Raw genomic sequence first — 456,723 nt, forward strand, 5'->3', positions numbered from 1 at the left:
GCCACAGTCCCCCCGATCACGCAGGATGAGCGCCACGAGCGGCTCGCCGCCGTCGCGACGAACTGGGTGAACACTCTCAAAACCGAGCCAGCGAAGGCGCAGCTCGTGTTCTCCGCCGATGGTAGCGGCGTCGGTTCCGTCGGAACCACGATCCGCACCGGCAAGCACACGTTCCAGGTCGACGAGCCGGCCGGTCTCGGCGGTGACAACGCGGCACCCAATCCCGTCGAGGTGGCGCTCGCCTCGCTCATCTCCTGCCAGGTGGTCACCTATCGGGTCTGGGCGCTCAACCTCGGCATCGTCGTCGACACCATCGACGCGAGTGCGGAGGGAGATCTCGACGTACACGGCTTCTTCGGCCTGGACGACACCGTGCGTCCCGGTTTCGCCGCCGTGCGGATCACTGTGAAGGTCAGCGGGCCGGAGAGCGAGGCACGCTACCGCGAGCTGCATGCCGCCGTCGACGCACACTGCCCCGTGCTCGACCTCTTCGCCAACCCGACGCCGGTGACGACGACACTCGTCGTCGACTGAGCATTCGGCGGCAGCGTTCTGTCTCGCCGCCTAAACGTGCTGCGCGGCCGTATCGGGGTCGAGGATGCCGCTCGGTGGCCAATCCCGTCCGGCTTCCTGGCTTCTCCGGCTCCTCTCGTCTGGTGAGAAGGCGATCGCGATAGCCCGACGATCGCGACGCGCCGAATCGCTTAGCGACATTGCAGTGTGCCGCCGCTCGGGCATGCGACGATTGGTCCGCACGTCCATCCCCCGGATGCACGTTCCGGGGTCTGCCGAGCCGTTCGGGTCGGCGAGGCAGGCCCCACCCCACCCTGTCCCGGTCCAGAGGATCCAGGTCCGAGGATGCTCCCAGGGCGCGGGGGCCTTCGTCGCTCAGGACACGGTGTGGTAGAGCTCGCCGACCGGGATCTCCAGGCCGATCGTATTGCCTGTCTGAGCCAGCGGACATGCCCACGACGGGTCGTAGGCGCACGAGGGGTTGTACGCGAAGTTGAGGTCGAGCACGAGCGTGTCGTCATCGGCGCCCGCGCCGAGATCGTGGCCCTTCACGGTATCGATGAGATAGCGCCCGCCGCCGTACGTCCCACCCGGCATCCCCGCCAGCGCGTCCTTGACCGGCAGGAAGAGTCCGCCGCCATAGCTGGCGAGACGCCACACGTCGAGGGTCCCGAGGTAAGGGATGCGCACGCTGCCGACGAGCGAGAATGGCACGGTTCCGTCAGTACCCGTCTCGACCTCGATGCGATGCGGCTCCTCTGTGCGATGCACTTCGAGCTCGAAACGCCAGTCCGGGTCGTAGCTTGCGACGGGCAGACCGGTGAAGGCCGCCCGATCGTCGGGCAGCAGCGGCGATGCGGCATGGCCGGCGAAGAGCTCGTCGCGTCCGGAGCGCCACAATTGGTGTCCGGCCTCCGGATCGTGCACGCTGAGCTGCCGGACACCGGCATACAGCCCGAACATCCGGCGGCGCCAATCGGACACCTGAAGAGCCCCCAGCGTCGTAGTCATGAGGTCAGGCTAGCCGTTCGTGCAGCCTGAGTGGTCGACAGCGCGGTGAACGGTGTGTGTGGCCAGCGATGTCGGTGCCATGCACCACAATCGACTCATGGCGATTCGCTACTGGCTCGGAGTCGTGCAGCGCGAGCATGTGCTGCGCGGGGTCTCGCTCGGCATCGCGCAACTCAACCATGGCTCGAGGTCGTCGATCTCCCGGCTGGGCGAGAGCGACGGCCTCGTCTACTATTCGCCCAAGACGAGCTTTCCCGATGGAGAGCGGTTGCGCGAGTTCACCGCGATCGGACGCGTCGCCGCCGGCGAGGTCTATCAGGCGACAGACGGTCCGGCCATGACGACGGCCTCGGGAGAGACGTTCCGCCCGTGGCGCCGCCGCGTCGACTACGACCACGCCGCGGTCGCGGCTCCGATCGGACCGCTCCTGCCTGTGCTCGACTTCACGAGCGCATCGTCGAACTGGGGTTTCCAGCTACGACGCGGACTGATCGAGCTGAGCAGGCATGATTTCGACGTCATCCGTGAGCAGATGCGACCGCCGTCTGCGGACGATCGCTGAGCTCCGGCTCAAAGGACCAGCTCGGTGCGAGCTGCCGCAGGCGGTGGCCGCGCCATTGCCAGAACGCCCAGATCGAGTACCAGATCGCCGGGGTGAGAACCCCTGCTCGCACGATCAGGCGGTCACGGTAAAGTGTGCCACCGGAGCCGCCAGGATCGGGTGAGACCGCCATCCTGTGGTCCCAATCCCGCAAGCCGGCCATGATGCCGCTGCGGCCACCGCCTCCGTCACGCATCATGCGCACGCCGGGCGAAAGCGCGGTGGGAAAACTCAGGTCGATCACCTCGTCTCCGACGGGCAGGCTGCGGAATGCGAGCGCACGCACGCGGTGCTCACCCTCTGACCATTGCGTTGGAAACCCGCCCGGCTCCAGTGAGGAGAGGTCGAGCCACGGCGTCACGACCTCCCGCAGCACGGCCGGGCTGCGGATGGCGCGCCAGGCGGCATCCGGATCGCAATCGAGCACGAGCTTCAGCAGCACCCTCATGCCTCGAGGCTAGAACGTCCGTCTGTGCAGAGCCGGGGAGACGCCCAGGCGGGCGACAGACCCGCCAACTAAACTCCTGTTCATGTCGGAAGCGCTCTGGTGGTTGCCCTCGCTCCTGGTGTTCGGCGTCGCGTTCGCCGGTGCGGTGGCCGGTATCGTCGCGTTGCGCCGTAGCGGGGCACGTCGTGGCGAGGCGGCGGATGCGGCCTTGCTGGAACTGCAGCGCCAGGCAGGCAGCATGCTCGTACGTGCCGACAATCGCGTGCAGGAGAGCGAGGACGAACTCGCGTTCGCCCTCGCCCAGTTCGGTGAGGCGGAGGTCGTCGACTACCGTGCGGCCATCGGCACCGCACGTCGTCGTCTGCGTGAGGCGTTCCTGGTGCAGCAACGACTCGACGACGACGAGCCGGACACTCGGGAACAGCGTCGTCGCCGGAACGAGCAGATCGTCGAGCTGTGCGAGTCGGTCGAGAGTGCGCTCGTGCATCAGGACGCGCAGTTCCGCGCCCGCCGGGCCGTCGAGCGCGCCGCGCCGGATGAGCTCGAGGCCATCCGTGCGCTTCTGCGGCCGACCGATTCCCGTTCCGAGAAGTCGCGCGCCGCCGTCGTTCGCTTTCAGGAGCGATATGCGCCGTCGGCACTTGTGCCCCTCGAGGCGGCACTCGATCAGGCGACGAGCCTCATCGTCTCGGCTAGCGGGCACCTGGATGCGTCGTCGGCGCGCATCGCGGACGGGACGGCCCAGCCGGTCGCCGACACACTGCGTTCGGCGCGCGACGACACGATCCGCGCCGGGAAGGCCCTCGACGCCCTCGAGAGGGCTGCGGGAGAGCTCACGGCGGCCGAGGTCGCGCTCGCCGGGGCGACGGTGCAACTGCGCGACGGGATCGTCTCTGCCCGAGCCGTGCGGGACACACACGACGACGCCTCGGAGGCCGCGCGCCTCAATGCGGCGATCGACGACGCGAACGCCCTGCTCGCCGCTCACGCTCACGCTCCCGCTGGCCGGCTGCCGGATCCGCTCGCGGAGCTCGACGGCCTGAGGGACGCCATCGCCCGCCTCGACACCGCCACGGCCGGTGCGCGGGGGCAACAGGACCGCCTCGAGCATGCTCGGCAGGCATTGGCCGGTGCGCTCGTCTCGGCGCGCAGCCATATCGTCGTGGCGAGGGATTACGTCGCGGCGCGGCGCAGTGCTGTCGGGGCTGCCGCCCGCACACGCCTGGCAGAGGCCGAACGCCAGCTCATGCTCGCCGAGGCGGAGTCCGACCCTGTCGCCGCGCTCGACACGGCGCGCCGCGCCATCGTGCACGCGAACGATGCCGACGCGCTCGCCCGCTACGATGTCGAGGTCCGGGGGAGTTGAGTCCGAGCCGCCGCCAGGCGAATACGATGGCCTGGTGATCGCCGAATCCGTATCCGCCCCTCACGGGCAGAGCTGTTACCAGGTACGTTTCGATTGGGGTGCCGTGGGGGCGGCGAGGATCGCCGACGGGGCGGACGTCATCGTCTGGGTCGACGTGTTGCAGGATCGCGAAGACTCTCGGATGCCCGCCTCGACGATGCCGGACGGGCCGGCCGTGATCGGCGGCGGCCTCACCACGGCCTCTGCTGCGGCCCGATTCGTGCTCGACGCCCAGGTGCGGCTCGGGCGCAGGGCGACGGTCGCGATCGTCGCCGCGGGCGGGAATGAGGCGGGTGGCGGCATCCGCTTCGCCGTCGAGGACCTGCTCGGCGCAGGCGCGGTCGTCGACGCGCTCGCCCGTCTCGGGCTCGACCATTCCTCGCCGGAAGCCGCGGCCGCCTGTGCGGCGTTCACGGGATTGCGCGGAGCGGTGGGCCACCTCGTCACCGCCTGCGGCTCTGCGCGGGAGCTCGCCGTGAGCGGCGGGAATCAGGAGGCGACGCGGTCGGCCGGTCTCGTGGACGCGCTCGACGTCGTGACCCTGCTCCAGGTAGCGCAGCGCTGAGCCGTCAAGGCGGCAACCGCGCTGCTCGGGAATCAGAACCGGTCGCGTTGCGTTGCCTCTGCTCGGAGGTAACACCATGAAAGCGGTTCTGAACGATGTCGTCATAGCCGAGGCGCCCGAGAGCGAGCTCATCAAGATCGAGGGGAACTGGTATTTTCCCCCGGCGAGCGTGAAAGCCGAGTATCTGTCGGCGAGCGACACGCCGTACACCTGCCCGTGGAAGGGCGACTGCCAGTACTTCGATGTCAGCGACGGCGGTGCCGCACTGCAGGATCGCGCCTGGTCGTATCCCGAGATCCACGCTTCGGCGATCGATCGGGTCGGCCGGGATTTCAGCAACTACGTCGCGTTCTGGAAAGAAGTGCAGATCCTTCCTTAGCCGGGTTCTTCCGTCGTCCGCTCCTTCCCTGCTCCCTCTCCCTCTCGTGTCTGTCGCGTGCTCACCTCTCGTGAGCCGGTAATAGTCGCCCGATGGAGCCGGCGAAGACGGCCTCTCGTGCCGGCTCGAGGCCGGCACCGCCGACGGCCGTCAGGGCGCGACGGAGCCGAACGTGTTAACAGCTTGTTTCCACGTGCACACGATCGGGCCGAATGGTTGACAATGGCGATCATCTTGTGAGTAATATGTCACCCACTACTTGGCTTTCCTGGCCTGGGCACGCTTACAACCCATGGGGGTTCGATGCAACTCACTCGCTCCACGCCGGTCGCACTCGGCATCTTGACATTCGCTGTGGCTCTGGCCACGACATCCTGCAGCACGGCAGGAGCCCCTGCCGAGGGCGGCACCACGAAGGGGGGCACGCTCAATATCCTCGGCACGGCGGACATCGACCATCTCGACCCCACCTCCGCCGCCCTCGTCTCCAGCAACAACCTCCTGCGCGCCGTCTCGCGGCAGCTCATCAGCTACGAGGCGTCGACGGATGAGAGCACCAGGATCGTCGCACGGGGCGACCTGGCGACCGAGGTTCCCGAGCCGGGCGATGGCGGGCTGAGCTACGCCTTCACGATTCGCGACGGCGCGAACTTCGATGCGCCGGACGGTCCTCGGCAGATCACCTCCCAAGATATCGAGCGCGGCGTCAAGAAGATGTGCAACCCCGCACTCGGATCCTCATCACTCAGCTACTTCCAGAACCTGGTCGAGGGGATGGCCGACTTCTGCGCGGGATTCGTCCACGTCGATCCCACCGCACCCGCGATGAAGGACTACATCGAAGGCCACGACATCACGGGAATCGACACGAGCGACCCGAAAACGGTCGTCTTCACCCTCACGGAGCCGGCAGGAGACTTCATCTACATGTTGTCGCTCACCGCCGCGAGTCCGGCCGCGATCGAGTCTCTGGACTACGAACCGGATTCTCCGGAGTTCCGCGAGAACTACATTTCCAGCGGGCCATACACGGTCAGCGAGCACGTGCCGGACAAGTCGATGACCCTCGTCCGTAACAAGGCCTGGAATGCCGGATCCGACCCGCTGCGCGCTGCGAACGTCGACGAGATCCAGCTCACCTTCGGCTTGCAGGCGGATGCCGTCATGCAGCAGCTGCGGTCGGGCGACGGCGACATGACCTATGACATCACCATCCCCCCCGCAACGTTGCAGCAGCTCACGGCGGCTGGCGACGAGAACCTGTTCACCCTGACGAGTGGTCAGGTGAACCCGTTCCTGTGGATCAACACCAAGACGAGCAACAACGGTGGCGCGCTTCAGAACCTCAAGGTCCGACAGGCGATTCAGTATGCGGTCGACAAGGCGGCCGTCGTGCAGCAGCTCGGCGGTCCCGACATCGCTGCGGTGCAGAGCGGCATCTTCGGCCCCGGTGTGCTCGGCTTTCACGAGTTCGATCCGTACCCGACCCCGGACTCCAAGGGCGACCCCGAGAAGGCCAAGGCCCTGCTCGCCGAAGCGGGCTACCCTGACGGGCTTTCGATCAAGATGCCGTACCGCACCCAGAACGCCGAGCCCGCAATCGCCCAGACGATCCAGGCCAGCCTCGAGAAGGCGGGATTCACGATCGAACTCGTGCCTGTGGCGCCGGCGGACTACTACTCGAAATTTATGACGAACCCGGAGAACACGGCGGGCGGCCTCTGGGATGTCGCACCGGTCGGCTGGACTCCCGACTGGGCCGGTGGTTCGGCGCGCAGCGTGTTCCAGCCGCAGTTCACCTTCGACGGAACCCCGCAGACCTACAACTACGTCGACTACAACAACGACGAAGCCAACGCCCTCGCAGCCAAGGCGATCCAGGCCACAGACCCGAAAGAGGTGGCCGACTACTGGAGCCAGGTCGACGAGCTGGTCATGAAGGACGCCGTGGTGGTTCCGCTGGCTGCGCCGAAGGTCGTTCTCTACCACAGCAGCGCGGTCAAGAACTTCCAGCCGTTTGCCTTGGGCGTCCAGGGCGATTGGACGAACGTGTCCATCTCGCGCTAGTCACCGGTCGGGGCGATGCGCCGCGCTATGCCGTGCATCGCCCTGCCCAGCACGTTCGTCGGAGAGGACCGGAATTGTGGCAGTGATCGAAGCGAAGCGCCTGAGCGTTCGCATTCCCACCGAGGACGGCATCGTGCATGCCGTGCAAGACGTCTCCTTCACCGTCGAGGCCGGGCAGCTGTTCGGCATCGTCGGCGAGTCGGGATCCGGCAAGAGCGTTCTGGCTCAAGCCGTCATGGGCCTGCTCTCGGGTGCCGAGGTCACCGGCGAGGTCTTATTCGAAGGCGTCGATCTCCTCGCCCTCGATCGGCGTGAACTTCGAGCGATTCGCGGCTCGCGGATCGGGATGATCTTTCAGGACCCGCTCTCCAGCCTGCATCCGTACTTCTCGATCGGCAGTCAGATCACCGAGATGATCCACACTCACGAGAGGGTGTCGAAGCTGGCGGCCCGCGCTCGTGCGATCGAGATGCTCGAGCGTGTCGGCATCCCGAACGCCGACGAGCGCTTCGACAGCTATCCGCACCAGTTCTCCGGTGGCATGCGCCAGCGCGTGATGATCGCCATGGCTCTCGTGCTGAGACCCGCTCTGATCATCGCCGACGAACCGACGACGGCCCTCGACGTCACGGTGCAGGCGCAGATCCTCGAGCTTCTCGAATCGATGCGCCGGGAGTTCGGGACGACGGTCATCATGATCACCCACGACCTCGGGCTGCTCTCGAGCGTGGCCGACCAGGTCATGGTCATGTACGCGGGCAACCGTTTGGAGATCGGTCCGGGCGCTTCGATCTTCTCCGACCCCGCGCACCCATACACCGCGGGACTCCTGCGGTCGTCCCCGGCGAACTACGAGCCGGGATCGGAACTCGTGCCGATCACGGGCCGCCCACCGAGCCTGCTGCGGCTGGCGAGCGGTTGCGTCTTCTCGAGCCGCTGCCCGGACGCGATGGACGTCTGCCACGCCCAGCGCCCCCCACTGAGGGTCTACGACGACTCCGTCGAGGTGGCGTGCTGGCTCGAACACGCCCCGTCGTCACCGGAGCCCGTGACGCTGGCGCAGCCCGATGAAGTGGTGCTCGCCCCGACCCCCGAGCTGGCTGGCCCGCTCGCGGCACGGCTGGCACCGGAGGAGCCCGTCGTGTCGGTCTCGGGTGTGAGACTCGCCTTCGGCGGCGGCGGCTTCCTCCGGAGCCGTGCGTCGGTCGACGTGCTCAAGGGGATCGACCTTGAGCTCCGCCGGGGTGAGACCCTCGGGCTCGTCGGCGAGAGCGGATGCGGCAAATCCACGCTGGCCCGGGTCATCGCCGGCCTCATCCCCGCGACGGAAGGCACGGTGACTCTCGTCGGGAAGGACATGTCGTCGTTGACCCGATCCGGCTGGCAGCAGATGCGCAAAGAAGTCCAGCTCGTCTTTCAGGACCCGTTCGGTTCGCTCAATCCGAAGCGTCGGGTCGGTTCGATCATCGGTGACCCATATCGCATCCACGGAGTGTCCCGCGGCTCCGATCGCAAGAAGAGCGTGCAGCACCTGATGGAGATCGTCGGTCTCAATCCCGAGCACTACAACAGATTCCCCTCGGAGTTCTCTGGCGGGCAGAGGCAGCGCATAGGCATCGCCCGGGCACTCGCCCTCAACCCATCGTTGATCATCTGTGACGAGCCGGTCTCCGCTTTGGACGTCTCCATCCAGGCACAGGTGCTCAACCTCATGAAGTCACTGCAGCGCGAGTTCGACCTCAGCTACCTCTTCATCTCGCACGACCTCTCGGTCGTGCGGCACATCTGCGATCGAATCGCCGTGATGAGCGATGGCGTCATCGTCGAGATGGCCGAGACGGAGGCGCTGTACGCGAACCCCCGCCAGGAGTTCACGAGGACGCTGCTCGCGGCGTCTGTGCTCGCGCCATCGCCGGAGTCGGGGGCCCCGCGGATCCTGCAGCGCACGATCGAACGGGGGGTCGCAGCGTGACCGTTCCACTGCTCGACCCGCCGATCGACGACGAGACAAGCGAATCCCGCGTCGCGCAACGTGGCTCCCTGTCGCTGACACTCCGTCGGCTTCGCCGTGATCCGGCAGCCGTCGGCGCATTCTGCTTCATCGTGCTCCTGGGGCTGTTCGCGTTGTGCGCTCCGCTCGTCGAGGCATGGACGGGACATCCTCCCAACGAGCAGTATCGCGAGATCGGGCTGACTCCCAACGGGTTGCCGGTTGCGCCGGGGGCCGAGTTCCTCTTCGGCACCGATCACCTCGGGCGCGACGTTCTCGTGCGCCTCGCCTACGGCGCGCGCGTGTCGCTCATGGTCGGCGTGCTCGCGTCGCTCGCCGCGTCGTTCATCGGTGTGGTGATCGGGCTCGTCGCCGGATTCTTCGGAGGATGGGTCGACACCGTCATCAGCAGGGTGACGGACCTCGTGATGAGCGTGCCGTTCCTGCTGTGCGCGCTCGCGCTCGTCTCCGTCTTCGGTCCGAGTCTGTCGCTGAGCGTGGGCGTCATCGTCTTCTTCAGCTGGACGAACATCGCTCGTGTCGTGCGCGGCCAGGTGCTCTCGCTGCGTCAACGTGAGTTCGTCGAAGCGGCCCGCTCGCTCGGCTCGAGCCGGTTGTCGATGATGTTCATCGATATCCTGCCCAATCTGAGCGTGCCGATCATCATCTACACCACGATGATGATCCCCAGCGCGATCGTCTTCGAGGCCACTCTGTCCTTCCTCGGTCTCGGCATCGTTCCCCCGGCGGCGAGCTGGGGCGGGATGCTCGCCGACGCGGCCACGAGCTCGATCTACCTCATCGCGTGGTGGCTCGTGCTCGTTCCCGGGACGGCGCTGTTGTTGGCGACGCTGTCGTTCAACATTCTGGGTGACGGATTGCGCGACGCGCTCGATCCCCGAGCGCGCCGGAGCGCGCCCCGCTCGTTCTCGTGGACCGGACGATCGAGGAGGAACGCATGATCCGCTTCATCGCCTCCAGACTCGGATTCGCGCTACTGGTGCTGTTCTCCCTGAGCGTATTCGTGTTCGTTCTGTTCTACGTGGCGCCGGGAGACCCTGCTCGTCTGATCGCCGGAGACAAGGCTCCTGAGTCGATGCTGGTCCAGATCCGCTCGAACCTGGGCCTTGACCTGCCGATCCACCAGCAGTACCTCACCTTCCTCGGCCAAGCGCTTCAGGGCGACCTCGGCTTCTCCTATCGCAACCAGCAACCGGTCGCCCCGCTGATCGTGAACCGGATCCCGGCGACGCTGTCGCTCGTCGTCGGCGGAGTCGTCGTGTGGCTGGCGATCGGCATACCGATCGGCATCGCCTCGGCCAAGAGACCGGGAGGCCTGAGGGACCGGATCGGACAGGGCTTCACGCTGATCGGGCTCAGCTTCCCGACCTTCGTTCTCGGAATGGTGCTGCTGTACACCCTGTACTTCCTGCCGAAACAGGCGGGTTTCACCTTGCTTCCCGCTGGGGGGTATGTGGATCTGTGGCCGAATCCGCTGAACTGGGCCTGGCACATGCTCCTGCCCTGGTTCACGCTCGCGCTCGTGACGGCGGCGGTGTATGCGCGGCTGACGCGGGGCCAGATGCTCGAGGTCATGGGAGAGGACTACATCCGCACCGCTCGTGCGAAGGGGCTCACGGAATTCCGTGTCGTCTACAAGCACGGTATGCGCAGCACGCTCACACCCCTCGTGACACAGCTCGGCGCCGACATCGCCTTTCTGATGGGTGGAGCCATCGTCATCGAACAGGTTTTCGGACTGCAGGGAGTGGGTGCGCTCGCCGTGCAATCCGTCGCCAGCCAGGATCGACCGATCATCATCGGCGTGGTGTTGCTCGGCGGGCTGTTCATCGTCGTGGCCAACATCGTGGTCGACGTGCTCTACGTCGTGCTCGATCCTCGGGTACGTGTCCGGTGAGGGGACTGCCGCTCCTCGCCATCGTTCCCGCGTTCGAGGGGCAACGATGATCCAGGCCGAGTATACGATTCCTGGCATGCACGTGACCGACCACCTCGTCGACGTGCCGCTCGACTGGTTCGACGATCGCGATCAGGCGCGGATATCGGTCTTCGCCCGCGAACTCGTGGATCCATCGCGGCGTCGCGACGAACTTCCCCACCTTCTCTATCTGCAGGGCGGCCCAGGTGGAAAGGGCCCGCGTCCGACAGGCCAGGGCGGCTGGATCGGAGAGGCGCTCAGGACGCATCGGGTCGTGCTGCTCGACCAGCGGGGCACGGGGCGGAGCTCGCCCGTCGACGGTCGGGTCCTCGAGGCGGTCGGCGCCGCCCCGGCGCAAGCCGACTATCTCTCGCACTTCCGCGCGGACTCGATCGTGGCAGACGCAGAGCACCTGCGCCGCGCCGTCTTCGGCGGGGAGCGCTGGTCGACTCTCGGCCAGAGCTATGGCGGCTTCATCACGCTCACCTACCTCTCGCGGGCTCCAGAGGGTCTCGCCACGTGCTATGTGGCTGGCGGCCTTGCGAGTCTGCGTCCCGACGCGGCCGAGGTGTATCGGCGCACCTATCCGCGAACGGAATGCAAGAACCGGGAGTTCTACCGGCGGTATCCGCATCACACCGACACCGTCGCCCGCATCGCCGACCGTCTCGCCCTCGGCGACGTGCGGCTACCGGACGGAGACGTGCTCACGGTCCGTCGTTTCCAGAGCCTCGGCGTCGACTTCGGGATGAAGCCCGGTTTCGAGCGCCTGCACTGGCTCGTCGATGAGGCGTTTCCGGGTGCGGTGGATGGGGAGCTCAGCGAGACGTTCCTCGCCCAGGTGGGCGCCCGGAGCTCCTACGCGGACAACCCGCTGTTCGCGGCGATGCAGGAGAGCATCTACGGCTCGACGGGCGCGACGGCGTGGGCGGCCGAGACCGAGCGAGCCCGGCATCCGCAGTTCGCTGAGACGGCGAGGCCGTTGTTGTTCACGGGCGAGATGATGTACCCGTGGATGTTCGAGGAGATCCGGGCGCTGCGCCCGTTCCGTGATGCCGTGAGCCTGCTCGCCGCGCGCGAGGAATGGCGCGCCCTCTATGATCTCGAGGTGCTCGCGGCCAACGAAGTCCCGCTCGCGGCGGTGGTCTATCACGACGACATGTACGTCGACGCTCAGCTACAGCTCGAGACCGCAGACTGGGTGGGGAACACGCGAGCGTGGGTGACCAACGAATATGAGCACGACGGCATCAACGCCGGTGCGGTCTTCCCGAGGCTCGTTCAACTTGTCGCCGAGACCGGCGGACCGATTACGGAGGAAGACAAGCGATGAACGATTCGCAGACCGGTGTCGTGCACGACCATGGCTCCACCGCAGCGGCGATGCCGCGCTCCGCGCAGCCCGACCCGCGTCTGCCCCGCCTCGTCGGTGTGCCGGCGTTCCTCGAGCACATGGCGACAGGATGGGGAACACCGGATCGAACCCCGCCGGTCGAGCCAGGAGCCGCCGCGGCGGCGGCCGGTCACCGCGCACGGCTCAGCGCCGTGTTTCCGGGTCGCACCATCGTGGTGTCGTCGGGCCGCGCGCCCGCGCGCGCCAACGACAGCTACTACGACTTCCGGCCGGACAGCAACTTCTTCTGGCTCACCGCCTGCGCGGCGGAGGACGCTGTGGTGGTGATGCATCCGGTCTCCGGCGGTCACGACGCCGTCGTCTTCGTGCCGACGCCGTCGTATCCGGGGGATCCGGGCTTCTTCTCCGATCCCGCCCACGGCGAGCTCTGGGTCGGGTCGGCGCCTGGCATGAGCGATTGGTCCGAAGCGCTGGGGGTGAGCGTGCACTCTCTCGACCGACTCGCCGGTGCTCTGCGCGGCGTGGGTGAGGTGCTACTGGCCGGGCACGCCGGTTCGGAGCACGAGGCTGTGCGCGGCATCCGGATGTCGCATGAGCTCGGCCGGGTGCTCGCCGAACTGCGCATGGTGAAAGACGAATGGGAGATCGCCGAGTTGCGCCGTGCCGTCGATGCGACGGTGGGCGGGTTCGCGAGTGTCGTCGGCGAGATCCCCACCGCCATCGCCACGGGGGGTGAGCGGTGGCTGCAGGGCACCTTCGACCGGCATGCTCGCACCTTCGGCAACGGTCCCGGCTACTCGACGATCGTCGGCAGCGGCGCGCACGCGCCCACCCTGCACTGGGTGCGCTGTGACGGCCCCGTGCTCGAGGGCGAGGTCGTGCTGCTGGACATGGGCGTCGAGGGCCGCTCGTTCTACACGGCCGACGTCACGCGCACCTTTCCCGCTTCGGGCGTCTTCAGCCCTGCCCAGCGCCAGGTGCACGATCTCGTCGAGGTCGCGCACCGTGCTGGCCTGGCGGCGGTACGCCCCGGACGGGCCTTCTCCGACTTCCATCGGGCAGCGATGGAGGTCATCGCAGCCGGTCTGCACGACTGGGGGTTGCTGCCCGTCTCGGTCGATGAGGCCCTCAGCGAACACGGCCAGCAGCATCGTCGCTATCTGGTGTGCGGCATCGGCCATCATCTCGGACTCGATGTGCATGACTGCGCCCAGTCGAGCTATGAGGCCTACCAAGGGGGCGCGATGACTCCGGGCATGGTGCTCACGGTCGAGCCGGGACTCTACTTCCACGCCTTCGACGAGACGGTTCCGCCCGAACTGCGCGGTATCGGGGTGCGCATCGAAGACGACATCCTGGTGACGCGACATGGATCGGACGTTCTGTCCGACGCGCTGCCGATCGACGCCGTCGGACTCGAGCAATGGATGCTGGCGCCGACGACCGCGCGTCTCGGGTCCCCGTCCAGCCTCTTACCCGGATCCCCGTGACGTTCCACGAGCCGGCGGTAGTCGCCCGATGGTGCCGGTCAGAAGGGCATCCACTGCCGGCTCGCAACCCTGAGACGATCGTCGCTTCTGGCGAGTCCCATCGCCACGCTGCTTTCGACGGCGATAATTGGGTGATACGACAGGGGGTCAGGATGTCGTCGAACGCTCTGCAGTTCTCTGCAGATCGGCGCGATCGGATCCGACCGAGGTATGCGCGCATCGAGTCGGTGCGCGCCCAAGACACGTCACACGGAGAGTAGGTCAGGAGATCGTGAGCATCTCTGCTATCAAGCCCGTCGCACAGCCGGCGAGTCTCAGAGCGCACGTCGAAAGCATGTTGTCGATGGCGATCATCTCGGGGGAGCTGGCTCCTGGAACGCTCTTGACCGTTCCGACCCTCGCCATCCAGTTCGATGTCTCGGCGACGCCCGTGCGCGAGGCGATGCTCGACTTGGAGGGCCGCGGTTTCGTCGAGCCGGTGCGCAACAAGGGGTTCCGGGTCACCGCGGTGAGCGACGAGGTGCTGCGCGAGCTCGTCGAGGTGCGTCAGCTACTGGAGCCGCCGGCGATGGAAGAGCTCGCCCGCCATTTCCCGACCAATCACCTCTCAGAACTCGAAGACCTGGCCGATCAGATCGTCTTCGGCGCCAGAACCGGCGACTTGAGGGCGTATCTCGAGGCGGATCAGCGGTTCCACCTGGCCCTTACCCGAATGCTCGGCAATCGGATCCTCGTCGACATGGTCGCCGATCTGCGCTCGCGCACGCGACTCGTCGGGCTCTCGGCGATGCTCGAGTCAAGCCGCCTCGATGAGTCGGCGGCTGAGCACCATGAGCTTCTCGGCTACCTGAAGACGGGCGACTCGGCTGCCGCGCGGGCGCTCATGCACCGTCATATCCATCATGCCGTCGGCTGGTGGGCGGGGAATCCGGAGGTGGATGCCGACTCGACCGCTGTCTCGGCGAACTGAGACCGGTCGAGCGGCCATGGGCGGTGCCCGGAATTCTATGAAATGTGTGACATATTACTGATACGATGGTCTTGAGAGGAGGAGCGGATGCCCAGTGACGTCGTCATCGTCGGCGCCGGGATCGTCGGCGCCGCCTGCGCTCGCTCCCTCGCCCTGGCAGGCCTCCGCGTCACCCTGCTTGACCGCAGCGCGGCAGTGAGCGGCACGAGTGCCCGCGGCGAAGGCAACCTCCTCGTCTCCGACAAAGGGCCTGGCGCAGAACTCCGGCTCGCGCAGTATGCGGCCTCGCTCTGGCCCTCGGCCGCTGAGGAGCTCTCGGAGGAGCTCGGCCCCGATTTTCCCGGCCTCGAGTACGAGCGGAAGGGCGGCATCGTCGTCGCCACGACGGATGCCGGCGCTGCGCCGCTGCTCGCCTTCGCAGAATCCCAACGGACAGCCGGAGTCGACGCCAGGCCGGTCGCCGTCGAAGAGGCCATCGCCCTCGAGCCCGACCTCAACCCCGCGGTCACCGCCGCCGTTCACTACCCGGAGGATGCACAGGTCCAGCCGGTCGTCGCAACCGAGGCTCTCCTCGCCTCCGCCCGCAATCGCGGAGCCGAGATACGGGTCGGCGTCGAGGTGACGGGTGCCGTGCGCGATGCGGCCGGCCGGATCCGCGGAGTGCGTACGACGAACGGCGACGTGCACGCAGGGGCGGTGCTGCTCGCGGCCGGGCCATGGTCGGGGGAGGTCGCCCGCGCCCTCGGCACCTCTCTGCCCGTTCGTCCCCGCCGCGGCATGGTCCTCGTCACCACCCGGATGCCGCACCGCATCTTTCACAAGGTCTACGACGGAGACTACTTCGGCGCGACCCAATCGGGCGATGCCACCTTGCAGACCTCGAGCGTCGTCGAGTCGACGGCATCCGGGACGGTGCTCATCGGATCGAGTCGCGAACAGATCGGCTTCGACGAGCGGCTCCGCGTGCACGTGCTGCAGGAGATCGCCGCGAAGGCGCTCCGTCTCTTTCCATTTCTCGCCGGGGCCAGTGTCATGCGCAGCTACGGCGGATTCCGGCCGTTCATGCCCGATCATCTGCCGGTGATCGGCCCAGACCACCGCGTCGCAGGCCTCTGGCATGCGAGCGGCCACGAGGGCGCGGGTATCGGCCTCTCGCTCGCGACGGCCGAGATACTCGTCGCCGAGATGCTCGGGCAGGTTCCACCCATCGATGCCGCGCCGTTCAGGCTCGATCGCGCGACCCTGCGCGAACACCTCGTGGAGGTGGCGTGATGGCGGGGCGCGTGCTGCCGTTCGGCGAGGACCGCATTCGGCCCCACGCGCCCGAGCCGATCGAGATCTCGATCGACGGAGAGCCGCTCGCAGGTGTCGCCGGTCAGACGATCGCCGGCGTGATCCTCGGCGCAGGGCGTCTCGCCTGGCGGCGCACCTCGGCCGAAGACTCGCCCAGAGGGCTGTTCTGCGGCATCGGGGTCTGCTTCGACTGCATCGTCACCGTCAATGGCGAACGCGACGTGCGGGCATGCCAGCGACGGGCGAGTGACGGAGACATCGTGCAGAGCCAGCGCGACGAGCTGCCGACGGTGCGCGGATGAATCACGTTCTTGTCGTCGGTGCCGGACCCGCCGGTCTCGCTGCCGCGTGCGCCGCGCGCGGACGGGGTGCCCGGGTCACGCTCATGGATGCTTCCGACTATCTGGGCGGCCAGTACTGGCGGCATCTCCCCGAAGAGCGGCCGTCCAGCAACGAGACGGCACTGCACCACGGCTGGTCGACTTTCACCGCCATGCGGGAGCGGCTCGAGTCCGACGCCGGCTGCGAGATTGCGACGGGTGCGCAGGTGTGGGCGATCGATCAGGTCCGGCCCGCGGACGATCGGCAGACGGGCGCCCCGGCCTCCGTCCACGTGCTCGTCGGCCCGGCAGACGGTAGCGCCCGTCGCGGACTCACGGTGAGACCAGACGCGATCATCTTCGCGACTGGAGCGCACGACCGCACGCTGCCGTTTCCCGGATGGGATCTTCCAGGCGTCTTCACCGCGGGCGCAGCCCAGGCTTTCGCCAAGGGCGAACGGCTCGCGGTCGGCGAGCGCGTCGTCGTCGGCGGCGCCGGCCCCTTCTTGCTCCCGGTCGCGGCGTCCCTCGCCCAGACCGGCGCGACGGTGCTCGGTGTCTATGAGGCGAGCCGTTTCGCCGGTCTTGTGCGGGGCTGGCTCCCCCGCCCATGGCAACTCCTCGGTGCGTCGAAGAAAGCCGTCGAACTCCTCGGCTATGCGGGCAACCACGTGCGGCACCGCATCCCCTATCGTCTCGGTCATGCGGTAGTGGCCGCCCACGGCACAGACAGGGTCGAGGCCGTCACGGTCGCGCGTGTCGACGTGAACTGGTCGCCCATCCCGGGGACCGAACGGCGCATCCCGACCGACGCGGTCTGCGTCGGTCACGGCTTCACCCCACGTCTCGAATTGCCGATCGCCACCGGTTGCGCGATCGGAGCCGGCCACTTCGTTACCGTCGACGATCGGCAGCAGTCGAGCATCGCCGCCGTCTATGCGGCCGGTGAGATCACGGGCATCGGCGGTGTCGACGCCGCACTGGCTGAGGGGAGGATCGCCGGCCATTGCGCCGCAGGCGGTGACCTCCGGGATCGGGAGTTGCGCGAGGCCGTACGCGCACGGCGCACGTTCACGGGCTTCGCGGCGCGTATCGATGCGGCCCACGGCATCCGGCCCGGCTGGACCGACTGGATCACCGACGAGACCATCGTGTGCCGCTGCGAGGAAGTGCCGTACGGCCGGCTGCGCACGACCGGCCGAGCAACCTGCTCCAGCGGGCTGCGCTCGCTCAAGCTCAGCACACGCGCCGGGCTCGGTATCTGTCAGGGGCGTGTGTGCGGACGCACCGTCGAGGAACTGCTCGGGGGGTCGCTCGATCGAGTGGGCGGCCGGCTGATCGACGGCGTGAGCATCGACCGTCGTCCCATCGCTGTGCCCCTGCGCATCGGGGAACTCGCCGGCTTCGATGCCGAACGACAGGTGCGCGCGCCCTGGAACCGGCCGCAGAGCGATGAACCGTCAGCGACATCACCCGAGTAACTCCAACACGTCCACGGAAGGGACAACAATGACTGACAAGAAATTCGATCTCGGCGGGGTCGTCGTCGCCACGACTCTCGCGTTCAAGGCCGACCCGTCGGCTCCGGCCGGCCTCGCCGTCGACTACGACAGCTTCGCGGCGCACTGCGACTTCCTGATCGAGAACGGATGCCGCGGCGTCGGCCCGAACGGGTCGCTCGGAGAGTACTCCTCGCTGACAGACGATGAACGTCGCAAGGTCGTCCGGGTCGCGGTCGAGGCCGTCGGCGGGCGCGGTCTGGTCGTCGCCGGCGTGCACGGCGTCGGCTGGCACCAGGCCGTTCAGTGGGCGGAATACGCCAAAGAGGACGGCGCCGACGGCGTGCTGCTGCTGCCGCCGACGATCTACCGGGCGAACCGCGCCGAGGTGATCGAGCACTACTCCAAGGTCAACGAGGTCGGCCTTCCGATCATGCTGTACAACAACCCCATCGACACCAAGGTCGACCTGACCCCCGACCTCGTAGCCGAACTCGCTCAGCTCGAGAACGTCGTAGCGATCAAGGAGTTCACGACCGACATCCGCCGGGTGCTCGAGATCCAGGAGCTGTGCGACATCGATGTCATCGCGGGCGCCGACGACCTGCTGTTCGAGTCGCTCCTCGTCGGCGCGACCGGCTGGTTCGCCGGCTACCCGAACGCCTTCCCGCGCGAAGCCGTCGAGATCTACACCCTGGTCAAGCAGGGCAGGATCGACGAGGCGCGCGAACTCTATGCGAATCTCGTCGCGGTGTTCCGCTGGGACTCCAAGACCGAGTTCGTGCAGGCCATCAAACTCTCGATCGACATCGCGGGTCAGAGCTACGGCGGGCGCACCCGCCCGCCGCGTGGGCCGTTGAGCGCCGAGCACGAGGCGCGGGTGCGTCGCGACACCCGGAAGGCCCTCGACTACATCGCGAGCCGCTGACGTCCCGCGAGCGGGGCAAGACAAGGAGGCCACATGCGTTCGAAGCGACTGATCACCGCGGTCGACTCGCACACCGAGGGGATGCCGACGCGCGTCGTGACCGGCGGCGTCGGTGTCATCCCGGGCGAGACGATGAACGACAAGCGGCTGCACTTCATGGAGCACCTCGACGACATCCGCCAGCTCCTCATGAACGAGCCGCGCGGACACGCCGCGATGAGCGGTGCGATCCTGCAGCCCTCGACCAGGGCCGACTGCGACTGGGGCGTCGTCTACATCGAGGTCTCCGGATGCCTGCCGATGTGCGGGCATGGAACCATCGGTGTCGCGACCGTGCTCGTCGAGACCGGCATGGTCGAGGTCGTGGAGCCGGTGACGACCATCCGGCTGGACACCCCGGCCGGTCTCGTCATCGCGCGCGTCGACGTGAGCGACGGCCACGCCGACTCGGTCACGATCCAGAACGTTCCGAGCTACGTCGACCGGCTCGATGCGACCGTCGAGGTTCCCGGTCTCGGCGCCGTTCCCTATTCGCTGGCTTTCGGCGGCAACTTCTACGCGATGGTCGACCTCGACGCTGTCGGGCTGCCATTCGACCGCGAGCGGCAGCAGGACATCGTGCAGGCCGGGCTCGCGATCATGCGGGCGATCAACGAGACCGCGCCGCCGAGTCATCCCTCGATCGAAGGAGTCGACCACTGCCACCACGTAGAGTTCATCGCGCCGGGCTCGGATGCGACACTCTCACGGCACGCGATGGCGATCCACCCCGGCTGGTTCGACCGTTCGCCCTGCGGAACGGGGACCTCGGCGCGTATGGCAGAACTATGGGCGCGCGGCGAACTGCCGCTCGACCGTGACTTCGTGAACGAGTCGTTCATCGGCAGTCGCTTCGTCGGCCGGCTTGTCGCCGAGACCGAGGTCGACGGCCGGCCGGCCGTGATCCCCACCATCACGGGCAGGGCCTGGGTCACCGGTGTCGGGCAGTACATGCTCGACCCCGCCGACCCTTTCCCGACCGGGTTTCAGTTCTAGGCCGTGTCGATCTCGGAGCACCGCACCGGTTCCGGGCCGCGCTGCAGACTCTCGAAGCGCGGCACCGATGTCGAGCGCGCCACAGACGGTCGAGCGAGGTCACCCCGTCCCATCCCGCCTATCCCACCCCAACGCCGACCAAGGAGTTCCGCATGACCACCACGCCCCAGGATCTCGAAGCCGTCGCCGCACGTGCCGCTGCCGCCGCCGAACCCTGTGCAGCCACGACACCGGTCGCTCGCGCTCGCGCCCTCGTCGCCGTCGCAGACGCCATCGCCGACTCGTCCGACGAGCTCGTGGAAATCGCCGCGGCGGAGACAGGGCTCACCGAGGTTCGTCTGCGCGGTGAGCGGGCTCGCACGACGGTGCAACTGCGCCTGTTCGCCGACGTCGTGCTCGACGGCGGCTACCTCGATGCCCGCATCGACGTGGCCGACGACGACTTCGTGCTCGGTCGGCGCCCCGACGTGCGCCGCTATCTCGCGCCGGTCGGGCCGGTCGTCAACTTCGCGGCGAGCAACTTCCCGTTCGCGTTCTCGGTCGCCGGCGGCGACACGGCGTCGGCGCTCGCCGCGGGATGCCCCGTGATCGTGAAGGGCCACTCCGGGCATCCATTGCTCTCCCGTCGTACGGCCGAGATCGTCGCCGAGGCGCTTGCCGGAGCAGGGATGCCCGACGGGATGTTCCAGCTCGTCACCGGCCAGCAGGAGGGCATCGCGATCCTTAAGGACCCCCGCGTCATGGCCGGCTCGTTCACGGGATCGATCGCCGCCGGACGCCTGCTCGCCGACGTCGCCGCGGCTCGGCCCGAGCCGATCCCATTCTTCGGAGAGCTCGGCAGCGTCAACCCGGTGTTCGTCACGCAGGGTGCCCTCGACGAGCGCGCCGACGAGATAGCCGCCGGCTTCGTCGCGAGCGTCTCCGGGTCGGCTGGCCAGCTCTGCACGAAACCCGGGTTCGTCTTCGTGCCGTCGGGGCACGGCCTCGAGCCTGCAATCGCGGCTGCCGCGGCCTCCGTCGCCTCGCATCGACTGCTGAACCCGCGGATCGCAGCCGCCTACTCGGCACGTCGCTCCGAGATCGTGCACGCCCCAGGGGTGCGCGTCGTCGCGGAAGGGATCGTGCGCATCGACGACGACGGCCAGGGCTGGGTGACGCCGACGATCGTCGTGGTCGGGGCTGAGACGCTCGTCGCCGAGCGCGACCGGCTGCTCGACGAATGCTTCGGCCCGCTCTCGATACTCGTCGAGTACGCGGCGGGCACCGACCTTGCCGGGCTCGTGCCGATGCTCTTCCAGGGCAACCTCACGGCGACGGTGCACCGCGGGGCCGCCGAAGAGCCGGCTGTGCTGCGCGACCTCGTGCGCGTGCTCGCCGAGCATGCCGGTCGTGTGCTGTTCGACGGCTGGCCGACCGGGGTCGCGGTGACTCCGGCCATGCAGCACGGCGGCCCGTGGCCCGCGACGACGAACGATTCGAGCACCTCGGTGGGCACGGCCGCGATCGCGCGGTTCCTCCGGCCTGTCGCCTATCAGGGGGCGCCTCAGGCCCTGTTACCCGAGCCGCTCCGGGACGCGAACCCCTGGGGCGTTCCCCAGTCGATAGCCGGGGCGGGTGAGTCCATCCGTTGGGGAGCCTCGGTCTCGTAGGCCCTCTGCCATCCGAGTCGTGATGGCGGACCTTCCGAGTCGTCCGATCCCGCGACTCCGGTCGTTCGCAGGCGAGGGGTCGCCGCGTGGACGATGGCGACCCCTCACGTGCGCCCGGCGAGGCGGAAGACATCGGTGGCGACCCACGAGGTCCTGCCGGCTCATGCCGATGCTCTTGAAAACGCCGACGCTCTTGAAAACACGGGGCCGTGCGCGGTCCGGCACGATGCGCGCTCACGAGATCGGCGAGCGGCACGAGCAGCGACGCGGATTTCAGCACGCCCTCGTCCACCGGGATGATCACGTCGCCGGCCTCGCACAGGTTTGTCGCGACGTTTTCGACACGACCTGGCTGCGTGCGGGCAGGCCGGAGTCGAGTTCGCGCCTGTCCGGCTCGTGCGGCACGCGTCGGGTCCATCTCCGCGCAAGCGTTCGCGTTCGCGTGAACCGGCAGTGGTCGCCCGATAGCGTCGGCGAAAAGGGCTTCTACTGCTGGTTCGGGGCCGGGTGGGAGCATTGACGGTGCCGATGCCGCAAGGCCGGCTTGTGAACGCACTCCGGCGTCAGTCGACTGATGCCGCCGCCGCACGTCTGCGAGCGGCGGCCGTGATGTCGCGCCGCACCCACTCGATAAGGTTCGTCGCGCTGAAGCCGCGACCGCAGAGCCCGCATGAGAGCGGCCGATTCGGCTTGCGATAGCGATAGTGCACGTGACCGGCCGGGCAGCCCCCTACCCACGGGGCGAGATCGTCCGCGATCTCGCCGTCGTGCGTTCGCTTGCCCTCATAACCGAGTTCGGCCGCTATCGCCCTCCAGCGCGGTCCGTGCCCTGCGCGCGGTCCCGCCATAGCGTGCGCGACTTCGTGCAGAAGGATCTGGTGGATCTCGTCGTCCTCGTAGCGGGCGGCGAGATAGCGGGAGACGGTGATGCGCCGGTCGGTGTAATTGCAGAGACCGGCCCGCTTCTTGGCGTTGTCGAAGGCGAAGCTCCACATCTTCGCATCGAGGTGCAGCGCGATCAGGGCATTGGCCCAGTGCCGCACGCGCTCGAGATCCGCCATGGCACGAGGATAGCGCCGTCGGCCGACACGTCGGTATCCGCGGGCTCCGATCTGCGGCGCCGCTGGATCACGGGGCGGCGTGGCGTTCGTCGAGGATCGACTCGACGATGAGCACCGCGGTGAGCGAGCTCTCGAGCTGATCGGCCGACGCCCCGTGCTTCTCGCGCAGGAACACCGCCGCCTTGAAGTCTGCGAGGGCGGCGACGAGGTCGCCCTGATCGAAGTGGACCTTGCCGCGGTGCTGACGGGCGAAGGCCTCGATGCGGGTCCACTCGTGCGTCGCCGCCTCCTCGGCTATGGCCGTCATCTCGGATGCCGCCTCCGGCAGCTTTCCCTGGAATTGCAGCACCTGCGCCCGGCGCAGACGGGCGGCCGCGAGCTGTTCCCGGTCGCCCGTGAACCGGGCCTGGCGCAGTGCCTCGTTGGCGACCTCCATCGCCTCGTCGAGCCGGCCGACGAGGCGCAGCAGCGAGGTCTTCTCGGCGAGGGCGCTCAGGGAGCGCAGTTCGGCCAGTTCGGCGAGGCGCTCGCCGACAGCGCGCAGGTCGACCTTCTCGCGCAGGGTGACGGGGTCGTAGCCGATGACGATGCTCAGGGTTCGTTCCAGTCGGGATGGCGCGGCAGGGCGATTCGCGCGGGCGGTGCGGGTTCGACTCCACCGTAGCCCGGAGGGCTCGAGACATCCGGTTGCCGCGCCCGCGTCGCCGTCATCCCGCCATCCTTCCGGTCCGTTTTTCGGGTCCGTCGCGTCGTGCCTCCGCTCTCTTCTCGCTCTCTATCTCGTCTCGTGTCGTCTCTTTTCTTTTCTTTTCTTTTCTTCTTCTCTTCTTCTTCTCGTTTCCTGCTGCCTCTGGTCGCGTCCCCTTCTCCCACCTCTTCCGCCGAACCGGCAGTAGAAGCCCGATAGGTTCGCCCAAAAGGGCGTTTGCTGCCGGTTCGGCGGAGCGGGTGGGGTTCGGCGGAGCGGGTGGGGTTCGGCGGAGCGGGTGGGGTTCAGGTTGGATGGGGTGGTTTCGCTACCGGTTCGGGCATGTGTGGGTGTGGGCGGGTGCCGCGCGAGCGAAAGGTGCGGGGTCACGCGCGAGGATCCACCCAGCCGCGGCCGATGAGTCGCGAGCGCACGCGTCCGATCGTTTCTCGTGCGCGAAGGGTCACGTCGTCCGCCGAGAGACGCACGATCGTCCAGGTCTCGTCTTCGATCCGCTCGCGGCGGGTGATGTCTTTGCGGAAGCGAGCTCGCTCCCGGTGCCCGTCGCCTTCGTACTCGAGTCCGACGCGATACGCGGGGTAGGCGAGGTCGACCATGGCGACGAAGCGTCCGCTCGCGGTCAGGACGGTGACGTTGATCTCTGGTTCGGGAAGCCCGGCGCTCACGAGGAGCAGGCGGGTCAGCGTCTCCATGCGCGAGAGCGGTCCGTAGCGCGCCTGCTCGAGAGCGAGTCGCAGTGCGCGCGTGCCACGCCGTCCCTTCCGCACGTCGACGGCCGCCCGCAGCTCGTCGAGTGTGGTCGGTGGCGGTCTGCCGCTGAGAGGCTCGTCGCCCGTGATCAGAAAGTCCGCTACAGCGACGAGGTCCTCGACCCCGAGGATGCCGGCGAGTTGACACCAGGTGTCGACAGCGTTGCTCAGCCGGAAGCCGCCGCGCTCGACGACGCCCGTGATCGACGGATCCGACTCGTGACCGATGACGCCCCTCACCCTTGGGCGGGCACCGGGGGTGAGAGTGGAGACGTGGAGCCCGGTGGGTGCCGGCAGATGCGCGGGCAGTGGCATCCGGTGCATGATCGCGGCGGTCGCGTGGCTGAAGAACTGTGCCTCCGGCATGCGTGAGCGATAGGCGCGTGCGAGGTTCCACAGCGTCGGCGTTTCGTCTGCGCGCACGAGTCGCGACCCGCGAAAAGGCCTCGCGAGGTCGTGTGCCCGCAAGCGCTTCGCGCTCACGCCGGCGGCGGCCGCGGCAGCGGTCGAGAACGCGCCGCCGCGTATCAGTCTCTCGGGCAATGGTTCAGGGGTTCGCATGCGTCCATCATCGAAGATTCGCTCCGGTTGCCGCGGAATCCATCCACAGGCCCCGTGAACCGGCAGTAGTTGCCCGATAGGGCCGACGAAAAGGGCACCTGCTGCCGGTTCGGGAGAGTGGGGGAGGAATGAGGACGCGAGCGGACGCGAGCGGACGCGGTGGGCGCGGTGGGCGGAGCGGACGCGGGCGGGCGGAGGTGGCGGATGGGCGGAGGCGGCGGACCCGGACGGACGGACGGACGGGCGGAGGCGGTGGGCGCGGTGGGCGGAGCGGACGCGGGCGGGCGGAGGTGGCGGATGGGCGGACGGGCGCGGCGGGCGGAGGTGGCGGACGGGCGGAGGCGGCGGACGCGGACGGACGGACGAGCGGACGCGGTGGGCGCGGCGGGCGGAGCGGACGCGGGCGGGCGGACGGATGGGCGGATGGGCGGGCGGACGGATGGGCGGATGGGCGGATGGATGGATGGGCGGATAGGCGGATGGGACGCGGATGGGCAGGACGTGGGCGGGGAGCGGTCACGGCGCGACCGCGAGCGGCACTTGGAGCAGCCGGTCGTCGCCGTCGGAGGGGTCGCCGCGGCCGTCGGTGTTGTTGCTGAGGAACCAGAGCGTTCCATCCGGCCCCGCGGCGACATCTCGGAAACGCCCGAATCGACCGGTGAACCAGGCCACCGGCGGTTCGCCGGAATCGGCACGATACGACCAGATGCGCTCGCCGCGAAGGCTCGCCACGAACACGGTGTCGCTGACGACGGCCAGCCCGCTCGGACTCGCCTCCGCCGTCGACCACTGAGTGACCGGATCGACGTAGGCGGGGTCGCCGGCCGCGCCCTCCACGATCGGCCAGCCATAGTTGCGTCCGGCCTCGATGAGGTTGAGCTCGTCCCAAGTGCTCTGCCCGAACTCGCTCGCCCACAGCCGGCCGTGCGAGTCCCAGCCGATGCCCTGCGGGTTCCGATGCCCCAGCGTCCATACCAGCGTGCCGAAGGGATTGCCGTCCGGCACCCCGCCCGTCGGCGTCAGGCGCAGGATCTTGCCGCCGAGCGATTCCCTGTTCTGCGCGTTGTCGGGGTCGCCCGCGTCTCCGGTCGTTGCGTAGAGCATGCCGTCCGGTCCGAAGGCGATCCGTCCGCCGTCGTGGTTGCCGGCCATCGGGATGCCGCCGAGCACGAGCTCCGGTGCTCCGAGGCCGAGCTCTCCGGGGGCGCCGAGGAGCGGCATCCGCACAATGCGGTTGTCGGAGTCGCTTGTGAAATAGGCGTAGATCCATTCGCCCGACGCCGCGTCGCCCAGGTGGGCGAGCCCGAGCAGTCCGCCCTCCCCGCCATGCGCAACGCCAGCGACCTCGGCGGCGACGCGCGTGCCGCCGTCGAGAAGCTCGAGGATGTCACCGGTGTCACGTTCGCTGATGAGAGTCGCCCCGTTCGGGAGCCGCAGGATCGACCAGGGTGCGTCGAGGTTCGTGGCGATCGTGTTCACATCGCCGGCCGGCTGTACGGGCGGCAGCACCGCCGTCGCCGTCATGGGAGCGGTCGCGATCGGTCGCGGCTCAGGGGCGACCGTCGACGTCGGGCCCGGCGCGGGCCGCGGGGTGCAGGCGGCGAGAGACGCGGCGGCGGCGAACACGGCGCCGCCTGCGAGCAGCCCGGTCGGGATGCGCCATCTTCTCATCGCTGTGGTGAGTCCCATGATCGCTCCCGTCGTCACCGATCTGGCTCCAGTCTGCGTCAGCGCGTCATCCCTGGCTAGCGCATACGGGGGTTGGAACCTTGCCCATCGCCTCGGCAGAATGGATGGATGACGCGCTCGATCGATCTCAACAGCGATCTCGGCGAGTCGTTCGGGCGGTGGAGTCTGGGCGACGACGCCGCGATGTTCGCGTTGGTCACGAGCGCCAGTATCGCCTGCGGCTTCCACGCCGGCACTCCGTCGATCATGCTCGCCAGCTGCCGCATGGCGGCCAAGCGAGGCGTGGCGATCGGCGCCCACGTCTCCTACCCCGACCTCGCCGGTTTCGGACGCCGCACCATGGACATCGACCCAGACGAGCTGTATGCCGACGTGCTCCATCAGCTCGCGGCGCTCGACGGGATCGCCAGGGTCGCTGGCAGCGCGGTGCGCTACGTGAAGCCGCATGGCGCGCTCTACAACCGCATCGCCGTCGACGGCGAGCAGGCCGAGGCCGTGGTGCGGGCCGTGCGCGACTACGACGAAAGCCTCCCGATCCTGGGTCTGGCCGGCTCGGTCGTCGCCGGGGTGGCCGCCGGTCACGGACTCGCGTTCCGGCGGGAGGCGTTCGTAGACCGGGCCTACTCCGCCGACGGCACGCTCGCGCCGCGCGGCACACCGGGGGCCGTGTTGACGGATGCCGTGGAGGCCGCGGTGCGTGCCGTCGCGATGGTCACGGGCGGCACAGTGCGGGCCGTCGACGGCAGCGAGATCGCCCTCGAGTTCGACTCGTTGTGCGTGCACGGTGACACTCCTGGCGCGCTCGCGATGGCACACGACGTGCGCGAGGCCCTTGCCACCGCCGGCGTGACGTTCCTGGCGTTCGCATGACGGCGAGGGTACTGCCGAGCGGAGACCGCGCGATCCTCGTCGAGTGCGGCTCCCTCGACGAGGTGCTCGCGCTCGGCGACCGCTTGCGGGACTCCTGGCGTGATGGGATCGTCGACGTCGTCCCTGCGGCGCGCACGGTTCTCGTGTCGGTCGATCCGGCCCGGCTTCCGCTCGACACCGCCCGGTCCTGGCTAGCCGGTCTGGCAATGGACGGCGCCGGTGGCACGGCCGGAGCGCGCGCGCCCGTGCCCGTCGCGCCGGCCGTGGCGCGTGCGACCCCGGCTCCGACCGTCACCATCGAGGTGCGCTACGACGGGGAAGACCTCGACGAGGTGGCCGGCCTGCTCGGCTCGAGCCCGGCAGAGGTCGTGGCCCTGCACACCGGCTCCGTCTGGCGGGTCGCCTTCTGCGGCTTCGCGCCCGGCTTCGCCTACCTCGTGACCGACCACGACAACCTCGTCGTACCGAGACGCGGTGTCCCGCGCACCCGGGTCCCCGCCGGGGCGGTAGGACTGGCCGGGGTGTTCAGCGGGGTCTATCCTCGGGAGTCGCCCGGCGGATGGCAGCTCATCGGCCGGACCGACGCGGTGCTGTGGGATGCGGCATCCGACCGCCCGGCGCTGCTGGCGCCCGGCACCGTCGTGCGTTTCCGGAGCATCGGATGAGCGCGCTGCATGTGCTCGAGGCCGGCCCGCTCACCCTCGTGCAGGATCTCGGTCGCCCCGGCCACGCGGCGATCGGGGTGAGCCCGTCTGGGGCGCTCGATCGTGCCTCGCTGCGCCTGGCCAACCGGCTCGTCGGCAACGCCGAAGGAGCGGCGGCGTTCGAGATCGCCGTCGGTGGATTCGCGGCGCGCTTCGACGGTGTCGCCTGGGTCGCCGTCACGGGCGCGTGGGGGAGCGTCGAGGTCGACGGGCGGTCGTTGGCTCCGGATGTCGCGACGCCCGTCGCCGCGGGGTCGGAGCTGCGCTTCGGCGTGGCACGTCGCGGTCTCCGCTACTATCTCGCCGTGCGCGGCGGACTCGAGGTGCCCACGGTTCTCGGGTCTCGTTCCCGCGACACCCTGTCGGGTCTCGGGCCTGACCCTGCCGCCGTTGGTGACGTGTTCGCCATCGGGAGTGCACCGACCGGCGGCATCCCCCTCGTCGACGCGATGACGATCGGGCCGCCCGACGACGGCGTCGCGACGATCGGACTCACCCCTGGGCCGCGGGCGGATTGGGTCTCGACCGCGACACTCGAACGGCTTTTCGACCAGCCGTGGACGATCTCGACGCAGTCGAACAGGGTCGGCGCACGCCTCGACGGCCGACCGCTCGAACGACTCGATCGCGGCGAGTTGCCGAGCGAGGGCATGGTGGCCGGCTCCGTGCAGCTGTCGCCGTCCGGCCTGCCGACGGTGTTGCTTGCCGACCACCCGGTCACGGGTGGGTATCCGGTGATCGCCGTCGTCGCGGATGCATCGCTCGACGTCTTCGGTCAGCTGAGGCCGGGGCAGCAGCTGCGCTTCCGGCACGCCCGCCCGCTCTGACCGACGACCGCTCGCCTCCCGCTAGGCAGGCCGCGCTCAGCCGCCCGGTTTCGCCAGGAACACCGAACGCGCGGGAGGCGGAGACGGAACTGCCGTCGCATCCGTCACGATACGGGCGCCTGCGACGAAGTTGTCGAGTTCGCGCCCGTTCACGAGCTTTGCCTGCGCCGGATCGGCCGCGAGCAATCGCGGCAACCGCTCGAACGGCAACTCGCCGATTCCTGCGAACATGACGACGTTGCCGAAGCGTCTTGCCTTGAGCATCTGGGTGTCGGTCGCAATGGCAACGTGCGGGAACACGCTGCGTAGCGTCGCGGCCTGGCCGCGCGCGAAGGCGAGGCCCGCGCCATCCGCCACGTTGACGGCGAGGATTCCCCGCGGAGAGAGCAGGGGAAGGGCGAGCCGGTAGAACTCCTGGCTCGTCACATGGGCCGGCGTGCGCGCACCGGAGAAGATGTCGACGACGAGCACGTCGACGGCGCCGTGCAGTCCCGGCGGGAGCGTGCCGAGCACCTCGCGGGCGTCTCCGTGACGGACGCGGATCTGCGCCCCCCGTGGCAGGGGGAGGTGGTCGCGCACGAACTCGACGAGGTCGCTCTCGAGCTCGACGACCTGCTGCCGCGACCCGGGTCGCTTCGCGGCGATGTAGCGTGGCAGCGTGAGCGCTCCGGCGCCGAGGTGCACGGCTGTCACAGCCTCACCATCGGGGGCGACGAGGTCGATCGCATGCCCGATCCGCCGCACGTACTCGAAGTTCAGCACGCCGGGATCGTTCACCTCGACGTTGGACTGCGGGGTGCCGTCGACCATGAGGGTCCAGGATCCCTGGTTCTGTCGCGACTCCTCGAGCCGGGCGCGGAAGCCGCTGGCGGCGAGGGTCCGCTCTGGCGGCCGCTCGTCGTCGCGCGCGGTGGCGCCCCTCTTTCGCGGTCTCGACACCTCGTGCTCCTCCGGTCGTCGGCTGATGCGGTCCACAGGCTACCCGAACTGGTCGAGCACGGCGGCGAGCTCGGCGCCGGAGAGGGTCTCGCTCGGATGCGGGCCGAGTGCGCCCAGTCGGGGCAGCCAGTCGACGAACGTCGTGGCGGAGGAACCGAGAAGCACGACGTTCCCCGCCTCCTCGCCGGCGAGCACGCGGGGAGTGCCGAGAGCGGCGAGCTGCGGGATCGCGACCCCGAGCGCCCTGCCCTGCGCGCGGGTCCGCTCAAGCGATGGGCCGTCCGCCACGTTGACGGCGACCACCCCCTCGGGGGCGAGCAGTCCGACGAGTTCGCGGAGGAAGCCGGGGTCTGCGATGTAGGGCGGCGGGACGAGCCCGTCGTAGACGTCCACGACCACGAGCTGAGCGGTCCCGGCCGTCCGTACGGTTCCGGTGGTTCCGGTGGCGAGTCTGCGCACGGCTGCCATGGCGTCGTCGAAGATGAAGCGAATGTCGGCGCCAGCCGGCAGCGGCATCCGCCCGAGCACCCGCTCGGTGAGCTCCCGGTCGAGCTCGACGACGGTCTGCACCGATCCGGGCCTGGTCGCCGCGATGTAGCGCGGAAGGGTGAGTCCGCCGCCGCCCAGGTGCAGCGCCGTGATCGGCCGCCCCACCTCGGCCAGGAGGTCGATCACGTGACCGATGCGACGAACGTACTCGAACGCCAGGTGCCGTGGATCGGCGGGGTTCACATGCGACTGCGGGATGCCGGCGGATGTCACCGTGAATCCACCGGGCGTGAACGGATCGGGTTCGATCATCGTCCCCTCGTCGCCCATCCCTCGACATTAGTCGTGCCGAGACCGCGCCGGATGAGGCCGTTCCCCGTCCGGTGATTCATCGCATCCGTGACGAGCGGCTAGTCTGGACGAGTGACACGGGGTGCCTCCCATGAGGCTGAGATCACACCCGTAGAACCTGATCTAGTTCGTGCTAGCGAAGGGATGTCGCGGATGAGTATTCGCACGCCGCAGCACCATGTCTCCACGTCCGCCGCGCTGCTCGATGAACTGCGCTCGCTCACACCGCTCGTGCAATCGATCACGAACGTCGTCGTGACGAATTTCACCGCCAACGTCCTCCTCGCGATCGGAGCGGCGCCCGCCATGGTGGACATCCCCACCGAGGCCGGTCCCTTCGCCCGCGTGGCTTCCGGTGTGCTCGTGAACCTTGGCACGCCACACGCCGAGCCGCGCGAGGCCATGGTCGAGGCGGCGACGGCGGCCGGTCAGGCCGGAACGCCCTGGGTGCTCGACCCGGTCGCAATCGGTTCATTGCCGGTGCGCACGGCCCTCGCTCGTGAGCTGCTGAACCTCCGGCCCGACATCGTGCGCGGGAACGCCTCTGAGGTGATCGCCCTCGCAGGGCTCGGAGGAGGCGGTCGGGGCGTGGATGCGACGGACGACCCCGAGAGCGCACTCGAGGCGGCGACTCGCATCGCCCGCGACTACGGCTCCATCGTCGCCGTCTCAGGGGCGACGGATGTCATCACCGACGGCGATTCGGTCGTGCGGGTGAGCAACGGACATCTATGGCTCACGGCCGTCACGGGCGGCGGATGCGCGCTCGGCGCTGTCATGGCCGGGTTCGCGTCGCTCGACGACGACAGGCTCGCGACGACCGTCGCCGCAACCGCCGTCTACACAGTCGCGGCGGAACTCGCCGCCTCGGACGCCAACGGTCCCGGCAGTTTCGTGCCGGCGTTCCTCGACTCCCTGCACCTCGTCGACGCCACGACGCTCCGCGCCCGGGCGGTGATCGCATGACGGCGACGACCCGGCCGCGCCGCGCGAGACTCGACCTCAGCGTCTACCTCGTCACAGACGCCGCGCTCTGCGGTCGCCGTGGCGTGCTCGAGGTGGTCCGCGGCGCTGTCGCCGGAGGGGCGACCGTCGTGCAGCTGCGCGACAAGGCGGCCAGTGCGCGCGAGCTCTTCGATCTGACCGTCGCAGCCCATGAGGTGGTCGCGGGACGAGCGACGCTCGTCGTCGACGATCGTGTCGACGTCTATCTCGCGGCGCGGGCCGCCGGAGCGGCGGTCGACGGCGTGCACATCGGGCAGGGCGATCTGCCTGTGACGCAGACCAGGGCGCTGATCGGCCCGCATGCCGTGCTCGGACTCACCGCGAACACCACCGGCCAGTTGCAACTCGTCGACTGTCTTCCCCCTGGGACGGTCGACTACCTCGGCGTCGGGGTGATCCGTCCCACCGCGACCAAACCCGACCATCCGGCGCCGCTCGGCGTCGACGGATTCGCCCGCCTCACAGCGCAGACCGGCTTGCCCTGCGTGGCGATCGGCGGTGTCGGCGCGGGCGACGCGGCGGCGCTCCGGATGGCCGGCGCCGCCGGTATCGCCGTCGTCTCGGCGATCTGTGCCGCGGACGACCCTGAAGCGGCGAGCCGTGAGCTTCGCGAGGCATGGACGGCGGCCGGAGCATGAGCCGGGCTCCCGACGTCGACGGCCCGCGCATCCCGCGCGTTCTGAGCATCGCGGGGACCGATCCGAGCGGCGGGGCCGGCATTCAGGCCGATCTCAAGAGCATCGCCGCGAACGGCGGCTACGGCATGGCTGTGGTCTCGGCGCTCGTAGCCCAGAACACCCGCGGGGTGCGGAGCGTGCACACGCCGCCGGTCGGCTTCCTGCGCGAACAGCTCGAGGCCGTGAGCGACGACATCGCGATCGACGCGGTGAAGATCGGCATGCTCGGCAGCGTCTCCGTCGTCGAGGCGGTGCGGTCCTGGCTGGTCTCGAATCCCGTCGACCGCGTCGTGCTCGACCCGGTGATGATCGCGACGAGCGGCGACCGCCTGCTCGACGCCGACGCCGAAGATGCGGTGCGTGCACTGCTGCCGCTCGTCGATCTGGTGACCCCGAACCTGGCGGAGCTCGCCGTGCTCTCGGGCGAAGCCGTTGCCGAGATCTGGGAGGATGCACTCGCGCAGGCGCTCCGGGTCTCGGCTGCCGGGCGGGTGACGGTCCTCGTGAAGGGCGGGCATCTCTCAGGGAGCAGCTCTCCGGACGCCCTGGTCGACGCGACCGGGTCGCTCCGCGATGGGCGCACGGTCGTCGAGGTGGCCGGGGAGCGGGTGGACACCAGGAACACGCACGGCACCGGATGCTCGCTCTCGAGCGCCATGGCCACCCTCGGTGTGCGATTCGGCGCCTGGGAACCGGCGCTCCTGCACGCGAAACAGTGGCTCACCGAGAGCCTCCTGCACTCCGACGAACTCCACGTCGGCTCCGGCAACGGGCCGATCAACCATTTCGCGACCCTTTGGGCGACAGCGACAGCGCACGACACACGCACCGTGACCGATTCCTGGTGGAAGGACATCGCCGCGGTGAGGTGCCGGATCGACGAGCTACCGCTCGTGCGGGGGTTGGCCGATGGCACCCTGGACGGGGCCGTCTTCGGCGACTACCTCGCACAGGACGCGCTCTACCTGCGGGATTACTCCCGGGTGCTCGCGGCGGCGAGTCAGCGTGCGCCGAGCGCCGAGGAGCAGGTGTTCTGGGCGGACTGCGCGAGCGGCGCGATCACCGCCGAGATGGAGCTGCATCGCACGTGGCTCGCCGAGCACCGTCGGGCGGATGACGTTCCGCGCGCAGAGACCCCTCCGTCTCGCGCGACGAGCGCCTACGTCAATCATCTGCTCGCGCTCGTCGCGCGCGGCGACTACGGCGTGCTCGTCGCCGGGCTGCTCCCCTGCTTCTGGATCTATCATGACCTGGGAGCACGGCTGCTGAAGCACTCGCACACCGGGCATCCGTATGCCGCCTGGCTGGACACCTACTCCGATCCCGCGTTCGCCGAGGTGAACAGGCGTGCCATCGAGATCGTCGGGGCCGTCGGCGCTCGGGCATCGCACGATCTGCGTGAACGGATGCGGCGTGCTTTCGTCCTCTCCGCGGAGCACGAGGAGGCGTTCTTCGCCGACCCCTTCGACAGGCTCTCAAGGGCCTGATCGAGGTTCCGGGGCATCCGGCGCCTGGTTATACCGGAGATATCGAAAGAGGTCAAGGAATGAGTGGACACGACGCGTCAAAAGTCATATAGTTGTTCTTTGCGCTCCCAGACATAACTATGCCTTCATATTGCGGTCGGCCCGTGTGGCCTGGTTCTTTTCCAGGGCACAACGCACCATAGCGTCTGTGGAGTTCTCCTACTACTGATAGTAACTAGGCCCGACGGGGTCCACGGAGGTTATTTCCTTGGCTGCTGCGCGCAACGCAACCACCAACTCACCCAAGAACGGCCGCTCAGCAGGGCGTCTCTCGTTCGCAAAGATCACCGACACTCTCACTGTGCCCGACCTGCTCGCTCTGCAGACGGAGAGCTTCGACTGGCTCGTGGGCAACGACGCGTGGAAGGCTCGCGTCGCAGAAGCGAAGGCGTCCGGTCGTCAGGACCTGCCGGAGAAGACCGGCCTCGACGAGATCTTCGAGGAGATCTCACCGATCGAGGACCTCGGCGAGACGATGCAGCTCAGCTTCACCAATCCCGAGCTCGAGCCGGAGAAGTACACGATCGACGAGTGCAAGGAAAAGGGCAAGACCTATTCCGCGCCGCTCTACGTGAACGCCGAGTTCATGAACCACCTCACGGGCGAGATCAAGACGCAGACCGTGTTCATGGGCGATTTTCCGCTTATGACCCCCAAGGGCACCTTCGTGATCAACGGCACCGAGCGTGTCGTCGTCTCGCAGCTCGTGCGCTCACCGGGCGTCTACTTCGAGCGTCAGCAGGAGAAGACCTCCGACAAGGACATCTACTCTGCGCGCGTCATCCCGAGCCGCGGAGCCTGGCTCGAGTTCGAGATCGACAAGCGCGACCAGGTCGGCGTGCGCATCGACCGCAAGCGCAAGCAGTCCGTCACCGTCTTCCTCAAGGCCCTCGGCCTGACGAGCGAGGAGATCCTCGAGGAGTTCAAGGGCTTCGCCTCGATCGAGCTCACCCTCGAGAAGGACGCCATCCTCACCAAGGAGGAGGCACTCAAGGACATCTACCGCAAACTGCGTCCGGGCGAGCAGGTGGCCGCCGAGGCCGCGCGGGCGTTGCTCGACAACTTCTACTTCAACCCCAAGCGTTACGACCTGGCCAAGGTCGGGCGTTACAAGATCAACAACAAGCTCGGCCTCGAGGCTCCGCTGACCGACTCGGTTCTGACCGTGCAGGACGTCATCGCGACGATCAAGTACCTCGTCGCGCTGCACGACAACCAGGCCACCATCCGCGGCACTCGCGGAGGCAAGACCGTGGACATCCGCCTCGACGTCGACGACATCGACAACTTCGGCAACCGTCGCATCCGCGCCGTCGGCGAGCTCATCCAGAACCAGGTGCGCACCGGACTCTCCCGCATGGAGCGTGTCGTCCGCGAGCGCATGACCACGCAGGACATCGAGGCGATCACCCCGCAGACCCTGATCAACGTGCGCCCGGTCGTCGCCGCGATCAAGGAGTTCTTCGGAACCTCGCAGCTCTCCCAGTTCATGGACCAGAACAACCCGCTCGCGGGTCTCACGCACAAGCGCCGCCTCTCGGCGCTCGGCCCCGGTGGTCTCTCCCGCGACCGCGCCGGCGTCGAGGTGCGAGACGTCCACCCCTCGCACTACGGGCGCATGTGCCCGATCGAGACCCCGGAAGGCCCGAACATCGGCCTGATCGGTTCGCTCGCCTCGTTCGCGCGCATCAACTCCTTCGGTTTCATCGAGACCCCGTACCGCCGTGTCGTCAAGGGCAAGGTCACCTCGGACATCGACTACCTCACCGCGATGGAGGAGGACGACTACATCGTCGCCCAGGCCAACGCGCCGCTCAAGGCCGACGGCCACTTCCAGGAGGACCGCGTTCTCGCCCGCAAGAAGGGCGGTGAGGTCGACCTGTTCCCAGCCGGCGAGATCGGCTACATGGACGTCTCGCCGCGCCAGATGGTGTCTGTCGCGACCTCCCTCATCCCCTTCCTCGAGCACGACGACGCGAACCGTGCGCTCATGGGTGCGAACATGCAGCGCCAGGCCGTTCCTCTGTTGCGCAGCGACAGCCCGCTCGTCGGAACCGGCATGGAGGGCTACGCCGCCATCGACGCCGGTGACGTGCTCACCGCCGACAAGGCCGGTGTCGTCGCCGAGGTTTCGGCAGACGCCGTCACCGTTCAGCTCGACGAGGGCGGGACGCAGAGCTACTACCTGCGCAAGTTCGATCGCTCCAATCAGGGCACGTCCTACAACCACCGCGTCATCGTCAACGCCGGCGACCGCATCGAGGTCGGCGAGGTCATCGCCGACGGTCCTGCGACCGACAACGGCGAGCTGGCGCTCGGCAAGAACCTCCTCGTGGCGTTCATGCCGTGGGAGGGCCACAACTTCGAGGACGCCATCATCCTGAGCCAGAACCTGGTGAAGGACGACGTCCTCTCCTCGATCCACATCGAGGAGTACGACGTGGACGCTCGCGACACGAAGCTCGGCAAGGAAGAGATCACCCGTGACCTTCCGAACGTGAGCCCGGACCTGCTGGCCGACCTCGACGAGCGCGGGATCATCCGCATCGGCGCAGAGGTGCGCCCCGGCGACATCCTCGTCGGCAAGGTCACACCGAAGGGCGAGACCGAGCTCAGCGCCGAGGAGCGTCTGTTGCGCGCGATCTTCAACGAGAAGAGCCGAGAGGTGCGCGACACCTCGCTCAAGGTCCCGCACGGCGAGCAAGGTACCATCATCGGTGTCAAGGTCTTCGACGCGGACAACGACGACGAGCTCGGATCCGGTGTCAACCAGCGCGTCGTGGTCTACATCGCGCAGAAGCGCAAGATCACCGAGGGCGACAAGCTCGCCGGCCGGCACGGCAACAAGGGCGTCATCTCCAAGATCCTGCCGGTCGAGGACATGCCGTTCCTCGCCGACGGGACCCCGGTCGACGTCATCCTCAACCCGCTCGGCATCCCTGGCCGCATGAACTTCGGCCAGGTGCTGGAGACGCACCTCGGATGGGTCGCCAAGCAGGGCTGGAAGGTCGAGGGCAACCCGGCGTGGGCCAAGAAGCTCCCCAAGGACGCGCACGAGGCCGCACCGGGCACCAAGGTCGCGACCCCGGTGTTCGACGGCGCGCTCGAGGAGGAGATCGCTGGTCTGCTCGACGCCACGACGCTCACGCGTGACGGCGACCGCCTGATCGACTCCACCGGGAAGACGCGGCTGTTCGATGGCCGTTCCGGCGAGCCGTTCCCGCACCCGGTCTCGGTCGGGTACATGTACATCCTCAAGCTGCACCACCTCGTCGACGACAAGATCCACGCACGCTCGACAGGCCCGTACTCGATGATCACCCAGCAGCCGCTCGGTGGCAAGGCGCAGTTCGGCGGGCAGCGTTTCGGTGAGATGGAGGTGTGGGCCCTCGAAGCCTACGGCGCCGCGTACGCTCTGCAGGAGCTGCTCACCATCAAGTCCGACGACATCCTCGGCCGCGTCAAGGTCTACGAGGCGATCGTCAAGGGTGAGAACATCCAGGAGCCCGGCATCCCCGAATCCTTCAAGGTTCTGATCAAGGAAATGCAGTCGCTCTGCCTGAACGTCGAGGTGCTGTCCGCCGACGGAACGGCGGTCAGCCTGCGCGACACCGACGACGAGGTGTTCCGCGCGGCAGAGGAGCTCGGCATCAACATTTCCACCCGGTTCGAGTCCTCGTCTGTCGACGAGATCTAAGCCCGGCCGCCCAGAAGACTTCGGAAACTTTCCAAGGAGAGAAATTGCTCGACGCAACCACTTTTGACGAGCTTCGTATTGGCCTGGCCACCGCTGACGACATCCGTCGTTGGTCGCACGGTGAGGTCAAGAAGCCCGAGACCATCAACTACCGCACCCTCAAGCCCGAGAAGGACGGTCTGTTCGGCGAACAGATCTTCGGCCCCTCCCGCGACTGGGAGTGCTCCTGCGGCAAGTACAAGCGTGTGCGCTTCAAGGGCATCGTCTGCGAGCGCTGTGGCGTCGAGGTCACCAAGTCCTCCGTCCGCCGCGAGCGCATGGGCCACATCGAGCTCGCCGCCCCCGTCACGCACATCTGGTACTTCAAGGGCGTGCCGAGCCGTCTCGGCTACTTGCTCGACATGGCTCCCAAGGACCTCGAGAAGGTCATCTACTTCGCCGCCTACATGGTGATCGACGTGGACGTGGACGGTCGTCACCAGGACATGCCGGGACTCGAGAACGAGCTCCGTCTCGAGATCAAGACCCTCGCCGACCAGCGTGACTCGCGGATCGCGGCGCGCATGGCCAAGCTCGAGGAAGACCTCGCCGCCCTCGAGTCGGAAGGCGCCAAGAGCGACCAGAAGAAGCGCGTGAAAGACGGCGCCGAGAAGGAGATGGCTCAGGCCCGCAAGGCGGCCGACGAGCAGATCGCCCACCTCGAGCGTGTCTGGGAGGACTTCCGCAGCCTCAAGGTCGGCGACCTCAAGCCCGAGGACTCCGTGTTCCACGAGCTGCAGGACCGCTTCGGCATGTACTTCGAGGCCTACATGGGCGCCGAGGCCATCAAGAAGCGTCTCGAGGCGTTCGACCTCGCCGCCGAGGCGGAGAGCCTGCACCTGCAGATCACCGAGGGCAAGGGTCAGAAGAAGATCCGCGCCATCAAGCGCCTGCGCGTCGTGAGCTCCTTCCTCGCCACCGGCAACTCGCCGGCCGCCATGGTGCTCGACGTCGTCCCGGTCATTCCGCCCGAGCTGCGCCCGATGGTCCAGCTCGACGGCGGTCGCTTCGCGACCTCCGACCTCAACGACCTCTATCGTCGTGTGATCAACCGCAACAACCGTCTGCGCCGTCTGCTCGATCTCGGTGCTCCCGAGATCATCGTGAACAACGAGAAGCGGATGCTGCAGGAGGCCGTCGACGCGTTGTTCGACAACGGTCGTCGCGGCCGTCCGGTCACGGGAACGGGCAACCGCGCCCTCAAGTCTCTGAGCGACATGCTCAAGGGCAAGCAGGGTCGTTTTCGCCAGAACCTCCTCGGAAAGCGCGTCGACTACTCGGGCCGTTCGGTCATCGTCGTCGGCCCGCAGCTCAAGCTGCACCAGTGCGGTCTGCCCAAGCAGATGGCGCTCGAGCTGTTCAAGCCGTTCGTCATCAAGCGCCTGATCGATCTGAGTCACGCCCAGAACATCAAGGCGGCCAAGCGTATGGTGGAGCGTTCGCGCCCGCAGGTGTGGGACGTGCTCGAGGAGATCATCCGCGAACGCCCCGTGCTGCTGAATCGCGCTCCCACCCTGCACCGTCTTGGCATCCAGGCCTTCGAGCCTCAGCTCGTCGAGGGTAAGGCCATCCAGCTGCACCCGCTCGTATGCGCGGCGTTCAACGCCGACTTCGATGGCGACCAGATGGCTGTGCACCTTCCGCTCTCGGTCGAGGCCCAGGCCGAGGCGCGCATCCTCATGCTCGCCTCGAACAACATCCTCAAGCCGTCGGACGGCCGCCCGGTGACCCTGCCGACGCAGGACATGATCATCGGTCTGCACCACCTGACCACGCTCAAGGAGGGCGTCGTCGGCGAGGGCCGCGCGTTCTCCTCGGTCTCCGAGGCGATCCTCGCCAAGGATCAGGGCTCGCTCGACCTGAACGCGCAGGTCCGGATCCGCCTGACCGACGTCTACTTCACCGAGGGTGAGCAGCCCGAGGGCGTTGAGCTCGTCGACGGCAAGGCAGATGGCACGGTCCTCGTGAACACGACTCTCGGTCGCGCGCTCTTCAACGAGGCCCTCCCGGCCGACTATCCGTACGTGTCGAAGGTGGCCGACAAGGGCCAGATCTCGGCGATCGTCAACGACCTCGCCGAGCGCTACCCGAAGGTGGAGGTCGCAGCCACGCTCGACCGCATCAAGGACGCCGGCTTCTACTGGGCGACCCGCTCGGGCGTGACCGTCGCGCTCAGCGACATCCTCACCCCGCCGTCGAAGCCGCAGATCGTCGCCGGCTACGAGAAGCAGGCCGCGAAGGTGCAGGCGCAGTTCGAGAAGGGTCTCACGACCGACCTCGAGCGTCGTCAGGAGCTCATCCAGATCTGGACGAAGGCGACGGAGGACGTCGCCAAGGCCATGCAAGAGAACTTCCCGGCCGACAACACCATCAACCGCATGGTGACCTCCGGAGCCCGTGGTAACTGGCTGCAGGTGCGCAACATCGCCGGCATGCGAGGACTCGTGAACAACCCGAAGGGCGAGATCATCCCTCGCCCGATCATCTCGAGCTACCGCGAGGGGCTCTCGGTCGCCGAGTACTTCATCGCGACGCACGGTGCCCGCAAGGGCCTGGCCGACACGGCCCTCCGCACGGCCGACTCTGGCTACCTCACGCGTCGTCTCGTCGACGTCTCGCAGGATGTCATCATCCGCGAGGACGACTGCGGCACCTCGAAGGGTCTCGACCTGCCGATCGCCGCGGTCGGCTCGACGGGCGTGCTCGTTCGCGACGCCAACGTCGAGAACGCCGTCTACGCCCGCAGCCTGGCCGCCGACGCGGTCGACGCCGCCGGCGAGGTCGTCGCTGAGGCGGGTGAGGATGTCGGTGACGTGCTCATCGACAAGCTCATCGCAGCAGGTGTCGAGACGATCAAGGTCCGTTCGGTGCTGACGTGCGAATCCGCCGTCGGCGTCTGCGCGAAATGCTACGGCCGCTCGCTCGCGACCGGCAAGCTCGTCGACATCGGCGAGGCCGTCGGCATCATCGCGGCCCAGTCGATCGGCGAGCCGGGAACCCAGCTCACGATGCGTACCTTCCACACCGGCGGTTCGGCCTCGGCCGACGACATCACGCAGGGTCTTCCCCGCGTGCAGGAGCTCTTCGAGGCCCGCACCCCCAAGGGCGCGAGTCCGATCGTCGAGGCCCCTGGCCGCATCACGATCGAGGACACCGACCGCAACCGCAGGGTGATCCTGACACCGGACAACGGTGACGAGGCGATCGTCTACAACGTGCTCAAGCGTTCCACGCTGCTCGTCGAGGACGGCCAGCACGTCGAGCTCGGCCAGCAGATCATCGTCGGAACGCTCGACCCAAAGGAGGTCCTTCGCGTCAAGGGCGTTCGCGAGGTGCAGAAGCACCTCGTCGGCGGTGTGCAGGACGTCTATCGTTCCCAGGGCGTGCCGATCCACGACAAGCACATCGAGGTCATCGTGCGCCAGATGCTGCGCAAGGTCACCGTCGTCGACCACGGCGACACCGACCTGCTGCCCGGCGAACTCGTCGACCGGATGAAGTACAACGAGCTCAACCGTGCCGCGCTCACCGAGGGCAAGAAGACGGCTTCGGCTCGCCAGGAGGTCATGGGAATCACCAAGGCCTCCCTCGCGACCGAGTCGTGGCTGTCGGCCGCTTCCTTCCAGGAGACCACCCGCGTTCTCACGCAGGCGGCGATGGAAGGCAAGAGCGACCCGCTGGTCGGTCTCAAGGAGAACGTCATCATCGGAAAGCTCATCCCGGCGGGTACCGGTCTCGGCAAGTACCGCAACGTCACGGTCGAGGCGACCGAGGAGGCGAAGGCCGAGCGTTACCCGAACCGCATCTTCACCGATGATGCCTCGTTCAACGAGGGTGACCTGAGCTTCGTCGATTTCGACAGCTTCTCGTCTGACGACTTCACCCCGGGTAACTACAGCTGATTCGCCGATCGAAGGGCCCCGGTCCCCGCTTTCTCGCGGGACCGGGGCCCTTCGTCGCTCTCCCCCCCCACCCCCCACCCCCTTCCTCCCCGCGAGACTGCGTGAATCGTCGAAAAGAGCCCTCTTTTCGACGATTCACGCAGTCTCGCGGGGAGGAAGGGGGCAGAGCGGAGGGGAGGCGAGGGAGGGTAGGAGGCTAGGGCAGCAACTCGTGGTTCCGCGTACGGTCCCACAGAGCGAGGCGGGTGCGCGCCGGTTCTCCAAGCCTCTCCATAACAAAGGGGATGAGGAGCTCGGTGAGCAGGAACGCGGCCGTCATGCTCTTGTACGGCGACGCCGCGTCGCTGCTCACGGCGAGCACGACCTCGGCGTGCGGGGCGACCGGGCTGGCGAGCTCGTCTGTGATGACGATGATCGGCGTGCCCTTTCGCTTCGCGGCCAGCGCGATCTCCTGAGCGCTCCGCTGGAAGCGGTGGAAGTCGCACAGCACGAGCACGTCACGGCGGCTGAGGTCGATCAGGCTTCCGAGTCCCGCCCCCTGCGGAGCGTCGAGGAGGCGGACTCCCGGGCGGATCTGCTCGAGATGCAGTCCCAGATGGTAGGCGACCAGGTAGGAGAAGCGACCGCCGGTGAGGAGGATGCGTTTCGAGGTGTCCGCGAGCAGTTCGACGGCGGCATCGAGTGACGATGCGGGGATTCGTGTCAGCGAGGCGACGGTTCCCTCGGCCTGGTCGCGTGCGCGCCGCACCAGGATGTCGAGCGTGGATCCGGCCTCTGCCGTCGCCAAGAGCCGGGCAAGCGGTCCGGAGGAGCGGTGCGTGAGCTCCTCCCGTAGTGCGACCTGGAGTTCTGTGAAGCCACCGAAGCCGAGGCGTTGGGCGAAGCGCAGCACGGTGGGCGCGCTGACCTTCGCCTGTTCGGCGAGGCCGGCGACGGTGGAGAGGCCGGCGCTCGGATAGTCGGCCAGCAGGGCACGCGCGACCTGGCGCTCGGCTCGACTCAGCTCATGCAGCAGTGCCGTCGCCTGGACGGCAACGGTCGGGACGGTGGCATCCACGGTCCTAGTCTTGCACTATCGCCGTGACCGACACCGAACCGTCGCCGAGTTCGATCGTGGCGACCGACTCCGACGGCATCGGGAGCCAGTCGGACTCCCCCACCCCTGTCGATCCAATCAGCAGCGTGCCGTCGGCTCGGCGGGTCCAGCGGAGCGCGAAGTAGTCTTCGAGATGTTCGTCAGGCAGGTCCGAGCGGCGGATCTCGTCGATGTCCTCCGGTGGCAGCAGGCTGCGCGCGCTCGCATGCACCACGACAAGTCGGGTCGCGTCGAGGAGCATCGCGTTGAGGCTGCTGACGGGGAACCGGGGGCGCAGTTCGCGCACCGCCGCCAGGACGGCAGCGGGGAGGTCGCCGCCGTCGCGGAGGTGTTGGCGGATGATCGCGAAATACATCTCGCTGTCGGTCGTGCCGTTCAGCCCCGAGCGGCTCTCCTCGTCGACGAGCCGGCGCAGCTCGTCGATCGGCTTGAGCGAGCCGTTGTGCGCGAAAGCCACTCCGTCGGCGAGGAACGGGTGGGTGTTGCGCGCTTCGACGGCAAGCCCCGAGGTTGCCCAGCGCAGGTGGACGATGGCGGCGCGGGCGATATCCGTGCTGAGCGCCGCACGGAAGTCGGGGTCCTCGGATGCCGCACGAACCGAGGTGTGCAGGAGAGGGGTCTCACCGGGTGCGGTCAGGTGGACCCATCCCCAGCCATCCTGGTGCACGCGCGAGAGCGAGGCGAAGACATTGAGCCGATCAGAGCCGAGTTCGGCCGCGACGGTCGTCTCGTGCGGTGACACGATGGCTAAAAGTCGACACATGGAGACACCCTTCCGTGTTGTCCGATCCTTGACACGGAGTGTAACAGAATCTATATTTCGAGCATACGTTACAAAGGTGAAACGTCTGTGACACATGGTTGCGAGACGATGTTCCCGTCGACAACTGCGGAAGGAAGTCACATGACGACCATGACGAGGCCCTGGGATGAGTCCGGGCTCGAAGCCCTCACCTCCGAGCTCGCGGGTTCGGGTGTCGAGCTCGTGCTCGGCACGATCGTCGATCTCGCCGGTGTGACCAGGGCGAAAGGCGCCCCCACTCGACGACTCGGCGCCTTCCACCGTTCCGGCATGGGCGCGTCTCCGTCCTGGAACGTCTTCTGCGTCGACGACGGCATCGCCTTCACCCCATCGATCGGGGTCGTCGGCGATCTGCGTCTTCGGATCGACCCGGCGGCGGTGCGCCGGATCGGCGACGGTCTCGCCTGGGGACCGGCCGAGTTCTACTCGCAGGACGGAGTGCCTTCTCCGGGGTGCGCGCGTGGCCGGCTGGCGGCCGTCGCCGCCGACGCCGGGCGGCTGGGGTTGAGCCCGCTCATGGGCACAGAGCTCGAGTTCACGCTCGTCGATCCGGACGGATCGATGGCGAGCCGAATCCCCTGGTCACCCTATGGGCTGCGACCCACCGTGGAGCGGGGCCGGTTCCTCGCCGACCTCGCTCGCTCGCTCGAGGACGCCGGAGTGGAGGCGGAGCAGCTCCATGCCGAATATGGCGTGGACCAGTTCGAAGTCTCGCTCGCTCCGTCCGGCCCGGTCGACATGGCCGACGCCCTCGTGCTCACCCGCCTCGTGATCGGCAGGGTCGCCGCCAGGCACGACCTCGCCGTCTCCTTCTCACCCGTGCCGTTCATCGGCGGAGCCGGCAACGGCGCCCATCTGCACCTCTCTCTGGCACGCGATGGCGCGCCGCTGTTCGGTGGCGGAGACGGTCCGCACGGAATCACCGCGGACGGCGGCTCGGCCATCGCGGGAGTCGTCTCGGCTCTGCCCGAGCTCCTCGGCGTGTATGCAGGCTCCGTTCTCTCATCGACCCGCTTGAAGCCGGGCAACTGGGCAGGCGCCGCCGCATGCTGGGGGCTGGAGAACCGGGAGGCCGCTGTACGGTTCCTCGCCGCGACGTCCGGGAACCCGCACGGCGCGAACGTGGAGCTCAAATGCGTCGATCCGAGCAGCAACATCTATCTCGCCGCGGCCGCTCTGCTCGCCTCGGCACTCCATGGCATCGAGAACCGGCTTCCGCTTCCCCCCGAGGTGACGGCCGCACCTGAGCACTCATCGCATCCGCCCGTATCGCTTGCGACGGACCAGGCGACGACGCTAGACGCGCTCGAACGTTCCGAGCTGGCTGCGGCCTTCCTCGGCGCGGAGATCGTCGAAGGACTCGTCGCCGTCCGCCGCCACGAGGCGGCCACCTTCGACGGGCAGAGCCCGGAGTCGATTGCCGAAGCCCTGCGCTTCGCCTGGTCCTGCTAGCCCCCACCACATCCCGAGGAGAACCCCATGGCATCACCAACCCGTGAAGCAGCACCGCGTAGAATCTCACGGAGGCTGCCCCTCTGGGCGGCCGTCGCACTGTCCCTGGCTACCGTCGGCCCCACCCTGGCCATGTCCGGCAACGGGCAGGGACTCATCGGCATCGTCGGCAAGTCGATCCCTCTGGTCTTCGTGATCGGACTGGTCGGGGTCGCGCTCGTCGGCTACGGCTTCGTGCGACTCACCCGCCACCTCAACCACGCCGGCTCGGCCTACGCGCTCGTCGGGGGCACGATCGGTCCGCGCGCGGGCTTCTTCTCGGGTTTCGCCATGCTCGGGGCCTACATCGGGTTCTCCATCGGAACCCTTGCGCTGACCGCCGCGTTCGTGAACGCCTTCCTCGCCGAGTTGCAGAGCGGGGTGGAGGAGCCCTTCCAGCTTCCTTGGATCGTGATCGTGATCGCCGGCGCTATCGTCTCCTTCCTGCTCGCGGGCCGGGATGTCTCGATGATCGCCAAGATCCTGCTGGTGATCGAGGGCATCGGGATCGTCGCCATGCTCATCCTCGTCGCGGTGATCTTCGCCAATGGCGGCGCACCGTCGACAGGCTTCGATCTGAGCGTGTTCACCTTCGAAGGCGTCGACGTCGCCCAGGTGCTCAGCGGCGTCGTCGCGGCCTTCCTGTCGTGGGCCGGGTTCGAGGCCTGCGCCTCTCTCGGTGAGGAGACCGACAACCCCAAGCGGAACATCCCGCGGGCGCTCGGCGGCACTCTGCTGCTCACGGGCGTGCTGTTCATCGTCGTCATGTTCGCGCAGACCATCGGCTTCGGCACGGATGCCGCGGGCCTCACGGCGTTCCAGACCTCCGGAAACACCCTCGGCGATCTCGCGCATGACTATGTAGGCACCTGGTTCGGGCTCATCGTCATCTTCACCGCCACGTGCGCGGCCTTCGGATGCCACATGGCCACGGCGGCGGCGTCCGGACGCATGATCTACGCGTTCGCCCGCGACGGCTTCGGACCCTCCTGGTTCGCCGTGCTCGAACCGAAGACGAACGGACCGCGACGGGCCACCTGGCTGGTCGTCGCTCTCGCGCTCGCGGCGACCGTTCTCTGCGCTCTCGCCGGATGGCCGGACCTGGGAACGGGCAACCCTCCTCTCGACGCCTACTTCCTCTTCGCGGTGGCCGGAGCGGTCTGTCTCATGATCGCCTACTTCATGGTCGAGGTGGCCGCCGTGCGATTCGTCGCCGCAAAGCGCTTCCAGATCGTGCACGGCGGAACCGGAAAGCTTCTCGGAGTCGTGCTCCCGACGCTCGGGGCGCTCGTCATCGCCGTCGTGCTCTGGTTCAACGTGAAGGATGCGGCGAGCCCGTGGGCGGCGCCCATCCTCGGACTCTACTGGTGTGCGCTCGGTGCCGTGCTCGCACTCGCGGCCTCGAGTATTGCGACCAGGGTCGGGAATTCGCTCATCGCCGAACTGGAGCTGCCTGAGTTGCAGCAGAAGGAACGGGTATGACCAGCCTCTACGAGCGGGATGCCGCGGCCGTGGCCGCGGTCGAGAAGCTTCGCTTCTTCCCGCTCGAGGTCGTCGAGGGGCGGGGATCCATTCTCGTCGAGCCCGGTGGTCGGGAGCTGATCGATCTGTCGGCGACCTGGACCGCGTCCGGCTTGGGACACGGGCACCCCGAGATCGTCTCGGCCATGACCGAGGCGGCGGCCCGCGCTCCGGGGGCCGGCGGCCTCTCGGCGGTGCATCCCGACTCGGTCGGACTCGCCGAGGATCTTCTCGCCCTCGTTCCGGGCGGCGGGGAGCGCAGGGTCTACCTCGGTCACGCTGGTTCGGATGCCAACGACGTCGCCCTGCGCTGTTGCCGGCATGCCACCGGGCGTGCGACGATCCTTGCCTTCGAACACAGCTATCACGGCGGCATCGGGGTGGCCATGGGAGCCTCGGGCGTGCACGTCGACGCCGGACGGGAGGCGGATCCGGCCGTGGTGTTCCTGCCGTATCCGAACCCTCTGCGGCCGTTCACGGGAGACATAGGCACGACCGTCGATGCGGTGCTGGAGCGGGCTCGCAACCACCTGGCGGGCGGGACGATCGCTTGCCTCATCGTCGAGCCGATCCTCTCTGACGGTGGCCTCGTGGTTCCGCCGGATGGTTTCCTGCTCCGACTGACCGCGCTCTGCCGCGAGTACGGTGTGCCCGTCATCTGCGACGAGGTGAAGGTCGGGCTCGGGCGGCCTGGCACGCTCCATGCTTTTCAGCACGACGGAGCCGAGCCCGACGTCGTGACCTTCGGCAAGGTGATCGGAGGCGGCCTGCCGCTGTCGGCCGCCGTCGGACCGGCCGACATCCTCGACGGTCCCGCCGCCTCGGCACTGCTGACGACGGCAGGCAATCCCATCTGCACGGCGGTCGGACGGGCTGTGCTCCGCACCATCGTCGACGCGGACCTTCCCGGGCGTGCCGCGGTCGCCGGGCGACGGTTCACTGCAGGACTGGTCGAGATCGCCTCCGGCAGCGGCGCCTATTCCGGTCGCTCGGCCGAGCACATCGGCGAGGTGCGGGGTCGTGGCCTCGCGATCGGGGTCGAGCTCGTCGGTGACCGGGAGTGGCTCGACCCGGCACCGAAGCTCGCGCAGAAGGTGGTCTACCGTGCCTGGCAACTCGGTGCCGTCGTCTACTACGTCGGTGGGAATGTGCTCGAGATCACCCCGCCGCTCGTCATCTCCGACTCCGAGATCGACCGGGCCGTGGATATCCTGGACCTCGCGATCGGCGACGTGATGGCAGGGGCCGTGAGCGATGAGGAGGTGGCACCGTATGTCGGATGGTGAGCTGGATGTTCTGGCCGGAGCCGGGGAGCGCGTTCCCGCGCACCTGGCCGACGCCCTTCGCGGCCTCGGCCTGATCGACCATCATGTGCACGGCTGTTTCACGGAGGCGATCGATCGCGCCCGCTTCGAGGATTGTCTCAACGAGGGCTCGCCAGAACCGATGCCGGGGTTCATGACCCAGTTCGACTCGCAGATCGGATTCGCGATCCGCCGGTGGTGCGCCCCTCTCGTCGGCGCGCCACCGCTCGTCGACGCGAACGGGTACTGGGCGGCGCGGAGCGCTCTCGCGCCCGCCGAGCTCAATGCCAGGATGCTCCGAGCGGCCGGTGTCGAGCACTGGGTGATCGACACCGGCTTCCAGGGTGGAACGATCTCCGGCCTCGACCGCATGGCCGAGGAGTCGGGCGCCCCGGCCTCCGAGATCCTGCGCCTCGAGACGATGGCGGAGGAGCTCATGCGCCGCGACACGGCGCCGGGCGACTTCGCCGATGCGTTCCGCGCCGCGCTCGTCGAGGCGCTGCCCCGCATCGTAGGAGTCAAGACCATCTGCGCGTATCGTTGCGGGTTCGACATCGACTGGCGGAGACCGGCGGACGAGGAGGTGGTCCGGGCGGTCGCGGCCTGGATCGCTCGAGATGGGGAGAACCCGCGGCTCGACGATCCGCTGCTCGCCGCCTTCCTCGTGCACGCCGCGGCGGAGCTTGGCCTCCCGATCCAGATACATGTCGGCTTCGGCGACCGGGATCTCGACCTCCACAGAACCAACCCGATGCTGCTGCTCGGGCTTCTGCGCGAACCGAGCATCGCACGTTCCTCGATCATGCTGCTGCACTGCTACCCCTATCACCGCGAAGCCGGCTACCTGGCGCAGGCCTTCGCGAACGTGTATTACGATATAGGCCTGGCGATCAACTACGTCGGAGCGCGGGCGCCGCACGTGGTCGCGGAAGCGCTCGAGCTCGGTCCGTTCGCCAAGCAGCTCTATTCCTCTGACGCTTTCGGGGTTCCGGAGTTCCACCTGCTCGGCTCGACGCTGTGGCGGCGTTCGATGGGGCTCGTCTTGGGACGTTGGGTCGCGGACGGCGACTGGTCGGAGAGCGACGCCATCCGGGTGGCTCGGATGATCGGCGCCGACAACGCGCGCAGGGCATACGGGCTAGGGTAGAGCGGGTCACGTCGTGCCCGAGGATTGGGATGAACGCTCGTCGATCGCCTTCGCCATCGTGCGGAAACCCTGCAGGGTCGCGTCTGGACCGGTCGCTACACTGGCGGGATGACCGCAACTGAGCCACCAGTCAAGCCGCCTCTCGCGAGGAGGCCTGTCTTCTGGCTGACGACCGTCGTTGCGATCCTGCTCGTGGGTACGGCTGTGATCGCCGGTTTCATGGCAGGCGGATCCCGGCTGAGTGGTGCCGAGTCGACGGACGCAGCGGGTTTGGCGTCGCGTCCGACCCCGGTCGTGACGACCGCTCCGACCCCCGTTCCGACTCCGGAGCCCGAGATTCCCGGTTTCGTCAGGCCCGCTACGTGCGTCGACATCTACACGAACGACTGGGCAGCGCAACTCGGCCCGCTTCTCGTGCTCAACCCGGACTGGACCAACGATCCCAGCCGCTCGCCCAAACCGTACGCGACGAACGACGTCGGCCTCGGGACTGTGCTCGAGGCGACGACTGGTCTCGTCTGCCATTGGGTCAAGGCGAGTGGGGGCGGCGATGTCGGCCTCACGACCGACATCGCCTACGTCACGGCCGAGCAGCAGGCGTCGACCATCGAGCTGATGCAGAGGCTGGGTTTCGACTGTTATGGGGAACTCGGTGGAACGCGGTGCGTGACCGAGTCGAACGAGGAGGCCGGCTCGTTCGGAGAGTCCCACTTCCTGCGCGACGGGGTGTGGGTCGCGACACGCTGGGTAAACACCGCTCCGGACGGCTACACCCATGACATCGTCAGCACGTTGTTCCCGGAGTAGGGTTTCAGGGGTTCCGCCGCGGGGCATCCGTGATCCGGGCGGTCGCATTGCTAAAGTGACGCTTGAAACGGGTGCCCATCGGGCGCGGGAGGAGTATCAGCATGAGCAACACCACGCCGGGAGCAGAGGCTCCCCAGGAGTCGACCGCCGACACGGAGGCCGTGCTTGAGAACGTGAGCGACGCGCAGGCGGCGGGCATGAGCGAGGCACCGGCGAGCGACGTGGTCGAAACCGTCGTGCCTGGGCCGGTTTCCGCCGAAGCCGTCAAGCGGGAGACCTACGTCCCGGCCGCGACGATCGCCGAGGCAGGCGTCGCGGCGGGTGCGGCCACCCTCGTCCCGGAATCGCAGACCTTCACCCCGGAGCCGTACTCTCTCTCTGGTGTCCAGGCGCCGCAACCGGTCTACGTACAAGCCCCGACCCCGCCCAAGGACAAGGGCAACCGGGGTGCTGGAATCCTCATCGCCCTCGTTGCCGTCGTCGCTTACGCGCTGATCTACTCAGGGGTCACCTACCTCATCGGCGTGTACTACGGAACACTCCGTGGCGTGGCGGACGTAACGACCACGAACGAGTCGTTTGCCCAGTTTCTCACCTTGCCTGTCTTTTACGTGCCGGTCGTCTTCTTCTTCCTCGCGTTGACCGTGCTCGTCGCCATCGTCAACCGCGGCGGCTGGTGGGCCTACGTCTTGGGCGCCTTCGCGGTGGCGATTGTCGTCTACCTCTCCTACATCGGAGGCTCGCTCCTGACCGTGCAGGCGTGGAACATGACTCCGTCGGAGGCGGCCGGATTCGTCTCCCAACGCTGGTTGGATCCGCTCGCGATCGCCGCCGCCGTCATCGCGCGGGAGGTTCCGGTCTGGTTCGGGGCCTGGATCGCCTCCCAAGGGCGCAAGGTCACGGCCGGCAATCTCGCCGCCATGAAGGAATACGATCGGATACTGGCTGGAGGTCCGAGCCTCAGCCGTCAGTGACGGACGGAACATGGCTGCCGACCACCAGCCGCAGCGTGACGCGTGGTACCCCCTCGTGCTCGCGCTCTTCGCGGTGGTGGCTTACGTAGCGTTCGTCGTCTGCGCCTTCGGATTCGCGAGCCTCTATGGCGCTGGCAACGTCATCGACGAGGCGGAGGCCGGTCCGCTCGTCGGACCTGTCATGGTCGCATCCGCCACCATCGTGCTCTTCTTCGCTCTGCTCATGATCGGCGCGCCCATGAGCGCAGCGTCGCGGCGGATCCCGGTCGGTCGGGTTCTGGGAGCGGCTTTCGCGGTGACGGCCGCCTACCTGCTCTCGGGGGCGCTCGCGTACTCGACGACGACGGCGCAGCTGCTCGATGCCGTGCTGTTCTTCGGGCATCACCTCGTGCGCCCGTTCACCTTCGCGGTGGCGGGGCTGGCGTTCCTCGTCGCGTTGCTCTATGTGCTCGTGCTGTTGCGGCGACTGCACGGGGGGCGGCGTCCGCTATGGCCGTGGGAGAAGCACGGCGACTGATGGCGTGCCCCGCTCTCAGGCTCCGGAAAGCTGTCGTCGGATGTCGCCTACGCGCTGATGGCGGCTATCGGTGGTGCGCCCGCTTGTGACCGGTCCGTCCTGCGGCAGGATTGACCGCCGGGATGCCTGCCGGACCGGAACCTGCTGCTGCTCTTCACGGCGACTACAACCTTTGGCGCTCCTGAGCGGTCCTTTTGGTGGACACCTCCAGTGCGTTTGTCGTGTTGGGTGGAAGGAGGTCGCGCTCAATGGGGGCTTTCGACGGTATGGGGATGAAACGATGGCAACGAGGACGCGGGATCTAGTGGAGGCAGCGAGGGCTGTCGTGATGGCCTCGCTGGTGCTGGTCGCGGGCACGGCAGTGCCCACGAACGTGAGCGGGGAGTCGCCTGTCACGATCGGCGAGTTCGGGCATTTCGGCGCGGGCGCGTCTGCGGGCGTCGCGGGCACCTTGCGGTTGAACGGGAAGCTCCACGACGGAGGCTCGTCCGATCCGGTGATCGACGAGCGCGGCAGCTTCTTCCGGTCGTATCCCACGGTGGCGCTCCCTACGGGAGACTACGAATATCAGGTACTTGCCGCTGGTGAGCTGAACCCGTCCGACGAGTCGTTCATCGGCCCCCGCGGGGGGTGCCAATTCATGTGCAAGCCCCGTCCCCGCCCAAAGGAAGAGGCAACTGGGGTGCAGGAGTTCTCATAGCCCTCGTTGCCGCCATCGCCTACGCGCTGATGGCGGCTATCGGTGGTGCGCCCGCTTGTGACCGGTCCGTCCTGCGGCAGGATTGACCGCCGGGATGCCTGCCGGACCGGAACCTGCTGCTGCTCTTCACGGCGACTACAACCTTTGGCGCTCCTGAGCGGTCCTTTTGGTGGACACCTCCAGTGCGTTTGTCGTGTTGGGTGGAAGGAGGTCGCGCTCAATGGGGGCTTTCGACGGTATGGGGATGAAACGATGGCAACGAGGACGCGGGATCTAGTGGAGGCAGCGAGGGCTGTCGTGATGGCCTCGCTGGTGCTGGTCGCGGGCACGGCAGTGCCCACGAACGTGAGCGGGGAGTCGCCTGTCACGATCGGCGAGTTCGGGCATTTCGGCGCGGGCGCGTCTGCGGGCGTCGCGGGCACCTTGCGGTTGAACGGGAAGCTCCACGACGGAGGCTCGTCCGATCCGGTGATCGACGAGCGCGGCAGCTTCTTCCGGTCGTATCCCACGGTGGCGCTCCCTACGGGAGACTGGGAGTACCAGATGTCCGTTCTCGACTGGTCGGACACGTCGTTCGTCGCCCCCAGCCTGGGGTGTCGAGTGGTGGACCGTTTCGGAAGAGAGCTGGCGAGAGAGCAGAACCTGAATACCCGCTCGGTCACGTGTTCGTTCACGATCGGGCAATGACTCCATCTTCGCGCCGGCGCATCTGCCGGATGGACGGGCGACGAGGCAAGTTGTCCCACCCGCGGACGAGGATGTGGCGAAGACCGGCGGGCAACCCGGAGATCGCGGCGATCAGGCTGTCGCGGACTGCTCAGCGCGGGCATTGGGATCGCGGTGCGGCTTCCGGGTGGATCGCCTTTTCATGTTCTCGGCATCTCGGCATCTCGGCATCTCGGCATCTCGGCCGGCCGATAGAGCACCGCGCGTCCATCCGGATAGACCCGGCCCGGATAGACCCGGCCCGGATAGACCCGGCCCGGATAGACCCGACCCGGATAGACCTGACCCGGATAGACCCGGCCCTTTGAGAACACCCGGATGCCCTTGGCACAGTCCAGCGACTGATGCGCCTCAATGCCGAGCCGTGCGGCAGCGGTTCGACGTGAGACACCCTCCTGGCGGAACCGGGGGAGCTTCTGCCGTTTCGCATCCGCGTATCGGCAGTGAAGATCTCCGCCCTGCGCGCCTAGGGGTAAAGGGCACCAATTGAAACCGAGGTCGCGCGCGACCGTCGAGCGCTATCGACCTCCGCGGGTCGGCGCAGGAGCTCGACCTTCTCAGCATTGGTGTGGGGGAGAAGCGCCGCGACCGACGGTGTGCGGCGGGATGCCTGCCCAGACCGGAACCCGCTACCACGCCCACTACAACCTTTGATCCCCCCAGGTGGCTCTTTGGGCGGATGTCTCCACCGTGCCTATCGTGTTGGCTGGAAGGAGGTCGCGCTCAACAGCGGCTTCCAACAGTAAGGGGATGAAACGATGACAATAAAGACAGTGCGGAAACTACTCGGGGCAGCGGGGACCGTCGTGATGGCCTCGCTGGTGCTGGTCGCGGGCGCGACAGTACCCGCGAACGCGAGCGGGGAGTCGCATATCACGATCGAAGAGTTCGGGCATATCGGCGTAGGCAAGTCTGTGAGCGTCTCGGGCACATTGCGGTTGAACGGGAAGTACTACGACGGAGGCTCGTCCGATCCGGTGATCGACGAGCATGGCGACTTTACCCGGGCGTATCCCACGGTGGATCTCCCTACGGGAGATTGGGAGTACCAGATGTCCCTCGTCGACTGGTCGGACACGTCGTTCGTCGCCCCCAGCCTGGGGTGTCGAGTGGTCGAGGATTCCGGAAAAGAGTTGGCGAGAGAGGAAAAGCGGGATACCCGCTCCGTCACGTGCTCGTTCACGATCGGGAAATGACCCATCCTCGCTGCGGTGCATCTGCCGGATGACACGTGACGAATGCTCGGCCCGCGCCGGCTAAGCGCCCGAAACGCGCCGCGGTCGAGGTTCGCGCGCGACCCGCCGCGGTCGAGGTTCGCGCGCGACCCGCCGCGGCGTTATCCGGCACATTCCATTGAACCCGGACCTGGACGCGCTGCCGTTCCTGGCCGCCGCGATCGATACCTCTCGCCAAAGTGCTCTTGGGATGGATGCTTCCACCGTGCTTGTCGTGTTGGCTGGAAGGAGCCCGCGCTCGATAGCGGTCTCAGTAAATCAGTAAAGGGGATGAAGCGATGACAACCAAGACAGTGAGGAAACTCTTCGGAGCAGCTGGGGCTGCCGTGATGGCCTCGGCGGCACTTGTCGCGGGCGCGGTCGTGCCAGCGAACGCAAGCGAGGAGACAAGTATCACGATAGGTGAGTTCGGGAATGTCGGTGAAATCGACAGAGGCACGTCTGTGATCGTCTTGGGCACGCTGTGGTTGAACGGGAGATTCTACGGCGGAGGCTCGTCCAAAGCAGTGGCCGACGAGCACGGCAACTTTACCCAGTCGTACTCGTACTCGGGGTCCCTTCCGACGGGAAACTACGAGTATAAGGTTCTTGCCGCCAACAGTCTCGTCCGGTTGGATGACTCGTTCTCCGTTCCCCGTCTCGGGTGTCGAGTGGCCGATGGTTCAGGAGAACAGCTGGCGAGAGAGGAAAACCGGGATGCCAGCTTGGTCACATGTTCGTTCACGATCACGCAATGACCCATCCTCGAGCGGTGCACCTGCCGGATGGGCAGGTGCACCAGGCGTGTTCTCGTGCGCCGGCGGACATCCGCTTCAGTGTGATCTCCAGGTGGGTGATGTCGGGGCCGGGGACGGTGGCGGTCGAGGCATCGCCAGAACCCGGTCGGGGTGAGGTGATCGCGTTCGAGTACGTCTCCGCGCGGTCAGGCGGCGAATGCCCGGTCGGCGCCGGCTGAGCGCGCGAAGTCGATCCGTCGCGGCGCCGGCCGGCGCATTCCACTGAGGTTTGCGCACGATCGGCCGTGGAGGAGTACCGTGAGGACCGATGGAAGGCTCGATCGAGGCCCGTGCCAGCCACGAGGTCGACAATTGGTTGCGTTGGCTGCCACGGTGGCGCCCGGGAACGCACCGTGGTCGAACGCGCCTCTGCCGCCGCTGCTTCGGTTCGCCGGTGATCGCCGCTGCGGGCCTGACCACCGATGTTCCGCATGCGGTGCAGCATGCCTTGTCGATGCGGATGAAGCTGATCGTGGATGCCGCCGTCGACGACTACACCGACCGCAATCTTCCTCTGCTGCACCGCGAGATCGCCCTCGCCGAGAAGCGCAAGCTCGCCCGCCCGTACCGGCCGGCCGACGGTCTCGACCCCGAGGCGACGGGTCTCGAACTCGATCCGGAGCCGGAGCGGGACCAGCCCTTCCTCTTCACCCTCGGTGAGCTCGCACAGGAGGCGGCGGCGGAGCAGGTCCAACCCGAAGCGGACCCGCTCTCCGACGAGGAGAAAGCGGCGATCCGTGCCGAGGTCAAGCTCGCCGACGAGTTCGCCCGCCAGGTCGGGCGCCGGGTCTGCAACGAGCTTCTGCAGCACCGCGAACGCATCGCCCGTGGCATCGCCGAGCACGTCGAGCCGCAGGTCGTCGCCCTGCTCGCCGACCTTGAGCGCCAGCTCGACTCGCCACTGTGGCCGAACGGGTGATCCGGTCGCTGCACGTCGGCCTCCCGGGTCTGTGATCACGGCCATTGCACGGCGTCGGCCATTTGACCGGAGCGACACGGCAGGATAGTATTTTCCCAGTGTGCGCTTTGTCGTGCGCTTGAATCATGCCCTCGTGATGACTTTGCGAGACGCAAGGGCCAGGCTCCCAGGCACTCCGCGCAAACCAGGGTTTGCTTCCCATGAAGCGGCCCCCACGGCATACCCACCACAGCGCAGGCTTCGGCCCGTTGCCGCGGTGGGTCCAAGTGAACTCGGCACACCTCGACGAGGTGTCTGTCGAATGCTAGTCACCATGCATCGGCTGTCACCGTGCAGCGACAATAAGGAGTAACAGAGAGTGCCAACGATTCAGCAGTTGGTCCGGAAGGGTCGCTCGCCGAAGGTCACCAAGACCAAGGCCCCCGCCCTAAAGGCCAACCCTCAGCAGCGCGGCGTATGCACCCGCGTCTACACGACCACGCCGAAGAAGCCGAACTCGGCTCTGCGCAAGGTCGCTCGTGTGAAGCTCTCCAACGGCACCGAGGTCACCGCCTACATTCCCGGCGAGGGCCACAACCTGCAGGAGCACTCGATGGTGCTCGTCCGCGGCGGTCGTGTGAAAGACCTCCCGGGCGTTCGTTACAAGATCGTTCGCGGCGCTCTGGACACCCAGGCGGTCAAGAACCGCAAGCAGGCTCGCAGCCGCTACGGCGCGAAGATGGAGAAGAAGTAATGCCTCGCAAGGGTCCAGCCCCGAAGCGTCCCGTCGTCGCCGACCCCGTCTACGGCGCCCCCATCGTCAGCCAGCTCGTCAACAAGATCCTGCTCGACGGCAAGAAAGGCCTCGCCGAGCGCATCGTCTACGACGCACTCGAAGGCGTCGCGGCCAAGAACGGTCAGGATGCCGTCGTCACGCTCAAGAAGGCCCTCGACAACGTGCGCCCGACCCTCGAGGTCCGTTCGCGCCGCGTCGGCGGCTCCACCTACCAGGTTCCCGTCGAGGTCAAGCCGCACCGTGCGAACACCCTGGCGCTGCGCTGGCTCACCAGCTACGCCAAGGCCCGCCGCGAGAAGACCATGACCGAGCGCCTCACCAACGAGATCCTCGACGCATCCAATGGCCTCGGCGCCGCGGTCAAGCGTCGTGAGGACACCCACAAGATGGCCGAGTCGAACAAGGCATTCGCGCACTACCGCTGGTAGCCGCTCTTCGTCGACCGGGCTCGTCGAGATCATCGGTTCTCGACGAGCCCGATCGGCGGATGCCGCGTTCGACACCCCCACCCACAACTTTCGGAGGATACCCGTGGCACTTGACGTGCTCACCGACCTGAGCAAGGTCCGCAACATCGGCATCATGGCCCACATCGATGCCGGTAAGACCACTACGACTGAGCGCATCCTGTTCTACACGGGTGTCAACCACAAGATCGGTGAGACCCACGACGGCGCCTCCACGATGGACTGGATGGCGCAGGAGCAGGAGCGCGGCATCACCATCACGTCGGCCGCGACGACCTGTTACTGGAACAAGAACCAGATCAACATCATCGACACCCCCGGCCACGTCGACTTCACCGTCGAGGTGGAGCGTTCGCTCCGCGTGCTCGACGGCGCCGTCGCAGTGTTCGACGGCAAGGAGGGCGTCGAGCCCCAGTCCGAGACCGTGTGGCGTCAGGCCGACAAGTACGACGTTCCCCGCATCTGTTTCGTCAACAAGATGGACAAGCTCGGCGCGGACTTCTACTTCACCGTCGACACGATCATCAACCGCCTCGGCGCCAAGCCGCTGGTCATCCAGCTGCCGATCGGCTCCGAGTCGGATTTCGAGGGCGTCGTCGACCTCGTCGAGATGCGCGCGCTCACCTGGCGTGGCGATGCGAAGGGTGACGTCGAGATGGGCGCCAAGTACGCCATCGAGGAGATCCCCGCAGACCTCAAGCAGAAGGCGGACGAGTACCGTCACGCCCTGCTCGAGACCGTGGCCGAGAGCGATGACGCGCTGCTGGAGAAGTACTTCGGTGGCGAGGAGCTGACCGTCGCCGAGATCAAGGGCGCGATTCGCAAGCTCACCGTCAACAGCGAGATCTACCCGGTTCTCTGCGGCTCCGCCTTCAAGAACCGTGGTGTGCAGCCGATGCTCGACGCCGTGATCGACTACCTCCCCTCCCCGCTCGACGTTCCGGCCATCGAGGCTCACGATGCGCGCGACGAGGAGAAGGTCGTGCTCCGTCACGCCGACGCGACCGATCCGTTCTCGGCCCTCGCGTTCAAGGTCGCCGTGCACCCGTTCTTCGGTCGCCTCACCTACGTTCGCGTCTACTCCGGCCGCCTCGACAGCGGTGCCCAGGTCGTCAACTCGACCAAGGGCAAGAAGGAGCGCATCGGCAAGATCTTTCAGATGCACGCCAACAAGGAGAACCCGGTCGACTTCGTTACCGCCGGTCACATCTATGCCGTCATCGGTCTGAAGGACACCACGACCGGCGACACTCTGAGCGACCCGAGCAACCAGGTCGTTCTCGAGTCGATGTCGTTCCCGGAGCCCGTTATCGAGGTCGCCATCGAGCCGAAGACCAAGGCCGACCAGGAGAAGCTCGGCACGGCCATCCAGAAACTCGCCGAAGAGGACCCGACGTTCCGCACCGAGCAGAACCAGGAGACCGGTCAGACGGTCATCAAGGGCATGGGCGAGCTCCACCTCGACATCCTCGTCGATCGTATGAAGCGCGAGTTCAACGTCGAGGCGAACGTGGGCAAGCCCCAGGTCGCCTACCGCGAGACGATCAAGAAGGCCGTCGAGAAGCACGACTACACCCACAAGAAGCAGACCGGAGGATCGGGTCAGTTCGCGAAGATCCAGTTTGGCCTCGAGCCCCTCGAGGTGACGGCCGAGACGACGTACGAGTTCGACAATAAGGTCACCGGTGGCCGTATTCCGCGCGAGTACATCCCGTCGGTGGATGCCGGTTTCCAGGATGCCATGCAGTACGGCATCCTCGCCGGGTACCCGATGGTCGGCGTCAAGGCGATCCTGCTCGACGGCGCCGCTCACGACGTCGACTCCTCGGAGATGGCGTTCAAGATCGCCGGATCGATGGGCTTCAAGGAAGCCGCTCGGAAGGCGAACCCGGTTTTGCTCGAGCCGCTCATGTCCGTCGAGGTGCGCACCCCCGAGGAGTACATGGGCGACGTCATCGGCGACCTGAACTCGCGTCGCGGTCAGATCCAGTCCATGGAGGACGCGAGCGGTGTGAAGGTCATTCGCGCCAACGTTCCGTTGTCGGAGATGTTCGGCTACATCGGCGACCTGAGGTCCAAGACCTCCGGCCGGGCGGTGTACTCGATGACCTTCGAGAGCTACGCGGAGGTTCCGAAGGCCGTCTCCGACGAGATCGTCCAGAAGAACAAGGGCGAATAGCCCCTGTTAGTGCGAGCCACCGGGTTCGCGTAACATAACAACACAAACCCCGTAGAACTGCCGGTCGAAATCCGTCGACCGGGGTTTCTACACGAGGATCCTGAGGAGGACCCACAGTGGCTAAGGCCAAGTTCGAGCGGACTAAGCCGCACGTCAACATCGGAACGATCGGTCACGTCGACCACGGCAAGACTACGCTGACCGCTGCTATCTCGAAGGTTCTGGCGGACAAGTACCCGTCGGCCACGAACGTGCAGCGCGACTTCGCGTCGATCGACTCCGCTCCCGAGGAGCGCCAGCGCGGTATCACGATCAACATCTCGCATGTCGAGTACGAGACTCCGAAGCGCCACTACGCGCACGTTGACGCCCCGGGTCACGCCGACTACATCAAGAACATGATCACCGGTGCCGCTCAGATGGACGGCGCGATCCTCGTGGTCGCCGCCACCGACGGGCCGATGGCTCAGACCCGTGAGCATGTTCTGCTCGCCAAGCAGGTCGGCGTTCCCTACCTGCTCGTCGCGCTCAACAAGTCGGACATGGTCGACGACGAGGAGATCCTCGAGCTCGTCGAGCTCGAGGTGCGTGAGCTCCTCAGCAGCCAGGGTTTCGACGGCGACAACGCTCCCGTCATCCGCGTCTCGGGTCTCAAGGCCCTCGAGGGCGACGAGAAGTGGGTCCAGAGCGTTCTGGACCTCATGGCCGCCGTCGATGAGTCCGTTCCGGATCCCGTGCGTGACCGTGACAAGCCGTTCCTCATGCCGATCGAAGACGTCTTCACGATCACCGGTCGTGGAACCGTCGTCACCGGCCGTGCAGAGCGCGGCACCCTCGCCATCAACTCCGAGGTCGAGATCGTCGGCATCCGCCCGACGCAGAAGACCACGGTCACCGGTATCGAGATGTTCCACAAGCAGCTCGACGAGGCCTGGGCCGGCGAGAACTGTGGTCTGCTCCTCCGTGGCACCAAGCGCGAAGACGTCGAGCGCGGTCAGGTTGTCGTGAAGCCGGGGTCGGTCACGCCGCACACCGACTTCGAGGGCACCGCCTACATCCTGTCCAAGGATGAGGGTGGCCGCCACAACCCGTTCTATGCGAACTACCGCCCGCAGTTCTACTTCCGTACCACCGACGTCACCGGCGTCATCACGCTGCCAGAGGGCACCGAGATGGTCATGCCCGGCGACACCACCGACATGACGGTCGCGCTGATTCAGCCGATCGCCATGGAGGAGGGCCTCGGTTTCGCCATCCGTGAGGGTGGTCGCACCGTGGGCGCCGGCACGGTCGTCAAGATCATCAAGTAGTTCCGGCAGCTCGCTGGTCGAGCTTCTCGAGACTCCATGAGGGGGTCGGACCTTTGGGCCCGACCCCCTCAATCGTCGGTGCGGATGTGCGTCCGGCGGCCCCGCGGATGCGGCAGCTGTCCGTCAATGCAGAGGCGAACCGTTCACGGTCGTGCTCAGTTCGACGCTGTCCCTGACGCTGCGGGCGATCGTGCAGCTCGCGTCGATCGCCTTGCCGATGATCGTGGCGAGCGTGGCCCGCTCGCTCTCGCCGAGGGTCTCCAGATCGAGCAGGATCTCCTCGTCGACGGCGAAGTACCGGTCCGCCTTCTCGTCGGAGGTGCCGTGCGCCCAGACGATCCCCTCGTAGTCGTCGCCCAGCCGACGGGAGATCACCCGGTCGGAGCTCATGCCCGCGCAGCCGGCCAGCGCCAGCTTGAACAGCTCACCGGGTGAGAAGTGGCCGGGGGTTCCCGCCGGTCCGATGAGCACCGTGTCGCCCTGTTCGTTGCGCCCCTCGTATGTGCGGTTTCCTGTGCGCGTCGCGGAGACGCTGCCGGGGCCGGCGCGGTGCGGCGCGGCGAGTCGTGAGTCAGTCATGCGCCCATCCTCTCGCAGGGCTGCCGAAGTCGGAAACGAGTCCGCCCCCTTTACAAGGACGGCGTTCCGCCCAAGAATGAAGGGGCGCCGCCTCGATCGTGGCGGAATTCTTACCGAAGGGACAACGCATGGGACTTGAGGATCTGACCAACCAGGCCAAGGAATTCCTGAAGAGCGACCAGGCTGAGGACATCAGCGACAAGTTGCTCGATGGTGCGGCCGACCTCGCCAACAAGGTCACTGGCGACAAGTTCTCGGATCAGGTCGAGGGCGCGCGTGACGCGGCCGACAAGGCTGTCGGGAACGAATAGAGGTTTCACCGGGCGCGAGTCCGGCAGGGCGGGGTCGGGCATGTGCCCGGCCCCGCTTTCGTCTCGTGCGCACGAGCCAGCGGGCTTGTCTCCGCACGGCGTGAACAAAACATAGGATGAATTGACGCCATAGCTCTTGACAAGGAGCGGGACTATGGAAATAGCATTGCTTCGACTTCCTTAAAGATCAGATGTATTTTCTGCCTACTCGATGAGAAATGGTGTGCAATGAAGCCCACTGGTCGTTCTGCTCGTTCCGCACGCAGTCTGCGGTCGCTGACCGCGATCGTCGCCTCCTCTTTCCTCGCCCTCGCCGGGGTGTCGCTGTCGGCGGTTCCAGCCGCAGCGGCGACCCCGACCGTCATTATCGTCTCGCCCGGTGGCGACGACGCAGCAGCCGGAACGGCCGCGGCGCCGATCGCCACGCTGGTCGAGGCGCGGCAGCGTGTGCGCACCGCGCTCGAGGCGGGGGAGACCCCGGTCACCGTCGAACTCGGCGACGGGCAGTACTCCATCGACCAGACCGTGCTTCTGGACGAGCGGGACTCCGGCACGCCGGGCGCACCCGTGGTCTGGAAGGCCGCGGACGGCGCGCAGCCGATCCTCTCGGGCGGGCGGACACTGACGCCGAGCTGGTCGACGCATGCGGGTCAGATCTTGGTGGCCGACGTCCCTGTCGGCATCGACACCGACCAGCTCTTCGTGAACGGCCAGCGGCAGATCCTGGCGCGCTACCCGAACTATCAGCCCGGCCAGAAGCTCGGCGGCTATGCGCCTGACGCCATAGCGCCCGCACGAGTGGCGACATGGTCCAACCCGACGACCGGGCAGGTGCGTGCCATGCACCTCAACGACTGGGGCGGCAATTCCTATCGCATCACGGGAGTCTCCAATGGGAACGCCGTGCTCGAATGGGTCGGCGACAACCAGCGCGGCGACCAGCCGCATGTCACCTACCGCATGGTCGAGAACATCTTCGAGGAACTCGACTCCCCCGGCGAGTGGTTCCATGACAAGGCGGCGAACAAGTTGTATTACTGGCCGGCGGCCGGAGTCGACGTGAACACGGCGTCGTTCCGAACCGCCGAGATCCCCGAACTCATCCGGGTGCAGGGCGCCGACTCGTCGTCGCCTGCGCACGACATCCAGTTTCTCGGACTGACGTTCACCCAGACGCACCGCACCTTGTTCACGGGCACCTTCGAGCCGATCTCGCTCAGCGACTGGGCGATCGTCCGCCAGGGCTCGGTGGTCATGAAGAACACCCAGCGCGTCGACATCCGCTCGTCACGATTCACCGAGGTCGGCGGCAACGCGGTCTTCATCGACGGCTACGCGCAGGGGAACGTCGTCGACCACAATGTGTTCTTCCGCTCGGGGGCGAGCGATGTCGCCGTCGTCGGCTGCGGCTGCGCGGTGCGTGACTACTCGACGTGGGGTCACGAGGTGCGCACCATCACCGACACGACGCCAGGGCCGAAGACCGAGGACTACCCGCGCGAACTCACCGTCTCGAACAATCTGATGTCGGAGATGGGGCGATTCGAGAAGCAGACCGCCGGGGTGGAGGTCTCGATCGCGAGCCGCATCCGGGTGCTCAACAACACCATTCACGACGGACCGCGGGCCGGCATCAACATCGGGGACGGAACCTGGGGCGGGCACCTGATCTCCGGCAACGATCTCTACAATCTCGTGACGGAGACGGGTGACCACGGCCCGATCAACTCCTGGGGTCGTGACCGGTTCTGGCCGGCATCCGGGCTGAGCGCGGAACAGCGCAAGGCGTACGCCTTCCTGGACGCCGTCGAACCGACGACGATCGACCACAACCGCATCTGGCACAACCGAGAGTGGGCCATCGACCTCGACGACGGTTCGGGCAACTACGTGCTGAGCAACAACCTGCTTCTGAACGCCGGTATCAAACTGCGCGAGGGCTATCGCCGGATCGTGAGCAACAACATCCTCGTCGACGGCGGAGTGCATTCCCATGTCTCCTACACGGCCAACGAGGACCGGGTCGTCAAGAACGTCACCTTCGCGAGGACGCCGTATTACTTCATCCAGGCGGATCCGGCGTTCTCGGGGATCTTCTACGACGACAACACCTTCTTCAACGACGGTCTCGCCGTCTCGGTCGTCGACGCCGCATGGCGTGCGGCTGGCCACGACGTGCACTCGGTGATCGCGAATCCGCGTGCTCCGCAGAGCCCCTGGCAGCACCCCGGGATGCTCGACTACACCCTGGCCGCCGACTCTCCGGCTCTTGGCCTCGGCTTCGTCAACTTCCCGATGGACACCTTCGGCAAGCCGGGCGTCCCGGCGGCGACGCCTCCCGTGACGTGGGAGACCGCGGCAGAGGGCGGAACACGCGACTCCTGGATCGAGCCGTGGCTCGGCGCGGAGACGAGCGGCATCTACTCTGCCGCCCTGGCTTCCTCCGTCGGTCTCTCCGAGAGCGCCGGGTATTACCTCAAGACGGTTCCGGCGGGAAGTGCGGCAGCCGCCGCCGGGCTCACGGCGGGCGACGTTATCCAGTCGATCAACGGGGTCGTCATCACCGACAAGAACAGCTTCTGGAAGGAATGGAACTCGATGCACGGCGGCGTGACGGTCTCGCTCGGCGTGTGGCGCAACCAGGCCCTGGTGTCGGTTGCCCTCGTGCGGCCGACCGGAGTCGAGAAGATCAACAACACCTCCGGCGTCGTCTACTCCGGTTCCGGATGGGACTGGAAGAACGACAAGCGCGGCGGTGCGAAGAGCTACCTTAACGACATCGACGCCACGCAAGGACAGGGCAGCTCATTCACCCTGTCCTTCTGGGGCACAGGGTTGACCATGAGCACGCAGACCAACTCCGACGAGGCGGTCATCGAGCTCTCGGTCGACGGCGGCGCCTGGCAGCGGGTCGATCTGCGCACCCCGACGCGCATCTTCCAATCCCAAGTGTTCAACACCGGCACGCTCGCAGACGGGGCGCACACGGTGGTCGGGCGCAGCACCAACACCGGATACTTCCTCGTCGACTCCTTCGAGATCACACGAGTCCAGACACCCCCGACGATCGCTCTCGGCACCGAGAGCGTCCAATCCGGAGATCCTGTCAGCGTTTCCCTCCGTGATGGCGTCGTCAACGGAGAGTACGCCTTGGAGCTGGTGAGCGATATCGGGGCGATCCCACTTGGCTCGGTGACCGCGGGAATCGATGGAACAGCCCGGGCTGAGGTCGTCGTACCCGATGGCACCGCGGCGGGAACGTACACGCTGCGCGCCACCTTCGGCGAGCTCACGGCGACGGCACCGCTCACGGTCACGGAGCCGCCCACGAATCCGATGATCGTGTTTGACGTGTTGGCGAAGGGGCGGTGTGTTGCGGGTAGGGCGTTTGTGGCGGTGACGGTGACGAATGGGGAGAGCGTGCCGATCAGGGTCAGTGTGCTGACTCCTTATGGGTCCAAGTCCTTCCCGAAGGTGGTCGCGGGCAAGAAGGCGTTCCATTTCTTCGCCTCTCGCCTGGTGGACCTGCCTGCAGGCTCTGTGACCGTTTGGGCCAGTGGTGTCATCGACGGCGAGAAGGTCTCGGTCAGCCGTGATGTCTCCTTCGACGCGGTGAACTGCGCCGGCTGAGCGCATCCGACCAACCGCCGGTCTCAGTCACGACCATTTAGATCTAGAACCATTTAGATCCAAAGGAGAGAGAACCTGAAACTGCACAGGAACATGTCGCGGGTGACGGCCTCGGCATTCGCGCCCTCATGTTGGTCGCTGCGGTCAGCGCCACGGCCGCCGCGGAAGAACAGCACGGGGACGAGGGGGTAGACGTTCTCGTCGAGATCGCGCGGGTCACCGAACCCGGCGTACTCGCCCTGAGCGTCGCAGCCGCCGAGGTCGCGCTCGTCGAGAGCGGGTCCGATCACCTCGTGCGTCAGTTCACCGGCGAGCTGCCGAAGGTCACGGTGACCGACACGCACACGGCTGGGGAGATCCCCGGCGGGACCTTCTGGTATGTCCTCGGATCCTCAACCGACTTCGTCGGCGATGCCGGGCAGACTCCGATCGGCGCCGGCCACCTCGGCTGGGCCCCATGGTTGCTCGACGGCGGCACAGGAGACGCTGCCGGGCAACAATGTCGGCCTCGCACCCGAGCGCTCCGGGTGAACAGTGACGCTGCTGCGTACGCTCACCTGGCTGCGCGACCGCGTTCGACCGCGAGGAGCGGTGCTGCGTCGTGGGCAAAATGTTGCTCGGCTCATCCACGACTCCTCTGTCTTGGAGCGGAACTATCTAAGCAGCAAGCACCAATACATCGGATTAATTAGCTCACCCCCTGAGGTGGTTGGCCAGAAGTTTCTGCCAATTTTCTTGACAGAGCCGAGAAACATCCAGACAATAGTTCAAATACATCCTACCAATCGACGGTGTCGTCATGGGGCACGCTCAGCAAGGAGGCTCAGCTCGTGCAACGGAATAAGAGATCACTCGGTCACGCCGCGATCGCACTAGCAACCGGCTCGATACTGGCGCTCTCGGGAATCACTTCGGCGTCGGCGTCGGCGTCGACGTCGACGCCGACGTTGCGGACGGAGCAGTACACGCCCTCGGTCGAAGGACTGCCCGCCGAGATGAACACGGCGACCAGCGCCGAGATCGCAGCCTGGCAGAAACTCCAGTTCGGGCTCTTCATCCACTGGGGCTTGTTCTCGGTTGCCGGTGGCGTCTGGGAGGGGCAGCCGGTCACGAAGAGCTACAGCGAGCAGATCCGGCTCCAGGTTCCGCAATCGACGGTGACCGCACAGGATCAGAAGATGTCCGATGACGAGTTCTACGCGCTCGGCAACGGTTTCACGGGCGCGAACTACAAACCCGCAGACATCTGCTCGCTCGCCAAAGAGGCGGGAATGCGCTATGTCGTGCTGACGACGAAGCACCATGACGGCTTCTCCATGTGGGATACGGCGACGAGCACGGTCGACGTCGTCGACAAGACCGCGTACGCCAAAGACGTGCTCAAGGAGCTCCAGCTCGCCTGTGAGGCACAGGGGATCAAGCTCGGCCTCTACTACTCCTTGGCGGACTGGGAGCTCGGCCACCGCTGGAGCTCGTACAAGCTGAGCGACAGCGACATGGTGCACATCAAGAAGCAACTCACCGAACTGCTCACGAACTACGGTGCCATCGAGGAATTGTGGTTCGACATGGGCCTGCCGACAGCGGCGCAGAGCAAGGAGCTCGCCGATCTCGTGCACGGACTGCAGAAGGGCACCGCCGTCAACGGCCGGATCTGGAACAACCAGTCGGACTTCAAGGTGATGGGTGACAATGCCATTCCGGCCGGCAACCAGGCGCTCCCCTGGCAGACCCCGGCGTCGATCTTCCACGAGACCTGGGGCTACCGCAGCTGGCAGGATCGCCCCGACCTTCCGGGAAAGACCCGCCAGCTCATCCGCGACTACGCCAACGTGGTCGGAGGCGGTGGAAACTACCTGCTGAACATCGGTCCGACCGGTGATGGCTCCGTCGTGCCCTACGAGGCCGATGTGCTCAAGGGAATCGGAGCCTGGAACGCGCGTCATCCGAACGCCGTGCTCGGTGCCACGGCGACGCGGTTCGGAGCGCAGCCGTGGGGCACCGTGACGATGAACGGCGACGACCTCTACCTGCTCGTCAAGAACTGGCCGACCGATGGCAAGCTCCGTCTGCCCGGGGTCGCCAACCCTGTCAACGGTGTCACCGTCGACGGTGGCGGCGACCTCGGCTGGACGCGTGAGGGCGATGATGTCGTCGTCAGCGTGCCAGCGGCGGCGCCGGACGACGATCTTTCGGTGCTCCGCGTCGCGCTCGATGGTGCCCCACGCTACATTCCGGCGACGGCCGCTGCCGAAACCGAGGCGGGCCGGTGGACTGCGTCCACGACCAGCCGCTACAGCATCGAGGACATCGGCGAGCAGGGGTACGATGGATTCACCGACAGCCAGGTATACACCGAGGGCTTCGTGCGGGGAGCCGACGTCGACCGCATCGATCGGTACGTCCGCCTCACCGGCGCGGCGACACCAGGACGCGACTATCGTGTGACGGTCGGGTCGCAGGAGTTCGTTCTCGATGGCGCAGCGCTGACGAAGACGAACCTCGGACCGTTGACGGTGCGGGCGAAGCAGATCCTGCCGATCAAGGTCGCGCTCGCGGAGCCCGCCTACCCGGCGCAGGATCTCGGTGCCTCGATCCTCCGAATCGAGCTCGGCGGGTCCGAGCTCGGGGCCCCGGGCACGCCAGAACTCGTGTCGTTCAAGAAACCGGCCGCGCAATCGAGCGACTACAGCCCGACGTTCCCGGCGTCGAAAGCCGTCGACGGCATCACCACCGGAACCTACGAGAACCTCGCGGCGACCCAGGACGGCACCAACGCCATCGCCTGGTGGCAGGTCGATCTCGGCACTGACCGTGTGCTCTCGTCGGCGAAGATCTGGAACCGGAGCGACTGCTGTCAGTCACGGCTCACCAACTTCACGATCATCGTCTCGAAGGAGCCGTTCCCGGCCGCGCCGCTGACCGAGGCGGAGCTGGCGTCGCCCACGTACTCCGTCACGTCGATCGACGAACAGATGGGCCGTCCCTCGACCATCCCGCTCGCGGGCACCGGGCGGTATGTGCGCATTCAGCAGGACGCGCCGAACATTCCATTGAACCTCAGCGAGGTGGAGCTCTACGGCATCGAGCCGCCGAACACGGCGACGGCGCCGGAGGCCCCTGTGGCGCCGTCGGTCGCGGCTGCCACGCCCGACTCGTTGAACGTCGCCTGGTCAGCACCGGCCGACGGCGGAAAGCCGATCACCGGCTACATCCTCACCGCCACCAACCTGGACATCGCATCCGGCGCTCCCGGCGACAAGACGAGGTTCGATGTCGCAGGGAACGTTCTCAGGGCGAACCTCGGGGGGCTGGTCGCCGGTCGGTACACGGTAACCGTGTCCGCCGTGAACGAGATCGGTGTGTCGAAGGCTTCGGCGGAGTCGGACGGTATCGCGCTCGCGCTCGAGTCCGCTCCGAAGCTCTTGTCCTCGAACAGGCCGGCTGTACAGTCGAGCACCTATGACGGTCCTGCGTACGGGGCGGCGAAAGCGGTCGACGGCGACACGAGCGGCCTGATCAGCAATGTGGCCGCGACGAGCAGCGATGAGGGGGCGGCTTGGTGGGAGGTGGATCTGGAGGGGGCGAATGCGCTCACGGTGGCGAAGATCTGGAATCGGGTCGACTGCTGCCAGTCACGGCTCAAGAACGTCAAGCTCGTCGTCTCGACGGAGCCGTTCCCGGCGAGGGCGCTGACGACCGACGAGCTCGCGTCCCCGGCGTACGGCGTCACGCATGTCACGGAGCAAGTGGGTCGTCCGACCACGATCCCGCTCGATGCTCCCGGCCGCTACGTTCGGATCCAGGTCGACGACCCTGATGTCCCGCTGGCGCTCAGTGAGGTCCAGGTCTACGGAGTTCCGCTCGCAACCGCGCCGGCCGCGCCGGCGGCCCCCGTTGTGGAGGCCGTCTCCGACGACTCGGTGAAGGTCTCGTGGGCTGCGCCCGCCGATGGCGGCAAGCCGATCACGGGATACACGGTCGCGCTCACCAACGTGGGAGATCCGATCGACTCTCCCGATCGCACGAGGAGTGTCGAGGTCGCCGGGAACGTGCCCACCACGGACTTCACGGGCCTGCCGCGCGGTCGCTACACGGTGGTCGTGTCGGCTGGCAACGAGATCGGGATGTCGCCGCCCTCGGCGGAGTCCGCCGAGGTGGAGGTGCTCGGTACACCGATGATCGTGTTTGACGTGTTGGCGAAGGGGCGGTGTGTTGCGGGTAGGGCGTTTGTGGCGGTGACGGTGACGAATGGGGAGAGCGTGCCGATCAGGGTCAGTGTGCTGACTCCTTATGGGTCCAAGTCCTTCCCGAAGGTGGTCGCGGGCAAGAAGGCGTTCCATTTCTTCGCCTCTCGCCTGGTGGACCTGCCTGCAGGCTCTGTGACCGTTTGGGCCAGTGGCGTCATCGACGGCGAGAAGGTCTCGGTCAGCCGTGATGTCTCCTTCGACGCGGTGAACTGCGCCGGCTGATATGTAGCCGACTGAGACCTTGCCGAGTGTGTCCGTCTCCGTCGATGGTGACCGGCGCACCGGACGCTCTCGACGGAGACGGACACACCCGACGACGCAAGCCCGGCGCGCGACACGCCCGGGCTTGCAGCATCCCTGGATCTGTGGCAAACTCGTCTAGTTCAACATTTCCCGCTACCGCGCTGTGCGCACCACGGGAATCACTGCCAGGCAGTGCATAACCTCCTCCACGGGCTCATGAGCCAGGGCGGATCAGGGTAGGCCGCGGGTAGCAGGACAAAGCTTAATCGACTCTCACCGGACATGGGCTATCCATGTCTTCGCAACGGCGACACGCCTGAGCGCGGGGGTCGGTGGCTGGTTCGATGATCGGGCCTGTCGAGAGCAGCGGGCCCACCGGGGTCTCGTTGCTTTGGACAGGTCCGATCGCCGGCCGCTTGACAGATAAACAGTGGTGCAACTCACGAAGTACTACGACGGCGTCCGATGCAGCCAACCGGATGTAAGACGCCTTGACAGAGAGAGAGTCAGACATGGCGGGACAGAAGATCCGCATTCGACTTAAGTCTTACGACCACGAGGTCATCGACACCTCGGCGCGCAAGATCGTCGACACGGTCACCCGTGCGGGTGCGACCGTCGTCGGCCCGGTGCCGCTTCCGACCGAGAAGAACGTGGTGTGTGTCATCCGTTCGCCTCACAAGTACAAGGACAGCCGCGAGCACTTCGAAATGCGCACCCACAAGCGGCTGATCGACATCATCGACCCGACGCCGAAGGCCGTCGACTCGCTCATGCGGCTCGACCTGCCAGCCGACGTCAACATCGAGATCAAGCTCTAAGGAAAGACCATGTCTACTGCTACCAAGACCTCCAAGGGTCTGCTGGGCACGAAGCTTGGCATGACCCAGGTGTGGGATGAGAACAACAAGCTCGTTCCCGTCACCGTCATCGAGATCGCCCCGAACGTGGTCACCCAGGTTCGCACCGTCGAGGTCGACGGTTACAGCGCCGTTCAGATCGCCGCCGGCCAGATCGATCCGCGCAAGGTGAACAAGCCCGCCTCCGGTCACTTCGACAAGGCGGGCGTCACGCCGCGTCGTCACCTCACCGAGGTGCGCACCGCTGACGCGGCCGACTACAGCCTGGGCCAGGAGCTCACCGCCGAGAGCGTGTTCACGGCCGGCCAGCTGGTCGACGTCGTCGGCACCTCGAAGGGCAAGGGCTTCGCCGGCGTGATGAAGCGCCACAACTTCAAGGGCGTCTCCGCTTCGCACGGTTCGCACCGTAACCACCGCAAGCCCGGCTCCATCGGCGCTTCGTCGACCCCGAGCCGTGTCTTCAAGGGCATGCGCATGGCCGGCCGCATGGGTGGTGAGCGTGTCACCGTTCTCAACCTCAAGGTGCACTCGGTCGATGCCGAGAAAGGCCTGCTGCTGGTCAAGGGCGCCGTTCCCGGCGCTCGCGGCCGCCTCGTTTTCGTCCGCAACGCAGTGAAGGGGGCGTAGTTCATGGCTACCGCTACCAACACCATCGATGTCCTGGATGTCACGGGCAAGAAGGCCGGCTCGGTCGAGCTGCCCGCCGAGCTCTTCGACGTCCAGACGAACGTCCCGCTCATCCACCAGGTCGTCGTCGCGCAACTCGCGGCCGCGCGCCAGGGCACGCACAAGACCAAGGGTCGCGGCGAGGTCTCGGGTGCAGGCCGCAAGCCGTTCAAGCAGAAGGGAACCGGTCGCGCTCGTCAGGGCTCGATCCGCGCGCCCCAGATGACCGGCGGTGGCATCGTCCACGGACCGGTGCCCCGCAGCTACGCGCAGCGCACCCCCAAGAAGATGATCGCGGCAGCTCTGCTCGGTGCTCTCTCCGACCGCGCCCGTGGTGGCCGCCTGCACGTCGTGCAGACGCTCATCCTCGGCGAGACGCCGAAGACCAAGGACGCCGTCGCGTACCTCTCGGGCATCACGTCCTCGAAGCACGTCCTCGTCGTGCTCGAGCGTGGCGACGAGCTGTCGGCCCTCGCCGTCCGCAACATCCCCGAGGTGCACGTGCTGCTCTCCGACCAGCTGAACGCCTATGACGTCCTCGTCTCCGACGACATCGTCTTCACCCAGGCTGCCTTCGAGGCCTTCGTTGCCAGCAAGGCGAAGAAGGAAGAGGTCTCCGCATGAGCGCCGCCCACAACAAGGACCCGCGCGACATCATCATCGCCCCGGTCGTCTCCGAGAAGAGCTACGGCCTGATCGACGAGGGCAAGTACACCTTCGTCGTCGACCCCCGAGCGAACAAGACCGAGATCAAGCTCGCCATCGAGAAGATCTTCAAGGTCCAGGTCGCATCGATCAACACGCTGAACCGCACCGGCAAGACCCGCCGCACCAAGTTCGGCCTCGGCAAGCGCAAGGACACCAAGCGCGCCATCGTGACGCTCAAGTCCGGTTCCATCGACATCTTCACGGCTGTCGGCTAGGGAGCAGAGGAATAAAGAATGGCTATTCGTAAGTACAAGCCCACGACCCCGGGTCGTCGCGGTTCGTCTGTTGCGGACTTCGCAGAGATCACCCGCTCCACACCCGAGAAGTCGCTGCTCCGTCCGCTGCCGAAGACCGGTGGCCGCAACAACCAGGGACGCATCACGACCCGTCACATCGGTGGTGGCCACAAGCGCCAGTACCGGGTCATCGACTTCCGTCGCAATGACAAGGACGGCGTGAACGCCAAGGTCGCCCACATCGAGTACGACCCCAACCGCACGGCGCGCATCGCGCTGCTGCACTACGTCGACGGCACCAAGCGCTACATTCTGGCGCCGAACAAGCTCTCGCAGGGCGACATTGTCGAGTCGGGTTCGAGTGCGGACATCAAGCCGGGCAACAACCTGCCGCTGAAGAACATCCCCACCGGTACCGTCGTGCACGCCATCGAGCTCCGCCCCGGTGGCGGTGCCAAGATGGCCCGCTCGGCCGGCGCCTCGGTGCGTCTCGTCGCCAAGGACGGCCCCTACGCCCAACTGCGTCTGCCCTCGGGCGAGATCCGCAACGTCGATGCGCGCTGCCGTGCGACCGTCGGAGAGGTCGGCAACGCCGAGCAGTCGAACATCAACTGGGGCAAGGCCGGCCGCAAGCGCTGGAAGGGCGTCCGCCCGACCGTGCGTGGTGTCGCCATGAACCCGGTCGACCACCCGCACGGTGGTGGTGAGGGCAAGACCTCCGGTGGTCGCCACCCGGTCAGCCCGTGGGGCCAGAAGGAAGGCCGCACTCGTCGTCCGAACAAGGAAAGCGACAAGCTCATCGTTCGCCGCCGCACCGTTGGCAAGAAGCGCAAGTAGGAGTTGTAGAAGATGCCACGCAGTCTGAAGAAGGGCCCCTTCGTTGATGACCACCTGCTTCGCAAGGTCGTCACACAGAACGAGGCCAACAGCAAGAACGTGATCAAGACCTGGTCGCGCCGCTCGATGATCATTCCGGCCATGCTGGGACATACGATCGCGGTGCACGACGGTCGCAAGCACATCCCGGTGTTCGTCACCGAGACCATGGTCGGGCACAAGCTCGGAGAGTTCGCGCCCACCCGCACCTTCCGTGGACACGTGAAGGACGACAAGAAGGGCCGTCGCCGCTAAGCGGTGACGTGAAGGAGGAGAAGAAATGGTGGAGTCGATCGCACGCGTGCGTCACATCCGCGTCACCCCCCAGAAGGCTCGTCGCGTCGTCAACCTGATCCGCGGCAAGCAGGCACAGGAGGCACTCGCCATCCTGAAGTTCGCACCACAGGGCGCGAGTGAGCCGGTGTACAAGCTGGTCGCCTCCGCAATCGCCAACGCGCGAGTCAAAGCGGACGCCTCGAACACCTATCTGGACGAGCAGGACCTCTACGTGAGCCGAGCATTCGTCGACGAGGGCGCGACCCTCAAGCGTTTCCAGCCGCGTGCACAGGGCCGCGCTTTCCGAATCAACAAGCGCACCAGCCACATCACTGTTGTGCTCGCCACTCCTGAGGAGGGTACGAAGTAATGGGTCAGAAAGTAAACCCCTACGGCTTCCGTCTCGGCATCACCACCGACCACGTGTCGCGGTGGTTCTCCGACAGCACCAAGCCGGGGCAGCGCTACAGCGACTACATCGCCGAGGACGTCAAGATCCGCCGGATGCTCGGCACCACGCTCGACCGCGCCGGTGTCTCCCGCATCGAGATCGAGCGCACACGTGACCGTGTCCGCGTCGACATCCACACCGCCCGACCTGGCATCGTGATCGGTCGTCGTGGTGCGGAGGCCGAACGCATCCGTGCCGACCTCGAGAAGCTCACCGGCAAGCAGATCCAGCTGAACATCCTCGAGGTCAAGAACCCCGAGGCCGACGCTCAGCTCGTCGCGCAGGGCATTGCCGAGCAGCTCTCCGCCCGCGTGGCTTTCCGCCGCGCGATGCGCAAGGGTCTGCAAGGCGCGCAGCGTGCCGGTGCCAAGGGCGTCCGCATCCAGGTATCCGGCCGTCTCGGCGGCGCAGAGATGAGCCGCTCGGAGTTCTACCGCGAAGGCCGTGTGCCCCTGCACACCCTGCGCGCGAACATCGACTACGGCTTCTACGAGGCCAAGACCACCTTCGGTCGCATCGGCGTGAAGGTTTGGATCTACAAGGGCGACATCACCAACAAGGAACTCGCTCGCGAGCAGGCGAACCAGAAGTCGTCGCGCCCCGAGCGGAGCGACCGACCCCGCCGCGCCCCGCGTGCCGAGGCGCCGGTTGCAGCAGGAGTTGAGGCATAACCATGTTGATCCCACGTCGAGTCAAGCACCGTAAGCAGCACCACCCCGGCCGTAGCGGCCACGCCACCGGTGGTACCAAGGTCACCTTCGGTGAGTTCGGTATCCAGGCCCTGACCTCTGCTTATGTGACCAACCGTCAGATCGAGTCCGCTCGTATCGCGATGACGCGTCACATCAAGCGTGGCGGGAAGGTGTGGATCAACATCTACCCCGACCGTCCGCTCACGAAGAAGCCGGCCGAGACCCGCATGGGTTCCGGTAAGGGTTCGCCCGAGTGGTGGGTCGCCAACGTCAAGCCGGGTCGCGTTCTCTTCGAGGTCTCGGGCGTCAACGAGCAGCTCGCTCGTGAAGCCATGACCCGTGCAATTCACAAGCTGCCCCTCAAGGCACGCATCATCAAGCGCGAGGAGGGCGACGCATAATGGCGATCGGATCCAAGGAGCTCAGCCCCGTCGAGCTCGACACTTTCGAGGACGAGCGTCTCGTCGACGAGCTGAGGAAGGCCAAGGAAGAGCTGTTCAACCTGCGATTCCAGTCCGCTACCGGCCAGCTCGAGAGCCACGGCCGCCTTCGTGCCGTCAAGCGCGACATCGCCCGCATCTACACGGTCATCCGTGAGCGCGAGCTGGGTATTCGTGCGACGCCCGCCCCGGTCGAGGTTCCCGCCAAGGCCGAGAAGAAGAGCGCGGCGAAGTCCGCCACCAAGAAGGCCAAGGCCGAGGAGTCCGTCACGGACGCCGCCGCCGAGGTCGCAGAGACGAAGGAGGCCTAGTCATGGCAACCGCCCCCAAAGCGGCAAACACCGCGAAGGCCAGCGTCGAGACCGGTCACGAGTCGGCTGCTCACGACGTCAAGGACGTCGCAGCCCGTGGCTACCGCAAGGTTCGTCGTGGCTACGTGACCAGCGACAAGATGGACAAGACCATCGTCGTCGAGGTCGAAGACCGCGTGAAGCACCCGCTCTACGGCAAGGTCATCCGCCGCACCTCCAAGGTGAAGGCTCACGACGAGCTCAATACCGCGGGTATCGGCGACCTCGTTGTCATCAGCGAGACCCGTCCCCTGAGCGCATCCAAGCGGTGGCGCCTGGTCGAGATTCTCGAGAAGGCAAAGTAGGCCTCGCGGCTTGCTTCGTAGAAGGAGTTAGAAGTGCTTCAGCAAGAATCACGGCTCAAGGTCGCAGACAACACCGGCGCCAAGGAGCTGCTCACCATTCGTGTGCTCGGTGGCTCCGGTCGTCGCTACGCCGGCCTCGGTGACGTCATCGTCGCCACGGTCAAGGATGCGATCCCCGGCGGCAACGTCAAGAAGGGCGATGTGGTCAAGGCCGTCATCGTCCGCACCAAGAAGCAGACCCGTCGTCCCGACGGTTCGTACATCAAGTTCGATGAGAACGCCGCAGTGATCCTGAAGAACGACGGTGACCCCCGCGGCACCCGCATCTTCGGACCAGTCGGTCGCGAGCTTCGCGACAAGAAGTTCATGAAGATCATCTCGCTGGCGCCGGAGGTTATCTAAGTCATGGCCAACATCAAGAAGGGCGATCTCGTCCAGGTCATCAGCGGTCGCAGCCAGGCACGCGGTGGAGACCGCGGCAAGCAGGGTCGGGTCATCGAGGTCCAGGTCGAGAAGAACCGCGTCATCGTCGAGGGTGTCAACTTCGTCACCAAGCATGTGCGCGTCGGACAGACCCAGCGCGGCACCAAGACCGGCGGCATCGAGACCCACGAGGCCCCGATCCACGTGTCGAACGTCGCCATCGTCGACCCGGAGACCAAGAAGCCGACGCGCGTCGGCTTCCGCAACGAGGAAGTAACCAAGGACGGCGTCACCAAGACTGTCCGCGTGCGTTACGCCAAGAAGTCAGGTAAGGACCTGTAATGACTGAAACTGCCGTGGGAACTGGCAAAATCCAGCCCCGCCTCAAGCAGAAGTACCAGGGCGAGATTCTCGCTGCGCTGAAGGACGAGCTCGGCTTCACCAACGTGCACCAGGTGCCCGGTCTGGTGAAGATCGTCGTGAACATGGGGGTCGGCGAAGCCGCGCGCGATGGCAAGGTCATCGACGGCGCCGTTGCGGACCTCACCAAGATCACCGGTCAGAAGCCGCAGGTCACCAAGGCACGCAAGTCGATCGCGCAGTTCAAGCTGCGCGAAGGCCAGCCCATCGGCGCGCACGTCACGCTGCGCGGCGACCGCATGTGGGAGTTCCTCGATCGTCTGCTCTCGCTGGCTCTTCCCCGCATCCGCGACTTCCGCGGCCTCTCGGACAAGCAGTTCGACGGCGCGGGCAACTACACCTTCGGTCTCACGGAGCAGGCGATGTTCCACGAGATCGACCAGGACAAGATCGACCGCGTTCGCGGCATGGACATCACCGTGGTGACCACGGCCAAGAGCAACGACGAGGGCCGCGCGCTGCTCAAGCAGCTCGGCTTCCCGTTCCGCACGACCGAGAACCAGTAGCACCTACCGGATGTCCGGGGCTCAGGCGCAGGACATCCGGGAACCGGGACCAGACATCCGTCCGGTCTCCAGCACCACAGGTCGGCCCCCTTGTAAAGGGTGTCGAAACCTGGTGAACGAAGGAAACACGAAATGACGATGACAGATCCGGTCGCAGACATGCTGACCAGACTGCGCAACGCTAACTCTGCGTACCACGACACCGTGTCCATGCCGCACAGCAAGCTCAAGTCGCACATTGCCGAGATCCTCAAGAAAGAGGGTTACATCGCGGGTTTCGAGGTCGCCGACGCCACCGTCGGACAGACCCTCACGCTGAACCTCAAGTTCGGGCCGAACCGTGAGCGTTCGATCGCCGGCATCAAGCGCGTCTCGAAGCCGGGTCTCCGCGTGTACGCGAAGTCCACTGAGATCCCCACGGTGCTCGGCGGCCTCGGCGTCGCCATCCTGTCCACCTCCAGCGGCCTCCTCACGGACCGTCAGGCAGAGAAGAAGGGCGTGGGTGGGGAAGTCCTCGCCTACGTGTGGTAGCCGAACATGTCACGTATTGGTCGACTCCCCATTGAGATCCCCGCCGGCGTCACCGTGACGATCGACGGCCAGGATGTCACCGTCACCGGCCCGAAGGGCGAGCTCTCGCTCGTCGTCGCCGCCCCCATCGAGGCCAAGGTCGAGGAGAACCAGGTTCTCGTCACCCGTCCGGATGATGAGCGCGACTCGCGTTCGCTGCACGGACTCACGCGTACGCTGATCGCCAACCAGATCGTCGGCGTCACCCAGGGCTACTCCAAGGGCCTCGAGATTGTCGGCACCGGCTACCGCGTCGCCCAGAAGGGCAGCGCGGTCGAGTTCGCGCTCGGATTCTCGCACCCGGTCGTCGTCGATGCGCCCGCGGGCATCACCTTCACGGTCGAGGGCAACAATAAAGTCACCGTTGCCGGTATCGACAAGCAGGCCGTCGGCGAGGTTGCCGCCAACATCCGCAAGATCAAGAAGCCGGAGCCCTATAAGGGCAAGGGCATCCGCTACGCCGGCGAGGTTGTCCGTCGTAAGGCCGGAAAGGCTGGTAAGTAACCATGGGTCTCGGAACCAGAGGCAAGAGCAAGTCGGCTGCGCGCACTCGTCGCCACACCCGGCTTCGCAAGAAGATCGAGGGCACCGCGACCCGTCCGCGCCTCGTCGTCACCCGTTCGGCACGTCACGTCTTCGTGCAGGTCGTGGACGACAGCAAGGGCAACACCGTGGCCTCCGCGTCGACCATGGAAGCAGAGCTGCGCGGCTTCGATGGCGACAAGACGGCGAAGGCTCGCAAGGTCGGCGAACTCGTCGCCGAGCGTGCCAAGCAGGCCGGCATCGAGGCCGTCGTATTTGACCGTGGAGGTAGCAAGTACGCGGGTCGCGTGGCTGCTATCGCCGAGGGAGCGCGAGAGGCAGGGCTGAACCTGTGAGCGAGAACATCATTAAGGAGCAAGAGGTGGCTGCAGAGGCGCCGGTGGAGACTGCTGCATCGACGGCTGGAGCGCAGAACGAGCCTCGCGAGGCACGTCGCGGCGGCCGTGAGCGCAACCCCAACCGTGATCGTGGCACCCGCGATGCCGAGAAGAGCCAGTTTCTGGAGCGCGTTGTGACCATCAACCGCGTTTCCAAGGTGGTCAAGGGCGGGCGTCGCTTCAGCTTCACCGCCCTCGTGGTCGTCGGAGACGGCAACGGACTCGTCGGCGTGGGCTACGGCAAGGCCCGTGAGGTGCCGACGGCCATCTCGAAGGGTGTCGAGGAGGCGAAGAAGAACTTCTTCCGCGTGCCCCGTGTCGGCAGCACCATCCCGCACCCTGTGCAGGGCGAGGCCGCTGCTGGTGTCGTGCTGCTTCGTCCGGCCGCTGCCGGTACCGGCGTCATCGCCGGTGGCCCGGTGCGCGCCGTGCTCGAATGCGCCGGCATCCACGACGTCTTGAGCAAGTCGCTCGGTTCGTCGAACACCATCAACATCGTGCACGCAACGGTCGAGGCCCTGCAGCAGCTCGAGGAGCCTCGTGCCGTTGCCGCCCGTCGTGGCCTCGCCTACGATGAGGTCGCCCCGGCCCGTCTCCTGCGTGCCGAGGCCCAGGCGGCCGAGGCCGCAGCAGCGGCGAAGGCAGGTGCGTGATGGCCGCGCGTCTCAAAGTGACACAGATCAAGTCCAAAGTTAGTGAGAAGCAGAACCAGCGCGACACGCTTCGCAGCCTGGGACTCAAGCGCATCGGTGACGTCGTGGTTCGTGAGGACAATCCTCAGAACCGTGGCTACGTCAGGACGGTCGCTCACCTGGTGAAGGTCGAGGAGATTGACTAATGGCTGAGGCCAAGGAAACTGCAGAGAAGGAAGCCGTCAAGGCTTCGGCCAAGAAGGCTGCCGCACAGGCGGCTACCGAGAAGGCTCCGGCCAAGGCGGCTACCGAGAAGGCTCCGGCCAAGGCGGCTACCGAGAAGGCTCCGGCCAAGGCGGCTACCGAGAAGGCTCCGGCCAAGGCGGCTACCGTCAAGACCCCGGCCAAGAAGGCTGCCGAGCCGGAGGGGACCCGTGAGCAGGTGTTGAAGGTGCACCACCTTCGTCCGGCTCCCGGTGCCAAGAAGGCCCGCACGCGGGTCGGCCGCGGTGAGGGATCCAAAGGTAAGACCGCGGGTCGTGGAACCAAGGGGACCAAGGCGCGCTACCAGGTCAGGATCGGTTTCGAGGGCGGGCAGATGCCGCTGCACATGCGTACCCCGAAGCTTCGTGGGTTCAAGAACCCGTTCCGCGTGGAGTACCAGGTCGTCAACCTGGAGAAGCTCGCCGAACTCTATCCGGCGGGGGGCGATGTCACCATCGGCGACCTCGTCGCGAAGGGGGCCGTTCGCAAGAACGAGAAGGTCAAGGTTCTCGGCAATGGCGACATTGCGGTTAAGCTGAACGTTGCGGTCGACAAGGTCTCCGGTTCCGCCGAGCAGAAGATCGTCGCCGCAGGCGGGTCAGTCAAGTAGTAGTACACATACTGTTGATCGAGCCTGTCGAGACCTCGCGTATGATTCGTGAGGATCTCGACAGGCTCGAGTCGCACTGTGTGCAGCAGACAGTGACTGATTCCTCACAGGAAAACAGGAGGCCTTGTGTTTAGCGCCATCGCGCGGATCTTCCGCACGCCGGATCTTCGGAAGAAGATCGGGTTCACCCTGGGTATCGTCGCCCTGTTCCGGTTGGGGTCGTTCATTCCCGCCCCGTTCGTGGACTTCGGCAAAGTGCAAGCCTGTCTTGCGGCCAATCAGGGAACCTCAGGCCTCTATGAGCTCGTCAACCTCTTCAGCGGTGGCGCCTTGCTCCAGCTGTCGATCTTCGCTCTGGGCATCATGCCGTACATCACGGCATCGATCATCGTGCAGTTGCTGCGCGTGGTCATCCCTCACTTCGACACCCTCTACAAAGAAGGCCAGGCCGGCCAGGGCCGCCTGACCCAGTACACCCGCTATCTCACGATCGCCCTGGGCGTGTTGCAGTCGACGACGCTCATCACGGTCGCGCGCAGCGGTGCCCTGTTCGGCACATCCGCCAGTTCCGAGTGCTCGCAGCTCATCACGAACGACTCCTGGTACGCGATCATGCTCATGGTCGTCACGATGACTGCTGGAACCGGCCTCATCATGTGGATGGGCGAGCTCATCACCGAGCGCGGCATCGGCAACGGCATGTCCCTGCTGATCTTCACCTCGATCGCCGCGCGTTTCCCCGTGTCGCTCTGGGCGATCTCGCAGGCCAAGGGACTCGATGTCTTTCTCATCGTCATCGCCATCGGCCTCCTCGTCGTGGGACTCGTGGTCTTCGTCGAACAGTCGCAGCGACGGATTCCCGTGCAGTACGCGAAACGCATGGTCGGGCGCCGCACTTACGGCGGCAACAACACGTACATCCCGATCAAGGTGAACATGGCAGGTGTCGTGCCTGTCATCTTCGCGTCGTCGCTGCTCTATCTGCCGGCATTGATCGCGCAGTTCAACCAACCAGCGGCCGGGCAGGAACCGGCGTCGTGGGTTGTCTGGATCACGAACTATCTGACCAAGGGCGACCACCCGCTCTACATGCTGCTGTACTTCCTTCTCATCGTCGGGTTCACCTACTTCTACGTCGCGATCACCTTCAACCCCGAAGAGGTCGCCGACAACATGAAGAAGTACGGCGGCTTCATCCCCGGAATCCGCGCCGGACGTCCGACCGCAGAGTATCTCGACTACGTACTGACCCGGGTGACGCTCCCCGGCTCGATCTACCTAGGCCTGATAGCGCTCCTGCCTCTGATCGCGTTCTCAGCGGTCGGTGCCGACCAGAACTTCCCGTTCGGCGGCGCGTCCATCCTGATCATCGTTGGTGTGGGTCTTGAGACGGTCAAGCAGATCGACTCTCAGCTGCAGCAGCGGCACTACGAAGGGCTGCTGCGATGACCCCGACCGCCGAGGAGCGCAATCGCGAGCGCGGCGCCCGGCTGTTGATCGTCGGACCGCCGGGTGCGGGAAAGGGCACGCAGGCGCTGCGTATCGCATCGACCTTCGGCATCCCCGATGTGTCCACCGGTGACATCTTCCGCCATCACATCAAGAACCAGACACCGCTCGGCGTGCAGGTCAAAGCGATCGTCGACGCCGGCGACTACGTTCCCGACGCCCTCACGAACGCGATCGTCACGGAGCGCCTGACCGAGGAGGACGCCCGTAACGGCTTTCTGCTCGACGGCTACCCGCGCACGGTCGACCAGGTCGCGTACCTCGACCAGTTGCTCGAAGAGAAAGGGCAGCCGCTCGAGGCCGTCGTCCGCCTCGTCGCCGACCAGGATGAGATCGTGGCCCGCCTCAGCAAGCGTGCCCTCGAGCAAGGCCGAGTGGACGACTCGGAAGAGGCGATCCGCCACCGCCAGGAGGTGTACGCCCGTGAGACGGCACCGCTGGTCGACGTCTACCGCGACCGCGGCCTGCTTATCGACATCGACGGGCTGGGATCGGTCGACGATGTCGGTGAACGCGTGGCTTCGGCGCTCGCGGCACACGGCATCGGCGAGTTCGACGTCGTCGCCGCCTCCTGAACGCACCCGTCATGGGTCTTCGACGTTCTTCGATCTACAAGTCGCCGGACGAGCTGCGGCGGATGATCGTCCCCGGTCTGACGACGGCGGTTGCTCTGGCGGCGGTGCGTGAGGCGATCCGTCCCGGCGTGACTCCGCTCGAGCTCGACGCGATCGCCGAGGCGATGATCGTCGAGCGCGGTGGCCGCTCGAACTTCAAGCTGGTCCCCGGCTACCGGCACACGCTGTGCATCTCGGTGAACGCGGATGTCGTGCACGGCATTCCCGGTAGCCGCGCGATCGAGCCGGGCGACATCGTCTCGGTCGACGGTGGCGCCGACGTGGGCGGCTGGAACGGCGACTCGGCGTTCACGGTCGTGGTCCCGGATGCTGCGCGTCCCGAACTCGTCGAGGCGCGGCGGCGGCTCTCCGATGTCACCGAGCAGTCGCTGTGGCGCGGCATCGCCCGCCTGGCACGCGCTCGCCACCTCAACGAGGTCGGCGATTCCGTGCAGGGTTTCATCGAGTCGCAAGGCGACTACGGCATCCTGACCGAATATGTCGGGCACGGCATCGGCCGGGACATGCATGAGGAGCCGCCGGTCTTCAACTACCGTGTGCGTCAGAAGGGTCCGGAGGTCAAGGCCGGACTCGTGGTCGCGATCGAACCCATGGTCGTCTCGGGTGACGTCGACACCTTCGTCCGGGACGACGACTGGACCGTCACGACCGTCGACGGCGGTGACGCGGCGCACTGGGAGCACAGTGTCGCGGTGCATCGGGGCGGCATCTGGGTGCTCACGGCGGAGGACGGCGGCACGGCCGCTCTCGAACCCCTCGGTGTCTCTCCCGTTCCTATACCGTAGCCGGGTGCGACGGCGTCGGCAGACGCGGCCTGGCGGCAACTGTTCCTCCAAGCCTCCGTCTAGGCGGAGGCCTGACCGCGGTCGGCCACGTCTCGTCGCAACTGGCGCGCCCCTCCGGAAGACACGCACGGGGTGGCGCTCAGCTTCGGTAGCGACTGGACGCCAGGGTGCCTTGGCCGCGCGAATGATACATCGGGACTTGGCAAAACACACGCATATCCCATAGGATTGATCCTTGGTGTTTTGCGCACGTTTTTGTGCGCCTGGCGGCGATGGAAATCGTCGAGAAGCAGAACTCCGCAATCCGACGCAAGACCAGCATCCACAACTTTTAGCGACGAAGAGGCTATGGCCAAAAAAGACGGTGTCATCGAAATCGAGGGCTCGGTTGTCGAAGCTCTGCCCAACGCAATGTTTCGCGTAGAGCTCACGAACGGGCACAAGGTTCTTGCCCACATCTCGGGCAAGATGCGCCAGCACTACATCCGCATCCTCCCCGAGGACCGCGTGATCGTGGAACTGAGCCCCTACGACCTGACCCGTGGCCGGATCGTCTACCGCTACAAGTAAGCCGATGCTGTAAGTAACGGCCCGTGGCATCCCACGGGTACGAGGACAGCGAACACAAGGAACCACAATGAAGGTCAACCCCAGCGTCAAGAAGATCTGCGACAAGTGCAAGGTCATCCGTCGCAACGGACGCGTCATGGTCATCTGCGAGAACCCGCGTCACAAGCAGCGCCAGGGCTAGAATCCGCCGCGCGGTTCTCGCGGCAGAACAACTGAACAACGCAATCGCAACTCCAGGAACCCGCACCGTCTCGCGAGAGGCGACCGGGGGACACCTTCGGTTGGAGGCCGAGGCACCGGAGTTGCACCACACCTCCATTCACTCACAGGAGAAGCCACAATGGCACGTCTAGCAGGCGTTGACATACCGCGCGAGAAGCGCGTGGAAGTTGCACTGACTTACATCTACGGTGTTGGCCGCACTCGCGCGCTCAAAACCCTCGCCGACACAGAGATCGACGGGAACATCCGCGTCAAGGACCTCAGCGACGAGCAGCTCGTCGCGCTCCGCGACTACATCGAAGGCACCTACAAGGTTGAGGGCGACCTTCGTCGCGAGGTCGCCGCTGACATCCGTCGTAAGGTCGAGATCGGCTCCTACGAGGGCATCCGCCACCGCCGCGGTCTGCCCGTGCGCGGTCAGCGCACCAAGACCAACGCTCGTACCCGCAAGGGCCCGAAGCGCACCGTGGCCGGCAAGAAGAAGGCCCGCTAGGCCCCCGGGCCAGCCCGCCTCGCCTTTTAGGATTCAGGAGAAATCATGGCAGCACCCAAGTCGGCCGTTCGCAAGCCGCGCAAGAAGGAAAAGAAGAACATCGCCGTGGGCCAGGCCCACATCAAGAGCACCTTCAACAACACCATCGTCTCGATCACCGACACCACCGGTGCGGTCATCAGCTGGGCCTCGTCCGGCGGCGTCGGCTTCAAGGGTTCACGCAAGTCGACCCCGTTCGCCGCGCAGCTCGCCGCGGAGTCGGCGGCGCGCCAGGCTCAGGAGCACGGCATGAAGAAGGTCGACGTCTTCGTCAAGGGACCGGGTTCCGGCCGTGAGACCGCGATCCGTTCGCTGCAGGCGGCCGGCCTCGAGGTCGGCTCGATCAACGACGTCACCCCGCAGGCGCACAACGGATGCCGCCCGCCGAAGCGCCGCCGCGTCTGACCCCCTTCTGCTGGTCGAGTGTTTCGAGACCGCCTGAGCAGGCGTGATCTCGGCTGCTCGGCCAACGACACGTTCCTTCTAAAACTCCATACCGCCGGGCCAGCCACCCGGTTGCCAACGCAAGTGTCATATAGCGGACACTTAGCCGAAAGGAATCAACAGTGCTTATTGCACAGCGTCCAACGCTCACCGAAGAGAACATCTCAGAGTTCCGTTCGCGGTTCGTGATCGAGCCCCTCGAGCCCGGTTTCGGTTACACCCTCGGTAACTCACTTCGTCGCACTCTGCTCTCCTCGATTCCAGGCGCTGCTGTCACCAGCATCCGCATCGACGGCGTGCTGCACGAGTTCAGCACCGTTCCCGGTGTCAAAGAGGATGTCACCGAGATCATCCTGAACATCAAGGGTCTCGTCGTATCGAGCGAGCACGACGAGCCGATCACCGCCTACCTGCGCAAGCAGGGCGCCGGCCAGGTCACCGCCGCCGACATCTCGGCTCCCGCCGGTGTCGAGGTGCACAACCCCGAACTCGTCATCGCAACCCTCAACGACAAGGCCAAGTTCGAGCTCGAACTCACGATCGAGCGTGGCCGCGGCTACGTGTCGGCCACCCAGAACCGCAACGAGTACAGCGAAGCCGGTCAGATCCCGGTCGACTCGATCTACTCGCCGGTGCTCAAGGTGACCTACCGTGTCGAGGCGACCCGTGCCGGAGAGCGCACCGACTTCGATCGCCTCGTGGTCGATGTCGAGACGAAGTCGGCGATCAGCCCCCGTGACGCGATCGCATCTGCCGGTCGCACCCTGACCGAGCTGTTCGGCCTCGCTCGTGAGCTCAACACCGCCGCAGAGGGCATCGAGATCGGTCCTGCGCCGGTCGACGCCGTGCTCTCGAGCGAGCTCTCGATTCCGATCGAGGACCTTGACCTCTCGGTGCGCTCGTACAACTGCCTCAAGCGCGAGGGCATCAACAACGTCAGTGAACTGGTCGCCCTCTCGGAGACGCAGCTCATGAACATCCGCAACTTCGGACAGAAGTCGGTGGATGAGGTCAAAGACAAGCTCGTCGAGCTCGGCCTGTCGCTCAAGGACTCCGTGCCCGGCTTCGACGGCGCGCACTTCTACAGCGGCTACGACGACGCGAACAACTAGCGCCTCGAAGAACTCAGGCTCGTTGCAGAGCCTCCCACCACATTCTGATACTGGAGACACATAAAAATGCCTAAGCCAACCAAGGGCCCTCGCCTCGGAGGCGGTCCGGCACACGAGCGTCTGCTGCTCGCCAACCTGGCTGCCGCCTTGTTCACACACAAGTCGATCAAGACGACGGAGACCAAGGCCAAGCGCCTGCGTCCCATCGCCGAGCGGCTCATCACCTTCGCGAAGCGCGGAGACCTCCACGCTCGCCGTCGTGTGCTCGCCGTCATCGGTGACAAGTCCGTCGTGCACGAGCTGTTCACCGAGATCGCGCCGCTCGTCGCCGAGCGTGAGGGCGGCTACACCCGCATCACTAAGCTTGGCTTCCGCAAGGGAGACAACGCATCGATGGTGCAGATCGAGCTCGTGCTCGAGCCGGTGACCCCGAAGGCGAAGCCGGCGAAGGCTGCCGCCAAGGCCGAGAAGCCGGTTGCCGCCGAGGAGGCTGGCGCTGAAGAAACCAGCACTGAGAGCTCCGAGGACGCCAGTGCCGAGGAGATCGCCGTCGATGAGACTGCAGCCGCTGATGCAGCCGCGCCCGAGGTCGATGGAGAGACCGCTGAGTCCTCTGTCGAGAAGGCAGCAGCCGAGGTCGACGAGAAGTAACGAGCCTCCGCTCCCTGCGAGCCCCGGGCGTCCACGGATGTCCGGGGCTTTCCGCATCCGGCAAAGTCTGGGGCGGATTCGCGCGTGCCGTGTCCGGCCTTCTAGGGTATAGGCATGGTTGAGCACCTCACCCCACTGCGCCGTCGGGTCGACGGGCCGGTCGAAACGCCGGAGCTCCGGCACCCGGATATCGCGCAATGGCGGCCGGCGACGGAGGCCGACATCGACGACATCGTCGAGCTGGAGCAGGCGATGGGCCGAGTCGACCACCCCAACTTCCTCGCGACGCGAGAGGAGGTCGCCGAGCCCTTCGGACTCTCACACTTCGACGCCGAGAAGGATTCCCTCGTGGCACGCGGCTACGATGGCGGGCTGCTCGCGAGCGGCATCGTCGTCGTTCCGCCCGGGCAGGAGACGCTCGTGCGTGCATTCCTCGGCGGCGGTGTGCGCCCGGAAGCCCGTGGCCGCGGCATCGGACGGCAACTCCTGGACTGGCAGCTCGCGCGAGCGCGTCAGCATTTCGCGGCATCCGATAAGCCATTGCCGGGCTGGATCATGGTCTACACGGATGAGCGCGCCCCGCAGAACATGCGACTCTACGAGGATGCAGGGCTGAGCCTCTCGCGCTACTTCCTCTCACTCGAACGCGTGCTCGCCGAGCCCATTCGCGCCTTCGAGCCTCCACAGGGTGTGCGCGTCGTGCCGTACTCAGACGAACTCAGCGAGATGGTGCGGCTCGCCCGCAACGAGGCGTTCCAGGATCACTGGGGCAGCCAATCCACCGACGCGGAGAGTTGGGCGTCGTTCGTCGATGCCGAGGTCTTTCGCCCCGATCTCTCTTTCGTCGTCGTCGCAGACCGGCCGGACACCGACCGGGTGGTGGGCTTCTTGCTCTCGACGGTGAACGAGGCCGACTGGGTCGAACAGGGCTTCACCGGAAGCCATGTCGCGCTCGTCGGCGTCGTGCGGGAGTGGCGCGGAAAACACATCGCGCAGACACTGCTCGCCGCTCAGCTCGAGGCGGGTCGCGCGGCGGGGTACGAGCGGGTGACCCTCGACGTCGACTCCGACAGCCCGACGGGTGCGCTCGGCCTATACACCGGTATGGGCTACCGTCCGGTGTATCGCGAGTTGAGCTTCGTGCGGGAGTATTGAGCCAGCAGATGCTCTTTGCCAGAGTGTCTGCTCCTCATGCGGGCCGCCGCCGTCGGCGCTCCAATAGCGCTCGTTAGCACAAGGAGCGCAGGATCGGATGGCGCGGACCGTGTGGCGTGGGACGGAGCGGTGCGGGCTTGATCGGGGGCCGTTTCATCGGTAGCCGCCGGGGCCCGGCAGCGGCGGCGGTTCGACCAGACGCCGCAGCGCCGCCATGATGCTGTCCGCATAGATCTGCGCGCCGGTCGGTCCTGGGTGTATGTTGTCGTCCGCGAGTACGTCGGTGTGCGTCGCGATCGCGTCGTGCCAGTTCGCCAGTTCGACGTTGCGATTGCGCGCAGAGCAGTCTGCGAGCATCTCGTTGACCCCCACGGTCCAGTCCCGGTCGGCGAAGGCGTTCACGAGCACGATGGAACGATCGGGACCGACGATATCGAGCACCCGGTCGAGGGAGTCCTGCTCGATCGGACCGTTCGTTCCAAGGCCGAGAACGACGACGGTGCGCAGAGCTCCGGCCTGGTCGAGGGCGGAAAGTATGTCCGGTGCGGCATACAAGCCTCGCGAGACACTCGCGTCGATGGCGATGCCCGGGAAGGCGGCCTGCAGCTCTGGCGCGGATGCGAGCATAACCGAGTCGCCGACGGCCGTGATCTGATCGCCGCCGGGAATCCGGGCAAGGGTGGGCGTCGGCGTGGATGGCGGAGGAGCGGACGGCGGAGAGGCATCCAGAGCCTCCTGCCCCTGCTGGATCCTGGTCTGTGCGGTGGTCGTCTCAGGTGCGGAGACGATCGCTGCGCCGGTCCCGACGCAGAGCAGGACTCCCAACACTGCGGCCGCCGCGACGAACTGGCGGCGGGTGCGGGAACGACGGGCGATGCGCCCCGCAGCTGGCAGGAGTCCGCGCAGACCATGACGGCGTATGGGCTGTTCCAGCAAGCGATAGGAGAGCAGTGCGGCGACAACGCTGATGATGAGGGCGACGAGGCCGGTGCCGACGACCGCCCCGGGATCCGACATCCGCGCCGGCCAGACTGCACGTACGAGCACGATGACGGGCCAGTGCCAGAGATAGATCCCGTAGGAACGCTCGCCGATGAAACGGAGCGGTGCGGTATCGAGAAAGCGTCCCAGGCGCCTGCCCCGGATCGCAGCCAAGATCACGGCTGCCGTGAGCAGGCTCGCGATGAAGAGGCCGCCACGATAGCTCGCGGAGTCGGTCTCGGGAAGGAACCAGAAGAACAGGACGATGCCCAGCAAAGCCACGATCCCGACCCAGGGAAGTACTCGATCCTCGAAGCGGGAGAAGGCCGCGGCGACGATCGGTCGTGCGAGAGGCCGCGCCGTGGTGAGCAGAGCGAGGGTTGCGCCGATCGTGAGGCCAAAGCCATGCGTGTCGGAGCCGTAGTAGACGCGTGTCGGGTCGCCGCCGGGCTCGTAGAGCGCGGCCATCCAGATGCCGGACGCCATCGCCAGGCCGGCGACGAGCGCGATGCGGAGTCGTGCGTTCCGAAGCAGCAGCAGGCCAAGCAGAGCGATCGGCCAGACGAGGTAGAACTGTTCCTCGACCGCGAGGGACCAGAGATTGCGTAGCAGTTCCGGCGCACTCGCGCTGAAGTAGTTCGCGTCGCTCGCGATCGACAGCCAGTTGTAGCTGAAGGTCGCCGCGCCGAGCACCTGCCAGCCGAGTCCGACGAGCACGTCTCCTTCGATGACCCACGCGGCCGTGCAACTCGCGACGACCACGATGGCGAGCGCCGGGACGAGGCGCCGGACCCGGCGCTGCCAGAACCGCCCGAGTGAGATCCGACCGGTCGCGTCTCGTTCGGCGACGAGCAGGCGGGTGATGAGGAACCCGCTGATGACGAAGAACACATCGACGCCGACGAAGCCGCCGGGAAGCGCCTGCGGGAAAAGATGGTAGGCAACCACCGCAGCGACAGCCAGTGCCCGGAGTCCGTCGAGCCCCGAGAACCGTGCAGGGTTCGCCGCTTCGCCCGAGCCAGAGGGCACGGGTCGTATGGAAGAGGAAGCGGAAGCGGGATAGCTCATTGCGGGAGGTAGGACGGAGTCCGCTCCCTACCATAACCGCGCAAGCCAGCGCGCGCCTTCTAAACTGTCCGATGTGATCTCCTCGTTCGACGATGCCCTCGCCGTGGTCCCGGCCGAACCGGCCGAGCCGACGATGCGGGTTCGCCTCGACATCGCCTACGACGGCAGCGATTTCAACGGGTGGAGCCGGCAACCCGGTCAGCGCACCGTTCAGGGAGAGATCGAGTCGACGATGGCGACGGTTCTGCGGCGCAACCCGCCGGCTCCGACGCTTGTCGTCGCCGGTCGGACGGATGCCGGAGTGCACGCGCTCGGACAGGTGGCCCACCTCGACCTGACGCTCGCGCAGGCCGACAGCCTGCTGCGACCGCCACGCGGGCGGAATCTCTCTCGAGATGATGCCGACCCCGCTGCTGCGCTCGCCCGCAGGCTCAACGGCATCCTCGGGCAGCGTGCCGACATCGTGATCGCAGCGGGGAACGTCGTCTCGCCGGATTTCGACGCGCGCTTCAGCGCGATCTGGCGGCGGTACGAATACCGCATCGTCGATGTGCTCGCTGTGCGCGACCCGCTGCAACGCCACCGTACGATCTGGCTGCCCGGCCACCACGATGCCGATGCCATGGACGCAGCCGCGGAGAGTCTGTGCGGCCTGCACGACTTCGCCGCGTACTGCAAACCGCGCGAAGGAGCCACGACGATCCGCACTCTGCAGAGCTTCTGCTGGAAGCGGGAGGAGGACGGCGTGCTTGTCGCGCGCCTGCAGGCCGACGCCTTCTGCCACAGCATGGTGCGCGCTCTCGTCGGCGCATGCGTCGCCGTCGGAGAGGGCCGGATATCCGTTGCGGACGTCGTGCGCCTGCGCGACGACCTCCAGCGCACCATTGCCTTCACGGTCATGCCGGCGCGGGGTCTCACCCTCACGCAGGTCGGCTACCCCGATGACCTCGAGCTCGCGGCCCGCGCGGAACGGACGAGGGCCCGCCGTGCGCTGTGACGGCCAGGAATTGCCACAGAGGGTTAGAATCCCCTAGAGTAGATCGTTGGTGTCTGCGCCCGCTGGCGCGACACGCGAACGTGAGCCCTCCATCGACGCTGTTCCCCTCGGGAACACACCCGGAGCGGGATTCACGAACACCTCCGTTCGACACAGAAAGCAGCCACTACAGTGACGCGCACCTACACTCCGAAGGCCAATGAGATCCAGCGTGACTGGGTCGTCATCGACGCGACCGACGTCGTACTCGGCCGTCTCGCCAGCCACACCGCCGCCATTCTGCGTGGCAAGAACAAGCCGACGTTCACTCCGCACATGGACGGCGGCGACTTCGTCATCATCGTCAACGCGGAGAAGGTCGCCCTCACCGGTGCCAAGCTCGAGCAGAAGAAGGCCTACCGTCACTCGGGCTACCCGGGTGGTCTTACCGCCGTCACCTACTCAGAGCTGCTCGAGAAGAACCCGATCCGTGCCGTCGAGAAGGCCATCCGCGGCATGCTGCCGAAGAACTCCATCGGCCGCGCCCAGCTCAAGAAGCTCAAGGTCTACACCGGCCCGGAGCACCCGCACGCCGCGCAGCAGCCGAAGCCCTACATCCTGACCCAGGTCGCTCAGTAGCGCCGGGCTCCCCAGACTTCTCGACTCTTAAGACAAAGGACTCATACCATCGTGGCGAAGATCGCAGACCAGATTGACGCGGCTCCGGAGAGCTACTCGACCGAGACACCCGCGGATTCCGCCCCCAGTGCCCCTCGCGCGGTGCTCAACGTTCCCGGCGCGGCCGTCGGCCGACGCAAGCAAGCCATCGCCCGCGTGCGCATCGTTCCCGGTTCGGGCACTATCACGGTGAACAAGCGCGAATTCGCGGACTATTTTCCCAACAAGCTGCACCAGCAGCTCATCACCGACCCGTTCAAGGTGCTCGACCTCCTCGGCAGCTACGACGTGATCGCCCGCATCACCGGTGGCGGTCCCTCCGGCCAGGCCGGCGCGCTGCGCCTCGCGATCGCTCGTTCGCTCAATGAGATCGACCGTGAGAACAACCGTCCGGCCCTCAAGAAGGCCGGCTTCCTCACCCGTGACGCTCGCGTCATCGAGCGCAAGAAGGCCGGTCTCAAGAAGGCCCGCAAGGCGTCGCAGTTCTCGAAGCGCTAAGCCGAGCTTCGGCTCGACATCAGACGATGCCTCGTCTCTTCGGTACGGATGGGGTCCGAGGGCTGGCCAACCGTGAACTCACGGCTGACCTCGCCCTCGGCCTCGCCCAGGCCAGCGCCGCCGTCCTGACCCAGGGCCGCCGCGCTGAAGAACGTCGCGCGCAGGGCCGTCGTCCCGTCGCCGTCGTCGCCCGCGATCCCCGCATCTCGGGCGAGTTCATCACAGCAGCTGTCGCAGCCGGACTTGCGAGTTCCGGAGTCGACGTGCTCGACGCCGGCGTCATCCCCACGCCGGCCGCGGCGTTCCTCATCTCCGACATCGGCGCCGACTTCGGCGTCATGGTATCGGCCTCGCACAACCCCGCTCCAGACAACGGGATCAAGTTCTTCGCCTTCGGCGGAACCAAGCTGCCCGACGAGGTCGAGGACCGCATCGAGACCTACTTGCAGAGGGACCATCTGCTTCCCACCGGTGGCGACGTCGGCAGGATTCGTCGCTTCGCCGACGCCGAGGATCGCTACGTCGTTCATCTGATTGGCACCCTTCCGCATCGACTCGACGGCTTGCACGTCGTGCTCGACTGCGCGCACGGCGCTGCATCGGCCATCTCACCGGAGGCATTCACCCTCGCCGGAGCGAAGGTCACCCTCATCGGCGCAGACCCCGACGGTCTCAACATCAACGACGGAGTGGGTTCGACCCACCTCGACAAGCTCGCGCACGCGGTTCTCGAACACGGTGCCGATGTCGGCATAGCTCACGACGGCGACGCCGATCGTTGTCTCGCCGTCGATCACGACGGCAACATCGTGGACGGCGACCAGATCATGGCGATCCTCGCCCTGTCGATGGCGGAACGCGGGCATCTCACGGACCGCACGCTGGTCGCGACGGTCATGAGCAACCTCGGGCTGCGCAAGGCCATGGCGAAGCACGACATCCGTCTCATCGAGACCAAGGTCGGCGACCGCTACGTGCTCGAAGCGCTCGGCGCCGAGGGGCTCGCGCTCGGCGGCGAGCAATCCGGTCACGTCATCATGACCGAGTACGCGACGACGGGCGACGGCATCCTCACCGGTCTGCATCTCGTCGCCGAGATGGCCCGCACCGGCAAGTCGCTCGCCGAGCTTGCCTCTGTCATGACGGTTTACCCGCAGATTCTGATCAACGTGCGCGGGGTCGACCATCATGCGCTGCACTCCGATGATCATGTCGCGGCGGCCGTGAGAGATGCCGAGTCCGAACTCGGCGACGGCGGTCGCGTGCTCATGCGTCCGTCTGGGACCGAGCCGATGGTGCGCGTGATGGTGGAGGCGGCGGACCAGCCCACCGCGGACCGTCTGGCGCATCGGCTCGCCGACGTCGTAAGGGAGCGCTTGACCCTCTGACGGTTCTCCCTCCCGCAACGCGGGAACGGAGGGTTTCGCGCGCGCGGGAGGGCGCTTCTCGCCATCGCGGCCCCTGCTCCGGCTGAAGGCCTCCCGTGCGGTGGCTCGGATGCGGTGGCTCAGATGCGGTGGCTCAGAACGGTCGGGCGATCCGATGGTCGGGCGGCGCGCTCAGAGCTTGCGCAGCAGAACGCTCGACACCGCGTGATTCTCGTCCTTGCGCAGCACGAGGGTCGCGCGGGATCGCGTCGGGCGGATGTTCTGCAGCAGGTTCGGCTCGTTGATGCCGTGCCAGATCTCCCGCGCTCGCGCTCGCGCCTCGTTCTCGGTGAGCGTCGAATAGCGGTGGAAGTAAGACTTCGGGTTGCTGAAGGCGCCTCGTTGCAGCTTCAGGAAGCGTTCCTCATACCAGTGTGCGATATCGCTCGTCCGTGCGTCGACGTAGACGGTGAAGTCGAACAGATCGCTCACAGCGAGACGGTGCCCTGGCGCCGGCGGCTGCAATACGTTGAGGCCCTCGACGATGAGGACATCCGGTTGACCTACCGTGATCTGCGCATCCGGGACGATGTCGTAGCTCAGATGAGAGTAGAAGGGGGCGCGCACCTCCGCCGCGCCCGACTTGACCTCGCTCACGAAGCGCAACAGCGCGCGACGGTTGTACGACTCGGGGAAACCTTTGCGAGTCATGAGGCCGCGACGCTCGAGCTCGGCGTTGGGAAACAGGAAGCCGTCGGTCGTGACGAGCTCGACGCGCGGGGTGTCCTCCCAGCGGGCGAGCAACTCCCTCAGCAGTCGCGCGATGGTCGACTTGCCGACGGCGACCGAGCCGGCGACGCCGATGACGAAGGGCGTGCTCTCCGCGCGTTCGCCGAGGAAGTCGCTCGTCGCCCGATGCAGCTGCCGGGCTCCCGCCACATAGAGGTTGAGCAGGCGACTGAGCGGCAGATAGACCTCTGTCACCTCGCGCAGATCGAGCGGCTCGCCCAGACCACGCAACTGCACCAGTTCCGTCTCCTGCAGGGGCAGGCGCGTGGATGATGCGAGCTCGGCCCAGTCGGCGCGTTCGAGTTCGACGAACGGAGAGGTGTGGCCGACGCCATTCGGAGACCGAGACTCAGCCATAACCCCTGAGTTTAGCGATCTCTCCTCTGTGTCGCGTCGTGCGTGCCGGGGTGCGCGCGTCGCCCAGTGGGAGTCACACGATGTGCACAGGCGATTGCCGACTAAAATCATGTGCATGTGTGGAATCGTCGGCTATGTCGGAAAGAGCAAGAGCCTCGAGGTGCTGATCGGTGGCCTGCGCCGGCTCGAATACCGGGGCTATGACTCCGCAGGCGTCGCCGTCATCGACGACGAGGGCGCGCTCGGCACGAGCAAGAAGGCCGGCAAGCTCGTCATGCTCACCGACGAGTTGAAGAGGCACCCTATCAACGACGGCCGCACGGGCATCGGTCACACGCGCTGGGCGACCCACGGCGGGCCGAACGACGACAACGCGCATCCGCACCTCGGCGACGATGGCAGGCTCGCGCTCATCCACAACGGCATCATCGAGAACTTCGCCCCGCTCAAAGACGAGTTGCTCGCCGAGGGCTACACCTTCTCGAGTGAGACGGACACCGAGGTGGCCGCGGTGCTGCTCGGCCGTGAGTACCGGGCGAGCGGAGACCTGCAGCAGGCGTTCCGCTCCGTCGTGGCGCGCCTCGACGGAGCATTCACCCTGCTCGCCCTGCATCGCGACGAGCCCGGGCTCGTCGTCGGCGCACGTCGTAACTCTCCGCTCGTGATCGGTCTGGGCGACGGAGAGAACTTCCTCGGATCCGATGTCGCGGCCTTCGTCGAGTACACGCGCCGTGCCGTCGCCATCGGCCAGGATCAAATCGTCGCGATCACGCCAGACCTCGTGAGCGTCACCGACTTCGACGGCAATCCCGTCGACGTCGAAGCCTTCGAGGTCGCGTGGGATGCCGCTGCCGCCGAGAAGGGCGGTTGGTCGAGCTTCATGGCCAAGGAGGTCAGCGAGCAGCCGGACGCCGTCGCCAACACGCTGCGCGGTCGATTGAGCGACGGACAGGTCGTCATCCCCGAACTTGAAGAGTTCGGCGACGAGGTGCTCGCCGGCATCCGACGGATTACGATCGTCGCCTGCGGCACAGCCGCCTACGCGGGCATGGTGTCGAAGTACGCGCTCGAGAAGTGGACGGGCGTTCCCGTCGAGGTCGAGCTCAGCCATGAGTTCCGCTATCGCGACCCTGTCATCTCGGGCGACCTGCTCGTGATCTCGATCAGCCAGTCCGGCGAGACCATGGACACGCTCATGGCCGTCAAGTACGCGCGCGAGGCCGGTGCCAAGGTCGTCTCGATCTGCAATACGCAGGGTGCGACGATTCCGCGTGAGTCGGATGCCGTCGTCTACACGCACGCTGGTCCGGAGGTCGCCGTCGCATCGACCAAAGCCTTCGTCGCCCAGGTGACCGCGCTCTACCTCTTCGGACTGCACCTCGCGCGCGTGCGCGGTAGCCTGTCGACCGCGGAGCTCGCCGAACAGGTGAGAGAGTTGTCTGCGATTCCGGCGAAGCTCGAGACCGTGCTGCAGACGAGTGAGATGATCGCCCAGCTCGCGCACTGGATGTCCGGCACCCGCTCGGTGCTCTTCCTCGGCCGTCATGTCGGCTTCCCGATCGCGATGGAGGGCGCGCTCAAGCTCAAGGAGCTCGCCTACATCCACGCCGAGGGATTCGCAGCCGGTGAGCTCAAGCACGGTCCGATCGCCCTCATCGAGCCTGGCCAGCCCGTCTTCGTGATCGTGCCGAGTCCGCGCGGCTCGGCGACCCTGCACCCAAAGGTCGTATCGAACATCCAGGAGATCCGGGCGCGCGGAGCCCGGGTCATCGCGATTGCCGAGCAGGGTGATGCGGCGGTGCTGCCGTTCGCCGACGAGGTCGTGCGCATCCCGCTCGCGGCTCCGCTTTTCGAGCCGCTGCTCGCCGTCGTCCCGCTGCAGCTCTTCGCGATGGAACTCGCGATCGCCAAGGGACTCGACGTCGACCAGCCGCGCAATCTTGCGAAGTCGGTCACGGTCGAGTAGCGATGATCGCCGGGATCGGAGTGGACGTCGTCGATCTGGCGCGCTTCGAGCGCGCGATCGCACGCACGCCCGGTCTCGTCGAGCGTCTGTTCGCTCAGGGCGAACGTGATCGCCCGGCTCGATCGCTCGCGGCTCGTTTCGCCGCGAAGGAGGCGCTCATCAAGGCGCTCGGGGGACCGGGAACAGTCCGCTGGCACGACATGGAGGTCGTCAGCGACGAACACGGCAACCCCGAGTTCTCGCTGCGCGGCACGGTTGCCGAGGTCGCCGCATCCCTCGGAGTCGCGCGTCTGCATCTCTCGATGAGCCACGATGCCGGTATTGCGACGGCGTTCGTCGTCGCAGAAGCAGACGCGTCGTGAGCGGCGATCCCGACGTCCGCTCGACCGCACCGTTTCGCGAGGCCGTCATCGATCTGGCGGTGATCCGGTCCAACGTCGAGGCTCTGCGGGCTCACCTCACCGCCACCGGTGGCGCCGGGGTGCGTACGATGGCTGTCGTCAAGGCGAACGCCTACGGTCACGGCGCGGTCCCCGTCGCACGGGCGGCGCTCGCGGGAGGCGCGGATTGGCTCGGTGTCGCCGACATCGAGGAGGGCATCGCCCTGCGCAAGGCGGGAATTGACGCTCCCGTGCTCGCGTGGTTGCACGACCCGACTGCCTCTTTCGCTGAGGCGATCAGTGTTGGCATCGATATCGGCATCTCGTCGACGGAACAGCTGCGCGCCGTCGCGGAGGCGGCGCGAACGACCGGATCCACCGGCTGGGTGCAGCTCAAGCTCGACACGGGACTCAGCAGGAATGGTATTCCCGCGCAGGAATGGGTGGGTGCCTTCCGTCTCGCCCGGGCATTGCGCAGCGAGGGTGTCGTCGTTCGCGGCATCTTCAGTCATCTCGCCAATGCCTCAGCGGCTGATGACGCCGAGCAGCGGGCCGCCTACGAGCGCGGTCTCGCCTTGGCGGCCGATGAGGGACTCCGCCCTGAGCTCACCCACCTCGCAGCCACGGCGGCCGCGCTCGCCCGACCGGACACCCGATTCTCAATGGTGCGTATCGGCATTGGCATCTATGGACTCTCGCCGTGGGGCAACGGGTTCCCGGCCGGCCTCGGTCTCACTCCCGCGATGACATTGCGGGGGAGGGTCGCCGCTGTGCGTCGCGTGACGGCGGGGGCCGGGGCCTCCTACGGTCTCGCCTGGAGGACCCCGCGCGATACGACGCTCGCGCTTGTGCCGCTCGGCTATGCAGACGGGATCCCGCGGCGGGCGTCGGACCGGGCCAGCGTGAGCATCGACGGCACGCGGCATCCTATCGTCGGGCGCATCGCCATGGATCAGTTCATCGTCGACGTCGGCGACGCCCCGGTGCGGCTCGGCGACACCGTCGTGCTCTTCGGAAACCCCGCGACGGGCGTGCCGAGCGCCGAGGAATGGGCGGAAGCCGCCGACACGATCAACTACGAGATCGTGACGCGTATCGGGAGCCGGGTGCCGCGCAGCTACCGGGGGGAGTGATGACCGATCGCATCGTCGCCACCTCCGACGAGATGCACCGGCTCGGGCTCGAGCTCTCAGCCGAGCTCAGGGCCGGCGATCTCGTCGTGCTCGACGGTCCTCTCGGCGCGGGAAAGACCACGCTGACCCGTGGTGTCGGAGCAGGTCTGGGGGTCCGCGGATCCGTGACGAGCCCGACCTTCGTGCTCGCGAGAACCCATCCGAGCCTCCACGGTGGCCCGGCGCTCGTGCACGTCGACGCCTATCGCCTGGGCAGCGCTCTGGAGCTCGACGATCTCGACATCGACTATGCCCGATCGGTCGTCGTCGTCGAGTGGGGGGCTGGATTGCTCCACGGCGTCGACGAGTCCTGGCTGGAGATCAGGATCGAGCGACCGACCGGAGCGTCCGCCGTTCCCGACGTTGGAACGCTCGGCGCCGACGGCCATGACGAGGGGGCCGGCGACGAGCCGCGCACCGTGACGATCACGGGCATCGGACCGCGCTGGGCGAGGACGCGGTACCGAGCGGGCGCATAGGCTGGAGACATGCTTCTCGCGATCGACACCTCCGCCGGCACGAGCGTCGCCGTCGTCGATCCGGATGGCGGCGTGCTCGCCGAACGCTCGGTGGCCGACACGATGCGGCATGCCGAGGTCGTCGGCCGGCTGATCGAGGAGAGCCTCGCCGAGGCGAACACCTCGCCGCCGGCGCTCTCCGGAGTTGTTGCGGGCATGGGGCCAGGTCCGTTCACGGGTCTGCGAGTCGGCATCGCCTCGGCACGCACGTTCGCCTTCGCGATCGGCAAACCGCTCGTGCCGATCGTCAGCCATGACGCGGTCGCATTCGCCCGCTATCGGGACGGCTACAGTGGCGCGATGCTCGTCGTCACGGATGCGCGGCGCCGCGAGCTCTACTGGTCGGCCTATTCCGGAGCAGACGAGTACGGTCTGCCGGTGCGTTTCGACGGGCCGGGGCTCGGAAAGCCCGAAGCGCTTCCGCACGCGCGTCTCACCCGCTTCGATGCGCACACGGTCTCGGCCGGAGCCCTCGGCCTTGTCGCCGAGCTCAGCCTCGCCAATGGCCGCTCTTTCGTCGCCGACGAACCGCTCTACCTCCGCTCGCCGGATGTCACTCTGCCGTCTGGTCCGAAACGAGTGACGGCGTGAGCTGGCAGCTTCGTCGCGCCGGGGTCGGAGACCTCGACGCGATCATGCGGCTCGAGACCGGTATTTTCGCCGCAGACGCTTGGTCGTCGGAGACGATGCGCCGAGACGTCGCCGACCCGAACTGCTACTACCTGGTCGCCTTTCCACCCGACGAGCCGGAGCGGGTCGAGGGCTATGCCGGACTTCTCTCGCCACGCGGTGCCGTAGAGGGCGATATCCAGACGATCGCGGTCACGGAGTCCGTGCGCGGTCGCGGGCTCGGCCGCGCGCTCATGCAGCGCTTGCTCGCCGAAGCGCGGAAGCGCGGAGCACGCGAGGTCTTCCTCGAGGTGCGGGCCGACAACCCCGTCGCCCAGAGGCTCTATGCTCGACTCGGTTTCGAGGAGGTCGGCGTCCGACGCGGCTACTACCAGCCGGACGGCGTCGACGCGATCGTGATGCGGCTCGCGCTGGCCGAGCCGGAAGCCGCCCTCGCCGAGCCGGAAGCGCAATCGTGAACCGCGACCGGCCGCTCGTCCTCGGCATCGAGACGAGCTGTGACGAGACCGGCGTCGGCGTCGTCCGCGGCACGACGCTCCTCGCCAACACGATCGCGTCGTCGATGGACGAGCACGCCCGCTACGGCGGCGTCGTACCCGAGGTGGCCGCACGGGCGCATCTCGAGGCAATGATCCCGACGATCTCGGCCGCCGTCGCAACGGCTGGCATCCGCCTCGACGATCTCGACGCCGTCGCGGTCACGAGTGGGCCGGGCCTCGCCGGGGCGCTCATGGTCGGCGTCGGAGCGGCCAAAGCGCTCGCGCTCGCGCTCGGCAAACCTCTCTACGCCGTCAACCACCTGGTCGGCCATGTCGGCGCCGACCTCCTGCGCGACGGCGGTCATCTCGACTATCCGACCATCGCCCTGCTCGTCTCAGGAGGCCACACCTCTCTGCTCCTCGTGCGGGATCTGCGCTCCGATGTCGAACTGCTCGGAGAGACGATCGACGACGCGGCGGGCGAGGCCTTCGACAAGGTGGCACGTGTGCTCGGGCTGCCATACCCGGGAGGGCCTCACATCGATCGTCTGGCGGCCGAGGGCGACCCCACGGCGATCCGTTTCCCGCGGGGGCTCAGCCTGCCCAAGGACATGGAGAGACACCGCTACGACTTCAGTTTCTCCGGTCTCAAGACCGCGGTCGCACGCTGGGTCGAGCAGCGGCAAGACCGTGGCGAGCCCATTCCGGTCGAGGACGTCGCCGCCAGCTTTCGCGAGGCCGTCGCTGACGTGCTCATCGCCAAGGCGGTTGCAGCCTGCACAGACCTCGGTGTTCCGCGGCTTCTGCTCGGCGGTGGCGTCGTAGCCAACGCACGGGTGCGTACGCTTGCGCAGGAGCGTTGCGCGGCATCCGGGATCGAATTGCGTATTCCGCCGCTCTCGTTGTGCACGGACAACGGCGCGATGATCGCAGCACTCGGTGCGCAACTCATCATGGCCGGCCACGAGTCGTCGGGGATCGACTTCGGGGCGGACTCGACCCTTCCGGTCACCGAGATCCAGGCGAGCTGAGCGTCGAGGGTCGGATGCGGGCGAGCTCGCGCTGGCCCGTTCCAGCTTCAGGAGTAGGGTGGAATCGTATCGTCTCTGGGAGTCGAGCCCGTTGACACCCGCAGATGCGGGTGTCACGATGACATCGCAACGATCATGAAGCAGACACGGAGTCCGTGCTGCATACGAGAGGGGAATCGTCATGACCGATCAGAATCCGCCGCCAGTTCCGCAGGGACCCGTGACGCCTGCGCCTGCCTTTGGCCAGCCGGCCAAGATGAACGTCTTCGCGATCGTCTCGCTTGTGACCTCGATCGTCGGTTTCAGCATCGTCGGCATTGTCTTCGGCCACATCAGCCTCGCGCAGATCAAGAAGACCGGCGAGCAGGGCAGGGGCCTTGCCATCGCTGGACTCATCGTCGGCTACGTCATGCTCGTGCTCACGATCGTCTTTATCGTGTTCCTCATTCTCGCCGGACTTGCCGCGAGCACGGGCACCGTCACCTACAAGTACTAAGAACCGGGCGACTCCGCCCGGCGACAACCTCTCATGGAAGGGGCTCATCTCATGAGCGATCCGAACACACCGAACACCCCTGACACCCCTGACGTCCCCGACGTCCCCGACGTCCCTGAGGCGCAGGAAACCGTCAAGCCTGCAGCCGCAGCCGGGGCAGACGTCCCGCCGTCTGCCCCGGTTCCACCGGCAGCGCCCGAGGTTCCGGCCGCTCCGGTTCCGCCGGCCGCCCCGCCTGTTCCACCTGCGCCGGGTTATGCTGCCCCCACCGCTCCGACTCCCGCTTACGGCGCCCCGCCCGCCTATGGTGCGCCTGCCGCTCCTGCGGCCGGCGCGGGCGGATACCCGCCGCCGGCCGGACCCGGCTATGCGCCCCCCGCCTACGGTCAGGCCCCGTACCCGGGAGCGCCCGCACAGAAGTCACCTGTGTTGAGCATCATCTCGCTCATCGCAGGCATCCTCGGCCTGCTGATGTCGTTCTTCGGCGGCTGGGGAATCATCTTCTCGATCGCCGCCGTCATACTCGGCTTCATCGGCAAGAAGAAGGAGCCGGCCGCCAAGGGAATGTGGCTCACCGGAATCATCACCGGTTTCGCGGGCATCCTCGTCGCGCTGATCTGGATCGTGATCGGAATCATCTTCTTCATGGCGCTCGCTGCTGGCAGCGGCTACTACGGCTACTGAATCGAATCCGTGAGGGCCGGGGTGCGGGAGCGCCCCGGCCCTTCGCTCGCTCCGTCTGGATTCGCGGCAGGAGTCCTCCAGGTCGCGGATCTGTGGTCGATCGTCAGACCCTCTCGACGAGCAAGGTCACGTGGCGCCCAGCCTCTCGGGTCATCACGATGGTCGCCGAGGCCGTGCCCTTGAGTTTGAGACGGGTTCTCAGCGCTGCTGGATCGACGTCGACCCCGCGCTTCTTGATCTCGAGTGCCCCGATTCCTCGCACATGCAGGGCGGCCCGCAGCTTTCGCTCATCGGACGGGAGGGTGTCGAGCACCCGGAAACATGTTGCGAACGGCGTCTCCCGCGCTTCGTCAGACGTCAAGTAGGCGATCCCAGCACTCAGCATGCGCGCGTTCAGGCGACGCGCAAGGTCGCCGATGAGTCTCGCCCGAATGACCGCTCCGTTCGGCTCGTACAGGTAGTCGCCGCGTTCGCCGACTTCGACGTCGTCGCTGTCGCCCACACCTGTGAGCTCTGCGGAGCCGCCGCGGTCGAGCAGGAGGGCGGAACGATGAACCTCCTGGCGCGCCAGCGGACCGAACCAGAGCCCCGTCTCGACGAGCTGACCGTCGACCGACACCCACTGGGCTTCGGCATCGGCCGGTATGAGGTCGCGGTCGAAACCGGGACCGAGCTTGACGCCGACGGGCATCCTCTCGGCCAGGCCGAGGGCGAAGTCGAGAGACGGCGTGTAGTCCTCCGGCCGGGTGATGCGCGCGGTGTTCTCGTGCCCGGTCGTGCGCCTCGCCGGATCGAGATAGGCGGCGTCGACGCTCGTGAGATCGACGTCCTCTGCGCGCGCGACCAGCACCGTGGCCCGTTCGAAGGGGGCGAGGTTGTAGCTCGCGATCGTCGCGGTGACCTCGTCGACGTCGACGGCGGTGACCTCGAGATCCAAGGCGGCGAGCGCCATGGCGTCGCCGCCGATGCCGCAGCCGAGGTCGGCGACATGCCCGAGCCCCGCCCTCGCGAAACGCCCGGCGTGCAGTGCGGCGACGCGAAGCCGTGTCGCCTGCTCGAGCCCGGCCTCGGTGAACAGCATCCCCCGGGCGAAGTCGCCGAACTTCGCGGCGGCCTTCTTGCGCAGCTTGGCCTGGCTGAGCACGGTTGCGACGAGGTCGGGCGGGTGCCCGGCTTTGCGCAGATCGCTCACGATACGCACGATGTCGGCGGATGCGTCCCATTCGGGAAGCGCGTCCAGAAGCCGCAGCCCCTCGGGCGACAGCAGCTCGAGCAGCTCGGAGCGGTCCATGCCGCCACGGTAGCACCGTGCCCCTGGTTGGCACTCACATTGCGTGAGTGCCAACCAGGGCCTAAACTCGACTTAGCACTCTCGGTGTGAGTGTGCTAACCCAAGTCTTCGTACAAGAAAGAGGTCAACCGTGTCGGTCTCCATCAAGCCGCTCGAGGATCGCATTGTCATTAAGCAGATCGAGGCGGAGCAGACTACTGCTTCCGGCCTTGTCATTCCCGACACCGCCAAGGAGAAGCCCCAGGAGGGCGAGGTCGTGGCTGTAGGCCTCGGCCGCATCGACGACAACGGCAATCGCATTCCGCTTGACGTCGCCGTCGGCGACATGGTGATCTACTCCAAGTACGGCGGAACCGAGGTGAAGTTCGGTGGCGAGGATCTTCTCGTGCTCTCGGCTCGCGACGTGCTCGCCGTGGTCGTGCGCTAACACCGCACGATTTCCAGAAAGACCCGGATAGGCAGAGCCATCCGGGTCTTTCTGCCTCTGCAGGCGGGCGTAGACTTCGCAGGTGTCCACGCGAACAGAAGCCACGGTGATGGACGCTGTCGCGGTTCGCACACACAACATGGGGTTGGTCTACGCGATCGCCGCCTACGGGCTGTGGGGCGTCCTGCCCATCTACTTCCTCGCCCTCGTGCCGAGCGGCGCGTTCGAGATCGTCGGATGGCGCATCCTGTTCTCGCTCGTCTTCTGCGCCGTGATCCTCACGGCCACTCGCAAGTGGCGTCCGTTCATCGGCCTGTTGCTGCAGCCGCGCATCGCGCTCACAATGGGCCTCGCCGGTGTGCTCATCTTCATCAACTGGCAGACCTACGTCTACGGCACCCTCAGCGGGCACGTGGTCGAGGCCGCGCTCGGGTACTTCATCAACCCGATCGTGACGGTGTTCCTCGGCGTCTTCCTCCTGCGTGAGCGTCTGCGTCTCGTGCAATGGATCGCGGTCGGTGTCAGCATGGTCGCGGTCGTCGTGCTCGCCGTCGGCTACGGCAGGCTGCCCTGGATCGCGCTCGTGCTCGCGTTCTCCTTCGGGTTCTACGGCCTCATCAAGAAGCGCGTCGGCCATAGGGTCGACGCCGTGGCCGGTCTGACGATCGAGACCCTGTGGCTGGCCCCCGTCGCGATCGTCCAGCTCGCGGTCGTCGGTGCGACGGCCGGGCTCACCTTCGGCACGATCGGACCCTGGCACACCGTCGGACTGCTCTCTGCCGGTGTGGTGACAGCCGTTCCCCTCTTGTTCTTCGCAGCCGCCGCCCGACGCCTGCCCCTCGTCTATATGGGCTTCATCCAGTATTTCGCCCCGTTCATCCAGTTTCTCGTTGGCGTCGCGATCTTGCACGAGTCCATGCCGGCGGAACGCTGGCTCGGCTTCGGCCTCGTCTGGCTCGCCCTTCTCATCCTCACGATCGACATGGTGATGAACGTGCGCGGCGTCCGGCGTGCATCCCTCGAACTCGTCTGAGCAGCGGCTACGCTGACGGAATCGGGTACCGGACCTGGTTCCGTCGAAAGCGGGTCGAGCACTATGTTCCGTTTCTCCCATCGCAGTTCGATGACGGCGTTCGCGGCTGTGATCGCGGTCTCTGTGGCGCTCGCGGGATGCGCAGAAGAGCGTGCGCCGGCCCCGACGCCGATCGATCTGCCGGGCGTCTCGCTCAATGGCGACGGCTCGCTGCTCATCGCGACGGTCTTCGACATGGCGACGACCGGTGGTGCCGAGGTGGCCGGAACCGAACTCGCCGTGCGCGAGATCAATGCGGAGGGCGGGGTGCTCGGCTCCCCCGTCGTGGCACTGCACCGTAACAGCGCAGGCGACCCCGCCGCGCTCGGTGCAGAACTCGTCGGGCGTGGAACGGACGCCGTGCTGTGGGACGGAGCGGGGGCGCCTGCCGCGGAGCTGCTCGCCGCGCTCGAGTCCACCGGGACGGCGGTGCTGTCGTTGCGGGACATCGTGACTGGCACTCCGGCCACGCCGGATGACGCCTTCGCGGCACGGCTGCGCACCGCCGACCCCGGCCTCGCGGCTATGGACGGGGGCGCAGGAGGGTACGACGCCGTCATGCTCCTCGCCCTCGCCGCAGCCGCAGCGGGGGCCGACGGCGGGGCCTCGCTCGTGTCCCGTCTCGGCGCGGTGTCGACCGGAACCGTCGAATGCGTCGGCTGGGGGGCCTGCGCCGCAGCCATCGCCGACGAGCAGAGCATCCGATACCTCGGCGAGTCCGGGCCGATCGAACCGCCGGTCACGGGCTGAAACGCGTGGCTCGAGAACGCCGGGATCGCCGATGTAACGATTTGGCGTGCATTACGACGTTGTGACCGTGATCGCTTGTTTCGCCCGTCGCCGACCAATACTGTGACAGCACGGCAGTCGTCTGCACTGTCCCAAGGTGTACATTCCTAGTCCCAAGGAGCAATATGAGCGTATTCGCGAAGGCCTCGGCCTCCCGCTCAGCCAGGGCAGTCTTGAGCGGAATCGCCGTCATCGGCGTTAGTGCTCTCATGCTGACCGGGTGCAGCACCGGCGGTGGAGGGGCCTCGAGTTCTGAGACGCCCGTAGCCGATAGCGGTGGAGCCAATCCGATCGCAGCGGGTGATCGCAGCCTCAGCATGAAGATCGGCACGATCCTGCCGCAGAGCGGTGCCCTCGCATTCCTCGGCCCGCCCGAGGAAGCCGGCGTCGCGCTCGCCATCCAGGACATCAAGGCTGCCAGCCCGGGCATCGACGTCGAGGCGATCTATCGCGACTCCGGTGACACCACGACAGACACGGCGACCGTCTCGGTCACCGACCTGCTCTCGCAGGATGTCTCGGCTATCGTCGGCGCCGCGTCGTCGGGTGTCTCGAAGACCGTGATCGATCAGATCGTCGCCGCCGGTGTCGTACAGTTCTCACCGGCGAACACCTCGCCGGACTTCACGAACTATCCGGACAAGGGCCTCTACTGGCGCACTGCCCCTTCAGACCTGCTCCAGGGCGAGGTGCTCGGCAATTTGATCGCGGAGGACGGCAACAGCTCGCTCGGAATGATCGTGCTGAACGACGCCTATGGAACCGGCCTCGCTGCCGCCACGAAGAAATCGTTCGAGGCAGCCGGTGGCAAGGTCGTGGCGGAGGAGCTGTTCAACGAGGGCGACTCGAGCTTCGACGCTCAGATCGCCGCCGTGACGGCAGCCAACCCAGACGCCGTCGCCATCATCAGCTTCGACCAGGCTAAGATCGTCGTTCCGGCCCTCGTCGGCAGCGGCTACCCCGGCGGCAAGCTGTACTTCGTCGACGGCAACCTGTCCGACTACAGCGCGGACTTCGCTCCCGGCCTCATCGCCGGATCGAAGGGCACGCTGCCCGGGCTCGACGTGGGCACACTCGGCGACTTCACTGACCGGTTGCTCAAGATCAACCCGGCGCTGACCGACTACAGCTACGCCGCTGAGTCGTACGACGCCGTGATCCTGATCGCGCTCGCCGCCTATGCGGCCAACGACACCTCGGGTACCTCCATCGCGAAGTATCTGCGGCAGGTGTCAGGCGGCACCGGCAACGGTGAGAAGGTCACGAACTTCGCCGACGGTGTGAAGTTGCTCAAGCAAGGCAAGCAGATCGACTACGACGGTTACTCGGGGCCGATCACCTTCGACGAGAACGGTGACCCGACCGAGGCGACCATCGGTATCTACCAGTACGGTGCAGACAACAAGTACAAGCGCATCAACTGAGTGGCTCGAGGGGAGGGGCTCCGGCGCAGAGGCGCCTGGGCCCCTCTCCTGTACGGCTGTTGTGCAGGGGATGCGGCGCGGCCGGAGGAGCACAGCATCGGGGTCGGGTTCGCGCGCATGCTGATGCCTCGGATGCCCTGGATGCCTCGGATGTCGCATCCGTCCGCGGTGTGTCAGTCTTGGCCGAGCGTACCGAGGTAGAGGCCGATGACCTTGGGATCGTTGAGCAGCTCGCGGCCTGTGCCGGTGTAGGCGTCACGGCCCTGATCGAGCACATAGCCGCGGTCGCAGATCTGCAGGCAGCGGCGGGCGTTCTGCTCCACCATGATCGTCGTGACCCCGGCCCGGTTGATCTCCTTGACGCGCAGGAACGCCTCGTCTTGACGCACAGGGGAGAGGCCGGCGCTCGGCTCGTCGAGCAGCATCACGTGCGGGCCCATCATGAGTGCGCGAGACATAGCCACCATCTGCCGTTCGCCGCCCGAGAGCGACCCCGCGCGCTGGCCCATTCGCTTGCCGAGTTCGGGGAAGATCGCCGTGACGAACTCGAGTCGCTCCGCGAGGCTCTTCGGCTTCTGGAACAACCCCATCTCGAGGTTCTCCTGAATCGTCAGTGTCGGGAACACGTTGTTCGTCTGCGGCACGAATCCGACGCCCTTCGCGACGAGCTTGTTGGCCTTCAGGTTGGTGATCTCCTCACCGCGCAGGGCGATGCTGCCTTCGCGCACCTTCACGAGGCCGAAGATCGACTTGAGCAGTGTGGACTTTCCCGCGCCGTTCGGGCCGATGATGCCGATGAGTTCGCCATCACCCGCTACGAGCGAGCAGGAGTTCAGGATGTTCACGCCCGGCAGGTATCCGGCCGTGATGTTCTTGACCTCGACGACCGGCTCACTGACGGGGGCCGGTGCCGCAACGGCGCCGGGGTTAGAGTTCGTCATCGAGCAGCTCCTTCAGCACTTCGACGTGTTCGGTGTCCGCGCCGAGATCCTCGTCGTGGTGCTTGCCGAGGTAGGCGTCGATCACGGCCTGGTCCTGCATGACCGTGTACGGGTCGCCTTCGGCCACGACACGGCCTTCCGCCATCACGACAACCCAGTCGGCGATATGCCGGACCATGTGCATGTCGTGTTCGACGAAGAGCACCGTCATCCCCTGAGCCTTCAGGTTGAGGATGTGGTCGAGCAACGATTGCGTGAGGGCCGGATTCACCCCGGCCATCGGCTCGTCGAGCATCACCAGGGTGGGGTCGCTCATGAGCGCACGCGCCATTTCGAGCAGTTTGCGCTGACCGCCGGAGAGGCTCGCGGCGTAGTCGTCCTTCTTGGTGTCGAGCATGAAGCGCTCGAGGATATCGAGCGCCTTCTTCTCGTTGGCCTGCTCCTGCTTGCGCCAGAGGAACGGCAGGAGCGCCCTGAACAGGTTCTCTCCGTCCTGGTCTTTCGCCCCGAGCTTCATATTGTCCATGACGGAGAGCAGGCCGAGCGCCTTCGTGAGCTGGAAGGTGCGCACCTGGCCCATGCGGGCTACGCGATAGGCGGGGACCCCTGCGAGCGACTTGCCGTCGAAGGTCCAGCTGCCCTTGTCCGGCTTGTCGAAGCCGGTGAGCAGATTGAACAGCGTCGTCTTGCCCGCACCGTTCGGGCCGATGAGCGCCGTGATCGCACCACGGGGGATCTCGAGATGATCCACGTCGACGGCGATGAGACCGCCGAAAGTGCGGCTCACGCCGTCGATCTCGAGAATCGGATCTATCTTCTTGCATCCGGGGGCGGCGTCGCCGTCGTGCAGACCTGTGGTCTTGAGGGGTCTGCTGGAGGGTGCGGCTGCGTTATCTGACAAAGGCCAGCTCCTTCTTGTTCCCGAAGATGCCCTGGGGCCTGAATATGACGATCAGCATGATCGCCACACCGACGAGGATGAAGCGCAACTGCCCGGCCTGTAACTGCGTCATGAACGGCAGCCAGCCGGCCTCGACGGCCCGGGCGATGAAGCCGGAGAAGAAGGACAGCAGCACCCAGAAGATCATCGAGCCGATGATGGGGCCGAGAATCGTCGCAGCTCCGCCCAGCAGCAGGATCGCGTAGATGAAGAACGTCAGCGAAGTCTGGTAGTTCGACGGGACGACCGCGCGCGGCAACACGAAGATCATGCCGGCGAGCGTGCCGAAGATGCCTCCGAGAATGAGGCTCTGCATCTTGTAGGAGTACACGTTCTTGCCGAGCGAACGCACTGCATCCTCGTCTTCACGGATGCCTTTGATGACCCGACCCCACGGGCTGCGCATGAGCAGCCAGGTGAACAGGCAGGCAAGGACCACGACCGTCCAGGCGACGATACGAAGCCACCAGTCGTAGGCGTTGTTCGTGAACGGTCCGAAGCCGTAGGTGCCGTCGGGAATCGGGTTGAGGGCGGCGAAGCCGTCTTTATACCCGCTCAGGCCGTTGGCCGATCCGGTGATCGGTTCGAAGGTGTTCGTGGTGAAAATCAGCCGCAGGATCTCGGCGGCCGCGATCGTCACGATGGCGAGATAGTCGGCTCGCAGTCGCAATGTCGGAACACCGAGGACGAGCGCGAAGACCACTGAGGCGCCGACCCCGACAAGAACAGCCGCCCAGACCGGGAGGTTGAAGGTGAGGATCGAGATCGCGTAGCCATAGGCGCCGAGGGCCATGAAGCCGGCCTGGCCGAAGTTGAGCAGACCCGTATAGCCGAAGTGGATCGCCAGGCCGAGAGCGGCGAGGGCGTAGGCGGCTGTCGTCGGGCTGATCAGCTCGACGGCCGCATTGGAAAGGATTGCTCCCCAGTCGATCATCGTTCCGCCCCTCTAGCCAATTCTCTCTTTGCGACCCAGGATGCCCTGCGGTCGCAGCAGCAGCACCAGGATCAGCACGACCAACGCCCCCACGTACTTCATGTCCGAGGGGATCCAGAGCGTCGAGAGCTCGACGAAGAGCCCAACGATGAGCGAGCCGACGAGGGCGCCGAACGCTGTTCCGAGGCCACCGAGGGTCACCGCGGCGAAGATGAGCAACAGGATCTGGAAGCCCATGTCCCAGCTGACGCCGGGGCGGAAATAAGCCCAGAGGATGCCGCTCAACCCGGCGAGCGCGCCGCCGAGCACCCATACAATGCGGATCACCCGGTCGACGTCGATGCCGCTCGCTGCGGCGAGGCTGGAGTTGTCCGACACCGCGCGGGTCGCTTTGCCGATACGGGTCTTCAGTAGGAAGAAGGCGACAGCGAGCAGCACCACGATGCTCACCCCCATGCTCGCCATATCGATCCAGCTCAGCGAGATCGGCCCGAAATGCAGTTCCATGGTCGAGGATCCGGGCAACTGCATGGTCGAGCCGCCGTAGAAGAACTGGAAGACGTAGCGGATCGCGAGCGAGAGGCCGATGCTCACGATCATGAGCTGCACGAGCCCGACGCCGCGTTTGCGCAGCGGCTTCCAGATCACGGCATCCATGGCCCAGCCCAGTCCGGCGCTCAGCACGAGCGCGATGATGATCCCGAGCCAGATCGGCAGCCCGACGACGACTCCGAAGGTCAGCGTCATCAGGGCGCCGAAGGTGACCATCTCGGAGTGCGCGAAGTTGCTGAGCCCCGTCGTGCCGAAGATGAGCGAGAGTCCGATCGCCGCCAGCGCGAGCAGCAGACCGAAGTTGAGGCCGTTCACCACCCTGTCGAGGAACTGGTCGAAGAAACCGACCGTGACCCGGGTTCCCTCGCCGAGGAAGAAGTTCACCGACTTCGTCTTCGTGAGCCCGAACTCGGCCTTGACGGTGTTCCCACCCTGGGCGACGACGATCCCGGTCGGCAGGGTGTCCTCGTTGAGCGTGACCGTGTATTCCGCCTTCTCGGGAACCCCGACCTTCCATTTCCCCTCGGCGTCGGTCTTGACCTCCACATCGGTGTCAGGACCCTTGACGGTGATGATCACGCCCTCGAGCGGCTTTCCGTCGTGTTGGACGTTGCCCGCGAGGATGAAGTCGTATTTGTCGGTGTCGACCTCGTCGGCATATGCGGGCAAGGCCGCGAACGTCGGTAGTGTCAGAGCCGCGAACAGCAGTCCGAGCAGGAGCACCAGGATTCGTGGTGATCGTTTGCGAGCTGTATCAGTGGATTTCACTGCACCTCCATGATGGAGCCAACAGATCGTGCCTGTTCGGCTCCGGGTCTCTCCCGTATACAACTCTGTAGACGGTACGTGCTGATTATGTCCTATGTGTTTCGGGAATGGACATCAGGGACATTAATCTCACCGATTGTTATGTGAGGAATGCCCTCAAGGCAAACTCGCTTAACATGGAGTAGTCGGTCGTGTCCACGAGATCCCGGCATGTTCTTCGAATTTTCCTGAGAAGCAAAGGGGAGAGATGGATCAGGCAGATCCGTTCGGATTCACTGGACTCACCTACGACGACGTTCTGCTGCTCCCCGGCCATACGGATGTGATTCCGAGCGAGGCCGACACCACCTCCCGTCTCACTCGCCGCATCGCTGTTGCGACGCCGTTGCTCTCGGCGGCGATGGACACGGTGACCGAAACGCGCATGGCCATCGCCATGGCTCGCGAAGGCGGTCTGGGCGTGTTGCACCGCAACCTCTCGATCGAGGATCAGGCGGAGCAGGTCGATCTCGTCAAGCGGAGCGAGTCGGGGATGATCACCAACCCTGTGACGACCAGGCCGGACGCCACCGTGGCCGAGGTCGATGCCCTGTGTGGTCAATACCGTGTGAGCGGCTTGCCGGTCGTCGACGCTGACGGAGTGCTCGTCGGCATAATCACCAATCGCGACATGCGATTCGTCTCGGAGGTTGAGAAGCGCGCGACCCTGGTGCGGGAGGTCATGACCAAGGCGCCGCTCGTCACCGGCAAGGTCGGGATCGACCCGGACGACGCGGTCGCCATCTTCGCCCAGCACAAGATCGAGAAGCTGCCGCTCATCGACGCCGCCGGCAAGCTCAAGGGGCTCATCACCGTCAAGGACTTCGACAAGTCCGAGAAGTATCCCAACGCGACGAAGGACGACGAGGGTCGGCTGCGAGTCGGCGCGGCGATCGGCTTCTTCGGCGACGCCTGGCTGCGCGCCACGACCCTGCTGGACGCGGGAGTCGACGTCATCGTCGTCGACACGGCGAACGGCGACAGCGCGGGCGTGCTCGACATCATCCGCCGCCTCAAGGCCGATCCGGCGTTCGCCGGGGTCGACGTGGTCGGCGGGAACGTCGCGACGCGATCCGGGGCACAGGCGCTCGTCGACGCGGGCGCCGACGCGATCAAGGTCGGCGTCGGTCCGGGCTCGATCTGCACGACGCGGGTCGTCGCCGGTGTCGGAGTTCCCCAGATCACCGCCGTGTACGAGGCTTCCCTGGCCGCCCGCGAGGCCGGCGTGCCGATCATCGCCGACGGCGGACTGCAGTATTCCGGGGACATCGCCAAAGCACTCGTCGCGGGTGCCAGCTCGGTCATGCTCGGCTCGTTGCTCGCCGGAACGGCCGAGAGCCCTGGCGAGCTCGTGTTCGTCAACGGCAAGCAGTTCAAGGCCTACCGGGGCATGGGATCGCTCGGCGCCCTGCAGACGCGCGGTCAGAAGACCTCCTACTCGAAGGACCGCTACTTTCAGTCGGACGTCCCCTCGGACGACAAGCTCATCCCCGAGGGCATCGAGGGTCAGGTGCCCTACCGCGGACCGCTCTCCGCCGTGGCCTACCAACTTATCGGCGGCCTGCGGCAGTCGATGTTCTATGTGGGTGCGCGCACCATTCCCGAGCTCAAAGAGAAGGGCAGGTTCGTGCGCATCACTCCGGCCGGGCTCAAGGAGTCGCACCCGCACGACGTGCAGATCGTCGTCGAGGCGCCCAACTACACGCGCTGAGGGTTACGCGCGCCGAGGGCTATACGCGAGGGTCGGCGCGGAACCCTGCACTATGCCGCACCCGACCGGGACGGTTACGGCGTTCGCTCCGCCGCATCGCCCAACCGCGCGATCGCCTCGGCGAGCACCTCAGGGGAGCACGCGAAGTTGAGTCGCGCGTGGCCCCGGCCCATCTCGGCGCCGAAGTCTGTTCCGGGCGAGAGTGCGACACGAGCTGCCTCGAGCGCTCGATCGGCCGGCTTGTCGCCCCAGCCGAGTGAGGACAGGTCGAGCCAGGCCAGATAGGTGGCGTCGGGAATGCGATACCGCGTGCCAGGCAGATGCCTCGTCAACAGCTGCGCCAGGAGCTCCGTGTTCTTGTCGAGGCTCGCGCGAACGCCGTCGAGCCACTCGTCGCCGTCGCGGAAGGCCGCGATGCTAGCGATCTGGCCGAAGATGCTCGTGCGCCACTCGACCTCGTAAGGGAACGCGGCGCGCACGGCGTCACCTCGTTCGCTCGCCGTAACGACGAGGGCGCACTTCAAGCCGGCCAGGTTGAACGCCTTGCTCGCACTCGTCACGGTGACGCCGTGCGTGCGCGCCTCATCCGACACGGTGAGGAAAGGCGTGTAGCGCACGCCGGTGCGGGTGAGTGCGCCGTGGATCTCGTCGCTCACGATCGTCACGCCGTGACGCGCGGCGATCACGGCGAGCTCTTCGAGCTGCGCACGGGGATGCACGAGGCCGAGCGGGTTGTGCGGGTTGCACAGGACCATGGCGCGAGCACCGGCGGCGAACGTGGCGTCGATCCCCTCGAGGTCGAGCGACCAGCCCTCGTCGATGCCGCCGAGGAGCGGCACCTCGACGATGCGGCCAGATGCCTCGGGGGCGAGGTCGAAGAACGGCGGGTAGATCGGCGGTGTGATGATGACGCCGTCACCCGGCTCGATCACCTGCCGCAGCGTCTCGACGATCCCGAGGCTGACGTCTGCAGTGCTCGTGACCCGCGAAGGCTCGAGCTCCCAGCCGAAACGTGCGGAGGCGAAGCCAGCGAAGGCCTCCGCCACCTCCAGGCTTCCCGCGACGTAGCCGGTGTCGGAGCGCCGGATGGCCGCGTGCAACGCCTCGGCGATAGGCCCGGCGAGCGGATAGTCCATTTCGGCGACGGGGAGCGGCAGCACATCGTCGGGGAACAGCCGCCACTTCGCGCTCGTGCGGTTGCGGAGCTGGGCGAGGGGATCGGCATCGACGTTGGGCATGTCTCCAGCTTGCCCCAGATCCGAGCCGGGTGCGGCGGATTCCGTTCCCTGCCTGTAGTCCGGAGACTCCACCGGCATCCATTCGCATCCGACAGCGTTATGATCACGCTCTCGAGCTTCAAGCGCCGCCAGTCAACCGGAGGCCACGAGATCGAGGTCGAGATGCCCCGAAGCAGGAAAGCGGGCGCTTGACGCCGCGAACCGAAGCAGCGAGGGCCTCTACGGCCCCAACGGTCCTACAGATCCATTCACGGAGCAGGACGGCGCGATCATCCCCACAGACTCGGCGTCAATGATTGTCGGCTTCTACGCGGACACGATCGGCGACAGCATCAACGGTGAATCGGTGTGTGTACCCGTCCGCGCGGCAAAGATCATCGAGAAGGAACAAGGCAACCCCTGAACAGCCGAGTCCGACGAGTTACGGTGCCGGGGGTCGGGAATGTCGTTGAACGTCGTGGCCCACTCCTACGGCACCACGACGGCGTCATTGGCTTGCCGAGGGAGGATCTGTATGTGACGTCGCGATACTTGGACAGGGTCCATGAGCTGGAGGTCAGGATTCGAGACTTCGCCGTGCGTGACCTCGGCAACGCTACGTTTCTGGCAACGTATGAGCTCGATCAGGAAGGTCGTTGTAGCCGGCGTGCGACGATTTGGACCTGGGCCGAGACGGGATGGTCAGCCATCTATCATCAGGGAACTCTGATCTAGGGTCTCCTCTTCAGCGCGTGCCGCGTGCCTATCCGGTGAGGATGAGGTCGAGTTCAGCCGTGAGTTGTTCGCGGTCGTCGTGGTCGCGGGGTCGGCCCGGAGGTCGGCCTCTCGCCGCCCTGAAGGCTCGGAGCGAGGTACTGTCTGAGTAACAGCCTGGGCGGGATTGTCTTGGGAGTATTGGTGGAGGTTGTGATGGTTTCATTTGGAGACGCGCATTTCGTCAAGGTTCCACAGAGCTGGAATGCGCGTGAATTCGCTTCTACAGCCCTAGGAAACACACCTATGTGGCTGTTGAATCTGCTGAAAATCAGGGATCGTATCGTTGGGAAGCTCGGATTCGCCACGCAAGACCGTCCGGGCGCAAGAGACTTCCACCTCGCCGTTGGTGAAACTGCAGGACCGTTCCGTTTCACGGAGGTATCCGAGACCGTCGTGAGGGGCGGTAGCCAGGATACGCATATAGCCTTCGAGTCCTCGTTCTATATAGCAACCTCTACAGAAGGTAGCTACGGGGTATTAGCGACTCAAGCGCGTAGCTTAGACCGTTTGGGCTCCCTATACCTCGCCCTGATATGGCCAGGACACAAAGCCCTCATGGGCCGAATTCTCCAACACGCCGCACCCAAGAAAATTTGACCAAACCGACAGTGGTTCCCAAATATGTCGGGTCGTCCACCATGTTTGCTTCGATTACCGAAAGGATGCGGCGGTGAAGCTCATCCGTCGCACGGACATCGCTCGTGTTGCCCGTCTCCTCGCGGAGTCCCTCGCCGACGACCCGTTCTACCGTTGGCTCGTGCCGCCTGACCCTGACCGGGTGTCCGTGCTCGCGCGTCGCTTCGAGGCAGCCGTCGAGACGACTGTGGAACGTGGGTGGGCGTTCGCCTCGTCCAGCGGGCAATCGGTGCTTCTCATCGAAGAGTTTGAGGTGCCCGTGGCTGTCTCGGGCACGGTGCCGGACGCTGCGACCGCGACGGGTGTCGAGCCGATCAGCACGGTGGCCGAGGCGGGCAGGCTCCTTCGAGCGACGCATCCACGCGAACGCCACACCTATCTCGACATGCTCGCCACCAGCCCGCAGGCTCAAGGGCGAGGTGAAGGCACGGCGCTCGTGACGGCGTTGATCGCCGGGGTCGATCGCGATCCGCGGCCCATCCACCTCCATAGCTCGAATCAACGCAACCTGCCGTTCTATCTGCGCCGGGGCTTCGTCGCAGAGCCGGCGGTACGCATCCCAGGGAGCGCTGTCACAGCTGTCCCCATGACTCGGCCTAAGAACTCACCAGCATGACCCGAAGCCGCGACCGGCGAGGCCAACGCCAAGTTGGACGGCAAGGGGCGAGCCAACGAAGTTTATGTAGTGATCACAGAGCGTCTAACCGGCCTGTCGATCCAACCCTGCCCGACTCCCACTTGCCTCCGAGGAGTGGAGGGCGGAATGCCGCCGTCTCTTGAGAGTTGCCCGTCTACGCCCTGCCCGTTCTTCCTTGTGAGGTTGTGAACGCTCAATCTCCGGTGAGGATGCCGCGGAGATAGGCCGCGAGGATTGGCTCGATGGGTCTGACGGCTCCCAGCATGAGTCGTTGGAGGACGAGTGAATCGGTGAGGGCGAAGAGTTCCTCGGCTCTTCCCTTGGGGTCAGGGACTCCTGCCTGTGCGAGTGCCGATGCTGCCGAGTGGCGGAGCTTGACGTGGACGTCGGATTTCTCGGTCAGTCTGGCGCGGAGGGCCGTATCGTCTTCGAGTTCCAAAAGGAGCGCATAACGGGCTCGCATGTCGTCGCGGCGGGAAGAGAGCGTCTGGATCAGGGCCGCAATCTGGCGGGCGAGCGTGGCGGCGTCGAGGCGCCTCTCCCCGTGCGTCGCAGTGTCCAATCTGCTGGCGGCCTGCTCCGCGTCTGCGATCGAGCGCTCAGCGAGGACGGAGACGATGAGGTCGATCAGCGCGTGGCGGGTCGGAACGTAGTACGAGGTCGACCCTTGCGGAATGCCTGCCTCCCGGTCCACGGCGCGGTGGGTGAGCGCACGGACTCCATCGCGAGCGATGATGCGGACGCCGCTTTCGGCGATCAGCTTTCGACGGTCGACACCGCTGCGTTCGGAGGCAGGCATGACACAACTTTACAGGTGTAGAGTTGCCCGGGACGAGTGCTCTACATTTGTAGTGGGAGGTTGTTCATGAGAGTGGCAGTGGTGGGATCCGGTATCGGTGGCCTCTGTGCCGCCGTGGGCTTGCAGAGGGTCGGCGCGGATGTCGTGGTCTTCGAGCGCGCGTCCGAACTGCGGCCCGGTGGTTCTGGACTGTCGGTCTTCGGCAACGGCGTGCGGGCTCTGGAGGCACTGGGGCTGGGGGAGGGGTTCCGGGCGATCACGGACGCTACGGCGTCGTCGTTTCGCGGTGGGCAGCGCCGCCCCGACGGGTCGTGGTTGTCCACCTACCCGATGGACGCGTTGACTCGGCTCCGGGTGGTCGATCGAGCCGAACTCCATGCACTGCTGGTCTCCTCCCTCGAGGCGGGCGCCGTGTGCGCGGGACACCGTGTTCTCGACGTGTCATTCGAAGGGCATCTCACCTCTGTCGGACCGGACGGCCAGGAGATCGCCGAGTCGTTCGATCTCGTGGTGGCGGCGGACGGGCTGAGGAGCGTCGTCCGGCGCAGGTGTTTCGATGACCCGGGCGTGGTCTATGCCGGCTATTCGACGTGGCGCGGGGTCACGGAGCATCCTGTTGATCTGGGCGGGGAAGCGGGCGAGAGCTGGGGTGCGGCTCGGCGGTTCGGCATCGCGCCGCTCGCGGACGGCCGAGTGTACTGGTTCGGAGTCATCACCACACCGCAGGGCACGCAGTTCGACGATGACGCTGCCACGCTGAACCAACTCTTCGGCGGATGGCACCGGCCGATTCCGGAGCTGATCGCAGCCACTCCGAGCGAGCGAATCCACTACCTTCCGATCGAGGAGCTCGCCAGACCTCTTGGCTGCTTCGTCCAGGGTCGCGTCGTCCTGCTGGGTGATGCGGCACACGCGATGACACCAAACCTCGGACAAGGCGGCGGTCAGGCGATGGAGGATGCCGCGACTCTCGCCGCACTCGTCGCTTCGTTCGCGAAGGACGCGACACCTGACGCTGGCAGGCTGACCGCCGCGTTGGAACGCTACGACGAGCTCCGCAGGCCACGAAGCCAGCGAATCGCTCAGCAATCTCGACTGGTCGGGCAACTCGCACACATCCCCGGTCGGGCTCTGTCGCGTCTGCGCGACCTCGTGCTGACAGCCACACCGCAGTCGGCTCTGCGACGCCAGCTGGACGGGCTGCAATCGTGGACACCCCCGGTATGACGGCGAGCAGAAACGGAAGCTTCGCGAATACCTCGACCTCTGACCAGCCCAGCAATGCGCTTAGCGCCAACGGCTGCACGGACACTACTCAACCTTCAGTGCAGGTGACGTGAACTTTCAGAGAACGGCCATGGCGATCTGTTGACCCCGATTTGTTATGTGCCACATAATGATGTGGTGGACGGTGACGAAGGCGCAGGGGTCGGGGCGATACGTGCCTGGCTACGACTGAACGCGGCGCTGGCGGAGTTCGATCGTCGTCTGCGAGCAGAGTTCGGCGTGACCGGCGGGCAGCTCGCGATCCTGCGGATCATCGGGGAGGGCGAGACGACGCTTGCCCGGCTGCGGGCGCAGCTGGTCATGCATCCGGCGACGCTGGGGCAGCTGATCGACCGGGTCGCGAAGCTCGGGTTCGTCGTGTTGGATCCCTCTCCTGAGGATCGTCGTTCACGGCGGTTGCGGCTGACCGAACAGGGACGCAGCCTGGTGCGGGACGCGCCGCTGGCCGGTCCGGTGCGTCTGCGGGCGACAGTGGAAGTCGACCGCGCGAGACGACTTGCGGTTGCGTTGGAGGATGCGGTCGAGCTGTTCGGACTGGACGAGTGGGCGCTCTCATGACTTGTGCGCTCGCAGAGGTGGTGAACATCGGCCCGCGCCTGGCGGCGGGTCTGCGCGGGATCGGCATCGATGACCTCGAAGAGTTGCGGAGGGAGGGTGCCATGCCCGTCTGGGAAAGGCTTCGCCGCGTTGACTCGTTCGACTGCGTCCACAGTCTGCTCGCCCTTGAGGGGGCCATCCAAGGCGTTCGCTGGCACCTGCTCCCGGTCGAGCGTCGCACCGAGCTGGCAGATTTCGCCCGCAGGAGGAACTCGTGAACATTCTCGGCATCGACAACATCGTGATCGACGTCCCCGACCTCGACTCGGCACGTCACTTCTATGGCACGGTCCTGGGCTTGACCGAGAAGTACGCCTTTCCGGATCCCGGAATCGTCGGCTATCGCATCGGCGTCGAGGAGCCCGGCTTCGTCGTCCGGCTCGCGGGGCCGGGCACTGTCTCCGGTGGACACGGCGCGCGGGTCTGGCTTGAAGTCCCGGATGCGCGCGCCGCGGCGTCCCGTCTCGCAGAAGCCGGCGTCGCACCTCTTGGTGAGCCAACGCGGATCCGCACCGGGTGGGTCGTTGAGGTCGCGGACCCGGCGGGGGAACGTCATCGGCCTCACCGACTACGCCGCCGCGCCCGATCTCGCCAGACAGCCCATGCTCTGAAAACCCGGACTTGCTCCATGAACCACACGACCCGCATTGCAGGGTCGTCGAGGAATTCGACGCGCAGCTGCTGAATCTGGCGATGAAGCATCGGGTTCGGTGGCGCCGGCCGTTAGAGTCGTTGTGATCCGACGCGCGGGAGAGGCTGGATGCGGCGTGAATAGTTCTGTGCTCGTTCATACCGGGATCGGGCAGCGGCCGGTCTACTTCCACCTTGACTGTGATGTTGTGGCGGCACTCGGTCCGCTGCTTCGTTAGGCGGGTGCCTGCCCCGCCCGGTCAAAGACGGTGCGGTCAGAGCTGACCAGCCTGTGCACGGGGCGGGGCCCGCGACCGTCCGCAGGGGTGGCGGTGGTGTTGAGCCGGACGACGAATCCCGGTTCTTCATCGCCGATGCGGTATCCGATCAGGTGGGTTCGGGAATGAGGTACTTTTCGACGGAACCGTGCTCGCCGTCACCCACGACCGCTGGTTCGCGCGGAGTTTCGACCGCTTCCTGAGATGCACCGGTGCCCGGCTGCGGTCGGTCGCCACCGCAGGCGATCCCGCGCTCGTTCGCTAGGGTTGAGACGTGAGCATGGAGATTGAGATCGGCCGATCCAAGCGGGCGCGGCGCGTATATGCCTTCGACGACATCGCGATCGTGCCGAGCCGGCGTACTCGCGATCCCGAAGACGTCTCCGTCGGCTGGTCGATCGACGCCTATCAGTTCGGCATCCCCTTCCTCGCTGCGCCGATGGACTCGGTCGTGTCGCCCACGACGGCGATCATGATGGGGCGGCTCGGCGGGCTCGGCGTCCTCGACCTCGAGGGACTGTGGACGCGCTACGAGGACCCCGAGCCGTTGCTCGCAGAGATCCGCGGCCTGCCGGTCGGGCAGACGACGGCCAGGATGCAGCGGATCTACTCCGAGCCCATCAAACCCGGGCTCGTCACGGAGCGCCTGGCGGAGATCCGCGCGGCGGGGGTCACCGTCGCCGGCGCCCTCTCGCCGCAGCGCACCCAGGAACTCTATGAGACGGTTGTCGCGGCCGGTGTCGACCTGTTCGTCATCCGCGGTACGACCGTGTCGGCCGAGCACGTCTCCAAGAAACAGGAACCGCTCAACCTCAAGAAGTTCATCTACGAACTCGACGTGCCCGTGATCGTCGGCGGTGCGGCGAGCTATACCGCTGCCCTCCACCTCATGCGCACGGGTGCGGCGGGGGTGCTCGTCGGCTTCGGGGGAGGGGCGGCGTCCACGACCCGCGCGACGCTCGGCATTCACGCCCCCATGGCCACGGCGGTGGCCGACGTCGCCGGAGCCCGCCGCGACTACATGGACGAGTCCGGTGGGCGTTACGTGCATGTCATCGCCGATGGCGGCCTCGGCTCGTCTGGCGACATCGTCAAGGCGATCGCCTGTGGCGCGGACGCCGTCATGCTCGGCACCACGCTCGCCAGGGCCACGGACGCCCCGGGCGGCGGCTTCCACTGGGGGGCGGAGGCGCACCACCCCAAGCTTCCGCGCGGCAACCGCGTGCATGTCGGCACAATCGCGCCGCTCGAGGAGATCCTCTACGGCCCGGCGCCCGTCGCCGAAGGAACCGCGAACCTCGTCGGTGCGCTGCGCCGCTCGATGGCGACCACCGGGTACTCCGACCTCAAAGAGTTCCAGAGGGTCGAGGTTGTTGTGGCTCCCTACCGGGTGAACTAGCGTCGGAGGAGCAGCAGTCCGGCAATATGGGGTAGCACGGGAGGCATGGAATGGCCAAGTTCAAGACGGTTGCGCGTTCGACGAAACTGGGACCGGAGGAGCGGACCGCCGCCCTCGCCCGGTTGAAGGAGAAGGAGCTCGACATCCTCGTCGTTGGCGGTGGCATCGTCGGGGCCGGTTCCGCGCTCGACGCCGTCACGCGTGGACTGAGCGTCGGGATACTGGAGGCTCGCGACTGGGCGTCGGGAACCTCGAGTCGGTCTTCGAAGCTTGTGCACGGCGGCATCCGGTACCTGGAGCAACTCGACTTTCGTCTCGTGCGCGAGGCGCTCACCGAGCGCGGCCTGCTGTTGCAGCGTATCGCTCCGCACCTCGTCAAGCCGGTACGCTTCCTGTATCCGCTCCGGAAGCATGTGATCGAACGGGCGTATGTCGGCGCAGGCATGCTGCTCTACGATGTCTTCAGCTACACGGGCGGGCGTCCGCCGGGAGTCCCGCACCACAAGCACCTGTCGAAGCGCCAGGTGCAGCGGGCGATCCCATCGCTCTCGAATGACGCTCTCATCGGTGGCATCACCTACTACGACGCGCAGGTCGACGACGCGCGGTACGTCGCGTCGCTCGTGCGCACGGCCTCTTTCTATGGAGCGCACGCGGCATCCCGGGTGCGTGTCGATGGCTTCGTCAAGGTCGGTGAGCGGGTGGTCGGGGTACATGCGCATGACCTGCATACCGGTGAGCGGTTCGAGGTGCGAGCCAAGCAGGTCGTGAACGCGACGGGTGTGTGGACGGACGACACCCAGCGCATGGTCGGCGAACGCGGCACCTTCAAAGTGCGCGCGTCGAAAGGCATCCACCTCGTTGTGCCGCGCGATCGTTTCCAGTCGTCGATGGGCCTCTTGCTGCGCACCGAGAAGAGCGTTCTATTCGTGATCCCGTGGGGCAGGCACTGGCTCATTGGCACGACCGACACGGAATGGAATCTCGACAAGGCACATCCGGCCGCAACGGCCGCCGACATCGACTACCTGCTCGAGCACGTCAATAAGGTGCTCGCCGTCGACCTGACACGTGAGGACGTGGAGGGTGTCTATGCCGGACTGCGGCCCCTGCTCGCGGGTGAGAGCGATCAGACCTCCAAGCTCTCGCGCGAGCACCTCGTCGCGCACACCGTACCGGGGCTCGTCGTCATCGCAGGCGGAAAGTGGACCACCTACCGGGTGATGGCGAAGGATGCGATCGATGCGGCGGTCGACGCGCTCGACGGCAAGATCCCCGTGTCGACGACCCAGGACATCCCATTGCTCGGCGCCGAGGGGTACCAGGCCGCGTGGAACAAACGCGGCAAGATCGCCCGGGCTTTCGGTGTGCACAAGGTGCGCATCGAGCATCTGCTCAACCGCTACGGCACGCTCACTGACGAGCTGCTCGACCTCATCCGGTCCGACCCGAAGCTCGGCGACGCACTGCCGGGTGCCGACGACTACCTCGCCGCCGAAGTCGTCTACGCGGCCTCGCACGAGGGTGCGCTGCACCTCGAAGACGTGCTCGCCCGCCGCACCCGCATCTCGATCGAGGCGTGGGACCGTGGCGTCTCGGCGGCTCCGGTCGCGGCGAAGCTTATGGGCGGGGTGCTCGGTTGGGACGAGGCGCGCGAGGAACTCGAGGTGGCGAACTACCTCAAACGCGTCGCCGCCGAGCGAGCCTCGCAGGAGCAGCCCGACGACGAGTCCGCCGACCGGGTCCGCCTCGAGGCGCCCGACATCATGGCGGTGGAGGAGCCGTCGTAGGTGGAGCGGAGGCGGTTCGGAGCAGGCGGCCCCGCATCCTCCTCTGCACGAATCATCTTCGAGATCTCGCCGGTTCGGAGACCGTCGCGCTCGAGCTCATGGAGTACTTTCTCGGTGCCGACTGGTTCGTCGACGTCTACACCAACGACCTCGGCTCCCCGATGCTCGAGCTGGTGCAGCAGCTGTCGTCCTGGGGACGGCTACGCGTTGTGGTCGCCGATCCGGAAGCTCCTTTTGACGACGACTATGATCTCATCTGGATTCAGCACAGCCTCCTACCCCCGACGATGATCGACCGACTGTGCTATCGAGGTATCGAGACTCCCATCGTCTGGCATCATCTCTCCGTTTTCATGAACATCGAGATGCCGATTCTGGCCGAGATCGAGAATCGCATTGCCTCGCTGTCCACCGGGATGTCGCCCGCTGCCGTCGAAGCGATCATGCTGTTCGGTCTTGATCCTGATCATCTGCTCGTTTTCGATAATCCGGCTCCCGACTGCTTCGCCGACGCGACCGTTTCCGAGAGGAATGGACGGTTGGAGCGGTTGCTGGTCGTGTCGAATCACGCCCCTGAAGAGGTACGGGAGGCCATGGGACTCGTGCGCGGCAAGGGTGTGCACGTGGAGATACTCGGAGGGCAAGACGGGCCGCGCCGGGTCTCCCCGGAGATTCTCGGCGAGTTCGACGCCGTGCTCACGATCGGCAAGACGGTTCCTTTCGCGTTGTCGATGGGTATTCCCTGCTATGTCTACGATCACTTCGGCGGAATCGGCTGGCTGGACGACGGCAACTTCGAGCACGAGCATTTCCACGCCTTCTCCGGGCGGGCGACTCGACGCATGGCCGCACCTGACATCATCGCTCGGGAACTCGTGGAAGGCTATCCGGATGCGGCCGTCTACGCACGCGACAACCGTTCCGCCTTCGCAGAACGATGGCGCATGTCGCGGCGTATGTCCGAACTCCTGTCGGATCCACGCATAGAGACGGCGACACCGATCGCGTTGACGGCGGAGCAGGCCAGACGCTACAAGAGCTTCCTCGAACTCTACGGGGACATCTACAGGCTCGTCGTCAAACTTCAGTCCGATGTGAGGGGACTGCAAGGTGGACTCGCGGAGGCCGAGGCGGAGTGCGCCGAGTTGCGCGTTCAGCTGGGGATGGCCGAGAGTCGTCATCGGGATTCCGAGGAGAAGGAGAGGGCTCGGCAGGCGGAATGGCGAAGCGCCTACCGCGAACTCAGAGGAACTCTCGACTCGCCGATCTGGAGGGTGAGCGCACCTGTGCGCTGGGCGAGAGCCCGCCTCAGAGGGCATCAGCCGTTCCGTGCTGTGGGTCTCGAATCCATGGATGCTCGCGATCTGGCCGCACTGAATGTTGAGATCCGCCGCTCTCGGTCCTGGCGAATGATCGAGGGTCTGCGCGGCACATCTCCACGAAGCTAGCACTCCAAAGCAGGCTGACGGAGCCTGTGATACCAGCCGTGTACGAGGACCTCCGAAACCGTTACGATGTGTGGCGAGGAGCCCGTGGGAATCGAGAGTTCGATCCTCCGTCGAGTGACTCTATGCTGATGTGCATATCGTGTGCGAACTCTTTATACCTCATTGTTGTCAAGTGACACGGTGCCGACGAGGTGTCTCGGATAGCACCTGAAGGGGATGACTGTCGTGGAGCTCGCTAAGAAGGTGCTTGTCACGGGTGCCAGTGGATACATCGGTCGGCACGTCGTGAGAGCGCTGCTCGACCGCGGCGCAGAGGTCATCGCGATCGACCGTGAGACGAGCTCGGCTCGACGGGCGATCGATGCGCGTGCTCAGCTCGTATCCGCGGATGTCTTCGCCTTCTCCGACGAGGACTTCGAGGCGCTCGGTTCCCCCGACGCATGTATCCACCTGGCATGGGAGGCCGGCTTCACACATGCATCGCCTACGCACATGCTGAGGTTGTCCGACCACTACCGATTCCTCAGCGGCCTCGTCGACCGGGGTATCCGCAGGCTCGCGGTCGTCGGCACCATGCACGAGGTGGGTTATCACGAGGGACGGGTCGACGCCGACACACCGACGAATCCGCTTTCGCAGTACGGTGTGGCCAAGGATGCACTCCGCAAAGCACTCGCTGCGGATTTCGAGGGCACTGATGTCGTGTTCCAATGGCTACGGTGTTTCTACGTCATCGGTGACGAGGAGAACAGTAAGTCCGTGTTCTCTCGGATCGCCGCGGCCGCTCGCCAGGGGCAGACGACGTTCCCGTTCACGACCGGAACCCGGAAGTTCGACTTCATCCATGTGGAGGAGCTCGGCCGTCAGATCGCTGCGGCCGCTTCGCAGGACGAAGTCCGCGGTGTGATCCATTGCGGTTCCGGCACTTCCACCGAATTGCGCCACATGGTCGATCGTTTCATTGCAGAGCGCGGGTTCAACATCGAGTTGCTGTACGGAGCATTCCCGGATCGGCAGTATGACTCCCCGGCCATCTGGGCGGACACGACGGCGATCCATTACATCATGAGCCGAATCGAAGCAGGGGTCACGAGTTGATTCTCGGTCTGGCAGGGCGGGTGCGCCGGCTCGGTGTCTATTTCTTCTACGATCCGGCCGGCGTGGTCGACGAATACGTCATCCACTTCCTCCAGGCGATGAATGCAGACTTCACAGAGCTCATCGTCGTGGTGAACGGGCGGTTGAGCGCCGAGGGGCGAGACGCGTTCTCGCGGCTCGAGAAGGTCACCGTCATCGTTCGGCCGAATTCGGGCTTCGATGTCTGGGCCTACAAGACCGCCATCGACCACGTCGGATGGGGGAGACTCTCGGACTTCGACGAAATGGTGATGATGAACTTCACCATTGTGGGACCTGTCAACTCCTTCGCAGACATGTTCGAGGAGATGAACTCCCGGGACATCGACTTCTGGGGCATCACGGTGCACAACGGCGCGAGCTTCGACCCATGGGGAACGCTCGATGTCTGTGAGGTGCCCCCGCACCTCCAATCGCATTTCATCGCGGTGCGCCGTTCGCTGTTCGAAGGGGAGGAGTTCCGGCGCTACTGGGACGACATGGGGCCGATCTTGTCCTACGTCGACGCGGTGTCGAAGCACGAGGCGTTCTTCACTGAGCGATTCGCGAACGCTGGATACCGATGGGAGAGCTACGTCGATACGCGTGACTCCCTCGGCTTATCGCACTATCCGCTCTTCAACGATCCGGTCGATCTCATCGAGAACCGAAGATGCCCGGTCTTCAAACGGAAGATGTTCTTCATCGACGCGGGCGCCTATCTCGACGAGAACTCGAACTACGTGGCTCGAGCCTTGCTCGACTACCTCGAGTCCAGCGGACGCTACGACGTTCAGATGCTGATGCGACACCTCATCCGCTCGGCGAACCAGCACGATCTTCGCATCGCCCTCAATCTCCATGAGATCCCAGACGGTGTCGTCGCGGCCAATGATGCGGCCACGGCCGCGGTCATCGTTCTTGGCGCTGATGACCATCCGCTCCTCAGCGTGATCCGGAGTATGCGCGTCCCCATCGATGTGCTCACCGTCGGTGACGGGCATCGTGATCCGCTCCTCCGGGCGGTCGAGCTCAGCGCACCGTACGAACTGGTGTGTGTCGTCGACGCGACGGTCGTCGACGACGCGTTTCCGGTCACAGTCGGGGCGGCTGCGGCCGAGGAGGCTCTGGATATGGTGCTCGGCTCCGCCGAGCAGATCGAAAGCATCATCGGATTCTTTGGTTCCCGACCGGAGACGGGCATGCTGAGTCCTCTTCCTCCGCAGCACGGCTGGTACTACGGTGCAATCGGCCACGGCTGGAGCGAAGACTTCGCCGCTGTCACCGAAGTGCTCGACGCGCTCGGGTCGACGGTTCCTGTCTCTGCCGCGAAGGCGCCGACAGCGCCGACGCTCGGCGCATTCTGGGCTCGGCCCGCAGCTCTGGCCGTCCTCGGCAATCTGCCGGACGATGTCCGCGTGAGCGTCTCCAGACTGGGTACGCGTGCCCAGCGCCGACTCCTGCCGCTCGTTGTTCAGCACAGCGGTTTTTTGCCGCGCTTCGTCGCGACACCAGCGCGCGCGCGCAACCACCTCACAAATGCGATGCACTACATCGGGGAGCTGAATCGCGAGTTCGGCGCGGGAGAGGGCGAACGATTCTCGACGTTCGTGCACCGCCTGTCGTCGATCAGTTTTCTCGCCCAGTACGTCGACGCGCCTGCCTTGTTCGCGATGGGAGTGTACTGGGACCGCGGTCGCGGTTTCTCGGAGGCGGACAAGACGATCATCCCCTACGCCGACAGGGGTGCTTCGCAGCGCGACGTCCGGATCGATCTCGATGTGCCCGACGATGTGATCGCGGTTCGGCTAGACCCCGTCGAGGGGATGGCATGCGCGTGCGGTGAGGTGTTGGTCGACGGTGATACGGTCTTCACCGTGCGGGCGGAGAACGCGAGCCGGATCGGCGAGTTGGATGTCTTCGTCGACGGCGATCCGCGCTTCATCGTCGAGGGTCCGGCTATGGGTGGGAGCCGTCTCTCCGTCGTCTTCCGCGAGATCCATTTTCTCCTTGGGGAGAAGGTAGTCCTCGAATCTCTGCTGAGTCTTGCAGAGCCTCCGTCGATCCGACGGCTGCTCGCTGAGCGGCTGCGCCGTCTTCGGCGTCGCTGAACAACCGGCGGACACGGGGCGACGGGAGGCGTGGAAGGAGCCTTGCGCCACCCGACGCGGAAACAGGAGTGAAACGCGGCTTGGGTAGAGTGGACGGACAGCCCCAATCCTCAGGAGTCCAACCATGGTTGACGTTCGGCGGGTCAAGCTTCCAGGAGTCGGTGTGTTGCACACCTTCGTCACCGATGACGGTGGCAAAGTCGGCGTCATCGCCCACCGCTCCGGGCACAGCGACCTCATCACCTTCTCAGACGACGAGGACGGTCCCGACTCGAACAAGGTCTCGCTGCGACTCAGCGAGGATGAGGCACATACTCTGGCCGAGCTCCTCGGCGGCACCCAGATCACCGAGTCGCTCACTGCGCTCGACCAGATCCCCGGACTCAGCATCGACTGGTTCACCGTCGACTACGACGATCATATCGCCGGCCAACCGCTTGGCAACCCCGCCGACCGCGGCATCGCAGGCCTCACGGTCGTCGCCGTCGTGCGCGGGGAATCCGCGAACCCCGCCCCGGCCGCCGACTTCAAGGTGTTCCCAGGAGACACACTCGTCGTCGCCGGCACGCCTGAGAAGGTCGCGAAAGCGTTCGCGTTCTTCCGCACGGGCGAGCTCAAGGCGAAGGCCGCCATCGACGCTCCGCCGGGAGGCTAGGGCATGCACCTCGGCGAAGACCTCATCGTTCTCGGACTGCTCCTGATCGTCGCCTACGTGCTCGGGCGTCTCGGCAAGTCGATCGGCCTTCCATCCATCCCGATCTACATGATCGTCGGACTGCTCGCGAGTCCGTACACCGGATGGTTCCCGCTCAACTTCGAGAACGGCTACATCGAACTCATCGCCATCTTCGGCCTCATCCTGCTGCTGTTCAACCTAGGGCTCGAGTTCGACCAGGACGAGTTCTTCAGCAACGCGGGCAAGCTCCTCATCTCGGGCGGCTCCTACATCATCGTGAACATGGGGGTCGGCTTCGCCTTCGGTTTCATGGTCGGCTGGGGCACGCGCGAGGCGCTCATCATCGCGGGCATGACCGCGACCTCATCGAGCGCCATCGTCACCAAACTTCTCATCGAGCTCAACCGACTCGCCAACCGCGAGACGCCGATGATCCTGGGCGTGACGGTCGTCGAAGACATCTTCATCGCGATCTACCTCGCCATCGTCTCCGTCGTGTTGAGCGGCGAGACCGACTTCTGGCCCGTCGTCGGCAAGCTCGCGATCGCCTTCGCCTTCCTCATCGTCATGTTCTCCGTCGCGCGCTGGGGCGGGCGTTTCGTGTCGCGCATCTTCCGCACGAAGGACGACGAGCTCTTCACCATCCTGTTCTTCGGGCTCGCTGTGCTCTTCGGCGGCATCGGTGAGATCCTCGGCGTGACGGACGCCATCGGGGCATTCCTCATCGGACTCGTGCTCGGTGCCACACGCTACCGCAACAAGATCGAGCACATCGCCCTCCCGCTGCGCGACGTCTTCGGCGCGTTCTTCTTCCTCAACTTCGGGCTCGCCCTCGACCCGGCGCAGTTTCCGGGGGTCATCGTCCCCGTCGTGCTCGCCGTCGCGATGACCCTCGTGCTGAACATCATCGCGGGACAGTTCGTGGCCTGGCTGAACGGGTTCGGCCCGCAGGCCGGCATCAACGCGACGGCTATCCTGCAGAACCGCGGCGAGTTCGCGTTGATCCTCGCGACCCTGTCGCTCAGCGCCGGCCTCGATCCGCGCATCCAGCCGTTCGCGGGACTCTATGTGCTCGTGATGGCGGTGATCGGACCGATCCTGGCAGCCAATTCCGAGAAGATCGGCGCGGTCATCCTGCGCACCCCTTCGAAGAAGCGGGCGCTCAGGAAACCGCATGCCCCCATGCTGGCCGAGGAGATCGCGCTCGTCGAGGCCGCGACGGCCGAGTTCGACAGCCCACAGAAGGCTGGCGGCCAGGATGCGGAGACCCAGCGTGCCGTTGATCGTGTCGTGGAGCGGGCGCAGGCCGCGAAAGACGACGGTGCAGAAGAAAAGCAAGACGTCGAGTAAGCCATGCTCCAGGTCATGCTGCGCCCCCGATGGGTGCTCGCGCTTCTGCTCGCGCTCGCCGTCGCTGCCGGATTCGCCCTGCTCGGGCAGTGGCAGCTCGAACGTGCCATCGAATCCGGTCAGGTGGAGGAACGCACGACCGAGGTCGTGCAGCCGCTTCGCGAAACGGCGCAACCCGACGAACCGATCCGGCAGGTGGCGACGGGGCAACGCGTCTCGGTCGAAGGCCGCTGGGTTCCCGGCGACGAGCAGATCGTAGCGGGACGACTCAACGGCGGAGAGCCCGGCTATTGGGTCGTGAGTCACCTGGCCGTGGCGGAGCGAGGAGAGCCCGGACTCGCCGTGGCCCGAGGGTGGGTCGCCGACGAAGCGGCTGCGCAGGCTGTTGTCGAGCGGCTCGCACGGTCGACGGATGCGGCGAGCCTCACGGTCGATGGCCGCTTGTTGCCGAGCGAGGCGCCCGAGGTGCCCGCGGAAGGAGCCGACCCGAACGAGATGACCACCGTCGCCGTGGCCGCGCTCATCAACCTGTGGGCGGACTTCGACGAGCACTCCGTGTACTCGGCCTATCTCGTGGCGAGCGATCCGCCGAACGGTCTCGTCGCGATCGACTCCCCGGCGCCCGAGTCGCAGGTGACGCTCAACTGGCTGAACGTCTTCTACGCCGCCGAGTGGGTGATCTTCGCGGGCTTCGCAGTGTTCCTCTGGTACCGCCTCGTCAAGGACGCGTGGGAGCGCGAGCAGGAGGAGCTTGCCGATGGGCCCGGCGGGTTCGGGGCAGGGCAGCCGGGTGGCACGCACGACCGGCAGTTCGGTTAGCCTGCTCGATTCCTGCGATCCGATCCGCCTGAAGGCTCGTGCCCGCCGGCAATCCGGACCGGACGCGCACCGTAGACTGGGATCATGCCGCTCGAACCGAGAACCGCCGACTTTCCGCGCATCCGGGGGGCGGTGACGTTCTACCAGGTCGCATCCGTCATCACGGGCGTGCTTTTGCTCTTGCTCTGCGCCGAGATGCTCCTCAAATACGCAGGCGGGCTGGAGCTCGAACTCGGTGGAACGCGGGGGTTCCTCGCATTCGTGCCGGCCGGCACGGTGGCCGCCGTCAACCTCAGCACCGGCATCCTCATCGTGCACGGCTGGTTCTACGTCGTCTATCTCTTCTCGGACTTTCGGCTGTGGAGCCTGATGCGCTGGCCGTTCGGCAGGTTCCTGCTCATCGCGCTCGGCGGCATCGTCCCCTTCCTCTCCTTCTTCCTCGAGGTGCGCATCACCCGCGAAGTGAAGGACTATCTGGCGGATCGTGAGGCCGTCGCCGCATCCGAAACCGACCCAGTGGAGGCACACCGGTGAGCGAGCAGCAGACCGCGCAGCAGCCCGTTCTCGTCGTCGACTTCGGCGCGCAGTACGCGCAGCTGATCGCCCGACGGGTGCGCGAGGCATCCGTCTATTCCGAGATCGTGCCGCACTCGATCACGGCGGCGGAGGTGGCCGAGAGGAATCCCGCCGGCATCGTTCTGAGCGGTGGCCCGAGCTCGGTATACGAGGAGGGCGCTCCCCGGTTCGACCCGGCGATCTTCGAGCTCGGCATCCCCGTGCTCGGCATCTGCTACGGCTTCCAGGTCATGGCGACGGCACTCGGCGGCGAGGTCGCGCACACCGGTCTGCGCGAGTACGGGGCCACGGCGGCTACCGTCACCGACGGCTCCAACGCTCTGCTCGCCGGTCAGCCGGCCGAACAGACCGTGTGGATGAGCCATGGCGACTCGGTCGCGAAGGCGCCGGAGGGTTTCGAGGTGCTGGCCTCCACGAGCTCGACCCCGGTCGCCGCGTTCGCCGACGACGCCCGCAGGCTCTACGGCGTGCAGTGGCATCCCGAGGTCAAGCACTCGGAGCAGGGACAGCGTGTGCTCGAGAACTTCCTGCATCGCGCTGCGGGCATCCCCGCGGACTGGAACAGCGGCAACGTGATCGCCGAGCAGGTTGAGCGCATCCGCGCCCAGGTCGGCGGAGGCAAGGTGCTCTGCGCCCTCTCCGGCGGCGTCGACTCGGCCGTAGCCGCGGCGCTCGTGCACGAGGCCGTCGGCGATCAGCTCGTCTGCGTCTTCGTCGACCACGGCCTGCTTCGCCAGGACGAACGCCGACAGGTCGAAGAGGACTATGTCACGGCGACGGGCGTCCGCCTGGTCACGGTCGACGCCCGCGAGCAGTTCTTGAGCGCTCTCGCCGGGGTCACCGACCCCGAGGAGAAGCGCAAGATCATCGGTCGCGAGTTCATCCGCACCTTCGAGCGTACCCAGGCCGGTCTCGTCGCGGAGTCCGCGGCCGATGGCGACCCCATCCGCTTCCTCGTGCAGGGAACGCTCTATCCGGATGTCGTCGAGTCCGGCGGTGGATCGGGCACGGCCAACATCAAGAGTCACCACAACGTCGGCGGTCTCCCCGAAGACCTGCAGTTCGAGCTCGTCGAGCCGCTGCGAGCCTTGTTCAAAGACGAGGTGCGCGCGATCGGCGCCCAACTCGGTCTGCCGGCGGAGATCGTGCAGCGGCAACCTTTTCCGGGGCCTGGCCTCGGAATCCGCATCGTCGGCGAGGTCACCGGTGAACGCCTCGAACTGCTCCGTCAGGCCGACGCGATCGTGCGCGCCGAGCTGACGGCCGCCGGCCTCGACGGGCAGATCTGGCAGTGCCCGGTCGTGCTGCTCGCCGACGTGCGCTCGGTGGGCGTGCAGGGCGACGGCCGCACCTACGGGCATCCCATCGTGCTGCGGCCGGTCTCGTCGGAAGACGCCATGACGGCCGATTGGACCCGGTTGCCCTACGATCTGCTCGCGCGCATCTCGAACCGCATCACCAACGAGGTTTCCGGTGTCAACCGCGTCGTGCTCGACGTCACCTCGAAGCCGCCGGGCACCATCGAATGGGAGTAGTCGCCATACGGCGCCTCCGCCCGCGGACCGGTCGCTGACGCGGACACGCGCCAGGGAACCCGAGGCTTGATGGTCTCTCCGCCGAGGGCGAACGGGTGCCAGGAGCGACGAAGGGCCGCTCCGAAGAACGGCCCGAGTCGTAAGAGGCTGTGATCGTAAAAGACCGCAGCTAGTCGCGCGCGATGGCGAACATGCGCAGGATCTCGAGGTACAGCCAGATGACGGTGACCATGATGCCGAAGGCGCCGGACCAGCCGTACTTGCGCGGCACGCGGTTCTGCACGCCCTTCTGGATGAAGTCGAAGTCGAGCACGAGCGAATAGGCGGCCATGATCACGACGAGCACGCCGAGGATGAGGCCGAGCGGGATACCGAAGATCTCGAAGCTGCCGCGCAGGCCCCACGGATTGCCGCCTGCGCCGCCGAACAGCATGATGCCCACGTTGACGAGGGAGAACACCAGGTAGCCGACCATCGCGATGAGGAAGACCTTGGTCGCCTTCTTCGAGGCGCGGATCTTGCCGCTCGCGAAGAGCGCGAGGGTGACGCCGACCACGACGAGGGTCGCCAGCACAGCCTGAACGACGATGCCGGAGAACTGGGCCTCGTAGAACGCCGAGATCGCACCGACGAAGACGCCCTGCACTCCCGCGTAGGCGAGGATGAGCGCGGGGGACGGCTCCTTCTTGAAGATGTTGACCATGGCCAGGACGAAGCCGACGAGGGCGGCGGCGACCCACAGCCATGGCGCCGTCGGGGCGGACACCCAGCCGATGGCAGCGCCGACCACGAGCAAGCCGAAGCTCACGGCGGTCTTCATGACCGTGTCTTCCACGGTCATGCGGTCGGTCTCGCTCGCGCTCGCCGATGGGCGGTTGTAGATGTCCTGCAGCTGCTCCACCGAGACGGCGTTCGCCGCAGCGGCGCCGCTCTGCGGGGTGAACGCGGGGTTGCGAGTGAAGGCGGGATTGTCGAGTGCCATGGGATCCTCTGGTCTCACGTGCGTGGTAGTGGGAACGCCGACGGGCGGCATCCCCTCCAATCTAGCGGGTTTTGCCTGGGAAATGGCGGGAGATCGCCCGGGCCAGCCAGGCCGAGGACACCACGGCGGCAGCGCCGAGGGTGAACGAGATCATGTTCCACCGGTACTCGTGCGGGGACACCCTCAGAAGCAGGCCTGTAGCGATCGGCAGTGCTAGGGCGATCCAGGAGAGGAGCGGGCGGTGGCGCACCAGGAGCCAGGACGCGGCGAACACCGCGTAGAACACGGCGAATCCCGCGCCGCCGATCACGAGCCATGACGTGAACAGGCAGGGCAGGAGCACGAGAGCCCGCCGCCAGCCGGCTGCAGGCAGGGCGAGCCAGCCCACGGCCTGCAAGGCGGTTCCGGCGAGAAGAAAACCCAGGCTGAAGGTGCTCGTGAGCTGAACGGATGCGATGCCGAGCGCAACGCACACGAGGCCGGTCCACCAGCGTCCCCGGTAGCCGCCCCAGCGCAGCGGGAGCGACGAGGTCGGTTCGACGGGTACCGGCGGCCCCGACGGGGCGATCGGGTCGGTCCATGCGGTCATCGTCTCGATTGTGGCATCCCGGCGGCTAACCTGGGGGAATGGCGCTGTCGAAACCGATCATCATCGGGCACCGTGGTGCGAGCGGCTACCGCCCCGAACATACGAGGGCCTCTTACAACCTCGCGTTCGCGCTCGGCGCCGAAGCCGTCGAGCCCGACATCGTCGCAAGCAGGGACGGTGTGCTCGTGCTGCGTCACGAGAATGAGATCTCGGGCACGACCGATGTCGTCGACCGGCCGGAGTTCGCCCGGCTGCGTACCACGAAGGTCGTCGACGGCGTCGAGCTCACCGGCTGGTTCACCGAGGACTTCACGTGGGGGGAGCTCAGCACGCTGCGCGCCCGCGAGCGCTTTCCCGGCCTGCGCAGTCTCAGCGCGAGTTTCGACGGACAGTTCCCCATCCTGCGCCTGCGCGACCTCTTCGGTCTCATCGACGACGCGGCCGACATGCTCGGGCGCGGCATCGGGATGGTCGCCGAGATCAAGCACGCGAGCTATTTCGAATCCATCGGCCTGCCGCTCGACGAGCTCTTCGCCGCCGAGGTCGACGACGCGGGCTGGGATGTCGGCGACGGCCGGCTGACCATGGAGTCCTTCGAACTGACCGTGCTCGAGAAACTGCGCGACCGCGGGGTCGCAGGCAAGCGGATCTTCCTCGTGGAATCGAGGGGCGCCCCGGCCGACGATGTGCTCGCCGACGGGCGCGCGGTGAAATCCTACGCCGACTATGTGACCGAGACCGGGATGTACGGCCTCAGCGGTGGCGGCGTCGACGGGGTCAGTGTTGACAAGTCGATGATCGTGGGCACGACCGTCGACACGGGGGGCCCTGCGGCTTCGGAGCTCGTCGACCATGCCCACGCCGCCGGGCTCGAGGTGTATTGCTGGACGCTTCGCCCCGAGAACCGCTTTCTCGACCCCGCGTTCCGTGTTGGCCGAGCGAAAGCCGTGTTCGGCGACTGGCAGGCCGAGTTCCGGGCGATCATGTCGACGGGCGTCGACGGCGTGTTCGTCGACCATCCCGACCTCGCTGTCGCGGTTCGCGACGCCAGCGAGAACTGATCCGCGCAGAGCTGGCGGTCGGCGGTCGCGCCTAGACTTGAGGGAGCCATGACGACTCTCTTTGATCCAGACGCCGCCTCTGGAACCCCCCTCATCGTGCACGACGGTCCGGATGCGGACCAGCGGGGGGCGCGGGGGAACGGCAGCCTGCTCGATGGACTCAATCCCGAGCAGCGCGAGGCGGTCGAGTTCCGCGGTTCGGCGCTGCTGATCGTCGCCGGAGCCGGCTCCGGCAAGACGCGCGTGCTCACGCACCGCATCGCGAGCCTGATCGGCGGCCGGGAGGCCTGGCCGAGCCAGATCCTGGCGATCACCTTCACCAACAAGGCTGCTGCCGAGATGCGCGAGCGCGTCGAGCAGCTGCTCGGGCAGGCATCCGATGGCATGTGGATCTCGACCTTCCACTCGGCGTGCGTGCGGATCCTGCGCCGAGAGGCCGAGAAGGCGGGGCTCGCCGGCACGTTCACGATCTACGATTCCGCAGACGTCCGCAATGTGCTCAAGCGCATCATCAAAGAGCTCGACGCCGATACCCTGGGCTTCACCCCTGCCGGGGTCTCCAACAGGATCTCGAAGCTGAAGAACGAGCTCGCCGACGCTGACAGCTACGCCCGCAACGCGAATCTCGACGACCCGCAAGAGGTGATGTTCCTCGAGATCTTCCGCCAGTACACGCGCAGGCTGCGTGCCGCGAGCGCCCTCGACTTCGACGACCTCATCAGCGAGACGGTCTTCCTGTTCCGCTCCTTCCCCGACGTCGCCGCCCTCTACCAGCGCCGCTTCCGGCACGTCCTCGTCGACGAGTATCAGGACACGAACCACGCGCAGTATTCGCTCATCCGCGAGCTGACGCGTCCGGTCGCGCCGGATCTCGCCGAGCAGATGGAGACGGCGGGCATGCACGTGCGCTCGCTACAGGATGCCTCCGGCGGCATCCCCGGAGCCTCCCTGACGGTCGTCGGCGACTCCGACCAGTCGATCTACGCCTTCCGCGGAGCGGACATTCGCAACATCGTCGAGTTCGAACGCGACTACCCCGGTGCCAAGGTGGTGCTGCTGGAACAGAACTACCGCTCCACCCAGAACATCCTCTCGGCCGCCAACGCGGTGATCTCCAACAACTTCGACCGCAAAGACAAGAAGCTGTGGACCGCCGTCGGCGACGGCGACAAGATCACCGGCTACACCGGTTACTCCGGCCACGACGAGGCCCAGTTCATCGCCGACGAGATCGAAGCGCTCCACGGCGCCGGCGTCGCCTACCGTGACATCGCCGTGTTCTACCGCACCAACGCGCAGACCCGCGCACTGGAGGAGATCTTTGTGCGCTCGGCCGTGCCCTACCGTGTCGTCGGCGGCACCAAGTTCTATGAGCGAGCTGAGATCAAAGACGCCATCGCCTATCTCATCGCCGTCGCGAACCCGGTCGATGAGCTCGCCCTGCGCCGAATCCTCAACACCCCGAAACGCGGCATCGGACCGGCGACGGAGACCCAGCTCGCGAGCTTTGCCGAGACCAACGGCATCACCTTCCGCGAGGCGATGCGCGACGCCGGGAGCCTCGGTCTCGGTCCGAAGGTGACGACGGCCATCCTGCAGCTCGCAGGCATGCTCGACGAGGCGGCCGCTAAACTCGAGCCGTCGAACCCTGCGGGCGTCTCGGGCGTCTCGGAGGTTCTCGGCTTCCTGCTCGAGCAGAGCGCGCTCCTCGAGACGCTGCGCAGCAGTCGCGATCCGCAAGATGAGACACGTGCCGAGAACGTCGAGGAACTGCTCGCCCAGACCAAGGACTTCATGCGCGAGAATCCGGATGCCGGCCTCGTCGACTTTCTCACCCAGGTGTCGCTCGTGGCCGCGGCCGACGAACTCGACGACTCCTCGGGGACCGTGTCGCTGATGACCCTGCATACTGCGAAGGGGCTCGAGTACGATTCCGTCTTCCTGACCGGCATCGAGGAGGGTCTGCTTCCGCACCAGATGTCGGCGGGCGAGCCCGGCGGGCCCGCAGAGGAACGCCGCCTCTTCTACGTCGGCATCACCCGTGCGCGCAAGCGGCTCTATCTGTCGCTCGCGATGACACGTGCGCAGTTCGGCGAGACCTCGGTCGCCATGCCGAGCCGCTACCTGCAGGAGATCCCGGGTGAGCTGATCGACTGGCGGCAGTCGCCGGGGATGGCGAACTCGCGGGGAGGCACCCAGCCCCGCGCCCTCAACGCCCGACGCGACGGCTATGGCTCCCGGGGTGGCTTCGGCGGGCAGGGTGAGCTTTCACCGGCCCCGAGACCCAAGGCCGAGTGGCCGAACCGCGTCACGGCGCAGGTGCGCGACAACGGCGATCTCACGCTGACGGCCGGCGACAGGATCCGCCATGCCGATTTCGGCGAGGGGCGGGTGACGCAGGTCACCGGAGAGGGGACCAAGCGGGTCGCGCACGTGCAGTTCGACCGCTCCGGTGCGAAGAAGCTCCTCATCAAGATCGCTCCGATCGAAAAGCTGTAGTTCGTCGCCACCGGGCTACCGCTCGTCGCACAGCTGGCACCGCCCACCGCATCCAGGGGTCGATGCCGCGTGCGCGCTTCTAGTCTTCGGGAAACGCAACGACGCGACCCAGGAGATCATCAATGTCGAAGGCCCCCACCACGCAGGTCGACCTGCCACCCGTCTCCATCGACCAGACCGAGTCGAAACGCAACGGGTGGACTCCCGCAAAGACCGCGCTCTGGGTCGCCATCGCCCTTCTCGGCGGCGTCGCCTGGACGATGCTCGCGATCGTGCGCGGCGAGACCGTCAACGCCATCTGGTTCGTGCTCGCCGCGATCTGTACCTACCTCATCGGGTACCGCTTCTACTCGAAGGTGATCCAGAAATTCATCACCAAGCCCGATGACACGAGGGCGACGCCAGCCGAGTACCGCGCCGACGGCAAGGACTTCGTGCAGACCGACCGCCGCGTGCTCTTCGGTTCCGGTGCGAGAAGCCCCTCAAAGATCGCGCCGATCGAAACCGTAGACGGCGATGGGCGGCGGCCGGCACGCGGGGCTTCTGGCGCGTCTTCAGCTCTCATCGACCAGACAGTGGCCGCTCCCGCCGCGCAACGACCGTGCTCAGACGGGGTAGAGTTCTCTGTGGCCAGCGTGCTTCGACGTCGAGCTTTTTCCGGCACCCGAGCGCTGTCGCCACCCCCCAAATGCCATGCATGAACGCTGAGTGCGGATTGGAAGAGCAGCGTGGATCTTTACGAGTACCAGGCCAGAGATCTGTTCGAACAGTACGAGGTCCCGGTGCTCCCGGGTATCGTCGCGGACACCCCCGAGGAGGTGCGTGCGGCCGCGGAGAAGCTCGGCGGCGTCGTCGTCGTCAAGGCCCAGGTCAAGACGGGCGGGCGCGGCAAGGCCGGCGGCGTCAAGGTCGCGAAGAACCCGGAAGAGGCGTTCGAGGCGGCGAAGGCCATCCTCGGCCTCGACATCAAGGGTCACGTCGTTCACCGTGTGATGGTGGCGGCCGGCGCCCGCATCGCCGAGGAGTACTACTTCTCGGTGCTCCTCGACCGCGCCAACCGGTCCTACCTCTCGCTCTCGAGCTTCGAGGGCGGCATGGAGATCGAGCAGCTCGCTGTGGAGAAGCCCGAGGCGCTCGCCCGCATCGAGATCGACCCCGGCACCGGCATCGACCTGGAGAAGGCCCGTGAGATCGCCGTCGCCGCGAGCTTCCCCGCCGAGATCGTCGACGCGGTCGCCGAGGTGTTCGTCAAGCTCTACGCGGTGTACACCGGCGAGGATGCGACGCTTGTCGAGGTCAACCCGCTCGTGCTGACCGAAGAGGGCGACGTCATCGCCCTCGACGGCAAGGTCACGCTCGACGAGAACGCCGACTTCCGTCACCCGCACCACGCGGCCCTCGAAGACAAGGCAGCGGCGGACCCGCTCGAGGCGAAGGCCAAGGCCGCCGACCTCAACTACGTCAAGCTCGACGGCGAAGTCGGGGTCATCGGCAACGGCGCCGGCCTCGTCATGTCGACGTTGGACGTCGTCGCCTACGCCGGCGAGAACCACGGTGGCGTGAAGCCGGCCAACTTCCTCGACATCGGCGGCGGGGCATCGGCGGAGGTCATGGCCGCCGGCCTCGACGTCATCCTCGGCGACCCCCAGGTCAAGGCCGTCTTCGTCAACGTCTTCGGCGGCATCACCGCTTGCGACGCCGTGGCCAAGGGCATCGTCGGAGCTCTCGCCGAGCTCGGCTCCAGCGCGAACAAGCCGCTCGTCGTGCGCCTCGACGGCAACAATGTCGAAGAGGGGCGTCGCATCCTCAACGAAGCCAACCACCCGCTCGTCACGCTGGCCGCGACCATGGACGAGGGCGCCGACAAGGCCGCAGAGCTCGCCAACGCCGGTCGCTGATCGAGCCTGTCGACATCAGCCCAGAGATCGCTTCAGGTTCAGAAAAGGATTAGCGAAATGTCCATCTTCCTCAACAAGGATTCCAAGGTCATCGTGCAGGGCATCACCGGGGGCGAGGGCACCAAGCACACCGCCCTCATGCTCAAGGCCGGCACGCAGGTCGTCGGAGGCGTCAACGCCCGCAAAGCCGGCACCTCCGTCGTGCACGGCGAGGTCGAGCTGCCCGTCTTCGGCACCGTCAAGGAGGCCGTCGAGGAGACCGGTGCCGATGTCTCGATCGTCTTCGTGCCGCCGGTCTTCACCAAGGACGCCGTGATCGAGGCCATCGACGCCGAGATCCCGCTGCTCGTCATCATCACCGAGGGCGTGCCCGTGCAGGACTCCGCCGAGTTCTGGGCGTATGCCAAGGCCAAGGGCAATACGACACGGATTATCGGCCCGAACTGCCCCGGCATCATCACGCCAGGTGAGTCGCTCGTGGGCATCACGCCGGCCAATATCACCGGCAAGGGACCGATCGGCCTCGTCTCCAAGTCGGGAACGCTCACCTATCAGATGATGTACGAGCTGCGCGACCTCGGCTTCTCGACCGCCATCGGCATCGGCGGAGACCCGATCATCGGCACCACTCACATCGACGCCCTCGCGGCGTTCGAGGCCGACCCAGAGACGAAGGCGATCGTCATGATCGGCGAGATCGGCGGCGACGCCGAGGAGCGCGCGGCCGACTTCATCAAGGCCAACGTCACCAAGCCGGTCGTCGGCTACGTCGCGGGCTTCACCGCCCCAGAGGGCAAGACCATGGGCCATGCGGGCGCCATCGTCTCGGGCTCGGCCGGAACCGCCCAGGCGAAGAAGGAAGCCCTCGAGGCCGCCGGTGTCAAGGTCGGCAAGACGCCGAGCGAGACCGCCAACCTCATGCGCGAGCTTCTCGCCTCGCTCTAGCTCGACAGCGTCGAACGGCCCCCAGAACCCGCCGGAGCCGCGGGGCCGTTCGGCTAACGACAGTCCATGTGCCCATGTCGCAAAAGTCATCTGCCAACTCGCGCGGGTTCCGCATCGAAGTGTGAAAGCCGAAGGCCTGGAACGTCTCGACGCCGCGGGGCTGTATGCCGTCGGCCTGGCCGAGCACGAGGCGCCTGTCGCGGCGCTCGATGATGCAGGTGGTGAGCCCTGGGTACTGGGACATCTGCGCGGCGAGCAGTATGCCGGCAGGTCCGGATCCGACGATCAGCACGTCCATCTCGTCGGGGAGGTCAGCGGGGCGGTCGATCCCGGTGCCCGCCGCGGGGAGCACGCGCGGGTCTCCGGAGACGTATCCGTGGTGGTGGAACTGCACCGTCGTCGATTCCTTCCGAACGGCAGTGCCCTCGGCGGCTGACCGGAGCGCAGGCCCTCCATCTCGGACTCCGGTTCCTCTCCGACTCCGGCTCGCCTCTCTCGCTCGACGAGGAGCCGCGCGCTGTAGCGTATTCAGGCCGGATTTCGCCGTCACGCGGAAGTTCGGCTCGATCGCACCCGATCTCGCGAATCCAGCCTGGGTACGGAACCGAAGATGCACCCGTACTTACAACGAGACGCCGGTGCGCCCGCATGAGAGCGCACCGGCGTCCTCGAGAGACGATCAGGCCTTCGCGAGTCCGTAGATCGGGCTCTTCGCCTGCTCCTCCTCGTGGTCCGGTCTGAGTGGGATGCCGGAGCGGTCGCGCAGCAGTAGCGTCGCGACGAGTCCGAGCACGGTCATCCCGGCGAGATACCAGGTCACGGCCTGCGTGGAGCCCGTGGCCTGCACGATCGCGGTGGCGATCGTCGGAGCGAATGCACCACCCGCGATCGCGCCGATCGCGTAGGAGATCGAGACGCCCGAGAAGCGGATCGACGCGGGGAACAGCTCCGTGTACAGCGCGGCCTGCGGGCCGTAGGTGAAGCCGAGACCGAGGGTGAGGATCGCGAGCCCCGCGAAAAGCAGTCCGATCTGGCCCGTGTTCACCAGCGGGAACAGGGTGAAGACGCCGACCAGCTGGAGCGCCCAGCCGACGATGTACGTCGTGCGGCGACCGATCCGGTCCGACACCCAGCCCGCGAGGAGGGTCGACGCCAACCAGGTGACGGCGGAACCGGCGACCGCCCAGAGCACCGGCCCCCTCTCGAGGCCGACCGGCCCCTCGGGGTTCGTCGCGTAGCCCTGGATGTACCCGCCCGTGGTCATGTAGCCGACCGCGTTGTTGCCGGCGAAGACCAGCGCGGCGATGATCACCAGGAGCAGGTGCTTGCGGAACAGTTGCACAATCGGCATCCGCGCCTTGTCCTTGCGCTCGGCGAGTTCCGCGAACACCGGGCTCTCCTCGACCTTGCGACGCACGTAGTAGCCGACCAGGATCAGCACCACGCTGAGCAGGAACGGGATCCGCCATCCCCAGGCGAGGAACTGGTCGCCCGGAGCGATGACCGTCATGAGCGCCATCACGCCGGATGCCAGCAGAAGACCCAGCGGGACGCCGATCTGCGGCGCGGCGCCGAACACACCGCGTCGGGACCTCGGGGCGTGCTCGACGGCCATGAGCACCGCCCCGCCCCACTCGCCGCCGGCCGAGATGCCCTGGAGGATCCGCAGGAGCACCAGCAGGATCGGCGCCGCGAGGCCGATCGTCTCGTACGTCGGGAGCACGCCGATGAGTGCGGTCGACGCGCCCATGAGGATCAGCGTCCACATCAGCACCGTCTTGCGACCGAGCTTGTCGCCGAAGTGCCCGGCGAGGAACGCGCCGAGTGGGCGGAAGAGAAAGCTCACGCCGACCGTGGCGAAGGCCATGAGCGCACTATTGGCGCCCAGAGGCTCGAAGAACAGCTGCCCGAACACCAGGCCGACGGCCGTGGCGTAGATGAAGAAGTCGTACCACTCGACGGCGGTCCCGATGCCGGTGGCAAAGACCACGCGGCGCCGATCGGCCGTCGTCGCAATGGTTCCCGTCGGAGTGAAGCCCTCCGGTGCCTGCCCGCTCATGGTGTGTCTCCTCTGTGACTTCGTTGTCGCGGCATGCACGGGATGATGCTCGCCGGGGTGCTCTCGATAATATACGATTTTGGATATGATGCCAAGGATCCGTTCCGAAGCACCCCGAACGCTCGAGGAGGCGCCCATGACGCGCTCGAGGCGCCCATGTCCGTAGCGATTCCCCGGCCAGGCAAGATCATCGCGATCCACCTCGACTACCGTTCCCGGGCGTATCAGCGTGGACCAACTCCCGCCAGCTCCCACCACCACCTACTCCTTCGAGTGTGGGGAGTCACCGGTGTCATCCCATCGATCGCGATACGCGGCGACAGCGCGGGCGGCTTCACGCCACTCCGGGAGCCGGCCCCTGGAATCTGCGGACCTCGCAACGGGCCCCTTCCTGTTCGGCCCTATTCGGCACCGCCGGTCGCCGCTAGTCTGAGGATCAGACGCTGGAGGTGGGGGGATGGCGCGCATGAACAATGCCGAATTGCAGGCGCTCGTCGAACGGCTCGAGACGGAGAACGCGGAGCTGCGCGGAAGACTCGGCGATGCGCAAGCCTCCCGGACCGTGACGGCCGACGCTGCCGGACGGGCGCGCGCAGGCAGGAGCCGGTGGTGGACGGTGCTGTCATCGGTGCTGATCGTGGTCGGCCTCGTGCTCGCGCCGCTCGCCGCCGTGGCCAACTGGGCCAAGACCGAGCTGTCCGACACCGACTCCTTCGTCGCGACCTTTGCGCCGCTTGCCAAGGAGCCGGCCGTGCAGAGCTATGTGACCGATCAGGTGGTGACCGCCATCGAGGACCAGGTGGACATTCCGGCGCTCACGAGCGCCGTCTTCGACGGGATCGCCGACCTGGGCCTCCCGCCGCGGGCCGCCGATGCGCTCCGGCTGCTCGAGAAGCCGGCTGCGGCCGGGCTCAGCTCGCTCGTGACGGGTGTGGTCGAGAAGCTCGTGACGTCCGCGGCGTTCGCCGACATCTGGGCGCAGGCGCTGCGCATCAGCCATAGTCAGTTCGTCGCCACGATCCAGGGATCGGATTCGGCCGCCGTCAGCGTCGGCTCGGGGGGCCAGATCGGCATACAGCTCGGACCGATCATCGCAGAGGTGAAGACCGCGCTCGTTGCGCAGGGGATCGCCTTCGCCGAGAGCATTCCGGTGATCGACAAGACGATCGTCGTCGCGACCTCCGACACGGTCACGTACGTGCAGATCGGCTACAACGTCGCCATCGCCGCAGGCACCTGGCTGCCCTGGGTCGCGTTGCTGTTCCTCGTCGCGGGTGTGCTCGTCGCGCGCCGCAGGGTCGTCGCCGTGCTGTGGGCCGGCATCGGCCTCGCGCTCGTCATGACCCTGCTCGGCATCGTCCTGAGCATCGGCCGCGTCGTCTTCGTCGCGAGCATGGCGCCGAGCGTGATGCCCGCCGACACCGCCGGCGTCATCTACGATCGGATCACGGGCGGCATCGGCGCGAGCGTGCTCGCGGTGACGGTGCTCGCGGTGACCGTCGTGCTCGTGACGTGGCTGTCGGGGCCGTTCCGGGTGACGACGGCGCTCAGGGGACTGTTCTCAGGGTGGATCGCCTCCCTGCGCCGAACAGGGGAGGCGCACAAGCTCTCGACGGGACGGTTCGGCGAGCTGCTCTACCGGCAGAGGGTCGTCGTGCGCGTCGTGGTCTCGCTCGTCGCGGCGGCGGTGATCCTCTTCGTTCGTCCGCTGTCTCCGGCCCTTATCGTCTGGACTGCGGTGCTGACGCTCGTCGTGCTCGGCATTTCGGAGATCGTGCAGCGGCCGATCACCGAGGTTCCCGAGAGCGCAGACGAAGACACCCCGGTCGTCGTCGGCTGAGCCGACCCCGTGGCGGGTAGGCTCCCAGTCGAATGAACCGTATAGCCGTCGCCCTCCTCGCCGCCCTCGAGGCGCTCATAGCCCTCGCCATAGGGCTGGGCATCGCGGTCGTGCCGCTCACGATCCTCTGGGCGAGCCATTTCGGGCTGGGCATCGACTGGGTCGTGTTCTGGCATGCGGCCGTCGACGTGTGGCTCCTCGGCAACGGCGTCGACCTCACGGTGCAGCTTCCGCAGGCGACCGCGGCTGCGCTCGCCCTGCCGGGAGCCGAGCAGCCGTTCGAGCTCACCATCGCGCTGCTCGGCTTCGCGGTGCTCGCCGTGCTGTTCGGATACCGCGCGGGACTGCGCGCGTCTGCCACCGGTCTGCGCCTGCTCGGCTGCTCGGTGGCGATCGCCGTCTACGGGGTGCTCGCGATCGCCGCCGCGCTCGGCTCGGGACACGAGGTCGTGAACCCGAACACGCTGCAGAGCCTGGTGCTGCCCGTCGGCGTGTACTCGCTCGGGGTCCTGATCGGCTCGGAGGTCGGCGAGGCCCGGCTCGATGGTGGGAGCAGGATGCTGTCCCGATGGCTGCGGGCCGAGGCCTGGCCAACCGTCGTCCGTGATGGAGTCGTGGCAGCGCTGCGCGGTGGCACGGCAGCCTCGGCGGGGGTGCTCGCACTCTCGGCGCTGCTCGTGACGGTGCTCCTCGCGGCGAACTATACGACGGTGGTGGGTCTCTACGAGACGCTGCAGGCCGGGATCATGGGAGGCGTCTCGCTGACCGTGCTGCAGCTCGCCCTTCTTCCCAATGCCGTGATCTGGGCCGCGAGCTGGCTCGTCGGTCCGGGGTTCGCGATCGGCGTCGGCACGAGCGTCTCGCCGGGCGGCACCGTGCTCGGGCCGGTGCCAGGACTTCCCCTCCTCGGTGCGCTCCCGCAGGGACAGCCGGCCTTCGGCTTCGTCGGGCTGCTGGTTCCCGTGTTGCTCGGCTTTCTCTGCGGCATGATGCTGCGCCAGCGGATGTCGCCCGGCGTGCGTCGCGGCATCCTCGCCGTGCTTGCCACCGGGGCGGGCGTCGGGATCGTCGCCGGCATCGAGCTCGGCCTGCTCGCCTGGTGGTCGGCCGGCGCGGCCGGTCCTGGCCGCCTCGTCGAGGTGGGGCCGCAGCCGTGGCTCGTCGCCGGCCTCGCGGCCGCGGAGATCGGTGTGGCGGCCGTGCTCGGCCTCCTCTCGGGCGGGCGGCGCGGCGCTCTCTGACGGCTGCGACGAGCCCGGCGCGCGGGCGGTAGGCTCGTAGCGTGCTGAAGCTCGTCGTGCTGATCTCAGGAGGAGGATCCAACCTCCGCTCCCTCGTGGAAGCCTCGGAGGACGCGGAATTCCCGGCCAGGGTCGTCGCCATCGGTTCTGACCGCGACGCCGACGGGCTCGCCCTCGGCGAGGAGTACGGCATCCCCACCTTCACCGTCGCTTTCACGGCCTATGCTGACCGCGACTCGTGGGGCGACGCCCTGCTCGAACAGGTGCAGCAGTGGCAGCCGGACCTCGTGATCCTCAGCGGACTCATGCGACTCCTTCCGCCGCGCGTCGTCGCCGCCCTGTCGCCGAACCTCGTGAACACGCACCCCGCCTACCTGCCTGAGTTTCCTGGCGCCCACAGCGTGCGTGACGCGCTCGCAGCCGGGGTCGACCAGACCGGTGCGAGCCTCATCGTCGTCGACGACAGCATCGACGGCGGCCCCATCATCGCGCAGGAACGTGTTCCCGTGCTACCCGGTGACACCGAACACACGCTGCATGAGCGCATCAAATCCGTCGAACGCCGCCTGCTCGTGCAGTCCGTGCTCGACATCGCCAACGGACACGTCGACCTCGAGGAGCTACGCACAGCATGAGCGGCCCCAGCCACGATCCCAGCCTCTACCGCGCACGGGACGTCGTGCAGATCAGCCGGGCGCTCGTCTCGGTGAGCGACAAGTCGGGCCTGCGCGAACTGGCCGGGGCGCTGGCGTCCGCCGGGGTCGAGATCGTGTCGACCGGATCGACGGCCGCGACCATTCGCGGTGCGGGGCATCCCGTGACGGAGGTCGCCTCTGTGACCGGCTTCGCCGAGGCCCTCGACGGTCGCGTCAAGACGCTCCATCCTGCCGTGCACGCCGGCCTCCTCGCCGATCTGCGCCTCGAGTCGCACGAGGCCCAGCTCGCCGAGCTCGGCATCGCGCCCTTCGAGCTCGTGGTCGTGAACCTGTATCCCTTCGCCGAGACCGTGGCCTCGGGGGCTGAAGCGTCCGACGTCATCGAGCAGATCGACATCGGCGGACCGGCGATGGTGCGGGCGGCCGCCAAGAACCACGCGAACGTCGCGATCGTCGTCGATCCCGCGGACTACGAGGAGGTTATCGAGGCCGTCGAGGCCGGTGGCACGACCCTGCGTCTTCGGCAGAGGCTCGCGAGCCTGGCCTTCGAGCACACGGCCGGCTACGACCTCGGCGTCGCGAACTGGTTCGCCGGGAACGTCTACGATCACTGGGCTGACGCCGACGATGTCGACCTCGATGACGATGATGTCGACGACGATGATGTCGACGACTCCGACGATGATGTCGATGACTCCGACGATGATGTCGATGACTCCGACGAGAGCCAGGACTGGCCGGGGGCGGTCGAAGTCGACGCCGATCTGAGTGCGGTGCTCCGCTACGGCGAGAACTCGCATCAGTCGGCCGCTCTCTACAGCATCGAGGGTGGCATCGGGATCGCTCAGGCCGAGCAGTTGCAGGGCAAGGACATGTCTTACAACAACTATGTCGACGCGGATGCAGCCGTGCGCGCAGCATTCGACTTCGTCGAGCCGGCCGTCGCGATCGTCAAGCACGCGAACCCCTGCGGCATCGCGATAGCCGACCCCGGTGCGGACGATGCGATCGCCTCGGCGCACTCCCGTGCCCACGCGTGCGACCCAGTCTCGGCATACGGCGGCGTCATCGCCGCTAACCGCACCGTTACCCGCGCGATGGCCGAGACGGTGAGCGGCATCTTCACCGAGGTTCTCGTGGCTCCCGGCTTCGAGCCCGAAGCGCTCGAACTGCTGACCGCGAAGAAGAACCTGCGTATCCTGCGTCTCCCGGTTGGTTACACCCGCGGCGACATCGAGCTGCGGCACATCTCAGGCGGCCTGCTCATGCAGGAGATCGACGGTTTCGAGGGGTTCGACTCCACCGCATGGCAGCTCGTCGCGGGTGAGGAGGCGGACGCCGCGACCCGCGCCGACCTCGAGTTCGCCTGGCGCGCCTGCCGTGCCGTCAAGTCCAACGCCATCCTGCTCGCGAGTGACGGCGCCTCCGTCGGCGTCGGGATGGGACAGGTCAACCGCGTGGACTCCTGCCACCTCGCCGTGACGCGAGCAGGCGAGCGCGCGGCTGGATCCGTTGCGGCATCCGACGCGTTCTTCCCCTTCGCCGACGGCGTGCAGGTGCTGCTCGAGGTCGGTGTGCGCGCGGTCGTGCAGCCGGGTGGTTCCGTGCGCGACGACGAGGTCGTCGCGGCAGCTCAGGCAGCCGGCGTGACCATGTATTTCACGGGGGAGCGCCACTTCTTCCACTAAACTCGGCGCAGAGTAGGCTCGTCGATTCCACGCGCGATCCGCGGGGAACCGAGGCCGTATCGGTGCGCTCCGCCGCTGTCATGGGCGGATTCGCATCCTGTGTTCGCGAACCTGTTCACAAGACAGCACACGAGGAGATACCATGACCATCACGCAGCCCGCGATGGAGCTGGACGCGCCGGCCACGCTCGACTTCGACCATGAACGCGTGCTCATCGCGACGGGGGCCAGATCCGGCCTCGTCATGAGCGTCGCGGTCCACTCGACGAAGCTCGGGCAGGCACTCGGCGGATGCCGCGTCTGGCACTACGACACCTGGACGGATGCGCTCGCGGACTGCCTACGACTCTCTGCGGCGATGACTCTCAAGAACGCCGTAGCCGGGCTCAATCGCGGCGGCGGCAAATCCGTCGTCTACCTTCCCCACGGCACCGTGTTGAGCGATGTCGGCAAACGTGACGTGATGCTCGACCTCGGTGACGCCGTCGAGAGCCTCGGCGGCGTGTACAAGACGGCGGAGGATGTGGGCACGAGCGCCGAGCTCATGGCCGTCGTCGCCGAGCGCACCGCGTACGTCTGCGGCCTTCCCACCGAGCGGGGCGGCATCGGTGAACCTGCGGACGCCACGGCGGCCGGAGTGCATGCCGGGATCCTCGCCACCCTCGCTGCCGTCGTCGGCAGCAGGGATGTCGCGGGACACCGCATCGTCATCGCAGGCCTCGGACAGGTGGGAGGACGACTCGCCCGCACGCTTGCCGCCGCGGGTGCGCGCCTGACCGTGAGCGATGTCGACCGCGCCAAGCGGCGACTCTCCGACGAACTGGGTGCCGCCTGGGTGGAGCCAGAATCCGCTCACACCGTCGAGGCAGAGCTGTTCGTCCCCTGCGGTGTCGGCGGCGCGCTGACCCCGCGCGTCATCTCCGAACTCCGTGTGCGCGGCGTCGTCGGTGCCGCCAACAACCAGCTCGCCTCGCGCGAGTGCGCCGCACTGCTCGCGGAGCGCGGCATCCTGTGGGCGCCGGACTTCGTCGTCAACGCTGGCGGTGTCGTGTACCTCGCACTCGCCTCGGAACCCGGGGCCGATCTGGCGGCGATCGCGGCCAGGGTCGACGCGATCGGCGACACCGTCGCCGCCGTCTACCAGGAGGCTTCTGCGAACGGAACCACCACCCTCGTCGCCGCGGAGCGCCGCGCCCGCGCGCGGCTCGACGCGGTCTGAGGCACGGATGCACGGCGGGACCGGGTAGTCTCGCTATCATGACTACACCGGTTCCCGCCGCTTCCGCCCCGACGATCCGCACCGGCCGCCAGGGTCGTGTCGTGCTTGCCGCCGCGGTCTCGGCTTTCGTCGTAGCGCTCGTCTCGTATCTCGTCACGGTTCTCGCCTATTTCATCGGCAACGGTCACCAGGCTCAGACGATCGCCCAGGTGGCGAACTACTTCCTGCTGTCCACGATCATCGCCTTCGTGCTGCTCACGGTGTTCAATCTGCTGGGCGCGACACGAGGATGGCTCCCCGCCCTCGCGGGCGGACTCGGCGGCGGCGTCTTCGCGGCGCTCGTGGGCACGACCGTCACGGTCGCGTCATCCGGGACCGCGTTCACGCCGGACGTCGTCGCCTATGTGCTCAGCAGCCTGCTCAGCCTGAACCTCGTGTTCGTACTCGCGGTCGCTCTCGTCGAACTGACGCTCGGGCGACGGGTTTTCGCGAGAGTCATCGCCTTCCGTAATATCGGGCGCGGCTCGGGCGAGCGGCGCGTCGCGCTCGTGCGGATCCCTGCGTCCAATCTCGCCGACGGCGAGGTGACGCACATCGAACGCAGCACCATCGACCCGGAGCTCGCCGACGAGCAGTGGGACCGCTACTGTGCGGCGCTCGTAGCCGAGGGCTGGGAAACGGTCGAGGTTCCGGCTGCTCCGGAGCTTGCCGACTCCGTCTTCATCGAGGACGCCGTCGTCATGTTCGGCGACCTTGCCGTGATCACGCGCCCCGGTGCCGAAGCCCGTAGCAAAGAGACGGTCGGCGCAGAACAGGCGGTGCGCGAACTCGGCGGGCTCACGATCCGTCGTATCGAGCAGCCGGGAACGCTCGACGGCGGCGATGTGCTCAAAGTCGGAGCCACCGTCTACGTCGGTCGTTCGTCGCGCACGAACTCCGAGGGTGTCCGCCAGCTGCGTACCCTGCTCGCCCCGCTCGGGTACACCGTCATCGCGGTGCCGGTCAGCAAGGCCCTGCATCTCAAAAGTGCGGTCACGGCTCTTCCAGATGGCACGATCATCGGTTATGAGCCGATCATCGACGATCCTTCGATGTTCGACCGCTTTCTGCCGATGCCTGAGGAGGGTGGCGCCCACGTCGTCGTCCTCGGGCCGGACACGGTTCTCATGGCAGCCTCGGCCCCGCAGAGCGCTGCGCTCGTCGCCGACCTCGGCTACCGGGTCGTCGTCGTCGACATCAGCGAGTTCGAGAAGCTCGAGGGTTGCGTGACCTGTCTCAGCGTGCGCGTGCGCTAGGTTCGCGTTCCGACGGTTCCCTCCCTGCCCCTCCCCTCCTCTCCTCTCCTCTCCTCTCCTCCTCGAGACTGCGTGAATCGACGTTTAGAGGGCTCTTTTCGACGATTCATGCAGTCTCGCGGGGCGAGGGCTCTTGCACCTGGTCTCACGATCGGCATAGTCTGTAAGGCTGCGCCCGGCTCCCATGAGGCGCCGCAAGCGCCCATAGGAACGCACGACGACGCGCACAGGAGGATGCAATGACACAGACAGCACACGCACCGGCGGAGATCCGGGATCTCGGCGCCGTTGTCCTCGCGCCGTCCGCCCTCCTTCTCGCGCGACGCGCACACTAGGCGACGTCCGAGTAACGCACGGCGCGCCGCAGCTCCGGCGCGCATCACCCACCTCTTGCCGAAGCGTGAACTCAGCGCCCGGCCTCTCACCGACCGTTCGTCGTCGGTGCCTTCAGCACGGCACAACATCTCAGGGAAAAACGTCCATGTCTGCGACCGTTGAACAACAACATCCACCTCAACCGGTAAAGCGCGTGAGCACGATCCGCTCGCTGCTTCGCCTGTACGGCTACGCCAAACCGGCCATGTCGCGCATCTACCTCGGCATGCTCGCGGCGCTGCTCGCCTCGCTCGTCGCGCTCGCGATCCCGCAGGTGCTTCAATGGCTCGTCGACGGACCGCTCAGCGACGGGGATCCGTCGCAGATCTGGCCCGCCGTGATCCTCGTGCTCGGCCTCGGGGTGCTCGAGGCGATCATGATCGCCCTGCGCCGCTGGTTCGTGCTCACCCCGGGCACGCGGGTCGAGGCGAGCATGCGCAACGCGCTCTACTCCCGCCTGCAGGACCTGCCGGTCGGCTTCCACGACCGCTGGCCGAGCGGGCAATTGCTCTCGCGGGCGGTCAGCGACCTCAACATGATCCGCCGCTGGATGTCCTTCGGCCTCGTGCTGCTTATCGTCAACTTCGTCACGATCGTCGTAGGCGCCGCAATCCTGCTGTCGATGAACTGGATGCTCGGTCTCATCTTCGTCGTGTGCTCCAGCCCGCTGTGGATCATCGGCTTCCGCTTCGAGGGCAAGTACTCGGAGGTGTCCCGGCGTAGCCAGGACCAGGCCGGCGACCTCGCGACCGCCGTCGAGGAGTCGGTGCACGGCATCCGCGTGCTCAAGGCATTCGGTCGCGGCACGTACGCGCTCAAGAACTTCGCGGCGCAGGCCGAGAGTTTGCGGGGGACCGAGATCGAGAAGGCGCGACTCGACTCGCGAATCTGGCTCTGGCTCCTCCTGGTGCCCAACGTCGCACTGGCCCTGTGCCTCGTGGTCGGGGTGTGGCTCGCGGCGAGCGGCCAGATGACCGTCGGCGAGCTCGTCGCGTTCTTCGCGACCGCGACGGTGCTGCGCTGGCCGGTCGAATCGATCGGATTCCTGCTCGCCTTCACGCTCGACGCTCGCACGGCGACCGATCGCTTCTTCGACATCATGGACTCGGTCAACATCATCACCGACCCTGTGAACCCGGTCACGATCGACGAACCGCGCGGGGAGCTCGTCTTCGAGAACGTGCATTTCCGCTATCAGGACTCGCCCGCGCGATTCCCCGATCTCATCGACGGAGTCGATCTGCGTCTGGAGCCCGGCGAGACCATGGCGCTCGTGGGCCTCACCGGAAGCGGCAAGTCGACCCTGACGGCGCTCACGACGCGACTTTACGATGTGACGGGAGGCGCCGTGAAACTCGACGGCGTCGATGTGCGCGACCTCAGCCGCGAGGAACTGCGCCGGCACCTGGCGATGGCGTTCGAGGACGCCACGTTGTTCTCGGCATCCGTGCGCGACAACGTACTGCTCGGCCGGCCAGAGCTCGCCGAGTTGTCGACTGTAGCGGATGGGGTGCTCGAGCAGGCGCTGCAGATCGCGCAGGCCGGTTTCGTGTACGAGCTCCCGGAGGGAGTGGACACGAAGGTCGGCGAGGAGGGGATGAGCCTTTCCGGCGGGCAGCGTCAACGACTCGCCCTCGCGCGTGCCATCGCCGCCAAGCCGGCGGTACTCGTGCTCGACGACCCGCTGTCGGCGCTCGACGTCGACACGGAGGCCCTCGTCGAGGCAGCCCTGCGCGACGTCCTGGCGTCTACCACCGCCCTCATCGTGGCGCACCGGCCGTCGACCGTCATGCTCGCCGATCGGGTCGCGCTGCTCGAGGATGGTCGGATCACGGCGATCGGCCGTCACTCGGAGCTGCTCGCCACGAGCGACCACTACCGCTTCGTCATCTCGAGTCTCGAAGAGGACGAGCGCGAGCAGCGTGAGGACGAACGGGATCTCCTGGACGCCGACCTCTCGGACGCCGACCCCTCGAATACCGATCGTTCGAACGTCGGCGAGGTGGCCCGATGAGCGTCAACGGTGTGCAGGGAGAGGAACGGCACGACTTCAGCAAGTCTGAGTCGCGTCAGATCCGCCGACGGTCGCTCCGACTACTCGGTTCGCTGCTGCGGTCGTTGCGGTGGAGGGTCGTGCTCACGATGGTCATCGTCCTCGTGTCGACGGCCGCGCAGGTCGCCGGGCCGGCGCTCATCGCCTTCGGAATCGACCAGGGGTTGCCGGCTCTGCTCGAGCGGGACTGGTTCCCGCTCGCCTGGGCGGGGGCCGCCTATCTCGGCACGAGCGTCGTCGGCGCAGGCCTCATCGCGTGGTACATCGTGCTCTCGGCGCGGATCAGCCAGGCGATCCTCATCGACCTGCGCAAACGGGTGTTCCTGCACACGCAGAAACTGAGCCTCGAATTCCACGAGTCGTACACCTCGGGGCGGATCATCTCGCGGCAGACGAGCGACCTCGACTCGATCCGCGAACTTCTCGACTCCGGCATCAACCAGCTCGTGTCCGGTGTGCTCTACATGGTGTTCACCGCGATCGCGCTTCTCTCGCTCGACTGGGTGAGCGGCGTCGTGCTGTTCGTTGCGCTCGTGCCGTTGTTCGCGCTGACCCGGTGGTTCCAGAAGCGCTCGCAGGTGCTGTTCCGCCGGTCGCGCGTCGCGTCGGCGAAGCTCATCGTGCACTTCGTCGAGACGATGACGGGCATCCGAGCAGTCAAGGCATTCCGCAAGGAGAAGCGCAACGAAAAGGAGTTCGGCGTCCTCGTCGAGGACTATCGCGACGTCAACGGCAAAGTCATCCAGATCTTCGGAGTCTACGATCCAGGCCTCGTGCTCATCGGCAACGTCACGGTCGCCGTGGTGCTGCTCGTCAGCGGCTTCCGGGTGATCGACGGGCAGCTGGCGATCGGCGTTCTCCTTGCGGCGCTGCTCTACACGCGGCGGTTCTTCGATCCCATGGAGGACATGGCGATGTTCTACAACTCCTACCAGTCGGCGGCGTCGGCGCTCGAGAAGATCTCGGGGGTGCTGGAAGAGGAACCGAGCGTTCCCGATCCGGCGAAGCCCGTCGACCTCTGGGAGTCCACCGGTCACGTGCGCTTCGAAAACGTTCGATTCGCCTACCGGAGCGATCGCGTCATCCTGCCGAACTTCGATCTCGACATCCCGTCCGGCCAGACGATCGCGCTCGTCGGGTCGACCGGTGCCGGCAAGTCGACGCTCGCGAAACTCATCTCGCGGTTCTACGACCCGAGCGAGGGACGCGCCACGCTCGACGGCATCGACCTGCGTGAGCTGCACCCTAAGGATCTGCGCCGGGCGATCGTTATGGTCACGCAGGAGGCCTACCTCTTCTCGGGTTCGGTGGCGGACAACATCGCCATCGGAAAACCGGATGCCACGAGCGAGGAGATCGTCGCGGCGGCGAAGGCCGTCGGTGCGCACGAGTTCATCGAGGGCCTGCCGAACGGCTATGACACCGACGTGAACAAGCGTGGCGGAAGGGTGAGCGCCGGTCAAAGGCAGCTCATCTCCTTCGCCAGGGCGTTCCTCGCCGATCCTGCCGTGCTCATCCTCGATGAGGCGACCTCCTCGCTCGACATCCCGAGCGAGAGGCTCGTGCAGGAGGCCCTGCAGACCCTGCTCGCCGACCGGACTGCCGTGATCATCGCGCACCGCCTGTCGACGGTCGCGATCGCCGACCGGGTTCTCGTGATGGAGCACGGCCGCGTCGTCGAGGACGGCAGCCCCGAGCAGCTCATCGCGGGAACGGGACGGTTCGCCCAGTTGCACGCGGCGTGGCGCGACTCGCTCGTGTAGCCGGACGCGGCCGATTCCCCGACTCTGAGGAGCTCGCGGAATATGGTGTCGTCGAGGCCGAGATGTCTCGGCGACGCCTCGTCCGTGTCATCCGTTGTCCAGGATCGACGGCGCGATGCTCAGGAACGGCCCAGCGGAGTTCTACAGGCTCGGTGGGCGGAGTCAGCCAGGTCGATGAGCGTCAGGCGGGGGCGCTGGGTAGAGTCGGACGTGGGCGAGGAGCGGTGTCCGCTCGACGACGGACGCGGGGTTGGCGGTCACCGTCTACGGGAGTCAACAGCGACGCGCACATCGTGAGAGGTCCAGGCGTAGACGTGCCCCCTGTCGCTGACAGTGCCCCATCGCTCGCAGCCGATCGCGTGACCGGGAAGGTGCTCCGGCCACCACGAGTCGCGCAGGTGCGGCACCCGGACGACCTCCTTCGTCGTGCATTCGGAGTTGTCGATGCCGGCCGAATCGAACATCATGATTGCGCCCGAGCCGTCGGTGCGCACCTTGATCCGGATGTTCTCGGCGTCATCAGGCAGCCAGGAAGGGAGCTCGACGCCCGTTGCATTTTTCTCGGCGTCGGCGAGGTCTCTGAAGATCGCCGCCTCGGCAGGGCGCGTCACGGCCGTGACGACCGAGAGAGTCGAGCAGCCGCTGAGCAGGCCGAAGCAGGCGACGGCGGTCGTGCCTGCGAGAGCGGTCCTGCTGAGCACACGGCGAGGGGGCGAGGGCGCGGGTGGAGCTGGCATGGAATCTCCTGGACGGATGGACGGTGATATCCAGTCAACGGCCTGGATACCACGGCGGCGTCAGCCCCTGGTGCGAACATCCTCCTCCGTGAGGATGATCTTCGCCGTCACGGCTCGGGTCGCCAGCGTGCCTTCGCATAGTCGACCCGATAGCCGGCGTCCGTCGTCGTCGTGACGGTCGGCGTGCCCTCGTCGCGGTAGTACTCGAGCGCGCGTGTTTCGTGGTGCACGGGCGGGTGACCCCCCGAGCGGATGACGCGCCACCAAGGGACACCCTCGCCGTAGTAGGCCATCACCTGTCCGACCACCCGCGCAGCGCGCGAACCGAGCTCGGCGGCGATGTCGCCGTAGGTCATGACCCGACCAGGCGGGATCGCCTCGACGACCTCGAGCACGTGCGAGACGAAGCCGCTCTCCGCGGGAAGGCGCATGCTGGCAGCCGCCGAGTTCAGAGTTGCAGTGCGCCGATGACGTCACCGTATTGCGTCTGGCCGACGTCGACGAAGCCGATGCGGTGGAAGAAGGCCTCTGGTCCGGCCTCACCCGGCTCCCACATGACGGTGATGCGGTCGACGCCGCGCTTGCGCGCCTCCTCGGCGAGGGCGGTCGCCGCGAAGCGGCCGACGCCCTTGCCCTGGGCATCCGCGTCGACGTTGATGCGCCAGATGCAGGCCCGGAACTCCTCATGCTCGTTCTCGGGGTCGAAGTTGCCGTGGATGAAGCCGACGACCTTGTCGTCGAAACGCACGACTCGCTGCCAGGCCGCGGCCGGGTCGATGACCGAGGTCTCGGCAGAGTAAGACACGGGGGTGACGAACTGCTCTTGCCCCGGTTTCAGGCTCAAGCTGTTCGCCGCAACGATATTGCTCGCTGACAGTTCTTCCAGGCTCAACGTAGGCATAGTGCAAGGCTAACCTGCCGAACGCGGAACGAGGTACCCGGTGTTCGGGGGACGGTTGCGGAGGAGGCGGTAGCCCAACTGTCTCGATGTCAAGAGAAGTTGTCCGACTCGGGTAGGCTTGTCTGGGCCGCACGGCCCCACACCCTTGCGAGGAGACCCCCATTGTCAAAGATCAAGGTTGAAGGCACCGTCGTCGAGCTCGACGGCGACGAGATGACCCGCATCATCTGGCAGGCCATCAAAGACACCCTCATCCACCCGTACCTCGACGTGAACCTCGAGTACTACGACCTCGGCATCCAGAAGCGTGACGAGACGGACGACCAGGTCACGATCGACGCGGCGCACGCGATCCAGAAGCACGGCGTCGGCGTCAAGTGTGCGACCATCACGCCCGACGAGGCCCGGGTGGAGGAGTTCGGCCTCAAGAAGATGTGGAAGTCGCCGAACGGTACGATCCGCAACATCCTCGGCGGCGTCATCTTCCGCGAGCCGATCATCATCTCGAACATCCCACGCCTCGTCCCCGGCTGGAACAAGCCGATCATCATCGGCCGTCACGCGTTCGGCGACCAGTACCGCGCCACCGACTTCCTGTTCAAGGGCAAGGGCACGCTAACAGTCGAGTTCACCCCCGAAGACGGCTCGGCGCCACTGAAGTTCGAGGTCTACCAGGCCCCGGGCGACGGCATCGCCCAGGTGCAGTACAACCTCGACGCGTCCATTCGCGACTTCGCCCGTGCAAGCCTCAACTACGGTCTCGCCCGCAACTACCCGGTGTACCTCTCGACGAAGAACACGATCCTCAAGGCCTACGACGGACGGTTCAAGGACATCTTCCAGGAGGTCTTCGATGCCGAGTTCAAGGCAGCCTTCGACGAGAAGGGTCTGAGCTACGAGCACCGCCTCATCGACGACATGGTCGCATCGGCCATGAAGTGGGAGGGCGGCTATGTCTGGGCTTGCAAGAACTACGACGGCGACGTGCAGTCCGACACGGTCGCGCAGGGCTTCGGATCTCTCGGTCTCATGACGAGCGTCTTGGCCACGCCGGACGGCAAGATCGTCGAGGCCGAGGCGGCGCATGGCACGGTCACGCGCCACTACCGTCAGCACCAGCAGGGCAAGCCGACCTCGACCAACCCGATCGCCTCCATCTTCGCGTGGACCCGCGGCCTGCAGCACCGCGGAAAGCTCGACGGCAACCAGGCGCTCATCGAGTTCGCCGACACCCTCGAGGATGTCGTCATCACGACCGTCGAGAGCGGCAAGATGACCAAGGATCTCGCCCTCCTGGTCGGCCCGGAGCAGGGCTACCAGACCACCGAGGAGTTTCTGGCGACCCTCGCGGACAATCTCAAGGCGCGCCTGGCATAGGGGCTTCGCGCCGGAAATGCCCTGAGGTGTCGTGTCTGAGGCGGACCCCGAGAGCTGGCTTCCTCCTCGAACGTTCGGTTTTCGATGTCACAGTCCCAGGCTCATACCGTCATTCTTGATGAGGAGTTTCTGCGTCGGCCGTTCTGCGTCGGTTTGGGCAGTTGATCGACGAGGGCTTGAACGCGTGAGCGTGGTATTGACCTACGCGGCGTGGAGGTTCATGCGTTCGCTTCGACGTGATGGGCTCACCGAGCCGAGACCGACCACGGTGAATCGGAGCTTCTCGCATGAGTAGAAGCTCGCCGTCGTCGGGCGTTTGTCGTCGATCGACTTCGGTCGTCGATCTGGCGACGTGTGTTGCGCCAGTTCGAGACGCGCGCCTGACCGATCGTGCTCGTCATCCCGTCGACGTAGAAGTCGATCGAGAAGAGGAACCGATCGGTTGAGTGCAGTTCGCGTCGCGTCGGGCCTCTCGCAGCACCGCCCGGAGTGAGGTAGTCATCGGCAGGCTGGCGGCGCGGATGACACTTCGCGAGACTAGGCTCATGGCTTGGTCGCTGAGGAACATCCGCCGCTACCCCGTCGTTGCCGCCACGGTTCTCGTGGGGGTGATCGGCCTTCTGCTCTGGGCGGGGGGCTGGGCGGCCGGGGTGCAGTGGTTGTTCAGCGGTTTCGCGCTCGTCGTCGCGGCGGTGCAGGCGGTCGGCATGGTCAAGGACATCATGCGCGGGCACTGGGGTCTCGACATTCTGGCCGTGACTGCGATCGTGGCGACCGTGCTCGTCGGCGAGTATGTGGCCGGACTCGTCATCGTGCTCATGCTGTCCGGCGGCGAGGCACTCGAGGACTACGCCAACCGGCGGGCGAAGCGGGAGCTCGACGCATTGCTGACCCGTTCACCGCAGCGCGCGCACCGGGTGGACGGCGACCGCATCGTCGAGGTCGATGTCGCAATGGTCGCGGTCGGCGACGTGCTGCTCGTGCGCCCCTCTGAGATCGTTCCCGTCGACGGTGAACTGGTGTCTGCCGAGACCGCACTCGACGAGTCGTCGATCACCGGCGAGAGCGTTCCCGTCGAGAAGATCGCGGGAGACGAGGTGATGAGCGGTTCGGTCAACGGACAGCTCGCCGTCGAGATCCGCGCGACCGCGACGGCCGAGGCGAGCCAGTACCAGCGGATCGTCGTGCTCGTGCGCCAGGCCGCCGAGAGTAAAGCTCCGGTCGTGCGGCTTGCCGATCGCTACGCGGTGCCGTTCACGCTCTTCTCCCTCGCTCTCGCGGGCCTCGCCTGGTTGCTGTCGGGGGATCCTGTGCGATTCGCCGAGGTGCTCGTGCTCGCGACGCCGTGTCCTCTGCTCATCGCGGCTCCCGTCGCCTTCATCGGAGGCATGAGCCGTGCCGCCAGGAACGGCGTCGTCGTCAAGGGCGGAGGCGTGCTGGAACAGCTCGCCCGGGCGAGGACCGTCGTGTTCGACAAGACAGGCACCCTCACCAAGGGATCGCCGACGCTTGTCGAAGTTCGCACAGAACCGGGTTTCGACGAGAACGAGCTGCTCGGCATGGTCGCCTCCGCCGAGCAGTACTCCTCACACGTGCTCGCCACCTCGCTCATCGCCGCGGCGCACGAGCGAGGAATTCTGCTTTCCGAGGCCGGGTGGGCACGCGAATCGGCGACCAACGGCGTCGTCGCGAGGATCGGCGGACGCGAGGTGGTCGTCGGCAAGTTCGCGTTCGTGGCCCAGCACGCGCCGAACGCCGCGAGGACCGGTATCGAGAGCGGGCAGCTCGCCATCTACGTCGCCGTCGACGGCCGCTTCGCCGGGGCGCTTCTCGCGAGCGACCGTGTGCGCGACAACGCGGCGTCGACGATCGACCGTCTTGGTGCCCTGGGCGTGCGGAACACCATGATGCTCACGGGCGATGCCCAGGCCACGGCGGACCACATCGCGACCGAACTCGGCATCACCCGAGTGCGTGCCGAGTGTCTCCCCGCCGACAAGGTCGCCGAGATCGCCGCGATCGGGGAGCGACCCGTCATCATGGTCGGCGACGGTGTCAACGATGCGCCCGTGCTCGCGGCCGCAGATGTCGGCATCGCGATGGGGGCGAAGGGGTCGACGGCGGCGAGCGAGTCGGCCGACGCCGTGATCATGCTCGACGACATCTCGCGCACGGTCCGCGCGGTGTCCATCGGGCAGGACACCATGCGCATCGCCCTGCAGAGCATCTGGCTCGGCATCGTGCTCAGTGTCGCCCTCATGATCGTGGCCGCGTTCGGCCTCATTCCGGCGACGGCAGGCGCAGCCATCCAGGAGCTCGTTGATCTCGCGACCATCCTCAACGCGCTCCGTGCCATCGGCCAGCGCCGGGACATCGCCAGGTTCACACGGGTGGACCGCCCCGAAGCGGTGACTGCCGCGGTTGGCTGAGTTCCGGTGACATCCGTGTCTCACCGCGGTCGGTGGATGTGAAGGTGAGCTTCGCGCGATCCGAGACCGTCGCCTCCGCGACGAGCCGGGTGCCTGCTCTGGTTCGTGAACGGGAAAGCCGGGTGGCAGACTTGCGTGAAATTTGTTCGTAAGATTCACTAACAAACATGACCGCATCGCAGCTCAGTCATGGGCGAATCCTCCGCCCCACCGACAAGGTGCTGCCCGAGTACGCGCGTGGCCACAATCGCTCCCTCGTCCTGCAGACGCTCTATCGCCAGGGAGGGCAGAGCCGCGCCGACATCGCCCGTGAGACGGGGCTGACCCGGGTCACCATCTCCGACCTCGTCGCCCAGTTCATCGCCGAGGGGCTCATCGTCGAACTCGGTCAACGTGAGGACGCCCGCCCCGGCAAGCCGGCGACCATCATCGACATCGACCGCACCGCGTTCCAGATCATCGGGCTCGACCTCTCAGACGCGGTGGTGCTGCGCGGGGCCGTGCTCGACCTCGATGGGGGGATCCTCTCCCGCTCGGAGGTTTCGCTCGCCGGCAGCACGGGAGAAACCGCCGTCGCCCTCGTCACGGCCCTGGCCGATGAGCTCGTCAATCAGGCGACTGCCCCCATCCTCGGCATGGGAGTCGGCTCCCCCGGCATCGTCGACCTCTCCGGAGTCGTGCTGACCGCTCCCAACCTCGGCTGGAGCGGCGTGGAACTGCAGCGCATCCTGCAAGAACGCCTGTCGGTCCCGGTTCTCGTCGCGAACGACGCGAATGCTGCGGCGCTGGCGGAACACAGCTTCGGCGGCGCGGACGGCGACTTCATCCTCGTCAAGGTGGGCCACGGGGTCGGCGCCGGTCTCGTGCTCGGCGGCCGCCTCCAATTCGGCGGGAACTTCGCCGCAGGCGAGATCGGTCACGTCGTGGTCGGCACGGACGGCGGTCCATTGTGCGCGTGCGGCAAGGCCGGATGTCTCGAGGCCTGGCTCGCTGTACCGCGCCTCACCGCCCGGCTCGAGCAGGTCGACGCGAGCTTTGCGGACCCGGACCGGGCACTCGAGCAGCACGACCTCATACTTGGCGAGGTGGGCCGCCGCCTCGGCATTATCCTGGCCCCCGTGGTCGGCGCCCTCGACCTCGCGGAGATCGTGTTGAGCGGCCCGGCAGAGTTGCTCGACGGTCCGCTTGCCGCGGCTACCATCGAGACACTCCACCAGCGGACGATGGCCGAGTTCACCGGTGATCTGACGCTCCGAATGACCTTGCAAGGGCCGGACATCGTTCTGCGCGGTGCGGCCGTCATGGTCCTCTTCGGACAGCTGGGGGTGTCATAGACGACCCCATCCACCGGCTGCGTTCGAACCGGCGATGCCCTGGATGATCACCCGATCACATCCGAAGCACCACACTCGACCAAAAGCACCATACTCGACCAAAAGAAGGAATTCGCGATGAAGAGAACGCTCATCATCCAGGGGTGCATGACGAGAGGGCTCGTCAGTGGGGCGGTCAAGGGATGACGCTCGAAGGCTCCGCCCTGAGTCCTGCGGCCGAGTTGCGACGCACGATCGCGACGACGCTGCTGCCCGGGTTCTTTGGCACCACCCTTCCTGACTGGCTGGCTGAGCGCCTGCGCAACGGTCTCGGCGGTGTCTGCGTCTTCGGCCAGAACATCGTGTCGATCGCGCAGCTACGCGAGCTCACCGATGCGATCCGGTCCGCCAACCCGCGCGCGGTCGTCGCCATCGACGAAGAGGGCGGGGATGTCACGAGGCTCTACTACGACAGCGGTTCGCTGTATCCCGGCGCCGCCGTGCTCGGGCGGTCGGACGATCTCGCGTACACCGAGCACATCGGCCGCCTCGTCGGCTGGGAGCTGCGCCGCGCCGGCTGCACCCTCAACTTCGCCCCGGATGCGGACATCAACTCGAACCAGGACAACCCGGTGATCGGCGTGCGCAGTTTCGGCTCGGACCCCGCGCTCGTCGCCGCTCATGCTGCGGCCTGGACCCGCGGCCACCAGTCGACCGGTGTCGCTGTCAGCGCGAAGCACTTTCCCGGGCACGGTGACACCGCGCAGGACTCCCACCTCGATCTGCCGGTCGTCGACATCGACCTCGCGCAGCTGTGGGATCGCGAACTCGTGCCGTTCCGCGCTGCCATCGCGGCCGGGGCCCGCTCGATCATGACCTCGCACATCCTGATTCCCCGGCTCGACCCGAACCAGCCCGCGACCCTGTCGCGACGCATCCTGCAGGGACTCCTGCGCGAGGAGCTGCGGTTCGACGGCGTCATCGTGAGCGACGCGCTCGATATGAGGGGGGCGAGCGGCATCCACGGCATCCCCGAAGCCGCCGTGCGCGCGCTCGACGCCGGTTGCGACCTGTTGTGCATCGGAACCGAGAACACCGACGAGCAGTTGGGGCGGATCGAGCAGTGCATCCTCGACGCCGTCGTCTCCGGACGACTCGACGAGGCTCGCGTTCGCGACGCCGCCGATCGGGTGCTGCGCCTCGCTGCCGACGCCGTCGCGGCGGAGGCGAGCATCCCAGTGCCGGACGCGGTCGACACCGTCGTGGACCCCGACCTCGGCGTCGACCGGGCAATCGCGACGTTCGACCTCTCACCGCGTGCGCGCCGCTGGCTCGACGAGCAACCGACGCCCGCGGCGGTCATCCGCATCGAGACCGTCGCGAACCTCGCCATCGGTGTCGCTCCGTGGGGTCCGTTCGCCGAGACCGCACAGGACCCCGCATCCGTCGCCGGCACGGCGTGGGAACCAGCCCGCATCGTCTCACTCTCGGCGTCTGACGTCGCGCCACCGCTGCTGTCCAGCGGCCCTGTTGTGATCGTCGGCAGGAACATCCACCGCTACGACTTCGCTCGCGGGGCGGTCGACCGCCTGCGAGCCGGAGATGCCGAGGTGCTCGTCGTCGACATGGGTTGGCCGTCGGACGACCGCGCCTATGCCGACATCGCGACGTTCGGTGCCTCGCGCCTCATCGGCCGGGCGCTCCTCGACCGTCTCGACCATCGGAGCATCCGGCCGTGAGGATCGGCGTCGACGTCGGTGGCATCGAGACCGCCGCGATCACGGTGCCTCCAAGACTGCTGGGGTGGGCAGGGTGCGGATGCCGACCGGGTTTCGGTGCTCGGGTCGTCGCCGATGCGCCCGAACGACGCATGTGCCGAGTGCCGGCCTCGGATGTCGCGAGGATCATGATCGCGGAAGGCGTGAGCGCCCTCGGCGATCCGCTGATTGGCGACGTACGCCGGGTGCTGGCAGACTGGGCGGCGGCGTCCTGGTTGCTCGCCTTGCTCGATCCTGTCGGGCGGACGCAGATCGCTCCCATCGGCTTTCCAGTGGCCGCCGCCCTCAGAGGAGTTGAACAGTGGCAGAGATCGTCATCGTCGAAAACGCGGACGCAGCCGGCGAGCTGGTGTCCGATGCGATCCTGAGTCTCGTGACGCGCAAGCCCGACGCCGTGCTCGGGCTTGCGACCGGATCCACTCCACTGCCGAGCTACCGCGCTCTCGCCGCGAAGGTCGAGAGCCGCGCCGTCGACGTCACGCGCATCCGTGGCTTCGCGCTCGACGAATACGTGGGTCTGCCGGTCGAGCACCCCGAGAGCTACCGTTCGGTCATCACCAAGGAGGTCGTCGAGCCCGTTGGGCTGACTCCTGAACTCGTGCAGGTTCCCAACGGCGACCTGGCCACCATCCAGACCGCCGGCGACGACTACGAGGCTGCCATCGTCGAGGCCGGTGGGATCGACCTGCAGATCCTTGGAATCGGCCGCACGGGCCACGTCGGCTTCAACGAGCCGGGATCGTCGCTGGCCTCTCTCACCCGCACGAAGACGCTGACCGAGCAGACCCGTCGCGACAACGCGCGCTTCTTCGACTCGATCGACGAGGTGCCGGTGTATTGCATCACGCAGGGCCTCGGCACGATCCTGCGCGCCAGACACCTGGTGCTGCTCGCCTTCGGAGAGGCCAAGGCGGATGTGATCGCTGCCGCCGTCGAAGGCCCCGTTACCGCGAGCCAGCCGGGGTCGATCATCCAGTTGCACCCGCACACCACGGTGATCGTCGACGAGGGGGCCGCGAGCAAGCTCGTGAACATCGACTACTACCGGCACGTCTGGGCCAACCGCTTCGACTGGGAACAGCTCTAACGGCTCTCAGAACCGCGAAGCTGCTCCTGGCCACCATCGAGTCGCGACTCTACGCCGAAGCCGGCGTGCGGGGCCCGCTCGTGCGGTGCGTGATCCCGGCCGTCTGCATATGCTCGACCGACTCCACTTTTTGCGCCACGCGCGGGCGAACACGGGGGCGAGTCCGCCATGATCGTCGGGGCGGTACGTTCTTGCGCCACGCGCGGGCCGACAGGGGTCACCGAGTGGAGGCCGTCGGTGAGCCGTGTCGGCGCGCCCTCATGGACTCGTCGTGCGTTCCGCGTTGACGAGGAGCATCGATATGAACTCTCTCAGCCGCCGAGAGACATCCTCGCGTGATACGTGTTCCGGAAAGGCGACCGCCTGCAACGTGAGGCCGTCGAGGAATGTGTGGAGCTTGTCCACGGCGAGTTCATCGATGGGGTTGCTGAACTCGTCGGTCGCTTGCTGCGGAATGGCGAGGTCACGCGCGCTTGCCCACGCAATGCGACAGACGTGTCGCTCCCCGAACCAGCCAGCAGTCTTCAAGCCTGCAAGCTGCGGGTCGAGGCGTGCTTGCGATAGACCTTCGAGCCAGACGATCACCTCGATCCGGCGGTCTTCATCGAGCGGAAGCATCTCCTCCAGAAGTCGTTGGCTCAGCTCCCGGCCAGTATCGCCCTCGGCCATGTGTCCGCGCAGTCGCTCGACCACGCGCTGGGTCATCATCTCGGCGGCGAAACGCAGCAGTCCCGCCTGGTCAGAGAAGTAGTGGCGAAGCGCGCCGGGTGACACGCCAGCCTCGGCTGCAACGGCGCGTACCGTCGCGCTGCTCATTCCCCCGCGCCCGATGACACGCCAGACTGCGGCGGCGAGTTCTGCGCGGTGGGCCTCATGGTCGACAACCTTCGGCATGTCTCTTTTATAGCACGCTTGTGTTGCATACGCGCCGCTGTTACGGTACAAGTGTGTTGAAAAGGAGGATACGTGGTGACGATCCCGGAGGGGGGCGTGATCGTCGCTCTGGCGCTTGCCGACAGCACCAGCATCGGAACCTTGGTCATCCCCGTGTGGCTCATGATCGGCTCCCGAGCCGTGCCGCGACGCATCGCGCTCTACCTCGTGGTCCTCGCCGGCTTCTACTGGGGTGCAGGTCTCATCCTTCTGGTGTCCGTGAACCAGGTCGTGCCGTTCGTCGCGCAGATGAGCGCCGGCCGTGCCTGGGGGTGGTCTCAGTTGGTGATCGGTGCGGTGGTCGTCGCACTCGGTGTGATGGTCGACCGCAGGAGCTCGTCATCTGCTCGCCCTTCTCCGCGGCTTCAGCGATGGAGGTCTCGTGCGCTCCGTCCGGTAGAGGCACGCGGGGTCATAGCATTTGCCCTGGCCGCAGGGGTGCTGGAGCTGGCTGGCATGCTGCCTTTCTTCGTGGCGATAGGAATGCTGGCGAGGTCCGGCCTGGCACCGATGCACGCCTCGGCGGTACTCGCGATCTATGTCGTCATCATGATGCTTCCCGCCGTCGTGCTTCTGACGATCCGGACTTTCGCCGGAGGCCGGGTCTCACCTCTGTTCGAGCTCCTCGAACGATGGCTGGAGCGGCACGCCGATGTCGTAATCGGAACCGTTCTCATGGCCGTTGGCGGGTTACTCGCCGCAGACGCCGCTATTCGCCTCGATCTTCTACCCCAATGACTTCTACCCCCAATGACAGCAGCCGAGCAGATGACAACAGCCAAGAGGAGTAAGTCACGATGAAACCAAAAGCCATACTCGGATCGGTCTCGATCGCAGCCGGGACCGTTCTCGCAATCTTCTTCTGGAATCTCCACGTCCTCTGGTTCCAGGGCGGACCTATCGGCCTTGCGTTGATCGCGCTTGGCGGTCTAGAGCTCTGGGATTCGCGGCGAAGCACAGCGGGTCGTCATGCGCCGGGGATTCTTCAAGAGCTTCGTGACGAGATCCTTGGACCTCCTCGCGAAACCACACCACGCGAGGACTCGCCTGCCCAGGATTCAACGCTCGAGAAAACTCGGAGCGGCGATGAACCCACTGATCGCCCATGACCCCTGCGACGATGCCGATATCGCGTTCTGAATGATCGGCACCAACGTTGGAGGCTAGGACTGCCCTGAGCTGATCCTCGGGCATAGGCACGAGCGAGTTCCGTCCGGACGCTGGGCTAGCCACTACACGCCGACGCTCAGCTCGGTTCTCAACAGCACGCCCGCCATTTGCTGAGCGCGAAGACATCCTGCCTCCTTGGCGAGCCTCTCGAGAGTCCAATGTTCATCGGTTCGCAAATGCAGCATCCTCACGACCGAGTGCACCGCACCCGGAGTCGGCAGCTGTTCTCTATTTCAGGATTGCGTGCGTTGCCGATGTTCGGCTTCCTTGTGGGGGCGTCGTCGGTGCGGTTGATACTTAGTTTTCTGCCAGCCACGATCGAAGAGTGAATGCGCCGTAGTTCACGGAGTACCGAGTGCGATCAGGGTTCCCGTTGTTCCAGTGGTAGATGGCCACCGTCACTTGTCCATTCGATATCTCTGTACTCTCGGTCGGGAAGTTCTGCTCCGCAGTCTGCCCACCGCTGAGCTTCGTGAGCTTGTTCTCTCCGAAGGGGGTGGTGACTCGTATGTCAGCGTTCGACGCAGCGCTGTTCAAGACGGTCACGAGGAGTGAGATCCTTTCACCGTCGCGCCGCGCTTGAACGGTCACGGGACCAGAGGTCCAAAGAGCGCCCTCTTGAGCTCCTGACAGGGCCAAGCCGAAGAAGATCCGGGGTGCACCGTCGAGGAGCAGGGTGGCCGTGCGATTCGTCACGGTCAGCGCAGTGCTCCGACCGATCGAGTCGAGCTGGGTGACGGATTCCGCCGCGGTGCTTACCGTCAAGTTCGTCTTTGTCGGCCACGGATCGACCCACACCTCCGGCGCGGCGAAGTGAGGATCGTCCGCAGCATGATCAGGGTTCAAAATGTAGCCATCTGCCCTGCTCCAGAGAACTGCGGCCTCCCCATCGGGGGTATCAAAGAGAAGACCTCTTAGATTCTGGTCGTCGAATGCCAGCCATCCTATAAAGGTCGCCTGGTCGAAGATACGCGCTGCTGTGGCGTAAGCGAGCAATGATGGCTTCGCACTGACGTCTCGGTTCATGAGGCCGTAGTGGTATTCGCCGTCCTCGGCATTGGCAACTTGAGGTTGCCCGAGAACACTGTCGTGGAACTGGTACCAGCAAACGCATCGGATGCCTTCGGCCTTCGCTAGCGCCAAGGTGAGCAGGACGTTCTCGGCGGCATGACGGTAGGTGTCGTTCCACCATCCATTGGGGCGGGTGCACGCATAGGCTTCGGTGAGCCATATCTCCTTCTCGCCGTACTCGGCCATCAGCTCTTTCAGCTGAAGGAGTCCGCCGTAGAAGTTCCAATAGCGGCCGTTGCTCGTGGCTTCCCAGTTCTCGTCTGTAGGGATGTAATCGGGGGTGAAGTTGCCACGGCCGGGGTGGTAGGCGAAGCCGTCGATGAGATCCCAGCCGCCTGCAGCATAGAAGTTCTCGACCCAGGGCTTATCCATCCCTGCGAGCCCGTTGTTGAGGATCTTGGGCGGATTGGCGAGCGTCGCGGCCTGGACGACGACGGGCTGGAGTGCCTTGTCGATGTAGGCCTGGGCAGCGACTCCCGTGTTGAATGGCCGGTTCAGCTCGTTACCGACCTCGAAATAGGAGGCACCGGCCGAGACCGCTGTCGCCAGCTTCGCGGCGGCCCACTGCGCGGCGACTGCGTCACTCGCCTCGAGTGAAGGCTGGAGCTCGACGTTGTGAAACATCCCGCGCTCGTCGAACGCCGACGGAGGAAGCCCCGGGCCACCCTCATAAGAGATGCGGACCCAGTTGATGCCCACCTTCTGCCAGAGATCCAGCAAGGCCGTCGCCGACGGCACCTGAAGCCAGGGGTAATTGGCGATGCCGAACATGCTCGCCTCGCCGGCAAGATATTGTCGCGACGGGAGAACGGTCAAGGTCGTGCGCGCGAACGCCACGTCGGCGTCAGAGGCTGCGGAGATCTCTGCCAGCGCAATCCCCTGGGCGGGAGCGGACACGCTGAATGTGTGCTGCCAGGTGGATGTCGCGGCCACATTCGTCACAACCGCCTCTGTGGCGAGAATAGTGCCATCGTAGTCGCGCACCCACCATGACAACTTGACGTCGCGCGCAGCCTCGCAACCGTTGGCGACCAGCGCCGTCACCGACATCGTCTCGCCCGCAGTCTCCCAGATGTTGAACGCTTTGTCTGTCCAGATCTCCACGCCGAGCTGCCGGCTCGTGCCCATCACCGCGGTGGCGGAGGGGCGGGTGTCGCTGAAGAAGAAGTCGGCTTGGCTGACGTAGCTGCCGTCGGCCTGCAAAACACCGGGAGAATGTATCCAGGTGGAGTTCGTCCAGGCCTGTTTTGACCTCTCCAGAAGGAACATTCCGTGTTGTGCGTTCCAGGTAGAGACGTGCGCGATACCCGAGGTCTCCTCGAACGGGATTCCGCCACCGTCATCGCGTACCCAATCGGTGATCGGCACGAATCGGTCCGCTTCGCTCGCGGAGAGGATTGCGCGACTGAACAGAAAGCCGTCAGGGATGAGCGTCGAGGGACCTGAGATATGCCATTCGAGGTGAGCGTGGTTGGTCGAGACCGAGAATAGGCCATAGACGGCGACGGCGCCGGCTGCCGTGGGCATCGTGTAGTCCATGCGGATTCCCGGCGTACCATCGGTGAGCGTGACGAGCGAGGGCGTACCGCCGGTGGAGAGCTGTATGCCGGTTGAGCTGTCCTTGATCTGAAACTTTGATCCTTGGGAGCGAATCACGGAAGAGCCGTCGCGGATTGCGATCCTGCCTCCCACACTCGCCAGGATGCTGATCCCTCCGGCGCTCAGCGTCACATCGCCCGCCGCGGCGGAGGCGTGGATGGGGCTCGGCTCGGCGACGAGCAACACCCCCGCTGCGAAGGTGGCACCAAGGAAACCTCGGCGGGAGATGCCGGATCGTTTGGTCGACGTCATTGTCTCTCCTGCCGCAGAGTCGATGTGAATCGACTGCTTTATTTTGATAATACCTATTATCAATGTGTCTGGATATATCATGCGGACTTCACATGGTCGATGTCAAGAGTGCTTGCGGAATTTGAAGATAGGTATTAGCGTCGGGTTCGCACCGTGCAAATAGGCATTATCAGTTCGTGATTGGAAGTCGCATGTCACCGAAGACGCGCAACGTCACCCAGAAAGAGATCGCCCGCCTGGCGGGCGTCAGTCAGACCACCGTCTCGATGGTGCTGAACGATCGTGACGGCTCGAACGTGCGGATTCCCGCCGCCACCCGCGAGCGTGTCAAGCAGGCGATCGAGCAATCCACCTACGTGGCCGATCCCGCCGCCCGCCGCCTTGCAGGCCTCGACAACCGGATCATGGGCGTCTTCACATACGAGCCTGCGCTTTCACCGGAAAGCATGGACTTCTACGGCCCACTGTTGAACGGAATCGAGCGCGCCGCGGAGGAAGTCGGCTGCGATCTCCTCTTCTTCACCAGCTCACCGGTTGAAGACGGTCGTCGCACTCTCTTCCACCGCAAGACCCGCCTCCGGCTCGCTGACGGCTGCATCCTCCTCGGCCAGAACATGGACGGTGACGATCTCAAACGTCTGGTCGACGAGAGGTTCCCATTCGTTGCAGTAGGTCGCCGCGATGAGACCACCGCGCGTGTGCCCTATGTGGGGATCGACTACGTCTCGCTGACCGCCGAGCTGATCCGCCGTGCGAGCGAACTCGGACACCGCGAAGGCATCTACGTTCATCGCGACCGGAACAGCCCCACGGCTCGCGATCGCCGTGGGCAGATCGTCACCACGAACGAGTCCGGCGACATCCGCTTCACCCTGCTGGCGATCGAAGAGAACGACGTCTCCAGCGTCGTCGATACCTTGGCGTCGACCGGAGCGACAGTGGTCTTCGCCGAAGACACCTTTCTGGCCGAAGACGTGGCGCTCGCGTTCATCGCCGCCGGTATCGACGTTCCCCGCCGGGTGTCGCTCGCGTCCCTCGCAGAGGTCAGGGGACACCGCATTGCAGGCTGCGCGCTCACCGGTTTCCAGACTCCGCGTCAGCAGATCGCCGCCGAGGCCCTGAACCTGCTGCAGAGGCTCGTCATCACCCCAGCCGAACAGTGGTCCGACCTTGACACCCAACTCCTGCTTGACGGCAAGCTCGAGTTCGGCGAAACCCTCGTACCGCCGGACTCCGCTTCGTGAGCGGCCAGATCGAGCGCGCCATCACGGCCGACATCGCGATCATCGGCGGCGGGCTCGGCGGCGTGGCAGCCGCCCTGGCGGCGCTGAGACGCGGCCACCGCGTCACGCTGAGCGAGGAGTATTCGTGGCTCGGCGGTCAGCTCACCTCCCAGGCGGTGCCGCCTGACGAGCACATCTGGGTCGAGCAGTTCGGCATAACAGCAAGCTACAGGGCGCTTCGCGAAGGCATCCGTCAGTACTACCGCGACTTCTATCCGCTGACGAATGCAGCCCGCAAGAACCCCCAACTGAACCCGGGCCTGGGCCGCGTGAGCCAACTCTGTCATGAGCCCACCGTCGCCGTCGCGGCGATCACCCAACTTCTGGCGCCCTACTGTTCGAGCGGACTGCTGACAGTCCTGCAACCCTACGTTCCGGTCACCGCCAAGGTCTCTGGAGACAACGTCGACTCGATCACGCTCCGGAATGTCCGGACCGGAAATGAGGTCGTGGTCAATGCTCCGTTAGTGCTCGACGCCACGGAGACGGGAGATCTACTCCCGCTGACCGGAACCGAGTACATCGTGGGCTCCGAGTCGCGGGGGCAGACCGGGGAACCCAGCGCGCCGGAGACGGCGGACCCCTCGAACGTGCAATCAATCGCCTGGTGCTTTGTGTTCGACCACGTCGATGGCGACCACACCATCGAGCGGCCAGACGACTACGAACACTGGCTCGAACTGGCACCGTCGTTCTGGGGTGGCCCGATGCTCTCGTTCACGGCACCGAACCCGCGCACACTCGAACCCGAGGAGCGCACGCTTCACGTGAACTCTTCGGTCGGTGACGACCATGCGGATGGCGACCCTCGCTTCGACCCGGGCGACCAGGACCTGTGGGAGTTCCGCCGCATAGTGGCGCGCCAGAACTTCCTTCCGGGCAGCTTCCCGAGTGACATCGTGCTCGCCAACTGGCCATCGCTCGACTATCTCGGGGGATCTGTCATCGACACCCCGGACCGCGACTTCCATCTAGCCCAGGCGAAAGCGCAGTCGCGGGCCTACTTCTATTGGTTACAGACCGAGGCCCCCCGGCCAGACGGAGGGCACGGTTGGCCCGGGCTCCGGCTCCGCGGCGATGTCGTCGGCACCGACGACGGCTTCGCGCAAGCTCCCTACATTCGTGAGTCAAGACGCATCGTCGCAGTCACAACCGTCGTGGAGCAAGACGTATCGGTCGTCGCCCGCGGCGACGCTGGACCTGCCCGCTTTCCAAACTCCGTTGGTGTGGGGATGTATCGCATCGATCTGCACCCCTCCACCGGCGGCGACAACTACCTCGACATCGAGTGTGCTCCGTTCGAGATCCCACTCGGCGCCCTCGTGCCGGTGCGCACGCGCAACCTGATCCCTGCCGCGAAGAACATCGGCACCACCCACATCACGAATGGCGCCTACCGGCTCCACCCCGTGGAGTGGAACATCGGCGAATCAGCCGGTGAACTCGCGAGCTACTGCCTCGAGCAGTCCATGACCCCGAGAGATGTCCTCTCGGACCCAGGACTGGTGCGCCAGTTCCAAACCCGCCTCGTCGAGGTCGGAGTTGAAATCCATTGGCCCGAGATCGTCGGCTACTAGAGAAAAGAAGACGCATGAACACAGCAAAGAAGCTGGTCAGCCTCGCTGCATTGACAACTACACTGGCGGTGGTGGCGACGGGATGCAGCACCGATCCAGCCATTCCCGCCCCCACCACGGCCGCTCCCGGAAGCGTCGACCTGCGGATGACCGTGTGGACCTCGAACGAGGACCACCTCGCCCTCTTCAATTCGATTGCGGACGCGTACAAGGCGGATCATTCGGAGATCGGAACGATCACCTTCGACAGCCTTCCATTCGCCGACTACAACACGACCTTGACCACCCAGATCGCGGGCGGTAACTCACCCGACCTCGCATGGATGGGCGATCTATCAAAGGACCTCATTGCCTCTGGCGCCCTGGTTCCGCTGACTGACACCTTGAAGACGACCGAGGGGTGGGACTACGAAGACTTGCTCGACAGCGTTACAGCCCAGTTCACCGTCGACGATCAGCTATACGCGTATCCCTTCTCCAACTCACCGTACGCCCTCTACGTCAACAACGACCTGCTGACGCAGTCCGGGCAGACGCTCGACACCTCCGACCTCACTTGGGATCAGGTGTCGGCGATCGGCTCGGCCGTGAATGCGGCCACCGGTAAGGGTGGATTCGTCATTCGCGACTTCGGCTACTCCTCATGGAACACGCTGGCGACGGTATGGACCGGATGGGGCGCCTCGGCTTGGAGCGAAGATGGGAAGACCTGCACTTTAGACAGCGACGAGATGGTCGACGCCTTCCAGTTCCTGCACGATGCGATCTTCGTCAATAAGGCGATGCCCGGTCCAGGCACCACGGCCGACTTCTTCGCTGGGGACTCAGCGTTCACGATCGCTCAGGTGTCCCGCGCATCGCTCCTCGACGGCTCATTCGCCTTCGATGTCTACCCGCTCCCTGAAGGACCAACAGGAGCGTACTCGGTGCTCGGTCAGGCCGGCGTGGGTGTCCTGCAATCCAGCGCTCACGTGCAGGAGGCAACCGACTTCCTAGCGTTTCTTACGAACCCGGAGAACGCGGCCCAGCTGGCCAAGTACTTCCCGCCGCCCCGTGAGTCGCTCCTCACCGGCGCGGGGCTTGCGGCGAACAACACCAAGCTCACCGCCGATCAGCTACAGACCGTCGTCGTCGATCAGCTGCCTGGCGCAGTAACGCTGCCCAACCACACTAGCCCCGCCGAGATCGCCCAGAAGGGCAAGACGGGACTGGATGCACTGTGGACCGCCGACGCCGACGTTGAAGGCGTTCTGGCCTCGGTCTGCGACACCATCGCTCCGTTGCTGGCGAATTGACGTCGACAACGAATCGCTCGACAAACCGTGGGGCATCGCTCGATGCCCCACGGTCTGAGCGACACTCTCGGCGCCCGTTCTGGACGATCGTCCGTTGCGATTCGCTCACCGGATACCTCTTCATCATGCCGCAGCTAGTCGGCGTGCTCGTTTTCGTCATCGTGCCCGTGGGGCTGGCGATCTACTACAGTCTCAACGACTGGAACATCTTCACCGGCAAGCTCGACTTCATCGGCGGCGACAATTACGCCGCGCTGCTCGACGATCCGCAGCTGCCCGCGGTGTTGGGGGCGACGGCCATCTTTTCCGGCGGAGTGGTCGTCTTGAACATCGCACTCGGGCTGTCGCTAGCGATCATGCTGAACCGGAAGTTCCGTGGGGTCACGCTCTTCCGCACACTGTTCTTCTCGCCCGTCGTCATATCTGTGGTGGCCTGGACACTGGTCTGGGGGTTCCTCCTGCAGAACAACGGCGGAATGAACGGACTGCTCGCCCAGTTCGGCGTCATCGGGCCGAACTGGCTCCAGGAAGGGCCAACCGCGATGATCGCGGTGATCGTGACCCAGGTGGTCAGGAGCGTCGGCATCAACATGGTGTTGTTCCTCGCGGCTCTGCAAGGGGTTCCAAGTGAACTACACGAGGCCGCGAAGATCGACGGCGCCGGAAACGCCACGATCTTCGCGCGCATCACACTGCCGCTCATCTCACCGACCGTGCTGCTCACCGCCATCATCACCATCGTCGGCGCACTTCAGGCCTTCGCCCAGATCGCCGTGTTGACTGAAGGCGGGCCAGGGCTGTCGACCACGGTGCTCGTCTACTACGTCTTCCAGCAGGCGTTCGACTTCAACAACATCGGCTATGGCTCCACGCTCGCGCTGATGCTCTTGACCTTCGTTCTCCTCCTCACGATTCTGCAGTGGCAGCTGCGCAGAAAGTGGGTCTTCTATGAAGACTGAAACCGGTCCGCGAGCAACCTCCGGGGCCGCGATCGCCCGCCGGGTTGTGCTCTATCTTTCCCTCGTAGTGTTGGCCGTTCCATTCGTGGTGCCGACGGTGTGGATGATCGCCTCCTCGTTCAAGCCGCTGAGTGAGATCTTCGCCTCGCCGCCGTTGATCTTCACTTCGTCGCCCACCTTCGATGCCTATGTGGAGGCCTTCGAGTTCCAGCCTTTCGCCCATCAGTACCTCAACAGTGTCTACATCGCGGTGTTAGTGACTGGCATCACGATGCTTGTGTCGAGCCTGGCTGGCTATGCCTTCGCGCGCATCCGGTTCCGCGGCCGTAACCTGCTGTTCCTGGTAGTGCTCATAGGGCTTCTTGTGCCGGGTGAGGTGACGATCGTCCCGCTGTTCCAGATGTTCAAGCAGTTCGGCATGATCAACACCCACTGGCCATTGATCCTGGTCACCGCGCTGGCCGCGCCCTGCGTGCTCGCCACCTTCATCATGCGGCAGTTCTTCATCGCTCTGCCCGGAGAACTCGAGGAAGCCGCGCGACTCGACGGCCTCGGGCGCCTCGGAATCTGGTGGCGTATCTGCCTTCCGCTCGCCAAGCCGGCGCTTTCGGCTGTGGCCATCCTCACCTTCCTGGCCTCATGGAACCTCTACCTTGAGCCGACGGTCTACATCACCTCGCCCGAGCTGTTCACGCTTCCGCAGGCGTTGACGAGATACGCGGATGCGTACGGTGGGGAGATGTGGAACACCCAGCTGGCCGCGGCCACGATGACCGTAGTTCCCGTGCTCGCGGTGTTCCTGATCGCGCAGAGGCAGTTCGTGGATGGCCTGGCGCACTCGGGGCTCAAAGGGTGAGCGCGGGGTCGAAGCCCGGCGACGGGTGGTGGCGCAGTGCCGTTGTTTACGAGATCTACCTGCGCGGCTTCCATGATGCGGATTGCCGAAGGCCCGTCCCGAGCAGGCCTCGAGCAGCGGTTTCCACCGGGGCGATGGCCTCTACGCGGTCGCGAGGCGGTGATGCTCTAGGGTCAGGGAGCTGCCCCGTTGTCCGCTACCGGCCGGCATCCGTGCGGCCCGGTGCCGCCCCGGCGGCAGGCTCGCTCGAAGGTGTGGGGCGGAGGTAGTCGCTCAGGAATCCGACAAGCACGCCCCCGATGACGATTGCGAGTGCCGGCCAGAGGGCGACCGGTCCGACGAGCTCGCGCACATCGAAGTGGAACACGAATAGCGTGACGAGGATGAAGACGATCCATGCCAGGCCCAGCAGGGTGCCGGCGGTCGCGATCCTGCCGCCGAGTGTGCGTACCCTCTTCTTCTTGTCGAACTGTGCCGCGTATTGGGAGGGAGCACCGAATTCCTGGGTGAGCTCGGCGTCGCTGCTCCCGTGTTCGCGCAGTTCTCGCAGTATCTCTGCGATCTCGTTCTCCGCGTATCCGTGCCCGCGCAGATAGAACGCCAGCTGCCTCTGATAAGCCATGATCACTCTCTCTCGATCTTCCGCGCCGCGGTGTCGGCCGGCGCATCAGGTGTTTCCTCTGCCAGGGCGAGTGCCTCGGTCATGCGGGACCATGCGCCGCTCAGATCATGCTGTCCGCGCCTGCCCTCCGGGGTAAGCGAGAACACCTTGCGGCCGGGACCGGCCTCGTCGTGAACCCACTCGTAGTTCACCCATCCCTGGTCGTTGAAACGCTTTAGCAACGGGTAAAGCGTGCCGCCCTGGACCCTCGCGAAGCCCAGTGCGCGTAATTGCTCCAACAACGCGTAGCCATGGACCGGACCACGAACAAGCAGCCCCAACGTGGCCAGCGGAAGCGCTGCTCGCACGATTTCTGGATACTCTCGCGCCCTATTCACATATAGATAGTTACACAACTTATCTAGTCGCACAACCATTGTATTCGGTCGAGACGTGCAGGCGTCGATGCCGCGATGAAGCGGTGGGAGCAGTAGGAGACCGAGGTGCTCATCGCCGCAGCCGAACGGGTCGGGGGTACTCTGCGCCAACGGCCGGCGGCGCTCTGCGCCCAGGTCGCCGCACGTCACCACGTACGCGACGGCGAATCCACGATCCACCTCGATGCCGAAGGCGAAGGGGCGGCGGATGCCGTGCGCCGCGTCACCGAGCGCCGCATCGCCTATCTCGGACCTGTTCGCGGAGCTGGGCCTCGAGCGCCCGGAGGCCCTCAGACGTGCGCTCTTCGCGCTTGCCGTGGTGCAGGGACTGCAACAGCTCTCGGCCGTTCCTCCCAACCTCGAGGCGGACGACGCCCAGATCACCGCGACCGCGCTGGTGATGACGACCGAGGGGTTGTCGGGCTGAACGGTCGGGCTGAACAGGGTCGGGGCTGAGCGGTCAGCCCGCGACGGGCGATCCGCCGGCCCAGACGCTCTGCACCGCGAAGTGCTCGTCGAGCAGGACGGCGTCGGCCGCGAAACCGGCGGCGAGCGTTCCGAAGTCGGTGTCGCGACCGAGCACACGGGCCGGGGTGCGGGTGAGCGCGGTCACCGCCTCGACGAGGTCGATGCCGACATCGAAGACCGCGGCGCGTAACGCTGCGTCCATCGTCAGAGTCGATCCGGCGATCGTCGACGTGCCCGAGAGCACGGCGAGACCGTCGCGCACCGTGACGTTGAGCGAGCCGAGGCGGTAGTCGCCGTCCCGCTCGCCGGCCGCTGCCATCGCGTCCGTCACGAGGGCGACGCGACCGGGGGCGGAGCGGAACGCGATGCGCGCGACGTCAGGATGCACGTGCTGACCGTCGAGGATCAGCTCGAGGGTGATGCGCTCGTCTTTGAACGCCGCGACGATCGGACCCGGTGCGCGGTGATGGATGCCCGGCATGCCGTTGAACGTATGGGTGAGCAGGCGCGCGCCGCGGTCGAAGGCCTCGCGGGCGGTCGCGTAGCTCGCCTCGGTGTGGCCGATGGCGACGACGATGCCGTTGTGCACGAACTCGTCGATTGCGTCGAGAGCCCCTGGCAGTTCCGGCGCGAGCGTCACCTGGCGGAGCGTTCCGCGCGCCGCCGCGAGCAGGCCGTCGATATCCGCGTTGTCCAGGCCCCGTAGATACTCGGCATTGTGTGCGCCACGTCTCGCCTTGGCGAGGAAGGGGCCCTCGAGGTGCGAGCCGAGCACGAGGGGATCGGCATCGGTGACCGCTGCGATCACGTCCAGGCTGCCGCGCAAGGTGCTGAGAGGGTTTGCGATGAGGCTCAACACCGCGCGTGTCGTGCCGTGTGAACGATGCATGCGCAGGGCTGCCTCGATGCCCTCCGCCGTGTGGTCGAAGTCGTAGCCGCCTCCACCGTGGCAGTGCAGGTCGATGAATCCGGGCGTCAGCCAGGCGCCGCCGGCATTCGTGATCTCCGCGTCGTGCGGAGCGGATGCCCTCCAGCCGTCACCGGTGCCGGTCGCCAGAATACGCTCGCCCTCGGCGAGGAGCCAGAAGTGTTCGACGATGCCGTCGGCATCGAGTCTCGTCGCGTCGTGGATGATGACCGTCACGAGAGCTCCTTGCGGCCGTTGACGATCCCGCTCGTGGTCGCGACGAGCGCGAACACCACCGCCACGACCGGTTGGCCCATGCCCCACCAGGCGAACGCCGCTGTGCCCATAACGAGGATCTCGACGATCGCCTTGCCGAAGGCGTCGAGGCGGAAGACCGCCTTCGGCGAGCGGAACAACCCCCACAGCACGATCGCGATCCCGGGCGTGACGATGCCGATCAGCACGCCCGGCCAGGGCAGCGGCCACGCCGTGAAACCCCAGATGCCGAGTGAGACGACCGCGAAGATCTCGAGCAGGAAACGGAGGATGTCGTTGGCGCCGATCTTCGGCTGGGCGGGGGCGTCAGTCACTTTGCCAGCCTACCCAAGCCGGGTGCCGCGGCTTCGCCTCCTCGGCGGTCGTCGTCAGCGGAAGATGATCGTGCGGGCTCCATCGAGCAGCACGCGATCCTCGGCAAACCATTTGACCGCTTGGGTGAGGGTGCGGCTCTCCTCGTCCTGGCCGATGGCGACGAGTTCGCTCGGCGAACGGGAGTGATCGACCCTGACGACGTTCTGCTCGATGATCGGTCCTTCGTCGAGGTCGCTCGTCACGAAGTGGGCGGTGGCCCCGATGAGTTTCACGCCACGTGCGTGTGCCTGCCTGTACGGGTTCGCTCCTTTGAACCCGGGCAGGAACGAATGGTGGATGTTGATGGCCATGCCCCCGAGGCGTGCGCACAGTTCCGGCGAGAGGATCTGCATGTAGCGGGCGAGCACGACGAGCTCGATGCGATGCTCGTCGACGGCGCGGAGCACCCTCGCCTCGAAGGCCGCCTTGCTCGCAGCGTCCGTGACCGGCAACGACTCGAAGGGTACCCCGTAGAAGCCGACGAGATCGCGAAGCGTGCCGTGGTTGGAGAGCACGAGCGGAACGTCGACGGGGAGCTGGCCAGCCCGTTGGCGGAACAGCAGATCGTTGACGCAGTGGCCGGCGGTCGAGGCGAGCACGAGGGTGCGCAGCGGGCGGCCGACCTCGTCGAGTCGCCAGCTCATCGCGTACCGGTCGACGACCGGTTGCAACGCCAGCTCGAACTCGGAGCGACTCGCGGGCGCCTCGACCTGCAGACGCATGAAGAAACGGCCGGTGTCGAGACTCGCGAACTGCTGACTCTCGGTGATGTTGCCTCGCGCGGCGACGATCGCGCCGCTCACGGCGTGCACGATGCCCGGCCCGTCCACGCAGATCAGGGTGAGCACCCAGTGGTGGTGGAGTGCCTCGGCGTCGTCGAAATCCATCCGCCTAGATTACCCGGGGTGCGGATGTCGTCGTGGTGGGCTTCCGGTAGACTTGACCGTGGTCGTCGGCACCCGAGCGGCCCTGGGCGTGCACATGAGCGCGTAGTCGACCCACCGTCGCACGGCGAGCATCGATCGTCGGCCGGAACGAGTGGGGAACGCCATCCGTTGGTTCTCACAGATGACTGAAACCCAGCGCCGCGAGGCGCCAACGTCCTTCTTTCCCTGGGCAGGGCTGCTCGTGCTCGCAGCGGCGGTCTTCCTCTCCATCACGATCGAGATGCTTCCCACGGGACTCCTGCCGGACATGAGCCGCGAACTCGAGGTCGCCGAGTCGCAGGTCGGTCTCCTCGTCACGGTGTTCGCCTTCGCCGTCGTCATCACGAGCACCCCTCTCGTGGCGCTCACCCGCCGTGTGCCTCGTCATGCCCTCGTGGTGATCGTGCTCGCCGTGCTCGCGATCTCCAATCTGCTCACCGCGCTCGCACCGAACTACGAACTGGTCCTGGCCACCCGCGTGCTGGGCGGTGCGGCGCACGGCTTGTTCTGGGCGGTGGTCGGAGCCTATGCCGGCCATCTCGTTCCGAAGGAGCAGATCGCCCGGGCCGTCGCCATCACCACCGCCGGCGGCTCCCTCGCCTTCGTGCTCGGGGTTCCGCTCGGCACCGCTCTCGGTCACGCATTCGGCTGGCGGACCGCGTTCGCGGGCATCGCGGCGCTCACCATGCTCGGTGCCGTGCTCGTGTGGCTCCTGCTGCCACGCGTCGATCACCGTGCGCACGAGACGGATGCCCCGACCGGCGCCCGCAGCGGGCTCAGGGGCGACCCTACCCTCACTGCGGTCGTGCTCGTCTGCGTCGTCACCGCCGTCACGATGATCGGGCAATATGCCTTCTATACGTACATCGCGCCCTACATGATCGAGATCGTCGCGACCGGCGGGGCAGCGGTCAGCCCGTTGCTCTTCGCCTATGGCATCGCTGGTGCCATAGGCCTGCTGCTCGCCGGAACGGTCCTCGGCAAGCACCCTACTCTCGGCCTGCTCATCGCCATCCTGACGACCGGGTTCGCCGTCGGGGCGCTCGCTGGGCTCGTCTCGATGCCGGTGCTCGCCGTCGCGGCGTTCGTGCTCTGGGGCATCGGCTTCGGAGCCCTGCCGCCGCTGCTCAACACCCGTTTGCTGCATACTGCCTCGGCCCGCATCCGCGACGCTGCGGCGGCGTTCTACACGACGGCGTTCAACACCGGAATCGGCGGCGGGGCGCTTCTGGGCGCCGTGCTGTACGACTCGATCGGACTCGCCAGCCTGCCGTGGGCCTACGTCGGCATCCTGGTGTTGTCGTCGGTGATCGTGCTTCTTGCGAGCCGGATGCACCGGCGGCGGCGCTGACCTCCCTGAGGCGCTGACCGGGTGAGGCGCTGACCGGCCGTAGCGGTGGCTGGCATGCCGCACCGGCTGCCCGTCGCCCGTCGACTTCTGCCTCGCTACTCCGGCAGGAGCTCCTCCTGGGCACGCTCCCGGCGGAATGCGAGCTCGTCGGCGAGCACGACGCCGAGCATCACCGCGTTCGCGAGCCAGGTGAGTGCGAGCGGGGCGAGCACCGGGTGGAGCAGAAAGAACCCCCCAAGCACCGCGATCCCGACGAAATGCGAGACGAGCCAGCTGGCGCCGACCGCTCGTTTGAAGAGTACGTTTCCGAGAAGGTAGATCGCGGAGGCACTGCAGATGACGAGGGCGTTCCCGGCCGTCGTTCCGCCGTGTTCGCCGAGGGGATCGTCGAGGACCAGCTCGTCGCCGACCGCGGTGAGCACGATTCCGACGACCATGACCACGGGGATGTACGTGTAGGCGAGTCGTGCGACCAGACCCGAACTGCTCGCCTGGCGGATGTACTCACTGCCGCCGCGCTCACCATGGTTGAAATAGAGCAACCACATGAGCACCGTCCCGGTGAAGGCGGCGAGGAAGGCGGCGAGGTGCAGCCAATCCAGAGGCTCCCTGCTGAAGGCGGACCCGGTGACGATGACCGACTCGCCGAGGGCGATGATGAAGAACAGACTGACCCGTTCGGCGAAGTGACTACCGGAGACGCGCCAGGTCTCGGGATCGGAGTATCCGAGGAAGGGGACGCGGAACCGCGCGATGGGGCCGAGGTACTCGAGCACGAGGGCGATGGACCACAACCAGACCCGTTCGCCGGGCGGGACGAGGCCTCCCCAGATCCAGAAGACGCCGGATGCGACGAGCCAGAATGAGATCCGTGCGAAGTTGAGGGCGCTCGCGCGTTGGTGTGGTGCGAAGGCGAAGGCGGTGAATACGCTGCGACCCACCTGCATCAACACGAAGGCTGCGGCAAAGAGGAGGCCCTTCTCTCCGAAGGCTTCCGGGATCGCCCCGCTCATGAGCAGCCCGAGCAGCATAAGGGCGATGAGCATCGTGCGCACCCAGCCGCGCTGCGGGTCGAGCCAGTTGGCGGCCCAGGTCGTGTACACCCAGACCCACCACACGGCGAGCGTGATCATGATCGTGTGCAGGTGGGAGTCGAGGCTGGGGTCTTCGATGAGCAGGTGCGAGAGTTGAGTGATCGCGAAGACGAAGACGAGGTCGAAGAACAGCTCGACGAACGTCACCCGATGCGCCTCTTCGCCTGAGTCCGCGCGCAGCAGGCTGTGGGTGAAACCGAGTGCCGCCATCGGATGCCCTTCCAGCCGAAGTCTCGATTCTAGCCGTCTCCGAACCCGGGGAAGCCTCGAAGTCCCGCACATCGGGAGCCTACGTCCTCTCCGGATTCGTGCAACGGCGGCCAGGGCCTGCGGAACGATCGACGCAGGAGATCTAGCGGAACGGCAGACTCACGGATGCCCCGTGACGGCCGGCGCCGTCGTCGTACTCGGACGAGAAGAGGTTGTCCGTCGCGGTCTCCATGTCGCCGATTTCCGTGAGAGGGACGACGGCGAAGCCGTTCTCACCGAGAGGAACCGAGAGTTCGTGCGTATGCCGGCCGAGGAGCTCATCCACGTGCGTGAGCCGGACCGTCGTCGTGCTGTTCGAGATGCCTGAGACGACGAGTGCGGGACCGAAGATCCCGTGCTCGGGAAAGAACTCGATCGACGGGATCAGCAGCTCGAAACCCTGAGACTCGCTTGTCTCGGAGACGTTCCCGTCGACCGTCTGGGTCGCCGTGACGACGTGCTCGCCCGGCGGTACCTCGGCGATCGCCGACCACGCACCCGCGTCATCCACTGCGACGCTCAGGAGCGCGGCACCGGCATGTCCCGGGTCGTCGAGGTAGATGTCGACGATCGCGCCCGGCGTCGCGGTGCCTGCGATGACGGGGAAGTAGAGGCCGTCGCCGGTGTCGACGCCCGCGATCAGCGGCGGAGCGACGGGCACGGTGGAAGTGATCGGGGCCACGGGGCCGATGGGCGGAACGGGCGGAGGGGGTGGAGGGGGTGGAGCGGGATCGACCGGACGGAGGAGGATCCCCGGCCCCCGAGCGGGTGGATCGAGAGGGGCGGGCGGGGCGGGTTCGACGGGGTACGGGTCTGAGGGAGGCGGGGCAGGTTGCGGGGCGGGCGCGGCGAGCGGCGACTCGGTGACGGGAGGGTGCGGTTCGGCGGCCGGCCCGGCGGCGATGGAGCTGCCCGTTTCGTCTGGCGAGGGGAACGGCGTCGGGGCGAGGGTGACGGCCAGGGCCACGCCGACGACGGCCACGACCGAGCCGACGACGGCGAGGACGGCGATTGTCGTGCTCGGGCCGGGAGAGTACCCGCCGGTCGCCACTGCTCCGCTGCCGCCAGAACTCGTGCCGCCAGAGGTGATGGTGGCGGGCATGCTCGCCGCTGCGACCGCGCCGAGTGCATGGTCTGCGCCATGCGCTCCGGACTGCAGCCAGCTCGTGTAGGCGGAGGCGGCTCCGATGCCGGCGGCGAGGGGCAGCAGCACGAGCGCGAGTCGCGAGCCCGTCTCCCGCGCCTCGGCCGCCACGATCGCGCACTTGGCACAGTTGTCGAGGTGTTCGTCGACGCGCCTGACGTCGCGTTGGCCGAGGCTGCCGCGTGTGTACGCACCGAGGCGCTCGATCGTCCATCGGCACTCAGGCGCCGTCGCGGTGGAGTTCAGGTGCGCCTGGATCCAGGCCTGACGCAGACCCTCCCTGGCGCGATAGCAGAGCGCCGAGACACTGTTCGCCGACATGGCGAGCAGTGGAGCGATCTGTTGGGGTGTCATGCCCTCGACCTCGCTGTACCAGAGCGCCTCCTGCCAGCGCGTCGGGAGGGAACGGAAGGCTGTGGCTGTCAGGCTCTTGTCAAGGGCTTCGATGCTTGCGTCTTCGCTCGTGCCGGGGTCTTCGAACGACTCGAGGTTGTCCATCGAGGTTTCGCGACGTGCTTTGCCCCAGCTCGAGGCGGTGTTCCTGATCGTCGTGAACAGATAGGGCCGGAACGCCCCGGTGGGGCCACGCCCCGACTGCAGCAGTGTGTAGATGCGGGTGAAGGCCTCGGCGACCAGGTCGTCGGGATCGAGGCTCGAGGTGAACGACCGGGCGACGGTGCGGCCAGCGGCGGCGTGGCGCCGCCAGAGTTCGGCGAACGCCTCAGAACCGCCGTTTCTCGACTGTTCGATGAGCACGGTGTCAGGGAGGTCGGCGACACGCGACGGCACGATGGTCGGCATGATCGATCTCCTCTATGGCTGCACGCGCCTGACAGTCGGGCGATGTCGGGGCGGAATCGTCGGGTGTCGGATGGGCGGACCGTTGCGATGTGTGCGCAATGATCCACTCATTAAGAGACCGGCGACATCGGGATTCATGACGCGGTCTCTGCGAAATTGTCCATCGTCTTCGGGGGCGTCGCAACTCCGAAAAAAGTTCGGGGATCGCCGTCATGAACGGTGGGCGAAGCCGTCTCTTGAGGTGAAGGAGGGGAGGGAACGATGGACATCGCACTGTGGTCGGCGCTCGCCGTCGCGCTCGGCGCGGCATCCGTGCTCCTCCTCGCGGCCTCGATCTGGTTGCGTCAGCCGAGATACCGGCGTTCGCAGCCCGAGTTGGGGCGAAGACCTTCGTGCGTGATCAGGGACATAGACGCACGGAAGGCCTGACCCGAACCGAGGACGGGACAGGCGAGCCCGACCCGCCGGGGGTACGTAGAGATGCGGTGGCGGGAGGGCAGGAGCCGCGGGGGATCGGATGCCGCGGGGGGACATCCGACCCCCCGGCTCTCTGTCGATCGGGAGTGGGGTCTGCCAGGGGTCAGCCGGCCGACGAGTGCAGCTGGCGACCGGCGGCCCAGACGGCGCACACGGTGAAGTCGTCGTCGAGCAGGACGGCGTCCGCCGCGTAGCCGGGTGCGAGCTGCCCCAGTTCGTGTCCACGCCCGATAGCGGCCGCGGGAACCTCCGTGGCGGCGGCGACCGCATCGGCCACGGAGATTCCTGCGTCGACGGCTCGCCGCAGGGCGATGTCGAGCGTGAGCGTCGATCCCGCGATCGAGCCCCCGAGGTCGAGCCGGGCGATCCCGTCGCGCACGGTGACGCCGAGTGTTCCGAGAATGTAGTGTCCGTCGGATGCCCCGGCCGCAGCCATCGCGTCGGTCACGAGCGCGACCCGGCGGGGGGCGGACGCGAAGGCGATCCGTACGACCTCGTGGTGCACGTGCACCCCGTCGTTGATCACCTCGAGTGTGACCCCAGGCGAGTGCGTCGCGGCGGCGACCGGCCCCGGCGCACGATGGTGGATGCCCCGCATGCCGTTGAAGGCATGCGTCAGGATAGATGCGCCCGCGTCGAAAGCCGCCAGTGTCTGCTCGTAGTCGGCCGCGGTGTGCCCGACGGCCACGACGATGCCGGAGCCGGTGAAGGTCGCGATCGCCTCGGCGGCCCCTGGGAGCTCCGGTGCGAGCGTCACCTGGCGCAGCGTGCCCGCCGCGGCCGCGAGCAGCCGGTCGATAGAGGTGCGATCCGCCGTTCGTAGCAGCGTCTCGTCGTGAGCGCCCCGGAACTCTCTGTCGAGGAAAGGGCCCTCCAGGTGGCTGCCGAGCACGAGCTCGTCCTCGGCGGCGAGTGCGGCGACGACGCTCAGACCATGCTCGAGGCGCTCCTGGGTGCCGGTGACGAGCGAGATCACCGAGCGGGTCGTGCCGTGTGCGCGATGCACAGCAAGGGCCGTCGTGATCGCCTCGGCGCCATCGTCGAAGGAGGCGCCGCCTGCTCCGTGGCAGTGGATGTCGACGAAGCCGGGTGAGAGCCATCGGCCGGAGGCGTCCGTGACCGACGTGGCATCGCCTCGGTGGACGAGCCAGGAGTCGTCGGAGCCGGTGGCGAGCACCGTGCGACCGTCGAAGGCGACCCAGCCGGAGGCGGTCACGACTCCCCCCGATACCAGCCGGGCCGAATGAATGATTGCGGTTGCGACCCCCATCAGGCGACGATCACCTCGTAACCGTGCTCTGTGAGTTCGGCCCGCTGCTGCTCGGTGATCCCGGAGTCGGTGATGAGCGTTCCGAAGAGCCGGGCGTTGCCCATCGTCGCGAAGGCCTTCTTGCCGATCTTGCTCGAGTCTGCGACGAGCACCGCGCGGGCGGCGCGGGTCGCCATGAGCTTGTTGACACTCGCCTCGCGCTCGTCGTGCGCGGTCGGTCCGACGACGGGGTCGATGCCGTTCACGCCGATGAAGGCGAGGTCGAGCGTGATGCTGTTGAGCACGACATCAGTGTAGCTGCCGACAAGTTCGTAGGAGCGTGAGTGCACGACGCCGCCGGTGACGACGGTCTTGATCTGCGAGCGCATGGCGAGCTGAGCGGCGATGTTGATGGCGTTGGTCACGACGGTGAGGTTGGCGTGCGGACCCGCCTCCATGATGTCGGCACGCGAGCCGAGCACGGTGGCGATCGACGTCGACGTCGTGCCTCCGCACAGTCCGATCACGGCTCCGCGGGGAACGAGCGCGCTCGCGGCGGTCGCTATCCGGTGCTTCTGCTCTGCGTTCTGCTGGTGCTTGTAGCGCAACGGCAGGTCGTAGGCGACGGTCTGCCCCACGGCGCCGCCTCGTGTGCGCGTGAGCAGTTGCTGTTCCGACAGCATGTCGAGATCGCGGCGTGCGGTAGCCGGAGACACCTTGAGTTTCGACACGATCTCGTCGACCTCGACCTTACCGGTCTCGACCAGCAGTTCAAGCACTGCGTTGAGCCGTTCGGTGCGGTTCATCCGGTCTCCTCTGCGCTGCGGTGTTCGGTGTTGCGGAGCCCTGAGCCATGGAGTGCGAAGAGCGAGAGCAGTCGCGCGGCCTCTTCTGCGACGGCCCTGCGCCCGACGGCGAGGTATCTGCGAGAGTCTACGACGGCGGGATTCGCGTCGAGGTAGTCGCGGATCGCGCTGGTGAAGAAGCCGTTGAGGTGCGTGGAGACGTTGATCTTCGTCATCCCGGCGCGGATGGCCGCGGTGATCTGTGCGTCGGAGGCGCCGGAGGAGCCGTGCAGGACGAGCGGCACGTCGAGCGCCGCGTGGAGGCGGGCGATGAGCTCAGCATCGAGGGCGGCCGAGCGCTCGGTCATCGCGTGGGAGGATCCGACGGCGACGGCGAGGGCGTCGACTCCGGTCGCGGCCACGAAGGCGACGGCCTCGGCGGGGTCGGTGCGCACGCCGGGAGTATGCGCGCCATCCTTGCCGCCGACCTTGCCCAGCTCGGCTTCGACGTAGACGTTCGCCGCGTGCGCCCGCTCGACCACCCTGGCTGTGACGGCGACGTTCTCGGCGTAGTCGAGGTGCGCCCCGTCGTACATGACCGAGCCGAAGCCGAGGTCGATGGCCTGGTAGGCGAGCCCTTCGTCCTCCGCGTGGTCGAGATGCACGGCGACGGGCACGGACGCCGCACGGGCGACCGCGAGCGTCGCGACGGCGATCGGTTCGAGGCCGCCGTGGTAGCTGGCGCAGTTCTGCGAGATCTGCAGGATGACGGACAGACCGGCCGCCTCCGCGCCGGCGACGAGCGCCTCGGCGGTCTCGAGGTGGATCACATTGAACGCGCCGATGCCGACTCCGGCTGTCGTGGCGGACAGCATGAGGTCACGGGTCGGGTTGAGCGGCATCAGGACTCCTTGGTTGCGGGCGATTTGGTTGCGGGCGACGGCTGATCGGGTCTCGGAGCGGCCCCAGAGCCGGTTGCGGGCGGCATAGGTGGGGTGTCGTGTTCGACGACGAGTCGTTCCGCCAGTTCCGGATGGGTCGGAGAGATCTCTCCAGCCAGGGGCATGAGCACGGCCGCCGCCGACCAGGCGGTCGCTGCGCGCAGGAGCTGCTCGGGGTCGGTGACGCCGTCCGCGATGGCGACAGCCGACGCCGCGACGGCCGCGTCGCCCGCCCCTGTCGGGTTGCCGTGGAGCGGGTGCGGCAAGCGGGCGCGGATGACCCTGCTCTGGTCGTCCGTCGAGATCGCGACCATGCCGTCGACGCCGAGAGAGAGCAGTACGAGTCCTGCGCCGAGGGAGAGCAGCGTCCTGGCGGCTCGAATGGGATCGTCGTCGCCGGTCGCATCGACGAGCTCGTGGCGGTTGGGTTTGAGCAGAGAAGCACCGGCACGGGCCGCTTCGATGAGGCCCGGACCCGAGGTGTCGACGATGCTCGGGATGCCGCGCTCGGAGGCGAGACGGACGAGCGTCGGATAGAAGTCCGTCGAGGCGCCGTGCGGAAGACTCCCTGAGCCGACGAGGCACCGGGCGTCGGTGAGCGAAGCGGCCACGGCGCCTGTCAGCGTCTGCCATTCCTCGGCGCCGGGATTCTCGCCGAGCTCGTTGAAGATCGTGGTCTCGTCATGGGCGTCGTCGTAGAGCGCGATCGATCGGCGGGTCGGAGCTGCGACGGGGACGAGACGGTGGGGGAGACCGCTCTCCGTGAGTTCGGCCGCAAGCTCCGCGCCCGTCGGTCCACCGACCGTGGTGATCGCGAGCACGGCGCGCCCTTCGCCGTGCACGACGCGGGCCACGTTGAGGCCCTTGCCGCCTGCCCGGACGACTCCCGAAGGCACGCGATGGCTGTCGCCGAGTTCGATCCGCGGCACCCGCCAGGTCATGTCGACGGCCGGGTTGGGCGTCACGGTGACGATCACGATGCCACCGGTCGGTCTGCGGGCGCACCGTTGACGACGAGGTCGCGGGCGCGGAGGGCTGCGCCGATGAGGCCGGCGTTCTCGCCGATCTGGGCCGGCACCAGCCGGGGACGCCGATGGAAGGTGAGCAGACGCTCGAGTTCCGCGATGAGCGGATCGAACAACGCCGGTCCGGCTTGCGCGAGGCCCCCTCCGATCACGACGGCGTCCGGTGCGAGCAGCGCGACGAGCTGGCTGATACTGAGCGCAAGCGCCTCGATGGCCTCTCGCCACACGGCTCCGGCGATCTCGTCGCCCGCCTGGGCACGTGCGAGCACGTCGCGGGAGCCGTCGACCGCCAGGCCGGTGCGCTCGTTGTAGCGACGCGCGATCGCGCCGGCCGATGCGATCGCCTCGAGGTGCCCGCGCCCACCGCAAGCGCAGAGCGGGCCGTCAGGAATCACGATCGAGTGCCCGATCTCGCCGGCGAAACCGCCGGCCAGGTGCGGGTGTCCATCGACGAAGATCGCGCCGGCGATGCCCGTTCCGATGACCATGATCGCGACGTCGGTGAACGGGCGGGCGGCTCCGAGGCGAAACTCCGCCTCCCCGGCGCCGCGCACGTCGTGGCTGAAGGCGACGGGTACGCCGAGCCGCTCTTCTGCGAGACGCTTGAACGGCACGTCGCGCCAGCCGAGGTTGCTCGCGAGCACGCCGATTCCGCGGTCGTCGTCGACGAGACCGGGCACGAGCAGCCCGGCGGCCCGCGGCACGACGCCAGGAAACTCGCGGGCGTAGTCAGCGGTGATCTCGGCGACGCGATCGAGCACGGCCTCAGCGGTGTGCTCTCCCGAAAGCGGCGTCGAGGTTCTGCGCAGACCGAGCAGGGTGCCGTGCGTGTCGAACAACGCCGACTTCATATCTGTGCCGCCGACGTCGAAGGCGACGACGGTTTCGCCGACGCCGACGGGCGACGCTTGCCTGTGCTCCGGCCGGATGCTCACGAGGACAGGATCACCGAGCGGGTCAGATTGCGGGGCTCGTCCGCATCGAGGCCCTTGGCGCGAGCGCGCAGAAGCGCGAGCTTCTGGGCGCGGATGAGATCGGCGAGGGGGTCGAGGTCGCTCGTGACGAAACGTGCTCCGGTCGCGGTCACGTCCTGCTCGAGTCCGGCGGGAGCCTCTCCGAACATCCACGTCACACGGTTCGGTGCCGCGATCGAGATGGGTCCATGCCGGTATTCCATGGCCGGGTACGATTCCGTCCACGACTGTGAGGCCTCGCGCATCTTGAGCCCGGCCTCGTGCGCGAGACCGATGGTCCAGCCGCGGCCGAGGAAGGTGTACTGCTCCGCGGCGACGAGCTCGTCGTCGAGGTCTTCGGCCACGGCGGATCGGGCATCCGCGATCGCCCGACTCAGGTCTTCGCCGAGGGACGCGCGCAGGAAGGCGAGTGCCGTCGTCGCGAAGCGGGTCTGCACGACCGAGCGCTCGTCGGCGAAGGGGAGCGCGACGACCTCGTCGACGAGGTCGACGAGCGGGGTCTCCGGGTCGCCGACGATGCCGACGGTGCGGGTCCTGCCGCCGTCGGCGCGCAGCAGTTCGAGCACCTCCGTCGTCGTGCCGGAACGGGTGAGCGCGATGATCGTGTCGTAATCGCGGCCGACGAACGCCTCGGAGGCCGCGAAGGCGTCTGTGACGCCGTGTCCGCCCCTCTCACGCAGCGTCGCATAGGACTGTGCCATGAACCAGGAGGTGCCGCAGCCGATGATCGCGACTTTCTCGCCCGTGGCAGGGAGGCAGTCGAATTCGTCGCTGAGAGCGATGGCGCGCGCCCAGACATCCGGTTGCGATGCGAGTTCGATCGCCATGTGCTCGGCGCCGATAGCGGTTGTGGCGGCAGGTGTCTGGCTCTCAGACATGGAGACTCCTCGGTTCGGGCAACACGGTTACGGACGGCAACGATGATGCTTGATCTGACAATGATTACTTATGAGCGTAATAGCTGTCTAGTAATCACATCGACGACTAAAAGTTGAGAAAGCTCTGATCTTGGTGATTTGTTAGGACGGTTAATAAACTCCTGATAACGATTCGCCGCTTGTATTGACGCGGGGCTCGATTCGCGTCATGATTCCGATCATCGACGAACGAACATGATTGTTCTTTCGATGAAATGGTCATCAATCACCATTCACGGCGGTGTCGTGGAGGGGGTCGATGCCACACGCGCCGTCGCGTGAGGCAGCTTCGGCGACGGGCGCCCCTAACGAGAGTGAGGAAGCACTATGAAGAAGTCTCTGCGCATCGGTGCGATGGTCGCGACCGCGGCCCTTGCAACCATGACGCTCGCGTCCTGCGGTTTCGGCGGTGGATCCGGCGGCGATGCCAGCGGATCCGGCACCACGCTGAACCTGCTCGTTCCCAGCTATTCGGACAAGACCCAGGGCCTGTGGGAGGAAGTCATCACAGGCTTCGAGAAAGAGAACCCCGACATCACGGTCAACCTCGAGGTCCAGTCGTGGGACAACCTCAACGACGTCGTCACCACCAAGATCCAGGGCAACCAGGCCCCAGACATCATGAACGGCGGCCCTTTCGCAGGCTTCGCGGCCGACGATCTGCTCTACCCGATCGAGGACGTCGTGTCATCCGGCACCCTCGCCGACTTCCAGGAGTCGTTCGTCGAGGCGTCCTCGGTCGATGGCGTGCAATACGGCGCCCCGCTCATCGCCTCCGCTCGGGCGCTATTCGTGAACACCGATCTGCTCGCGCAGGCTGGCGTCGCCGCCGCGCCAAAGACGTGGGACGAACTGCTCGACACGGCCAAGAAGATCTCGGCTCTCGGCAACGGCATCGCCGGCTACGGCATGCCGCTCGGATCTGAGGAGGCGCAGGCCGAAAGCGCCATGTGGTTCTTCGGCGCAGGCGGAACCTTCGGCGACGAGAAGAAGATCACGATCGACGGTGTTCCCGAGAATCTCAAGGCCGCAACGTTCATGCAGCAGATGATCACCGAGGGTGCGACCCAGGCAGACGCCGGCGCGACCAACCGCAGCCCGCTCATGGACATCTTCGTGCAGGGCAAGATCGGCATGCAGGTCGGCCTCCCGCCGACCGTCGGCCAGATCGCCGAGAACAACCCGGCGCTGAAGTATGAGATCGTCTCGATGCCGACTCCCGACGGCAGCCCCGTCGCACTCGGTGTCGCCGACCACCTGATGGCGTTCAAGAACGACGACACCAAGAAAGAAGCCATCACCAAGTTCCTCGACTACTACTACACCTCGGATGTCTACGTTCCGTGGGTGCAGACCGAGGGCTTCCTGCCCACCACGAAGTCGGGCTCCGAGGCTCTCGGCGGCGAGGAGGCGCTCAAGCCGTTCCTCGATCTGCTGCCGAGTGCCAAGTTCTACCCGAGCACCAACCCGAAGTGGGATGCCACCAACGCCGCGTTCAAGAGCCTCATGGGCCAGATCGCACAGGGCAAGGCCCCGGCCGAGGTGCTCAAGGAGATCCAGGCTCAGGCTGACGCGGGATAGTCCCACCCATCACGACAAGGCATCGGTGATTCCGTGAACATGAGCACTATCGTCGACACATCATCGACCACGGCGGGGACGGCCACAGGCCGCCCCCGCCGTGGGGCCGGCACGAGCGGCAAGGACGTGCTCCACGCACTCCCCTGGATCGCCCCGGCCCTCCTCCTGATCCTCGGCGTCGTCCTGTACCCCGCCGTCGTGATGTTCTTCAACTCGACCCGCAAGATCAGCCTGAGCGGTATCGACCAGGGCTCCGTAGGAATCGACAACTATGTCGAGCTCTTCTCGTTCCCCTCTTTCTGGCCGATCTTCGTGCGCACGATCGTGTGGGTCGTCGCGGTCGTCGTGCTCACCGTCGTGATCTCGCTCGGCCTCGCCCAGATTCTCAACAAGGCGTTCCCCGGCCGCCAGCTCGTGCGCCTCGCGGTCATCATCCCCTGGGCCGCGAGCGTCGTCATGACGACGCTCGTCGTCTACTACGGCCTCGAACCGTACTTCGGCGTCATCAACAAGTTCCTCGTCGACATCGGCCTCATCGATACACCGGAGGGCTACGGCTGGACAAAGCACGCCGACACCGCCTTCATATGGTCGATCGTTATCGCGGTCTTCGTGTCGCTGCCCTTCACGAGCTATACGATCCTCGCCGGCCTGCAGACGGTGCCGGCCGAGGTGCTCGAGGCGGCGAAGATGGACGGGGCTGGCCCGGTCCGCAGCTATTTCGGCGTGATCCTGCCGCAGCTGCGGGGGGCACTCTCCGTCGCCATCATCATCAACATCATCAACGTCTTCAATTCGCTGCCGATCCTGAAGACCATGACGGGGTCGATACCCGGCTACGACGCCGACACGATCATGACGTTGATCTTCAAGTACATCCAGAATCAGCACAAGGTCGACGTTGCGAGTGCGCTCAGCGTCGTTGCCTTCGTGATCGTGATCGTGATCGTCGCGATCTACCTCAGGGTCGTCAAGCCGATGAGGGAGGTTTGATATGGCTGTCACCGCTCCCGCTTTCGAGACCATCAAGCCGCCGGTGCGGCGCAACAAGCGCTACACCCAAGACCAGGTCCCCGTCGGCCGCGTCATCCTGCGCATGGCTGCGGGCTTGATCGTACTTCTCGTCTTCATCCTGCCGTACACGATCATGTTCTTCGGCTCGGTGAAGACGAAGTCTGAGATCCGCTCGGTGAATCCCACATACTTCCCCACGGAATGGCGCTGGGAGAACTACGTCACCATGTGGTCGACCCCTGAGACGCCACTGCCGCAGAACATGATCTCGACGATCGTGATCTCGGTGTTCGCGACCCTGCTCGTGCTGCTCGTGGCGCTCCCCGCCGCCTACTACACGGCGCGGTTCAGATTCCCCGGGCGCATGGTGTTCCTGTTCCTCGTGATCGTGACCCAGATGCTGCAGCCCGCCGTGCTCACCTCGGGGCTGTTCCGGGAATTCATCGCGCTCAACCTCGCAGACACCTGGCTGGCGATGATCCTCGTCAACGCGGCCTTCAACCTGTCGTTCGCGGTGTGGATCATGCACAGCTTCTTCGCTGGGGTGCCGAAAGAGATCGACGAGGCCGCGCAGATCGACGGCGCCGGTCGGTTCACGGTGCTGTTCACGATCAACCTGCCGCTCGTGTGGCCAGGTATCGTCACCGCGATTGTCTTCACCTTCGTCGCATGCTGGAACGAGTTCGCGGCGTCGCTCATCATTCTCTCGACCGCGGGCAATCAGCCGCTCTCGGTGGCGCTGACCAAGTTCGTCGGCCAGTACGAGACGAGTTGGCAGTACGTCTTCGGGGTCTCGGTCGTGGCGATCATCCCCGTGGTGATCCTGTTCATGCTCATCGAGAAGCGTCTCGTCGGCGGCCTCACGGCAGGCAGTGTCAAGTAGGGATCCGGTCCCTCTGTCTCGCGCATAATCTGTATCGCCCAGTAATCGCACGACTCCACCCACCGGAGCGGAGGCCTTCGCGTGCAACGGAGGTGGATTCCGAGGAAAGTGGCCTCCTGTCGTTACGAAGGCCTCCACTCCGGCGGTGTACTCTCCGACCAGGGCGCTGGGTGGGCGCCGGCACAGGGAAGCCGGGGATCAGGCAGCGCGATGCAAGCCCTGGGCGATCGCGCCGAGCACCTCTGCCTCGACGGTCTTCCACTCGAACAGGATCTGCTTGTAGTCGTAGCGGAAGACGGTGTATCCGCGCAGCACCAGACGCCGGTCGTCGCGTAGATCGCGACGTCGCTGTGCTGGCTCGGAATGGTAGTCGAACCCGTCGATCTGAAGCACAAGACGATCCCCGATGAGTCCGTCGACGCGATGGCCGTCGATGACGACTTGCTGACGCACGGTGATGCCGAGACGGGCCAGTCGTGTGACGGGGATCGTTTCGATCCCCGAGTCGGACAGGCTGGAAAACTCGCGCGCCGCACGCGCTTCGAGCTCTCTGTGCGCAGCGGAAGCCGTGCCAGGTAGTCGGGACTGGCGAGTCCCTTGTTCTGTGCGGACTCCCAGACGACGAGCGCGTTCTCGAACGGCTGACAGTCGGCGATGCGTACGAGGATGCTCTCGATCGGCTCGACGAGGGCGAAACGGTCTACCGCAAGAGGGGCGTGTCGGGCCACATGATCACCGGGAGGGATGCGTCCGGCATTGCTCCGCACCGCGAGGTGCCGGCTTCGCCGCCGAACCCCGCCGACCACGGCAAGGATCCTTACTGCGGAGCAAGGGTGGAAGGAAGCGGCGGGCAGCGACTAAGCTGAGCAAGTCGCAACTGGCGTCGGATGGGTCACCATCGGGGAGCGACTGACACGGTTAGTGGCCGCACGCCTGGGCCACGACGAACCGCCTCGCAGAAGCTGCGGGGCGTGCTGCAAGCATCCGCTCGTCCACCGTTCATGTCCGAACCCTTCACGCAGGAGTCGCCAGTGTCTGACCGCCTTCCCTCCACCTTCAACGAACCGCTCGAGGTCGTCGACCCCGAGATCGCCGCCGTGCTCGAACAGGAGCTCGGCCGCCAGCGCGACTATCTCGAGATGATCGCGAGCGAGAACTTCGTGCCGCGCTCGGTGCTGCAGTCGCAGGGCTCCGTGCTGACCAACAAGTACGCGGAGGGTTACCCCGGTCGCAGGTACTACGGCGGATGCGAGTTCGTCGACGTGGCCGAGTCCCTCGCGATCGAGCGAGCCAAGAGCCTCTTCGGCGCCGAGTACGCCAACGTCCAACCGCACTCGGGCGCGACGGCGAACGCCGCCGTGCTCTCCGCCATCGCGAACCCCGGCGACACCATCCTCGGCCTCGAGCTCGCCCACGGCGGCCACCTCACCCACGGCATGAAGCTCAACTTCTCGGGCAAGCTCTACAACGCCGTGTCATACGGCGTTCATCCCGAGACCTTTCTCGTCGACATGGATGTCGTGCGCGACAAGGCGCTCGAGCACAAGCCGCAGGTGATCATCGCCGGCTGGTCGGCCTACCCGCGCCACCTGGACTTCGCGGCCTTCCGCGCGATCGCCGACGAGGTCGGTGCCAAACTCTGGGTCGACATGGCGCACTTCGCCGGTCTCGTAGCCGCGGGTCTGCACCCGAGCCCGGTCCCCCTCGCCGACGTCGTGTCGACGACCGTGCACAAGACGTTGTCAGGTCCCCGCTCCGGTCTCATCGTCTCCCGCGACACGGAACTCGCCAAGAAGCTCAACTCGAATGTCTTCCCCGGCCAGCAGGGTGGCCCGCTCATGCACGTCATCGCAGCCAAGGCGACCGCCTTCAAGATCGCCGCGTCGCCCGAGTTCAAGGACCGTCAGGAGCGCACCCTGCGCGGAGCCCGCATCCTCGCCGAGCGTCTCACCGCCGACGACTCGCGTGCCGCGGGCGTCGACGTGCTCACGGGTGGCACCGACGTGCACCTTGTGCTCGCCGACCTGCGCAACTCTCCGATCGACGGACAGCAGGCCGAAGACGCGTTGCACGAGGTGAACATCACGGTCAACCGCAACGCGGTGCCCTTCGACCCCCGCCCGCCGATGGTCACCTCGGGTCTGCGCATCGGCACACCGGCGCTCGCCACCCGCGGCTTCGGCGACGAGGAGTTCGCGATCGTGGCCGACGTCGTCGCCGAGACCCTCAAGCCCGGTGCGGATATCGTGGCGCTGCGCACGCGCGTCAAGGCCCTCACCGAGGCATTCCCGCTCTACCCCGGATTGCAGCAGTAGTCTCCGCTCCCCGGCCGGGCATCCATCCGGCCAACCGCCTGTCCTCCTCGTCGTCTGCGGCATCGTATGCCGTTGTGGGCCCCGGCAGCGCATCGTCCTCGATCCAGGACGGCGCATATCGGGTGAGTCTCCGCAACGGGATACGGGGCGGCGAAAGGACGAGGATCATGGGACGCAAAGAAAGGTTTGACTCATGACGGCCATCACACTCGACGGGATCGCCACGGCATCCGCGATCAAGAGCGAGCTCGCCGACCGGATCGGGGCGCTCCGCTCGCAGGGGATCGTTCCGGGGCTGGGAACGCTGCTCGTCGGCGACGATCCCGGCTCGCGCAGTTATGTCGCGGGCAAGCACCGCGACTGCGCAGAGGTCGGCATCGAATCGATCCGCATCGATCTGCCGTCGTCGGCGACCTCCGCCGACGTGCGTGCGGCGATCGCCGATCTCAACCGGGCGCAGGAGGTGACCGGTTACATCATCCAGTTGCCGCTGCCGGCGGGCCACAACGAGAACGCGATGCTCGAGCTCATCGACCCCGCGAAGGACGCGGACGGGCTGCACCCGACGAACCTCGGTCGCCTCGTGCTCGGAGTCGAAGGCGCCATGGACTCGCCGTTGCCGTGCACGCCGGCCGGGATCGTCGAGTTGCTGCACCGTTACGAGGTGCCGATGCGCGGACGCCACGTCGTCGTCGTCGGCCGAGGCCTGACGGTCGGCCGGCCGCTCGGACTGCTGTTCACGCGCAAGGGAATCGACGCGACGGTCACACTGACCCACTCGCGAACGGTCGATCTCGCCGCAGAGGTGCGCCGGGCCGACATCGTGGTCGCCGCCGTCGGCGTTCCGCACCTCATTCAGGCCGGCTGGATCAAGCCCGGTGCGGCTGTGCTCGACGTCGGCATCACCCGGGTGCAGGACGAGGAGACTGGCAAGAGCAGGCTCACCGGCGACGTGCATCCGGAGGTGGCATCCGTCGCCGGGCACCTCTCGCCGAACCCCGGCGGCGTCGGGCCGATGACGCGGGCCATGCTGCTGAGCAATGTCGTGATCGCGGCGGAGCGTCGACTGCGCGGCTAGGATGCTCATCCCGACTCTGTGCCGAAGGCGAGCGGATTCCGGTGGGATGCACGGCGGAAGAGGGGCCGATGGTGGAGCCATCGGCCCCGGCGACAACGCCGCGGACCATCGGAAGGCACCCCGCACAGCCGGTGCCGAGCCGGAAGACACACTTAGTGCTGTCCGTGGTGCGCGTGTTCACGCTCATCGTCTTCGAGCAGGATGCCGGCGGGGGTGGCGCAGCTGTCGCCACGCCAGGCCTCGACGCCCTCGCGCACGGCGAAGACCGCGATGACCAGTGCCGCGACCGCATCGGCGAAGGCCCAGCCGAACAGCGAGTTCAGCAGCAGCCCGAGCAGCACCGCGACGGAGAGGTAGCCGCAGAGCAACGTCTGCTTCGAGTCGGCGACGACGGTTGCCGAGCCGAGCTCTCGGCCCGTGTGACGTTCGAACCACGACAGCAGCGGCATGATGACGACGCTCAGCGCGGTCAACGCGATTCCGATCGGACTGTGCTCCGGCGTGAGGGCCCCTGAGAGCGTGAGCGCCGCATTAGCGGCGAGGTAGGCGGCGAGGGCGAAGAACGCGAGCGAGATCGCGCGTAGGGTGGCCTGTTCGTAGCGCTCTGGATCCGTGCGGGAGAACTGCCAGGCGACGGCGACGGCCGAGGCCACTTCGATGAGCGAGTCCAGCCCGAAGCCGATCAGCGCGGATGAGGATGCCGCGCCACCGGCTGCGATGGCCACGACCGCTTCGATGAGGTTGTAGGCGATCGTGATCGAGACGATCCAACGCACGCGCCGGTGCAACTGGGTGCGCCGTTCCGTGGTGAGCACGCTCGCCGGGGGCTGAGTCGGCGTGTCTGTCGGTCTGTCCACCGGTGTGTTGCCGGACCGTTGCTCGTTCACGGGGCGTCGCAGCAGCCGGCGACGGCGCACGCCTCGTCGAGGCAGGAGCCGGACTCCTCGACCGTGAGCACGACCTCGAGAAGCGTGGTGAGCGCATTCGAGATGTGCGGGTCCGAGATCTCGTAGCGGGTCTGCCGACCGGCATGTTCGGTTACCACGATGCCGCAATCCCGCAGGCAGGCGAGATGGTTCGAGACGTTCTGACGAGTGAGGGCGAGCGCATCCGCGAGTTCCGAGGGATAGCCGGGTTCGTCGAGCAGCGCCATGAGGATGCGGGAGCGAGTGGGATCCGCCATGGCGCGACCGAGACGGTTCATGACGTCGAGGCGGGAATCGGTGATGGGCACGACCCCATAGTACAGCGTTCACTGTATTAATAGTGACCCATTAATAGTGATCCGACTTAATAGTGATCCGACATTAGTGGTGGTCCGACGCCGGACCGGCCCCACTGAGTGGGCTTCCTCAGCCGATTGTGCCCACTGATAGAGCCCTGCCGACCGAGCGCATACGCGCCGACCGAGCGCATCCCGCATCTCCGATAGCGACCCCGCTGATCGAGCCTGTCGAAGTCAACGCCCGCCGGCCCGAGGGATGCGAGCCCCCTCCGGGCCATCAGTTGCCTTCGCCCGTCGTCGCGCATCGCACTCTCGTTGTATGGATTGGCTGCCGTCGGTTGTTTTCTCCTGTTGATCGATTACAGCATCACCGCCTTCATGAAGACGACGGTCATGATCGGACTCGCCTTAGTCGGATCGATTGTCTTCGCAATCCTGAGCGTGAAGGCGACCGTCCATTCCGACGAAGAGAAAGAACCGAACTAGCTTCGGGCGGTCCTGCGGGAGATGGCGAGCGATAGTTGCTGCTCCCTCCCTCAGACTTCTGGTCGTAGAGGGCGACGAATCGTCGAAAGGGCTCGAGGCGGGATGCGATGCCGCCGGACGACGAGATGCCACTGGCCGACCGTGGTCTTCAGCCGACCGTGGTCTTCAGTCGACCGTGGTCGCGTGCAACTCGGCGAGCCGCAGATATGACTCCGCATTGTTCCGGATGCCAACGCGCTCCTCGTCTGTGAGTGCGCGACGCACCTTCGCGGGCACCCCGGCGACGAGCGATCCCGGCGGGACGACCGTTCCCTCGAGCAGGACCGCTCCTGCCGCCACGAGCGAGCCTGCGCCGACGACCGCACCGTTCAGCACCGTCGAGGCCATGCCGACGAGGCAGTCGTCCTCGATCGTGCATCCGTGCAGCACGGCCCCGTGCCCCACCGAGACATTGCGCCCGACCGTCACGGGAAACCCCGCGTCGACGTGAGCCGAGACGTTGTCCTGCAGATTGGACGATTCGCCGATCGTGATCGGCTCCTGCTCGGCGCGCAGGACCGCGTTGTACCAGACGCTCGCGCCCTCGGCGAGGGTCACCCGGCCGACGAGCACGGCGCCGGCCGCGACGAAGGCCGAGTCCGCGACATCCGGGGCGGGGATGTCGTGCAGAGTGAGAACGCGGGCGGAGGGGTCGATGCTCATAATCGCCAGCCTAGCGACGCATCCAGCCGGGGAGCATTCGCCCGTGGCTTAGGATCTCAGCATGGTGAACACTGATCATCCGGCGGTCGATCGGGTGCGGGTCGCCCTCGCCGGTCACGGGCTCGAACCCGAGATCCGCTGGTTCGACACCGCCGCCACGACCGCCCAGGCCGCCGCGGAAGCGCTCGGAATCGAGGTGGGCGCCATCGCGAACTCGCTCGTCTTCACGCTCGATGGCGAGCCGCTGCTCGTGCTCACCTCCGGTGCGCATCGCGTCGACACCGCCTGGCTCGGCGAACGGCTGGGCGGTACCGTCGCGCGTGCCTCCAAGGAGATCGTGAAGAACGCGACCGGACAGGTGATCGGCGGGGTCGCGCCGCTGGGGCATCCCGCGCCGGTGCGCACCCTCGTCGACATCGCGCTCGCCGACTACGACGTGGTGTGGGCCGCCGCGGGACACGCCCACAGCGTGTTCCCGACGAGCTTCGACGAGCTCGTGCGGATCACGGGCGGCGTGCCGACGACCGTCGAGCCGGGCGGCTCGGCGTCGGCGGTCCATTCGGACTGACGGGCACGCTCGGCGGCATCGGGGCGTGCTGCCGTCGGGTCGGGATTGCCGAGGCCTTCCGCTCGCGAGGTCGGCAGGCCCAGGCCCAGGTGCGGTGGCGGACGGACGGGCAGGGCGGAATCCGCCCGCACGCTACCGCTCGCGGGTCGCGCCTTGTGCCGCTCGCACGGTGAACTGCTCCGGCACGGCGAATCCCGCCGCCGAGAACGCCGCCTCGATCGCCGCCCGCACCGCTGGCACGAGATCGCGCGGAACGAGGGCGATGACGGCGCCGCCGAAGCCGCCTCCCGTCATCCGAGCACCGATCGCCCCGTTCTCACGTGCCGTCTCGACGGCGAGGTCGAGCTCGGGGGAGGAGATCTCGAAGTCGTCGCGCATGGAGACATGCGAGGCGTCGAGCAGTCCGCCGATCGCCGCCGGCCCGTGCTCGCGCAGTGTGCGCACGGTGTCGAGCACCCGTTGATTCTCGGTGACGACATGGCGCACCCGTCTGAAGGTCTCGTCGTCGAGCACCGCGCGTGCGCGTTCGAGATCGCCGAGATGCACGTCTCGCAACGCGGGAACGCCGAGCGCGCGCGCGCCGGCCTCGCATGAGGCCCGACGGGCGGCGTATCCTCCGGTCGCATGAGAGTGGCTCACCGTGGTGTCGACGATGAGCGTTTGCAGGCCGGCGGCGTCGAAGCCGAGCGGGATCACCTCCGCGGCGAGGCTGCGACAGTCGAGGAAGACGCCCGCGTCGGTCCGTCCGAGCAGCGACGCCGACTGGTCCATGATGCCGGTGGGAGCGCCGACGGCCCTGTTCTCGGCGAGCTGTCCGACCTCGGCGAGGGTGCGCCGGTCGAGGTCGAGTCTCCAGACCTCGTCGAGGGCGACCGCGACGGCGCTCTCGATCGCGGCCGACGATGACAAGCCGGCCCCGATCGGAACCTCGGAGTCGATGTAGACATCGGCGCCGGGAACGGAGCTCAGGCTTGCGCCGAGCTGGCCGAGAGCCCAGGCGACGCCGAGCGGATAGGCCGACCAGCCGTTCAGTCTCTCGGGGGAGAGCTCGTCGATCGCGATCTCGACGGCGTCAGGCGCGAACGACGACGCGACCCGCAGCACCCGGTCGTCGCGCTGGCGGAGCGCGAGCACGGTGCGCCGGTCGATCGCGAAGGGAAACGCGTAGCCGTCGTTGTAGTCGGTGTGCTCGCCGATGAGGTTGACGCGCCCGGGGGCCGACCACAGCCCGCTCGGACGGTGTCCGAAACGGCGCAGGAACTCGTCGCGAACGGTGTCGCGGATGTCGGTCATGCTGGCGTCCCTTCGCCGGGGTCGCTCGCGCCGGCCTGGTCTGTGACAGGCTGGTTCTCCTGGCACGAGGCCGTCCAGCCGGGGGCGGCCGGGTTCGCGGCATCCACCCGCTCGATGGCCGCGCGAATGCTCGTCGCGGCCTGCTCGGGGCTGACGTCGCCGATCCACGCGCCCATGGCCGCCTCGGAGCCGGCGAGGTACTTGAGCTTGTCGACCGCGCGGCGCGGGCTCGTGAGCTGGAGCATGAGACGAATATCGTCGCGTCCGCGGTGCAGGGGCGCCTGATGCCAAGCGGCGATGTAGGGGGTGGGCGAGTCGTAGAGGGCATCGATTCCGCGCAGGAGACGCAGGTAGAGCACGGCGAGCTCATCGCGCTCGTCGAGCGAGGTGCCGGCGAAGTCGGGCACCTGGCGATGCGGGAGCAGGTGCACCTCGACGGGCCAGCGGGCAGCGAACGGTACGAACGCCGTCCAGTGCTCTCCGCGCAGGACCACGCGCTCGCCTCTCTGTTCGTTCGCGAGGATGTCGCCGAAGAGGGTGGGACCATAGCGGTCGATCGAAGCGAGTAGTCGCTGCGTGCGCGGCGTGATGTAGGGGTAAGAGTAGATCTGACCGTGCGGATGATGCAGGGTGACCCCGATGGCCTCGCCGCGGTTCTCGAACGGGAACACCTGCTCGACGCCGGGCAGCGACGAGAGCGCAGCCGTGCGCTGAGCCCAGGCCTCGATGACCGTGCGTGCGCGTGAGACGGACTGGGTGCCGAACGAGCCTTCGTGCTCGGGGCTGAAGCACACGACCTCGCAGCGTCCGACGGAGGTGCGTGTGCGTCCGAGGCCGATCCCGTCGAGATCGTCGAGCCCGTGCGGCGCGGTCCCATCGGTCAGCAGCGGCCCGAAGGACGGTGACTTGTTCTCGAACACGGCGACGTCGTAGTGGCTCGGGATCTCCGAGGGGTTCCCGGGCGACTGCGGTGCGAGCGGGTCGAGGTCGGCAGGCGGAAGGAAGACGCGGCTCTGCCGGGCGGCCGCGATCGACACCCATTCGCCGGTCAGGGCATCCTGACGCATCATGGCGTTCGCCGGGCGGGGGGTGAGCTCGCGCAGATCGGGAGCGCGTTCGGGGGAGAGCCGCGTGTCGGCGTCATCAAAATAGATGAGCTGCCGGCCGTCGGCGAGAGTGTGCTCGAGGCGGCGGATGCGCGGATCGGCGTCGTAGGCGAGCTGGTTCGATTCCATGGCGAGAGCCACGATACCGGGCTTGCGATTGCGAAACCAACTCTTTTGAATTGCCAGGTAAAAGAAACTAAGCGAAGATTGTCCCATGCAGAAGGACGATCGCGAGGCATTGCCGCCCCGTCTGCGCCGCGAGCAGATTCTCGCGCTGCTCGAGGAACGCGGGTTCGTGCGCGTCAGCGAGCTCAGCGACGCCTTCGGCGTGAGCGGCGTGACCGCCCGTGCCGACCTCGATCTGCTCGTCGACGAAGGGATCGCCGAGCGCGTGCACGGTGGGGCGGTTCCCGCCGACGCCGCGGGTCGCAGGGGCGGAGCGCATCGCCTGCCGGCGCGCGAGCCATCGTTCGAGGAGGCGCTCGAGGCATCCGCTCGGCCTAAGCAACACATCGGAGAGCTCGCCGCATCACTCGTGAAGAGCGGCCAGAGCGTGCTGCTCGACGTCGGCACGACCACGCTCGCCGTCGCCCGTGCGCTCAAGGCACGCGCCGACCTCGACGAGCTCGTCGTCGTGACGAACGGCCTCAGCATCGCCCTCGAACTCGAGTCGGCGATCCCTCGCTTCACCGTGATCGTGACCGGTGGCGCGCTGCGACCCCTGCAGCATTCGCTCGTCGACCCGCTCGCCGATCTCGTGCTCGATCGGATCCACGCCGATGTCGCCTTCATCGGATGCAACGGCGTCGACGCCGAGCATGGGGTCACCAATGTCAATCTCCCAGAGGCGGCGGTCAAGGCACGCATGCTGAAGGCGGCAGCGCGTTCTGTGATCGTGGCGGATGCGTCGAAACTCGGAGAGACTCATCTCGGACGCATCGGGTCGATCGACGAGTTCGACCTGCTCGTGACGGACGCCGCCGCATCCGCCCGTCGCCTCGACGAGCTGCGCGGGGCCGGGCTCACCGTCGTGGGCGACCGCCTCCCGACACCGCCGCCCGACGACTTTAGGCTGGACCCATGACCTCCCCCACCGGCGATCAGTACGAGCTGGCCCTCACCTCCGAAGGGGCGCATGCACGAGCCGTGATCACTCAGCTCGCCGCCGGAATCCGTGAATATTCCATCAACGGCATAGACCTGGTCGAACCTTTCCGTGTCACGGACAGTCCGCCCATGGGCGCCGGCATCGTGCTCGCACCCTGGCCCAATCGCGTGCGCGACGGGGTCTGGGAGCATGCCGGCGAGACGCAGCAGCTCGCGCTCACCGAGCCGGCCAGACACAACGCCATTCACGGACTGTTGCGTTTCACTCCGTATCGCGAACTCGAACGGGGCGTCGAAGCCCTGCGGCTCGGCGCGACGGTCTACCCGCAGCCCGGCTATCGCTTCCTGCTCGACACCGAGGTCGAGTACCGCCTCGCGGCCGACGGGCTCGAGGTGACGCACCGCATCCGGAATGCCGGAGACGGCGCGGCGCCCGTCGCGCTCGGAGCGCACCCCTATCTCCGTCTGGGCGAGACCCCCGTCGATGAACTGGTGTTGCGGCTCTCGGCGGCGACGCACATCGATGTCGACGAACGGCTGAATCCCGTCGGCGAGTCGCCGGTCGACGACACGGAATACGATCTGCGCGGAGGCGTGCCCGTCGGCAGGCTACGGCTCGACGACGGCTTCGGCGGGTCGCTCGTAGTCGACGGTGTCGTCGAGCACAGCCTCACGGCGCCGGACGGGCGGTCGGTCTCGGTCTGGGGCGATGAGCAGTTCCGTTACGTGCAGGTCTTCACCCCGCGTTCGTTTCCCGGGGGCACCGCACACGACGATTCGGGCACCCGCCTCGCGGTAGCGGTCGAACCGATGACCGCTCCGGCGGATGCGCTCAACTCGGGCGCCGGGCTGCGCTGGGTGCAGCCAGGAGAGACGTGGACGGCGCGCTGGGGCATCCGCCACCGCGGCATCGTCTGAGTTCGTGAAGGAGCGTTCGTGAAGGGGGCGGAGTTCGTGAAAGGAGCGACTCCGCTTCTTTCCTAGTCGTCGAGGACGAAGGTGACCTCGAGCACGACCTGATACGAGCTGATCGCGCCGTCGGACACCTCGACCTTCTGGTCCTTGACCCAGGCGCCGGGGACGTTGCGCAGCGTCTCGCCGGCCCGGTGGATGCCGAGGCGGATGGCGTCGTCGAAACCGGCGTCCGACCGGGCGCTGATGTGTGTGATGCGGGCGACTGAGCCCATGATGACCTCCTTGTGCCATAGACCCCGAGTCTTCTCTGCGCGGCTCGCGCGCGCAAGAGGCAGCGGCGCTGTCGGATCCGGTCGGACTGGGTTACGGTCGAAGCCGGTGCGTGTTCATGCAGCAGTCAGGAGGCCGTTCGTGTCGCTCGATCTCTCCGTGGCGTCGGATGCCGAGGGGCGGGGAACAGTGAGGCCGGCTGATGGTCACGGCGCCCCCTCCCCATCAGACGCCCGCCGTCGGGTGGCGCTCACGCGCATGAAGCGCATCGCCACCGGTCTGCTCGCTCTCGCCGCGGTCGTCTTCGCCGTCTCGTTCGCACTGCAGGACCGCTATCCGTGGTTGCAGTACGTGCGTGCGGCGTCCGAGGGAGCCATGGTCGGTGCGATCGCCGATTGGTTCGCGGTGACGGCGCTCTTCCGCTATCCGCTCGGTCTGCGCATTCCGCACACCGCGATCATCCCGAACCGCAAGGACGAGATCGGGGCGAGCCTGGGCGAGTTCGTCGAGACCAACTTCCTCTCCGACGATGTCGTGCGCGGCAAACTCGAGTCGGTCGGCGTCGCGGCCAGGCTCGGCGGCTGGCTCGCATCGCCCGAGAACGCGCGCCGTCTGACAGCCGAGGTCGCGGTCGCCGCGCGAGGACTGCTCACACTGCTGAGCGACGACGACGTCAAAGACGTGGTCGAGAAGCTCGCGCGGCGCCACCTGTTCGAGCCGGAATGGGGGCCGGCGATCGGCCGGGTCGGTGCGCGTCTCGTGGCGGCCGGCCAGCAGCGGGCGGCGGTCGACGTTCTCCTGGACAAGGCGGAGGGGTGGCTCGTCGACCATCCGGAGGCGTTCGGCAGTGTCGTCTCCGAGCGCTTGCCGCGCTGGCTGCCCGGCTTCGTCGACCGCATGGTGGACGACAGGGCGTATCGCGAGGTGCTCGGGCTCGTGCGCTCCGTGCGGTCGGACCCGTGGCATCCGCTGCGTCGGGCCGTCGACCGCTACCTCGCAGAGCTCGCCGAGGATCTGCAGCACGATCAGCCCATGATCGCCCGGGTCGAGACGCTCAAGGTGGAGCTGCTGGACAGTCCGCGGTTGCGAGAGTTCGCGGGGGAGGCCTGGGACTCGGTCAAGCAGAGCCTCGTCGAGGCGCTCGCCGACCCATCGAGCGAGCTGCGCGCCGGCCTCGAGTCGGCGGTCGTCGAGGTCGGTGCACGCCTCCTGGCCGATCCGATCCTGGCCGAGAAGGTCGATCACTGGGTGGCGGATGCCGTCGGCTACGTCGTGCAGAATTACCGTCACGACATCGCCGGCGTGATCACGGAGACCGTCGAGCGGTGGGACGCGCAGGAGACGACCGAGAAGATCGAGCTCCAGGTCGGGAGGGACCTGCAGTACATCCGGATCAACGGAACGGTCGTCGGAGCGCTCGCCGGCCTCACGATCTTCGCCATCGCGCAGAGTGTTCTCGCGCTGCTGTGACTCGTGCGGGAGCGTGCCGTCGAGAAGGGCACCGGGCCTGGTGCGCATACCTTCTTGGCGATGCTCGAGCGGCGAGCGCAGGGCGGCCCCGGGCCATGGACGACCACGGGGACGCCTCCCCCTCGCGCAGGGATGGCGCCTGGTTCCCGCCATCCCGGAACTACGGGGTCGGCGTGTACCGTCGCCGGTTGCCGCTGGCGAGGAGCATCATTGCGATCCACGCGATGATCGTGAGGCCGCCGCCGATCACCCCGTACCAGGGGCTGAGGCCCCAGAGCATCGTCCGGTCGCTCGCGATGCCGATAATCCCGTTCACGAGCAGCCATCCTCCGCCGAGGGTCAGAACGACCGTCGACACCATCAGGAGCCAGAACCTCGTCATTCGAGCGTGCGGCGTGAAGTTCTTGGCGTAGTCGGCGGGCTTGCCGAAGGAGACGTAGGGGTCTTCGCCGGTGTCCTTCGTGTGACTCTCTACTTGCCGCAGAACGTCGGCGACGAGCGCAGTCGGTGCGTCTCGAAGTTCTAGGGCGCCTCCGAGTTCGTCCAGGTAGGCGGACAGTGCCTCGTTGGTCATCGTTCCTCACTTTCTCCGTCAATGAGTGCTCCTGCGATCCGCGAGAACCTGTGCCAGCTCTCACGCAGTCCACTGAGCTCGTCTTGTCCTCGGGTGGTGAGTGAGAAGAACTTGCGACCGGGGCCGCCATCCCCTTCACGCCACATGGCTTGCAGCAGGCCATCGGATTCGTACCGGCTCAGGAGCGGATAGAGAGTCCCGCCCTTGACCGTCCCGAGCCCCGAGCGCTCAAGGCGTTGTGCGATGACATATCCATACGTCTCGCCCTCGGAGATGATCGACAGGACCGCGGGACCCAGCACCCCGCGATGCCACTCGGACGGCCACTTCACCTCGCTCATGACTAGATCGTATATCTAACTAATTAGAATATCAACTTAGATCAGAAGCAAGCTGATCCTGGCTGCCTGTCCAGGGCGGCTCCCGGTCCGGCAGTCAGCGCAGGCGTGTAAAGCTACAGTCGCGTATGCGGCGACATCCTGGATAGCTGGGCATGCAGAAGAGCTCGGCGTCGATTCGGGACGGATCATCGTGATGGGCGGGAGCGCCGGCGGCGGATTCGCCGCGGGGGTATGCCTCCTTGTAAGGGACAGAAAAGGGCCTGGCATCGTCGGACAGCTTCTGATCTGCCCGATCCTGGGCGACCGCAATGGAACGCCCTCCAGCCACCAGACGATACTGTCGGAACCTGGCACAGGTCCTCGGCGGTCTTCGCCTGGGGGCGGTCTTTGCCTGGGAATGCCTCCTCGGCTCCGCTGCCGGTGGTCCAGATGTCCCCGAATCCGTTGCCCCGGCCCGCGCCCGAAACCTCTCGGCCCTGCCTCCGGCCTTTGTCGAGGTCGGGTCAGCCGAGATGTTCCGTGACGAGTGCACGCAGTACGCCACCAGGATCTGGGTTGCCGGAGGGCAAGCGGAGCTCGTTGTCTGGTCCGGCGCCTGCCACGGGTTCGACGTATTCGCCCAGGACAGTGAGCTCACCCGCATCGCACTCGCGGCCCGCAGCTCCTGGCTCAAAAGAACCCTGAGAACCTTACCGCCACGGGACCTCAACGCTCCCAAAACACGACGACTCACCTAGCTCCCTGGGCGCCTCATGGGACTGGGTCAGCAGGCCCCGACCCAGAGATGGTCCCAGCCCTCTTCCCGCCGGGTGGCGTTGTCGTGGATGTACCAATCGATCCGCACGCAATGCTCACCGGGTGCGCGTACCGCGTTGGTGGTTGCACCGGCTCCGCCTGGCAGCGACACCTGTGACCAGTCCCAGTATGGCCTTGTGGAGGTAATGGCCGCGGTGAGGGTGTTGCCGTAGACGTGGTTGGTGGCGCTGGTCCAGTTCTGCCCGCCGCAGTCGGGTGAGTACCACAGGTCGATCCGCCCTTGCGTTTCCCCGTACACACTGTTCCACGCCGGGTAGGACAACACCTTGTACTGCCGCCCGAATTCGCAGCGTTGACTGTCGTAGGCGCTGGCCGACTCGACTCCGACCACCCCGATGCCTCCCACCAGGAAAAGGGTGGCCGCCAGCGAGCGCACGAAGAACCCACCCAGGCGCGTGTGCTTCAACAGATCTCTGCCATTACCGGCGGCGCGGCGCAGGGCTGTTGTTCGAGCTGCACCTACTTGCTGACGTCCCACGATCTCATTCCTCCCCCCAGGAGAGCCGTGGCCGGGCCCTGCGCCCGGCGCGGAACTGATCCCGGTCCTCGGTATTCAAGCACTGATTGCGGCCAGCTGCTGCTCAACATCCACCAAGCGCTATGCGCGCCAGCCTGGGCTCAGCCATCGGCCTGCACGCAACAGGTCGGCGGCTCCTGGGCACGCCATGCGGAAGCCCTCGCCTACGAGGAGCGGCTCCAGGCGACATTGACGACGATGTTCAAACCGCGCACGTCGCGGGTTGGAACATCGAACATTGGGTGGGCCCCGTGGGGCTCGAACCCACGACCCAAGGATTAAAAGTCCTTTGCTCTGCCAACTGAGCTAGAGGCCCACGTACTAATGTATCGCGGATCAACTATCGGTTTTTGCGGTTACGGTGGTCTCGCAGGGAGGATGTGTCGTAGAACGGAGGATCCGCGATGGCCGACGACTTCCACAAGCCGACGAAGTTCCCCTCCGGTATGTTCGAGGCGTTCCAGGGCGGCGAGGATCCGGCGACGCTCAGCCGGGTCGCCCATGAGACTGCGCATGCGTTGCTCGCACGAGTGCGCAACGACCCCGATCCGGATGTCGTCGAACGGCTCGTCGCCTACACCGACGTGAACGGCATCGACGCCGTGGCAGAGCTCTGGTCGCGCGCGACCCCGCGCAGCCTGCCCGGAGCGCTGTGGCGCGTCTATCTGCTGCGGATGCTCATCCGCCAGGATCCGGCGGGCACGAGCTTCCTGTTCCAGCGCGGCACGGAGGTCGCCAGAACGATCGACCCCGTCGTCGCCGGGGCGGCCACGCCGACAGGTCCCGATGAGATCATTGCGCTCACGGACGAGATCCTGCGAGGGCTCTTCACGGGAGACTTCGCCGTCGCGCTCGACCGTGGCGCGGCCTTCTGCCGGGTGATGGCCGCCGGTGCGACGAGCGTGGCAGACGACGCGGATGCCGCGGAACCGGATCGCGCGACCGAGCTGACGACGCGTGCACTGCGCTTCTCTCAGATCGCAGCCGAGTTCGGTTCGTGTGCTCGGCTCTGGCGGCACGACTCGCTCGACTGAGTTCACGTTCGCCCGCGCCCCTCCGCGTCTGTTCCGCTGCCGTACCCTCTTCGGGTCTGCTGACCCGCCCGAACCGGCAGTAGATGCCGCTTTGTCGCATCCGGAAGGGCAACTACTGCCGGTTCGCGAGACGGCTGCGGCGCGCGCGAGACGGTTGCGGCGCGCGCGAGACGGCTGCGACGCGCGGGAGACGGTTGCGGCGCGCGCGAGACGGTTGCGACGCGCGCGGGACGGTTGCGACGCGCGCGGGCGGGAATAGCGCTGCGCGGGCTCGGTTACAATTGGTACTGGCCGGGCCGCAGTAACCCCGGGCTCCAATATTCGCCGCTCCGAGCGGCCTCGCGCCGAGAGGCGTTCTGCGGCCCGACCTTTCCATGTACGAGGGGTTGCCTATCGACTCCGTCGACCCGGGATGGATGCCTACTCCGAACAGGGGCCTTGCTGCCGTGCCCGGCTGCCCAGGGCTGCCCCCGAGGATCGGGTCCTCCGCCGTCTGACCTCGGAACGCGTAAAGTCGGAGTATGCCGCCGCCGTTCACCCTCCTCATCGACCCCCTGCCGGCCGACGCCGCTCCGGCCGACTTCTCGAGCACCTTCACCGAGGTCGACGCGTCCGCTCCCGCTCTGCGTGTCGGCGAGCTGAGCACGCAGCGTGGAGACGGCATCTTCGAGACGCTCGGTGTCGTCGACGGACATGCCCAGGAGGTGGGTCCGCACCTGGCGCGGCTCAAGCACTCCGCCGAGATCTGTGAGCTGCCGATCCCGAACCTCGCCCAATGGGGTGCGGCGATCTCGTTCGCGATCGAGAACCTGCCGAAGTCGGGCGAGTTCTCGATCAAGCTCGTGTTGAGCCGCGGCGTGGAGGCGGGGCCGGCTCCGACGGCCTGGTTGCATGCGACCGTCGCACCCTCGTACGGCCATGTTCGCGAAGCGGGTGTGCGAGTGGTCACCCTCGACCGCGGATACGCGCGAGGCACCGCCGAGCATGCGCCGTGGTTGCTGCTCGGTGCGAAAACCCTCAGCTACGCGGTCAACATGGCCGCGCTCCGTGAGGCAACCCGCCGCGGGGCAGACGACACGATCTTCGTCACCTCCGACGGTTACGTGATGGAGGGGCCGACGTCTTCGGTCATCATCCGCCACGGTGATGCCTTCGCGACCCCCGCCCCGAGCGGCGCCATCCTGCACGGGACGACCCAGCAGAGCCTCTTCGAGCACCTCCGCGGCGAGGGCCACGTCGCGGACTACCGGGACATCTCCGTCGCGGAGTTGCGGGCCGTGGATGCCGCCTGGCTTGTCTCGAGCGTGCGCCTCGCCGTTGCAGTCACCGAACTCGACAGTCGGGCCATGAAGACGGATGCCTCAACGACTGCGGCGTTCAATCGTTTCCTGATGCTCCCGCGCGGGTGACGGCGCAGGCATGAGACAAGGTTTGGCGGAACAACAACACGAGATGCTCCCGCGCGGGTGACGGCGCAGGGCCTGACGGTGCCCTCCGCGGGGCACTGAGGCGTCTCGTTACCCGAAACGGCCGGAGACGTAGTCCTCGGTAGCCTGAACACTCGGGTTCGAGAAGATCGAGGTGGTGTCGTTGTACTCGATGAGTTTGCCCGGCTTGCCGGTTCCCGCGATGTTGAAGAAGGCTGTGCGGTCGGAGACGCGTGACGCCTGCTGCATGTTGTGGGTCACGATGACGATGGTGTAGTCGTTTTTCAGCTCCTCGATGAGGTCTTCGATCGCGAGTGTCGAGATCGGGTCGAGCGCCGAGCACGGCTCGTCCATGAGCAGGACATCGGGGGAGACGGCGATCGCGCGGGCGATGCAGAGACGCTGCTGCTGACCGCCGGAGAGACCGGAACCGGGAAGATGCAGGCGGTCCTTGACCTCGTTCCAGAGGTTTGCGCCGCGCAGCGACTTCTCGATCACGTCGTCGGCATCGCTCTTCGACATGCGCTTGTTGTTGAGTTTCACGCCCGCGAGCACATTGTCGCCGATCGACATCGTCGGGAACGGGTTCGGGCGCTGGAACACCATGCCGACCTGACGGCGCACAAGCACCGGGTCGACGCCCGGCCCGTAGAGGTTGTTGCCGTCGATGAGCACCTCGCCCTCGACGCGAGCGCCGGGGATGACCTCGTGCATGCGGTTGAGCGTGCGCAGAAAGGTAGACTTCCCGCATCCGCTCGGGCCGATGAAGGCTGTCACCGTGCGGGGTTCGATGGTCAGCGAGACGCCCTCGACGGCCAGGAAGTTGCCGTAGTAGACGTTGAGGTCGTTGACTTCGATGCGCTTGGACATGGGTTCCTTCTGGTCGGGCTAACGTGCGATCTTGGGCGCGAAGAACTTGGCGATGAGTCGGGCGATGACGTTGAGCAGCGCGACGATGAGGATCAGGGTGAGTGCGCCCGTCCAGGCGCGGTCGATATAGGCCTGGGTGTCGGCGCCCTGGTTGGCGTACTGCGTGTACACGAAGACGGGGAGCGTCATCATCCGTTCGCTGAACAGGTTGTAGTTCATGCTCGCCGTGAACCCGGCGATGATGAGCAGCGGGGCCGTCTCACCGATCACGCGGGCGATCGAGATCATGATGCCCGTGATGATCCCGGCGACGGACGTCGGCAACACGATCTTCACGATCGTGAGCCACTTGGGCACGCCGAGCGCATAGGACGCCTCACGCAGCTCGTTCGGCACGAGTTTGAGCATCTCTTCGCTCGAGCGCACGACGACGGGGATCATGAGCACGCTGAGCGCCACGGCACCGCCGAAGCCGAAGCGGATCCCCGGGTCGCTGAAGAGGAGCGCGAACAGGGCGTAGGCGAAGAGACCGGCGACGATCGAGGGGATGCCCGTCATGACATCGACGAAGAAGGTGATTCCTCGGGCAAGCCGGCCACGGCCGTATTCGACCAGGTAGATCGAGGTGAGAAGGCCGATCGGGACCGAGATGACCGTGGCCATGCCGGTGATGAGCAGGGTTCCGATGATCGCGTGCAGGGCACCGCCCCCCGGGCCGACGACGTTGCGCATCGACGAGTTGAAGAAATCGGGGTCGAAACGTGCTGCGCCGTTGACGACCACGGTGAACGCGACCGAGATGAGCGGCAGGAGCGCGATCGTGAACGCCGTGGAGACCAGAGCGGTCACGAGACGGTCTTTGGCCTTCCGGTACCCTTCGACGGCGCGGGAGACGATCCAGATCGCGATGCAATAAAGCACGATTCCGAAGAACACGGCGCCGGTGATGTTGTAGCTCGTCGTGACCACGGCCGCCTGCATGACCCCGAAGATCGCGCCGGTCACGGCGAAGCAGCCGAGCAGCAGCCAGAGCGCGGTGAACCGGGGAAGCTTGCCTGCAGTGAGCGAGTTGGCGATCGGGACGGAGACGGTGGTCATCAGTTCGCTCCAGAGAATGCCTTGCGGCGGTTGATGATGAACCGGGCGAGCATGTTCACGGCGAGCGTGATCACGAAGAGGATGAGGCCGGTGGCGATCAGGATGCTGATACCGACGCCGTGCGCCTCGGGAAAGTTCAGGGCGATGTTCGCGGCGATCGTGGTCGAGTTCTGCGATTGCAGCAGTGCGAACGAGACGATCGCGGCGGGCGAGAGCACCATGGCGACGGCCATGGTCTCGCCTAAGGCCCGACCGAGACCGAGCATGGTGGCTGAGATGATGCCGGGACGGCCGAACGGCAGCACTGCCATCGTGATCATCTCCCAGCGGGTCGCCCCGAGGGCGAGGGAGGCCTCCTCGTGCAGCCGCGGGGTTTGCAGGAAGACCTCACGGCAGAGTGCTGTGATGATCGGCAGGATCATGACAGCAAGCACGATCGCGACGGTGAGGATCGTGCGTCCGGTGCCGGAGACGGGGCCGGCGAAGAAGGGCAGCCAGCCGAACCAGTCGACGAGGCTCGAATAGAACGGCTGCACGGCGGGGGCGAGCACGCCGATACCCCACAAACCGAACACCACGGAGGGGACGGCGGCGAGCAGATCGATGATGTAGCCGAGACCCTGGGCGATCCTGCGCGGTGCATAGTGCGTGATGAAGAGCGCGATGCCGATGGCGAGGGGTACGGCGAAGATGAGGGCGAGCACGGCCGACCAGAGCGTTCCGAAGGCGAGCGGCCAGACGTAGGCCCAGAAGTTGGGGACGTCGCCCTTGAAGTCGGATTCGTGTGCCGTGAGGGCGGGAAGGGATTGCGCGACGAGGAAGACGGCGACCGCAGCGAGTACCACCAAGATGAGGCTGCCGGCGACGACGGTGGCCGTGGAGAAGACCCGATCGCCTGGGCGTTCCTTTGCTTTGACGGCAGGGGCGGCGACTGAAGTCGTCATGTGTGGCGATTCCCTCGGGCTGGTGGGGCTGATGAAGCGGGGATGAGGTTCGAGCCGACGGCCACGAACCTCAGTCTGCCCGACCCGAACCCCCTGCGCAATGCCGCAGAGGATCCGAGCCGGGCAGTCTGGAGGGGGTTTTACTTGATGGCGGCGATGACGTCCGCGACCTTGGTCTGCAGCTCCTTGGAGAGGGGCGCTGCACCGGCGGCTGAGGCGGCCTCGGCCTGGCCGGCGGCGCTGGCCATGTACCCCACGTAGCCCTTGACGAGCTCACCCTGCGCGGCGTCCGCGTACTCGGTGCAGACGATCGCGTAGCTCACGAGCACGAGCGGGTAGTGGGTCGGGTCGGTCGTCTTGCGGTCGAGCGCGATCGCGAGGTCGTTGGCCCCACGACCCGTGACGAGCGGCGAGTCGTTCACGACGGCGGCAGCGGCCTCTGCCGTGTAGCCGACGAACTTGCTGCCGACCTTGATCTTGGCGACACCGAGCTTGCCTGCGCGCGAGGCGTCGGCATAGCCGATGGTTCCGACACCGTTGGTGACGGCGTCGACGACGCCCGAGGTACCCTGAGCGCCCTCACCGGTCTTGTAGGGGAACGGGTCGGCCGGCTTCTGGTCCCACACGGTCGGGGCCACCTGGAAGAGGTAGTCCGTGAAGTTCTTGGTGGTGCCGGAGTCGTCCGAACGGTGCACGGCGGTGATCGGCGTGGCCGGGAGGGTCGTGCCGGAGTTCAGCGCGGCGATCGCCGGGTCGTTCCAGACGGTGATCTCGCCCTTGAAGATCTTCGCGAGCGTGTCGGCGTCGAGGCTGAGGTTCTTCACGCCTTCGATGTTGAAGATCACGGCGATCGGGGAGATGTAGACCGGGAGGTCGACGGCCTTGGTGCCGGGGGCGCAGGAGCCGAAGGTGCCCGCGAGTTCCTCGTCCTTCAGGAACGAGTCCGAGCCGGCGAAGTCCGAGCCGCCGGCGATGAAGGTCCCGCGGCCGGCGCCGGAACCCGAGGGGTCGTAGTTGATCGTGAGATCGGGGTTGGAGGTCTGGAAGGCCGCGATCCACGCCTCCTGGGCTGCGCCCTGCGAGGATGCGCCTGCGGCGTTGAGGGTACCTGAGAGGGCGGGTCCGGCCTCTTTGGTGGGGGCGGTCGTACCGCCTTCGTTCGCTGCGCACGAAGACAATGCGAGAGCGGCTGCGACAGCAATGACCGCCGGGCGGCCATAACGCTTGAAGTTCACAAGAATCCCTTTCAGGGGTTGATTGCATGACACAGGCCGGTGCTGGCCCGCCAACGACACTATGTGCGTTGCGTAACGCGATGACCCCTAGATGATGAACGGAAGGTAAACGCGATGCGAAGACCGGCGAGCCGGCCGGGGTCAGGCCCGTGGCGAGTGGGTCTCGATGGCGATGATGCCGGAGCTCGGATTGTCGGTCGAGAGGTGCACGACCGAGAATGCGCCGGTCTCGAGCGCAGCGGCATCCGAGAGGTAGGAGCCGGTCGTCGTACCGGTGGCGAGCGCGATCTCGCGCATGATCTCGGGGAGGATGGGGCCATGGGCGCAGATCACGGCCGTCTTGCGGGCGCGCACGCGTTTTCCGATCACGGTGCGCACGTCGCCGGTGCCATCGCCGTAGGAATCCTGGCTGATGAGTTCGGTGCGACGGATCTCGAGGCCGCACGCGACGGCGAGTGGCGTCACCGTCGTGACGCAGCGCGTAGCCGTGCTTGTCACGATGCGCTTGGGGCGCCATGCCGCGAGCGTGTCGACGATGCCGGCCGCCTGCTGCACGCCGCGCTCGGTGAGCGGGCGCGTCGCGTCGGGACCGTTCCAGTTCGACGGGCTCATCGCCTTCGCGTGACGCAGTGCGATGAGGGCGAAGGTGCGGGTGATGCCGGCGTCGACGAGGGCTGCGAAGGCTTCGAGGATCTCGACGTCGGTCGAGTAGCTCAGGTAACTCCTGGCCTTCTTGATCGTCACCCATTCGAGCGCGGCGACCTCGCCGTTCGGAACGAAGGTGGAGTGACGGATGGCGGCGTCCGTGATCTCGGCGGCCCAGTAGTGCACGATCTTCTCGCGACCGTTGCCGAGGGAGTAGCTGGACACCCCGACAGGAATCCCGAGGGCGACGGAGAGCCCGGTCTCCTCCTGGATCTCCCGCACGGCCGTGCGGGGCAATGACTCGCCCGGATCGACCTTGCCCTTCGGGATCGTGACATCGCCGTGCACGGTGCGATGGATGACGAGCACCATCGTCTTGCCTTCGACGACCCGCCAGCATACGGCTCCCGCCGCATAGACAGCCGTTGTCACCGTCGGTTCCCGGGTCGCTTGCGCTGCGCGATCTGCTGCATCAGCCTATTCTGCATGTCATCGAGCGGATGACCGGAATCGTCGAGGTGATGCCGTGTCCACTCTCCGCTCTCGTCGAGCCACCACGACGAGGTGCGCCCGTCGAGGGCACGTTCGAAGAGGGTGTCGACCTCGGCCAGGTGTGCCGGATCGGTGAGACGCACGAGTGCTTCTACCCTGCGGTCGAGGTTGCGGTGCATCATGTCCGCGCTGCCGATGTACGCTTGCGGGTCCCCGCCGTTGTGGAACGAGAAGATCCGGGAGTGCTCAAGGTAGCGGCCGAGGATGGAACGGACGCGGATGTTCTCGCTCATGCCCTCGACGCCCGGTTTGAGGCTGCAGATTCCGCGCACCCAGACGTCGACGGGCACTCCGGCGTTGCTCGCCCGGTACAGGGCGTCGATGATGGCCTCGTCGACGATGGAGTTGACCTTTATGCGGATGCCGCTCGGCTTGCCGGCGGCTGCGTTGGCCGTCTCGTCACCGATGCGCTTCAACAGGCCCTTGCGCAGGTGCAGAGGTGCGACGAGCAGGCGTTTGAACTTCTTCTCGATGGCGTAGCCGGAGAGCTCGTTGAACAGCCGGGTGAGGTCCTTGCCCACCTGGTCGTCGGCGGTCAGCAGGCCGAGATCCTCGTAGATGCGCGAGGTCTTCGGGTTGTAGTTGCCCGTGCCGATGTGGCTGTAGTGGCGCAGCTCGCCCTTCTCCTGTCGCACCACGAGGGCGAGCTTGCAGTGCGTCTTGAGGCCGACGAGCCCGTAGACCACGTGCACGCCGGCCTTCTCGAGCTTGCGCGCCCAGGAGATGTTGGCCTGCTCGTCGAAACGAGCCTTGATCTCGACGAGCGCGAGCACCTGCTTGCCGGATTCCGCCGCGTCGATGAGTGCCTCGACGATCGGGCTGTCTCCCGAGGTGCGGTAGAGAGTCTGCTTGATGGCGAGCACGTGCGGGTCGGCGGCAGCCTGCTCGATGAACGCCTGCACGCTCGTCGCGAACGACTCGTACGGGTGGTGCAGCAGCACGTCGCCGCGGGTGATCGACGCGAAGACATCCGGCTGCATATTGGGCTCGTGCGGCTGCAGGTGCACGCTCGTGGTGGGAACGTGCTTGGGGTAGTGCAGGTCCGGCCGATCGATCTTGGCGATGTCGAAGAGCCCGCCGAGGTCGAGCGGCGCGGGAAGCCGGAACACCTCCTGCTCGGTCACGTCGAGCTCACGCACGAGCAGGCCGAGCGTCACGCTGTCCATGTCATCGGTGACCTCGAGCCGGATGGGCGGCCCGAAGCGGCGGCGCAGGAGTTCCTTCTCGAGCGCTTTGATGAGGTTCTCGGTCTCGTCCTCGTCGACAACGACGTCCTCGTTGCGGGTGACGCGGAACACGTGGTGCTCCACGATCTCCATGCCGGGGAAGAGGTCGCCCAGATGGTTGGCGATGAGGTCCTCGAGGGTGATGAAGCGCTGGGTTCCGGCGACCGAGTCGATCTCGAGGAAGCGCGGGAGCATCTGCGGCACCTTGAGGCGGGCGAACTCCTGCTTGCCCGTCCTGGTGTTGCGCACCCGCACGGAGAGGTTGAGCGAGAGTCCGGAGATGTAGGGGAACGGGTGCGCAGGATCGACGGCGAGCGGCATGAGCACAGGGAAGATCTGCCGGGAGAAGTAGTCGTGCAGGCGGGACTGCTCTGCATCGTCGAGTTCGGCCCACGTGACGATGTTGATGCCGGCTTCGGCGAGAGCGGGGCGCACGTGGGTCTGGTACGCGGCGGCGTGCCGTTCCTGCAGCTCGTGGGCCTTGCCCGAGACATCCGACAGCACCTCCTGCGGCGCGCGTCCGACGTTGGTCGGCAAGGCGAGTCCGGTGAGGATGCGCCGCTTGAGGCCCGCGACGCGCACCATGAAGAACTCGTCGAGATTGCTGGCGAAGATGGCGAGGAAGTTGGCGCGTTCGAGCACGGGAACGGCGGCGTCCTCGGCGAGTTCGAGCACGCGCTGGTTGAACGCGAGCCAGCTCAACTCCCTGTCGAGGTAGCGCTCCTCGGGCAGCGTGGTGTCGCCCGCAGTGTCGAACGGCTCGAAGTCGTCGTCGAAGTCGCCCCCGAGCCCACTGTCAATGATGTTGTCGACATCCATCTGAACATCATGGCATCCGCGAGCACCCGAAGAACGGGCCCCCGGTAAACGAGAGGTTAACGCGACTCAGCTCGACGCCTGTGCGGCCTTCTCGTCGTCGTCATCGTGCACGTTGAAGCGATAGCCGACGTTGCGCACCGTTCCGATGAGCGACTCGAGGTCGCCGAGTTTCGCGCGCAGGCGCCGCACGTGCACATCGACGGTGCGCGTTCCGCCGAAGTAGTCGTAGCCCCACACCTCGCTGAGCAGCTGCTCGCGAGTGAACACCCGCGAGGGATGCGTCGCAAGAAAGCGGAGCAGCTCGAACTCCTTGTAGGTGAGGTCGAGCGGCCTGCCGCGCACCTTCGCAGAGTAGCTCGCCTCGTCGATGATGACACCCGAGGTCTGGATGCGCTCTGAGGCCTCTGGCGCGAGGCGCCCGACGGCGAGCCGTATGCGCGCGTCGATCTCGGCAGGCCCGGCTGAGTCGAGGACGACATCGTCGACCCCCCAGTCCGGACTCACCGCGGTGAGCCCGCCTTCCGTGAGCACGAGCAGCAGCGGGACGGTGTTGCCCGTCGTGCGCAGGATCTGGCAGAGCGCCTTGGCCTGCACCAGGTTCTGTCGGGCATCCACGAGGATCAGGTCGGAGTCCGGCGCAGAGATCAGTTGTTCGGCTTGAGCGGGAATGAGCCGCACCCGGTGACCGAGCAGCGCGAGCGCGGGAAGAACCTCATTGTTGACTGCCGACGTCAGGATCAACAACTGCGCCACGCGCATCCTCCAGCTTTATCGTGCCGCCCATCCTATCCTGACGCCCTCGCGGAGGGGTGCGGGGCAGAATAGACGCATGAGCGTCGAGACGGGCAGCGTGGGGAAGGCATGGAGGAGCGTCGCGCCGATCTGGCTGCTCGGGGCCCTGGGAATCGTCGTCGTCGCCGTCGTCGACGCGGAACACCGCCTCGCCGGGATCGGGCTCACACTCGCCGTGTGCACGGTCACGACCCTCGTCGTGCAACTCGCGACCCGACGCAAGGAAGGCTTCGTCGACAGGATCACCATGAGCGTCATCGGCGCCGTCGTGCTCCTCGCCGTCGCCACCGTCGTGTTCGCCCTCGTGGCGGCGAGCACCGGCGCTGCCCTCGTCACCGGTTAGACTCTCGGTATGTCGATGCTCGCACTCGAACTCTTCTTCGTCGGCCTCCTCGCCCTGGCAAGTCTCGCCATCGCCTGGGTGTCGGGCGTCGTGCTCTTCAAGCTCTTCCGGGGGCAGCGGTAGCGTGTCATGATCGAGCTCCCCTCCGGGTTGCCGGCTGAACTCGTTCCGCTCTCCTGGCTCGTCGGTGTCTGGGAAGGCTCAGGCGTGCTCGACTACGCGATCGGCGATGAGAAGGTCACCCGTGAGTTCGGTCAGCGGGTGAGCTTCAGCCACGACGGGCTGCCGCACCTCAACTACAGCTCGTACACCTGGCTGTTCCCCGAGCCGGGGGGCGACGAGCCGAAGCCCCTCGCCACCGAGACCGGATATTGGCGCCTCGCCCGCCCGCTCACCGACGCGGATCCCGGCCCCGCTATGCTCCCGGGCGTCGGCGAGCGCGTCTTCGACACCGCCGAAGCGGTCGAGACCCTGCGCAACGCCGACGGCGGTTTCGACGTCGAGGTCTCGCTCGTGCACCCGGGCGGGGTCAGCGAGCTCTACCTGGGCCAGGTCAAGGGTCCGCGCATCGATCTCGCGACGGACGCCGTGATGCGCACTCGCGGCGCAAAGAACTACTCGGCCGCGACCCGGCTCTACGGGCTCGTCGACAACCATCTGCTCTGGGCGTGGGACATCGCCGCGCTCGGGCAGGATCTGCGCACACACGCCTCCGGGCGTCTCGCCAAGATGGAATGAGCATCGTGACCGACAATCCGTTCCTCCGGCTCTCCGGCGCTGTGCAGGCCGAGGGCATCGACCTGGGCGTCGCAGCCCACTACGGCAACCCGATGATCGAGCAGCGTCATCTGCTGGCCGGCACCGCGATCGTCGATCTCTCGCATCGCGGCGTGCTCAGCGTGTCCGGACCGGACCGCCTGATCTGGCTCAACTCCGTCGCCACCCAGCGCCTCGATCGTCTCGAGCCGGGGGAGTCCGCCGAGACGCTGCTGCTCGACGGCACAGGACGCATCGAGCACGACATCCGGGTTCTCGACGACGGGACGACGACCTGGCTGCTCGTCGAGGCGGGTGAGCTGCCCGGCCTGCACGCCTGGCTCGACAGCATGCGCTTCATGCTGCGCGTCGAGGTCGCCGACCGCACGGCCGAGTTCGCGACGATCGGCTCGATGGCGGCCGACCCGGCCGCCGAGAGTGCGTCGGTCCGTCTCGCCGCCGCCGCTCCCAACGGGCTGCCGCTCGTCTGGCACGATCCGTGGGCCGTGGTCACCCGAGGGGGCTGGCAGTATGCGGCACCGGAGGGACATCCGGCAGCCGACTGGCGGTGGAGCGAGGTGCTCGTGCCGCGCGAAGAGCTCGTCGTGCTCGTTGCACGGGTGGAATCCGCCGACTCCGGCGTCGCGGGAGTGCTCGCGCTCGAGGCTCTCCGCATCGCCGCGTGGCGTCCGCGGCGCGCGACCGAGGTCGACCAGAAGACCATCCCGCACGAGCTCGACTGGCTGCGCTCCGCCGTGCACCTCGACAAAGGGTGCTACCGCGGACAAGAGACCGTCGCCAAGGTGCACAACCTCGGGCATCCGCCTCGCCGTCTTGTGATGCTGCATCTCGACGGTTCGGACACCGTACTGCCGCTGCACGGCGACGAGGTGTTCGCCGAGAAGACCAGACCAGAGGCGGAAGCCGGATGGCGCGTCGTCGGAGCCGTCACATCGGCCGCGCTGCACCATGAGCTCGGCCCGATCGCGCTCGCCGTGATCAAACGCGCCGTGCCGGTGTCGGTCCCGCTCGAGGTGCATTCGCACGGCGAGGTCGTCGCGGCGAGCCAGGTCGTCGTCGTGCCCCCTGGAGCGGGGGCCGCAGCCGACGTGCCGCGATTGCCCCGCCTCGGCGTTCGCGGGCTCTAGGCGGCTTCTCGCGCGTCGGTCGCGTCACGCCCTGCGGTCTGTCAGCTCGGCGATGGCGGCAGCTGTGACGACGAGCGCAGTCGACTCTCGCGGATCAGTAGAGTGGAAGCCATGACTGCGCCTCACACTCTCATTCTGCTGCGTCATGGAAACAGCACCTGGAACCAGGCCAACCTCTTCACCGGCTGGGTGGATGTGCGCCTCAGCGAGCAGGGCGAGACAGAGGCGAGGCGAGCCGGAGAGCTGCTCTCGGAGTCCGGCCTGCTGCCGGACGTGCTGCACACCTCGGTGCTCACGCGCGCGATCCAGACCGCCAACATCGCCCTCGACGTCGCCGACCGCGCGTGGATCGACGTCCGCCGTAGCTGGCGTCTCAACGAGCGTCACTACGGCGCGCTGCAGGGGCTCGACAAGGCGGAGACGCTGGGGAAGTACGGGCCGGAGCAGTTCCAGCTCTGGCGTCGTTCCTTCGACGTCCCGCCGCCGGCCCTGGCCGACGGCTCCGAGTACTCGCAGGTGGGCGACCCTCGCTATGCGGGGCTGGCCGATGCCGAGCTGCCTCGCACCGAGTGCCTCAAGGACGTCATCGTGCGCATGCTGCCGTACTGGGAGTCGGACATCTCGAATGACCTCCGCGCGGGCAGGACCGTGCTCGTCACCGCTCACGGCAACTCGCTGCGCGCGCTCGTGAAGCACCTTGACGGCATCGGCGACGATGACATCGCCGAGCTCAACATCCCCACAGGCATCCCGCTCGTCTACACGCTCGGCGGTGATCTCATGCCGCTCGAGCCCGGAGAGTATCTCGACCAGGAGGCCGCTGCGGCCGGCGCAGCCGCCGTAGCAGCCCAGGGCAGGAAGTGACGGCCGTAGAGCGCTGACGAGAGTCAGCCGTCGCCCGCCTCTCAGCGGGAGGCGTCCGAGGAGTGGTCCGGGTCCCAATCGCCGGTTGCGAGGTACTGGACTTTCTTTGCGATCGAGACCGCGTGGTCTGCGAAGCGCTCGTGGTACCGGCTGGCGAGGGTGGCGTCGACGGTGTCGGCTGCCTCGCCCTTCCAGGTCTCTCCGAGGACCTTGTCGAACACGCTGAGGTGCAGGGCGTCGATCTTGTCGTCCTCGTTGCGAATGGTCTCGGCGAGCTGCATGTCCTCGGCCTTGAGGAGCTCGGTGAGTTTGTTCGCGATCTCGACGTCGAGGCGTCCCATCTCGGCGAAGGTGCCGCGCAGGGTCTTGGGCACGACCTTGTCGGGGAAGCGATAGCGTGCGAGCTGCGCGATGTGCGTCGACATGTCGCCCATGCGTTCGAGCGATGCGCTGATCCGCAGCGCGCTCACGACGATGCGCAGGTCGCGGGCGACGGGCTGCTGGCGGGCGAGGATCGTGATGGCGAGTTCGTCGAGCGTGATGGTCAGCCCGTCGATCTTGCTGTCGTCGGCGATGACCTCCTCTGCGAGGCTCACATCGGAGTCGTTGAACGCTCTGGTCGCCTTGTCGATCGACACGGCGACGAGCTCCGATATCTCGACGAGCCGGTCCTGCACCTCGCGGAGCTCCTGCTGAAAAACCTCACGCATGAGTATTTTGGTCCTTCCTACCCTGCGCGCATGCGCGGGCGATTGAGACCCGCCTGGCCCCCGGCTCATGATGCCGTCGCCAGGTTAACAGCTGGTGCCGCAGGCCTGAACACTCCCTGAAGGAGTATCGCTCGATCCGCGATCCGGACGGGCGAGGTCGATGGATTCACTACTCTAGTGGCATGGACTCCACGTGGTTGGTGCTGATCTCTCTGGCACTAGGCCTTGCGGTAGGTGCGGGTTTCGTCGCACTCCTGCACGTCGCCGAGCGACGCGGGGCACGTGCCGCCGAGGTCGTGAGTCCCACCATCCCCGACGGCATCGACCAGGTGCTCGAGGCGCTCGAGTCGGCCGGCGTCGTGCTCGACCCCTCCCACAACGTTATGAAGGCCTCCCCAGGCGCGCTCTCGATGGGACTCGTCTGGAACGGCGGGCTCGTGCATCCTGAGCTCGTGGAACTGGTCGACGGCGTGCGCCGGACGGGCGAGGCCGTGAGCAAGGAGCTCGTCATCACGCGCGGACCGTTCGGTGACGCGAGCATGTACCTGCGCGTGCGGCTCGCCAGGCTCGGCACCCGTTTCGTGCTGCTGCTCGCGGAGGACCGCACCGAGACGCACCGACTCGACGAGGTGCGCCGCGACTTCGTCGCCAACATCAGCCATGAGCTCAAGACGCCGATCGCCTCGGTGAGTCTTCTGGCCGAGGCTCTCGACCAGGCGGCGGACGAGCCGGAGCAGGTGCGTCGTTTCGCCAACCGGCTCACAACGGAGTCCGGCCGCCTCGCTCGCATCACTCAGGAGATCATCGAGCTCAGCCGGTTGCAGGCGCAGGATGCCCTCGCGACGCCGCGACTCGTGAGCGTGGACGCCGTCGTGGCGGCGGCCGTCGACCAGAACCGCGTCGTCGCGGAGTCCCACGACGTGACCATCGTGGTCGGGCGTAGATCCAGGGTCGAGGTCTATGGAGACGAGACCCTGCTCGTCGTCGCCGTTCACAATCTCATCGCCAACGCCGTGCACTACTCCTCGGCCGGTTCCCACGTCGGGGTCGGAGTCAAGCATTTCGACGGGATCGTCGAGATCGCCGTCACGGATCAGGGGCTCGGCATTCCCGAAGAGGACATCGACCGCGTCTTCGAGCGCTTCTTCCGCGTGGACCAGGCGCGGTCACGCCACACTGGCGGCACTGGGCTCGGCCTGAGTATCGTCAAGCACGCCGTGCAGAACCACGGCGGCGACATCCGGGTATGGTCGCAGCCGGGTCATGGTTCCACGTTCACGATCCGTCTTCCGGAGGCGGTGCAGAACGTCGCCGGTACACACAATGCAGTCGAAGCAAATGGAGAGAACGTTGACACGTATCCTGCTGGTTGAAGACGAGAGCGCGCTGAGCGAACCGCTGAGCTTCTTGCTCGGACGCGAGGGCTACGAGGTCACGGTCGTCGCCGACGGCCCGAGCGCGATCAGTGAGTTCGAACGAACCGGCACTGACATGATCCTGCTCGACCTCATGCTCCCGGGGATACCCGGAACCGAGGTGTGCCGCGAGATCCGTCAGCGCTCCTCGGTTCCGATCATCATGCTCACCGCGAAGGACTCCGAGGTCGACATCGTCGTCGGTCTCGAACTCGGAGCCGACGACTACGTGACCAAGCCGTATTCCACCCGTGAGTTGCTCGCACGCATCCGTGCCGTGCTGCGACGTCAGATCGACACCGAGCACGACGACGAGAGCGTGCTCGAGGCCGGCACAGTGCGCATGGACATCGAACGACACACGGTAGCGGTCAACGGGGTCGACACTCCTATGCCGCTCAAGGAATTCGAGTTGCTCGAATTGCTGCTGCGCAATGCAGGGCGGGTGCTCACTCGCGGCCAGCTGATCGACAGGGTGTGGGGCACCGACTATTTCGGCGACACCAAGACCCTCGATGTGCACATCAAGCGGATTCGCTCGAAGATCGAGGCGGTTCCCTCGGAGCCCACGATGCTCGTCACCGTGCGCGGACTCGGGTACCGCTTCGAGGCCTAGCCTCCACGTGCCGCGGGCGGCCGGTTCATGCTCGGTTCAGCGAGCGGACTCCTGCCCGCAGCGCCCCAGCGACGCCTCAGTTTTCGACGTCGGCCGGAAGCAGCTCGGAATACTCCGGCAGGCCTCCGTCGAGCACGGGGATCAGCAGCTCCTTGCCGGATGCCTCGCCGTACTGGAAGAAGACGGGAACGAGTGAGCCGGGGATGCTGTCGATTCCACGGAGGATCACGACCTCGCCGTCGGGTTCACCGAGCACAGTGGTCGAATCGCCTGCGAGGACGACGTGCTGGGTGATCTTCTTGCCCTTCGACTCGAACTGGACGGCGAGGCGTGCGGCCGTTCCTGCCTTGTTGACGACGGTCACCACCAGGTTGCCGTCCGTCCCGGTCTCAGAGATGAGGATCGCATTGCGCACGTCGAGGTCGCCGATGTCGGCGCTGACCCCGTCGCTCGCGTCGTAGTGCTTCGTGGTTGCCTGCGGGGCGACGAGGTTGCATGCGCTCGTGCCGAGAAGAATGCCAGCCGCCAGAATGACCGATGCCGCGATACGCGCCCTCACAAGACCTCCAAAACGGTGGCGTCCTGCACGGCGACGGGCCGGGGACGCTGCGGAATTCGCTACGAGTTTAGCCTATGCGGTCGGCGAGCCCCGGAATGGTAAGGCGAACCTTACCAGGTAGCGCTTGTGGTATCCTATAGTTCGCTGAAGGGATATCAATTCATGCTTTTTGAGGTTGGCGAGACAGTCGTTTACCCCCACCACGGAGCCGCAACGATCACCGAGGTGAAGAAGAGAATCATCAAGGGTGAAGAGAAGCTCTACCTTAAGCTCAACGTCACACAGGGCGATCTCACGATCGAGGTTCCCGCCGAGAACGTGGACCTCGTCGGTGTTCGCGATGTGATCGGCAAAGAAGGACTCGACCGCGTCTTCGAGGTTCTGCGCGCTCCGTTCACCGAGGAGCCGACCAATTGGTCCCGCCGTTACAAGGCGAACCTCGAGAAGCTCGCGTCCGGAGACGTCATCAAGGTCTCCGAGGTCGTGCGCGACCTGTGGCGCCGCGACCAGGACCGCGGTCTCTCAGCGGGAGAGAAGCGCATGCTGGCCAAGGCTCGCCAGATCCTGATCTCAGAGCTCGCGCTCGCCGAGAAGACCGACGAGGAGAAGGCTTCGACCGTGCTCGACGAGGTTCTCGCCTCCTGATCCCCACCTCCTCGAGATGACGCGATCCGCTGTTCTCGGGAGGCGGAGGTGAACGATTGGCGTTAGCTCACGGTTCTGAGGACGGGCATGAGTGAGACGATGGTGCCGGACGCAGCAGTCGTTGTCGTCGCGGCGGGCAGCGGAACCCGACTCGGGCGGGCCGAGCCCAAGGCCTTCGTCTCTGTTATGGGTCGACCGTTACTTGCCTACGCCCTAGATGCCGTCTTCGGTATGGACCGGCCGGTCCAGGTCGTCGTCGTCGCGCCGCCGGGGTTCCTGGCTGAGGCACGTGCGATCGGCGAGGACGTCGCCGGGTCGGCATCCGGCCATCTTCGCGTCGTGGTCGGAGGCGCGACCCGGCAGAGCTCCGTCGCCGCCGGGCTCGCCGCGCTCGACCCTGCGATCGAAGTCGTGCTCGTGCACGATGCCGCACGTGCGCTCGCCCCGAGCGGTCTGCACGACGCCGTCGTCGCCGCGGTCCGCGAGAGCGGCGTGGGAGCCGTCCCGGGCCTCGCCGTCGTCGACACGATCAAGCGGGTGAATGCGGCCGGGGGAATACTCGGCACCGTCGACCGTTCCGAGCTCTCCGCCGTGCAGACCCCGCAGGGCTTTCCCCGCGATCTTCTCGAGGCCGCCTACGCCGCCTCCTCCAAAGAATTCACCGACGACGCCGCTCTCGTCGCATCGGCCGGTGGAACGGTCAGAATCGTCCCTGGCGACCCTCTCGCCTTCAAGGTGACGACGTCGTGGGACCTGCGGCGCGCGGAACAGCTCCTCGCCCCCGAGGCTCGTGCGAGCGCCCCCGGCGGTCTGCGCGTCGGGACCGGGGTCGACGTGCACGCCTTCGCCGCCGACATCGAGACCCCGCTCTGGCTCGCCGGACTGCACTGGCCCGGCCAGCCCGGTCTAGCCGGCCACAGCGACGGCGACGTGGTGAGCCATGCGATCTGCGATGCCCTGCTCTCGGCTGCGGGACTCGGCGACATCGGCGGAATCTTCGGCACGGACGATCCGCGCCTCGTCGACGCGCATGGCGAGGTGTTCCTGAGGGAGACCCTGCGCCTGATCGAGGCGGCGGGATACCGCGTGGGGAATGTGTCCGTGCAACTCGTCGGCAACCGTCCCGAGCTTGCGCCGCGCCGCGCCGAGGCCGAGGTCTTGCTCGGCGGTATCCTGGGAGCGCCAGTCTCCGTCTCGGCCACAACGACCGACTCGCTCGGTTTCACCGGTCGTGGTGAGGGTATCGCCGCGATCGCGACGGCGTTGTTGGTCCTCGTCCTTTGACGCCCTCTCGATCCGTGTCGATGTGCGGCGAACGCCCCGCCGCCGATCGGTAACAGTGCGGGGCCGCCGGTAGGCTTGCTGCGTGACCGTGCGACTCTACGACTCGAAGGCTCAGACGCTGCGCGACTTCGTTCCGATCACCCCGGGATGCGTCGGCATGTATGTCTGCGGGCCGACGGTCCAGTCGAGCCCGCACATCGGGCACCTGCGCAGCGCGCTCGTCTACGACCTGCTGCGGCGCTGGCTGAACTATCGCGGGTTCGACGTCACCTTCGTGCGCAACGTCACCGACATCGACGACAAGATCCTCGTCAATGCCGAGGACGGCAATGAGGAGTGGTGGGCGCTCGCGTACCGCTATGAGCTCGAGTTCACCGCCGGCTATCAACGGCTCGGCATCCTTGCCCCCACCTACGAGCCGCGTGCCACGGCGAGCGTCACCCAGATGCAGGAGATCATCGCGCGTCTGATCGAGCGCGGCCACGCGTACGCCGCGGACGATGGATCGGGCGACGTCTATTTCGACACGGGCAGCTGGCCGGGCTACGGTGAGCTCACCCGGCAGAGCCGCGACAACATGGAGGCGGCGACGGACGCGGATCCGCGCGGAAAACGCGATCCGCGCGACTTCGCGCTGTGGAAAGGGCACAAGGCGAACGAGCCGCAGTCGGCGGCGTGGGGCTCTCCGTGGGGACTCGGTCGACCGGGCTGGCACATCGAGTGCTCCGCCATGGCGGAGCGCTACCTCGGCACCCATTTCGATATCCACGGTGGCGGCCTCGATCTGCGCTTTCCGCACCACGAGAACGAACTCGCTCAGTCCACGGCGGCCGGCGACGAGTTCGCCAACTACTGGGTGCACAACGGCCTCGTCAATGTCGGTGGTCAGAAGATGTCGAAGTCGCTCGGCAATTCGATCTACGTCTCCGAACTGCTCGACTCGGCCCGTCCGATCGTGATCCGTTATTACCTCGGCGCGGCTCACTACCGTTCGACCCTCGACTATCATCCCGGTTCGCTCGATGAGGCCGAGGCCGCGCTCGATCGCATCGAGGGCTTCCTGGAACGTGCCGATCGACGGCTCGCCAACACCCGGTTCGCGTCTTCCGGTGTCGAGATCGTTCCCGACCCGTTCCAGGAAGCCCTCGACGACGACCTCGCGGTGCCGCAGGCGCTCGCCGTGCTGCACGAGACGGTGCGCGCCGGCAACGCCGCCCTCGACGCCGAAGACCTCGGCGCTGCGGCGTCAGCCCGGGGCCAGGTCGCGGCGATGACCGAGGTGCTCGGCATCAACCCGCGGTCGGCGGAGTGGACGGCCACGGACGACGTGGCGACTCGTCGCGCTCTCGACGCGCTCGTGACCCGGCTCATCGACGACCGTGCCGCTGCGCGCAGCAACAAGGACTACGCAGTGGCAGACCGCATCCGCGATGAGCTCATGGCGGCCGGCATCACCATCGAAGACACCCCGTCGGGTGCGCATTGGAGTCTTGGATCATGAAGAACAGCAGTGGGAAGCCCCGCGCCGGAGCCGTGAGGAAGGGCCGTAAGGGCCCTCAGGTCGGGTCGGGCGGTCAAGGACGTCAGGCTCTCGAGGGCCGTAAGCCGACTCCGAAAGCCGAGGACCGGCCGTACCATCCCGCGGGCAAGCGTAAGGCGGCCCAGGAGCGCTACGAGGCGGCCGGCGGCAAGGCGCGCGTGAGCGGACGAGGCGGTGCAGCGGCCCCTCGCGGCGCGAGTGGAGCTGCCCGCCGGTCCAAGTCGGGGGACGAGACGGAGATCGTGACGGGTCGTAACTCCGTCGTTGAGGCGCTCAGGGCCAGGATCCCTGCGACGGCGCTCTACGTCGCTGCCCGTGTCGAGATGGACGACCGCGTCAAAGAGGCGCTCAAGCTCGCCACGAGCCGCGGCATCGCAATCCTCGAGGTCATGCGCCCTGAGCTCGACCGACTCGCTGGCAGAGACAGCGTGCATCAGGGACTCGCGCTCAAGGTGCCGCCATATGAGTATGCGCATCCAGGAGAACTGCTCGACGAGGTCGTCGGGCGCGGTGAGACGCCGCTCTTCGTCGCGCTCGACGGCATCACCGACCCGCGCAACCTCGGCGCGATCATCCGTTCGACCGCCGCCTTCGGCGGGCACGGCGTGATCGTTCCGCAGCGCCGCTCCGTGGGCGTGACCGCCTCGGCGTGGAAGACCTCGGCGGGTGCCGCGGCACGCACACCCGTCGCCATGGCTCCCAACCTCACCCAGACACTCAAGGCGTTCAAAGATGCGGGTGTCTTCGTGCTCGGCCTCGATGGCGGCGGCGACGTCTCGCTGCCGGGCCTGGAACTCGCCGACCGTCCTGTCGTGGTGGTGGTCGGAAGCGAGGGTAAGGGTCTCTCGCGCCTCGTCACCGAGACGTGCGACGCGGTCGTGTCGATTCCGATCAGCGCCGCGACGGAGTCGCTCAACGCCGGCATCGCGGCGTCCGTCACGCTCTACGAGATCGCGCGCTTGCGCGCCATCTCCCGCTGAACAGTCGCCGGCGGGATCACACCTTGAGCCGCCAGTCCTCCTCGTCCTCAGAGTCGGCGGAGGCCATGTCGACGGGGACCGCGATGACGCCCGTCTGCGGGTCGATCACGGTCGCCTCGTCTCGGCGATGACGCAGGATGTCGTTGATGTATGAGGTGACCGCTTCGGCGAGCGGGATGTCGTGGCCGGCCTTCTGCGCCATGAACCAGCGATGTTCGAGCAGTTGATGGAAGACCTCGGCCGGCTCGAGCTTGCCCCTGAGGTCGCCGGGGATGGCGCGGACGACCGGTTCGAAGACGCGCATGAGCCACTCGTGGGCGACCATCTCCTCGTCGAACTCGGTCTTGCCGTAGCTCGCGCGATAGGAGTCGAGGTCGTTGAGTAGACGCCTGGCCTGGTTCTCCTCTGCGTCGAGTCCGGTCAGGCGCAGCAGTCGACGCTGGTGGTGGCCGGCATCGACGACCTTCGGCTGGATGCGCACCGTGGTACCGGTGTCATCTGTCTTGATCGCGAGTTCTTCGATGTCGAAGCCGAGATCGTTGAGACGGTTGACGCGCTCGCTGATGCGCCAACGCTCGGAGGACGCGAATGACTCGGATCCCGTCAGCTCCAGCCACAGTTTGCGGTAGGCCTCGACGATGCCATTGGAGATGCGGATGGGGTCGAGTTCGTCGGCGACGCGACCACCGGCCTCGAGATCCATGAGCTCGCCGGCGATGTTGACCCGGGCGATCTCGAGGTCGTTCTCGCGCTGCCCGTTCGACAGGCCGTCGTAGAGCTGGCCGGTCTCGGCGTCGACGAGATATGCCGCGAAGGCTCCTGCGTCGCGGCGGAACAGGGTGTTCGAGAGCGAGACGTCGCCCCAGAAGAAGCCGATGATGTGCAGGCGGACGAGCAGCACGGCGAGGGCGTCGACGAGCCGGGTCGCCGTATCTGGGCGCAGTGTCTGCGAGAAGAGGGCGCGGTAGGGCAAGGAGAACTTGAGATGTCGGGTGACGAGCACGGGCTTGAGCGGTTCGGCCTCGTCGTCGCTGCGGTTTGTGATGACCGCGACCGGCTCGACGCAGGGGATCTCGAGCCGCTGCAGGGTGCGCAGCATCTCGTACTCGCCCTTCGCCATCTCCGCCGTCGTCTCCTTGATGGCGACCACGTGCCCGCCGAGGTGGGCGAAACGCACGAGGTGACGTGAGATACCCTTCGGGAGCGAGACGATGTGCTCATTCGGCCAGGCGTCGAGCGGCAAGTCCCACGGCAGGTCGAGCAGGGCCGGGTCGGCCATCGCCGAGGTGATGTTGAGGGAACCACTCATGATGTGTTGAGCCTAGTCGGCGGCGGAGCCTTCTTCCGCCGACAAAGCGGGTTGCCCATCGGACGAGCGGGGCGCGCCTGTGTTGAGCGTCGGGGAAGAGCCCTCCTCCGCGAACGGTCTCGCGGGGGATGGCTCCGAAACGACGCGGCTAGTGCGCGATCGCCTTGTTGAGCAGACGTTCGCCGCTCTCGGCGTCGAAGACGTGCACGTGATGAGGGGTCGGGGTCAGCCACACCTTGTCGCCCGCGTTCGGGTGGGTGCGCCCGTCGACGCGCGCGACGATGTCGGTGCGCTTGCCCTCGACCGTCGAGTGGCCGTAGAGGTAGCCGTCGGCACCGAGTTCCTCGACGAGGTCGACATCCACTTCGAGGCCCTGGCCGGCTGTGGTCGACACGACGATGTCCTCGGGCCGGACGCCCGCCGTCACCGAGGTGCCGCTGGCGCTGTCGAGCGCCTGACGCTCGACAGCGACGATCGCGCTGCCGAACCGGATGCCGCCTTCGGCGATGTCGGCGTGGAACAGGTTCATGGCGGGGCTGCCGATGAAGCCGGCGACGAACACGTTGTTCGGCTGCTCATAGAGGTCGCGCGGGGTGCCGACCTGCTGCAGCAGGCCGTCCTTCAGCACGGCGATACGGTCGCCCATGGTGAGTGCCTCGGTCTGGTCGTGCGTGACGTAGACCGTGGTGACGCCGAGGCGGCGCTGGAGCGAGGCGATCTGGGTGCGGGTCTGCACGCGCAACTTGGCGTCGAGGTTCGACAACGGCTCGTCCATGAGGAACACCTGGGGTTGGCGCACGATGGCGCGGCCCATGGCGACACGTTGACGCTGACCGCCGGAGAGCGCCTTCGGCTTGCGGCTGAGGTAGGGCTCGAGATCGAGCAGTTTCGCAGCCTCGAGCACGCGGGCGGCGCGCTCGTCCTTGTTGACGCCCGCGATCTTCAGGGCGAAGCCCATGTTCTCTGCCACCGTCATGTGCGGGTAGAGCGCATAGTTCTGAAAGACCATGGCGATGTCGCGATCCTTCGGCGGAACGTCGGTGACGTTGCGATCGCCGATGAAGATGTTGCCGGCGTTGACCTCTTCGAGTCCGGCGAGCATCCGCAGCGAGGTCGACTTTCCGCAGCCGGAGGGTCCGACGAGCACGAGGAACTCGCCGTCGGCGACCTGGAGGTCGAGCTGATCGACGGCCGGACGGGTGCCGCCTGGGTAAAGGCGGGTTGCTTTGTCAAAGGTGACAGATGCCATGGTGTTTCTCCTTCACCGGCAGGTACGTGCCGGACGATCCGTTGTGATGGAATGCGTGGTCGCCGCCGGTCGACAGCGACCACCGACCAGTATCGCACGACATGGTGTGCTGCGGGGGCGTCGGCTCGGGCGGGCCCTGGCCGCCAGAGCGCTGGTCCTTCGGTTTCCGTCGTCCACCGCGCCCGCAGCTACCGTTTGGGCATTTCCCAGGGTCGAGCCCTACTATTTTGAGTGCATTTGCATATTTGCATGCGACCCCCAGTCCTCGGAGTGAGCACACATGACTAACGGCGGATCGAACGAGCCCCGTCCCACCAGGAACCAGCGACGCGAGGCTGCGCGCGAGAAGGCTCGACAGCTGCGTGAGGAGCAGCGGAAGAAGGACCGCCGCAACAAGTTCCTGCTTCAGGGCGGGATCGGACTCGCTGCGATCGCGATCGTCGCGATGGTCGCCCTCATCATCATGAACTCGATCCGCCCGGCCGGCCCAGGGCCGGCGAACATGGCGAGCGACGGCATCCTTATCGGCGAGGGCATGCAGACTGTCGAGACGACTGCGCTGAAGGCGGGAGAGGAGCCTCTCCCGTCGAAGCCGGACGAGACCGGAACGGTCGCCGACATCCGCGTCTACGTCGACTACCTGTGCCCGTTCTGCGGGCGGTTCGAGCGCGCGAACTCCAACCAGATCAAGCAGTGGGTCGATTCGGGAGCCGCGACCGTCGAGATCCACCCGATCTCCATCCTCACGAGCAAATCGGCGGGAACGCAGTACTCGCTGCGCTCCGCGAACGCCGCGGCCTGTGTCGCCAACTACTCGCCGAACGACTTCTTCGCGTTCAACAGCGCATTGTTCGTCGACCAGCCCGCCGAGGGCAGCCCAGGCCTCAGCAATGAAGAGATCAAGGGCAAGGTCAAGGATGCCGGCGTGAAGTCGACCACCGCGATCGACAAGTGCATCGACGACATGACCTTCAAGTCATGGGCCAGCGATGTGACCGAGCGTGCGTTGTCAGGTCCGATCCCGAATTCCGAGGTCAAGGCCGTCACGGGAACGCCGACCGTGCTCGTCAATGGCAAGCAGTACACGGGAGCGCTCGACGATCCCAAGGAGTTCGCGGCCTTTGTGCTGCAGGCGGCGGGGGAGACCTATTCGACCTCGACGCCGACTCCCACGCCTACGCCGGCGGGATAGTCGGCCGCTCCCGCTCTCGCGCTTCCTGAACTCGGGCTTCCTGAATCGGGCTCGGCCCAGCGAGGCAGGGCCGGATTCCCCGTGGCCCGGATGCAGGCCCTGCGCCGACCAGTTCGGAGGTGGGCGTGACCCCGATTCCCTGGCACGGATGCAGGGGCGTTGCAGGTGTGGTTGGCGGGGCAGCCCGTGATACGGATGCTGAGCGGCCCGCGGCGCGGGTGCGGGTGCGTCTTACCGCAGCCGCTTCGATCCGGGTGCGTCGAGTGGCAGTCCGTTCGGTCACCGATTTGAGGACGCAGGGCTCAGGGATTTGGCCGCGCCAACCGGTGAGCGGGTAAGGTTGTTCGGGGCCTCATGGCCCGTGCCGGCTTGGCGCAATTGGTAGCGCACCGCTCTTGTAAAGCGGGGGTTGTGGGTTCGAGTCCCATAGCCGGCTCTGTTGCCTTGGTTCCGCGCCGTTTGTTGCGGTTCGCGCCGTCCGCGACGGCGCGAACCGCAACAATGGCGCTGAGCACTGGTGCTCGTCTGGACCAGCACAGTGCGTCAGCGGGATACGCGCGTCAGCGCAGCACCGAGCTGAGCAGCAGGCTCGTCTCACTGTTGACCACGCCGTCGATCATGCGGATGCGACCGAGCACGGCATCGAACTCGATGAGGGTCTCGGTCTCCAGCTCGGCGACGAGATCCCAGCCGCCATTCGTGGTGTGCAGCGCGCGGATCTCCGGAAAGCCGCGCAGCCGGCGGATCACGTGGTCGGTCGTCCGGCCCTCGACCTCGATGAGGGCGATCGCGTGGATGCTCAACGGGTCGATCTCGTCACGCACGCGGACGGTGAAGCCGACGACGGTGCCGGATCTCATGAGCCGATCGAGCCGGCTGTTCACCGTGGCACGGGCGACCCCGAGACTGCGGGCAAGGCTCGCCACCGACGCCCGGCCGTCCTGCCGGAGCTCGGCGAGGAGGCGCCGGTCGAGTTCGTCCACAGTCATCATAGACATAATGTATATCCGAACTACGCAAAATAATAGATTTGTGTACTGATCGCTGAAGATTCAGCCATGGCGATTGCATATCGTCGAAGACTATTCTGTGGAAGGAAGAAGGGAACACACGGATGACGCGTTTTGTCGACGTTCACAACATGGTCAAGTGGGTCGCCGACACGGGGCCGGAGCGCATCATGGCCGGCATGGTCGACTACCTCGAAAGCGATTTTCGGCGTTGGGAGACCTTCGACAAGACCCCGCGTGTCGCGAGTCACACGCCCTTCGGCGTCATCGAGCTGATGCCCACGAGCGACTATGAGACCTACGGCTTCAAGTACGTCAACGGCCACCCATCCAACCCGGCTCGCGGATATCAGACGGTCACCGCTTTTGGCGTGCTCGCCGATGTGCATAACGGTTACCCCACCTTTCTCTCGGAGATGACCGTCTTGACGGCGCTCCGCACGGCGGCCACCTCGGCCATGGCGGCCAAGGCGCTCGCCCGCCCCGGCTCGGTTACGATGGCGATGATCGGTTCCGGCAGCCAGGCCGAGTTCCAGACGCTCGCGTTCCGCTCGACGCTCGGCATCGACACGCTGCGCATCTGGGACACCGATCCGGATGCCATGGCCAAGTTCGTGCGCAACGTCGCGCCGCTCGGCTTTCACGTGACCGTCGCCTCCAGCGCTGCGGATGCCGTGGACGGCGCCGACGTGATCACCACCTGCACGGCGGACAAGGCGCAGGCCACCATCCTCACCGCCGACCTTGTGCGCCCCGGAGTGCACATCAACGCGATCGGCGGCGACTGCCCTGGCAAGACCGAGCTTGAAGCCTCCATCCTGCGCTCGGCCGGCGTCTTCGTCGAGTTCGCCCCGCAGACGCGCATCGAGGGCGAGATCCAACAACTCGAGCCCGACTTCGCGGTGACGGAACTCTGGCAGGTGCTCGCCGGCCGTGCGCCCGGCCGCATCGACGATGCCCAGGTGACCGTTTTCGACTCGGTGGGCTTCGCGATCGAGGACTTCTCGGCACTGCGTTACGTGCGCGATGCCGTGTCCGGCACCGAGTACTCCGTCGAGATCGACCTCGTCGCCAGCCCAGGCGACCCGAAGGATCTCTTCGGACTCGTCGGCGCGCTCTCACCCGTCGGCTGATCTCGATGGCGGTCCAAGCCCCCGCGGCGGTCGTGCTCATCCGGCCGCACCACTTTCTGCCGAATCCGGATACGGCGGCCGATAATGCCTTCCAGGTCGTCGGTCACGCGGTCGAGACGCCTGCGGTGGCGCGTGCGGCCTTCGACGAGGTGACCGCCGCGGCAGCGACCCTCGAAGCGGCCGGTGTGACCGTGCATCTCTTCGAGGACACCGGAGCGGGGCGGCCTGACAGCGTCTTTCCGAACAACTGGCTCTCGACGCACTCGGGTGGGCACGTGGCGATCTTTCCGATGTTCGCCCCTAACCGCCGCACGGAGCGGCGGAGCGACATCGTCGAACTCCTGAAGAAGCGCTATCGCGTTCAAGACGTCATCGACTATTCCGGTCTCGAGTACGACGGCGTGTTCCTCGAGGGCACCGGGGCGATGGTGCTCGACCATGAGAGCCGTATCGCCTACGCCTGCCGTTCCAACCGGGCCGATCCGATCGCACTCGAGAGGTTCTGCACCAATTTCGGCTACGAGCCGATGGTGTTCGATGCCGCAGACGAGCACGGCACCCCGATCTACCACACCAACGTGCTCATGTGCATCGGAACCGATTTCGCGCTGATCGGGGCGGAACTCATCTCGTCAGCCGCCCGCCGAGGTGAAGTGGTCGACCGGCTCTCGGCTCACGGGCGGACCGTCGTCGAGCTCACGCCAGCGCAGATCCGCGACTTCTCCGGGAACGCCATGGAACTGGGCACGCCGGGCGGTCGTGTGCTGGCGTTGTCGAGCCGGGCGCTGCGGAGCCTCACCGTCGTGCAGAAGGCCACGATCGAGGCGTCCTGCACAATCGTTCCCCTCGACGTGCCCACGATCGAGCTGGCCGGTGGATCCGTGCGCTGCATGCTCGCGGGCATCCATCTGGATCCACGACCTGATGGCGGGCGCCTAGAATGACGCGGTGAGCGAGACGAGGAACACCGGAGTCATCGAGACCGCTCGCGCGCACGCCGTTCGCTCCGCGGTCCCCGTCTGGCTCGCTCTCGTCTTCGCCGGCGTCTGCGGTGCTCTCGTCGCGGTGCAGTCCCGAGTCAACGGCGAACTCGGCGACCGTCTCGGCGACGGCTTCGCAGCCGCCGCGATCTCGTTCGGCTCCGGTCTCGCCATTCTCTTCGCGACACTCGCTCTGTGGCGCCCTGGCCGGGTCGGTCTGCGCAGGGTCGTGGTCGCGGTGCGCGAGCGCCGGCTCAGCTGGTGGATGCTTCTCGGCGGGTGTGCCGGCGCGTTTCTGGTGCTCTCGCAGGGTCTCACGGCCGTGGCTCTCGGCGTCGCCCTCTTCACCGTCGCGATCGTGGCCGGCCAGACGATCAGCGGGCTCGTGCTCGACCTCACCGGTATCGCCCCGGGTGGCAAGCGCCGGCTCACCGTGCCGCGTGTGATCGGTGCGGTGCTCGCCCTCGGCGCGGTTGGCTGGGCGGTATCCGCGCAATTGCCGGGCGGCGTTCCGTTCTGGATGCTCGTCACGCCGTTCCTCGCAGGCCTGGGGATCGGGTGGCAGCAGGCCGTCAACGGCCGAGTGAAGGCGGTCGCCGGGAGCGCCATGAGTGCGACCCTGGTCAACTTCCTCAGTGGAACGATCGTCCTCGTCGTAGCGACGCTCGTGCACAGCATGGTCGTCGGCTGGCCCGATAGGCTGCCGAGCGAACCCTGGCTCTACGTCGGCGGCGCCATCGGTTGCGTCTTCATCGCCGGCGCCGCCCTGCTCGTGCGCATCACCGGCGTGCTGCTGCTCGGGCTCGCCACGATCGCAGGACAGCTCATCGCCGCGCTCGCGCTCGATCTGCTCGTGCCGAGCGTGTCGCATCCCGTCGGATTCTCGACGGTGGCCGGGACGATGCTGACGCTCGTCGCCGTGATCGTCGCGAGTGTCCCGTGGCGCAGGCCGGGCGTCAACGCAACGTCGTCAGGAAAGCACTCGGTGTGACCTTCTTCGTGTGCGAGGAACGCGTCCGGTCGGGCATACCTCCGACATAGAGCCATCCGAGCAGCTCTTCGTCCTTGCCGAGCCCGTGCATCTTGGCGACGGCTTTCGCTCGCGTGTGCGGCCCCGTACGCCAGATGACGCCCCATCCCGCGTCGTCGAGCAACAGGCTCAGCATGTGAGCGACCCCCGACGTCACCGCCTCCTGCTCCCAGCGGGGCACCTTCTCGCTCGGGACGTAGCTGGCGACGACGGCGAGGAGCAATGGCGCACGCAGCGGCTTGGCCGCGAGGGAGGACGCGTCGTCGCCATTCAGCCTCGCCGCCTTGGCAAGGGCTGATCCGAGCCGTTCCCGTGCTTTTCCGCGCAGCGCGATCAAGCGCCACGGGCTCAGCGAGCCGTGGTCGGCGATGCGTCCGGCCGCCGCGATGAGATGCAGCAGCTCCGAGCGTTTCGGCGCGGCGTCCGTGACCCGGGAATAGGAGCGACGCGAGAGGATCGCTTCGTAGAGGGCGGACTCCGGGGGAGAGGAGGCGGACACGGCGCCTTACGCTTCGTCGGCCGTGTCGGCGGCGGTCTCGGCCGGGGTGAACTCGAGGGCGATGGAGTTCATACAGTAGCGGTCACCCGTCGGTGTGCCGAACCCGTCGTCGAAGACGTGTCCGAGATGCGAGCCGCAGTTCGCACAACGCACCTCTGTGCGCGCCATCCCGAGCGTGCGGTCTTCGATGAGTTCGACGGCCTCAGGGCGCACGGACTCGTAGAAGCTCGGCCAGCCGCAGCCGGAGTCGAACTTCGTGCCGCTCTTGAACAGCTCCGCTCCGCATGCACCGCAGGTGTAGACGCCGGCGCGGCCCTCGTCGAGCAGTTCGCCGGTCCAGGGTCGCTCCGTCGCGGCTCCGCGCAGAACCGCGTACTTGCCGGCTCCGAGCTCGTCCTGCCACTCCTGCTCAGACTTGGACACCTGGTAGCTCATGGCCTTTCCCTTCGTCGTGTGCGGGCTCCGCGACGGGCGCGGCTCCGTAGGCACATCCTAGGCACCGCTCGCGGTCCACGCACAATGAAGCAACCGTCGACGCCTCCTCCTCATTCCGTTCTCAGACCTGCCTCCCCGCTTGGGCGAACTTCCAGTGAGCCCCGCATAGGATGAGCCCGACAGCTCGGCCCGCACCGTGTGGCCGGATCGCTCTGGCGGTAGGGGCTGGATGGAGGAGAGCATGGCGAGTGCGAGGCATGGTCGCGACATCCGCAGCCCGGCCGAGCCGCTTTCGGAGCGCGACACCGCGATCCTCGCCTTCGAGCGGCAGTGGTGGAAACACGCCGGAGCGAAGGAGGAGGCGATCCGGGCGGAGTTCGGCCTCTCCGCCGCCCGGTACTATCAATTGCTGGGCGCGTTGATCGACTCCCCGGCGGCGCTCGTGCAAGACCCGATGCTCGTCAAGCGACTGCAGCGGATGCGGGAGGCCAGGGCCGCAGCCCGCGCGCGGCGATCCCTGGGCACCGCCGACTAGTTCCCGACCAAGCCTGAAAAGACAGACCAGACACGTAACCCATGGCAATTTCCTATCCAAAAGACCGCTTCGACGACGTGCCCGAGAACATCGAGCGGGTAGGCGCTCACCGGGCTCCCCGGAGGCGCGGTCGCGGTTGGATCGCGTTCGTCTGGGCGACGGTCGCGACGATCGTGCTCGTCGGCATCGGCGTCGTCGGTCTGTTCGTGCTCAACGATCGGCTCTCCTTCGGCACTTCCGGTGGGCAGAGTGTGCCTCAGCAGGCGGAGTCCCCGACCCCCACTGCCCCTCCGACTCTTGACCCGAGTCTCACGGTGACCGTGCTCAACGGCACGACGACGGCCGGGATCGCCGGCACCGTCGGCGATCTGCTCGCGAGCCAGGGCTGGACGGTCGCCGCCCGATCGAACGCGAGTACCGAGGACATCGTCGAGACGCTCGTCTACTATGCCGATCCCGCCCACGAGGGCGCGGCCCGTGGCGTCGCGGCGGCACTTCCGGGAGCGGGCGTCACGCTCTCTGCGGACTTCAAGGACTCAGGAGCGAACCTCGTCGTGGTCGTCGGCAGCGACTACGTGCCGCCGGCCGGTTAGACGCCGGGAGCGCTCATCTCGACCCGGCGCAGATGAACGCCGACTGAATTGTTGTCAATCTGCGACTTTTCGACGCGAATTAACCCTTGCCGTCTCGCATGGCTCCATTAGTATCTGGTGCTGGTCGATCATTTTGTCGTCCAGCGGAACCTCGGGTTTCGGCTGTGTCAGCACGATGGGCGCAGTCACTGCGGCAGGCCCGGTACAGGCATTTGGGCACGTGCTGAGAGAAACATCGCAACGGGGAGTAACAACATGGCGAATGGAACCGTGAAGTGGTTCAACGCTGAAAAGGGCTATGGCTTCATCACCGTCGAGAGTGGGGGACAGGACGTCTTCGTTCACTACTCCGCTATCGACATGAACGGCTACAAGGTCCTCGAAGAGGGGCAGCAGGTCGTCTTCGAGGTCGGTACCGGCAACAAGGGCCCTCAGGCGGAGTCGGTTCGACTCGCCTGATCGGCGTCAATGTGCAGGCCGCGCCTGCGCTAATGCCGTTCGAATCGTTGGGCGGCGTTAGTCTTTGCAGCGTGGCGGAGCAGTGGGAATGACGGTACGGCGTCTGCGAGTGCTGGAGATAGGCGGTGTCGCCGCCATTCTGTTGGCGGTGGTGAGCGGATGCGCGGCCGAGAGCCCGACGCCGGGGGCGACGGGCGACGGGTCCGGATACGCGTCGGGCTACCGGCCCCCCGCGCCGACGGAGCTCGCACCTCTGCGTGGCACGACGATCCCGGCCGGCAGTCTCACCCGGCCCTCCCTGGCCGCGAAGGTCGACAACCACGAGGAGGCACGCCCGCAACTCGGGCTCGAACGCACCGATCTCGTGTTCGAAGAGCTCGTCGAGGGCGGAATCACGCGCTACGTCGCCATCTGGCACTCCGAGCTCCCCGACGAGGTCGGCCCGGTGCGCTCCATCCGGCCGATGGATCCGGACATCATCACCCCGTTCGGCGGCATTGTCGCCTATTCCGGCGGGCAGGAGCAGTTCGTCGAGATGATGATGGCCACGCCCGTGTTCAACGCGGTGTTCGACTACGACGACACGGGGCTGTTCTACAGGGACGATGTGCACGATTCGCCGCACGACGTCATCGTCAAGGCGGCTGAGCTCGTCGGGCGCCACCTCGACCTCCCGAGTCCTGGCCAGCAGTTCGCCTATTCGTCGGTTGCAGCATCGGCGACGCCCGCGCTCGACGGCGCTCCCACCTCCTCAGTTCAGCTGCGCTTCTCCGATGCGCGCTGGCCGGGCTGGAGCTGGGACTCCGCCGGGCAGCAGTGGCTGCGCTCGCAGGAGGGCCAGCCGGACCTCGACGATGCAGGAACCCAGCTGCGCGCCACGAACGTCCTGACCCTCCGGGTGGGAATCGACTGGTCGTACGGCGAGGTTCCCAAGACGGTCATGGTCGGTGGCGGCGAGGCCTGGGTGTCGACCGGCGGCAAGACCTCGCATGGCACCTGGTCGAAGGACGCCGCGGGCGGAGTGATCCGCGTCGTCGACGACAACGGCGTGACCATGCGTCTCGCCCCAGGCAACACCTGGATCGAGCTCGTGCCCGATGACCAGGGTTCCGTCGAGATCACCCCTTAGCTCGCCTGGAGACTGGTCGGGCCCGCTTGCACTCTCGGCATCCGAGTGCCAGAATCGACTTAGCACTCGCCTGTTTTGAGTGCTAACCATCGAATCTTTGAACGTCCGGGAAGGGACGAGAATCACACATGGCAAAGATCATTGCTTTCAACGAGGAGGCCCGCCGTGGCCTCGAGCGTGGCCTCAACCAGCTGGCCGACGCCGTCAAGGTGACCCTTGGCCCGCGTGGCCGCAACGTCGTGCTGGAGAAGAAGTGGGGCGCCCCCACGATCACCAACGATGGTGTGTCCATCGCCAAGGAGATCGAGCTCGACGACCCTTACGAGAAGATCGGTGCCGAGCTCGTCAAAGAGGTCGCCAAGAAGACCGACGACGTCGCGGGTGACGGAACCACCACCTCGGTCGTTCTCGCTCAGGCGCTCGTGCGCGAAGGACTTCGCAACGTCGCCGCCGGTGCCGACCCGATCAGTCTCAAGCGCGGCATCGAGAAGGCCGTCGAGGCCGTCGAGGCCGAGCTCATCGCCAACGCGAAAGAGGTCAAGACCAAGGAGGTGATCGCCGCGACCGCGTCGATCTCCGCTGCCGACGAGGCCATCGGCGCCTTGATCGCAGAGGCCATCGACAAGGTCGGCAAGGAGGGTGTCGTTACCGTCGAGGAGTCGAACACCTTCGGCACCGAGCTCGAGCTGACCGAGGGCATGCGCTTCGACAAGGGCTTCCTGTCGGCGTACTTCGTCACCGACCCCGAGCGCCAGGAAGTCGTCTTCGAAGACCCCTACATCCTGATCGTCAACGGCAAGGTCTCCAGCATCAAAGACCTGCTGCCGATCGTCGACAAGGTCATCCAGACCGGCAAGCAGCTCCTCATCATCGCCGAGGACGTCGACGGCGAAGCCCTCGCGACGCTCATCGTGAACAAGATCCGCGGTATCTTCAAGTCGGTCGCCGTCAAGGCCCCCGGCTTCGGCGACCGTCGCAAGGCCCAGCTGCTGGACATCGCCATCCTCACCGGCGGTGAGGTCGTCTCGGAGGAGCTCGGCCTCAATCTCGAGAACGCGACGCTCAAGCAGCTCGGCAAGGCCCGCAAGGTTGTCATCACCAAGGACGAGACCACGATCATCGACGGCGGCGGCCACCCCGAGCTCCTCAGCGGCCGGATCGCCCAGATCAAAACCGAGAAGCTCGCCACCGAGAGCTCCTACGACCGTGAGAAGCTGGAGGAGCGCCTGGCCAAACTGGCCGGCGGTGTTGCGGTGATCAAGGCCGGTGCCGCGACCGAGGTCGAGCTCAAGGAGCGCAAGCACCGCATCGAGGACGCCGTTCGCAATGCGAAGGCCGCGATCGAAGAGGGCATCGTCGCCGGTGGTGGCGTCGCCCTGATCCAGGCCGGCAAGACCGCATTCGAGAAGCTGAACCTGAGCGGCGACGAGGCGACGGGTGCGAACATCGTGCGCGTGGCAATCGACGCGCCGCTCAAGCAGATCGCCCTCAACGCTGGCCTTGAGCCGGGCGTCATCGTCGAAAAGGTGCGTAACCTCCCCGTTGGCCATGGCCTCAACGCCGCGACTGGCGAGTATGTCGACATGTTCGCCGCCGGCATCCACGACCCGGTGAAGGTCACCCGTTCCGCGCTGCTCAACGCCGCGTCGATCGCAGGCCTGTTCCTCACCACTGAGGCCGTCGTCGCCGACAAGCCGGAGAGGAACCCGGCACCGGTCGGCGACCCGACCGGTGGCATGGACTTCTGAGTCCCCGTCGCTCGACTCCATTCACGCGCTGGGCGTCTCCTTCTGGAGGCGCCCAGCGTCGTTTCATCGGCTTAGGATGTCCACCCGTTCACGTGCGGCCCGGCGCTGACATCCATTCACACGGGTGGACGGGACTGGCCCGGCTCTCGCGGGTGTGCTCCGTGGCTCGATCTACAGGGGTCAGCGCGCGAACAGGTTCGCGTTCGCCTGCTCGATATCCGCATAGTGCTGGCCGGCCGCCCCGAGCGACCGGTTGAGCGCGCAGAGACTCTCCTCGAGCTGCTGCTGGACGGCACGCCACTCGCTCGCCGCGGCCTGGAACGCCGATGCGGCCTGCCCCGTCCAGCTCCCCTGCAGGTTCGCGACGAGCGAGGTGAGTCCGCTCGTCTCCGCGCGGATCCTGTCGATGCATCCGTGCACGGCTGTCGTCGTAGTGAGCACCTCGTCGCTGTCGACCGTGTAACGCGTCATGTCGTCTCCTCGCTCGTGTTGCGAGGAGGCTAGCGCGGGCGCCGCGGGCATCGTGTGAGAGACCTCCCGGGTGGGGAGAACCCGAGCTGTCTGCTCACTGTGCAGGGTGAGAGCGCTGCGGGCCGGTACGTCGGGCGAGACCGCCTGAGCCCGAAATCGACGGACACGGAGGCGGACCGCGGGCCGGGCACGCCGGGCAAACCGGCGAACCCGGCCGTGCGCCCGGCGTGCCCGGCCCCGCGGCCGGGACGGATGTCGGGGTTACTCGGCGGCGATCACCGACTGTGGGGCGCTTGCCGAGTAGGCGAGTGGCAGGTTCACGCGGAACGTCGCTCCGCCGCCGGGTGTCTCCACCACGTCGACGGTGCCATTGTGCGCGGCGACGATCGACGACACGATGGCGAGGCCGAGGCCGCTTCCGCCCGTCTCACGGGTGCGGGAGGTGTCGGCGCGCCAGAAGCGCTGGAAGATCTTCTCGCGGATCTGCGGGGGGATGCCTTCACCGTGGTCGATGACCTCGATCGACGCGCGATCGGCGTTCCGGTCGACCGAGACGCCGATCTCGATCGGGCTGTCATCGGACGTGAAGCGCATAGCGTTGCCGAGCAGGTTCGTGAGCACTTGGCGGATCTTGTTCTCCTCAGCGAGGACGACAGCCGGGGCGGCATCCCGATGTTGCGTCGTGACGGTCGTGGATTCCGGGACCACGGCATCCGTGCGCTTGGGGCGACGACTGCGCAGCCGGGCGATCGTCCCGGCGAAGGTGATGGGGCCGGTGGCGGTCGCCCCCGGCCCGATGCGCTCAACGGGGTTCGGAACCGTGGTGAGCGGCTCGACCTCCCCGGTATCGACGGGCGCTGTCGGTGCCGTCGGCGCCGTCGTAATGACGGTCACGACGCGGCCGGGCGAGGAAGCCATGGCGTCCAGTGCCGCGTCCCGGGCGAGAGGAACGAGGTCGACGGGTGTGAGCGCCAGCGGCTTGGTCTCATCGAGGCGAGCGAGCTCGAGCAGGTCCTCGACGAGGCCACCCATGCGGATCGCCTCTTTCTCGATGCGGCCCATCGCCTGCGCGACCTCATCGGGCGTCTGCAGGGCGCCCATGCGATAGAGCTCGGCGTAGCCGCGGACGGACACCAGGGGAGTGCGCAGTTCATGACTCGCGTCGCCGACGAAGCGGCGCATCTGGTCGATCGTGCGAGCGCGGTCCCTGAAGGCGCGATCGATGCGGTTGAGCATGGTATTGAGCGATCGGTTCAGGCGGCCGACCTCGGTGTTGGGGGTCGCCCCTCCGAGTCGCTGGCTGAAGTCGCCGTCGGCGATGGCCGCCGCCATGTGCTCGACTTTGCGCAGCGGGCCGAAGGTCGACGTCACGAGCATCCGGGTGATGAGCGCGCCCAGGATGACGACGGCGACGCCGAAACCGAGGAAGATGCTCAGGTAGGTCGTGAGGGTCTTCTTGGTCTCGCTCAGGTTGACGGCGACGAGCGCCGTTCCGAGCTCGATGCCGTGCTCCAGAGACACGGGAACGAGCACGACGTGGAACTCGCTGCCCGTCGCCTGGTCGTGACGGCTGAGCACCGCGCCGTTGAGCGCATTGGCGCTCGTCAGATCCGGCGCAAACTCGAGCTGGGGCAGATGGTCGATCGGCACCGAACCCCAGTTGCGGTTGCAGAAGTTGCCTTGTGCGTTGTAGACGGCGACGAAGTAGTCCGACGGGACCTCGTTGCCGGTGCTGCGCGGTGGGCTGCAGGTCATCGGCACGAGCTGTTCGAGGGTGGACTGCGATTGTGCGACGGTCTGCAACCGGGCATCCATCTGCATCAGAACATACGCCTGCAGCATGGTCATGGTGCCGATGCCGGAGACGAGCAGCCCGAGAGTCAGCATGAGCACTGTGACGCCGGTGATCTTCGTACGGAGCGAGATGCGATTCCAGTGCTCGGTCAACGTTTGATGCATGAGACGTTCAGTTTAGGAGCGCAGTCTGTGATTAGACCTTGGATGCCTTGAGCATGTAGCCGAAGCCGCGCTTGGTCTGGATGAGCGGCTCGCTCGAGTGCTGGTCGAGTTTGCGGCGCAGGTACGAGATGTAGCTCTCGACGATGCCGGCGTCGCCGTTGAAGTCGTACTCCCAGACATGGTCGAGGATCTGCGCCTTGCTCAGCACGCGGTTCGGGTTGAGCATCAGGTAGCGCAGGAGCTTGAACTCGGTGGGGGAGAGCTCAATGGGCTCGTCGCCGACGAGCACCTCGTGGGTGTCCTGGTCCATCGTGAGTTCGCCGGCTCGGATGACGGCGTCTTCGTCGGCGTGCATCGTACGGCGCAGGATGGCTTTGATGCGGGCGACGATCTCGTCGAGGCTGAACGGCTTGGTCACATAGTCGTCGCCGCCGACGGTGAGTCCGGTGATCTTGTCTTCGGTATCGTCCTTGGCGGTGAGGAACAGGATAGGGGCCGTGTAGCCGGCCGAGCGGAGGCGCTTGGTCACGCCGAAGCCGTTCATGTCGGGCAGCATGACGTCGAGGATGATGAGGTCGGGTTCCTCCTCGAGCACGGCGGAGATCGCCTGTGCTCCATTGCCGACCGCGCGCACGGCGAAGCCGGCGAAGCGGAGGCTTGTGGTGAGGAGGTCCCGGATGTTGGGCTCGTCGTCGACGATCAGAATTCGAGGTCCATCGGTCATGGAAACAGTATCTGCGCGTTGGCTGGAAGTTTCCTGATTACCACGTGGATGCTGCTCGCTCCAGGCCGCGTGGTGGCGGGCGAGGATGGCGCCATCGTGTCAGCTCCTGGCAAGGCGCGCACGCGGCATCCGGCATCGGGGTCGCTCACGATCGTGTGCTCGCATCCTCGTACCCTCGGCGATACCGCAGAGCAGGGCGAAGTCGCGTTCGGGCGTCTCGCCGTCCCGGGATTCCCGAGCCCGAGCCGTGAGAGTAGCCTGACGAGGGAGGAGGCGTCATGAATGCCGAGAGATTCGTCATCGTCGGTGGAGGGCTCGCCGGGGCGAAAGCGGCGGAGACCTTGCGCAAAGCCGGCTTCGGCGGTCGAATCACGATCGTCTGCGGTGAGGCGGAGCTGCCCTACATCCGGCCGCCCCTCTCCAAGGCCGTGCTCACCGGGGCGGACGAGCGTACGACCATCTATGTGCATCCGGCCGAGTGGTACGCCGAGCGGGACATCGAGTTGAGCCTCGGCAGACTCGCCGTCGGGTTGCGGCCTAGGGACCGCTCCGTGACGCTGGACGACGGCTCTGAGCTGCGCTACGAGCGCCTCCTGCTCGCGACGGGGGCGTCGGCGAGGGAGCTTCCGGGTGCGTGGAGCGAGCTCGACGGCATCCGGTATCTGCGCACGGTGCAGGATTCCGACCGTTTGCGGACGGACTTCGCGGGTGGTGGCAGAAGGGTCGTGGTCGTCGGGTCGGGATGGATCGGGCTCGAGGTCGCCGCCGCGGCCGCGAGCTACGGCAACCGTGTGACGGTGCTCGGCCGGGAAGTGGTGCCCCTCGCCACGGCGATCGGCAACGAGCTCGGCGAGGTCTTCGCCGCCGAGCACCGCGCGCACGGCGTCGAGCTGCGCATGCGGACGACGGTGCGTCGGCCGATCGGAGCGGACGGCGTCGTGACCGGGGTCGAGCTCCCCGACGGAGAGATCGTGCCAGCCGACGTCGTCGTCGTCGGGGTCGGGGCGGTTCCGAATGTCGAGCTCGCCGAGGCGGCCGGGCTGGCCGTGAACGATGGGATTCTCGTCGACGCGTCGTTGCGCTCGAGCGACGAGGCGATCTTCGCCTGTGGGGATGTCGCGAACGCGTTCCATCCCGTTCTCGGACGGCATCTGCGGGTCGAGCACTGGGCCAACGCCTTGCGAAGCGCCCCGGTCGCCGCGCGGGCGATGCTCGGCGGCACGGCACGCTACGAACGGGTGCCGTACTTCTACAGCGATCAGTTCGGGCTCAGCATGGAGTATGCGGGGTACTCTGACCTCGCCCGGGATGCCGCGGTGAGCTACCGTGGCGATCCTGCATCCGGCAGCTTCATCGCGTTCTGGACGCGGAATGGCCGGGTCGTCGCCGGCGCGAACGTCAACGCCGGCGACGTGAACCATTTCTTTGAGCCGATCATCCGTGCCGGGGCTCGGCACGATCCGGCCCGATTGACGGACCCCTCGGTTTCCTTGGAGTCGCTTGCCGAAGGGTGAACACCGATGGCTGCTTCTCGAGGCGGCTGAGTCAGCACCATGCAGAAGAGGCAGGGGCGGCGTCAGACGGCGTGGTGCACTCGGGTCGGCTCGTGGCGATGATGCCCGCGGGGTCCGGAGCGGCGACTCGACCGAGACGGCTTAGGCGGCAAGGTTGTGCGCGTCGAGGATCGTGTAGCTGTATCCCTGCTCCGCGAGGAATCGCTGCCGGTTCTGTGCGAAGTCCTGGTCCACCGTGTCGCGTGCCACGAGTGTGTAGAAGTTGGCGGCGAGACCTGACTCCTTCGGGCGCAACAGACGGCCGAGACGCTGAGCCTCCTCCTGCCGGGAGCCGAACGAGCCCGAGACCTGGACCGCTACGGTCGCCTCGGGCAGGTCCACGGAGAAGTTCGCCACCTTCGAGACGACGAGCACCTGTTCTCTGCCTTCGCGGAAGGCCTGGTACAGCCGCTCCCGCTCGTCGACCGGAGTCGATCCGGTGAGCTTGGGCGCGCCGAGGGCATCCGCGAGCTCGTCGATCTGATCGAGGTACTGGCCGATGACGAGGATGCGCTCGCCCCGGTGCCGGTGCACGAGCTGTTTCACGACGTCGAGTTTCGCGGACGCGGTCGCGGCGAGCCGGTAACGCTCGTCGTCGGCCGCCGCCGCGTACGAAAGCCGTTCCGTCTGCGGCAGGTCGATGCGCACCTCGTAGCATGCGGCGGGGGAGATGAAGCCCTGGGCCTCGATCTCCTTCCACGGCGCATCGAATCGTTTGGGGCCGATGAGCGAGAACACGTCGCCCTCGCGACCATCCTCGCGCACGAGCGTGGCGGTGAGGCCGAGACGACGGCGCGCCTGGAGCTCGGCGGTGAGCTTGAAGACCGGGGCCGGCAGCAGGTGCACCTCGTCGTAGATCACGAGGCCCCAGTCCATCGCGTCGAGCAATGCGAGGTGGGCGTACTCGCCCCTTCGCTTGGCGGTGAGGATCTGGTAGGTCGCGATCGTGACCGGCTTAACCTCCTTGACCTGGCCCGAGTACTCGCCGATCTCCTCGGCGGTGAGCGAGGTGCGCTTGAGTAGTTCGTCGCGCCACTGCCTGGCGGAGACCGTGTTCGTGACGAGGATGAGCGTATTGGTCTTCGCCGTGGCCATCGCGCCGGCTCCGACCAGGGTCTTGCCTGCGCCGCAGGGCAGCACGACGACGCCGGAGCCACCGTCGAAGAAGTTGGCGACTGCCTTCCTCTGGTAGTCGCGCAGGTGCCAGCCCGCCTCGTCCAGTTCGATCGGATGCGGCGTTCCGGGGGTATAGCCCGCAAGGTCCTCGGCCGGCCAGCCGAGCTTGACGAGCTCCTGCTTGAGCGTGCCGCGCGCCCACGGTTCGACGAGGAACGAGTCGGGCGACGGATGCCCGATGAGCAGCGGCGCGATGCGCTTGGCGTTTGCGATCTCGGTGAGCACGGCCTGGTCGAGCGACCGCAGCACGAGCTCGCCGTTCGTGTTGCGCTCGATCACGAGGCGCCCGTAGCGGCTGACGGTCTCGGCGATGTCGATCGAGACCGTCTGCGGCACCGGGAACTTCGAGTACTTCTCGAGAGTGTCGAGCATGGCGGTTGCGTCGTGCCCGGCGGCGCGAGCGTTCCACAGGCCGAGCCGGGTGATGCGGTAGGTGTGGATGTGCTCGGGGGCGCGTTCGAGTTCGGCGAACACGGCGAGGTCGTGCCGCGCGTCGTCGGCAAGCGGATGCGCCACCTCGAGCAGCACGGTGCGGTCACTCTGGACGATCAGCGGGCCATCGGACATAACCGTCAAGTCTAGTGGTGCTCGGTGAACGACCGGAGTCGTTGCGATGCAGGGGCTGCTATGGCGATGGCGCGATCGTCACGATGCTGGACAGCGGAAGAGTGCGCTCGATGTCCGAGGTTCGGTCCCGCGCCCGCAGGCGTCCGTTCGCGACGCTCGTCGGTTCGAGCAGGTAGTCGGAGACGACGCCGCCGGGAAGTCGCACGCTCACGGTGAGGGCTTGCTTGGCCCTGATCGCGATATCCAGCTGCCGTGCCAGCCAGGCCTGTCCGGTCTCGGTGGTATCGGCGTTCGACATGCGTAGTCGGGCGATGAGCTCTGACACCGGGTCGCCGGCGGCGGCGGGGCTGCTCTGGGTCGCATGTCGTCGCCGTAAACGGATGATCTCGCCCTCGGCGTCCTCGGCGGCCACCGGATACCGGGCGTCGCTCAGCGCCCAGAAGACGACGTCTGCCGTGAATCTGCTGAGCAGCCGGTGCGGACCGGAGCGCAGCAGCCCGAGAGAGGCGAGCAGCTGGTCGACCGCGACCGTGCCGAGCAGCTCGGCGTCGTCGGAACGAACAGCGCTGTGCATGGAATCCTCACCGTGCACGGCGCTGACTCGCAGTCGTCCGTATCGTGCGGCCGACTCGGTCACGAGATAGTCGAGCGGTTGCGGAACGCCCGTGAGCGAGATGCCGGCGAGAAACTCGAGTATGGTCTCTGCGGTCTCTCCGGTGGCCAGGGCTCGGTTCACGGATGCGGCCGTGACCCGGTAGCTCGAGGCGAGCTCTCGACCCTCGACCTCGGCCATGCCGCGCAACCGGGCGTCGAGGGCTGGGGTCAGCGGGCCAGGAGCGACGATGGTGAGGTCGTGCTGCAGATAGACGTTCTCGACCTCGGGAGGCAGCAGCGATGCCACGGCGTTCTCGGCGTCGTCTGCGCGTCCTGCGAGCAGCAGCGCACCGGCGGCTCCGGGAGTGCCCCCCGCGGTGATGCCGAGCAGTTCGGCATCGCGCGTGCGCTCAGCGATGCGCTCGTCCATGCGTGTGCCGGCGGCCGGGTAGATCCAGGCGACGTAGCCGAGCAGCGCGGAGCCCCACGGCCGGTGCGCCCGAGCGGCGAGGACGTCGCGCACGTCGGCGGGCAGCTCCGCGTGCCAGGCGCGCGCGAGCACCGCCCAGCGGGCGCTCGTGCTGCCATGCAGCCATTCCTCGCCGGCATCGGTGGCGAGCCAGTGCCCGGAGTCCCGCGCGACGAGTTCCGCTCGCACGGCGATCCCGAGGTGGGCCGGAACATCGTCCAGTGAGACCCCCATGGCCAGGGCGAGACGCTTGGAGTCCGGTAGCGAGAGTCCTCCGCGGCTGAGCTCGCGCGCGGGCTCGGCTGAGACGGAGGCGACGAGTTCCGCTGTCGCTGAGACGGAGGCGAAGGCACGTTCGGCTGCGAGTCGATCGACGATGCGGGTATCCGCATCGACAGGCGCATCGACGGCGACGGGCGGATGAGGCGCCGCCAGCTCGGCAACGCCCGGAAGTCCTTCCCTCGGCCACGCGCACAGGCGTTCCGACACGGCCGCGAACGGCATCAGGGTGTGACCATCGAGAGTTGCGAGCAGGAGGCCGTGCAAGCGCGCGGAGCGTGCGAGCACGATCTCGGCTGTGACCGACTCCTGCCCGAGCTCGGAGAGACGGGTCGCGATCGCCTCTGCAGTCGGGGCATGCTTGGTGAGCAGTGCCGGGCTCGTGGCATCCGTCCGACCGGGCTCGTCCTCCCCTTTTGCCGCAAGTTCGCCGGCAACGGCGAGCACCGCCAGACGTGTGCGGTCGAGGTTGGCGAGTGCGTGCTGGATCGACTCGGGGGCGAGCAGTGCCTCGGCGAGATCGAAGTAGTCATGGATGCCCGTGCTCGCGAACTCACGCGACTCGAGCGCCGCCGCGAGTTCGGTATCGCCCAGCGAGCGGAGTCGTGCAGCGAGGGAGAGCATCCCTACCCGCTACTGCTTGGCCTGTCGGGCTTCGCGGCCGCGCCGGATGCCCGAGAGGATCATCAGCACGATGATGAGGAGGAATCCGACGGGAAGTCCGATGAGGGGGAAGACGGTGACCAACGGCCATAGTCCCTGGCCGAAGTCCGCTTGCTGCATGCCGCTCGCGGTGGCGGCGATGATGGCGATGAATGCGACGATCGACAACCCGACGACTCCGGCCACCATATAGGCGAGCACGCGCTCGGTGCGATTGCCGGGGTCGGGAGTCTTCGAGGTCACAATCTCAAGGATACGGGCAGGGCGGCGTTCGAACGAATAAGCTAGGACCGGACGACGCCGCGATTCGGCGTGCCCGCGTAACAATCAGTGAGGTTCAACATGCCTACCGGCAAGGTCAAATTCTACGACGACGAGAAGGGTTTCGGCTTCATCAGCTCTGATGACGGCCAGGAGGTCTTCCTGCACGCGTCGGCCCTGCCGGCCGGCGCGTCGGTCAAGGCCGGCACCCGCCTGGAGTTCGGCATCGCGGACGGCAAGCGCGGCGCTCAGGCGCTCTCGGTGCGAGTGCTCGACGCTCCTCCGAGCCTCGTGAAGCTCACCCGCAAGCCCGCCGACGATATGGCGATCATCATCGAGGATCTCGTGAAGCTCCTCGATGGCATCGGCGCCAACCTCAAACGCGGTCGCTACCCCGAGAACTCTCACAGTCGCAAGATCGCCGCGATGCTGCGCAAGGTTGCTGACGAGCTGGATGCCTGAGATCGACAGCACGGACGAGTTCGCCGGCGAGGTCCCGGTCGCGGAGCCGACGACCGGGACCGGCCCCGTCGCCGCGGGCTCCGACGGGTCGGGAAGCGGAGACGGCAGCGGTCGTGAGGAGGGCGCCGATGGGACCGAGCCCGCTCCGCTGGATGCCGCCGCCGAGTGGGCGGAGCGTCCTGTGCCGGTCGCCGACGAGGTGCTGCTCGCCGCGGTCGATCTGGCGCGAGCCGCTCTGCTCGAGGTCACGCCGGCCGAGACCATCGGCCGCCCGGTCGGTCACGTCGTCGAGGGGGAGCATGTTCTGTCGTTGCTCTTCGAGTGCGCGCTGGCCGGGTATCCGGGCTGGCACTGGACGGTCAGCCTCTCGCGCATCGATGACGAGGCGGCACCGTCGGTTCTGGAGGCCGAACTCATGCCGGGCGACCACGCCCTGCTGGCACCAGAATGGGTGCCGTGGTCGGAGCGTCTCGCGGACTATCGCTCCGCTCAGGAGCTGATCGAAGCCGAGGCCCTGGTCGCGGCGGTCGGCGACGTCGGTCCGGGCGAGTCCGACGACGACATCGACGACGACGACGATGATGATGATGATGATCTTCACGACGTCGAGGACGACGATATCGACGGCGTCGACATCGACCGGCTCGGCGAGCACGATGATGACGAGCCTGATGATGACGAGCCTGACGACGAGCCTGACGACGACGCGGATGACGACCAGCAGGACGAGGACGAGCAGGACCACGACTTCGACGAGCAGGACCACGACTTCGACGAGCAGGACGACGATGCCGCGCTAGCGGCGGCGAACTTGCACGACGAGCAGGCCGGCGAGCCCGAGCCCGACGCCGATGGCGCTGCACCAGGGCCACCAGCCGAATCCGGCGGCATCGAGTTCGGCGCCGAAGATCAGAAGCACGACGAAGGCCACTGACCAGAGTCCCGTGCCTGCGAGCACGGCCTTGCGTCCGTCGGCCCTCGCAGGCAGCGGATCGGGACGGCGTTCGCTGTCTTTCAACCAGATACGCATCGCAGCCAGTGTGTTGCGCCGGACGCCGCCCCGTCAAGTCATGGTCTGCACTGGACCCGTTGCCCCAGTGTCGGCCCAGGAGGCTTCGCGGGCGCAGCCGACGGAGAACGGCGGAGCAGAATGCTCGGCGGCGGAGATAGAGCGCTCAGCCGGCGGATAGGGTGCGCGTAGCTGCAGCGTGCTCGGTCGGCGAGGTGCCGCTCAGCCCAGGTTGTCGACGACGAACTCGATCGACGAGACGAGCGAGCGCACGTCGTCCGGCTCGATCGCGGCGAAGGTCGCGATGCGCAACTGATTGCGGCCGAGCTTGCGGTACGGCTCTGTGTCGACGATCCCGTTGGCGCGCAGGGCCTTGGCAACCGCCGCCGCATCGACCCTGTCGTCGAAGTCGATCGTCACGACGACCGGCGAGCGGTGCTCGGGGTCGGCCACGAAGGGGGTTGCATAGTCGACGCGCTCTGCCCAGTCGTAGAGCACACCCGACGACTCCGCCGTGCGGGCGGCCGCCCAGGAGAGCCCGCCGTTGTCGTTGATCCAGTCGAGCTGGTTCTCCAGCAGCAGCAGGGTCGAGAGGGCCGGCGTGTTGAGGGTCTGGTTCAGCCGCGAGTTGTCTACGGCGTTCTTGAGGCTCAGGAACTCGGGGATGTAACGCTCGCTCGCCGCGATCCGCTCGACGCGTTCGAGCGCGGCGGGAGAGAAGAGCGCGAGCCAGAGCCCACCATCCGAGGCGAAGTTCTTCTGCGGCGCGAAGTAGTAAACGTCGGTCTCGCCCGCGTCAAAGTCGATCCCGCCGGCGGCGCTCGTCGCATCGATCACCGTGAGCGCGCCGTCGTCCCCGTGCACGCGACGCACAGGCGCGGCGACCCCGGTGGAGGTCTCGTTGTGCGGCCAGGCGTAGACATCGATGCCCGCGACGGCCTCGGTCTCGCTGCGTGATCCTGCCGGGCTGCTACGCACGTCGGGGGCCTGAAGCCACGGAGCGCCGGCCGCCGCGGCGAACTTCTGGCCGAACTCGCCGAATGTCAGGTTCTGGCTGCGGCGCGCGATGAGGGCGAAGGATGCCGCATCCCAGAACGCCGTCGAACCACCGTTGCCGAGCACGATCTCGTATCCATCCGGAGCGCGGAACAGTTCGCCGAGTCCCGCGCGAATCCGGCCGACGAGGTCTTTGACTGGAGCTTGGCGATGCGAGGTCCCGAGGATGGCGGCTCCCGGCCCGGTGAGATGGCCGAGCTGCTCATTCCGCACTTTGGACGGGCCGCATCCGAAACGTCCGTCGGCGGGCAGGAGTGATGAGGGAATGGAGAGCTGCGGCATACCTTGAGTCTAATTGTGCCGCCACAGGCAGGTAGGCTTGTTATGCACCGGCGCGACTGACACATGGGGAGGCGTGAATGACGGATCTCATCGACACCACGGAGATGTACCTCCGCACCATCCTCGATCTCGAGGAGGAGAACATCGTTCCTCTGCGTGCGCGCATCTCGGAACGGCTCGGTCACTCCGGACCGACGGTGTCGCAGACCGTAGCGCGCATGGAACGCGACGGCCTTGTCGTCGTCTCCGGCGACCGCCATCTCGAGCTCACGGCGGCCGGCCGCAGCAAGGCCGTGCATGTCATGCGCAAGCATCGGCTTGCGGAACGTCTGCTCGCCGACGTCATCGGTCTCGAGTGGGAGTACGTGCACGACGAAGCATGCCGCTGGGAGCATGTGATGAGCGAGCAGGTCGAGCGCAGACTGCTCGAGCTTCTCGACCACCCCAAGGAGTCCCCGTACGGCAACCCGATCCCGGGCCTTGAAGAGCTCGGTGAGATACCGGCCGATCCGTTCATGACGGGTGTGGTCAACATCGTCGACCTCGTCGCGCGGAACGCCGAGCCGGTGACCGCGTCGATCCGCCGTCTCGGTGAGCCGGTGCAGTTCGACCCAGAACTGCTGGCCCAGCTCAAGCAGTCCGGGGTCATGCCCGGTGCCGAGGGCGTCTTCTCCGCCGCCGGCTCCTACGTTCTCGTGCAGGTGGACGGATTCGGCGAGGGTTTGGAACTACCCAATGAGGTCGCCGGGCATATTTTCGTCGCCTCCTGAGCCCCGGGATCCTGCGGGACTCGACCGATTCGCCGTTACCGATTCGTGAGAAATCGGTGTTCTCGATGTGACATCGGGATGAACCTCCCGTATCCTCGTACGAGTCCCACTGACCAGAAGCCGGTCGACGGACTCGAATCAGGACGTCCCCCAGACCCGTCTCTTGGTTCGAACAACAATACGCGTATGCGCATTGGACGGGGCAGCTACCTAGTGTTGCAGGGGCGCCGGAGGTGACTTTGGCTCTATTAGGTCCCAAGCGTTTAGGCCCCAAGCGTTCCGTGAGGAACGACGATTCGAAAAGCATCACCATCGCGAAGGCTCCGGGCGAACCCATCGATCGGCCTGTGACCCCTACGCCCGGCCACACGAGCCGTCGGCGCGGTGCCCTCGGCAATGTCGTGGTCATGGCTCTCGCCACCGGCATGGTGGCCACTGTCGCGCTTCCGGCATACGCCTTCGCGCCGGGCTCGAACGGAACCCGGTTCGGCGCGACGGCCGCCACCGAGATGAAAGCCGCGCAGGCGCAGCACGTGATGGTCGACGAGCAGGCGACGACCATCACCGTCGCCCGCGACGGGTACACTGCCACGAGCGAGGCCGAGTTGCGCCAGGCGGAGGCCGACGCACGTCGCGTCGAGGTCGCCTCGCAGATGGCCGCATACGCCGCCGCATACTCTGGTCCCTCTGTCGGCGACCTCCTCTCCAGCCCTGCGTATCCGAACTACGACCTCGCCTCGGTCTACAAAGTGGCATTGCAGTATCAGGGCGTGCCCTACGTCTACGGCGGGGCGACCCCGGCCGGCTTCGACTGCTCCGGCTTCATCATGTACGTCTACGCCCAGTTCGGCATTGGACTGCCCCATTCCTCCTCCGGACAGGGTGCCGCGGGAACGCGCATCTCCGAGGCCGACGCCCGGCCAGGCGATCTCGTGATCATGGACGGGCACGACGGTTTCTATGCGGGCAATGGCAACATCCTGCACGCGCCCTACGAAGGAGCGTCCGTCCGGGTGCAGCCGATCTGGACGAGCAACTACTACATCGTCCGCCTCGGCATCTGAGCCCTTGCCAGGATGCGGACTTCGTGAATCCGCGATGAACACTCTGCAGCGGCATGCGCGATCGGCGCGCCATGGTCATATGACGTGCCGATTGTGGTTTAGCCTGTAGCCCTGACGTATCGAGAGTTCTCGGGAGAGCCAATGGTCGAGTCACGCAACATCCACACCACGGATGACCGCTGTCTCTTCTTCCTGCGGCATAGCAGTCAAACGTGCCTGAGCCACCCTGTGGCCAGGGGGGCGCTGTCTTTCTGACAGTGTCCTTTTTGTTTGCCCGCTCTCTCCCGCGGCCTCGGTCGGCAGGGTAGTTCGAATGGCTGGAAGCCGTCCAGCCTGCTTCGAAAGGGAGACCATGCGCACACTGGTTCTGAACGCCGGCTACGAGCCGCTCACCGTCGTCTCGTTCAAACGGGCCCTTGTTCTGGTTATGAACGACAAGGCGACGATCGTGCAGAGTGACACCGGGCATCCGGTGTGGAGCTCGTCGGGAGTCTGGGACAGACCCTCGGTGATCCTCCTCAGCCGCTACGTCCGTCTGCCGCACGTTCGAGCCATGCCCGTGAGCAGGCGCGGGGTGCTGCGCCGCGACGACCATAGGTGCGCGTACTGCGACAAGTCGGCGACCACGATCGACCATGTGCTGCCGCGTTCTCGCGGGGGTCACGACACCTGGGACAATCTCGTCGCCTGCTGCCTGCGGTGCAACAACGTCAAGGGCGACCACACGCCGGCCGAAATGGGCTGGCGGCTGCGGATCACTCCCGGGATGCCGCAGGACGGCGGCTGGCTCGTGCGTGGCGCGGAGCGACCGCAGCCGCAGTGGCACGCCTTTCTCGCTCCGGCAGCGTAACCCTAAACCTGCCCCTGAAAGTTCGTGACCATTTCGTGACAATCGTCGTGATCTCCCGTAGTGTGGGGCGAGTCCCGAAACCGGCGGTCGCGAGTCGCCACTTCATATCGGCACCTAGCTCTCGAGCAGGATTGAACGCGGGGCGCCCATGCGCCACCACGGAGGACATGCAGTGACAGAACCCGGATCGGCCGGACTCGAGAGTAAGTCACATCCGGACGCCAATGGTGCCTTCGCGCCGGCCAGTCGAGCCGCTCTCCCCACGCGTCGCTCTCTGCGCGAACAACGTGCGCTCGCGGGGTTGGCTTCTTCGTCTGTCTCTCCTGTCGAGATGGCTCCAGATGCCGCCGCTGTGACCGCTGGGCCAAAGGCCGCTGCCTCCGCTCCGGGAGCCGGCGTGACCGGGGCACCCGACTGTGCCGAACCGGCTGTGCCCGTCGCACCCCCGGCCTCCGTTCTGTCCGTCCCCGCGCCATCGACACCGCGGCGCACTCTGCCGGCCGCGGTATCCACCGCCCCGCCGACCGAATCGGCTTCGGCGAGGAGCAGCGCCAGACGCAGCCCGTTGAGCCTGGCCGTGACGCTGCTCGTCGTGCCGGGCCTGTTCCTCACCGCGGCGCTCCCAGCGTACGCCTTCACGCCGGGAACGGGCGAGCCGCAGTTCGAAACCTCCGATCTGCGCGACCAGGTGCAGGCGAGCGCGCAGAGCGTCGACGTGTCGAGCCTCTCGGCTCAGGTCTCGGTGTCGCGCGACGGCTACTCGGCCGTGTCGGCCGACGAGATCCGCCGTCTGACCACCGAGGCCGAGCGTATCGCGACCGCTCAGGCCGCCGGCTCGCGCACCGCGTCCAGCGGCTCATACAGCACGCCCGGCGTGCGCCAAGAGGGCGACGACTACCCCTGGCCATGGGAGCTCACCGACAACCAGGGCGGCGGACTCTCCCCGCTCGGCTACTACTACCGCGAATGCGTCGACTTCGTCGCCTGGCGCCTCAACCGCGATGCCGGCTCGACCGGCAGCCCGTGGAGGTGGAAGTGGAGCAACCTCACACCCAGCGGCGGCAGCGCCTACAACTGGGCGAACGCCTGGCAGAACCACGGATGGGCCACGAGCCACGACCCGGTGCCCGGCGCGGTCGCCTGGTTCACCGGCAACCATGTCGCCTACGTGCAGGCCGTGAACGGCGACGGCACCGTCACACTCGAGGAATACAACTGGGGCAACGACCACGCCTATCATCGCCGCACGGTGCCGAGCGGCGAGGTTCCGCTCTACCTGTATCCGCCGCTGTAGGCCACTGAGGCGGGCGCATCTTTCACGCTGTGTCTTCCTGCTTGCCGTGTTGTGTCTTCACGCTCGCGCCCCGTATCGTCGGTCGTTGCGCCTCCTCGCCGGTCTCCTGGCCCGGCGCGTCTCCCGTTAGAATCGAACGTCAGCCTCTGTAGCTCAATGGAAGAGCAGTTCCGTCCTAAGGAAAGGGTTGGGGGTTCGAGTCCCTCCAGGGGCACTCGAAGGAAGCCTGCGCGCCGTGAACCGCTGCTACCCCGTCACCCCGGTTTAGCCGACCGTCGCTCCCGCTCCTGAAATTGTGCCGTTTGTGTGGACGGTGGCGGTCATCGAGAACGAAGAGGTGAAGATTCCGGCCTGGTTGACGTTCCAGCCGCAGTAGAGATTACGGGCGGTTGTTGAGCCGGAGTCGCTCTTGGCGACGTTGGAGATGCCCCACGGCGGGACCACGTAGTTCGTGAAGCAAGCTTGCGATCCGGTGTATCCGAGGGCGCTGCCTGCGCAGGTATTGCTGCCCCCATCACAAACAGGACTGTGCTTGCAGCGACTGCAAGCACTCCTTGGTCAAATCTGTTCCCGTCATTTTCATTCCAACAATCTCTTTCGTAAGCGATTGATAGTGCGCCTCCTGAAGGAGGTCGCTATAGGGGTATGTCCAGGCGGAAGCGGATGGTTCCTTTGAATTTGAAGCAGACTATTCGGTGCGTTGGAGGGCTGTTTAGAAGCCTACTCTTTGTGCCAGCATCGCCGTTCACGAGCGACGCGCTCTTTCGGCGACTCGGTCGAAGTCTCGAAGGAGGAACAATGAATATCTCAGACGTACTCCCGTTGTTGCTAATTCTCCTCGGTGGAATTGCCGCCGTCGCATGGCTTGTCTTCATTGTCATTGCCGCAGTTCAGGTCGTCAGGTCCACCACGATCCAGTACTGGTCGAAGGTGTTGTGGGTCGCCGCTCTAATTATCTTCCCGTTCCTCGGCGTGGTCGCATGGTACGCGTTTGGCGACCGGACCAGGCAGGTTGAGAACGCGATCGCCACCCACTTGCGCTGAACGTCCGCTCGGGTGTCGGTGTTGGTCTTGCTCCCGGGTCAGGGACGGAGGCGCGGGTGCAGGATGACTCGTCGGACGTCGCCTTATGGTTGGAGGCGATCTCAGGTACTGAGGCGTCATTCGCAGCGCTGTTCGACCGTTATCGAACCCGCGTGTTCCGAAAGGCGTATGCACGCGTCCGCTATGTCGCGGATGCAGAAGACATCGTCGCGACGGTGTTCCTTGAAGCATGGCGGAGCCGCAAAAAGTTCGCATCGTCGAAGGATCGATCCTCCCATGGCTGTTAACCGTGACCACGTATGTGGCGTTGAACCAGGAGCGTTCAACCCGTCGATACCGACCGCTACTCGCTGCTTTGCCTACAGCGCAGGAACAGCCGTACCACGCCGAGGACGTCGCGGAACGACTCGACGAGGCATCGCGGTCAGTAGCGGTGCACCAAGCAATGGCCGGTCTGAGCCTTGCTGACCAGACCGTTTTGGACCTATGCATCATCGAAGAGCCTCGCGGAACCCGCCGGCGGCACCCTCGCGGTACTCCGCGTCACCGGCTACGACGACAAGGGCCGACGTAGCCGCAAGCAGTCTCACCCTGCACTATTCCCTCATCCGAGTGTCCCCGAACAATACGCAGTGGGGGGCCGGATCAGTCACGAATGTCGGCAGCGCTCGCCTCCAGAACAACCGGGCCGTTAACTGTTCAGAAGGCCCCGGCAATTTCCAAGGATGGGCCCAAGGAGAACTCACCCCGCCCCCTGGCTACGTGCTCAGTGGCTCTCCCGTCTACAGCAAGTACGGTCCGACCACTTCGGTGGCTTGCGGAAACGCCCGACTTGCTGGAGCCGATGAAGGCTCGTTGAGCGAATCCACCACGATCACATTCGTGCGTTCGGACCTAGCAGACTGACGCTTTCGGCAGGCACTACCGAGAAGGGGATAGGAGGCCACCTCCTATCCCCTTCTCCTAGCTAAAACACCGAGATGTTGCCCGCGTTAGGGTTGGTTCCCATCAGATGAATGAGCCCGCTCGTTCGCGGATCCTGAAACGCCCCTGGGACCTCATCGTTCATCTCCACAAACAGTTCAAACTGACGGCCAGAGGACCTTCCCTCAATCCACTGAAGAACCTCAGTGATGTCCTGCACATCGAATAACGCGTAAGCATCCAGTGCCCACGCCTGTCCCGACTTCTCCCAGAAGTTTACCCGGTACGAGGGCCGTTCGAGCACCTCGCGGGGTTCGGCATGAACAGTTTCGATGACCTGCATACGTATAGGTTACAAGCGGGCCTGGCCTGTGAGCGAGATCTGCGCGGCGACGCCCGGTTGCCTGGTCCCCTTAGGCGGTGTTTGAGCACAGTACGGCTCACCAGTTGAACAGCGTTCCGGCGTTGCAGCGTTTGGCGTCCGATCGGCTAGACAGCGGGCAACCAGGGTGACATTTAGCGATGCGAGAACGCCGCCATCTAACGCTACAAATCACACCCGCTGACCTGACCACCCCGGCACGTTGCGGGCAGACGACGATTCGGCATGTGTTGCCGATGCTTGACACATTACGCAATGTGGCGTAATTATATGGCATTGGGATCGGTGACTGGCCTCGCACAAGATGACTGTCGCTCTCCGGTCGCTAAGGACGCGCTGAACAACTGCAACTCGCACCACTGCGATTCGAGAAACGCTGGGTACCTCGTCGTTCCGTCCGATGTGAACGCCGCACCGGGAGGCTCGGCATCCAGCCTGGACTCACACCTAGGAGGCGTGGTCAATGGATGCTTCTAGCGGCCAGCTCACTGAAACCGACTTCGACGATCTAGAGGTCACCGCGTTCGACGTGCTCTCCAGAGTCCGGCCGTGGCCGACAATAATGTGCGACCGTCCTCGGTGCGCACGTACACGCCGGAAGCGGACTCGATGGACGTACCCCATTTTTCGAAGCTGGGCATGTGCGTCATCGGTAGCCAGACTGGATATACATCTGAGGACATTGGGGCGTCATTTACGCCGGTGAGTTCGACCATGCCCACCTCCTATCTATCTGGGTGTCAGGACCGGGTCGATCGAGTCGCATCCCGCCAGACGGCGACAAATGCCAGCCCAGCGAGGCCGAGTAGCCATACCAGGAGCATCCAGATGTGAAGCCATGTTGTTACTCCGTCGCCTACGGCCTCGAGCAATGCGGCTGACCAGTGCCGCGTTGGGACGAACTCGGCTGCGACTTTCGCCCACTCGGGCAGGGTTTCGTAGGATCCGAAGAACCCGCCAAGCCAGAGCATCGGGAAGAGCAGCACGGTGGCGAAACCGATCGCTGACTTGCCCCCGAAGGAATAGCCGATTGCAACGCCAAGGAGCGACATGATCACCGCACCTAGCGCAAGGAGGCCTGCCGTAGCCGGCCACCTCTCGAGTGGTAGGTCGACATCTGTGATCCAATAGCCCAGCGCCACTACCGGAAGGGCGCCCGCGACGATGAAGATGAAGGCCGTTAAGACTCGTGATAGTAGAACAAGCCAGTAAGGGCGGGCGAGCGTTCGTTGGTATGGATCCCATGCATTCGCTCTCTCCTCTGCGATGCCGGCGCCTAGGTGGTATAGAGCGACCGCGGATATGCCGGACGCGAGGACCACAATCATCGCCCAGTTCGCGACGTTGTTAGAGGGGCTGCCTCCGGCAGCAAAGATGATGAAGAGAATGATCGGAAAGCCGATCGCAGTGGCCATAGCGATCGGAAGGCGCACAAGTTCAACGACTTGGGTGCGGACGTACACGCCGAGGAGGCGCGACATCCGCACGGGCGCTACGGCTTGGCCAACTTGAAAGCCTGCGCTGTTGGAGTCGTTCACTGTCTTGACCTCGCGGCAAGGATGAGGATGACGTCTTCGAGATCCGCCGGTGTGGCTGTGATCGATCGCGGGTCTACTCCAGCTTGTGCCAGGTCCGCTACGAGGCTGTCCGCGTGATTCGTCAGCGTGATGTTCTGCCCATCCCGAGTTGCTCTGTTCTCGACCGGAATCGATGTTCCATCCGGCCATGTGCCGGCGAACGCAACGCGATGAGACCCGATTGCTCGTACGGCCTCGGCGGCAGGCCCATCGGCGACGACTTCGCCCTGGGAGAGAAGTACGACTCTGCGGGAGAGCCGTTGAACTTCGTCCGGCACATGGCTCGTGATAAGGATGCTGCCTCCACCGTCCGCGAAGGCGTTGATGCCCTGCCAGAGAAGACTGCGATGCTCGATATCCAAGCCAGCGCTTGGCTCGTCAAGGACCACGAGCTCGGGGTTCCCCGCGAAGGCGCAGGCCACAGCGAGTCGTCGTCGCTGGCCGCCAGACAGCTTCTGCGGCGTCCGTTTGCGCAGATCGTTGAGGCCGAACTCGTCAAGCAGCCGTGCGGTAGGAATCGGGCTGGCGTAATGTGCCGCGACAAATCGTAGAATCTCGAAGATGGTTAGAGTCGCGGGGAAATCAATGTCCTGCAGGCACACTCCGAGTTCCGCTCGAGTCGTGTGATGCAGCGGATCTCTCCCGAGGACACGAACGGACCCGCTCTGTGGTCTCGCCAGACCGACGACTAGCGAGATCAAGGTGGACTTGCCGGAGCCGTTCGGGCCCATTACCCCGACGATCTCTCCGCGGCCCATGTGCAGCGAGACGTCACTCAAGGCGCGAACGGGGCCGTAGTGCTTGCTCACGTGTGTAACCTCGATGAGCGCGTCCATAGAACTTCCTACCTTCCAAGTGTGGTTGGCGGCCGAGGATAAGAAGCGATCCTCTGTGGGGTCGAGCCACGATCCAGAGTCACTATCTTCCGGGCTCGCGATCTCGTGAGGGCCTCCGGCTTGAGGCGCGCATCCGAGTAAGGACTGCGGCTGCCTGTTGGGCGTTCGGCACTGAAACGCTGACTTTCGCACCGTCTGTCCGCGTTACGACGAGGGCGGGCCCGGTGCCGTGAGTGAGGGTCAGCCTTCCTGGAAGCAAGATAGATCCCCTCATCCTCCGAGTCTCGTCCTTGCTTTCCGATAGGTGGATAGTGGAGATGCGCGATGGCGGTATCTGTAGGAGCACTACCCGAGCGAATGGGAGAGTGACCCGGAGGCCGCGCCAATCGATGGAGACCCTGATTCGGATGAGCGTCGCCACCAGCAATGTGGCCACAACGAGAGCTGCGAACCCCACCCAGGGTTCCGGCACCGCGCCGGCCACGGCAAATGGTAGCCACACCAAGAACGTAAGAGTCCCACTGACTACCGCCAGCGTGACAAAGCGTGGAGCGGTTGTAGTGCTGCTCCAGGCGACGGCCTCCTGTGGTTCGGTGGTGAGAATGGTGGCGGTGCGCGGGGTCTCTTGGTCGGCTGCAATCCGAGGTGAACTAGCGATGAGGTGAGGAACGATGCCGTACGCGCTCGCGAGAAGGAGTGGCGTTAGCGCGTCGAGGCCTACCGATTCATCCGACCGAGAAGCGTTTAGTAGCGTCATCGCAGCCGCAGTTGTGAAGCCGACCATCGCGCCGCCAGCGAGGAACGCGCAATATCGGAGCGAGGTCGAAAGCGAAGGCTCTCTATATGCCAGTGGATTGAAGATCGCGGCTGCGGCAGACAGCACTGCCAACACTGAAGCCGCTGCTGAAGTCGGCAGGCTCACGGTATGTGAGATGCTGACTTGAACCGCGACACGGCTGTTGGGCTCCTGAGACCAGATGCTCCACACCGCGACTACGGCGAGGAGCGGCAACCAGAGCGAGAGAACCGCTGCGACGTTGCGCGGCGAGCGAAGAGAGTCGGTCTCTCTACTCATACTCGCTGCTCCACCAGGCGGGCGAGATCCTGTCTCGTGATACCGGCTCGTCGCGCGGTATCGAGCAGCTTCTCCACCAAGCCGGCGATCTCTGCGTGGACCATGGGCGAGTCGTCGCGAATCCACGCCCCCCGACCCTGCCGCATGTCCACGATCCGGTCGTCGCGAAGCTTCGCATAAGCCCGGAGCACCGTATGGATGGTGACGCCAAGAGCGACCGACAGATCCCGGGCCGGGGGGAGCCTCTCGCCAGGAAGAATGTCTCCATCGAGTAGGCCCGTGCGCACTTGGTCGGCGACCTGAGCCGAGAGGGTCTGCGGAAGCGAATGATCGATCCGGAACAGCATGTTACACATGGTACTGTAACATTAGTGGTTGAAGCTAGAATCCCAGTGAAGGTTTGGAGAGGCCTTTCCGTCGTGAGCAAGCCAAGAAGCAAGGTTGTGGCGATGTGGATCGGCGCGTCGCGACTTGTCGCGGCGATCCTTCTCCTTTGCGCGCTCGGCCTGAGTCTCGCCGAATCGTTGCTGACTGCTTCGATGTCATTCAGTACTGGTGCCTACGCAATCGCGGCCATTGTGCTTCTGAGCTCAGGTCTCTTCCTCGCTCTCTCCCAGCGGGAAACGCGCGTGCTGGACGTTCTCTTCCTTTCTGCTACTTGCTGGGTCGTGGCGTCGGTGGTGATCGGGTTGCTGGAAGGTGGGCCGACAGTCAACCTTGGCGAGACAGTTCTCGCTGCGTTGGCGGCCGCCTGGATGATCGTCGACTGGACTATCCTCGGCCCCAGCAGGCGACCTCGCCTCTCAACCATCTGGGTGACGTTGTCCTACCCAGCGTTGTGGATCTGGTACGCGATGATCCGGGCTAGCGCCATCGAGGTGTATCCCCTGCCGATCGTCGGGCCAGAGGTTGATGGGCCTCTAGCGATGGTCTTGTCCACGGTTGCCTTTGGTCTTGCGCTCCTTGCACTTGCCGGTCTCTTCTGGGTGGTACGCCGTCACCGGCCGCAGTTTACTTCGAGCGATCGGCTGCACGACGTTCGCGGGATGCCCTGATCGGACCGACAGCGGCCCGTGGCCGGCGAGATAGCGGAAAGACGCGCCCACTCCTGGCCACGAGGCGCAGCGCGATCTACCGTGCGTGGGCGAGCTTTGCCGACGAGTCGGCCGTGAGGTAGTCGAGTGCGACCTGCGCGGTCTGTCGAGCGAACTGGTCGTCGAGGGGAGCGGTCAGCGGCAGCAGCGCACGGGCCAGAAGGGGGCCGACAAGGAGGTCACAGACCATCTCGCCCCGGTGACGCTTGCTCGGATGAGGACAACCGCAGCCACAACATCACCGTCTCCTGAACGGTGAGCTCCCCGGCGAACCCGGACTCCTGGAGCATCATGCCGAGGCGGGGCCGGAGGGCTCGCCTCTGACGGCAGGGGTCCAGACCCAGCACTCGGACGGTGCCGGCCGTGGCCGGTCGGTGCCCTTCCAGCGTCTCCATCGTGGTCGTCTTACCTGCACCGTTGGTCCCCAGCAACGCGAAGAACTCGCCCTGCCCGATCGACAGGTCGAGGCCCTTGACGGCCTCGAATCCACCGTAGGAGCAGCGCAGCCCCACCGCGGCGAGGGCAGGACTGTCAGCCGTCGCGGTCGAGCCGGGGGGGGTGTTGTGTAGGCATGAGGTCATCGTCCGCGGCGGGGCACCGCTGCCAGTAGTGCGACCGTCCACGAGTCGGCCGGGCAGCTCTCACGAAGAAGCCGTTACAAATGTCACAGGCTTACTGTTGATGAGTATGGAGCCGGCCACCCGATCACGCGAGGACAGCAGCTCCCTGTCTGATCCCGGTGGCGGCATCCGGGGCACCTGGCAATGGACCTGGGTTTCGATGCTGGCCCCCCGTCTCCGCCCTCGCAGCCGTGATCCGAGACATCGCGGCCGGGCGCCGCTACGTGGACCCCGACATCGCCGCCGCCGCCCTCGCCGCCGACCGCTGCCCACTCACCCCGCGAGAACTCGACGTGCTCCGAATGACCCGACAGAACTCACCCATCCAGCACATCGCCTACACCCTGCACCTCGCAGAAGTAACCGTCCGCAACTACCTCTCCACCGCCATGACCAAACTCGACGCACCCTCACGCCACGCCGCCGCCGAAATCGCCTGGGAACACGGCTGGGTCTAGGGACGGGGGTCAGTCGACGGCAAGCGTGCGGGGTATCTCGTGTCCGAGGGCTGCCATGGTGGGCACGACGGTCGCCGTGAGGATGAGCACGAACCCTGCCGCCCGTCTGCGCAAGGGGGCGCAACCCCGGAAAGACCCGATCAGAAGGTCAACGCCAATGCGCGGCGTGGGGCTCGTCTTACTGCTGGCTCAGGCTGATGCGCAGTCCGATCTCCGCAGGGATGAAGGTGCAATTAGTTGATACGACTGTTGATACGCAGACACTTATCCACAGGCTACTTCCCAGTGTTTCATTGGGAAGTAGAATGGTCATGGACATCGTCTCCTCTCCGTCCTAAGGAAAGGGTTGGGGGTTCGAGTCCCTCCAGGGGCACTTTTGGGTCAAAATAATACGGGCGCCGTTACGCAGCACGTAGGCGATCGTAGAAGCCCTAGCAGGCAGTTCCCGGTGCGCCCTGCCGAAGAGAGCCGATTCACAAACTACGTGCGATACCTGTGAAATGTGAATCTGCAGTTTGGCGTAGGGCCACACAGGGATGGCCCTACGCGCTAACTGACTCTGCAGACCTTTTTGCGCGTTCTCGCGGCGCTAGGAACGAATTAGTTGCCGCGAACGGTTACTTCGTCCACGAAAGACCATGCGCTGCTCGCTGGGGTGATCGTGAACTTTACATATCTCCCAGTTCCGGAAAGGTTGTATCCGGCGTAGGTGTATCTCTGGTCGGCATCGCTGATTGCCGGAGCATTGAGCGTGACCAGCGGGGTGAATGTGGTTCCATTCATGGATACGGATACGGCAATCTGGCTGGGAAGAAAGATGAAGACCGACTTCGTCTGCAACCATGAGGTGCCGATCTGGTTGATCGTCTTCGAGGTTCCGAGATCTACCGTGAATGAGTAGACGCTCGCCGAATTGCGACCCTGCCACGCGGCGTCCGTATAGTTGGTCGAGCCAGTTGTTCCATTCGTCAGTTCCGTTCCTCCGGTGTCGGGATAGCTCGGATCCGCAGCCAACGTTGTCGTGTATGTCTTGCCAGACGAAACCAACGGTGAGGGAGCGGGGGCGGCCGACGTCGTGGCGCTCGCGGAAGAACTTAGGCTGGACACATTTCCGGCCGCGTCGAATGCCGCAGTCTGATACGTGTATGCCGTCGATGGCGAGAGTCCAACATCGCTGAAGCTTGTTGATGTGCCTTGGAGCGTCTTTACGAGCGCGCCTCCGCGGTAGATCTGGTATCCGGCTACTCCGATGTTGTCCGTCGACGCAGTCCAGCTGAGGTTGATTGCAGTGATTCCTGCGTTCGTTGCCGTGACTGATGTCGGAACCGTGGGCGCGGAGCTCTCAACAGTGCCGCTGCTCAGATAGTTTCTGTACGTCGTGTCGTAGACCGCTGGCACCTGGCTCGGGCTGTCGTAGTGATCGTATGAGAATGACATGGTCTTGCTGACGTACGGAGACACTGCGTTGAGGTCTGCGACGACGTGCGAAATTGACATGGGCGTGAAGTCAGGATTGAACGTCTCGCTGTCGGCCCACAATTGGGTCGCCGGTCTTCCGGCTGTGATTGCGCTCTTGGTAGCGGAGAACCATGTTGAGAGTTGGGCGGTTGTGGCGTGACCGGCTCCGACCCCGTCCTGTAACGCGATTACGTCGATCGGCGCTGAGCTGAGAATGCTCGTCCACATTGTCGTCCATTGGCTACTGGTCTGGCCTCCGGATGTGTTGTAGAACGGGCTGATGATCACCGGCTTACCAGGCGTGAGGGTGTGAAGGTGGTTGGCGATCGTTGTGTAGAAGCTCGCCATGTTGCTCCAGCTGGTCGTGCTGGTGAAGTTCCAGTTATCGACCTCGAATGGAAGGTACCAGCCGGCGAGTGATGCGTGCGTTCCGTACTTCGCGTACAGGTCGTCGGCAAGCGCGTTTGCTTTGGCTGCTTCGTTCGTCAGCCAGGTGTTGTCGCTCGCGTACTTGTTCCACCAGTCGTCGTTGGTCTGTAACCCGAGATATTCCGAGATCCCCGCGCTGTCTGCCGCGGTAAGCACGCGGCTGACTACATCGGTCGATGTGCTCTGCGAGTAACCGCTCAAGCCGCTCGGATAGACGGTCGTACTGTTCTTCGTATCGGCGGTCCATTGCAGCACCTGACTGTTCAAGCACGCATTGTTGAGCGTTGAGAGTTCACTGGTGAGCTGGGTCGAAGTGAAACCGTCGATAAGGCCGGGCTGCACGAAACTTCCGTCGATCCGCGGGCTGGTCGTACAAGTGGTTGCGAAGGCCGGGGTGGTAGGCGCCGCGAGGGCTGCGACGAACGCAATCCCGAGCGCGAGGCTCCCGATTCGTCGTAGTGAACGATGGTGCATTGTGTACTCCTTTAGTTCGTAGGAAGTGCGTTAGCACGAGCACACAAGCGTCGATCGTCGCGCGGCTCTAGTTGATTGGTGTACACCAATTACAAACATTAAGCAACGCATTTGCCGAATTTCCGGTGATAATGCGCTGATTGGGCAAGTCCAATCAGCGAGGGAGAAGCGTGAGCCCGATTTCGAAGCTTCGGGCCCAGGGGAGCGAGACGTCAGCCACTGACCATTGCGTCGAAGAAGTCGTGATGCGATCGACGTACTGTTGGAGCCCGCTAACGATTCGATCTCGCGCCAGACGCTGGGTTTGCTCCGGAACGGGTCCGATCTGGCCCCCGAATATGGTGTCGTGGAGGGCGGGCCGGATACCGCTCTGATACGCGCTATCGTCGAGAACTCGTGTGAGGAGCGCACGCTGGGCTTCGAGCTCGTCGAAGGTTCCAGTCTGTCCTCCCACCCAGTGCGCGATGGCCTGGGCCACAACGCCTCCGATAGTGTTTCCGGCGGTGTTCCATCCGCCGTAGGACGCTAGCTTCATCAGCAGGCCTTCGTCCGCGAGCTTCTCGACTAGGGCCGGGTCCCCGCCGTTGCTGAACCGCACGTCGGCGAGGGCGACGGACAGCCCATCCTGAAGCGCGCCACGGGTCAGAGCGATTGTGCGCTCCGTTGCGTTGGGATCGGATGTCGGACGGGAGCCGAAGTAGTCGCCGTGACTGGGATCCGGGGCGTGCGCGATTAGCACGATGTCAGGTCGCTCGCCATTTTCTGCGAGACGTCCGCCTGCTGCGATGATCTGGCGGGTGAGGCTGTCGAGCAGGGGCGCATTCTCGAAGTTAGGTACTCGTTCGAGCCCGTCGATCTCGCCGCAAGCGATCGAGAAGGTCGGGGGCTTCATGCCACTGGTCAGAGCGCGGGCAACGAGGACTGCGCCCACCTCGTCGGCCCCCGGGTACATCATCACCGATCGGCCACCGGGCAGCGCCCTGCACCAGTGCCGTAGCCAGACCTGCTCTGCCGATCCCGCAGAATATGGTGCCGTATCGTCCGCCGTCAGCGCTAGGGTGTCCAGCTCCCCATTCTCGTGAAGGGCAACGGTTGCCAGGTTGACCATGTGATTCCGCAAGCGCCGGAGTTCGAAGTCGCGGGTGACGTCGCTATCCACGTCCTTGTCAACGAAAAAGCTGGAATGACCGGTTTGAACGTCTTGCTCGAGTGCTCGGTGGAGGTCGCCACCGATCCGATGAAGTTGCCGGCCCACGCTCGACCAGTACTCGGGTTCCTCGACGGCGGAGTATGAATCGCTTGCACGCATGATCAGAGACGCAGCTGCCACATTCATGTGAGGGTTCAAATTCCGCAGCTCTGTGAAGATCGCTAGTCGACGAAGGACTTCGTCTGTCGTGTCCGAAGTGATACGCGCTGGAATGATGCCGCCATGTACGACGGTGTCGATGCATGCAACCAGGTGAGTGGTCTGAGGGTTGCGCACTTGCTCCCGCATCCACTCATGCAATTTGTTCAGCTGGGCCGGCTTGCGCATGGCCGGCAGGATTTCTATCGGAGGGACGACGATTTCGACGCCGGCTATGGCCGCAACCTGTTGGGGAAGGTCGACGTTGACTGGTCGTTCGTCAAGCGGGACCAATGCGATTCGCATGAGCGAACTCCTTCAGATGAATTGGCTCGCGTCAGCGTGCTCGATGAATTTCGAGCTCGTAGTGATACCGGTCAGCCCGGTAGATCGACTCGGCGTACTCGATAGCGACATCCCGGGCGTCGTAGCTTGTCCGCTCGACGAAGAAGGCGGGGGAGAACGGTGGTGCGTGGAGGATGCGCGCCTGCTCCGGCTCGAGAACGCTGGCTCGGATGCTCTGCTGCGCCCATTCGAGTCGGAGGCCGTAGTCGTCCTCCATGATTTTGTAGAGCGACTCACCGCCGACATTGTCGATCAGTCCAGGAAAGAGAAGGGGATTGAGGTAGGAGTCCTCGAGCGCCATCGGTTCGCCATCAGCTGTGCGGGCGCGCCTGATGTGGAACAGCTCGGCAGACGGACTCACACGCAGTAAGGCGCCGAGTTTCGCGCCGGCAGGAACTGTTTCGCTGATCAGCGTTGTCGAACCGGGCATCAGACCGCGTGCCCGCATGTCCTCGCTGAACGAAGTCAATTCGACCGATTTCGTGATGCGGGGGGCAGCGACGAACGTTCCCGCACCTTGCACGCGATAAACGAGTCCGTCGTTCGCTAGTCGGTCGAGGGCGCGCCGAACAGTGAGTCGGCTCACGTCGAACTCGGTGGCAAGATCCCTTTCTGCCGGAAGCTTCGAGTGTGGTTCCAAGCCCTGGTCGATTACGTCCATAAGATGCTTGCGAAGCCGCTCGGACTTCGTATGCTGTTCAGCCATGCGCCCTTGTCTCGTTGCGAATTATTGGTGTGGTCCATTTTAGGGAAAGTACCAGCCCGCGCATAGTGTTTGGGCTATTTTCGCCAGGTTTGTTGACATTGACTCTGAAAATGGAGTACACCAATCACAAGACAGTTCCATTTCGCATTCCCTTACCCCTGAAGGACCCACATGAAGAACAGCAGTATTCAGCGGCGTTTTGCGCTCCGCGCTGCGGCGGTATCGAGTGTTGCGCTCACAGCGGTTGCGCTCATTGGATGCGCCGGCGGCCAACCGGCCGGTCCGACAACGATCACCTTTTCTTACTTGTGGGGCGGGCCAGAAACCCAGTCCCTGCAGAAGGTCATCGCCGACTTCAACAAGAGCCAGTCGGACATCAAGGTTGTCGGTGTCTCGAGCCCGGACGCCCAGAAGCAGCTGACATCGATGTCGGCAAGCAACGGAAGTTTCGATGTCTCCGACAACTTCGGCAACGTCACCGGGTCGTGGGCCGCGAAGGGCATCCTTGCGCCGCTCGACGAATATCTCAAGGCGGACGGTGTCAACCTGAAGGACTTCGAACCGTCGGCACTGCAGCAGATGCAGTACAAGGGCAAGACGTACGCTCTTCCCATTGCGGTGCACACCCAAGAGCTCCTGTACAACAAGGACCTTCTGGCCGCGGCAGGTGTTCAGCCCCCGACCACGACGGATGAGCTTGCGACTGCGATCGCCAAGCTTACGAAGACCGACGCGAACGGCAACATCACGCAGATCGGTCTGGGAAACCCGTCGACCACGACTCTGCTCACGACCCTGGGATACGCCTTCGGCGGTACCTGGGACGGCCCGGACGGAACTAAACCCACCCCAGACGACTCGAAGAACATCGCCGCGCTCGACTGGTACACGAAGAACGTGACCAACAAATTCGGGGCCAAGAAGATCGCCGCCTTCACCAGTGGCCTTGGTCAGTACATGTCCGCCCAGGATCCCTTCTACACCGGCAAGGAAGCCATGGTGGTCGACGGAGAATGGCAGGCAGTGAACATCCCGAAAGTCGCGCCCAACCTGAAATGGGGAGTTGTCGACATCCCGGTTGCCGACTCGAGTCTTGCGGGCACGACCAACGTGTCGACCAGCACACTCTTCATCCCGGCCAACTCGAAGCACAAGGCGGAGGCTGCGAAGTTCCTCGCCTACATGATGGGCGACAAGGCCATGACCGAGTTCACCCTCGCTCTGGGGAACCTTCCGTCGAAAACATCGCTCCTCACGGATTCGGCGTACAGCGCGATTCCGAATTTCGATGCGTGGCTCAAGCCTTTGGCCAGCCCGAACGCGAAGGCCATGGCGAGCCAGCCTTACAGCGCACAGTATTCGACTGACCTCGGTACCGCATTCGATGATGTCGTCCGCGCAGTGGCGACTCCAGCGGACGCGATGAAGTCGGTTGCTGGCAAGGCCTCGTCCTACGATGCCGGCTAACGACCGACCTCTCCGCAGACGCGTCGCGCGGCGCCAGACCCTCCTGGGTCTGGCGTTCGCGTCGCCGTTCATCGTGGGCGCCGCGGTATTCATCGCATACCCAGTGCTCGCGTCGGCTGGCTACAGTTTCACGAACTTCAACCTGTTCCAGTCGCCTACATTCGTCGGTCTGGACAACTACGTTCACATGCTGCAGGACTCGACCTTCTGGAAGAGCTTGGGGAACACCCTGTTCCTCACTGTCCTGGGTGTGCCGCTGACCATCATCATTTCGCTCGCCGGGGCCCACATCCTCAATCTCCCCGTGCGAGGGCAGCCCCTTTATCGTGCGCTGGTGTACTTGCCGACAATCGTTCCGGTGGTTGTCGGAGGGTACCTCTGGCGGTGGCTACTCAACACCCAGTACGGCTTCGTCGACTACTTCCTTGGGTTGCTTCACCTTCCCCAGCCCGCCTGGCTTGAGGAACCGGACTGGGGAAAGCCAGCCATCCTGATTATGTGCCTGTGGACCATCGGCGGGACGATGATCATCTATCTGGCGGCCATCAAAGAGGTTCCGCGCGAGCTCCATGAGGCCGCAGAGATCGACGGGGCCGGATGGTTTTCCCGATTCAGGTACATCACATGGCCGACAGTTTCGCCTGTGACCCTGTTCCAGATCATCGTGACGGTGATCGCGTATCTCCAGATCTTCACCCAGCCGTACCTCCTCACGCAGACCAGACTCAACGCAGCCAGCGGGGGTCCGGGGCAATCGATGATCAGCTATGCGATGTACCTGTTTCAGAACGCCTTCGACTTCCTGAAGATGGGATACGCCTCCGCAATGGCCTGGGTCCTGTTCCTCATCACGCTTGCCATCACGCTGATCCTGCTCAAAACGTCTAAGAGGTGGGTGCACTATGACTCTGAACGCGACTAGGACGCTCGAAGTACGAGAGCCCGTTATCGAACGAGAAGAGTCCGCTCGAGCGCGTCGGCGCACGCCGTTGCGTGCGCGTGCCCGCTATCTCGTGGCATGGGCGTTGGGCCTGGCTTTCGTCTTTCCGTTTCTCGTGATGCTCAGTACAGCGTTCAAAGGTCCCGCAGATGTTTTCAGTTCGCCGCCCACGCTGTGGCCCAAGGAGTGGACCCCCGACAACTTCGCTGCTGTCTTCAATGCCATTCCGTTCTGGCAGTATCTGGGCAACACGCTGCTAGTTGCGGGCCTATCGGTGGCCGGCATGCTGATCGCCTCGCCGCTGGTCGCGTATTCGCTGTCCAAGATTGGCTGGAGAGGACGCCGCCCGCTTCTCATCGTGGTCATGGCGACGATGATGCTGCCGCCCCAGGTCACGATGATCCCGTTGTTCCTGCTATGGAACGGACTCGGGGCGACGAACTCGTACCTGCCACTGGTTGCGCCAGCTTTCTTCGGGACCCCGTTCCTTATCTTCATGATCCGCCAATTCCTGATGTCGGTACCAGATGAGCTATTGCAAGCCGCACGAATCGACGGCGCGTCTGAGTTCCGGATCTATTTCTCAATCGTCCTGCCGCTTGCTAGGCCGGCGTTGATCACTGCAGTGATCTTTCAGTTCGTCTGGGCATGGACCGACTTCCTCAATCCGCTCATCTATCTCAACGACTCCTCGAAATACACGCTCTCCATCGGCTTGTATTCGTTCTTCGGCGAGCACACCGTCGAGTGGGGACCCCTGATGGCGGCATCCGTCCTGTTTACTGTGCCGGCGCTCGTAATCTTCGTCTTGTTCCAGCGTTACTTCATTGGAGGGATCAGCGCCGGTGCTCTCAAATAGCGATGGATTCGACCTCAGCCTCGAGTCCCAGGAGCAGATCCTGCCAGGCATGACCGAACAAATGCTGAAGGCACTCGCGGGCTCCCTGATCGTCTCGTGTCAGGCATCTGGGAATCATCCGATGCGCAACACGGACGCGATCGTCCGCATGGCCTCGAGCGCGCTTCTCGGAGGAGCGTCGGCATTGCGCATCAATAGTCCCCCGGACGTTCGCGCCGTCAGAGCGATCACCGACGTTCCGATCATCGGCCTCGACAAGGAGCCAGGACGGATGCGCAACGTGATCACTGTGCGACCGGACCAGGCAGCGGTGCTTGCGGCAGCAGGTGCAAACATCGTCGCCGTGGATGCCACCTCAGAAGTGACCGACGATATTCAAGGTCATCTGCGGCAGGCGGGGATCGCCGCCGGCGTCCCCATCATGGCCGATGTCTCTACTCTGGAGGAGGGCCTGATGGCGTGGGATTCAGGGGTCGGGCTTGTCGGAACGACCCTATCCGGATACACCCCGTATACCCTCCGGGGCGACCTCCGTCCCGACATCGAACTGGTCGCTGCCCTGTCGTCGCGCGGAGTGCGCGTCATCGCGGAAGGTCGCTATGTCACTCCCGCCGAGGTGAGAGGCGCATTTGATGCGGGCGCATTCGCCGTCGTCGTTGGGGGTGCGATTACCGATCCCGTAGCGATAACGCGTCGGTTCGTCGCGGCCACCACGAGACAACAATGAATCCAACCCGCTACTCGATCGGCATCGACATCGGGGGCACCAAGATAGCGGCGGCGATGGTAGATGGTTTCGGTCGTGCCTCGAGCGTGCTCACTGTACCCACACCAGCCAAAGCCGGCCCGCGGGCCATTCTTGATGCGGCTGCTGGTCTCGTCGAGCGGGTAGTCGATGTGTCAGGGATCGTGCCGGCCGCCTTCGGTCTTGGAAGCGCCGGCGCTTTCGACCTCGAAGGTACGGTCGTAAGTTCCACGGAGCACCTGTCCAACTGGGCAGGAACGGAGGTTGCCGCGGAGCTGCAGCGGCGCCTCGGCTCGCCGGTCTCCGTGCTAAATGACGTGCACGCGGCAGCGCTCGGCGAGCTCTGGACCGGGCAGGTTCCTCGTTCATCAATGCTGTTTATCGCGGTCGGGACGGGGATCGGTGGCGCGATCGTCGTTGACGGACGGGTGATGCGCGGCGTTTCCGGGCTGGCCGGGTCGATCGGTCACGTTACCGTTCGCGCGGCCCGATCCAGGATGTGCTCATGCGGCGTTCCCGACCACGTCGAGGCATACGCAAGCGGCCCAGCGATTGAACTCACCTATCGCGACCTGACGCACACACGTCTAACACTCCCGGAAATCGGTAGCCGTGCACTTTCCGGCGAACCGGAAGCGCTTGCAGTGATTCGAGAGGCAGCAGCGCTTCTCGCAGAATCGGTGGCTACGACCGTCACTCTTTCAGATCCAGGAGCGATCGTTTTAGGGGGAGGCGTCCTCGGACTCGGTGAGGTCTTTGCCGCTCCGCTCGCCTCGCATCTCGCTGCACATTTGCCGCCCCTTTACGCCGCGACGACCCTCGAGGCGGCGATGCTCGGGAACAACGCGTGTCTGGCCGGCGCGGCGGGTGTCGCTCTCCGGGTGCTGGACGGCGCCAGCATGTCCGACTTCGTCGCTTGAGAATCGAAGAAAATGGAAGTCATTGTCCTGGACGGCGCCGACGATGTCGCAAGGGTGGCAGCAGGCATCATTGCAGAGGTTTTTCGAGGGGCGCCCTCAGGCGTATTCGGACTAGCCACGGGCTCGTCGCCCCTCGCGATCTATTCCGAGCTTGCTTGCCTGTTTGACCAGGTGGACCTTGATCTGACACGAATTCCAGGATTCGCGCTCGATGAATACGTCGGGATTCCGATCGGGCGCCCCGAAAGCTATACGGCCGTACTACAACGTGTCGTCACCGAACCATCGAGAATGGACACAAGGCGGGTTCACGTTCCAGACGGTCGAGCAGACGATCTCGACGCGGCGTGCGAATCATACGAGGAGGCTATCCGCGAGGCTGGAGGGGTGGACCTCCAGCTATTAGGGATTGGTCGCAACGGACACATCGGATTCAACGAGCCGACATCGTCGTTCGCCTCCCGCACTCGCGCCAAGACTCTCGCGCCACAAACGCGCGCGGACAATGCTCGCTTCTTCGCGTCGCCCAAGGAGGTCACCGTGCACTGTCTCACACAGGGGTTCGGAACCATCCTGGAAGCTCGACAGCTTCTCCTAGTCGCCACTGGGATTTGAGCGGGATGCGTGATCGCGGGACTCCTCCTACCGACGATTTGCGCAACCTTCGGCTGCGGCAGAGCCTGACTCGACGGCTGCTCGATGACCCGGTGCTCTATTTCGCTGAACTGTCCGACGAAGAAAACGCCTACTTGCGCGGCCAGCGTTCTGCGATCTGTCGTCGCATCACCGATTTGACCGGACTGGTCGCCGAGATCCGGGAGGAAGGTCTCGCGATGGTGGACTTCGATGATGACCTCAGCGACGTGCGGATGCCCGAGAAGGGCACCGAGGGCCATGTGACCCTCCTCGTCGCCGAACATCTGGCGCGCTCGGGGGAGGTCGCACATGAGGTGGACAGTCTTGTCGCCGTGGTGCGGGCGACGGCTCCAGGCTTCGCTCCGTAGAAGCCACTGCACCCGTTTTGTGGAATTCCGTCGAGGACACCGATGGCGAACACCGGGGATCGCGTGGTTGCCTGTAGCACCGCTAAATCCGGGTGGAGTGGACGCAAACGAACTGGGTGCCGAACCTGCAGGCATGTTGGACATCGGATCCACGCCGAAGTAGCCGTTACCACCCTGCCAGAGCTGGTTAGCGCGAGCTGGATCAGTGGTCGCGAGGTTAGATACGAAGTTGTTGTACGAGGAGTCGACGGATCGTGCGCAAGCGGAGTCTGCACCCTTGAATGCGTTGGTGAGAGTGTCGAATCCCGACGTCCCGGCAGGACTGTTCGATACGCCCTTGGCAAAAGCAGAGAGAATTCTCCCATGCGCCTCACCGCGTTCGCGGAGTCATGAACTTGGCCTGAAGCGCCATCCTCTGAATGCGCGCGCCAGGGTTGGACATGAACTGGCGCGTAGCGAGAAGTGGCTCCTGCAGCGCCATCTTGCCGTAGCGAAGACCGTTCTTCGCAAGGCCCTTGATGGCGGTCGCACCGGCGGAGCGGCTGACGATGCTCCCCACCGGCACGTCCCGCCGACCCGTGCGGATCGTCGGGAACCTGCGGCGTGGGCCCACGCCGCAGACCGCTTCGATACGCGACGTGCAGCGGGCGGCCGGTTTGGGGATACGCCCTGAGGCGCCGATAGTCTGATCGGGTGAGCGAACAGCAGGCGAATTTAGCGAAGGCGACCCTGGCCCTTCTGGCCGAAGACCGGGTGGTGGTCGCGGCCCGGGTGCTGGTGCTCGCGTTCACACCGTTGCTCGATCGGCCGTTCCCGTCGCTCACCGGCGCCCGCCTGGCCGAAGCGGTGGCCAGTGTCGGCGGCGCCTCGCTGAGTAAATGGTCCTGGAGCATGTATCGGAGCGCGGATGCCCAGTTGGCTCGGCTCATCCTCGAACTCGAGGCGCTCTGGGAGGCGGCCGGGTTGACCCGGCGCAGCCTCGGTGAAATGGTGAATGAAGTCGCTCTCCTTCGGCGTGGTGAAGAGCTCTTGAGGGGCCAGACCCCCACCTTCCGAGTCGAAGAATCGCTGCGGGCGCACTCGAGATAACGCTCTGGTCTACGGCCCCCCTTTGCCGACCCCATGGACGGAAACCGGATGTCAGGGTGCCAGCCAGGACCACAGGGTGAAGTCGCCGTAGTCGACGGTGTAACGCGTGTGGTCCGGAGTGCCGTTGTTCCAGTGGTAGACGGCGACCGTCACGCGACCACCGGTGATCGCGTCGAACCGGTAGGGAAGCCGTGCTGTGCTCGAGCCTGCTGATAATGGGAGCGCCCGCTTCCGCGGCGGCCTGTCGACGAAGATCCACCACCTTGTCGATGGACACGGTCGCCCTCTGGCGATCCTGGTCTGCCCCGTGCAGTCGGGTGACTCGCCGATGTTCCCGCACCTGCTCGCCCCCATCCGGGTCGAACGACCACGCGGCCGCCCAGACGCCGTCCTGACCGACAATGCTTACTCGTCGCGTGCTCATCGGGAGCTGTTGTGCCGCCGGGGTATCACCGCAGTCACCTCTGGGCCCGGTGACAGTGAATATCTCAGACGTACTCCCGTTAGTTGCTAATTCTCCTCGGTTTCTCCTCGGTGGAATTGCCGCCGCATGGCTTGTCTTCATTGTCATTGCCGCAGTTCAGATCGTCAGGTCCACCACGATCCAGTACTGGTCGAAGGTGTTGTGGGTCGCTGCGCTGACTGTCTTCGCGCTCCTCTCGGATGCAGAAGATATCGTTGCGACGGTGTTCCTTGAAGCATGCGGAGCCGCAAAAGGTTCGCATCGTCGACGGATCGATCCTCCCATGGCTGCTAACCGTAGCGTTGAACCAGGAGCGTTCAACCCGTCGACACCGACGGCTACTCGCTGCTTTGCCTACAGCGCAGGAACAGCGGCCTGCCTTGCGCCTTTCGCAGCCGGCGCTGCTCAGAGGCGGGGGTGACGAGGGCAGCGGTGTGCGGCTGCTCGCCCCGGATCACAGCGACAAGCCCCGATCCCAGTTGACCGCCGAGACGCCGGCATGCTCGAACCAGCCTCCGTCACGGATCGCGCCGCGCCGCCGGGTCGCGGCTGGCCCACGGCTAGGTGTTGCGTGCCATGACATTGCCGACAGCTATTCTTGACCTGACAGTCAAGAATGACTTAGGGTTGATCCGTGGGTAGACCGAGAATGTTTGACGACGATGTCGTGGTGTCGCGTGCGATGGAGGCGTTCTGGACCCACGGCTATGGGGGTACCTCGCCGGCGCAATTGGCCGAGGCGACGGGAATTGCGAAGGGTAGTCTCTACAACGCTTTCGCGAGCAAGCGGGACTTGTTCGATCGCTGCCTGGATCTCTACCACCAGCAGGTCTCGGAGATGGCCCAGAGGCTCCTTGAGCATCCAGGATCGACGCGGGAGTGCATCGGGGCCGCATTGCGTTCTGTGGTTGATGGCGATCTCGCCCAACCGCATCGTCGCGGCTGCCTGATAGGAAACACCGCTGTAGAGCTCGCGGGTCACGACGCCGAAATCGCGGGGAAGTTGCGTCGCATGCAGGACGAGTCCACGAGCTGGTTCGCTGCGAGGATTCAGCGCGGCCAGCTCGAGGGTGACATCGCCCGCGCCCGCGATCCGCAAGCCCTGGCCGAACACCTTGCAAACACGTTGGCGGGTCTTCGGGTCATGGCGATGACCCACGACGCCCCCGTGCTCCACCGCGTCATCGATACCGCGCTGGCCGTCCTCTAGGGCGCTACCGCAATTGCAGTTGCCGCACTGCCATGCCCCAGTTTTAGACCAGTAGTTCAAGAAAGGTGGATCAGGATGGATCTCTCACTGCGCGGAAAGGCGGCGGTAGTGACCGGCGCGAGTCGCGGAATCGGATTGGCAACCGCACGCGCCCTTGCCAAGGAGGGGGTTCGGGTGTTCGGCGCGGCTCGCACGATCACTCCCGAGTTGCACGAAGTCGCAACCCTCGCCGTCGCGGCGGACCTGTCCACACCGGACGGCGCGCGGTCGGTTGTCGATGCCGCTATCAAAGAGACAGGCGGCGTCGACATCTTGGTCAACAACGTTGGTGCCGGAGATGTGGACACGTTGCAACTGGGAGGGTTCCTGGATGCCGACGACCAGCAGTGGCGGAGCCTGTTCAACCTGAACCTTTTCGCCGCCGTGTGGGCTTCGCGAGCTGCATTGCCCAGCTTGATTGAGCGCCGCGGCGCGATCATCAACGTGTCCTCTATCAATGCCCGCGTGCCATCGACCGGTCCGGTGGGCTACAGCGAAGCAAAAGCAGCACTCACGGCGTTGGGCAAGCGGCTGAGCGAGGAGTTCGGGCCGAAAGGCGTCCGGGTCAACACGGTCTCGCCAGGACCGGTTGGCACCGGTCTCTGGCGCGACCCCAACGGTTTCGGCGCCAAAGTCGCAGCGACTTTCGGTGCGGCCCATGAAGACTTCCTGACTGCGTTGCCGGCAACCTTCGGCGTCGCCTCCGGCCGCATCGCCGAACCCGAGGAGGTCGCAGCGCTGATCGCGTTCCTCGCATCGCCACTGGCCCCAAGCATCGTCGGAGCCGACCTCGTCATCGATGGCGGAACCATCAAGACCAGCTAACGCAATCAGGACAGATCCCCTTTCACGTCAACAGATCAGGAGCAAACCCATGAACACCGAATCGCTGACCGCATTCCAGAACGACTATCTGGCCACCTGGACCGAGCCTGACGCCGAGCGGCGCCTCGGCAAGATCCACCAGATGTGGGCACCGTCTGGCCGACTCGTCGTGTCATCGCTCGGCATCACCCTCAGCGGCGTCGAAGAGATCGCAGCGCACATCACACGGGTTCACGACGACATGATCGCCGGCAAAGGGCTCATCTTCGCCTACGACCAGGCGGTCGTCGCCAGCGATGCCCTGCTGTTGCGCTGGTCGATGCTGGCTTCCTCAGATGAAGTCGTCGGTCGAGGTGCAGATCTCGTGTTCCGAGACAGCGAGGACCGGGCAGAGACCGTCTACATGTTCATGGGCGTCAACTGATCTCGCGAGCGGTCCACGCAAACGCACCCCCGACGATCGAGGCCGACCCAGACTCGCCGAGCGCTGCCAGACCAGGACGACCGCCCACGTCGACGTGAGTCAACCGCCCGAGAAGAGCATTCGGTAGTCGTCGAGGTGCTTCCTCCAGCCATCTGGGCATAGCGCTGTCCCGAGTCATCGCGTTGGTGTACTCGCGAGCATCGGAGAGGGTAGGTCGCTGGCGAGGGATGCGCCGGTTCCAAGCAGTCCGGAGGACGCTCAGCAACTGCCGTACTTTCTGCTCGGCAGGGCGATCGCTCGGTGTCAGATCGCAGGGGCGGCTGCCGACACGATCCATCAGGTGCTGCTTGGTAAACGTTTTTCTCGCTCCGGCGGCGTGACCCTGAACCTGTCCTGAAAGTCCGTGACCATTTCGTGACAACCGTCATGGTCTTCCGTAGCGTGGGGCGAGTCCCGAAACCGGCGGCCGCGAGTCGCCACTTCATATCGACACCGAACCCACGAGCAGGATTGAACGCGGGACGCCCCTGCTCCACAATGGAGGAGATGCAGTGACAGAACCCGTATCGACCGGACTCGAGAACGAGTCACATCCAGACAACAACGGGGCCATCGCACCGGCCAGACGACCCGCCTTCCCCACGCGTCGCTCTCTGCGAGAACAGCGGGCGTTCGCGGGGTCTGTCTCGTCGCCTGTCTCCCCTGTCGAGACCGCTCCGGATGCTACCGCCGCGACCGCCGGACCAGGGGTTGCGGCCGCTCCTGTTCCGGGAGTCGGTGTGACCGGGGCGCCCGACTCTGCCGAATTGGCTGAGCCCGCCGCACCCCCGGCGTCAGTTCCACCCGTCTCAGCGCCGGAGCCCGGATCGGCTTCGACGAGGGGCAGCGCCAGAAGACGCAGCCCGTTGAGGCTGGCCATGACGCTGCTCGTCGCGCCGGGCCTGCTCATCACCGCGGCGGTTCCGGCCTACGCCTTCGCGCCGGGATTGGGGGAGTCGCAGTTCGAGGCCTCCGATCTGCACGAACAGGCTCAGGAGAGCGTGCAGAGCGCCCGCGTGCCGGACCCCTCGGCTCAGACCTCGGTGACGCGCGACGGCTACTCAGCTGTGTCGGCCGACGAGATGCGCAGCATGGCCGACGAGATGCTCAGCATGACCGTCGAGACCGGCCCCGCCGCGGCCACTCAGGCCGTCGACTCTCGCGTCGCGTCAAGCAGTGGCTCCGATAGCACGCCCGGCGTGCGCCAGGAGGGCGACGACTACCCTTGGCCGGGAGAGCCCATCGGCGATCAGGGCGGTGGAATCTCCCCGATCGGCTACAACTACCGCGAGTGCGTCGACTTCGTCGCCTGGCGTCTCAACCGCGACGCCGGTTCGACCGACAGCCCGTGGAAGTGGACGTGGGGTGACCTCACGCCCAACGGAGGCAACGCGTCCGAGTGGGCGAGAGCCTGGCAGGACCACGGATGGGTCACGAGTCACGACCCGGTGCCCGGTGCGGTGGCCTGGTTCACCGGCAACCACGTCGCCTACGTGCAAGCCGTGAACGACGACGGCACCGTCGCGCTCGAGGAATACAACCAGAACTACGACCACGCCTATCATCGCCGTACGGTGCAGAGCGGCGAGGTTCCGCTCTACCTGTACCCGCCGCAGGCGTAGGCCGTAGGCCGTAGGCCGCTGGGCGCGGCGCGTCTTTCGCGCTAGCTCGCTGCTCGCCGCGTTGTGTCTTCACAGTCGCGCCGCGCCCGCGTCGTCGATCCTCGCGCTTTCTCGGGCGTCCTAGCCTGGCACGTCTCCCGTTAGAATCGAACGTCGGCCCCTGCAGCTCAATGGACGAGCGGTTCCGTCCTCAGGAAGGGGTTGGGGTTGGGGTTTTTCCACAATGCGCCTACAGGCCTGGGGGCTTCAGGATGAAGCCCGGCGGGTCTTCGCCCGGTCCGATCGCATAGGGGGTGAGCGTACGGATGGGGTCTGATGTGTTCGACGTTATCATCAGCGGCGGTGGGCCTACGGGGATGATGCTGGCCAGCGAGTTGCGGCTGCACGACGTGGACGTGCTCGTGCTGGAGAGGGATGCGGCGCCGAGCAAGGCGGTCCGTTCGCTTGGGCTGCACTCGCGCAGCATCGAGATCATGGACCAGCGCGGGCTGCTGGACCGGTTTCTCGCACACGGGCAGCAGTATCCCGGCGGCGTTGGAGGCTTCGCCGGGATCACCAACCCCCGGCTGACGAACCTGGACACCGCGCACGCCTATGTCCTCGGCATCCCGCAGCCGGTCACCGATCGCTTGCTGGCCGAGCGTGCCGGCGAGCTCGGCGCACAGATTCGTCGCGGATGCGAGGTGACAGGTGTCGAACAGGACGAGGACGGGGTGCGCGTCGAGCTCGCCGACGGCGCACGGCTGCGCTCGCGCTGGTTGGTCGGCTGCGACGGCGGACGCAGCCTGGTGCGCAGGCTGCTGGGTATCGGCTTCCCCGGCGAGCCCGCCACGATCGAGTGGCTCCTCGGTGAGGTAGAGGTGACCGCGCCGACGGATGAGGTGGTCGAGGTGGCGGAGGAGGTGCGCAGAACCCACAGGGGGTTCGGTATCGGACCCACCGGTGATGGCCTGTACCGCGCCGTGGTGCCCGCGGCGACCGTGGCCGAGAATCGCTCGGTCCCACCGACCCTGAAGGAGTTCCGGACGCAGCTGCGGGCGTACGCTGGCACCGACTTCGGCGTCCACTCACCGCGCTCGCTAACCCGTTTCAGCGACGCCACCCGGCTTGCCGAACGATACCGAGTGGGCCGGGTGCTCGTCGCGGGTGACGCGGCGCATGTTCACCCGCCACTGGGAGGGCAGGGTTTGAACCTCGGCATCCAGGATGCCTTCAACCTTGGTTGGAAGCTCGCCGCCGAGGTCGACGGGTGGGCACCGGACGGACTGTTGGACAGCTATTACGCCGAGCGTCACCCGGTCGCGGAAGACGTGCTGACCGTCACCCGCGCCCAGAGCGAGCTGATTTCTCCCGAGCCCGGCCCGCAGGCCGTGCGCCGGCTGCTGGCCGAGCTGATGGACTTCGAAGACGTCGGCCGCTTCTTGGCCGAGAAGGTCAGCGGGATCGGGATCTGCTACGACTTCGGCGAAGGACCCGAGCTGCTCGGCAGACGACTGCGCGACATCCCTCTGTCACGGGGTCGTCTCTACGAGCTCACTCGCGACGGGCGCGGGCTCCTGCTGGACCAGACCGGCGGACTCTCTGTGACGGGATGGGCGGATCGAGTCGACTACGTTGCGGACGTCAGCGCAGAACTCGACGCGCTCGCGGTTCTGCTCCGACCGGACGGCCACGTCGCATGGATCGGGGAAGACCAGACCGCTCTGATCAGCCACCTGCCGACATGGTTCGGAGCCGCCTCCAAAGGCACGGTTGAAAGCTTCTCGACGTAGTGTTCCGCAGCCCGACGCCGAAACGTGACATCGGAGGCATGGCTCGCCCCGGTACGTTTCTGGAGGGCTGACGATCATCCGAGCGCGACGCATTCGCGGTGCCGGCGGGTCGGCGCGAGGCGTCTCACAAGCTCGGTGGAGAGTGAAGCGGCTGGCGCGGCAGTTCCCGAGCGTGGCGAGGGTCAGAGTCGGCGTCGACATCGGGTTCGTTCTGGCGGCAACTTTGATGTAAAGAATTCTAGACTTCTCTCTCGCAACCTCCTAGTGTAAGAAGTCAAGAATATTTGACATCGAAGGATCGGCAATGAGACTCACTCCTACGAACTCTGTTCGCCGTGCGAGCCTGACGGCTGCGGCGTCACTCCTGGCGATGGCCTTCATCGCGGGGTTCGCGCACTTCTTCTTGCTCACCGCGGAAAGCCCCATCGCCCTGTTTAGACTCGGGGTGGCCAGCTTCGTCGTCGTGGTGATCCTGGACATCGTCGTGGCGTGGGCGCTGCTCACGGTTCTGATCGTCATCGATCAGGGCTGGGCGATTCTCGCGGCCTGGTTCCGCGTCGCGTTTGCAGCGGTCTTCGCAGTCGCAATCGGCGTGCTGGCGCAGCCGCTGCCCGGTTCTGCCGATGGAACCTTCAGAGCGTCGACCCTCGAGACATTCGACGCGATCTGGACGGTCGGGCTGATCCTCTTCGGCATGCATCTTCTGGTCGTCGGCGTTCTCGTGGCCGGTCCCTCCGTCGCAGAGAAGGTCGTGGGCATCCTGCTCGTGATCGCGGGTCTCGGCTATGTCGTGGACGGGTTCGGCTTCGTGTTGATGCCCGAGTTGTCTGTGGCTGTCTCGGAGTACACCTTTGTTGGAGAGGTGGTCTTCATCGGGTGGCTCTTCGTTAAGGGCGGTGCTCGAGGATGGCCGCGCGCCAGGTCGCACGTCACCCCGGCCGCCACCGCCACCGAGGGCGAGAAGTAGCGAGCGTCCGCCGCAGCCACGACGGTTCGGGGAATTGCAGCGGTATCGCCGCGTTGTATCGCAGCATGACGAACATCGCAGCTACTGACATCGGAATCATCGGCGCCGGCAACATCGGCGGAACGCTCGCACGCAAGCTCGTGGAACTTGGTCACCGCGTGACGATCAGCAACTCGCGAGGTCCTGAGACGCTCGCAGGCCTCGTCGCCGAGCTCGGCCAGAACGCGAAGGCCGGCACCCCGACCGAAGCCGCCGAGGCGGGGGAGTTCGTGATCGTCACCGTGCCGCTGAGGGCGTACCGCGACATTCCCGTCGAGCCGCTCGTGGGCAAGATCGTGATCGACACGAACAACTATTACTGGGAGCGCGACGGTCGCATCGCCGAACTCGACGCTGGCGAGGCGACGACCTCGGGCCTGCTGCAGGCCCATCTTCCTGAGTCGAAGGTCGTGAAGGGGTTCAATCACATCATCGCCGCGACGATCCTCACCGACGGCACCCCGGCAGGCACGCCGAACCGCCGGGCGCTCGCGACGGCGAGCGACTTCGACGACGCTGCTGCTCTCGTCACCGCGCTCTACGACGACTTCGGCTTCGACACCATCGTCGTCGGACCGCTCGCGGAGAGCTGGCGTGTCGAGCGCGACCAGCCGGCCTATGTGATTCCGCAGACCCGTGAGGAGCTTCAGGCGAACCTCGCGCGCGCAAAGCGCGATCTGGTCGCGTAGCACGTGCGGCACGTGGTGTCGCGCGCGCATGCAACTCAAGCGGTTGCGATACGAGTAGAACCGGCAGTAGATGCCCTTATCCGTCGCCTATAGCGGCACCTATTGCCGGCTCAGCGTGCCATCGGATTCACGCAGTCTTGCAGGAAGGGCGCCGTGAGGTCGAGTCCCGTCTGCCTCTGCGGCAGTGCCTACCCAGGCTCACTCAGGCCTACCCAGTCTCGAGAGGGTCATCGTGGTGGCGGGCACCCCCGATCACCCCGCAGACACGATCCCCCGCGAGATGGCGAACGCCGTCGCCATCACGGTGGGGGCGAATCGCTGCGCCTGCGACAGGGCCGTGGCGCCCGTGACCGAGATGGCCGCCAGCGCAGAACCATGGCGGTCGAGCACGGGGGCGGCGACGCAGAACAGGCCGAGCTGGGACTCCTCGACGTCGTACGCCACCTTCTCGAGACGGGCGCGAGCGAGCTCCTTCCGCAGCGCGTCGACCGTGGTGAGGGTGTGCGGGGTCATCGGTACGAGGGTTGGGGTGAGGGCGTTCAACGAGACGTCGTCCTGTCTGGTGAACGCCAGAATCGCCTTGCCCAACGCCGTCGCATGCAGCGTCATTCGGCCGCCCAAGCGGGTATGCGGCACGCGCAGGGTGCGGGTGCCGATCTTCTCCAGATAGATGATCTCGTTGCCCTCGCGCACCGCGAGATTGGCGGTGAGTTTCGTCACTTCGTGGAGCGTGTGCAGATAAGGTCCAGCCGCGTCCCGCAGGGTCGTCTGACTCGGCGCGAGGGTGCCGAGCTCGAACAGCTTGACGCCCAGTCGCAGACCCTGGGGCGTGCGCTCGAGCGCCCCCCAGTCGATGAGGTCCTGCGCGAGACGATGCGTTGACGACCGTGAGACTCCGGATCGGGCGGCCAGCTCGCGCACGGTCATGACAGGGTGCGCACGGTCGAACGCGTCGAGAAGGCTCAGCGCTCGCCGCAAAGAGGTGGGGCTGTCCTGAAGGGCGGGACTCGACATAGGAGCCGATTGTACGCCGCCTCACAATGGGATCGCCATGATTGTCGCCAATGTTGGCAGCTACTTTTTTGAAGGGAGACCCGGTGCCCCGCAGCAGTGTCGTGCGTGTCGATGCCGTCACCCTTGTGGAGCGCTCGGCCGCGGCGCTGCGCGGTCTCGGCGCGCCCGATGCCTCGGCACGGTTGCAGGCCGAGCATCTCGTCGAAGCCGAGTTGCGGGGTCACCCGTCCCATGGGCTGCGACGGCTCTTCGTGCTCGCAGCGCGCGTGGATGCCGGCCTCATAGACCCGGCGGCACAGCCGTCGTTCGAGTGGACCGCTCCGAGCGCCCTCGTCGTCGACGGAAACCGCGGTTTCGGCCCGGTCACCGCCTACCTGACGATCGACATGCTCCTGCACCGTGTTCGGCAGACGGGCATTGTGGCGGCGGCGATGCGTCGGACGCACCACCTCGGCATGCTGTCGCCCTATCTGGAGCGCATGGCCGGAAGCGGGTGCATCGGACTCGTCCTTTCATCGACCGAGGGACTCGTCCATCCCTGGGGCGGAGCCGGAGCGCTGCTCGGCACGAACCCCTTGGGCATCGGGGTGCCTGCCGCCGGGAGCCCGCTCACCCTCGACATGTCCACGGGCGCCGTGTCGGCCGGCAAGATCCTCGACTACGCAGCGCGTGGGATGACACTGCCGGAGGGCTGGGCGGTGGATGCCGAAGGCCGATCCACGACGGATGCCGCGCGTGCCGTATCCGGGGCGATCTCGCCGTTCGGCGGCGCCAAGGGCTACGCGCTCGGGCTCAGCCTGGGTGCCGTCGTCGGCGTCCTCACAGGGACCGCGCTCGGCGCCGACGTCCGCGGCACGCTGGACGCCGAGTTCGAGACCACGAAAGGGGACGTGATCGTCGCCATCGATGTGGCGGTCTTCGGCGGGTCGGCTGGGTCGCCTCTGCTCGCCGACTACTTCGCGCAATTGCGCGGCAGCGGAATCGACGGGCGCGCCGTGACGGTGCCCGGTGACCGCGCGCGGGCCAGCCGGGAACTCGCCTTGGCCGACGGTGTCGACGTGAGTGCCGATGTCTGGGATCGGGTCTCCGAACTGCTGGCGAGTCAGGCCGTCGACACGCCCGGTACCGACATGCGCCGAGAGGGGATCACCCCATGAACGAGTCCATCGGCGTTCTGCGCCTGCCGAATGAAGTGCGCTTCGGTTTCGGTGCGCGGGCCGCGATCGCTCCGATCGTCGCCGGGTTCGGCCGGCGGGTGCTGGTGGTGGCCGATCCCTTCATCGCGACGACAGCGGAGTTCGCCGAGGTCGTCGAGGCGATGCGCGCGATCACCGGCAACGTGGAGGTGCTGACCGATGTTCCGCCGGAGCTGCCGAGCGAAAGCGTGCACAGGGCTGGCGCGATCGCAGCCTCCTTCGCGCCAGAGGTCATCGTCGGCTATGGCGGCGGAAGCGCCCTCGACGCCGCCAAACTTGTCGCGGTGCTGGTCACGCACGGCGGTTCCCTCGACGACTATTACGGCGAGAACGCCGTGCCAGGACCGGTCGTGCCCCTCGTCGCGGTGCCCACCACGGCCGGCACGGGCTCGGAGGTCACGCCCGTCGCCGTGATCTCAGACCCCCATCGTGAGCTGAAGGTCGGCATCTCCAGCCCCCATCTCATCCCGCGAGCGGCTGTCGTCGATCCCCAACTGACGATGGACGCACCCGTCGGCGTGACCACCTTCGCCGGCATCGACGCCTTCGTGCACGCCGTCGAGTCCTACACGGCCGCGCAGCTCGAGATCGATCACGCGCACCCGTCGCCCGTCTTCGTGGGGCAGAACCGGCTGACCCATCCGCTGTCGCTCGAGGCGGCTCGCATCATCTTTCGCGCGCTCCCCGTCGCCGTGCGTTCCCCGCACGACCGTCAGGCCCGTGCCGACATGGCCTACGGGAGCCTGCTCGCGGGAATGGCCTTCGGTGCGACGGGAACCCACCTCTCGCACGCTATCCAGTACCCGATCGGTGCCATGACCCACACGCCGCACGGCCTCGGCACGGGCACGCTCCTGCCATACGTCATGCAGGCCTGCGTCGACGCGATTCCCGAGGCCATCGCCACCCTCGGGGAGGCCATGGGAGTGACGGCCGGCGCGGGTGGTGCGACCGCGCACCGGGCGCAGGCCACTGTGGACGCGATCGCGGCGTTCTGCGCCGATGTCGGACTGCCGGCCTCTCTGGCAGAGCTCGGAGTGAGCCGCAACGACAGAGACCGGATCGTGGAGCTCACGCTCCAGGTTGCGCGCCTCGTGGCGATCGCGCCGATCCCCGTCGACCGGGCGCTTCTCGGGCGTCTCGTCGACGCGGCGATCGTAGGCGATCGGAGTCTGCTCGTGGCGCGCCTCCCGACACCAGGACCCGCACAGAGACTCCGACCGAGAGGGCAACCATGAGCTACCACTCGCAACTCTTCATCGACGGTCGATGGCGCGATGGCGCCGACAACGCCACCTTCGATGTCGTCGATCCCGCCGACGGCTCAACGATCTCCTCCTTCGCGGCTGCGACAGAGGCGGATTGCCTGGAGGCGGTGGGAGCGGCGGAGCATGCCCTTCCCGAGTGGAGCGCCACCAGTCCGCGTGCCCGGTCGGAGATCCTCTACAGAGCCTTCGAGATCCTGCGCGAAGAGAAGGACTACCTCACCGAGATCATGGTGCGCGAGAACGGCAAAGCCTGGGCGGATGCCGCGGCCGAGGCGACGTACGCCACAGAGTTCTTCCGCTGGTTCGCCGAGGAGGCCGTCCGCGTTCCCGGCGATTTCCGCCTCTCGCCGAACGGCGACAAGCGGATCGTCGTCACCCGGCAGCCGATCGGCGTCGCACTCCTCATCACGCCGTGGAACTTTCCCGCGGCCATGGCGACTCGCAAGCTTGCGCCAGCGCTGGCGGCAGGATGCACGACCATCCTCAAACCCGCTCGCGAGACCCCTCTCACGGCTGCCTACGTCGTCGATGCGCTGAGTCGCGCAGGGGCGCCGGATGGTGTCGTCAACCTGGTCACCCCGGTGCCGACGGGTCCGCTCGTCGCCACGATGTTGGCGCACCCCGCGGTGCGCAAGCTCTCGTTCACGGGGTCGACCGAGGTCGGCCGCGAGCTGCTGCACGCTTGCGCCGACACCGTCGTGAGCTCGTCGATGGAGCTGGGCGGCAATGCCCCCGTGATCGTGCTTCCCGGTGCCGACATCGACGACGCGGTCGCGGGAGCCCTCGTTGCGAAGATGCGCAACGGCGGATCGGCGTGCACCGCCGCCAACCGCCTCTATGTCCACTCGTCCCTTCACGATGCCTTCGTGTCGCGCTTGGCCGACGCGCTCTCCTCGGTGAGGATCGGTCCTGGCCTCGACCACGGCAACACCCTTGGCGCACTCGTGTCCGTCGCCGAGCGCGACAAGGTCGCGCAGCTCGTGTCGACGGCCGTCGAGGAGGGAGCGCGCATCGTGCGAGGCGGACGCAGTCTCGACGACGGGGCATTCATCGAGGCGACGGTCGTCGACGGTGTGCGTCACGGCGACACCATCAACCGTAGGGAGATCTTCGGCCCGGTGGCCGCCGTCGTCCGCTACGACGACGTCGACGAGGCCGTGCGCATGGCGAACGACACGGAGTTCGGACTGGTTGCCTACGTCTTCGGTCCCGAGGACGACGCGCAGCGCGTCGCCCTGCGCATCGACGCCGGCATGATCGCGGTCAACCGCGGCGTGCTCAGCGACCCGGCAGCGCCCTTCGGCGGCACCAAGCAGAGCGGGCTCGGCCGGGAGGGGGGCTTCGAGGGGATCCTCGAGTTCCTCGAAGAGAAGTACCTCGCACTCAATCTCTGAGAGCACCAATGGACGGGCGATGATGCCCGGAAAGGTCAAGACGACAATGCATAATCACATCTCATGGCGCAAGCGCGGACTGACGATCGCCGCGGCGCTCGCCACAGCCGTCGCGCTCGCCGGATGCACGGGAGGCGGTGCCGGCCCGAAACCGTCCGGCGGCAACGGTGAAGCGGTGCAGGGCGGCGAGTTGACGATCATGTCGGCTGGCGGTGTCCCCAGCTGGGATCCCCTCTTCACATTCGGCACTCTCCCCGGGGTGATCACGGATCGCCTGATAGCCGTCTACGGGCAGCTACTGTACGTGGACCAGACCGGCACCGCCATCCCGAGCATGGCTAAGAGCTTCACCACAGAGAATGGTGGAGCCACGTGGACCGTCGCGATTCGCGACGGCATCACGTTCACGGACGGCACCCCGTACGACGCTGCGGCCGTGAAGTTCAACTGGGACAGGGCTGCCGACCCTGCCAACACGGCATCCATGATGGCGCTGGCGCAGTCGTTCACCAGCGAGGTCGCCGACGAGCTCACTCTGACGCTCACGTCACCGATCCCGAATCCGGTGCTCGACCTGCAGATCGCCGAGCAGCTTCAGCTGATCGCGTCTCCGACGGCCCTGCAGGCCGGCGACTACACGAAGCCGGTTGGCGCCGGTCCGTTCGTCCTCGTCAAGGAAGACAAGCAGGTCGGCGAGGATCTGGCGCGCAACGCCGATTATTTCGAGCAGGGTAAGCCGTACCTCGACACGCTCAAGTACCGCTCGATCGGCGACCCGTCCCAGCGCGTCGAGACGATCGCCTCGGGCGGAGCCCAACTCATGAACGGCTTCCACTCCGACTTCCGCGACTACGAGAACGACGATCGCTTCGCCTTCTTCGAGGTCGAGAACGGCGGCTTCCGCCATTTCGCCTTCAACAACACGCGAGCGCCCTTCGACGATGCGCGTGCTCGGAAGGCGATCTCGCTCGCGGTGAATCCGGAAGAACTCGTGCAGGCGCTGCTCGCCGACCCGACGCAGCTCGGATCGACCACCCTCTTCAACGATGGCTCGCCCTATTACGAAGCCTCGCTGGGGCTGCCGAAGCAGAACCTCCAAGAAGCGCAGAGGCTCGTGGACGAGCTCGTCGCAGACGGTGTCGACATGAACATCGTGGTCGTGCCGGCTGCGATCCCCGAGCTCATCCGCGCCGCCGAATACATGCAACTGTCGCTTCAGCAGCTCAAGGGCGTGACGGTCACCATCGAGCAGATCCAGATCCAGGACTGGCGCTTGCGCACGCAGAGCAACGATGACTTCGACATCACGTTCTACCCCGGCATCTACGATGTGAACCCGGCGCCGACCACCATGACGAACATCTTCCAGACGGGAGGGGCCGACAACTTCCAGAACTCCTCGAGCCCTGAGATGGATGCCGCGCTGGCGGAGCTACGGGCTGCGACCGACGAGGCCGGTCGCACGGCGGCGGTCACGAAGGTGCAGAAGTACTTCGTCGACGAGGTGCCGATCTCGGTCTTCGGCTACGACAACCGGGTCTTCTTCCATCAGGCGAACGTCGGCGGCTTCGTCGCGATCGGTCGTGGCGCGATCCTGCCGCAGGAGCTCCACTACACCGAGTGACGTCGAACATGAGGAGGGGACGCCGTTCGGCGTCCCCTCCGTCGCGTCCGGCTCCGGGTCAGGGGGCTGGGGAGGCTGGCCAGCCCAGAAGGCGTCTGACCGTGCCCCCGAGGATGGCCGCGCGATCGTCCTGGCTGAGCATCTCGTCGTCGCGGATGTAGGAGAAGGACTCGGCCCAAGAACTCCAGTCCAGGTCGATCGTCCAGTCGCTGGCCCACATGATCCGCTCAGCGCCGAACGCCTCGACAATGCGGTGCAGGGCTGTCCGCACGTCCTGGTATGGATACGGCTCCTCGGACAGACGCGTGGCGTGGCCCCATTTCAGGGCGACATTCGGGAACCGGGCGAGCGTCGCGACCTCCTCGAACTGGGCGAACCGGCCCGGGCGCGCTGCACGGGATCCGGGCATGGCGACCCCGAGATGGTCGATGACGACGGTCAATTGCGGATGGTGGCGTGCGATGTGCTCGATCGCGTCGAGCCGCCCGGGGATTCCGATGCCGTTCACCTGGAGGAACACCGGGACGGAATGCCGTTCTGCGAGAGCGAAATAGCGATCGTAGCGTCCTCCCGTCAACTCCTCGGCGAACGCCGCTACGGCTGCGAGGTTCTCGGGTGACTCGCCGGCGCTCGGGGGCTTCGGAACGAAGGGCAGGATCCGCAGCGCGAGCCGCCCAGGGCGCTCGCGGACCGTGGCGATGACCTCCTCCAACCCCGGGTCGTCGGGTTGCACGCGTGTGACGTAGGCGAAGCGGTCGGGATGCCGCGCCACGGCCTCCTCGCCCAGCGGGCTCGTATGCCGCACCGAGCCGCCGGACAGCGGATAGTTGGGCAGGGGGCGACCGTGTTCGTCGAATCCCCAGAATTCGTCGATGACGAGGGCGTCGATCCCTGCGGCGTCCATGGCCACGAGGCCGGCCTGCAGGCCCACCATGTTGAGGTGCACTTGGGCGTCGACGATCTCCACGCGATTCTCCTTCACGGTCGCCGTATTATGTTGACAATAATGGCGTAGATAGCGGCAGGTCATGCCTGTCATGCCCAGTACACTGGGGCGGTGTCGGCCAGGGTGGGGCGTCACACGGAGGTGGGCAATGCCAGCAGCGGATCAGCCGGAACAGGGGACAGTGCGGGTCGAAGTCGTCGACCGCATCGCACACGACATCCGCGACGGCCACTATCACCCTCGTGAGCGGCTGGTCGAAGCCGATCTCGCCCAGACCTACGCCGTCTCGCGGTCGGCGATCCGCTCCGCGCTCATCGAGTTGGCCGCGATAGGACTCGTGGAACGCGAGGCGAATCGGGGAGCGCGGGTTCGACGGGTGTCGATCGACGAGGCGATCGAGAGCACCGAGGTGCGGCTGACGCTGCAGGCGCTGTGCGCCCAGCGTGCAGCCGAGCGCGTCGACGACGGGCAGCGGGATCTCCTGCGAGCCCAGATCGCTCTCCTGCACGAGGGCGTCGATCACGGCGAGGTCGCCGTCTACACCGGTGCCAACGCCGAGATCTCGCGCCTGATCCGAGAGATCAGCGGTCACGGCACCGCGACCAGGATCATCGAGTCGCTGCAGAACCAGGTGAGGTCCAATTGGTATCCCTACCTGCTGCCCGACCGGCGGGTCGAGTCGATGCACGAATACGACAAGGTCGTCGAGGCGGTCATTGAGGGCGATTCGGATGCCGCGTCGGTGGCGGCCCTCGAGCATCGCGCACATGTGCTCGAAGCGCTGAACGGCATTCGCGAGGCCATGCTCAGCGACGCCCATCGGGCCGCGCCAATTCCTCCGTGACGAAGTCCGCGGCGCGCTCGCCGATCATGAGCGAGGTCAGATAGGTGTTCGCGCGTGGCACGACGGGACATATGGAGAGATCGGCGACGGTCAGCCCCCGGATGCCGTGCACGCGCAGGCGGGGATCGACCACGGAGCCGGGATCGGTGTCCGCGCCCATGACCGCACCGCCGCTCAGGTGGGAGGTGTCTGTCGCGCAGCGGAGCAGCCACGCGTCGATCGTCGCGTCGTCCCATCGTGCGTCGACGGGCTCGCCGTTGCGATCGCGGACGATGCGCCCTCCGTGCGACAACAGGGCCGTGGCCGTGCGCAGGGCGTGGCGGCCCGTGGCGAGATCGCGCTCGTCGCCGAGAAGATTGAGGCGGATGCCGCTCGCCACTCGCGGATCGTCCGAAACGATGTGCGACGATCCGCGACTCGCGCAGTGGCCGAGTTTCACTCCGAACGCCACCTCCCGGAAGTCTGGCGACGGGGGATTGGCGGCGACGACGAGCAGGTCTCCGGAACGCGAATGTGCGAGTCCCGACGAGTAGCGCAGCGTGACGTTCCCCCGTGCCCCGTTCGCCGCCGGCTGGGCGGAGTCCAGTCCGGCGGAGAGCCAGAAGCCGACATGATCCTGAATCCCCTCTCCAACGGGCAGTGAGGCGTGCTGTGCGATCCCGAGCCGCGCGAGCAGCTGGTCGGAGCCTATTCCTGAGCGTTCCAACAGCCCGGGTGTCGCGGCGGCGCCTGCGGCCAGCACGACCTGATCGGCCTCGACGACCTGCACTGTTCCGTCCGGCGCCCTCAGCTCGACCCCGACGGCCCGGTTGTCGCGCACGATCACACGCGCGACGAGCCTGTCGGCGTGGACGACGATGCGGCCGTCTTCACGCCAGGGCTCGACGTAACCGTCGTAGCTTGTGACTCGCACCCCCAGCCGAATGTTGCTCGCGGTGCGCGAGACGCCCAGTGCCCCTGGGCGGTTGTAGTCTGGCGCCCAGTCGTGACCGGCAGCGGCTGCGCCGTGGGCGAGCAGCCGGTCTCCGCTGCCCCATTCGTGCTCTCCGCGTCGCACCACCGGGGTCGGTCCTCCGCGGCCGTGATAGGGCGCGGCTCCATAGTCGAGATCGTCCTCGAGGCGGATGAACGCGGGAAGCACGTCGTGCGGACCCCAGCCAGCGCAGCCGAGTTCCGTCCAATGGTCGAACTCATCGTCTGGTGGCCGCACGACGACCAAGCCGTTCAGCGACGATGTGCCCCCCATGCCCCAACCGCGCAGGTAGGGGAGCGCGTCCCGCCCGTCGAATCGCGTGGCCGTGACGTCGGGAAACGCGAACCGGCTCGCCGCGCGGCCGTCCACCCGCCAGGCGAAGATGTCGTCGCTGGGACGCCGAATCTCGTCGTCGCAGGACTCGCTGCGCCAATCGGGGCCGGCCTCGATCAGGTCGACGGTCGAACCGCGCTCGGCGAGCCGGCCCGCCACCGCGCAACCTGCCGAGCCCGCTCCGACGACGATGACGCGTGAGCCCACTACAGGCCCAGCTTGGCGCGCAGTTCCGCGGGCATCCGCTCGACGGGAAAAGGCCACACGTAGTCGGGACCGCCGATCAAGGCCTGATCGACGCGGCCCGCCTCGGCGAGACCGTCGAGGACCTCGCGATCGATAGCCCGCCTCTGGACGGCGACGTCTTGCCGCAGCTCCTCCGCATCGACGACGCCGATCACCACCACATCGATGAGCGGCTCATCGAGGGCGAACGCCATGGCCGCCTCTGGCAGGGCCAGACCCGCGGCGGCGGCGGCATCCTGCATCCTGCCGACCGCCTCGACGACCTCGGGCTGTGCCGCCCAGAAGGAGTAGAGAGGCGCGTCCACGCCGTGGACGCCGGTTCCCAGCAGGTTGCCGGTGAACGGCGAGGTGAGGATCGTGCCGATGTTCCGTTCCTTCGCCTTCTCGAGTAGCCCCGAGGTCTTCGCCGACTGGTTCAGCAGGGTGTACAGACGGGGGAACTGGATGACATCCCACTCGTCGCTCTCCACCGCCGCGAGCAGCGGAGGAAGGGTGCCGGTGGCGATGCCGATGCTGCCGACGAGTCCTTCGTCCTGCAGCCGTCGTAGTTCCGGCAATGCTCCGTCCTTCCCATGGATGACGGCGAGATCGTCCTCGTCGCGCGGGTCGTGCAGCATGAAGAGGGGGATCCGCTCGAGGCCGAAGGCGGTGAGGCTCCGTTCGACGCTGGCCCGTACCTGTGCCCCGGAGAAGCCTTTGCCGTGGCCGAACTTCGTCGAGACGATCAGCTCGTCGGGCGCGTTGTCGAGATCGCGGATGACGTGTCCGAGCATCTCCTCATTGTCGTAGGCCTCCGCCGAGTCGAGCAGGGTGACGCCGAGGTCGAACGCATCCCGGACGAGCGCGGCCACCGCGTCCTCCTCGAGAACCTGCACGGCCGGATGGGAACCGGTGTTGGCCAGGCCCCAGGCGCCGAGGCCGATGCGCGAGGTGGTCAGGCCTGAACGGCCGAGTGTCGTCGTCGTGGCGCTCATCTGTTCACCACATCTTTCAACTCTTCGGGAACGCGGTCGAGCGGAAAGGGCCACACGAAATCAGGTGCCCCCATGAGCCGCTCGTCGACGGCTCCCACCTCGGCGATCGACTCCAACTGCTCGCGCGTGAGCCCCGTGTAGAGGGATTCGACGTTCTGCGTGAGTTCCGCGGGGCTGCGGACGCCTATGACGGCGACATCGATGAGCGGCTCGGAGGCCACATACGCGACGGCGGCCTGTGCGATGGTCACGCCGAGTTCGTCCGTGCGGTCCTGCATTCTGCCGACCGCCTCGATCACCTCGGGCTGCGCGGGCCAGTAGGCGTACAGCGGCTTCTCCACCCCGCGCACCCCTGTGGCCAGGATGTTACCGGTGAACGGTGCGGCGAGCTGGGTGCCCATGCCCTTCTGACGCGCCTTGTCGAGGAGCCCCGAGGTCTTCGCCGCACGGTTGATGAGCGTGTACAGGCGGGGGAACTGGATGACGTCGAACTCCCCGGAGTCGACGGCGCTCTGAAGGGGCAGCATGGTGCCTGTCGCGACGCCGATGCTCCCCACGAGCCCTTCGTCCTGCAATGTCCTCAGACCCTCGAGCGACCCTCCCGGAGCGTAGATCGCCGCCATGTCGTCGGCGTCGCGGGGATCGTGCAGCATCATGAGCGGAATGCTCTGGAGGGAGAGCGCTAAGAGCGATTTCTCGACCGACGCCCGAACGCCGTCGGCGGTGAACGGCTTGCCATGACCGTACTTCGTGGCGATGAGCAGTTCGTCTGGCCTGTTGCGCACTCGGCCGAGCAGACGCCCGAGACGATCCTCGTTCTCATACATGTCGGCGGAGTCGAGGTAGCGGATGCCGGCGTCGAAGGCCGCTTCCAGCACGCCGATGATGGTCTCGTCGTCGCCGATGGTGGCTGCGGCGGCGGCCTTTCCGACCCCCCAGGTGCCGAGAGATAGTTGAGAGGTGGTGATGCCGGTACTGCCGATGGTGACGCTCGGCACGGTGTTCTGTGTCATGGATGCTCCTGGTCTGGTGCTGGCTCAGTCGGGGATGATCACGTCGCCCGTCGAGCGGGCGCGGAGACCGTCCCACACGGACTCGGGTACGTCGCGGCCAGGGGTCGGCTCGCCCTGATTCCCGTGGTTGAGATGTCCGTCGCGCTTGCCGTCCTCCAAGGGCATGGCCATGACGATCGCGTTCATGGCCTCCTCGGGATCGAGGGCACCATGGGCGAAGCCCTTGCCCGCTGCGAGCAGCTCGCCGGGGCCGACCGGGACCTTCAGACCGTTGTAGTCGAGCGTGAAGTGGCCGCGGAAGACCAGCCAGTACTCGTCGCCGTCGTGGTAGTGGTAGTCGCAGGGATTTCCCGGCCGGAACATGCAGATCTCGTTGCGGACCGTGTGGTCCCAGTCGCCCATCACCCGCACGAACTCAGCCATCGACTGTCCCGAGTTCGTGATCGTTGCACCCGTCGCGGGAATGTCGAAGTAGTCCCGTTTGTGCAGGGTGACCCGGCCGTGCTCGGATTCCACCTGGACCTGTCCGCTCACGACCGTGATGCGATCCTTGGCCGTGGTCGGTTGCAGGCGTATGGATGCCTGGAGGGGGCGATCCTGGTAGTAGCCCCAGTACGGCACGTGGCCGCTCTCGTCGGCGGTGATCGAGTGGTTGTTCGTGACCATGGTGCGACCGAGGTGGTGGAACTCGAAGTCGTGGATCTCGACCCAGGGGAGTCGCTCGGTTTGCAGGGTCTCGCGGGTGTAGATGGGCATGGTGGTCCTTTCGAGTGGCGGTCGGCTCAGACGGCGCGAGCCGACTCGCGCAGGCTCTGGTTTTTGAATGCGGCTATCTCGGCCTCGACGTAGTCCTCCACCGGTATGCGCTCGACGCCGGACTCCGCATGGATGCCGTCCACGCCGGTATGCGCATAGAGGAAGTCGGTCGATTCCGGGGTCCCGAACGGGCCACCGTGCGCCAGGACGAGCACCTCGGGATTCGCGCCCTTCGCGGCATCCACGATCGCCTGGACGTGTTCGGCGGCCTGCTCGATGGTCTGCGAGTCCTCCGGCCCGCGACGGCCGCCGAAGGTGAGACCGCAGCGGGCGATCACCAGGTGGGCGCCCGCGTCGGCCGTGCCCTTCGCGAGCTCGACGGTGTACGCCTGACCGACTGTGTAGAGGCCTCGGTCACGGGCAGCGGTGATGAGTTCGAACTCGCGGTCCGTCCCCTCGCCGACGTCTTTGCGGGCTTCGCCCCAGCCGGGGAACGTCCCGACGGTGGGAAAGTTGGTCACGCCGTCGAAGCCGACCTCGATGAACTGGTCGATCACCCGGCTCAGCCGACGACGGGAACCGTCGGTGGCTTCGATCCCCGCGATCAACGGGGTTCTCTCCACCACGTTGTCGATCTCGGGGAGCATGTCGAGCGTCATCTGCGTCGCATTGCCGATGTTGACCGTCGTCGGCACCCCGAGATGCCGCGACCTGCCGGAGGCGGTTACGAAGATGAGATCGACACCCGCCACCTCGGCGCATTTGGCGATGATGCCGACACCGGCGGTCACGCTGACGATCGGGGCTCCTGCGGCTCTTGTGGCGGCGAGGCGATCGATGATGCTCTGCTGGGTGAAGTCGCGTTCGGCGATCATGATTGTCCTGTCTTTCACGAATGCGGATGGGTCAGGCGTCGGCGGTCAGGCGACGGCTCTTGAATGCGGTCACCGTGTCGATCACGGCACGCTCGACCGGGATACGCTCGGCGCTCGAGGCGCCGAGGAAGCCCTGCGAGTCGGTGTGGGTGTAGAGGTAGCCGGTGTCGTCCGGCGACGAGATGGGTCCGCCGTGCGAGAGGCAGATGATGTCTGGATTCTCCTTGCGTGCGAGCTGTATGAGGTTCTGCACGTGCTCGGCGCTCGCCTCCAGGGTCATGGCCGAGACGCCCGCGCCCGCGAGGCCGCCGGTCGTCCAGCCGGCGTGCGGAACGATGACGTCGCATCCGGCGGCGGCCAGGCCGATCGTCTGCTCCTCGGTGTATCCGTAGCAGATCGTGAAGTAGTCGCGATCGCGGGCGATCTTGACCATCTCGAAGTCTCGGCGAAGGCCGAGGCCGACACTCGCCCGATCCGCGCCCCGCACGGGGTCGGGTCCGACCGTCGGGAAGTTGATGAGACCGTCGTATCCGGTCTCGTAGTAGTCGTCCACGAGTCGGTGGAGGTCGAGATACGTAGGGTCCTGGGCCTCGGCTCCGCCGACGATCGGGCAGTCGGCGACGACGTTGGAGATCTCGGAGTACATCGCGAGCGTCGTCGGGTTGGCATGGTTGAGCAGGTGGCTCGTTGGCAACCCCATGAGGCGCGTGCGGCCGGTGTTGTAGACGATGATGATGTCGGCGCCGCCCGCTGCGGCGGATGAGGCGATGAGCCCCGAACTGCTACCGGCGCCGATGACCGGCTTGCCGGCGGCGATCTGCTCGCGAAGCCTGTCCAGGATCTGAGTACGGGTGAATCGGGGCATGGTCATTCCTTCGGTGAAGCGGTGTCTAACAGCCTGAGCAGGGTGGAGGCGGCGAGCCGGGCGAAAGCCTCGTCGTTGATGTGGTCGGAGGTCGTGGTCACGGAGATGCTGGGGTGTATCGTCGCTCTGACGGCCTCGTCGAACGCGGCGTCGGCGTCCGCGTCTGCGAAGACGCCGCCTACGGCATCGAGTGAGGAGAATCCGCCGCGCGGGATGAGGACGGCGACCGGCCCAGTCGACCGGTTCAGCTTCTCGGCGATCCACGACCCGACGGCCGCGCTCTCGGCGCGACTGGTTCGAACGAGAGGGACCGTCGGCAGATGCCAGTGGATGGCGCGGTCGGCGTAGCGGTCGGGAACCGGCGGCGGCACATTGATGACGTCGACGGCGCCGGGGACGATGAGCTGAGGGACGCCACGGACACCGGCGGCCTCCAGTCGCAGCGGGCCAGCGTCGCAGAGGCCGCCGACGAGATGGTCCGTCACCTCGGTCGTCGTCCAGTCCACGACCCCGTCGAAGCGTCCATCCGCGATGAGGCGTTCCATGGTGCGTCCGCCCGCGCCTGTCGCGTGGAACACCACCACGTCGCAGCCCGCCTCTTCGAGGGTTCGCCGCACGATGTCCCCGCCGGTCGTGGTGACGCCGAACATGGTCATGGCGATGGTACGGCGCGCTCGGACCGGGCGGGTTCGCGGAACGCACGCCATCCCCGCGATCGCGGCGGCGGCATTGTCGAGTACCGTGCACAACAGGCTGTTCAGGCCCGCTACGTCGACGACGCTCGGCATGAGGGTGATGTCGTTCTCGCCGCTGCTCTTCACGACGGTCGTGAGCACGAGTTTGGGAAAACCGAAGGGCAGCTCCGCGAAAGCCTCCTGAGAGATCCAGCCGCCGGTTCCTCCGCCGATGCCGATGACGCCGTCGAGGCGTTCGGCGGACGCCTCTCGGGCTAGCCAGGTTCCGGCGGCGTGAGCCGTCGTCTCCATGGCGGAGGCGCGGTCGTCGCCCGCGGCATCCGTCGCCCCGAGCGTTGCCAGCATCGCGCGCGTGACATCCGCGTCGCGAGGTGAGGCTCCGGTGAGCGCCGTGTCGACGAGCACGGTCTGCACCCCGTGCAGGTGCAGGCGCTCCACCAGGTAGCGCGCCTCGAGCCCCTTGGTGTCGAGAGTCGCCACGACGGCCACCCGAGGTGCATCGGAGGCGGGTGCGGTGGTGCCGATCATCGGTGAGAACTCCGTCGTTCGTAGCTGTCATGGATCCGGATGCACCGTCGGCGACCGGTGAGCATCAACTTACGACCGAGTCGGCAACTGTGTCAACATCATTGTTGACAATATTGTTCATTCTAGCGGTAATCGTTGACCGAGGGTCGAGCGGTACGCGGTGAGCATGGCGATGATCCGGCCCAGATGCTCGGTCATGAGCTCGTGCGCTCGAACTCCGTCGCGAGCGAGGATCGCGTCGGCGATGGTGACGTGATCGTTGAGGGAGTCGCTGAAGCTCCCCGCCTCGAACGCCGCCGGAAAGTGGCGTTGCAGATTGTGTCGTCGGATGCTGCGAAGCTCGCGGGTCATGCTCTCGTGTCGTGAGATGCGCATGAGGCATTCGTGGAACTCGACGCTCTCGGATCGGTATCGGTGAGGCGAGTCGGAGGCCACGGCGTCGGCCATCGCTCGAACATGCCGGCTCAGCGCGACCCGATCCTCCTCTGTGGCGCGAAGGGCCGCGTAGCTGCTGCAGAGGGACTCGAGCGCGAGCCTGACCTCGGCGATCTCGATGGCCTCCTCGACGGTGAGGCCCCTGACGTGGGCTCCACGATTGGGCAGGCGTTCGACGAGTCCATCGGCGGAGAGCAGCACCAGGGCTTCGCGGACCGCCGCGCGGGCGCATGAATAGCGCTGCACGAGCTCGCTCTCGACGAGGCGCTCGCGAGGCATGAAGACTCCACGAGTGAGATCGTCGCGCATCTGTTCGGCGAGCCGGCCTGCGGCATCTCGCGCATCCATGGAGCCACCTCCCCTGGAATCCCGGGCTGTCTCCGTCAGTGTATTCGACCGTTGTCATTCGTGCCAACAAAATCGTCAACAATATAGTTGACGCAATGGGCGCCGCCATCTAAGCTCCCAAATACATCACCCGGCACGCGCTCTGCGCGTCCCCCCATGCATCGAGGAGGCTGCAGGTGCCGCTCTACGCGAACCGTCAGGAACTCAAGAACCGTCCGGAGAGTGAATCGTGGGTCGACATCGACGATGTCGAGTTCTTCACCCTCGGCAACGCAGATCGGCTCGCTGAGGGTGAGGAGCCGCCTGCCTCACGCTGGCCAGACCCCATCGACGACGCGGAGGCGAGTCTGCATACGACCCACGACATTCCCGTCGCGCGTCGTATCGTGCCGACGACGCCGAAGGAACGGATCATCGTCGTGTCTGGCGAGGCATATGTCGAGACCGAGACTGCTCGCGCAACCCTCAAGAAGATGCAGTGGATCGACGTCCCGGCCGGCGGCGCCATCGTGCGCAACGCGCTGAACCCGGGCCCAGAGGGGCACCGAGGCCAAGTCGAGATCGCGCGCATCGCCGGACGCTGGGGAGAAGCGGTCCGGACCGCGATCTTCACCTTCGGTCCCGGCCGGCCGTGCGACTACCACTATCACGACGGAGACGAGTATTGGTTCGTCTTCCGCGGCCACTTCACCCTCCGCTATCGCGGTCAGGACCATGAGGTGCAGCCCGGTGCCATCCTCGCTGCAGGCATGGGCGAGGAGCATGGCGTGGTCGACCCGTCCGAGACCTTCGAGGGAATCGGTTTCGCCACGCAGCTGGAGGGGCGAAAGCGAGACGGCCACCTGTGGCGCGCAGTCCACGGCGAGCCCGTCGAGACGCGCTGAGTCCCATCCCAGCATCCAGAACAACCGAAACCAGCACCGAAAGAGAGTACGTCAATGAAGATGTCACACCTCCGGTTCGCAGCGGCGTTCGTCGCGAGCGCGCTGCTCCTCTCAGGCTGCGGCGGAACGGCCGATCCAGCGCCGACGGAGACCGCCGCGGGCGAGACGCCCGTCGCGGGCGGCGATTTGTCGATCCTTGTCGCTTCCGGCATGACGAACTGGGATCCCGGCGCATCCACCGGCTCGTTCCCCGGCGTCGTGTGGGACCGCCTGTATGCGGTCTATGGCGCCCTCATCACGGTCGACGTCGACGGACGGGTCCAACCCGGCCTCGCCGAGAGTCTCACCACCGACGACGGCGGGACGACGTGGACGCTCACCCTACGCGACGGCCTCGCCTTCACCGACGGGACGACTCTCGACAGCGGCGCGGTCAAGGCCAACTGGGACCGCTTCGCCGAACCGGCCAATGCCCTCGGCGCGGCGCGCATCGCGAGCACTTTCACCTCGAAGGTGGTGGACGCCACGACGCTCGCCATCACGCCGTCCACGAAGAATCCGATTCTGGACAAGCAGATCGCGGATGCCATTCCCTTCGTCGCGTCGCCGGCCACGTTCCCGGCCGGCCCGGGTCCGTATACCACCCCTGTCGGAGCCGGCCCCTACGTGCTCGAGAAATGGGACCCTGCCGTCGGCGAGACCCTCGTCAAGAACGCCGACTACTACGACGACGGACTGCCCTACCTCGACAGCCTCACCTTCACGCTCGTCGCCGACCCCGCACAGCGGGTGAGCACGGTCGTCCAGGGCGGCGCACAGAGCATGAACGGCTATCCGTTCCAGTTCATCTCGGACAAGGACAACCCGGCGGTCTCGACATTCGCGGTCGCGTCCGGTGGTGTCCGTCATCTGGTCTTCAACACCCAGAGCGATCTGTTCGGCGAGCTCCGGGCGCGACAAGCCGTGCAACTCGCCATCGATCCTGCAGAACTCGTGCAGACGCTCACGCAAGATCCCAGTGCACTCGGCGGCACGAGTCTGTTTCCCGAAGACTCTCAGTACTACGACGCCTCGGCGGTGCTGCCGAAGCGGAACCTTGAGAAGGCGCAGGCGCTCGTCGACGAACTGAAGGCCGAGGGGGCCGACCTTCAGGTCGACATCCTGGTCGCCGCCGTGCCGGAGCTGGTCCGTGCCGGCGAGCTGCTCCAACTCACCCTGCAGCAACTCGACGGGCTCACTGTCACCGTGAACCAGATCCCGATCCCCGAGTGGCGGGCCGAGGCATTCGACAAGGACAACTTCGACATCACCTTCTACCCCGGCGTCTTCGATCTCAACAGCCCCGAGGTGGGAATGGCGAATCTGTTCGGGAAAGGCGGCCTCGACAACGTGGCCAACTTCGGAAACGACGATATGAACGCGGCGATCGACAAGGCGCAGAAGGCGACGAGCGATGAGGCTCGTGTGGACGCCATTCGTGCGGTGCAAGAGGTGTATGTGCGCGAGATCCCCATCGTGGCGTTCGGCATCGACCACCGCACCTTCCTCCACGGGGCGGATGTCACGGGCTTCGCCTCCATGGGACGCGGAGCGCTGTACACCGATCGGCTCGGGTACGTAGCCGAGTAGCGATACCGGCGGGGTCGGGAGATGAATCGGTCCCCGGCCCCGCTGCACCAGGAGACAAGGATCGATGGAGATCACATGCAGGGCACACTGAGGGCGATCGGGTCCAGACTGATGTACGGAATACCCGTGCTCGTCATCGTGACCTTCGGCGCCGCGTTGCTCATGGACTTCATGCCGGGTTCGCCGGGGCAGGCCATCCTGGGCGATCAGGCGACCCAGGAACAGGTCGACGCGATCAACGCGCAGTTCGGCTACGACCAGCCCGTCGTTCAGCGGTATCTCGCCTGGGCGGCATCCGCCCTCCGTGGCGATCTCGGCGTGACCCTGTTCGGGCATGAGCCGGTCGCCGAACTGGTTGTGAAACGGCTGTCAGTCACGGCAGAGCTCGCCGGGATGGCGCTCGTGATCGCGCTCGGCGTGGCAGTTCCACTCGCGCTCCTGGCCGCGCACCGCGCCGGACGCTGGCTGGACCGTGCCCTGAACTTCGCATCGTCTGCACTGCTGTGCATCCCGTCGTTCGTGACGGTGGTGCTCGTCTCGCTCGTCTTCGTCATCTGGCTCGGGTGGTTTCCCGCGACCGGCTGGGTGTCGCCGGCGGATGATCTCGGCGCCAACCTCAGATACGCCTTCCTCCCGGCCCTCTCACTCGCCGCGTACGAGTGTGCGTTCTTCTACCGCGTCATCAGGTCCGATCTCTCGGGAACCCTGCGCGAGGACTTCATCCTGGTGGCGCGGGCCAAGGGCCTCCCCAAGTCCTACATCCTGACCAGGCACGCCCTCCGACCCTCGCTCACCTCCCTCGTGACCGTCATCGGCCTCGCTCTGGGCCGGCTCCTCGGCGGGGCGGTGATCGTCGAGTTCTTCTTCTCGGTGCCGGGTCTCGGCGCCGAGTCGCTCAACGCGGTGTCGATCAAAGACATGGCGGTCATCCAGGCGATCGTCGCCGTCTGCGTGATCGCCTACGTGCTGATCTTCATCGTCGTCGACCTCGCCTATACCTGGATTGATCCGAGAGTGGGTGTGCGATGACGACTCGGCTGACGCCCGGCCCGATGACCCAGGGCTTCGCAGCTATCACCAAGCCGCAGCGCGCAGGGTCGTCGCTGCCGCTGCTCCCGCGTATCAAGCAGAGACGCCCGCGCACGGTGCGACGGGGGATGCTCTGGTTCGCGGTGATCTGGCTGACCGTGCTGATCCTGGCCGCCGTGTTCGCCGATCTCATCCCCGGCCTGCCGGTCTATGACGAGAAGATCGGCAGCTTCGCCCAACCGCCCGACTGGAGCGTCGCCGGACTGCTCGGGACGGACGGGATCGGACGGTCCAACCTTTCGCGAATCATCTACGGGGCACGTGTCTCGCTCACGATCGCCGTCGCCTCGACCCTGATCGGTCTCGTCATCGGTCTCATCGTGGGCATGGTCGGCGGCTACTATCGAGGTCTCGCCGAGACGGTGGCGAATATCATCGCCAATACCCTGTCGGCGTTGCCGCCGTTGCTGCTGTTGCTCGCCCTCATCTCTGCGATCGGCGCATCCCTTTTCGGAATCACCGTCGCGCTGGGCCTCGTGATCTCCGACCTCTACATTCGCGTCAGCAAAGGCGCCGTGATAGCGAGCGCCAACCGGGAGTATGTGCTCGCGGCGAGAGCCTTGGGAGCCGGAGACGGCCGCATCATGATCCGCGAGATCCTGCCCAACCTCGTGCCCGTGCTGGGCGCCATCATCCCGATGGCGATGGCCATCATGATCGTCGTCGAAGGCTCTTTGAGCTTTCTGGGCTACGGGATCCCCGCGCCGACGCCCAGCTGGGGCGGCATGATCGCCGCAGGCGGGGACATCATGCGCCAGTTCCCCTGGGTCATCGTCGGCCCGGTGATCACCCTGTTCCTTACGGTCCTCTCGTTCAACACCGTCGGGGACTACCTGTCGAGCCGCACCGACGCGAGGGAGGGAAAACTGTGACCGGGATAACGAAGCCGGACGATGTCGTGTGCAGGGGGGTGTCAGCCGAGCTCGTGCGGGTGGAGAACCTCACGCTCGACATCGACACCCCTCAGGGCACGGCGCACATCCTGCGCGGTGTGTCGATGTCGGTCGCCCGCGGGCAGACCCTCGGCATCGTCGGCGAGTCCGGATCGGGCAAGTCCATGACACTGCGCACCGTGCTCGGGCTGACACCATCGGGTTCGATGGCAGGCGGAACCATGACCTTCGACGGCGAGGACCTGAGCGGCATGAACGCGGAGGCGCGTCGGGTCATGCTCGGGCGCCGCGTGGGAGTCGTCTTCCAGAATCCGATGACCTCGCTCAATCCCGTCGTCACGATCGGTCGCCAAATGGGCGAAGCCGTGCGATTTCACAAGAAGCTCTCCAAGCGGGACGCCCGTGAGCTGAGTGTCGAGCTGCTCGGGCAGGTCGGCATCCCTGAGCCCGGCAAACGGCTCGCGGACTACCCGCATCAGTTCTCCGGCGGAATGCGTCAACGCGTGATGATCGCGATGGCCCTCACCTGCGAGCCCGATCTGCTCATCGCCGACGAGGCGACCACCGCCCTCGACGTGACGATCCAGAAGGGCATCCTCGACCTCCTGCAACGTCTTCAGGCTGAGCGGCAGATGGCGATGATCATCGTCTCGCACGACCTCAGCGTCGTAGCCGGTCGCACCGACGAGGTCGTCGTGATGTACGGCGGACGGATTGTGGATCGCCGCCGCACGGCGCAGCTCTTCGAGCCGCCGCTGCACCCCTATACCAACGCCCTCATGCGGGCTATTCCGCGGCTGAACATGACGTCGCACACTCGGCTCCCGGCTCTCGGCGGCAATCCTCCGAGCGTCTTCGATCCGATCATGTCGGCCGAGGAGGTCGACCGCAAAGACAGGGAGCGTTGGGCGACGATCTCGGAGTCCGTCGTCGATGCCGTCGACGAGAGGGAGCCGGGCGTCATCGGGAGTGGTCTCGTGCGCGCTGACGGCCCCACCGCCATCGAGGTCGTCGTCGACGTCGAGACACGCGACGAAATGCAGGAGAGTGGAGAGGACATGCGATCATGACCCCAGCAACCGCGGCCGATGCAGCCACACGACCGGGGTACCTGCGCGATGGAGCCCTGCTCACAGTCGAAGACCTGCATTGCTCGTTCAAGACGCCCTCCGGCCGGGTCAGCGCCGTGCGTGGTGTGAGCTTCGACGTGCTACCGGGAGAGACGCTCGGGCTGGTGGGAGAGTCCGGTTGCGGCAAGACGACGACGGGGCGTGCGATCCTGAGGCTGCCAGCCGCCCAATCGGGCACCGTCACCTTCCGGGGCGATGACATGTCGACCTACAGCCGTCGGCAGATGCTTGCGGCGCGTCGACGATTGCAGATGATCTTCCAGGACCCGCTCTCGTCGTTCAACCCCAGGCGCAAGGTCGTCGACATCGTTGGCGAAGGCCTCGACATCCAGGGCGTCCGGCGGGCTGAGCGCAGGGAACGCATCTCGACGGCCTTGCATCAGGTCGGCATGAGCGTCGAGCTGGTGGGGGACCGGCGCGCCCACGAGTTCTCCGGTGGGCAATGCCAGCGCATCTCGATCGCCCGTGCCCTCGCGTTGGGACCCGAGCTCATCGTCTGCGACGAGCCGGTCGCCTCCCTCGATGTCTCCGTCCAGGCCCGCGTCCTCAACGTGCTGCAGGACATCCGCGAGAACAACGACCTCTCGCTCGTCTTCGTCTCCCACGACCTCGCGGTCGTCAAGGTCATGAGCGACCGCATCGCGGTGATGCATCGCGGCCGCATCGTCGAGATCGGCGACGCGGATGCCGTGTACGCGAACCCCTCGCATCCCTATACGCGTCGGTTGCTGGATGCCGTGCCGGTGATCGCCGAGAGCGAGCGACGTGTGACGCTGCCCGCAGTCTCGGACGACGACGAGTGGCGCACCGTCGACCGTGAACTCGTCGAGGTCGCCTCCGGCCACTTCGCCGCCATCGGCGAGGTCGTGAGCGAGAACGTGAAGGCGTCTTCATGACGGCACGTGTCGTGGTCGTCGCCGCGGGTTCGCACATCTTTCGCGCAGCACATGCGCCGGCGATCGTCGAGCTGGGGCTCAATGTTGTGGGACTCTACGACTCGGCGCGCGAGCGGGTCGAGTCTGTGGGTTCCGAGTTCGGTTGGCCGGTCGTCGAGACCCTGGAGGAGCTTCTCGCCCTCGACGCGGATCTGGCCGTGATCTGCGCCCCGCATCCCGCCCACGTCGATCTCGCGCTTCGCTGCATCGCGGCCGGACGTGCGATCCTCGTCGAGAAGCCGCTGGCGGCCCGCCTCGGCGAGATCGATGCCATCGTCGAAGCTGTTGCTACGACCGGCGTCACGGTGGCCGTCGTGCAGCAGCATCGCACGCGTGCAGAGGTTCGCGAGGCACGTCGCCTCGTCGCAGCCGGTCACCTCGGTCGGATCCACCATGCGGTCGTCGTGGCGAGCTACCCGAAGCGATCCAACTACTACAGCGACACTCCCTGGCGGGGAACCTGGCAGGGAGAGGGCGGAGGCGTGCTGCTCAACCAGGGCCTGCACGACATCGACATGCTCCTGCACATTCTGGGCTCACCGCGACGGGTCATCGCGGTGATGCGTACCCGGGTCCACCCCGTCGAGGCGGAGGACACCTCGGACGTGCTGCTGGAATGGCAGGACGGCGCGACGGCGAGCATCCACGTCACGAGCGCCGCCCCACTCGACGAGACGCGAATAGAGGTCTTCGGCAGTCGGGGCTCCCTGCGCATCAGCGCGCGGGGGCTGGAGTCGCGGGAGTTTCCTGAGGACTTCGACGTGTTCGCCGCCACGAGCGGAGGCCACTTCGACGCGTTCCCCGTTGGGGAGTGGCGGCTCATCGTCCCTCACGCCGGTGGAACCCACCGCGACGTCTACACGGACCTGCTCGCGGCGCTCGAGGGCGAATCGGAACCCGCGGCCACCGCGTCGGACGCCCGGGCTGCGGTCGAGGTCATAGCTGCGGCATCCCTGTCGTCTCTGCGTGGGGCTCCCGTGGGCCTGCCCCTCGATGCGGCAGCGCAGGACGCCTTCGTCGACGAGCGCATCCTCGCTGCGATCCGCTCGGATCGTCCGACTGCTTCGACACCGGGGGCCCGAACCGTGACCCGATCGCCCGCGCTCGAGCAGACGCCGCTGAACAACCTGAGGGATCTCGGTGGAATCCCCGTGTCGGGTGGGGTGATCGCGGCAGGCCGGGTCTTCCGCAGCGACGACGTCTCGACGATCCCGAGCGATGAGGCCCAGGCGCTCTTCGATCGGGGCATCCGAACGATTCTGGACCTGCGTTCCGCCGCCGAGGCCGGGCACACCGGGCGGGGACCTCTCGGATCCTATGACATCGCCTATCACCCGGTGCCGATCGTGCGCGGCATCGCCGATCATGAGGAGTTCGTCGCGCATCTGCGTGACGGTACGGGTACTGCCGACGTTGTGGGCGAGTACTACGCAACGACACTCGTCGCCGAGGCCGAGACGATCGGCCGGGGCATCCGGCGCATCGCCGAGGCGCGAGCGGGTGTCTTGTTCCACTGCGCAGCAGGCAAGGATCGGACGGGTGTCTTCGCCGCGGCCCTGCTGGCCGAGCTCGGAGCCTCACGGGACGACATCGCGGCGGACTACGCGCGATCCGCCGAAGCCGTGCCCCGGATCATGGCCCGTGTGAGCGCGGCGATCGGCCACCTGCTCGGAGAGTCGAACACGTACTTTCTCGCGGCGTCGAAGGGGAGTGGGCCGGTCAGTGCGCTTCTGGGTGCCGAGGCGGCTGCCATGAAGACCATGATCGACATTGTCGAAGAACGACACGGCGGCATCCCGGCGGTACTGCGCGGCGCCGGATTCGACGATGCGACCCGGGATCTGCTGCGGCGGAGACTAGTGACGCGCCGGGAATGACGAGGCTCGCTCAGGCGCCCTCGACGGCCTGCCGCACCGCGCCGAGACCGCTGCGCAGCGCCGAACGGTAGATGCCGATGTCGCTGCCGTAGGCGAGCACCCGGAATCCGCGTTCGACGAGGGACACGGCATCCTCGGCGCCGCTCGCGAGAAAGCCGACGGCCTTGCCGCTGGCCCGGCCCGCCGCGGCGACCCGGTCGAGGGCGTCGAGGTAGAGCGGGTTCGTGAACTCCGTCGGGATGCCCATACTCGTGGTGAGGTCGAAATGCCCGACCCAGAGGACGTCCACTCCGTCCACGGCCGCGATCTCCTCGACGTTCTCCAGCCCCTCGACGGTCTCGATCTGCACCATGATGATGACCTCGTCGTTGGCCTTCCTCATGGCGGCCACGGGCTCCACCTCGGCGAAGTCGTGAGCGGCGAGCCCGAACATCGTTCCGCGTATGCCCTCCGGCGGATATCTCGCCCACGACGCGATCGCGCGCGCCTCCTCCGCTGTGCCGACCATGGGGACCATGAGGCCGGTTGCTCCCATGTCGAGAGCGAGGGCCAGGTTCTGGCGCGAGGCCGATGGCACGCGAACGAAGGGAACGGAGCCGGCGGCACGGGTCGCTGCGAGCACCGGCGTCATCGTCTCCCATCCGAAACCCGTGTGCTCCCCATCGACGAGCACGTAGTCGGCGCCGACGGAAGCGGCCACGCGGGCCGCTGCGACAGTGGGGAAGGCCAGGAGGAAGGTGCCGATGACGACCTCGCCGGAAGCGATCCGCGTGCGCAGGGACCCTCCGTCGGCCATCTAGCTCACCGTCTTCGGGGCGTCGGGGACGCCGGTCCAGCGCTCGTGGTCAAATGCGGCGGGGTTCACCACGACGTGAGACGGTCGAGTGCCCCTGGCGACCTCGAGCAGCGACCTGACGCACCCGGAACCGTTGCCGTAGGCGAGCAGATCGGTCCAGCCGGTCGCGTGCGGCGAGAGCAGCACAGTGTCTGCATCGAGGATCGGATCGTCGTCTCTCGCTGGCTCCTCCTCGAGCACATCGAGTCCGGCCCCGCCGATCCGTCCCTTGAGGAGGGCTTCGGCGAGGGCGTTCTGATCGATGAGCGGACCGCGTGCCACATTGACGATGATGGCATGCTCCTTCATCAGGGCGAGGCGTTCCGCGTTCACGATGTGGTGTGTCTCTGGCGTCAACGCCGCTGTCACGACGACCGCGTCCGACTCGGCCATGAGCTCCTCGATGCCCACCAGGCGCGCGCCCGCCTGCCCGGCTACCGCAGGATCGAGGTAGGGATCGTAGGCGACGACCTCCATGCCGATCGGGGCAAGGAGCCGCTGAACCTCGCGGCCGATGTTGCCGAATCCGATGATGCCGAGCGTCTTGCCCGGAAGGCCGAGCCCGTTGTACCGATAGCGTTCGCTCCAGTCGCGTCGTTCCCGCACGATGCGGTCCTTCTGGCGCACATTGTGAGCCACGGACAGAAGCAGGGTGACGGCGGCGAGAGCCATGGGACCGCGCACTCCGTCGGGCGTGATCGTCACGGGTACGCCGGCGGCGGTGCAGGCGTCCAGGTCGATGGTGTCGTAGCCGACGCCGAAGCGAGCGACCACCTTGAGTCTGTCGGCACCGACCAGGGACTCAGCCGAGACGGCGTTTCCCAGCACCATGACACCGTCGAAGCCGGCGAGTGCTCCCGGCGAAAGTGGTGTCTCGTCGACAGGGAGGAATTCCCACTCGATCCCGGGTTCCGCCTCCAGCTGCGCCATTCCGATGTCTCCCCACCCAATCGTGCCATCGTCGCTGCGGAAGTCGCGGGTCAAGGCCACGCGAAAGGTGTCGGCCATCGTATCCTCTCGGTCGTGCTGGAGTACCTCTTGATGATGATAGGAATCAGTGGAATCCGCGGCCAGGGTTCGTCCCGAGAAGCGGGACGATCGGATCGTGTGACGGTACCGTCGCGCCAGAAGAGACGGTATTGCATCAATCATGAATGTGATGGTCTCGTCTCGCACACAGATGGGATGGCGCCGTCGCACTGAGGGGGCTTCGATGCGGGCACGTAGTCCGAGAGATCTCGGTGCGGTCGTATACGAGGAGCGGCGCACACAATGTCTCTTCCGAGACGAGGCGATCAGGATCGCGAAAGCCGTCAACACCTATGCGAATGCGAAGGAACGCTGCTACACCGTTGGCTGAAAGTGCGGGGCGTTGTCGTTGACGTCGTGGCCGACGAATGAGGTCTGGTGCTCTCGGTGCAAGGGCTGAACTGATCCGACCCCGTCGCCCCGCAGCCGCAGCCCTCAGCGCGTGCGGGCGATCGTGGTCGGTCCGACGTGCGCGTCGAGCCACAGCGTGAGAGGCCGTGAGCCGTGCAGGGCATCGACGACATGCGTCTTCGCGCCCCCGGTGTGCAGCCATCCGTCGATCGGCCACTGCTTCCACGCGGCGAGATCCTTGTTGCGCAGCAGCTCGGCACGGGGGTGGTCTTTCGGATACCCACGGGGGGCGCTCTTCAGGCTCTCCCGGACGGCGACCTCGATCCCCTGGTTCTCGACCTCGGCGATCGCCCGCACCAACTCCTCGCCGCTGCGCTCCTCGGCGGCCGCGGCGCGGTAGCGCTCCAGCTGATCGGGGGCCATCATGTGGCATCCGGCGCCGACCGCCAGTCCGTTGGCCGAGAACTGGACGTAGCCACCCGTTCGCAGCGTGGCGCCGATCGCCGTCTTGTACGGGGACTTGTCCGCGCTGAACCGGATGTCCCGGTTCGGCCGAAAGATCTTGCCCTCGCCGAACTCTTCGGCCAGCTCCTCGAGCAGCGCCCTCATCGGAGCGAGGACGCTCGCTTCGTAGACGTCTTTGTTCTCGTTCCAGTAGGTCTTGGAGTTGTCGGCCTCGAGGCCCGAGTAGAAGTCGAGGCCTGAGGCCGGCCATCCGGCGAAGCCTTCAGTCGCGGCGGCCATCATTTCTTCCCCCGAGTCTTGGGCTGCTTGGCCGGGAGTGCTGCAACCTCGGAAAGGGCGGTCTGAATCCAGGACGAGGCGAGTTCGGGCGTCGAATGCCAGGATGACGGGAGTGCCGTATAGCCGCCCATCGGGCGTTCGTCCGGCCCAAACGGCCCGGTGCCTTCTATCGCCTCCAGCTCGCTCCGCGTCGTCTCGTCGACGAGACGGACTCCGAGCGCAGAGCCGAACAGCCCGGCGAACATGTTGCCGTTCACGAACGCGCCGAGATTGCCGAACATCGGCTTGATCTGCACGGCCGGCGACTCGGAGATCAGAGAACGGAAGACCTCCTTGTCCTGCTCTGTCGGTTTGGGTATCTGCATGGCCTGCTCCTTATGATGTGATGGATGCCCTGGGAACATCATCTCTCCAGCCGGGGTGGTTGCGCATCGATGGGATCGTCTGCGATCCGCACCGGGGGTCAACCTCCCCGCGAGACTGCGTGAATCGTCGAAAAGAGCCCCGTATCCGACGATTCACGCAGTCTCGCGGGGAAGAGCGCCTGCCGAGACGGCGCAGGCCGGCATGTTAGCTGCCCGTACAGGAGGTGATCCGCCCGCTCCTGTCCAGATCGGGCAGGTAACGGACGCGGTCGAACAGATCGCTGCGGGTGGTCACGTGCGACTTCTTGAGGGCGTTGGAGATGTGGTGTTCGACGGTCCGGATGCTGATTCCGAGGTGTTTCGCGATCTCCGTGTTCGTCAGCTTGCCGGCCAAGAAGGCGATCTCGACCTCGCGCGCGGTCAGCTGCACGAGTGAATCCTGAGGAGCCCTGATCGTCATGTGCTGCCCGGCCCGGGGGAAGCGCGTCGTGAAGGCAGACGCCGCTCGTTGGAGTGCGCCGGCCGCGGCGGACTCTCCGTAGAGCACATGCCGCTGGGCCGCGCCCCGCAAAAGCATACCGACCTGATAGGTGTCGCCGTCATACTCGTAGCGGTCGAGCAGTTTCGTCAGTCGCTGGTGGTCGTCGTCCAGCACAGCCTCGGCGATGTCGAGCAGCTGATCGTGCGACGTCACCCCCCTCTCGCTGAGCAGTGTCCTCACCTCCTCGAGAATTCTCGCGCCGGGCATGACGCACAGCGCGAGGAGGGAGGAATACACGGCCTCCAGCACGAACCCGCGATCGAGTTGCCGTGTGACAAGGTCGATCGCACGCCCTTCGAAGGCGTCCGGACGGGTGCGGAACTGTGTGAGGAGGTCGTAGACGCCTTTTCCGATCCCGGGGAGGGGCCCGACATCGGGAGCGTCGGCACTGGCCTGGCTCGCGAGCGAGAACTCCGAGGAGGTCGGCGCCGCAGTCGCCGTGCGAATGCAGGCGAGCCTCAGCATCGCGTCGTACAGCGAATCCACGAGAAAGCCAGGGCGGCCCATCGCCAGGACGCAGCCGATCACATGTTCTGCCTCGTCGAAATGCCCGAGATAGATGAGTGACACGGCGGCCACATAGCTGCTCGCCACGAAACCGAACTGGTCGACCTCCTGACGGGACGCGGTGCGGACGCCTGCTGCGAAGACGAGCGCCTCCTCGATGCGTCCAGCGCCGAACATCGCCAGCCCGCGGATGAAGGGCTCGATGCGAGGCACGAGCTCGAAACCGTCTGCGCCGTCGACAGCGTCCAGCGCCGCCTGCGGATTGAACCGATAGACCTCGAGCATCCCACGCACGACCGCCAGCACACCACTCCGGGGGTGGTGGCTGGACGACCGGGCGAAGAAGCCGTCGATGTCCTCGGGGATGCCGATGGCGTTGGCTTGGAGGAACAGGGCGAAAGCGTCGATCTCGGGTCTCCAGGCCGCATGATCCGTGCCGAAATCGACAAGTGCGCGTCGCGCGGCGTCGAGATCGCCGGAGCGCGAGAGAGACCACATCGCGTGCGTCATCGTGAAGAAGAGGTGCTCCGCCGGATCGGCAGCCGAGGCATCCGTGTGCCGGAACACGGTCGCGACTCGATCCGGGTCGACGGGGGTGCCCCAGTGGACCCGGAGGAAAGCCACGGCATTCGACATCGTCCGCTGGGCATCCCATCGATCGAAATGAACCTGCTCACGCGATTGGAGTAGCTCCAGGAAGTAGCGTGTCGCCGCCGCGTTCTCTGTGGTTCTCTCGAGGCGCAACGCGGCGATGACGTTCGCGATCGTCGGGGACGGGGGTTCCTCCGCGGGCATGGGGCGCAATGAGGCGTCCAGAGCGCGGGTCGTGTGTCTCTCCTGGATTCTGTATCGCGGCCAGATGCGTTCGTCGCGGAAGTAGTCGGCGATGAGCGGAGGAGAGACGGCAGCGTGGATGTCGCCATCGATGTCGTCCATCGCCTGGACGAGGCCGCGTCGTTCGAGCACTGCGAGCGTGTCGGGAGCGATCGCCTCCCAGAGGCGTTCCACCGGCTGGGCGCCCAGCATCGACATCGCCTGAAGTGCGCTGAGACAGTTCTGATCGAGACCCTGCAGGAGCGTTTCGACCGCTCCGATCAGATGCTCGTTCCACAGGGTCTGGCCGGTCATGCGCCATTGCCCGTCGACGAGTGCCAGTTGGTGGGCGAGGATCGCACTCTCGGCGATCCGCGAGATGAGGCGGGGATTCCCCGCGGATTTGGTGAGGATCGTGGCTGTCGTGTCGGCGTCGACCGGTGCCTTCAGGAGGTCGGTCACGAGACTATGAACCTGGTCGTATCGAAGCGGCGACAACTGGACGTGGGCCTCGGGCCAGCGACTGTATGGCGAGGGGAGGGGGCCGGCCGCCGATTGAGCATATTCGCTCATCGTCAGCACGAGTGGGCAATTCGTGCGGCGTTGAACGAGGTCAATGACATCCATGGAGTTCGTGTCGATCGTGTCGAGGCCGTCGACCACGAGCACGGGTGAGCCCGACCGGGTCACGTGTTCGGCGAAGGTGTCGACGAATCCCCACGACCCGTTCTGGCGCGGGCGGATGTCGAGTCCGAGCGACCCCAGACCGGCGAACGGGGTTCCCCGGAACGTGTGATCGGCGTCGATGCCGTACACCGGCGTTCCGGTCTTCTCCAACTCGGCGATGACCTGCCGGGCCACCGTCGATCGGCCGCTGCCGGCCGCACCGACGATTCGCACGCTCATGCCGCGAGCCACATAGTCGATCGTGCGTCGCACTTCGTGTTCGAACACTGTCGACTCCTCCTTCGATGATCGGGTGACGGATGCGGACGCTGGCTTGCGTGCATTCGTCGAGGAGGTGCTCTTGGTGTCGCCAGTCCCCCGTTGGGGGATTGTAGACGGGAATGACTCATCAATCGAGTTGACAGCGGCAATGGGAGACCGCCGCCCAGGACTGATCCCGCGGATTGCCGCCACGCTTCGGACTCACAGAGAAGGCTTCTGCCCTGTGGGGGAGCGGGAGTCTTCTTGTCGGGCTCGCGATAGTGCGCGAGCGCGGATGGTCCGGAGCCGGGGCTGTTCTGACAGCAAAGAGCCTACCGGTCTCGCCTTGTGGGCATCCGGCTGCCTGTGGCGAAGACAACGTCGTCGGCAGGCAGGTCGGAGAGCGCGAGGCTGCAGCCGAGGGTGCCCAGCGGTTACTCGGGGCGCCGGTCGCGGCGAGTTCGGCAACCGGCGCGCTTGCCGCCAGTGACATCAGCCGAGGCGAGGATGGACGCGAGTGCTTTCGCCGGAGCGAGTCGGGTTCTCGCGCGCAAGGGTCATCGGTCCACCCACCAGGGTGCGTTGTGTGTCTGCGAGTCGGGTTCACGCGCGCAGGGGTCGTGGGTTCCTTCGATGTCTGGAGACGCTCCGCGGCACAGGAGGGCGAGACCCGGTTTGCCGACGAAGCCCCTGAACGGTGCGAAGCCAGGGAGGCTGCCCTACGAGCGGCAGAATACGAGGAAGGACCACTTTCTAGGTATGTCGACGGGCGGAAATAGGTGGCTCATTCAAGGAGATAGGCAGGGAAGCGGCACCAAATCAGAGGCAGCGGCCGAGATTTCCATGCGAGCGGCCTACGAGTCGGGTCGGAGTCCTCCGATTTTTCCCGATTTCACACCTATTTCGTTACGAGGCAACCCTGGGGTGGGGCGATCGTGGTACCTAGACGAGTTTGGTGGTGGGATTCTGATTCCAGCTCGCACGCCCCCCATCCGCGCGGTGAATTGGTTTTCGTCGCGTGGAGTGACGAGCGGATCCGGGTTCTTGCACTCCACTTCCTGTGCGAACCCGGGGGTTGGTCCCGGATCTACCTGACGATTCGGGACCTTCCCCCTGCCCGGGGTCGATCGGACTCCATGGGCCACTACGAAGCTGCCGCCCTGAGGACGGGAGTGGAGGCCTCCGCGCGGAGAGGAAGACAAAGTCCACGAAAGTCACCTCCGTAGCGTGCGAAGGCCTCCCGTCCCGCGGATGGCAGCGGGCACAGATGGCGGCGAGGGAGACGCGGGCTCCAGCGAACCGACCCTCACCAGAGCAGGGCCGGAAAGGTAGGACCGGGCCCGCTCGGGGCGGATTCCTCGGCGTCGTCGAGTCGCCGTTGAAGCCGCATGGCGTCGAAGGGCGACCGGATTCCTTCGTGGTCGGGGTTGTCGAAGTAGACGAAGACATCGCGCCCGCGATTGTCTGGGCAGCTCTCTCCGCTGAGCCAGGCGACGACGCGTTCGGCCCAGAGGTCGAGCGTCGCGTCGTCATAGCCATCGGGAAAGTGGTTGGCGTCGCCGTGCAGGCGTACGTAGACGAAGTCGGAGGTGACATCGAGGATCTCGGGCCAGTCCGGTGAGTTGGTGACGACTGCGGCGACATCGTGACTGCGCAGCAACTCCGGAAAGCCGGGGGCGAGAAAACTCTCGTGGCGCACTTCGAAGGCATGTCGGATGGGGCGGTCCGGCAACTCCGAGAGCCTGCTTGCCCCCTCTTCGAGGCCTAGCCGCTCATGGAGCAGCTGCGCGTCGCGAACCGAGTGGGGGAGTGCGGCGAGGAAGTCCTCCGTGACATCGGGATGGAACGAGAGAGACGGCGGCGTCTGCCAGAGCACTGGACCCAGCTTCTCCTGGAGCATGAGGGGACCGGGACCGAAGAACCGGGCGACGTCTGTCTCTGGCGTTCTGAGGCGATGGTCGTGCGTGACTTCGCGACTCCCCTTCACGGCGAAGAGGAAGCCGTCTGGTGCTTCGGCTCGCCAGTTCAGAAAGGTCGAGCGCCGAGGGAGTCCGTGGAAGGTCGTATTGATCTCCAGCGATCGGAGGTGTCCGGTCGCGTACTCGAACTCTCTGCGCTGCACGAGTCCAGGCGGATAGAAGTGGCCCCGCCATTTGGGCTTGTTCCACCCGGAGGTGCCGACGCTCGCTCGCGCCTGGTTCTCGTTCATCGTGCTCACCGCCCCTGGGGATCGCTTCCATTCTGCGCGCATCGGGCGGCATTCGAATAGGCGCCAGGTGTGTATTCGTCGGCCCGCACGAATGCAGGATGAGGGCTGTCACGAGCCCCTGGCGGGCTCAGCCGCGCTCTCGTCCTGCAACTGCGACGACGAGAAGCGATTGGTCGAGGCCCCCGATTGTGTGTTTCATGACCGCGCGGATGCCATCGCCGTCCACTTGAGAGAATCTGTTTGCCGTACTAGCATGCCGCGTAATCACTCTCTCATTACGGTTGGCATGAAGCGTTCAGGGGAAGAAAGTGAAGAAAAATAAGGTTGCGGCACTTGTCTCGGGATTCGCTCTAGCGTTTTCGATGCTCGCCGTGGCTGCTCCGGCTTCTGCCGCGTCATGTTCGACCCCGAGCGTCGTCGCGCCTTATCTGTCTGGTGCGAAGGTTGCATGGTCGGGGTCCGGCAGTTGCGATGTCAACTCTCATCTTGTGGAGGTCTTATCCATCACTTCGGACCTTTGCCTGACGCACAGGCAGGCGAGGTGAGCCGGTGGGGAGGCCCAAATCAACCGATCAGCGCTTCTGGCGCTATCTGTGACAATGGTGGCTCAACAAGCTATTACACGCGAGCGAAGATGTCGGGTCAGATCCAGCAAGGCACGTGTATTTTCTTGACATCGGCGAACAGTGTCAACGTGACGCTCAACCATTGTTAGAAACTCGTAACGAGGCGCCACTGTCGCTAGACCATTTCACGGTTCGGCGACAGCGACGTCTCATTCTCGATGGCATCACGCTGGACTTTCAGTTCGGGGTAACCGCGATCCTCGGTCCGAATGGTGCGGGAAAAACGACTCTTCTCGAAGCGATTGTCTCCCTAGGACGACGCTGCGACGGTGAAGTGAGGTTTAGTGGACTTCAGCCGACCACCATCCGATCCCGACGGAGAGTCCTTGAGCGCCTAGGGTTCATGCCTCAGGACTGGGAATTCATCCCCGGCTACACCGTCGCCGAGACCGTAGAATATGCAGCCTGGTTGAAAGGGGCTCATTCTCGGCGGCTGTCCGAGATGGCGCAAGCCGCATTGGGCAATGTCAATCTCGCAGGAGAGAGCGATCGCAAGGTTGGCCGCTTATCCGGCGGGATGCGGCAGCGCGTCGGCCTAGCGGAAGCGCTTGTATGTGAGCCGGAGATACTCGTCCTCGACGAGCCGACAGTTGGTCTTGACCCAGAACAACGGATTGAGTTCCGCTCCGCCCTGCGGGCGCGTTCGGATCAATCGGTCATCTTGATGAGCACCCATCTTACGGAAGATGCGGGCTTGCTCGCTGATCGGATAATCGTCTTGGCGAAGGGCCGGATTCTCTTCGATGGAGCGCCGGATGAGCTTGAAACTCTTGCTTACGGAGACGATGCAGGCCATTCGAGCCTTCTAGAGCAGGGGTACATCAAGATCATGCGGGCCAGTGCACCCTCGTGAGGATTTTTCTCCGAGAGTTGTGTCGGACTCGAGCGAAATGGGTCAGCTTGCTGGTTCTTTGTTTCGCGGTTGTCGGCGCGCTCAGCATGATTCGACCTGGGGTGGTTCTGTGGGCAGACCTTACATCCGGGTATTCGCTTGCTGGCCTGATCATCAACCCGCTCACAGCTGGCTTCTTTGCCTGGGAGGCGGGTCGTCGTGGTCGGGCTCTCCTCGCGCGCGGACACGGGTCCGCTCGCCCACGCATCGTATTGGTGACCATCCACCTTGTCGCTATGTGCACATGGCTGGTGCTGGCGATGGGCCTTTCCCTGCTCATCGTGGAAGCGATTTGCGGATTCGGAGTTGCATATGGGGCTCCGGTTTGGCCCTGGATCCTTTCCTCGTCAGCAGGCACTCTCCTGGCGGCAACAATCGGCTATGTCAGCGGAATATGGCTTGGATCACGGTGGTTTGTCGGCCCGGTCGTTGCCATCACTCTGTTCATCCTCCGAGTCGCCATCACAGCGCGCGGACTCCTCCCGTACTGGGTCGTTCAGGCCTATCCAACCACGCTGAACACCACAAATCCCTTTGTCGAATATGTCACCGTGACCTTCTTGTCCCAAACCCTCTGGTATCTGAGTCTCGCTGTACTTCTTGTTCTCCTCGTGTCCTTCGTCGGCGAGCGGCGCGACTGGTCGATGATCGCAGTACTCCCGGTGGCTGCAGCAATGACAATGGGACTGTTGGGGCTGCACGCCACAAATGGCCAGGTCACACGCGGTTACAACGAACGCAACTATGTCTGCCAGTCGACACCGATCGACGTGTGCGTTCATAGCGCCTTCGAGGCAGGACTTCCCGAGCTGGAGACAGCTTTCACGGCCTTCAACGCCCGAATCGCAGGAACCTCACTTGTGGCGAACAAACTTGAGCACAACGTCGGCGGCGTCGGCGATACTGTTTCAGACGGGGCAAGATCCCTTTATGCGGAAGACCTTGGTCCTGGCTTCGAGCTCAATACGCTCACCCTCTATCTTCAAAGCTATGGTGGTATCCAGCTCTGCACCGAAGCAGAATCGGCGAGTCTGCATGCCGTTGTGGACGGATGGATCCTCGGCCAACCCGACCAGATCTTTGGCATAACCGACGTCGCGAAAGCCAATCCGAACAGTTTTTGGAATCTCGATGATTCCGGCCGGCATGCCTGGCTGGTTGGGCACGAAAAGCCATATTTAGCATGCACCTTGACATCTCAGGACTTTGAATGAGCGGCGTATGGCTCGCGCTACAGGCTCGGCACTTCCGCACCGCTCTGGTACTGGTTCTGAGTACGGCGTTCATTACGGCATCGTTCGGTTTGCTGCTCTTCCCCGCAAGCTACCGAGCCGACTTTTCACTCCCTCTCCTCATGATTGTTCCGGTACTTCCCGCCGTCATCATTGGTGCTTGCGCTGGCACGCGACTCCCCGGCCAAGAAGCGCGCGCAGCTCGACCGATGTGGCCGACGCGAGTGCTCCATGTCGCACTCTTGCTCCTAGCTGGCGCAGCGTCGCAGCTCATCGGTGGCTACGCTCTAGGCCTTGACTACGAGCTCATCAGTGTCATGAGGAACTTCGTCGGGTTTACAGGCCTCGCCCTCTTATCGAGTGCGATACTCGGTGCCGCATTCGCAGCAACTGGACCTATTCTCGCGATCGCCGTTCCTCCGTTTTTTCTCAACGACCCCTCTGAAGACCCCGACGGGATCTGGCTCTTCTTTGCTCAAGGTCATGACCACTTCGGAGCGCTACTCACCGCGGTCATGTTGTGTGCGATAGGTGTGGTGTTGTCTATTGCGCGCGAAACAGGGCGTAGAGGATTCCGCAACGTGTGACTTTCCCGCGACGACGTCGTGCTGTTACGCGGAGTCGAGGGGCGGTCCATCGGATCGCTCCACCCAGTGTTCGTCCGAGGCGCAGGCATAGGCGCAGGGCGCGGTCGCACAAATGCAGGGTGAGGACCGTCACGAGTGCCTGGGAGGGTGCAGCCGTGCCCTCATCCTGCAACTGCGAACAAGGCCGCCGGCCGACCGCCCGTGTCGTGAACGTGTCGGGGTAGCATCAGGGAACGTCGGCCTGGTCGCCGTCGGCCTGGTCGCCGTCGGACTGGTCGCCGTCGGACTGTGCGGCAATGACGGTCCTTGGCCGATCGGATCCAGAACCCCCGTGAGGTACAGCAGTGGCGACTGACTCCCGGCGTTCACGAGCAGGTCCACCCGGCTGGAGCGGTCCGGTCGTCTGCTCAGCACGTCGAGCGCGATGTCGTCGCTTTTGCTCTGGTGGTGAGCACGTCGCGACCCGCTCACCACCTCGGCGACGGAACGTTAACGACCGCTGAGGTCGTATCCGCCCGAACTCGGATCGACGATCGTGAGGTATCCCCCGCCGACGAGCGTCGAGGGGAACGCGATCGTCCTTCGCACGCGGGAGTTCGCGGTGTCGATCTGGGTGACCTCACCCTCTCCTCCGCGAGTGACGAACACCGACGAGCCATCCTCCGTCACGGCGATGGAGCGCACTTCGGCCGTCTTGGCATCCTGCCCGGCGACCGGGCCTGTCTTCAATGGCGTGAGGGCGATCGTGGACTTCTTGCCGTCGTACGAGTTCGTCTTCTCGTCCCGATCGACGAGGACCAGTTCGTCGCCGCTGCCGCCCGTCACGACCGTCGCGGCGAACGGCGCGCTCACCGCCGCACGGGTGGAGATGCCGGAGCCGAGTGGCAGAGTGGAGAGACCTCCTCCGGTCATCGAACCGGACAGCAGATATACAGGCGTCTTCTCCCAGGGGGCTCCCTTCCCGACGATTCCCGCCTGCGTGCCGACGAACGTCTTTCCGTCCGGGGCCATGCGCGGGCGATAGCTCTGTGCCACACCGTTCGGATACTCCGTCGTCACCGGCGTTCCGAATCCGTTCGGGGTCAGTGGCACGGTCTCGACGCCCGAGTGCAGCGTCGCGCCGATCGTCTCACCCGTCTTGTCCACGAGCGGACCGTGCGGATAGGCGCCGAGGGCTGTGGATCCCCAGGGCGCGGGGGCGGCATTCCCGTTGGTGATCTCGGACACCAGGTAGGCGTCGAGTTCTCCGCCGGACGAGATCACGAGTCGCAGCGGGTCACCGACGAGAAAGGTGTGCATCTCCTCGGTTCCGGTCTCGCCGTTGGTAGCTAGAACCACTTCGTTCGTGCTCACCGAGATGGTCCATTGGGTGTCGAGGCTGAGATCGACGAGCGTCACCTGTTGGGTGGTCAAGCCGTCGAAATCGGATCCGACGGCGATGTAGCGCTTGCTCGCGTCGGTCGCGATCCAGCCGGCGCGTTCCCAGGTTCCGTTCGCGTTGGGGATGTCGAAGCTGCGCTCGATCGCAGGGGCGCCGTCGTCGTCGATCCTCAGCACGTCGAGGCGCGGGCTCGACTCGTCGACGAAGGCGAGACGGCCTTCTCCGAGCTGGATCGTGCCGGCATGGGAGCCGAGTTCGACGTTCTCGAGCTTTCCGGTCGGTCTCCCGTCGGCCACGTCGTTGACGTAGAGCGCTTTCGCGGCGGTATCGGCTGTCAGCAGCCAGTGCTGGTCTGCAGCGGCTGCCGAGGTCGGAGTCGGTGCCGTCTGGCCGGCTGCCGCGCAACCGGCCAGCAGAAGCGCGACGGGAAACATTGCCGCAAGCGCGACGCGTGCGAGGGAGGATCGTGGAACTCTCACCGGGTTCAGCCCTGGCGTCCCTTCCAGCGGGGGTTCAGTTTGTTGATGACGTAGACGCGCCCTCGGCGGCGGACCACCTGCGAGCCGGGCTGTTTCTTGAGGGATTTGATCGACGAACGGACTTTCATGAGTGATGACCTCCATTTAACGAGAATGATTCTCAATAGAGTAATCTATTGGGTGTCCCGTCGATGACCAGGAGTCGATGACCAGGAGAGGAAGGCTCGGATTGAAGCCTCGTGTCGATGTGAGCGTCGTGCTCGGTATGTGTGGTCCGGAACGTTCGCGTAGCGCGACGATGCTCGCCCGGCGAGAGAGACGAGTCCTCATCGGGGCAAGCGGATACCGCACATCCGCCGAGCACGCCGAGCACGTGCGCACCTCCCTGCTCGGCTTCGCGGCGACCCCGAACCTCTCGGTCGTGGTCGAGTTCCCGTCGGATGCGCGTCCGACCGACGTCATCGGACTGCTCTTGGCAGAGGACAACTTTCCCGGACTGGACATCCGGTTGACCTCGATCCTGACCGTGGTCGACGCGAGCCACATCCGAAACGACTTCGAGGACGAGGAGTATGTCGTCGCGGACCGCGTCGACTCGTCCTCGGAGAGCGATGTCGTTCAGGTGGCGAGGGCGTCGTTCGTGATCGATCAGATCGAGCACGCGAGCGTCCTCGCGCTCGTCAACTGGTCGGCGATGCGCAGAGGAGACCTGACCGCGCTGATGGCGCTGCTGAGCCATCTCAACCCCACCGCACGCATCACGCTGGACCGGAAGACGGTGAGCCGGGTACCGGACGGCGGTCAGGCGCCGATCTCGAAAGAGTCGGAGACGCCGGGCTGGGTCCGACTCCTGAACGACTCCTTCGAACCCCGTTTGGCGGATCCGCGGGTGTCCGCATTCCACTATGAGCAATTGCGCCCCCTCCACCCCGCTCGCCTGATTCGGATGCTCGACACCGAGGTCGAACAAGGGGTTCACGGAACGGTCATCCGGTCGGCCGGATTCTGCTCCTTCGCCACCCGCCCGGGTGTCATCGCCCGATGGGACCACATCGGGAGCATGATCTCGTTCGAGCCGCTCGAGCGCGTGACGGGTGACGAGCTGCTGGCGATCGGTCAGGACCTCGCCTTCATCGGCATGGACCTGGATCGACCGGGTCTCACCGCGGCGCTGGACGCCTGTGCGCTCACCGATGCCGAGTTCACGCTCGGCTCCCGCCACTGGGCGACCTTCTACGACCCGCTGCCGCGTTGGAACCTCATCGTCCGCCCTCGCTGAGGGTCGTGCGCGAGTCGTCGCAAGCGGATGGAGCCGGTCGTCCCTCCCGCTCAACGGACGAACCGGGACCATCCGTGTGCGGCAGTCGCCGCCGGGCGCCGATTCCACGCATGACGTCGACGCACGATGGCCGGCTCCCGGCCTCGGAGCCGGGAGCCAGCCATCGTCTTTCAGGACCGGGGCGTCATCCGCCGATCGCGCGGAGGGCGTTCACCTGTCCATGACCGTTGAACCCGTTGTAACCCGCTCCGCCCTGGCACACCTGCGGTGCGCCGTTCGAGGTGGAGGGGAAGGGGGCATACGGTGCCATGTCCGCCGGGCAGGCCAGGGAATCGGCCGTACTGCTAATACGCGCGGCCACGGCTCCCGGCTTGCTGACACCGCTGCTCACTATGAGCGCGGCGACGCCGGCGACATGCGGTGAGGCCATCGATGTGCCCTGCAGGTAGCAGTATCCGGCTCCTGAGGGGTCCGTCACCGGGCGGGCGCACGGCAGGCCGGCTGGCCAGGTGGAGAGCACGCGTCCGTTGGGCGCAGTCGTGGTGCGCTGCAGGATCGAGTCGCCACCGGGTGCCACCACGCTCACGCTGCCGACGCCGTAACTGGAGTAGAAGGACTTGACCACGTTGTTTCCGTTCGCCGTCACGCCGACGACGCCGGGCACCTCCACCGGAACCACTGCGCACGCATTAGAGATGGCACGCGTGACCGCCGTCGTGTCGTCGGGGCTCGTCACATCCTGCGTGGGGTGGGCGAGGTCGTCGGACTCGTTGCCTTCGGCCGCGACCACGGTGGTGCCGCTCTGCTGGGCGAATCGGATCGCGCGGCGCTCGGCCTCCCAGATGGCACGCTGACCCGGGTCGTTCTTGCAGTTGAAGAGCCAGGGATCGGCAAAGTAGCTGTTGTTGGTCACCTGGATGCCGTTCGTTCCCGCCCACATGAACGAACACACCACGGCCTCGGGAAAGAAGAAGCCGTCGGCGTTGCCCGCCTTGATCCCGGCGATCTTGACATTGGGCGCGACGCCAACGATGCCGAGGTCGTTCTTGGCCGCCGCGATGGTGCCGGCGGTGTGGGTGCCGTGGCCGTTGTCGTCCATCCATGCGGCCGGATCCTGGTTCGGCACGCCACCGACGCAGGAGACGCTCTTGGAGAAGTCGACGTTCGCCGCCAGATCCGGATGCGTGTAGTCAAGGCCGGTGTCGATGTCGCCGACGACGACCGAGGTGCTGCCGCCGTTGACGGCTCGTGCGGCCGGTGCCTGGATCTGATCCATGTCCCACTGCAGGCCGCTCAGGGTATCGCTGCCGGGAGCCGGAGTTCCGGGATCGACGGTCACGGCGGCATCGGACGTCTCGCCGTTCTCGATGGCGATGCCGAAAGTGGCCGTCGAGGCGGCGCCCTGCACGGAGCCGTCGGCCTTGCGCAGCGCGGCGTCGAAGCCGACGCGATCCGACGTCACGATCGCTACACCGATCTGCGGGTAGCTGTTGACGACCGTGCCGCCCGCTTTCTGGACGGCGGTCAACGACGAGGCAGACACGCCGTTCGCTTTGTAGAGGACGATGTAGGTCTGCGTGGCCCCGGTTTGAGGAGTCGCGGTCGCGGGTGGCGCGGCGGCCAATGACAAGCCTGCTGCAAGAGCCAAGGCACCGATCGGTGCTATGAATTTGGTGAGTTTTCGCATTGTGCTGCTCCACTTCGTCCCGCGAACGGCAGCATGCGATAACAGGCCACTGCGTTGGGATCCTGATCTCGTTCCCGCAGGCTGTTTGCCGCGGGTCCAGCCAGGGTGCGACCGACATGCCGGTTGCGCCCTGCGACTCCGACAATAGTGAACGACCCGCTCGCAGACAAGGGCACGCACCCGTTGTTCACTCGATATGGTGCAGCTTCGGGAGCTCGGACCGTTTGGCGGGGCGACGTCGGCGTCAGTCCACGGATTCGATCTGCGTGCGGATGAAGTCCTTCTCGCTCACGGAGAGCGAGGTCCGTGTCGCCGGAAGGGGACGGCCGCACACCCGTTCGATTTGCTCGACCACCACCGCGCTGAGCGGTTCGTCGAGATTCAGCAGAAGCTCGTGTTTCGCTTCGATGTTCAGATGCGGCCACCATCGCTCGATCGCGAGCTCGGGTGAGCCGTGCTCGGAGGCATACATGGCGTCCCTCCTTCGATGCGGTGTCATTTCCAGCTTCGGTGATGTGCTGCGTTTCGGCAAGAGGAGGTGCGCCCCGACTCCGGACTTCGGCGGCTCGTCTTTTCGCGTAGGGTTCGGGCGGACGCCGTTCGGCCCCGTATCCTGAGCCTTGATCCCGAGGAGGAACCGGCTATGGCCCTGATCGACAACGCCGTCTACGTCGACGGACGGCGCGCCGCCACCCCTGCGAGTCTCGACGCCACATTCGAAGCGATGAAGGAACACGGCGGTTTCGGCTGGATCGGGCTGTACCGGCCGACGCCGGAGGAGGTGCACGCTGTCGCCGCCGAGTTCAACCTGCACCACCTCGCGGTCGAGGACGCCCTCACAGGACATCAGCGTGCCAAGCTCGAGCGATACGGCGAGTGCCTTTTCGTGGTGCTGCGTCCGGCCCGCTACCTCGACGTGGAGGAGGAGGTGGAGTTCGGCGAACTGCATGTGTTCGTCGGTCCCGACTACGTTGTCACCATCCGCCACGCGGAGTCCCCCAACCTCGCGGCCGTGCGCCATCGGCTCGAGGCTGCGCCCGAACTGCTCGGACTCGGACCGGAAGCGGTGCTCTATGCGATTCTCGACCAGGTCGTCGACGAGTACGGTCCCGTCGTCGCCGGTCTGGAGAACGACATCGACGAGATCGAGGACGACCTCTTCGACGGGGACACGGAGGTGTCCCGGCGCATCTACGGCCTCTCGCGCGAGGTCATCGAGTTTCAACGCGCGACCAAGCCGCTCGTCGAGATGATCGAGGCGCTGCAGCGGGGGTTCGACAAGTACAAGGTCGACCTCGAACTGCAGCGTCATCTGCGCGACGTGCTCGACCACGCCATCCCGATCGGCGACCGGGTGGCCTCGTACCGCCAATTGCTGCAGGATGCCCTCACCGTGCACCTGACTCTGGTCGGCCAGCGGCAGAACGATGAGATGCGGCACCTCTCGGAGACGAGCCTCGCGCAGAGCGAGGAGGTCAAGAAGATCTCCGGCTGGGCCGCGATCCTGTTTGCGCCGACCCTCATCGGAACCATTTACGGCATGAACTTCGACCAGATGCCGGAGTTGCACTGGACCCTCGGCTACCCGTTCGCGATCGGGCTGATGCTGGCGATGGGTCTCGGCCTCTACTGGGTCTTCAAGAAGCGCAACTGGCTCTGAGCAGGCACGAGCGTGGCCCGTGTCGTGACCGGGGCTTGTCCGTTCCGGCGCGACCCCGTCCAACCGCTTCGCGCGGTCGACCGGTTGCTCGCATGCGATGCACAGACCGCACGATTAGCGCAAAAGCTCTTGCTACGCCGACTCCGTCCCGGCGTCGGTGGTGCTCGCCTCGATCTGGGCATGAACAGCGGGCATGTCGAGACCTTTCACGGCGTCGACCAGCTCGGCGAAGGCGTTCGCAGGCAGGGCGCCTGGTTGCGAGAAGACGAGCACCTGCTCGCGGAACGCCATGAGCGTCGGGATGGACGTGATGTTCGCCTCCGCCGCGAGGCGCCGGTTGGCGTCGGTGTCGACCTTCGCGAACACGATCTCAGGATGCTTCTCTGAGACCTGTTCGTACACGGGCGCGAACTGACGGCACGGGCCGCACCACGATGCCCAGAAGTCGACGAACACGATGTCGTTGCCGAGGATGGTCTCGTCGAAGCTGGCTTCGGTCAGGTCGATGGTTGCCATGGTGGTCTTTCTTGTCGATGATTCAGGAGAGGGTGAGGAAGAGCTTCTCGAGCTCGTCGATGGTCACGTGGCTCGGCTCGGCCTGCGCGCCGCCGGGCGTCGAGGAGTTGGCGTGATCGCCGGAGACGACCTCATCAGCGAGGCAATCGCGCATCGCCGCGGAGACGATGGCGAAGCCGGCCTTGTCCAATGCCCCGATCGCCGCTGAGAGCCCGGTCACGACGGTGCGGCAGTCCGCTCCGTTCTCGACGGACTCGATCACGGCGTTGAGCTGCCCTCTGGCCCGCTTGAGCCGGTTGAGGATGCGGCGCTGCGCGTCGGCCGAGGCGGGCGTCCCGTTCTCGGTCATCGTGCGTCCTGCCCTTTCATGGCCAGGGTTCTCGCTGCAGCGAGTTCCCGCATCCACTCTTCGCTTCTGGATACCCCCAGGGTATTCTAGAGTGCTGTGAGGATGCCTGATAGTCGAGCGAAACTCCGCGGAGTTGACGGGTTTTCCGGGTGCGTCGACTTAGGGTGTCGGTGTGTGGCGACTGGAGAGAAAAAGCGACAACGACGACATCCTGTCGGAGTTCGACGACCGTGCTGCCCCGATGTCTCTTGCGGCGACATCGCCGCACGCCCTGAGCCTCGGCGATCCGAGCCTCGTCGCCGGCAACATCGCCGAACCCGCCTGGACGCGGTGGCGCGAGGAATTGAGCGGAATCGGCGGCCGTTCGCCACTGCTGCACTTCGACGACAAGCCTCGCACGCGCATCGAGCTCAGCGTGACCCATCCCGGTGGACTCCCGCAGTTTATCATCGGCAAGACGACGCTCCTCTCGAGCCTCATCCGCGACGAGTTGGCGTTGCGCAATGCGCGCCTCGCGGCAGGGGCGATCACGCAGAAGGGCATCGAGCTGCGCTCCATGCGCGGTATCGAAGCCGTGCACCTCGCGATCGGTCTCGCCCAGTGGCGTTTCGGCGAGGAGGAGTTCCTCGCCCCCGTGCTGCTCAGGCCGCTCGCCATCCGTCGCTACGGGCGTGACTTCGAACTCAAGCTCAAGGGTCAGCCGTACCTCAATCCCGAACTCGCCCGTGCCCTGCACGAGCAATTCCAGATCACCCTCGACGCCGACGCCTTCGTCGCCCTCGCCATCACCAACGGGGCGTTCAAGCCGCAACCTGTGATCGACCGGCTGCGCGGGCTCACCTCGCACCTCGCCTGGTTCAACGTGATGCCGCGCCTCGTCGTGTCGTCGTTCGCCGATGTGGGCCGCAGCATGGCGGCGGATGCCGCCAAGCTCGACCACCCCGTGATCGACGCGGTCGCGGGCAACCCGAGTGCCCGTGTCGCGCTCGAGGGATCGTACAACCCGGTACAGACGGTTGGGCAGGATGCCCGCCCGCCCGCGACCGACACGCTGTTGCTCGATGCGGACCCCGAGCAGGAGAACGTCGTCGCGCAGATCGCCGCGGGCAACTCGCTCGTGGTGAAGACCCTGCCAGGAACCGGTGGGACCCAGACCATCGTGAACGCGCTCGGCTCGCTCGTCGCGCAGCACAAGCGAGTTCTGGTCGTGAGTGCCCGCCGTTCAACGCTCGACGGCATCACCCACCGGCTCGCGCAGGTGGGGCTTCCCGGAGTCGCCGTGACGACGCGGACGCTGCGCCGCGACGTCATCCAGTCGATCACCCGCAACGAGAAGACGACGAAACCGAAGGTGAGCGATGTCGACGACGCGCTTGTGCGCTTGCGCAAGGTGCTGCTCGACTACCGGGCCGCGCTCACGCGACGCGACCCGGTGCTCGGCGTCTCGGTGCTCGACGCTCTTGGCGAGCTCGCCCGTCTCTCGCTCCTGCCGACGCCGCCCTCGACCACCGCACGCCTCGACCGAGACTCCGTCGAAGCGCTCGCACACGGCCGTGCCTCCGCGGCGGAATCGCTCATCAAGGCCGCCGCGCTCGGCGAGTTCCGCTACGGCCCAGGCGACTCGCCATGGTACGGTGCCGCTTTCAGTTCCACCGCCGAGGCTGGCGCTGCGCATGAGCTCGCCAAGCGGCTCAACAAGGTCGAGCTTCCCCGCCTGCTCGAGCGTGCCAGCGGACTCATCGCGCAGACCCGCCTGCGCCCGTTCGAGTCGATAGCCGAGCTCGGCATCTATCTGCGGCTGCTTCTCGACATCCGCGAGACGCTCGACAAGTTCCAGCCGTCCGTCTACGACCGCTCGCTGACGGAACTCATCGCGGCCACCTCTTCGCGCCGTGATTCTCCCGAGATGGCCGGAGCGAACCGTCGTCGACTGCGCAAGCTCGCCCTCGAATACCTGAGGCCGGGCGTGCACGTCACCGACCTCAACGATTCCCTGCGTCGCATCCAGCAGCAACGCACCCTGTGGCAGCGGTATGTCGTCGCGGGGTCTACGCCCGAGGTGCCCGTTGGCATCGCCGATGTGCATGTCGCCTTCCAGCGGGTCTCCGAAGACCTCGCACGCCTCGACCAGCCACTCGGCGTGGCGGGTTCCGGCCGCCAGCTCGCCGCGCGCCCCATCCGCGAGCTCATCTACACGCTCTCGGGGCTCGCGGCGGAGTCGGAGGTGCTCGCCAATCTGCAGGAGCGCACAGCGTTGCTCTCCGAACTGCGTAGCCTCGCCCTCGACCCGCTGCTCAGGGACCTGTCACAACGACACGTGCCAGAACAGGATGTCGCGGCCGAGCTCGAACTCGCCTGGTGGCAATCCGTGCTCGAGTCGATGCTCGCGGGAGACAAGGCCTTGCTCAACGCGAACACGCAGGTGCTTGACCGCCTCGAGGCCGATTTCCGCCTCGTCGACGAGGCGCACGCATCGTCATCCGGTCAGCTGCTCGCCTGGCTGCTCGCGGAGACCTGGAAGATCGGCGTCGTTGACTGGCCCGAGGAGGCGGATCAACTCCGTCGGCTGCTGCGCGCAGAGCACACCACGCCCGACTCGCTCCATGCCGCCGCCCCGCACCTCGCGCGCGTGCTCGCGCCGATATGGCTCTCCTCGCCGTATGAGGTCGCGTCGATCGGGGATCAGGTCTCCTTCGACTCCGTGCTGCTGGTCGATGCGGGCGCGACGACCTTCGCCGAGAACCTCGGGGCGATCCGGCGCGCCAAGCAGATCGTGGCCTTCGGCGACCCGGTCACGCAGACGCCGTCGCTGTTCGAGACCGGGCTCGCGGAATCGGGGGATGCGGCAGCCGGCGGCGAGGCGAACGTCGACGCGTTGCACGCCGACTCGGCGCTCGCTCGACTCGGGGAGTTGTTGCCGACCCTGACGCTCACGCGCAGCTACCGTGCTGGCGGAGAAGACCTCGCCGAGCTCGTGAACCGCCGTTTCTACGCCGGGCGGATCGACTCCCTGCCGTGGGCCGGGAGTTTTCTCGGTCATGGCAGCCTGACCCTCAACTACGTCGCGGGCGGGCACGGAATGCCCGATGCCGACAGTGGTGCGGTGGAGAGCGTCGACGCCGAGGTCGCGAAAGTCGTCGAACTCGTCATGGACCACGCTGTGAAGCGTCCCCGTGAGTCGCTCATGGTGATCACGGCGAGCGCCCGCCACGCGGTGCGTGTGCACCAGGCGGTGCTCGCGGCGTTCTCGAAGCGCACCGATCTCTCCGACTTCATCCTCAAAGATCGCGCGGAGCCGTTCACGGTGCTCACGCTCGAGCAGTCCGTCGCCCAGAGTCGCGACCGGGTGGTCTTCTCGATCGGTTACGGCCGCACGCCGCACGGCAGGCTGTTGTCGAACTTCGGCGCGCTGGGCGAGCCCGGCGGCGATCGGCTCCTCGCCGTCGGCATGACGCGCGCGCGACGCTCGATGGACATCGTCTCCTGCTTTCGCCCGGAGGACATCGACGAGAGCCGGCAGGGACACGGGATTCTCGCCCTCGCCCAGGTGCTCTCGCAGACCGAGGCGCGCGAGGCGGAGAGGCATCTGCACGACGACAGTGAGCCGATGCTCGTCGACCTCGCCGGCAGGCTCGAGAAGATGGGGCTCACTGTCGCCCTCGGCCACCGCTCGAAGCTCGCGCTCGCGGCATCCTACGCTGGTCGTGCGGTCGTCATCGAGACGGATGCCTCGGTCGGCACCGCCAGCCTGCGGGAGTCGCTGCGGTTGCGCCCGGAGGTGTTGCGCCGCCTCGGTTGGCACTACCTGCGCGTGCACAGCTTCGAACTGTTCAGCGACCCGGATGCGGTCGCCGCTCGGGTGGCGTCGGTGCTGGGCTTCCCACGCCCGTAACCCCTCCTCCCTTCCTTCCTTCGCGAGACTGCCCCTCCGCGAGACTGCCCCTCCGCGAGACTGCGTGAATCGTCGAAAAGAGCCCTCTTTTCGACGATTCACGCAGTCTCGCGGAGAGGTCGTAGGCTTGAGAGGATGTCAGAGAGGCCGAAGAGCACACCGCGTCAGTCGGTCGAACGAGTACCGGGGCGCTCCCGTCGTGCTCGGCTCACGCCGGTCCAGGGAACGGACGTGAGCCCCGAGGGTCCTGTCGAGCGTGAGGAACGGGCGCCGGGCGTTGGGGGAGCGGCATCCGCCGATCCGAATGACGAGAGGCTTCGGCTGGATCGCCCCCCGCACTGGTAGAACGGCGAACCGTTGGCAGGGCGGCGAACCAACCGCTGGTAGAACGGCGAACCGCTGGTAGAACGGCGAACCGCTCAAGCGTGGTGCTTGCCCTCACCCGCGACGAGCGCGTCGCGGATCTCGGTGAGCAGGTCCAGCTCGGTGACGGGTGCACCCTCTTCGGCCTGCCCGGACTTGCGGCGCGCCTCCTGCGTCTCTTTGAGTTTGTTGATCGGCAGCACGAAGACGAAATAGACCACGGCGGCGATGATGATGAAGTTGATGATGGCGGCGACGACGACGCCGAAGCTCAGTATCGCGTCCGTTCCAGGGATCGGCACGTTCATCGCGGTATTGAGGCTCTCGGCCTTGAAGATCGCCCCGATGAGCGGATTGAAGATGCTGTTCACAAGCGCCGTGACGACGCCCGTGAACGCGGCGCCGATGACCACGGCGACGGCCAGGTCGATGACATTGCCACGCATGATGAATTCGCGGAAGCCCTTGAGCATGGTCTGTTTCCTCTCTGTTCGCCGAATCGTCAGGACGCGGCGGAAGCGCCGCTCGACTTTCCGGATGCTGAGGAAACGCTAGCCGATGACGAGGATTCCTTCTTCGACGGCACTCCGGATGCGCCCGAACCGGTCGATCCGGAATCCGACCCTGATGAGGCGCCCGAATCCCCGGAGCCCGAGGTTCCGCCGCCTTCCGAACCAGTGCCGCGCGAATCCGTGCGGTAGAAGCCGCTCCCGTTGAATGTCACGCCGATGGAGTTGAACACCTTGCGGAGCTTGCCACCGCAGACCTCGCACAGGGTGAGCGAATCGTCCGTGAATGCCTGATAGATGTCGAAGGCGTTGTCGCACGCGGTGCAACGGTAGGAGTATGTGGGCACTGGGTCTCCATGCTCGTTAGGCGGCGCGGCCGCAGGAATTCAGAACGAGAGGATTCTCGTCGGCGTCACGACGCCGTCGACCGGTTGGTCGTGCACCTCACGCGGAACCTCGTCGACGATCTCGCTGTCGAAGAGCACCGCATACACCGGTGGACATCTTTCCATCGAACCCAGGGTCTTGTCGAAATAGCCGCGTCCCCAACCCATGCGCATGCCGCTCCCGTCGACGGCGGCGGCTGGGACGACGATGAGATCGACGTCGTTGATGACGATGGGGCCGAGCAGTTCTCCGACCGCCTCCGGAACGCCGTAGAGGCCCTCGGTCTCGACATTCTCCTCGCCGACCGTCCAGTCGAGCAGGCCGTCGTCACGGGAGATGGGGAACAGTACGCGGATGCCCTGCGCCTCGGCCCAGTTGATGAAGGGACGGGTGTTTGGCTCGCTCGGCGCGGAGAGATAGCAGGCGATCGACCGTGCGGACAAGTCAGCAGCGACTGTCTCGAGATTCCTGGTGAGACCCGTGGTGGCGGCCTCGCGCTCGCGTTGCGACATATTCTGTCGTCGCTCGCGCAGTTCGGCGCGCAGCGCGCGCTTCTGATGAGCTGGATCGGAGGCCATGCCATCATCCTAGGCGGTAGGCAACCCGTCACTCAGAGCGTGGAGTCGGTGCGACACGCGGGTCAACGCGGCTTGGCCGCAGGCGACGCGCACCTCGAAGCGGGAGTAGAACCCGGCATCGCGCCCACGGTTCGCGTAGCATTCGTCACCGGTCGCACTCGGCACCTTCTCGGCGAAAGCGTCGGCGCACAGCCACGGTCGTGCGTCGCGTTCGCGGCACCCGTCCACGATGGCCTGTCTGGTTTGCCGCCGTTTCGTATGCCCCTGGAACGCGACTCGCTACCCTGGAGGGATGAAGCATCGCACAACGAAGGCTGTCATTCCCGCGGCGGGACTGGGCACCCGCTTCCTTCCGGCCACCAAGGCCATGCCCAAGGAGATGTTGCCGGTCGTCGACAAGCCGGCCATTCAGTATGTTGTGGAGGAGGCCGTGAACGCCGGGCTTACCGACGTCTTGATGGTCACGGGACGCAACAAGAACGCCCTCGAGAACCACTTCGACCGGGTGACCGAGCTCGAGAACACGCTCGAGCAGAAGGGCGACCTGTCGCGCCTCGCGAAGGTCAACGCTTCGACGGATCTCGCCGACATGCACTATGTGCGGCAAGGAGACCCGCTCGGCCTCGGCCACGCCGTACTGCGGGCGAGGATGCACGTGGGCAACGAGCCCTTCGCCGTGCTGCTCGGCGATGACATCATCGACGAGCGGGATGTTCTGCTCAGCCGAATGCTCGAGGAGCAGGAGAAGCGTGACGCCACGGTCATCGCGCTGCTGGAGGTCGATCCCGACTCGATCCATCTCTACGGCGCCGCCGCGATCGAGGCGACCGACGACCCTGACGTCGTGCGGGTCACTGGCCTGGTGGAGAAGCCGTCCCGTGAGGACGCGCCGTCGAACTATGCGGTCATCGGACGTTACGTGCTCAAGCCGGAGGTGTTCGGCATCCTCGCACGTACCGAGCCGGGTAAGGGCGGAGAGATCCAGCTCACCGACGCGCTTCAGGTGATGGCTGCGAGCCCCGAGGCGACGGGCGGGGTCTATGGCGTCGTCTTCCGTGGGCGTCGCTATGACACCGGTGACCGACTCGACTACATCAAGGCGATCGTGCAGCTTGCGGTCGACCGAGAAGATCTGGGACCGCAGCTCCGCCCGTGGTTGCGCGACTTCGCGAGCCACCTCGACTAGCCTGGATCCGTCCACCCGGGCTGCTGCCCCCGAGAGACGGGCTGACCGTGCCTACCGCTATTCCCACACTGCGCGAGGGCGCCATATCCCTGCGTCCCATCCGGCTGCGGGATGCGAAGGCGCTCGAGCGGGAGCTGCTCGACAACCGTTCGTGGCTGAGACAGTGGGAGGCGACGAGCCCGCATGGACCGGGTGTGTTCGACATGCGCACGAGCATCCGAAACCTGCTCGCCAACGCGCGGAGCGGCCTGGGTCTGCCCTTGGTGATCGAGTATCAGGGCCAGGTTGCCGGTCAGCTCAACGTCTCGTCGATCGTGCACGGCTCGCTGTCGTCGGCGACGATCGGCTACTGGGTCGCCGAACGCTTCGCCGGGCGATCCGTCATGCCGACGGCCGTGGCCCTCGCGACCGACTACTGTTTCTACCAGTTGGGATTGCACCGCATGGAGATCTGCATCCGGCCGGAGAACGCGCCCAGCCTGCGTGTCGTGCAGAAGCTCGGTTTCCGCTACGAGGGGCTGCGTCGTCGTTACATCCACATCAACGGGGACTGGCGGGACCACTTCTGCTTCGGCCTCGTCGTGGAGGAGCTGCCGCAGGGCGTGCTGAGGCGCTGGCTCGACGGCGAGGCCCCGATGGATGCCGCCGAGGTGAGCGCGTCGGACCTGACCGCGGTCGCCCGTCCACTGCGTGTCGCGGATCGATGACACACCCTTCGCGCTCCGGAGACTTGGCAGCCACGCCTCTACCGTAGTGACCATGGGTGGTGAGGCGTTCGGCGGAGGAGTCATGGTGGCGGTCGCCGCCGGGCTCTGGCTCGCCTACTTGCTGCCGACCTGGCTGCGCCGCAGGCAATACCTCGCGACCGAGCGCAATGCCGTGCTTCTCCAGCAGACGCTGCGCATTCTCGCCGAGACGGCGGAGACGCCGCGCGAGGTGCAGGTCGAGGCCACTGCGCGAGACGTCGCTGCCCAGTCGCGGATCCTGCGGGAGCGCGAGGCCGCCGCCAGCGCGAGGCTGAAAGCCGAGGCTGAGGCAGCCGCCGCGGAGCGTCGACAGGCGGAGGCCGCGCGCGCCGCCGCCGCTCGGGCCGTGGCCGCCCGGCTCGCCGCGGACCCCGCGGCCGTCGCCCGTGGGCGCCGTCGTTCCCTGCGTCGCTGGCGGGCGTTCGCCTCGCTCGTGCTTCTCGTCTCCCTCGCCATCGTCATCGCGGGCTGGGTGCTCGGCGCCGTCGCGGGTGCCTGGACCATGTTCGCTCTCGGATGTGGCGGGGTCGCCGTCGCTTTCTCCGGCCTCTCGGCGCTCGCCGGCGCCGGTCGCGCCGTTCCGCCGGTGACCGCCGCCGGTACCCCCTCCGGGCGCGTCGTCGCTTTCGAACCGGTCGAATGGGAGGATGCAGCGCCTGCTTCTCTGAGCTGGACCCCGCGGCCTCTGCCCAAGCCCCTCTACCTCTCGCGAGGGTCGATCGCCGCGACCGCCATGGCATCCGTGGACGCCGCCGCGGAGCTGCGCAAGGCGGCCGCCCAGGCAGAGCTCGCCGTGCGTGCCGCCCGCCTCGATCCGGCGGTCACGCCCATCACACGCTCGCGACCGGTCGCTGTGCCGGGCGCGGTATCCGAGCGGGGGCCGGTGTCGGCAGCTGCATCTGCCGCTCGCGAAGATGCGACGCGCGAGGACGCTGCAGGCCGCAGCCGTTTCGCCGCCATGGGCGTCGTCGGCGAGACCGAGCCGGGAATAAGCGACCTCGACGCCGTGCTTCGCCGCCGCCGCGCCGTGGGCTGACCCGTGTCATCTGCGCTCACATCCGTGTCCATGTTGGTGTTCGTGTCGTGAGTGACTCGACGGGCGAACTCCCGATGGGCGACCCAGCCTGCTCGCAGATGTCTGCCCGGAATGAGGCTTGTACGTGACAGACCCGCAGCGCGTGCGTGTCCGAGTGCGAGGCGGGACTCCCAACCCCGCGAGCTGTAGCAGGCCCTGGGCGCCGCCACCCGAGGAATGCTCGAAGCGCCTCCGAAGCGGTGGTATCGTGGATATTCGCACGGGCCTATGGCGCAGTTGGTAGCGCGCCTCGTTCGCATCGAGGAGGTCAGGAGTTCGAATCTCCTTAGGTCCACAATTGTGATGAGTCGCGACAGAGGTCTCGCCTGAGTCGCGATAGAGGTCATATCAGAAAGCTTCTGGCCATCGGCCGGGGGCTTTCTGTGTGTTGTGCCAGTAGCTGCGGTCGGGGTCGATGGTGTTGGTGGCGATGACTTCGCCGGTGTCGAGGTGGATGACGGTGACGGTGGCGTTGTCCGCGATGGCGAGGACACGTTTGCCGTGGTGTTCGGTTCCGATGCCGAGGTGGTGCATGCGTCCGGCTCTGCGGAAGCTGGTCTTCGCGTTCGTTGCGATGTGGTTGTATCGGAGCCTGTGGTGTCTGGGCATCTGCGGCTCGGCGGGGAGTGCTTTCGGGCTGGCCCGGTATGCGGCTGCGGGGGGTTGCACGGTCGTTGGCGGCGATCTTCGCGGCGGGCTGGGCGTAGAGCAGGATCAGGCAGGCTGCGGCGCGGTCCTCGACGCTGGCGCTGTCGGGATCGTGTAGGAGTCGGCGGGAGAGGGCGAGCTGGTCCTCGGGGTCGATGTCGTGGCCGGGATCCTTCATCTGCGCGATGGGATCGAGTAGTCGCGCTTGGGGAAGGTAGCCGCCTCGTTTGAGCCAGCGGATGAAGATCAGGCGTGCGCTGCGGTTGGTGCTGAGCCAGGCGTCGGCACAGGTTTGCGGGCAGTCGTCGAGGTTGTGGCCGAGAGCGGTGAGGTGGTCGAGGAAGGCATGAGCGGCCTGGATGTCGCTGAGCACAGGTCGCAGGTTGCGCCCTGGTAGAGGATCGCGAGGTGGGAGCCGACGGTACTCAGTCTTCCTGGCTGGCGACAGTGGGTATTGTTGCCCGAAGAATCCACCCGTCGGCGGTGCGTCCCGCTTCCAGATGCCCGCTGTTTCGTGCGAGACGTTGCCGTGCGCGGCTCAGGCCGCGTCCGCCGGGGTTGTCTTCCCGCAAAGCGGAGTCGAGGGATGCGATGTTCTTCACGACGAGTTCGACCAAGTTCGATTGAGCATGGATGTCGATGCTCGCGGACCGGGAGTTCGGGGCGTGTTTGATGATGTTCGTGACGGCTTCGATTGCGGTCTCGGTGAGGAGCCGTTCCGCCAACGGCGAGATAGTCAGCGAGGTGCTCGGCGCAGAAACCTTGGTCGGGATCCCCGCGTCCTTGAGCAGAGTGCCCAGGGACGAGCTGGCGTCCACGACGTGCCCGTCGTATCTGGGCGCGTGGGCGCCAGGTGCTTCGGTTTTCGTGTCCTGCATCAGTGAGAGCAGGGACTGGATATTCTGGAGAGCCTGTGCGGCAGACTCCTCGATTGTGGTGAGCGAGACTTGGCGCGCTGCTTCGTCCGGCTGTCTCGGCAGAGCGCGAGTGTGGAACAGGATGAGCGTGAGGTCGTGGGCAATGCCGTCGTGGAGCTCATCGGCGATCCGCTCCTGTTCCTCGCGGGCGATCGCTTCGAGATTTTTCACGACGCGGGCACGTTCGGCAACGAAGATTGACTCTCGTGCGGCCACGAGCCGGAACGCGACGCCCGCCAGGAGGGCGATCACCGCGATGCCCGCGATGCCGAAGACCCCGCCTCCGGTGAGGGCCGAGCCGTTCAAGGCGATGTCCGCCGTCAGGACGCTCAACAGCACAACGTGCACCACTATCACCCAGGGGGCGCAGGTCGCTGCAACCAGACCGAGGGCGATCGCAAGTTCGAGCAGGTCTCCACCGCTCCGGGTGAAGACGGCACCCACGCTGCAAATCACCATAACGATGAACGCAGCCGTCATCGGATGCCAGGCGAACGCGCTGAGGCCCGCATAGAGAGCGACCGCCAGAAGGTCGTATCGCGTGAACTCTGCACTCGCGACAATGAACCCTATCGCGATGCACAAGAGCACGCCCACGGCCGCGACCAGGAGAAGCCGTGCCACGGGATGGAGTGAGCGCTGCTCCCAGAAGGTGCGCGAGCGGAGCATCCGAGCGATGGACGTCCGCGCGGCCTCGTCGAGCACCATCTCCCGACTATCTTCGGGGGATGCGAAGCCTTCAGGCACAGATGCCCAACATCTTACAGAGCCAGTCACCCAGGTTACAGAGCCAGTCACCCAGGTCGGCGTTGGCCCCGGTAATTTCTCGAATGACTACTCCAACGATCAGTCCCACGCTGCTCTCCTTATCTCGGGCCGCGGATCGACGCCGGCCCGCGAGCTCGACCTAAGCCCGCAACGCGGCATCTTTCACCCAGCCTAGGCGCGTGATCTGTGGGGTCGCGAAAGCGTGGCCCCAGGGCTAAGGATCAATCGGCCGGGCCGCGGTATCGTACTGAGGTGAGTGAGGTCGTGCGTGTTCTCGTCGTTGATGACGAGGCTCTGGTGCGACATGCCCTGCGTGCATTCGTCGCCGCCGACGATCGCGTCACGCTGGTTGGTGAGGCAACCGACGGCTCTGAGGTCGTAGAGGCCTGCAAGGCATCGAACCCCGATGTCGTGCTTATCGACATCAAGATGCCTGAGGTTTGCGGAGTCGAGGCGACGAGGCGGATCCTGGAATGGAATCCGCGCTGCCGTGTCGTGGCGCTGACGACCTTCACCACCGAGTGGCGTGCGCTCCAGGTTCTGCGCGCGGGAGCCTGCGGGTACCTTGTGAAGAACTCGACGCCGGATCAGATCATCGACGCTGTCGTCGCGGCCCATGCCGGCGACCGCGTCGTATCTCCTGACGTGCAGAAGAGATTCGTGCGCGCAGCGATAGAGGCGGGCGGTCAGCAACGTACCGATGCGCCTGCGTTAAGCGACCGCGAGCGGCAGATCGTCGACCTGATCGCCAAGGGACTCTCCAACGCCGGGATCGCTGAGGCACTCCGCTACTCCGAAGGCACGGTGAAGGCGGACATCCGCCACATCAACCACCTGTGGAGCGTCGAGAACCGCCTGCAGATTGTGCTCCGGGCGACCGAGCTGGGGATTGTCAGCCTCTGATCCGACCTTGTGGATCGCGCCCTTAGCCCCAGGGCTACGAGTCCCTGCCGAATCTTGAGCGGCCGGGCGACGACGGTCATGATGCAAGTGTCCAGCTCGGGAATCGGCTGGATGTTGGAGGGAAGTACTCCACCACCACCATCAGCAAGGAGTCTCAAGTGTCAGTTGCAGTAATGCCACTCTCCGCAGTGGTGAGGTCGGTCGATGCGGTGTCATCGGTCGTGGAAAACATCGCGGGATACGGGCGGACGGCGTCGACTGGCGCCTCTCCTGCTCTTCGCGGTCATCGCCGTCGCAGCAGCCGTCGTCGCCATCGCTATCATGGGACTCGCCGCCGCTTGGCTGATGTACTGTACGGCCAACTGGCCCGGCTCGTGGCCGGCAGTGGGCGTACCTACCGAGAAGAACGGGTTCTACTACTTCGGCTGCGTGGTCCCGCAGTAGGAGTCATCATGGTAACCATGTTGGACATCCAATCCGTCACAAAGAAGTACGGCAAGCATAAAGTGCTTGGTCCTGTATCCGTGTCGCTGGAACAAGGCCGTTACTACGCGCTTCTAGGCCCAAATGGTGCGGGAAAGACTACCCTCCTGCATATTTTCATGGGTTTGACGAGTTGCTCGTCCGGCGTGGTTACCGTGCTCGGCACGTCGATTGACGATCCCGAGGCACGGCGGCACATCGGTTTCAGTCCAGATGACGTGCCGTTTCCCGAAAGTCTGACTGGCTGGGAGTTCCTCGAGCTCCACAACCGACTGCGCAAGCGGGACGATTCCGAGAGGTGTCTCAAACTGTCGGGGCTATTCCAGATTAAGCACGCGCTCGATCAGCAGATATTTGAGTACTCGCATGGTATGCGCAGGAAACTGCAATTCGTCGCCGCGGTGTCGCACGAGCCGGCCCTACTCGCGCTCGACGAGCCGTTCCGCGGATTGGACCCTCGGTCATCATTCCTGCTACGGACCTTCCTGCAGAAATACGTCGACGCGGGCAACACTGTTCTTGTTGCAACCCATGACATGCTTCGAGCCGAACGGGACGCAAGTGAGCTGATCTTGCTAGACAACGGCCTTATTCGCTCCCGGGGGTCTGCGGCTGACATCCGGGCGGAAGCTACGGGGTCACAATCTCTCGAAGAAGCATTCAACGCTCTTACCATCGACCGCAAAGCGGCCGCGATTGACGACGAGATCCTCGCGGATCTCACAACAATAAGGAGGTAGGGATGCGGCGTTCAATTGTGTTCGGCGTGATTGCAGGAATTTTTACCGGCATCATAGCTCTTGCGCTTGCCATGGTGGTATCCCTCGCGCTCACATTCACTAACGGTGCAGAAGTGGTCATCCCGGGGATCTTCGAATCGTGGCCGGGCAGTGCCCCCAATGGCTCCCCCCAGCTTCGGTTCCTCCCGAACTTCGCTGGGATGGGGATCGCGCTCATTGCGTGGACAGCGGTTATCACGCTCCTCTTCGTCTATCTCGCAAAGCCGCGTCGCCGGGCGGCGGAGGGCGCAAAGGCGCAATAGTGTCTCCCGCAGGGGTCGAAGGGAACCGCGGGATAGATAGGTTCTGACATGGTGATTGCCCACGACGTCGGGGAGGCCAAACACCGTTTTAACGCACAGCTTTACGCACAGCCCCGCGCGTCTAACACACAGCCCCCGTGAGGCCGCAGCTGCGCTAGGTTGACTCGTTGGCCGAGATTTCTTCTTGCTCGGATGTGATCGCCCAACTTGCTAGGAGGCGGAGCGCGTCCGCGGTCGGCGTGTTTGGCGCTGCGGTGTAGACGAGCAGCGTGAGTCCTGGGTCGCTGGGCAGTTCCATGGCCTCGAAGCTGAGTTCAAGGCTTCCGACGACGGGGTGGTGGAGTTTCTTGAACCCGGTGCGATGGAAGCGGACGTTGTGGGCCGCCCAGCGTTGCCGGAAGGTCTCGCTGCGGGTGGAGAGTTCGCCGATGAGGTCGGTGAGTGCTTTGTCGTATGGGTGGCGTCCGGCTTCTTGGCGGAGCATGGCGGCGATGTCGTCGGCGGCTTGCTCCCAGTCGGCGAAGAACTCTTTCGACGCGGGGTCCAGGTAGGTGAAGCGGGCGTTGTTGGCGGGTCTGCGCGGATCGGTGAGCATGGGGGAGTAGAGGGCGCGTGCTAACCGGTTGCTGGCGAGCATGTCATGGCGGTCGTTTCGGACCCAGGCGGGGGCGTCCGTGATCGCGTCGAGCACGTGCTGAACGGATGGCCGGACCTGTTGAGCCAACGGGCGTCGCGTGCGGTCAGGTGCTGGTCCCGCTTTGCGGGCGAGGTCAAACAGATAGTCGCGCTCGGCCTCGTCGAGCTGGAGGGCGCGGGCGAGCGATTCGAGCACCGTATCGGATGCGCCCGACAAGGTGCCGCGTTCGAGGCGCACGTAGTAGTCGACGCTCATGCCGGCGAGCATGGCGACTTCTTCACGGCGCAACCCTTTCACGCGGCGGTTGCCGCCGTAGGCCGGCAGCCCGGCCTGCTCGGGGGTGATCCGGGCGCGTCGGGACGCGAGAAACTCGCGCACATCATCCCGATAGGCCATGACATCGACGGTACGCCATCTGCTTGGCTAAGAGGGAGGCACTGGCGTTACCTGCAACGACTGTCACTCCTGCGCCCGCGCGGACCTATCCTTTACTGGAATCACTGCCGTCGTCGATTGCCGTCGTCGATTTCCGGGCGGCTGACTGCTGAAAGGATCTCATGCGAGCCACCTATATTTTCGGTGCCGGGGACGTCCGCGTCCTGGATGCACCAGACCCGAAGATCCTCCAGCCCACGGACGCGATCGTGCGGGTGACCCGGGCTTGCATCTGCGGTTCCGATCTGCATCCCTACCACTCCCTCCTGGCGAAGCCGGGCGGGCAAACGATCGGTCATGAGTTCATCGGTGTGGTCGAAGACGTCGGCGTCGACGTCACCACCGTCAGGAAGGGTGATTTCGTGATCGCCCCGTTCGCGATATCCGACGGGACGTGCGAGTTCTGTCGCGAGGGGTTGCAGACTTCGTGCGAGCACGGCGGCTTCTGGAACGATGCCGCCTTCGGCACGGCCGGCGCCCAGGCTGAGGCGGTGCGGGTTCCGCTGGCTGATGGCACCCTCGTGATGGTGCCGGGCACGGTCGACGAGGCCCTCTATCCGGGACTGTTGACTCTCTCCGATGTGTACGGCACGGGTTGGCACGCCGCTGTCCGTGCCGGTGTGACGACCGGTGACGCGGTCGCAGTCGTCGGCGACGGCGCGGTCGGGCTGCTCGCGGTCCTCTCGGCGAAACAGCTCGGCGCCGAGCAGATCATCCTGATGGGTCGCCACGAGGCCCGCACCGATCTCGGTCGGGAGTTCGGGGCGACGGATGTCGTCGCCGAGCGTGGCGAGAAGGGCATTGCGAAGGTGCTTGAGCTCACTGGCGGGCGCGGCGTGCGCAAGGTTCTCGAAGCCGTCGGCCATTTGCCGGCCTACGAGCAGGCGGTCGGCATCGTTCGCGCCGGCGGTGTGATCTCCCGCGTGGGTGTGCCGCAGTACGACCAAGGTTCGATCGGGTGGCCGTTCTTCGGCAAGAACACCACCCTCACCGGCGGTCCGGCGCCCGTGCGCGCCTACATCGGGCAGCTCATGCCTGCCGTCCTCGACGGCGCGGTGCAGCCGGGTAGGGTCTTCGACCGCGAGATCGGTCTCGAAGAGGTGCCCGATGGTTATCTCGCCATGAACGACCGCACCGCGCTGAAAGTGATGGTTCGCCCGTGACCGATTCTGAACTCACACTGGCGCAGCGCGCCATCGGTGACTTCGCGCCGAAGCTCGTCGAGCTCACCGACGACGTCCTGTTCGGAGACGTCTGGGCCCGTTCCGAACTGCCGCGGCGTGACCGCAGCTTGATCACCGTCGCGAGTCTCGTCACCTCCGGCAGCACGGAGCAGTTGGTCGGTCATCTGCGTATCGCCAAACAGAACGGTCTGACCGAGACTGAGTTGAAGGAAGCCATCATCCATCTCGCGTTCTACGCCGGCTGGCCGAAGGCCATGTCTGCCATCCAGCTCGCCAAGCGGGTATTCGCTGAAGACGAAATCGAAGGGGGCCCATCATGAGCGGTTGGACCGGATCCGAGCTCGAGCGCATCGGTCGTGCCGACGAACTGCGCATCGCCTCGCGGCGCAAGGATGGAACGCTGCGCCCCTTTGGCACCATCTGGGCGGTATGCGTCGATGACAGCATCTTCGTTCGCTCTGCCCATGGCCCCGAGAACCCGTGGTTCGTTCGTGCGCAGCGCGCCGGAGCCGGGCGCATCCAAGCAGGCGGAGTCGAACGCGATGTCATCTTCACGGAGGCGGACCCGGGCGACCAAGAGACCATCGATGCGGCTTATCACCAGAAGTACGACCGCTACGGGCAGAACATCGTCGGCTCCGTCGTCGGCGAGAGCGCGCATGCGGTCACACTGCGTCTAACACCAACCGCTCCATTTGAAGGAGAGTCATGACCATCACCGTTACATTGAACAATGGTGTCACCCTGCCTGCGCTCGGTTTCGGCGTTTTCCAGAGCCCGCCAGAGGAGACCGCACAGGCTGTCGAGGTCGCTCTGCGAACCGGCTACCGGCACATTGACACCGCCGCCGCGTACGGCAATGAGCGGCAGGTCGGCGAAGGGCTGCGCCGGTCCGGTGTCGACCGTGCGGAGGTTTTTCTCGAGACCAAGGTGTGGGTCTCCGACTACGGCTATGAGAAGACGTTGCACGCCTACGAGAAGGCGACCCGCAAGCTCGGGATGGAGCAGCTGGACCTGCTGATCCTGCACCAGCCCGCCCCCGACCGGTTCGAGCAGACCATCGCCGCCTACAAGGCGCTCGAGACCCTGCTCGCCGACGGCAAGGTGCGGGCGATCGGGGTCAGCAACTTCATGCCCAGCCACCTGGAGCAACTGCTCGACCAGACGAACATTGTGCCGGCCGTGAACCAGGTGGAGCTGCATCCGTACTTCACCCAGCTGGAGGTGCAGAAAGCGGATGCCGCGCACGGCATCCTGACCCAGGCGTGGTCCCCGATCGGCGGCATCACCTTCTATCCCGGCTTCGGCGATGAGCGTCGCAGCGTCATGGACGACCCAACCGTGCAGGCCATTGCACGGGATCGCGGCAAGACGGCCGCGCAGGTGATGCTGCGCTGGCACCTGCAGGAAGGCCGCTCGGCCATCCCGAAGTCCACCAACCCCACGCGCATCGCCGAGAACTTCGACGTCTTCGACTTCGAACTCAGCACCGACGATCTGGCCCATATCGACGCCCTCGACACCGGTGTGCGGGGCGGCCCAGACCCCGACACACCGCGGCCCGAGTTCTTCGCCCGGGTCATTCCCGAGGCGTAGACGACACCGCCAAGCACGAAAGACAGAACACGATGAGGATCGAAGGCAAGCAACCCACGGTGAGAGGGCCCGAGACGACGTTCACCGGTGACGTCTGGGTCGACGCGATCGCGTTCCCACACGAGGACCGGCAACGCATGGTCGTCAGCCGCGTCCGTTTCACCCCCGGCGCCCACACCGCATGGCACTCCCATGCACTCGGCCAGACCCTGCACGTCACCGAGGGGATTGCGCTGATGGGTACCCGGGACGGCACGGTCGTCGAGGTGTACCCCGGCCAGACCGTCTACACACCCCCGGGTGAAGAGCACTGGCACGGTGCGACACCCGACGACTTCATGGAACACCTCGCCATGCTCGACAACGGCGACGACCCGGCCACCACAACCACCTGGCTCGAACACCTGGGCGACGCCGAATACCGGCGCCCCTGACCTATCCGCATCCAGAACCAAAGAGGGATCCGCGATCTCGCCGTATCAAATCACGTAACCTGCTCGTCATCTGTGTCAGCGCAGGAATCACATTGGTCTCTGAGGAGGATTTCATCCACGATACTGACGCGGTGGTGGGAGGGCTTCACTGTTCGGGCACCAGGACGGTTTGGTCGCTGAGCCGACACGTCGTGAGGCAAGTCCGGGTCGACAATCCGCCGGCGTCCTGCTGTGGTTGCTGATGGCTGCCGTGCTGGAACAACCCGTGTGCTTGGGAGCGTGGTGCTTCACCATTGCGTCACCTGGCCACGCGCAGAGAAGCTCGAATCCGCACCAACGGCGAGCTATGGTCGGAGACATGACTATTCAGCGGATGGACAACGTCGCCATCGTCGTCGACGACTTGGACGCCGCCGTCGCGTTCTTCACCGACCTAGGCATGGAGTTGGAAGACACAGGGGCGATCGAAGGCCTTTGGGCGGACCGCACCGTCGGACTCGACGGTGTCCGGAGCGACATCGCGATGATGCGGACCCCGGACGGCCACAGCAAGTTGGAGCTGACCAAGTACCACACCCCCGCGGCGTCCGGCGCCGAGCCGGAGAATCCGCCGCCCAACACCCTGGGTCTGCATCGCGTCATGTTCGCCGTCGACGACATCGACGACACTATTGCCCGCCTGCGCGCACACGGTGCCGAACTCCTCGGCGAGGTGGCGCAGTACGAGACCATCTTCCGGCTCTGCTACCTTCGCGGCCCCGCGGGCATCATCGTCGCGTTGGCCGAACAGATCGGCTGACAGGAGCCCGCCGCCCTGGGGAATGGCGCCGACAAACGCGACGTCGTCGCACCCGGCTGTTGTCTAAAAGCTGAGACGACAGGTTCATCGCCCCGACCTCGCTCGCCAGGTTCGGATCCCGGCGCTCCGAGCCTGGGCGGCGGGCTCCGTGAGCGCTGTCACAGCCACGAGACTGCCGGTGCGCTGGTCCGGATCAAGACCGGGAGCTCGAAGGTCCGCAGTGTGCCCTGGGGGGATTCCGGCGCGCACCACCAGCGCCCACAGTTCTTCGTGGCTGACGAGCCCAGCCGGGTCGAGCCGCCTCACGGCCGACATGCCCCGCACGATCGGCCCCGATACCACGCGGCGATTCGCCCACATCCTGGCATCCTGAAAGGCTCGCACGGTGAAGGCGGACATCCGCCACATCAACCACCTGTGGAGCGTCGAGAACCGTCTGCAGATTGTGCTTCGGGCGACCGAGCTGGGGATTGTCAGCCTCTGATCCGACCTTGTGGATCGCGCCCTTAGCCCCAGGGCTACGAGTCCCTGCCGAATCTTGAGCGGCCGGGCGACGACGGTCATGATGCAAGTGTTCAGCTCGGGAATCGGCTGGATGTTGGAGGGAAGTACTCCACCACCACCATCAGCAAGGAGTCTCAAGTGTCAGTTGCAGTAATGCCACTCTCCGCAGTGGTGAGGTCGGTCGATGCGGTGTCATCGGTTGTGGAAAACATCGCGGGATACGGGCGGACGGCGTCGAGTGGCGTCTCTCCCCGAGCGGTGACCAACAATCCCGCGCCTCTCCTGCTCTTCGCGGTCATCGCCGTCGCAGCAGCCGTCGTCGCCATCGCTATCATGGGACTCGCCGCCGCTTGGCTGATGTACTGTACGGCCAACTGACCCGGCTGTTGAAGGGGGAACTAATGAAACTGAAGACCATTGTTGCGACTGCAGCGACGATCTCGCTCCTACTGGCGGCCGGGACCGCCGCAGCAAGTGCTGCGGAACCACCGAGCGCGACGGATTCTGCAATGTCCGCGCTCGGCAACCTGGGACTCGTCGGTTTCGATTCGCAGTCGCGGACGGCTTTTGCCTCTGCTTCTGGGAGCGGCACACTCAGCGCGTCGAGCGGGTTGACGGTCGATGGTCGAGACACGGCGGTTTCGATCAAACCCGTCACCGAGGCGAAGCCGGTGGAGATTAGCGGAGCGCTCGTTTATGGCGTATCGGAAGTGTATTCCTACGCACTGACCGGTGCGGGGGCCGCGGCAAACGCTGGATACGTCATCCTGAATGATGTGTCTGCGCCGAGCAGCCACCAGTTCGAAATCACCGCGAACGGGAAGCCCGCGACTCTCTCCCTGGTTGACGGGCGCGTGACGGTGGGTGATGAAACCGGAACAGTGATCAACTCGATCGCTCCGGCGTGGGCGAAGGATGCGAACGGCAAGAACCTCTCGAGCTCATACAGTGTGAACGGCAACGTTCTTACGCAGACTGTTGTTCACGGGGATGACACCGCGTACCCGATAGTGGCTGACCCGGGCCTTGAGTGTGACTGGGCGTTCTGCACTGTCCTGATGACCCGCTCCGAGACGCAGCAGATGGCATCTAGCATGGCAGCTGCGGGAGCGCTCGTCGCCGCGGCCTGTGGCCCAGCAGCATGGGCGTGCGGAATCGGAATCGCGCTCATGGTCGACACCGCTAACCAAGCGGCGAACCAGGGAAAATGCGCCGGGATCCGTAAGCAGACCATTGCTGCTCCGGTGTGGCCGGTCATCGAACCTTGCCGCTCGTAGTCCGAATATGTTGGAATTGAGGACAGGAAGTAATCATGACAGATTCCATCAGGAAGCCTCGGCCGTTTTTCCCGCCGAGCAGGGCAGGTGTCTTCACCGGCATCGGCCTTGTGGCCATCGCGCTCGTGGCATCGGCGTTTGAATCGGCTGGAGTATCGGCCATCTCGCCCACCGCGGTATTCGTTGTGCTCGTGGCGGCGTTCGCCACTGTTCCGCGTGCCATTCAGCCCAAGGGCAACGGGATACTTGCTCCGATCGGCCAGTCTGCATCCGGGGCTATTTACGTATCGACGCTGGTCATCGGGGTCGCGGGAATCACCGCCTCTGCGACAACTGGAACACCAATATGGGCGATCCTTGCACTCGTTGCCTGCATACTCGGCCTGGCCACAGGGCTGACTTGGGCGATCTTTTCGCGGAACGCAACTCCACGCGCTCCTGCAATTTGACCCTCGCCTGGATCGGTAGAAGGGGCCAGTCTGCTTCGTCCAGGCGGGCCCCTTCTGCATGTGTCGCTGTGGAAGCGGGTTGGATGAGATCGTGCGCTACGCGGCAGGTCTGCGGCTGGGGTAGCCATAGGTCGTAGACCTGGCTACATTCAGCGGGTTCGCGATCTGTTCGTGTCCTCGGCGCTCATGGGCGGACCTCTCCGCCCGCCGCCGGTATGGACGGCGATGGCTGGGGCGTGGGCCCGGACGGGCTCGGCTCGGGTGTTTGGCGCGGTTCGGCGACAAGCAGGATGACGGTCACCCCGAGGCGGAGCACGGCGCCTGCGCCGGGTTGCGTGCCGGTCACGGTCGCGGCGCCGGTCGCGTCGGCTGGGATCGTGGCGGCGGTGAAGCCCGCTGACTCCAGCAGTGCTCGTGCTGTTCCGGCAGCCATTCCAGCGACCGACGGCACGGAGTTGGTGCCGTTGGCGATGGTGATGTTCACGGTGGATCCGGCGGCGACGGTCTGCCGCGCGGTCGGGTATTGGCTGAGGACGGTGTCGGCCTTTTCGGCGGATTCCAATCGGGTGACCGTTCCGAGCGCCAGACCCGCCTGACGCAGAGCGATCTCGGCAGCGGCCAGGGTCCCATACAGGGTCGGCACCATGATGCCCTCGGCCGGCGGGGGCGCTGGTGGTTCGGTCGGGCTTTCGGCCGGCGGCGTCTCCGATGCGGTGGCCACCGTCGGCGAGAGGCTGGGGATGACCACCTCAGGACTGGCGGTGGCCGAGATCACCGCCCAGCAGGCGAGGCCGAGGATCACCGCGCCGGCGACGACCGCGACGAAGCCTCCGGGGGCTGGCGCGGCGCGCTGTTCCGTGGCGGGCTCCTCCGTGGCCAGGTACTCCAGCTCGCCCGTTCGGCCCGGAGGCAGAATCCGGGTGGCGGCGGCGGCCGGTGCGGCTGCACCCTCCACCTCCTGGGTGCGGGAGGCTGTGCCGGCGCCACGGGTCAGAGCCTCGGCCAGGGCGGCGCGGAATTCGGCGGCGTCGCGGTAGCGCCGGGCCGGGGTTTTGGTCATGGCGCGGGTCACGACCCGGTCCAGTGGACGTGCGGCGGGTACGAGCGCCGAGGGTACCGGTGGCGGAGCCGACACCTGTGCTTCGAGCACGAGGGCTGCGCTTGACCGGGGGTAGGGCGGGCGGGCGGTGAGCAGGAAGTACAGCAGAGCACCCGCCTGATACAGGTCGCCCGCGGCGCGGACGGGCTTGCCCTGTGCCTGCTCGGGGGACATGAAGTTCGCGTTGCCGACCACGGACGCCGGCCGTGCCCCGCTGTCGCCACCGGGTACGGCCCCGGAAGGCTCGCCGTGCTCCGTGAGCAGGATGTCGTGCCCGAGCGCGGCCAGGCCGGTGGCGGCGGCGATGCCGAAGTCGAGGAGGCGCACCCGGGAGCTCTGCAGCCGCTCTCCGGTGAGGCGGTTGCCGGCGCCGTCGAGCATCACGTTCTGGGGGGACACGTCCCGGTGCACGAGCCCGATCGCGTGGGCGGCCTCGAGGGCGGCCAGGACTCCATCCAGCACGGCGACCGCCTCGGCGGGAGGCAACGGCCCGGTCGCCTCCACCCATTCGGCCACGGTCGGTCCGTGCACCAGGTCGAGGGCGATCCACGCCATCGTGACCCCGCCGGCCTCGTGGAGCCCGAAGTCGTGCACCGCGACGACGTTGGGATGCCGCAGCGCCTGGGCGGCCTGCGCCTCGCGGAAGAACGCCTCCCGCGCTGCTGCGTCGCCGGAGAGGTGGGGGTGCAGTACCTTGATCGCGACGAGCGTTGCGCCAGCGGAGGTCTCCGCCAGTTGGTCGAGATCCTCCGCCTCGAACACCGAGGCGGATCCGCCAACGCCCAGGAGCTCGCCGAGCCGGTATCGGCCGCCGAGCAACTGGGTGGCGTCCTCCTCCGCCTCGCTGTCTTCCATCTACCCGAAGCGCCCGTTGACGTAGTCGAAGGTGCGCTGATCCTCCGGTTCGGAGAACATGGCGTCCGTGTCGCCGAACTCGACGATCCCGCCGGGGGTCCCCGCGGAGGCGAGGAAGAACGCGCACTGCTGGGAGACCCGCTGGGCCTGCTGCATGTTGTGGGTGACGATCACGATCGTCACCTCTTTCTGCAGTTCGGTCATCGTCTCCTCGATCACCCGTGTGGAGGTGGGGTCCAGTGCGGAGCAGGGCTCGTCCATCAGCAGCACCTTGGGTTTTACGGCCAAGGACCGGGCGATGCACAGCCGCTGCTGCTGGCCACCCGACAGGCCGCCGCCGGGCTGTCGGAGCCGGTCTTTGACCTCTTTCCACAGTCCGGCGCTGGTGAGGCTCCGTTCGACGATTTCGTCCCTCTCGTCCCGGCTGGCGCGGATGCCGGTGAGTTTCAGGCCGGCGATGGTGTTGTCGTAGATCGACATCGCCGGGAAGGGGTTGGGTTTCTGGAAGACCATGCCGATGTGCTTGCGGGCGTCTTGCAGCTTGCGGCTGCGATCGTAGATGTCGACCCCGTCGAGCATCACCTCTCCGGCCAACGATGCGGACGGAATGAGTTCGTGCATCCGGTTCAGGATGCGCAAGAAGGTCGACTTCCCGCAGCCGGACGGACCGATCAGGGCGGTGACCTGACCAGCTTCCATCGTGAGGGAGACTTTCTCGAGCACCTTGTGGTCTCCGAACCAGGCCGAGACCTCCCGCGCCTGCAACACGGAGAGCGGGCCAGCGAGTTCCGCGGCGCTGGTGGCAGCGATCTCGGCGTCGGTGTCTCGCGCGGTCGCGACGGCGGGCAGCAGGGTGGTGTGCTCTGTGCTGTGCCCGGTTGCCGGGAGCTGTTCGGGAAGGGCGCCGCCGAGTGGTGTGCCCTCTGCGGTCAACTCGGCGGCTTCCGCCGCGCTCAGGTGCACGGTGGTCACGTCATCGTAGCTGGACTCGGGGGTGGCGTGCTGGTTCGTTTCGGTGGTCATTTTGTCCTCTGGGATCGGTACTACACAAGATTGGGCAGGGCGTTCATCACGACATCGGCGCCGGTCACGCCGAGGACGAGCATCACGGGCACGCCGATCAGCCAGCTATGCCAGCGACCCCAGCTGCGCCACAGCCACCACAGCGTGATCCCGGCCGCGGTGAAGAACACGAGGATGAAGAACGCGATGAACCAGGCTCCGGGATCCTGGCCCATCTCCCGTTCCCCGGCAGGCAGTGCGGCATTGGCCAGCACCCGGGTGGGGGCTTTCTGCACGGCGGAGGTCAGTTCGGCGTCGATGCGCAGCACGCCGGTGGGGAACAGGGCGAGTCCGTCAGCGGTCAGCAGTTCGAGTCGGCCTTGCCCTTTGCGCAGCGGCTCGGGTTGCGGGTCTCCGGCGTGCCGGAGACCGAATACCCGGTAGCTGTTCGTTCCCTGCCCGGTGGTGATCGTGATCTCGTCCCCCGGGGCCAAGCGACTCAGCCCGCCGAAGGGGCCGCCGTAACTGGACTGCCTGCCGAGGATCACGCTGGTGCCGGGCTGACCGGGCATGACTGTGTCGCGCCGGTGTCCGGGTCCGGATCGCAGCGTCTGGCCGGTGGTTCCCTCCCTGACCACCTCCGACAGGCCGATCGCGGGGATCTCCACCAGCGCCACCGGGGTGCCAGGCGTCACCAATTGCCCGTTCAGGTCGAGTTGCCCGACCGGGGTCTCGGCTTTGGCCAGGGAGGTGCGCAACTGCCCGTAGCCGATCTGCTGCTCGCGATGGTGCTGAAAGGCGGACAGCACGGCGACATGGGTGGCGAAGGCGAGCAGCAGCAGCGACACGGTCAGCACGGCCGCGCCTGTCCACCAGATGGCGTCGCGCGGCGCCAGCTCTCGCGGTGCGGCCGGTAACCGGGAGCGGCCGCTCCGCTTCGGTGGAGTGCCGCCGGGGGGTCTCCGGCCTCCGGGACCGCCGGAGGGGCGCGGGCGGGCGACCCTGCGGAGTACCTCGGTGACCGCATTGCCTGGGCCGCTCCGTGGGCGAGCGGGGTGGGTGGCCTCCGGATCGGCGCGGGTCGGCGGGGCGATGGAGTCGTCTGCCTCTCGGCTCGCTTGCTGCCGGGAGGGTGTCGTCTGGATCGTCATGAGGCGCTCGCCGCGGCCGCTGTGCCGGCTGGTGCTCGCATGGCCCGCACCAGCCGCCAACCACCAAGAAGGGCCCCACCCAGGGCGAGGGCGCCGCCGACCCACCACAGCCACGGCGGGATGCCCTGCCCGACCGAGGTGGCGGCCGTGCCGCCGCCGACCAGAACGGTGGCGAGAGCGATCCTCTTGCACCAGCCGGTGAACTGGAGCACATGCGTGCCCGCGAGGGTCCCGTCCGCGACCGGGAACACCGCCTGCACCTGGCCGCCCGCGTCGGCGGTGAAGGTGCCGATCAGGGTCGGGTCGGAGAACAGCACGAGCTGAACCTGCTCGCCCGCGCCGAAACCGGTCACGGTCGCGGTGACCTGCTGGCCGGGCAGGTACAGCTGCCTGTCGACGGATGCCTTCTCGCCGGTTGCGGCCGGACTGAGGGGAACCGCCGGCTCGGCCGGAGTGCATCCGGGTGCCGCGGAGGTTCCTGCTGGGGTGGTCGTGTTTGACCCGCCGGTGCTGGTCTTGGCACCCCCGGTCGAAGCCGGTGGTGGCGTCGAAGCCGGTGGTGGTGTCGACGCCGGTGGTGGTGTCCGTGTCGGCGTTGGGGAGGGCGTGGTACGGGGAATGGTGACGGTGAAGTCGGTGCCGTCGGTGCCGTCGTCGGCGTGGGCGGGAGCCGCGACGGCCAGCGCCGCCCCGGTGGCAATGGCCAGGCAGACGGCCACAATGCAGGCCAGGACGCGGGAACGCGATGCCCGGGAGCGGGGTGTCTGGGGGGAGATGAGGGTCATCGGACCGGCTCGCTTTCTGTGACAGGGGCGGCCTCGACGGCCGCGGTCTGAGTTTCTGCGCGGATCTGTTCGGTGTAGGTGGCGAGTTCTTCGCCGAGGAGCCGTTGTGATCGGCGGCGCCACCACAGGCCTGCCCCGATCCCGCCGCCGACGAGGGCGAGGAGACCCACCAGTGACCACGGCACCGCCCAGGCGACGGTCGACGCTGTGACCGGCGCCGGTGGGGTGTCGCCCGCGGCGGTGCTGCCCGCCGCGACGGTCGGGGTGACCGTGACGCTCGCGAACAGCAGCAACAGGGGTGGCACCTCCGGGAATGATGCGGTGACATGCGCAGTGCCCCCGGGAACGAGGTTCTCTACCGAATCGAGGGTAACGGTGCCGAGATCGATGCCGAAGGGGCCGGTCAAGGTCACCACGGGCCTAGCGGAGAGGCGCACGTTGCCGGTGTTGGCCAGGGCGAAGCCGACGCGCCCGGTTCCGGGGCCGAACGGATTCCAGCTGCCGTCATAGCCGGAGGCGGTTCCGCTGACGCCCAGCTTGGGGGTGAGGGTTCCGTCGACTCGCAGGTAGATGCGGGTACCGACCCGCTGGTTGACCTGCACGGCCGATCCGGTGGAGTCGGTCGCGGTCTCCTGAAAGGATGCGACGATCCCGGCGGCATGGTCGCCGGGGGTCGCGTCGTGCGGCACGGTCACGGTGAACGGGATATCGATCCTGTTCCCGGGTTCAAGGACGATCTGCACGCCGAGCCGGGCCGTGCATGCGGCCTCGGCGGCATCGTTCGTGTGGGAGCATACGGCGCTGGAGGAGTCGATGCTGGTCCACGCGCCCAGGTCGGTGGAAGCCCGCTCCGCGCCGGTCAGGGTGAACGCGGCTGTGTCCGAATCGGTGATGGCGTCGGCCCCGTACACTCGGAAGGTCGCCGGGCGGGCCGAGAAGTTCGACACCGATACCCAGTCGCTGATCGTCGTTCCCGGCGCGACGCGGTAGTCGAACTCCGTGCGCCCGTCTGGTCCGGACGGGGTCGACGGCTGCACGCTCCAGCTCACCTGCCCCTCACCCTCCGCCTGTGCGCTGGCCGGAATCGTGACGGCACCGGCCGGCGCCAGCAGCAGGGCGGCGAGGACCAGTCTCACGGCGGGGATACGGTCTGTCATGGAGTCTTTCGGGTCATCGGGCGGAACGGTGGTGGAGCGCGGAACGGGTATGGGGTGGTTCCCGCTGTGAAGCGGGAACCACCCCCTGGTGGTGTGGACGGATCCCTAGATCAGCGTCAGGGTGAGGGTGGCCTTGTAGTCGCCCGCGGCGCTGTCGGCGGGCGCCTTCAGGGTTATGCCCGCCTTCACGGTGGTGTCCGCGACCGTCGCGCCCGCCGCGGTCTGAGCCAGCGGCTTGTCCGTCGACAGGCCGCCGCCCTCGCCCGCGACGACTTCGGTGCCGGCCGTTCCGGCGCCGGTGCCGACGAGCGCCGGCTTCCAGCCGAGGTGGCTCGCCGCGATCGTCTTGCTGGCGTCGGCCGTGTTCGCGAAGGCGCCGGCCTTGCCGTTCAGGGTCCAGGCGGTGCGGGTGTCCCGGTTGTCGGAGACCTTCACATCGCCGAGGGTGCCGGTGGCGACATACGAGGTGCCCTGCAGTGTGGTGCCGGTCAGTGCCACGTTCCCGGGGGTGATCGTGAACTTCAGGCCGGTCGCCGATGCGGGGATCGTCACGGTGATATCGGTGTTCTGCGGTGCCTGCGGTTCGGCGACGGTGGTCACCGTCGTGGTCGCGTCGGCGGCAGAATCGGTGTACTTCGTGTCGCCGTTCGCCCTGTACCCGGCCGTGAAGGTGTACGACTGTCCGGCATCCAGCACCGGCGTCGTCCAGCTGGCCACGCCGTTCGCGAGCTGCACTTCGCCGGTCACCGGGCTTGCGAGCCCGGCGTGGGTTCCGGAGAATGCGACCTTTCCGCTGGCATCGGTCGCGGTGCCTGAGGCGCCCGACACCGTCGCGATGAGCGTCGCCGTGCCGTTGGCGTTCGCCGTCGACCCGCTGAAGGCGACGGTGGGGGTGGTCTTCGTCACCGGGTTGCTTGGGTTGTCGACGACGGTCCATGACTCTGCTGCCACGTCGACCTGGAGGGTGACGAGGAAGTACTTCGAGTCGGAGAACGGTGCGTCTTCGGCCCGCTGGTCGGGGTCGCAGGTGATGACGAGCTTGTTGAGTCCGGTTGTCAGCGAACCAGGGGTGAACCCGGACCAGTTGGAGGCGTAGACGTTGTCGAGCCAGATGACGTCGCCCGGTTCTCCGCGCAGGCCCCAATATATGGCGCTCTGATTCGTTCGCGCTGTGGCTGCTTGCGAGACGGTTCCGCCTGGCGCGATGACAAAGGTTCTCGACGAGCTGCGGTACCCAGCGGGGCAGCTTTGGTCGGTCTCGATCTGGGCCGGGCCCCAGCGGAGTGCGGAGGTTCCCTCCACCACGCCGGTTCTGCTGGAGGGGGTGAGCTTGACGGTGGAGCCGGTGATCTGCAGGGCCGGATCGAGGGTGTTGGTGGCGGCGTTGGCGGGCAGGGGGGCCCAGGCCAGCAGCGCCAGCACGGTGCTGGCGACGACGGCTGCTCCGATCGCCGACCGGCGGCGGGTGCGGCTAAGGGCGTTCATAGGGTTCCTTATCGTGTTTCGGGTTCCCATCTCGTGATGGGACGGGTTGTGGACAGGAGTCTGGGAGAGCTTCGTCGCTGGATGGTGCGGTTGTGCTTGATCGGGTGCGAGGGGCTGGGGCGGCCGCAAGGTGAGCGACCGACCCAGCCCTCGTGTCACTAGTTGATGGTGAACGAGGTGGTGTCACCGGGGTTGTAGGTGACTCCGCCGATGTTCACGCCGCCGGCGAGGCTGCCGAACCCGAAATCAGTGATCACGAGTGCGGTCGACGGGCCGGGACGGTCCACCGTGTACGCCGAGGCGGTCGACCCCTTGAACACCGCGGTGAGCTGCGGGTTCGTGGCCAGTTCCGACGCCTTGACGACGGTGAACACCGGGCGGGCGATCGGGAAGGCGGTGTTCAGCGTGTTCGACACCGTGGTCGGCGAGATTCCGCCGACCTTGCCCAGGACCGCGCCGTTCCGACGGTCATTGATGGTGACCCCGGGGTAGTTAGCCTGGATGGTGGCCTTGTTGCTCTGTGCGATCCACTGCGCGATCGAGAACGGCACGATCGCGGTCGTCGGCAGCGCGGCGAGCACGCTTCCGTCGTGCTCCTGCACGCTGCCACCGCTGTAGGTGTCGGTGACAGCCGGGCCGAAGGCGACTCCGGCGCCGACCAGCTGGGTCTGCCAGAAGCTGCGTGTGCCAGAACCGGACTGCGGGATGAACGGCGTGATCTGCACGCCGGCGGTGCCCGGCGTTCCGACCTTGTAGCTGGTGCCGTTGATCGTCACATTGGCCCCGTTGGCGGCGGAGTAGATCGCCGTCAGCTGGGCTTTGGTGAGATCCCGTGGGATGGTGGTGTTGCTGGTGTGCACGGCGAAGCTCACCGCGTCCTCAGCCAGCGGGATGTACGAGTACGCCCCGCCACCGCCGGCCACCCAGGTCGCGCCGCTCGAGGAGCGGGAGAACTGGATGTCCGTGGCGCTGAGAGTCTTACCCCGCCACTGAAGGGTGCCGCCGCTCTTCGCCGCCTTGAGGGCGGTGAGGCCTTCACCCGAGCCGTTCGGGCGGTCGAAGATCGTGCCGCCCGACTTGGTCGTGATCGGGTCGTGCACCGCGCCGGTGGTCGGGTTGATGGCGTCATAGGAGCCTGCGACGAGCGACCCTCCATAGGTGATGACCGAGGAGAGGCCGTTGTTGAGGTCCTGGGTGGTGTCCGATCCCACCCCGCTCAGGGTGCGGTAGCTCGGCGTTCCGGTGGGGTCCGCGATGGCGGCGGTGCCGCCTGCGAGGACGACGGCGGCGGCAGCCACCGTGGCGAGGGCGCCGAGGCGCCACTTGGTACCGATTTGCATCAGTATCTTCCTTTCGATACTGTTTCCCTCTGTTACGCCCTTCTGGGCTCGGCCCCCTACCCGACTTTCGCGAGCGTGGTGGGGGGCCTTCTCGTTCGGCCGGGAAACAGAGGCCGTTCGAGTAGTTTTCGGTGGCGGTACTATCCGCCATGGGGTCGGGTTCACCCGGCTGCTCCTTTGCGGCGCAGCAGGAACGGGGCGGCAGCCAGCCCGCCGATGCCCGTGAGCAGGGAGGCGCCCGGCAGCAGGCTCTGCACCGGGATGGCCGTCGACGCCGTGTCGGCGGTCGCCGGGGCACCGTTGGCGCTGACTGTGGTCTGCGTCGGGGGGTTCTGAGGGGGTGACGTCACAGCAGCCGGGGCACCGGCCGGGGTGGTCTTCGCACCACCGGGGGCCGTTCCCTGCTCGGGCTGGGCCGGGGTGCGCAGCGCGGTCGCCAGTTGCGCGGTGGCCGCGATCTGGGTTGCGGTCAGCGGCACGTAGCCCGGCGGGAGCTGCCCGGCGGCGGCGCCGCGGAGATTGCCCGGACCGGCGCTGTAGTCGAGCAGGACCGCCAGCTTCTCGCGGCTGGCGCCATCCAGGGTGGTGGAGTTCAGGTTCACCGCCGCATACAGGGTCGCCGTCAGCGGGTAGGCGTCCACCGGCAGCGCGGAGAAGTCGGGGCGGCCGATCCCGGTGGCCGGGTCGACGGTCATCGCCGAGACGGCGGCGCTCATCGAGGCGTCGCTCGGGCCAACGAAGGCGCGCGCCGTTGCGGTATCGGCCTGCGCGGTGGTGGTGGCCAGCGGCAGTCCCAGCTGCATGCTGCTGAGCCCGTACCGGTCGGCGGAGGCGGCGTCCATCGGGCCGAGGGTCAGGCGGCTGCGCGAGGCGAGCTGCGGGCTGTACGCCACCCAGGCGCCGTTGGACGTGCCGACGGGCTTAAAGGGATCCCATTCCTGGGTGTACCGGGGGTCGGTGCGGAAGACGCGGCTCGCGTTGGCCGCCAGGCTGCTCGAATAGGGTTCCATGGTCAATGAGTCGATCCGCTGGCCCCTGTACTTCTCGTCGGCCTCGGCAGCCGACCCGGGGGCGAGGGTCTGGTCGGCCTTCAGGAAGGAGTCGATCGGCTGGGTCGCCAGATCGAAGGGCAGGCCCCCGCCCTTGGCCGTCGGATTGGTGGCGGGCAGGTAGTAGGGGTTGATCGTGTTGCCCCAGGGGTCGGCATCGCCCTTGAGGAAGGCGACCGCGTCGGCGTCGGATTGGATGTACTGCCAGAGCAGTCTCACGGTGTCCTCTCCCTGCGGTCCGCTCACCACGAACACCCCGCGGGACGGGCTGAGTCCCTGCTGCGCTGGGTTGCCCAGGGCGATCCACTCCGGATCATGCGGCAATGAGGAGGCACGATGCGGCCAGTAACGATCCACATCCGTGCGGTCGTATTGAGCGGCAACCCAGGGGATGTCCATGTCGTAGGACTGGGTGAGCGATTTGGCCAGCAGGCGGGGCGTCAGCTTCAGGGTCGTGTAGCTCTGCGTCGTGTCGTCGGCGACGTAGCCGATGACCAGGCCGGTGTTCGCGACCGGGGCGTAGCCGATCTTCGCGGCCTGCAGCAGGGCGGGGTCGGCTGAGCCGATGCTCGTGGCTGTGAGCGGGTTGGCGACCACGCTGAGCTTGGCCACTCCGGTGAGCAGCTGGTTGCGCGTGACGTCGCCGGAGCCGGTGGTCAATGTGTAGGCGTTGCCGCTGCTGGAGCACAGCCCCGGCTGCCAGGACGACATGGCGTTGCTCAGCAGCTCGCTGCCGACCACGCGCATCTCGGCGGCTCCTGCCGCGCAGCTGCTGCTGGTGTCGGCGAAGTCCAGCGGCACGGTGATGCGGTCCTGCCAGTACGAGCAGTTCTGATCCACCGGTCCGCCGAGCTGCGAGGCAGTGGTCTCGCCGAATGGCCTGCCGCCCCAGCCCGCTGTCGCGCACTTCAGGTCCTGGCCAGCGGTCAGCTCGCCGGAATGGGTGCCGCGCGGCACCACCACCAGCCAGCAGCGCGAGCCCACCCCGGAAGGCTTCGGCCTGCCGCAGCCGAGATAGGGTTGCGCGGCCGCGGACTGGGTCTCGATCTTGACGCTCGCCGTGCCCTCGGCGCTGACGGCGACGAAGGGCTGCTCGTTCGAGGTGCTGGTGTCGAAGAAGGAGAGCAGCCCATTCACCCAGGCCTTGCTGCCGCCGATGTCGAGCTCCGTCCTGACGTTCTGTTCGCCCGTGACGGCCCGGAACGGAGTGTTAGCGGCGACGTCAACTAATGAGTCCCGCCCGCTGGCGGCCCAGCCGACGAGAACGCCCATCGCGGCGCCTGCTTTCGTGTTTCCGGTGTTGCTCGACCACGCCCCGAACTGGCAGGTCTCGGCGAAGTCCGCCGCCAGCGGGTCCGGACCCCAGCACTGGAAGATCTGCAGATAGTTGCTCGCGCTGCCGGGCCAATCCTGGTACTTCGTTCCGGCCATGCCGGAGGCGGTGACGGTCACCGCCTCGTCGCCGAGGTTCGTCGTCTTCGACACCGACACCTCCAGGTTCTTGAAGTCGTCCCAGTGCCCGGACCCGGCGTCATTGCCTTTGCCGTCGGAGAGCAGCCCGGCGTGGTCGACCTGATGCTGCTGCACGCTCGCGTCGTTGCCGCCCGCCCACTTCACGGTGGCGGCGGGCTCGTCGCCCGCCGCCTGGGCGCCGAGTGGCGCGGACAGGCCGGCTATGCCGATCGCCGAGAGCGCGGCGGCGGCGCACAGCGCGCGGGCGAGGCGGCGAGGACGGGGGTTCGCAGTCACGGTGTGATCGGCCCTTCGGTGTCAGCGCGGCGAGCCGCGGGTCGGGGTGGGGAACAGGGAGCGGCGACTGCGTTTGCCGAGCAGCGGCGGCACCGCGGCGAAGGCGAGCATGCCACCGCCGGCACCGAGCATCGCCAGCGACGGAAGGATGCCGACGGGGGCGACCGGGATGGATTGCGGGGTCGCGTCCACCAGCACGGGCACGGCATCCGCCTGCACCACGGACGAGTCTCCGCCGGCCGTTCCGCCGCCCGCGGTCGTACCCGTGCCGCTGCCGGTACCGGCGCCCGCTGCCGCTTGATCGTCTCCCGCGGCCTGGGTCGGCGTGTCTTTCGCACCGCCGGTCCCGGCGGTGCACTGGGTGGCGCCCTGCCTATCGCAATCCGCCGGATAGGGGGCCTCGTTGGCGAGCTTGTTCGAGCCGTCCGGTGAGAAGGTGGGGTTGTTGCAGTCGATGGTTCCCTTGATCACCGGGTTGCCGCCGGGGATTCTCTCGATCTGCTTCTGCCCGGCCTGCACCAGGTTGATCGGCAGTGGCGAGTAGCCGAGCGTCTCGGCGTCGTTCTGCCCTTCGCAGAGGAAGTAGGCGCCGAAGTCCGCCAGGGTGAGGCCTTTGTTCTCGGTGAACCCGGACTCCAGCTGCGTCGGCAGGATGATGTAGGAGTAGCTGGACAGCGGATAGGTGCGCGGATCGCCGGAGGTGTAGACGTCGCTGAGGTTCTGGGTGAGGTAGTCGGGTGAGGTGATGTCCTCGTTGATATGCGCCGACAGCAGCGCGACAGCGACGTTCTGCGCGGTCGGCTCGGTGTAGTAGCCGGAGCTGTTGAGCACTTTCGCGACCGGGAACCCCGAGTTGAGGGCGTAGGAGTACTCGACGAAGGTGATCGCGCCGACCGCATGCGACTGTGCTACGTAGCCGGCGACGCCGTTGGATCCGGAGCGGGACACGAAGCCGGAACCCGGCGCCACCGGGTAGTTGCTGGTCACCCCGCAGTGGTCGTTGACGAAGGGACGGCCCACCTTGCCGCAGTAGGCGTCCCACTGCTGCGTGTGTTCCTGGCGCAGCCAGATCGACACTTGCGCTGTCGCTCCGGAGCCGTCAGAGCGCACCACCGGCACGATCGGGATCGCCGGCAGGGCCAGAGCGGGATTGTCGGCCTTGATCGCCGCATCGTCCCAGGTGGTGATGGTGCCGGTGAAGATCTTCGCGATGGTGTCCCCGGACAGGCGCAGGTTCGTCACCCGCCTGCCCCCGATCTCGAGGTTGTACATGAACGCGGTGCCGCCGGCGACGATCGGCATGTAAGCGAACCCTCGGCTCGGGCGGGCGTCCGCCTCCTGGCTGTTTGCGATGCCGTAGGGGATCTCGGAGACGCCGAAATCGGCGGTGCCCTGTGCGAAGTCGTTGCGGCCCTGGGTGGAGCCGGACTCGGAGTAGGTGATCTTCCATTGGTAATTGGCCCAGACATTGCGGATCCAGGCCTGCAGCGCATTGGCCGACCAGGTCGACCCGGACCCGACCAGCGGGGCGTGCACGGTGCCCACCGCCTGCGCGGGAAGGGCACCCGCCGCGCCGAACACGCCTGTGGCGATCAACGCCACCCCGAGCAGGGCCACCGCGACCCGCGTCCGACCCCAATACGCCGGCCGTCGCGTGCTCATCGGACTGCCCCCCGGTCGCCGCTAGCAGGCAGGGGCAGGCTCGCTCCAGGGGTGGCGATGCGCGCGCGCTGCCCCGCAAAGCGAGCGGTGTCCCGCCGGGAGGCCACTCGGGCGCGGGCCTGACCGCGCCGGGTCAGCACGCCGGCGCCTTTGCCGCCGATGACCCTGGCCATCAGGAACAGCACGAACACCAGCACCATCAGCACCGCCGCGGCGCCGAAGCCGCGGGCGATCTGCGTCGCCTCCGGCGACTTCACCAACGTGAAGGTCGCGAACGGCAGCGACACCATCGGCCCGGAGAACGGGTTGAGGTTGTAGAAGGTCGTGTACCCGGCCGTGAGCAGCACCGGCGAGGTCTCGCCGATGCCTCGGGCGGTACCGAGGATGATCGCCGTCATCAGCCCCGACTTGCTCGTGGGCAGCACCACATGCCAGATGGTGCGCCACTGGCTGGTGCCCAACGCCAGCGACGCCTCCTTCAGGGTGCCGGGCACCAGGCGCAGCACGACGTCGGCGGAGCGGATGATGATGGGGAGGATCATGATTGTGATGGCCAGGCTGGCGGCGAACCCCGACTTGTCCAGCCCGAACATCAGCACGTAGGTGGCGTAGATGAACAGCCCGCAGATGATCGAGGGCAGCGCGGTCATCGCCTCGACGACCGTCCGCACGGTGCGGGCGAAGGCGTTCGGGAACTCGGCCAGGAACACCGCGCACAGCAGCCCGAGCGGGATCGCGATCGCCAGGGCGAAGGAGATCATGATCAGCGTGCCGATCGCCGCATGTGCCATGCCGCCGATGGTCAGCGGGTCCAGCGGCCCTGCCAGCGACAGATCCTGAACCCAGAAGTTCCAGTGCAGGAAGGCCTCGGAGCCGCGAGAGAGGGTGAACACGACCACCACCGCCAGTGCCAGCAGCAGCACGGCCGCCAGAGAGTGCACCAGCACCGTCACCACCCGGTCCGCGATCGTCACCCGGTTGTCATCGAAGCTGATCAGCACGACGAAGAAGCCCAGAAACAGCGTGTAGGCGACCAGAACGAAAGGCAGCACCCCTTGGAAGGAGACGATCTGGGTGAAAAGCCAGGCGGCCGAGGCGACTCCGGCGACGAGGGCACCGACGATCCGCAGGATGTCGTCGCGGCGGATCCGGGCCAGGTTGCGTCGCGTCTCCGGTCGTGTGGGGTGCAGATGCCCGTCGCGGCCGGGGATGTGCGTGCGTGAGACCCGGCCAGAGGTCTGAACCCGCGGGTGGGTACGCCCCTCCCCTGGGGCAAGAATCTGGATCGTCGTCGTCATGGGATGCGCTCTCTCAGCTCGCCGCGCCGGAGCGGGAACGTTGGATGATGATGCCCGCACCGAAGTTCACGAGCATCGTGATGGCGAACAGCACGAGACCGGCCGCCATCAGCGCGGACAGCTCGAAGGGGCTCGCCTCCCCGTACCTCAGGGCGACCAGCGAGGAGATCGAGTTCGTGCCGGTCTGAAGGATGTGCGGCTGGATCACGAACACCGGGGAGATCACCAGATAGACCGCGATCGTTTCCCCCAGCGCCCGCCCGAGGCCGAGCATCGTGCCGCCGATCATGCCGCCGAGGCCGAAGGGGTAGACGACCGAGCGGATCATTCCCCACCGCGTCGAGCCGAGCGCCAGCGCTCCCTCGCGTTCGCCGATGGGTGCCTGGGAGAAGACCTCCCGCATGATCGAGGCCGCGATCGGGGCGACCATCATGGCCACCACCAGACCCGCCAGGAAAGCACTCGCGGTGAACACCGTCGGGGTGGCCAGCGGGTCGTTGGGGTTGAAGTTCGGGACCGCGAAGATCGGAATCCAGCCGAAGTAGGTGGAGATCCACTGGGCGACCGGGAGGATCGAGCCTTCCAGCCAGAACATCCCCCACAGCCCGTAGACCACCGAGGGGATCGCCGCCATGAGGTCGACGATGCCGATCAGCAGCCGTTTGAGGCCGTCCGGGGCGTAGTCCGAGATGTAGGTGGCGGTGCCGACCGCAAGCGGGATGGCCACGCAGATAGCCACCAGGGCGATGACGACCGTGCCGAACAGCACGGCCGCGATGCCGAACCGGCCGGAGTTGGGCTCCCAGTCCTGCTCGGTCAGGAACGACGGGCCAGCGGCACTGATGGCCTCCGCACCGCGGACGGCGAGGAAGAGACCGACCAGGGTCATGATCGCCAGGACCACCACGCCGCCGCCGTGGGTGGTCACCCGGAACAGATTGTCGGCTGTCCCGCGTGCCGAGCTCAGCATACGCGGCACGTCCCCGCCCGCTGCCGCTCCGGCACGGCCGGACCGTCGTCGCGGCGGACCGCCTCCGCCCCTGGGAGCCTCAGCAGACGCCGGGGTCGCGGCTGCGGCATCGTCCAGGTCGAGCTGATCGAGCTCGCCGCCCAGGACCCTGCCCATATGAACCCCCGTCGATTGTCACCTTCGCCGACGCGACCGTCGGTCGCCGTCCCTGTGTGGCAGATGTGGTGTGCTGCGGTATCGAAGCCAGTAGTTGCAGGCCATGATGGGATCACCGTGACCGCGACAAGGCCCATCTTGCAACAGGCTCACGCACTTCGCAAACCAAAACGTCGGTGAATCATCCAGGGGCGATGAACGATGAACCACCGGAACTTGAACGTTAGGTGAACCCGAGAGGGATGGCGGATGACGGGTGATTGAGGGCCGTCGAGATCAGCCCCGGAATCAGGGCGCTGCGCGCTGCCTGTCGAATCGCCGGCGTCGGCTCGGCCGTCAAGCCTCAACCATGGGTTGAGGGAAGTTTGCGTGCCCCGGCGTGTCGACCCCTCGGGACAGCGCGGCCGGGAGCAGCCGGGGGCTCAGCCGGTTGCGCTGCGCAGGCCCGGGCCGAGCACCGTCCAGAGCCGGTCGAGCCGCGTCGGCGCATCGCTGGGCTGACTCATCGGCGCCGACGAGACGCAGACCCCGTACACGCACTCGACGACCGTGGCGGCAACCTCGCGGATCGCGATCGAATCGGGCACCTCGCCGTCGGCGATCCCTTGCTGCAGCCCGAGGATGACGAAATCGTGCCAGAGCATGAATGCGGAGTTGGCGGAGTTCTCGCCGGGCGCGTCGAGCTCGTCGGTGATCCGCAGCACCGCGCGGGCCCGCACGTCGTCGTCCAGGCGCACGGCTACCGCCCGAAAGAAGGCCTCCAGCGCGGGCAGGCCGCGCAGTCCCGTTTCGACCACGTCGAGGATCAGGGCGGGCCAGCGCTCGGCTTCTTGCGCCACCAGCGCCTCGGCCATCTCCTGCTTATTGGTGAAGTGGTGGTAGAGCCCACCCTTGGTCATCTGGGTGCGGTCGAGCACATCCTGGATTCGCGTTCCGCCCAAGCCGTGCAGCCAGAACTCCTCCGCGGCGGCATCCAGCAGCAGTTCTCGGGTCCGCTCCGCCTGCTCTCGTCGGATCATCGGCCTGTCTCCACCCGATCAGGCTATGCCATTCGACCTCGATGAGTGGGTCCGTTTGGCCTGGGTGGTCTTGGGTGGTGTGGGGCTTGGCATCCGCCAGACGGTCCCTCATCGCCTCGGTCCCTGACGCCCAACGGACCCACTCGTCCAGGACGTTCGGTAGGCACCGATCGCGCCACCGGTGTTTCCCGGTCGTTTGGTTTCTGGGCGTAGTATGCGCAAGTCCTCACCGGTTCGCACCGTGCGGTTCCGTGGCGGTCACATTATGAACGAGCGAACATCACCGATGCCGATGCCGATGCCGATGGCGTCACCGAGTGACGGGTCCGGAGCCGGGCTCGGAATGCCGGTGTCTTCTTCCGCCGATGCTACGACGCCACTGTCGCGGCGGCTTCTGGCGGACGGGCTCTGGGCGCTTGGGCTCGCCATCGTTTCCGTCGCCTACTTCCTCGTCACGATCGCTGTCGGCACGAGCTTCTTCGGCTCCAGTATCGGGCCTGCCGTCACGGCGGCCACTGTGTGGGGCACTGTGGCGATCTTCGCCCTGCAGGCGGTCCCGATTCTCTGGCGTTCCCGCTTTCCGGTGCTGTCCTTCATCCTGGTGTATGCCTGCTTCATCGCCGCTATCGCCGTGTCCGTCGACCGCAATCTGACGGTGACGATAACCCTGCTGTTCGCTGTCTTCAGCCTCACCTCGCTCACCGGCTGGAGAACCTGGACTCCGGTTCTCGGCCTCGCTGTGGCGCTCGACCTGATCATTCATCTCGTACTGGCCGCTGTCGCATCGGGCGGCCTCTCCGCCTTGATCGTCCTCGCGATCGTCTCCCGGGTCATCCCCACTTATGTCGCGCCTGTGCTGGCCGGCCTTCTCTATGGCTCTCAGCGTCGTCGCGCGACGCTCGCGTCCGACTACAGTGTTGCTCTGCGCCAGGCGCGTGACAGCCAGCTTGCCGTCGCCGTCGCCTCCGAGCGCAACCGTATGGCCCGTGAGCTGCACGATGTGTCAGCGCACCACATTTCCGGCATCATCCTGCAGACCAAGGCGGCGATCCGCGTGCGCGAATCCGATCCGGCCACCACCGTCGAGCTGCTCGAGTCGATCCGGGTCGAGGGCGAGCTGACCCTGCAGAGCATGCGCGAAGTGATCGGCGTGCTGCGCGAAGACGACGACGAGGCCACCGTGGCCGGGCCCACCCTGAGCCGCCTGCCCGACCTCATGGCCTCCGTTCGTACCCTCCACCCCTCTATCGACCTCTCCGTGTCGGGCGACATCGACGACCTGTCCCCGACCACCTCGCTGGCCTGTTTCCGGATCATCCAGGAGTCGCTGACCAACGCCCGCAAACACGCCCCGGGCTCCCAGGTGGCGATCCGCCTCCGTCGCACGAGCCGCGAACTCATGGTCGAGGTCTCCAATACCCCGGTTGAGAGCGTGCCCAGACAACCGGAGGGCCGAACGGGCTACGGGGTTCTCGGTATGCGGGAGAGGGCCACCATGCTCGGCGGCACCCTCCGGTCTGACCGCACCCCCGATGGCGGCTGGAAAACTCACGCGATCATTCCTCTCGAACGGTGGGCATTGGCATGATCCGAGTGCTCATCGTCGACGACCAGCTCGTGGTGCGCCGCGGCCTGCGTGTGCTGCTGGACGACTTTCCCGATATCCAGGTGGTGGGGGAGGCGGTTTCGGGCCCGGGAGCGATTGAGGCCGTCGCCGAGTTGCGCCCCGACGTGGTGCTGATGGATATTCGGATGCCGGAGGGCGACGGCATCGCGGCCACGCGCGCTCTCGCCAGCGGCCAGGATCCGGTGCCGGTGGTCGTCATCACCACCTTTGACCTGGACGAGTACATCTTCGCCAGCCTGGAGGCCGGAGCGGTCGGGTTCCTCCTGAAGAACGCTGAGCCGGAGGACCTGGCGGCCGCCGTTCGATCCGCGGCCCGCGGCGACGGTCTGGTCTCACCGTCCGTCACCCGGCGGGTGATCGCCGAGTTCGCCCGGCGGCGGCAGATCGCCGTACCGGAGGGTCCCGACATTCGGCTCCTCACCCCGCGCGAATTGGACATCGTCCGTGCCCTCGGTCAGGGCCAGACGAACGCGCAGATCGCCGGACACCTCCACCTCGAACCGGGCACTGTGAAGGCGCATCTGTCGAGGATCATGGCAAAGCTCGACCTTCAGGGACGTGTGCAACTGGTGATCTGGGCTTTTCGCAACGGCCTGTCCAGTTGAATTCGCGCGACCGCCGAGCCGAACGGCATAACGCGAATACTGACTTTCGGCAGGCGCGCGGGTCGGCCTGGATTTCCCAGAATGAGAGCGCGACTTCACCGGTCGGGGAGTGCCGCGCGCATCATGCGCCGGCCGGACGGCATGGTGTCCTCTCGAAAGGCCTGCCCGGTGGATCCCACTTATCTGCGCTTCACAGCCGCCGATCCGGTCTTCTACGACATACCCACCCTGCACCGAACCGCCCGGCGCACGGTCCGCTACCACCCCGCAGATGGTCAGGCGTGGGCCGGTTGGGAGCACCACGACGACGGGTTCTGGTCTTTCTGGCGGCCAGCCGACCGGCAACTGCCCGATCAGGGCTGGAAGATCCATGTCACGACGACACCCGCCGATGCGGCTCGCGTCCTGCGGCTGGTCTCCGCCTACTGTCACGATCATTCGCTGCCGTTCAAGCACCTCCCCGGCCTCGATGAGCTGCGGGCGGCCAACGCGAAAGACGCGGACCGCGCGGCCTCCGGCAAGTTCATCACCATCTACCCGGGCGACGTCGCCGAATTGCAGAGCGCCCTGAACGGCCTCGACGCACTGATCGGGGGTACCCCCGGTCCCTACGTGCTCTCCGACCTGCGCTGGAAGGACGGTCCGCTCTTCGTGCGCTACGGCTCTTTTGTGCGCACCATCGCCCGCGACCCCGACGGCCGGCAGATCCTGGCCGTCCGGAACCCGGACGGGGCGCTCGTGGAGGACCGTCGCGGGGCCGGCTTCGCCCCTCCGCCCTGGGTCGAGCTTCCCGGCTTCCTCAGCGAACAGCTCGACGCCCTTGGCGCTGGCACCGCGCCAGCGGACTTCGGCTACCAGATCACCAGGGTGCTGCACTACTCCAACGCCGGCGGCGTCTACCAGGCGACCACGCCCACTGGCGACCCGGTCGTGCTGAAGGAGGCGCGCCCCCATGCCGGCCTCACACCGGACGGCCGCGACGCGCGCGACCGCCTGATCGATGAGGAGTCCCGGTTGAGGGCCCTTGCCGGGCCCACCGTGGTTGCCGTGCGCGAATCCTTCGACTTCCACGGGCACCGGTTCCTCGTCCTCGACCACGTCGACGGCGCCAACCTCGGTGCCGAGATCGTGGCCCGGTGCCCGGCCATTCGCGCCACGGCAGCCCCCGCCGACTATCTGGAGTACCGTCAGTGGGCGCTCGGCATCGCCGCCCAGCTCGATGAGGCCTTCGGCCGCATCCACGCCGCGGGGTATGTGCACGGTGACCTGCATCCGAACAACGTGCTCGTTGCCCCCGATGGATCAATCGTGCTTCTCGACTTCGAGATGGCGCGATCCGCCTCCGACGATGCTGCCGCTGTCATCGGAGCCCCCGGTTTCGTCGCCCTCGACGGCCGCGGCGGTCTCGCCGCGGACCGCTACGCCCTGGCCTGCCTGAAGCTGTTCCTCTTCTTTCCCCTCACCCCGTTGCTCGGCCTGGACCCTCTGAAGGCCGATGACCTGCTGGACGCCGCCAGGGACGCCTACGCCCTCGACGAGACCTGGCTCGCGGGTGTGCGGGCCGGGCTGGCCCTGCCGGGTCGCGACAGCCTGGGCTCCCGCAGCCGGCTCGCCCGCGCTGCCGACACCGCCATCAGGAGCTGGTCAGTCGGCAGTGAGGACGCCGTCCTGGCCCTTCAGGTCATGATCGGCCGATCCCTCGGAGCCAGCGCCGACTTCTCCCGAGCCGACCGGGCATGGCCCGGCGATATTCGCCAGTTCGCCGAAAACGGGTACGGTCTTGCGCACGGCGCCGCTGGCGTCATCCACGCCCTCGACGCGTGCAGCCTTGATATCGACCCCCAAGCATTCGACTGGCTCGCCGACGCCACCGGTTTCGCCGACGGCACCTCGGAGGCCCAACAGCTCGGCCTCTACGACGGGCTCGCCGGCGTCGCCTGGCTGCACCGGCAGCACAGTCGCGACAGACAGGCGGACGAACTCCTGAACCGGCTGCGTGCCATAGACCCGTCCCGGCTCGGCTCAGACCTCTATGGGGGGATGCCCGGCCTCGGGCTGTACCTGCTGGCCGAGGCCGAGCGCGACCCGGCGCTCGAAACCGACGCCGTTCAGATCGCCACCATCTTGCGCGCCCGTCACGATGCTCGGCCGCGGCTGGACCCCGGCGATGCTGCCCCGACCGTGCGAACCGGGCGAGGTGGTCTCATGTGGGGCCCCTCCGGAACCGCGCTGTTCGCCCTGCGCCTCTACGAGCGCACGGGGGACCGCGCCCACCTGCGGCTGGCTGTGGACGCCCTCGACCGTGACCTCGCCTCCTGTGCCGTTGCCGGCGATGGGTCTCTCCAGGTCAACGAGGGCTGGCGCCTGATGCCCTATCTCGCGACCGGATCCGCCGGAATCGGCTTGGTCATCGCCGGGCTCCTGCCGCATCTCGGCGACCCGCACCGCTATCTCGCCGCCCTCGACGGAATCCGGGCTGCCGCAAGCACCCCCTTCGTCATCGAGCCGGGCCTGTTCCACGGCCGCGCCGGCCTCATCCACTTTCTCGCCTACCTTGCTCGCACCGGTCTTGGCACCGCCGCATCCGATGCCGCGCTGCTCGCGCACGTCGAGGCTCTCAAGATTCACGCGGTGCGGCACCGCACCGGCATCGCCTTCCCCGGTCAGGGGTTGCTGCGCTTATCCTGCGATTTCGCCACCGGCTCCGCCGGGGTGCTCACGGCCCTGCAAGCTCACGGCCTGCTCGCCCACGACGAGAGCCGGGACGGCTGGGACACCCTCCTCCCGCTGCTCCTGCCGGCCCCGGCAAGCCGTCTCGTCCTCACGAACCCCCGCCCGCCGCACGAGGAGAGGGGGTGATTTGACCGTGGGGTACCTACTCAGCCTCCAAGTGCTCGATGAGAACCCGGACAGCCAGCGAAACAACCAGCTGGCCAGCGCGATTAGTTTGACCGTCTGCATCAGCACCACCTCGCAAGCTATCTGCTGACCTGCCAGCGGGGTGCCTGGCGGGCATTTCCCACCCTGCCTGGCACCCACGCCGGGTGCCTCAACGTTCTCAAGGGCATGGGCGGCGGCGAGGTCGTCGGCGCGACATACCGCCCGATTCTCGAAACCACCGCGACCCCGCGACCGGCGGCACGCCGACAGCGACACCGGCCTCTGTCGGCAGCAAACCTGTCGCGATCTCCGACCATCGTGTATGCCCAGTGTGACCCGGCGAACGCATCGGCGCACGCCCAGTCACCTTCCTCATCCAATCCGATGGCCTTCCCACAGCATCCTCCCCACCGCGGGTGTTGCTTCCACCGTTTGAGTCCACTTTGCATCCACCGATTGAATCCGGTCTCCACGGCACGCCAGCGGGTCCAGATCGCGGGCGTCACACTCGATGGCGGCCCAGCATGGGTGGAGTCCACGGCGCAGAAGATCGACTCGGCCGCCTCGCTCCTTCTCGGCCTGGCCTTCACCGCCCAGCTCGCCGCTGCCACCCTCGGCATCACTCAGTTCCCGGGCTGGGACTCCCGGCAGAAGCTTTGCGTCACGGTGTTCGCCGGGAGAACTGTCCGAGCGTCGAACGGGGGACGAGACCGTCCTCGCCGAACGCGATGTGGGCGAATCGGCGACCGATCTCGGCGTAGAGTTCGGTGTCGGGATGGAGGGAGTCCGGCAGCGGGTGGCGCAGGAGATCGGCCGGCCCGTACAGCGCGAGTCCGTTGAGGTAGGCGATGTTCTCGCCAGCGTTGACCCGCATGGTGACGACGTGCTCGACGTGTCTGCGGGAGTTGGCGAGAGTGAGCGCTCCCTTGGCGATGTCGGCGGGGTCTCCGTTGGTGTGGCAGCGGACGCCTCCGTCGGCGAGGAACTCCACGTCGCTCGGTCCGGGGATGTCGTCGCTTCCGGGCCACAGGATGGAGGAGGCGAGCACGATCGGGGTATCGGGATGTCCCTGCCGGACGCGGTCCAGGAAACCGTGGAGTGCCGGGACGAAGGTGCGCTGATCCATCGACCGGGCACCTACGATATTGACCCCTACCTTGACCGAAATGACGTCAGCGGGGGTGGCCGCGATCGAATCCGCGACAAACGGGTCCAGCATGCACTGGCCCCCGAAGCCGAGGTTGATGACGTCGAGGCCGGCGATCGCGGCGGAGACGACCGGCCACACGCTCGTCGGCAGCTCCGGCTCGACACAGTGGCTGATCGAGCTGCCGTGATGGATCCAGACCGGCAGACCAGTCTCAGCGGCTGCGATTACTGGGGCGTCGCCGTCGACGTCGAGCAGGTCGATGATCATGCCTTGCGGGAGAAACACCGTGACTGTCTTCTCTCCCAAGGGCAGCGAACCGAACTCGACAAGTGACGAGTCGCTGCTCGCTGTGGTCGTGGCTTCCTCTCCCGTGATCGAGACGTGCAGCACGCGGTCCACGGGCGCTTCAGCGGTTGCGACCGTGACACCGTCGATCTGGGCGAGGAACCGGTTGCGCGATCCCGGCATGTCCCCGGTCTGGATGCGTGTGCACCGAACGCGGAGAGCTACCCTCGCACCCGTCGTTTCCAGTCGGAGACGCACGCCGCTGGCGGCCGACGCGACGGCGCGCAAGTTCTCACCGGCGGGCGGAAAGTGAGACCAGTGATGCACGGGGATTCGAACGGGGCGCACTCCGCCCGGTACGGACACCAGTCCGAGATGGCCCTCGAGACGGACACTGCCGCTTGGCAGGGATACGACCTCCCCGCATCCTGCGGCCGTCATTCGCCCACCATCCGTGCCGCTTGGCTGATGAAATCCACGGTGTGGGAAATCACCAGGTCACGTTGCGGAACCTGTGTCCAGCCGTGGTCGGCGCCGTCTACGACGATCAGTTCGGCGCGGTGACCATAGATCTGCAGGTAGCGCTCGGCGTAGGACAATGGAATGAAGTCCGCGGTTCCGTGAAGGAGGCGGACCGGCCCGGCGTAGGCGGCTGCGCGGCCGTAGACGTCGAACGATACTGCGTCCTCGCGCATCGCCGGACCCATCCGCATGCCGAGGAAGTCGAAGTATCCCTCGGAATCCAAGGTTCCTAAAGATTTTCCCTGGAGGGTGCCGCCGCGGATCTCGTCCGCGAACATCGCCGCAGTCGACCACATCGTCACCGAGCGGAGCGGCAGTGCGGACTCCGCCGCGACGATGGAAGCGATGACCGATCCCAGACTCATGCCGACCAGATGCAGATTGCCTGCATCGATGGCGTCGAGGTCAGCGATGGCCGCCAGGACCTGGTGTGCCTGACGGACATCCAGAGAGACGGAAGTGTCGAAGAACTCTCCGTCGCTCTCGCCGTGGCCGGCGCGATCGTAGGCAATCACTCCGATGCCATTCGCTGCGAGTTGACGTGCAAGGGTGACGAACAACCGGGTTGTTTCCACTCGCGAGTTCCCGAAGCCGTGGAAGAGCACCGCGGTCGGGCTCGGATTGCTAAGCGACGGCACATAGTGAGTGCCACGTAGGCAAAGTCCATCGACGGCGGTCTGAAATGGTTGGATCGCGGTCATGGCTGCTCCCTTCGGGACGGAGGTCAGGTTGTGGTTCTAGGCTTTGATAGCGGTTGGAAAGCCGGGTTCCTCTTGCAGCGCGACAAGCTCCGATTCATGGTCGAACTCGTTGCGAGTGTTTCGGTGGAAGCTGAGCCAACCGATGAAGAACCCGGTCGCCGCGAGGAGTGACACGCCGATGTACAGCGCGCTTGGATTGAGCAGGACGAGCGTCGGCGTGACGATGTTCAGTCCGGCGGTTGCGAACCGGGAGACGGCGTAGACGGTGCCCTGCGCCGTTGCCCGCAGCATCGTCGGGAACGATTCCTGGGTCCAGACCTTCATGATCGTCTCGCCGCAGAAGGCGCTGAAGAACACTGTGGCTACCGTGGAGATGATGAGCGTTGGAAGGCTGAACCCGAAGACTATGGGAACCAGGTTCGCGACGACGACTCCAATTGAACCTGCCACGTAGTAGGACACCCGGAGCTTTGTGTCCACGGCGGCCATGAACCAGATCGCACCGACGACTGCGGCAGGCATGGCAAGAGTGGTCCACGAGTTGTACTCCGCGATGGAGGCACCTGTGACATTGACCGCGACGAAGGTGCCGAAGCTTCCTGCAACGCTGGCGGCCATCGCGGTAAGCGTGTAGTAGCCGATCAGGGTGAAGAACGGACGGCGGTACGGGGCGCGCCCGAAGTCGCGCAGACGGCCACGGTCGGCTCGGACACTGTGGATCCCGGCGCGGCGCTCATCGCGTGCGGTGAGCCAGGACGCGGACTCGGGAATCGTCAGTCGCAGCAGGAGTACGCCGAGGGCCACCGCTCCGAATGTACCGAAGATGACCAGTCCGCCCGTGGGGCCGGCAGCGCCGAAGTTGATGGCCAGCAGCACGGCCAGAAGGATGCCGAAACCGCCCAGCAGGTTCGAGAAGACGAGGATCTTGCCGCGATTGCGGTCCTTTGCCGCCTCGGAGATCGTCGCCAGCGCGACCGGGAGATCGGCCCCCACGCCGATGCCGATGAGGGAGACGCCGATGAGGAGGGTTGGAACAGCCACGCCAAGGAGAGGAACCGCGGCGCCGATCGCGGTGAGGGCCATGGTTGCGATGAACACCGTGCGGCGGCCCCAGCGGTCGCCCAATCTGCCGCCCAACAGCGAGCCGATCGCCACGCCCGCGGTCAGCACGCCCGTGAGCAGGCCGACCTCGGTTGGGGAGAGGCCAGGCATGTCGGGCTTGAACGCCTGGAACAGCACCAGCGCGATCGGAATCCCGGTCGTGATGCCGGTGTCCACGAATGTGGCCAGGCCGCAGACGACACCGACCCACCACGCATTGGGGGTGGGTCTGCCTGTACGGGGCTCAGACATGCGATTACTCCTTCGTAGTCGGGTTGCCGACCGCAGCGCGCCAAGAACGGACCAGAGGCTTGCGGGGGCGTCAGATCATGATGCTATACCGATATAGCAAGCGTCAAGATCAATATTTATAAAAATCAAAAGTTTCTTTGAGCCTCTTCGGAGGGGGGTTCATCGGGTTGCAGGTGGCGTGGAGATGGAGTGGCCGAGCGTCAGCGGCATGGGTACGCGGTGAATACGCGGCACGGTGGTGCCGCTGAGCAACAGCTGGGCCGCGAGCCGGCCAAGCGCTTCGTGCGGCAGCGTCACGGAAGTCAGCGTGGGCAACACGGCCGTTGTCAGGGGGCTGCCGTCGAACGAGATCACCGACATGTCGTCGGGTACTCGCAACCCTGCCGCTTGGAGCGCCTGGTAGGCGCCCACTCCAACCGCGTCGTTGACGCAGATGAGGGCGGACGGGGTGGCGCCCGATGCGAGGAGTTTCGCAACGCTGCTTCGCCCGTTGGCCACATCCCAGTCATCGTCGATCATGGCTCTGCCTGCGAGCTTGGTGCCGGCGGCGGAGAGCGCCGTATCGATCCCCTGAAGCCTCTCGGCGAGAGCGAGCGGACTCCAGTTGTGCCAGGCGGCGCCCCCCGTGGCCCCTGGAGGGAAGACCCCGACGAACCAAATGTGATCGTGGTGGCCGGCCGAGAGCAGAGCCGTCGCCGCTGTCGCCCCGGCAGCGACCTCGTCTGGAATGACCGCAGTCGTATCGGAGTCATCCGACACGCAGTTCAACAGAACGAACGGTGCGTTTCGAAGCAGTGCCGGGACGGCAACGGTTCGGGTGAACATCGACCCGTAGATGATTCCGTCAACGTCCCGGTTGATGAGACTCAGCAGCAACCTCGACTCGAGGGACGACTCTCCCTGAGTGTCCACCGTGTAGAGCAGCGCATCAGCGTCGTGAAGCGATTCAAGTACGCCGCGTACCATCGAGTTCGCGAACGACGTCGTGCCGATGAAGTCGGACACGAGCGCGACGGTACCCGAACTGCCGGTGCGCAACGTCTTGGCGGTCGTGTTAGGGCTGTATCCGAGTTCCTCGGCCGCACGGCGGACGCGGTTGGAGGTATCAGCTGAAAGCCGCTGATCAGTTCGACCGTTGAGTACGAAGGAGACAGCGGACCGTGAGACGCCTGCGCGTTTGGCCACCTCAGTCAGGGTCACGCGACCGTTGCCGCGCTGGCCTTGGCTGCGTCCGTCCATCCGCTCTCCTTGTCCCATCCCAGCATAGGCTGCGTTCGGCGGCGCAGAGACGTCAGTTGACGTTCACGGCGTGGGTATTCGCGGCGGCCGCCATGGTCAACGGCGTCGTCCTGAGCCCCCACGATTGTCGTGCCGCTCCAGGGAGCAATGTCGCTCATAATGGTCAGCGGCTCGATCGGCATGGCGGCCGTTATATGCCTCGCGCCCGACTGCGTGCTGGACTGATGGGGGATCGTGTGGCAGCCTCGAAGTTGACCTCGTCGCCGTGGGGACGACGGGCGGCAGGGACGGAGCATGGCATGGGACTGATCCACATCGACCTGTTCACCACGCTCGACGGCGTCGCGCAGGCGCCAGGTGGGCCGGACGAGGACACCGACAGCGGGTTCGCGTTCGGCGGCTGGCAGGCGCCTCTCATCGACGAGGTCGTCGGCGAGCAGATCGACTCCGGGATGGCTGAGATGGATGCGCTGCTGCTCGGGCGCCGGACCTACGACATCTTCGCGGCGTACTGGCCGCACGTTGCGGAAGGGAGCATCGCGCGTCTGTTCAATCGCCTCCCGAAATACGTGGCATCGCGCCAGGCGCGGACCCTCGAGTGGGCCAACTCCACACTGCTCGGCCCGGACGTCGCGGTCGCCGTCCGCGAGTTGCGCGCCCGGCACGAGAATATCCACGTCATCGGCAGCCTCGACTTCGTGCAGACCCTGTTCGCCGAGCGGCTCTTCGATCGGCTCACGCTCTGGGTGTACCCGATCCTCCTCGGCAGAGGAAAGAAGGTCTTCGCCGATGGGGTTGTTCCGACGAACCTCAGACTCGTCGAGCCGGCCGTCACCTCGCCGAAGGGCGCTGTGCTGCAGCGCTACGCGCTCGCCGATGGCACGCCCGGCGTTGGCGACATGTCGGCCGGCGACCGGGAAACCTAGGAGTGCATGACAGAGGTTCTCCGCCATAGCCTGGACCCGGCAATTGTCGGACACGACTCCAGGTCGTGCTGTCTCCGAGTGCTTTTCGGATCAGCGGTGCGGTCGGCTCCGGCTTCAGTTCGCCGGTGACGCGGGTCATCACCCGGAAACCCACGCGGCTCTCCACCCCGACGCGGCAAGGATCGAAACGGATGCGCCACTCATGTGACTACCGCCCGCCGGTGAACCGCACCGCCACCGGCACATCCTCGCCATTGGCCGCCGCCACCGCCAGCAATACCATCCCCGCCGCGCACCAGCCATCCACCTTCACCGCACCGACAAACCCGCAAGCGGAAGCACCGTCACCGGGCCGCTCTCGGACAGCGGCCGCTCGGTGCCGGGTGCCCTCGCGATCAGCTGGTTCACCGCGTCGAACCGCGGGAGCGAGAGTTTCGAACCGGCGTTCCAGGAGCGTTCGGCCATCGCCCGCAGCGGGCTGCGCACGCCGGCGGCGACCTGGGCTTCGGTCTGCGCGGCCGGCCGGTCGCTCCAGATCGCGAAAGAGGCTCCCCGGAGGTACGCCGGGTATGGCTGGGGGATGACCTGCGGTCCTGTCTTCAGGTCCGGGAAGACCCCGGGATGCCAGTTCTTGGCCCAGATCCGCGCCGACGTCGGATAGATGTATCCGGCCGCCTCGCCGAGCACGTAGTAGAACATCGAATCGTTGAAATTGACCAGTGTGTATCCACTGTCGATCGCGGTCTGCAGCGCCGCATGGTTGGGGTCCCAGTTCGTCCACCAGGTGATCTGCACATCCGTGTTCAGCTTCACGACGTTGCCGCGCATCATGCCGTCGTTCCAGACCCGAACCGTGAAGCCTTTGGCCTCGATATAGTCGCTCATGTCGTTCGCGAACGCGGTGAGCAGGTCGAACCCGTTGGCGGTCGGGCCGAACCGTTGCTTGGCGGCATCGTTGAGGATCGGGTAGTTCGACATGTGGTCGAAGTCCACGAACTCGTCGGCGCCGAGGTGCCAGTATTTCGACCCGGCGAACAGCTCGGCGTACTCGTCGATCAGTTCTTTCGCGAAGACGATGGCCTCCGGCTTGGTGATGTCGAGGGCGCCGCGGACATCCGCGCCCCAGGCATTCTTGAGCCGGAGCTCCGGATGCGCGATCAGCGCCTGGGTGAGGTGCCCGGGCATGTCCAGCGCCGGCACGATCTGAATGTGGTTCTGCTTCGCGATGGCGATCAGTTCGCGGACCTCGGCCTTGGTGAGGCGCTCCGCGGAGACGACCTCTGGGTGAACGTCGCTCGCGATGCGGAAGCCCTCGTTCTCGGAGAAGTGGAGCTGGAGGGTGTTCAGCCCCGCATACGCCAGGTCCCGGATCTGGGCTTCGAGCCAGTTCTTCGTGTAGTACTTGCGGCCGACGTCGATGTGAAGGCTGCGTTCCACGACGGCGGGGCTGCTCGAGACGCTGCCGGTCGGAATGCGGCCCTGCGCCTTGAGGTTCTGCAGGAGCTGCCGAGTGCCGTAGAAGACCCCCTGGACCCCCTCACCCGTGACGTTCACCCGGTCGGAGACCGCGATGGCGTATGCCTCGGGCGAGGCGGTGCCGGGCAGGTCGGCCTGACGGAGCACGATGTCCCCTGGGCGGATCTGGTTCTCGTCGCCGACGACGATCGGCGGTGCCGCGGGGAGTGCGTCGGAGGTTGCGAGCTCGGCGCTGAGCCGCTCGGCCTCCGCCTGTAGGAGCTCCCGCTGTTGCCGGAGCACGAAGAGCCGCGAGGTTGCGGTGAGCTCCAACGCCCCGCCGTCCAGCGCGAGCTGCGACGGCTGGGGGAGTCCTGTCCAGGCAATGGCCGCTTCGCTTCCGTCCGTTTTCACCAGGGCGTAGTCGACCTGCCCCGAGATACCGGTGGCCGCGCTGTTCTTGTCTCCGGTCAGGCGCAGCTTCAGGGTGTGGGGGCCCTGTGCGAGCTCGCCGGTGTTGACGATGAGCAGCGAGTTGGTGGCGGTCTGCGCGTATCCGTCGAAGAGGGTCTCGGGGCCGCCGTCGACGCTGAGGGCGTAGATCCCGTGTCCGGGATGCTTGCGGCCGTAGAGTTCCGCACTGGTTCCGACGAAGGAGATCGTCGCCGTCGCATCCTTCTCGGCCGACCAGTGCTCGGTTCCGGCGTACCAGCCGGTCGTCGGGAGGCCGGCGTCTGCGTTCCAGACCCCCGTGTAGGCGAAGGAGTTCTCGCCGGAGAGAGTGGCGTCGTCGATCTGGTGTGTCGACCCGGCCGCGGTCGCGGGCCGCCAATCGTCTATCGCCGTCAGGCCGGTTGCGGCCAGAAGGGTGGCGAGGGCTGCCCCGAGAAGGTGGCGAAGCGACCGGATTCGCGGTTTTACCGGGGGAAGGGGAATAGGAACGGGTTTTGTATGCATGAGGTCACCATCGTTTGAGCGAGCGATCGCTGGGTGAGCACGGATGCCGAGTTCGGTCTCGGAGCCCGCGGTCGGTGGGGGGAACGTCATCGTCGGGTCGCTCAACGGGGTTTCCGCGTGCGGCCCTGCATGCTGTCCGCCGGGTGTGCTGGCGGTTGTCTAGAACTATAGGGAGTAACTAAATTAAGTCAAGACCTTCGGTGGCAGAAGTTCCGAAGCGACCCTCCCGTCCGCCGGTAGATCGCTTGCGGGTCGTCTTGTCGGACGATCGTCCAGCCGGCGAACACCGCGCGCAGCCAGAGATCCCAGTCCTCGCATGCACGTCGTCGTTCGCTCGATGCGGTGCTGGGTCTCTTTCTCGCGAGTCTCACGATGAGGATCACGACGACAGGGCCGAGGACGAGAGGGCTGAGGCCGTAGGCGAGATCCGAGAACCAGTGTTCGGGGTCGTTGAGTGCGAAGGCTGGCCATTGGGCGCCAAGAACGGGTTGGGTGACCGACTGGAATGCGGCGTGCCCGACGATCTCGACCGGTGTTCCCGAGATCGTGATCGCCGCCGCTCCGAGCCCCAGGACTACGACGGCCGTGATGGCGAAGGGAAGCGGTAGCCGAGGGCGCCGATGCGGGCGTTCGTCGGTGTCTGACGGTCGGGGAGCAGTCCGTAGGCCTTGGCGGGCTTGCCCTCCCATCGCAGGACGAGGAACAACAGGACGAGGAAGAGCGGGAACGTGGCGCACGCGCGAACAGCGTGGGAAACGTAGCCGTACTCCGGCCCGAAGGTCAGGTCGCTGAGGAGGCTGAGCCCGATCCAGATGGCCGCCGCTCCGACAAACACGACGGCTAGCCTGAGCCACCGGCGGGATGAGGCGCCTGTCGCGGGTCGTATGGTCATGTTCAGTTCTCCTCCGAGCGGGCGGGGTGGGCGTTGCGGGTCTTGGTCAATGAGGTGAGGTGGTTGTCGAGGATGGCCAACGCCTGTTCGGGCGTGAGCTGGCCTGCATCGTGGAGCAGGTGGGCTGCCAGGCCATCGAGAAGCGCATGAAGGCGCAGCGCCTCGAGGTCGAGGTCCAGCGCCCCTCGCAATGGTTGCCCATCATCGACCAGGGCGAGGATCCGCTGGCTGTCGCCTCCTTCGGTCAGGGATGGACGACTGCTTCGGCCTTCGGGGGTGGTGCGCCGATCGCCTCGATCGAGATGTCGATTGCTCGCCTGGCGGTGAGGAACGGTCGCATTCAGTCGATCGAGCGGCGCACGAGCTGTCTCGGCGGCCGGGCGACGACGACCGCTGTCGCCAGCCCGATGCCGACGACCGCGAGTGCCAGAGCGGCCTGGACGCCCCAGAGCGGGACGGTCTCCAGCCAGGCCCCGCCAATGGCCGTCTTGCGGTTCCAGGCGATCTGGTAGGCGCCGAGCGCGACTCCCGCGGTCAGACCGATGGGGACGCTTGCCGCGAGGATGACGATCGCCTGGGTGAGCGCGAAGCGGCGCAGAAACCGCGGCGCGGCTCCGACGGCGTGCATCGTGGTGAAGTCCCGCAGTGTCTGGGTATGGGCCAGCAGGAGCGAGATCGTGGTCGCCGCGAGGGCGAGTGCGGCGAGCAGGGCGATGGGAAGGAGCTGCTCGCTGCGCCCCCAGACGAACTGACGTTGCGGTTCGCCGATCCACGCGAGAGTCGTGTGCGCCTCGATGAGCTGTCGTGCCCGGGCGAGCTGGCCAAGGGACAGTTCGGGATCGGTGACCACGTATTCGCCGAGGTATTCGAGTTCGGTGACGCCGAGCGTGCCGGCGGTCTCGGGTGAGACCGTGGTCGCGGACGCGATGCCGCGCAGGAACGCGCCAGGCAACTCGACGATCCGGTCGGCGTTGCTCTCGTCGGGCAACATGTCGCCCGAGATCGCGACGCGGACGATGCCCTGGTCCGAGAGCCTGGCCGCATTGTTGACGACGGCACCTCCTGCGTCGAGCACGGCTGCTGCTGCGTCCGCTCCTGGCAGCCCCGAGGCGCGGAGGGCGTCGCCAGTCATGACGACGGTGTCAGAGCCGCCCCACCACGGCACGGACAATCCCGGGTTGTAGGCATGGTTCCAGTCTGTGCAGTGCAGCGGCGCTCCGACCCGCACAGCGGATGCCGTATCGGGGTAGAGATCGTCTGGGCAGGAGGCGTTCTCAGGCATCACGGCGGCGAGATGCACATCGCTCTCGCGCAGCGGGATCGCATAGACGGGCTCGTGTCCGGTCACCGGCAGCTCATCGGCAAGCACCGAGATCGCGTCGGCGATGACGAGCCGGTCGAAGCCTTCGCTGACGGGGACCTGCGCGCCGAGCACGAGCCTTCCGCCGGAGACCATCTCGCCGACCCTGTCGCGATCGTTCGCGGTGGCGGAGCCGGCGAGCACGGCGAGGTAGGAGGCGGCGAGCACGGCGACGAGCACCCCGGTCGCAGCCGGCAGGAAGCGGGAGCGATGATCCGCTGCGTCGCGCAGCGCCAGACGGAAGGCGATGGGCAGACGGCCCGCAAAGCGCGCCCCGAGAGTGGTGATCGCGCGCGCCGACAGCAGCAGCCCCACGATGGTGAGCACCACGGTGGCCAGCAGCAACAAGAGACCCAGGCCGCTCGAAGACGTCGGAGGAGCCCCCGGGGAAATGTAGCCGGGCTCCACACCCGACGGCAGCGCCAAGCTCCATGCGCCGCACGCGATCGCGGCGGCAAGGGCGATCGGGCCGGCGATCTCGGCGAGCCGACGGAGCATCGCACCGTGGCTACCGACTCGGTGCGAGCGCGGCGTCGCGTGGTCCTTCAGCGCGTCGACGGGTCGAAGGCGGGACGCCGAGCGAGCCGGCAGCAGCGTCGCGACCACTCCCAGCAGCGCGGCCATGCCGATGGCGACGGGAACGATCCACCAGGGGAAGTGCGCCAGCAGGTCTCGGTCCGGCAGCAGAGCGCGGCCCGCGAGCAGTGCCGTGGCGGTTCCGGCCACGGCTCCGAGCGTTCCTCCGGCGAGGCCGATGACGAGCCCCTGAGCGGTGATGATCCGGCGCAGGTCGGCGGGGGCTCCGCCGACCGCGGCCGCGAGCCCTAGGGTGCGTCTGGCCTGGTCGGTGGAGACCGCGAACGCAGGGGTGACGAGGAAGAGCACGAGCAGAGCCCCGACGGTGCCGGCGAGAACGACGGAGACGATCTGGAGCAGCACGGCGCCGGCGTCGACGGCCACGGGATAGAGCTCCCCTGCTGCGGGATAGTTCTCCAGAACGTGCCGCGAGACCGCGAACGCCTGGATCAGGTTGATCGCCCTGGCGTGCTCCCAGGAGACGGGCTCATCGCCGACGATGAGCCAGTGTCCGTCGACGCCGGCGGGATCGGCTGTCGCCATCCGCGAGATCCAGCCCTCCGGCGCCCAGACGCGCTGGGCATCGTCGGCGACGATCCCCGACACCTGGTAGGCGCGCTGGGAGTCCTGGATCACGTCGCCGATGCGTCCGTCCGTGCTGTACCAGCCGGTGGAAGGCGGCGCGACGAAGGTGACGACATCCCCGACGGCGATGTCCAGCCTGTCGGCGAGTGCCGAAGTGATCACCGCCTCGGTCGCGTTCGTGGGCGCGGCGCCTCTCTCGACCCGGGGGAGCATGAGCGCCAGCGCCTCACCGCCGGCCTCCTGCAGCGATGCGGTCGAGACGGCGGCCAGATCGAAGTCGCCCACCGTGCCGGTGCCGGCCTCGGCCTCCTGGCCGGCTTTCAGCTCGGTTCCGGTCGTCGCGAGAAGTCGCGGCGAGTTCCAGTAGGGCAGCAGACGATCGCGCCCGGGCAGCAGTGCGGCCAGCTCGTCCTCGCCGGCCGGCTCCTGTTCGAAGTCATCCATCCACGGTCCCGGCGTGCCCTCTGGCAGTTGCGGGAAGGGCATGCCGGTGCGGGGCACCGCCGTTGCCGTCACGACCGCCTGCACGCCGTCGGGGATGCCTGCAAGCGCAGCCTCCCGCGCAAGCGGTGCGGACTGCGTCAGTGCGGTACCCGTGACCAGTGCCGTCACGGGGAGCGCGACGAGCAGTGTCGCGAGGATCGTACGGGCACGATGGCGCGCGGCATCCCGTCTCGCGAGACGAAGCGCCGGTTGCCAGCGGTTCCACCTTCTCGTCACGGTGGTCTGTCCCGTCACGGTGGTCTGTCTCGTCACTGTCGGCACCGACCGAGCAGCTCGGATGCGTTCGATGGTCCGGTCTCGTCGACGATCCGCCCATCGCGCAGGAAGATCGTGCGATCGGCCCAGGCTGCGAACCGCGCCTCGTGCGTCACCATGAGCACTGCCGCGCCCCGGTCGGCCCGCTCTCGCAGCAGCTGGAGGATCGACGTCCCGGTCGCGGAGTCGAGCGCCCCGGTCGGTTCGTCGGCCAGCAGCAGCCGGCGCGGGCCGACGAGCGCCCGCGCGATCGCGACGCGCTGCGCCTGACCGCCGGACATGTCTTCTGGGCGCCGGTCGGCCAGCTCGGCCATGCCGACCTCGGCGAGCACCGCGAGCGCCTCCGCTCGTGCCTTCCGCGCGGGCCATCCGTCCAGCTCGAGTGGGAACGCGACGTTCTCGGCGGCGGTCAGCGCCGGAAGGAGATTGAAATCCTGAAAGACATAGCCGACCGATCGGCGGCGGATGGCCGCCCGCTCGGCGATGCCGAGTGGCCCGAGATCTGCACCCTCGACCAGCACCCCGCCGGAGGTGGGCGCATCCAGGCCGCCGGCGAGATTGAGCAGGGTCGACTTTCCTGATCCGGACGGCCCCATCACCGCGACGAACTCGCCGGCGCTCAGCAGCAGCTCGGCTTCGACCAGGGCCGAGACCGCGTGAGCCCCCTCGCCGTGAACCCGGGTGACCCGCCTGAGTTCCAGAGCCGCACGAGCCTCAGTCGGCATCGGAGACGGCGTCTCGGAGCCTCCGTTCGGCCGTCGGAACGCGGTCACCGGCTGTTCCTCGCCGGCTCGTCGACCGGTTCGCGGTCGTGGGTCGCCGTGGTGACCGTGAGTGCACCCGCGCGGGCGACCGACTCCTCCACCGAGTCCAGCCAGCGCAACTCTGCCTCGGCGGCGAAGATGTGGTTGTCGAGCACGAGCCGGGCGGGCAGCTCGCCCGGTTCGACCGCGCGCCTCGCCCGTGTGACATCGTGCAGCAGGCGCTGCATCGCCGACCGTTGCCGCTGCACCAGCGCCACGACGTCGACCCCTGGAACCACCACCGCCAGGGCTAGCTTGATGATCAGCTCGTCGCGTCCACGATGCTCACGCGACACCGGGCTGCGCCACCACTGCTCGACCTCGTCGCGACCCCGCGACGTCAGGTGCCACGGCTCCGCCGAGGCGGGGTCACTCGTGTCGCCCCCATCCCGCACGACCAGCCCGTCGCGCTGGAGGCGCTGCAATGTCGTCGAGACCTGGCCGATGTTCAACGGCCAGGTCTGACTCGTGGTCAGATCGAAGTCCTTCCTCAACTGATACGTCGTGGACGGCCGCCGCGACAACAAGGCCAGCAAAGCGTGTTTCACCGACACGAGGACCTCCGATTCGATTCCGCCGCTCGGGGCGGGTTACCAGGTAACTAAGTTACCTGGTAACTATTGCCTTTGGCAAGCGCCGTCGATTGCAACCGGAGCACATCGTGCCCGCCCGGTAGGAATCAGTCGTCGTGCAGGGTTATGAGGCAGAGCTCGGGTTCGGCGAACGGAAGGAGCTCTGGCCGCCGCTCGACCCCTCGTGCCTCGAGGATCCGCTCGACGAGGCCCCTGTGCACAGAGCAGATGACCTGGGGGTGGTCGCGAGCCGCTTCGCGGAACGGGCATCCTCGCAGTCGGATCACCTTCTCGTCGATGAGGGGATCGAAGCCGAGCCCGTCGAGCAGCCGCAGAAGAGTTTCGACCCCATCTGCGGCGTCGTCATGGGTGGCGAGGAGCTCGTCGGCCCAGCGATGGCCTGCCTCGACCGACTGTGCCCGTCCGATGTCTCGCTGCGCGAGCGCCCCCGCCAGCACCTCGATGAGCTGCTCGCGGCTGTCCTCTCCGAGTCGTGACGATGCGAGGTAGCGGATGCGTGGACGTCCACGACGCTTTTCGACATCCGTCTGGCGGCTCACGAGGTGCGCCGCCTCGAGGTGCTCGAGATGGAATCGGACCGTGGTGACGTGGAGGCCGAGACCGGAGGCCAGCGCGTGCGCGTCCGCGGGCGCCGTCGCCCGCGCAACCGCGTCGAGCACCAGCCGTCGGGTACGGGACGCGAGTGCGACGTGGACGCGCGAATCGGTCGAATCGGGGTGTATCTCAGGGCGCATCGCAACCGTCCTTGCTCGCGATCGTCTCGAACTCGCTCCCCGATCTTCCCTGCATCCTGCGGCTGATCGAGCCGGCGACCCGGCGTGCCTGGACTTTCGCGAGTTCGGCTTTCTCGCCGCGGAACCGCTCGTCGACATTCGTGATCCACAGCTGAAGCCAGCGATCGAAGTGCTCCGGTCGCAGGGGATACCGCGCGTTCAGCACATAGTGGATCTGCAAGGCGTTGCGCCGGTAGAGACCGGTGTTGAAGAGCACGGTCTCCCAGAAGTCGCACATGATCGGCAGATGGCGGTCGAGGTCCATCGCGGCCACGTCCGTGAAGATCGGGCCGATGAGCGGGTCTGCGAACGCCCGTCGGTAGAACGCGTCGACGAGGTAGAGGATGTCGGCCCTGTCGCGGATGTCTCGGGTCATGTCTTCACGTTATCCAAATAAACCGGATAGTGTTGCGGTTAAATCAAATTCGAGTGGAGAGGGAGCTGATGGACGCGCGACGACATGCTCTGATCGCTGGCGACGCGGAGGCCCTGATCGGGGTGCTTCCGGTCGAACCGGGGAGCGTTCGTTCACGCCGCATCTTCGCGGGGCCCGGCGGAAGCGCGGTGCGGCTGGCGCTGGCCCGAGGTGAGGTGCTCGAGGAGCACATCTCGACCGTGCCGTTGCTGCTGCAGGTGCTCTCGGGACATGTCGCCGTCGACGTCGACGACGAGCGGGTCGACCTTCCGATCGGCGGCCTGCTCCATATCGACGCGAACGTGCCGCACGCGGTCGAGGGACTCGAAGACGCGCAACTGCTGCTGCTGCTCATGGGCGAGAGGTCGCGGCACCCACGCACCGAACCCGCGACGCGGCCGCCCTCGGCGTGAGTTCGTCTCCTCCGGCCGACCGTGCCGACCGTGCCGACCGTGCAGGCTTCGCGTTCGGTGTCGTTCTCGTCGTCGCGGGCGGGCTGGTCGCCGCCGCCACCGGCCCGCTCGAGCTGGTCAAAGGCGGCTGGCTTGCCGCCTACCTCGTGCTCGTCTGCGGTGTCGCGCAATGCTGCCTCGCCGTGCAGGACCGACTTCTCGTGACCACGGAACCGTCGGCCGGTCGTCTGCAGGCGAGCCTGCTCGGCTGGAACGCCGGAAACGTGCTCGTCATCGGCGGCGTTCTGGCTGCGGTGCCGATCGTCGTCGATGTCGGGGGCATCCTGTTGGTCGCGGTGCTCGTCGTCGCGGCAGCGGCCGCGAGACATCACGCGTCGCCGCTGCGCGCCGCGCTCTACCGGGTCGGGTTCGGCGTCCTGATCGTCAGCGTCCCGATCGGGCTCACACTCGCGCACCTGCGCGCGGTGAGGTGAGCATGCGACATGCGAGGACTGGCCCGTGGGCACCCCGTCGCTGGTGCGAGGTATCCGGTGTCCTGCCGGGCAGGCGCTCGACGCCTCGGGGCGTTCCCGCGCCTCATGATCCTCGCATCGTGGATTTCTCCGATGGGTCACGCGACCGGCGTCACGCCCTGCGATAGGGTGCCGACGAGCCGATTGATCCGCTCCACTGAGTACACCTCGTCTGTGACGAGCCGCGCCAGCCCGTGCACCCCGGCACGTCCGTCGAGTGCGCTGGGCACTATGCGCAGCTCACGTGTTGCCAGGGGTAGGGAGCGGCGGTAGACGACCTCGCGCACCCCCGCGAACAGCAGCTCCTGGACCGCGGCCAGCTGACCGCCGATGACGATCGTGCGGGGGTTGAGGATGTTGACCAGGTCGCTGACCGCCGTGCCGATGATCGTGGCGGCCTGCCGCATGAGGCGAGTGGCATCCTGCCGCCCCTCCAGCGCCTCGCGGATGACGTCGTCGATGGAGTCGACAGGACGCCCCAGGGCTTTGAGATCCCGCACGAGCGCCCAGCCTCCCGCGTAGGCCTCGATGCAGCCCAGATTGCCGCAGCGGCAGACGGGTGCGTCTGTGCCCGTGGCGTTCGCCTCGAGGGGGATGTGCCCGACATCGCCTGCTGCGCCGTCCGCGCCGCGATAGATCTCGCCGTCGATGACCAAGCCGGTACCCACCCCCGTGCCGAGTTTGACGAAGACGATGTCGCTCGTGTCGGCATGCACCAGGCGATGCTCGCCGAAGGCCATCGCGTTCACGTCTTTCTCGACGATCACCGGGCATTCATAGTGCGGGCGGAAGTAGGCGGAGATGTCGAAGTCGTGCCAGCCGGTCATGATGGGTGGGCTGACGACGCGTCCGCTGTCGTGGTCCACCGGTCCCGGGACGTCGATGCCGATGCCGAGCACTTCGGAGGGAGTGCGCCCCTGTCGGTCGAGGAACTCGTCGAAGAGTCGTTTGACGCGTGAGAGGACGGCGGCGGGACCGTCGGTGATGTCGATGCGCTCGTAAGCCTCTTCCAACACGGCGGCGACCATGTCGCACAGTGCGACCCGCATCCCCGTGGCGCCGGTGTCGGCGATCAGGATCACGCCTTGGTCGCGATTCAGGTGGAACCGGTCGGCCGGTCGCCCGCCCGTCCGTGCCCCGACGTCGGTCGGCTGGAGCAGTCGCGCTGCGAGCAGAAGACTGAGACGCTGGTTGATAGCGGTACGTGACAATCCTGAGCGGCGCACGGCCTCGGATTTCGTGAGGCCGTTCGTGCTCGCCCTGAAGAGGCCGAGGAGGGCGCCGGGGCTGTCGCGTAACCATGGCGAGACCACTGTTCCGTTAGGCATGCTCATGATGTTAGTTTCCTCCCTCGCTGTACGGCTCCCCCGCAGGTCGAAGGAGTTTCATCATCACTTACGACTTTCATTGTATGAGCTATTGACTTTGAAAGTTAGAAAGGCGTATCGTCGTCTTCACCGAGCCACCGATGACGTGTGGCTCCTCACCAAAGGAGTTGAGATGGCACGCACAGCACGCCGACGCCCGCCTCTGTTCGTCACCGCTATCGCCGGACTCAGCGCGGCCGTGTTCCTGCTCGCCGGCTGTTCGGCCGGTGGAGGCGGGAGCGACGGCGGTTCGACTGACAAGGTCCATGTCACGCTCATCACAAAGGATCCAGACAACCACTTCTGGACCGCAATGGTCGACGGTGCTACGAAGGCCGCCGAAGACAACAATGTGGACCTCACTGTCGCGGCAGGCAAGGACCAGACCGACGCGGACGGTCAGATCCGCGCGATCGAAGATGCGATCGCGCGTGGCGACAACGCGATCCTCATCGCCAACAACGGCCCAGCCGTCGACGATGCGATCACGAAGGCCCGCGATGCCGGTCTGCTCGTCATCGCGCTCGACACGCCGACCGACCCGCTCTCGCTCGTCGACGCCACCATGGCATCAGACAACTTCCACGCGGGCGAGCTCATCGGCCAGTGGACGGCGGGCGCCCTCGGAGGCAAGAAGGCCACGATCGCTTTGCTCGACCTGTTCGGCGACAAGATCGTCTCCATCGATCATCAGCGCGATCAGGGCTTCGTGACGGGCATGGGCATCGATCCTGCGAACGACCAGGTCAACGGCGATGAGGCCGCCAGGGGCACCTACTCAGCCGGCGACTACGAGATCGTCTGCAACCAGGCCACCAACGGCGCCGAGGACGGCGGACGCTCCGCCATGGAGAACTGCCTCTCGGCGAACCCCGGCATCAACGTCGTCTACTCGGCCAACGAGACATCGGGCGTCGGCGCCGTGGCCGCACTCAAGGCTGCAGGCATCACAGACGCTCTCGTCGTGTCGATCGACGGCAGCTGCAGCGGCATCCAGTCTGTGGTGGACGGCCAGTTCGGCGCTGTCGCGCAGCAGTACCCGAGCAAGATGGGTCAGCTGGGCGTCGAAGCCGTCATCAAGTGGGTTGCGGACGGCAGCGTCCCGCAGCCAGAAGCCGGCCTCGACTTCATCGACACGGGAATCACACTCGTGACCGACAAGCCGGTCACAGGGCTCGACAGCATCGATTCCGCCAAGGGACTCGAGCTCTGCTGGTAAGCCTGAGAGAGGCAAGCCCGAGATACGGAGGCAAGCACGATGACGACCACCACGCACGAGCAACTGACGGCTGCTGAGGCATTCCGTTCGCGACCTTTGACAGCGGTGCAGCGCATCCAACGCGTGCTGCACCGACACCCCGCGATCAGCCCGCTCATCGTGCTGATCGGAGCGGTCATCGTGTTCGGCCTGGTGAACGAGAGGTTCTGGCAGCCTTCGAACCTCTCGCTGATCCTGCAGCAGGTGGCGATCGTCGGCGCGCTCGCCGTGGGGCAGACCCTCATCATCCTGACCGCCGGCATCGATCTGTCCGTCGGCGCGATCATGATCTTCGTCACGATGGTGATGGGAACCCTGGCAGGCCAGTACGGTCTGCCAGGGTGGCTCGCCTTCCTCGTCGGCATCGCCGTGGGCGCCCTCGCGGGACTCATCAACGGGGTGCTCGTGGCACAGGTCAAACTGCCGCCGTTCATCGTCACCCTCGGTACCCTCGGTATCTTCACGGCTCTCGCACTGCTGATGAGCGGAGGACGTTCGATTCGCGGCGACGTGCTCGGGCCTTTCCTCACCTGGACGGCCACCTCGTTCTCGGTCGGGCCGTTCCAGCTCACGGTCGGCGTCGTGATCGTCATCCTGCTGTACCTGGTCGGCGGTTTCGTGTTGTCTCAGACAGCCTGGGGGCGCCACGTCTACGCGGTCGGAGACGATGCGGACGCCGCACGCCTCGCGGGGATCAGCACCAAGCGCGTGCTGCTGAGCGTGTATGTCGTCGGCGGCATCATCTTCGCCCTCTCCGCCTGGGTGCTCATCGGGCGGGTCGGGGCGGCCACGACCAACTCCGCCGTCGACGCCAACCTCGACTCGATCACCGCCGTCGTGATCGGCGGCATCAGCCTCTTCGGCGGTCGCGGCCGGCTGCTCGGGACGCTGCTCGGCGCGATCATCGTCGGCGTGTTCCGCAACGGACTCGCCCTCGCACGGGTTGACGTGCTGTATCAGACGCTTGCGATCGGCATCCTCATCATCGCAGCGGTGAGCCTCGATCAATGGATTCGACGGACGGGAGCCAAGCGATGACCGAAACGCTCGCCCCGGTCCTCTCGGCCCGCGGACTCGTCAAGACCTACGGCGCCGTCGTCGCGATCGACGGCATCGACCTCGACCTCTATCCCGGTGAGGTCCTCGCCATCATCGGTGACAACGGTGCCGGCAAGTCGACACTCGTCAAGTGCATCACGGGCGCGGAGTCGCCCGATGCCGGAACGATCTCGGTGGATGGCCAGGAGGTGCATTTCCACCGCCCCCAGGACGCGCAGGCCGCCGGCATCGAGACCGTGTATCAGACGCTGTCGCTCGCCCCCGCGCTCGACATCCCGTCGAACCTGTTCCTCGGCCGGGAGCAGCGGCGGCGCGGCTTTCTCGGCACGGTGCTGCGCATGCTCGACCACAAGGCGATGCGCGAGCAGGCGCAGAAACGGATCGACGAGCTCGGCATCCGCACCCTGCAAGACATCACTCAGGTCGTCGAGACCCTCTCGGGCGGGCAGCGCCAATCGGTCGCCGTGGCCCGCGCCGTCGCGTTCGGCAACCGCGTCGTGGTGCTCGACGAGCCGACCGCCGCGCTCGGCGTGCGTGAGACGGCGCAGGTGCTCGACATCATCCGCCGGCTGCGCGATCGCGGCCTCGGTGTGATCCTGGTCAGCCACAACATGCCGGACGTGTTCGAGGTAGCCGACCGCATCCATATCCAGCGTCTCGGACGCCGCGTGGCCGTCGTCACTCCGAGGAGCCACACGCCGGCCGAGGCCGTCGCCATCATGACCGGGGCCGTCGTCGCCCCGTCGACGGAGGCGTCCGCACGATGACGCTCGCGACCATCCTGCCGGTGCCGACCATCGCCGCACCCCGCAAGATCATCATCGACACCGATCCCGGCGTCGGCATCCCCGGAACCGACGCCGACGACCCGATCGCGCTGCTCCTGGCCATCGCAGACCCGCGAATCGAGTTGCTCGGTGTCACGACGGTCTTCGGCAACTGCCCGCCCGAGCTCGGTGCGCGCGGTGCGAAGGCGGTGCTGGAGGCGGTCGGGTGCGACGTGCCGGTCTCGGTGGGAATGGGCACCCGGCTGACCGGCGATCTGCCCGGACGGCTGCCCATGATGTACGCCGGTGAACGCGGCAGGCCCGGACGCATCGAGCTGCCGAGCCTCGGCGACTCGATCACCGGGATGCACGCGGCCGACTTCCTCATCGAGACGGTGCACGCGCACCCGGGGGAGGTCACGGTCGTCGCGATCGGCCCGCAGACCAACATCGCCCTCGCCTTGTTGAAAGACCCGTCGATCCGGGACGAGATCGCGTCGATCGTGTTCATGGGCGGAGCCCTCGGAATCGATCCCCGGTATGGTCGTGGCAACGTGACCCCGGTCGCCGAGTGCAACATCTGGTACGACGCGCCCGCCGCCGACCTGGTCTTCCGGTCGGGCATCGACCTCACCATGGTGAGCCTCGACGTGACGAATCCCGCAAAGGGGGTCGTGCTGCCAGAGGAGACCATCCGCAGATTCGATCCGACCGCGGCGGGGGCAGAGGGGATACTGTCGGCGATCTGCGAGACCTACCTCGACGCGCCGATGTTCGAATGGGCGCATGGCTGCGTGCTCTACGATCCGCTCGCCATGGCTGTCGCGGTCGACCCGGCTCTCGGCCGCTTCGAGACGATGAGCGTCGGCGTCGAGACCGGCGGCACCTACAGCATGGGCCAGACCGTCACCGTGCGTGACGCGGAGCCGAACCTACGTGCTCTCGTCGACGTCGACGGCCGGGCCGTGGTCGGCGACATCGTGCGCACCATCCTGCCTCACCTCGCCATCGAAGAAGGAGCCTCATGACGACCTCCGCCCCCCGTAACCCGCTCGGCGTGCACGCTCTCGTCTGGGCCGGCAACACGTCTCACGCCGAGGTCGAGCGCGCTGTCGAGCGCACGGTCGCGCACGGCTTCGATCTGCTCGAGTTGTCTCTGCACGACCTCGACGGCTTGGACATCGCCCACGCCCGCGCCCGGCTCGACCAGGCGGGCATCGAGGTGGTCTGCTCCAGGGGCCTGGCCTTCTCGGCCGATGTGTCGAGTGAGGACCTCGCCGTGGTCGCGCGTGGCGCGGAGCTGCTGCACCGCTCGCTCGTGGCGACGTCGCAGCTCGGCGGCGGCGTGTTCACGGGCGCCTTGTATTCTGCGCTCGGCAAATACGGCCACCCGCTGTCCGCTGCGGGGCGCGCGAACGCGGTCGGCGTCATCCGGGAGCTGGCGAAGGAGGCGAGAGGGCTCGGCGTCACGCTCGGTCTCGAGATCTGCAATCGCTATGAGACGAATGTCGTCAACACCGCGCGCGAGGCTCTCATGCTCGCCGACGACATCGGTGAGGACAACGTGATGATCCACCTCGACACCTACCACATGAACATCGAGGAGGACGATTTCGTGCGCCCGGTGCTCGACGTCGGCGACCGCCTCGGGTACGTTCACATCGGTGAGAACCATCGCGGATACCTCGGCCAGGGGCACCTCGACCTCACGGGGTTCTTCCACGCCCTCGGCACCGTCGGCTACGCCGGACCGGTCACCTTCGAATCGTTCTCGTCGACGGTCGTCGCCGCAGGCCTCTCCCAAGACCTCGCCATCTGGCGTGACCTCTGGAACGACGGCGACGATCTCGCCGCGCATGCTCACGCCTTCATGGCCAATCACCTCGCTGTGAACGCTTCGGCGCATGTCTGATGGACTCCGCGCGCGGCTGACCGCTCTGCTGGAGCCGGGCGAGCGCGTCATTCTGGGGATCACCGGATGCCCGGGCTCTGGCAAGTCGACGCTCGCGGAGTGGGTGTTGCGACAGGCCGGCGCCCAGACGCAGGTTGCATGGGTGCCGATGGATGGCTACCACCTCGCAGACAGCGAGCTCGACAGACTCGGGCTGCGCGGCAGCAAAGGCGCCATCGACACCTTCGATGCCTACGGCTATCTCGCGACGCTCCGACGTATTCGTTCGGAACGCGCGAACATCGTCTACGCGCCCGAGTTCGACCGCGAGATCGAGCAGCCCATCGCCGGGGGGATGGCCGTGACGCCGGCGGATCGGCTCATCGTGACGGAGGGCAACTACCTGCTCGACGCGTCGCCGCCGTGGCCGGATGTGCGCGCAGAGCTCGACGAGGTCTGGTATTGCGAGGTGTCCGACGAACTGCGACGCGAGCGCCTCGTCGCCCGGCACGTGCGATTCGGCAAGACGCCCGATCAGGCGCGCCGCTGGGTCGACGAGGTGGACGAGGCCAACGCCGGCCGGATCGTCGCCAGCCGCGACAGGGCCGACCTCATCGTCCCGACCGACACCTTCGACCTGCTGCCATCCGACCCCTGGAGACCCGGTTCATGACCATCTTCCGACGCCCAGCCAACGCCGCCGCGGGCGACGCCATTCCGTTCGAGCACGACGGAGAGGTCCACCTCTTCTATCTCTCCTCGCCGGCAGGCACTCTCGACTACCCCGAACGAGTCCGCACCACGTGGCAACACGCGCGCTCGCGTGACCTGCTTCGATGGGAAGAGCTTCCCCCTGCCGTCGAGCCGGGAGAGGTCGACGCCTATGACGGCGGCGGCATCTGGACCGGCTCTGTCGTGGAGCATGACGGCACGTTCTACCTGTTCTACACGGGGCACCACGTCGCTGCCGCGAACCCGCAGACGATCTGCCTGGCCACCAGCACCGATCTGGTGACGTTCCAGAAGCACCCGGCCAACCCGCTCGTGCTGCCGGTCGAGGGCTGCGAGCCCGTCGACTGGCGTGACCCCTACGTCTTCTTCAACGAAGACGAGCGGGTCTGGTGGATGCTGATCGCCGCCCGCCGCTCGGACGGACCGCACTGGTCCAGAGGCTGCATCATGCTCGCGACCTCGCCCGACCTCCTCGCTTGGACGGTGGAGCCGGAGCCGCTCTATGCACCCGGTACGACGTACTGCCCGGAGTGCCCAGAGCTCTGGCGGGATGACGCCGACCGGTGGCACCTCGTCTACTCCCGCTTCTCGGAGGAGGCAGGCACGGTCTCGCGCGTCGCCGAGAGTCCCCGCGGGCCGTTTCGCGAGCCGTCCCGGCCCGAGCTCGGTGGCCGGCGCTGGTATGCGTCAAAGTCGGCGCGTAATCCGACGGGGGACGGCCGCGTCTTCTTCGGGTGGATCCACGACCGGGTCACTGACTCCCGTGGACCTCGCTGGCTGTGGGGAGGGGACTTCGCCACGCCTCGCATCGTCACCGCGTCCCGAGAGGGCTCTCTCGACGTGCGGCCGGTGACGGTCGAGGTCGGGCCCGCCCTGTTCGCGACGGGACGGCTCGAGGGGATCGGTGGCAGCGCGGCGGCCGTCGTCGCGTCGCTCCTGCCTGCTCGGTCGCGCTTGCGACTGCGTTTCGGCGCCTCGGCTGGAACGTCTGCGGTCGGGGTGTCTTTGCTCACCGACGGGCGTGGTGCCGGGTGGCGTGTGGATATCATGCTCGCCACGGGGGAGGTGCGATTGCGTCGCGAGCCGACCCCGCTCGACGACTTCTGGGCCGACCTCACCGGCCGTGCGGCCGAGTACCGTGAGGTCGATGGCGAGTTCGTTGCGCGCGGGCGCCTGCGCGCCCCCACCTCCGGGTCGCACCTCGAGCTTCTGCTGGACGGCGACCTTTTCGAGGCGTACCTCGGTGGGGAGGTGGCGTTGACGCATCGGCTCGATGCGGGAGCGAGTTACGCCGCCACCGTGTTCGTCGTGGACGGCGTTGCAGACTACACGGCGGAGATCGCCGGGCTCGACACGCCCGATCCGCTATATGCAGTTCGAGGCATCCAATCGACGTAGAAGAATTCGTCGGCGTGAGCCGTCGATCGACGCGGAGAGGAAGAGGCCCCGGACTGGGGGCAGAAGGTTCCTTTCCATCATCTCGTCTTCCATTGACGCGCGAGATGCGCGCGGCGTACTGTTTCGCCTGGGTCTTTCAGGATCTTCCGTTCCCGCGGAACTGAGGAAGACTCGTGAACACCATGCGCGTGTCGGTCTTGAGGTGGCGCGCGAGTTCGGACGGCCTCTGGTCGACCGGCACTGCCAGGCTGGGTAACACCGGATTCCGGAGCTGCATCGCATGAGACCGACGAAGCACAGTGGAACGCCGTGGCGCGCGCTGACCGCCGCGATCGCCGTGTGCACCGTGATAAGCCTCAGCCTGCAGAGCACTGGTCCGGCTATCGCGACACCGATGCTCGTCGCCGGGGCGCGCGAGACCACTCTTCCGGTGACTCTGACGCCGTCTGAGCTTCTCGATCTGTTGCATCAGGGCGAGCATCAGGATGCGCCGGAGGTCGGACCTGCTTCGGGCAGCGGCGTGATCACCGACGGTGATCTGCAGGCCATCGCCGGGAGCGCAGCCGCGCAGTGGCCCGGATATGACGTCGGCTGGGCCGGGCTCTTCCTGGAGGATCTTCCCGGGGCAGGCCTCGCCATCGCCTACGGCGGCAGCATCGCCGTCGACCCCGACGCGGCCGGCTGGGGCTGGTCGCTCGCGGGCGGCTCGATGGACCTCGTCACGGTGCTCGCCCACGAGTACGGCCATGTCGCCGGTTTCGCCGACCTCGAAGGCGGCGACGACCTCATGTCGCGAGTCCTCGGTCCGGGGGAGCAGCGTTTCAACACTCCCGACCGCATGTATCCCGCGCCGCCTCCCGCTTCGGACCCGACCCTCCAATCATCGCCCGGCTCGACATCCGTCACCGACCAGGCATCCGCATCGGAGCCCGTCGTAGACACTGCGGCTCCTGCCGCGGCGACAGGCGAACCGGCTTCGACTCCTGCGACATCCAACGGCGATGCTCCGGCGGCCCCCGCCTCCATCGCCCCGAGCGGCGGCGATGCTTCCACCGTGTTGCCTGGGTCGTCCGAGGCATCCGTCTGGGTTCTCGCGATGGGCGGCACCTCGGCCGCGCTCGTCTTCAACGCCGACGGCACGGCGACCTTCGGAGCCGAGACCCGAGCGCTCGACGGGCTCACCGAGATCCGGGTGCAGGGCTCCGACGGCGACGACGTCTTCACCCTCGACCGCAGTGCGGCCGACCCGGCGGTCACCGTCGCCTTCGACGGCGCGGCCGGCTTCGACACGCTCGTCACGGTCGGCGACGGGGCGATGCTCTCGCTTCCGGTCGACGCCCACTCCGGGGTCCTCCACCTCGGCGCGACGACGGTCGTCTACTCGAACATCGAGCCGATCACCAACACGGGCAGCGCGACCGACATCGTCTTCACCCTGAGCGGCAGCGACGATGCAGCCACGCTCACCGTCGTCGGCTCCGGGCTGCAGCTGAGCGGCGCCACTTTCGAGACGACCGTCTTCTCGGCACCCACGGTGTCGCTCACGATCAACGGCGGCGACGGTGCGGACACGATCACGATCGTCGGATCCCTCGACCTCGTCGGGGCGAAGCTCGTGATCAACGTCGAGCGGATCGTCGTCGGGCCGGGTACGGCGATCTCGGCCAAGGAGATCCTGCTGAACGCGGAGCAGTCGACGACCGGCGGCCCCGCGCTCGACCCCGCCTGCCTGCTGCTGCCCGCCACGCACTGCGCCGACGTCTCGATCACGGTCGACGGCGCCACGCTCGTCGCCGAGAAGATCACCCTGAACGCGGTAGCGAGCGTGGTGCCCGACGCGGGTCATGCCACCGCCTATGCCGTCATCGTCGACTCGAACGCGACCGTCGAGGTCACGGGCGCGTCCGTCGTGAACGCGACCGCCGGCGATGTGGTGCTGGCGGCGAGCTCGACGGTCGGACCGGTCACCCTGAACAAGAAGTACGGCGACGCGGCGATCGTCTTCTCCGACGCATCCGTCACCGTCGGCGGCTCATCGGTGATCACGGCGAGCGGCAAGACGAGCCTCTCGTCGACCTCGACGGTCACCGTCGGCGCGACGCCAGGGTCGGACGCCACGAAGGACGAGGGCAGCGCGGGCTCAGACGGCAACGCGAGCTTCGACGCCGCGGTCGCCGTCGTCACCGTCACCGCCGCTGCGCTCAGCAAGGTCACGAACACGGCGCACCTCGCGATCGGGGGAGTGCTCGAGGTGCTCGCCGCGAACCACGCGACCCTCGACGGCGTCGCCGATGCGAAGGATGCCACGGGCGGCGCCGGCATCGCGATCGTGCACCTGAACCAGAGCACCGAGGCCGCGATCGACTCGACGAGCACGACGCCGACGTCGGCCGCCTCGCTCATCGTGCTCGCCGAGCAGGAGTCCTCGCTCACCGCATCGTCGAACGCGGGCAAGGGCGGCGCGCAGAACACCGACAAGGACGTGAACGACCCGGATCGCGCGAGCGGCCAGTCGTCCACCTCGGACGGGAGCATCGGCGTGGCTGGCGCCCTGTCGGTGTCGGTCCTCGACGCGAACACGAGGGCGCACATCAGCGGCGCGAAGGTGAACACGACGGGCGCGCAGAGCGTCACGGCGACCGCGAGGAACACCGTGACCACGACCGCGGATGCCGGCACGACCGACGGCGGCGGCGGAACCTCAGGGTTCGGCCTTGCGATCGGTGTCGCGGTCAACGTCGTCAATCTCCTCACCGAGGCGTTCGTCGGGGCCGGGTCGGCGCTTCAGGCCGCGAGCCTCACCGTCGAGGCCCAGGGGCCTTCCACGGGTGATTCGAGCTTCACCGCCACCGCGATCTCGGGCAAGAAGAGCGGCGGCAGCGTCTCCATCGCCGGTTCGCTCGCCGTCAACCTGATCACCGCGCTCACCGTGGCGGAGCTTCGGGGCGCGGGCAACTCCGTCAACGATGCGGATGTGACGCTGAAGGCCAAGGCCAGCCACGCGAACAACGCGAAGGCCACCTCGAAGCAGGACGGCGGGTCGGTCGGGGTCGGGGCATCCGTTGCCCTCTCGATCATCAACGTCGGTGTGCAGGCCGGACTCGCGGCGGCATCAGCCGTCACCGGCGTGAAGGCTCTCACCCTCGAGGCGCTCGGCGCCGATGAGACGAAGACGGAGACCGAGGGCGGCGCTGGCGGCGGTTCCTCCGCCTCGCTCACCGGCGTCGCGAGCATCGCGATCTCGAACGTGCGCACGGCGGCCTCGATTCTCGGCGGATCGGCGCTGGCCACGAGCGGGGCCATCACCGCGAAGGCCGACCAGACCGCGAAGGCGACGACGAGCGCGAAGGGCGCCGCGACCGCCGGCAGCGGCGCGAGCCTCGCCGCGACGATCTCGTTCGCGCTCACCTCGGCCGACCACGTGGTCGACTCCTCCATCTTCCGCGACGTCGACGCGGGCGGCGCGGTGAGTCTGGCGGCGGACAGCGTCTCGACCACCGCGACGAGCGCGACCGCGAGCGCAGCGGCTGCCCCCGACGAGGGCTCCGACGGCACCGGCAAGAACGCGAACCAGAAGTCCGACGCGAAGCTCGGAAACGCGACGAGCCGTTCCTCCGGCGGCGGGAACTCCAGCACGCCGGCCGCCCAGAACGAGGACGGGACCGCGGTGACGGTCGCTGCGGCCATCGCCTTCAACCTCGTCGACTCCACCACGACCGCGACACTCGCACCGGGGGCGGCCCTGACCGTGGCCGGACCGGTCTCGTTCATCACGCGGAACAACACGGATGCCTCGGCCACCGCCGACGGCACCTCGACGGGCGCAACCTCGGTCGGCATCGGCGCCGGCCTTGCCGTCAACCGGGTGACCCTGCTGAACGAGTCGAGCCTCGGCGTCGGCTCCGCGCTGACCGCGAGCGGCCTCACCCTGAGCGCGACCGTGAAGCCCGTGGCATCCGACGCCGTCCATTCCTTCGAGGCGACGGCGAAGGCCGGTGCGACCGATGGGAGCGGAACGCTCGGCATCGCCGGCGCCTTCGCCCTCAACCTCGTGAACGCGACCACGCTCGGCGTGATCCACGGCAGCCGGCTGCCCGGCCCCTCGCCCGACCCGGTGCCCGGAGTCGCCGTCGCCGGCGGCGCGGTGACCTTCGCGGCGGCATCCAAGATCATCGACAAGGCCTCGGGCAAGGCGAGCCAGAGCGGCACCGGCACGGCCGGCATCGGCGCGGCCTTCGCCCTGAACCTCGTGACGCACACGGTCTACGCGGGCATCGACCAGGTGCTCGATCCGACCCGGGGCCCTCCGCTCACCGGCGCCGGCGCACTCACCATCACCGCCACCGAGGAGCTGACGCTCACCACGGAAGCGGAAGCCGGCGGTTCATCGGGCAGCGTCACCATCGTCCCGGCCATCGCGATCACCCTGGCCACCGTCCGCACCAGCGCATCGCTGGGCGGCAGCAGCACCGCACTCTCCGCCTCGAGCGTCTCCGCCCAGGCCACCCAGAGTGTGAAGGCCGGCACCACCGCCAAGGGTTCGACCCAGGCGGGCTCGACCGCCGGCATCGGCGTCTCGCTCGCGCTCGCCATCCTCGACACCGTCGTCGTGGACTCCGGCAGTGCTCGCAGCGTCACCGCCACCGGCGCCGTCTCGTTCCGAACGCAGCAGAGCGTCGATGTCGCCACCCTCGCCGAGGCATCCACGAAGGGCGCCTCACCCTCGGAGGGTTCCGGCGGCGGTGGCAAGGACGTCAACCAGAAGGCCGACGCCAACCTCGGCAAGGCGAACCAGTCGCGCAACACCAACGGCGGCCAGACGTCGACGAGCTCCACGCCGAAGGCCGCGTCGAACGAAGACAGCGGCAACTCGCTCTCGATCGCCGGCGCAATCGCCATCAACGTTGTCGTCTCGACCTCGCGGGCCTGGTTCGGCAACGGGGCGTTCATCTCCTCGGGCGGCGTGGTCATGCTGAAGTCGCTCGCGAACACGGATGTCTCGGCCGGCGCCAAGGGCGACTCCGCCACCGAAGGCTCGGTGGGCATCGGGGCCGGCGTGGCCATCAACGACGTCGATATCGTGAACCAGGCGCTCTCCGGCACGGCGACCATCACCGGCACAGGGCTCGTGCTCACGGCAGGGCTCGCCGGAGGCGACGCCGACGACGTCATCAGGCGCTGGACCGGCACCGAGTGGAAGATCGTCGAAGAGGGCAAGGAACTTCCCGGCCCGTCGAAGGACGACCTCGCCTACGTCACGACGAACGACGGTACCGACGGCAACGACGGCATCTACAGGTTCAACGGCTCCGACTGGACGATGGACACCGATACCACCGTCGCGAGCGGCGCGGCACTGCCCGGCTCGCCCGCGAACGGCGACTACTTCCTCCTCACCACCGCCCGCGACGGCAAGCCCGCGAGGAGCGTGTGGAAGTACGACGGCGCCGTCTGGGAGTGGATCACCGCCGACGTCTACGCTCAGAAGGAAGAGCTGCCGAAGGACGACGTCGAAGAGGATGCCTGGTTCCGGCTCACGGAGCAGGACGGCTCGAAGGCGCCCGGCTTCTACCAGCGCGACGACCAGCACCAATGGATCCTGCAGGCCGGCGTGACCGTCACCGACGGCGACCACTTCCCCGCGAGCCCCGCGGCCGACCAGCTCTTCCGCCTCTGGGAGCACGAGGTCACCGCGACGGCACGGGCGGGCGCGAGCAAGTCGACGAGCGTCGGCGTCGCGGGCGCCCTGGCCATCAATATCCTCGGCAACACGACCGAGGCGCTCCTGCAGCCCGGAGCCTCCGCCACGCTCACGAGCGGCGCGGTCGCCATCTCGGCGCAGAGCAACGAGCGGGACCTCGCGAAGGCCACAGGCAAGGCCGAGGTCGGGTCGGCGACCGGCGTCGGGGCATCCGTCGCCCTGCAGGTCATCGACGGCAGCGTGGTGCGGGCCGAGGTCGAGAGCGGCGCGGCGCTCACCGGCGGCTTCTCGCTCACGGTCGACGCCTTCGGGTTCCGCGAACTCATCACCGCTGCAGAGGGCGGCACCGCTGGCGGCACGGCCGTCACGCCGGTCGTGTCCCTCGTCGTGAGCGTCGACGATCATGTCACCGCCCGGATCGGCACCGGCACCGCCTACCTCGGCACCGGTGCGGTATCTGTGCAGGCCATCCACCTCACCCGCATCGCGACCGAGGGCAACGCGGAGGCGGCAGGCAAGGACACCGCCGTCGGCATCGACATCGCCGTCAACGCCGTCGTCGGGTGGGATACGCTCGCCGAGATCGACCGCGACGTGCAGGGGACCTCCGTCGCCGTCGTCGCCGAATCCGAGATCGTCAGCGAGGCGAAGTCGGTCGCCAGCGCGAAGGGCTCAGAGGAGTCCGACTCGAGCGGCGACAGCAAGGCCAACGGCGAGGTGAACGGCAACAACCCGAACACCCAGAGCACCTCGTCGTCGACCTCGGGCATGCCATCGTCGAACGGCGGCACGAACGGCTCCAATGGCGCCAATGGCGCCAACTCGCAGCAGAGCGGTCAGTCGGGCCAGAGCGGCAGCGGCGGCGACAGCAGCACCGGCGTCGCCGCGGCGATCGCCGTGAACTGGGTCGTCGCAACGTCCACCGCCCGCATCGCCGCGAACCGCGTTGTCACGGCGACCACCGGTGCCGTCACCGTGCGCTCGCTGTTCGCCGTTCGCGCGAACGCCTTCGGCATGGGTTCGGCGATCAACCTCGACAGCACCGGGGCACAAGTCGGCGCGACCATCGGCCTGAACGTGCAGGACATCACCAACCAGGCGTCGATCGGCGCCGGGGCGCACGTCACCGGTCAGACCGGGATCATCGTCGAGGCCGGCGTGCCCGACGGCACCCACAACGACTTCATCGTGTGGTCGTTCGCCGCGGGCGGCGGCAAGAGCACCGCGTTCGCCGGTAGTGCCGCCGTGCAGATCCTGCTGCTCGCGACCAGTGCGTGGGTCGGCGCGGGTGCCGAGCTCGACGCACCGGCCGGCGGCATCGTCGTCGAGGCGAAGCAGCCGATGCGGCTGCAGAACCTCGCGATCTCCGGTGCCCTCTCGACCGGGGACGGCGCGGCCATCGGCGGCGCGTTCCTCGTGAACGTCCTCGAGATCGAGACGAAGGCGTGGATCGACTCGACCGGTGGCAACCCGAGCGACGTGGACGCATCCGGAACGATCGCCGTCACCGCGACGAGCACGCTCGAGGCACTCGTGCCCGAGGTGCCCGCACCGCTCAAGGGCAGGATCGACTGGCTCTCGCTCAGCAACGTCGCGATCGCGGGAGCCGCGAGTTCGGGCGGCGCGGCCGTGGTCGGCGCCTTCATCGTCGACATCTTCAACGTCGACACGCAGGCCTGGATCGGCGATGGCGCGCAGGTCAACCAAGAGGGCGCGGTCGGCGGCGCCGGCCAGAACGTCACCGTGTCGGCCGAGGACGGCCTCACCATCGTCGACGTCGGCGGCACCCTGGCGCTCAGCAAGTCCTCCGCGAGCGTCGGCATCAGCGTGGTCGTCGAGATCGTGAACTCGAACGTGCGGGCACGCATCGGCACCGGGGCGTCCGTTCGCGCCGGCGGTTCGGTGACCGTGCAGGCGAAGGCGAGCGAGGATTGGTTCGTGCTGTCCGTCGCGGGAGGCGCGAGCGCCGGCTCGGTCGCCGCCAACGGTGCCGTGCTCGTGTTCGTCTTCAACCAAGGCGGCAGCGACCCCCAGGTGCTCGCGAGCATCGGGGCGAGTCTCGTCGACGCCCTCGGCGACGTCAACGTGCTCGCCAGCCGTGACGCCTCCGGGCCGTTCTCCTCTGGCAACCTCTCGATCTCCACGAGCTCGCCGGGCATCGGCGCATCCGTGACCGTTGTCGTGCGCGACAGCGATGTCACCGCCTCGATCGCCGGCGGCGCCGACATCCGCGCGGGCGACGACTTGACCGTCGAGGCGAAGCAGACCGGCGATTTCATCCTGCTCGCGGTGGGCGGCGCTGGCGGCCAGTCGGCCGGTGTCGGCGGCTCCGTCGTCGTCGACGTGCTCACCGACCGCACCACCGCCTCCATCGGCGCGGGTGCGAAGATCAATTGCGTCGGCCTCGGTTGCGCCAACTCGAGCGCGGCGCTCACCCAGGACGTCGTCGTGAGCGCCTCCGACGACACCGACCTCCTCTCCCTTGCCGGCGTGCTCGCCGTTGGTGGAACCGTGGGTGTCGGCGTCGGGGTCGACATCGAAGCGATCAACAAGACGACGGCCACGTCCATCGGCAGCGGCGCCGTCGTGCGCGCGAACGGCGACGTCGTCGTGATCGCGAACTCGAGCGACGACCTCACCTCGATCTCGGTCGGCGGCGGAGGCGGCGGCACCGCAGCGGTCAATGTGAACGTGACCGTGCCCGTCATCACCATCACGACAACGGCGACGATCGGCACGAATGCCGACGTGCGCGCCGGCGGCAACGTGATCGTCTCCGCCGACGAGGCGATGTCGCTCTTCACCATCGCCGGCAACATCTCGGTCGCGGGCACCGCCGCTGTCGGCGCCGGCGTCGCAGTGCCCGTGGTGACCAAGACGACGACCGCGCTCATCGGCGCCGGCGCTCGCGTCACCGCGCTCGCGCTGGCGGGGCACATCACCCACTCCACGGTGAACTCGGGCAGCTACGCGACGACGGGCACCGACGTGCGCTTCGACCCGCGCGGCACGCTCGGCGGCTGGCCGGTGCCGTTCCCGAACCCGTTCCCGCTCGGCTCGCAAGGCCTGCAGGCCGACGGCGCCACGATCCGGCTCGGCTACAACCATGGCTTCCAGCTTGGCCAGCAGGTCGTCTACGACGCGGGCGGAGGCGCCCCGATCGCAGGTCTCACGGACGGCGCGACGTACTACGTGATCCCGGTGTCCGCAACCGACATCCGGCTGTACCTGGAGCGCGGCCCCCCGGCGAACCCGAACTGCGCCGACCCCCTCCTCGTCTGCGGCCTGAGCCTGCCCGTCGGCGCCAAGATGGGCGAGAACCACCGGTTCGTCGCCACCACGCGACCCGGCGTCGCCTCGGACGTCTCAGCCAGGTTCACCGCGGAATACGCCGTCAACGTCGGATCCAACTACATCGTGCTGCCGTACGTCCTCTACGAAGACGACGGCACCACCCCCATGACGCTCCACAACGGAGACCCGGTGGTCTACAGCGCCGGCGGCGGCACCCCCATCGGCGGGCTCGTCGACGGGGCGAGCTACTACTTCTTCACGACGAACCCGGCGGACCCGGTCGACCTGAACCACGTGCAGCTCGTGCGCACGAAGTGCGAGGCCACCGGCAAGAAGCAAGACTGCAACACTCCAGCCGACATCGCCCGCGGCACGCCGATCGACTTCACGTCGACCGGCAGCGGACGCTCGCACAGCCTCGTGCCCTCGGGAATGCTCCCGGCCGGCAACGCCGCCGAGTCGGGACCTCAGGTGATCACCGCACCCGTGCGCGCCGGCTTCGGCGGGGTCGCCATCGTAGCCTCGAACAGCGACTACCTCGGCTCCATCGGCATCGCCGCTGGCGGGGCAGGCACGGCCGCCGTGAGCCTCTCGGGTTCCATCGCCGTCGTCACGGTGCACACGACCGCCTCGATCGGCAGCGGTGCGCGCATCAACTGCGCGTTGGGCGACCTCCTGTGCGCCGCGAACGACGCCGGTGCATCGGGCAACCAGTCAGTGCTGGTCTCAGCCGTCGACAACTTCCGTACCCTCGGCATCGCCGCCTCGATCGCGATCGGCGGCTCGGCCGGCGTCGGTGCCTCCGCGGCGGTGCGGGTCGTCGAGCTCCACACGGATGCGTTCCTCGGCACCGGGGTCGTGGTCAACGCGAAGAACAACATCGAGATCAGGGCGAACGCCAGCGACTCGGTCGTCTCGATCAACGCGGCCGCGGGTGGCGGCACCGTCGGCGTCGCCGGAACCGTCGGTGTCTCGGTGATCAAGGAGTTCACGAACGCCTACACCGGCATCGGCGACACGCTGCGCGCCGACAACAACATCGGCGTCTTCGCCTCCGCAGACTCGAAGCTCATCCTGATAACCGCCTCGATCGCCGCCGGATACGTCGGCGTGGGCGTCGGCGTCAGCGTCACCGTCGTCACCAAGGAGACGAAGGCGTACCTCGGCCAGAACAACACCGTGGTCGTGAAGGCGCTGGGCGGCGGGCTCACCGGCGTCAGCAACGGCACGCTCGGCACGAACGGGTTCCCGACCGCGCTGTTCCACGGGCTCGCCGTGCAGTCCGACTCGACCGAAAAGCTCTTCGGTCTCGTGGCGGGCGTCGGCGCCGGCTTCGTGGGCGTCACCGCCAACATCGGCGTCAACGTCTTCACCGTCACGACCCTCGCTTACATCGACCTCGGCACGAAGATCAATCAGGGCGCAGGCACCATCGTCGCCGGCGTCGGCGCCGGCCAGGGCGTTTCGGTCACAGCGACCGACCTGTTCGACTCGCTGACCTTCGCGGGCGGTGTCGCGGGTGGATTCGTCGGCGCCGCGGGCGGTATAGACATCGGCGTAGCGAGCATCAGCGTCACGGGCTACCTCGCGACGGGCACGGATGTCTGGGCGCAGGGCAGCGTCGCCGTCAACGCCCTGGCCATCAAGCACGTGCAGTCCTACGCCGTCTCGATCGGCGGCGGCTTCGTCGGCGTCGCCGGGGCGGTCTCGGTCTGGTCGATCGGCACGGCGCCGACCGCGAGCTACTCCTCCGACGCGACCGGCCCGAAGCGCGGCCCCTGGCTCGGATCCACCCCGTACGACACCGGCGACGTCGTGACCTCCGGCGGCGCCACCTGGGTCGCGAAGGCGAACAGCACCGGCGTGCAGCCCGGCACCGATGGAACGAAGTGGCAGCAGGATGTGCCGCAGAACGCCACGAACGGCGAGGGCACGAACGGGCAGCATCAGGCCGACCAGGTCGCCTCAGGCACTGGCAGCGACACACCGGCATCCGTCTGGAGCAATGCGGTCAACTACGTCAAGGGTGACTACGTCACCCTCGACGGCGTGAAGTACCAGGCGACCGCGGATGTCTCGAACGGCGGTGCCGACCCCGCGCACAATTCGAGCTGGTACGCGGTGAAAGACGGCTGGAAGTCCGCGCTCGACGGCGCACCCGCCGACTCGACCCCGGCGTTCGTCACGGCAACCCTCTACGACACCGGCGACTATGTCACCTTCGGCGGACACCGGTACCGCGCCACGTCTACCTTCGTCTCCGGTTCGAGCCCGACGATCGACACGGCGCGTTGGGCGAATGCCGACGACGACTACCGCTTCCGGGTGTTCGGCGGCGCCGCGGCATCCGACTCGAGTGTCAACGGTTCATACACGGCGACGAGCCCAACCGCCGACCAGTTCACGCAAGCGGCGCCCCCGTCCGGGGTCTCAGCAGGCATCTACGGCTCGGTGCACTCGATGCTCGCCGACGTGCGGGTGCGAACCAACGAGCGGGTCGACGTGTTCGTGCTCGCCGGCGCGGTGGCCGGTGGCGCGGGCGCCATCGGCGCGGGCATCGCGATCCTGAACATCGCCGGCAACGTCGACGCGGGCATCTACGGCGAGGCGATCGTCTCCGCGGCTGGCAAGGTCGTCGTGTCGGCGGAGCTCGACGAGGACGTGCTGGTCTTCGCGGTGACCGGCGCGGTCGGCGCGGTCGCGATCGCCGGCCAGATCCTGGTGCTCACCGACACCTCGAAGCAGACCGCGCACATCGACGACGACGCGGCGATCCCGCAGGCCGGCGGTGGCATCGAGGTCGCGGCGGTCTCCAGCAAGACCATCGCCGGATACGCGATCGGCATCACGCTCGCGGCGGGCGCCCTCGGCGCCGCCGTCTCCGTCATCGACATCGGCGGCGACACGAAAGCGCTCATCGGCGACGTCTCCATCGGGGCATCGGGACCTGTCGGCGGCATCGGCGTCAACGCCACCGACCACTTCGACCCGACCGCGCTCGCAATCGGCGTCGTCGCCGGCGCAGGTCTGGCGCTCAGCGGAGTCGTCGCCATCGTCGAGTACTCGGGAGCCACGCGGGCCGCATCGTTCGCGCACGGCACCGTCGTGATGCCGGGCGGCGTGACCGTGAAGGCGCTCGGCGACCGCCAGCCGATCCACGGCGACACCGTCAACGTCGCCGTCGGCGGCGGTGTCTCGGTCGGATTCACGATCTCCATCGCGACGAGCGACCGTGACACCGAGTCGGAGCTCGGCGGGTCCGTGAACACCACCGGTGCGGTATTGGTGGAGGCCGACGCCCGCAACGTGGTCTCGGCCGACACGCCCGGCGTCGCCGTCGGCCTCGCCGCCATTGCCGCCATGATCCCGATCGCCACGGTCTCGGGGCACACGACAGCGACCGTGAGCGGGACGATCGCCGGCTCGTCGAGTGTCGCCGTGCACGCTATCGCCGAGAACCGGGCGAAGGCCGACGTCCTGGTGATCGGGATCTCGGGGCTCGGCGTCAACGTGGCCGTCGCCGTCGCCGAGATCTCGGCCGGAGCCGACGTCACCGCCGTCGTCACGGCCGGCGCCTCGATCACCTCGAGCGGCGCCGTCACCGTGCTCGCCGAGCTGAAGGGTCCAAACCTCCGCAACGAGGCCATCGCGGGGGGCCTGAACGTCGCAGCCGCACTCTTCGCCAGCGGGGCCGTCTTCGCCGCCCAAGCCGTGGTCGCAGGGGCGGTCAAAGCCCACCTCGACGGCAACGTCACGAGCTCGGCCTCGGTGCTGGTCAAGGCCAAGGGCGCCAACTATGCATCGACCGACCTCGTCGTGGTCGCCGGCGCCGGACTCGCGGGCATCGCCGTCAGCGTCGCAGACGCGCAGGTGCGCTCCACCGCCGTCGTGGAGGCCCGCTCCACCGACGCCGATGACGACCAGTCGATCGTCAGCAACGGATCGATCGGCTTCGTGGCCGAGTCGGCGAACACCGCCGCCACCTCGACCGGCATGGGCGCAGGCGGCGCGCTCTTCGGCGTCAGCGTCTCGGTGCCGACCGCGCTCGTCGCCGGCGCGACCACCGCCTCCGTGCAGGGAGACCTCACCGCGGGCGCAGCAGGGGTCACCGTCTCCGCGATGAGCCACAACACGGCGACGACCGAGGTGGTCATCGTCTCGATCGGCGGCCTCGGCGCCGTCGCCGTGAACGTCGCAGCAGCAGAGATCGCCGCCGCCGCCGCGACCGACGCGCTCGTGCTGGCCGGCTCCGTGGTGAGCGCGCCCGGTGGAGCGGTTCTCCTCACGGCCACCTCCACGAACTCGGCGACGGCCACGACCACCGCCATCGGCGCCGGACTCGGCGCCAGCGTGAGCATCCAGCGGAGCACGGCGATCGTCGCCGGTGGCACGAAGGCCTTCTTCGACGGTGCCATCCCGAGCACCGGCACGAAGACCGCGAGCCTCACCGTGCAGGCACGCGGCCGCAACCAGGCGGTCAGCGACACCGACGTCGTCACGGTCTCGCTCGGCCTCTCGGGCACCGCGGTCGTCTCCGAGGCAGAGGTGAGCGGCGACACCGTCGCCGTCGTCGACACGAACGCCTCCATCAACGTCTCGGGCGCCGTCTCGATCGACTCGCAGCTCACCACCGGCGGCAACGGCCAGCAGAACTACGCGCTCGCGAAGGTCTATGGCGGATCGTTCGGCGGCATCTCCGCCGGCCTCGTCATCGCCACTGCGACGATCACGGGCGACGTCATCGCGAAGCTCAACGGCGTGATCGCCGGTTCGGGCTCCGTCGCCGTCAACGCCGACTCCGTCATGCTGGCCGACGCCGACAGCACCTTCGTCAGCATCGGCGCGCTCACCCTTTCGGGTACCTCCACGATCGCCGACGTCGCGGCCGACACGATCGCCGGGGGCGATGGCGGCACCGCGAACACCTCTGGCGCGCTCATCGTCACGGCGGACTCGAGCTACACGGCGATCTCAGAGTCCGACGGGCCCACGATCGGCCTCTTCACGATCGACGTCAAGCTACCGAAGGCCCGCGTGAGCGGCGCGACTCGCGCCACCTACCTCGGCCAGCTCACGAACGGCACCTCGGCGACGGCGGCGGCGAACTCGCACAACACCGCGACGGCGGATGCCTCCGAGATCATCGCCGTCGGCATCCTGGCGGCATCCGTCGCCTACGCGCTCGCCGAGGTCACCGCGACGACCGAGGCGGGCATCGGCGGCGCGACCGTCGGATCCGGTGCCGTGACGGTGAGTGCGACCTCGGACGACGATGCGACCGCAGCAGCCGGAGGCGGCGTCGGAGGCGGCCTCACCATTGCGCTCCTGCAGCCCGATGCGCAGGTGCTCGGCATCACGCGTGCGTTCGTCGGCAACGGCAAGACCGTCACCGCCGGTTCGCTGAACATCACAGCGACCGCCACTCCCGACGCCGAGGCCGAGGCGAAGATGGTGGGCATCTCGGCCCTCGCCGGCGTGCTCGTCGCCGGCCCGCTGGCGAAGGTCGGCGGCACGACCGAGGTGTACATCGGCTTCGACGAGACCGTCACGCTCGGGTCGGGCGCCGCGGTGCTCACCGCGAACCGCGTAGCCAACGCGACGGCTTCGGCCACGAACTTCTCGCTCTCGCCGATCAGCATCTCCTTCGTCGACCTCGAGTCGACGACAGAGGGCACCATCGCCGCGCACATCGACGACCGGGCGGATGTCTCCGCCGGCAGCGTCGCTCTCACGGCGGGCGGCACGAGCACCCCGTCGGTCGAGAGCAAGGCCGTGCAGGTCACGATCATCGGCGTCTCGGGAGCCCAGGTCCGCGCGACCGATACCACGACGGTCGCGAGCTGGATCGGTCCGGCCGAAGGAGTCACCGCTGCAGACGGCAGCGACCCGACGAACGTGACGACCTCCGGCACGGGTATCACGGTCACCGCCTCGTATACATCCAAGCCGTATGCCTCGTCGGTCGCGGCCGGATTCAGCATCGGCTTCTCAGGCGCCGTCGTGAAGGCGACCGCGACGTCGACGCCGACTGTGCTCGCCTACCTCGGCGACCAGGCGCAGGCGATCGCCGGCGGCGGCGGCGCCGTGCGACTCGAGGCCGCGGCGATCGCCACCGCGATCGCGGATGCAGCCGGCTTCGGCGCGTCCCTCGGCGTCGGCGTCGGCATCACCTCGACGAAGGCGGACCTCCGCCCGACCGTCCGAGCATTCACTGTCGGCGGCGGAACGTTGAGTGGGGCCGTCGTCATGCTGCTCGCCCGGGCGAACGCCGATCTGAACGGCGTGGCTGTCGCACCGACGTACACCTACAACACGGTCATCGGCGACGCGACCCCGACCGTCGTCGCGCCGGCCTTCGCCCGGGTCTCGCTCGGCTCCGTCGCCTTGATCGCCGGCATCGCGGGCGGCTCGGCGGAAGCGATCAACTCGCCGACCGTGAAGGCGGTCGTCGGCTTCGGCACCGCCGTCACCGCGACCGGTTCCCTGAACGTCGTCGCCCGCTCGTTCGGCGACTCGCAGGTCGACGGCTTCGCCCTCGCCGCCGGCCTCGGTGCCGGCATCGGCGTCGTGAGCGGGACCGCGACCTCCGGCGGCGGTGTGAACGCAGAGTTCAACGGCACCTCCGGCACCATCGGGACAGCGAACGTGCTGAGTGCGGTCGCCGTCAAGGCCCTCGCTCAGGGTCGTGGATTCAGCGGGGCGCTCGGTGTCGCCGTGACCGTCGGCAACCAGACCGTCACCGTGAACCCGACCGTCAACACGCTCGTCGGCGGCTCGCTCATCGGAAGCGGCCCAGTGGTCGTGAAGTCGGATGTCCGCACCTCCGCCATCGCCGAGTACCGTGCCCTGCAGCTGGCCGCATTCGCGGCCGCGGGCACGGCGAACATCAACGCCACGGACTCCTCGAACATCCGCACCGCGGTCACGGGCACCGGAACGGTGCGGAGCACCGGATCCAACGCCTCCGTGCTTGCCTGGCACAACTTCGACGGCACGAGGTTCCTCTCCGAGAACCTCGTGGATGCCTCGGTGAAGCAGGTCTCCGCCTCGCTGCTCCTTGCCATCGGCACCGCTTCGCTGCACGCTGTCGCACAGGCGACGACGAAGGCCGAGGTCGAGGCGGGTGCGACCCTCGCGGCACCGAACGGCGTCGTGAGCCTCCAGGCGCTCTCGGGCAACTACGCGGAGTCCTACTATCAGCGCACAGCAGGCGCCCTCATCAGCATCGCGCCGAGTTCGAACCCGAGTGCGACGGCTTCCGGCACCACGCAGGCGAACCTCCTCGGCCACGTTCGCGTGTTCGACGGCGTGAACTATCTGAGCGGCGCGACCACCCTGACCGTGCTCGCGCAGGCCAACGACATCGCCACAGCGGGCATCAAGAACATCGGCGGCGGCGCGATCACGATCGCCGACTCCGATTCGACCGCCCAGGGAACGCCGGGTGTCACGGCGACGCTCGGCGGCGCGACATCCGTCATCATCGTCAACGGCCACATCACCGCGACCTCCACGAGCTCGAACGACGCCGACGCGAGCACGTACAGCGCGACCGGTGGCATCCTGAACGTGTCGACCTTCAAGGCACGCGCATCGATGACCCCGACAGCGAGCGCGCTCATCACCGGCGGCGCCTCGATCACGGCAAACGGAACGGTGACGCTGAAAGCCTCGTCGAACCCGCCGCTTCCGGCCGCCTCGGACGGCACGTTCGACGCTGTCAACGGGGTCGACGGCGCGACGCACTCCATCACGTTCAGCTCGACGCACAACGCCACCGCCGGAGACGTCGTCACCTACAACACCCTTGGACAGCCGACCATCTCGGGCCTGACACCCGGCCGCCAGTACGCGGTGATCGTCATGGACGGCGACACCGTGCAACTCGGCGTCGTGTTCAGCAGCTCGAACGTGGACACCGCGAAGGACATCATCGACTTCGGACTCCGCAAGCACCTGCTGAACACCGGCGACGTGCTGCTCTACCAGCTGGTGAGCGGCAACCCGCTGAGCGCGATCGGTGGGTTGTCGGCCGGCACCCTCTACGAGGTCTTCACGGTCGACGACTACAAGATCAAGCTCCGCCCCATCGGCTTCACCACGGTAACCGACACGGTGAACGCGAGTGCTGTCGACAATGGCACGCACGTCATCGGGGGCTCGAGCGGATTCGGCAATGGCGACTACGTCAGCTACCACGCGCTGGCGCCGCTCGCGACGTTCAGCAGAGGGCAGGTCAACACGTTCTGGAACGACGGCGCCAAGCAGTGGCAGCCGACCGTCGGCAGCAACACGAACAACATCTCTTTCGCCGTCGACGCCGATCACAACGACAGCTTCGACGACATCGGCCTCGCCAGCGGCGAACTCGTGCTCTACGCGTCCAGCGGAGCGGCGATCGGCGGCCTCGTGAACGGTGTCTACTACTGGGTGATCCGCAAGTCGGGCAGCAGCTATCAGCTGGCCGACAGCAAGTGCCACGCGACGGGACTCGCCGCGGACTGCGGCGGCTCGGCTCAGTCGATCGTGCCGATCGTGCTGAACCCCGCGACATCCGGCCCACTCGTCGTGCACTCCCTGACCAGGGCGAACAATGCGCCGATCAACGGGCTCGTCGACGGCAACGGCTACTTCGTCGTCGGATGCCCAGCGGGCGGGTGCGACGCGGCCGGCTACCAGCTGTCGAACTCGAACGGTGGCCCCGCGATCCTCATCACGCATAGCGCGACGACGATCGACGGCATCGGATTCTCGTTCACCGGCGGACCCCACCAGCTCCGCACGGAGGGCATCAACCTCACGAGCCAGGGTGCGACGGTGCAGCAGCTCGTCTTCGCCATCGCACCCGTCGCGGGGCCGGCGCCGAAGAGCGAGAAGCTCGACGGCATCGGACAGGCGATCCCGTTCTCGGCGGTCGGCGGCGATCAGATCGTCTCGGCCTCGGCCACCGGCGGCGGAGGAGGCGCGATCAGCGTCTCCACGGCGAAGTCGTGGGCGGTCTCGAAGGCCACCGTCTCGGCCATGGTCGGCGCGAACGCCCAGGTCACGGCCGACGCGATCGTCATCACCACAGACGGGCACTCCGACGCGAAGACCGTCTCCTCCAACGACAGCGGCGGCCTCATCTCGGTGAACGGCGCCGAGGCCGAGACCGACGTCTACCTGAGCAGCACCGTCATCGTGGCATCCGGCGCGGTCCTCACCTCGGTCCACGACACCTCGGTGATCGCGAACGGCTCCCTGCACCCGATCATCATCGCCTCCTCGGGATCGGGTGGCCTTTTCGCCGGTGGCAGCGGCGGCGAGACCGCGCGGCTCGACTACGTGACGCTTGCCGACGTCGATGGAGCCATCTCAGCCGGCGACCACGCCACGGTCGAGGCGCACACCAGCATCTTCGGGTACGCGGCGGGCACCGCCGACGTCGGCGGCCTCGGGGTCAACGCCGACACCTACACCGACTTCCACGTCGGCGACGGCGCATCCAAGACCTGGAGTGGCACCGCGTACAACCTCTGGGGCGCCTCGGCGTCGACGCTCGCCGACATCGCCGGCGACGTCACCGGCCGCTTCGTCGCCCTCAACGCGGTCGTCGACCCCGTCAGCATCGAAGCCCGCTCCGACACGCACGCCACCGCCTTCGGCGCGAACTCCGACGCCGAGACCTACGTCCACATCTTGGGCGCCGCGCTCGTCACCCTGCGCGGCACCGCCAAGATCAACGGGCAGGTCGCGACGCTCCTGAACGCCGAGTACCGCAATTACAACGTCATCGCCCACGCACACGCGGGCTGTGGATGCTTCGGCGGCGACACCGACGGCGATGCGACCATCGACGTCGACACCACCGCGAAGGTCGACGGCCTGCCCGGCTCCGTCATCCGCACCGCCGACCTGACGGTGGCCGTGAACCAGAAGGCGACCTCCGGAAGCTTCAACCGCGACGACTCGCGGTCGGGCGGATTCCTCGACTTCGGCAATGCCTCGGAGCACGGCGCCTCGACCGTGAAGCGGCAGATCTTCTGGGAGGTCCGCGTCATCATGCTCGGCGAGCCGAGTCCGTGGCTCGAGATCGACGCGAGCGGCACGATCACGAAGATCGTGAACGTGAAGGTCTGCAACGACACGGGCATGACGAGCTGCTTCGAGGACAACCCCGTCACCGGCGTGCACACGCAGGGCACGCTCACCGGCGGCACCTTCTATGTCGATGACATCGTCTACGATCGCGGTGCGAACGCGCGCTTCCTCGCCAACGATCTCACCGGGGTCTGCGGGGCCAACGGCGGCGGCTGCGCACCCCTCGGCGACATCTGGGGCCGCGGCGGCGTCTTCGAGTTCCAGCAGACCTGGGACTTCGTGAAGCTCGTCAACGCCTCCCACTACAACATGGTCACGAACATCATCGATGTCGTGAACACGCTGAACTCGCCGCTCATCGACATCCGTGTCGATCACATCCCCGCTGGCACGGGCACGAACACCCCTGGCCTCGATTCGGGTGCGCCCGCACCGTCGTTCGACTTCGACATCGGGTACAAGTTCCCGCCGACGCTCGTGCTGATCACCAACACGTGCGCGTTCACCTGCCCGGTGCAGAATCCGTTCATCCGGCTCGACGACTACGTCGAGAACCCGATCGGCACGACGCGCATCGCCAACGCGTCGGGCGACATCCTCTCGGGCCCCGGCAACGAGCTCATCCGCACGAACGTGCTCGACCTCGATGCCCCGCGCGGGAACATCGGCCACCAGAGCCCAACCCACGCCAACCCCGACCTCGAGCGCAACCCGATCATGGTCGAGCTCGTGAAGTTCATCCATCCCGACCCCGCGTTCTGCCAGGACCTCGGACTCGGTGCCGCGCCGTGCCTCTACGACGTCGTCGTCACGGTCGACGCAGGCGCGGACGCGGTGCTCGACCTCACGGTCTTCCGTCGCACCGACGAGGCGCTCGGCAACGCGATCACCGTCGTGATCGACCACGTCAACGCGGGCGACGACGTCGACCTGGTGCTGAACGACAGCAAGGCAGGCGACGACGTGGGCTCGCTCACGCTCGTCGAGGTCGAGCTGTACAACCCCGGCACGCCGTACTATCACTTCACGTTCCCGAACACGTACAATCCGGCGCTCACCGACGGTGGTCCGCTCTCGCCGTGCCCCGGCGGCGCCTGCGGCAACGGCTCCGGCACATACGAGACGCATTTCCGGCCGGACGGCTCGAACCCGAGCCTCGCGCACATCCTCCGCGCCCTCGGCACCGACAACGACGGTGAGATCGACTCGAGGTACGACTTCACCGCCGTACGCGCGGGCGACGACATCGACATCTGCCACGTGACGACCGGCGGCGAGGAGCCGAAGACCTGCTTCACGACGCAGATCGACAGCGGATCGCACGCGGTGACGGCCGATGCGACGCCGGACACGACGATCGACATCGTCATCGACACGGATGTCGCGTGGAGCGGCGGAAGCCCGATCGCGTCGCCCGTCGACGACCCAGGCATGGCCGTGAACGTGCGCCAGATCTTCATCCGCACCAATGGTGACATCACCGCCACCGAGCTCGTGGGCGACCTGCTCGTCGGCCACATCCACTCGACGAACGGAGACGTGACGCTGCACTCGCCGATGCGGATCCTCGACGCAGACGGCCGCCCCACGATCGACGTCACCGGCGTCAACATCACGATGTACGCGGGGGAGGACGGCGGCGTCGGCGGCATCGGCCTTCCGACCGACTTCCTCGAGATCAACACCTCGGTACTCGACCCGACGTGGGACGACGTGTCCGACGGCGTGCTGAAGGCGTACGACACGGCGTCCGACGACGAGCTGACCCTCGGCATCTTCATCGACGAGCTGACCGGTGATCTGCCGCTCTCCGAGGTCTTCACCGCGGGCAGCGCGTCGCTCGCCACCGGCAACGTCTCGGTGCGCGCCACGGCCGGTTCGGTGCTCAACGCCCGCCTCGACGACGGCGACGACATCCGTGGCCAGGCGGTCGACATCGACGCGAACGGCGGCTCCATCGGCCTGCAGTCGAAGGACGTCATGATCGACTCCGGTCGTGCGCCTCCGTTCGAGTGCGTCAACCTCAATTGCGGCAACAACCTGAACGGCACCTCAGACGCGGCCCTCTCGACCGCCGGTGACGACGTGGCCCTCGAAGCCACGCAGGGCATCTACCTCACCGAGACGGACGCCTATCTGCGCCTCGTTCTGGCGCACTCCCTCACGGGGAGCATCCGGCTGACGGTCCGCGAGACCGGCCAGACCGACGAGGACCTCTACCTGGTCAAGGACGGCACCGCCCGCTTCGCCGAGTCGAACACGCGGGGGCCGAACAGCGACGCCGACGCCCCGCGCGTCATCGCGAACGCCACGATCCTCGCCGAGCAGGGCAGTGTCGAGCTCCGAGTCGGCGACGATGTCACCCTGCACCAGAGCTCGCAGATCCTCGCCGATCTCTCGATCGACATCCGCGGCGACTTCGGCAACGACGACACGAACGGCACGCTCGCCGACCCGAGCGACGAGTTCGGCACGAGCATGATCCTCCGCGGACGCATCATCGCCGACTGCGTGCTGACCCCTGGCGGTCCTGGCGACGAGCCGATGGGCGCATGCGCCCCGTCGACGGCCAACCCGGTGGCAGGCCGCCAGACGAACGTCTGGGGCGGAAGCGACGTCGACCTCATCGACCTCGGCGACCCGAGCGGCCTCGACCTCGCGCAGACGACGAACGCAGCGCTCAACAAGGAGCAGCTGGGCGATCCGGGCTACATCTTCCTCGGCTCCAAGACGACGATCCACGGCAACGCGACACTCGCCTCGAGCACCGCCGACGGCGAGGACCGCGTCACGGTCTGGTACCTGCAGTCGATGAACGTCGTGACGAGCCCGACGGGTCTGCAGACCGGCATCGGCGCCGGCCACACCCTGAACCTCGACGGCCAGGGCGAGAGCGACCACTACGCCGTGTACACGAATGGCAGCCACGGCAACATCCGCAACTACGTCGTCAACGTGCTCGACACGGGCGCACCGGACGCGGGTGTCGACGAGCTCGCGATCTACGGGTACGACAACCTCGCCGCGGCCTACAACGGATACCTGCCGGGCACCACGACGAACGCCGCGGCCGACGACATCTTCCTGCTGCGGGCACTGAAGTGCATCGACAACGAGAGCCCGTTCGCGTTGAGCGCCGACGTGCCGAGCGGATGCCTCACCCCCACCGAGATCGCGAACCACCCGGCGTTCGTGGCACTCCTCGCCGGCTCCGGAGCGGCAGACGGCGGTATCGGCAGCTACCGCGATCGCATCGCGGGCAACGAGCCGAGCGCGCTCGTGCAGCGCATCAACTACGACACCTCCATCAACGGCCGCATCACGGTCTTCGGTCAGGGCGGCAACGACGCCTTCTACGTCGACGACACGACGGCGACGATCACGCTCGACGGCGGGGCGGGCAACGACACCTTCCAGATCGGCCAGATCTTCGGCACCCAGCGCGACGGGCAGTCGGCGCCGGATGGCGGCGCACTGCTGCCGGCCGACACCTTCCCGTCGCTCGTGCCCACCAGCCGCGGCTGGCTGAGCCCGGGCACGCACGCGCCGCTGCTCGCGACAGGCGGCACCGGCAACGACCGGTTCACCGTCTACTCGAACCAGGCCGAGATCCAGCTGAACGGCGACGACCACAACGATCTGTTCGTCGTACGGGCCTTCGCGATCGCCGCGGTCTGCGACACGAACGCCGACCAGACTCCCGGCTGCACGCTGAGCGATGTCGACTACCGCCCGGCGAACGGCGTGTTCCCGACCGTCAACGGCTCCCGCCTGAACACCGTCGGCGGCGTGACGGCCATGTTCGGCAGCTGCGAGCTCGGCGGAGGGGCGTGGCGGTTCGACAACGACGGCGACGGTGTCTGCAACAACGCCGATGCCCACATCACCTACCACCACGCGACCGGATCGAACATCGACCTCGACAACGCCATGTGGGAGGACGACGTCATCCCGCTCGACGCGAATGGCATAGCGGTGCCCGTGATCGGCCTCGGGTTCTCGACCTCACGCCCCCTCGACATCCGCGCCGGCGGCGGCGAGGACGAGGTGCAGTACAACGTGAACGCCCCCGTGAACGTCGACGGCGGCACCGGCTTCGACAAGCTCGTGATCCTCGGTACCGAGTTCGCCGACGACTTCGCGATCACCGACAAAGCCATCTACGGCGGTGGCCTGAACGTGAAGTACGCGACGATCGAGATCGTAGAGATCGACGGGCTTGAGGGCGACGACCAGTTCTTCGTGCAGTCGACGGCGTACGGCGTGGCCTATCGGGTCATCGGCGGACTCGGCTCCGACCTCATCAGCGTCACGGGCGACGTCACGGCCGACATCGTCACGCGCGAGCTCGAGGGCCTGTCGGGGGCTGTCGACCACATCGTGACCGCACCGAACGACCCCGGCTACGACGGGTTGCCGACCGACGGCGTGCCCTACAACCTCGCGACCGGCGAGGGCGGCATCGTCGTCATTCGCGAGCACATCGGCGGCACCGCGGTGCGCGAGGGTGCTGCGGGTACCGCCGTCATCAAGAGCTACGACTATTACACCGTCGAACTCGCCGTGAAGCCCACTGCGAACGTCTACGTCACCGTCTCAGCGGCCCGGTCGCCCTCGCAGGAGGCGAACGGCGCCGATCTGAACCCCGAGCCGCTCGTCGACGGCATCGGCGACACCGTCTGGCTCTGCATCGGAACGAGCGACAGCCAGTGCGACGAGTTCGGCGAGTTCCAGCGGCACAAGATCGTCAACGGCGTCGTCGTCGACGAGGCCGGACGCGCGGTCGTGCTCACCTTCACCACGGTCGGCGACGACTGGAAGACCCCGCAGCGCGTCTACCTGTGGGCGGTCGACGATCCGCGCGCCGAGGGCGACCGCGTCGTGGTCATCCAGCACTCGGTGCTCAGCGAAGACCTCCGCTTCGACGGGGCCGCCGTACGTCAGGTGAACGCCCTCGTCTACGACAACGACACCCCGGGCGTGTACGCGGTGCCCGTGACCCCAGGCGGAAGCGCTCTCGACGGTCGCACCATCGTGATCGAGGGAAGCGCCGCGACCGAGCGCACCGACGACATCCTGCTCTCCCTCGCGAAGCAGCCCGCAGCCGGCGACACCATCTGGGTCAGGATCTGGATGGACGCCGACAGCCAACGTCTCATCACCCTCGACTTCTCTGCGATTCCCGCGGACCGTTGGCAGCAGTTCTCCGACGGCGAAGGCGGCACCTACTACGCGGTGAGCTTCGACCACGACGACTGGGGCGTCCCGCTCCGCATCATCGTGCACGCCCGAAACAACTCCGACCCTGGCGACCCGCTGACCGCCGTCATCAACTACCAGCTCGACACACTGCTCACGGCGCCTGCGGCGGCATCCGCCTACCCTTTCCCGAACCTCCGCAGCGCGTCGCAGCGCACCGACGTGCTCGTCTACGACGACGAGACCCCGAACGTCGTGAGCCTCCCGACGGGCACCGACACCGTCGTCATCAGGTGCGGCGACGTGGCCTGCACGATTCCGGGCGGCACCGACGGCTACACGATCCGGCTCACCAAGGCGCCGAACGGCATCGTCACGATCGCCCTGATCACCGACGGCCTCGTCGACGTGGTCTCGGTCGACGGAGTCTCGGTCACCCCGGCCGGCTACCAGCTCGTCGGTGGCGACATCCCGAGCCGCCGATTCCTCGGCAACCTGAGCTTCGCGGGCACCACCGTCTCCCGTGCGAACGGCAGCGACCTCGGCAGCTTCGTCGACGAGGGCTTCGTCGCCGGCCAGCGCATCCGCATCTCCTCCTGTGGCGTGACCGTCTACACGATCGTGAGCGTCGGCCCCGACGGCAAGACGCTCGCGCTGGACGCGTCCGTCGGGGCGTGCGGCTCGGGCACAGGTGCGGGCATCAACCTCCTCGCCCGCTCGGGCAGCTGGGACGGCACCGCGACGACCGAGCTCGCCGGCGGCGCCTGGCGCCTCATGCGCCCGCTCTCGGGCAGCTGGCTCGCCGACGGGTTCCTCGAGGGCCAGTGGGTCGAGATCTGCCAGGGCGGCACCTGCGTCCGCGCGAAGATCGCGGTGATCCGCGGCGACAACGCGGGCCACGACGAGAAGCTCGAGCTCCGAACGTTCGGCCTCTCGGGCGACTCGCTCGCCGCGTTCGCCTCTGGCGGCCAGTTCAGCGTCGTGCGCATCGCCGCAGTCGTCACCTTCGTCGCGGCCGGCGACGACTATGCCACCGAGAAGCACATCGAACTGGCAGCGGATGTCGCGTACGACCAGCCGATCCAGCGTCATGGCGTCAAGATCTTCCCCGCCTCGACGCACCTCGTCTCCAAGCTCCGCGGCCCGCTCGCCGTCGAGGGCGGCGTCACCGGCGCCGACCGTTCGCTCGAACTCGGACTGAAGCTGCCGGGCGAGCAGGACGGCCCGCTCTTCGCGATCGCGACGCAGGCGCCCGAGACCAAGCAGATCGACATGTTGAACATTTACAACGACTCGAGCCAGGCGCACGGCCGCGGGGTCATGAACAGCACCTCGCTCGCAGGTTTCGGCATGGCGAAGAACCTCGACTTCGGGGCGAGCTATGGCGGGGCCGAAGGCCAGACCTTCGGTGAGCCGCAGGTCTTCCCCGGCGGCATCAGCTATGGCACCGTCCAGTTCGTCGACGGTCAGTTCGTGACGAACGGCGCGAAGTCCTCGATCGAGATCTTCAACCTCATGCTCGGCGCAGGCAACGACCGCCTCGACATCCAGGGAACGCTGCAGCCGGATGACGCGGTGAAACTCACGGGCACTGTCGTGCTCGCGCCATCCGCCGGCCAATTCGGCTCCACCCATCGGCTCAGCCGGCCGACGCCGTTCGACTGGAAGGCGCAGGGCTTCCTCGTCGGCATGCCCGTGACGATCAGCGGCATGACGGGGGTCTGGAAGGTCGTCGGCTTCGGTGACGACGACCCGGGCGACACGACCGACAACACCGTCGTGTACCTGCAGCTCCTGAGCGGCGCGGCGGCGACCGGCACATCGCTCCGCACGATCATCGGCGCCGACGTGCCCGTGACCGTGAGCACCCCGGTCGTCATAACGCCGAACATCGAGGGCGACGGCGGCACGGTCACCCGCTCCACCGGCGGCTGGGCCGACGACGGGTTCGTCGTCGGGCAGCTCGTGATGATCCAGGGCCTCACCGGCCAGTGGCGCCTCATGGAAATCTCTGCCGACGGCAAGACGCTCACCCTTCGCCGCGGCGACGTCATCGCAGCTCCGGCGACCGGTGAACGGACCGTCTTCGTCCCCGGCCCGCACGGCGGCATCACGGCCGTGCACGGTGGCGGCAACTCGCCCGTGCTGAACTCCTTCGACATGCTGCGCTCGCTGCCGGGCGCCGGCGCCCCGGCCGGCACGGCGCTCGTGCTGACTCGCCTCGACGGTCTGCCGTGGGGTCTGACGCCGTTCCTCGCGGGCAGCGGCTACGTCGCCGGCAACCCCTACGGCAACGGTCCGCAGCATGTGCGGCTCGCGGGCGAGAGCTTCACGCGTATGATCCTCGGCTTCGGCAACGCGCCGTGCCCGTACGCCGATCCGTTCCCGCACTGCGGCGACGGCGCGGTCGTGCACCTCTCAGGCCCGATCTACGCCGGTCCGCTCGGCACGGTCGCAACGACGGTGTACGTGGCGAAGCCGGTCGAGGTCGCCGCCACCGCGCCGATCCAGGTGCGCACAGACTCCCTCGTGCGCGCCGACGGCGGCTCGTTCATCGCCGACGGCTTCACGGTCGGCATGCAGGTGCGTATTTCGGGCATGCCGAGCACGTACACGATCAAGGAGCTCACCGCCTCGACCATGATGTTCTGGAACGTCGCATTCCAGCCCACCGTGTCGCTGAACACCGCGGGGTTAGCGGTCTGGAGCGCGCCGCAGTTCACCGTCACCGGGTACGACCCGACGCGTGATGGCGGCCTCCGCATCGGTGGCGACGTCATCACGGTCTGCAACCTTGTGAACCCGATCGACGGCATCGCCTGCGATGTCGAGCAGACGGCCGGCCCGGGCTCGCCGCTCGTCGTCTACGGCGATACCTCCCAGGACGGGGTCTGGTACTCGGGGCATCCGTACGACGTGCTCGGTATGGAGTTCGGCCCGAAGCCCTTCGACCCGTTCACGCGCATCCCCGACGCCGAGAACGAGGACGACGAGTGGATGCTCGGACTCACGCATCCCTACGACTACGCGGGCAACGACATCATCGACGCGTCCGGACTCTTCGCCCACCGCGCGGCGAACAACCTGCCGACCGTCGGATTCTCAGCCTACGGCGGTCTCGGAGACGACCTCATCATCGGCAGCCAGGCGGGCGACCACCTCGCGGGTGGCTCGGGCGACGACGAGATCCGGGGACTGCGCGGCGTCGATCACATCTACGGTGACTCGGGGCTCAACGTCAATCTCTTCACGAGGGCACTCGAGATCCCGGTCACCGACCGCTCGCCGAAGCCGTCGGTCACGGGCGCCGGGTTCCTGAACAACGGCACGACCATCGAGCCGTATCCGTCACCGGTGCGCGACGATCTGTTGGTCGCCGGTCGCGACCTGCTCTCCGGCGATGGCGCAGGAACGATCGTGGGCGGACCCGAGTCGGTCTACGACGACATCGTCTTCGGCGACCACGGCGAGATCGTGCAGAACGGCCCGGCAGCGTACAACACCGCCGACCCGAACCTCCCCGAGCTGCGTCTGCAGCGGATCCAGACCACCGCGATCTCGACGATCAGCTCCATCGAGAGCCGAAACCCCCAGCGCGGCTCCGACGATGTCGTCTTCGGCGGCCTGGGTCGTGATGTGCTGGTCGGCGGTGCCGGCCATGACATGGTCGACGGCGGCGAGGCCGACGACATCGTCTTCGGCGACAACGTGATCTTCGTGCGCACGCCCGGCGACTGGACGAGCCAGCACTTTCAGACCCTCTGCGGCACACTGCTCTACAGCCGAACGGACCGCCCGAACGCCTGCGGCGGCGTGGTGGGAGAAGACGACTCTGGCCTCCTCCTCGTCGATGGAACGCCTCGCGCCTACCGCGACCCTGACGGCGCACCGTGGTGGGCTGAGTACGACGTCACGAACCTCTTCCACACCTTCGCCTTCGATGAGGGCGCCGTGGGCGCTGGCAGCTTCGGCAACGACTACCTCGCCGGCGGCCAGGCGCACGATGTGGTCCTCGGCCAGCTCGGCAACGACACCATCCAGGGCGATGGCGGCATCGACGACGCCTTCGCGAGAATGACGGATGACCCGAGGCTCACCTGGCACGTGGGCGCCTCGCGCACGCCCCTCGGCTGTGTTGGCGCCCCGGGTTCGATGGTCTGCGACTACACGGGCGTGCTCGTGGTCGTGCCGTCGTTCGAGGCGGCCACCGACGGCGAGGACTACCTCGAGGGCAACGCGGGCAACGACCGGATCTTCGGCAATCTCGGCCAGGACGACATCGTCGGCGGCTCGAGTGACTTCTTCAGCCTGATCACTCCGGGCCTCCGTCCCGACGGGGTTCCGGTACCGGCCGCATGGTACGCGCCGGGCGACGATCGCGGCGCCGACCTCCTCTTCGGCGGCGCGGGCACCCGGATCGGCGTCAACAATCAGACCTCTGGCATCGCAGGCGTCCCGGGCCTCGACGGCGGCATCCTCGCCGACGGCACGACACCAGCGAATATGCACGCACGCGATGCCGACACCATCGTCGCCGACAACGGCCGCATCATCCGCATCGTGGGCGTGAACCATGTCGACGTGAACCCGTCGGGCGCAGGCCAGACCCGGTCGGGCCAGCCGAACTACGTCACCTTCAACTACGACAGCTACGGCACGCAGAAGCTCGTCGTGCGCGGAGTGCACCTGCTCGACTACACGGTCGGCGGCCCCGACTTCCTGCCGCAGAACTTCGGCCTCCCGATCGGTTCCGACTGCAACGGCTCGCCAACGCAGCCGACGTGCTCCGCGATCCTCGACACCGCGACCGGCACCTGGAAGTACCTGCAGATCGGCGGTCGCGACGAGGTGCACGGTGAGACGGGCGACGACACGGTCTACACAGGCGCTGACCACGACGCGATCTACGGCGACGCACAGGACGACGACCTCATCGGCGGTTGGGGCAACGACTGGATCTCGGGCGGCACAGGCTCCGACGGCATCCTCGGCGACGACGGCCGCATCTTCACGAGCCGGAACACCGGATGTTCTGTCAACTCCTCGGCCGTCTGCGCCGAGCTCGCCGAGCCGCTCTTCGGCATCCTCAAGTTCCGCACCGTCGATCCGAGCACGAAAGACAGCAACGGCGACGTGTTGAACGAGTTCGTCTCCACCCCGGGAGATGTGCAGACGGCCACGATCAACGTCGCCGGCCAGCTCGTGAAGGCGGCGGATCTCACGGTCTACAACCTCGGCCCGAACGAGAACATGAGCCAGCACCACGTGGCGAACCAGCCGACGTTCGACGCGAACAACTCCGACGACATCGTCTTCGGCGGCTGGGGCGGCGACTGGATCCACGGTGGCGCGGGCGACGACGCGATCTCGGGCGCCGAAGCCCTCGGTGTGGGCTACGCGCAGCACTTCTCGCCGGTCGGCGACCCGATCGGCCTCGAGTACATCGACTTCGCTCACCCCTGGAACCCGGGCGATGTTCTGCACTTCGGCGCCGATACGAACGCCTGGCACTCGAACAACCACAACGAGATCCGTCTCGGCGAGTTCCTGCTCTACGACGAGTACGATCCTCGCCGCGTCATCCTCTTCAACGGCGACGGCACCGTGTGGAAGGGCGGGGCGGCACCATGGAACCGGTCGTTCTTCCTGAACAACGACGCGGCCTCGGGCAACTGGGTGGTCGCCTGCGTCGCGGTCGACAACCAGGGCAACTGCACGCAGACCATCACGAACCAGCCGTCCGACGGCGATGACGTTCTCTTCGGAGACCTCGGCAACGACTGGTCCGTCGGCGGCACCGGCAAGGACACGATCTGGGCGGGCTGGGGCAACGACCTCTCGAACGCCGATGACCTGCTCGCATCGAACGGTGGTCTGAACGACGTGCCCGATGGGGTGAACTCGAGCTACCAGGACCGTGTCTACGGTGGAGCCGGCCTCGACATCCTGATCGGCAACACCGGCGGAGATCGGCTCATCGACTGGGTCGGCGAGTTCAACTCCTACCTCGTGCCGTTCGCGCCGTTCGGCATCGCGACGGTGAGCCGTCAGGTCAACCCGTGGCTGCCGGAGTTCCTGTACGCGCTGTCGCGCAGTCAGGGCGCCGATCCCACCAGGGCGACAGACACCGGCAACGACGCCGCGCGCAATGGAGAGCCCGACGGCGAGCTCGGCCTGATCACCCAGCACGATCACGGTCAGTGGCAGACGCAGACGGGTGGTCCGACCGATCCGCAGGCCGGCAACATCCCGGGCGGCAGGCGCGATACTCTCCGCGGCGCCGACTTCAACGACGGCACGCTGCAGGGTTTCGCCACCGACTCCGGCGTGTTCACCGTGCAGTCGGGTGTGCTGAAGGTCACCGCGACGGACTCTGGTCAGGATGCGGTCGCGGTCTGGTACTCCGATGCATATCAGAGCGTGTACTACGAGCTCGCCGCGAAGATCTCGATGGACAAGCCGATCGGAGGCTGGAAGGCGAACGCGTTCGTCGTCTTCGACTACTTCGGTCCGTCCGACTTCAGGTTCGCCGGGATCGACGAGTCGATCAACAAGGTGGTGATCGGCCACCGGAACGCGTCGGGCTGGTGGTACGACGCGCAGAACACGGTGCCAGGCGGCGTGCGCTCTGGCAAGTACTACAACCTGAACCTGGTGGTTAACGGGCTCGTGGTGACCGTGACGATCGACGGCGGGAACGCGTTCAGCTACCAGTACCAGCCGCGTATCCTCGACGGCGAATCCGTTGCGCTGAACAAGGGTCTGGTCGGGTTCGGCTCGCAACAGGCACGCGGATGGTTCGACAACATCGCCCTCACGGTGATCTCTCCGGCGATCACGCTCGACCGCGCCGAATACTTCGACGACGGCGTGGCCGAGGCATTCACTCCTATGGCGGGCTCGTGGACTCTCGCTCAGGGGAGATACGTCGGCACGGTCGGCGAGACCGGCCTGGCGGCGGCCCTCGCCTCCTACACCGCGACCGGTGGCGGGGTCGCGCGCCTCGACCCGCTGAGCTACGTGGAACTCGAAGCGGTCTTAGCCGCGAACGGCTACTCTGGTCTCGTTTTCGACTACTACGGTGCGAGCGATTTCAAGTTCGTCGCCCTGGATGTCGCGGCGCAGCGCGTCGTGATCGGCCACGTGTCCGCGCGCAGCGGCTGGGTCGTCGATCGGTCTCTCGCGAAGACCATCACGGCGGGGGTCGATCAGACGCTGAACCTCGTGCTGAAGGCGACGGTCGTGACGGTCACCCTGAATGGGCAGGTGCTGACCTCATACGTCTACAACTCGCCGTTGGCCGACGGAGGGACGGGAATGTTCGGCCGCACCGTCGCGCAGTCCGTCGACTCGTTCCGGTTCCGCACCGACGATACCGCCTTCGTCGGTGCCGCGCCGCCGTTGCCTGCCATCGCCATCTCCGATGTCGCGACCGCCGAGGGTGCCGCGGGCGCCTCGAAGGTGGTCACTCTCACGGTGACGCTCTCGGCACCGCAGACCACACCGCTCACGATCGACTGGCAGCTCATGGCGCCGGCGGTCGGAACGGCGGCGACACTCGGGCAGGACTTCCTCGGTGCGGCTTCCGGTACCGTGACCTTCGCGGCGGGAGCCACCGCGGCGACGATCTCCTTCACGATCGTTGGCGACGCGGTCTTCGAAACCGACGAGGTGTTCGTGGTGCGGCTCCTGCCGGCGGGCCGCGTGAACCTCAAGGACGCGTTCGGCATCGTCACCATCACGAACGACGACGCGAAGCCGAAGGTCACCGCGTCCGCCACCACCACCACGACCGCGTCCGCCACCGCCACGACCACCACCACGACCACCGCCGCCGCCACCCCCACCACCACCCCCACCACCACCGCAGTGTCTTCGTCCGTCGGTTCGACGATGAGCGTTGCCGATGCGACGACGAGCACCGTGGACCCCTCGGCCACGACCGCCTCGACCCTCGCAGCGCCGTCGGCCGCTCCGTTCGCTATGAACGATCTCGGAGGCGGCGCCTACAGCTTCACCGCCACCGGCGCGAACAACCGCGACTTCTATCAGGTGCGTGTGGTGTGCCGCGTCGATGGAGTCGTCGTCTACTCGACCACGCTCCTGCTCGTGATCGGCGCCGACGGCACTGGCACGACGCAGGTGATCCATCTGCCGGGCGGGGACTGCGCCGCCACGCTCGAGATCCCCAAGCAGATCAACCGCCCCCGTGTGCTGCAGTCGATCGCTTTCACCGTCGCGTAGCCGCCGTGGTGTCACGACGGCAAGGTTTGCTCGCACCCGGAAGCACGCCGAGCTCCGACGTGCAGGAGTGGATCGTCTCCGGTCACTGCCTGGACGGTCTCCTCCACCGCATCGCCGATGGCAGCCGGTGGCATGCGAGTGATCCCGCGACGATCAGCATAAGCGCTAAACCCGAGACGGCGAGGACATTCGTGTTCACTCCGGTTGCCGCGAGGCCGGTTGTGGGCGTCGTCGAGGATGTCGGCGGCGATCCAGGGCTCGTGGGCAAGAGAGCCGGAGGGGTGGGTGCGAAGTCGAGAGTCGAGTCCCGTTCCCCGGTTGTCGTGAAACTCTCTGAAGAAGCCGACCAGTTCGACACCTCGAGATCGTGCGACTCGTTGCCCGCCGCGAGAGGGGCGTAACGTTCGAGAGCCGCCTTCGGCTTCTTCTGGTCGACGGAGGCCTGCGCGGACCGAGCTCTGCGGGAAGGCTCGGCCTGGTTGACGAGCGTCAGCGCGATGACCTGCCCGTCGCCCGGAGTGACCGTGATCGTGCCATCGTCAACGACGATGCCATCGCCGGTGAACCTCGGAGGTGCCCAGGCGACACCGTCGAGGGCGGGAAGGTCGACCTTCTCGATCGTCATCTTGGTTCCCGCCGGGACACGCGCGGAGTTCACCGAGCGGCCGTTGGCCGGAACCTTCAACGTCTCGGTCGTGTCCTCATAGCGATAGGTCACGGTGAACGAAGTGTCGACGGGAACGAGGTCCGCCGCCGGGCCTGCGAGTTCCGTTCGCAGAGCGAACCGGCCCGGGCCCGCACAGGTGCCGGTTCCTCCGCCCGAGGAGGCGATCACGACGGAGCCGGGATACTCCTCGTCGCGCACGACGACCGTGTTCTTGTACTCGTCGTTCGGGATGGCGTCGGCTCGGATCCTGGTGAAGTAGGTGAGGCGGTAGAGCGCGCCGTGATCGACGGGGGCGAGGAGTGTCGCCGAGAAGCTCAGGGCGTCGTCCGAGACGGTGACGGCGAGTTCTTCGGGCGGAACGGCTTGCCATCGACCGGCGTCGAACGCCTCGTATGCCGCAGGCATCCGAGTGAGCCGGATTCGAGCGTCGTCACTGTCGACGATCTTGTGGTGCTCGCCCGACAGATCGATGCGGTCCGAGAACGTCAAGGTCTCCCCTGTGACCGCGGCTCCCGGCACGAGCACAGCCCAGCCCAGAAGGCTCGGGTCGTCCATGTCGGTGACCGGCCATCCGTACTTCATGATGCGGTCCGGCAGCTGTCGTGTCTGTGCTCCCTGCGCGAGAGCAATCCGCTTGCCTCCGGGAAGGGGGACCTTCGTGACCTTGCCGTCGACAACGAAGACGACGACGGAACTCTCGCTTTGCCGCGCATTGACGTTCACCCAGAGCTTGCCGCCGACGCCGGTCTTGTTATCGATGTAGTGCGAGAGTGTGCAGCCCAGGGTCGGCGCTCCCCGAACGTAGGAGACGAGACACGTGCCCATGATGGCGCCGTCGGTGCTGGTCACGTCGAAGGCGGCGTTGGAGGTGGGGCTGAAGATCGGGGGAAGAGTCATCGCGAAGGTGTCGCCACCTCGCGCGCTGTCGGGAACGGCCCAGTCGGCCTTGACGGAAGCCCACTCGCCGGCCATCAGCGGTTTGCCGATGTCGCCATGGTTGGTGACGACGATCGAGTCGGCGACGATGGCCGAGTGTTGTGTCGGTTGTGCGGCGATAGCAGCGTTGGTGCCCACAAATGTCAACAGCCCGACGGCTATGACGCCCACTACCGCGGTGATCGATGTTCGCAACAGTCTCATTGACGCTCTCTTTCAGGTTTCAGGTCAGGTTTCGGTTCGGTAAGCGCGCGGAACGCATCGGACCCGAGAGTCCGGAGCGCCTCGACGCACCGTGGACCAGCGAGCTGGCCGAGTTCACGGCGGGGCAACAGACATTTCGTCGATCCGCCGAGGAGAGAGAGGATGCCCGGTAGAGGGGTTCCGCAGTGACGCAGAGCTATCCGCTTCGTCGGGAACGAAACATCGGGCGAACTAAGATAGTCATACTCTCCAACAAAGAAGATAGTATAACTATCCTCTTCGTCGAAGACAACTCGGGCACTGATATGCTGACCGTCGCGGCGGATGGAGTGCGCATGAGGATCGCGGAGTTGTCTGCACGGTCGGGTGTTTCCACGCCGACGATCAAGTACTACATTCGTGAGGCGATGCTTCGCCCTGGGGTGCGTGTCAACGCCCGCTCGTCCGACTACGACGAGTCCCATGTGCGCCGCCTCGCCCTCATCCGAGTGCTCACCCACTCGATCGGGCTCTCCGTCGAGAAGACCCGGACGATCCTCGGCGTGCTCGATTCATCCGAAGCGGGCTTCATCCAGGGGATGGCCATCGTGCACGAGGCGCTCCCGCCTTACCGCGATGTGGACCTCCAAGCCGCAGAGGTCGCCGCTGAGCTCGCCGAAGCCCGCGAACTGCTTTTGGAGCTAGGCCTCGGACATGACGAGACCAGGATCGGTGTTCCGGTTCTTGTGCGTCAGTTCGCCCGGGCGCTCCGGGCGACAGCCGATGCAGGTATGCCGCTGGACATCGACCATCTGCGCGCCTACGCCGCCGCCGCCCGTCAGATCGCCGCAGCCGATGTGACCCAGATGTCGACGATATTGGCGACGGAGGCACTGGAGCTCGCGGTAGCCGCAACGACGTTGTTTGAGTCGGTTCTCCTGTCTTTGCGGAGGATCGCCCAGATGGACGCCATGCTCGCGATCCTCGATGCGCCTCGAGGGTTGATCGGCGTGCAGGCCGCACAGCAGAAGGAGTGAGTCCTTCGCGTCGAGTCGGCTCACGCCGTGCGTTCCGCGCGTGCGCGATCGGGAGGCCGAGACGTGGGCCGAGCACTCCAGCGGGTGTGGGCGTTCTGCCCGTGCACGGTCGGGAGCGTCACGCTCGTCGCGACGGTCGCTCAGACCGGAGGTGCTCGGCGTGCGGCTGAGAAGACGCGAGGCCGTTCCTGGCCGACTCACTTCAGCAGCCGTGATAGCACCCTGTCGGCGAGCGGCTTGCCCCCGGTCTGGCAGCTCGGACAATACTGGAGTGTCGAATCGGAGTAGATCACCTGGTGTATGGTGTCGCCGCAGACGGGACAGGCCTCGCCGGTGCGACCGTGCACCTGCAGACCCGACCTCTTCTCCCGCTTGAGTTCCGATGCCGCGAGTCCATTCGCTCGCGCGATCGCTTCCCTCAGTGTGGTCTGCATCGCTGCGAAGAGCCGGGACACCTCCTCCGCGCTCATCGAGGCGGGCTTGAACGGCGACATCCTGGCCGCGTGCAGGATCTCGTCCGAGTAGGCATTGCCGATACCCGCGATGATCGACTGGTTGCGCAGAACCCCTTTGATCTGCGAGCGTCCCGCCTTGCCGAGGATGCCTGCGAAGGTCTGTTCCGTGAAGTCGTCGTCGAGCGGGTCTGGCCCCAGACGGGCGATTCCCGGCACCTGGAGCGGGTCGGCGACGATGTAGAGCGCGAGGCTCTTCTTCGTGCCGGCCTCGGTGATGTCGAGGCCGGACCCGTCGTCGAGCACGAGTCGTGCGGCGAGAGGTCCCGTGCCCGCACGAGCTGAGGTCTTGGGGGCGGTCGCGCGCCATCGGATCCAGCCGGCTCTCGCCAGATGCACGATCAGGTGCAGCTCTCCGATCGTGAGGTCGAGGAACTTCCCGTGCCGCATGATAGGGCCGACGAGATGATGGGCGAGCGCTGAGACGGGAGGATCGAAGGTCTTGAGCGCAGCGAACGACAGCACATCGAACCGCTCGACCAGGCGGCCCGCGAGGCGCTCGGCGAGGTCCATGACGAGGGCGTGTACTTCTGGCAGCTCAGGCACGAATCCAGTCTCCGCTTCGCTGTGACGTCCGTCCAGATACCCGGTTGATCGTCGAACGGACCGTCATTGCCGCCTCCCGCCCTTCGCCCTGCGGCAACCGGAAGTTCATCGAGAGCGTCCTCAAACCCTCGCGCTTTTCTCGTGCCTGTTCGATAATCGGATCAGGGATTCCAAAGAACAGAGGAGAACAACGATGGCAACACGTCTGAACCCCTACCTCGGTTTTCGCGACAACGCGAAGGAGGCGATGGACTTCTATCACTCGGTCTTCGGAGGCGAGCTGACGCGCAACACCTTCGCCGAGCTTCACGGCAGTGAGGATCCGGCTGAGCAGGACAAGATCATGCACTCCATGCTGGTCACCGACAACGGCCTGACGCTCATGGCGTCTGACACCCCGAACAGCATGGACTACACGCCGGGCAGCAACTATTCGGTCTCGCTCAGCGGAGAGAACGCGGACGACGCCGAGCTGCGCGGCTACTGGGGCAAGCTCATCGACGGTGGAGAGGTCGCCGCACCGCTCGAGCCCGCGCCGTGGGGCGACAGTTTCGGCATGGTCGTCGACAAGTTCGGCGTCACCTGGATGGTCAATATCGCGGGGGAGCAGTCGTAAGCACGGCGCTCTTCTGAGGTCAAGGCCGGCGTCCCGAGACGCCGGCCTTTCGCATCGGTGCGGCCGGTGGCTACGGCCGACGCGGCGTGGGCACGCCATGTCGACCACGTCCTCAGGCTAGGCGGGATGCGTCCCGTCACGAGGACGGAGTATGATATCTTAATGAGAATCTTTATCATTAAGCTCCGCGGGTGAATCGTTACGAAGGTTCGCCGCGTGGTTGGTCCTGGAGTAGCTCATGATCGGTGTCTCCGCTCTCGCGTCGGAGTCTTCGCGCCCCTCCTGCGACCCCGGCCGGCTTGGCGCCGTTCCCGGAAAGGGGACGTCGATGTGGCCTTCGAGGCGAGGGGCGTGGGGCCTCGCTCCCGAGTGGAATCCCTGGCGGTCCGGGTGGCTTCGCGGCGGCGCGCGATTCGCGTCGCCGAAAAAGAGCGCGTTGGAGTGCCAGGCGGGGGTGGAAGGCCATGGGTGCCTGGCGGGTCGACGGGCGTGTAATATTAGGTTAGCCTAACCAAAGTCATTCGGTTTTGCCTGGGTGCGATATCCGGCCGCAGGGACGCTGCGGCAGACCAAACATTGGAGCGAAGTCCCATGGAGCGTGCCCGAAATCTCGGCACCGTCGCGCTCGCCTCGTGTGCCGACGACGCGACCGCTGGGCCGGAACAGGCCAAAGCAGGGCCGATTCGCGACACAGCCGGAGCTTTTCATGACCGGTGACGGCACCCTCACCTCGGAGTCATTGCGCTCCTCCCATCGCCGTTCCGGCAGGGTCGTCGTCGTCCTCGGATTCGCCATGTTGCTCGCCATCGCCATCTCCGCAGGTATCGGACCGGCGTTCATCGACCCGCTTTCGGTGCTGGGCATCATCGGCCATCACACGATCGGCTTGCCTGCCGAACCGGGCTGGACGACGACGGCCGACACGATCGTCTGGGTCACGCGTATGCCACGTGTGCTGATGGGTGTCGCCGCCGGTGCGACACTGGCCGTTGCAGGCGCCGCGCTCCAGGCGATGGTGCGCAACGTCCTCGCAGATCCATACATCCTTGGTGTCAGCTCCGGCGCGTCCACCGGAGCCGCAGTCGCCATCATCGTGCTCGCCGGCAGCGGCGGCGGAGCGCTGCTCCTTTCCGGCTCGGCCTTTCTCGGTGCTCTCGCCGCAACCATGCTCGTGCTGCTCATCGGCGGTGTCTCGGGCGGCTCGGGGCCGGTCAGGCTCATCATGGCGGGAATGGCGGTCGGCTACGTGCTCAGCGCCGTGACGAGTTTTCTCGTCTTCGCCTCAGATTCCCCCGAGGCGAGCCGTTCCGTGATGTTCTGGCTTCTGGGCTCCCTCGCCAACAGCCATTGGCCGACTGTGCACCTCGCGCTCGCTGTCGCGGCATTCGTCGTGCTCGCCCTGACCCTGATCGGCGGTCAGCTGGACGCTCTCGCCTCGGGTGACGAGGCGTCGCTCGCCCTCGGCATCCGGCCGGATCGCGCTCGCATGCTCCTCATGGTCGTCATCTCGCTCGCCGTCGGGGTGATCGTGGCCGGGGCGGGCAGCATCGGCTTCGTCGGGCTCGTCGTGCCTCACCTGGCGCGCGGCCTCGTCGGAGCGCGGCATCGCACCCTCCTCCCCGCCTGCGCCTTCCTCGGCGCGATCTTCCTTCTCGCCGCCGATGTACTGGCACGCATGGCCTTCATGCCGCAGGAGATGCCGATCGGCGTCGTCACCGGTGTCGTCGGCGCCCCCCTCCTGCTCGTCCTGCTACGTCGCGGCCGGAGCCAGACCTCGGCGAGGAGTCGCGTTGCTCGCGGCCTCGCCATCCCCCCGAAAATGACAAGGAACCACAGATGATCAGACCCCTCGCCGCACTCGCTCTCCTGGCTGGAGGTGTTCTCGCGCTGAGCGGATGCTCGGCCGGGCAGCCGAACGAGCCGGGCGCCGTCGCCGGGACCTTCCCCGCGACCGTACAGAACTGTGGCGCCTCGGTCACAGTGGACGCCGCGCCGAAGCGCATCTTCCTCGTCAACAACGACGACGTCGCCCTGCTCGACGCTCTCGACGCTCTCGATCGCGTCGTCGCACGCACCGTAGAGCCCCTCGACGGCATCTACTCCGATAAGACCTATCAGAAGCTGGCAGCGGCCGAGCTGGTGGCCGTCGACAAGAACGCCACCGGCGGCGCGGTGGTCTCGCAGGAGACCATTCTGGAATACGAGCCCGACCTCGTGCTCGCTCCGGAGAATGCGGTCAATCGCGAGTCGCTGCTCGCAGCCGGGATCCCGGTCTACTCCCCGCCCGCGTACTGCTCCGATCCCACTGCAGGGGTGACGGGGCCGGCCACCTTCGAACGGGTCTACGATCAATTGCTCGCCTTCGGCGCCATGCTCGGTGTGCCGGAGACCGCTCAGACGCGCGTCGACGAGCTGAAGGTCGCGGTCGACGGACTGGGCGCGGCCGACAACGGAACCGCAGCCGCCCTCTACGTTCCGGAGGGCGGTGGAACCCTCTCGCCGTACGGCGGCCCGAGCATGGTCACGCCGGTCTTCGAGGCGGCGGGATTGACCAATGTCTACGCCGACGCACCCGACCGCGTGTTCGACGTCAACATCGAGGATCTGCTCCAGAAAGACCCGCAGACCATCGTTCTGCTGTACTCGTCCGGCACCACGGACGCCACGGTGCGCAACTTCACCTCGGTGGCCGGTGTCGAGGGATTGAGCGCGGTTCGCAACCACCGGGTGGTCGCTCTGCAGTTCTCATTCACCGATCCGCCGACTCCATTGTCCGTGGAGGGCGCGCGCCAGCTGGCGGCGAAGCTCGCAGAGCTGCCGTGATCCAGGCCAGCGGCGTCGTCTTCGCCCGCCGTGGCCGCGTCGTGCTCGACCGCGTCGACCTCGTCGCGGCGCCCGGCACGGTCGTCGGGATCATCGGCCCGAACGGGAGCGGAAAGACGACGTTGCTGCGCATGCTGTTCGGTGCACTCGTTCCCGATGCGGGGACCGTCCGACTCGACGGTCAGGAGCTCGGTCGGCTCGGGCGCAGGCAGATCGCCCGTCGGATCGCCGTCGTCGCACAGGATCCGCCGGGGGATATCGCCCTCAACGTCGCTGACACGGTGATGCTCGGCAGGCTCCCGCTCCGCCCCGCTCTCGCCCTGCCCGCGCGGGGTGACTACGCCGCCGTCGCGATCGCCCTGAACCGGGTCGGGTTGGCCGGGCTCGCCGAGAGACCGCTGTCGGAGTTGTCCGGGGGAGAGACCCAGCGCGCGCTGATCGCAAGGGCCATCGCCCAAGAGGCGGATCACGTCCTCCTCGACGAACCGACGAACCACCTCGACATCCGCTACCAGCATGAGATCCTCGCACTCGTGCGCACGCTGTCCGCCACGACCGTCATCGTTTTGCACGACCTCAACCTGGCGGCCCGTTACTGCGATCGGCTCCTGCTCCTGGACGAGGGCAGGGTCGTCGCCAGCGGAGAGCCCGGCGACGTTCTGCACCCCGAGAACATCGAAGCCGTCTATCGCGTTCCTGTCAGCAGGATTCCCCTCGCGAACGGCTCGATGCACCTTATCTTCTCAGACACCGCATCGACACGGCCGGTCGACGAATCGTCGCTCCTCAGCCAACATTCAGAAAACGAGATAGGAGAACATCCATGACCATTGGCACTTCACTGACGGCGGCCCAGACCCCGCACGAACTGTTGCAGCGCTGGGACGCGCAGCAGGCGGCATACATCAGGCATCGCGCACTGCGCTTCGACACCATGCTGCGGGTGCTTGAGCGCATCGGTAACGGCCGCCCGCGTGTGCTGGACCTCGCGAGCGGACCCGGTTCGCTCGCCGCGGCCGTGATCGAGAGATTTCCAGGGGCCGAGGTCGTCTGCGCCGACAAAGACCCGGTTCTGCTGGCGATCGCGCGCGACGTGCTCGGCAGCACGGGCAGGGTCACCGTCGTCGACGCCGACCTGAACGACCCGAGCTGGGTCGGGACGGTCGGCGGACCGTTTGACGCCGTTGTCAGCTCGACAGCGCTGCACTGGTTGCAGCCCGAGGTGCTCACCCGCGTGTACTTCGAACTTGCGGGACTCATCCGAACAGGCGGGGTGTTCCTGAACGGCGATCATCTCTGCTACGACGAGACGTCTCAGCCGGTGCTGCGTCAGGTCGCGGCGGACGACGACGACGCGACCCAGGCGGAAGCTCTCGGGGGCGGATCGGACAGTTGGGACGAGTGGTGGCAAAGCGCCGAAGCTCAGCCCGCATACGCGCTGGCGGTCTCCGAACGAGCCGAACGGTGGCGGGGAAAGCTCGAGGCTCCACCCAAGGTCACCCTCGAGTTCCACCGTGCCGTGCTTCGCAGTGCCGATTTCGCCGAGGTCGGCACGGTGTGGCAGTACCTCGACGACTATGTCGTGTACGCCGTGCGCTGATCCGGCTCAGGCCTCGGACTCGAGGATGCGCTTGGCTCCGTCGAGGGCGGCGAGTTCCGCGTCCATCGTCTTCTGCACCATGCCTGACATGACGAGCTTCTTGACACCGGACAGCTGCGCGTCGAGCGTGAAGACGACCTCGGTTCCGACCTCGGTCGCGCGGAACTCGTAAACCGCCGTCGGCCGGACGGGACCGGCCGTCGTGAGGATCGCCACGCGGGTCTCCGGCTCATACGCGGTCACCTCGAAGTCCGCGACGATTGCGCGGCCTCCCGGACCGGAAACGCGTTGCCGATAGCTCGCGCCGACTCCGAGCGGGCCGTTCCGCTCGATCTCGAGCACGCCGCGACGCCACCGTGGATCGTTCTCGGCGTCGGCAAAGAACGCGAAAACATCGCTTACGGGGCGATCGATCACGATCGTACGGCTGGCATGAGGCACTGCAAGACCCTTTCGGAGTGTGAGGAGATCAGCATAGCGGCCTACGACGGATCTGCCTCGGGAGTGCGCCGAAATCGTCGCGTCGATCCGAACTGCCATGCTGGACCCGAACTGCCATGCTGGAGGGGTGCGAGTACTGCCCAGGGACGAACTGTTGGCCGGCATGAGATCCGAGCGTGCGCGGCTCGAGACCGCGCTGTGCCGTGTCGAGGAGCGAGGGCTCTTCGGCGCGATCGCCGTCGACGCCTGGACGGTCAAGGACGTGCTCGCGATACGTGCGCGGTGGACCGAGATGGTCGCCGCTTGGGTCATTGCCGGCGTCAGGGGCGAGACACCGCGCACCCCGGCGCTGGGCTACACCTGGGGCGAGACTCCGAGGCTCAATGCCGACATCGTCGCTGCCGAGGCAGACGCAACACCGGCCCAGTTGCGTCATCGTCTCGGCGCCGCTCTCGCCTCGATCGAGCTCGCCGTGAGTGATCTGAGCGACGAGGATCTCTTGAGCACCGGCCGTTTCTCCTGGACCCGGGCTTGGTGCGTCTCCCGATGGGTGTCGACGAACACCATCACCCAGTATGCCTCGCTCGGGCGGATGGTCCGGCGGGTGCTGCGTGCCGCGGCCGAGGGAACGACGGGGTGAAGGGAACCGCGCGCTGCCCCTGCCTGAGCGGCGAGAGCTACGATGCCTGCTGCGGCCGGCTCCACAGGGGCGAGGCGGATGCCGCGACAGCCGAGGCGCTCATGCGCTCACGGTTCTCGGCATTCGCCGTCGGAGACGAGGACTATCTGCTACACAGCTGGCACTCGAGCACAAGGCCGTCCGCACTGAATCTCGATCCGGGCCTGCGCTGGTACCGTCTCGACATCGTGCGCACCGATCGTGGCGGCATGCTCGACGTCGAGGGCACGGTCGAGTTCGATGCCTACCATCGGTCCCCCGATGACCGCGGGATGCAGCATGAGACGAGTCGCTTCGTGCGGGAGGGTGGTCGCTGGGTGTATCTGGACGCGCTCCCGACCGGATAGCGCGAACGGATGTGGGTCGCGACCGTGGAGAAACCGTGGAGAATAAGCCATTGCCCCCGTGTGCGAGGGCAATGCGCGGCAGCACGATGGGAGCATGACTGTCGAAGCCATCTTCGCCGCCCGCACACTTGCGTTGTTCGCGGCCTCCGTCGCCCTGCTCGTGGGGTGCTCTCAGAATGCGACTCCGACGGATGGCGCCGTCGACCAGCCGTCAGCGGCCGGCGGCGGCGGTGCTGCATCCTGCGACGCGGCGACCGCGGAAGGCTACGAGCTGTTCAGCGATCCCGCGCTGAGCGTGCACCCGGAGGACGGCGTCGAGTTCGGCGGCGGCACCGCCATGAGCTTCACCTACGAGCTGCACGACGAGACGCGCTCCCCGACGAGACGCGCTCCCCGACGTACGCCTACAACCTGGCCGTCATCCAGGATGACGGTAGCGTCGCGCCGATGACCGGCGCACCGTTCTTCGACGTCTCGGGCGGCGGCGTCAGCACGGCTGACAAGGTGTTCCTGTCGGAGACCGACGGACGCCCCGGATTCTTTACCGTGACCGTGACGCAGGACGCCGCCTTCGACGGCGACTCCTACGACGCCACGGTGATCGAGCTCGGTCGCTATTGCGTCGCCTTTGTCGTGAGCGAATAGCGGGGAACGGCCGGATGGCCGTCTCGACCAGAGGGGGGCGTGTTGCCGACTTACTCCGCCGAGGTCTCCATCGTGAGAATCGAGGTGCCCTCGTCGTCTCCGATCGTCAACTCGACCCTGACCGTGCCGAGCTCGTCGAGCGATGAGACGTGAGTGCCGCCACACGGGATGCTGACGGATGCCTCGGGCAGTTCGCAAACCCAGTGACGGCGATCGGTGAGTCGCGGTCCGTCTCGGTCGACCCGCACCATCGCTGAGCTGGCGATCCACTCGGCGAGGGTCGCGTTCACGGACTCCGCCACCATGGGCAGGCTCTCAGCGAGCCCGTCCATGTCGAAACCCTTGCGCCGCAAGGACTTGTTGAGCCGGTACACGTCGATCGAACCGTGCTCGTGGATCGTCGACGACTCGATGGCCGAACCGTCGAAGTCGGGCTGGCCCAGGCCGTCCGGGCGGGTCTCCTTGCCCCATCGGTGCGCGAGGGCGCGGTTGAGCGCGAGGGACGCCACGTGGCATGCGCTGTGACCGGTCGAGAGTGCGCGGCGGTAGGCTCCGTCGACGATCACCTCGACGGTGTCACCCTCGGCGAGCCCGGAGCCAGCGGCGACGACATGGGCGACGACGAAGATCCAGCCCTCCGTGCCCTTCCGTACCGGGATGTCGGCGCCGAGGAGAAGCGTGGAGCCATCCGTCGCCGCCACGATGCAGTCGACGAGGGGGCGGTCGGCACCGTCGATCCGCAGCGCAGCGCGGTCGGCGCCTTGGTCAGGCCAGCTAACGTCGACCGGGTGGCAGCTCGTGGAGTCCAGCAGGACGATGTCGTGGTCGCCTCGTGTCTCGACGTGGAGGACGATGGCCGCGTTGCTCAGCGCACCGCTCGGATAGTCGGCGATCGTGTCGGAGTCGGGAAGGGTCATATCGTCAATTCTGTTGCATGAGGCTCTGCTGTATGGGGCGGGCGTCGTGACCCGCTTCGGGAACGGGAGCGGCCCGGTCGATTCGACCGGGCCGTTCCCTTTCTCGTCTCCTCGGTCACTCTGGTTGCAACACCGAGATGATGTTGCCGGACGGGTCGGCGAACCAGGCGATCCTGGGGCCGGGCCATCCGATGGAGATACCGTGCTCGTCCTGGTCGAGACCGTCGTAGTAGAGAAAGCTCACGCCGCGGGTCTCGAGCTCGGCCACCGCTTGGTCGATGTCGTCGACGACGATGTTGAGCATCGTGTAGCTCGCCGGCTCGTGGTTCTCCTTGCCGTAGGCGAAGACGGACGCGCCGTTGCCGAGCTCGATCCTGAACGCGCCGCTCATGTCCTCGGTGGTCGCCACGCCGAGAGTCTCACCGTAGAAACGCCTGGCTTCGTCGACGTCGCGCACCGAGAATCCGCTGAATACCGCCGAGGGCGTGAACATCAGACGGCCTTCTTACGGCCGGTGATGAGACCCCAGATCAACAACACGATGATGGACCCGCCGATCGCGAGCAGCCAACTCGACCACGACCAGAACTCGTTGAGGTTCGCGTTGAAGAGCAGGCCACCGAGCCAGCCGCCGAGCAGGGCGCCGACGACGCCGAGGATCAGGGTCGCGAACCATCCGCCACCCTGTTTGCCCGGCAGGATGAGTTTGGCAATAGCCCCGGCGATGAGGCCGAGGATGATGAATGCGAAGAATCCCACACTGTTCCCCCTTCATTGAGGCCGGCCGGGTCTCGGCCGATCCACCTCCAGCCAAGCATTGCTTGCCTGCATCGACAAGGGGTCTGCCTTTATCGGTGACGAGACGTTGCTCTCGACGGATGTCGATTCTCGTCCCTGTAGTCCCCTCGCCCCGCTGTCATCTGCCGTCCTGTCGCCACCGTTTGCCCTGTCCCTGCTCTCGCCCTGCCCTGTCCCTGCTCTCACCTTGTCCCCACCGCTCGGGAGGCCATCGGCCGGAGTGGAGGCCACAATCGCGAAAAAGGTCCTCTCGCGCGTGCGAAGGCCTCCGCTCCGGTTATCGGAGCGCGGGCTGATGTCGAACTTTGAGACTGCTCGGAGCCGGGAACTCGCCTTCCGTGGGATTCGACGCGCCTCAGCCCCGCTCAGCGGTGAGGGCCGCAGCGGTTTGCCTGTGCGTCGCGAGCCTGAACCATGCGGTGTCGGGAATGCGCGCGAGGAAGGGGCCGGCGATGACGATCGAGAACTCGCCGCGTGGGGTGAGGGCAAGCCCCGCCCGCCGCCGCCCCGGGATCGCGATGCCGCAGATCGACCTTTTCAATTCGAACGCCCACGATCTAAAGCTACCCTTCTACGAGCGGGCCGAGCCAGGCGGTGGCCACGGTGCCGTGCGCAGACTCGGCATCTGAAGGGTGGAAGATCCCGGCCACGACGTCACGGTAGAGCCGGCCGAGCTCGTCGCCGGCGAAGTAGGAGCCACCGCCGGAGACCCGAAGCGCCTGGTCGACGACGTGGCGGGCGCTCTCGGTCGCGCGGACCTTGACACCGACGAGCAGCGAGAACCAGCGGGATCCGTGGTCGGTGATCGTGTCGACATCGTGTGCGATCGCATCCAGCTGGGGATAGATCCCGTCTTGCGCGATGGCGGCATCGGCGACGCGCCAACGGATGTCGGGGTCTTGGGCGAGCGGCCGACCGTCGTTCTTCATCGAGGTGCGGCGGTGGGCGGCCTCGACGGCGAGTTCGAGTGCGCGCCTGCCGATTCCCGTGTACACGGCCGCGAGCAGGATCTCGAAGTTGGCGAAGATCGCGAAGATGAGCGGATCGGTGTTGGGTCCGGGGTCGAGACGGCGCACAACGCGGTCGGCGGGGGCGAATGCGCCGTCGAGCACGGTGCTCTGACTCTGACTGGCACGCATCCCGAGGGTGTCCCAGTCGTCCTTCGTTCGGATGCCGGGGTCTTCTCTGTCGATGAAGCCGTAGACGATCTTGGGGGCGTCGTCCGACTCGGTGTCGAGACCCATCGTGCCGAGGCGCGTCCACGCCGGTGAGAGCGAGGTGAAGACCTTGGTGCCCACGAAACGGTAGCCGCCGTCTGGCTGTGGGTGCGCCGCCGTGCGAGACCCGAAGAGCATAAGGTCGTTGCCGGCCTCGCTGATGCCGAAACCGAAGATCTCGCCGCGCCCGGCCTCCGCGAGCAGGAAGTCGAGTGAGTCGTCGCCACGGTCGTGGAGGGTCTTCGCGACACCCGTCCAGACGAGGTGCATGTTTACCGCGAGGGAGGTCGCCGGTGCGGCCGCCGCCAGGCGCACCTGCTCCCGGGCCACGGCGCGCAGGCTCAGCCCTTGGCCGCCGAACTCGACCGGGACGAGCGCGCGCAGGTAGCCGGAGGCACCGAGTTCGTCGAGGTCCTCAAAGAAGAAGGCGTTGTCGCGGTCGTAACCGACGGCCCTGGCGTGGATGCGCTCCAGGAGCTCGTCGCTGAGAATAGTCCGTTCCGCGGAGCTTTCCGTCGCAGCGAGGTTCACCCCGTCAGCCTACGCCGTGGCATCCGATCCGCGGTTACTGGTGTCGGTTCTCGGGCGGAGCGCTCGGGGCCTGCGGTGAGACGCCGGAGTGGTCCTGGCGACGCGCACGGTCGCCACGCAGCGAGAGGAGCACGATGAGCAGCACGATGCCGCCGACGACCGCGAGCAGCGCGAGCCAGGGGAGCAGCACGCCGATGACGATGAGGGAGCCGCCGAGGAAGGCGATCACCGAGTTCCAGCCGGCGACGAGCCCGCCCCAGAAGCTGTCCGGAGCGCCCGGTGCGATAGTGCCCACCGAGATGAAGTCGACGTTCAGTGTGGAGAAGTCGATCTGGTCGTTGAGATAGTCGCGCTGCGTCGTGAGCGAGTCGAGCTCGGATTGACGCTGCGAGAGGGCCGATTCGATCGCGATGAGGTCGGTCGTGTTCGTCGCCTGGCTCATGAGGGCGAGCAGACGGCCGACGGACGTTTCGAGAGCCGTGATGCGGGCGTCGAGGTCCTGGGTCTGCTGGGTGACATCCGTCGCGCTGATCGACACGTAGTTGACGGTGCCGAGTCTCTTGAGGTCGGCGAGCACCGTGTCGAGCTTGCCGGCCGGCATGCGGATGACGAGGCTCGCGCTCGCGCTCTGCGTCTCGGTCGCCGGTTGCTCTGTACGGCTGTCGATGCGGCCGCCGGTGCCGTCGACGAGTCCGCTCGCCGCGTCTGCTGCGTCGATGGGACTGTCGGCGGTGATCGAGACCGAACCGCTCGTGACGATGTCGCGGTTCTCGAGCTTGATGTCGGTCGTGGTCCCTTCGGCGAAGGACCCGGGGGTGCCGTCGGCCGGCGCCGGCTCGATCGCGCCGCGACTGGAGCTTTGACCGCCCATGGTGCTCGAGCATCCGGCCAGGAGGAGGGCCGAGAGAATGACTGCGGTGACCGGGAGCGCTCGTTTCATGCCACAACCTTATGGGCGGGCAGCGAGGGTATGTCTGGATGCGCTCTGCGAGTCCGGTCACGATCCGATCTCGGCCCCTCGCATCCGGCGGGAGGTCCAGGCGGAGCGGTTGTCATGATGAGGGCATGGCTTGGCTGGGTGAGCTCCTCGGGCGTTTCCGGCGCCGCAAGGCGCCCATCCTGCATGTGGCCTCGGATGTCTGCGACGGCCCCGTCGTGGTGATGGTGCACGGGATCGCCTCGACCTCCGTGACGTTCCAACATCTCGTTCCGATGCTCGAACGACGTCACCGCTGCATGCGGTGGGAGCGACATGCGTCCAGTGGCCGGGCTCGACCCTAACTCGGCTGCACGGCAACAGCCTCCGTGTCGGGGATCGGGCTCGCGTCGCGACCGCGCAGATCGGGGTGCCAATGTCGTCCGAGAGCCGGCACGATGAATCCGGCGAAGGCGAGGACACCGGCCACCCAGAAGGCACCGCCCGCGCCGTTGCCGTCGATGAGGAAGCCGGCAGCGGCAGAACCGAGGGCAGCGCCGATGAGCTGGCCGGTGCCGACCCAGCCGTAGGCCTCCGCGGTGTCGCTGAACTTGACGCTCGCCGAGACGATCGCGAACAACACCGCCAGGGCCGGGGCGATTCCGATTCCCGCGATGAAGAGTGTGACTGAGAGCCACCAGAAGCTCATCGCGCCGGCAGCCGCTGCGGTTCCGACGAAGACGATGAGCATGCGCCGTGCCAGTGCCCAGGGGCCGATCGGCAGATGCCCGAACGTCAGACCACCGGCGATGCTGCCGATGGAGAAGATGGCGAGCACGAAGCCCGCCTCGCCGCCGCCGTGCCCGAAAACCGCGACGACTCCGGCCTCGACCGCGGCGCACGCGCCGACCAGAAGGAAGCCGACCACGGTCGCGAGCAGCACCGGTGGCTTCTTCAGCACCGCACCGAGCTTCTGCTTGCTGCGGGGGATACGCACGCGTCCGAGCTCGGGAGAACCGACGAACCAGACGCCGCCGCCGACGAGGAAGGCGACGGCGAGCAGGATGCCCCAGACCGTGCCGATCTGGGTCGAGACGAAGGTTGTGACCACGGGACCGATGACCCAGATCATCTCCTGGGCGGTGGCATCGAGTGAGAAGAGCGGAGTGAGCTGACGGGAGTTGACCATCTTCGGGTAGATGGTGCGGACCGCCGGCTGGATCGGCGGCATGCTGAGACCGGCGACGAATCCGACGACCATATAGGCCGGGACGGTCATCGGGATGACGCCGATCGCCGTGACGGCCCCGGCGCAGAGGACGAGGGTGAGCACGATGACGCGACGCATCCCCCAGACGCCCATGAACCGGCTCGTGAGCGGACCGGCGATGGCTTGCCCGATGCTCGTGGCCGCGAGCACGAGACCTGCGGCGCCGTAGGAGCCGGTCTGTCGTTCGATGTGCAGCAGAAAGGCGAGGGAGAGCATTCCGAACGGGAATCGTGCGGTCAGTTGTGCGGCGATGATGCGGCCGACGCCGGGCGTCTTGAGGATGTCCGAGTAGCTGCTCACAATCAACCAACTCTATCGATCTTGGGCGGTTCGCATTCACGGGCTGGCGAGGCGAATCGCGCCACTTCTAGATCGGAGACATCCGAATGTCTCGTCCGCTCGTCGGCGCCGACGAGCTCGCTACGCTCTACGCCTCGGCCGCGCCGCCCCGCGTGCTCGATGCGCTGTGGAATCGACGCAACCGTGGAGCTTCCGCGGCAGGGGATGCTGCTCGACGCCCTGGCGGTCGAGCAATACAGCGGTGATATCGAGCCGATCGATCCCCGGGTCGGCCATATCCCTGGGGCGGTGAGCGCTCCTGCCACGGGGAATCTCGACATGACCGGTCGCTTCACCCAGCGACGCGGCTCCAGGCGCGTTTCCGCTCTGGGAGTGACGGAGAGGCCCGGTCGGCGTCTACTGCGGCTCCGGTGTCACTGCGGTGCTCCTGCGGCGATGCGCCGTAAACGAGCGTGAAGAAGAACGTAGATGCAATAAATCGCTACTTCTTGCCGAGGTGCGTGCATGAGAATGCGCTTCCAAAACGTTATCGACGCACGGATTCGCCCGGGTTAGTCTGTATTAGGCTCAGTGGCGCCCACTGTGGCTATGCGCCTTCGGCGACGAAGTGACCGCACCAGATAGTAAAGGATGGAAAATGCGCATTCGCTATGCCGTTCCGGCCCTCGCGGCCGCGACAGTACTCTTGCTCTCCGGATGTGTCGACAACGCGACCCCTCCGACGGGCGGTTCGACGGGTGCGACATCCGCCCCGACCATCGCCAAGGATGACGCTGCTGCCGCACTCCTTCCCAAGGACATCGCGGCCGCAGGCAAGCTCGTCGTCAGCACCGACCCGACTTACCCCCCGAACGAATACAAGGACCAGGACGGCAACCCGATCGGCTGGGGCATCGAGATCGCCGCCGGTATCGCCGCCAAGCTCGGACTGACTCCCGAGTACCAGATCTCCAAGTTCGACAACATCATCCCGAGTGTCACGGGAGGCAAGTCCGACATCGGCGAGTCCTCTTTCACCGACACGATCGAGCGCGAGAAGCAGGTCGACTTCGTCAACTACTACACCGCGGGCATCCAATGGGCATCGGCCGCTGGCAAGAACGTCGACCCCGACAACGCCTGCGGGCTCAAGGTCGCCGTGCAGTCGACCACCTTTGAAGACACCGACGAGGTCCCAGCCAAGAGCGACGCGTGCGTCGCCGCAGGCAAGGCCCCGATCGAGAAGGTGCAGTTCGACGCCCAGGACTCCGCGACCAATGCCGTCGCGCTCGGCCAGGTCGACGCCATGAGCGCCGACTCTCCCGTCACCCTGTATGCGATCGCCCAGACAGGCGGCAAGCTCCAGCTGGCCGGAAAGACCTTCGACGTCGCCCCGTACGGCATCGTCGTCGCCAAGGGCTCAGGCCTGGCCGAGGCCGTTCAGGCGGCCTTGCAGTCTATGGTGGACGACGGCAGCTACATGGCCATCCTCGACGCCTGGGGTGTCGCCGACGGCGGCATCTCACAGATCACGATCAATGCGGCTGCGAACGGCTAGCCGTGTCCGATTCTGAACGGAATCGTCCGGCGGTGGGGGCGACCCTGCCGCCGGACGGCGTCGATGGCCCGAGCGAGCCCAGTCAGCCGGCGCCGATCAAGGCGATCAGACTCAAGCACCCGTGGCGGAGCGTCTTCGCCGTGCTCCTCCTTCTTCTCTTATCCGTGGTGATCATCGATGCGGCGCGGCGCCCGGCGTTCGACTGGCCGTCGGTCGGCAAGTTCCTCTTCGATCAGCGCATCTCGCAGGCGGCGTTCGTGACGCTCGAGCTCACTGTGTTCTCGATGGTCGTCGCCATCGTGCTCGGCATCGTGGTCGCCGTCATGAGACTGTCGCCGAATCCTGTCGTGAAGAGCATCGCCTGGTTCTACCTCTGGGTCTTCCGAGGGACGCCGGTCTATGTGCAGCTCGTGTTCTGGGGTTTGATCGCGATCATCTACCAGACCATCGACGTCGGCATCCCCTTCACCGAGCCGTGGATCTCCGTTCCGACGAACTCGGCGCTGAGCCCGTTCTGGATCGCGGTCATCGGCTTGGCGCTCAATGAGGCCGCCTACATGGCGGAGATCGTGCGCGCAGGTCTGCTCTCGGTCGACCGTGGCCAGGAGGAGGCTGCGACGGCTCTCGGAATGAGCTGGTCCCAGACCATGCGCCGGGTCGTGATCCCCCAGTCGATGCGCATCATCATCCCTCCGACCGGCAACGAGGTGATCTCTATGCTGAAGACCACCTCGCTCGTGACGGCCGTGCCGTTCAGCTTCGATCTGTACAACCGTGCCCGCGACATCTCTGCCGAGACGTTCAACCCGATCCCGCTGCTCATCGTGGCGTCGCTCTGGTATCTGTTCTTCACGTCGATCCTGATGGTCGGCCAGTACTTTCTCGAGAAGCGTTTCGCCCGCGGAGTCGGCGAGCGCAGGCCCGACAAGGGTGTCGGCCTGCCGCCGACGGGCACGGTCCCCGTCGTCGGTGCCGGGCAGTCCACCGTCATCATCGCCCCATCCCACGAAGTCGGAGGAAGCTGATGACCGACACGACGGCCGCGGCCGCGGCGTCCGCGGTTTCCTCCCCTATGGTCTACGCCGACTGTGTCTCGAAGAGCTTCGGCTCGAACGAGGTGCTCAAGTCGATCTCGCTCGAGGTCAAGCGCGGTGAGGTGATGTGCCTTGTCGGCCCCTCCGGTTCGGGAAAGTCGACATTCCTGCGGTGCATCAATCACCTCGAGGCGCTCTCCGCCGGCCGGTTGAGCGTCGACGGCGAGCTCGTCGGCTATCGCGAGGCCAACGGCAGGCTCTACGAACTGCACCCGAAGGAGGCCTCGAAGCAGAGACGCGACATCGGCATGGTGTTCCAGCGCTTCAACCTGTTCCCGCACATGACGGCGCTCGAGAACGTGATGGAAGCGCCCATCCGCGTGAAGGGTCAACGCCGGTCCGATGTCGAGAAGCGTGCTCGTGAGCTCTTGGCCCGGGTGGGACTCGCCGAACGGGCGGACTACTACCCTGCGCACCTTTCGGGCGGCCAGCAGCAGCGGGTTGCGATCGCGCGGGCTCTGGCGATGGATCCGAAGCTCATGCTCTTCGACGAGCCGACCTCGGCTCTCGACCCGGAACTCGTCGGAGAGGTTCTCGACGTGATGAAGGAGCTCGCCAAGTCGGGCATGACCATGATCGTCGTCACGCACGAGATGGGCTTCGCGCGCGAGGTCGCCGACACGCTCGTGTTCATGGATGGCGGCGTCGTCGTCGAGAGCGGCAATCCCCGCGAGGTCCTTACGAACCCGCAGCACAACCGCACGAAGGCGTTTCTCTCCAAGGTTCTCTGACCTCCGGTCGAGAGTCGCCGTTTCCGACGAGGGAGCCCGGTGTGCCGGGCCGACTCGTCGGAAACGGCGACTCTCGCGTGGTCAGTTCGCGAGCACCTTGGTGATGCGCTGCAAGGACACGGACTCAGCGGCTCGTAGCTCCTGCGCGAACAGGCTGATACGCAGTTCCTCGAGCATCCAGCGGGCGCGCATCAGGGGAGGCCTCGAATGCGGAACCAGGGGGATGCATCCGCCCGCCTCATCGAAGCGCGCTGTGGCCGTCTGCACCTCGGTCATCCACACACGGTCCCGGCCGGGGTTCTCCTGCAGCTTGGCGATGCGCACTCCGATTCCAGCGAGGTAGCGGGGAAGCTGGCGCAGTCGTTCGAGACCGGTCTCGCCGACGAAACCGGGGTAGACGAGCCCTTCGAGCTGCTGTCGTGCGTCGCCGAGGGCGGGGAGCAGTGCCATGCTGGTCGCCGCCTTGAGGGCCTTCTCCGCTCCTCGCGCGGCCGTGAGCGTGCGTGCGACGAGCCCGACGGTCTCGAACATCGAGTCCATCACGACGCCCGAGACCCGATCGCGAACCGTCTCGAACTCACCGCGGGTGAAGAGCAAGCCGTCGGGCCTCACCCGGTAGAGCACGTCATCGATGCACGCGCCGAGACAATCGTCGAAAAGCGCCTGCGTGCTGGGGTACGGGCTTGCCGCGAGTGCGAGCTTCTCGGCTCCGGTCAGATGTTGCCGCACGTAGTTCGCCGGCGACGGAATCGCGAGAGTGAGCAGTCGACGAATGCCGTCTGGCATGGCAAGCGTTTGCTCCTCCGCTGTGCTCAGCAGCCGGATGCTCACGCTCGCGCGGTCGTCGACGAGTGCCGGGTACGCGCGGATCACGTTGTCGGCCTGACGGGTGTCGACGTGACGGGGAAGCTCCCCGAAGTCCCAGTTCGTGATCCCGGCGCGTTCGAACCCGCCGGAACCTCCTGGCGACGCGTCGGGTCCTGTCTGTTCCCCGGCGGCGCCCTCGACGGTAGGCGCCCTGACGGGCTTCGCGAACGTCCTCGCCACGGCCTCCCGTGCCCGATCGGCCAGTTGCGCTTGGAGCGCGACGAGGTCCTTGTTCGAGGCGATGGCCCGCCCGCGCTCGTCGACGACCCGGAAAGTCAGGCGCAGGTGAGCGGGGATCCGATCGAGCTCGAAGTCCGCAGCGCTCACCGTCGTGTAGCTCAGACGCTGGATGATGGCGGCGACGGTCGCCGCGAGCGAGCGATCCGGGATCGGCTCATCGGGCAGTTCCGCTGCGATCCTGGCCGCCCAGTCGCCGGCCGGCACGACGTTGCGTCTGATCGCCTTGGGCAGGACCTTGATCATCGCCGTCACGAGCTCGGTGCGTAGCCCCGGCACTTGCCAGTCGAAGCCGTCTGGCCGCAACTGAGCGAGCAGCACGAGCGGCACCTGCACGGTCACGCCGTCGTCGTCGGCGCCGGGCTCGAATCGGTAGTGGAGGCTGAGGCTCTGGTCGTCCTGCCGCCAGGATGGCGGGAACACGGTCTCGTCGACCTCGGGGGTGTCATCCGGAACAAGTGCCTCAGCGGTCATGGTGAGCAGCTCGGGCGTCTCGTGCTTGGCCTGGCGCCACCAACCCTCGAAGGTGCGAGTCGAGAACACCTCTTCCGGAATGCGCCGCTGATAGAAGTCGAAGACCGCCTCGTCGTCGAACAGGATGTCGCGACGCCGGCTGCGCTCCTCGAGCGCGGCGAGTTCGGCGCGCAGCGCACGGTTGGCGCGATCGAAGGTCTGCCGCGATTCCCACTCGCCGTCGACGAGCGCGTGCCGGATGAACAGCTCTCGCGCATAGGATTGGTCGATACGGGCGAACTGGATGCGTCGTTTCGCCACGATAGGGACGCCATAGAGGGTCACCCGCTCGTAGGCGACGACAGCACCCTGCCTCTTCTCCCAGTGCGGTTCACTGTAGGCGCGTTTGCACAGCTCGCCGGCGAGCGGCTCGGCCCAGGCTGGATCGATCGCGGCGTTCATCCGGGCGAACAGCCGACTCGTCTCGACGAGCTCGGCGCTCATGACAGCCGCCGGCTGCCTCTTGGCGAGTGCCGAACCGGGGAAGATCGTGAAGCGTGCCTGCCGCGCGCCGATGTATTCGCCTTTGCCTCGACGGGCTGCCGCTCCTGCGCCCCGCCCGCCGGTGTTCGCGGTGGCCTGCGTCATATCTCTGAGACCGATGTGGCTGAGCAATCCGGCGAGCAGAGCGCGATGGATGCCGTCGGGGTTTGGCTCGGACTCGTCGCCCGGTTTTGCGTCGATCACGTTCAGGCCGAGCGGCTTCGCGAGCTGGCGCAGCTGCCGGTAGACCTCCTGCCACTCGCGCACGCGCAGATAATTGAGGAACTCGGCCTTGCAGAGGCGTCTGAACGCGCTGCTCGACAGTTCCCGCTGTTGCTTCTCCAGGTGGTTCCAGAGGCCGAGCAGGGTGAGGAAGTCACTCGTCGGGTCGGCGAAGCGCGCGTGTTTCTCGTCGGCCGCCTGCCTCTTCTCGAGTGGACGTTCGCGCGGATCCTGAATGGTCAGGCCCGCGACGATGGCGAGCACGTCCCTGCTCACGCCCTGCGTCTTCGACTCGACCACCATGCGGCCGAAGCGCGGGTCGATCGGCAGTTTCGCGAGCTGGTGCCCGATGCGGGTCAGACGGGGAACCGCGGCTCCGCCATCTTTTTCGACCCGGTGCGTCGCGCCCAGCTCGTTCAGCAGATCCAGGCCGTCCTTGACGCCGCGCGGGTCAGGAGGTGTGAGGAAGGGGAAGGCGGCGATGTCCCCGAGGCCGAGGGAGATCATCTGCAGGATGACCGCCGCCAAGTTCGTGCGCAGGATCTCGGGTTCCGTATATTCGGGCCGGCGCGCGAAGTCCTCCTCGGAGTACAGGCGGATGGCGATCCCGTCGCTCGTGCGCCCCGAGCGTCCGGAACGCTGATTCGCTGAGGCCTGCGAGATCGCCTCGATCGGAAGGCGCTGCACCTTGGAGCGCACGCTGTAGCGGCTGATGCGCGCTGTTCCGGCATCCACCACGTACTTGATGCCGGGCACGGTGAGACTCGTCTCGGCCACGTTGGTCGCGAGCACGATGCGCCGGCGCACACCAGCGATCTTCGACGGTTGGAAGACTCTGTGCTGGTCGGCCGACGACAGACGGCCGTAGAGGGGGAGCACTTCGGTGACCCCTGCGCCCATGCCGCCACCGAGGCCGTATCGACCGCGTACAGCCTCCTCGGCGTCGCGGATCTCGTTCTCGCCGGAGAGGAATACGAGCACGTCGCCATTCGACTCGCGGGCGAGCTCGTCGAGTGCCTCCACAATGCCCTGGAGATAGTCCCTGTCGTCGCTCGTCGCGTTGTCGTCGCCGGCCTCTTCGGAGTCGTCGCCGGCCTCGGCGACGAGGGGGCGGTACCGGATCTCGACGGGGTAGGTGCGGCCAGAGACCTCGACGATCGGGGCAGGCACCCCTGCGGCATCCGCGAAATATCGTGCGAAGCTCTCGGGATCGATCGTGGCCGAGGTCACGATGACCTTGAGATCCGGCCGCTGGGGCAGCAACTGACGCAGATAGCCGAGCAGGAAGTCGATGTTGAGGCTGCGTTCGTGCGCTTCGTCGATGATGATCGTGTCGTAGCGGCGCAGCAGTCGGTCACGATGGATCTCGTTGAGCAGGATGCCGTCGGTCATGAGCTTGATACGGGTGTCGGCACTCGCCCTGTCGGTGAACCGCACCTGGTATCCGACGAGTCCTCCGACCTCCTGTCCGAGCTCTTCGGCGATGCGCTCCGCGATCGTGCGCGCCGCCAGCCGCCTGGGCTGGGTGTGACCGATGCTCTCACGGCCGAGCTCGAGGCAGATCTTGGGCAACTGCGTCGTCTTTCCCGAGCCGGTCTCGCCGGCGACGATCACGACCTGGTGGTCGCGGACGGCGTGCGCGATCTCATCCCGCATCTGGCTGACGGGCAGCTCGGAAGGGTAGCTGATCGCGATGGGTGCGGGAGAGGAGGTCTCGGACATGAGCCTTCTATGGTATCCGTCGCAGGCGACGCTCCGAACGTTCGGATGAGGAGCATGGCACGTGAGGGCGCCGCCATGGTAGCTCTGGTCCGGGAGTCCTCGGCTTATTCGACCGTTATCAGGTTCAGCCGGCGAAGAAGCAATGGAGCGTGCCTCGATCGGCAACGGCAAAATTGTTGCTGATACAAAGTACTTTGTGTTACAAAGTATCCATGATTGAAAATGAGTTGCCCGAAGCCGAAGCCGAAGCCGAAGCCGAAGCCGAAGCCGAAGCCGAAGCCGAAGCCGAAGCCCGCGCGATGCTCGCCCTCATCGAGGAGCAGCAGCGCAAGGTTGACCGTGAGTTCCTCCGCCCCATTCCCCTGCTCTATGGCATCTGGGGCGTCGCTTGGCTCGTCGGCTTCCTCGCGCTGTGGACGGGCCATGGAGCCAACCCGTGGTTCACGATCCCTCTCGCGGTGGGTGGAACCGTCTTCGGCGTTCTCCTCATCGCATCGATCGTGGCCTCCGCGATCATCGGCTCCCGGATCAACCGAGGTGTACGTGGTGTCTCGAGTTTCGCGGGCATGGTCTATGGCCTCTCCTGGAGCGTCTGCGGCGTCTCCTTCGCCCTGCTCGGCATGGGCCTCATCGCCCAAGGACTCTCCAGCGAGCTCGCGAGCCTCTACTTCCCCGCCGGCTACGCCCTCGTGTGTGGAAGCCTCTACCTCGGCGGCGCAGCGCTCTGGCGCGACAAGGGCCAGCTCGTCATCGGCCTCGTCATGCTCGCGCTCGGCGGGTCCAGCTCCTTCGCCGGAGCCCCGACGAACAACCTCGTCATGGCGATCGCCGGCGGCGGAACCTTCATCGTCGCGGCTCTCGTCCTCGCCCGACCCGGCCGGAGGTGACGCCATGGACGAACTCGACCCCGTCATCCACGCCGCCGCCCGTCTGAAGATCACCGCAACCCTCGCCACGATCGCGAGCGGCGACCGCATCTCCTTCCCGCGCCTCCAGGAACTGCTCGACATGACCGCGGGAAACCTGTCGACACACCTTCGTAGGCTCGAGGATGCCGGCTACGTCGACGTCGAGAAGACCCACCAAGGGCGCATGCCCGTCACCTACCTCGCGCTCACCACCACCGGACGCCGGGCTTTCGAGGACTACACGGAAGCGCTGCGTGCGCTGCTAGGAACAGCATCATGACCGTCCTCGTCCGCTTCGATCACGGGGGTCGCCGCTTCGGTGAGCAACTCGCCGCCGACGGCGTCCGATGTAATAGCTAAAGGGGTGCGGCATCCGCACCCGACTCGGATCTGCCGGCACGTCGAAGTACATTCGGCCCTGGATCCTCGCCACCGCGCGGCGTCGACCGCCGTGTACGCGAGCAGCGAAACCCTGGCGTACTCAGGCGCGGCGCGTTGGCATCCGTGGTGGGATGAGAGCATGACGATTCCGATGCCCACCATCACCCTCAACGACGGCCGCGCCATCCCGCAGCTCGGCTTCGGTGTGTTCAAGGTCGATCCGATCGAGACCGAACGGGTCGTGAGCGACGCGCTCGACGTCGGCTACCGCCACATCGACACGGCCCGCATCTACGACAACGAGGCCGGCGTCGGCAAGGCGCTCGCGGACTCCGGCATCGCCCGTGATGAACTCTTCGTCACGACCAAGCTCTGGAACGACGACCAGGGAACCCAGAGCGCCTTCGATGCCTTCGACCGCAGCCTCGACAAGCTCGGACTCGACTATGTCGACCTTTATCTCATCCACTGGCCGGCACCGGCGAAGGACCGCTACGTCGAAAGCTGGAAGACACTCGAGCAGATCCGCGAGTCCGGGCGTGCTCGGTCCATCGGCGTCTCGAACTTTCTCGTGCCGCATCTCGAGAGGCTCCTCGCCGACGCGGATGTCGTGCCCGCGGTCAATCAGATCGAACTGCACCCCTATCATCAGCAGCCGGCGACGACGGCGTTCAGCAGAGAGCGCGGCATCAACATCGAGGCGTGGGGCCCGCTCGGCCAGGGCAAATACGAACTGCTCGAGCTGCCCGAGGTGACGGGTCCGGCCAGCGCGCACGGCAAGACCTCGGCGCAGGTGGTCATCCGCTGGCACCTGCAGTCCGGCAACATCGTCTTCCCCAAATCGAACCGGCGGGAGCGCATGGCCGAGAACTTCGATGTCTTCGACTTCGCCCTTTCTGACGCCGAGGTCGCGGCCCTCACCGGTCTCGAGCGGGCGGGCCGCGTGAGCGCGAATCCCGAGGAGGTCGACTAGGGTGTGTGTCTCGACTCGGCACCGGCTGTGCTGGGTGGACTCCGGTGGTCTGCGGCGTTGTCACCGGGGTCGATAGCTTCGCTATCGCCCCCTTTCCGTTCTGCATCCCATCGAGTCCGTTCCGCTCGCCTTCGGCACCGTGGGAGACACACCCCAAGCCGGGGTGAGGGCCGAGCGGGGACTCTCAGGAAAGACGGCGCGGCGCGTCGCAAAGGCCTCTCTGCAGTGCGCGTGGACGGCGGTGGTGATGTCGGTTCGCGGGGATATCCCGCTCGCTGCCGGTGATTCTCGCGGTGCTCGCGCCCGTCGCGTCGGCACGACACGCCCGGGAGACGGCACCGGTTTGCGCGACTTCTGGGATCCGCGTAATGTAATCCCCTGTCACCCCAAAGGTGCGGGAAAGCGGAAGAGCTTCCCGGCCTCAAGCGGGACCATCCCAGGAGAAGAAGCCGAAGCGATTCGGGCTATTTCTTGTTCTGATGACGTTCTATCGCAACCGGTTTCCGGGAGCGAGCGGAACGGAGAGCATTACCAGAGAAGTCACCCCGGGTAGCACGCAGACAAGCGGAAAACCGGGTGTGTCTGATTTTTGAGAACTTAACAGCGTGCACAATGTTATATGCCAATTGTTATGTGCCGAATTGGTCTCTTGTGTTTGATCTGGTTTTT

Annotated in this window: 408 protein-coding genes, 4 tRNA genes, 4 pseudogenes and 2 riboswitches (1 of these 418 running past the window's edge); of the genes and pseudogenes, 264 read left to right on the forward strand and 152 right to left on the reverse strand. The window is 66.5% G+C overall.

The genetic code is table 11. The annotated features are described in order from the left end of the window. Positions 1 to 534: the 3' portion of an OsmC family protein gene (locus ACFQB0_RS11910; RefSeq protein ID WP_386731827.1), read on the forward strand. The gene continues 18 nt to the left of window position 1, outside the view; the window shows 534 of its 552 coding nt (coding positions 19-552); the start codon falls outside the window, past its left edge; its stop codon occupies positions 532 to 534. Between the two features lie 354 nt (positions 535 to 888). On the opposite strand, the gene ACFQB0_RS11915 is transcribed toward ACFQB0_RS11910, so the two are convergent. Then, positions 889 to 1,524, reverse strand: a complete 636-nt coding sequence (locus ACFQB0_RS11915) for a DUF1684 domain-containing protein (RefSeq protein ID WP_386731830.1) — start codon at positions 1,522 to 1,524, stop codon at positions 889 to 891. Between the two features lie 97 nt (positions 1,525 to 1,621). Here ACFQB0_RS11915 and ACFQB0_RS11920 point away from each other — a divergent pair, with 97 nt between their 5' ends. Next, entirely contained in the window at positions 1,622 to 2,086 is a 465-nt protein-coding gene (locus tag ACFQB0_RS11920; RefSeq protein ID WP_386731831.1) for an EVE domain-containing protein, read from the forward strand. On the opposite strand, the gene ACFQB0_RS11925 is transcribed toward ACFQB0_RS11920, so the two are convergent. Continuing rightward, positions 2,043 to 2,573, reverse strand: coding sequence for a hypothetical protein (locus tag ACFQB0_RS11925; protein WP_386731833.1), 531 nt, complete (start codon positions 2,571 to 2,573; stop codon positions 2,043 to 2,045). The two genes, ACFQB0_RS11920 and ACFQB0_RS11925, sit on opposite strands and share 44 nt — an antisense overlap. An 82-nt stretch (positions 2,574 to 2,655) precedes the next feature. Between ACFQB0_RS11925 and ACFQB0_RS11930 the strand changes: the two genes are divergently transcribed. The 16 genes from ACFQB0_RS11930 to ACFQB0_RS12005 all read left to right on the forward strand — a co-directional run bounded on the left by ACFQB0_RS11930 (position 2,656) and on the right by ACFQB0_RS12005 (position 21,456). Then, positions 2,656 to 3,939 carry a hypothetical protein gene (locus ACFQB0_RS11930; RefSeq protein WP_386731835.1) on the forward strand — a complete coding sequence of 428 codons (1,284 nt, stop codon included), beginning with the start codon at positions 2,656 to 2,658 and terminating at the stop codon, positions 3,937 to 3,939. Positions 3,940 to 3,973: 34 nt separating this feature from the next. Next, positions 3,974 to 4,543 carry a hypothetical protein gene (locus tag ACFQB0_RS11935; RefSeq protein WP_386731838.1) on the forward strand — a complete coding sequence of 190 codons (570 nt, stop codon included), beginning with the start codon at positions 3,974 to 3,976 and terminating at the stop codon, positions 4,541 to 4,543. Positions 4,544 to 4,619: 76 nt separating this feature from the next. Continuing rightward, positions 4,620 to 4,922, forward strand: a complete 303-nt coding sequence (locus ACFQB0_RS11940) for a DUF427 domain-containing protein (protein WP_386731840.1) — start codon at positions 4,620 to 4,622, stop codon at positions 4,920 to 4,922. Positions 4,923 to 5,225: 303 nt separating this feature from the next. Beyond that, a complete protein-coding gene (locus tag ACFQB0_RS11945; protein ID WP_386731842.1) occupies positions 5,226 to 6,989 on the forward strand; it encodes an ABC transporter substrate-binding protein in 1,764 nt (587 codons plus the stop codon). Between the two features lie 76 nt (positions 6,990 to 7,065). After that, entirely contained in the window at positions 7,066 to 8,961 is a 1,896-nt protein-coding gene (locus ACFQB0_RS11950; RefSeq protein WP_386731845.1) for a dipeptide ABC transporter ATP-binding protein, read from the forward strand. Then, entirely contained in the window at positions 8,958 to 9,941 is a 984-nt protein-coding gene (locus tag ACFQB0_RS11955) for an ABC transporter permease (RefSeq protein WP_386731848.1), read from the forward strand. The genes ACFQB0_RS11950 and ACFQB0_RS11955 overlap by 4 nt, the downstream gene beginning before the upstream one ends. Beyond that, positions 9,938 to 10,897, forward strand: a complete 960-nt coding sequence (locus ACFQB0_RS11960; protein WP_386731851.1) for an ABC transporter permease — start codon at positions 9,938 to 9,940, stop codon at positions 10,895 to 10,897. Before ACFQB0_RS11955 ends, ACFQB0_RS11960 begins: the two co-directional genes overlap by 4 nt. A gap of 46 nt (positions 10,898 to 10,943) precedes the next feature. Next, the gene (locus tag ACFQB0_RS11965) at positions 10,944 to 12,251 is read left to right on the forward strand and encodes an alpha/beta fold hydrolase (protein WP_386731853.1); all 1,308 of its coding nucleotides are present in this window, start codon (positions 10,944 to 10,946) and stop codon (positions 12,249 to 12,251) included. Then, complete coding sequence (locus tag ACFQB0_RS11970; RefSeq protein ID WP_386731855.1) at positions 12,248 to 13,762, forward strand: aminopeptidase P family protein; 1,515 nt, start codon at positions 12,248 to 12,250, stop codon at positions 13,760 to 13,762. Before ACFQB0_RS11965 ends, ACFQB0_RS11970 begins: the two co-directional genes overlap by 4 nt. Positions 13,763 to 14,033: 271 nt before the next feature. Next, entirely contained in the window at positions 14,034 to 14,732 is a 699-nt protein-coding gene (locus ACFQB0_RS11975; RefSeq protein WP_386731858.1) for a GntR family transcriptional regulator, read from the forward strand. A gap of 87 nt (positions 14,733 to 14,819) precedes the next feature. Beyond that, entirely contained in the window at positions 14,820 to 16,004 is a 1,185-nt protein-coding gene (locus tag ACFQB0_RS11980; RefSeq protein WP_386731861.1) for an NAD(P)/FAD-dependent oxidoreductase, read from the forward strand. Continuing rightward, entirely contained in the window at positions 16,004 to 16,327 is a 324-nt protein-coding gene (locus tag ACFQB0_RS11985) for a (2Fe-2S)-binding protein (protein ID WP_386731863.1), read from the forward strand. Before ACFQB0_RS11980 ends, ACFQB0_RS11985 begins: the two co-directional genes overlap by 1 nt. Further along, complete coding sequence (locus tag ACFQB0_RS11990; protein WP_386731865.1) at positions 16,324 to 17,826, forward strand: FAD-dependent oxidoreductase; 1,503 nt, start codon at positions 16,324 to 16,326, stop codon at positions 17,824 to 17,826. The genes ACFQB0_RS11985 and ACFQB0_RS11990 overlap by 4 nt, the downstream gene beginning before the upstream one ends. Positions 17,827 to 17,854: 28 nt before the next feature. Further along, entirely contained in the window at positions 17,855 to 18,772 is a 918-nt protein-coding gene (locus tag ACFQB0_RS11995; protein WP_386731867.1) for a dihydrodipicolinate synthase family protein, read from the forward strand. 33 nt (positions 18,773 to 18,805) lie between these two features. Continuing rightward, positions 18,806 to 19,807, forward strand: a complete 1,002-nt coding sequence (locus tag ACFQB0_RS12000) for a proline racemase family protein (protein WP_386731870.1) — start codon at positions 18,806 to 18,808, stop codon at positions 19,805 to 19,807. A gap of 152 nt (positions 19,808 to 19,959) precedes the next feature. Continuing rightward, positions 19,960 to 21,456: an aldehyde dehydrogenase (NADP(+)) gene (locus ACFQB0_RS12005; protein ID WP_386731872.1), complete on the forward strand. Its 1,497-nt coding sequence runs from the start codon at positions 19,960 to 19,962 to the stop codon at positions 21,454 to 21,456. 563 nt (positions 21,457 to 22,019) lie between these two features. Here ACFQB0_RS12005 and ACFQB0_RS12010 read toward each other — a convergent pair. The 4 genes from ACFQB0_RS12010 to ACFQB0_RS12025 form a co-directional block, all read right to left on the reverse strand. Next, positions 22,020 to 22,517, reverse strand: a complete 498-nt coding sequence (locus ACFQB0_RS12010; RefSeq protein WP_386731875.1) for a SprT-like domain-containing protein — start codon at positions 22,515 to 22,517, stop codon at positions 22,020 to 22,022. Positions 22,518 to 22,584: 67 nt separating this feature from the next. Then, complete coding sequence (locus ACFQB0_RS12015; protein WP_386731878.1) at positions 22,585 to 22,953, reverse strand: hypothetical protein; 369 nt, start codon at positions 22,951 to 22,953, stop codon at positions 22,585 to 22,587. 638 nt (positions 22,954 to 23,591) lie between these two features. Continuing rightward, positions 23,592 to 24,536 (reverse strand): hypothetical protein, encoded by a 945-nt coding sequence (locus tag ACFQB0_RS12020; RefSeq protein ID WP_386731881.1) that lies wholly within the window; start codon positions 24,534 to 24,536, stop codon positions 23,592 to 23,594. A gap of 516 nt (positions 24,537 to 25,052) precedes the next feature. Further along, entirely contained in the window at positions 25,053 to 26,225 is a 1,173-nt protein-coding gene (locus ACFQB0_RS12025) for a PQQ-dependent sugar dehydrogenase (protein WP_386731883.1), read from the reverse strand. 108 nt (positions 26,226 to 26,333) lie between these two features. Here ACFQB0_RS12025 and ACFQB0_RS12030 point away from each other — a divergent pair, with 108 nt between their 5' ends. Genes ACFQB0_RS12030 through ACFQB0_RS12040 form a run of 3 tightly spaced genes read left to right on the forward strand, consistent with a single transcriptional unit; the run spans position 26,334 to position 28,626 of the window. Then, complete coding sequence (locus tag ACFQB0_RS12030) at positions 26,334 to 27,095, forward strand: LamB/YcsF family protein (protein WP_386731885.1); 762 nt, start codon at positions 26,334 to 26,336, stop codon at positions 27,093 to 27,095. Then, on the forward strand, positions 27,092 to 27,760 hold the full coding sequence (locus ACFQB0_RS12035; RefSeq protein WP_386731888.1) for a 5-oxoprolinase subunit B family protein: 669 nt from the start codon (positions 27,092 to 27,094) through the stop codon (positions 27,758 to 27,760). The genes ACFQB0_RS12030 and ACFQB0_RS12035 overlap by 4 nt, the downstream gene beginning before the upstream one ends. Then, entirely contained in the window at positions 27,757 to 28,626 is an 870-nt protein-coding gene (locus tag ACFQB0_RS12040) for a 5-oxoprolinase subunit C family protein (protein ID WP_386731890.1), read from the forward strand. Before ACFQB0_RS12035 ends, ACFQB0_RS12040 begins: the two co-directional genes overlap by 4 nt. Before the next feature lie 36 nt (positions 28,627 to 28,662). Here ACFQB0_RS12040 and ACFQB0_RS12045 read toward each other — a convergent pair whose 3' ends face one another. Next, entirely contained in the window at positions 28,663 to 29,565 is a 903-nt protein-coding gene (locus ACFQB0_RS12045) for a spermidine synthase (RefSeq protein WP_386731892.1), read from the reverse strand. A 39-nt stretch (positions 29,566 to 29,604) separates the two neighbouring features. Then, on the reverse strand, positions 29,605 to 30,384 hold the full coding sequence (locus ACFQB0_RS12050) for a spermidine synthase (protein WP_386731894.1): 780 nt from the start codon (positions 30,382 to 30,384) through the stop codon (positions 29,605 to 29,607). A gap of 89 nt (positions 30,385 to 30,473) precedes the next feature. Further along, positions 30,474 to 30,567, forward strand: a riboswitch (TPP riboswitch). Between ACFQB0_RS12050 and thiM the strand changes: the two genes are divergently transcribed. From thiM to rpoC, 5 genes are all read left to right on the forward strand, one after another. Further along, positions 30,559 to 31,371: a hydroxyethylthiazole kinase gene (gene thiM, locus ACFQB0_RS12055; RefSeq protein WP_386731896.1), complete on the forward strand. Its 813-nt coding sequence runs from the start codon at positions 30,559 to 30,561 to the stop codon at positions 31,369 to 31,371. (Overlaps the previous riboswitch by 9 nt.) Next, on the forward strand, positions 31,368 to 32,048 hold the full coding sequence (gene thiE, locus ACFQB0_RS12060; protein ID WP_386731898.1) for a thiamine phosphate synthase: 681 nt from the start codon (positions 31,368 to 31,370) through the stop codon (positions 32,046 to 32,048). The genes thiM and thiE overlap by 4 nt, the downstream gene beginning before the upstream one ends. Continuing rightward, positions 32,045 to 33,574 (forward strand): bifunctional hydroxymethylpyrimidine kinase/phosphomethylpyrimidine kinase, encoded by a 1,530-nt coding sequence (locus ACFQB0_RS12065; protein WP_386731900.1) that lies wholly within the window; start codon positions 32,045 to 32,047, stop codon positions 33,572 to 33,574. The genes thiE and ACFQB0_RS12065 overlap by 4 nt, the downstream gene beginning before the upstream one ends. A 247-nt stretch (positions 33,575 to 33,821) precedes the next feature. Continuing rightward, entirely contained in the window at positions 33,822 to 37,310 is a 3,489-nt protein-coding gene (rpoB, locus tag ACFQB0_RS12070; RefSeq protein ID WP_386731903.1) for a DNA-directed RNA polymerase subunit beta, read from the forward strand. Between the two features lie 44 nt (positions 37,311 to 37,354). Beyond that, positions 37,355 to 41,251, forward strand: a complete 3,897-nt coding sequence (gene rpoC, locus ACFQB0_RS12075; protein ID WP_386731905.1) for a DNA-directed RNA polymerase subunit beta' — start codon at positions 37,355 to 37,357, stop codon at positions 41,249 to 41,251. A 196-nt stretch (positions 41,252 to 41,447) separates the two neighbouring features. On the opposite strand, the gene ACFQB0_RS12080 is transcribed toward rpoC, so the two are convergent. Together ACFQB0_RS12080 and ACFQB0_RS12085 are read right to left on the reverse strand one after the other, a co-directional pair. Continuing rightward, positions 41,448 to 42,308: a MurR/RpiR family transcriptional regulator gene (locus ACFQB0_RS12080; RefSeq protein WP_386731907.1), complete on the reverse strand. Its 861-nt coding sequence runs from the start codon at positions 42,306 to 42,308 to the stop codon at positions 41,448 to 41,450. A gap of 4 nt (positions 42,309 to 42,312) precedes the next feature. Next, positions 42,313 to 43,110, reverse strand: coding sequence for a class II glutamine amidotransferase (locus ACFQB0_RS12085; protein WP_386731909.1), 798 nt, complete (start codon positions 43,108 to 43,110; stop codon positions 42,313 to 42,315). 141 nt (positions 43,111 to 43,251) lie between these two features. Between ACFQB0_RS12085 and ACFQB0_RS12090 the strand changes: the two genes are divergently transcribed. The 17 genes from ACFQB0_RS12090 to tuf all read left to right on the forward strand — a co-directional run bounded on the left by ACFQB0_RS12090 (position 43,252) and on the right by tuf (position 59,997). Then, positions 43,252 to 44,601, forward strand: coding sequence for a glutamine synthetase (locus tag ACFQB0_RS12090; RefSeq protein ID WP_386731911.1), 1,350 nt, complete (start codon positions 43,252 to 43,254; stop codon positions 44,599 to 44,601). Positions 44,602 to 44,628: 27 nt separating this feature from the next. After that, complete coding sequence (locus tag ACFQB0_RS12095) at positions 44,629 to 46,122, forward strand: APC family permease (RefSeq protein WP_386731913.1); 1,494 nt, start codon at positions 44,629 to 44,631, stop codon at positions 46,120 to 46,122. Continuing rightward, positions 46,119 to 47,447 carry an aspartate aminotransferase family protein gene (locus ACFQB0_RS12100; protein WP_386731916.1) on the forward strand — a complete coding sequence of 443 codons (1,329 nt, stop codon included), beginning with the start codon at positions 46,119 to 46,121 and terminating at the stop codon, positions 47,445 to 47,447. The genes ACFQB0_RS12095 and ACFQB0_RS12100 overlap by 4 nt, the downstream gene beginning before the upstream one ends. Continuing rightward, on the forward strand, positions 47,434 to 48,612 hold the full coding sequence (locus ACFQB0_RS12105) for an amidohydrolase family protein (protein WP_386731918.1): 1,179 nt from the start codon (positions 47,434 to 47,436) through the stop codon (positions 48,610 to 48,612). Before ACFQB0_RS12100 ends, ACFQB0_RS12105 begins: the two co-directional genes overlap by 14 nt. 108 nt (positions 48,613 to 48,720) lie before the next feature. Continuing rightward, a complete protein-coding gene (locus ACFQB0_RS12110) occupies positions 48,721 to 49,419 on the forward strand; it encodes a hypothetical protein (protein ID WP_386731920.1) in 699 nt (232 codons plus the stop codon). A 101-nt stretch (positions 49,420 to 49,520) separates the two neighbouring features. Then, on the forward strand, positions 49,521 to 50,393 hold the full coding sequence (locus ACFQB0_RS12115; protein ID WP_386731921.1) for a hypothetical protein: 873 nt from the start codon (positions 49,521 to 49,523) through the stop codon (positions 50,391 to 50,393). A gap of 10 nt (positions 50,394 to 50,403) precedes the next feature. Beyond that, the gene (locus ACFQB0_RS12120; protein ID WP_386731923.1) at positions 50,404 to 50,910 is read left to right on the forward strand and encodes a DUF6121 family protein; all 507 of its coding nucleotides are present in this window, start codon (positions 50,404 to 50,406) and stop codon (positions 50,908 to 50,910) included. A gap of 328 nt (positions 50,911 to 51,238) precedes the next feature. Continuing rightward, entirely contained in the window at positions 51,239 to 51,610 is a 372-nt protein-coding gene (locus ACFQB0_RS12125) for a hypothetical protein (protein WP_386731925.1), read from the forward strand. Between the two features lie 300 nt (positions 51,611 to 51,910). Next, positions 51,911 to 52,297, forward strand: a complete 387-nt coding sequence (locus ACFQB0_RS12130; protein WP_386731927.1) for a hypothetical protein — start codon at positions 51,911 to 51,913, stop codon at positions 52,295 to 52,297. A gap of 797 nt (positions 52,298 to 53,094) precedes the next feature. Next, the gene (locus ACFQB0_RS12135; RefSeq protein WP_386731930.1) at positions 53,095 to 53,532 is read left to right on the forward strand and encodes a hypothetical protein; all 438 of its coding nucleotides are present in this window, start codon (positions 53,095 to 53,097) and stop codon (positions 53,530 to 53,532) included. A 317-nt stretch (positions 53,533 to 53,849) separates the two neighbouring features. Next, positions 53,850 to 54,308, forward strand: a complete 459-nt coding sequence (locus ACFQB0_RS12140) for a hypothetical protein (protein WP_386731932.1) — start codon at positions 53,850 to 53,852, stop codon at positions 54,306 to 54,308. Continuing rightward, positions 54,305 to 54,526, forward strand: coding sequence for a hypothetical protein (locus tag ACFQB0_RS12145; RefSeq protein ID WP_386731935.1), 222 nt, complete (start codon positions 54,305 to 54,307; stop codon positions 54,524 to 54,526). Before ACFQB0_RS12140 ends, ACFQB0_RS12145 begins: the two co-directional genes overlap by 4 nt. Positions 54,527 to 54,615: 89 nt before the next feature. Continuing rightward, positions 54,616 to 55,266 carry a spermidine/putrescine ABC transporter substrate-binding protein gene (locus tag ACFQB0_RS12150; RefSeq protein WP_386731937.1) on the forward strand — a complete coding sequence of 217 codons (651 nt, stop codon included), beginning with the start codon at positions 54,616 to 54,618 and terminating at the stop codon, positions 55,264 to 55,266. A 358-nt stretch (positions 55,267 to 55,624) separates the two neighbouring features. Further along, positions 55,625 to 55,999, forward strand: a complete 375-nt coding sequence (rpsL, locus tag ACFQB0_RS12155) for a 30S ribosomal protein S12 (RefSeq protein WP_055787040.1) — start codon at positions 55,625 to 55,627, stop codon at positions 55,997 to 55,999. After that, positions 55,999 to 56,469 carry a 30S ribosomal protein S7 gene (gene rpsG, locus ACFQB0_RS12160; RefSeq protein WP_047405385.1) on the forward strand — a complete coding sequence of 157 codons (471 nt, stop codon included), beginning with the start codon at positions 55,999 to 56,001 and terminating at the stop codon, positions 56,467 to 56,469. The genes rpsL and rpsG overlap by 1 nt, the downstream gene beginning before the upstream one ends. Before the next feature lie 103 nt (positions 56,470 to 56,572). Then, positions 56,573 to 58,687 (forward strand): elongation factor G, encoded by a 2,115-nt coding sequence (gene fusA, locus ACFQB0_RS12165; RefSeq protein ID WP_386731941.1) that lies wholly within the window; start codon positions 56,573 to 56,575, stop codon positions 58,685 to 58,687. Between the two features lie 116 nt (positions 58,688 to 58,803). Further along, positions 58,804 to 59,997 (forward strand): elongation factor Tu, encoded by a 1,194-nt coding sequence (tuf, locus tag ACFQB0_RS12170; RefSeq protein ID WP_386731944.1) that lies wholly within the window; start codon positions 58,804 to 58,806, stop codon positions 59,995 to 59,997. Between the two features lie 123 nt (positions 59,998 to 60,120). Here the strand turns inward: tuf and ACFQB0_RS12175 are convergent, their stop codons facing one another. Further along, on the reverse strand, positions 60,121 to 60,576 hold the full coding sequence (locus ACFQB0_RS12175) for an OsmC family protein (protein WP_386731947.1): 456 nt from the start codon (positions 60,574 to 60,576) through the stop codon (positions 60,121 to 60,123). Between the two features lie 128 nt (positions 60,577 to 60,704). Between ACFQB0_RS12175 and ACFQB0_RS12180 the strand changes: the two genes are divergently transcribed. Beyond that, positions 60,705 to 60,887: an antitoxin gene (locus tag ACFQB0_RS12180; RefSeq protein WP_386731949.1), complete on the forward strand. Its 183-nt coding sequence runs from the start codon at positions 60,705 to 60,707 to the stop codon at positions 60,885 to 60,887. Positions 60,888 to 61,115: 228 nt separating this feature from the next. Then, positions 61,116 to 64,517, forward strand: a complete 3,402-nt coding sequence (locus tag ACFQB0_RS12185; protein WP_386731952.1) for a right-handed parallel beta-helix repeat-containing protein — start codon at positions 61,116 to 61,118, stop codon at positions 64,515 to 64,517. Between the two features lie 53 nt (positions 64,518 to 64,570). Here ACFQB0_RS12185 and ACFQB0_RS12190 read toward each other — a convergent pair whose 3' ends face one another. After that, positions 64,571 to 64,861, reverse strand: a complete 291-nt coding sequence (locus tag ACFQB0_RS12190; protein ID WP_386731955.1) for a hypothetical protein — start codon at positions 64,859 to 64,861, stop codon at positions 64,571 to 64,573. Positions 64,862 to 65,308: 447 nt separating this feature from the next. On the opposite strand from ACFQB0_RS12190, the gene ACFQB0_RS12195 reads away from it, so the two are divergent. The 31 genes from ACFQB0_RS12195 to ACFQB0_RS12345 all read left to right on the forward strand — a co-directional run bounded on the left by ACFQB0_RS12195 (position 65,309) and on the right by ACFQB0_RS12345 (position 86,830). After that, the gene (locus ACFQB0_RS12195; RefSeq protein WP_386731958.1) at positions 65,309 to 68,989 is read left to right on the forward strand and encodes an alpha-L-fucosidase; all 3,681 of its coding nucleotides are present in this window, start codon (positions 65,309 to 65,311) and stop codon (positions 68,987 to 68,989) included. 533 nt (positions 68,990 to 69,522) lie between these two features. After that, on the forward strand, positions 69,523 to 69,831 hold the full coding sequence (gene rpsJ / locus ACFQB0_RS12200) for a 30S ribosomal protein S10 (RefSeq protein WP_005050520.1): 309 nt from the start codon (positions 69,523 to 69,525) through the stop codon (positions 69,829 to 69,831). Between the two features lie 9 nt (positions 69,832 to 69,840). Then, the gene (rplC, locus tag ACFQB0_RS12205; RefSeq protein ID WP_386731964.1) at positions 69,841 to 70,497 is read left to right on the forward strand and encodes a 50S ribosomal protein L3; all 657 of its coding nucleotides are present in this window, start codon (positions 69,841 to 69,843) and stop codon (positions 70,495 to 70,497) included. A 3-nt stretch (positions 70,498 to 70,500) separates the two neighbouring features. Further along, a complete protein-coding gene (rplD, locus tag ACFQB0_RS12210) occupies positions 70,501 to 71,160 on the forward strand; it encodes a 50S ribosomal protein L4 (protein ID WP_386731967.1) in 660 nt (219 codons plus the stop codon). After that, positions 71,157 to 71,459 (forward strand): 50S ribosomal protein L23, encoded by a 303-nt coding sequence (rplW, locus tag ACFQB0_RS12215; RefSeq protein ID WP_386731970.1) that lies wholly within the window; start codon positions 71,157 to 71,159, stop codon positions 71,457 to 71,459. Before rplD ends, rplW begins: the two co-directional genes overlap by 4 nt. A gap of 18 nt (positions 71,460 to 71,477) precedes the next feature. Beyond that, positions 71,478 to 72,317, forward strand: a complete 840-nt coding sequence (gene rplB, locus ACFQB0_RS12220; protein WP_386731973.1) for a 50S ribosomal protein L2 — start codon at positions 71,478 to 71,480, stop codon at positions 72,315 to 72,317. A 12-nt stretch (positions 72,318 to 72,329) separates the two neighbouring features. Beyond that, positions 72,330 to 72,611: a 30S ribosomal protein S19 gene (gene rpsS / locus ACFQB0_RS12225; RefSeq protein WP_386731976.1), complete on the forward strand. Its 282-nt coding sequence runs from the start codon at positions 72,330 to 72,332 to the stop codon at positions 72,609 to 72,611. Between the two features lie 25 nt (positions 72,612 to 72,636). After that, a complete protein-coding gene (gene rplV / locus ACFQB0_RS12230) occupies positions 72,637 to 73,002 on the forward strand; it encodes a 50S ribosomal protein L22 (RefSeq protein WP_386731980.1) in 366 nt (121 codons plus the stop codon). Next, a complete protein-coding gene (rpsC, locus tag ACFQB0_RS12235; RefSeq protein WP_386731983.1) occupies positions 73,002 to 73,754 on the forward strand; it encodes a 30S ribosomal protein S3 in 753 nt (250 codons plus the stop codon). Before rplV ends, rpsC begins: the two co-directional genes overlap by 1 nt. Positions 73,755 to 73,756: 2 nt before the next feature. Beyond that, positions 73,757 to 74,176 (forward strand): 50S ribosomal protein L16, encoded by a 420-nt coding sequence (gene rplP / locus ACFQB0_RS12240; RefSeq protein ID WP_386731986.1) that lies wholly within the window; start codon positions 73,757 to 73,759, stop codon positions 74,174 to 74,176. Further along, positions 74,176 to 74,526, forward strand: coding sequence for a 50S ribosomal protein L29 (gene rpmC, locus ACFQB0_RS12245; protein ID WP_386731989.1), 351 nt, complete (start codon positions 74,176 to 74,178; stop codon positions 74,524 to 74,526). Before rplP ends, rpmC begins: the two co-directional genes overlap by 1 nt. Before the next feature lie 2 nt (positions 74,527 to 74,528). Continuing rightward, positions 74,529 to 74,870 (forward strand): 30S ribosomal protein S17, encoded by a 342-nt coding sequence (rpsQ, locus tag ACFQB0_RS12250; protein ID WP_386731992.1) that lies wholly within the window; start codon positions 74,529 to 74,531, stop codon positions 74,868 to 74,870. 33 nt (positions 74,871 to 74,903) lie between these two features. Further along, positions 74,904 to 75,272, forward strand: a complete 369-nt coding sequence (gene rplN, locus ACFQB0_RS12255) for a 50S ribosomal protein L14 (RefSeq protein ID WP_130488199.1) — start codon at positions 74,904 to 74,906, stop codon at positions 75,270 to 75,272. A 3-nt stretch (positions 75,273 to 75,275) separates the two neighbouring features. Next, complete coding sequence (gene rplX / locus ACFQB0_RS12260; RefSeq protein ID WP_386731996.1) at positions 75,276 to 75,635, forward strand: 50S ribosomal protein L24; 360 nt, start codon at positions 75,276 to 75,278, stop codon at positions 75,633 to 75,635. After that, positions 75,635 to 76,219 carry a 50S ribosomal protein L5 gene (gene rplE / locus ACFQB0_RS12265; protein WP_386731999.1) on the forward strand — a complete coding sequence of 195 codons (585 nt, stop codon included), beginning with the start codon at positions 75,635 to 75,637 and terminating at the stop codon, positions 76,217 to 76,219. Before rplX ends, rplE begins: the two co-directional genes overlap by 1 nt. A 132-nt stretch (positions 76,220 to 76,351) precedes the next feature. Beyond that, complete coding sequence (gene rpsH, locus ACFQB0_RS12270; protein WP_386732002.1) at positions 76,352 to 76,750, forward strand: 30S ribosomal protein S8; 399 nt, start codon at positions 76,352 to 76,354, stop codon at positions 76,748 to 76,750. Between the two features lie 6 nt (positions 76,751 to 76,756). Then, positions 76,757 to 77,293 (forward strand): 50S ribosomal protein L6, encoded by a 537-nt coding sequence (gene rplF / locus ACFQB0_RS12275; RefSeq protein WP_386732004.1) that lies wholly within the window; start codon positions 76,757 to 76,759, stop codon positions 77,291 to 77,293. Between the two features lie 2 nt (positions 77,294 to 77,295). Next, positions 77,296 to 77,667: a 50S ribosomal protein L18 gene (gene rplR, locus ACFQB0_RS12280; RefSeq protein ID WP_386732007.1), complete on the forward strand. Its 372-nt coding sequence runs from the start codon at positions 77,296 to 77,298 to the stop codon at positions 77,665 to 77,667. Positions 77,668 to 77,693: 26 nt separating this feature from the next. Next, positions 77,694 to 78,362 (forward strand): 30S ribosomal protein S5, encoded by a 669-nt coding sequence (gene rpsE, locus ACFQB0_RS12285; protein ID WP_386732010.1) that lies wholly within the window; start codon positions 77,694 to 77,696, stop codon positions 78,360 to 78,362. Beyond that, the gene (gene rpmD / locus ACFQB0_RS12290) at positions 78,362 to 78,547 is read left to right on the forward strand and encodes a 50S ribosomal protein L30 (protein ID WP_386732013.1); all 186 of its coding nucleotides are present in this window, start codon (positions 78,362 to 78,364) and stop codon (positions 78,545 to 78,547) included. The genes rpsE and rpmD overlap by 1 nt, the downstream gene beginning before the upstream one ends. Next, positions 78,547 to 79,215 (forward strand): 50S ribosomal protein L15, encoded by a 669-nt coding sequence (gene rplO, locus ACFQB0_RS12295; protein ID WP_386732016.1) that lies wholly within the window; start codon positions 78,547 to 78,549, stop codon positions 79,213 to 79,215. Before rpmD ends, rplO begins: the two co-directional genes overlap by 1 nt. Before the next feature lie 126 nt (positions 79,216 to 79,341). Further along, positions 79,342 to 80,664 (forward strand): preprotein translocase subunit SecY, encoded by a 1,323-nt coding sequence (gene secY, locus ACFQB0_RS12300; RefSeq protein ID WP_386732019.1) that lies wholly within the window; start codon positions 79,342 to 79,344, stop codon positions 80,662 to 80,664. Then, positions 80,661 to 81,299, forward strand: coding sequence for an adenylate kinase (locus ACFQB0_RS12305; protein ID WP_386732022.1), 639 nt, complete (start codon positions 80,661 to 80,663; stop codon positions 81,297 to 81,299). Before secY ends, ACFQB0_RS12305 begins: the two co-directional genes overlap by 4 nt. 11 nt (positions 81,300 to 81,310) lie before the next feature. Further along, on the forward strand, positions 81,311 to 82,144 hold the full coding sequence (gene map, locus ACFQB0_RS12310) for a type I methionyl aminopeptidase (RefSeq protein ID WP_386732025.1): 834 nt from the start codon (positions 81,311 to 81,313) through the stop codon (positions 82,142 to 82,144). Between the two features lie 348 nt (positions 82,145 to 82,492). Then, positions 82,493 to 82,714 (forward strand): translation initiation factor IF-1, encoded by a 222-nt coding sequence (infA, locus tag ACFQB0_RS12315; RefSeq protein WP_021759551.1) that lies wholly within the window; start codon positions 82,493 to 82,495, stop codon positions 82,712 to 82,714. A gap of 67 nt (positions 82,715 to 82,781) precedes the next feature. Further along, positions 82,782 to 82,895 carry a 50S ribosomal protein L36 gene (gene rpmJ / locus ACFQB0_RS12320; protein WP_011186712.1) on the forward strand — a complete coding sequence of 38 codons (114 nt, stop codon included), beginning with the start codon at positions 82,782 to 82,784 and terminating at the stop codon, positions 82,893 to 82,895. Between the two features lie 159 nt (positions 82,896 to 83,054). Then, positions 83,055 to 83,429 (forward strand): 30S ribosomal protein S13, encoded by a 375-nt coding sequence (rpsM, locus tag ACFQB0_RS12325; RefSeq protein WP_386732030.1) that lies wholly within the window; start codon positions 83,055 to 83,057, stop codon positions 83,427 to 83,429. A gap of 45 nt (positions 83,430 to 83,474) precedes the next feature. Further along, on the forward strand, positions 83,475 to 83,873 hold the full coding sequence (rpsK, locus tag ACFQB0_RS12330; RefSeq protein WP_055821293.1) for a 30S ribosomal protein S11: 399 nt from the start codon (positions 83,475 to 83,477) through the stop codon (positions 83,871 to 83,873). Between the two features lie 161 nt (positions 83,874 to 84,034). Next, positions 84,035 to 85,024, forward strand: coding sequence for a DNA-directed RNA polymerase subunit alpha (locus ACFQB0_RS12335; RefSeq protein ID WP_386732034.1), 990 nt, complete (start codon positions 84,035 to 84,037; stop codon positions 85,022 to 85,024). 66 nt (positions 85,025 to 85,090) lie between these two features. Beyond that, positions 85,091 to 85,675, forward strand: a complete 585-nt coding sequence (gene rplQ, locus ACFQB0_RS12340; RefSeq protein WP_386732037.1) for a 50S ribosomal protein L17 — start codon at positions 85,091 to 85,093, stop codon at positions 85,673 to 85,675. A gap of 114 nt (positions 85,676 to 85,789) precedes the next feature. Then, a complete protein-coding gene (locus tag ACFQB0_RS12345; RefSeq protein ID WP_386732039.1) occupies positions 85,790 to 86,830 on the forward strand; it encodes a GNAT family N-acetyltransferase in 1,041 nt (346 codons plus the stop codon). Positions 86,831 to 86,983: 153 nt separating this feature from the next. On the opposite strand, the gene ACFQB0_RS12350 is transcribed toward ACFQB0_RS12345, so the two are convergent. Further along, positions 86,984 to 88,840 carry an acyltransferase family protein gene (locus tag ACFQB0_RS12350; RefSeq protein WP_386732042.1) on the reverse strand — a complete coding sequence of 619 codons (1,857 nt, stop codon included), beginning with the start codon at positions 88,838 to 88,840 and terminating at the stop codon, positions 86,984 to 86,986. Positions 88,841 to 89,012: 172 nt separating this feature from the next. Between ACFQB0_RS12350 and truA the strand changes: the two genes are divergently transcribed. The 4 genes from truA to glmM all read left to right on the forward strand — a co-directional run bounded on the left by truA (position 89,013) and on the right by glmM (position 92,419). After that, positions 89,013 to 89,876 carry a tRNA pseudouridine(38-40) synthase TruA gene (gene truA, locus ACFQB0_RS12355; RefSeq protein WP_386732805.1) on the forward strand — a complete coding sequence of 288 codons (864 nt, stop codon included), beginning with the start codon at positions 89,013 to 89,015 and terminating at the stop codon, positions 89,874 to 89,876. 171 nt (positions 89,877 to 90,047) lie between these two features. Continuing rightward, complete coding sequence (gene rplM, locus ACFQB0_RS12360; protein WP_386732045.1) at positions 90,048 to 90,494, forward strand: 50S ribosomal protein L13; 447 nt, start codon at positions 90,048 to 90,050, stop codon at positions 90,492 to 90,494. 51 nt (positions 90,495 to 90,545) lie between these two features. After that, complete coding sequence (rpsI, locus tag ACFQB0_RS12365) at positions 90,546 to 91,031, forward strand: 30S ribosomal protein S9 (protein ID WP_386732047.1); 486 nt, start codon at positions 90,546 to 90,548, stop codon at positions 91,029 to 91,031. A gap of 26 nt (positions 91,032 to 91,057) precedes the next feature. Next, positions 91,058 to 92,419, forward strand: coding sequence for a phosphoglucosamine mutase (gene glmM / locus ACFQB0_RS12370; RefSeq protein WP_386732050.1), 1,362 nt, complete (start codon positions 91,058 to 91,060; stop codon positions 92,417 to 92,419). 171 nt (positions 92,420 to 92,590) lie between these two features. Here glmM and coaA read toward each other — a convergent pair whose 3' ends face one another. Beyond that, positions 92,591 to 93,544, reverse strand: a complete 954-nt coding sequence (gene coaA / locus ACFQB0_RS12375; protein WP_386732052.1) for a type I pantothenate kinase — start codon at positions 93,542 to 93,544, stop codon at positions 92,591 to 92,593. 115 nt (positions 93,545 to 93,659) lie between these two features. Between coaA and glmS the strand changes: the two genes are divergently transcribed. From glmS to ACFQB0_RS12420, 9 genes are all read left to right on the forward strand, one after another. Next, the gene (gene glmS / locus ACFQB0_RS12380; RefSeq protein ID WP_386732055.1) at positions 93,660 to 95,510 is read left to right on the forward strand and encodes a glutamine--fructose-6-phosphate transaminase (isomerizing); all 1,851 of its coding nucleotides are present in this window, start codon (positions 93,660 to 93,662) and stop codon (positions 95,508 to 95,510) included. A gap of 2 nt (positions 95,511 to 95,512) precedes the next feature. Beyond that, on the forward strand, positions 95,513 to 95,872 hold the full coding sequence (locus ACFQB0_RS12385) for a holo-ACP synthase (protein WP_386732057.1): 360 nt from the start codon (positions 95,513 to 95,515) through the stop codon (positions 95,870 to 95,872). Next, positions 95,869 to 97,023, forward strand: a complete 1,155-nt coding sequence (gene alr, locus ACFQB0_RS12390; RefSeq protein ID WP_386732060.1) for an alanine racemase — start codon at positions 95,869 to 95,871, stop codon at positions 97,021 to 97,023. The genes ACFQB0_RS12385 and alr overlap by 4 nt, the downstream gene beginning before the upstream one ends. Beyond that, positions 97,023 to 97,541: a tRNA (adenosine(37)-N6)-threonylcarbamoyltransferase complex ATPase subunit type 1 TsaE gene (gene tsaE, locus ACFQB0_RS12395; RefSeq protein ID WP_386732063.1), complete on the forward strand. Its 519-nt coding sequence runs from the start codon at positions 97,023 to 97,025 to the stop codon at positions 97,539 to 97,541. The genes alr and tsaE overlap by 1 nt, the downstream gene beginning before the upstream one ends. Positions 97,542 to 97,550: 9 nt before the next feature. After that, the gene (tsaB, locus tag ACFQB0_RS12400; RefSeq protein ID WP_386732066.1) at positions 97,551 to 98,171 is read left to right on the forward strand and encodes a tRNA (adenosine(37)-N6)-threonylcarbamoyltransferase complex dimerization subunit type 1 TsaB; all 621 of its coding nucleotides are present in this window, start codon (positions 97,551 to 97,553) and stop codon (positions 98,169 to 98,171) included. Then, on the forward strand, positions 98,168 to 98,668 hold the full coding sequence (gene rimI / locus ACFQB0_RS12405; RefSeq protein WP_386732069.1) for a ribosomal protein S18-alanine N-acetyltransferase: 501 nt from the start codon (positions 98,168 to 98,170) through the stop codon (positions 98,666 to 98,668). The genes tsaB and rimI overlap by 4 nt, the downstream gene beginning before the upstream one ends. Further along, positions 98,665 to 99,720, forward strand: a complete 1,056-nt coding sequence (gene tsaD, locus ACFQB0_RS12410; RefSeq protein WP_386732071.1) for a tRNA (adenosine(37)-N6)-threonylcarbamoyltransferase complex transferase subunit TsaD — start codon at positions 98,665 to 98,667, stop codon at positions 99,718 to 99,720. The genes rimI and tsaD overlap by 4 nt, the downstream gene beginning before the upstream one ends. A 181-nt stretch (positions 99,721 to 99,901) precedes the next feature. Next, complete coding sequence (locus ACFQB0_RS12415) at positions 99,902 to 100,216, forward strand: DUF4190 domain-containing protein (RefSeq protein WP_386732074.1); 315 nt, start codon at positions 99,902 to 99,904, stop codon at positions 100,214 to 100,216. 51 nt (positions 100,217 to 100,267) lie between these two features. Beyond that, entirely contained in the window at positions 100,268 to 100,900 is a 633-nt protein-coding gene (locus ACFQB0_RS12420) for a DUF4190 domain-containing protein (RefSeq protein ID WP_386732077.1), read from the forward strand. A gap of 103 nt (positions 100,901 to 101,003) precedes the next feature. Here the strand turns inward: ACFQB0_RS12420 and ACFQB0_RS12425 are convergent, their stop codons facing one another. Further along, positions 101,004 to 102,191, reverse strand: coding sequence for a class I SAM-dependent methyltransferase (locus ACFQB0_RS12425; protein ID WP_386732080.1), 1,188 nt, complete (start codon positions 102,189 to 102,191; stop codon positions 101,004 to 101,006). A gap of 130 nt (positions 102,192 to 102,321) precedes the next feature. On the opposite strand from ACFQB0_RS12425, the gene groES reads away from it, so the two are divergent. From groES to ACFQB0_RS12445, 4 genes are all read left to right on the forward strand, one after another. Beyond that, positions 102,322 to 102,618 (forward strand): co-chaperone GroES, encoded by a 297-nt coding sequence (gene groES, locus ACFQB0_RS12430; RefSeq protein ID WP_386732083.1) that lies wholly within the window; start codon positions 102,322 to 102,324, stop codon positions 102,616 to 102,618. Positions 102,619 to 102,727: 109 nt separating this feature from the next. Then, positions 102,728 to 103,651 (forward strand): EamA family transporter RarD, encoded by a 924-nt coding sequence (gene rarD / locus ACFQB0_RS12435; RefSeq protein WP_386732807.1) that lies wholly within the window; start codon positions 102,728 to 102,730, stop codon positions 103,649 to 103,651. A gap of 90 nt (positions 103,652 to 103,741) precedes the next feature. Beyond that, a complete protein-coding gene (locus ACFQB0_RS12440; RefSeq protein ID WP_386732086.1) occupies positions 103,742 to 104,440 on the forward strand; it encodes a hypothetical protein in 699 nt (232 codons plus the stop codon). A 164-nt stretch (positions 104,441 to 104,604) separates the two neighbouring features. Next, positions 104,605 to 105,903: an ABC transporter substrate-binding protein gene (locus ACFQB0_RS12445; RefSeq protein ID WP_386732089.1), complete on the forward strand. Its 1,299-nt coding sequence runs from the start codon at positions 104,605 to 104,607 to the stop codon at positions 105,901 to 105,903. A gap of 173 nt (positions 105,904 to 106,076) precedes the next feature. Here the strand turns inward: ACFQB0_RS12445 and ACFQB0_RS12450 are convergent, their stop codons facing one another. From ACFQB0_RS12450 to ACFQB0_RS12465, 4 genes are read right to left on the reverse strand one after another with little or no spacing between them, the layout of a single operon-like run. Beyond that, entirely contained in the window at positions 106,077 to 106,844 is a 768-nt protein-coding gene (locus tag ACFQB0_RS12450; protein WP_386732092.1) for an ABC transporter ATP-binding protein, read from the reverse strand. Further along, positions 106,831 to 107,745 (reverse strand): ABC transporter ATP-binding protein, encoded by a 915-nt coding sequence (locus ACFQB0_RS12455; protein ID WP_386732095.1) that lies wholly within the window; start codon positions 107,743 to 107,745, stop codon positions 106,831 to 106,833. The genes ACFQB0_RS12450 and ACFQB0_RS12455 overlap by 14 nt, the downstream gene beginning before the upstream one ends. After that, on the reverse strand, positions 107,735 to 108,715 hold the full coding sequence (locus tag ACFQB0_RS12460; protein ID WP_386732809.1) for a branched-chain amino acid ABC transporter permease: 981 nt from the start codon (positions 108,713 to 108,715) through the stop codon (positions 107,735 to 107,737). The genes ACFQB0_RS12455 and ACFQB0_RS12460 overlap by 11 nt, the downstream gene beginning before the upstream one ends. Before the next feature lie 15 nt (positions 108,716 to 108,730). Next, positions 108,731 to 110,038: a branched-chain amino acid ABC transporter permease gene (locus tag ACFQB0_RS12465; protein ID WP_386732098.1), complete on the reverse strand. Its 1,308-nt coding sequence runs from the start codon at positions 110,036 to 110,038 to the stop codon at positions 108,731 to 108,733. A 247-nt stretch (positions 110,039 to 110,285) separates the two neighbouring features. On the opposite strand from ACFQB0_RS12465, the gene guaB reads away from it, so the two are divergent. Further along, positions 110,286 to 111,788, forward strand: a complete 1,503-nt coding sequence (guaB, locus tag ACFQB0_RS12470; RefSeq protein WP_386732101.1) for an IMP dehydrogenase — start codon at positions 110,286 to 110,288, stop codon at positions 111,786 to 111,788. Positions 111,789 to 111,862: 74 nt separating this feature from the next. On the opposite strand, the gene ACFQB0_RS12475 is transcribed toward guaB, so the two are convergent. Next, entirely contained in the window at positions 111,863 to 113,026 is a 1,164-nt protein-coding gene (locus ACFQB0_RS12475) for a MalY/PatB family protein (RefSeq protein ID WP_386732104.1), read from the reverse strand. Between the two features lie 909 nt (positions 113,027 to 113,935). Here ACFQB0_RS12475 and ACFQB0_RS12480 point away from each other — a divergent pair. Next, positions 113,936 to 114,379: a DUF2867 domain-containing protein gene (locus ACFQB0_RS12480; RefSeq protein WP_386732107.1), complete on the forward strand. Its 444-nt coding sequence runs from the start codon at positions 113,936 to 113,938 to the stop codon at positions 114,377 to 114,379. A 73-nt stretch (positions 114,380 to 114,452) separates the two neighbouring features. Next, a complete protein-coding gene (locus ACFQB0_RS12485) occupies positions 114,453 to 115,034 on the forward strand; it encodes a GNAT family N-acetyltransferase (RefSeq protein ID WP_386732109.1) in 582 nt (193 codons plus the stop codon). Between the two features lie 214 nt (positions 115,035 to 115,248). On the opposite strand, the gene ACFQB0_RS12490 is transcribed toward ACFQB0_RS12485, so the two are convergent. Continuing rightward, complete coding sequence (locus tag ACFQB0_RS12490; RefSeq protein ID WP_386732111.1) at positions 115,249 to 115,854, reverse strand: TetR/AcrR family transcriptional regulator; 606 nt, start codon at positions 115,852 to 115,854, stop codon at positions 115,249 to 115,251. Positions 115,855 to 115,920: 66 nt separating this feature from the next. Here ACFQB0_RS12490 and ACFQB0_RS12495 point away from each other — a divergent pair, with 66 nt between their 5' ends. The 14 genes from ACFQB0_RS12495 (at position 115,921) to guaA (ending at position 131,466) form a co-directional block, all read left to right on the forward strand. Then, on the forward strand, positions 115,921 to 117,081 hold the full coding sequence (locus tag ACFQB0_RS12495; protein WP_386732113.1) for an FAD-dependent monooxygenase: 1,161 nt from the start codon (positions 115,921 to 115,923) through the stop codon (positions 117,079 to 117,081). Between the two features lie 177 nt (positions 117,082 to 117,258). Then, positions 117,259 to 117,699 carry a MarR family winged helix-turn-helix transcriptional regulator gene (locus ACFQB0_RS12500; RefSeq protein ID WP_386732116.1) on the forward strand — a complete coding sequence of 147 codons (441 nt, stop codon included), beginning with the start codon at positions 117,259 to 117,261 and terminating at the stop codon, positions 117,697 to 117,699. Next, on the forward strand, positions 117,696 to 117,956 hold the full coding sequence (locus tag ACFQB0_RS12505) for a TfoX/Sxy family DNA transformation protein (RefSeq protein WP_386732119.1): 261 nt from the start codon (positions 117,696 to 117,698) through the stop codon (positions 117,954 to 117,956). Before ACFQB0_RS12500 ends, ACFQB0_RS12505 begins: the two co-directional genes overlap by 4 nt. Next, a complete protein-coding gene (locus ACFQB0_RS12510) occupies positions 117,953 to 118,423 on the forward strand; it encodes a VOC family protein (RefSeq protein WP_386732122.1) in 471 nt (156 codons plus the stop codon). Before ACFQB0_RS12505 ends, ACFQB0_RS12510 begins: the two co-directional genes overlap by 4 nt. Before the next feature lie 503 nt (positions 118,424 to 118,926). After that, positions 118,927 to 120,045 (forward strand): GuaB3 family IMP dehydrogenase-related protein, encoded by a 1,119-nt coding sequence (locus ACFQB0_RS12515; RefSeq protein WP_386732811.1) that lies wholly within the window; start codon positions 118,927 to 118,929, stop codon positions 120,043 to 120,045. 50 nt (positions 120,046 to 120,095) lie between these two features. Beyond that, entirely contained in the window at positions 120,096 to 121,835 is a 1,740-nt protein-coding gene (locus ACFQB0_RS12520; RefSeq protein ID WP_386732125.1) for a glycerol-3-phosphate dehydrogenase/oxidase, read from the forward strand. A gap of 98 nt (positions 121,836 to 121,933) precedes the next feature. Further along, positions 121,934 to 123,283, forward strand: coding sequence for a hypothetical protein (locus tag ACFQB0_RS12525; protein WP_386732128.1), 1,350 nt, complete (start codon positions 121,934 to 121,936; stop codon positions 123,281 to 123,283). A 216-nt stretch (positions 123,284 to 123,499) separates the two neighbouring features. Then, a complete protein-coding gene (locus ACFQB0_RS12530) occupies positions 123,500 to 124,381 on the forward strand; it encodes an NAD-dependent epimerase/dehydratase family protein (protein WP_386732131.1) in 882 nt (293 codons plus the stop codon). Beyond that, the gene (locus ACFQB0_RS12535; RefSeq protein ID WP_386732134.1) at positions 124,378 to 126,510 is read left to right on the forward strand and encodes a rhamnan synthesis F family protein; all 2,133 of its coding nucleotides are present in this window, start codon (positions 124,378 to 124,380) and stop codon (positions 126,508 to 126,510) included. The genes ACFQB0_RS12530 and ACFQB0_RS12535 overlap by 4 nt, the downstream gene beginning before the upstream one ends. A gap of 124 nt (positions 126,511 to 126,634) precedes the next feature. After that, positions 126,635 to 127,165 (forward strand): cation:proton antiporter regulatory subunit, encoded by a 531-nt coding sequence (locus ACFQB0_RS12540; RefSeq protein WP_386732137.1) that lies wholly within the window; start codon positions 126,635 to 126,637, stop codon positions 127,163 to 127,165. Positions 127,166 to 127,168: 3 nt separating this feature from the next. Further along, positions 127,169 to 128,536: a cation:proton antiporter gene (locus tag ACFQB0_RS12545; RefSeq protein WP_386732139.1), complete on the forward strand. Its 1,368-nt coding sequence runs from the start codon at positions 127,169 to 127,171 to the stop codon at positions 128,534 to 128,536. Positions 128,537 to 128,551: 15 nt separating this feature from the next. Beyond that, positions 128,552 to 129,355 carry an SURF1 family protein gene (locus ACFQB0_RS12550; RefSeq protein WP_386732141.1) on the forward strand — a complete coding sequence of 268 codons (804 nt, stop codon included), beginning with the start codon at positions 128,552 to 128,554 and terminating at the stop codon, positions 129,353 to 129,355. 84 nt (positions 129,356 to 129,439) lie between these two features. Then, positions 129,440 to 129,889: a DUF3817 domain-containing protein gene (locus ACFQB0_RS12555; RefSeq protein WP_386732144.1), complete on the forward strand. Its 450-nt coding sequence runs from the start codon at positions 129,440 to 129,442 to the stop codon at positions 129,887 to 129,889. Beyond that, positions 129,886 to 131,466, forward strand: coding sequence for a glutamine-hydrolyzing GMP synthase (gene guaA / locus ACFQB0_RS12560; RefSeq protein ID WP_386732148.1), 1,581 nt, complete (start codon positions 129,886 to 129,888; stop codon positions 131,464 to 131,466). The genes ACFQB0_RS12555 and guaA overlap by 4 nt, the downstream gene beginning before the upstream one ends. Positions 131,467 to 131,635: 169 nt before the next feature. Here the strand turns inward: guaA and ACFQB0_RS12565 are convergent, their stop codons facing one another. Together ACFQB0_RS12565 and ACFQB0_RS12570 are read right to left on the reverse strand one after the other, a co-directional pair. Continuing rightward, positions 131,636 to 132,448, reverse strand: coding sequence for a Bax inhibitor-1/YccA family protein (locus tag ACFQB0_RS12565; protein ID WP_386732151.1), 813 nt, complete (start codon positions 132,446 to 132,448; stop codon positions 131,636 to 131,638). Between the two features lie 61 nt (positions 132,449 to 132,509). Continuing rightward, positions 132,510 to 133,037 (reverse strand): hypothetical protein, encoded by a 528-nt coding sequence (locus ACFQB0_RS12570; RefSeq protein WP_386732153.1) that lies wholly within the window; start codon positions 133,035 to 133,037, stop codon positions 132,510 to 132,512. Positions 133,038 to 133,075: 38 nt separating this feature from the next. Here ACFQB0_RS12570 and ACFQB0_RS12575 point away from each other — a divergent pair, with 38 nt between their 5' ends. The 5 genes and pseudogenes from ACFQB0_RS12575 to sucD all read left to right on the forward strand — a co-directional run bounded on the left by ACFQB0_RS12575 (position 133,076) and on the right by sucD (position 139,440). Next, positions 133,076 to 134,098, forward strand: a complete 1,023-nt coding sequence (locus tag ACFQB0_RS12575) for a glycerophosphodiester phosphodiesterase family protein (protein WP_386732156.1) — start codon at positions 133,076 to 133,078, stop codon at positions 134,096 to 134,098. Between the two features lie 48 nt (positions 134,099 to 134,146). Continuing rightward, positions 134,147 to 136,597 carry an ATP-dependent helicase gene (locus ACFQB0_RS12580; RefSeq protein ID WP_386732159.1) on the forward strand — a complete coding sequence of 817 codons (2,451 nt, stop codon included), beginning with the start codon at positions 134,147 to 134,149 and terminating at the stop codon, positions 136,595 to 136,597. A gap of 122 nt (positions 136,598 to 136,719) precedes the next feature. After that, positions 136,720 to 137,061: pseudogene (locus ACFQB0_RS12585) on the forward strand (carbon starvation CstA family protein); the annotation flags it as partial. A gap of 264 nt (positions 137,062 to 137,325) precedes the next feature. Further along, positions 137,326 to 138,495 (forward strand): ADP-forming succinate--CoA ligase subunit beta, encoded by a 1,170-nt coding sequence (gene sucC / locus ACFQB0_RS12590; protein WP_386732162.1) that lies wholly within the window; start codon positions 137,326 to 137,328, stop codon positions 138,493 to 138,495. A gap of 57 nt (positions 138,496 to 138,552) precedes the next feature. Continuing rightward, complete coding sequence (sucD, locus tag ACFQB0_RS12595) at positions 138,553 to 139,440, forward strand: succinate--CoA ligase subunit alpha (RefSeq protein ID WP_386732165.1); 888 nt, start codon at positions 138,553 to 138,555, stop codon at positions 139,438 to 139,440. 124 nt (positions 139,441 to 139,564) lie between these two features. Here sucD and ACFQB0_RS12600 read toward each other — a convergent pair. Both ACFQB0_RS12600 and ACFQB0_RS12605 read right to left on the reverse strand, forming a co-directional pair. Then, positions 139,565 to 139,834: pseudogene (locus ACFQB0_RS12600) on the reverse strand (FAD-dependent monooxygenase); the annotation flags it as partial. A 285-nt stretch (positions 139,835 to 140,119) separates the two neighbouring features. Beyond that, positions 140,120 to 141,499, reverse strand: coding sequence for an MFS transporter (locus ACFQB0_RS12605; RefSeq protein WP_386732168.1), 1,380 nt, complete (start codon positions 141,497 to 141,499; stop codon positions 140,120 to 140,122). Positions 141,500 to 141,965: 466 nt separating this feature from the next. Here ACFQB0_RS12605 and ACFQB0_RS12610 point away from each other — a divergent pair, with 466 nt between their 5' ends. From ACFQB0_RS12610 to ACFQB0_RS12645, 8 genes are all read left to right on the forward strand, one after another. Beyond that, positions 141,966 to 143,339, forward strand: a complete 1,374-nt coding sequence (locus ACFQB0_RS12610; protein WP_386732170.1) for a hypothetical protein — start codon at positions 141,966 to 141,968, stop codon at positions 143,337 to 143,339. 32 nt (positions 143,340 to 143,371) lie between these two features. Continuing rightward, positions 143,372 to 144,580, forward strand: coding sequence for a cell division protein PerM (locus tag ACFQB0_RS12615; RefSeq protein WP_386732172.1), 1,209 nt, complete (start codon positions 143,372 to 143,374; stop codon positions 144,578 to 144,580). Positions 144,581 to 144,621: 41 nt separating this feature from the next. Continuing rightward, positions 144,622 to 145,215: a phosphoribosylglycinamide formyltransferase gene (purN, locus tag ACFQB0_RS12620; RefSeq protein WP_386732174.1), complete on the forward strand. Its 594-nt coding sequence runs from the start codon at positions 144,622 to 144,624 to the stop codon at positions 145,213 to 145,215. Then, positions 145,212 to 146,924, forward strand: coding sequence for a bifunctional phosphoribosylaminoimidazolecarboxamide formyltransferase/IMP cyclohydrolase (gene purH / locus ACFQB0_RS12625; protein ID WP_386732177.1), 1,713 nt, complete (start codon positions 145,212 to 145,214; stop codon positions 146,922 to 146,924). The genes purN and purH overlap by 4 nt, the downstream gene beginning before the upstream one ends. Before the next feature lie 142 nt (positions 146,925 to 147,066). Further along, entirely contained in the window at positions 147,067 to 148,143 is a 1,077-nt protein-coding gene (locus tag ACFQB0_RS12630; RefSeq protein WP_386732180.1) for a Glu/Leu/Phe/Val dehydrogenase family protein, read from the forward strand. 38 nt (positions 148,144 to 148,181) lie between these two features. Further along, positions 148,182 to 149,438, forward strand: coding sequence for a dimethylargininase (gene ddaH / locus ACFQB0_RS12635; protein ID WP_386732183.1), 1,257 nt, complete (start codon positions 148,182 to 148,184; stop codon positions 149,436 to 149,438). 481 nt (positions 149,439 to 149,919) lie between these two features. Beyond that, a complete protein-coding gene (locus ACFQB0_RS12640; RefSeq protein WP_386732186.1) occupies positions 149,920 to 151,827 on the forward strand; it encodes an ABC transporter ATP-binding protein in 1,908 nt (635 codons plus the stop codon). After that, complete coding sequence (locus tag ACFQB0_RS12645; protein ID WP_386732189.1) at positions 151,824 to 153,629, forward strand: ABC transporter ATP-binding protein; 1,806 nt, start codon at positions 151,824 to 151,826, stop codon at positions 153,627 to 153,629. Before ACFQB0_RS12640 ends, ACFQB0_RS12645 begins: the two co-directional genes overlap by 4 nt. A 257-nt stretch (positions 153,630 to 153,886) precedes the next feature. Here the strand turns inward: ACFQB0_RS12645 and ACFQB0_RS12650 are convergent, their stop codons facing one another. The 3 genes from ACFQB0_RS12650 to ACFQB0_RS12660 form a co-directional block, all read right to left on the reverse strand. Further along, the gene (locus ACFQB0_RS12650; protein ID WP_386732192.1) at positions 153,887 to 154,366 is read right to left on the reverse strand and encodes a hypothetical protein; all 480 of its coding nucleotides are present in this window, start codon (positions 154,364 to 154,366) and stop codon (positions 153,887 to 153,889) included. A 107-nt stretch (positions 154,367 to 154,473) separates the two neighbouring features. Beyond that, complete coding sequence (locus tag ACFQB0_RS12655) at positions 154,474 to 154,797, reverse strand: MGMT family protein (protein ID WP_386732195.1); 324 nt, start codon at positions 154,795 to 154,797, stop codon at positions 154,474 to 154,476. A gap of 17 nt (positions 154,798 to 154,814) precedes the next feature. Beyond that, positions 154,815 to 155,267 (reverse strand): GNAT family N-acetyltransferase, encoded by a 453-nt coding sequence (locus ACFQB0_RS12660; protein ID WP_386732197.1) that lies wholly within the window; start codon positions 155,265 to 155,267, stop codon positions 154,815 to 154,817. A 162-nt stretch (positions 155,268 to 155,429) separates the two neighbouring features. Between ACFQB0_RS12660 and ACFQB0_RS12665 the strand changes: the two genes are divergently transcribed. From ACFQB0_RS12665 to ACFQB0_RS12685, 5 genes are all read left to right on the forward strand, one after another. Further along, the gene (locus tag ACFQB0_RS12665; protein WP_386732199.1) at positions 155,430 to 156,644 is read left to right on the forward strand and encodes an NADP-dependent isocitrate dehydrogenase; all 1,215 of its coding nucleotides are present in this window, start codon (positions 155,430 to 155,432) and stop codon (positions 156,642 to 156,644) included. Between the two features lie 545 nt (positions 156,645 to 157,189). Continuing rightward, complete coding sequence (locus ACFQB0_RS12670; protein WP_386732202.1) at positions 157,190 to 159,073, forward strand: heavy metal translocating P-type ATPase; 1,884 nt, start codon at positions 157,190 to 157,192, stop codon at positions 159,071 to 159,073. Between the two features lie 167 nt (positions 159,074 to 159,240). Continuing rightward, positions 159,241 to 160,407 (forward strand): ROK family transcriptional regulator, encoded by a 1,167-nt coding sequence (locus tag ACFQB0_RS12675; RefSeq protein WP_386732204.1) that lies wholly within the window; start codon positions 159,241 to 159,243, stop codon positions 160,405 to 160,407. 182 nt (positions 160,408 to 160,589) lie between these two features. Then, positions 160,590 to 162,125, forward strand: a complete 1,536-nt coding sequence (nagZ, locus tag ACFQB0_RS12680) for a beta-N-acetylhexosaminidase (protein WP_386732207.1) — start codon at positions 160,590 to 160,592, stop codon at positions 162,123 to 162,125. Between the two features lie 340 nt (positions 162,126 to 162,465). After that, positions 162,466 to 163,251: a glucosamine-6-phosphate deaminase gene (locus ACFQB0_RS12685; protein ID WP_386732210.1), complete on the forward strand. Its 786-nt coding sequence runs from the start codon at positions 162,466 to 162,468 to the stop codon at positions 163,249 to 163,251. Positions 163,252 to 163,509: 258 nt separating this feature from the next. Here ACFQB0_RS12685 and ACFQB0_RS12690 read toward each other — a convergent pair whose 3' ends face one another. Continuing rightward, positions 163,510 to 164,145, reverse strand: a complete 636-nt coding sequence (locus ACFQB0_RS12690; RefSeq protein WP_386732213.1) for a TetR/AcrR family transcriptional regulator — start codon at positions 164,143 to 164,145, stop codon at positions 163,510 to 163,512. A gap of 72 nt (positions 164,146 to 164,217) precedes the next feature. Here ACFQB0_RS12690 and ACFQB0_RS12695 point away from each other — a divergent pair, with 72 nt between their 5' ends. Continuing rightward, complete coding sequence (locus ACFQB0_RS12695) at positions 164,218 to 164,922, forward strand: GAP family protein (protein WP_386732214.1); 705 nt, start codon at positions 164,218 to 164,220, stop codon at positions 164,920 to 164,922. A 729-nt stretch (positions 164,923 to 165,651) separates the two neighbouring features. Here the strand turns inward: ACFQB0_RS12695 and ACFQB0_RS12700 are convergent. Beyond that, positions 165,652 to 168,276: a hypothetical protein gene (locus ACFQB0_RS12700; RefSeq protein WP_386732217.1), complete on the reverse strand. Its 2,625-nt coding sequence runs from the start codon at positions 168,274 to 168,276 to the stop codon at positions 165,652 to 165,654. Between the two features lie 191 nt (positions 168,277 to 168,467). Between ACFQB0_RS12700 and ACFQB0_RS12705 the strand changes: the two genes are divergently transcribed. From ACFQB0_RS12705 to ACFQB0_RS12725, 5 genes are all read left to right on the forward strand, one after another. Continuing rightward, the gene (locus ACFQB0_RS12705; RefSeq protein ID WP_386732220.1) at positions 168,468 to 169,520 is read left to right on the forward strand and encodes a LacI family DNA-binding transcriptional regulator; all 1,053 of its coding nucleotides are present in this window, start codon (positions 168,468 to 168,470) and stop codon (positions 169,518 to 169,520) included. Then, positions 169,517 to 171,136: an FAD-dependent oxidoreductase gene (locus tag ACFQB0_RS12710; protein ID WP_386732223.1), complete on the forward strand. Its 1,620-nt coding sequence runs from the start codon at positions 169,517 to 169,519 to the stop codon at positions 171,134 to 171,136. The genes ACFQB0_RS12705 and ACFQB0_RS12710 overlap by 4 nt, the downstream gene beginning before the upstream one ends. A gap of 50 nt (positions 171,137 to 171,186) precedes the next feature. Further along, a complete protein-coding gene (locus ACFQB0_RS12715) occupies positions 171,187 to 172,431 on the forward strand; it encodes an ABC transporter substrate-binding protein (RefSeq protein WP_386732226.1) in 1,245 nt (414 codons plus the stop codon). Positions 172,432 to 172,556: 125 nt separating this feature from the next. Next, positions 172,557 to 173,390 (forward strand): carbohydrate ABC transporter permease, encoded by an 834-nt coding sequence (locus ACFQB0_RS12720; RefSeq protein ID WP_386732229.1) that lies wholly within the window; start codon positions 172,557 to 172,559, stop codon positions 173,388 to 173,390. Next, positions 173,380 to 174,246: a carbohydrate ABC transporter permease gene (locus ACFQB0_RS12725; RefSeq protein ID WP_386732231.1), complete on the forward strand. Its 867-nt coding sequence runs from the start codon at positions 173,380 to 173,382 to the stop codon at positions 174,244 to 174,246. Before ACFQB0_RS12720 ends, ACFQB0_RS12725 begins: the two co-directional genes overlap by 11 nt. Before the next feature lie 196 nt (positions 174,247 to 174,442). On the opposite strand, the gene ACFQB0_RS12730 is transcribed toward ACFQB0_RS12725, so the two are convergent. Then, a complete protein-coding gene (locus ACFQB0_RS12730) occupies positions 174,443 to 174,868 on the reverse strand; it encodes a hypothetical protein (RefSeq protein WP_386732234.1) in 426 nt (141 codons plus the stop codon). A 2-nt stretch (positions 174,869 to 174,870) separates the two neighbouring features. Continuing rightward, on the reverse strand, positions 174,871 to 175,215 hold the full coding sequence (locus ACFQB0_RS12735) for a PadR family transcriptional regulator (protein ID WP_386732236.1): 345 nt from the start codon (positions 175,213 to 175,215) through the stop codon (positions 174,871 to 174,873). Positions 175,216 to 175,468: 253 nt separating this feature from the next. Between ACFQB0_RS12735 and ACFQB0_RS12740 the strand changes: the two genes are divergently transcribed. Continuing rightward, positions 175,469 to 175,711, forward strand: a complete 243-nt coding sequence (locus ACFQB0_RS12740; RefSeq protein ID WP_386732239.1) for a hypothetical protein — start codon at positions 175,469 to 175,471, stop codon at positions 175,709 to 175,711. A gap of 33 nt (positions 175,712 to 175,744) precedes the next feature. Here ACFQB0_RS12740 and nagA (ACFQB0_RS12745) read toward each other — a convergent pair whose 3' ends face one another. Genes nagA (ACFQB0_RS12745) through purU form a run of 3 tightly spaced genes read right to left on the reverse strand, consistent with a single transcriptional unit; the run spans position 175,745 to position 178,176 of the window. Further along, positions 175,745 to 176,896, reverse strand: a complete 1,152-nt coding sequence (gene nagA / locus ACFQB0_RS12745; protein ID WP_386732242.1) for an N-acetylglucosamine-6-phosphate deacetylase — start codon at positions 176,894 to 176,896, stop codon at positions 175,745 to 175,747. Further along, the gene (locus ACFQB0_RS12750) at positions 176,893 to 177,249 is read right to left on the reverse strand and encodes a YrdB family protein (RefSeq protein ID WP_386732245.1); all 357 of its coding nucleotides are present in this window, start codon (positions 177,247 to 177,249) and stop codon (positions 176,893 to 176,895) included. The genes nagA (ACFQB0_RS12745) and ACFQB0_RS12750 overlap by 4 nt, the downstream gene beginning before the upstream one ends. A gap of 54 nt (positions 177,250 to 177,303) precedes the next feature. Next, positions 177,304 to 178,176, reverse strand: a complete 873-nt coding sequence (purU, locus tag ACFQB0_RS12755; RefSeq protein WP_386732247.1) for a formyltetrahydrofolate deformylase — start codon at positions 178,174 to 178,176, stop codon at positions 177,304 to 177,306. Positions 178,177 to 178,357: 181 nt separating this feature from the next. On the opposite strand from purU, the gene ACFQB0_RS12760 reads away from it, so the two are divergent. Further along, entirely contained in the window at positions 178,358 to 179,566 is a 1,209-nt protein-coding gene (locus ACFQB0_RS12760; RefSeq protein ID WP_386732248.1) for an MFS transporter, read from the forward strand. Positions 179,567 to 179,661: 95 nt separating this feature from the next. Here ACFQB0_RS12760 and ACFQB0_RS12765 read toward each other — a convergent pair whose 3' ends face one another. Together ACFQB0_RS12765 and ACFQB0_RS12770 are read right to left on the reverse strand one after the other, a co-directional pair. After that, entirely contained in the window at positions 179,662 to 180,870 is a 1,209-nt protein-coding gene (locus ACFQB0_RS12765; RefSeq protein WP_386732250.1) for a low temperature requirement protein A, read from the reverse strand. A 142-nt stretch (positions 180,871 to 181,012) separates the two neighbouring features. Further along, positions 181,013 to 182,854, reverse strand: a complete 1,842-nt coding sequence (locus ACFQB0_RS12770; RefSeq protein WP_386732252.1) for a sigma-70 family RNA polymerase sigma factor — start codon at positions 182,852 to 182,854, stop codon at positions 181,013 to 181,015. Between the two features lie 261 nt (positions 182,855 to 183,115). Here ACFQB0_RS12770 and ACFQB0_RS12775 point away from each other — a divergent pair, with 261 nt between their 5' ends. After that, a complete protein-coding gene (locus ACFQB0_RS12775) occupies positions 183,116 to 183,283 on the forward strand; it encodes a hypothetical protein (RefSeq protein ID WP_386732255.1) in 168 nt (55 codons plus the stop codon). A 151-nt stretch (positions 183,284 to 183,434) separates the two neighbouring features. On the opposite strand, the gene nagA (ACFQB0_RS12780) is transcribed toward ACFQB0_RS12775, so the two are convergent. Genes nagA (ACFQB0_RS12780) through ACFQB0_RS12805 form a run of 6 tightly spaced genes read right to left on the reverse strand, consistent with a single transcriptional unit; the run spans position 183,435 to position 189,183 of the window. Further along, positions 183,435 to 184,601 (reverse strand): N-acetylglucosamine-6-phosphate deacetylase, encoded by a 1,167-nt coding sequence (gene nagA, locus ACFQB0_RS12780; protein ID WP_386732257.1) that lies wholly within the window; start codon positions 184,599 to 184,601, stop codon positions 183,435 to 183,437. Then, entirely contained in the window at positions 184,601 to 185,386 is a 786-nt protein-coding gene (locus ACFQB0_RS12785) for a DeoR/GlpR family DNA-binding transcription regulator (protein ID WP_386732260.1), read from the reverse strand. The genes nagA (ACFQB0_RS12780) and ACFQB0_RS12785 overlap by 1 nt, the downstream gene beginning before the upstream one ends. Next, on the reverse strand, positions 185,383 to 186,267 hold the full coding sequence (locus ACFQB0_RS12790) for a class II fructose-bisphosphate aldolase (protein ID WP_386732263.1): 885 nt from the start codon (positions 186,265 to 186,267) through the stop codon (positions 185,383 to 185,385). Before ACFQB0_RS12790 ends, ACFQB0_RS12785 begins: the two co-directional genes overlap by 4 nt. Next, positions 186,267 to 187,283 (reverse strand): 1-phosphofructokinase family hexose kinase, encoded by a 1,017-nt coding sequence (locus tag ACFQB0_RS12795; RefSeq protein ID WP_386732265.1) that lies wholly within the window; start codon positions 187,281 to 187,283, stop codon positions 186,267 to 186,269. Before ACFQB0_RS12795 ends, ACFQB0_RS12790 begins: the two co-directional genes overlap by 1 nt. Beyond that, positions 187,280 to 188,266 carry an ROK family protein gene (locus ACFQB0_RS12800; RefSeq protein ID WP_386732268.1) on the reverse strand — a complete coding sequence of 329 codons (987 nt, stop codon included), beginning with the start codon at positions 188,264 to 188,266 and terminating at the stop codon, positions 187,280 to 187,282. The genes ACFQB0_RS12795 and ACFQB0_RS12800 overlap by 4 nt, the downstream gene beginning before the upstream one ends. Beyond that, positions 188,263 to 189,183, reverse strand: a complete 921-nt coding sequence (locus ACFQB0_RS12805) for an SIS domain-containing protein (protein WP_386732270.1) — start codon at positions 189,181 to 189,183, stop codon at positions 188,263 to 188,265. The genes ACFQB0_RS12800 and ACFQB0_RS12805 overlap by 4 nt, the downstream gene beginning before the upstream one ends. A 366-nt stretch (positions 189,184 to 189,549) precedes the next feature. On the opposite strand from ACFQB0_RS12805, the gene ACFQB0_RS12810 reads away from it, so the two are divergent. Genes ACFQB0_RS12810 through ACFQB0_RS12820 form a run of 3 tightly spaced genes read left to right on the forward strand, consistent with a single transcriptional unit; the run spans position 189,550 to position 192,700 of the window. Next, positions 189,550 to 190,803, forward strand: a complete 1,254-nt coding sequence (locus ACFQB0_RS12810) for an extracellular solute-binding protein (protein ID WP_386732273.1) — start codon at positions 189,550 to 189,552, stop codon at positions 190,801 to 190,803. Between the two features lie 39 nt (positions 190,804 to 190,842). After that, positions 190,843 to 191,796, forward strand: a complete 954-nt coding sequence (locus ACFQB0_RS12815; RefSeq protein WP_386732813.1) for a carbohydrate ABC transporter permease — start codon at positions 190,843 to 190,845, stop codon at positions 191,794 to 191,796. A 1-nt stretch (position 191,797) separates the two neighbouring features. Next, positions 191,798 to 192,700 (forward strand): carbohydrate ABC transporter permease, encoded by a 903-nt coding sequence (locus tag ACFQB0_RS12820; RefSeq protein ID WP_386732276.1) that lies wholly within the window; start codon positions 191,798 to 191,800, stop codon positions 192,698 to 192,700. 198 nt (positions 192,701 to 192,898) lie between these two features. On the opposite strand, the gene ACFQB0_RS12825 is transcribed toward ACFQB0_RS12820, so the two are convergent. Next, positions 192,899 to 193,153 (reverse strand): DUF559 domain-containing protein, encoded by a 255-nt coding sequence (locus ACFQB0_RS12825; protein WP_386732279.1) that lies wholly within the window; start codon positions 193,151 to 193,153, stop codon positions 192,899 to 192,901. A gap of 410 nt (positions 193,154 to 193,563) precedes the next feature. Beyond that, positions 193,564 to 193,646, forward strand: a riboswitch (ZMP/ZTP riboswitch). Between the two features lie 55 nt (positions 193,647 to 193,701). Here ACFQB0_RS12825 and glyA point away from each other — a divergent pair. Both glyA and ACFQB0_RS12835 read left to right on the forward strand, forming a co-directional pair. Then, positions 193,702 to 195,015 carry a serine hydroxymethyltransferase gene (gene glyA, locus ACFQB0_RS12830; protein ID WP_386732280.1) on the forward strand — a complete coding sequence of 438 codons (1,314 nt, stop codon included), beginning with the start codon at positions 193,702 to 193,704 and terminating at the stop codon, positions 195,013 to 195,015. Between the two features lie 193 nt (positions 195,016 to 195,208). Further along, complete coding sequence (locus ACFQB0_RS12835) at positions 195,209 to 196,093, forward strand: bifunctional methylenetetrahydrofolate dehydrogenase/methenyltetrahydrofolate cyclohydrolase (protein WP_386732283.1); 885 nt, start codon at positions 195,209 to 195,211, stop codon at positions 196,091 to 196,093. Positions 196,094 to 196,245: 152 nt separating this feature from the next. Here the strand turns inward: ACFQB0_RS12835 and ACFQB0_RS12840 are convergent, their stop codons facing one another. From ACFQB0_RS12840 to ACFQB0_RS12850, 3 genes are all read right to left on the reverse strand, one after another. Further along, positions 196,246 to 196,908, reverse strand: a complete 663-nt coding sequence (locus ACFQB0_RS12840; RefSeq protein ID WP_386732815.1) for a cation transporter — start codon at positions 196,906 to 196,908, stop codon at positions 196,246 to 196,248. 68 nt (positions 196,909 to 196,976) lie between these two features. Next, a complete protein-coding gene (gene cmtR / locus ACFQB0_RS12845) occupies positions 196,977 to 197,327 on the reverse strand; it encodes a Cd(II)/Pb(II)-sensing metalloregulatory transcriptional regulator CmtR (RefSeq protein ID WP_449280268.1) in 351 nt (116 codons plus the stop codon). 642 nt (positions 197,328 to 197,969) lie between these two features. Next, a complete protein-coding gene (locus ACFQB0_RS12850; RefSeq protein WP_386732286.1) occupies positions 197,970 to 198,506 on the reverse strand; it encodes a gamma carbonic anhydrase family protein in 537 nt (178 codons plus the stop codon). A gap of 61 nt (positions 198,507 to 198,567) precedes the next feature. Here ACFQB0_RS12850 and ACFQB0_RS12855 point away from each other — a divergent pair, with 61 nt between their 5' ends. Next, complete coding sequence (locus ACFQB0_RS12855) at positions 198,568 to 199,074, forward strand: YbaK/EbsC family protein (protein WP_386732289.1); 507 nt, start codon at positions 198,568 to 198,570, stop codon at positions 199,072 to 199,074. Between the two features lie 132 nt (positions 199,075 to 199,206). On the opposite strand, the gene galK is transcribed toward ACFQB0_RS12855, so the two are convergent. Both galK and galT read right to left on the reverse strand, forming a co-directional pair. Beyond that, complete coding sequence (gene galK / locus ACFQB0_RS12860; RefSeq protein WP_386732292.1) at positions 199,207 to 200,367, reverse strand: galactokinase; 1,161 nt, start codon at positions 200,365 to 200,367, stop codon at positions 199,207 to 199,209. Further along, a complete protein-coding gene (gene galT / locus ACFQB0_RS12865; RefSeq protein ID WP_386732295.1) occupies positions 200,364 to 201,602 on the reverse strand; it encodes a galactose-1-phosphate uridylyltransferase in 1,239 nt (412 codons plus the stop codon). Before galT ends, galK begins: the two co-directional genes overlap by 4 nt. Before the next feature lie 85 nt (positions 201,603 to 201,687). Here galT and ACFQB0_RS12870 point away from each other — a divergent pair, with 85 nt between their 5' ends. Beyond that, complete coding sequence (locus ACFQB0_RS12870) at positions 201,688 to 202,557, forward strand: DeoR/GlpR family DNA-binding transcription regulator (protein ID WP_386732297.1); 870 nt, start codon at positions 201,688 to 201,690, stop codon at positions 202,555 to 202,557. Next, the gene (locus ACFQB0_RS12875) at positions 202,554 to 203,498 is read left to right on the forward strand and encodes an aldose 1-epimerase family protein (protein WP_386732300.1); all 945 of its coding nucleotides are present in this window, start codon (positions 202,554 to 202,556) and stop codon (positions 203,496 to 203,498) included. The genes ACFQB0_RS12870 and ACFQB0_RS12875 overlap by 4 nt, the downstream gene beginning before the upstream one ends. A gap of 62 nt (positions 203,499 to 203,560) precedes the next feature. Here the strand turns inward: ACFQB0_RS12875 and ACFQB0_RS12880 are convergent, their stop codons facing one another. After that, positions 203,561 to 203,767, reverse strand: a complete 207-nt coding sequence (locus ACFQB0_RS12880; RefSeq protein WP_386732302.1) for a dodecin family protein — start codon at positions 203,765 to 203,767, stop codon at positions 203,561 to 203,563. A 139-nt stretch (positions 203,768 to 203,906) separates the two neighbouring features. Between ACFQB0_RS12880 and ACFQB0_RS12885 the strand changes: the two genes are divergently transcribed. After that, complete coding sequence (locus tag ACFQB0_RS12885) at positions 203,907 to 205,235, forward strand: DUF445 domain-containing protein (RefSeq protein WP_386732305.1); 1,329 nt, start codon at positions 203,907 to 203,909, stop codon at positions 205,233 to 205,235. A 160-nt stretch (positions 205,236 to 205,395) separates the two neighbouring features. Here ACFQB0_RS12885 and ACFQB0_RS12890 read toward each other — a convergent pair whose 3' ends face one another. Both ACFQB0_RS12890 and ACFQB0_RS12895 read right to left on the reverse strand, forming a co-directional pair. Continuing rightward, the gene (locus ACFQB0_RS12890) at positions 205,396 to 205,809 is read right to left on the reverse strand and encodes a hypothetical protein (RefSeq protein ID WP_386732308.1); all 414 of its coding nucleotides are present in this window, start codon (positions 205,807 to 205,809) and stop codon (positions 205,396 to 205,398) included. Further along, positions 205,806 to 206,150, reverse strand: coding sequence for a PadR family transcriptional regulator (locus ACFQB0_RS12895; protein ID WP_386732310.1), 345 nt, complete (start codon positions 206,148 to 206,150; stop codon positions 205,806 to 205,808). The genes ACFQB0_RS12890 and ACFQB0_RS12895 overlap by 4 nt, the downstream gene beginning before the upstream one ends. A 142-nt stretch (positions 206,151 to 206,292) precedes the next feature. Between ACFQB0_RS12895 and ACFQB0_RS12900 the strand changes: the two genes are divergently transcribed. Both ACFQB0_RS12900 and ACFQB0_RS12905 read left to right on the forward strand, forming a co-directional pair. Next, positions 206,293 to 206,673, forward strand: coding sequence for an alpha/beta hydrolase fold domain-containing protein (locus tag ACFQB0_RS12900; protein ID WP_386732819.1), 381 nt, complete (start codon positions 206,293 to 206,295; stop codon positions 206,671 to 206,673). Then, the gene (locus tag ACFQB0_RS12905; RefSeq protein WP_386732821.1) at positions 206,627 to 206,887 is read left to right on the forward strand and encodes an alpha/beta hydrolase; all 261 of its coding nucleotides are present in this window, start codon (positions 206,627 to 206,629) and stop codon (positions 206,885 to 206,887) included. The genes ACFQB0_RS12900 and ACFQB0_RS12905 overlap by 47 nt, the downstream gene beginning before the upstream one ends. Before the next feature lie 26 nt (positions 206,888 to 206,913). Here the strand turns inward: ACFQB0_RS12905 and ACFQB0_RS12910 are convergent, their stop codons facing one another. Further along, positions 206,914 to 207,444 (reverse strand): hypothetical protein, encoded by a 531-nt coding sequence (locus ACFQB0_RS12910; RefSeq protein ID WP_386732313.1) that lies wholly within the window; start codon positions 207,442 to 207,444, stop codon positions 206,914 to 206,916. A gap of 282 nt (positions 207,445 to 207,726) precedes the next feature. After that, a tRNA-Lys gene (locus tag ACFQB0_RS12915) sits at positions 207,727 to 207,799 on the reverse strand. Positions 207,800 to 207,887: 88 nt separating this feature from the next. Here ACFQB0_RS12915 and ACFQB0_RS12920 point away from each other — a divergent pair. Together ACFQB0_RS12920 and ACFQB0_RS12925 are read left to right on the forward strand one after the other, a co-directional pair. Continuing rightward, positions 207,888 to 208,517, forward strand: a complete 630-nt coding sequence (locus tag ACFQB0_RS12920) for a DNA-directed RNA polymerase subunit beta (protein WP_386732315.1) — start codon at positions 207,888 to 207,890, stop codon at positions 208,515 to 208,517. 521 nt (positions 208,518 to 209,038) lie between these two features. Beyond that, the gene (locus ACFQB0_RS12925; RefSeq protein ID WP_386732317.1) at positions 209,039 to 209,926 is read left to right on the forward strand and encodes an aminodeoxychorismate lyase; all 888 of its coding nucleotides are present in this window, start codon (positions 209,039 to 209,041) and stop codon (positions 209,924 to 209,926) included. 108 nt (positions 209,927 to 210,034) lie between these two features. Here the strand turns inward: ACFQB0_RS12925 and pstB (ACFQB0_RS12930) are convergent, their stop codons facing one another. The 7 genes from pstB (ACFQB0_RS12930) to ACFQB0_RS12960 all read right to left on the reverse strand — a co-directional run bounded on the left by pstB (ACFQB0_RS12930) (position 210,035) and on the right by ACFQB0_RS12960 (position 218,086). After that, the gene (pstB, locus tag ACFQB0_RS12930; protein ID WP_386732319.1) at positions 210,035 to 210,814 is read right to left on the reverse strand and encodes a phosphate ABC transporter ATP-binding protein PstB; all 780 of its coding nucleotides are present in this window, start codon (positions 210,812 to 210,814) and stop codon (positions 210,035 to 210,037) included. A gap of 18 nt (positions 210,815 to 210,832) precedes the next feature. Beyond that, positions 210,833 to 211,912 carry a phosphate ABC transporter permease PstA gene (gene pstA / locus ACFQB0_RS12935; RefSeq protein WP_386732321.1) on the reverse strand — a complete coding sequence of 360 codons (1,080 nt, stop codon included), beginning with the start codon at positions 211,910 to 211,912 and terminating at the stop codon, positions 210,833 to 210,835. Then, entirely contained in the window at positions 211,912 to 212,856 is a 945-nt protein-coding gene (gene pstC, locus ACFQB0_RS12940) for a phosphate ABC transporter permease subunit PstC (RefSeq protein WP_386732324.1), read from the reverse strand. Before pstC (ACFQB0_RS12940) ends, pstA (ACFQB0_RS12935) begins: the two co-directional genes overlap by 1 nt. Before the next feature lie 140 nt (positions 212,857 to 212,996). Beyond that, entirely contained in the window at positions 212,997 to 214,091 is a 1,095-nt protein-coding gene (pstS, locus tag ACFQB0_RS12945) for a phosphate ABC transporter substrate-binding protein PstS (protein ID WP_386732327.1), read from the reverse strand. Between the two features lie 141 nt (positions 214,092 to 214,232). Then, positions 214,233 to 215,168 carry an NUDIX hydrolase gene (locus ACFQB0_RS12950; protein ID WP_386732329.1) on the reverse strand — a complete coding sequence of 312 codons (936 nt, stop codon included), beginning with the start codon at positions 215,166 to 215,168 and terminating at the stop codon, positions 214,233 to 214,235. Beyond that, positions 215,165 to 217,333 (reverse strand): RNA degradosome polyphosphate kinase, encoded by a 2,169-nt coding sequence (locus tag ACFQB0_RS12955; protein WP_386732332.1) that lies wholly within the window; start codon positions 217,331 to 217,333, stop codon positions 215,165 to 215,167. Before ACFQB0_RS12955 ends, ACFQB0_RS12950 begins: the two co-directional genes overlap by 4 nt. 66 nt (positions 217,334 to 217,399) lie before the next feature. Continuing rightward, on the reverse strand, positions 217,400 to 218,086 hold the full coding sequence (locus tag ACFQB0_RS12960) for a winged helix-turn-helix domain-containing protein (RefSeq protein WP_386732334.1): 687 nt from the start codon (positions 218,084 to 218,086) through the stop codon (positions 217,400 to 217,402). Positions 218,087 to 218,162: 76 nt separating this feature from the next. Between ACFQB0_RS12960 and ACFQB0_RS12965 the strand changes: the two genes are divergently transcribed. From ACFQB0_RS12965 to ACFQB0_RS12980, 4 genes are all read left to right on the forward strand, one after another. After that, complete coding sequence (locus ACFQB0_RS12965) at positions 218,163 to 218,468, forward strand: hypothetical protein (protein ID WP_386732336.1); 306 nt, start codon at positions 218,163 to 218,165, stop codon at positions 218,466 to 218,468. A 129-nt stretch (positions 218,469 to 218,597) separates the two neighbouring features. Beyond that, the gene (locus ACFQB0_RS12970) at positions 218,598 to 219,206 is read left to right on the forward strand and encodes a nitrobindin family protein (protein WP_386732338.1); all 609 of its coding nucleotides are present in this window, start codon (positions 218,598 to 218,600) and stop codon (positions 219,204 to 219,206) included. Continuing rightward, positions 219,203 to 220,372 (forward strand): CAF17-like 4Fe-4S cluster assembly/insertion protein YgfZ, encoded by a 1,170-nt coding sequence (gene ygfZ / locus ACFQB0_RS12975; protein ID WP_386732341.1) that lies wholly within the window; start codon positions 219,203 to 219,205, stop codon positions 220,370 to 220,372. Before ACFQB0_RS12970 ends, ygfZ begins: the two co-directional genes overlap by 4 nt. A gap of 111 nt (positions 220,373 to 220,483) precedes the next feature. Continuing rightward, the gene (locus tag ACFQB0_RS12980) at positions 220,484 to 221,236 is read left to right on the forward strand and encodes a phosphoglyceromutase (RefSeq protein ID WP_386732343.1); all 753 of its coding nucleotides are present in this window, start codon (positions 220,484 to 220,486) and stop codon (positions 221,234 to 221,236) included. A 41-nt stretch (positions 221,237 to 221,277) separates the two neighbouring features. On the opposite strand, the gene phoU is transcribed toward ACFQB0_RS12980, so the two are convergent. Then, positions 221,278 to 221,946, reverse strand: a complete 669-nt coding sequence (phoU, locus tag ACFQB0_RS12985; RefSeq protein ID WP_386732345.1) for a phosphate signaling complex protein PhoU — start codon at positions 221,944 to 221,946, stop codon at positions 221,278 to 221,280. A 182-nt stretch (positions 221,947 to 222,128) separates the two neighbouring features. Here phoU and ACFQB0_RS12990 point away from each other — a divergent pair, with 182 nt between their 5' ends. Then, complete coding sequence (locus ACFQB0_RS12990; RefSeq protein WP_386732348.1) at positions 222,129 to 223,319, forward strand: sensor histidine kinase; 1,191 nt, start codon at positions 222,129 to 222,131, stop codon at positions 223,317 to 223,319. Further along, the gene (locus tag ACFQB0_RS12995) at positions 223,297 to 223,977 is read left to right on the forward strand and encodes a response regulator (RefSeq protein ID WP_386732350.1); all 681 of its coding nucleotides are present in this window, start codon (positions 223,297 to 223,299) and stop codon (positions 223,975 to 223,977) included. Before ACFQB0_RS12990 ends, ACFQB0_RS12995 begins: the two co-directional genes overlap by 23 nt. A 76-nt stretch (positions 223,978 to 224,053) precedes the next feature. On the opposite strand, the gene ACFQB0_RS13000 is transcribed toward ACFQB0_RS12995, so the two are convergent. Beyond that, entirely contained in the window at positions 224,054 to 224,536 is a 483-nt protein-coding gene (locus ACFQB0_RS13000; protein WP_386732352.1) for a hypothetical protein, read from the reverse strand. A 162-nt stretch (positions 224,537 to 224,698) separates the two neighbouring features. Between ACFQB0_RS13000 and ACFQB0_RS13005 the strand changes: the two genes are divergently transcribed. The 4 genes from ACFQB0_RS13005 to rlmB all read left to right on the forward strand — a co-directional run bounded on the left by ACFQB0_RS13005 (position 224,699) and on the right by rlmB (position 228,985). Continuing rightward, the gene (locus ACFQB0_RS13005) at positions 224,699 to 225,181 is read left to right on the forward strand and encodes a CarD family transcriptional regulator (RefSeq protein ID WP_055811864.1); all 483 of its coding nucleotides are present in this window, start codon (positions 224,699 to 224,701) and stop codon (positions 225,179 to 225,181) included. 87 nt (positions 225,182 to 225,268) lie between these two features. Further along, a complete protein-coding gene (gene ispD, locus ACFQB0_RS13010; protein WP_386732355.1) occupies positions 225,269 to 226,465 on the forward strand; it encodes a 2-C-methyl-D-erythritol 4-phosphate cytidylyltransferase in 1,197 nt (398 codons plus the stop codon). Positions 226,466 to 226,547: 82 nt separating this feature from the next. After that, entirely contained in the window at positions 226,548 to 227,966 is a 1,419-nt protein-coding gene (gene cysS / locus ACFQB0_RS13015; protein ID WP_386732357.1) for a cysteine--tRNA ligase, read from the forward strand. Next, positions 227,963 to 228,985, forward strand: a complete 1,023-nt coding sequence (rlmB, locus tag ACFQB0_RS13020) for a 23S rRNA (guanosine(2251)-2'-O)-methyltransferase RlmB (RefSeq protein WP_386732360.1) — start codon at positions 227,963 to 227,965, stop codon at positions 228,983 to 228,985. Before cysS ends, rlmB begins: the two co-directional genes overlap by 4 nt. Before the next feature lie 16 nt (positions 228,986 to 229,001). Here rlmB and ACFQB0_RS13025 read toward each other — a convergent pair whose 3' ends face one another. Then, positions 229,002 to 230,294 (reverse strand): DUF4032 domain-containing protein, encoded by a 1,293-nt coding sequence (locus ACFQB0_RS13025; protein WP_386732362.1) that lies wholly within the window; start codon positions 230,292 to 230,294, stop codon positions 229,002 to 229,004. A gap of 148 nt (positions 230,295 to 230,442) precedes the next feature. Next, on the reverse strand, positions 230,443 to 231,543 hold the full coding sequence (locus ACFQB0_RS13030) for an ABC transporter ATP-binding protein (protein ID WP_386732365.1): 1,101 nt from the start codon (positions 231,541 to 231,543) through the stop codon (positions 230,443 to 230,445). A 280-nt stretch (positions 231,544 to 231,823) separates the two neighbouring features. On the opposite strand from ACFQB0_RS13030, the gene ACFQB0_RS13035 reads away from it, so the two are divergent. Together ACFQB0_RS13035 and ACFQB0_RS13040 are read left to right on the forward strand one after the other, a co-directional pair. Beyond that, a complete protein-coding gene (locus ACFQB0_RS13035; protein ID WP_386732368.1) occupies positions 231,824 to 232,735 on the forward strand; it encodes a DsbA family protein in 912 nt (303 codons plus the stop codon). 363 nt (positions 232,736 to 233,098) lie between these two features. Further along, positions 233,099 to 233,171, forward strand: a tRNA-Thr gene (locus ACFQB0_RS13040). A 124-nt stretch (positions 233,172 to 233,295) separates the two neighbouring features. Here ACFQB0_RS13040 and ACFQB0_RS13045 read toward each other — a convergent pair. Next, the gene (locus ACFQB0_RS13045) at positions 233,296 to 233,727 is read right to left on the reverse strand and encodes an Lrp/AsnC family transcriptional regulator (RefSeq protein WP_386732370.1); all 432 of its coding nucleotides are present in this window, start codon (positions 233,725 to 233,727) and stop codon (positions 233,296 to 233,298) included. 122 nt (positions 233,728 to 233,849) lie between these two features. Here ACFQB0_RS13045 and ACFQB0_RS13050 point away from each other — a divergent pair, with 122 nt between their 5' ends. From ACFQB0_RS13050 to ACFQB0_RS13060, 3 genes are read left to right on the forward strand one after another with little or no spacing between them, the layout of a single operon-like run. Continuing rightward, complete coding sequence (locus ACFQB0_RS13050) at positions 233,850 to 234,878, forward strand: ornithine cyclodeaminase (protein WP_386732372.1); 1,029 nt, start codon at positions 233,850 to 233,852, stop codon at positions 234,876 to 234,878. 5 nt (positions 234,879 to 234,883) lie between these two features. Next, on the forward strand, positions 234,884 to 235,822 hold the full coding sequence (gene ctlX / locus ACFQB0_RS13055; RefSeq protein WP_386732375.1) for a citrulline utilization hydrolase CtlX: 939 nt from the start codon (positions 234,884 to 234,886) through the stop codon (positions 235,820 to 235,822). Positions 235,823 to 235,826: 4 nt separating this feature from the next. Beyond that, positions 235,827 to 236,849, forward strand: coding sequence for a DMT family transporter (locus tag ACFQB0_RS13060; RefSeq protein WP_386732378.1), 1,023 nt, complete (start codon positions 235,827 to 235,829; stop codon positions 236,847 to 236,849). Here ACFQB0_RS13060 and ACFQB0_RS13065 read toward each other — a convergent pair. Further along, positions 236,815 to 237,387 (reverse strand): nitroreductase family protein, encoded by a 573-nt coding sequence (locus tag ACFQB0_RS13065; protein WP_386732381.1) that lies wholly within the window; start codon positions 237,385 to 237,387, stop codon positions 236,815 to 236,817. The genes ACFQB0_RS13060 and ACFQB0_RS13065 overlap by 35 nt on opposite strands. A gap of 6 nt (positions 237,388 to 237,393) precedes the next feature. Beyond that, the gene (gene msrB / locus ACFQB0_RS13070) at positions 237,394 to 237,822 is read right to left on the reverse strand and encodes a peptide-methionine (R)-S-oxide reductase MsrB (protein ID WP_386732383.1); all 429 of its coding nucleotides are present in this window, start codon (positions 237,820 to 237,822) and stop codon (positions 237,394 to 237,396) included. Positions 237,823 to 238,063: 241 nt separating this feature from the next. Here msrB and ACFQB0_RS13075 point away from each other — a divergent pair, with 241 nt between their 5' ends. The 5 genes from ACFQB0_RS13075 (at position 238,064) to groL (ending at position 242,286) form a co-directional block, all read left to right on the forward strand. Continuing rightward, complete coding sequence (locus ACFQB0_RS13075; RefSeq protein ID WP_386732386.1) at positions 238,064 to 238,357, forward strand: DUF3263 domain-containing protein; 294 nt, start codon at positions 238,064 to 238,066, stop codon at positions 238,355 to 238,357. A gap of 41 nt (positions 238,358 to 238,398) precedes the next feature. Next, complete coding sequence (locus ACFQB0_RS13080; protein ID WP_386732388.1) at positions 238,399 to 238,950, forward strand: LytR C-terminal domain-containing protein; 552 nt, start codon at positions 238,399 to 238,401, stop codon at positions 238,948 to 238,950. 255 nt (positions 238,951 to 239,205) lie between these two features. Beyond that, entirely contained in the window at positions 239,206 to 239,409 is a 204-nt protein-coding gene (locus tag ACFQB0_RS13085) for a cold-shock protein (RefSeq protein WP_386732391.1), read from the forward strand. A gap of 88 nt (positions 239,410 to 239,497) precedes the next feature. Further along, positions 239,498 to 240,538: a DUF3048 domain-containing protein gene (locus ACFQB0_RS13090; protein ID WP_386732393.1), complete on the forward strand. Its 1,041-nt coding sequence runs from the start codon at positions 239,498 to 239,500 to the stop codon at positions 240,536 to 240,538. Positions 240,539 to 240,666: 128 nt separating this feature from the next. Continuing rightward, positions 240,667 to 242,286, forward strand: a complete 1,620-nt coding sequence (groL, locus tag ACFQB0_RS13095; RefSeq protein ID WP_386732396.1) for a chaperonin GroEL — start codon at positions 240,667 to 240,669, stop codon at positions 242,284 to 242,286. 180 nt (positions 242,287 to 242,466) lie between these two features. Here groL and ACFQB0_RS13100 read toward each other — a convergent pair whose 3' ends face one another. The 3 genes from ACFQB0_RS13100 to ACFQB0_RS13110 all read right to left on the reverse strand — a co-directional run bounded on the left by ACFQB0_RS13100 (position 242,467) and on the right by ACFQB0_RS13110 (position 245,440). After that, a complete protein-coding gene (locus ACFQB0_RS13100; RefSeq protein ID WP_386732399.1) occupies positions 242,467 to 242,757 on the reverse strand; it encodes a WXG100 family type VII secretion target in 291 nt (96 codons plus the stop codon). 261 nt (positions 242,758 to 243,018) lie between these two features. Then, positions 243,019 to 244,716 carry a sensor histidine kinase gene (locus ACFQB0_RS13105; RefSeq protein ID WP_386732402.1) on the reverse strand — a complete coding sequence of 566 codons (1,698 nt, stop codon included), beginning with the start codon at positions 244,714 to 244,716 and terminating at the stop codon, positions 243,019 to 243,021. Positions 244,717 to 244,747: 31 nt separating this feature from the next. Next, complete coding sequence (locus ACFQB0_RS13110; RefSeq protein ID WP_386732405.1) at positions 244,748 to 245,440, reverse strand: response regulator transcription factor; 693 nt, start codon at positions 245,438 to 245,440, stop codon at positions 244,748 to 244,750. 96 nt (positions 245,441 to 245,536) lie between these two features. Here ACFQB0_RS13110 and ACFQB0_RS13115 point away from each other — a divergent pair, with 96 nt between their 5' ends. Continuing rightward, positions 245,537 to 245,722, forward strand: coding sequence for a hypothetical protein (locus tag ACFQB0_RS13115; protein WP_386732408.1), 186 nt, complete (start codon positions 245,537 to 245,539; stop codon positions 245,720 to 245,722). Continuing rightward, complete coding sequence (locus tag ACFQB0_RS13120) at positions 245,719 to 246,954, forward strand: NAD(P)/FAD-dependent oxidoreductase (protein ID WP_386732411.1); 1,236 nt, start codon at positions 245,719 to 245,721, stop codon at positions 246,952 to 246,954. Before ACFQB0_RS13115 ends, ACFQB0_RS13120 begins: the two co-directional genes overlap by 4 nt. 141 nt (positions 246,955 to 247,095) lie before the next feature. Here ACFQB0_RS13120 and ACFQB0_RS13125 read toward each other — a convergent pair whose 3' ends face one another. Genes ACFQB0_RS13125 through ACFQB0_RS13135 form a run of 3 tightly spaced genes read right to left on the reverse strand, consistent with a single transcriptional unit; the run spans position 247,096 to position 250,984 of the window. Further along, entirely contained in the window at positions 247,096 to 248,736 is a 1,641-nt protein-coding gene (locus tag ACFQB0_RS13125; RefSeq protein WP_386732413.1) for a DNA repair helicase XPB, read from the reverse strand. 58 nt (positions 248,737 to 248,794) lie between these two features. Beyond that, positions 248,795 to 250,702 (reverse strand): helicase-associated domain-containing protein, encoded by a 1,908-nt coding sequence (locus ACFQB0_RS13130; RefSeq protein ID WP_386732415.1) that lies wholly within the window; start codon positions 250,700 to 250,702, stop codon positions 248,795 to 248,797. 9 nt (positions 250,703 to 250,711) lie between these two features. After that, the gene (locus ACFQB0_RS13135) at positions 250,712 to 250,984 is read right to left on the reverse strand and encodes a multidrug ABC transporter ATPase (protein ID WP_386732417.1); all 273 of its coding nucleotides are present in this window, start codon (positions 250,982 to 250,984) and stop codon (positions 250,712 to 250,714) included. A gap of 99 nt (positions 250,985 to 251,083) precedes the next feature. On the opposite strand from ACFQB0_RS13135, the gene ACFQB0_RS13140 reads away from it, so the two are divergent. Then, positions 251,084 to 251,464 (forward strand): cold-shock protein, encoded by a 381-nt coding sequence (locus ACFQB0_RS13140; protein WP_386732419.1) that lies wholly within the window; start codon positions 251,084 to 251,086, stop codon positions 251,462 to 251,464. Continuing rightward, entirely contained in the window at positions 251,457 to 252,398 is a 942-nt protein-coding gene (locus ACFQB0_RS13145; protein ID WP_386732421.1) for a DUF3027 domain-containing protein, read from the forward strand. The genes ACFQB0_RS13140 and ACFQB0_RS13145 overlap by 8 nt, the downstream gene beginning before the upstream one ends. On the opposite strand, the pseudogene ACFQB0_RS13150 reads toward ACFQB0_RS13145, so the two are convergent. Then, positions 252,324 to 252,494 (reverse strand): annotated as a pseudogene (locus ACFQB0_RS13150) (DUF2530 domain-containing protein); the annotation flags it as partial. The gene ACFQB0_RS13145 and the pseudogene ACFQB0_RS13150 overlap by 75 nt on opposite strands. Before the next feature lie 201 nt (positions 252,495 to 252,695). Further along, a complete protein-coding gene (serC, locus tag ACFQB0_RS13155; RefSeq protein WP_386732423.1) occupies positions 252,696 to 253,811 on the reverse strand; it encodes a phosphoserine transaminase in 1,116 nt (371 codons plus the stop codon). Between the two features lie 77 nt (positions 253,812 to 253,888). Here serC and ACFQB0_RS13160 point away from each other — a divergent pair, with 77 nt between their 5' ends. From ACFQB0_RS13160 to ACFQB0_RS13180, 5 genes are all read left to right on the forward strand, one after another. Further along, positions 253,889 to 254,581 (forward strand): metal-dependent transcriptional regulator, encoded by a 693-nt coding sequence (locus ACFQB0_RS13160; RefSeq protein ID WP_386732424.1) that lies wholly within the window; start codon positions 253,889 to 253,891, stop codon positions 254,579 to 254,581. A gap of 281 nt (positions 254,582 to 254,862) precedes the next feature. Further along, positions 254,863 to 255,645 carry a C40 family peptidase gene (locus tag ACFQB0_RS13165; protein ID WP_386732427.1) on the forward strand — a complete coding sequence of 261 codons (783 nt, stop codon included), beginning with the start codon at positions 254,863 to 254,865 and terminating at the stop codon, positions 255,643 to 255,645. Positions 255,646 to 255,997: 352 nt separating this feature from the next. Then, the gene (locus tag ACFQB0_RS13170; RefSeq protein WP_386732430.1) at positions 255,998 to 256,495 is read left to right on the forward strand and encodes an HNH endonuclease; all 498 of its coding nucleotides are present in this window, start codon (positions 255,998 to 256,000) and stop codon (positions 256,493 to 256,495) included. Between the two features lie 331 nt (positions 256,496 to 256,826). Then, complete coding sequence (locus ACFQB0_RS13175; RefSeq protein WP_386732432.1) at positions 256,827 to 257,789, forward strand: CHAP domain-containing protein; 963 nt, start codon at positions 256,827 to 256,829, stop codon at positions 257,787 to 257,789. Between the two features lie 142 nt (positions 257,790 to 257,931). Beyond that, positions 257,932 to 258,003 (forward strand) — tRNA-Arg (locus ACFQB0_RS13180). Positions 258,004 to 258,053: 50 nt separating this feature from the next. On the opposite strand, the gene ACFQB0_RS13185 is transcribed toward ACFQB0_RS13180, so the two are convergent. Beyond that, positions 258,054 to 258,233, reverse strand: coding sequence for a hypothetical protein (locus tag ACFQB0_RS13185; protein ID WP_386732434.1), 180 nt, complete (start codon positions 258,231 to 258,233; stop codon positions 258,054 to 258,056). A gap of 354 nt (positions 258,234 to 258,587) precedes the next feature. On the opposite strand from ACFQB0_RS13185, the gene ACFQB0_RS13190 reads away from it, so the two are divergent. Further along, on the forward strand, positions 258,588 to 258,833 hold the full coding sequence (locus ACFQB0_RS13190; RefSeq protein WP_386732435.1) for a PLDc N-terminal domain-containing protein: 246 nt from the start codon (positions 258,588 to 258,590) through the stop codon (positions 258,831 to 258,833). Between the two features lie 56 nt (positions 258,834 to 258,889). Continuing rightward, on the forward strand, positions 258,890 to 259,120 hold the full coding sequence (locus ACFQB0_RS13195; protein ID WP_386732437.1) for an RNA polymerase sigma factor: 231 nt from the start codon (positions 258,890 to 258,892) through the stop codon (positions 259,118 to 259,120). A 680-nt stretch (positions 259,121 to 259,800) separates the two neighbouring features. Here the strand turns inward: ACFQB0_RS13195 and ACFQB0_RS13200 are convergent. From ACFQB0_RS13200 to ACFQB0_RS13215, 4 genes are all read right to left on the reverse strand, one after another. Further along, positions 259,801 to 260,100: a hypothetical protein gene (locus ACFQB0_RS13200; protein ID WP_386732439.1), complete on the reverse strand. Its 300-nt coding sequence runs from the start codon at positions 260,098 to 260,100 to the stop codon at positions 259,801 to 259,803. Between the two features lie 779 nt (positions 260,101 to 260,879). Then, the gene (locus ACFQB0_RS13205; RefSeq protein ID WP_386732442.1) at positions 260,880 to 261,677 is read right to left on the reverse strand and encodes an ABC transporter permease; all 798 of its coding nucleotides are present in this window, start codon (positions 261,675 to 261,677) and stop codon (positions 260,880 to 260,882) included. Beyond that, positions 261,674 to 262,552, reverse strand: coding sequence for an ABC transporter ATP-binding protein (locus ACFQB0_RS13210; protein WP_386732444.1), 879 nt, complete (start codon positions 262,550 to 262,552; stop codon positions 261,674 to 261,676). The genes ACFQB0_RS13205 and ACFQB0_RS13210 overlap by 4 nt, the downstream gene beginning before the upstream one ends. A gap of 1,071 nt (positions 262,553 to 263,623) precedes the next feature. Continuing rightward, complete coding sequence (locus ACFQB0_RS13215; RefSeq protein WP_386732447.1) at positions 263,624 to 263,974, reverse strand: GntR family transcriptional regulator; 351 nt, start codon at positions 263,972 to 263,974, stop codon at positions 263,624 to 263,626. Between the two features lie 72 nt (positions 263,975 to 264,046). Here ACFQB0_RS13215 and ACFQB0_RS13220 point away from each other — a divergent pair, with 72 nt between their 5' ends. Beyond that, positions 264,047 to 264,682, forward strand: coding sequence for a hypothetical protein (locus tag ACFQB0_RS13220; RefSeq protein ID WP_386732449.1), 636 nt, complete (start codon positions 264,047 to 264,049; stop codon positions 264,680 to 264,682). Positions 264,683 to 264,758: 76 nt separating this feature from the next. Here the strand turns inward: ACFQB0_RS13220 and ACFQB0_RS13225 are convergent, their stop codons facing one another. Beyond that, positions 264,759 to 264,911, reverse strand: coding sequence for a hypothetical protein (locus ACFQB0_RS13225; protein ID WP_386732452.1), 153 nt, complete (start codon positions 264,909 to 264,911; stop codon positions 264,759 to 264,761). Beyond that, on the reverse strand, positions 264,901 to 265,302 hold the full coding sequence (locus ACFQB0_RS13230; protein ID WP_386732455.1) for an ATP-binding cassette domain-containing protein: 402 nt from the start codon (positions 265,300 to 265,302) through the stop codon (positions 264,901 to 264,903). Before ACFQB0_RS13230 ends, ACFQB0_RS13225 begins: the two co-directional genes overlap by 11 nt. A gap of 230 nt (positions 265,303 to 265,532) precedes the next feature. Here ACFQB0_RS13230 and ACFQB0_RS13235 point away from each other — a divergent pair, with 230 nt between their 5' ends. Continuing rightward, a complete protein-coding gene (locus ACFQB0_RS13235) occupies positions 265,533 to 265,799 on the forward strand; it encodes a response regulator transcription factor (protein WP_386732457.1) in 267 nt (88 codons plus the stop codon). Between the two features lie 600 nt (positions 265,800 to 266,399). On the opposite strand, the gene ACFQB0_RS13240 is transcribed toward ACFQB0_RS13235, so the two are convergent. From ACFQB0_RS13240 to ACFQB0_RS13250, 3 genes are all read right to left on the reverse strand, one after another. Then, positions 266,400 to 268,160 carry a DUF4434 domain-containing protein gene (locus ACFQB0_RS13240; protein ID WP_386732459.1) on the reverse strand — a complete coding sequence of 587 codons (1,761 nt, stop codon included), beginning with the start codon at positions 268,158 to 268,160 and terminating at the stop codon, positions 266,400 to 266,402. Positions 268,161 to 268,314: 154 nt separating this feature from the next. Then, complete coding sequence (locus tag ACFQB0_RS13245) at positions 268,315 to 269,814, reverse strand: DUF4127 family protein (protein WP_386732462.1); 1,500 nt, start codon at positions 269,812 to 269,814, stop codon at positions 268,315 to 268,317. Between the two features lie 31 nt (positions 269,815 to 269,845). Further along, positions 269,846 to 270,559 (reverse strand): GntR family transcriptional regulator, encoded by a 714-nt coding sequence (locus ACFQB0_RS13250; RefSeq protein ID WP_386732464.1) that lies wholly within the window; start codon positions 270,557 to 270,559, stop codon positions 269,846 to 269,848. Between the two features lie 171 nt (positions 270,560 to 270,730). Here ACFQB0_RS13250 and ACFQB0_RS13255 point away from each other — a divergent pair, with 171 nt between their 5' ends. Genes ACFQB0_RS13255 through ACFQB0_RS13285 form a run of 7 tightly spaced genes read left to right on the forward strand, consistent with a single transcriptional unit; the run spans position 270,731 to position 276,494 of the window. Next, entirely contained in the window at positions 270,731 to 272,026 is a 1,296-nt protein-coding gene (locus tag ACFQB0_RS13255) for an ABC transporter substrate-binding protein (protein ID WP_386732467.1), read from the forward strand. Next, complete coding sequence (locus tag ACFQB0_RS13260) at positions 272,016 to 272,948, forward strand: carbohydrate ABC transporter permease (RefSeq protein ID WP_386732470.1); 933 nt, start codon at positions 272,016 to 272,018, stop codon at positions 272,946 to 272,948. The genes ACFQB0_RS13255 and ACFQB0_RS13260 overlap by 11 nt, the downstream gene beginning before the upstream one ends. After that, entirely contained in the window at positions 272,929 to 273,825 is an 897-nt protein-coding gene (locus ACFQB0_RS13265) for a carbohydrate ABC transporter permease (protein ID WP_386732473.1), read from the forward strand. Before ACFQB0_RS13260 ends, ACFQB0_RS13265 begins: the two co-directional genes overlap by 20 nt. After that, entirely contained in the window at positions 273,812 to 274,552 is a 741-nt protein-coding gene (locus ACFQB0_RS13270; protein ID WP_386732475.1) for an N-acetylmannosamine-6-phosphate 2-epimerase, read from the forward strand. Before ACFQB0_RS13265 ends, ACFQB0_RS13270 begins: the two co-directional genes overlap by 14 nt. Beyond that, positions 274,549 to 275,490 carry an ROK family protein gene (locus ACFQB0_RS13275; RefSeq protein ID WP_386732477.1) on the forward strand — a complete coding sequence of 314 codons (942 nt, stop codon included), beginning with the start codon at positions 274,549 to 274,551 and terminating at the stop codon, positions 275,488 to 275,490. Before ACFQB0_RS13270 ends, ACFQB0_RS13275 begins: the two co-directional genes overlap by 4 nt. A 12-nt stretch (positions 275,491 to 275,502) precedes the next feature. Further along, entirely contained in the window at positions 275,503 to 276,105 is a 603-nt protein-coding gene (locus ACFQB0_RS13280; RefSeq protein WP_386732479.1) for a glucosamine-6-phosphate deaminase, read from the forward strand. Between the two features lie 5 nt (positions 276,106 to 276,110). Beyond that, positions 276,111 to 276,494: a DUF2398 family protein gene (locus tag ACFQB0_RS13285; RefSeq protein ID WP_386732482.1), complete on the forward strand. Its 384-nt coding sequence runs from the start codon at positions 276,111 to 276,113 to the stop codon at positions 276,492 to 276,494. 370 nt (positions 276,495 to 276,864) lie between these two features. Here ACFQB0_RS13285 and ACFQB0_RS13290 read toward each other — a convergent pair whose 3' ends face one another. Next, positions 276,865 to 277,053, reverse strand: a complete 189-nt coding sequence (locus ACFQB0_RS13290) for a hypothetical protein (protein WP_386732485.1) — start codon at positions 277,051 to 277,053, stop codon at positions 276,865 to 276,867. 134 nt (positions 277,054 to 277,187) lie between these two features. Here ACFQB0_RS13290 and ACFQB0_RS13295 point away from each other — a divergent pair, with 134 nt between their 5' ends. The 9 genes and pseudogenes from ACFQB0_RS13295 (at position 277,188) to ACFQB0_RS13335 (ending at position 285,672) form a co-directional block, all read left to right on the forward strand. After that, entirely contained in the window at positions 277,188 to 277,583 is a 396-nt protein-coding gene (locus tag ACFQB0_RS13295) for a hypothetical protein (protein ID WP_386732488.1), read from the forward strand. Positions 277,584 to 277,785: 202 nt separating this feature from the next. Beyond that, positions 277,786 to 278,079: pseudogene (locus ACFQB0_RS13300) on the forward strand (transposase); the annotation flags it as partial. 601 nt (positions 278,080 to 278,680) lie between these two features. Then, positions 278,681 to 279,256 (forward strand): TetR/AcrR family transcriptional regulator, encoded by a 576-nt coding sequence (locus ACFQB0_RS13305; protein WP_386732491.1) that lies wholly within the window; start codon positions 278,681 to 278,683, stop codon positions 279,254 to 279,256. Positions 279,257 to 279,331: 75 nt separating this feature from the next. Further along, the gene (locus ACFQB0_RS13310; RefSeq protein WP_386732494.1) at positions 279,332 to 280,120 is read left to right on the forward strand and encodes an SDR family oxidoreductase; all 789 of its coding nucleotides are present in this window, start codon (positions 279,332 to 279,334) and stop codon (positions 280,118 to 280,120) included. Between the two features lie 49 nt (positions 280,121 to 280,169). Then, positions 280,170 to 280,544, forward strand: a complete 375-nt coding sequence (locus ACFQB0_RS13315) for a hypothetical protein (protein WP_386732497.1) — start codon at positions 280,170 to 280,172, stop codon at positions 280,542 to 280,544. A 917-nt stretch (positions 280,545 to 281,461) separates the two neighbouring features. After that, entirely contained in the window at positions 281,462 to 282,205 is a 744-nt protein-coding gene (locus ACFQB0_RS13320; protein ID WP_386732500.1) for a CHAP domain-containing protein, read from the forward strand. 317 nt (positions 282,206 to 282,522) lie between these two features. Beyond that, on the forward strand, positions 282,523 to 283,977 hold the full coding sequence (gene rox, locus ACFQB0_RS13325) for a rifampin monooxygenase (protein WP_386732503.1): 1,455 nt from the start codon (positions 282,523 to 282,525) through the stop codon (positions 283,975 to 283,977). A 304-nt stretch (positions 283,978 to 284,281) separates the two neighbouring features. After that, a complete protein-coding gene (locus ACFQB0_RS13330; RefSeq protein WP_386732505.1) occupies positions 284,282 to 284,944 on the forward strand; it encodes a DUF4386 domain-containing protein in 663 nt (220 codons plus the stop codon). A 65-nt stretch (positions 284,945 to 285,009) separates the two neighbouring features. Continuing rightward, the gene (locus ACFQB0_RS13335; protein WP_386732508.1) at positions 285,010 to 285,672 is read left to right on the forward strand and encodes an NADPH-dependent F420 reductase; all 663 of its coding nucleotides are present in this window, start codon (positions 285,010 to 285,012) and stop codon (positions 285,670 to 285,672) included. A gap of 252 nt (positions 285,673 to 285,924) precedes the next feature. Here ACFQB0_RS13335 and ACFQB0_RS13340 read toward each other — a convergent pair whose 3' ends face one another. Next, positions 285,925 to 286,686 carry an IclR family transcriptional regulator gene (locus tag ACFQB0_RS13340; protein WP_386732511.1) on the reverse strand — a complete coding sequence of 254 codons (762 nt, stop codon included), beginning with the start codon at positions 286,684 to 286,686 and terminating at the stop codon, positions 285,925 to 285,927. Positions 286,687 to 286,769: 83 nt separating this feature from the next. Between ACFQB0_RS13340 and ACFQB0_RS13345 the strand changes: the two genes are divergently transcribed. From ACFQB0_RS13345 to ACFQB0_RS13360, 4 genes are read left to right on the forward strand one after another with little or no spacing between them, the layout of a single operon-like run. Further along, positions 286,770 to 287,843 (forward strand): Ldh family oxidoreductase, encoded by a 1,074-nt coding sequence (locus ACFQB0_RS13345; protein ID WP_386732514.1) that lies wholly within the window; start codon positions 286,770 to 286,772, stop codon positions 287,841 to 287,843. Further along, positions 287,840 to 289,120 (forward strand): iron-containing alcohol dehydrogenase, encoded by a 1,281-nt coding sequence (locus ACFQB0_RS13350; RefSeq protein ID WP_386732517.1) that lies wholly within the window; start codon positions 287,840 to 287,842, stop codon positions 289,118 to 289,120. The genes ACFQB0_RS13345 and ACFQB0_RS13350 overlap by 4 nt, the downstream gene beginning before the upstream one ends. Then, the gene (locus ACFQB0_RS13355) at positions 289,117 to 290,544 is read left to right on the forward strand and encodes an NAD-dependent succinate-semialdehyde dehydrogenase (protein ID WP_386732520.1); all 1,428 of its coding nucleotides are present in this window, start codon (positions 289,117 to 289,119) and stop codon (positions 290,542 to 290,544) included. The genes ACFQB0_RS13350 and ACFQB0_RS13355 overlap by 4 nt, the downstream gene beginning before the upstream one ends. 46 nt (positions 290,545 to 290,590) lie before the next feature. Further along, a complete protein-coding gene (locus ACFQB0_RS13360) occupies positions 290,591 to 292,168 on the forward strand; it encodes an ABC transporter substrate-binding protein (protein ID WP_386732522.1) in 1,578 nt (525 codons plus the stop codon). 58 nt (positions 292,169 to 292,226) lie between these two features. Here the strand turns inward: ACFQB0_RS13360 and ACFQB0_RS13365 are convergent, their stop codons facing one another. Then, on the reverse strand, positions 292,227 to 293,135 hold the full coding sequence (locus ACFQB0_RS13365; RefSeq protein WP_386732524.1) for an amidohydrolase family protein: 909 nt from the start codon (positions 293,133 to 293,135) through the stop codon (positions 292,227 to 292,229). A 127-nt stretch (positions 293,136 to 293,262) separates the two neighbouring features. Between ACFQB0_RS13365 and ACFQB0_RS13370 the strand changes: the two genes are divergently transcribed. Continuing rightward, the gene (locus ACFQB0_RS13370; RefSeq protein ID WP_386732526.1) at positions 293,263 to 293,958 is read left to right on the forward strand and encodes a GntR family transcriptional regulator; all 696 of its coding nucleotides are present in this window, start codon (positions 293,263 to 293,265) and stop codon (positions 293,956 to 293,958) included. Here the strand turns inward: ACFQB0_RS13370 and ACFQB0_RS13375 are convergent. The 8 genes from ACFQB0_RS13375 to ACFQB0_RS13410 form a co-directional block, all read right to left on the reverse strand. Then, entirely contained in the window at positions 293,921 to 295,471 is a 1,551-nt protein-coding gene (locus ACFQB0_RS13375; protein WP_386732529.1) for a GMC family oxidoreductase, read from the reverse strand. The two genes, ACFQB0_RS13370 and ACFQB0_RS13375, sit on opposite strands and share 38 nt — an antisense overlap. Then, positions 295,471 to 296,484 carry an aldo/keto reductase gene (locus ACFQB0_RS13380; protein ID WP_386732531.1) on the reverse strand — a complete coding sequence of 338 codons (1,014 nt, stop codon included), beginning with the start codon at positions 296,482 to 296,484 and terminating at the stop codon, positions 295,471 to 295,473. The genes ACFQB0_RS13375 and ACFQB0_RS13380 overlap by 1 nt, the downstream gene beginning before the upstream one ends. Further along, positions 296,481 to 297,497 carry an aldo/keto reductase gene (locus ACFQB0_RS13385; protein ID WP_386732534.1) on the reverse strand — a complete coding sequence of 339 codons (1,017 nt, stop codon included), beginning with the start codon at positions 297,495 to 297,497 and terminating at the stop codon, positions 296,481 to 296,483. Before ACFQB0_RS13385 ends, ACFQB0_RS13380 begins: the two co-directional genes overlap by 4 nt. 24 nt (positions 297,498 to 297,521) lie before the next feature. Next, the gene (locus ACFQB0_RS13390; RefSeq protein ID WP_386732536.1) at positions 297,522 to 298,253 is read right to left on the reverse strand and encodes a hypothetical protein; all 732 of its coding nucleotides are present in this window, start codon (positions 298,251 to 298,253) and stop codon (positions 297,522 to 297,524) included. A 26-nt stretch (positions 298,254 to 298,279) separates the two neighbouring features. Continuing rightward, complete coding sequence (locus tag ACFQB0_RS13395) at positions 298,280 to 299,128, reverse strand: phosphoenolpyruvate hydrolase family protein (protein ID WP_386732538.1); 849 nt, start codon at positions 299,126 to 299,128, stop codon at positions 298,280 to 298,282. 31 nt (positions 299,129 to 299,159) lie between these two features. After that, positions 299,160 to 299,993, reverse strand: a complete 834-nt coding sequence (locus ACFQB0_RS13400; protein WP_386732540.1) for a phosphoenolpyruvate hydrolase family protein — start codon at positions 299,991 to 299,993, stop codon at positions 299,160 to 299,162. Positions 299,994 to 299,995: 2 nt separating this feature from the next. Next, positions 299,996 to 301,216 (reverse strand): Tm-1-like ATP-binding domain-containing protein, encoded by a 1,221-nt coding sequence (locus ACFQB0_RS13405; RefSeq protein ID WP_386732542.1) that lies wholly within the window; start codon positions 301,214 to 301,216, stop codon positions 299,996 to 299,998. A 117-nt stretch (positions 301,217 to 301,333) separates the two neighbouring features. After that, positions 301,334 to 301,999: a GntR family transcriptional regulator gene (locus ACFQB0_RS13410; RefSeq protein WP_386732544.1), complete on the reverse strand. Its 666-nt coding sequence runs from the start codon at positions 301,997 to 301,999 to the stop codon at positions 301,334 to 301,336. 176 nt (positions 302,000 to 302,175) lie between these two features. On the opposite strand from ACFQB0_RS13410, the gene ACFQB0_RS13415 reads away from it, so the two are divergent. From ACFQB0_RS13415 to ACFQB0_RS13445, 7 genes are all read left to right on the forward strand, one after another. Then, positions 302,176 to 302,883: a cupin domain-containing protein gene (locus ACFQB0_RS13415; RefSeq protein WP_386732547.1), complete on the forward strand. Its 708-nt coding sequence runs from the start codon at positions 302,176 to 302,178 to the stop codon at positions 302,881 to 302,883. A 54-nt stretch (positions 302,884 to 302,937) separates the two neighbouring features. Continuing rightward, the gene (locus ACFQB0_RS13420) at positions 302,938 to 304,512 is read left to right on the forward strand and encodes an ABC transporter substrate-binding protein (RefSeq protein ID WP_386732549.1); all 1,575 of its coding nucleotides are present in this window, start codon (positions 302,938 to 302,940) and stop codon (positions 304,510 to 304,512) included. 75 nt (positions 304,513 to 304,587) lie between these two features. Continuing rightward, positions 304,588 to 305,541: an ABC transporter permease gene (locus ACFQB0_RS13425; protein WP_386732552.1), complete on the forward strand. Its 954-nt coding sequence runs from the start codon at positions 304,588 to 304,590 to the stop codon at positions 305,539 to 305,541. Next, positions 305,538 to 306,473 carry an ABC transporter permease gene (locus ACFQB0_RS13430; RefSeq protein ID WP_386732555.1) on the forward strand — a complete coding sequence of 312 codons (936 nt, stop codon included), beginning with the start codon at positions 305,538 to 305,540 and terminating at the stop codon, positions 306,471 to 306,473. The genes ACFQB0_RS13425 and ACFQB0_RS13430 overlap by 4 nt, the downstream gene beginning before the upstream one ends. Then, positions 306,470 to 307,564 carry an ABC transporter ATP-binding protein gene (locus ACFQB0_RS13435; RefSeq protein WP_386732558.1) on the forward strand — a complete coding sequence of 365 codons (1,095 nt, stop codon included), beginning with the start codon at positions 306,470 to 306,472 and terminating at the stop codon, positions 307,562 to 307,564. Before ACFQB0_RS13430 ends, ACFQB0_RS13435 begins: the two co-directional genes overlap by 4 nt. After that, positions 307,561 to 308,520 (forward strand): ATP-binding cassette domain-containing protein, encoded by a 960-nt coding sequence (locus ACFQB0_RS13440; RefSeq protein ID WP_386732560.1) that lies wholly within the window; start codon positions 307,561 to 307,563, stop codon positions 308,518 to 308,520. The genes ACFQB0_RS13435 and ACFQB0_RS13440 overlap by 4 nt, the downstream gene beginning before the upstream one ends. Then, the gene (locus ACFQB0_RS13445; protein ID WP_386732563.1) at positions 308,517 to 310,436 is read left to right on the forward strand and encodes a tyrosine-protein phosphatase; all 1,920 of its coding nucleotides are present in this window, start codon (positions 308,517 to 308,519) and stop codon (positions 310,434 to 310,436) included. Before ACFQB0_RS13440 ends, ACFQB0_RS13445 begins: the two co-directional genes overlap by 4 nt. A 10-nt stretch (positions 310,437 to 310,446) precedes the next feature. On the opposite strand, the gene ACFQB0_RS13450 is transcribed toward ACFQB0_RS13445, so the two are convergent. The 6 genes from ACFQB0_RS13450 to ACFQB0_RS13475 form a co-directional block, all read right to left on the reverse strand. Beyond that, positions 310,447 to 311,232 carry an HpcH/HpaI aldolase family protein gene (locus tag ACFQB0_RS13450; RefSeq protein WP_386732566.1) on the reverse strand — a complete coding sequence of 262 codons (786 nt, stop codon included), beginning with the start codon at positions 311,230 to 311,232 and terminating at the stop codon, positions 310,447 to 310,449. Beyond that, the gene (locus ACFQB0_RS13455; protein WP_386732569.1) at positions 311,233 to 312,279 is read right to left on the reverse strand and encodes an NAD(P)-dependent oxidoreductase; all 1,047 of its coding nucleotides are present in this window, start codon (positions 312,277 to 312,279) and stop codon (positions 311,233 to 311,235) included. Between the two features lie 456 nt (positions 312,280 to 312,735). Beyond that, on the reverse strand, positions 312,736 to 313,395 hold the full coding sequence (locus tag ACFQB0_RS13460; RefSeq protein ID WP_386732572.1) for a DUF2461 domain-containing protein: 660 nt from the start codon (positions 313,393 to 313,395) through the stop codon (positions 312,736 to 312,738). After that, complete coding sequence (locus tag ACFQB0_RS13465) at positions 313,395 to 313,760, reverse strand: TfoX/Sxy family protein (protein ID WP_386732575.1); 366 nt, start codon at positions 313,758 to 313,760, stop codon at positions 313,395 to 313,397. The genes ACFQB0_RS13460 and ACFQB0_RS13465 overlap by 1 nt, the downstream gene beginning before the upstream one ends. 205 nt (positions 313,761 to 313,965) lie before the next feature. Next, complete coding sequence (locus ACFQB0_RS13470; protein ID WP_386732578.1) at positions 313,966 to 316,575, reverse strand: LuxR C-terminal-related transcriptional regulator; 2,610 nt, start codon at positions 316,573 to 316,575, stop codon at positions 313,966 to 313,968. Between the two features lie 1,279 nt (positions 316,576 to 317,854). After that, a complete protein-coding gene (locus ACFQB0_RS13475; RefSeq protein ID WP_386732823.1) occupies positions 317,855 to 318,757 on the reverse strand; it encodes a DUF72 domain-containing protein in 903 nt (300 codons plus the stop codon). Between the two features lie 660 nt (positions 318,758 to 319,417). Between ACFQB0_RS13475 and ACFQB0_RS13480 the strand changes: the two genes are divergently transcribed. Next, positions 319,418 to 320,236: an ATP-binding cassette domain-containing protein gene (locus ACFQB0_RS13480; RefSeq protein ID WP_386732581.1), complete on the forward strand. Its 819-nt coding sequence runs from the start codon at positions 319,418 to 319,420 to the stop codon at positions 320,234 to 320,236. A 254-nt stretch (positions 320,237 to 320,490) separates the two neighbouring features. Continuing rightward, positions 320,491 to 321,489 carry a hypothetical protein gene (locus ACFQB0_RS13485; protein WP_386732584.1) on the forward strand — a complete coding sequence of 333 codons (999 nt, stop codon included), beginning with the start codon at positions 320,491 to 320,493 and terminating at the stop codon, positions 321,487 to 321,489. A gap of 1,094 nt (positions 321,490 to 322,583) precedes the next feature. Here the strand turns inward: ACFQB0_RS13485 and ACFQB0_RS13490 are convergent. After that, complete coding sequence (locus tag ACFQB0_RS13490) at positions 322,584 to 323,954, reverse strand: hypothetical protein (RefSeq protein ID WP_386732587.1); 1,371 nt, start codon at positions 323,952 to 323,954, stop codon at positions 322,584 to 322,586. A 5-nt stretch (positions 323,955 to 323,959) separates the two neighbouring features. After that, entirely contained in the window at positions 323,960 to 324,082 is a 123-nt protein-coding gene (gene ykgO / locus ACFQB0_RS13495; protein WP_386732590.1) for a type B 50S ribosomal protein L36, read from the reverse strand. A gap of 101 nt (positions 324,083 to 324,183) precedes the next feature. Here ykgO and ACFQB0_RS13500 point away from each other — a divergent pair, with 101 nt between their 5' ends. After that, complete coding sequence (locus ACFQB0_RS13500; RefSeq protein ID WP_386732592.1) at positions 324,184 to 325,233, forward strand: GTP-binding protein; 1,050 nt, start codon at positions 324,184 to 324,186, stop codon at positions 325,231 to 325,233. A 184-nt stretch (positions 325,234 to 325,417) separates the two neighbouring features. Here the strand turns inward: ACFQB0_RS13500 and ACFQB0_RS13505 are convergent, their stop codons facing one another. Then, a complete protein-coding gene (locus ACFQB0_RS13505; protein ID WP_386732595.1) occupies positions 325,418 to 326,920 on the reverse strand; it encodes a S8 family serine peptidase in 1,503 nt (500 codons plus the stop codon). A gap of 244 nt (positions 326,921 to 327,164) precedes the next feature. Then, positions 327,165 to 327,392, reverse strand: coding sequence for a hypothetical protein (locus ACFQB0_RS13510; RefSeq protein WP_386732597.1), 228 nt, complete (start codon positions 327,390 to 327,392; stop codon positions 327,165 to 327,167). A 171-nt stretch (positions 327,393 to 327,563) separates the two neighbouring features. Here ACFQB0_RS13510 and ACFQB0_RS13515 point away from each other — a divergent pair, with 171 nt between their 5' ends. Continuing rightward, the gene (locus tag ACFQB0_RS13515; RefSeq protein WP_386732600.1) at positions 327,564 to 328,580 is read left to right on the forward strand and encodes a magnesium and cobalt transport protein CorA; all 1,017 of its coding nucleotides are present in this window, start codon (positions 327,564 to 327,566) and stop codon (positions 328,578 to 328,580) included. Between the two features lie 132 nt (positions 328,581 to 328,712). Here the strand turns inward: ACFQB0_RS13515 and trxA are convergent, their stop codons facing one another. Continuing rightward, positions 328,713 to 329,096: a thioredoxin gene (gene trxA / locus ACFQB0_RS13520; protein WP_386732603.1), complete on the reverse strand. Its 384-nt coding sequence runs from the start codon at positions 329,094 to 329,096 to the stop codon at positions 328,713 to 328,715. Positions 329,097 to 329,118: 22 nt separating this feature from the next. Beyond that, positions 329,119 to 329,445 (reverse strand): metal-sensitive transcriptional regulator, encoded by a 327-nt coding sequence (locus ACFQB0_RS13525; protein WP_386732606.1) that lies wholly within the window; start codon positions 329,443 to 329,445, stop codon positions 329,119 to 329,121. A 172-nt stretch (positions 329,446 to 329,617) separates the two neighbouring features. Here ACFQB0_RS13525 and ACFQB0_RS13530 point away from each other — a divergent pair, with 172 nt between their 5' ends. Then, positions 329,618 to 333,337, forward strand: coding sequence for an AAA family ATPase (locus ACFQB0_RS13530; protein ID WP_386732608.1), 3,720 nt, complete (start codon positions 329,618 to 329,620; stop codon positions 333,335 to 333,337). 419 nt (positions 333,338 to 333,756) lie between these two features. On the opposite strand, the gene mscL is transcribed toward ACFQB0_RS13530, so the two are convergent. From mscL to ACFQB0_RS13550, 4 genes are read right to left on the reverse strand one after another with little or no spacing between them, the layout of a single operon-like run. Further along, complete coding sequence (gene mscL / locus ACFQB0_RS13535) at positions 333,757 to 334,173, reverse strand: large conductance mechanosensitive channel protein MscL (protein WP_386732611.1); 417 nt, start codon at positions 334,171 to 334,173, stop codon at positions 333,757 to 333,759. A 29-nt stretch (positions 334,174 to 334,202) separates the two neighbouring features. Next, a complete protein-coding gene (locus tag ACFQB0_RS13540; protein ID WP_386732613.1) occupies positions 334,203 to 334,556 on the reverse strand; it encodes an FmdB family zinc ribbon protein in 354 nt (117 codons plus the stop codon). 39 nt (positions 334,557 to 334,595) lie between these two features. After that, positions 334,596 to 335,174 carry a 5-formyltetrahydrofolate cyclo-ligase gene (locus tag ACFQB0_RS13545; RefSeq protein ID WP_386732616.1) on the reverse strand — a complete coding sequence of 193 codons (579 nt, stop codon included), beginning with the start codon at positions 335,172 to 335,174 and terminating at the stop codon, positions 334,596 to 334,598. 9 nt (positions 335,175 to 335,183) lie between these two features. After that, positions 335,184 to 335,402: a hypothetical protein gene (locus ACFQB0_RS13550; RefSeq protein WP_386732619.1), complete on the reverse strand. Its 219-nt coding sequence runs from the start codon at positions 335,400 to 335,402 to the stop codon at positions 335,184 to 335,186. A gap of 64 nt (positions 335,403 to 335,466) precedes the next feature. Here ACFQB0_RS13550 and galU point away from each other — a divergent pair, with 64 nt between their 5' ends. The 4 genes from galU (at position 335,467) to ACFQB0_RS13570 (ending at position 338,476) form a co-directional block, all read left to right on the forward strand. Beyond that, complete coding sequence (galU, locus tag ACFQB0_RS13555; protein WP_386732622.1) at positions 335,467 to 336,360, forward strand: UTP--glucose-1-phosphate uridylyltransferase GalU; 894 nt, start codon at positions 335,467 to 335,469, stop codon at positions 336,358 to 336,360. 47 nt (positions 336,361 to 336,407) lie between these two features. Then, a complete protein-coding gene (locus ACFQB0_RS13560) occupies positions 336,408 to 337,067 on the forward strand; it encodes a GNAT family N-acetyltransferase (protein ID WP_386732624.1) in 660 nt (219 codons plus the stop codon). Positions 337,068 to 337,119: 52 nt separating this feature from the next. Next, positions 337,120 to 338,142, forward strand: a complete 1,023-nt coding sequence (locus tag ACFQB0_RS13565) for a hypothetical protein (RefSeq protein WP_386732627.1) — start codon at positions 337,120 to 337,122, stop codon at positions 338,140 to 338,142. A gap of 261 nt (positions 338,143 to 338,403) precedes the next feature. Then, positions 338,404 to 338,476, forward strand: a tRNA-Ala gene (locus ACFQB0_RS13570). A 53-nt stretch (positions 338,477 to 338,529) separates the two neighbouring features. On the opposite strand, the gene ACFQB0_RS13575 is transcribed toward ACFQB0_RS13570, so the two are convergent. Both ACFQB0_RS13575 and ACFQB0_RS13580 read right to left on the reverse strand, forming a co-directional pair. Next, a complete protein-coding gene (locus tag ACFQB0_RS13575) occupies positions 338,530 to 338,790 on the reverse strand; it encodes a hypothetical protein (RefSeq protein ID WP_386732630.1) in 261 nt (86 codons plus the stop codon). A gap of 464 nt (positions 338,791 to 339,254) precedes the next feature. Beyond that, a complete protein-coding gene (locus ACFQB0_RS13580; protein WP_386732632.1) occupies positions 339,255 to 340,454 on the reverse strand; it encodes a sensor histidine kinase in 1,200 nt (399 codons plus the stop codon). 312 nt (positions 340,455 to 340,766) lie between these two features. Here ACFQB0_RS13580 and ACFQB0_RS13585 point away from each other — a divergent pair, with 312 nt between their 5' ends. From ACFQB0_RS13585 to ACFQB0_RS13600, 4 genes are all read left to right on the forward strand, one after another. After that, complete coding sequence (locus tag ACFQB0_RS13585; protein ID WP_386732635.1) at positions 340,767 to 341,417, forward strand: response regulator; 651 nt, start codon at positions 340,767 to 340,769, stop codon at positions 341,415 to 341,417. A gap of 204 nt (positions 341,418 to 341,621) precedes the next feature. Then, entirely contained in the window at positions 341,622 to 341,861 is a 240-nt protein-coding gene (locus tag ACFQB0_RS13590) for a hypothetical protein (RefSeq protein WP_386732638.1), read from the forward strand. A gap of 8 nt (positions 341,862 to 341,869) precedes the next feature. Next, a complete protein-coding gene (locus ACFQB0_RS13595; RefSeq protein WP_386732641.1) occupies positions 341,870 to 342,640 on the forward strand; it encodes an ABC transporter ATP-binding protein in 771 nt (256 codons plus the stop codon). 2 nt (positions 342,641 to 342,642) lie between these two features. Beyond that, positions 342,643 to 342,942, forward strand: a complete 300-nt coding sequence (locus tag ACFQB0_RS13600) for a hypothetical protein (protein WP_386732644.1) — start codon at positions 342,643 to 342,645, stop codon at positions 342,940 to 342,942. A gap of 154 nt (positions 342,943 to 343,096) precedes the next feature. Here the strand turns inward: ACFQB0_RS13600 and ACFQB0_RS13605 are convergent, their stop codons facing one another. Then, positions 343,097 to 343,975: a helix-turn-helix transcriptional regulator gene (locus ACFQB0_RS13605; RefSeq protein WP_386732645.1), complete on the reverse strand. Its 879-nt coding sequence runs from the start codon at positions 343,973 to 343,975 to the stop codon at positions 343,097 to 343,099. A 161-nt stretch (positions 343,976 to 344,136) separates the two neighbouring features. Between ACFQB0_RS13605 and ACFQB0_RS13610 the strand changes: the two genes are divergently transcribed. From ACFQB0_RS13610 to ACFQB0_RS13650, 9 genes are all read left to right on the forward strand, one after another. Beyond that, positions 344,137 to 345,177 carry an alcohol dehydrogenase catalytic domain-containing protein gene (locus ACFQB0_RS13610; RefSeq protein WP_386732648.1) on the forward strand — a complete coding sequence of 347 codons (1,041 nt, stop codon included), beginning with the start codon at positions 344,137 to 344,139 and terminating at the stop codon, positions 345,175 to 345,177. Then, the gene (locus ACFQB0_RS13615; RefSeq protein WP_386732651.1) at positions 345,174 to 345,518 is read left to right on the forward strand and encodes a carboxymuconolactone decarboxylase family protein; all 345 of its coding nucleotides are present in this window, start codon (positions 345,174 to 345,176) and stop codon (positions 345,516 to 345,518) included. The genes ACFQB0_RS13610 and ACFQB0_RS13615 overlap by 4 nt, the downstream gene beginning before the upstream one ends. Continuing rightward, on the forward strand, positions 345,515 to 345,910 hold the full coding sequence (locus ACFQB0_RS13620) for a DUF2255 family protein (RefSeq protein WP_386732654.1): 396 nt from the start codon (positions 345,515 to 345,517) through the stop codon (positions 345,908 to 345,910). The genes ACFQB0_RS13615 and ACFQB0_RS13620 overlap by 4 nt, the downstream gene beginning before the upstream one ends. Beyond that, positions 345,907 to 346,794: an aldo/keto reductase gene (locus ACFQB0_RS13625; protein WP_386732656.1), complete on the forward strand. Its 888-nt coding sequence runs from the start codon at positions 345,907 to 345,909 to the stop codon at positions 346,792 to 346,794. The genes ACFQB0_RS13620 and ACFQB0_RS13625 overlap by 4 nt, the downstream gene beginning before the upstream one ends. 32 nt (positions 346,795 to 346,826) lie before the next feature. Next, positions 346,827 to 347,228 (forward strand): (R)-mandelonitrile lyase, encoded by a 402-nt coding sequence (locus tag ACFQB0_RS13630; protein ID WP_386732659.1) that lies wholly within the window; start codon positions 346,827 to 346,829, stop codon positions 347,226 to 347,228. A 358-nt stretch (positions 347,229 to 347,586) separates the two neighbouring features. Further along, positions 347,587 to 348,027 (forward strand): VOC family protein, encoded by a 441-nt coding sequence (locus ACFQB0_RS13635; RefSeq protein WP_386732662.1) that lies wholly within the window; start codon positions 347,587 to 347,589, stop codon positions 348,025 to 348,027. Between the two features lie 642 nt (positions 348,028 to 348,669). After that, the gene (locus tag ACFQB0_RS13640) at positions 348,670 to 348,909 is read left to right on the forward strand and encodes a hypothetical protein (RefSeq protein ID WP_386732664.1); all 240 of its coding nucleotides are present in this window, start codon (positions 348,670 to 348,672) and stop codon (positions 348,907 to 348,909) included. Positions 348,910 to 348,932: 23 nt separating this feature from the next. Then, complete coding sequence (locus ACFQB0_RS13645; protein WP_386732667.1) at positions 348,933 to 349,808, forward strand: hypothetical protein; 876 nt, start codon at positions 348,933 to 348,935, stop codon at positions 349,806 to 349,808. A 35-nt stretch (positions 349,809 to 349,843) separates the two neighbouring features. Next, the gene (locus tag ACFQB0_RS13650; RefSeq protein WP_386732668.1) at positions 349,844 to 350,257 is read left to right on the forward strand and encodes a hypothetical protein; all 414 of its coding nucleotides are present in this window, start codon (positions 349,844 to 349,846) and stop codon (positions 350,255 to 350,257) included. A 184-nt stretch (positions 350,258 to 350,441) separates the two neighbouring features. Here ACFQB0_RS13650 and ACFQB0_RS13655 read toward each other — a convergent pair whose 3' ends face one another. The 12 genes from ACFQB0_RS13655 to ACFQB0_RS13710 form a co-directional block, all read right to left on the reverse strand. Continuing rightward, positions 350,442 to 352,211: a protein kinase domain-containing protein gene (locus tag ACFQB0_RS13655; RefSeq protein WP_386732670.1), complete on the reverse strand. Its 1,770-nt coding sequence runs from the start codon at positions 352,209 to 352,211 to the stop codon at positions 350,442 to 350,444. After that, positions 352,212 to 353,021 carry a phosphate ABC transporter ATP-binding protein PstB gene (gene pstB, locus ACFQB0_RS13660; RefSeq protein ID WP_449280270.1) on the reverse strand — a complete coding sequence of 270 codons (810 nt, stop codon included), beginning with the start codon at positions 353,019 to 353,021 and terminating at the stop codon, positions 352,212 to 352,214. A gap of 233 nt (positions 353,022 to 353,254) precedes the next feature. After that, on the reverse strand, positions 353,255 to 354,364 hold the full coding sequence (locus ACFQB0_RS13665; RefSeq protein WP_386732672.1) for a sortase: 1,110 nt from the start codon (positions 354,362 to 354,364) through the stop codon (positions 353,255 to 353,257). Continuing rightward, positions 354,361 to 355,149, reverse strand: a complete 789-nt coding sequence (locus ACFQB0_RS13670) for a hypothetical protein (protein WP_386732676.1) — start codon at positions 355,147 to 355,149, stop codon at positions 354,361 to 354,363. Before ACFQB0_RS13670 ends, ACFQB0_RS13665 begins: the two co-directional genes overlap by 4 nt. Then, on the reverse strand, positions 355,146 to 356,306 hold the full coding sequence (locus tag ACFQB0_RS13675) for a hypothetical protein (RefSeq protein ID WP_386732678.1): 1,161 nt from the start codon (positions 356,304 to 356,306) through the stop codon (positions 355,146 to 355,148). Before ACFQB0_RS13675 ends, ACFQB0_RS13670 begins: the two co-directional genes overlap by 4 nt. A gap of 105 nt (positions 356,307 to 356,411) precedes the next feature. After that, the gene (locus ACFQB0_RS13680) at positions 356,412 to 357,791 is read right to left on the reverse strand and encodes a hypothetical protein (RefSeq protein WP_386732680.1); all 1,380 of its coding nucleotides are present in this window, start codon (positions 357,789 to 357,791) and stop codon (positions 356,412 to 356,414) included. A 158-nt stretch (positions 357,792 to 357,949) separates the two neighbouring features. After that, positions 357,950 to 359,131, reverse strand: a complete 1,182-nt coding sequence (locus tag ACFQB0_RS13685) for a substrate-binding domain-containing protein (protein WP_386732683.1) — start codon at positions 359,129 to 359,131, stop codon at positions 357,950 to 357,952. Between the two features lie 161 nt (positions 359,132 to 359,292). After that, a complete protein-coding gene (locus ACFQB0_RS13690; RefSeq protein ID WP_386732686.1) occupies positions 359,293 to 361,929 on the reverse strand; it encodes a hypothetical protein in 2,637 nt (878 codons plus the stop codon). A gap of 21 nt (positions 361,930 to 361,950) precedes the next feature. Beyond that, a complete protein-coding gene (locus ACFQB0_RS13695) occupies positions 361,951 to 363,591 on the reverse strand; it encodes a phosphate ABC transporter substrate-binding protein PstS (protein WP_386732688.1) in 1,641 nt (546 codons plus the stop codon). Then, positions 363,588 to 364,889 (reverse strand): phosphate ABC transporter permease PstA, encoded by a 1,302-nt coding sequence (gene pstA / locus ACFQB0_RS13700; RefSeq protein ID WP_386732691.1) that lies wholly within the window; start codon positions 364,887 to 364,889, stop codon positions 363,588 to 363,590. The genes ACFQB0_RS13695 and pstA (ACFQB0_RS13700) overlap by 4 nt, the downstream gene beginning before the upstream one ends. 13 nt (positions 364,890 to 364,902) lie before the next feature. Next, a complete protein-coding gene (gene pstC / locus ACFQB0_RS13705) occupies positions 364,903 to 366,015 on the reverse strand; it encodes a phosphate ABC transporter permease subunit PstC (RefSeq protein ID WP_386732693.1) in 1,113 nt (370 codons plus the stop codon). A gap of 422 nt (positions 366,016 to 366,437) precedes the next feature. Next, a complete protein-coding gene (locus tag ACFQB0_RS13710; RefSeq protein WP_386732696.1) occupies positions 366,438 to 367,034 on the reverse strand; it encodes a TetR family transcriptional regulator in 597 nt (198 codons plus the stop codon). 349 nt (positions 367,035 to 367,383) lie between these two features. Here ACFQB0_RS13710 and ACFQB0_RS13715 point away from each other — a divergent pair, with 349 nt between their 5' ends. From ACFQB0_RS13715 to lanKC, 3 genes are all read left to right on the forward strand, one after another. Continuing rightward, positions 367,384 to 368,622 carry a sensor histidine kinase gene (locus ACFQB0_RS13715; protein WP_386732697.1) on the forward strand — a complete coding sequence of 413 codons (1,239 nt, stop codon included), beginning with the start codon at positions 367,384 to 367,386 and terminating at the stop codon, positions 368,620 to 368,622. After that, positions 368,619 to 369,266 (forward strand): response regulator, encoded by a 648-nt coding sequence (locus ACFQB0_RS13720; RefSeq protein ID WP_386732827.1) that lies wholly within the window; start codon positions 368,619 to 368,621, stop codon positions 369,264 to 369,266. The genes ACFQB0_RS13715 and ACFQB0_RS13720 overlap by 4 nt, the downstream gene beginning before the upstream one ends. A 168-nt stretch (positions 369,267 to 369,434) precedes the next feature. Further along, complete coding sequence (gene lanKC, locus ACFQB0_RS13725; protein WP_386732700.1) at positions 369,435 to 372,125, forward strand: class III lanthionine synthetase LanKC; 2,691 nt, start codon at positions 369,435 to 369,437, stop codon at positions 372,123 to 372,125. Positions 372,126 to 372,807: 682 nt separating this feature from the next. Here lanKC and ACFQB0_RS13730 read toward each other — a convergent pair. The 4 genes from ACFQB0_RS13730 to ACFQB0_RS13745 form a co-directional block, all read right to left on the reverse strand. Beyond that, positions 372,808 to 373,764, reverse strand: coding sequence for an SGNH/GDSL hydrolase family protein (locus tag ACFQB0_RS13730; protein WP_386732704.1), 957 nt, complete (start codon positions 373,762 to 373,764; stop codon positions 372,808 to 372,810). A 254-nt stretch (positions 373,765 to 374,018) separates the two neighbouring features. Continuing rightward, positions 374,019 to 374,804 (reverse strand): alpha/beta hydrolase, encoded by a 786-nt coding sequence (locus tag ACFQB0_RS13735; protein ID WP_386732706.1) that lies wholly within the window; start codon positions 374,802 to 374,804, stop codon positions 374,019 to 374,021. 36 nt (positions 374,805 to 374,840) lie between these two features. Beyond that, positions 374,841 to 376,157 (reverse strand): MFS transporter, encoded by a 1,317-nt coding sequence (locus ACFQB0_RS13740; RefSeq protein ID WP_386732709.1) that lies wholly within the window; start codon positions 376,155 to 376,157, stop codon positions 374,841 to 374,843. A 159-nt stretch (positions 376,158 to 376,316) separates the two neighbouring features. Next, positions 376,317 to 377,396: a LacI family DNA-binding transcriptional regulator gene (locus tag ACFQB0_RS13745; RefSeq protein WP_386732712.1), complete on the reverse strand. Its 1,080-nt coding sequence runs from the start codon at positions 377,394 to 377,396 to the stop codon at positions 376,317 to 376,319. 299 nt (positions 377,397 to 377,695) lie between these two features. Between ACFQB0_RS13745 and ACFQB0_RS13750 the strand changes: the two genes are divergently transcribed. After that, positions 377,696 to 378,322 (forward strand): dihydrofolate reductase family protein, encoded by a 627-nt coding sequence (locus ACFQB0_RS13750; RefSeq protein ID WP_386732715.1) that lies wholly within the window; start codon positions 377,696 to 377,698, stop codon positions 378,320 to 378,322. A gap of 309 nt (positions 378,323 to 378,631) precedes the next feature. On the opposite strand, the gene ACFQB0_RS13755 is transcribed toward ACFQB0_RS13750, so the two are convergent. From ACFQB0_RS13755 to ACFQB0_RS13790, 8 genes are all read right to left on the reverse strand, one after another. Then, the gene (locus ACFQB0_RS13755; RefSeq protein WP_386732718.1) at positions 378,632 to 380,734 is read right to left on the reverse strand and encodes a beta-N-acetylhexosaminidase; all 2,103 of its coding nucleotides are present in this window, start codon (positions 380,732 to 380,734) and stop codon (positions 378,632 to 378,634) included. Positions 380,735 to 381,308: 574 nt separating this feature from the next. Next, the gene (locus ACFQB0_RS13760; RefSeq protein ID WP_386732721.1) at positions 381,309 to 381,626 is read right to left on the reverse strand and encodes a hypothetical protein; all 318 of its coding nucleotides are present in this window, start codon (positions 381,624 to 381,626) and stop codon (positions 381,309 to 381,311) included. Between the two features lie 2 nt (positions 381,627 to 381,628). Continuing rightward, positions 381,629 to 382,075, reverse strand: coding sequence for a TetR family transcriptional regulator C-terminal domain-containing protein (locus ACFQB0_RS13765; protein ID WP_386732829.1), 447 nt, complete (start codon positions 382,073 to 382,075; stop codon positions 381,629 to 381,631). Beyond that, entirely contained in the window at positions 381,967 to 384,903 is a 2,937-nt protein-coding gene (locus ACFQB0_RS13770; protein ID WP_386732724.1) for an FtsX-like permease family protein, read from the reverse strand. Before ACFQB0_RS13770 ends, ACFQB0_RS13765 begins: the two co-directional genes overlap by 109 nt. Beyond that, a complete protein-coding gene (locus ACFQB0_RS13775; protein ID WP_386732830.1) occupies positions 384,900 to 385,631 on the reverse strand; it encodes an ABC transporter ATP-binding protein in 732 nt (243 codons plus the stop codon). Before ACFQB0_RS13775 ends, ACFQB0_RS13770 begins: the two co-directional genes overlap by 4 nt. Positions 385,632 to 385,675: 44 nt before the next feature. Continuing rightward, the gene (locus ACFQB0_RS13780) at positions 385,676 to 386,263 is read right to left on the reverse strand and encodes a PadR family transcriptional regulator (protein ID WP_386732726.1); all 588 of its coding nucleotides are present in this window, start codon (positions 386,261 to 386,263) and stop codon (positions 385,676 to 385,678) included. A gap of 125 nt (positions 386,264 to 386,388) precedes the next feature. Next, positions 386,389 to 387,036 carry a helix-turn-helix transcriptional regulator gene (locus tag ACFQB0_RS13785; protein ID WP_386732729.1) on the reverse strand — a complete coding sequence of 216 codons (648 nt, stop codon included), beginning with the start codon at positions 387,034 to 387,036 and terminating at the stop codon, positions 386,389 to 386,391. After that, positions 387,026 to 387,451 (reverse strand): group III truncated hemoglobin, encoded by a 426-nt coding sequence (locus tag ACFQB0_RS13790; RefSeq protein ID WP_386732732.1) that lies wholly within the window; start codon positions 387,449 to 387,451, stop codon positions 387,026 to 387,028. Before ACFQB0_RS13790 ends, ACFQB0_RS13785 begins: the two co-directional genes overlap by 11 nt. 68 nt (positions 387,452 to 387,519) lie before the next feature. Between ACFQB0_RS13790 and ACFQB0_RS13795 the strand changes: the two genes are divergently transcribed. Next, entirely contained in the window at positions 387,520 to 387,903 is a 384-nt protein-coding gene (locus ACFQB0_RS13795; RefSeq protein WP_386732733.1) for a cupin domain-containing protein, read from the forward strand. After that, positions 387,900 to 388,376 carry a hypothetical protein gene (locus tag ACFQB0_RS13800; RefSeq protein ID WP_386732736.1) on the forward strand — a complete coding sequence of 159 codons (477 nt, stop codon included), beginning with the start codon at positions 387,900 to 387,902 and terminating at the stop codon, positions 388,374 to 388,376. The genes ACFQB0_RS13795 and ACFQB0_RS13800 overlap by 4 nt, the downstream gene beginning before the upstream one ends. Positions 388,377 to 388,513: 137 nt before the next feature. Here the strand turns inward: ACFQB0_RS13800 and ACFQB0_RS13805 are convergent, their stop codons facing one another. Beyond that, positions 388,514 to 389,743 carry an ROK family protein gene (locus tag ACFQB0_RS13805; protein WP_386732739.1) on the reverse strand — a complete coding sequence of 410 codons (1,230 nt, stop codon included), beginning with the start codon at positions 389,741 to 389,743 and terminating at the stop codon, positions 388,514 to 388,516. A gap of 172 nt (positions 389,744 to 389,915) precedes the next feature. Here ACFQB0_RS13805 and ACFQB0_RS13810 point away from each other — a divergent pair, with 172 nt between their 5' ends. From ACFQB0_RS13810 to ACFQB0_RS13845, 8 genes are all read left to right on the forward strand, one after another. Then, positions 389,916 to 391,001 (forward strand): substrate-binding domain-containing protein, encoded by a 1,086-nt coding sequence (locus tag ACFQB0_RS13810; RefSeq protein ID WP_386732741.1) that lies wholly within the window; start codon positions 389,916 to 389,918, stop codon positions 390,999 to 391,001. 39 nt (positions 391,002 to 391,040) lie between these two features. Further along, a complete protein-coding gene (locus ACFQB0_RS13815) occupies positions 391,041 to 392,078 on the forward strand; it encodes an ABC transporter permease (protein WP_386732743.1) in 1,038 nt (345 codons plus the stop codon). After that, positions 392,048 to 392,866 carry an ATP-binding cassette domain-containing protein gene (locus tag ACFQB0_RS13820; RefSeq protein WP_386732745.1) on the forward strand — a complete coding sequence of 273 codons (819 nt, stop codon included), beginning with the start codon at positions 392,048 to 392,050 and terminating at the stop codon, positions 392,864 to 392,866. The genes ACFQB0_RS13815 and ACFQB0_RS13820 overlap by 31 nt, the downstream gene beginning before the upstream one ends. Then, positions 392,863 to 393,894, forward strand: coding sequence for a nucleoside hydrolase (locus ACFQB0_RS13825; protein ID WP_386732747.1), 1,032 nt, complete (start codon positions 392,863 to 392,865; stop codon positions 393,892 to 393,894). The genes ACFQB0_RS13820 and ACFQB0_RS13825 overlap by 4 nt, the downstream gene beginning before the upstream one ends. After that, positions 393,891 to 394,778 carry a sugar phosphate isomerase/epimerase family protein gene (locus ACFQB0_RS13830; RefSeq protein ID WP_386732749.1) on the forward strand — a complete coding sequence of 296 codons (888 nt, stop codon included), beginning with the start codon at positions 393,891 to 393,893 and terminating at the stop codon, positions 394,776 to 394,778. Before ACFQB0_RS13825 ends, ACFQB0_RS13830 begins: the two co-directional genes overlap by 4 nt. Next, complete coding sequence (locus ACFQB0_RS13835) at positions 394,771 to 395,430, forward strand: nucleoside/nucleotide kinase family protein (RefSeq protein WP_386732751.1); 660 nt, start codon at positions 394,771 to 394,773, stop codon at positions 395,428 to 395,430. The genes ACFQB0_RS13830 and ACFQB0_RS13835 overlap by 8 nt, the downstream gene beginning before the upstream one ends. Continuing rightward, positions 395,427 to 396,887 carry a family 43 glycosylhydrolase gene (locus ACFQB0_RS13840; protein WP_386732752.1) on the forward strand — a complete coding sequence of 487 codons (1,461 nt, stop codon included), beginning with the start codon at positions 395,427 to 395,429 and terminating at the stop codon, positions 396,885 to 396,887. Before ACFQB0_RS13835 ends, ACFQB0_RS13840 begins: the two co-directional genes overlap by 4 nt. Positions 396,888 to 397,167: 280 nt before the next feature. Further along, positions 397,168 to 429,405, forward strand: a complete 32,238-nt coding sequence (locus ACFQB0_RS13845; RefSeq protein WP_386732753.1) for a hypothetical protein — start codon at positions 397,168 to 397,170, stop codon at positions 429,403 to 429,405. 82 nt (positions 429,406 to 429,487) lie between these two features. On the opposite strand, the gene ACFQB0_RS13850 is transcribed toward ACFQB0_RS13845, so the two are convergent. After that, the gene (locus ACFQB0_RS13850) at positions 429,488 to 431,212 is read right to left on the reverse strand and encodes an Ig-like domain-containing protein (protein WP_386732755.1); all 1,725 of its coding nucleotides are present in this window, start codon (positions 431,210 to 431,212) and stop codon (positions 429,488 to 429,490) included. 335 nt (positions 431,213 to 431,547) lie between these two features. On the opposite strand from ACFQB0_RS13850, the gene ACFQB0_RS13855 reads away from it, so the two are divergent. Then, positions 431,548 to 432,228 (forward strand): MerR family transcriptional regulator, encoded by a 681-nt coding sequence (locus ACFQB0_RS13855; RefSeq protein WP_386732757.1) that lies wholly within the window; start codon positions 431,548 to 431,550, stop codon positions 432,226 to 432,228. A 197-nt stretch (positions 432,229 to 432,425) separates the two neighbouring features. On the opposite strand, the gene ACFQB0_RS13860 is transcribed toward ACFQB0_RS13855, so the two are convergent. Then, positions 432,426 to 433,286 (reverse strand): Fpg/Nei family DNA glycosylase, encoded by an 861-nt coding sequence (locus ACFQB0_RS13860; protein ID WP_386732758.1) that lies wholly within the window; start codon positions 433,284 to 433,286, stop codon positions 432,426 to 432,428. A 193-nt stretch (positions 433,287 to 433,479) separates the two neighbouring features. On the opposite strand from ACFQB0_RS13860, the gene ACFQB0_RS13865 reads away from it, so the two are divergent. The 5 genes from ACFQB0_RS13865 to ACFQB0_RS13885 all read left to right on the forward strand — a co-directional run bounded on the left by ACFQB0_RS13865 (position 433,480) and on the right by ACFQB0_RS13885 (position 438,325). After that, entirely contained in the window at positions 433,480 to 433,902 is a 423-nt protein-coding gene (locus tag ACFQB0_RS13865) for a VOC family protein (protein WP_386732759.1), read from the forward strand. A gap of 706 nt (positions 433,903 to 434,608) precedes the next feature. Then, entirely contained in the window at positions 434,609 to 435,742 is a 1,134-nt protein-coding gene (locus ACFQB0_RS13870; RefSeq protein WP_386732760.1) for a FecCD family ABC transporter permease, read from the forward strand. Further along, positions 435,739 to 436,725, forward strand: a complete 987-nt coding sequence (locus ACFQB0_RS13875; RefSeq protein WP_386732761.1) for an ABC transporter substrate-binding protein — start codon at positions 435,739 to 435,741, stop codon at positions 436,723 to 436,725. Before ACFQB0_RS13870 ends, ACFQB0_RS13875 begins: the two co-directional genes overlap by 4 nt. Further along, positions 436,722 to 437,552 (forward strand): ABC transporter ATP-binding protein, encoded by an 831-nt coding sequence (locus ACFQB0_RS13880; RefSeq protein WP_386732763.1) that lies wholly within the window; start codon positions 436,722 to 436,724, stop codon positions 437,550 to 437,552. Before ACFQB0_RS13875 ends, ACFQB0_RS13880 begins: the two co-directional genes overlap by 4 nt. Continuing rightward, positions 437,549 to 438,325, forward strand: a complete 777-nt coding sequence (locus tag ACFQB0_RS13885) for a class I SAM-dependent methyltransferase (protein WP_386732764.1) — start codon at positions 437,549 to 437,551, stop codon at positions 438,323 to 438,325. Before ACFQB0_RS13880 ends, ACFQB0_RS13885 begins: the two co-directional genes overlap by 4 nt. A 6-nt stretch (positions 438,326 to 438,331) precedes the next feature. Here ACFQB0_RS13885 and ACFQB0_RS13890 read toward each other — a convergent pair whose 3' ends face one another. Continuing rightward, on the reverse strand, positions 438,332 to 438,766 hold the full coding sequence (locus ACFQB0_RS13890) for an SRPBCC family protein (protein WP_386732766.1): 435 nt from the start codon (positions 438,764 to 438,766) through the stop codon (positions 438,332 to 438,334). 163 nt (positions 438,767 to 438,929) lie between these two features. Here ACFQB0_RS13890 and ACFQB0_RS13895 point away from each other — a divergent pair, with 163 nt between their 5' ends. The 4 genes from ACFQB0_RS13895 to ACFQB0_RS13910 all read left to right on the forward strand — a co-directional run bounded on the left by ACFQB0_RS13895 (position 438,930) and on the right by ACFQB0_RS13910 (position 440,437). Next, positions 438,930 to 439,406, forward strand: coding sequence for a ClbS/DfsB family four-helix bundle protein (locus ACFQB0_RS13895; RefSeq protein WP_386732768.1), 477 nt, complete (start codon positions 438,930 to 438,932; stop codon positions 439,404 to 439,406). Further along, positions 439,403 to 439,792, forward strand: coding sequence for a YchJ family protein (locus ACFQB0_RS13900; RefSeq protein ID WP_386732769.1), 390 nt, complete (start codon positions 439,403 to 439,405; stop codon positions 439,790 to 439,792). The genes ACFQB0_RS13895 and ACFQB0_RS13900 overlap by 4 nt, the downstream gene beginning before the upstream one ends. A gap of 94 nt (positions 439,793 to 439,886) precedes the next feature. Continuing rightward, complete coding sequence (locus ACFQB0_RS13905) at positions 439,887 to 440,243, forward strand: hypothetical protein (RefSeq protein WP_386732770.1); 357 nt, start codon at positions 439,887 to 439,889, stop codon at positions 440,241 to 440,243. Next, positions 440,240 to 440,437: a hypothetical protein gene (locus ACFQB0_RS13910; protein ID WP_386732772.1), complete on the forward strand. Its 198-nt coding sequence runs from the start codon at positions 440,240 to 440,242 to the stop codon at positions 440,435 to 440,437. The genes ACFQB0_RS13905 and ACFQB0_RS13910 overlap by 4 nt, the downstream gene beginning before the upstream one ends. Before the next feature lie 50 nt (positions 440,438 to 440,487). Here ACFQB0_RS13910 and ACFQB0_RS13915 read toward each other — a convergent pair whose 3' ends face one another. The 6 genes from ACFQB0_RS13915 to ACFQB0_RS13940 form a co-directional block, all read right to left on the reverse strand. Then, complete coding sequence (locus ACFQB0_RS13915; protein WP_386732773.1) at positions 440,488 to 441,354, reverse strand: metal-dependent hydrolase; 867 nt, start codon at positions 441,352 to 441,354, stop codon at positions 440,488 to 440,490. 115 nt (positions 441,355 to 441,469) lie between these two features. Continuing rightward, positions 441,470 to 441,847 (reverse strand): VOC family protein, encoded by a 378-nt coding sequence (locus tag ACFQB0_RS13920; RefSeq protein WP_386732774.1) that lies wholly within the window; start codon positions 441,845 to 441,847, stop codon positions 441,470 to 441,472. Then, positions 441,847 to 442,113: a GlsB/YeaQ/YmgE family stress response membrane protein gene (locus ACFQB0_RS13925; protein ID WP_386732776.1), complete on the reverse strand. Its 267-nt coding sequence runs from the start codon at positions 442,111 to 442,113 to the stop codon at positions 441,847 to 441,849. Before ACFQB0_RS13925 ends, ACFQB0_RS13920 begins: the two co-directional genes overlap by 1 nt. A gap of 394 nt (positions 442,114 to 442,507) precedes the next feature. Then, positions 442,508 to 442,693 carry a hypothetical protein gene (locus ACFQB0_RS13930; protein ID WP_386732833.1) on the reverse strand — a complete coding sequence of 62 codons (186 nt, stop codon included), beginning with the start codon at positions 442,691 to 442,693 and terminating at the stop codon, positions 442,508 to 442,510. A gap of 22 nt (positions 442,694 to 442,715) precedes the next feature. Beyond that, a complete protein-coding gene (locus ACFQB0_RS13935; RefSeq protein ID WP_386732777.1) occupies positions 442,716 to 443,900 on the reverse strand; it encodes an acyl-CoA dehydrogenase family protein in 1,185 nt (394 codons plus the stop codon). A gap of 34 nt (positions 443,901 to 443,934) precedes the next feature. Then, the gene (locus ACFQB0_RS13940; RefSeq protein ID WP_386732779.1) at positions 443,935 to 444,840 is read right to left on the reverse strand and encodes a DUF4349 domain-containing protein; all 906 of its coding nucleotides are present in this window, start codon (positions 444,838 to 444,840) and stop codon (positions 443,935 to 443,937) included. 125 nt (positions 444,841 to 444,965) lie between these two features. Between ACFQB0_RS13940 and ACFQB0_RS13945 the strand changes: the two genes are divergently transcribed. Continuing rightward, on the forward strand, positions 444,966 to 445,181 hold the full coding sequence (locus ACFQB0_RS13945; RefSeq protein ID WP_386732781.1) for an alpha/beta fold hydrolase: 216 nt from the start codon (positions 444,966 to 444,968) through the stop codon (positions 445,179 to 445,181). Here ACFQB0_RS13945 and ACFQB0_RS13950 read toward each other — a convergent pair. Then, positions 445,178 to 446,386 (reverse strand): MFS transporter, encoded by a 1,209-nt coding sequence (locus tag ACFQB0_RS13950; RefSeq protein ID WP_386732783.1) that lies wholly within the window; start codon positions 446,384 to 446,386, stop codon positions 445,178 to 445,180. The genes ACFQB0_RS13945 and ACFQB0_RS13950 overlap by 4 nt on opposite strands. 637 nt (positions 446,387 to 447,023) lie before the next feature. Here ACFQB0_RS13950 and ACFQB0_RS13955 point away from each other — a divergent pair. The 3 genes from ACFQB0_RS13955 to ACFQB0_RS13965 are packed head-to-tail and all read left to right on the forward strand — an operon-like array spanning position 447,024 to position 449,748. After that, positions 447,024 to 447,923: an ABC transporter substrate-binding protein gene (locus ACFQB0_RS13955; protein ID WP_386732785.1), complete on the forward strand. Its 900-nt coding sequence runs from the start codon at positions 447,024 to 447,026 to the stop codon at positions 447,921 to 447,923. Between the two features lie 32 nt (positions 447,924 to 447,955). Then, positions 447,956 to 448,948 carry an amino acid ABC transporter permease gene (locus tag ACFQB0_RS13960; protein WP_386732787.1) on the forward strand — a complete coding sequence of 331 codons (993 nt, stop codon included), beginning with the start codon at positions 447,956 to 447,958 and terminating at the stop codon, positions 448,946 to 448,948. After that, positions 448,948 to 449,748 (forward strand): amino acid ABC transporter ATP-binding protein, encoded by an 801-nt coding sequence (locus tag ACFQB0_RS13965; RefSeq protein ID WP_449280269.1) that lies wholly within the window; start codon positions 448,948 to 448,950, stop codon positions 449,746 to 449,748. Before ACFQB0_RS13960 ends, ACFQB0_RS13965 begins: the two co-directional genes overlap by 1 nt. Before the next feature lie 81 nt (positions 449,749 to 449,829). On the opposite strand, the gene hrpA is transcribed toward ACFQB0_RS13965, so the two are convergent. Continuing rightward, a complete protein-coding gene (gene hrpA / locus ACFQB0_RS13970) occupies positions 449,830 to 453,792 on the reverse strand; it encodes an ATP-dependent RNA helicase HrpA (protein ID WP_386732789.1) in 3,963 nt (1,320 codons plus the stop codon). Positions 453,793 to 454,004: 212 nt separating this feature from the next. Here hrpA and ACFQB0_RS13975 point away from each other — a divergent pair, with 212 nt between their 5' ends. The 3 genes from ACFQB0_RS13975 (at position 454,005) to ACFQB0_RS13985 (ending at position 456,054) form a co-directional block, all read left to right on the forward strand. Further along, positions 454,005 to 454,679 carry a hypothetical protein gene (locus ACFQB0_RS13975; RefSeq protein WP_386732791.1) on the forward strand — a complete coding sequence of 225 codons (675 nt, stop codon included), beginning with the start codon at positions 454,005 to 454,007 and terminating at the stop codon, positions 454,677 to 454,679. A gap of 4 nt (positions 454,680 to 454,683) precedes the next feature. After that, a complete protein-coding gene (locus ACFQB0_RS13980) occupies positions 454,684 to 454,980 on the forward strand; it encodes a transcriptional regulator (protein WP_386732793.1) in 297 nt (98 codons plus the stop codon). A 240-nt stretch (positions 454,981 to 455,220) separates the two neighbouring features. Then, on the forward strand, positions 455,221 to 456,054 hold the full coding sequence (locus ACFQB0_RS13985) for an aldo/keto reductase (RefSeq protein ID WP_386732795.1): 834 nt from the start codon (positions 455,221 to 455,223) through the stop codon (positions 456,052 to 456,054). The last annotated feature ends 669 nt before the right edge of the window (positions 456,055 to 456,723 follow it).

Origin of the sequence: Luethyella okanaganae (assembly GCF_042660285.1) — a bacterium.
GTDB lineage: Bacteria > Actinomycetota > Actinomycetes > Actinomycetales > Microbacteriaceae > Luethyella > Luethyella okanaganae.

Excerpts from the sequence above, each read along its gene's own strand:
- ACFQB0_RS11915 (WP_386731830.1), bottom strand. The coding sequence starts at position 1,524 with ATGACTACGACGCTGGGGGCTCTTCAGGTGTCCGATTGGCGCCGCCGG.
- ACFQB0_RS11920 (WP_386731831.1), top strand. The coding sequence starts at position 1,622 with ATGGCGATTCGCTACTGGCTCGGAGTCGTGCAGCGCGAGCATGTGCTG.
- ACFQB0_RS11925 (WP_386731833.1), bottom strand. The coding sequence starts at position 2,573 with ATGAGGGTGCTGCTGAAGCTCGTGCTCGATTGCGATCCGGATGCCGCC.
- ACFQB0_RS11930 (WP_386731835.1), top strand. The coding sequence starts at position 2,656 with ATGTCGGAAGCGCTCTGGTGGTTGCCCTCGCTCCTGGTGTTCGGCGTC.
- ACFQB0_RS11940 (WP_386731840.1), top strand. The coding sequence starts at position 4,620 with ATGAAAGCGGTTCTGAACGATGTCGTCATAGCCGAGGCGCCCGAGAGC.
- ACFQB0_RS11945 (WP_386731842.1), top strand. The coding sequence starts at position 5,226 with ATGCAACTCACTCGCTCCACGCCGGTCGCACTCGGCATCTTGACATTC.
- ACFQB0_RS11960 (WP_386731851.1), top strand. The coding sequence starts at position 9,938 with ATGATCCGCTTCATCGCCTCCAGACTCGGATTCGCGCTACTGGTGCTG.
- ACFQB0_RS11965 (WP_386731853.1), top strand. The coding sequence starts at position 10,944 with ATGATCCAGGCCGAGTATACGATTCCTGGCATGCACGTGACCGACCAC.
- ACFQB0_RS11970 (WP_386731855.1), top strand. The coding sequence starts at position 12,248 with ATGAACGATTCGCAGACCGGTGTCGTGCACGACCATGGCTCCACCGCA.
- ACFQB0_RS11980 (WP_386731861.1), top strand. The coding sequence starts at position 14,820 with ATGCCCAGTGACGTCGTCATCGTCGGCGCCGGGATCGTCGGCGCCGCC.
- ACFQB0_RS11985 (WP_386731863.1), top strand. The coding sequence starts at position 16,004 with ATGGCGGGGCGCGTGCTGCCGTTCGGCGAGGACCGCATTCGGCCCCAC.
- ACFQB0_RS11990 (WP_386731865.1), top strand. The coding sequence starts at position 16,324 with ATGAATCACGTTCTTGTCGTCGGTGCCGGACCCGCCGGTCTCGCTGCC.
- ACFQB0_RS11995 (WP_386731867.1), top strand. The coding sequence starts at position 17,855 with ATGACTGACAAGAAATTCGATCTCGGCGGGGTCGTCGTCGCCACGACT.
- ACFQB0_RS12000 (WP_386731870.1), top strand. The coding sequence starts at position 18,806 with ATGCGTTCGAAGCGACTGATCACCGCGGTCGACTCGCACACCGAGGGG.
- ACFQB0_RS12005 (WP_386731872.1), top strand. The coding sequence starts at position 19,960 with ATGACCACCACGCCCCAGGATCTCGAAGCCGTCGCCGCACGTGCCGCT.
- ACFQB0_RS12010 (WP_386731875.1), bottom strand. The coding sequence starts at position 22,517 with ATGGCGGATCTCGAGCGCGTGCGGCACTGGGCCAATGCCCTGATCGCG.
- ACFQB0_RS12015 (WP_386731878.1), bottom strand. The coding sequence starts at position 22,953 with ATGGAGGTCGCCAACGAGGCACTGCGCCAGGCCCGGTTCACGGGCGAC.
- ACFQB0_RS12020 (WP_386731881.1), bottom strand. The coding sequence starts at position 24,536 with ATGCGAACCCCTGAACCATTGCCCGAGAGACTGATACGCGGCGGCGCG.
- ACFQB0_RS12025 (WP_386731883.1), bottom strand. The coding sequence starts at position 26,225 with ATGGGACTCACCACAGCGATGAGAAGATGGCGCATCCCGACCGGGCTG.
- ACFQB0_RS12030 (WP_386731885.1), top strand. The coding sequence starts at position 26,334 with ATGACGCGCTCGATCGATCTCAACAGCGATCTCGGCGAGTCGTTCGGG.
- ACFQB0_RS12035 (WP_386731888.1), top strand. The coding sequence starts at position 27,092 with ATGACGGCGAGGGTACTGCCGAGCGGAGACCGCGCGATCCTCGTCGAG.
- ACFQB0_RS12040 (WP_386731890.1), top strand. The coding sequence starts at position 27,757 with ATGAGCGCGCTGCATGTGCTCGAGGCCGGCCCGCTCACCCTCGTGCAG.
- ACFQB0_RS12050 (WP_386731894.1), bottom strand. The coding sequence starts at position 30,384 with ATGGGCGACGAGGGGACGATGATCGAACCCGATCCGTTCACGCCCGGT.
- thiM (WP_386731896.1), top strand. The coding sequence starts at position 30,559 with ATGAGTATTCGCACGCCGCAGCACCATGTCTCCACGTCCGCCGCGCTG.
- thiE (WP_386731898.1), top strand. The coding sequence starts at position 31,368 with ATGACGGCGACGACCCGGCCGCGCCGCGCGAGACTCGACCTCAGCGTC.
- ACFQB0_RS12065 (WP_386731900.1), top strand. The coding sequence starts at position 32,045 with ATGAGCCGGGCTCCCGACGTCGACGGCCCGCGCATCCCGCGCGTTCTG.
- ACFQB0_RS12085 (WP_386731909.1), bottom strand. The coding sequence starts at position 43,110 with ATGTGTCGACTTTTAGCCATCGTGTCACCGCACGAGACGACCGTCGCG.
- ACFQB0_RS12090 (WP_386731911.1), top strand. The coding sequence starts at position 43,252 with ATGACGACCATGACGAGGCCCTGGGATGAGTCCGGGCTCGAAGCCCTC.
- ACFQB0_RS12095 (WP_386731913.1), top strand. The coding sequence starts at position 44,629 with ATGGCATCACCAACCCGTGAAGCAGCACCGCGTAGAATCTCACGGAGG.
- ACFQB0_RS12100 (WP_386731916.1), top strand. The coding sequence starts at position 46,119 with ATGACCAGCCTCTACGAGCGGGATGCCGCGGCCGTGGCCGCGGTCGAG.
- ACFQB0_RS12105 (WP_386731918.1), top strand. The coding sequence starts at position 47,434 with ATGTCGGATGGTGAGCTGGATGTTCTGGCCGGAGCCGGGGAGCGCGTT.
- ACFQB0_RS12110 (WP_386731920.1), top strand. The coding sequence starts at position 48,721 with ATGACCGCAACTGAGCCACCAGTCAAGCCGCCTCTCGCGAGGAGGCCT.
- ACFQB0_RS12115 (WP_386731921.1), top strand. The coding sequence starts at position 49,521 with ATGAGCAACACCACGCCGGGAGCAGAGGCTCCCCAGGAGTCGACCGCC.
- ACFQB0_RS12120 (WP_386731923.1), top strand. The coding sequence starts at position 50,404 with ATGGCTGCCGACCACCAGCCGCAGCGTGACGCGTGGTACCCCCTCGTG.
- ACFQB0_RS12125 (WP_386731925.1), top strand. The coding sequence starts at position 51,239 with ATGGCCTCGCTGGTGCTGGTCGCGGGCACGGCAGTGCCCACGAACGTG.
- ACFQB0_RS12130 (WP_386731927.1), top strand. The coding sequence starts at position 51,911 with ATGGCCTCGCTGGTGCTGGTCGCGGGCACGGCAGTGCCCACGAACGTG.
- ACFQB0_RS12135 (WP_386731930.1), top strand. The coding sequence starts at position 53,095 with ATGACAATAAAGACAGTGCGGAAACTACTCGGGGCAGCGGGGACCGTC.
- ACFQB0_RS12140 (WP_386731932.1), top strand. The coding sequence starts at position 53,850 with ATGACAACCAAGACAGTGAGGAAACTCTTCGGAGCAGCTGGGGCTGCC.
- ACFQB0_RS12145 (WP_386731935.1), top strand. The coding sequence starts at position 54,305 with ATGACCCATCCTCGAGCGGTGCACCTGCCGGATGGGCAGGTGCACCAG.
- ACFQB0_RS12150 (WP_386731937.1), top strand. The coding sequence starts at position 54,616 with ATGGAAGGCTCGATCGAGGCCCGTGCCAGCCACGAGGTCGACAATTGG.
- rpsG (WP_047405385.1), top strand. The coding sequence starts at position 55,999 with ATGCCTCGCAAGGGTCCAGCCCCGAAGCGTCCCGTCGTCGCCGACCCC.
- ACFQB0_RS12175 (WP_386731947.1), bottom strand. The coding sequence starts at position 60,576 with ATGACTGACTCACGACTCGCCGCGCCGCACCGCGCCGGCCCCGGCAGC.
- ACFQB0_RS12180 (WP_386731949.1), top strand. The coding sequence starts at position 60,705 with ATGGGACTTGAGGATCTGACCAACCAGGCCAAGGAATTCCTGAAGAGC.
- ACFQB0_RS12185 (WP_386731952.1), top strand. The coding sequence starts at position 61,116 with ATGAAGCCCACTGGTCGTTCTGCTCGTTCCGCACGCAGTCTGCGGTCG.
- rpsJ (WP_005050520.1), top strand. The coding sequence starts at position 69,523 with ATGGCGGGACAGAAGATCCGCATTCGACTTAAGTCTTACGACCACGAG.
- rplC (WP_386731964.1), top strand. The coding sequence starts at position 69,841 with ATGTCTACTGCTACCAAGACCTCCAAGGGTCTGCTGGGCACGAAGCTT.
- rplD (WP_386731967.1), top strand. The coding sequence starts at position 70,501 with ATGGCTACCGCTACCAACACCATCGATGTCCTGGATGTCACGGGCAAG.
- rplW (WP_386731970.1), top strand. The coding sequence starts at position 71,157 with ATGAGCGCCGCCCACAACAAGGACCCGCGCGACATCATCATCGCCCCG.
- rplB (WP_386731973.1), top strand. The coding sequence starts at position 71,478 with ATGGCTATTCGTAAGTACAAGCCCACGACCCCGGGTCGTCGCGGTTCG.
- rpsS (WP_386731976.1), top strand. The coding sequence starts at position 72,330 with ATGCCACGCAGTCTGAAGAAGGGCCCCTTCGTTGATGACCACCTGCTT.
- rplV (WP_386731980.1), top strand. The coding sequence starts at position 72,637 with ATGGTGGAGTCGATCGCACGCGTGCGTCACATCCGCGTCACCCCCCAG.
- rpsC (WP_386731983.1), top strand. The coding sequence starts at position 73,002 with ATGGGTCAGAAAGTAAACCCCTACGGCTTCCGTCTCGGCATCACCACC.
- rplP (WP_386731986.1), top strand. The coding sequence starts at position 73,757 with ATGTTGATCCCACGTCGAGTCAAGCACCGTAAGCAGCACCACCCCGGC.
- rpmC (WP_386731989.1), top strand. The coding sequence starts at position 74,176 with ATGGCGATCGGATCCAAGGAGCTCAGCCCCGTCGAGCTCGACACTTTC.
- rpsQ (WP_386731992.1), top strand. The coding sequence starts at position 74,529 with ATGGCAACCGCCCCCAAAGCGGCAAACACCGCGAAGGCCAGCGTCGAG.
- rplX (WP_386731996.1), top strand. The coding sequence starts at position 75,276 with ATGGCCAACATCAAGAAGGGCGATCTCGTCCAGGTCATCAGCGGTCGC.
- rplE (WP_386731999.1), top strand. The coding sequence starts at position 75,635 with ATGACTGAAACTGCCGTGGGAACTGGCAAAATCCAGCCCCGCCTCAAG.
- rpsH (WP_386732002.1), top strand. The coding sequence starts at position 76,352 with ATGACGATGACAGATCCGGTCGCAGACATGCTGACCAGACTGCGCAAC.
- rplF (WP_386732004.1), top strand. The coding sequence starts at position 76,757 with ATGTCACGTATTGGTCGACTCCCCATTGAGATCCCCGCCGGCGTCACC.
- rplR (WP_386732007.1), top strand. The coding sequence starts at position 77,296 with ATGGGTCTCGGAACCAGAGGCAAGAGCAAGTCGGCTGCGCGCACTCGT.
- rpmD (WP_386732013.1), top strand. The coding sequence starts at position 78,362 with ATGGCCGCGCGTCTCAAAGTGACACAGATCAAGTCCAAAGTTAGTGAG.
- rplO (WP_386732016.1), top strand. The coding sequence starts at position 78,547 with ATGGCTGAGGCCAAGGAAACTGCAGAGAAGGAAGCCGTCAAGGCTTCG.
- ACFQB0_RS12305 (WP_386732022.1), top strand. The coding sequence starts at position 80,661 with ATGACCCCGACCGCCGAGGAGCGCAATCGCGAGCGCGGCGCCCGGCTG.
- map (WP_386732025.1), top strand. The coding sequence starts at position 81,311 with ATGGGTCTTCGACGTTCTTCGATCTACAAGTCGCCGGACGAGCTGCGG.
- infA (WP_021759551.1), top strand. The coding sequence starts at position 82,493 with ATGGCCAAAAAAGACGGTGTCATCGAAATCGAGGGCTCGGTTGTCGAA.
- rpmJ (WP_011186712.1), top strand. The coding sequence starts at position 82,782 with ATGAAGGTCAACCCCAGCGTCAAGAAGATCTGCGACAAGTGCAAGGTC.
- rpsM (WP_386732030.1), top strand. The coding sequence starts at position 83,055 with ATGGCACGTCTAGCAGGCGTTGACATACCGCGCGAGAAGCGCGTGGAA.
- rpsK (WP_055821293.1), top strand. The coding sequence starts at position 83,475 with ATGGCAGCACCCAAGTCGGCCGTTCGCAAGCCGCGCAAGAAGGAAAAG.
- rplQ (WP_386732037.1), top strand. The coding sequence starts at position 85,091 with ATGCCTAAGCCAACCAAGGGCCCTCGCCTCGGAGGCGGTCCGGCACAC.
- ACFQB0_RS12345 (WP_386732039.1), top strand. The coding sequence starts at position 85,790 with ATGGTTGAGCACCTCACCCCACTGCGCCGTCGGGTCGACGGGCCGGTC.
- truA (WP_386732805.1), top strand. The coding sequence starts at position 89,013 with ATGCGGGTTCGCCTCGACATCGCCTACGACGGCAGCGATTTCAACGGG.
- glmM (WP_386732050.1), top strand. The coding sequence starts at position 91,058 with ATGCCTCGTCTCTTCGGTACGGATGGGGTCCGAGGGCTGGCCAACCGT.
- coaA (WP_386732052.1), bottom strand. The coding sequence starts at position 93,544 with ATGGCTGAGTCTCGGTCTCCGAATGGCGTCGGCCACACCTCTCCGTTC.
- glmS (WP_386732055.1), top strand. The coding sequence starts at position 93,660 with ATGTGTGGAATCGTCGGCTATGTCGGAAAGAGCAAGAGCCTCGAGGTG.
- ACFQB0_RS12385 (WP_386732057.1), top strand. The coding sequence starts at position 95,513 with ATGATCGCCGGGATCGGAGTGGACGTCGTCGATCTGGCGCGCTTCGAG.
- tsaE (WP_386732063.1), top strand. The coding sequence starts at position 97,023 with ATGACCGATCGCATCGTCGCCACCTCCGACGAGATGCACCGGCTCGGG.
- tsaB (WP_386732066.1), top strand. The coding sequence starts at position 97,551 with ATGCTTCTCGCGATCGACACCTCCGCCGGCACGAGCGTCGCCGTCGTC.
- ACFQB0_RS12415 (WP_386732074.1), top strand. The coding sequence starts at position 99,902 with ATGACCGATCAGAATCCGCCGCCAGTTCCGCAGGGACCCGTGACGCCT.
- ACFQB0_RS12420 (WP_386732077.1), top strand. The coding sequence starts at position 100,268 with ATGAGCGATCCGAACACACCGAACACCCCTGACACCCCTGACGTCCCC.
- ACFQB0_RS12425 (WP_386732080.1), bottom strand. The coding sequence starts at position 102,191 with ATGGACCGCTCCGAGCTGCTCGAGCTGCTGTCGCCCGAGGGGCTGCGG.
- rarD (WP_386732807.1), top strand. The coding sequence starts at position 102,728 with ATGGACGCTGTCGCGGTTCGCACACACAACATGGGGTTGGTCTACGCG.
- ACFQB0_RS12440 (WP_386732086.1), top strand. The coding sequence starts at position 103,742 with ATGACGGCGTTCGCGGCTGTGATCGCGGTCTCTGTGGCGCTCGCGGGA.
- ACFQB0_RS12445 (WP_386732089.1), top strand. The coding sequence starts at position 104,605 with ATGAGCGTATTCGCGAAGGCCTCGGCCTCCCGCTCAGCCAGGGCAGTC.
- ACFQB0_RS12450 (WP_386732092.1), bottom strand. The coding sequence starts at position 106,844 with ATGACGAACTCTAACCCCGGCGCCGTTGCGGCACCGGCCCCCGTCAGT.
- guaB (WP_386732101.1), top strand. The coding sequence starts at position 110,286 with ATGGATCAGGCAGATCCGTTCGGATTCACTGGACTCACCTACGACGAC.
- ACFQB0_RS12475 (WP_386732104.1), bottom strand. The coding sequence starts at position 113,026 with ATGCCCAACGTCGATGCCGATCCCCTCGCCCAGCTCCGCAACCGCACG.
- ACFQB0_RS12480 (WP_386732107.1), top strand. The coding sequence starts at position 113,936 with ATGGTTTCATTTGGAGACGCGCATTTCGTCAAGGTTCCACAGAGCTGG.
- ACFQB0_RS12490 (WP_386732111.1), bottom strand. The coding sequence starts at position 115,854 with ATGCCTGCCTCCGAACGCAGCGGTGTCGACCGTCGAAAGCTGATCGCC.
- ACFQB0_RS12495 (WP_386732113.1), top strand. The coding sequence starts at position 115,921 with ATGAGAGTGGCAGTGGTGGGATCCGGTATCGGTGGCCTCTGTGCCGCC.
- ACFQB0_RS12505 (WP_386732119.1), top strand. The coding sequence starts at position 117,696 with ATGACTTGTGCGCTCGCAGAGGTGGTGAACATCGGCCCGCGCCTGGCG.
- ACFQB0_RS12515 (WP_386732811.1), top strand. The coding sequence starts at position 118,927 with ATGGAGATTGAGATCGGCCGATCCAAGCGGGCGCGGCGCGTATATGCC.
- ACFQB0_RS12520 (WP_386732125.1), top strand. The coding sequence starts at position 120,096 with ATGGCCAAGTTCAAGACGGTTGCGCGTTCGACGAAACTGGGACCGGAG.
- ACFQB0_RS12525 (WP_386732128.1), top strand. The coding sequence starts at position 121,934 with ATGGAGTACTTTCTCGGTGCCGACTGGTTCGTCGACGTCTACACCAAC.
- ACFQB0_RS12530 (WP_386732131.1), top strand. The coding sequence starts at position 123,500 with ATGACTGTCGTGGAGCTCGCTAAGAAGGTGCTTGTCACGGGTGCCAGT.
- ACFQB0_RS12540 (WP_386732137.1), top strand. The coding sequence starts at position 126,635 with ATGGTTGACGTTCGGCGGGTCAAGCTTCCAGGAGTCGGTGTGTTGCAC.
- ACFQB0_RS12545 (WP_386732139.1), top strand. The coding sequence starts at position 127,169 with ATGCACCTCGGCGAAGACCTCATCGTTCTCGGACTGCTCCTGATCGTC.
- ACFQB0_RS12550 (WP_386732141.1), top strand. The coding sequence starts at position 128,552 with ATGCTGCGCCCCCGATGGGTGCTCGCGCTTCTGCTCGCGCTCGCCGTC.
- ACFQB0_RS12555 (WP_386732144.1), top strand. The coding sequence starts at position 129,440 with ATGCCGCTCGAACCGAGAACCGCCGACTTTCCGCGCATCCGGGGGGCG.
- ACFQB0_RS12565 (WP_386732151.1), bottom strand. The coding sequence starts at position 132,448 with ATGGCACTCGACAATCCCGCCTTCACTCGCAACCCCGCGTTCACCCCG.
- ACFQB0_RS12570 (WP_386732153.1), bottom strand. The coding sequence starts at position 133,037 with ATGACCGCATGGACCGACCCGATCGCCCCGTCGGGGCCGCCGGTACCC.
- ACFQB0_RS12575 (WP_386732156.1), top strand. The coding sequence starts at position 133,076 with ATGGCGCTGTCGAAACCGATCATCATCGGGCACCGTGGTGCGAGCGGC.
- ACFQB0_RS12580 (WP_386732159.1), top strand. The coding sequence starts at position 134,147 with ATGACGACTCTCTTTGATCCAGACGCCGCCTCTGGAACCCCCCTCATC.
- sucD (WP_386732165.1), top strand. The coding sequence starts at position 138,553 with ATGTCCATCTTCCTCAACAAGGATTCCAAGGTCATCGTGCAGGGCATC.
- ACFQB0_RS12605 (WP_386732168.1), bottom strand. The coding sequence starts at position 141,499 with ATGAGCGGGCAGGCACCGGAGGGCTTCACTCCGACGGGAACCATTGCG.
- ACFQB0_RS12610 (WP_386732170.1), top strand. The coding sequence starts at position 141,966 with ATGAACAATGCCGAATTGCAGGCGCTCGTCGAACGGCTCGAGACGGAG.
- ACFQB0_RS12615 (WP_386732172.1), top strand. The coding sequence starts at position 143,372 with ATGAACCGTATAGCCGTCGCCCTCCTCGCCGCCCTCGAGGCGCTCATA.
- purH (WP_386732177.1), top strand. The coding sequence starts at position 145,212 with ATGAGCGGCCCCAGCCACGATCCCAGCCTCTACCGCGCACGGGACGTC.
- ACFQB0_RS12630 (WP_386732180.1), top strand. The coding sequence starts at position 147,067 with ATGACCATCACGCAGCCCGCGATGGAGCTGGACGCGCCGGCCACGCTC.
- ddaH (WP_386732183.1), top strand. The coding sequence starts at position 148,182 with ATGACTACACCGGTTCCCGCCGCTTCCGCCCCGACGATCCGCACCGGC.
- ACFQB0_RS12640 (WP_386732186.1), top strand. The coding sequence starts at position 149,920 with ATGTCTGCGACCGTTGAACAACAACATCCACCTCAACCGGTAAAGCGC.
- ACFQB0_RS12645 (WP_386732189.1), top strand. The coding sequence starts at position 151,824 with ATGAGCGTCAACGGTGTGCAGGGAGAGGAACGGCACGACTTCAGCAAG.
- ACFQB0_RS12650 (WP_386732192.1), bottom strand. The coding sequence starts at position 154,366 with ATGCCAGCTCCACCCGCGCCCTCGCCCCCTCGCCGTGTGCTCAGCAGG.
- ACFQB0_RS12655 (WP_386732195.1), bottom strand. The coding sequence starts at position 154,797 with ATGCGCCTTCCCGCGGAGAGCGGCTTCGTCTCGCACGTGCTCGAGGTC.
- ACFQB0_RS12660 (WP_386732197.1), bottom strand. The coding sequence starts at position 155,267 with ATGCCTACGTTGAGCCTGGAAGAACTGTCAGCGAGCAATATCGTTGCG.
- ACFQB0_RS12670 (WP_386732202.1), top strand. The coding sequence starts at position 157,190 with ATGGCTTGGTCGCTGAGGAACATCCGCCGCTACCCCGTCGTTGCCGCC.
- ACFQB0_RS12675 (WP_386732204.1), top strand. The coding sequence starts at position 159,241 with ATGACCGCATCGCAGCTCAGTCATGGGCGAATCCTCCGCCCCACCGAC.
- nagZ (WP_386732207.1), top strand. The coding sequence starts at position 160,590 with ATGACGCTCGAAGGCTCCGCCCTGAGTCCTGCGGCCGAGTTGCGACGC.
- ACFQB0_RS12690 (WP_386732213.1), bottom strand. The coding sequence starts at position 164,145 with ATGCCGAAGGTTGTCGACCATGAGGCCCACCGCGCAGAACTCGCCGCC.
- ACFQB0_RS12700 (WP_386732217.1), bottom strand. The coding sequence starts at position 168,276 with ATGACGTCGACCAAACGATCCGGCATCTCCCGCCGAGGTTTCCTTGGT.
- ACFQB0_RS12705 (WP_386732220.1), top strand. The coding sequence starts at position 168,468 with ATGTCACCGAAGACGCGCAACGTCACCCAGAAAGAGATCGCCCGCCTG.
- ACFQB0_RS12720 (WP_386732229.1), top strand. The coding sequence starts at position 172,557 with ATGCCGCAGCTAGTCGGCGTGCTCGTTTTCGTCATCGTGCCCGTGGGG.
- ACFQB0_RS12725 (WP_386732231.1), top strand. The coding sequence starts at position 173,380 with ATGAAGACTGAAACCGGTCCGCGAGCAACCTCCGGGGCCGCGATCGCC.
- ACFQB0_RS12730 (WP_386732234.1), bottom strand. The coding sequence starts at position 174,868 with ATGGCTTATCAGAGGCAGCTGGCGTTCTATCTGCGCGGGCACGGATAC.
- ACFQB0_RS12740 (WP_386732239.1), top strand. The coding sequence starts at position 175,469 with ATGCCGAAGGCGAAGGGGCGGCGGATGCCGTGCGCCGCGTCACCGAGC.
- purU (WP_386732247.1), bottom strand. The coding sequence starts at position 178,176 with ATGGATTTCGACGACGCCGAGGCACTCCACCACCACTGGGTGCTCACC.
- ACFQB0_RS12760 (WP_386732248.1), top strand. The coding sequence starts at position 178,358 with ATGACTGAAACCCAGCGCCGCGAGGCGCCAACGTCCTTCTTTCCCTGG.
- ACFQB0_RS12765 (WP_386732250.1), bottom strand. The coding sequence starts at position 180,870 with ATGGCGGCACTCGGTTTCACCCACAGCCTGCTGCGCGCGGACTCAGGC.
- ACFQB0_RS12770 (WP_386732252.1), bottom strand. The coding sequence starts at position 182,854 with ATGCCGACCATCGTGCCGTCGCGTGTCGCCGACCTCCCTGACACCGTG.
- ACFQB0_RS12775 (WP_386732255.1), top strand. The coding sequence starts at position 183,116 with ATGGACATCGCACTGTGGTCGGCGCTCGCCGTCGCGCTCGGCGCGGCA.
- nagA (WP_386732257.1), bottom strand. The coding sequence starts at position 184,601 with ATGGGGGTCGCAACCGCAATCATTCATTCGGCCCGGCTGGTATCGGGG.
- ACFQB0_RS12785 (WP_386732260.1), bottom strand. The coding sequence starts at position 185,386 with ATGAACCGCACCGAACGGCTCAACGCAGTGCTTGAACTGCTGGTCGAG.
- ACFQB0_RS12790 (WP_386732263.1), bottom strand. The coding sequence starts at position 186,267 with ATGCCGCTCAACCCGACCCGTGACCTCATGCTGTCCGCCACGACAGCC.
- ACFQB0_RS12805 (WP_386732270.1), bottom strand. The coding sequence starts at position 189,183 with ATGTCTGAGAGCCAGACACCTGCCGCCACAACCGCTATCGGCGCCGAG.
- ACFQB0_RS12810 (WP_386732273.1), top strand. The coding sequence starts at position 189,550 with ATGAAGAAGTCTCTGCGCATCGGTGCGATGGTCGCGACCGCGGCCCTT.
- ACFQB0_RS12815 (WP_386732813.1), top strand. The coding sequence starts at position 190,843 with ATGAGCACTATCGTCGACACATCATCGACCACGGCGGGGACGGCCACA.
- ACFQB0_RS12820 (WP_386732276.1), top strand. The coding sequence starts at position 191,798 with ATGGCTGTCACCGCTCCCGCTTTCGAGACCATCAAGCCGCCGGTGCGG.
- glyA (WP_386732280.1), top strand. The coding sequence starts at position 193,702 with ATGTCCGAACCCTTCACGCAGGAGTCGCCAGTGTCTGACCGCCTTCCC.
- ACFQB0_RS12835 (WP_386732283.1), top strand. The coding sequence starts at position 195,209 with ATGACGGCCATCACACTCGACGGGATCGCCACGGCATCCGCGATCAAG.
- ACFQB0_RS12850 (WP_386732286.1), bottom strand. The coding sequence starts at position 198,506 with ATGAGCATCGACCCCTCCGCCCGCGTTCTCACTCTGCACGACATCCCC.
- ACFQB0_RS12855 (WP_386732289.1), top strand. The coding sequence starts at position 198,568 with ATGGTGAACACTGATCATCCGGCGGTCGATCGGGTGCGGGTCGCCCTC.
- galK (WP_386732292.1), bottom strand. The coding sequence starts at position 200,367 with ATGACCGACATCCGCGACACCGTTCGCGACGAGTTCCTGCGCCGTTTC.
- galT (WP_386732295.1), bottom strand. The coding sequence starts at position 201,602 with ATGGAATCGAACCAGCTCGCCTACGACGCCGATCCGCGCATCCGCCGC.
- ACFQB0_RS12870 (WP_386732297.1), top strand. The coding sequence starts at position 201,688 with ATGCAGAAGGACGATCGCGAGGCATTGCCGCCCCGTCTGCGCCGCGAG.
- ACFQB0_RS12875 (WP_386732300.1), top strand. The coding sequence starts at position 202,554 with ATGACCTCCCCCACCGGCGATCAGTACGAGCTGGCCCTCACCTCCGAA.
- ACFQB0_RS12880 (WP_386732302.1), bottom strand. The coding sequence starts at position 203,767 with ATGGGCTCAGTCGCCCGCATCACACACATCAGCGCCCGGTCGGACGCC.
- ACFQB0_RS12890 (WP_386732308.1), bottom strand. The coding sequence starts at position 205,809 with ATGACCAACGAGGCACTGTCCGCCTACCTGGACGAACTCGGAGGCGCC.
- ACFQB0_RS12895 (WP_386732310.1), bottom strand. The coding sequence starts at position 206,150 with ATGAGCGAGGTGAAGTGGCCGTCCGAGTGGCATCGCGGGGTGCTGGGT.
- ACFQB0_RS12920 (WP_386732315.1), top strand. The coding sequence starts at position 207,888 with ATGGCCGACGACTTCCACAAGCCGACGAAGTTCCCCTCCGGTATGTTC.
- ACFQB0_RS12925 (WP_386732317.1), top strand. The coding sequence starts at position 209,039 with ATGCCGCCGCCGTTCACCCTCCTCATCGACCCCCTGCCGGCCGACGCC.
- pstB (WP_386732319.1), bottom strand. The coding sequence starts at position 210,814 with ATGTCCAAGCGCATCGAAGTCAACGACCTCAACGTCTACTACGGCAAC.
- pstA (WP_386732321.1), bottom strand. The coding sequence starts at position 211,912 with ATGACCACCGTCTCCGTCCCGATCGCCAACTCGCTCACTGCAGGCAAG.
- pstC (WP_386732324.1), bottom strand. The coding sequence starts at position 212,856 with ATGACGACTTCAGTCGCCGCCCCTGCCGTCAAAGCAAAGGAACGCCCA.
- ACFQB0_RS12955 (WP_386732332.1), bottom strand. The coding sequence starts at position 217,333 with ATGGATGTCGACAACATCATTGACAGTGGGCTCGGGGGCGACTTCGAC.
- ACFQB0_RS12965 (WP_386732336.1), top strand. The coding sequence starts at position 218,163 with ATGAGCGTCGAGACGGGCAGCGTGGGGAAGGCATGGAGGAGCGTCGCG.
- ACFQB0_RS12970 (WP_386732338.1), top strand. The coding sequence starts at position 218,598 with ATGATCGAGCTCCCCTCCGGGTTGCCGGCTGAACTCGTTCCGCTCTCC.
- ygfZ (WP_386732341.1), top strand. The coding sequence starts at position 219,203 with ATGAGCATCGTGACCGACAATCCGTTCCTCCGGCTCTCCGGCGCTGTG.
- ACFQB0_RS12980 (WP_386732343.1), top strand. The coding sequence starts at position 220,484 with ATGACTGCGCCTCACACTCTCATTCTGCTGCGTCATGGAAACAGCACC.
- phoU (WP_386732345.1), bottom strand. The coding sequence starts at position 221,946 with ATGCGTGAGGTTTTTCAGCAGGAGCTCCGCGAGGTGCAGGACCGGCTC.
- ACFQB0_RS12990 (WP_386732348.1), top strand. The coding sequence starts at position 222,129 with ATGGACTCCACGTGGTTGGTGCTGATCTCTCTGGCACTAGGCCTTGCG.
- ACFQB0_RS13005 (WP_055811864.1), top strand. The coding sequence starts at position 224,699 with ATGCTTTTTGAGGTTGGCGAGACAGTCGTTTACCCCCACCACGGAGCC.
- ispD (WP_386732355.1), top strand. The coding sequence starts at position 225,269 with ATGAGTGAGACGATGGTGCCGGACGCAGCAGTCGTTGTCGTCGCGGCG.
- rlmB (WP_386732360.1), top strand. The coding sequence starts at position 227,963 with ATGAAGAACAGCAGTGGGAAGCCCCGCGCCGGAGCCGTGAGGAAGGGC.
- ACFQB0_RS13025 (WP_386732362.1), bottom strand. The coding sequence starts at position 230,294 with ATGAGTGGTTCCCTCAACATCACCTCGGCGATGGCCGACCCGGCCCTG.
- ACFQB0_RS13030 (WP_386732365.1), bottom strand. The coding sequence starts at position 231,543 with ATGGCATCTGTCACCTTTGACAAAGCAACCCGCCTTTACCCAGGCGGC.
- ACFQB0_RS13035 (WP_386732368.1), top strand. The coding sequence starts at position 231,824 with ATGACTAACGGCGGATCGAACGAGCCCCGTCCCACCAGGAACCAGCGA.
- ACFQB0_RS13045 (WP_386732370.1), bottom strand. The coding sequence starts at position 233,727 with ATGATGACTGTGGACGAACTCGACCGGCGCCTCCTCGCCGAGCTCCGG.
- ACFQB0_RS13050 (WP_386732372.1), top strand. The coding sequence starts at position 233,850 with ATGACGCGTTTTGTCGACGTTCACAACATGGTCAAGTGGGTCGCCGAC.
- ctlX (WP_386732375.1), top strand. The coding sequence starts at position 234,884 with ATGGCGGTCCAAGCCCCCGCGGCGGTCGTGCTCATCCGGCCGCACCAC.
- msrB (WP_386732383.1), bottom strand. The coding sequence starts at position 237,822 with ATGAGCTACCAGGTGTCCAAGTCTGAGCAGGAGTGGCAGGACGAGCTC.
- ACFQB0_RS13075 (WP_386732386.1), top strand. The coding sequence starts at position 238,064 with ATGGCGAGTGCGAGGCATGGTCGCGACATCCGCAGCCCGGCCGAGCCG.
- ACFQB0_RS13080 (WP_386732388.1), top strand. The coding sequence starts at position 238,399 with ATGGCAATTTCCTATCCAAAAGACCGCTTCGACGACGTGCCCGAGAAC.
- ACFQB0_RS13085 (WP_386732391.1), top strand. The coding sequence starts at position 239,206 with ATGGCGAATGGAACCGTGAAGTGGTTCAACGCTGAAAAGGGCTATGGC.
- ACFQB0_RS13090 (WP_386732393.1), top strand. The coding sequence starts at position 239,498 with ATGACGGTACGGCGTCTGCGAGTGCTGGAGATAGGCGGTGTCGCCGCC.
- groL (WP_386732396.1), top strand. The coding sequence starts at position 240,667 with ATGGCAAAGATCATTGCTTTCAACGAGGAGGCCCGCCGTGGCCTCGAG.
- ACFQB0_RS13100 (WP_386732399.1), bottom strand. The coding sequence starts at position 242,757 with ATGACGCGTTACACGGTCGACAGCGACGAGGTGCTCACTACGACGACA.
- ACFQB0_RS13105 (WP_386732402.1), bottom strand. The coding sequence starts at position 244,716 with ATGCATCAAACGTTGACCGAGCACTGGAATCGCATCTCGCTCCGTACG.
- ACFQB0_RS13110 (WP_386732405.1), bottom strand. The coding sequence starts at position 245,440 with ATGACCGATGGACCTCGAATTCTGATCGTCGACGACGAGCCCAACATC.
- ACFQB0_RS13120 (WP_386732411.1), top strand. The coding sequence starts at position 245,719 with ATGAATGCCGAGAGATTCGTCATCGTCGGTGGAGGGCTCGCCGGGGCG.
- ACFQB0_RS13125 (WP_386732413.1), bottom strand. The coding sequence starts at position 248,736 with ATGTCCGATGGCCCGCTGATCGTCCAGAGTGACCGCACCGTGCTGCTC.
- ACFQB0_RS13130 (WP_386732415.1), bottom strand. The coding sequence starts at position 250,702 with ATGCTCTCCCTCGCTGCACGACTCCGCTCGCTGGGCGATACCGAACTC.
- ACFQB0_RS13140 (WP_386732419.1), top strand. The coding sequence starts at position 251,084 with ATGCCTACCGGCAAGGTCAAATTCTACGACGACGAGAAGGGTTTCGGC.
- ACFQB0_RS13145 (WP_386732421.1), top strand. The coding sequence starts at position 251,457 with ATGCCTGAGATCGACAGCACGGACGAGTTCGCCGGCGAGGTCCCGGTC.
- serC (WP_386732423.1), bottom strand. The coding sequence starts at position 253,811 with ATGCCGCAGCTCTCCATTCCCTCATCACTCCTGCCCGCCGACGGACGT.
- ACFQB0_RS13160 (WP_386732424.1), top strand. The coding sequence starts at position 253,889 with ATGACGGATCTCATCGACACCACGGAGATGTACCTCCGCACCATCCTC.
- ACFQB0_RS13170 (WP_386732430.1), top strand. The coding sequence starts at position 255,998 with ATGCGCACACTGGTTCTGAACGCCGGCTACGAGCCGCTCACCGTCGTC.
- ACFQB0_RS13175 (WP_386732432.1), top strand. The coding sequence starts at position 256,827 with ATGGCTCCAGATGCCGCCGCTGTGACCGCTGGGCCAAAGGCCGCTGCC.
- ACFQB0_RS13190 (WP_386732435.1), top strand. The coding sequence starts at position 258,588 with ATGAATATCTCAGACGTACTCCCGTTGTTGCTAATTCTCCTCGGTGGA.
- ACFQB0_RS13200 (WP_386732439.1), bottom strand. The coding sequence starts at position 260,100 with ATGCAGGTCATCGAAACTGTTCATGCCGAACCCCGCGAGGTGCTCGAA.
- ACFQB0_RS13210 (WP_386732444.1), bottom strand. The coding sequence starts at position 262,552 with ATGGACGCGCTCATCGAGGTTACACACGTGAGCAAGCACTACGGCCCC.
- ACFQB0_RS13215 (WP_386732447.1), bottom strand. The coding sequence starts at position 263,974 with ATGCTGTTCCGGATCGATCATTCGCTTCCGCAGACCCTCTCGGCTCAG.
- ACFQB0_RS13225 (WP_386732452.1), bottom strand. The coding sequence starts at position 264,911 with ATGGTCTGTGACCTCCTTGTCGGCCCCCTTCTGGCCCGTGCGCTGCTG.
- ACFQB0_RS13230 (WP_386732455.1), bottom strand. The coding sequence starts at position 265,302 with ATGACCTCATGCCTACACAACACCCCCCCCGGCTCGACCGCGACGGCT.
- ACFQB0_RS13240 (WP_386732459.1), bottom strand. The coding sequence starts at position 268,160 with ATGCACCATCGTTCACTACGACGAATCGGGAGCCTCGCGCTCGGGATT.
- ACFQB0_RS13245 (WP_386732462.1), bottom strand. The coding sequence starts at position 269,814 with ATGCGAATCGCATTGGTCCCGCTTGACGAACGACCAGTCAACGTCGAC.
- ACFQB0_RS13250 (WP_386732464.1), bottom strand. The coding sequence starts at position 270,559 with ATGGCTGAACAGCATACGAAGTCCGAGCGGCTTCGCAAGCATCTTATG.
- ACFQB0_RS13255 (WP_386732467.1), top strand. The coding sequence starts at position 270,731 with ATGAAGAACAGCAGTATTCAGCGGCGTTTTGCGCTCCGCGCTGCGGCG.
- ACFQB0_RS13260 (WP_386732470.1), top strand. The coding sequence starts at position 272,016 with ATGCCGGCTAACGACCGACCTCTCCGCAGACGCGTCGCGCGGCGCCAG.
- ACFQB0_RS13265 (WP_386732473.1), top strand. The coding sequence starts at position 272,929 with ATGACTCTGAACGCGACTAGGACGCTCGAAGTACGAGAGCCCGTTATC.
- ACFQB0_RS13275 (WP_386732477.1), top strand. The coding sequence starts at position 274,549 with ATGAATCCAACCCGCTACTCGATCGGCATCGACATCGGGGGCACCAAG.
- ACFQB0_RS13280 (WP_386732479.1), top strand. The coding sequence starts at position 275,503 with ATGGAAGTCATTGTCCTGGACGGCGCCGACGATGTCGCAAGGGTGGCA.
- ACFQB0_RS13285 (WP_386732482.1), top strand. The coding sequence starts at position 276,111 with ATGCGTGATCGCGGGACTCCTCCTACCGACGATTTGCGCAACCTTCGG.
- ACFQB0_RS13310 (WP_386732494.1), top strand. The coding sequence starts at position 279,332 with ATGGATCTCTCACTGCGCGGAAAGGCGGCGGTAGTGACCGGCGCGAGT.
- ACFQB0_RS13315 (WP_386732497.1), top strand. The coding sequence starts at position 280,170 with ATGAACACCGAATCGCTGACCGCATTCCAGAACGACTATCTGGCCACC.
- ACFQB0_RS13320 (WP_386732500.1), top strand. The coding sequence starts at position 281,462 with ATGACGCTGCTCGTCGCGCCGGGCCTGCTCATCACCGCGGCGGTTCCG.
- ACFQB0_RS13330 (WP_386732505.1), top strand. The coding sequence starts at position 284,282 with ATGAGACTCACTCCTACGAACTCTGTTCGCCGTGCGAGCCTGACGGCT.
- ACFQB0_RS13335 (WP_386732508.1), top strand. The coding sequence starts at position 285,010 with ATGACGAACATCGCAGCTACTGACATCGGAATCATCGGCGCCGGCAAC.
- ACFQB0_RS13340 (WP_386732511.1), bottom strand. The coding sequence starts at position 286,686 with ATGTCGAGTCCCGCCCTTCAGGACAGCCCCACCTCTTTGCGGCGAGCG.
- ACFQB0_RS13350 (WP_386732517.1), top strand. The coding sequence starts at position 287,840 with ATGAACGAGTCCATCGGCGTTCTGCGCCTGCCGAATGAAGTGCGCTTC.
- ACFQB0_RS13355 (WP_386732520.1), top strand. The coding sequence starts at position 289,117 with ATGAGCTACCACTCGCAACTCTTCATCGACGGTCGATGGCGCGATGGC.
- ACFQB0_RS13360 (WP_386732522.1), top strand. The coding sequence starts at position 290,591 with ATGCATAATCACATCTCATGGCGCAAGCGCGGACTGACGATCGCCGCG.
- ACFQB0_RS13370 (WP_386732526.1), top strand. The coding sequence starts at position 293,263 with ATGCCAGCAGCGGATCAGCCGGAACAGGGGACAGTGCGGGTCGAAGTC.
- ACFQB0_RS13380 (WP_386732531.1), bottom strand. The coding sequence starts at position 296,484 with ATGAGCGCCACGACGACGACACTCGGCCGTTCAGGCCTGACCACCTCG.
- ACFQB0_RS13385 (WP_386732534.1), bottom strand. The coding sequence starts at position 297,497 with ATGACACAGAACACCGTGCCGAGCGTCACCATCGGCAGTACCGGCATC.
- ACFQB0_RS13390 (WP_386732536.1), bottom strand. The coding sequence starts at position 298,253 with ATGCCCATCTACACCCGCGAGACCCTGCAAACCGAGCGACTCCCCTGG.
- ACFQB0_RS13395 (WP_386732538.1), bottom strand. The coding sequence starts at position 299,128 with ATGATCGCCGAACGCGACTTCACCCAGCAGAGCATCATCGATCGCCTC.
- ACFQB0_RS13400 (WP_386732540.1), bottom strand. The coding sequence starts at position 299,993 with ATGCCCCGATTCACCCGTACTCAGATCCTGGACAGGCTTCGCGAGCAG.
- ACFQB0_RS13405 (WP_386732542.1), bottom strand. The coding sequence starts at position 301,216 with ATGATCGGCACCACCGCACCCGCCTCCGATGCACCTCGGGTGGCCGTC.
- ACFQB0_RS13410 (WP_386732544.1), bottom strand. The coding sequence starts at position 301,999 with ATGGATGCGCGAGATGCCGCAGGCCGGCTCGCCGAACAGATGCGCGAC.
- ACFQB0_RS13420 (WP_386732549.1), top strand. The coding sequence starts at position 302,938 with ATGAAGATGTCACACCTCCGGTTCGCAGCGGCGTTCGTCGCGAGCGCG.
- ACFQB0_RS13425 (WP_386732552.1), top strand. The coding sequence starts at position 304,588 with ATGCAGGGCACACTGAGGGCGATCGGGTCCAGACTGATGTACGGAATA.
- ACFQB0_RS13430 (WP_386732555.1), top strand. The coding sequence starts at position 305,538 with ATGACGACTCGGCTGACGCCCGGCCCGATGACCCAGGGCTTCGCAGCT.
- ACFQB0_RS13440 (WP_386732560.1), top strand. The coding sequence starts at position 307,561 with ATGACCCCAGCAACCGCGGCCGATGCAGCCACACGACCGGGGTACCTG.
- ACFQB0_RS13445 (WP_386732563.1), top strand. The coding sequence starts at position 308,517 with ATGACGGCACGTGTCGTGGTCGTCGCCGCGGGTTCGCACATCTTTCGC.
- ACFQB0_RS13450 (WP_386732566.1), bottom strand. The coding sequence starts at position 311,232 with ATGGCCGACGGAGGGTCCCTGCGCACGCGGATCGCTTCCGGCGAGGTC.
- ACFQB0_RS13455 (WP_386732569.1), bottom strand. The coding sequence starts at position 312,279 with ATGGCCGACACCTTTCGCGTGGCCTTGACCCGCGACTTCCGCAGCGAC.
- ACFQB0_RS13460 (WP_386732572.1), bottom strand. The coding sequence starts at position 313,395 with ATGGCCGCCGCGACTGAAGGCTTCGCCGGATGGCCGGCCTCAGGCCTC.
- ACFQB0_RS13465 (WP_386732575.1), bottom strand. The coding sequence starts at position 313,760 with ATGCAGATACCCAAACCGACAGAGCAGGACAAGGAGGTCTTCCGTTCT.
- ACFQB0_RS13475 (WP_386732823.1), bottom strand. The coding sequence starts at position 318,757 with ATGAACGAGAACCAGGCGCGAGCGAGCGTCGGCACCTCCGGGTGGAAC.
- ykgO (WP_386732590.1), bottom strand. The coding sequence starts at position 324,082 with ATGAAAGTCCGTTCGTCGATCAAATCCCTCAAGAAACAGCCCGGCTCG.
- ACFQB0_RS13505 (WP_386732595.1), bottom strand. The coding sequence starts at position 326,920 with ATGCGAAAACTCACCAAATTCATAGCACCGATCGGTGCCTTGGCTCTT.
- ACFQB0_RS13510 (WP_386732597.1), bottom strand. The coding sequence starts at position 327,392 with ATGTATGCCTCCGAGCACGGCTCACCCGAGCTCGCGATCGAGCGATGG.
- ACFQB0_RS13515 (WP_386732600.1), top strand. The coding sequence starts at position 327,564 with ATGGCCCTGATCGACAACGCCGTCTACGTCGACGGACGGCGCGCCGCC.
- trxA (WP_386732603.1), bottom strand. The coding sequence starts at position 329,096 with ATGGCAACCATCGACCTGACCGAAGCCAGCTTCGACGAGACCATCCTC.
- ACFQB0_RS13525 (WP_386732606.1), bottom strand. The coding sequence starts at position 329,445 with ATGACCGAGAACGGGACGCCCGCCTCGGCCGACGCGCAGCGCCGCATC.
- mscL (WP_386732611.1), bottom strand. The coding sequence starts at position 334,173 with ATGCTCAAGGGCTTCCGCGAATTCATCATGCGTGGCAATGTCATCGAC.
- ACFQB0_RS13545 (WP_386732616.1), bottom strand. The coding sequence starts at position 335,174 with ATGGCCTCCGATCCAGCTCATCAGAAGCGCGCGCTGCGCGCCGAACTG.
- galU (WP_386732622.1), top strand. The coding sequence starts at position 335,467 with ATGAAGCATCGCACAACGAAGGCTGTCATTCCCGCGGCGGGACTGGGC.
- ACFQB0_RS13565 (WP_386732627.1), top strand. The coding sequence starts at position 337,120 with ATGGGTGGTGAGGCGTTCGGCGGAGGAGTCATGGTGGCGGTCGCCGCC.
- ACFQB0_RS13575 (WP_386732630.1), bottom strand. The coding sequence starts at position 338,790 with ATGCCCAGACACCACAGGCTCCGATACAACCACATCGCAACGAACGCG.
- ACFQB0_RS13580 (WP_386732632.1), bottom strand. The coding sequence starts at position 340,454 with ATGGTGCTCGACGAGGCCGCGCGGACGTCCATCGCTCGGATGCTCCGC.
- ACFQB0_RS13590 (WP_386732638.1), top strand. The coding sequence starts at position 341,622 with ATGCGGTGTCATCGGTCGTGGAAAACATCGCGGGATACGGGCGGACGG.
- ACFQB0_RS13595 (WP_386732641.1), top strand. The coding sequence starts at position 341,870 with ATGGTAACCATGTTGGACATCCAATCCGTCACAAAGAAGTACGGCAAG.
- ACFQB0_RS13600 (WP_386732644.1), top strand. The coding sequence starts at position 342,643 with ATGCGGCGTTCAATTGTGTTCGGCGTGATTGCAGGAATTTTTACCGGC.
- ACFQB0_RS13605 (WP_386732645.1), bottom strand. The coding sequence starts at position 343,975 with ATGGCCTATCGGGATGATGTGCGCGAGTTTCTCGCGTCCCGACGCGCC.
- ACFQB0_RS13610 (WP_386732648.1), top strand. The coding sequence starts at position 344,137 with ATGCGAGCCACCTATATTTTCGGTGCCGGGGACGTCCGCGTCCTGGAT.
- ACFQB0_RS13620 (WP_386732654.1), top strand. The coding sequence starts at position 345,515 with ATGAGCGGTTGGACCGGATCCGAGCTCGAGCGCATCGGTCGTGCCGAC.
- ACFQB0_RS13625 (WP_386732656.1), top strand. The coding sequence starts at position 345,907 with ATGACCATCACCGTTACATTGAACAATGGTGTCACCCTGCCTGCGCTC.
- ACFQB0_RS13630 (WP_386732659.1), top strand. The coding sequence starts at position 346,827 with ATGAGGATCGAAGGCAAGCAACCCACGGTGAGAGGGCCCGAGACGACG.
- ACFQB0_RS13635 (WP_386732662.1), top strand. The coding sequence starts at position 347,587 with ATGACTATTCAGCGGATGGACAACGTCGCCATCGTCGTCGACGACTTG.
- ACFQB0_RS13645 (WP_386732667.1), top strand. The coding sequence starts at position 348,933 with ATGAAACTGAAGACCATTGTTGCGACTGCAGCGACGATCTCGCTCCTA.
- ACFQB0_RS13650 (WP_386732668.1), top strand. The coding sequence starts at position 349,844 with ATGACAGATTCCATCAGGAAGCCTCGGCCGTTTTTCCCGCCGAGCAGG.
- ACFQB0_RS13655 (WP_386732670.1), bottom strand. The coding sequence starts at position 352,211 with ATGGAAGACAGCGAGGCGGAGGAGGACGCCACCCAGTTGCTCGGCGGC.
- ACFQB0_RS13665 (WP_386732672.1), bottom strand. The coding sequence starts at position 354,364 with ATGACGATCCAGACGACACCCTCCCGGCAGCAAGCGAGCCGAGAGGCA.
- ACFQB0_RS13670 (WP_386732676.1), bottom strand. The coding sequence starts at position 355,149 with ATGACCCTCATCTCCCCCCAGACACCCCGCTCCCGGGCATCGCGTTCC.
- ACFQB0_RS13675 (WP_386732678.1), bottom strand. The coding sequence starts at position 356,306 with ATGACAGACCGTATCCCCGCCGTGAGACTGGTCCTCGCCGCCCTGCTG.
- ACFQB0_RS13680 (WP_386732680.1), bottom strand. The coding sequence starts at position 357,791 with ATGAACGCCCTTAGCCGCACCCGCCGCCGGTCGGCGATCGGAGCAGCC.
- ACFQB0_RS13685 (WP_386732683.1), bottom strand. The coding sequence starts at position 359,131 with ATGCAAATCGGTACCAAGTGGCGCCTCGGCGCCCTCGCCACGGTGGCT.
- ACFQB0_RS13695 (WP_386732688.1), bottom strand. The coding sequence starts at position 363,591 with ATGAGCACGCGACGGCCGGCGTATTGGGGTCGGACGCGGGTCGCGGTG.
- pstA (WP_386732691.1), bottom strand. The coding sequence starts at position 364,889 with ATGACGACGACGATCCAGATTCTTGCCCCAGGGGAGGGGCGTACCCAC.
- pstC (WP_386732693.1), bottom strand. The coding sequence starts at position 366,015 with ATGGGCAGGGTCCTGGGCGGCGAGCTCGATCAGCTCGACCTGGACGAT.
- ACFQB0_RS13710 (WP_386732696.1), bottom strand. The coding sequence starts at position 367,034 with ATGATCCGACGAGAGCAGGCGGAGCGGACCCGAGAACTGCTGCTGGAT.
- ACFQB0_RS13720 (WP_386732827.1), top strand. The coding sequence starts at position 368,619 with ATGATCCGAGTGCTCATCGTCGACGACCAGCTCGTGGTGCGCCGCGGC.
- ACFQB0_RS13730 (WP_386732704.1), bottom strand. The coding sequence starts at position 373,764 with ATGCCGGGATCGCGCAACCGGTTCCTCGCCCAGATCGACGGTGTCACG.
- ACFQB0_RS13735 (WP_386732706.1), bottom strand. The coding sequence starts at position 374,804 with ATGACCGCGATCCAACCATTTCAGACCGCCGTCGATGGACTTTGCCTA.
- ACFQB0_RS13740 (WP_386732709.1), bottom strand. The coding sequence starts at position 376,157 with ATGTCTGAGCCCCGTACAGGCAGACCCACCCCCAATGCGTGGTGGGTC.
- ACFQB0_RS13745 (WP_386732712.1), bottom strand. The coding sequence starts at position 377,396 with ATGGACGGACGCAGCCAAGGCCAGCGCGGCAACGGTCGCGTGACCCTG.
- ACFQB0_RS13750 (WP_386732715.1), top strand. The coding sequence starts at position 377,696 with ATGGGACTGATCCACATCGACCTGTTCACCACGCTCGACGGCGTCGCG.
- ACFQB0_RS13755 (WP_386732718.1), bottom strand. The coding sequence starts at position 380,734 with ATGCATACAAAACCCGTTCCTATTCCCCTTCCCCCGGTAAAACCGCGA.
- ACFQB0_RS13760 (WP_386732721.1), bottom strand. The coding sequence starts at position 381,626 with ATGACCATACGACCCGCGACAGGCGCCTCATCCCGCCGGTGGCTCAGG.
- ACFQB0_RS13775 (WP_386732830.1), bottom strand. The coding sequence starts at position 385,631 with ATGCCGACTGAGGCTCGTGCGGCTCTGGAACTCAGGCGGGTCACCCGG.
- ACFQB0_RS13785 (WP_386732729.1), bottom strand. The coding sequence starts at position 387,036 with ATGCGCCCTGAGATACACCCCGATTCGACCGATTCGCGCGTCCACGTC.
- ACFQB0_RS13790 (WP_386732732.1), bottom strand. The coding sequence starts at position 387,451 with ATGACCCGAGACATCCGCGACAGGGCCGACATCCTCTACCTCGTCGAC.
- ACFQB0_RS13795 (WP_386732733.1), top strand. The coding sequence starts at position 387,520 with ATGGACGCGCGACGACATGCTCTGATCGCTGGCGACGCGGAGGCCCTG.
- ACFQB0_RS13805 (WP_386732739.1), bottom strand. The coding sequence starts at position 389,743 with ATGCCTAACGGAACAGTGGTCTCGCCATGGTTACGCGACAGCCCCGGC.
- ACFQB0_RS13810 (WP_386732741.1), top strand. The coding sequence starts at position 389,916 with ATGGCACGCACAGCACGCCGACGCCCGCCTCTGTTCGTCACCGCTATC.
- ACFQB0_RS13815 (WP_386732743.1), top strand. The coding sequence starts at position 391,041 with ATGACGACCACCACGCACGAGCAACTGACGGCTGCTGAGGCATTCCGT.
- ACFQB0_RS13820 (WP_386732745.1), top strand. The coding sequence starts at position 392,048 with ATGGATTCGACGGACGGGAGCCAAGCGATGACCGAAACGCTCGCCCCG.
- ACFQB0_RS13825 (WP_386732747.1), top strand. The coding sequence starts at position 392,863 with ATGACGCTCGCGACCATCCTGCCGGTGCCGACCATCGCCGCACCCCGC.
- ACFQB0_RS13830 (WP_386732749.1), top strand. The coding sequence starts at position 393,891 with ATGACGACCTCCGCCCCCCGTAACCCGCTCGGCGTGCACGCTCTCGTC.
- ACFQB0_RS13835 (WP_386732751.1), top strand. The coding sequence starts at position 394,771 with ATGTCTGATGGACTCCGCGCGCGGCTGACCGCTCTGCTGGAGCCGGGC.
- ACFQB0_RS13840 (WP_386732752.1), top strand. The coding sequence starts at position 395,427 with ATGACCATCTTCCGACGCCCAGCCAACGCCGCCGCGGGCGACGCCATT.
- ACFQB0_RS13845 (WP_386732753.1), top strand. The coding sequence starts at position 397,168 with ATGAGACCGACGAAGCACAGTGGAACGCCGTGGCGCGCGCTGACCGCC.
- ACFQB0_RS13850 (WP_386732755.1), bottom strand. The coding sequence starts at position 431,212 with ATGAGACTGTTGCGAACATCGATCACCGCGGTAGTGGGCGTCATAGCC.
- ACFQB0_RS13855 (WP_386732757.1), top strand. The coding sequence starts at position 431,548 with ATGAGGATCGCGGAGTTGTCTGCACGGTCGGGTGTTTCCACGCCGACG.
- ACFQB0_RS13865 (WP_386732759.1), top strand. The coding sequence starts at position 433,480 with ATGGCAACACGTCTGAACCCCTACCTCGGTTTTCGCGACAACGCGAAG.
- ACFQB0_RS13870 (WP_386732760.1), top strand. The coding sequence starts at position 434,609 with ATGACCGGTGACGGCACCCTCACCTCGGAGTCATTGCGCTCCTCCCAT.
- ACFQB0_RS13875 (WP_386732761.1), top strand. The coding sequence starts at position 435,739 with ATGATCAGACCCCTCGCCGCACTCGCTCTCCTGGCTGGAGGTGTTCTC.
- ACFQB0_RS13885 (WP_386732764.1), top strand. The coding sequence starts at position 437,549 with ATGACCATTGGCACTTCACTGACGGCGGCCCAGACCCCGCACGAACTG.
- ACFQB0_RS13895 (WP_386732768.1), top strand. The coding sequence starts at position 438,930 with ATGAGATCCGAGCGTGCGCGGCTCGAGACCGCGCTGTGCCGTGTCGAG.
- ACFQB0_RS13905 (WP_386732770.1), top strand. The coding sequence starts at position 439,887 with ATGACTGTCGAAGCCATCTTCGCCGCCCGCACACTTGCGTTGTTCGCG.
- ACFQB0_RS13910 (WP_386732772.1), top strand. The coding sequence starts at position 440,240 with ATGACCGGCGCACCGTTCTTCGACGTCTCGGGCGGCGGCGTCAGCACG.
- ACFQB0_RS13915 (WP_386732773.1), bottom strand. The coding sequence starts at position 441,354 with ATGACCCTTCCCGACTCCGACACGATCGCCGACTATCCGAGCGGTGCG.
- ACFQB0_RS13920 (WP_386732774.1), bottom strand. The coding sequence starts at position 441,847 with ATGTTCACGCCCTCGGCGGTATTCAGCGGATTCTCGGTGCGCGACGTC.
- ACFQB0_RS13940 (WP_386732779.1), bottom strand. The coding sequence starts at position 444,840 with ATGAAACGAGCGCTCCCGGTCACCGCAGTCATTCTCTCGGCCCTCCTC.
- ACFQB0_RS13945 (WP_386732781.1), top strand. The coding sequence starts at position 444,966 with ATGGCTTGGCTGGGTGAGCTCCTCGGGCGTTTCCGGCGCCGCAAGGCG.
- ACFQB0_RS13955 (WP_386732785.1), top strand. The coding sequence starts at position 447,024 with ATGCGCATTCGCTATGCCGTTCCGGCCCTCGCGGCCGCGACAGTACTC.
- ACFQB0_RS13965 (WP_449280269.1), top strand. The coding sequence starts at position 448,948 with ATGACCGACACGACGGCCGCGGCCGCGGCGTCCGCGGTTTCCTCCCCT.
- hrpA (WP_386732789.1), bottom strand. The coding sequence starts at position 453,792 with ATGTCCGAGACCTCCTCTCCCGCACCCATCGCGATCAGCTACCCTTCC.
- ACFQB0_RS13975 (WP_386732791.1), top strand. The coding sequence starts at position 454,005 with ATGATTGAAAATGAGTTGCCCGAAGCCGAAGCCGAAGCCGAAGCCGAA.
- ACFQB0_RS13980 (WP_386732793.1), top strand. The coding sequence starts at position 454,684 with ATGGACGAACTCGACCCCGTCATCCACGCCGCCGCCCGTCTGAAGATC.
- ACFQB0_RS13985 (WP_386732795.1), top strand. The coding sequence starts at position 455,221 with ATGACGATTCCGATGCCCACCATCACCCTCAACGACGGCCGCGCCATC.